This window comes from Cupriavidus malaysiensis (assembly GCF_001854325.1).
Classification (GTDB): Bacteria; Pseudomonadota; Gammaproteobacteria; order Burkholderiales; family Burkholderiaceae; genus Cupriavidus; species Cupriavidus malaysiensis.
This window is the reverse complement of the sequence record NZ_CP017754.1, coordinates 3,504,712-3,953,027: the sequence shown is the minus strand read 5'-3', so window position 1 is coordinate 3,953,027 and position 448,316 is coordinate 3,504,712. Positions and strand designations below refer to the sequence as shown.

Annotated in this window: 399 protein-coding genes, 5 tRNA genes, 1 other RNA gene, 1 pseudogene and 2 riboswitches (2 of these 408 only partly in view); of the genes and pseudogenes, 200 read left to right on the top strand and 206 right to left on the bottom strand. The window is 68.3% G+C overall.

From position 1 onward, the window contains the following. From BKK80_RS17865 to BKK80_RS17855, 3 genes are all read right to left on the bottom strand, one after another. On the bottom strand, positions 1–997 hold the 5' portion of the coding sequence (locus BKK80_RS17865) for an FAD-linked oxidase C-terminal domain-containing protein (protein WP_071015299.1). The gene continues 494 nt to the left of window position 1, outside the view; 997 of the gene's 1,491 nt are visible here — the first part of the coding sequence; the start codon lies at positions 995–997; its stop codon lies off the left edge, out of view. A 189-nt stretch (positions 998–1,186) separates the two neighbouring features. Then, positions 1,187–2,077, bottom strand: a complete 891-nt coding sequence (locus tag BKK80_RS17860) for a LysR substrate-binding domain-containing protein (RefSeq protein WP_071015297.1) — start codon at positions 2,075–2,077, stop codon at positions 1,187–1,189. A gap of 16 nt (positions 2,078–2,093) precedes the next feature. Beyond that, positions 2,094–3,512 carry an FAD-binding oxidoreductase gene (locus BKK80_RS17855; RefSeq protein WP_071070371.1) on the bottom strand — a complete coding sequence of 473 codons (1,419 nt, stop codon included), beginning with the start codon at positions 3,510–3,512 and terminating at the stop codon, positions 2,094–2,096. 227 nt (positions 3,513–3,739) lie between these two features. Here BKK80_RS17855 and BKK80_RS17850 point away from each other — a divergent pair, with 227 nt between their 5' ends. The 4 genes from BKK80_RS17850 (at position 3,740) to BKK80_RS17835 (ending at position 10,064) form a co-directional block, all read left to right on the top strand. Then, positions 3,740–4,291, top strand: a complete 552-nt coding sequence (locus BKK80_RS17850) for a cob(I)yrinic acid a,c-diamide adenosyltransferase (RefSeq protein WP_071015291.1) — start codon at positions 3,740–3,742, stop codon at positions 4,289–4,291. A 197-nt stretch (positions 4,292–4,488) separates the two neighbouring features. Continuing rightward, entirely contained in the window at positions 4,489–6,426 is a 1,938-nt protein-coding gene (gene dnaK, locus BKK80_RS17845; RefSeq protein WP_071015289.1) for a molecular chaperone DnaK, read from the top strand. Positions 6,427–6,597: 171 nt separating this feature from the next. Continuing rightward, positions 6,598–7,734 (top strand): molecular chaperone DnaJ, encoded by a 1,137-nt coding sequence (dnaJ, locus tag BKK80_RS17840; protein ID WP_071015286.1) that lies wholly within the window; start codon positions 6,598–6,600, stop codon positions 7,732–7,734. 584 nt (positions 7,735–8,318) lie between these two features. Then, a complete protein-coding gene (locus tag BKK80_RS17835; protein WP_236903754.1) occupies positions 8,319–10,064 on the top strand; it encodes a chorismate-binding protein in 1,746 nt (581 codons plus the stop codon). Between the two features lie 69 nt (positions 10,065–10,133). On the opposite strand, the gene BKK80_RS17830 is transcribed toward BKK80_RS17835, so the two are convergent. The 9 genes from BKK80_RS17830 to BKK80_RS17790 form a co-directional block, all read right to left on the bottom strand. Then, on the bottom strand, positions 10,134–11,030 hold the full coding sequence (locus tag BKK80_RS17830; RefSeq protein WP_071015280.1) for a universal stress protein: 897 nt from the start codon (positions 11,028–11,030) through the stop codon (positions 10,134–10,136). 44 nt (positions 11,031–11,074) lie between these two features. Beyond that, positions 11,075–13,816: a cation-transporting P-type ATPase gene (locus BKK80_RS17825; protein ID WP_071070367.1), complete on the bottom strand. Its 2,742-nt coding sequence runs from the start codon at positions 13,814–13,816 to the stop codon at positions 11,075–11,077. A 310-nt stretch (positions 13,817–14,126) separates the two neighbouring features. Beyond that, positions 14,127–14,948: a 3-methyl-2-oxobutanoate hydroxymethyltransferase gene (gene panB / locus BKK80_RS17820; RefSeq protein WP_071015273.1), complete on the bottom strand. Its 822-nt coding sequence runs from the start codon at positions 14,946–14,948 to the stop codon at positions 14,127–14,129. A gap of 137 nt (positions 14,949–15,085) precedes the next feature. Then, positions 15,086–15,727, bottom strand: coding sequence for a deoxynucleoside kinase (locus BKK80_RS17815; RefSeq protein WP_071070365.1), 642 nt, complete (start codon positions 15,725–15,727; stop codon positions 15,086–15,088). Between the two features lie 45 nt (positions 15,728–15,772). Continuing rightward, positions 15,773–16,285 carry a 2-amino-4-hydroxy-6-hydroxymethyldihydropteridine diphosphokinase gene (gene folK, locus BKK80_RS17810; RefSeq protein ID WP_071015267.1) on the bottom strand — a complete coding sequence of 171 codons (513 nt, stop codon included), beginning with the start codon at positions 16,283–16,285 and terminating at the stop codon, positions 15,773–15,775. Beyond that, positions 16,282–17,784: a polynucleotide adenylyltransferase PcnB gene (pcnB, locus tag BKK80_RS17805; protein ID WP_071015263.1), complete on the bottom strand. Its 1,503-nt coding sequence runs from the start codon at positions 17,782–17,784 to the stop codon at positions 16,282–16,284. Before pcnB ends, folK begins: the two co-directional genes overlap by 4 nt. Before the next feature lies 1 nt (position 17,785). Continuing rightward, positions 17,786–18,460, bottom strand: coding sequence for a histidinol-phosphatase (locus tag BKK80_RS17800; protein WP_071015261.1), 675 nt, complete (start codon positions 18,458–18,460; stop codon positions 17,786–17,788). Between the two features lie 90 nt (positions 18,461–18,550). After that, positions 18,551–19,258 carry a DnaA regulatory inactivator Hda gene (gene hda / locus BKK80_RS17795; protein ID WP_071015258.1) on the bottom strand — a complete coding sequence of 236 codons (708 nt, stop codon included), beginning with the start codon at positions 19,256–19,258 and terminating at the stop codon, positions 18,551–18,553. A gap of 30 nt (positions 19,259–19,288) precedes the next feature. Beyond that, positions 19,289–20,359, bottom strand: coding sequence for an AI-2E family transporter (locus BKK80_RS17790; RefSeq protein ID WP_071015256.1), 1,071 nt, complete (start codon positions 20,357–20,359; stop codon positions 19,289–19,291). Positions 20,360–20,548: 189 nt separating this feature from the next. Between BKK80_RS17790 and purM the strand changes: the two genes are divergently transcribed. Beyond that, a complete protein-coding gene (purM, locus tag BKK80_RS17785; protein WP_071015253.1) occupies positions 20,549–21,601 on the top strand; it encodes a phosphoribosylformylglycinamidine cyclo-ligase in 1,053 nt (350 codons plus the stop codon). A 105-nt stretch (positions 21,602–21,706) separates the two neighbouring features. On the opposite strand, the gene BKK80_RS17780 is transcribed toward purM, so the two are convergent. The 3 genes from BKK80_RS17780 to mutL all read right to left on the bottom strand — a co-directional run bounded on the left by BKK80_RS17780 (position 21,707) and on the right by mutL (position 25,311). Next, positions 21,707–22,228, bottom strand: a complete 522-nt coding sequence (locus BKK80_RS17780) for a GNAT family N-acetyltransferase (RefSeq protein WP_071070363.1) — start codon at positions 22,226–22,228, stop codon at positions 21,707–21,709. A gap of 87 nt (positions 22,229–22,315) precedes the next feature. After that, a complete protein-coding gene (miaA, locus tag BKK80_RS17775; RefSeq protein WP_071070361.1) occupies positions 22,316–23,266 on the bottom strand; it encodes a tRNA (adenosine(37)-N6)-dimethylallyltransferase MiaA in 951 nt (316 codons plus the stop codon). Continuing rightward, the gene (gene mutL / locus BKK80_RS17770) at positions 23,266–25,311 is read right to left on the bottom strand and encodes a DNA mismatch repair endonuclease MutL (RefSeq protein ID WP_071070359.1); all 2,046 of its coding nucleotides are present in this window, start codon (positions 25,309–25,311) and stop codon (positions 23,266–23,268) included. The genes miaA and mutL overlap by 1 nt, the downstream gene beginning before the upstream one ends. 126 nt (positions 25,312–25,437) lie before the next feature. Between mutL and BKK80_RS17765 the strand changes: the two genes are divergently transcribed. After that, on the top strand, positions 25,438–26,103 hold the full coding sequence (locus BKK80_RS17765; protein WP_083384142.1) for a VTT domain-containing protein: 666 nt from the start codon (positions 25,438–25,440) through the stop codon (positions 26,101–26,103). A gap of 91 nt (positions 26,104–26,194) precedes the next feature. Here BKK80_RS17765 and BKK80_RS17760 read toward each other — a convergent pair whose 3' ends face one another. Continuing rightward, the gene (locus BKK80_RS17760; RefSeq protein ID WP_071015240.1) at positions 26,195–27,043 is read right to left on the bottom strand and encodes a SirB1 family protein; all 849 of its coding nucleotides are present in this window, start codon (positions 27,041–27,043) and stop codon (positions 26,195–26,197) included. 82 nt (positions 27,044–27,125) lie between these two features. Then, positions 27,126–28,676: a murein biosynthesis integral membrane protein MurJ gene (gene murJ / locus BKK80_RS17755; RefSeq protein ID WP_071015237.1), complete on the bottom strand. Its 1,551-nt coding sequence runs from the start codon at positions 28,674–28,676 to the stop codon at positions 27,126–27,128. 371 nt (positions 28,677–29,047) lie between these two features. On the opposite strand from murJ, the gene rpsT reads away from it, so the two are divergent. Continuing rightward, positions 29,048–29,314 carry a 30S ribosomal protein S20 gene (gene rpsT / locus BKK80_RS17750; protein ID WP_071015234.1) on the top strand — a complete coding sequence of 89 codons (267 nt, stop codon included), beginning with the start codon at positions 29,048–29,050 and terminating at the stop codon, positions 29,312–29,314. A gap of 249 nt (positions 29,315–29,563) precedes the next feature. On the opposite strand, the gene BKK80_RS17745 is transcribed toward rpsT, so the two are convergent. Next, the gene (locus BKK80_RS17745) at positions 29,564–29,863 is read right to left on the bottom strand and encodes a DUF3579 domain-containing protein (RefSeq protein WP_071015232.1); all 300 of its coding nucleotides are present in this window, start codon (positions 29,861–29,863) and stop codon (positions 29,564–29,566) included. A 396-nt stretch (positions 29,864–30,259) separates the two neighbouring features. Here BKK80_RS17745 and argF point away from each other — a divergent pair, with 396 nt between their 5' ends. From argF to BKK80_RS17730, 3 genes are all read left to right on the top strand, one after another. Then, the gene (gene argF, locus BKK80_RS17740; RefSeq protein ID WP_071037919.1) at positions 30,260–31,183 is read left to right on the top strand and encodes an ornithine carbamoyltransferase; all 924 of its coding nucleotides are present in this window, start codon (positions 30,260–30,262) and stop codon (positions 31,181–31,183) included. Positions 31,184–31,362: 179 nt separating this feature from the next. Further along, positions 31,363–31,674, top strand: a complete 312-nt coding sequence (gene ppnP, locus BKK80_RS17735; RefSeq protein ID WP_071037920.1) for a pyrimidine/purine nucleoside phosphorylase — start codon at positions 31,363–31,365, stop codon at positions 31,672–31,674. Between the two features lie 61 nt (positions 31,675–31,735). Next, positions 31,736–32,776 (top strand): patatin-like phospholipase family protein, encoded by a 1,041-nt coding sequence (locus BKK80_RS17730; RefSeq protein ID WP_071037921.1) that lies wholly within the window; start codon positions 31,736–31,738, stop codon positions 32,774–32,776. A 25-nt stretch (positions 32,777–32,801) separates the two neighbouring features. Here the strand turns inward: BKK80_RS17730 and murB are convergent, their stop codons facing one another. Then, on the bottom strand, positions 32,802–33,812 hold the full coding sequence (murB, locus tag BKK80_RS17725) for a UDP-N-acetylmuramate dehydrogenase (protein ID WP_071037922.1): 1,011 nt from the start codon (positions 33,810–33,812) through the stop codon (positions 32,802–32,804). 126 nt (positions 33,813–33,938) lie between these two features. Between murB and BKK80_RS17720 the strand changes: the two genes are divergently transcribed. Further along, positions 33,939–34,424 carry a YajQ family cyclic di-GMP-binding protein gene (locus BKK80_RS17720; protein WP_071015218.1) on the top strand — a complete coding sequence of 162 codons (486 nt, stop codon included), beginning with the start codon at positions 33,939–33,941 and terminating at the stop codon, positions 34,422–34,424. 23 nt (positions 34,425–34,447) lie between these two features. Here BKK80_RS17720 and BKK80_RS17715 read toward each other — a convergent pair whose 3' ends face one another. From BKK80_RS17715 to BKK80_RS17705, 3 genes are all read right to left on the bottom strand, one after another. Beyond that, a complete protein-coding gene (locus tag BKK80_RS17715) occupies positions 34,448–34,918 on the bottom strand; it encodes a DUF192 domain-containing protein (RefSeq protein ID WP_083384141.1) in 471 nt (156 codons plus the stop codon). 176 nt (positions 34,919–35,094) lie between these two features. Further along, on the bottom strand, positions 35,095–35,316 hold the full coding sequence (locus BKK80_RS17710; RefSeq protein ID WP_071015215.1) for a hypothetical protein: 222 nt from the start codon (positions 35,314–35,316) through the stop codon (positions 35,095–35,097). Positions 35,317–35,441: 125 nt separating this feature from the next. Next, positions 35,442–36,068, bottom strand: coding sequence for a pseudouridine synthase (locus BKK80_RS17705; protein ID WP_071015213.1), 627 nt, complete (start codon positions 36,066–36,068; stop codon positions 35,442–35,444). A gap of 258 nt (positions 36,069–36,326) precedes the next feature. Here BKK80_RS17705 and icd point away from each other — a divergent pair, with 258 nt between their 5' ends. Beyond that, the gene (icd, locus tag BKK80_RS17700; protein ID WP_071037923.1) at positions 36,327–37,577 is read left to right on the top strand and encodes an NADP-dependent isocitrate dehydrogenase; all 1,251 of its coding nucleotides are present in this window, start codon (positions 36,327–36,329) and stop codon (positions 37,575–37,577) included. A gap of 253 nt (positions 37,578–37,830) precedes the next feature. Here icd and BKK80_RS17695 read toward each other — a convergent pair whose 3' ends face one another. After that, positions 37,831–38,037: a cold-shock protein gene (locus BKK80_RS17695; RefSeq protein ID WP_071015208.1), complete on the bottom strand. Its 207-nt coding sequence runs from the start codon at positions 38,035–38,037 to the stop codon at positions 37,831–37,833. A 462-nt stretch (positions 38,038–38,499) separates the two neighbouring features. Between BKK80_RS17695 and clpS the strand changes: the two genes are divergently transcribed. From clpS to BKK80_RS17675, 4 genes are all read left to right on the top strand, one after another. After that, a complete protein-coding gene (gene clpS / locus BKK80_RS17690; RefSeq protein ID WP_071015205.1) occupies positions 38,500–38,826 on the top strand; it encodes an ATP-dependent Clp protease adapter ClpS in 327 nt (108 codons plus the stop codon). Beyond that, the gene (clpA, locus tag BKK80_RS17685) at positions 38,823–41,120 is read left to right on the top strand and encodes an ATP-dependent Clp protease ATP-binding subunit ClpA (protein ID WP_071015202.1); all 2,298 of its coding nucleotides are present in this window, start codon (positions 38,823–38,825) and stop codon (positions 41,118–41,120) included. The genes clpS and clpA overlap by 4 nt, the downstream gene beginning before the upstream one ends. A 152-nt stretch (positions 41,121–41,272) precedes the next feature. Beyond that, positions 41,273–42,289: a tripartite tricarboxylate transporter substrate binding protein gene (locus BKK80_RS17680; RefSeq protein WP_071070358.1), complete on the top strand. Its 1,017-nt coding sequence runs from the start codon at positions 41,273–41,275 to the stop codon at positions 42,287–42,289. 28 nt (positions 42,290–42,317) lie between these two features. Beyond that, entirely contained in the window at positions 42,318–43,169 is an 852-nt protein-coding gene (locus BKK80_RS17675) for a VOC family protein (RefSeq protein ID WP_071070355.1), read from the top strand. Between the two features lie 35 nt (positions 43,170–43,204). Here the strand turns inward: BKK80_RS17675 and dut are convergent, their stop codons facing one another. The 6 genes from dut to BKK80_RS17645 all read right to left on the bottom strand — a co-directional run bounded on the left by dut (position 43,205) and on the right by BKK80_RS17645 (position 50,839). Then, a complete protein-coding gene (gene dut, locus BKK80_RS17670) occupies positions 43,205–43,699 on the bottom strand; it encodes a dUTP diphosphatase (protein WP_071037928.1) in 495 nt (164 codons plus the stop codon). Between the two features lie 185 nt (positions 43,700–43,884). Next, positions 43,885–44,889 (bottom strand): LLM class flavin-dependent oxidoreductase, encoded by a 1,005-nt coding sequence (locus tag BKK80_RS17665; protein ID WP_071070906.1) that lies wholly within the window; start codon positions 44,887–44,889, stop codon positions 43,885–43,887. Between the two features lie 38 nt (positions 44,890–44,927). After that, the gene (gene coaBC / locus BKK80_RS17660) at positions 44,928–46,136 is read right to left on the bottom strand and encodes a bifunctional phosphopantothenoylcysteine decarboxylase/phosphopantothenate--cysteine ligase CoaBC (protein WP_071037929.1); all 1,209 of its coding nucleotides are present in this window, start codon (positions 46,134–46,136) and stop codon (positions 44,928–44,930) included. A 168-nt stretch (positions 46,137–46,304) separates the two neighbouring features. Then, positions 46,305–46,832, bottom strand: coding sequence for a signal peptidase II (gene lspA / locus BKK80_RS17655; protein ID WP_071015188.1), 528 nt, complete (start codon positions 46,830–46,832; stop codon positions 46,305–46,307). After that, positions 46,832–49,723, bottom strand: a complete 2,892-nt coding sequence (ileS, locus tag BKK80_RS17650; protein WP_071015185.1) for an isoleucine--tRNA ligase — start codon at positions 49,721–49,723, stop codon at positions 46,832–46,834. The genes lspA and ileS overlap by 1 nt, the downstream gene beginning before the upstream one ends. Before the next feature lie 120 nt (positions 49,724–49,843). Then, positions 49,844–50,839, bottom strand: a complete 996-nt coding sequence (locus BKK80_RS17645; RefSeq protein WP_071015183.1) for a bifunctional riboflavin kinase/FAD synthetase — start codon at positions 50,837–50,839, stop codon at positions 49,844–49,846. A gap of 185 nt (positions 50,840–51,024) precedes the next feature. On the opposite strand from BKK80_RS17645, the gene BKK80_RS17640 reads away from it, so the two are divergent. After that, positions 51,025–52,815 carry a hybrid sensor histidine kinase/response regulator gene (locus tag BKK80_RS17640; protein WP_071070353.1) on the top strand — a complete coding sequence of 597 codons (1,791 nt, stop codon included), beginning with the start codon at positions 51,025–51,027 and terminating at the stop codon, positions 52,813–52,815. A gap of 64 nt (positions 52,816–52,879) precedes the next feature. Here the strand turns inward: BKK80_RS17640 and BKK80_RS17635 are convergent, their stop codons facing one another. Then, entirely contained in the window at positions 52,880–53,539 is a 660-nt protein-coding gene (locus tag BKK80_RS17635) for a response regulator (RefSeq protein ID WP_071015178.1), read from the bottom strand. A 274-nt stretch (positions 53,540–53,813) separates the two neighbouring features. Here BKK80_RS17635 and purN point away from each other — a divergent pair, with 274 nt between their 5' ends. The 7 genes from purN (at position 53,814) to nadC (ending at position 61,716) form a co-directional block, all read left to right on the top strand. Then, positions 53,814–54,467 (top strand): phosphoribosylglycinamide formyltransferase, encoded by a 654-nt coding sequence (purN, locus tag BKK80_RS17630; protein ID WP_071070351.1) that lies wholly within the window; start codon positions 53,814–53,816, stop codon positions 54,465–54,467. Further along, a complete protein-coding gene (locus tag BKK80_RS17625; protein WP_071070349.1) occupies positions 54,464–55,897 on the top strand; it encodes an RsmB/NOP family class I SAM-dependent RNA methyltransferase in 1,434 nt (477 codons plus the stop codon). Before purN ends, BKK80_RS17625 begins: the two co-directional genes overlap by 4 nt. A gap of 22 nt (positions 55,898–55,919) precedes the next feature. Then, the gene (locus BKK80_RS17620; RefSeq protein ID WP_071016563.1) at positions 55,920–56,507 is read left to right on the top strand and encodes a phospholipase D family nuclease; all 588 of its coding nucleotides are present in this window, start codon (positions 55,920–55,922) and stop codon (positions 56,505–56,507) included. Between the two features lie 41 nt (positions 56,508–56,548). Then, the gene (locus BKK80_RS17615; protein WP_071070347.1) at positions 56,549–57,955 is read left to right on the top strand and encodes a mechanosensitive ion channel family protein; all 1,407 of its coding nucleotides are present in this window, start codon (positions 56,549–56,551) and stop codon (positions 57,953–57,955) included. A gap of 362 nt (positions 57,956–58,317) precedes the next feature. Beyond that, positions 58,318–59,508, top strand: a complete 1,191-nt coding sequence (locus tag BKK80_RS17610) for a DesA family fatty acid desaturase (RefSeq protein WP_071015170.1) — start codon at positions 58,318–58,320, stop codon at positions 59,506–59,508. 184 nt (positions 59,509–59,692) lie between these two features. Further along, entirely contained in the window at positions 59,693–60,847 is a 1,155-nt protein-coding gene (gene nadA / locus BKK80_RS17605; RefSeq protein ID WP_071015167.1) for a quinolinate synthase NadA, read from the top strand. After that, positions 60,844–61,716 (top strand): carboxylating nicotinate-nucleotide diphosphorylase, encoded by an 873-nt coding sequence (gene nadC, locus BKK80_RS17600; RefSeq protein ID WP_071015164.1) that lies wholly within the window; start codon positions 60,844–60,846, stop codon positions 61,714–61,716. Before nadA ends, nadC begins: the two co-directional genes overlap by 4 nt. Before the next feature lie 49 nt (positions 61,717–61,765). Here nadC and nadB read toward each other — a convergent pair whose 3' ends face one another. From nadB to radC, 4 genes are all read right to left on the bottom strand, one after another. Beyond that, a complete protein-coding gene (nadB, locus tag BKK80_RS17595; RefSeq protein ID WP_071037933.1) occupies positions 61,766–63,355 on the bottom strand; it encodes an L-aspartate oxidase in 1,590 nt (529 codons plus the stop codon). A gap of 155 nt (positions 63,356–63,510) precedes the next feature. Then, positions 63,511–63,681 (bottom strand): 50S ribosomal protein L33, encoded by a 171-nt coding sequence (gene rpmG, locus BKK80_RS17590; protein WP_010814980.1) that lies wholly within the window; start codon positions 63,679–63,681, stop codon positions 63,511–63,513. A gap of 12 nt (positions 63,682–63,693) precedes the next feature. Continuing rightward, entirely contained in the window at positions 63,694–63,927 is a 234-nt protein-coding gene (gene rpmB, locus BKK80_RS17585) for a 50S ribosomal protein L28 (RefSeq protein WP_006575661.1), read from the bottom strand. Positions 63,928–64,180: 253 nt separating this feature from the next. Next, positions 64,181–64,855, bottom strand: a complete 675-nt coding sequence (gene radC, locus BKK80_RS17580) for a RadC family protein (RefSeq protein ID WP_071015160.1) — start codon at positions 64,853–64,855, stop codon at positions 64,181–64,183. A 138-nt stretch (positions 64,856–64,993) separates the two neighbouring features. On the opposite strand from radC, the gene BKK80_RS17575 reads away from it, so the two are divergent. The 7 genes from BKK80_RS17575 to BKK80_RS17545 all read left to right on the top strand — a co-directional run bounded on the left by BKK80_RS17575 (position 64,994) and on the right by BKK80_RS17545 (position 72,329). Then, positions 64,994–65,485 (top strand): FKBP-type peptidyl-prolyl cis-trans isomerase, encoded by a 492-nt coding sequence (locus tag BKK80_RS17575; protein ID WP_071015154.1) that lies wholly within the window; start codon positions 64,994–64,996, stop codon positions 65,483–65,485. Between the two features lie 72 nt (positions 65,486–65,557). After that, complete coding sequence (ispH, locus tag BKK80_RS17570) at positions 65,558–66,517, top strand: 4-hydroxy-3-methylbut-2-enyl diphosphate reductase (RefSeq protein WP_071015152.1); 960 nt, start codon at positions 65,558–65,560, stop codon at positions 66,515–66,517. Between the two features lie 767 nt (positions 66,518–67,284). Then, entirely contained in the window at positions 67,285–68,481 is a 1,197-nt protein-coding gene (locus BKK80_RS17565) for a branched-chain amino acid ABC transporter substrate-binding protein (RefSeq protein ID WP_071015149.1), read from the top strand. A 215-nt stretch (positions 68,482–68,696) separates the two neighbouring features. Further along, on the top strand, positions 68,697–69,632 hold the full coding sequence (locus BKK80_RS17560) for a branched-chain amino acid ABC transporter permease (RefSeq protein ID WP_071015147.1): 936 nt from the start codon (positions 68,697–68,699) through the stop codon (positions 69,630–69,632). Between the two features lie 13 nt (positions 69,633–69,645). Further along, complete coding sequence (locus BKK80_RS17555) at positions 69,646–70,806, top strand: ABC transporter permease subunit (protein ID WP_071015144.1); 1,161 nt, start codon at positions 69,646–69,648, stop codon at positions 70,804–70,806. Between the two features lie 13 nt (positions 70,807–70,819). After that, on the top strand, positions 70,820–71,596 hold the full coding sequence (locus tag BKK80_RS17550; RefSeq protein ID WP_071015143.1) for an ABC transporter ATP-binding protein: 777 nt from the start codon (positions 70,820–70,822) through the stop codon (positions 71,594–71,596). A 16-nt stretch (positions 71,597–71,612) separates the two neighbouring features. Next, the gene (locus BKK80_RS17545) at positions 71,613–72,329 is read left to right on the top strand and encodes an ABC transporter ATP-binding protein (RefSeq protein ID WP_071015140.1); all 717 of its coding nucleotides are present in this window, start codon (positions 71,613–71,615) and stop codon (positions 72,327–72,329) included. A gap of 102 nt (positions 72,330–72,431) precedes the next feature. Here BKK80_RS17545 and BKK80_RS17540 read toward each other — a convergent pair whose 3' ends face one another. Together BKK80_RS17540 and BKK80_RS17535 are read right to left on the bottom strand one after the other, a co-directional pair. Next, entirely contained in the window at positions 72,432–73,622 is a 1,191-nt protein-coding gene (locus BKK80_RS17540; protein ID WP_071015138.1) for an acetylornithine transaminase, read from the bottom strand. Between the two features lie 303 nt (positions 73,623–73,925). After that, positions 73,926–74,990 (bottom strand): CDP-6-deoxy-delta-3,4-glucoseen reductase, encoded by a 1,065-nt coding sequence (locus BKK80_RS17535; protein ID WP_071015135.1) that lies wholly within the window; start codon positions 74,988–74,990, stop codon positions 73,926–73,928. 9 nt (positions 74,991–74,999) lie between these two features. Between BKK80_RS17535 and BKK80_RS17530 the strand changes: the two genes are divergently transcribed. The 12 genes from BKK80_RS17530 (at position 75,000) to BKK80_RS17475 (ending at position 88,530) form a co-directional block, all read left to right on the top strand. After that, the gene (locus BKK80_RS17530) at positions 75,000–75,986 is read left to right on the top strand and encodes an NAD-dependent epimerase/dehydratase family protein (RefSeq protein WP_071070345.1); all 987 of its coding nucleotides are present in this window, start codon (positions 75,000–75,002) and stop codon (positions 75,984–75,986) included. A gap of 342 nt (positions 75,987–76,328) precedes the next feature. Continuing rightward, positions 76,329–77,285: an ABC transporter substrate-binding protein gene (locus tag BKK80_RS17525; RefSeq protein WP_071015130.1), complete on the top strand. Its 957-nt coding sequence runs from the start codon at positions 76,329–76,331 to the stop codon at positions 77,283–77,285. Between the two features lie 15 nt (positions 77,286–77,300). Beyond that, positions 77,301–78,173: an ABC transporter permease gene (locus BKK80_RS17520; protein ID WP_071015127.1), complete on the top strand. Its 873-nt coding sequence runs from the start codon at positions 77,301–77,303 to the stop codon at positions 78,171–78,173. Further along, the gene (locus tag BKK80_RS17515; RefSeq protein ID WP_071015125.1) at positions 78,170–78,958 is read left to right on the top strand and encodes an ABC transporter ATP-binding protein; all 789 of its coding nucleotides are present in this window, start codon (positions 78,170–78,172) and stop codon (positions 78,956–78,958) included. The genes BKK80_RS17520 and BKK80_RS17515 overlap by 4 nt, the downstream gene beginning before the upstream one ends. 4 nt (positions 78,959–78,962) lie before the next feature. Continuing rightward, positions 78,963–79,739, top strand: a complete 777-nt coding sequence (gene hutC, locus BKK80_RS17510) for a histidine utilization repressor (protein WP_071015122.1) — start codon at positions 78,963–78,965, stop codon at positions 79,737–79,739. Positions 79,740–79,930: 191 nt separating this feature from the next. Continuing rightward, a complete protein-coding gene (gene hutU, locus BKK80_RS17505; protein ID WP_071015120.1) occupies positions 79,931–81,643 on the top strand; it encodes a urocanate hydratase in 1,713 nt (570 codons plus the stop codon). Next, complete coding sequence (locus tag BKK80_RS17500; protein ID WP_083384140.1) at positions 81,640–82,308, top strand: HutD/Ves family protein; 669 nt, start codon at positions 81,640–81,642, stop codon at positions 82,306–82,308. The genes hutU and BKK80_RS17500 overlap by 4 nt, the downstream gene beginning before the upstream one ends. A 2-nt stretch (positions 82,309–82,310) precedes the next feature. Beyond that, positions 82,311–83,579, top strand: coding sequence for an imidazolonepropionase (gene hutI / locus BKK80_RS17495; RefSeq protein ID WP_071070342.1), 1,269 nt, complete (start codon positions 82,311–82,313; stop codon positions 83,577–83,579). Further along, positions 83,576–84,970, top strand: a complete 1,395-nt coding sequence (locus BKK80_RS17490) for a formimidoylglutamate deiminase (RefSeq protein WP_071015114.1) — start codon at positions 83,576–83,578, stop codon at positions 84,968–84,970. Before hutI ends, BKK80_RS17490 begins: the two co-directional genes overlap by 4 nt. Before the next feature lie 47 nt (positions 84,971–85,017). Next, positions 85,018–85,845 (top strand): N-formylglutamate deformylase, encoded by an 828-nt coding sequence (gene hutG, locus BKK80_RS17485; RefSeq protein ID WP_071015112.1) that lies wholly within the window; start codon positions 85,018–85,020, stop codon positions 85,843–85,845. A 700-nt stretch (positions 85,846–86,545) separates the two neighbouring features. Next, complete coding sequence (locus BKK80_RS17480; protein ID WP_071070340.1) at positions 86,546–87,805, top strand: serine hydrolase domain-containing protein; 1,260 nt, start codon at positions 86,546–86,548, stop codon at positions 87,803–87,805. Between the two features lie 401 nt (positions 87,806–88,206). Further along, on the top strand, positions 88,207–88,530 hold the full coding sequence (locus BKK80_RS17475; RefSeq protein ID WP_071015106.1) for a hypothetical protein: 324 nt from the start codon (positions 88,207–88,209) through the stop codon (positions 88,528–88,530). Between the two features lie 94 nt (positions 88,531–88,624). Here BKK80_RS17475 and BKK80_RS17470 read toward each other — a convergent pair. The 7 genes from BKK80_RS17470 to BKK80_RS17440 all read right to left on the bottom strand — a co-directional run bounded on the left by BKK80_RS17470 (position 88,625) and on the right by BKK80_RS17440 (position 94,328). Next, positions 88,625–88,709, bottom strand: a tRNA-Leu gene (locus tag BKK80_RS17470). Positions 88,710–88,797: 88 nt separating this feature from the next. Further along, positions 88,798–89,160, bottom strand: coding sequence for an HNH endonuclease family protein (locus tag BKK80_RS17465; RefSeq protein ID WP_071015103.1), 363 nt, complete (start codon positions 89,158–89,160; stop codon positions 88,798–88,800). Positions 89,161–89,240: 80 nt separating this feature from the next. Next, positions 89,241–90,125 (bottom strand): NAD(P)-dependent oxidoreductase, encoded by an 885-nt coding sequence (locus tag BKK80_RS17460; RefSeq protein ID WP_071070338.1) that lies wholly within the window; start codon positions 90,123–90,125, stop codon positions 89,241–89,243. A 118-nt stretch (positions 90,126–90,243) separates the two neighbouring features. Next, on the bottom strand, positions 90,244–91,413 hold the full coding sequence (locus BKK80_RS17455) for an ABC transporter substrate-binding protein (RefSeq protein ID WP_071070336.1): 1,170 nt from the start codon (positions 91,411–91,413) through the stop codon (positions 90,244–90,246). A 177-nt stretch (positions 91,414–91,590) separates the two neighbouring features. Continuing rightward, positions 91,591–91,941, bottom strand: coding sequence for a DUF1428 domain-containing protein (locus tag BKK80_RS17450; protein ID WP_071016559.1), 351 nt, complete (start codon positions 91,939–91,941; stop codon positions 91,591–91,593). A gap of 154 nt (positions 91,942–92,095) precedes the next feature. Next, the gene (locus BKK80_RS17445; RefSeq protein WP_071015096.1) at positions 92,096–93,259 is read right to left on the bottom strand and encodes a methyltransferase; all 1,164 of its coding nucleotides are present in this window, start codon (positions 93,257–93,259) and stop codon (positions 92,096–92,098) included. Between the two features lie 127 nt (positions 93,260–93,386). Next, the gene (locus BKK80_RS17440; RefSeq protein WP_071015093.1) at positions 93,387–94,328 is read right to left on the bottom strand and encodes a CysB family HTH-type transcriptional regulator; all 942 of its coding nucleotides are present in this window, start codon (positions 94,326–94,328) and stop codon (positions 93,387–93,389) included. A gap of 152 nt (positions 94,329–94,480) precedes the next feature. Between BKK80_RS17440 and BKK80_RS17435 the strand changes: the two genes are divergently transcribed. Genes BKK80_RS17435 through cobA form a run of 7 tightly spaced genes read left to right on the top strand, consistent with a single transcriptional unit; the run spans position 94,481 to position 101,522 of the window. Beyond that, positions 94,481–95,254 (top strand): sulfite exporter TauE/SafE family protein, encoded by a 774-nt coding sequence (locus BKK80_RS17435; protein WP_071015090.1) that lies wholly within the window; start codon positions 94,481–94,483, stop codon positions 95,252–95,254. Positions 95,255–95,286: 32 nt separating this feature from the next. Continuing rightward, positions 95,287–96,966 carry a nitrite/sulfite reductase gene (locus BKK80_RS17430; RefSeq protein WP_071070333.1) on the top strand — a complete coding sequence of 560 codons (1,680 nt, stop codon included), beginning with the start codon at positions 95,287–95,289 and terminating at the stop codon, positions 96,964–96,966. Positions 96,967–96,984: 18 nt separating this feature from the next. Beyond that, on the top strand, positions 96,985–97,557 hold the full coding sequence (locus BKK80_RS17425; RefSeq protein ID WP_071015085.1) for a DUF934 domain-containing protein: 573 nt from the start codon (positions 96,985–96,987) through the stop codon (positions 97,555–97,557). After that, the gene (locus tag BKK80_RS17420) at positions 97,554–98,357 is read left to right on the top strand and encodes a phosphoadenylyl-sulfate reductase (protein ID WP_071015082.1); all 804 of its coding nucleotides are present in this window, start codon (positions 97,554–97,556) and stop codon (positions 98,355–98,357) included. The genes BKK80_RS17425 and BKK80_RS17420 overlap by 4 nt, the downstream gene beginning before the upstream one ends. A gap of 25 nt (positions 98,358–98,382) precedes the next feature. After that, on the top strand, positions 98,383–99,342 hold the full coding sequence (gene cysD / locus BKK80_RS17415; RefSeq protein WP_071015080.1) for a sulfate adenylyltransferase subunit CysD: 960 nt from the start codon (positions 98,383–98,385) through the stop codon (positions 99,340–99,342). A 48-nt stretch (positions 99,343–99,390) separates the two neighbouring features. Next, positions 99,391–100,698, top strand: a complete 1,308-nt coding sequence (locus BKK80_RS17410) for a sulfate adenylyltransferase subunit 1 (RefSeq protein WP_071070331.1) — start codon at positions 99,391–99,393, stop codon at positions 100,696–100,698. Positions 100,699–100,745: 47 nt separating this feature from the next. Continuing rightward, positions 100,746–101,522 carry a uroporphyrinogen-III C-methyltransferase gene (gene cobA / locus BKK80_RS17405; protein WP_156811311.1) on the top strand — a complete coding sequence of 259 codons (777 nt, stop codon included), beginning with the start codon at positions 100,746–100,748 and terminating at the stop codon, positions 101,520–101,522. Positions 101,523–101,648: 126 nt separating this feature from the next. Here cobA and BKK80_RS17400 read toward each other — a convergent pair whose 3' ends face one another. From BKK80_RS17400 to lptF, 3 genes are read right to left on the bottom strand one after another with little or no spacing between them, the layout of a single operon-like run. Continuing rightward, positions 101,649–102,074, bottom strand: coding sequence for a sirohydrochlorin chelatase (locus tag BKK80_RS17400; RefSeq protein ID WP_071070328.1), 426 nt, complete (start codon positions 102,072–102,074; stop codon positions 101,649–101,651). 14 nt (positions 102,075–102,088) lie between these two features. After that, positions 102,089–103,237, bottom strand: a complete 1,149-nt coding sequence (gene lptG, locus BKK80_RS17395; RefSeq protein ID WP_071015071.1) for an LPS export ABC transporter permease LptG — start codon at positions 103,235–103,237, stop codon at positions 102,089–102,091. After that, complete coding sequence (gene lptF, locus BKK80_RS17390; RefSeq protein WP_071015068.1) at positions 103,234–104,352, bottom strand: LPS export ABC transporter permease LptF; 1,119 nt, start codon at positions 104,350–104,352, stop codon at positions 103,234–103,236. Before lptF ends, lptG begins: the two co-directional genes overlap by 4 nt. 162 nt (positions 104,353–104,514) lie before the next feature. On the opposite strand from lptF, the gene BKK80_RS17385 reads away from it, so the two are divergent. From BKK80_RS17385 to BKK80_RS17375, 3 genes are read left to right on the top strand one after another with little or no spacing between them, the layout of a single operon-like run. Then, positions 104,515–106,059, top strand: coding sequence for a leucyl aminopeptidase (locus tag BKK80_RS17385; RefSeq protein ID WP_071015065.1), 1,545 nt, complete (start codon positions 104,515–104,517; stop codon positions 106,057–106,059). An 11-nt stretch (positions 106,060–106,070) separates the two neighbouring features. Beyond that, positions 106,071–106,508, top strand: a complete 438-nt coding sequence (locus tag BKK80_RS17380; RefSeq protein ID WP_071070326.1) for a DNA polymerase III subunit chi — start codon at positions 106,071–106,073, stop codon at positions 106,506–106,508. Then, complete coding sequence (locus BKK80_RS17375) at positions 106,505–107,044, top strand: hypothetical protein (RefSeq protein ID WP_071015061.1); 540 nt, start codon at positions 106,505–106,507, stop codon at positions 107,042–107,044. Before BKK80_RS17380 ends, BKK80_RS17375 begins: the two co-directional genes overlap by 4 nt. A 130-nt stretch (positions 107,045–107,174) precedes the next feature. On the opposite strand, the gene ilvD is transcribed toward BKK80_RS17375, so the two are convergent. Continuing rightward, positions 107,175–108,848 carry a dihydroxy-acid dehydratase gene (gene ilvD / locus BKK80_RS17370; RefSeq protein WP_071015058.1) on the bottom strand — a complete coding sequence of 558 codons (1,674 nt, stop codon included), beginning with the start codon at positions 108,846–108,848 and terminating at the stop codon, positions 107,175–107,177. Positions 108,849–109,007: 159 nt separating this feature from the next. Between ilvD and BKK80_RS17365 the strand changes: the two genes are divergently transcribed. Then, positions 109,008–110,015: a LysR family transcriptional regulator gene (locus BKK80_RS17365; RefSeq protein WP_071070324.1), complete on the top strand. Its 1,008-nt coding sequence runs from the start codon at positions 109,008–109,010 to the stop codon at positions 110,013–110,015. A 7-nt stretch (positions 110,016–110,022) separates the two neighbouring features. Further along, a complete protein-coding gene (lgt, locus tag BKK80_RS17360; RefSeq protein ID WP_071015053.1) occupies positions 110,023–110,844 on the top strand; it encodes a prolipoprotein diacylglyceryl transferase in 822 nt (273 codons plus the stop codon). A 250-nt stretch (positions 110,845–111,094) separates the two neighbouring features. Here lgt and BKK80_RS17355 read toward each other — a convergent pair whose 3' ends face one another. Together BKK80_RS17355 and BKK80_RS17350 are read right to left on the bottom strand one after the other, a co-directional pair. Further along, the gene (locus tag BKK80_RS17355; RefSeq protein WP_071015050.1) at positions 111,095–112,138 is read right to left on the bottom strand and encodes a M48 family metallopeptidase; all 1,044 of its coding nucleotides are present in this window, start codon (positions 112,136–112,138) and stop codon (positions 111,095–111,097) included. A gap of 16 nt (positions 112,139–112,154) precedes the next feature. Next, complete coding sequence (locus tag BKK80_RS17350; protein ID WP_083384139.1) at positions 112,155–113,234, bottom strand: YjgN family protein; 1,080 nt, start codon at positions 113,232–113,234, stop codon at positions 112,155–112,157. A gap of 828 nt (positions 113,235–114,062) precedes the next feature. On the opposite strand from BKK80_RS17350, the gene BKK80_RS17345 reads away from it, so the two are divergent. From BKK80_RS17345 to BKK80_RS17325, 5 genes are all read left to right on the top strand, one after another. After that, the gene (locus BKK80_RS17345) at positions 114,063–114,746 is read left to right on the top strand and encodes a GntR family transcriptional regulator (RefSeq protein ID WP_071070904.1); all 684 of its coding nucleotides are present in this window, start codon (positions 114,063–114,065) and stop codon (positions 114,744–114,746) included. A 70-nt stretch (positions 114,747–114,816) separates the two neighbouring features. After that, positions 114,817–116,259: a malonyl-CoA decarboxylase domain-containing protein gene (locus BKK80_RS17340; protein WP_071070322.1), complete on the top strand. Its 1,443-nt coding sequence runs from the start codon at positions 114,817–114,819 to the stop codon at positions 116,257–116,259. 169 nt (positions 116,260–116,428) lie between these two features. Then, a complete protein-coding gene (locus BKK80_RS17335) occupies positions 116,429–117,427 on the top strand; it encodes a tripartite tricarboxylate transporter substrate binding protein (protein ID WP_071070320.1) in 999 nt (332 codons plus the stop codon). Between the two features lie 76 nt (positions 117,428–117,503). Beyond that, positions 117,504–118,286, top strand: coding sequence for an enoyl-CoA hydratase/isomerase family protein (locus BKK80_RS17330; RefSeq protein ID WP_071070318.1), 783 nt, complete (start codon positions 117,504–117,506; stop codon positions 118,284–118,286). Positions 118,287–118,390: 104 nt separating this feature from the next. After that, the gene (locus tag BKK80_RS17325; protein ID WP_071070316.1) at positions 118,391–119,944 is read left to right on the top strand and encodes a malonate--CoA ligase; all 1,554 of its coding nucleotides are present in this window, start codon (positions 118,391–118,393) and stop codon (positions 119,942–119,944) included. Positions 119,945–120,001: 57 nt separating this feature from the next. On the opposite strand, the gene BKK80_RS17320 is transcribed toward BKK80_RS17325, so the two are convergent. The 6 genes from BKK80_RS17320 to BKK80_RS17295 form a co-directional block, all read right to left on the bottom strand. Beyond that, positions 120,002–120,709 (bottom strand): SIMPL domain-containing protein, encoded by a 708-nt coding sequence (locus BKK80_RS17320; RefSeq protein WP_071016553.1) that lies wholly within the window; start codon positions 120,707–120,709, stop codon positions 120,002–120,004. 134 nt (positions 120,710–120,843) lie between these two features. Then, on the bottom strand, positions 120,844–121,674 hold the full coding sequence (locus BKK80_RS17315; protein WP_071015036.1) for a sulfite exporter TauE/SafE family protein: 831 nt from the start codon (positions 121,672–121,674) through the stop codon (positions 120,844–120,846). Between the two features lie 45 nt (positions 121,675–121,719). Next, positions 121,720–122,214 carry an EVE domain-containing protein gene (locus BKK80_RS17310; RefSeq protein WP_071015034.1) on the bottom strand — a complete coding sequence of 165 codons (495 nt, stop codon included), beginning with the start codon at positions 122,212–122,214 and terminating at the stop codon, positions 121,720–121,722. A gap of 115 nt (positions 122,215–122,329) precedes the next feature. After that, positions 122,330–122,547, bottom strand: a non-coding RNA gene (gene ssrS, locus BKK80_RS17305) — 6S RNA. Positions 122,548–122,804: 257 nt separating this feature from the next. After that, positions 122,805–123,146, bottom strand: a complete 342-nt coding sequence (locus BKK80_RS17300; RefSeq protein WP_071015031.1) for a cell division protein ZapA — start codon at positions 123,144–123,146, stop codon at positions 122,805–122,807. Then, positions 123,143–123,457, bottom strand: a complete 315-nt coding sequence (locus tag BKK80_RS17295) for a hypothetical protein (protein ID WP_071015030.1) — start codon at positions 123,455–123,457, stop codon at positions 123,143–123,145. The genes BKK80_RS17300 and BKK80_RS17295 overlap by 4 nt, the downstream gene beginning before the upstream one ends. A 216-nt stretch (positions 123,458–123,673) precedes the next feature. Continuing rightward, positions 123,674–123,894: riboswitch (cobalamin riboswitch) on the top strand. An 86-nt stretch (positions 123,895–123,980) separates the two neighbouring features. Between BKK80_RS17295 and BKK80_RS17290 the strand changes: the two genes are divergently transcribed. The 7 genes from BKK80_RS17290 (at position 123,981) to BKK80_RS17260 (ending at position 131,004) form a co-directional block, all read left to right on the top strand. Beyond that, positions 123,981–125,882 (top strand): TonB-dependent receptor domain-containing protein, encoded by a 1,902-nt coding sequence (locus BKK80_RS17290; RefSeq protein WP_071015027.1) that lies wholly within the window; start codon positions 123,981–123,983, stop codon positions 125,880–125,882. Positions 125,883–125,903: 21 nt separating this feature from the next. Continuing rightward, complete coding sequence (locus BKK80_RS17285) at positions 125,904–126,908, top strand: FecCD family ABC transporter permease (RefSeq protein WP_071015024.1); 1,005 nt, start codon at positions 125,904–125,906, stop codon at positions 126,906–126,908. Further along, positions 126,905–127,777 (top strand): ABC transporter ATP-binding protein, encoded by an 873-nt coding sequence (locus tag BKK80_RS17280; protein WP_071037948.1) that lies wholly within the window; start codon positions 126,905–126,907, stop codon positions 127,775–127,777. Before BKK80_RS17285 ends, BKK80_RS17280 begins: the two co-directional genes overlap by 4 nt. Before the next feature lie 25 nt (positions 127,778–127,802). Next, on the top strand, positions 127,803–128,459 hold the full coding sequence (gene cobO / locus BKK80_RS17275; RefSeq protein WP_071070314.1) for a cob(I)yrinic acid a,c-diamide adenosyltransferase: 657 nt from the start codon (positions 127,803–127,805) through the stop codon (positions 128,457–128,459). 50 nt (positions 128,460–128,509) lie between these two features. Continuing rightward, the gene (cobT, locus tag BKK80_RS17270) at positions 128,510–129,547 is read left to right on the top strand and encodes a nicotinate-nucleotide--dimethylbenzimidazole phosphoribosyltransferase (RefSeq protein WP_071015016.1); all 1,038 of its coding nucleotides are present in this window, start codon (positions 128,510–128,512) and stop codon (positions 129,545–129,547) included. Positions 129,548–129,625: 78 nt separating this feature from the next. Then, a complete protein-coding gene (locus tag BKK80_RS17265) occupies positions 129,626–130,402 on the top strand; it encodes an adenosylcobinamide-GDP ribazoletransferase (RefSeq protein WP_071015014.1) in 777 nt (258 codons plus the stop codon). Beyond that, the gene (locus BKK80_RS17260; protein ID WP_071015011.1) at positions 130,387–131,004 is read left to right on the top strand and encodes a histidine phosphatase family protein; all 618 of its coding nucleotides are present in this window, start codon (positions 130,387–130,389) and stop codon (positions 131,002–131,004) included. Before BKK80_RS17265 ends, BKK80_RS17260 begins: the two co-directional genes overlap by 16 nt. A 31-nt stretch (positions 131,005–131,035) precedes the next feature. On the opposite strand, the gene BKK80_RS17255 is transcribed toward BKK80_RS17260, so the two are convergent. From BKK80_RS17255 to cobU, 4 genes are read right to left on the bottom strand one after another with little or no spacing between them, the layout of a single operon-like run. Beyond that, positions 131,036–131,983 carry a cobalamin-binding protein gene (locus BKK80_RS17255; protein WP_084545605.1) on the bottom strand — a complete coding sequence of 316 codons (948 nt, stop codon included), beginning with the start codon at positions 131,981–131,983 and terminating at the stop codon, positions 131,036–131,038. Between the two features lie 18 nt (positions 131,984–132,001). Next, complete coding sequence (gene cobD / locus BKK80_RS17250) at positions 132,002–133,090, bottom strand: threonine-phosphate decarboxylase CobD (RefSeq protein WP_071070311.1); 1,089 nt, start codon at positions 133,088–133,090, stop codon at positions 132,002–132,004. 7 nt (positions 133,091–133,097) lie between these two features. Continuing rightward, positions 133,098–134,117: an adenosylcobinamide-phosphate synthase CbiB gene (gene cbiB, locus BKK80_RS17245; protein WP_071070309.1), complete on the bottom strand. Its 1,020-nt coding sequence runs from the start codon at positions 134,115–134,117 to the stop codon at positions 133,098–133,100. Continuing rightward, positions 134,114–134,776 carry a bifunctional adenosylcobinamide kinase/adenosylcobinamide-phosphate guanylyltransferase gene (gene cobU, locus BKK80_RS17240; protein ID WP_071015003.1) on the bottom strand — a complete coding sequence of 221 codons (663 nt, stop codon included), beginning with the start codon at positions 134,774–134,776 and terminating at the stop codon, positions 134,114–134,116. Before cobU ends, cbiB begins: the two co-directional genes overlap by 4 nt. 176 nt (positions 134,777–134,952) lie before the next feature. Between cobU and BKK80_RS17235 the strand changes: the two genes are divergently transcribed. Then, the gene (locus BKK80_RS17235; RefSeq protein WP_071070900.1) at positions 134,953–136,422 is read left to right on the top strand and encodes a cobyric acid synthase; all 1,470 of its coding nucleotides are present in this window, start codon (positions 134,953–134,955) and stop codon (positions 136,420–136,422) included. 99 nt (positions 136,423–136,521) lie between these two features. Beyond that, positions 136,522–137,730: a PepSY-associated TM helix domain-containing protein gene (locus tag BKK80_RS17230; protein ID WP_071070307.1), complete on the top strand. Its 1,209-nt coding sequence runs from the start codon at positions 136,522–136,524 to the stop codon at positions 137,728–137,730. 109 nt (positions 137,731–137,839) lie between these two features. Here BKK80_RS17230 and panC read toward each other — a convergent pair whose 3' ends face one another. The 3 genes from panC to BKK80_RS17215 form a co-directional block, all read right to left on the bottom strand. Continuing rightward, a complete protein-coding gene (panC, locus tag BKK80_RS17225) occupies positions 137,840–138,688 on the bottom strand; it encodes a pantoate--beta-alanine ligase (RefSeq protein WP_071014997.1) in 849 nt (282 codons plus the stop codon). A gap of 228 nt (positions 138,689–138,916) precedes the next feature. After that, on the bottom strand, positions 138,917–139,798 hold the full coding sequence (locus BKK80_RS17220; protein ID WP_071014995.1) for a segregation and condensation protein A: 882 nt from the start codon (positions 139,796–139,798) through the stop codon (positions 138,917–138,919). Positions 139,799–139,824: 26 nt separating this feature from the next. Beyond that, the gene (locus BKK80_RS17215) at positions 139,825–140,013 is read right to left on the bottom strand and encodes a DUF3460 family protein (protein ID WP_071014992.1); all 189 of its coding nucleotides are present in this window, start codon (positions 140,011–140,013) and stop codon (positions 139,825–139,827) included. Positions 140,014–140,173: 160 nt separating this feature from the next. Here BKK80_RS17215 and BKK80_RS17210 point away from each other — a divergent pair, with 160 nt between their 5' ends. The 3 genes from BKK80_RS17210 to bamE are packed head-to-tail and all read left to right on the top strand — an operon-like array spanning position 140,174 to position 146,778. Then, complete coding sequence (locus BKK80_RS17210; RefSeq protein WP_071014989.1) at positions 140,174–141,976, top strand: autotransporter assembly complex protein TamA; 1,803 nt, start codon at positions 140,174–140,176, stop codon at positions 141,974–141,976. 58 nt (positions 141,977–142,034) lie between these two features. Then, positions 142,035–146,171, top strand: a complete 4,137-nt coding sequence (locus BKK80_RS17205) for a translocation/assembly module TamB domain-containing protein (RefSeq protein WP_071070305.1) — start codon at positions 142,035–142,037, stop codon at positions 146,169–146,171. 55 nt (positions 146,172–146,226) lie between these two features. Continuing rightward, the gene (gene bamE, locus BKK80_RS17200) at positions 146,227–146,778 is read left to right on the top strand and encodes an outer membrane protein assembly factor BamE domain-containing protein (protein ID WP_071070898.1); all 552 of its coding nucleotides are present in this window, start codon (positions 146,227–146,229) and stop codon (positions 146,776–146,778) included. Positions 146,779–146,990: 212 nt separating this feature from the next. Here bamE and metG read toward each other — a convergent pair whose 3' ends face one another. Next, the gene (gene metG, locus BKK80_RS17195; RefSeq protein WP_071037955.1) at positions 146,991–149,057 is read right to left on the bottom strand and encodes a methionine--tRNA ligase; all 2,067 of its coding nucleotides are present in this window, start codon (positions 149,055–149,057) and stop codon (positions 146,991–146,993) included. Positions 149,058–149,367: 310 nt separating this feature from the next. After that, complete coding sequence (locus tag BKK80_RS17190) at positions 149,368–150,006, bottom strand: YiaD family glycine zipper/OmpA-like lipoprotein (RefSeq protein WP_071014981.1); 639 nt, start codon at positions 150,004–150,006, stop codon at positions 149,368–149,370. Positions 150,007–150,329: 323 nt separating this feature from the next. Between BKK80_RS17190 and apbC the strand changes: the two genes are divergently transcribed. The 5 genes from apbC (at position 150,330) to BKK80_RS17165 (ending at position 156,652) form a co-directional block, all read left to right on the top strand. After that, a complete protein-coding gene (gene apbC / locus BKK80_RS17185; protein WP_071014979.1) occupies positions 150,330–151,418 on the top strand; it encodes an iron-sulfur cluster carrier protein ApbC in 1,089 nt (362 codons plus the stop codon). Between the two features lie 126 nt (positions 151,419–151,544). After that, entirely contained in the window at positions 151,545–152,075 is a 531-nt protein-coding gene (locus BKK80_RS17180; protein ID WP_071014974.1) for a superoxide dismutase family protein, read from the top strand. A 156-nt stretch (positions 152,076–152,231) separates the two neighbouring features. Further along, positions 152,232–152,798: a dCTP deaminase gene (gene dcd / locus BKK80_RS17175; RefSeq protein ID WP_071014972.1), complete on the top strand. Its 567-nt coding sequence runs from the start codon at positions 152,232–152,234 to the stop codon at positions 152,796–152,798. Between the two features lie 161 nt (positions 152,799–152,959). Further along, the gene (locus BKK80_RS17170) at positions 152,960–155,221 is read left to right on the top strand and encodes an arginine/lysine/ornithine decarboxylase (protein ID WP_071014969.1); all 2,262 of its coding nucleotides are present in this window, start codon (positions 152,960–152,962) and stop codon (positions 155,219–155,221) included. Between the two features lie 285 nt (positions 155,222–155,506). Then, the gene (locus BKK80_RS17165) at positions 155,507–156,652 is read left to right on the top strand and encodes an IS481 family transposase (RefSeq protein WP_071037586.1); all 1,146 of its coding nucleotides are present in this window, start codon (positions 155,507–155,509) and stop codon (positions 156,650–156,652) included. Positions 156,653–157,064: 412 nt separating this feature from the next. Here BKK80_RS17165 and BKK80_RS17160 read toward each other — a convergent pair whose 3' ends face one another. The 4 genes from BKK80_RS17160 to BKK80_RS17145 all read right to left on the bottom strand — a co-directional run bounded on the left by BKK80_RS17160 (position 157,065) and on the right by BKK80_RS17145 (position 161,323). Further along, the gene (locus BKK80_RS17160; protein ID WP_071014967.1) at positions 157,065–158,795 is read right to left on the bottom strand and encodes a TRAP transporter large permease; all 1,731 of its coding nucleotides are present in this window, start codon (positions 158,793–158,795) and stop codon (positions 157,065–157,067) included. Beyond that, positions 158,792–159,334, bottom strand: a complete 543-nt coding sequence (locus BKK80_RS17155) for a TRAP transporter small permease subunit (RefSeq protein ID WP_071014964.1) — start codon at positions 159,332–159,334, stop codon at positions 158,792–158,794. Before BKK80_RS17155 ends, BKK80_RS17160 begins: the two co-directional genes overlap by 4 nt. Before the next feature lie 247 nt (positions 159,335–159,581). Continuing rightward, on the bottom strand, positions 159,582–160,994 hold the full coding sequence (gene argH / locus BKK80_RS17150) for an argininosuccinate lyase (RefSeq protein ID WP_071014962.1): 1,413 nt from the start codon (positions 160,992–160,994) through the stop codon (positions 159,582–159,584). A 146-nt stretch (positions 160,995–161,140) separates the two neighbouring features. Beyond that, complete coding sequence (locus BKK80_RS17145; protein WP_071037956.1) at positions 161,141–161,323, bottom strand: hypothetical protein; 183 nt, start codon at positions 161,321–161,323, stop codon at positions 161,141–161,143. Between the two features lie 23 nt (positions 161,324–161,346). Here BKK80_RS17145 and BKK80_RS35645 point away from each other — a divergent pair. Continuing rightward, positions 161,347–161,555, top strand: a pseudogene (locus BKK80_RS35645) (ferritin-like domain-containing protein); the annotation flags it as partial. Positions 161,556–161,657: 102 nt separating this feature from the next. Here BKK80_RS35645 and ppc read toward each other — a convergent pair. Further along, positions 161,658–164,741 carry a phosphoenolpyruvate carboxylase gene (gene ppc, locus BKK80_RS17140; RefSeq protein ID WP_071070303.1) on the bottom strand — a complete coding sequence of 1,028 codons (3,084 nt, stop codon included), beginning with the start codon at positions 164,739–164,741 and terminating at the stop codon, positions 161,658–161,660. Positions 164,742–164,812: 71 nt separating this feature from the next. Between ppc and hemC the strand changes: the two genes are divergently transcribed. The 3 genes from hemC to BKK80_RS17125 are packed head-to-tail and all read left to right on the top strand — an operon-like array spanning position 164,813 to position 169,118. After that, positions 164,813–165,847 carry a hydroxymethylbilane synthase gene (gene hemC / locus BKK80_RS17135; RefSeq protein ID WP_071070301.1) on the top strand — a complete coding sequence of 345 codons (1,035 nt, stop codon included), beginning with the start codon at positions 164,813–164,815 and terminating at the stop codon, positions 165,845–165,847. A gap of 10 nt (positions 165,848–165,857) precedes the next feature. After that, on the top strand, positions 165,858–167,924 hold the full coding sequence (hemDX, locus tag BKK80_RS17130; protein WP_071037959.1) for a fused uroporphyrinogen-III synthase HemD/membrane protein HemX: 2,067 nt from the start codon (positions 165,858–165,860) through the stop codon (positions 167,922–167,924). Between the two features lie 3 nt (positions 167,925–167,927). Further along, on the top strand, positions 167,928–169,118 hold the full coding sequence (locus BKK80_RS17125; protein ID WP_071014948.1) for a heme biosynthesis HemY N-terminal domain-containing protein: 1,191 nt from the start codon (positions 167,928–167,930) through the stop codon (positions 169,116–169,118). Between the two features lie 12 nt (positions 169,119–169,130). Here the strand turns inward: BKK80_RS17125 and BKK80_RS17120 are convergent, their stop codons facing one another. After that, on the bottom strand, positions 169,131–170,657 hold the full coding sequence (locus BKK80_RS17120; protein ID WP_071037960.1) for a cryptochrome/photolyase family protein: 1,527 nt from the start codon (positions 170,655–170,657) through the stop codon (positions 169,131–169,133). 188 nt (positions 170,658–170,845) lie between these two features. Between BKK80_RS17120 and BKK80_RS17115 the strand changes: the two genes are divergently transcribed. The 7 genes from BKK80_RS17115 to BKK80_RS17085 all read left to right on the top strand — a co-directional run bounded on the left by BKK80_RS17115 (position 170,846) and on the right by BKK80_RS17085 (position 176,542). Continuing rightward, positions 170,846–171,553, top strand: a complete 708-nt coding sequence (locus tag BKK80_RS17115) for a 16S rRNA pseudouridine(516) synthase (protein WP_071038546.1) — start codon at positions 170,846–170,848, stop codon at positions 171,551–171,553. Between the two features lie 115 nt (positions 171,554–171,668). Further along, a complete protein-coding gene (locus tag BKK80_RS17110) occupies positions 171,669–172,241 on the top strand; it encodes a YqgE/AlgH family protein (protein ID WP_071016544.1) in 573 nt (190 codons plus the stop codon). Next, positions 172,234–172,698 (top strand): Holliday junction resolvase RuvX, encoded by a 465-nt coding sequence (gene ruvX / locus BKK80_RS17105; protein WP_071014942.1) that lies wholly within the window; start codon positions 172,234–172,236, stop codon positions 172,696–172,698. Before BKK80_RS17110 ends, ruvX begins: the two co-directional genes overlap by 8 nt. A 69-nt stretch (positions 172,699–172,767) precedes the next feature. Then, positions 172,768–173,301, top strand: coding sequence for a bifunctional pyr operon transcriptional regulator/uracil phosphoribosyltransferase PyrR (gene pyrR / locus BKK80_RS17100; RefSeq protein ID WP_071014940.1), 534 nt, complete (start codon positions 172,768–172,770; stop codon positions 173,299–173,301). Between the two features lie 78 nt (positions 173,302–173,379). Then, positions 173,380–174,351 (top strand): aspartate carbamoyltransferase catalytic subunit, encoded by a 972-nt coding sequence (locus BKK80_RS17095; protein ID WP_071014937.1) that lies wholly within the window; start codon positions 173,380–173,382, stop codon positions 174,349–174,351. Between the two features lie 73 nt (positions 174,352–174,424). Then, a complete protein-coding gene (locus tag BKK80_RS17090) occupies positions 174,425–175,699 on the top strand; it encodes a dihydroorotase (RefSeq protein WP_071037961.1) in 1,275 nt (424 codons plus the stop codon). Between the two features lie 12 nt (positions 175,700–175,711). Then, on the top strand, positions 175,712–176,542 hold the full coding sequence (locus BKK80_RS17085; protein WP_071070299.1) for a lysophospholipid acyltransferase family protein: 831 nt from the start codon (positions 175,712–175,714) through the stop codon (positions 176,540–176,542). A gap of 49 nt (positions 176,543–176,591) precedes the next feature. Here BKK80_RS17085 and BKK80_RS17080 read toward each other — a convergent pair whose 3' ends face one another. Next, positions 176,592–177,440 carry a symmetrical bis(5'-nucleosyl)-tetraphosphatase gene (locus tag BKK80_RS17080; protein WP_071070297.1) on the bottom strand — a complete coding sequence of 283 codons (849 nt, stop codon included), beginning with the start codon at positions 177,438–177,440 and terminating at the stop codon, positions 176,592–176,594. A gap of 237 nt (positions 177,441–177,677) precedes the next feature. Between BKK80_RS17080 and rfbB the strand changes: the two genes are divergently transcribed. The 17 genes from rfbB to BKK80_RS16995 all read left to right on the top strand — a co-directional run bounded on the left by rfbB (position 177,678) and on the right by BKK80_RS16995 (position 196,712). Beyond that, positions 177,678–178,742, top strand: coding sequence for a dTDP-glucose 4,6-dehydratase (gene rfbB / locus BKK80_RS17075; RefSeq protein WP_071070295.1), 1,065 nt, complete (start codon positions 177,678–177,680; stop codon positions 178,740–178,742). After that, complete coding sequence (gene rfbD, locus BKK80_RS17070; RefSeq protein ID WP_071070293.1) at positions 178,732–179,649, top strand: dTDP-4-dehydrorhamnose reductase; 918 nt, start codon at positions 178,732–178,734, stop codon at positions 179,647–179,649. Before rfbB ends, rfbD begins: the two co-directional genes overlap by 11 nt. A gap of 10 nt (positions 179,650–179,659) precedes the next feature. After that, a complete protein-coding gene (gene rfbA / locus BKK80_RS17065; RefSeq protein WP_071037966.1) occupies positions 179,660–180,538 on the top strand; it encodes a glucose-1-phosphate thymidylyltransferase RfbA in 879 nt (292 codons plus the stop codon). A gap of 8 nt (positions 180,539–180,546) precedes the next feature. Next, positions 180,547–181,101, top strand: coding sequence for a dTDP-4-dehydrorhamnose 3,5-epimerase (rfbC, locus tag BKK80_RS17060; RefSeq protein WP_071037967.1), 555 nt, complete (start codon positions 180,547–180,549; stop codon positions 181,099–181,101). 73 nt (positions 181,102–181,174) lie between these two features. After that, a complete protein-coding gene (locus tag BKK80_RS17055; RefSeq protein WP_071037968.1) occupies positions 181,175–181,996 on the top strand; it encodes an ABC transporter permease in 822 nt (273 codons plus the stop codon). After that, entirely contained in the window at positions 181,986–183,362 is a 1,377-nt protein-coding gene (locus BKK80_RS17050) for an ABC transporter ATP-binding protein (RefSeq protein ID WP_071037969.1), read from the top strand. Before BKK80_RS17055 ends, BKK80_RS17050 begins: the two co-directional genes overlap by 11 nt. A 3-nt stretch (positions 183,363–183,365) precedes the next feature. After that, positions 183,366–186,761 carry a methyltransferase domain-containing protein gene (locus tag BKK80_RS17045; RefSeq protein WP_157903246.1) on the top strand — a complete coding sequence of 1,132 codons (3,396 nt, stop codon included), beginning with the start codon at positions 183,366–183,368 and terminating at the stop codon, positions 186,759–186,761. Between the two features lie 8 nt (positions 186,762–186,769). Then, on the top strand, positions 186,770–187,807 hold the full coding sequence (locus BKK80_RS17040; protein ID WP_071037971.1) for a GHMP family kinase ATP-binding protein: 1,038 nt from the start codon (positions 186,770–186,772) through the stop codon (positions 187,805–187,807). Further along, positions 187,804–188,385, top strand: coding sequence for a D-sedoheptulose 7-phosphate isomerase (locus BKK80_RS17035; RefSeq protein WP_071037972.1), 582 nt, complete (start codon positions 187,804–187,806; stop codon positions 188,383–188,385). Before BKK80_RS17040 ends, BKK80_RS17035 begins: the two co-directional genes overlap by 4 nt. After that, positions 188,382–189,092, top strand: a complete 711-nt coding sequence (locus tag BKK80_RS17030) for a nucleotidyltransferase family protein (protein ID WP_071070289.1) — start codon at positions 188,382–188,384, stop codon at positions 189,090–189,092. The genes BKK80_RS17035 and BKK80_RS17030 overlap by 4 nt, the downstream gene beginning before the upstream one ends. Beyond that, the gene (gene gmhB, locus BKK80_RS17025; RefSeq protein ID WP_071037974.1) at positions 189,092–189,658 is read left to right on the top strand and encodes a D-glycero-beta-D-manno-heptose 1,7-bisphosphate 7-phosphatase; all 567 of its coding nucleotides are present in this window, start codon (positions 189,092–189,094) and stop codon (positions 189,656–189,658) included. Before BKK80_RS17030 ends, gmhB begins: the two co-directional genes overlap by 1 nt. A 105-nt stretch (positions 189,659–189,763) precedes the next feature. Next, positions 189,764–190,525 (top strand): glycosyltransferase, encoded by a 762-nt coding sequence (locus BKK80_RS17020; protein WP_071037975.1) that lies wholly within the window; start codon positions 189,764–189,766, stop codon positions 190,523–190,525. 8 nt (positions 190,526–190,533) lie between these two features. Next, positions 190,534–191,616, top strand: coding sequence for an MraY family glycosyltransferase (locus tag BKK80_RS17015; protein ID WP_071070287.1), 1,083 nt, complete (start codon positions 190,534–190,536; stop codon positions 191,614–191,616). Between the two features lie 927 nt (positions 191,617–192,543). Then, complete coding sequence (locus tag BKK80_RS35640; RefSeq protein WP_084084725.1) at positions 192,544–192,927, top strand: GtrA family protein; 384 nt, start codon at positions 192,544–192,546, stop codon at positions 192,925–192,927. Positions 192,928–192,949: 22 nt separating this feature from the next. Further along, positions 192,950–194,002 carry a glycosyltransferase family 2 protein gene (locus BKK80_RS17005; protein WP_071037977.1) on the top strand — a complete coding sequence of 351 codons (1,053 nt, stop codon included), beginning with the start codon at positions 192,950–192,952 and terminating at the stop codon, positions 194,000–194,002. A 184-nt stretch (positions 194,003–194,186) separates the two neighbouring features. Further along, entirely contained in the window at positions 194,187–196,271 is a 2,085-nt protein-coding gene (locus tag BKK80_RS17000) for a hypothetical protein (RefSeq protein ID WP_071070283.1), read from the top strand. Between the two features lie 9 nt (positions 196,272–196,280). After that, positions 196,281–196,712: a hypothetical protein gene (locus BKK80_RS16995; RefSeq protein WP_071070281.1), complete on the top strand. Its 432-nt coding sequence runs from the start codon at positions 196,281–196,283 to the stop codon at positions 196,710–196,712. An 86-nt stretch (positions 196,713–196,798) separates the two neighbouring features. On the opposite strand, the gene BKK80_RS16990 is transcribed toward BKK80_RS16995, so the two are convergent. The 15 genes from BKK80_RS16990 to BKK80_RS16920 form a co-directional block, all read right to left on the bottom strand. Beyond that, entirely contained in the window at positions 196,799–197,977 is a 1,179-nt protein-coding gene (locus BKK80_RS16990; protein WP_157903245.1) for an acyltransferase family protein, read from the bottom strand. Positions 197,978–198,059: 82 nt separating this feature from the next. Next, a complete protein-coding gene (locus BKK80_RS16985; protein WP_071037980.1) occupies positions 198,060–199,949 on the bottom strand; it encodes a tetratricopeptide repeat protein in 1,890 nt (629 codons plus the stop codon). Positions 199,950–200,001: 52 nt separating this feature from the next. Beyond that, on the bottom strand, positions 200,002–200,394 hold the full coding sequence (locus BKK80_RS16980) for a GtrA family protein (protein WP_071037981.1): 393 nt from the start codon (positions 200,392–200,394) through the stop codon (positions 200,002–200,004). A 1-nt stretch (position 200,395) separates the two neighbouring features. Then, positions 200,396–201,313 carry a class I SAM-dependent methyltransferase gene (locus tag BKK80_RS16975; protein WP_084545658.1) on the bottom strand — a complete coding sequence of 306 codons (918 nt, stop codon included), beginning with the start codon at positions 201,311–201,313 and terminating at the stop codon, positions 200,396–200,398. A gap of 92 nt (positions 201,314–201,405) precedes the next feature. Further along, positions 201,406–203,361 (bottom strand): NAD-dependent epimerase/dehydratase family protein, encoded by a 1,956-nt coding sequence (locus tag BKK80_RS16970; RefSeq protein WP_071037983.1) that lies wholly within the window; start codon positions 203,359–203,361, stop codon positions 201,406–201,408. A 21-nt stretch (positions 203,362–203,382) separates the two neighbouring features. Beyond that, positions 203,383–204,294, bottom strand: a complete 912-nt coding sequence (locus BKK80_RS16965; RefSeq protein WP_071037984.1) for a transketolase family protein — start codon at positions 204,292–204,294, stop codon at positions 203,383–203,385. Further along, positions 204,291–205,076, bottom strand: coding sequence for a transketolase (locus tag BKK80_RS16960; RefSeq protein ID WP_071037985.1), 786 nt, complete (start codon positions 205,074–205,076; stop codon positions 204,291–204,293). Before BKK80_RS16960 ends, BKK80_RS16965 begins: the two co-directional genes overlap by 4 nt. Beyond that, the gene (locus BKK80_RS16955; RefSeq protein ID WP_071070280.1) at positions 205,073–206,641 is read right to left on the bottom strand and encodes a hypothetical protein; all 1,569 of its coding nucleotides are present in this window, start codon (positions 206,639–206,641) and stop codon (positions 205,073–205,075) included. Before BKK80_RS16955 ends, BKK80_RS16960 begins: the two co-directional genes overlap by 4 nt. A 285-nt stretch (positions 206,642–206,926) precedes the next feature. Beyond that, positions 206,927–207,718 (bottom strand): hypothetical protein, encoded by a 792-nt coding sequence (locus BKK80_RS16950; RefSeq protein ID WP_071070279.1) that lies wholly within the window; start codon positions 207,716–207,718, stop codon positions 206,927–206,929. Between the two features lie 114 nt (positions 207,719–207,832). After that, positions 207,833–208,465, bottom strand: coding sequence for an adenylyl-sulfate kinase (gene cysC, locus BKK80_RS16945; RefSeq protein ID WP_071070892.1), 633 nt, complete (start codon positions 208,463–208,465; stop codon positions 207,833–207,835). 128 nt (positions 208,466–208,593) lie between these two features. Beyond that, on the bottom strand, positions 208,594–209,739 hold the full coding sequence (locus BKK80_RS16940; protein ID WP_071070278.1) for a glycosyltransferase family 4 protein: 1,146 nt from the start codon (positions 209,737–209,739) through the stop codon (positions 208,594–208,596). Next, on the bottom strand, positions 209,736–210,995 hold the full coding sequence (locus BKK80_RS16935) for a lipopolysaccharide biosynthesis protein (protein ID WP_071037989.1): 1,260 nt from the start codon (positions 210,993–210,995) through the stop codon (positions 209,736–209,738). The genes BKK80_RS16940 and BKK80_RS16935 overlap by 4 nt, the downstream gene beginning before the upstream one ends. Beyond that, entirely contained in the window at positions 210,995–212,101 is a 1,107-nt protein-coding gene (locus BKK80_RS16930; RefSeq protein ID WP_071037990.1) for a glycosyltransferase, read from the bottom strand. The genes BKK80_RS16935 and BKK80_RS16930 overlap by 1 nt, the downstream gene beginning before the upstream one ends. Before the next feature lie 29 nt (positions 212,102–212,130). After that, positions 212,131–213,456, bottom strand: coding sequence for an exopolysaccharide biosynthesis polyprenyl glycosylphosphotransferase (locus tag BKK80_RS16925; RefSeq protein WP_071037991.1), 1,326 nt, complete (start codon positions 213,454–213,456; stop codon positions 212,131–212,133). Further along, positions 213,453–214,598: a glycosyltransferase family 4 protein gene (locus tag BKK80_RS16920; RefSeq protein WP_236903691.1), complete on the bottom strand. Its 1,146-nt coding sequence runs from the start codon at positions 214,596–214,598 to the stop codon at positions 213,453–213,455. The genes BKK80_RS16925 and BKK80_RS16920 overlap by 4 nt, the downstream gene beginning before the upstream one ends. Positions 214,599–214,950: 352 nt before the next feature. Between BKK80_RS16920 and BKK80_RS16915 the strand changes: the two genes are divergently transcribed. The 4 genes from BKK80_RS16915 to BKK80_RS16900 are packed head-to-tail and all read left to right on the top strand — an operon-like array spanning position 214,951 to position 219,694. Further along, entirely contained in the window at positions 214,951–216,336 is a 1,386-nt protein-coding gene (locus BKK80_RS16915; RefSeq protein WP_071070277.1) for a phosphomannomutase/phosphoglucomutase, read from the top strand. Positions 216,337–216,372: 36 nt separating this feature from the next. Continuing rightward, complete coding sequence (gene waaC / locus BKK80_RS16910) at positions 216,373–217,431, top strand: lipopolysaccharide heptosyltransferase I (protein WP_231908059.1); 1,059 nt, start codon at positions 216,373–216,375, stop codon at positions 217,429–217,431. Next, positions 217,431–218,813 (top strand): lipid IV(A) 3-deoxy-D-manno-octulosonic acid transferase, encoded by a 1,383-nt coding sequence (gene waaA, locus BKK80_RS16905; protein ID WP_071070275.1) that lies wholly within the window; start codon positions 217,431–217,433, stop codon positions 218,811–218,813. Before waaC ends, waaA begins: the two co-directional genes overlap by 1 nt. A 56-nt stretch (positions 218,814–218,869) precedes the next feature. After that, entirely contained in the window at positions 218,870–219,694 is an 825-nt protein-coding gene (locus BKK80_RS16900; RefSeq protein WP_071014870.1) for an META and DUF4377 domain-containing protein, read from the top strand. Positions 219,695–219,739: 45 nt separating this feature from the next. Here BKK80_RS16900 and BKK80_RS16895 read toward each other — a convergent pair whose 3' ends face one another. The 6 genes from BKK80_RS16895 to BKK80_RS16870 all read right to left on the bottom strand — a co-directional run bounded on the left by BKK80_RS16895 (position 219,740) and on the right by BKK80_RS16870 (position 227,484). Then, the gene (locus BKK80_RS16895; RefSeq protein WP_071070273.1) at positions 219,740–221,209 is read right to left on the bottom strand and encodes a TolC family outer membrane protein; all 1,470 of its coding nucleotides are present in this window, start codon (positions 221,207–221,209) and stop codon (positions 219,740–219,742) included. An 82-nt stretch (positions 221,210–221,291) separates the two neighbouring features. After that, a complete protein-coding gene (locus BKK80_RS16890) occupies positions 221,292–221,615 on the bottom strand; it encodes a rhodanese-like domain-containing protein (protein WP_071014868.1) in 324 nt (107 codons plus the stop codon). Positions 221,616–221,628: 13 nt separating this feature from the next. Further along, positions 221,629–222,282, bottom strand: a complete 654-nt coding sequence (locus BKK80_RS16885) for a protein-L-isoaspartate O-methyltransferase family protein (RefSeq protein ID WP_071014865.1) — start codon at positions 222,280–222,282, stop codon at positions 221,629–221,631. A gap of 135 nt (positions 222,283–222,417) precedes the next feature. Next, positions 222,418–225,603 (bottom strand): efflux RND transporter permease subunit, encoded by a 3,186-nt coding sequence (locus BKK80_RS16880; protein WP_071014862.1) that lies wholly within the window; start codon positions 225,601–225,603, stop codon positions 222,418–222,420. Between the two features lie 13 nt (positions 225,604–225,616). Next, positions 225,617–226,723, bottom strand: a complete 1,107-nt coding sequence (locus BKK80_RS16875) for an efflux RND transporter periplasmic adaptor subunit (protein WP_084545601.1) — start codon at positions 226,721–226,723, stop codon at positions 225,617–225,619. Continuing rightward, on the bottom strand, positions 226,720–227,484 hold the full coding sequence (locus tag BKK80_RS16870; protein ID WP_071014860.1) for a TetR/AcrR family transcriptional regulator: 765 nt from the start codon (positions 227,482–227,484) through the stop codon (positions 226,720–226,722). Before BKK80_RS16870 ends, BKK80_RS16875 begins: the two co-directional genes overlap by 4 nt. 277 nt (positions 227,485–227,761) lie before the next feature. Here BKK80_RS16870 and BKK80_RS16865 point away from each other — a divergent pair, with 277 nt between their 5' ends. The 3 genes from BKK80_RS16865 (at position 227,762) to BKK80_RS16855 (ending at position 229,680) form a co-directional block, all read left to right on the top strand. Further along, complete coding sequence (locus tag BKK80_RS16865; protein ID WP_071014857.1) at positions 227,762–228,055, top strand: YkgJ family cysteine cluster protein; 294 nt, start codon at positions 227,762–227,764, stop codon at positions 228,053–228,055. Positions 228,056–228,153: 98 nt separating this feature from the next. Next, positions 228,154–228,723 carry a DUF1439 domain-containing protein gene (locus BKK80_RS16860; protein ID WP_071014854.1) on the top strand — a complete coding sequence of 190 codons (570 nt, stop codon included), beginning with the start codon at positions 228,154–228,156 and terminating at the stop codon, positions 228,721–228,723. Positions 228,724–228,798: 75 nt separating this feature from the next. Beyond that, positions 228,799–229,680 (top strand): undecaprenyl-diphosphate phosphatase, encoded by an 882-nt coding sequence (locus tag BKK80_RS16855; protein WP_071014851.1) that lies wholly within the window; start codon positions 228,799–228,801, stop codon positions 229,678–229,680. Between the two features lie 83 nt (positions 229,681–229,763). Here the strand turns inward: BKK80_RS16855 and BKK80_RS16850 are convergent, their stop codons facing one another. From BKK80_RS16850 to cyoA, 5 genes are all read right to left on the bottom strand, one after another. Further along, positions 229,764–230,600, bottom strand: a complete 837-nt coding sequence (locus BKK80_RS16850) for an SURF1 family protein (RefSeq protein ID WP_071014849.1) — start codon at positions 230,598–230,600, stop codon at positions 229,764–229,766. Beyond that, a complete protein-coding gene (gene cyoD / locus BKK80_RS16845; protein WP_071014846.1) occupies positions 230,597–231,016 on the bottom strand; it encodes a cytochrome o ubiquinol oxidase subunit IV in 420 nt (139 codons plus the stop codon). Before cyoD ends, BKK80_RS16850 begins: the two co-directional genes overlap by 4 nt. Further along, complete coding sequence (gene cyoC / locus BKK80_RS16840; RefSeq protein ID WP_071014844.1) at positions 231,013–231,681, bottom strand: cytochrome o ubiquinol oxidase subunit III; 669 nt, start codon at positions 231,679–231,681, stop codon at positions 231,013–231,015. Before cyoC ends, cyoD begins: the two co-directional genes overlap by 4 nt. Then, on the bottom strand, positions 231,674–233,677 hold the full coding sequence (gene cyoB / locus BKK80_RS16835) for a cytochrome o ubiquinol oxidase subunit I (RefSeq protein ID WP_071014841.1): 2,004 nt from the start codon (positions 233,675–233,677) through the stop codon (positions 231,674–231,676). Before cyoB ends, cyoC begins: the two co-directional genes overlap by 8 nt. A gap of 62 nt (positions 233,678–233,739) precedes the next feature. Further along, on the bottom strand, positions 233,740–234,813 hold the full coding sequence (gene cyoA / locus BKK80_RS16830; protein WP_071070271.1) for a ubiquinol oxidase subunit II: 1,074 nt from the start codon (positions 234,811–234,813) through the stop codon (positions 233,740–233,742). Between the two features lie 166 nt (positions 234,814–234,979). Here cyoA and BKK80_RS16825 point away from each other — a divergent pair, with 166 nt between their 5' ends. Next, positions 234,980–236,305, top strand: coding sequence for an MFS transporter (locus tag BKK80_RS16825; protein ID WP_156811382.1), 1,326 nt, complete (start codon positions 234,980–234,982; stop codon positions 236,303–236,305). Positions 236,306–236,445: 140 nt separating this feature from the next. Here BKK80_RS16825 and trmB (BKK80_RS16820) read toward each other — a convergent pair whose 3' ends face one another. The 4 genes from trmB (BKK80_RS16820) to BKK80_RS16805 form a co-directional block, all read right to left on the bottom strand. Beyond that, positions 236,446–237,222 carry a tRNA (guanosine(46)-N7)-methyltransferase TrmB gene (gene trmB, locus BKK80_RS16820; protein ID WP_071014835.1) on the bottom strand — a complete coding sequence of 259 codons (777 nt, stop codon included), beginning with the start codon at positions 237,220–237,222 and terminating at the stop codon, positions 236,446–236,448. Positions 237,223–237,333: 111 nt separating this feature from the next. Further along, positions 237,334–237,408: transfer RNA gene (locus BKK80_RS16815), tRNA-Gly, on the bottom strand. A 95-nt stretch (positions 237,409–237,503) separates the two neighbouring features. Then, on the bottom strand, positions 237,504–238,460 hold the full coding sequence (locus BKK80_RS16810; protein WP_071070269.1) for an aldose epimerase family protein: 957 nt from the start codon (positions 238,458–238,460) through the stop codon (positions 237,504–237,506). Positions 238,461–238,683: 223 nt separating this feature from the next. Continuing rightward, on the bottom strand, positions 238,684–239,904 hold the full coding sequence (locus BKK80_RS16805) for a polyhydroxyalkanoate depolymerase (RefSeq protein ID WP_071070267.1): 1,221 nt from the start codon (positions 239,902–239,904) through the stop codon (positions 238,684–238,686). Positions 239,905–240,147: 243 nt separating this feature from the next. Here BKK80_RS16805 and BKK80_RS16800 point away from each other — a divergent pair, with 243 nt between their 5' ends. After that, entirely contained in the window at positions 240,148–240,801 is a 654-nt protein-coding gene (locus BKK80_RS16800) for a glutathione S-transferase family protein (RefSeq protein ID WP_071014827.1), read from the top strand. Positions 240,802–240,824: 23 nt separating this feature from the next. On the opposite strand, the gene BKK80_RS16795 is transcribed toward BKK80_RS16800, so the two are convergent. Both BKK80_RS16795 and ubiD read right to left on the bottom strand, forming a co-directional pair. After that, the gene (locus BKK80_RS16795) at positions 240,825–242,831 is read right to left on the bottom strand and encodes an acetoacetate--CoA ligase (protein ID WP_071070265.1); all 2,007 of its coding nucleotides are present in this window, start codon (positions 242,829–242,831) and stop codon (positions 240,825–240,827) included. Between the two features lie 145 nt (positions 242,832–242,976). Continuing rightward, on the bottom strand, positions 242,977–244,509 hold the full coding sequence (ubiD, locus tag BKK80_RS16790) for a 4-hydroxy-3-polyprenylbenzoate decarboxylase (protein ID WP_071070263.1): 1,533 nt from the start codon (positions 244,507–244,509) through the stop codon (positions 242,977–242,979). Between the two features lie 628 nt (positions 244,510–245,137). On the opposite strand from ubiD, the gene BKK80_RS16785 reads away from it, so the two are divergent. Beyond that, complete coding sequence (locus BKK80_RS16785; RefSeq protein ID WP_071070261.1) at positions 245,138–246,193, top strand: transglycosylase SLT domain-containing protein; 1,056 nt, start codon at positions 245,138–245,140, stop codon at positions 246,191–246,193. A 234-nt stretch (positions 246,194–246,427) separates the two neighbouring features. On the opposite strand, the gene BKK80_RS16780 is transcribed toward BKK80_RS16785, so the two are convergent. The 13 genes from BKK80_RS16780 to glyA all read right to left on the bottom strand — a co-directional run bounded on the left by BKK80_RS16780 (position 246,428) and on the right by glyA (position 258,514). After that, positions 246,428–247,615 (bottom strand): pyridoxal phosphate-dependent aminotransferase, encoded by a 1,188-nt coding sequence (locus BKK80_RS16780; RefSeq protein WP_071070259.1) that lies wholly within the window; start codon positions 247,613–247,615, stop codon positions 246,428–246,430. 166 nt (positions 247,616–247,781) lie between these two features. Next, positions 247,782–248,255: a transcription antitermination factor NusB gene (gene nusB, locus BKK80_RS16775; protein WP_071014815.1), complete on the bottom strand. Its 474-nt coding sequence runs from the start codon at positions 248,253–248,255 to the stop codon at positions 247,782–247,784. Further along, a complete protein-coding gene (gene ribH, locus BKK80_RS16770) occupies positions 248,248–248,754 on the bottom strand; it encodes a 6,7-dimethyl-8-ribityllumazine synthase (RefSeq protein WP_071014812.1) in 507 nt (168 codons plus the stop codon). The genes nusB and ribH overlap by 8 nt, the downstream gene beginning before the upstream one ends. Positions 248,755–248,821: 67 nt before the next feature. Then, positions 248,822–249,934, bottom strand: a complete 1,113-nt coding sequence (ribBA, locus tag BKK80_RS16765) for a bifunctional 3,4-dihydroxy-2-butanone-4-phosphate synthase/GTP cyclohydrolase II (protein ID WP_071014809.1) — start codon at positions 249,932–249,934, stop codon at positions 248,822–248,824. A gap of 250 nt (positions 249,935–250,184) precedes the next feature. Further along, complete coding sequence (ribD, locus tag BKK80_RS16760; RefSeq protein WP_071014806.1) at positions 250,185–251,303, bottom strand: bifunctional diaminohydroxyphosphoribosylaminopyrimidine deaminase/5-amino-6-(5-phosphoribosylamino)uracil reductase RibD; 1,119 nt, start codon at positions 251,301–251,303, stop codon at positions 250,185–250,187. A 62-nt stretch (positions 251,304–251,365) separates the two neighbouring features. Next, positions 251,366–251,908: a GspH/FimT family pseudopilin gene (locus BKK80_RS16755; protein WP_071038069.1), complete on the bottom strand. Its 543-nt coding sequence runs from the start codon at positions 251,906–251,908 to the stop codon at positions 251,366–251,368. Position 251,909: 1 nt separating this feature from the next. Continuing rightward, entirely contained in the window at positions 251,910–252,380 is a 471-nt protein-coding gene (locus BKK80_RS16750) for a type IV pilin protein (RefSeq protein ID WP_071070256.1), read from the bottom strand. Beyond that, positions 252,377–254,080, bottom strand: coding sequence for a pilus assembly protein (locus BKK80_RS37470; RefSeq protein WP_071014799.1), 1,704 nt, complete (start codon positions 254,078–254,080; stop codon positions 252,377–252,379). The genes BKK80_RS16750 and BKK80_RS37470 overlap by 4 nt, the downstream gene beginning before the upstream one ends. Beyond that, on the bottom strand, positions 254,077–254,715 hold the full coding sequence (locus BKK80_RS16740) for a pilus assembly protein (protein ID WP_084545600.1): 639 nt from the start codon (positions 254,713–254,715) through the stop codon (positions 254,077–254,079). The genes BKK80_RS37470 and BKK80_RS16740 overlap by 4 nt, the downstream gene beginning before the upstream one ends. Further along, positions 254,712–255,635, bottom strand: a complete 924-nt coding sequence (locus BKK80_RS16735) for a PilW family protein (RefSeq protein WP_071070253.1) — start codon at positions 255,633–255,635, stop codon at positions 254,712–254,714. The genes BKK80_RS16740 and BKK80_RS16735 overlap by 4 nt, the downstream gene beginning before the upstream one ends. A gap of 83 nt (positions 255,636–255,718) precedes the next feature. Beyond that, the gene (locus BKK80_RS16730; protein WP_071038072.1) at positions 255,719–256,258 is read right to left on the bottom strand and encodes a hypothetical protein; all 540 of its coding nucleotides are present in this window, start codon (positions 256,256–256,258) and stop codon (positions 255,719–255,721) included. Between the two features lie 381 nt (positions 256,259–256,639). Next, positions 256,640–257,107: a transcriptional regulator NrdR gene (nrdR, locus tag BKK80_RS16725; protein ID WP_071014786.1), complete on the bottom strand. Its 468-nt coding sequence runs from the start codon at positions 257,105–257,107 to the stop codon at positions 256,640–256,642. A 159-nt stretch (positions 257,108–257,266) separates the two neighbouring features. Next, positions 257,267–258,514 carry a serine hydroxymethyltransferase gene (glyA, locus tag BKK80_RS16720; RefSeq protein ID WP_071014784.1) on the bottom strand — a complete coding sequence of 416 codons (1,248 nt, stop codon included), beginning with the start codon at positions 258,512–258,514 and terminating at the stop codon, positions 257,267–257,269. 119 nt (positions 258,515–258,633) lie between these two features. Next, positions 258,634–258,734: riboswitch (ZMP/ZTP riboswitch) on the bottom strand. 117 nt (positions 258,735–258,851) lie between these two features. On the opposite strand from glyA, the gene ybgC reads away from it, so the two are divergent. The 10 genes from ybgC to BKK80_RS16670 all read left to right on the top strand — a co-directional run bounded on the left by ybgC (position 258,852) and on the right by BKK80_RS16670 (position 266,576). Continuing rightward, the gene (gene ybgC, locus BKK80_RS16715; protein ID WP_071016533.1) at positions 258,852–259,256 is read left to right on the top strand and encodes a tol-pal system-associated acyl-CoA thioesterase; all 405 of its coding nucleotides are present in this window, start codon (positions 258,852–258,854) and stop codon (positions 259,254–259,256) included. Then, positions 259,253–259,936, top strand: a complete 684-nt coding sequence (gene tolQ, locus BKK80_RS16710; protein WP_071014782.1) for a protein TolQ — start codon at positions 259,253–259,255, stop codon at positions 259,934–259,936. The genes ybgC and tolQ overlap by 4 nt, the downstream gene beginning before the upstream one ends. A 21-nt stretch (positions 259,937–259,957) precedes the next feature. Then, positions 259,958–260,395: a protein TolR gene (gene tolR / locus BKK80_RS16705; protein WP_071014780.1), complete on the top strand. Its 438-nt coding sequence runs from the start codon at positions 259,958–259,960 to the stop codon at positions 260,393–260,395. A 56-nt stretch (positions 260,396–260,451) separates the two neighbouring features. Then, positions 260,452–261,591: a cell envelope integrity protein TolA gene (gene tolA / locus BKK80_RS16700; protein ID WP_071070251.1), complete on the top strand. Its 1,140-nt coding sequence runs from the start codon at positions 260,452–260,454 to the stop codon at positions 261,589–261,591. A 199-nt stretch (positions 261,592–261,790) separates the two neighbouring features. Further along, positions 261,791–263,071 (top strand): Tol-Pal system beta propeller repeat protein TolB, encoded by a 1,281-nt coding sequence (tolB, locus tag BKK80_RS16695; protein WP_071014774.1) that lies wholly within the window; start codon positions 261,791–261,793, stop codon positions 263,069–263,071. 15 nt (positions 263,072–263,086) lie between these two features. Then, entirely contained in the window at positions 263,087–263,599 is a 513-nt protein-coding gene (gene pal / locus BKK80_RS16690; protein WP_071014771.1) for a peptidoglycan-associated lipoprotein Pal, read from the top strand. Positions 263,600–263,615: 16 nt separating this feature from the next. Further along, positions 263,616–264,377, top strand: a complete 762-nt coding sequence (gene ybgF, locus BKK80_RS16685) for a tol-pal system protein YbgF (RefSeq protein WP_071014769.1) — start codon at positions 263,616–263,618, stop codon at positions 264,375–264,377. Positions 264,378–264,554: 177 nt separating this feature from the next. Then, a complete protein-coding gene (gene queC, locus BKK80_RS16680; RefSeq protein ID WP_071014766.1) occupies positions 264,555–265,238 on the top strand; it encodes a 7-cyano-7-deazaguanine synthase QueC in 684 nt (227 codons plus the stop codon). A 56-nt stretch (positions 265,239–265,294) separates the two neighbouring features. Continuing rightward, positions 265,295–266,410 (top strand): YeeE/YedE family protein, encoded by a 1,116-nt coding sequence (locus tag BKK80_RS16675; RefSeq protein ID WP_071014764.1) that lies wholly within the window; start codon positions 265,295–265,297, stop codon positions 266,408–266,410. Positions 266,411–266,500: 90 nt separating this feature from the next. Continuing rightward, positions 266,501–266,576, top strand: a tRNA-Lys gene (locus tag BKK80_RS16670). 143 nt (positions 266,577–266,719) lie between these two features. Here BKK80_RS16670 and BKK80_RS16665 read toward each other — a convergent pair. The 3 genes from BKK80_RS16665 to BKK80_RS16655 all read right to left on the bottom strand — a co-directional run bounded on the left by BKK80_RS16665 (position 266,720) and on the right by BKK80_RS16655 (position 268,051). After that, positions 266,720–267,211: a DUF3318 domain-containing protein gene (locus tag BKK80_RS16665; protein WP_071014761.1), complete on the bottom strand. Its 492-nt coding sequence runs from the start codon at positions 267,209–267,211 to the stop codon at positions 266,720–266,722. Then, positions 267,208–267,588 carry a phage holin family protein gene (locus BKK80_RS16660; RefSeq protein WP_071014758.1) on the bottom strand — a complete coding sequence of 127 codons (381 nt, stop codon included), beginning with the start codon at positions 267,586–267,588 and terminating at the stop codon, positions 267,208–267,210. Before BKK80_RS16660 ends, BKK80_RS16665 begins: the two co-directional genes overlap by 4 nt. Before the next feature lie 145 nt (positions 267,589–267,733). After that, positions 267,734–268,051 (bottom strand): ElaB/YgaM/YqjD family protein, encoded by a 318-nt coding sequence (locus tag BKK80_RS16655; RefSeq protein WP_335582867.1) that lies wholly within the window; start codon positions 268,049–268,051, stop codon positions 267,734–267,736. A gap of 261 nt (positions 268,052–268,312) precedes the next feature. Here BKK80_RS16655 and BKK80_RS16650 point away from each other — a divergent pair, with 261 nt between their 5' ends. Then, positions 268,313–268,951: a peroxiredoxin gene (locus BKK80_RS16650; RefSeq protein ID WP_071070249.1), complete on the top strand. Its 639-nt coding sequence runs from the start codon at positions 268,313–268,315 to the stop codon at positions 268,949–268,951. A gap of 172 nt (positions 268,952–269,123) precedes the next feature. On the opposite strand, the gene BKK80_RS16645 is transcribed toward BKK80_RS16650, so the two are convergent. Then, a complete protein-coding gene (locus BKK80_RS16645) occupies positions 269,124–270,317 on the bottom strand; it encodes an acyl-CoA dehydrogenase (RefSeq protein ID WP_071014751.1) in 1,194 nt (397 codons plus the stop codon). Positions 270,318–270,593: 276 nt separating this feature from the next. Here BKK80_RS16645 and BKK80_RS16640 point away from each other — a divergent pair, with 276 nt between their 5' ends. Then, positions 270,594–271,409 (top strand): IclR family transcriptional regulator, encoded by an 816-nt coding sequence (locus BKK80_RS16640; RefSeq protein ID WP_071014749.1) that lies wholly within the window; start codon positions 270,594–270,596, stop codon positions 271,407–271,409. 30 nt (positions 271,410–271,439) lie between these two features. Here the strand turns inward: BKK80_RS16640 and kynA are convergent, their stop codons facing one another. The 3 genes from kynA to kynB all read right to left on the bottom strand — a co-directional run bounded on the left by kynA (position 271,440) and on the right by kynB (position 274,342). Beyond that, on the bottom strand, positions 271,440–272,321 hold the full coding sequence (gene kynA, locus BKK80_RS16635) for a tryptophan 2,3-dioxygenase (protein ID WP_071014746.1): 882 nt from the start codon (positions 272,319–272,321) through the stop codon (positions 271,440–271,442). 12 nt (positions 272,322–272,333) lie between these two features. Beyond that, positions 272,334–273,590: a kynureninase gene (kynU, locus tag BKK80_RS16630; protein ID WP_071070247.1), complete on the bottom strand. Its 1,257-nt coding sequence runs from the start codon at positions 273,588–273,590 to the stop codon at positions 272,334–272,336. Positions 273,591–273,694: 104 nt separating this feature from the next. Then, a complete protein-coding gene (kynB, locus tag BKK80_RS16625; RefSeq protein ID WP_071014742.1) occupies positions 273,695–274,342 on the bottom strand; it encodes an arylformamidase in 648 nt (215 codons plus the stop codon). Between the two features lie 150 nt (positions 274,343–274,492). Here kynB and BKK80_RS16620 point away from each other — a divergent pair, with 150 nt between their 5' ends. Next, a complete protein-coding gene (locus tag BKK80_RS16620; RefSeq protein ID WP_071014740.1) occupies positions 274,493–274,963 on the top strand; it encodes an Lrp/AsnC family transcriptional regulator in 471 nt (156 codons plus the stop codon). A 34-nt stretch (positions 274,964–274,997) separates the two neighbouring features. On the opposite strand, the gene BKK80_RS16615 is transcribed toward BKK80_RS16620, so the two are convergent. Then, positions 274,998–275,444 (bottom strand): MarR family winged helix-turn-helix transcriptional regulator, encoded by a 447-nt coding sequence (locus BKK80_RS16615; RefSeq protein ID WP_071014737.1) that lies wholly within the window; start codon positions 275,442–275,444, stop codon positions 274,998–275,000. A gap of 12 nt (positions 275,445–275,456) precedes the next feature. Continuing rightward, positions 275,457–276,014 (bottom strand): flavin reductase family protein, encoded by a 558-nt coding sequence (locus BKK80_RS16610; RefSeq protein ID WP_071014734.1) that lies wholly within the window; start codon positions 276,012–276,014, stop codon positions 275,457–275,459. A 142-nt stretch (positions 276,015–276,156) separates the two neighbouring features. On the opposite strand from BKK80_RS16610, the gene BKK80_RS16605 reads away from it, so the two are divergent. The 5 genes from BKK80_RS16605 to msrA all read left to right on the top strand — a co-directional run bounded on the left by BKK80_RS16605 (position 276,157) and on the right by msrA (position 281,630). Then, a complete protein-coding gene (locus BKK80_RS16605) occupies positions 276,157–277,227 on the top strand; it encodes a 2,5-dihydroxypyridine 5,6-dioxygenase NicX family protein (RefSeq protein ID WP_071038076.1) in 1,071 nt (356 codons plus the stop codon). Further along, the gene (locus BKK80_RS16600; protein ID WP_071070245.1) at positions 277,224–278,066 is read left to right on the top strand and encodes an alpha/beta fold hydrolase; all 843 of its coding nucleotides are present in this window, start codon (positions 277,224–277,226) and stop codon (positions 278,064–278,066) included. Before BKK80_RS16605 ends, BKK80_RS16600 begins: the two co-directional genes overlap by 4 nt. A 154-nt stretch (positions 278,067–278,220) precedes the next feature. Further along, on the top strand, positions 278,221–279,465 hold the full coding sequence (locus tag BKK80_RS16595) for an acyl-CoA dehydrogenase family protein (protein WP_071014727.1): 1,245 nt from the start codon (positions 278,221–278,223) through the stop codon (positions 279,463–279,465). Next, positions 279,462–281,027: a class I adenylate-forming enzyme family protein gene (locus BKK80_RS16590; protein WP_083384128.1), complete on the top strand. Its 1,566-nt coding sequence runs from the start codon at positions 279,462–279,464 to the stop codon at positions 281,025–281,027. The genes BKK80_RS16595 and BKK80_RS16590 overlap by 4 nt, the downstream gene beginning before the upstream one ends. 60 nt (positions 281,028–281,087) lie before the next feature. Then, complete coding sequence (msrA, locus tag BKK80_RS16585) at positions 281,088–281,630, top strand: peptide-methionine (S)-S-oxide reductase MsrA (protein WP_071070242.1); 543 nt, start codon at positions 281,088–281,090, stop codon at positions 281,628–281,630. Between the two features lie 39 nt (positions 281,631–281,669). On the opposite strand, the gene BKK80_RS16580 is transcribed toward msrA, so the two are convergent. From BKK80_RS16580 to BKK80_RS16565, 4 genes are all read right to left on the bottom strand, one after another. Further along, positions 281,670–282,740, bottom strand: coding sequence for a DUF72 domain-containing protein (locus tag BKK80_RS16580; RefSeq protein ID WP_071070240.1), 1,071 nt, complete (start codon positions 282,738–282,740; stop codon positions 281,670–281,672). Between the two features lie 40 nt (positions 282,741–282,780). Next, positions 282,781–284,019, bottom strand: a complete 1,239-nt coding sequence (locus BKK80_RS16575; protein WP_071014719.1) for an SAM-dependent methyltransferase — start codon at positions 284,017–284,019, stop codon at positions 282,781–282,783. A 206-nt stretch (positions 284,020–284,225) separates the two neighbouring features. Then, positions 284,226–284,864 carry a pyridoxamine 5'-phosphate oxidase gene (gene pdxH / locus BKK80_RS16570; protein ID WP_071014716.1) on the bottom strand — a complete coding sequence of 213 codons (639 nt, stop codon included), beginning with the start codon at positions 284,862–284,864 and terminating at the stop codon, positions 284,226–284,228. 184 nt (positions 284,865–285,048) lie between these two features. Further along, positions 285,049–287,289 carry an AsmA family protein gene (locus BKK80_RS16565; protein ID WP_071070238.1) on the bottom strand — a complete coding sequence of 747 codons (2,241 nt, stop codon included), beginning with the start codon at positions 287,287–287,289 and terminating at the stop codon, positions 285,049–285,051. Between the two features lie 157 nt (positions 287,290–287,446). Here BKK80_RS16565 and tcdA point away from each other — a divergent pair, with 157 nt between their 5' ends. Further along, entirely contained in the window at positions 287,447–288,313 is an 867-nt protein-coding gene (gene tcdA / locus BKK80_RS16560) for a tRNA cyclic N6-threonylcarbamoyladenosine(37) synthase TcdA (protein WP_071014709.1), read from the top strand. Between the two features lie 12 nt (positions 288,314–288,325). Here the strand turns inward: tcdA and BKK80_RS16555 are convergent, their stop codons facing one another. Further along, a complete protein-coding gene (locus BKK80_RS16555; protein ID WP_071014706.1) occupies positions 288,326–288,904 on the bottom strand; it encodes a P-loop nucleotide/nucleoside kinase family protein in 579 nt (192 codons plus the stop codon). 201 nt (positions 288,905–289,105) lie between these two features. Between BKK80_RS16555 and BKK80_RS16550 the strand changes: the two genes are divergently transcribed. Then, on the top strand, positions 289,106–289,537 hold the full coding sequence (locus BKK80_RS16550; protein WP_071014704.1) for a bacteriohemerythrin: 432 nt from the start codon (positions 289,106–289,108) through the stop codon (positions 289,535–289,537). A gap of 60 nt (positions 289,538–289,597) precedes the next feature. On the opposite strand, the gene BKK80_RS16545 is transcribed toward BKK80_RS16550, so the two are convergent. Beyond that, the gene (locus tag BKK80_RS16545; RefSeq protein WP_071070236.1) at positions 289,598–289,990 is read right to left on the bottom strand and encodes a cupin domain-containing protein; all 393 of its coding nucleotides are present in this window, start codon (positions 289,988–289,990) and stop codon (positions 289,598–289,600) included. An 88-nt stretch (positions 289,991–290,078) separates the two neighbouring features. Then, positions 290,079–290,924 carry a thioredoxin gene (gene trxA, locus BKK80_RS16540; RefSeq protein ID WP_071070234.1) on the bottom strand — a complete coding sequence of 282 codons (846 nt, stop codon included), beginning with the start codon at positions 290,922–290,924 and terminating at the stop codon, positions 290,079–290,081. Positions 290,925–291,127: 203 nt separating this feature from the next. Between trxA and BKK80_RS16535 the strand changes: the two genes are divergently transcribed. Continuing rightward, on the top strand, positions 291,128–292,849 hold the full coding sequence (locus BKK80_RS16535) for a long-chain fatty acid--CoA ligase (protein WP_071014697.1): 1,722 nt from the start codon (positions 291,128–291,130) through the stop codon (positions 292,847–292,849). A 47-nt stretch (positions 292,850–292,896) separates the two neighbouring features. Here BKK80_RS16535 and BKK80_RS16530 read toward each other — a convergent pair whose 3' ends face one another. Together BKK80_RS16530 and BKK80_RS16525 are read right to left on the bottom strand one after the other, a co-directional pair. Continuing rightward, entirely contained in the window at positions 292,897–293,688 is a 792-nt protein-coding gene (locus BKK80_RS16530; RefSeq protein ID WP_084545599.1) for an ankyrin repeat domain-containing protein, read from the bottom strand. A 14-nt stretch (positions 293,689–293,702) separates the two neighbouring features. Further along, positions 293,703–294,416 carry a gamma-glutamylcyclotransferase gene (locus tag BKK80_RS16525; RefSeq protein WP_071070232.1) on the bottom strand — a complete coding sequence of 238 codons (714 nt, stop codon included), beginning with the start codon at positions 294,414–294,416 and terminating at the stop codon, positions 293,703–293,705. A gap of 240 nt (positions 294,417–294,656) precedes the next feature. Here BKK80_RS16525 and BKK80_RS16520 point away from each other — a divergent pair, with 240 nt between their 5' ends. Beyond that, positions 294,657–294,977 (top strand): hypothetical protein, encoded by a 321-nt coding sequence (locus BKK80_RS16520; protein ID WP_071014692.1) that lies wholly within the window; start codon positions 294,657–294,659, stop codon positions 294,975–294,977. 67 nt (positions 294,978–295,044) lie between these two features. On the opposite strand, the gene BKK80_RS16515 is transcribed toward BKK80_RS16520, so the two are convergent. The 6 genes from BKK80_RS16515 to BKK80_RS16490 form a co-directional block, all read right to left on the bottom strand. Next, the gene (locus BKK80_RS16515) at positions 295,045–295,392 is read right to left on the bottom strand and encodes an FKBP-type peptidyl-prolyl cis-trans isomerase (RefSeq protein ID WP_071014689.1); all 348 of its coding nucleotides are present in this window, start codon (positions 295,390–295,392) and stop codon (positions 295,045–295,047) included. Positions 295,393–295,454: 62 nt separating this feature from the next. Then, positions 295,455–296,003: a YaeQ family protein gene (locus tag BKK80_RS16510; protein WP_071014686.1), complete on the bottom strand. Its 549-nt coding sequence runs from the start codon at positions 296,001–296,003 to the stop codon at positions 295,455–295,457. A 96-nt stretch (positions 296,004–296,099) separates the two neighbouring features. Further along, positions 296,100–296,720 (bottom strand): YceI family protein, encoded by a 621-nt coding sequence (locus BKK80_RS16505; RefSeq protein WP_232346324.1) that lies wholly within the window; start codon positions 296,718–296,720, stop codon positions 296,100–296,102. Positions 296,721–296,823: 103 nt separating this feature from the next. Continuing rightward, complete coding sequence (locus BKK80_RS16500) at positions 296,824–297,207, bottom strand: MAPEG family protein (protein ID WP_071014683.1); 384 nt, start codon at positions 297,205–297,207, stop codon at positions 296,824–296,826. Positions 297,208–297,221: 14 nt separating this feature from the next. Further along, positions 297,222–297,449, bottom strand: coding sequence for an RNA-binding S4 domain-containing protein (locus BKK80_RS16495; protein ID WP_071014680.1), 228 nt, complete (start codon positions 297,447–297,449; stop codon positions 297,222–297,224). A gap of 26 nt (positions 297,450–297,475) precedes the next feature. Continuing rightward, positions 297,476–299,218 carry a glutamine--tRNA ligase/YqeY domain fusion protein gene (locus tag BKK80_RS16490; RefSeq protein WP_071070230.1) on the bottom strand — a complete coding sequence of 581 codons (1,743 nt, stop codon included), beginning with the start codon at positions 299,216–299,218 and terminating at the stop codon, positions 297,476–297,478. 266 nt (positions 299,219–299,484) lie between these two features. Between BKK80_RS16490 and BKK80_RS16485 the strand changes: the two genes are divergently transcribed. Next, the gene (locus BKK80_RS16485; protein WP_071070228.1) at positions 299,485–300,912 is read left to right on the top strand and encodes a CoA transferase; all 1,428 of its coding nucleotides are present in this window, start codon (positions 299,485–299,487) and stop codon (positions 300,910–300,912) included. A 99-nt stretch (positions 300,913–301,011) separates the two neighbouring features. On the opposite strand, the gene BKK80_RS16480 is transcribed toward BKK80_RS16485, so the two are convergent. From BKK80_RS16480 to BKK80_RS16465, 4 genes are all read right to left on the bottom strand, one after another. Continuing rightward, on the bottom strand, positions 301,012–301,629 hold the full coding sequence (locus BKK80_RS16480) for a pyridoxamine 5'-phosphate oxidase family protein (RefSeq protein ID WP_071014672.1): 618 nt from the start codon (positions 301,627–301,629) through the stop codon (positions 301,012–301,014). A 113-nt stretch (positions 301,630–301,742) separates the two neighbouring features. Further along, positions 301,743–302,600: a PhzF family phenazine biosynthesis protein gene (locus BKK80_RS16475; RefSeq protein WP_071070226.1), complete on the bottom strand. Its 858-nt coding sequence runs from the start codon at positions 302,598–302,600 to the stop codon at positions 301,743–301,745. 142 nt (positions 302,601–302,742) lie between these two features. Then, entirely contained in the window at positions 302,743–304,368 is a 1,626-nt protein-coding gene (gene ggt, locus BKK80_RS16470; RefSeq protein ID WP_071070224.1) for a gamma-glutamyltransferase, read from the bottom strand. Between the two features lie 324 nt (positions 304,369–304,692). Next, positions 304,693–305,676, bottom strand: a complete 984-nt coding sequence (locus BKK80_RS16465; protein WP_071016526.1) for a Bug family tripartite tricarboxylate transporter substrate binding protein — start codon at positions 305,674–305,676, stop codon at positions 304,693–304,695. A gap of 348 nt (positions 305,677–306,024) precedes the next feature. Here BKK80_RS16465 and BKK80_RS16460 point away from each other — a divergent pair, with 348 nt between their 5' ends. Continuing rightward, positions 306,025–306,906: a LysR substrate-binding domain-containing protein gene (locus BKK80_RS16460; RefSeq protein ID WP_071038083.1), complete on the top strand. Its 882-nt coding sequence runs from the start codon at positions 306,025–306,027 to the stop codon at positions 306,904–306,906. Positions 306,907–307,074: 168 nt separating this feature from the next. Here BKK80_RS16460 and BKK80_RS16455 read toward each other — a convergent pair whose 3' ends face one another. Then, complete coding sequence (locus BKK80_RS16455; protein ID WP_071014661.1) at positions 307,075–308,577, bottom strand: tripartite tricarboxylate transporter permease; 1,503 nt, start codon at positions 308,575–308,577, stop codon at positions 307,075–307,077. 12 nt (positions 308,578–308,589) lie between these two features. Then, the gene (locus tag BKK80_RS16450) at positions 308,590–309,051 is read right to left on the bottom strand and encodes a tripartite tricarboxylate transporter TctB family protein (RefSeq protein WP_071014658.1); all 462 of its coding nucleotides are present in this window, start codon (positions 309,049–309,051) and stop codon (positions 308,590–308,592) included. A gap of 319 nt (positions 309,052–309,370) precedes the next feature. On the opposite strand from BKK80_RS16450, the gene BKK80_RS16445 reads away from it, so the two are divergent. Further along, a complete protein-coding gene (locus BKK80_RS16445; protein WP_071014655.1) occupies positions 309,371–311,134 on the top strand; it encodes a potassium/proton antiporter in 1,764 nt (587 codons plus the stop codon). Between the two features lie 33 nt (positions 311,135–311,167). Here BKK80_RS16445 and BKK80_RS16440 read toward each other — a convergent pair whose 3' ends face one another. The 3 genes from BKK80_RS16440 to BKK80_RS16430 all read right to left on the bottom strand — a co-directional run bounded on the left by BKK80_RS16440 (position 311,168) and on the right by BKK80_RS16430 (position 314,103). Beyond that, positions 311,168–312,172, bottom strand: a complete 1,005-nt coding sequence (locus BKK80_RS16440; protein ID WP_071014653.1) for a tripartite tricarboxylate transporter substrate binding protein — start codon at positions 312,170–312,172, stop codon at positions 311,168–311,170. Between the two features lie 76 nt (positions 312,173–312,248). Next, positions 312,249–312,704 carry a DUF2214 family protein gene (locus tag BKK80_RS16435; RefSeq protein ID WP_071014651.1) on the bottom strand — a complete coding sequence of 152 codons (456 nt, stop codon included), beginning with the start codon at positions 312,702–312,704 and terminating at the stop codon, positions 312,249–312,251. Positions 312,705–312,882: 178 nt separating this feature from the next. After that, positions 312,883–314,103: a CaiB/BaiF CoA transferase family protein gene (locus BKK80_RS16430; RefSeq protein ID WP_071014648.1), complete on the bottom strand. Its 1,221-nt coding sequence runs from the start codon at positions 314,101–314,103 to the stop codon at positions 312,883–312,885. Positions 314,104–314,414: 311 nt separating this feature from the next. Here BKK80_RS16430 and alaS point away from each other — a divergent pair, with 311 nt between their 5' ends. Next, positions 314,415–317,039 carry an alanine--tRNA ligase gene (gene alaS / locus BKK80_RS16425; protein WP_071070222.1) on the top strand — a complete coding sequence of 875 codons (2,625 nt, stop codon included), beginning with the start codon at positions 314,415–314,417 and terminating at the stop codon, positions 317,037–317,039. A 922-nt stretch (positions 317,040–317,961) separates the two neighbouring features. Here the strand turns inward: alaS and BKK80_RS16420 are convergent. After that, entirely contained in the window at positions 317,962–320,307 is a 2,346-nt protein-coding gene (locus BKK80_RS16420) for a UvrD-helicase domain-containing protein (protein ID WP_071070220.1), read from the bottom strand. A gap of 335 nt (positions 320,308–320,642) precedes the next feature. Between BKK80_RS16420 and BKK80_RS16415 the strand changes: the two genes are divergently transcribed. After that, positions 320,643–323,510, top strand: coding sequence for a valine--tRNA ligase (locus tag BKK80_RS16415; RefSeq protein ID WP_071070218.1), 2,868 nt, complete (start codon positions 320,643–320,645; stop codon positions 323,508–323,510). A gap of 52 nt (positions 323,511–323,562) precedes the next feature. Next, positions 323,563–324,432, top strand: coding sequence for a UTP--glucose-1-phosphate uridylyltransferase GalU (galU, locus tag BKK80_RS16410; protein ID WP_071014638.1), 870 nt, complete (start codon positions 323,563–323,565; stop codon positions 324,430–324,432). A gap of 122 nt (positions 324,433–324,554) precedes the next feature. Here galU and BKK80_RS16405 read toward each other — a convergent pair whose 3' ends face one another. The 6 genes from BKK80_RS16405 to BKK80_RS16380 all read right to left on the bottom strand — a co-directional run bounded on the left by BKK80_RS16405 (position 324,555) and on the right by BKK80_RS16380 (position 328,958). Continuing rightward, positions 324,555–324,782, bottom strand: coding sequence for a sulfurtransferase TusA family protein (locus BKK80_RS16405; protein WP_071014635.1), 228 nt, complete (start codon positions 324,780–324,782; stop codon positions 324,555–324,557). Positions 324,783–324,822: 40 nt separating this feature from the next. Then, on the bottom strand, positions 324,823–325,398 hold the full coding sequence (locus BKK80_RS16400) for an NUDIX hydrolase (RefSeq protein WP_071014633.1): 576 nt from the start codon (positions 325,396–325,398) through the stop codon (positions 324,823–324,825). Between the two features lie 83 nt (positions 325,399–325,481). After that, complete coding sequence (locus tag BKK80_RS16395; protein ID WP_071038088.1) at positions 325,482–326,513, bottom strand: threonine aldolase family protein; 1,032 nt, start codon at positions 326,511–326,513, stop codon at positions 325,482–325,484. A gap of 83 nt (positions 326,514–326,596) precedes the next feature. Continuing rightward, entirely contained in the window at positions 326,597–326,785 is a 189-nt protein-coding gene (locus tag BKK80_RS16390; RefSeq protein WP_071014628.1) for a 4-oxalocrotonate tautomerase, read from the bottom strand. Between the two features lie 75 nt (positions 326,786–326,860). After that, the gene (locus tag BKK80_RS16385; protein ID WP_071014625.1) at positions 326,861–327,634 is read right to left on the bottom strand and encodes a class II aldolase/adducin family protein; all 774 of its coding nucleotides are present in this window, start codon (positions 327,632–327,634) and stop codon (positions 326,861–326,863) included. A 100-nt stretch (positions 327,635–327,734) separates the two neighbouring features. Beyond that, complete coding sequence (locus tag BKK80_RS16380) at positions 327,735–328,958, bottom strand: YbfB/YjiJ family MFS transporter (RefSeq protein ID WP_071038089.1); 1,224 nt, start codon at positions 328,956–328,958, stop codon at positions 327,735–327,737. 205 nt (positions 328,959–329,163) lie between these two features. Here BKK80_RS16380 and BKK80_RS16375 point away from each other — a divergent pair, with 205 nt between their 5' ends. The 3 genes from BKK80_RS16375 (at position 329,164) to BKK80_RS16365 (ending at position 332,407) form a co-directional block, all read left to right on the top strand. After that, the gene (locus BKK80_RS16375) at positions 329,164–330,042 is read left to right on the top strand and encodes a LysR family transcriptional regulator (protein ID WP_071014620.1); all 879 of its coding nucleotides are present in this window, start codon (positions 329,164–329,166) and stop codon (positions 330,040–330,042) included. Between the two features lie 155 nt (positions 330,043–330,197). After that, positions 330,198–331,643, top strand: a complete 1,446-nt coding sequence (locus tag BKK80_RS16370; protein WP_157903280.1) for an NfeD family protein — start codon at positions 330,198–330,200, stop codon at positions 331,641–331,643. A 2-nt stretch (positions 331,644–331,645) separates the two neighbouring features. Next, positions 331,646–332,407, top strand: coding sequence for a slipin family protein (locus tag BKK80_RS16365; RefSeq protein ID WP_071014615.1), 762 nt, complete (start codon positions 331,646–331,648; stop codon positions 332,405–332,407). A gap of 210 nt (positions 332,408–332,617) precedes the next feature. Here BKK80_RS16365 and BKK80_RS16360 read toward each other — a convergent pair whose 3' ends face one another. The 4 genes from BKK80_RS16360 to BKK80_RS16345 all read right to left on the bottom strand — a co-directional run bounded on the left by BKK80_RS16360 (position 332,618) and on the right by BKK80_RS16345 (position 336,015). Further along, positions 332,618–333,406, bottom strand: coding sequence for a BPSS1780 family membrane protein (locus BKK80_RS16360; RefSeq protein WP_071014612.1), 789 nt, complete (start codon positions 333,404–333,406; stop codon positions 332,618–332,620). A gap of 17 nt (positions 333,407–333,423) precedes the next feature. Beyond that, positions 333,424–334,407, bottom strand: a complete 984-nt coding sequence (locus BKK80_RS16355) for a homoserine kinase (protein WP_071014609.1) — start codon at positions 334,405–334,407, stop codon at positions 333,424–333,426. A gap of 97 nt (positions 334,408–334,504) precedes the next feature. After that, entirely contained in the window at positions 334,505–334,900 is a 396-nt protein-coding gene (locus tag BKK80_RS16350; RefSeq protein WP_071014606.1) for a hypothetical protein, read from the bottom strand. Positions 334,901–335,082: 182 nt separating this feature from the next. Continuing rightward, complete coding sequence (locus tag BKK80_RS16345) at positions 335,083–336,015, bottom strand: LOG family protein (protein ID WP_236903690.1); 933 nt, start codon at positions 336,013–336,015, stop codon at positions 335,083–335,085. A 4-nt stretch (positions 336,016–336,019) separates the two neighbouring features. Between BKK80_RS16345 and polA the strand changes: the two genes are divergently transcribed. The 4 genes from polA (at position 336,020) to BKK80_RS16325 (ending at position 342,433) form a co-directional block, all read left to right on the top strand. Next, a complete protein-coding gene (polA, locus tag BKK80_RS16340) occupies positions 336,020–338,842 on the top strand; it encodes a DNA polymerase I (protein ID WP_071070214.1) in 2,823 nt (940 codons plus the stop codon). Between the two features lie 167 nt (positions 338,843–339,009). Further along, positions 339,010–340,344: an NAD(P)/FAD-dependent oxidoreductase gene (locus BKK80_RS16335; RefSeq protein ID WP_071014599.1), complete on the top strand. Its 1,335-nt coding sequence runs from the start codon at positions 339,010–339,012 to the stop codon at positions 340,342–340,344. A 196-nt stretch (positions 340,345–340,540) separates the two neighbouring features. Continuing rightward, the gene (locus BKK80_RS16330) at positions 340,541–341,416 is read left to right on the top strand and encodes a dienelactone hydrolase family protein (RefSeq protein ID WP_071070212.1); all 876 of its coding nucleotides are present in this window, start codon (positions 340,541–340,543) and stop codon (positions 341,414–341,416) included. Positions 341,417–341,602: 186 nt separating this feature from the next. After that, complete coding sequence (locus tag BKK80_RS16325; RefSeq protein ID WP_156811376.1) at positions 341,603–342,433, top strand: ZIP family metal transporter; 831 nt, start codon at positions 341,603–341,605, stop codon at positions 342,431–342,433. Positions 342,434–342,473: 40 nt separating this feature from the next. Here the strand turns inward: BKK80_RS16325 and BKK80_RS16320 are convergent, their stop codons facing one another. The 3 genes from BKK80_RS16320 to BKK80_RS16310 form a co-directional block, all read right to left on the bottom strand. Further along, the gene (locus tag BKK80_RS16320; RefSeq protein WP_071014594.1) at positions 342,474–343,331 is read right to left on the bottom strand and encodes a sulfurtransferase; all 858 of its coding nucleotides are present in this window, start codon (positions 343,329–343,331) and stop codon (positions 342,474–342,476) included. A gap of 78 nt (positions 343,332–343,409) precedes the next feature. Beyond that, positions 343,410–344,330 (bottom strand): DMT family transporter, encoded by a 921-nt coding sequence (locus BKK80_RS16315; protein ID WP_071014591.1) that lies wholly within the window; start codon positions 344,328–344,330, stop codon positions 343,410–343,412. A gap of 217 nt (positions 344,331–344,547) precedes the next feature. After that, the gene (locus tag BKK80_RS16310; protein WP_071014589.1) at positions 344,548–345,651 is read right to left on the bottom strand and encodes an aromatic ring-hydroxylating oxygenase subunit alpha; all 1,104 of its coding nucleotides are present in this window, start codon (positions 345,649–345,651) and stop codon (positions 344,548–344,550) included. A gap of 401 nt (positions 345,652–346,052) precedes the next feature. Between BKK80_RS16310 and BKK80_RS16305 the strand changes: the two genes are divergently transcribed. The 4 genes from BKK80_RS16305 to folE2 all read left to right on the top strand — a co-directional run bounded on the left by BKK80_RS16305 (position 346,053) and on the right by folE2 (position 350,270). Beyond that, a complete protein-coding gene (locus BKK80_RS16305; protein ID WP_083384126.1) occupies positions 346,053–346,337 on the top strand; it encodes an exodeoxyribonuclease VII small subunit in 285 nt (94 codons plus the stop codon). Beyond that, positions 346,334–347,218 carry a polyprenyl synthetase family protein gene (locus BKK80_RS16300; RefSeq protein ID WP_071014587.1) on the top strand — a complete coding sequence of 295 codons (885 nt, stop codon included), beginning with the start codon at positions 346,334–346,336 and terminating at the stop codon, positions 347,216–347,218. Before BKK80_RS16305 ends, BKK80_RS16300 begins: the two co-directional genes overlap by 4 nt. A gap of 43 nt (positions 347,219–347,261) precedes the next feature. Then, a complete protein-coding gene (gene dxs, locus BKK80_RS16295) occupies positions 347,262–349,178 on the top strand; it encodes a 1-deoxy-D-xylulose-5-phosphate synthase (protein ID WP_071014584.1) in 1,917 nt (638 codons plus the stop codon). 276 nt (positions 349,179–349,454) lie between these two features. Then, complete coding sequence (gene folE2 / locus BKK80_RS16290; protein ID WP_071038094.1) at positions 349,455–350,270, top strand: GTP cyclohydrolase FolE2; 816 nt, start codon at positions 349,455–349,457, stop codon at positions 350,268–350,270. 100 nt (positions 350,271–350,370) lie between these two features. On the opposite strand, the gene tsaD is transcribed toward folE2, so the two are convergent. After that, entirely contained in the window at positions 350,371–351,405 is a 1,035-nt protein-coding gene (gene tsaD / locus BKK80_RS16285; RefSeq protein WP_071016518.1) for a tRNA (adenosine(37)-N6)-threonylcarbamoyltransferase complex transferase subunit TsaD, read from the bottom strand. A 136-nt stretch (positions 351,406–351,541) separates the two neighbouring features. Here tsaD and BKK80_RS16280 point away from each other — a divergent pair, with 136 nt between their 5' ends. The 4 genes from BKK80_RS16280 (at position 351,542) to dnaG (ending at position 355,861) form a co-directional block, all read left to right on the top strand. Continuing rightward, on the top strand, positions 351,542–352,819 hold the full coding sequence (locus BKK80_RS16280) for a BaiN/RdsA family NAD(P)/FAD-dependent oxidoreductase (protein ID WP_071014580.1): 1,278 nt from the start codon (positions 351,542–351,544) through the stop codon (positions 352,817–352,819). A gap of 164 nt (positions 352,820–352,983) precedes the next feature. After that, on the top strand, positions 352,984–353,196 hold the full coding sequence (gene rpsU, locus BKK80_RS16275; protein ID WP_006576196.1) for a 30S ribosomal protein S21: 213 nt from the start codon (positions 352,984–352,986) through the stop codon (positions 353,194–353,196). Positions 353,197–353,328: 132 nt separating this feature from the next. Continuing rightward, positions 353,329–353,778 carry a GatB/YqeY domain-containing protein gene (locus BKK80_RS16270; protein ID WP_071014577.1) on the top strand — a complete coding sequence of 150 codons (450 nt, stop codon included), beginning with the start codon at positions 353,329–353,331 and terminating at the stop codon, positions 353,776–353,778. Positions 353,779–354,046: 268 nt separating this feature from the next. Then, on the top strand, positions 354,047–355,861 hold the full coding sequence (gene dnaG, locus BKK80_RS16265) for a DNA primase (protein WP_071070210.1): 1,815 nt from the start codon (positions 354,047–354,049) through the stop codon (positions 355,859–355,861). Positions 355,862–355,943: 82 nt separating this feature from the next. Here the strand turns inward: dnaG and BKK80_RS16260 are convergent, their stop codons facing one another. Further along, positions 355,944–356,342: a hypothetical protein gene (locus tag BKK80_RS16260; RefSeq protein ID WP_071070208.1), complete on the bottom strand. Its 399-nt coding sequence runs from the start codon at positions 356,340–356,342 to the stop codon at positions 355,944–355,946. Between the two features lie 28 nt (positions 356,343–356,370). Here BKK80_RS16260 and rpoD point away from each other — a divergent pair, with 28 nt between their 5' ends. Continuing rightward, a complete protein-coding gene (rpoD, locus tag BKK80_RS16255) occupies positions 356,371–358,605 on the top strand; it encodes an RNA polymerase sigma factor RpoD (protein ID WP_071014572.1) in 2,235 nt (744 codons plus the stop codon). A 54-nt stretch (positions 358,606–358,659) separates the two neighbouring features. Continuing rightward, positions 358,660–358,738 (top strand) — tRNA-Ile (locus BKK80_RS16250). A 181-nt stretch (positions 358,739–358,919) separates the two neighbouring features. Here BKK80_RS16250 and BKK80_RS16245 read toward each other — a convergent pair. Further along, the gene (locus BKK80_RS16245; protein WP_071014569.1) at positions 358,920–359,705 is read right to left on the bottom strand and encodes an IclR family transcriptional regulator domain-containing protein; all 786 of its coding nucleotides are present in this window, start codon (positions 359,703–359,705) and stop codon (positions 358,920–358,922) included. Between the two features lie 193 nt (positions 359,706–359,898). Between BKK80_RS16245 and BKK80_RS16240 the strand changes: the two genes are divergently transcribed. Continuing rightward, on the top strand, positions 359,899–361,524 hold the full coding sequence (locus BKK80_RS16240) for an acyl CoA:acetate/3-ketoacid CoA transferase (protein WP_071070206.1): 1,626 nt from the start codon (positions 359,899–359,901) through the stop codon (positions 361,522–361,524). Positions 361,525–361,652: 128 nt separating this feature from the next. After that, positions 361,653–362,651: a Bug family tripartite tricarboxylate transporter substrate binding protein gene (locus tag BKK80_RS16235; RefSeq protein ID WP_071014563.1), complete on the top strand. Its 999-nt coding sequence runs from the start codon at positions 361,653–361,655 to the stop codon at positions 362,649–362,651. Between the two features lie 103 nt (positions 362,652–362,754). Here the strand turns inward: BKK80_RS16235 and BKK80_RS16230 are convergent, their stop codons facing one another. Next, on the bottom strand, positions 362,755–362,940 hold the full coding sequence (locus BKK80_RS16230; RefSeq protein ID WP_071014562.1) for a hypothetical protein: 186 nt from the start codon (positions 362,938–362,940) through the stop codon (positions 362,755–362,757). 352 nt (positions 362,941–363,292) lie between these two features. On the opposite strand from BKK80_RS16230, the gene BKK80_RS16225 reads away from it, so the two are divergent. Beyond that, entirely contained in the window at positions 363,293–364,801 is a 1,509-nt protein-coding gene (locus tag BKK80_RS16225; protein WP_071014559.1) for a DEAD/DEAH box helicase, read from the top strand. 149 nt (positions 364,802–364,950) lie between these two features. Here the strand turns inward: BKK80_RS16225 and BKK80_RS16220 are convergent, their stop codons facing one another. The 3 genes from BKK80_RS16220 to BKK80_RS16210 form a co-directional block, all read right to left on the bottom strand. After that, complete coding sequence (locus tag BKK80_RS16220; protein ID WP_071014557.1) at positions 364,951–365,277, bottom strand: type 1 fimbrial protein; 327 nt, start codon at positions 365,275–365,277, stop codon at positions 364,951–364,953. Between the two features lie 488 nt (positions 365,278–365,765). Further along, positions 365,766–366,680 (bottom strand): tRNA glutamyl-Q(34) synthetase GluQRS, encoded by a 915-nt coding sequence (gene gluQRS / locus BKK80_RS16215; RefSeq protein WP_071014555.1) that lies wholly within the window; start codon positions 366,678–366,680, stop codon positions 365,766–365,768. 2 nt (positions 366,681–366,682) lie between these two features. Next, positions 366,683–367,615 (bottom strand): LysR family transcriptional regulator, encoded by a 933-nt coding sequence (locus BKK80_RS16210; protein WP_071014553.1) that lies wholly within the window; start codon positions 367,613–367,615, stop codon positions 366,683–366,685. 151 nt (positions 367,616–367,766) lie between these two features. On the opposite strand from BKK80_RS16210, the gene BKK80_RS16205 reads away from it, so the two are divergent. Beyond that, positions 367,767–368,465, top strand: coding sequence for a pirin family protein (locus BKK80_RS16205; RefSeq protein WP_071014550.1), 699 nt, complete (start codon positions 367,767–367,769; stop codon positions 368,463–368,465). A 277-nt stretch (positions 368,466–368,742) separates the two neighbouring features. Beyond that, a complete protein-coding gene (locus BKK80_RS16200) occupies positions 368,743–369,735 on the top strand; it encodes a CobD/CbiB family protein (RefSeq protein ID WP_071014547.1) in 993 nt (330 codons plus the stop codon). 80 nt (positions 369,736–369,815) lie between these two features. Here the strand turns inward: BKK80_RS16200 and BKK80_RS16195 are convergent, their stop codons facing one another. From BKK80_RS16195 to BKK80_RS16185, 3 genes are read right to left on the bottom strand one after another with little or no spacing between them, the layout of a single operon-like run. Next, entirely contained in the window at positions 369,816–370,145 is a 330-nt protein-coding gene (locus tag BKK80_RS16195; RefSeq protein ID WP_071014544.1) for a putative signal transducing protein, read from the bottom strand. A 41-nt stretch (positions 370,146–370,186) separates the two neighbouring features. Continuing rightward, positions 370,187–371,152, bottom strand: a complete 966-nt coding sequence (gene rsgA / locus BKK80_RS16190) for a ribosome small subunit-dependent GTPase A (RefSeq protein ID WP_071014541.1) — start codon at positions 371,150–371,152, stop codon at positions 370,187–370,189. After that, positions 371,149–372,396 (bottom strand): M48 family metallopeptidase, encoded by a 1,248-nt coding sequence (locus tag BKK80_RS16185; RefSeq protein ID WP_071014539.1) that lies wholly within the window; start codon positions 372,394–372,396, stop codon positions 371,149–371,151. Before BKK80_RS16185 ends, rsgA begins: the two co-directional genes overlap by 4 nt. A gap of 204 nt (positions 372,397–372,600) precedes the next feature. Here BKK80_RS16185 and orn point away from each other — a divergent pair, with 204 nt between their 5' ends. Together orn and BKK80_RS16175 are read left to right on the top strand one after the other, a co-directional pair. Continuing rightward, on the top strand, positions 372,601–373,254 hold the full coding sequence (gene orn, locus BKK80_RS16180) for an oligoribonuclease (RefSeq protein ID WP_071070204.1): 654 nt from the start codon (positions 372,601–372,603) through the stop codon (positions 373,252–373,254). Positions 373,255–373,393: 139 nt separating this feature from the next. Further along, a complete protein-coding gene (locus BKK80_RS16175) occupies positions 373,394–374,275 on the top strand; it encodes an AEC family transporter (RefSeq protein WP_071038098.1) in 882 nt (293 codons plus the stop codon). A gap of 14 nt (positions 374,276–374,289) precedes the next feature. Here BKK80_RS16175 and mog read toward each other — a convergent pair whose 3' ends face one another. Together mog and yjgA are read right to left on the bottom strand one after the other, a co-directional pair. Further along, on the bottom strand, positions 374,290–374,943 hold the full coding sequence (gene mog / locus BKK80_RS16170) for a molybdopterin adenylyltransferase (RefSeq protein ID WP_071014531.1): 654 nt from the start codon (positions 374,941–374,943) through the stop codon (positions 374,290–374,292). Next, positions 374,940–375,524 (bottom strand): ribosome biogenesis factor YjgA, encoded by a 585-nt coding sequence (gene yjgA / locus BKK80_RS16165; RefSeq protein ID WP_272481992.1) that lies wholly within the window; start codon positions 375,522–375,524, stop codon positions 374,940–374,942. The genes mog and yjgA overlap by 4 nt, the downstream gene beginning before the upstream one ends. A gap of 57 nt (positions 375,525–375,581) precedes the next feature. Here yjgA and pmbA point away from each other — a divergent pair, with 57 nt between their 5' ends. Next, on the top strand, positions 375,582–376,961 hold the full coding sequence (pmbA, locus tag BKK80_RS16160; RefSeq protein WP_071070202.1) for a metalloprotease PmbA: 1,380 nt from the start codon (positions 375,582–375,584) through the stop codon (positions 376,959–376,961). Positions 376,962–377,078: 117 nt separating this feature from the next. Here the strand turns inward: pmbA and BKK80_RS16155 are convergent, their stop codons facing one another. The 3 genes from BKK80_RS16155 to BKK80_RS16145 all read right to left on the bottom strand — a co-directional run bounded on the left by BKK80_RS16155 (position 377,079) and on the right by BKK80_RS16145 (position 379,202). Then, a complete protein-coding gene (locus BKK80_RS16155; protein ID WP_071014522.1) occupies positions 377,079–377,579 on the bottom strand; it encodes a dihydrofolate reductase in 501 nt (166 codons plus the stop codon). After that, entirely contained in the window at positions 377,576–378,370 is a 795-nt protein-coding gene (locus BKK80_RS16150) for a thymidylate synthase (protein WP_071014519.1), read from the bottom strand. Before BKK80_RS16150 ends, BKK80_RS16155 begins: the two co-directional genes overlap by 4 nt. Before the next feature lie 127 nt (positions 378,371–378,497). Continuing rightward, on the bottom strand, positions 378,498–379,202 hold the full coding sequence (locus BKK80_RS16145) for a TerC family protein (protein WP_071014517.1): 705 nt from the start codon (positions 379,200–379,202) through the stop codon (positions 378,498–378,500). Positions 379,203–379,742: 540 nt separating this feature from the next. Between BKK80_RS16145 and egtD the strand changes: the two genes are divergently transcribed. Continuing rightward, positions 379,743–380,876: an L-histidine N(alpha)-methyltransferase gene (gene egtD / locus BKK80_RS16140; protein ID WP_071070200.1), complete on the top strand. Its 1,134-nt coding sequence runs from the start codon at positions 379,743–379,745 to the stop codon at positions 380,874–380,876. Between the two features lie 95 nt (positions 380,877–380,971). Then, positions 380,972–382,234: an SUMF1/EgtB/PvdO family nonheme iron enzyme gene (locus tag BKK80_RS16135; protein WP_071070198.1), complete on the top strand. Its 1,263-nt coding sequence runs from the start codon at positions 380,972–380,974 to the stop codon at positions 382,232–382,234. A gap of 167 nt (positions 382,235–382,401) precedes the next feature. Here BKK80_RS16135 and BKK80_RS16130 read toward each other — a convergent pair whose 3' ends face one another. Both BKK80_RS16130 and BKK80_RS16125 read right to left on the bottom strand, forming a co-directional pair. Further along, the gene (locus tag BKK80_RS16130) at positions 382,402–384,261 is read right to left on the bottom strand and encodes a DEAD/DEAH box helicase (protein WP_071070196.1); all 1,860 of its coding nucleotides are present in this window, start codon (positions 384,259–384,261) and stop codon (positions 382,402–382,404) included. Positions 384,262–385,012: 751 nt separating this feature from the next. Continuing rightward, positions 385,013–385,408 carry a hypothetical protein gene (locus tag BKK80_RS16125; protein WP_157903244.1) on the bottom strand — a complete coding sequence of 132 codons (396 nt, stop codon included), beginning with the start codon at positions 385,406–385,408 and terminating at the stop codon, positions 385,013–385,015. Positions 385,409–385,721: 313 nt separating this feature from the next. Here BKK80_RS16125 and BKK80_RS16120 point away from each other — a divergent pair. Then, positions 385,722–385,796: transfer RNA gene (locus BKK80_RS16120), tRNA-Arg, on the top strand. A gap of 96 nt (positions 385,797–385,892) precedes the next feature. On the opposite strand, the gene BKK80_RS16115 is transcribed toward BKK80_RS16120, so the two are convergent. Both BKK80_RS16115 and BKK80_RS16110 read right to left on the bottom strand, forming a co-directional pair. Continuing rightward, positions 385,893–386,468 (bottom strand): DUF2939 domain-containing protein, encoded by a 576-nt coding sequence (locus tag BKK80_RS16115; RefSeq protein ID WP_071014503.1) that lies wholly within the window; start codon positions 386,466–386,468, stop codon positions 385,893–385,895. 55 nt (positions 386,469–386,523) lie between these two features. Further along, complete coding sequence (locus BKK80_RS16110; protein ID WP_071014500.1) at positions 386,524–386,721, bottom strand: hypothetical protein; 198 nt, start codon at positions 386,719–386,721, stop codon at positions 386,524–386,526. Between the two features lie 398 nt (positions 386,722–387,119). Between BKK80_RS16110 and BKK80_RS37770 the strand changes: the two genes are divergently transcribed. Continuing rightward, entirely contained in the window at positions 387,120–387,251 is a 132-nt protein-coding gene (locus tag BKK80_RS37770; RefSeq protein ID WP_257786732.1) for a hypothetical protein, read from the top strand. Positions 387,252–387,282: 31 nt separating this feature from the next. Here the strand turns inward: BKK80_RS37770 and BKK80_RS16105 are convergent, their stop codons facing one another. Further along, the gene (locus tag BKK80_RS16105) at positions 387,283–388,869 is read right to left on the bottom strand and encodes a phosphoethanolamine transferase (protein ID WP_071070192.1); all 1,587 of its coding nucleotides are present in this window, start codon (positions 388,867–388,869) and stop codon (positions 387,283–387,285) included. A 205-nt stretch (positions 388,870–389,074) separates the two neighbouring features. Between BKK80_RS16105 and BKK80_RS16100 the strand changes: the two genes are divergently transcribed. After that, entirely contained in the window at positions 389,075–389,287 is a 213-nt protein-coding gene (locus BKK80_RS16100) for a hypothetical protein (RefSeq protein WP_071016516.1), read from the top strand. Between the two features lie 278 nt (positions 389,288–389,565). Here BKK80_RS16100 and BKK80_RS16095 read toward each other — a convergent pair whose 3' ends face one another. Both BKK80_RS16095 and BKK80_RS16090 read right to left on the bottom strand, forming a co-directional pair. Then, complete coding sequence (locus BKK80_RS16095; RefSeq protein WP_071014496.1) at positions 389,566–389,898, bottom strand: DMT family transporter; 333 nt, start codon at positions 389,896–389,898, stop codon at positions 389,566–389,568. A gap of 327 nt (positions 389,899–390,225) precedes the next feature. Next, entirely contained in the window at positions 390,226–391,407 is a 1,182-nt protein-coding gene (locus BKK80_RS16090) for a benzoate/H(+) symporter BenE family transporter (RefSeq protein ID WP_071070880.1), read from the bottom strand. A 440-nt stretch (positions 391,408–391,847) separates the two neighbouring features. On the opposite strand from BKK80_RS16090, the gene BKK80_RS16085 reads away from it, so the two are divergent. Continuing rightward, positions 391,848–393,800, top strand: a complete 1,953-nt coding sequence (locus tag BKK80_RS16085) for an ATP-binding cassette domain-containing protein (protein WP_071070190.1) — start codon at positions 391,848–391,850, stop codon at positions 393,798–393,800. A 34-nt stretch (positions 393,801–393,834) separates the two neighbouring features. On the opposite strand, the gene BKK80_RS37100 is transcribed toward BKK80_RS16085, so the two are convergent. Next, positions 393,835–393,996 (bottom strand): hypothetical protein, encoded by a 162-nt coding sequence (locus tag BKK80_RS37100; RefSeq protein WP_167366679.1) that lies wholly within the window; start codon positions 393,994–393,996, stop codon positions 393,835–393,837. After that, on the bottom strand, positions 393,993–395,204 hold the full coding sequence (locus tag BKK80_RS16080; RefSeq protein WP_071070188.1) for an MFS transporter: 1,212 nt from the start codon (positions 395,202–395,204) through the stop codon (positions 393,993–393,995). The genes BKK80_RS37100 and BKK80_RS16080 overlap by 4 nt, the downstream gene beginning before the upstream one ends. A gap of 365 nt (positions 395,205–395,569) precedes the next feature. Between BKK80_RS16080 and BKK80_RS16075 the strand changes: the two genes are divergently transcribed. The 5 genes from BKK80_RS16075 (at position 395,570) to BKK80_RS16055 (ending at position 402,314) form a co-directional block, all read left to right on the top strand. Then, positions 395,570–397,561, top strand: a complete 1,992-nt coding sequence (locus BKK80_RS16075; RefSeq protein ID WP_071014489.1) for a DNA topoisomerase IV subunit B — start codon at positions 395,570–395,572, stop codon at positions 397,559–397,561. A gap of 46 nt (positions 397,562–397,607) precedes the next feature. After that, positions 397,608–398,423 carry a lytic transglycosylase domain-containing protein gene (locus BKK80_RS16070; RefSeq protein WP_071070186.1) on the top strand — a complete coding sequence of 272 codons (816 nt, stop codon included), beginning with the start codon at positions 397,608–397,610 and terminating at the stop codon, positions 398,421–398,423. A gap of 84 nt (positions 398,424–398,507) precedes the next feature. Then, positions 398,508–400,847 (top strand): DNA topoisomerase IV subunit A, encoded by a 2,340-nt coding sequence (gene parC / locus BKK80_RS16065; RefSeq protein WP_071014485.1) that lies wholly within the window; start codon positions 398,508–398,510, stop codon positions 400,845–400,847. A gap of 304 nt (positions 400,848–401,151) precedes the next feature. Further along, entirely contained in the window at positions 401,152–401,787 is a 636-nt protein-coding gene (locus tag BKK80_RS16060) for a chromate transporter (protein ID WP_071014483.1), read from the top strand. Beyond that, a complete protein-coding gene (locus BKK80_RS16055) occupies positions 401,784–402,314 on the top strand; it encodes a chromate transporter (protein WP_071014480.1) in 531 nt (176 codons plus the stop codon). Before BKK80_RS16060 ends, BKK80_RS16055 begins: the two co-directional genes overlap by 4 nt. Before the next feature lie 29 nt (positions 402,315–402,343). Here BKK80_RS16055 and BKK80_RS16050 read toward each other — a convergent pair whose 3' ends face one another. Beyond that, the gene (locus BKK80_RS16050) at positions 402,344–403,249 is read right to left on the bottom strand and encodes a LysR substrate-binding domain-containing protein (RefSeq protein WP_071014478.1); all 906 of its coding nucleotides are present in this window, start codon (positions 403,247–403,249) and stop codon (positions 402,344–402,346) included. Between the two features lie 113 nt (positions 403,250–403,362). On the opposite strand from BKK80_RS16050, the gene BKK80_RS16045 reads away from it, so the two are divergent. Then, positions 403,363–404,550: a M20 aminoacylase family protein gene (locus BKK80_RS16045; RefSeq protein ID WP_071038109.1), complete on the top strand. Its 1,188-nt coding sequence runs from the start codon at positions 403,363–403,365 to the stop codon at positions 404,548–404,550. Positions 404,551–404,612: 62 nt separating this feature from the next. Then, positions 404,613–405,932 carry an MFS transporter gene (locus tag BKK80_RS16040; protein ID WP_071038110.1) on the top strand — a complete coding sequence of 440 codons (1,320 nt, stop codon included), beginning with the start codon at positions 404,613–404,615 and terminating at the stop codon, positions 405,930–405,932. 36 nt (positions 405,933–405,968) lie between these two features. Here the strand turns inward: BKK80_RS16040 and BKK80_RS16035 are convergent, their stop codons facing one another. Next, complete coding sequence (locus BKK80_RS16035; RefSeq protein ID WP_071070183.1) at positions 405,969–407,801, bottom strand: ABC transporter ATP-binding protein; 1,833 nt, start codon at positions 407,799–407,801, stop codon at positions 405,969–405,971. 344 nt (positions 407,802–408,145) lie between these two features. Here BKK80_RS16035 and BKK80_RS16030 point away from each other — a divergent pair, with 344 nt between their 5' ends. The 3 genes from BKK80_RS16030 to BKK80_RS16020 all read left to right on the top strand — a co-directional run bounded on the left by BKK80_RS16030 (position 408,146) and on the right by BKK80_RS16020 (position 412,263). Next, entirely contained in the window at positions 408,146–408,916 is a 771-nt protein-coding gene (locus BKK80_RS16030; protein WP_071014467.1) for an SDR family oxidoreductase, read from the top strand. Between the two features lie 254 nt (positions 408,917–409,170). Beyond that, positions 409,171–410,703: a histidine ammonia-lyase gene (gene hutH, locus BKK80_RS16025; protein ID WP_071014463.1), complete on the top strand. Its 1,533-nt coding sequence runs from the start codon at positions 409,171–409,173 to the stop codon at positions 410,701–410,703. Between the two features lie 246 nt (positions 410,704–410,949). Continuing rightward, on the top strand, positions 410,950–412,263 hold the full coding sequence (locus BKK80_RS16020) for an MFS transporter (protein ID WP_071014461.1): 1,314 nt from the start codon (positions 410,950–410,952) through the stop codon (positions 412,261–412,263). Between the two features lie 106 nt (positions 412,264–412,369). Here the strand turns inward: BKK80_RS16020 and BKK80_RS16015 are convergent, their stop codons facing one another. From BKK80_RS16015 to BKK80_RS15980, 8 genes are all read right to left on the bottom strand, one after another. After that, positions 412,370–414,046, bottom strand: coding sequence for an L-lactate permease (locus BKK80_RS16015; protein WP_071016512.1), 1,677 nt, complete (start codon positions 414,044–414,046; stop codon positions 412,370–412,372). Positions 414,047–414,385: 339 nt separating this feature from the next. Further along, positions 414,386–415,030: a glutathione S-transferase family protein gene (locus tag BKK80_RS16010; RefSeq protein WP_071014459.1), complete on the bottom strand. Its 645-nt coding sequence runs from the start codon at positions 415,028–415,030 to the stop codon at positions 414,386–414,388. A gap of 55 nt (positions 415,031–415,085) precedes the next feature. Then, positions 415,086–416,273 (bottom strand): aminotransferase-like domain-containing protein, encoded by a 1,188-nt coding sequence (locus BKK80_RS16005; protein ID WP_071070181.1) that lies wholly within the window; start codon positions 416,271–416,273, stop codon positions 415,086–415,088. 39 nt (positions 416,274–416,312) lie between these two features. Beyond that, positions 416,313–416,642, bottom strand: coding sequence for a DHCW motif cupin fold protein (locus BKK80_RS16000; RefSeq protein WP_071014449.1), 330 nt, complete (start codon positions 416,640–416,642; stop codon positions 416,313–416,315). Between the two features lie 38 nt (positions 416,643–416,680). Beyond that, entirely contained in the window at positions 416,681–417,136 is a 456-nt protein-coding gene (locus BKK80_RS15995; protein ID WP_071014447.1) for a RidA family protein, read from the bottom strand. A gap of 353 nt (positions 417,137–417,489) precedes the next feature. After that, the gene (locus BKK80_RS15990; RefSeq protein WP_071014444.1) at positions 417,490–418,122 is read right to left on the bottom strand and encodes a LysE family translocator; all 633 of its coding nucleotides are present in this window, start codon (positions 418,120–418,122) and stop codon (positions 417,490–417,492) included. A gap of 10 nt (positions 418,123–418,132) precedes the next feature. After that, entirely contained in the window at positions 418,133–418,861 is a 729-nt protein-coding gene (locus BKK80_RS15985; protein ID WP_071014442.1) for an alanyl-tRNA editing protein, read from the bottom strand. A gap of 85 nt (positions 418,862–418,946) precedes the next feature. Next, positions 418,947–419,624, bottom strand: a complete 678-nt coding sequence (locus BKK80_RS15980) for a VOC family protein (protein ID WP_071014439.1) — start codon at positions 419,622–419,624, stop codon at positions 418,947–418,949. 83 nt (positions 419,625–419,707) lie between these two features. Between BKK80_RS15980 and BKK80_RS15975 the strand changes: the two genes are divergently transcribed. From BKK80_RS15975 to BKK80_RS15950, 6 genes are all read left to right on the top strand, one after another. Then, complete coding sequence (locus tag BKK80_RS15975) at positions 419,708–421,210, top strand: aminotransferase-like domain-containing protein (RefSeq protein ID WP_071014436.1); 1,503 nt, start codon at positions 419,708–419,710, stop codon at positions 421,208–421,210. Between the two features lie 193 nt (positions 421,211–421,403). Next, positions 421,404–423,305, top strand: coding sequence for a molecular chaperone HtpG (htpG, locus tag BKK80_RS15970; protein WP_071070179.1), 1,902 nt, complete (start codon positions 421,404–421,406; stop codon positions 423,303–423,305). Between the two features lie 6 nt (positions 423,306–423,311). Beyond that, positions 423,312–423,845, top strand: a complete 534-nt coding sequence (locus tag BKK80_RS15965; protein ID WP_071014431.1) for a DNA-deoxyinosine glycosylase — start codon at positions 423,312–423,314, stop codon at positions 423,843–423,845. Between the two features lie 199 nt (positions 423,846–424,044). Continuing rightward, the gene (locus tag BKK80_RS15960) at positions 424,045–424,719 is read left to right on the top strand and encodes a DUF2968 domain-containing protein (protein WP_071014429.1); all 675 of its coding nucleotides are present in this window, start codon (positions 424,045–424,047) and stop codon (positions 424,717–424,719) included. Positions 424,720–424,964: 245 nt separating this feature from the next. After that, positions 424,965–425,720, top strand: a complete 756-nt coding sequence (locus tag BKK80_RS15955) for a tetratricopeptide repeat protein (RefSeq protein WP_071014427.1) — start codon at positions 424,965–424,967, stop codon at positions 425,718–425,720. Between the two features lie 101 nt (positions 425,721–425,821). Then, the gene (locus tag BKK80_RS15950) at positions 425,822–426,751 is read left to right on the top strand and encodes a class I SAM-dependent methyltransferase (RefSeq protein WP_071014424.1); all 930 of its coding nucleotides are present in this window, start codon (positions 425,822–425,824) and stop codon (positions 426,749–426,751) included. A gap of 119 nt (positions 426,752–426,870) precedes the next feature. On the opposite strand, the gene BKK80_RS15945 is transcribed toward BKK80_RS15950, so the two are convergent. Next, complete coding sequence (locus tag BKK80_RS15945) at positions 426,871–428,508, bottom strand: ABC transporter substrate-binding protein (RefSeq protein WP_071014421.1); 1,638 nt, start codon at positions 428,506–428,508, stop codon at positions 426,871–426,873. A 187-nt stretch (positions 428,509–428,695) separates the two neighbouring features. On the opposite strand from BKK80_RS15945, the gene trmB (BKK80_RS15940) reads away from it, so the two are divergent. Beyond that, positions 428,696–429,367 carry a tRNA (guanine(46)-N(7))-methyltransferase TrmB gene (gene trmB, locus BKK80_RS15940; RefSeq protein WP_197523928.1) on the top strand — a complete coding sequence of 224 codons (672 nt, stop codon included), beginning with the start codon at positions 428,696–428,698 and terminating at the stop codon, positions 429,365–429,367. Between the two features lie 85 nt (positions 429,368–429,452). Here trmB (BKK80_RS15940) and BKK80_RS15935 read toward each other — a convergent pair whose 3' ends face one another. The 8 genes from BKK80_RS15935 to BKK80_RS15905 form a co-directional block, all read right to left on the bottom strand. Then, on the bottom strand, positions 429,453–430,655 hold the full coding sequence (locus BKK80_RS15935) for a DUF2863 family protein (RefSeq protein WP_071014419.1): 1,203 nt from the start codon (positions 430,653–430,655) through the stop codon (positions 429,453–429,455). Between the two features lie 103 nt (positions 430,656–430,758). Beyond that, positions 430,759–430,899: a hypothetical protein gene (locus tag BKK80_RS37095; RefSeq protein WP_167366678.1), complete on the bottom strand. Its 141-nt coding sequence runs from the start codon at positions 430,897–430,899 to the stop codon at positions 430,759–430,761. Positions 430,900–431,193: 294 nt separating this feature from the next. Continuing rightward, a complete protein-coding gene (gene acnA, locus BKK80_RS15930) occupies positions 431,194–433,899 on the bottom strand; it encodes an aconitate hydratase AcnA (RefSeq protein WP_071070177.1) in 2,706 nt (901 codons plus the stop codon). Positions 433,900–434,128: 229 nt separating this feature from the next. Continuing rightward, complete coding sequence (locus BKK80_RS15925) at positions 434,129–435,580, bottom strand: bifunctional 2-methylcitrate dehydratase/aconitate hydratase (protein WP_071038117.1); 1,452 nt, start codon at positions 435,578–435,580, stop codon at positions 434,129–434,131. A gap of 79 nt (positions 435,581–435,659) precedes the next feature. Then, positions 435,660–436,211, bottom strand: coding sequence for a hypothetical protein (locus BKK80_RS15920; RefSeq protein WP_071014411.1), 552 nt, complete (start codon positions 436,209–436,211; stop codon positions 435,660–435,662). A gap of 182 nt (positions 436,212–436,393) precedes the next feature. Further along, positions 436,394–437,620: a bifunctional 2-methylcitrate synthase/citrate synthase gene (prpC, locus tag BKK80_RS15915; protein WP_084084761.1), complete on the bottom strand. Its 1,227-nt coding sequence runs from the start codon at positions 437,618–437,620 to the stop codon at positions 436,394–436,396. 73 nt (positions 437,621–437,693) lie between these two features. Continuing rightward, the gene (locus tag BKK80_RS15910; protein WP_071014408.1) at positions 437,694–438,674 is read right to left on the bottom strand and encodes an HpcH/HpaI aldolase/citrate lyase family protein; all 981 of its coding nucleotides are present in this window, start codon (positions 438,672–438,674) and stop codon (positions 437,694–437,696) included. A 125-nt stretch (positions 438,675–438,799) separates the two neighbouring features. Further along, positions 438,800–439,783, bottom strand: a complete 984-nt coding sequence (locus BKK80_RS15905) for a malate dehydrogenase (protein ID WP_071070175.1) — start codon at positions 439,781–439,783, stop codon at positions 438,800–438,802. A gap of 396 nt (positions 439,784–440,179) precedes the next feature. On the opposite strand from BKK80_RS15905, the gene BKK80_RS15900 reads away from it, so the two are divergent. The 9 genes from BKK80_RS15900 to livH all read left to right on the top strand — a co-directional run. Beyond that, positions 440,180–441,049 (top strand): GntR family transcriptional regulator, encoded by an 870-nt coding sequence (locus tag BKK80_RS15900; RefSeq protein ID WP_071014403.1) that lies wholly within the window; start codon positions 440,180–440,182, stop codon positions 441,047–441,049. A gap of 283 nt (positions 441,050–441,332) precedes the next feature. After that, positions 441,333–441,743 (top strand): succinate dehydrogenase, cytochrome b556 subunit, encoded by a 411-nt coding sequence (gene sdhC, locus BKK80_RS15895; RefSeq protein WP_071016506.1) that lies wholly within the window; start codon positions 441,333–441,335, stop codon positions 441,741–441,743. A gap of 11 nt (positions 441,744–441,754) precedes the next feature. Further along, positions 441,755–442,120, top strand: coding sequence for a succinate dehydrogenase, hydrophobic membrane anchor protein (gene sdhD / locus BKK80_RS15890; RefSeq protein ID WP_071014400.1), 366 nt, complete (start codon positions 441,755–441,757; stop codon positions 442,118–442,120). Positions 442,121–442,123: 3 nt separating this feature from the next. Then, positions 442,124–443,902 (top strand): succinate dehydrogenase flavoprotein subunit, encoded by a 1,779-nt coding sequence (sdhA, locus tag BKK80_RS15885; RefSeq protein ID WP_071014397.1) that lies wholly within the window; start codon positions 442,124–442,126, stop codon positions 443,900–443,902. A gap of 33 nt (positions 443,903–443,935) precedes the next feature. Then, positions 443,936–444,637: a succinate dehydrogenase iron-sulfur subunit gene (locus BKK80_RS15880; RefSeq protein WP_071014395.1), complete on the top strand. Its 702-nt coding sequence runs from the start codon at positions 443,936–443,938 to the stop codon at positions 444,635–444,637. 78 nt (positions 444,638–444,715) lie between these two features. Further along, on the top strand, positions 444,716–445,003 hold the full coding sequence (locus BKK80_RS15875; RefSeq protein WP_071014392.1) for an FAD assembly factor SdhE: 288 nt from the start codon (positions 444,716–444,718) through the stop codon (positions 445,001–445,003). Positions 445,004–445,045: 42 nt separating this feature from the next. Continuing rightward, the gene (gene gltA / locus BKK80_RS15870) at positions 445,046–446,347 is read left to right on the top strand and encodes a citrate synthase (RefSeq protein ID WP_071014389.1); all 1,302 of its coding nucleotides are present in this window, start codon (positions 445,046–445,048) and stop codon (positions 446,345–446,347) included. 590 nt (positions 446,348–446,937) lie between these two features. Beyond that, positions 446,938–448,056 (top strand): branched-chain amino acid ABC transporter substrate-binding protein, encoded by a 1,119-nt coding sequence (locus BKK80_RS15865; protein WP_071014387.1) that lies wholly within the window; start codon positions 446,938–446,940, stop codon positions 448,054–448,056. A gap of 84 nt (positions 448,057–448,140) precedes the next feature. Continuing rightward, positions 448,141–448,316, top strand: the 5' end (the start) of a protein-coding gene (gene livH / locus BKK80_RS15860; RefSeq protein WP_071014384.1) for a high-affinity branched-chain amino acid ABC transporter permease LivH. Its footprint extends 751 nt past the window's final position; 176 of the gene's 927 nt are visible here — the first part of the coding sequence; its start codon is at positions 448,141–448,143; its stop codon lies beyond the right edge, outside the window.

Genomic DNA, 448,316 nt, shown 5'->3' with positions numbered 1-448,316 from the left:
CGCTCCAGAAGCGCAGGCGCTCGCTCTCGCTCTGCGACACGGTGATGCGGGTCGCGCCGGAGGCGCGCAGCACCTCGCTCATGCGTGCGATCTCCTCGGCAACTTCCTCGGGCGTGCCGTCGGACTCGCACAGCAGGATGGCGGCGGCATCGAGGTCGTAGCCGGCGTGCACGAATTCCTCGACCGCGGCCGTGGCCGGCTTGTCCATCATTTCCAGGCCGGCCGGGATGATGCCGGCGGCGATCACGTCGGCCACCGCATTGCCGCCTTTCTCCACGTCGTCGAAGCTGGCCATGATGACCTGGGCGAGCTGGGGCTTGGGGATCAGCCGCACGGTGACCTCGGTCACCACCGCCAGCATGCCCTCGGAGCCGATCAGCACCGCCAGCAGGTCGAGGCCGGGCGCGTCGGGGGCCTCGGAGCCGAATTCGACCACTTCGCCTTCCATGGTCACGGCGCGCACGCGCAACACGTTGTGCACGGTCAGTCCGTACTTCAGGCAGTGCACGCCGCCCGAGTTCTCGCTGACGTTGCCGCCGATGGTGCAGGCGATCTGCGAGGAGGGGTCGGGGGCGTAGTAGAGCTGGTGGGGCGCGGCGGCCTCGGAGATGGCCAGGTTGCGCACGCCGGGCTGGACCACGGCGGTGCGCGCGCGCGCATCCACGCAGACGATGCGCTTGAACTTGGCCAGCGACAGCACCAGGCCGTCGGCGACCGGCATGGCGCCGCCTGACAGGCTGGTGCCGGCGCCGCGCGGCACCACCGCCACGCCGAGCCGGTGGCACAGGCGCAGGATGGCCACCACCTGGTCCTCGGTATCCGGCAGGGCCACCGCCAGCGGCAATTGTCGGTAGGCGGCCAGGCCATCGCACTCGTAGGGCACGGTATCTTCCGGACGGGTCAGCAGCGCCGCGTCGGGCAGGATCGCGGCCAGGCCGTCGAGCAGCGCCTGGCGGGCGGCATCGGTCAGGGGCTTGGCTTCGTGCGGGGCATTCATGGCAACTCCTGTAGTGGCCGGGCGCGGCACGCCGTGTCCGGGAGCGCTGACTATAGCGCAGCCGCGCGCCGGAAACGCCTGCTGCAGACGTGAATTCGGCGCGGCAGGGCGATCAATTCCGTTCATGCCGGGGCGGCATGCCGGCCGCCGTCCCCAGGCATAGGCATGATAGGGCGGCAGGGCCGGGTTCTACCAGTCGAGGCCCAGCAGCCAGTCGACGAAGTAGCGGGCCTCGGGATTGAGCGGCGCCTGTTCGCGCTCGACGATGTAGTAGCCGTGCGGCGATACCGATTCGATGTCCAGCAGGCGCACCATCTGGCCGAGCGACAGCCACTGCTTGGCCATGCGCTGGCGCACCAGCGCCACGCCCTGGTTGGTGGCGATGGCTTCGAGCATCAGCCCGATGTCGTTGAACTGGGGCCCGGTCTGGGGTTCGGGCCAGTCCAGGCCGGCGGTCTCGAACCAGGGTTTCCACGGTTCCAGCGGGCTGCGCAGCAGCACCAGGCCGTGCAGGTGCTCCGGGCGCGTCACGGCGCGGCCGTCGATGCGCTCGAAGTATTCGCGCCCGCAGGCGGGAAAGACCGGTTCGACCAGCAGCCTGGTGGCCTTCAGGTCGGGATAGCGGCCGGTGCCGTAGCGGATCTCCACATCCGTGTCCTGGGCCTTGACGTCGAGCAGGGGGACGGCCAGGTGCAGTTCGATGTCGATGTGCGGGTACAGCGCGCCGAACTCTGGCAGGCGCGGCACCAGGTGCTGGCGTCCGAAGGTGGGCGGGATCGCCACGCGCAGGCGCGCGCGCTGCTTGTTGTACTCGGGGCGGGCCAGTTCGTTGAGCGACTTGAGCGCATCCTGCACATTGCGCAGGTAGCGCGTGCCGGCCGCGGTCAGGCGCAGCGCGGCGTTGGCGCGCACGAACAGGTCGTCGCCCCACAGCTCTTCGAGGTTCTTGATGCGGTGCGAGACCGCGCTGGGCGTGACGGACAGTTCCTCGGCGGCGCGCGCAAAGCTGCCCAGCCGGGCGGCCGCCTCGAAGGCGATCAGCAGGTGCAGCGGCGGGACGCGGTTGAACAGCGAAGCCATGGATGCGCGTGCTCCTTCAGCGCGAGGCGCGGAAGATCTTGCCGGGGTTCAGGATGTGCTTCGGATCGAGCGCATCCTTGATCGCGCGCATCAGGTCGAGCGCGTCCTCGCCGTGCTCGCGCACCAGGAAGTCCATCTTGTGCAGCCCCACGCCGTGCTCGCCGGTGCAGGTGCCGCCCATGGCCAGCGCGCGCTCGACGATGCGGCGGTTGAGTGCCTCGGCCTCTTCCATCTCCCGCGGCAGTGCCGGGTCGACCAGGATCACCACGTGGAAATTGCCGTCGCCGACGTGGCCGACGATGGGGCAGGGCAGCGAAGAGGCGCGCAGGTCGCGCTCGGTCTCACCCACGCAGTCGGCCAGGCGGGAGATCGGCACGCACACGTCGGTGGTCACCGCGCGGCAGCCCGGCTTGAGCTGCAGCATGGCGAAATAGGCATGGTGGCGTGCATTCCAGAGGCGGCTGCGGTCTTCGGGGCGGGTTGCCCATTCGAAGCCCTGGCCGCCGTGGTCGGCGGCGATCTGCTGCACCGTCTCGGCCTGCTCGCGCACGCCGGCCTCGCTGCCGTGGAACTCGAAGAACAGGTGGGGCAGCTCGGGCAGCGCCAGCTTGTCGTGCCGGTTGATGGCGCGGATGGCGAGCGGGTCGACGAACTCCACGCGCGCCACCGGCACGCCGAGCTGGATGGTCTCGATCACCGCCTGCACGGCGCTGCGCATGCTGGGGAAGGCGCACACCGCGGCCGAGATGGCCTCGGGCTGCGGGTAGAGGCGCACCGTGATCTCGGTCAGGATGCCGAGCGTGCCTTCGCTGCCGATGAACAGGCGGGTCAGGTCGTAGCCGGCGGAAGACTTGCGCGCGTGCGTGCCGGTCTTGATCACGCGGCCGTCGGCGGTGACCACCGTCAGCGCCAGCACGTTCTCGCGCATGGTGCCGTAGCGCACGGCATTGGTGCCCGAGGCGCGCGTGGCGCACATGCCGCCCAGCGAAGCGTCGGCGCCCGGGTCGATGGGGAAGAACAGCCCGCTATCCTTGATTTCCTGGTTCAACTGCTTGCGCGTCACGCCGGGCTGCACGGTCACGGTCAGGTCTTCGGCCTGCAGCGCGACGACGCGGTTCATCTGCGACAGGTCCAGGCTGATGCCTCCGGCCACCGCCAGCAGGTGGCCTTCGAGCGAGGAGCCGACGCCATAGGGGATCAGCGGCACGTCGTGGTCATGGCACAGCCGCGCCACCGCGGCTACCTCGTCGGTGCTGTGCGCGAACACCACGGCATCCGGCAGGGCGGGCGGGAACGGCGATTCGTCGCGGCCATGGTGCTCGCGCACGCCCGCCGAGGTGGAAAAGCGCTCGCCGAAGCGGGCCTGCAGGGCCTGGACGACAGCGGGCGGCAGCGGGCGGCGCGCCAGCGCGGCTTGCGGGGTGGGGTGGTTCATGCCGGTCTCCTGCGGGCCCGTTCCCGGCGCCCGCGCCGCCGGCAGCGGACCGGCGGGCGGCAGGGGCGCGGCCCGGTTTCGTCTGGGTGTCAATTTGTTTATTTTACGCCCCGGGGCCGGCGGCCCGGAGGCGGTGGCCGCGCCGGACTGCCCGCGCGACGCGAACGGCGCCATAATGTCCGGTTCACAAGCTATAGCGCGGCAAGCGCCGCAGGAGAGAGCAGAACATGGGCAAGCGCCTGACCAAGATCGTGACCCGCACCGGCGACGACGGCACCACCGGCCTCGGCGACGGCAGCCGAACCGGAAAGGACAGCCTGCGCATCGGCGCCATCGGCGATGTCGACGAACTGAATTCGCAACTCGGCCTGCTGCTGACCGAGGACCTGCCGGAGGCGGTGCGCGGGGCCCTGCTGCAGGTGCAGCACGACCTGTTCGATCTCGGTGGCGAACTGTCCATCCCGGGTTACCCGCTGCTCAAGGAGGCCCACGTGATCCGGCTCGACGAGTGGCTGGCCCATTACAACGCCGACCTGCCGCGCCTGGCCGAGTTCATCCTGCCGGGCGGCAGCCGGGGCGCGGCCCAGGCCCACGTCTGCCGTGCCGTCTGCCGCCGGGCGGAGCGCAGCCTGGTTGCCCTCGGTGCCGCCGAGGCGCTCAACGATGCGCCGCGCCACTACCTGAACCGCCTGTCGGACCTGCTGTTCGTGCTGGCCCGCGTGCTCAACCGGTCCGCCGGCGGCAGCGACGTGCTGTGGCAGCGCGCCCGGGATGAGTGACGAAAGGTCGACTTTGTTGCGCCGGGACTTCACGTCCGGGTTCCGGCGCGCGGCCTCCTGCCGATATCCCCGCGAAAAGTCGAGAAATTTAGTCGGAAAAACGCTGTAGACCCTTGAAAAGCCCCTGGGTGCCACAATTTCGGCCTCAGGTTGAATTGCAGCCGCGCGGATAGCGATGGCTCAATAGGAGAGAATAAATGGGTAAGATCATCGGTATCGACCTCGGTACCACCAATAGCTGCGTGGCGATCCTGGAAGGCAACACTCCCAAGGTCATCGAGAATTCGGAAGGCGCCCGTACCACCCCGTCGATCATCGCCTACATGGAAGACGGCGAGATCCTGGTGGGCGCGCCGGCCAAGCGCCAGGCGGTCACCAATCCGCGCAACACCCTGTATGCGGTGAAGCGCCTGATCGGCCGCAAGTTCGAAGAGAAGGAAGTCCAGAAGGACATCGGCCTGATGCCGTACTCCATCGTCAAGGCCGACAACGGCGACGCATGGGTGTCGGTGCGCGAGCAGAAGCTGGCGCCGCCGCAGGTCTCCGCCGAAGTGCTGCGCAAGATGAAGAAGACCGCCGAGGACTACCTCGGCGAGCCGGTGACCGAAGCGGTCATCACCGTGCCGGCCTACTTCAACGACAGCCAGCGCCAGGCCACCAAGGACGCCGGCCGCATCGCCGGCCTGGACGTCAAGCGCATCATCAACGAGCCGACCGCGGCCGCGCTGGCCTTCGGCCTGGACAAGAACGAGAAGGGCGACCGCAAGATCGCCGTGTATGACCTCGGCGGCGGCACCTTCGACATCTCGATCATCGAGATCGCGGACGTGGATGGCGAGAAGCAGTTCGAAGTGCTGTCGACCAACGGCGACACCTTCCTTGGCGGCGAGGACTTCGACCAGCGCATCATCGATTACATCATCGGTGAGTTCAAGAAGGAGCAGGGCGTCGACCTGTCCAAGGACGTGCTCGCACTGCAGCGCCTGAAGGAAGCTGCCGAAAAGGCCAAGATCGAACTGTCGAGCTCGCAGCAGACCGAGATCAACCTGCCGTACATCACGGCGGATGCCTCGGGTCCGAAGCACTTGAACCTGAAGATCACCCGCGCCAAGCTGGAAGCGCTGGTCGAGGAACTGATCACGCGCACCATCGAGCCTTGCCGCATCGCGATCAAGGACGCCGGCATCAAGGTCAGCGACATCGATGACGTGATCCTGGTCGGCGGCATGACCCGCATGCCCAAGGTGCAGGAGCAGGTCAAGGAGTTCTTCGGCAAGGAAGCGCGCAAGGACGTCAACCCCGACGAGGCCGTGGCCGTCGGTGCCGCGATCCAGGGCTCGGTGTTGTCGGGCGACCGCAAGGACGTGCTGCTGCTGGACGTGACCCCGCTGTCGCTGGGCATCGAGACGCTGGGCGGCGTGATGACCAAGATGATCGGCAAGAACACCACGATCCCGACCAAGCACGCGCAGGTATTCTCGACCGCCGACGACAACCAGCCCGCGGTGACCATCAAGGTCTACCAGGGCGAGCGTGAGATGGCCTCCGGTAACAAGCTGCTGGGCGAGTTCAACCTCGAGGGCATCCCGCCGTCGCCGCGCGGCACGCCGCAGATCGAAGTGTCCTTCGACATCGACGCCAACGGCATCCTGCACGTGGGCGCCAAGGACAAGGCCACCGGCAAGGAAAACCGGATCACCATCAAGGCGAACTCGGGCCTGTCGGAAGACGAGATCCAGCGCATGGTCAAGGACGCCGAGGCCAACGCCGAGGAAGACAAGAAGGCCCGTGAGCTGGCGGATGCCCGCAACCAGGCCGATGCGCTGATCCACTCGACCCGGAAGGCGGTCACCGAGTACGGCGACAAGCTGGAAGCCGGCGAGAAGGAAAAGATCGAGGCTGCCGTCAAGGAACTGGAAGATGCGGTGCGCGGCGGCGACAAGGCCGACATCGAGGCCAAGATCAACGCCCTGTCGGAAGCCAGCCAGAAGCTGGGCGAGAAGGTCTACGCCGACATGCAGGCCAAGGCCGGCGAAGGCGCCGCGGCCGGTGCGGCCGGCGCGCAGCAGCAGGCGCAGCCGCAGGACGACAACGTCGTGGATGCCGAGTTCAAGGAAGTCAACGACAAGAAGTAAACGGGACCGCGGGTGCGGCGCGGGCTGGGCGCCCCGCCGTGACCCGTCCCGACGCCGGGCGACGGACATCGGACCAAGCGGGTGACCGCCGTCGGATGCCTCGCTCGGCTTTTTTGCTATTCGCCCGGTGCGCGCGTCTTGCGCACCCGGCCACTCAGGTAAGCAGCCACCATGGCAAAACGTGACTATTACGAAGTGCTCGGGGTGGGTAAGAACGCGAGCGACGAAGAGATCAAGAAGTCCTATCGCAAGCTCGCGATGAAGTACCACCCGGACCGCAATCCGGACAGCAAGGATGCCGAGGAGAAGTTCAAGGAGGCCAAGGAGGCCTACGAGATGCTCTCGGATCCGGAAAAGAAGGCCGCCTACGACCAGTACGGCCACGCCGGCGTCGACCCCAATATGGCGGGCGGTTTCGGCGGCGGCCAGGGCTACGGCGGCTTCGCCGAGGCCTTCGGCGATATTTTCGGCGACATCTTCGGCCAGGGCGGCGGCGGCCGCCGCGGCGGCGGCGGCCCGCAGGTCTACCGCGGCGCCGATCTGCGCTACAGCATGGAGATCACGCTGGAGCAGGCCGCGCACGGCCACGAGGCGCAGATCCGCGTGCCGCACTGGGACGAGTGCGACCGCTGCCACGGCAACGGCGCCGAGCCCGGCACCAATGTCGAGACCTGCCCGACCTGTAACGGCGTGGGCCAGGTGCGCGTGTCGCAGGGCTTCTTCAGCATGCAGCAGACCTGCCCGAAGTGCCACGGCAGCGGCAAGCACATTCCCAAGCCCTGCACCAAGTGCCATGGCCAGGGCAGGCTGAAGTCGCAGAAGACGCTGGAGGTCAAGATCCCGGCCGGCATCGACGAGGGCATGCGCATCCGCTCGTCCGGCAACGGCGAACCTGGCATCAACGGCGGGCCGCCGGGTGACCTGTACGTGGAAGTCCACATCAAGCCCCATGCGGTGTTCGAGCGCGACGGCGACGACCTGCATTGCCAGATGCCGATTTCCTTCGCTACCGCGGCGCTGGGCGGCGACCTGGAAGTGCCCACGCTGGGCGGCAAGGCGACCTTCCCGGTGCCCGAAGGCACCCAGGCGGGCAAGACCTTCCGCCTGCGCGGCAAGGGCATCAAGGGGGTGCGCTCCGGTTATCCGGGCGACCTCTACGTGCATGTCGCCGTGGAGACGCCGGTCAAGCTGACCGAGGCGCAGAAGGACATGCTGCGCCAGTTCGACCGCTCGGTGCACGAAGGCGGCTCGCGCCACAGCCCGCAGGAGCAGTCCTGGCTGGACAAGGTGAAGAGCTTCTTCAGCTGACGGCTGCGGGGCCGGTCCCGTGGCAACAAGGCCGCGCGCGAGCGCGGCTTTTTTTTCGCCTGGCGGATTCGGCTGGCGCCGGTGGTCGTGCCGCGCGGCTTGTGACCACTCTCCCGCCGGCCGGCCGTGACGGCTGGGGCCACACCGTTGGCTTCGTCCCTATGCTCGCGCGCTGGAGCACATCGTTGGCTTCGTCTATACGTGGCGCCTTGCTAAACCACCCCTCTCCCCCGCCCTCTCCCGCTTGCGGGAGAGGGGCTGGGGGAGAGGGCGGGCGTCGGTCGGCCGCGGCGGCCGGGATCACTCTTTCGGCTCGACTGCATCCGGCCTTTTCCCCGGCCGACGCCGCTTGGCGCGATAATGGCGCTTCGCCTCCCCTGTCTCCCTCACCGTCGTTTTCCGCCGTGGCAGTTCCCCCGCTTTCCTCCCTGCTTTCCGCGTCCGAACCCTTCGTGCTGCTCGACGATGCGGCCGCCTCCCCTGGCGCGGCACCGGGCCGGTCCTCGCGCCTGTACACCGGTTTCGTGCGCGAGGACCGCATCGAGGTCGCGCAGGCGCTGGACCGCCTGGGCGCGCTGGACACCATGCTCGCGCAAGGCTGGCGGCAGGGTTGGCATGCGGCGTTGTTCGCGCCCTACGAATTCGGCGGGCCGCTGGTCGGCGTGCCCGTGCATACGGGCCAGGACCTGCCCTTCCACGATGGTGCCCTGCGGCTGCTGTGGTTCCGTGCCATGCAGCGCCTGCCGGCGGCCGATGTCGACGCCTGGCTGGCCGGTGCAGGCGCTGGCGGCGGCGCGCCCGCAGGCGTGATGCAGGTCGCCTCCGATACCTCGCGGACCGCCTTCGAGGACGCCATCGCGCGCATCCATCAATGGATCGAAGCCGGCGACACCTACCAGGTCAACTACACCCAGCGGCTGCGCTTTTCCGCCTTCGGCGCGCCAGCCGCGTTGTTCGCCGGGCTGCGCGCGGCGCAGCCGGTGCCATACGGCGTGCTGGCATGCCTGCCCGGCGACGGCTGGGTGCTGTCGCTGTCGCCCGAGCTGTTCGTCAGCCACGATGGGGCGGGCAGCCTGCTGGCCCGGCCGATGAAGGGGACCGCTCCGCGCACGGGCGACGCCGCTGGCGACGCGGCCGCCGCGTCGGCGCTGGCCGCCGATGCGAAGAACCGCGCCGAGAACGTGATGATCGTCGACCTGCTGCGCAACGACCTGGGCCGCATCGCCGTGCCCGGCAGCGTGGCGGTACCGGACCGCTTCACCGTGCAGCCCTTCGGGCGCGTGCTGCAGATGACCTCCACCGTGACCGCGCGCGCCCGCGCCGGCACCTCACTGGCACAGTTGCTGGGCGCGCTGTTTCCCTGCGGCTCGATCACCGGCGCGCCCAAGCGGCGCACCATGCAGATCATCGCCGAACTGGAGCCGGCTCCGCGCGGCCTCTACACCGGCTCGGTCGGCTGGATCGACCCGCCCGCCGCAGCGGCGGGGCAGGGCAGCGGCGACGGGATCGGCCCGTTCACGCTGTCCGTGGCGATCCGCACGCTGGTGCTGGGCGCACCCGGCGCCGACGGCCTGCGCCGTGGCGAGATGGGCGTGGGCGGTGGCATCGTGCACGACAGCGTGGCGGCCGACGAATATGCCGAGTGTGGCTGGAAGGCGCGCTTCCTGACCGCATACGATCCGGGTTTCACCCTGTTCGAGACCTTGCGCGCGAATGGCGGGCAATGCCTGCGCCTGGCGCGGCACCTGGAACGGCTGGCGGCGTCGGCCGCCTGTTTCGGCTTCGCCTTCGATGCCGCAGCGGCAGCGCAGGCCGCCACCGCCGAGGCCGTGCGCCTGGGCGCCGGGGACTGGCGTGTGCGGCTGGCGCTGGACAAGGCCGGCTCCCTGCAGGTGACGAGCGGGCCGCTGGCCCCGCTGGCCATGGAGGAAGGCCGGGTCTGGCTCGACCAGGCTCCCGAGCCCCTGGCTGGGGCCGATCCCTTGCGCCGCCACAAGACCAGTGCACGCGCGGTCTATGACGCGGGCTGGCAGGCGGCCGAGCGCGCCGGCGCTTTCGATCGCCTCTTCTTCAACCAGCGCGATGAACTGCTCGAGGGCGGGCGCAGCAGCGTCTTCGTCAAGGTCGACGGACGCTGGCTGACGCCCCCGCTGGCCGCGGACATCCTGCCCGGGGTCATGCGCGCCGTGGTGCTGGAGCAGGGCGATGCCCTGCTGGACGGCCCGGCTGCCGAAGGCGTGATCACGCGCGCGATGCTGGCGCGCGCGCAGGCGCTGGTGGTGGTGAACTCACTGCGCGGCGTGCTGCCGGCACGCCTGAAACCGGCCTGAAACCCGCCTGAAACCGGCCTGGATCCGTTCCGAACCCGGCCGGACCGGGCCAAGCGGCGTCGCACAGACTCAGTCGGCCGCCGCGCGCGGCCGATGCACCACCAGTGCGTCGCACGGCAGGCAGTCGAGCAGCCGTGCCGCGGTGCTGCCGAGCAGCGCGCTGGCCAGTGCGCCGCGACCCTGCGCGCCCATCACCACCAGGTCGGCTTCGTGCCGGCGCACGTGCTGGGTCAGCAGCAGCTCCAGCGCACCGCGCAGGATCACCGGGCGCACCCGCGTCGAGGCGGGCAGCTTGCTGTCGGCGAGGAAGGCGGCGCAGGCATCCTGTTCCGCCTGCGGGATGCCGCGCGCCGGCGGCGCGGTGTCGGCCATTCCGGAATAGGGCTGCTGGTAGGCGTGGAAGACGGTCAGCTCTTGTCCGGGGAACAGCCGCGCGGCGCACCGCAGCGCATCGCGCGAGGCCGGCGAGAAGTCGCAGGCGACCACGATTTCGCGATAGGGGCCGTGCGGGCGGTTGCGCACTACCAGCAGGGGCTGCGGCAGGCTGCGCGCCAGCCGCTCGACGCTGGAGCCGAGCAGGAAGCGTCCCAGCAGCTCGAAGCGCGCCACGCCGGTGACCACGAGGTCTGCGCCGGCCGCGTCGGCCATGTCCCGGATGCCGGCCGCCACGTCCTTGGACTTCGCTATCTGCATGTCGGCCTGCACCGGCAGGCCCGCCAGGTCGCGCGCGAGCTGCTGGCGGGCGATGCGCAGCGCGTCGCCCGCGCCGGTGCCGGCGGCCCAGGCCAGGGCCTGGTCCGGATGCGCGGCGGGATCGAGCACGTGGCCGACCAGCAGGCCGGCCTGCCACTGGCCGGCGAGCTGGGCGGCACGGTCGAGCGCGCGGTCGCAGCGCGCGGAAAGGTCGGTCGCCAGCAGCAGGCGGGCGGGGAATGGTGTCGGGTCGGGGGCGGTGGACGTGGTCATGGCGTTCTCACGGGTTTGGAATGCCGGCAGGCGCGGCACGGCGCTCAGCGGGTTGCCAGCCGCCGGCCGACCGGCAGGCGGCGGATCACGGTCTTCTCCAGCTCCGAGCCGCAGAACACCAGCAGCCCGGCGCCGATCGCCTTGGCCCATTCCAGCGCGCTCAGGTCGGTCGAGCCGAATACGGTCTGCATGACCGGCAGGTGGGTGTAGGCGAGCTGCAGCGGCACGCAGGCGGCGATCGAGGCCAGCACGTAGGGGTTGCCGAACAGGCCCTCGCGGCTGATCACGGTATGGAAGATATGCCGGCTGTTGAGCAGGTAGAACATCTCGGCGGCGACCACGGCGTTGACCGCCATCGTGCGCGCCGTCTCCAGGCTGGTGCCGTCGGCCAGTTCCCACAGGAACAGCCCGAGTGCGCCGGCCATCATCAGTACCGACACCATCAGTACGCGCCAGACGAAGAAGCCCGACAGCAACGGCTCGCCGACCGGGCGCGGGCGCCGCGCCATGAGGCCCGGCTCGGCGGGCTCGAAGGCCAGCGCCAGGCCCAGCGCGCTGGAGGTGACCATATTGATCCACAGTACCTGGGCCGGGGTCAGCGGCAGCGGCAGGTCGAACAGGATGGCCGCGATCACGATCAGGGCCTCGCCGCCGTTGGTGGGCAGCATGAAGAGGATGAATTTCTTCAGGTTGTCGTAGACCGCGCGGCCTTCGCGCACGGCGCGCGCGATGGCGGCGAAATTGTCGTCGGCGAGCACCACGTCGGCGGCCTCCTTGGCGGCCTCGGTACCCTTCAGACCCATCGCCACGCCGACGTCGGCACGCTTGAGCGCGGGGGCATCGTTGACGCCGTCGCCGGTCATCGACACCACCTGGCCGGCCTGCTGCAGCGCCGCCACCAGGCGCAGCTTGTGCTCGGGGCTGGCGCGCGCGAACACGTCGACTTCCATGGCCACGCGGCGCAGCGCGGCGTCGTCCATCAGCGCCACCTCGCTGCCCGTCAGCGCCGGCTTGCCGACCCCGATGGCGAGTTGCGCGCCGATCGCGCGGGCGGTTTCCGCGTGGTCGCCGGTGATCATCTTGACGCGGATGCCGGCACGGTGGCATTCGTCGACGGCGCGGATGGCTTCCTCGCGCGGCGGATCGATGATGCCGACCAGGGCCAGCAGCGTGTAGCCGCTCTCCATGTCGGCAAAATCCAGCCGCGCGTCCGCCGGCGCGGCGCGCTTGCAGGCCAGCGCCAGCAGGCGCAGGCCCTGGGCCGCGGTGTCGGTGGCCATGCGGCGCCAGTAGTCGACATCGAGCGCGTGTTCGCCATCGCCATCCCACTGCAGGGCGCACATGTCGAGGATGCGCTCCGGTGCCCCCTTGGCCAGGATCCACGGTGCGCCGCCGGCATCGCGGTGGTAGGTGGCCATGAAGCGGTGCTCGGATTCGAAGGGGATCGAATCCAGCCGGGGCCAGCTCTCGCCGGCCGACTGCTGCGATAGTCCGGCCTTGCTGCCGGCGACCAGCAGCGCACCTTCGGTGGGGTCGCCCTCCACATGCCACAGGCCGTCCTCGTGGCGCATGCGGGCGTCGTTGCACAGCACCCCCGCACGCAGCGCCATCGCCAGTGCCGGCGCGTCGCCGGGATCGACCGCGCGGCCGTCGACGCGGAATTCGCCGTCGGGCGCGTAGCCCACGCCGCCGACGTCATAGACGCGGCCGGCGCAGACCATGCGCTGCACGGTCATCTCGTTGCGCGTGAGCGTGCCGGTCTTGTCCGAGCAGATCACCGTCACCGAGCCCAGCGTCTCCACCGCCGGCAGGCGCCGCACGATGGCGTTGCGCCGCGCCATGCGCTGCACGCCGAGGGCCAGCGTGACCGTCATGATGGCCGGCAGTCCTTCGGGGATGGCCGAGGCCGCCAGCGCCACCACCATCATGAACATTGCGGCCGGCGCGTGGCCGCGCCAGGCGATGCCGGCCACGAACGTCAGCGCCGACAGCAGCAGGATGGCGATCGCCAGGCCACGGCCGAAGCGGTCGATCTGGCGCAGCAGCGGCGTGGCCAGGTTCTCGATGTCGCCCAGCATTCCGTCGATCTTGCCCAGCTCGGTCGCCCCGCCGGTGGCCACCACCACACCGGTAGCCTGTCCGTACACCACCAGCGTGCCCGAGTAGGCCATGCCGAAGCGGTCGCCCAGCGGCGCATCGGCGGCCACCGGCGTGGCGCTTTTCTCCACCGGCAGCGATTCGCCGGTCAGTGCGGCCTCTTCCACGCGCAGTTCCTTGACGGTCAGCAGACGCAGGTCGGCGGGTACGCGGTCGCCCGAGGCCAGGGCCACCACGTCGCCGGGAACCAGCGCTGCCGCGTCGATCTCGCGCCGTGCACCGTCGCGTACCACGGTGGCGTGTGGCGACAGCATGGCGCGGATGGCATCGATGGCCGCCTCCGCCTTGCCTTCCTGGATGAAGCCGATGCCCGCGTTGACCAGCACCGCCACCAGCAGCACGCCGGCATCCACCCAGTGGCCGAGGATGGCCGAGATGACGGCCGAGGCCAGGATGACGTAGAGGAGGATGTTGTGGAATTGCAGCAGCAGCCGCATCAGCGGGCCGCGCCGCTTGGGCGGCGCCAGTCGGTTGGGACCGACCTCGGCGAGCCGCCGCGTGGCCTCCGTGTCGGTGATGCCGCCGGCCGGGTCCGTACGCAGCACTCGCGCGACTTCCACGTCGGACAGGGTGTGCCAGGGGGGTGGCGTCGGTACCGGGTCGCAGTGGCCGGCAGGGGGATCAGTCATAGAATCAGGGCCTTGTCGGGGTCCTGGCGGACCGGTTTCCCAATTGCGGTATGAGTGAACTGCCCGGCCATCTTACCGTGGCCCCTTGCGGCGGGAACTGCGCTGCATCAAGAAAGCGGACGACAAGGAACCTGGCCGGTGCCCTTGAAAGTGCGTGACAAGTAACTTTCTTGGCGGCACGGCGGGCGGGAGATGGCTGCCCTTGCCCGGAGGGGGCGGGCGTGGAGGGGGTCGCTGAAGGCGGGCTGCGGCCGGCCATGTCCGGCGGGCCGCGGCCGGGGAGCCGGGGCATGGCCCCGGCGCGGGGGCGTCAGGCGGAGAAGGTGTGTTCGACGGCGGGGAAGCTGCCGTCCTTGACCGCGGCCACGTAGGCGCGTACGGCAGCCTCGATCGAGGTCTGGCCATCCATGAAGTTGCGCACGAACTTGGCTTTGCGGCCCGGGTAGATGTTCAGCATGTCCTGCAGCACCAGCACCTGGCCCGAACAGTCCACGCCCGCGCCGATGCCGATGGTGGGGATGGTCAGCTGCGCCGTGACCTCGGCCGCCAGCTTGGCGGGTACGGCTTCCATCACCACCAGCTGGGCGCCGGCGGCCTGCAGCGCGGTTGCATCGCGCCTGAGCTGTTCGGCGCCGGCGTCGGTCTTGCCCTGCACCTTGAAACCGCCGAAGGCGTGGACCGATTGCGGCGTCAGGCCGATATGGGCGCACACCGGGATGCTGCGCTCGACCAGGAACTTGACCGTCGGCGCCAGCCATTCGCCGCCCTCGATCTTGACCATCTGGGCACCGGCGCGCATCAGCGCGACGGCGCTCTCATAGGCGGCCTCCGGGGTGGGATAGGTGCCGAAGGGCAGGTCGGCCACCAGCAGCGCGGTCTGGTTGCCACGCGCCGCGCAGGCGGTGTGGTAGACCATGTGCTCGAGCGTGACGGGCAGCGTGGTGGTCTGGCCCTGCATCACGTTGCCGAGCGAATCGCCGACCAGGATCACATCGACGCCGCAATAGTCGAGCAGCGCGGCGAAGCTGGAATCGTAGGCGGTCAGCATGACGATCTTGTCGCCGGCGGCGCGCATCGCCTGCAGCGCGGGGACGGTGACGGTCTTGCGGGAGGGATCGAGGAGATAGCTCATGGCATTGCCTGTCTGCAGCGATTGCCGGTGCGGCGGGGCGGGCCGCCGGGGCGCGGTGCGCTCCGGTCCGTAAGGTTGCCTGCCGGCGACGGAGGCGGTCGCTGTCGTTATGGTTGGAATCTGCCAGGCGGAGCCTGTCAGGGCGCAGCGAGATTGAGAAAGGCCTTGCGGCCGCGCATCGTTTCGACGCGCGTCAGTAGTGTACGGAAATCGCCGTCATTGTCCACCGGATTGAAATGCGCGGTGTCGACGATCAGGACCGGTGCCTCGTCGTAGCGATGGCACAGCTCGCCGTAGGCGCCGCACAGGCGCTCCAGGTAGGGCAGGTCGAGACCGGTTTCGCCGGGAGCGCCGCGTCGCGCAATGCGCTCATGCAGCAGCGCCGGGGGCGCGTGCAGCACGATGACGAGGTCGGCGCGCTGGGCAGGCAGGGCGACGCGCGCGGCGATGGCGTCATAAAGGGCCAGTTCGTCGGCGGGCAGGTTCAGCTCGGCGTAGAGGCGGTCGCGCTCGTGCAGGCAGTTCGTCACCATGCGCTGGCCTGCCAGCAGCGCTTCCTGCCAGCGCTGCGCCTGCGCCGCGCGCTGCGTCAGGCAGGCCAGCTGCAGCGGCAGCGCATGGCGCGCGCGGTCGCGCAGGAAACGTTCGAGGAAGGGGTTGTCGCGCACGCCGTCGAGCAGTTCGCCGCTGCGCAGGGTCTGTGCCAGCCGCCGCGCGAGCGCGGTCTTGCCGGAGCCGACGGGGCCTTCGACGATGATGCGGCGCAGATGGTCGAGCATGGGGGAAGGAAACGGGTCAGGCGGTGCGGCGCCCGTGCGGCAGGTTCAGGCGCCGGCCTGTTGCTGGCGCTTGCACTTGCAGGGTGTCATTTTCTCGATGCGCTGACCAGCCACCGCGGGCAGGTGGTCGGCAGCCCGGCCGCGCCCCGGGATCACCAGCCCGGGGTCGATCTCCAGCAGCGGCACCAGCGTGAAGGCGCGCTCGGTCACGCGCGGGTGCGGCACCGTCAGGTGCTCGTCGTCGTGCTGTTCGTCGCCGAACAGCAGCAGGTCGAGGTCGAGCGTGCGCGGCGCATTGTGGAAAGGGCGCTCGCGGCCGAACTGGTCCTCGATGTGGTGGCAGATGCGCAGCAGCTGCCCCGCCGTGAACGAGGTTTCCACCTTGACCACGGCGTTGTAGTAGTCCTCGCCCTGCGCGTCGATCGGCGCGGTGCGGTAAAAAGACGATCTCGCCAGCACCGTGATGCCGACCTGCTGCGCCAGGCACACGACGGCATCCTTCAGCGCCTGGCGGGCATCGCCCAGGTTGGCGCCGATGCCGATAAAGGCAAGTGTCATTCCGATTCCTCCGGCTGGCTGCGGGGCTCGCCCGCTTCCGAGTCGCTTCGGGAGGACACTTTATCCGATTTCCGCGGACCGCGCCGGCGACGCTTCTTGCGCGCGCCGCCCTCGCCTTCGCCCTCGGCGGCCGGGCCGCGGGCGCTGCGCGCCGAGTCGATCAGGGCTTCGCGGCCGTCGGAGTCCGCATCCTGGAAGGACTGCCACCAGCCGGCCATTTCCTCGGGCAGCTCGCCCGACTGGCAGCGCAGGTGCAGGAAGTCGAAACCGGCACGGAAGCGCGGCGATTCCAGCAGGCGGAACGGCATGCGTCCGACGCGCTTCTCGAAGCGCGGCTGCATGCCCCAGATATCGCGCATGTCGGTGACGAAGCGGCGCTGGATGGCCAGCTGGCCGGTCTGGCGCTCGAGCACGTCGTCCATGGCCGTGTTGAGCGCGGCGATCGGATGCTCGCCGGACTCGCGCAGCGCGGTCCAGCGCTGCAGCACGTGGTGCCACAACAGCGCGGCGAACAGGAAGCCGGGCGAGACCGGCTTGCCGGCCTGCACGCGGCGGTCGGTGTTGTCCAGCGCGAGCTGCACGAAGCGCTGGCCCAGCGGCTGTTCCAGCGCGACGTCGAGCAGCGGCAGCAGGCCCTTGTGCAGCCCTGCCTTGCGCAGTTCCTGCAGCGAAGCCCAGGCGTGGCCGGACATCAGCAGCTTGAGCATCTCGTCGAACAGGCGCGCGCTGGGCACGTTGTGGATCAGCGAGGCCAGGCCGGCGATGGGCTGGCGCGTGGCTTCGTCGATGCCGAAGCCGGTCTTGGCCGCGAAGCGCACCACGCGCAGCATGCGTACCGGATCCTCGCGGTAGCGCGTGACGGGGTCGCCGATCATGCGCAGCGTGCGCGCGCGCATGTCTTCCATGCCGTGATGGTAGTCGTGCACCGTCTGCGCCGACGGGTCGTAGTACATCGCGTTGATGGTGAAGTCGCGCCGCTCGGCGTCTTCTGCCTGCGTGCCCCACACGTTGTCGCGCAGCACGCGGCCGGATGCGTCGATGGCGTGGGTCTTGCTGTCGAGCTCGGAGCGCTTCAGGCGGCGGCCCTCGGGCAGCGTCTCGCTGGCGACCGCGTCGACCAGGGCACGGAAGGTGGAGACTTCGATGATTTCCTGCTCGCGCCCGCCGTAGAAGGTGACGTGCACGATCTGGAAGCGCCGGCCGATGATGCGCGAGCGGCGGAACAGCGCCTGCACCTGCTCGGGCGTGGCGTTGGTGGCGACGTCGAAGTCCTTGGGCTTGATGCCGAGCAGCAGGTCGCGCACGGCGCCGCCGACGATGAAGGCCTGGTAGCCGGCCTGCTGCAGCGTCGAAGTGACCTTGACCGCGTTGCGCGAGATCAGCGCCGGATCGATGCCGTGCTCTTCGACCGCGATGACGCGCGGTGCGTGGGCGCGGCCTTGCCGGCGCTGCTTCGGCGCCGGCTTGCCGAGCAGCCGGGTGATGAGCTTCTTGATCACGTCAGAACAGGTCCATGATGCGCCAGCCAGCTGCGGCGGCGTGGTGGCGCAGGCGATCGTCCGGGTTGGCGGCGACCGGTTCGCTGACCTTCTCCAGCAACGGCAGGTCGTTGGCCGAGTCGCTGTAGAAAGTGGTGGCGTCGAAATTCCCCCAGTTGTGGCCCAGCGCCTCGAGCCAGTTTTCGACGCGGGTGATCTTGCCCTCGCGGAAGCTCGGCACGCCGGCCACTTCGCCGGTGAACTGCCCGTCCGGACGGCCGTCGGCGGTGGCCGGCTCGGTGGCGATCAGGTGCGGGATGCCGAAGGCGGCCGCGATGGGGGCGGTGACGAAACTGTTGGTGGCGGTGACCACGGCGCACAGGTCGCCGGCTTCCAGGTGCTTGTAGACCAGCGCACGCGCCTGCGGCGTGATGACCGGCTCGATCACCTCGTGCATGAAGCGGCTGCGCCACTCCTCCAGCCGCGCGCGCGGATTGGCCGCCAGCGGCGCCAGCGCGAAGCGCAGGAAGGCCTGGATATCCAGGGTGCCCGCCTTGTACTGCCCATAGAACTCGTCGTTCTTGCGGCGATAGGTATCCTCGTCGACGACGCCGAGGCGCACCAGGAAGCGGCCCCATTCGTGGTCGCTGTCGGTCGGAAGCAGGGTGTGGTCGAGGTCAAACAGTGCCAGATTCATGGGCGGCGATTTTACATTAAGCGGGTCGGGGCGGTCGGAAGCGGCTGGCGGCTAGGGCGGCGGTCCTGGGTCGGAGGCGGCGCAGGCCGCTCAGTCGCGGAATTCGGCGAACATCTCGCGCAGCAGCGGCAGCGTGACCGCTCGCTTGCGTTCCAGCGAGTAGGTGTCGAGGGCGTCGAGCAGAGCCATCAGGCTGGGCATGTCGCGGTAGTGGCGCGTCACCAGCCAGTGGGCGATTTCCGGCGAGAGCTGCAGCCCGCGCTCGCGTGCGGCTTGCAGCAGCGCCGCCATCTTATCCTCGTCGGAGAGCGGCGCCAGCTGGTAGACCAGGCCCCAGCCCAGCCGGGTGCGCAGGTCCTCGCGTACCGCCATCGCCCGTGGCGCGGCCGCGCCACCTACCACCAGGGCCGTGCGTGCATAGGCGCGCACCTCGTTGTACAGCGAGAACACGGCGATCTGGCGCGCCTCGTCCAGCAGCTCGACGTCGTCCACCGTGTAGAGCTGGCAGTCCGGATCGAAGATGAAGTCGGCCAGCGCATGGTGGGGGCTGAGGTAGCGGCAGCGCATGCCGGCCTGCAGGGCGGCGTCGCAGACCGCGTGCAGCAGGTGGGTGCGCCCGGAGCCGGCCTCGCCCCACAGATAGATCAGGCGGTCGCTGGCGCGCTCCTGGGCCAGGGCCGCGGGCAGGTCGCGCAGGCGTTGCACCGGCTCGCGGTTGGCTGCCACGAAGAAATTCTCGAAGGTGGACGGCGGTGGGCTGCCGAGTTCGAGCGAGAGCTGCTTGGGACGCTGGAACATGATGTATTCGTTACTTTCGTGCGGCCATGCCTACTTGCGGTAGAGATCGCTAGCCAGGTAAACGCGCCGGATCTGGCGCGCGCCGACCAGCAGCACGGCGCAGGTGGGCAGCGCCAGCAGCACGCCGAAGAAGCCGAACATCTGGCCGAAGGCGAGCAGGGCGAAGATCACCACCAACGGGTGCAGCCCGATGCGCTCGCCGACCAGGCGCGGTGTCAGGTAGAAGCTCTCGATGAACTGGCCGATGCCGTATACCACCGCCACTGCCGCCAGCCCGTACCAGTTGCCGAACTGCAGCAGGGCGGCGACCACGGCCAGCGCCAGGCCCATGCCGAAGCCGATATAGGGGATGAAGACCGCCAGGCCGGTGAAGACGCCCACCGGCACGCCGATGTCGAACCCGGCGAGGCTGAGTCCGATCGAATACAGCGCCGCCAGGATCAGCATCACCAGGATCTGGCCGCGCAGGTACTGCGACAGCAGCGCGTCGGTCTCGCTGCTCAGTTCGCGCACCTTGGGCACCCAGCGGCGCGGCACCACATTCTCGATGCGGCGCATCAGCCGGTGCCAGTCGACCAGCAGGTAGAACATGGCGATCGGCACGATGAACAGGGTGCCGGCGGCGGTGATCAGCGCCGAGCCCGACAGCTTCACGTAGGTCAGCACGGTCGAGAACATGTCCTCGGGGCTGGCGGCGAAGCGGTCCGACAGCATGCTGCGCAGCCCCGGGAAGTCGAAGCGGACGCGCACGCCGATCTCCGCCAGGCGCGGTGCCACCACGGCATTGAGCTTCTTCAGCAGTGCCGGCAGCTGGTCGCGCAACTGCGGCACCTCGCGCTGGAGCACGGCCACCAGCAGCAGCGACAGCAGCACGCAGATCACCAGCAGCAGCAGGATCATCAGCACGGTGCCGAGCGCCCGGGGCAGGCGGTGGCGCTCCATCCAGTCCACGCCGGGATTCAGGATGTAGGCGAAGATGAAGGCGAACAGGAAGGGCGTCAGCACCGGCGCCAGCGCCACGATGGCCGCGAAGAAGGCGGCGGCCAGCACCACCCAGAGCAGGATGCGCTTGGCTTCTTGCGACAGCAGGGGAGCGTTCATCGGGCGGTTTGCGGTGGCGTGCGTGCCGGAAACTGGAAGCCGGGAGCCGGTATCCGTTAAAATTGCGATTCTACTGGACTCGCGGCCGTCGACCGACTCGGCGGCACGGCGCACATGCCGGTTGCCGCACATTGGTTCCCGCGCGAGCGTTGCCGCACTTCTCAATTCCTCAAAGACAAGCTGAATCTCATGAGCGCAACCCCGACCTCCGGCCAGGCCGGCCTCTCCTACCGCGACGCCGGTGTTGACATCGACGCCGGCGACGCGCTGGTCGACCGCATCAAGCCGTTCGCCAAGCGCACCATGCGCGAAGGCGTGATGGCCGGCATCGGCGGGTTCGGTGCCCTGTTCGAGCTGTCGAAGAAATTCCGCGAGCCCGTGCTGGTTTCCGGCACCGACGGCGTCGGTACCAAGCTCAAGCTGGCCTTCCAGCTGCAGCGTCACGACACCGTGGGCCAGGACCTGGTCGCCATGAGCGTCAACGACATTCTGGTGCAGGGCGCGGAGCCGCTGTTCTTCCTCGACTACTTCGCCTGCGGCAAGCTCGACGTCGACACCGCCGCCACCGTGATCCAGGGCATCGCCCAGGGCTGCGAACTGGCCGGCTGCGCGCTGATCGGCGGCGAGACCGCCGAGATGCCGAGCATGTACCCGGATGGCGAATACGACCTGGCCGGCTTCGCCGTCGGCGCGGTCGAGAAGAGCGAGATCATCGACGGCAGCAAGATCGCCCCGGGCGACGTGGTGCTGGGCCTGGCCTCGTCGGGCGCGCATTCGAACGGTTACTCGCTGGTGCGCAAGATCATCGAGGTGGCCAAGCCCGACCTGAACGCCGACTTCCACGGCCAGCGGCTGCAGGACGCCATCATGGCGCCCACCCGCATCTACGTGAAGCCGCTGCTGTCGCTGATGCAGGCGCTGCCGGTCAAGGGCATGGCCCACATCACCGGCGGCGGCCTGACCGAGAACGTGCCGCGCGTGCTGGCGCAGAACCTGACCGCCGTGCTGCAGCGCGACGCCTGGACCCTGCCGCCGCTGTTCCAGTGGCTGCAGGCGCAAGGCCAGGTGGCCGATGCCGAGATGCACCGCGTCTTCAACTGCGGCATCGGCATGGTGGTGATCGTGGCCAAGGAAGACGCCGAGCGTGCCATCGCTCATCTGCAGGCCGCCGGCGAGTCGGTGTGGCAGATCGGCGAGATCCGCGAGCGCGAGGAAGGCCAGGCACAGACCGTGGTGGTCTGAGGCCGGACCGGCGGCGCGCCTTGCGCGCCGGCATGGTGCGCCGTGGGCGCGCCATCAAGAGCCCGCAAGCTTCGGCCTGCGGGCTTTTTTCTTATCCGTGACCCGTCAGATGCCCGCGGCCGGTGCGCCCAGCCTGGCCAGCGCGTCGCCGGTGACGCGGCAGATGCGCCAGTCCGGCATCACGTCGGCGCCCATCGCCCGGTAGAACTCGATGGACGGCGTGTTCCAGTCCAGCACGCTCCATTCGAAGCGGCCGCAGCCGCGTTCCAGCGCCAGCGCCGCCAGGTGCCGGAGCAGCAGCTTGCCGAGGCCGTGCCCGCGCCAGGCCGGTTCCACGAACAGGTCTTCCAGATACAGGCCGGGTTTGGCCAGGAAGGTGGAGAAGTTGTGGAAGAACAGGGCGAAGCCGACACTGCGGCTGCCCTCCGGCGTGGTGGCGTCGACCAGGATGGCCTCGGCGTGCGCCTGGGGACCGAACAGCGCCTGCTCCAGCCGGGCCGGCGTGGCCTCGACCAGATGGTTCAGCTTCTCGTACTCGGCCAGCGCCGAGATCAGGCGGAACAGGGTGCCGCAGTCGGCGGCGGTAGCCGCGCGCAGCGTGAAGGAGGTGGGACGGTCGACGGACATGGCAGGCTCGGATGCGAACAATGAGTGCCGGATTATCGCTCAAGCGTCACTTCGGCTCCGTGCCGGGGCTGGCACGGCGTGCCGGGCTCAGCGGTCCAGGCCGGCCAGCGCTGCCACCTGCTGCACATAGTCCGGCGCCAGGCAGTCCACCACCAGCCGCTCCGGGGTGCTGCGCAGCCAGGTCAGCTGGCGCTTGCAGAGCTGGCGCGTGGCGGCGATGCCACGTTCGCGCATGGTGTCCCGGTCGCTTTCGCCGTCCAGGTATTCCCAGGCCTGGCGGTAGCCGACGCAGCGGATCGACGGCAGGCCGGGATGCAGGTCGCCGCGTGCGCGCAGCCGTTCCACTTCCTCGATCAGGCCGCCGGCGAGCATGGCGTCGAAGCGGGTGGCGATGCGCGCATGCAGCACGGCGCGGTCGCCGGGCTCGAGCGCGATGACGCGGAAGCGTGCGCCGGCGCTGCCGGCGAAGGTGCGGCCTTCGGCCTGGCGGGCCAGCAGGGCCGACATCGGTTGGCCGCTGAGGCGGTGGATCTCCAGCGCGCGCTGGATGCGCTGCGCATCGTTGGGCGCCAACCGGGCCGCGGTGACCGGGTCGACCTCGGCCAGCATGGCATGCAGCGCGGGCCAGCCGCGCGCGGCCGCCAGCGCGTCCAGTTCGGCACGCACGGCGGCATCGGCCTGGGGCAGCTCGTTCAAGCCCTGCGTCAGCGCCTTGTAGTACAGCATGGTGCCGCCGACGATCAGCGGTTCGCGGCCGCGCGCGCGGATTTCGCCGATCAGGCGCTCGGCATCGGCGACGAACTGGGCCGCCGAGTAGCTGTCGACGGGGTCGATGATGTCGATCAGGTGGTGCGGCACGGTCGCCAGTTCGGCGGCGCTGGGCTTGGCTGTGCCGATGTCCATGCCACGGTAGACCAGGGCCGAGTCCAGGCTGATGATCTCGAGCGGCGCGCGCGCGGCCAGCGCCAGCGCGGCGGCGGTCTTGCCGGACGCGGTGGGGCCGAGCAGGCAGACGACCGGGTTTGGCGCGGCGGGCATCACTGGCCGCGCAGGAAGAGCCGGTCCAGCTCGCCCACGCTCAGCTGTACCCAGGTCGGGCGGCCGTGGTTGCACTGGTCGGCGCGCTCGGTCTGCTCCATCTGGCGCAGCAGCGCATTCATTTCTTCCAGCGTCAGGCGGCGGTTGGCGCGCACCGCGCTGTGGCAGGCCAGCGTCGCCAGCAGTTCGTTCTGGCGCTCCGCCAGCACGCGCGAGCCGCCGAAGGCCTGCAGGTCGCGCAGCACGTCGCGCGCGAGCGCTTCGGTGTCGGCCTGCTTGAGCAGGGCGGGGATGGCGCGTACCGCCAGCGTGGTGGGCGAGACCGGCGCGATGTCGAAGCCCAGCAGGGCCAGCGTTTCCTGGTGCTCCTCGGCGGCACCGATCTCGACCGGGCTGGCCGGCAGCGTGACGGGGATCAGCAGCGGCTGTACCGCCAGCTCGCGCGTGGCCAGCGCGGTCTTGATCTGCTCGTAGAGAATGCGCTCGTGCGCCGCATGCATGTCGACCAGCACCAGTCCGCGTGCGTTCTGTGCCAGCACGTAGATGCCGTGCAGTTGCGCCAGTGCGAAGCCGAGCGGCGGACCGTCGGCCGCGCTGGCGCCGTCCGCGCCGCCGGCGGCTTCGGCAATGCCGGTGGCCGCCGGCAGGGGCGGGCGGGCCGCCGGCGCGGGTTCGGCCGCCAGCGCGTCGAGCAGGCCCGGTGCCTCGTCGCCGCGCGCGGCCTCGGCGTCGGCCAGCCAGGCCGGCGGATTGGCCGAGGGCGTGAAAGGCGCCGTTGCGCCGCTGCCGGCCGGCCGCGCCGGCGCCATCGCCTCACGTACCATGCCCAGGTAGGCCTGGCGCGGCTGCTCGATGCCCAGCGCCGTCTGGCGCGCGGCGGCCGTGTAGTCGACCCAGGGCGTGCCGCGTGCCTGTCCCGCGCCGGCCGGCATGCCGGCGGGGCGGACGCTGCTGTCACTGCCGCCGCCCGCGTTGCCCGGGCGATCGAGGGCGGCCCCGCCGGCATCGCTGTGCAGGCTGTCTCCCTGCTCGCCGGCCTGGCGGGCCAGGCAGCGCTGCACCGCGTGATAGACGAACTGGTGCACGGCGCGCGATTCGCGGAAGCGCACCTCGATCTTGGAGGGGTGGACGTTGACGTCCACCATCTCCGGCGGCAGGTCCAGGCACAGCACATAGGACGGGAAGCGGTCGCCGTGCAGCACGTCCTGGTAGGCGCTGCGCACCGCGTGCGTCAGCAGCTTGTCGCGCACGAAGCGCCCGTTGACGAAGAAGAACTGCTGGTCCGGCCGGCCGCGCGAGGCGGTGGGCAGGCCGGCGAAACCATACAGGTGCAGGTCGCCGGCCTCTTCGTCGAGCGGCAGGCGCGCCCGCGCGAAGTCGCCGCCCAGCACCTGGGCGGTGCGGGTGGCGACGTCGCCGGCATTCCAATGCTCCATCGGCTTGCCATTGTGATGGACCGAGATCGCCACGTCCGGCCGCGCCAGGGCGACACGGCGCACCATCTCCAGGCAATGGCCGAGTTCGGTCTGTTCCGATTTGAGGAACTTTCTGCGTGCTGGCGTGTTGAAGTAGAGGTGCTGCACATCGATGGTGGTACCGACCCCGCCGGAGGCGGGTTGCAGCGCGCCGTTCTCGGCGTTCAACTGGGTGGCATGCGGATCGGCGGCGGTGCGGCTGGTCAGTGTCAGGTGGGACACCGAAGCGATCGAGGCCAGCGCCTCGCCGCGGAAGCCGAGCGTCAGCACGGCCTCCAGCTCGTCGAGCGAGGCGATCTTGCTGGTCGCGTGGCGCATCAGTGCCACCGGCAGCTCGGCTGCCGGAATGCCGCAGCCGTTGTCGGTGATAACGATGCGGCGCACGCCGCCTTCCTCCAGCCGGATGGCCAGTTGTCCCGCGCCCGCGTCGAGGGCGTTTTCGAGCAGTTCCTTGACGACCGAGGCCGGCCGTTCAACCACCTCGCCGGCGGCGATCTGGCTGATCAACTGGTCGGGCAAGGGGCGGATCGGGCGCGCGGGTTGCGCGGGGCGGGAAGCGGTGGCGGGCATGGGCGGATTATACGTGTGGCGCATCGGACCAAGCGGGTGGCCTGCGACGTGGGAATGGCCGGCGGCTCTTGTATGATGTGGGGCTGATTACAGAATCTTCAGAATCAATAGAGAACGGGGAACGAATTGGATATCGCATTGCAGTTCATCGACATACTGCTGCACGTCGACAAATACCTGGGCACCGTGATCCAGCAGTACGGGTCCTGGGTCTACGCCCTGCTGTTCCTGATCGTCTTCGCCGAGACGGGCCTGGTGGTGGTGCCCTTCCTGCCGGGCGACTCGCTGCTGTTCATCGCCGGCGCCTTCTGCGCCACCGGCGCCATGAACGAATGGGTGCTGATCGGGCTGCTGCTGACTGCGGCCATCGGCGGCAACACCGTCAATTACCTGATCGGCAGCTGGATCGGACCCAAGGTGTTCGACCTGCACTGGCGCTTCCTCGACCAGAAGGCACTGCGCCGCACCCATGATTTCTACGAACGCCACGGCGGCAAGACGCTGGTGATGGCGCGCTTCGTCCCCATCGTGCGCACCTTCGCGCCCTTCGTGGCCGGTGTGTCGCAGATGAGCTTCGGCCGTTTCCAGATGTTCAACGTGATCGGCGCCGTAGGCTGGGTGGCCGGCCTGGTCTTTGCCGGCTACTTCTTCGGCAACCTGCCTTTCATCAAGCAGTACCTGAACCTGATCGTGCTGGCCGGCATCGGCGCTGCCGTGGTGCCCCTGCTGCTGGGTGGCCTGTGGAAGCTGGTGCGCGGCGGGCGCGGCAATCCCACGCGGGCGCAGCGCTGAAACGCTCGGCCTGCCCCGGTCAAGCCGACGGGCCGCGTGAGCGGCCCGTTTGTTTTTGGCTTGGTCAGTGCCTGGGGGGCAGGTCAGGAATTCAGCTCAAGCTCCGGCTCATCAGCCGCAGTGCCGGCATGCGGTCGCGGATCTGCGTGCTGTCGGCGGCATCGGGCCGCGCTGCCACGTAGGCCTCGAGGTCGGCCAGTGCCGGCCGGAAGCATTCCAGGTTGGCGTAGGCCAGGCCGCGGTCGCGCACTTCCTCGATCGAGCCGGGCAGCAGGATCACCAGCCGGTTCTGCACCGCCAGCAGGCGCTGCCAGCGCGACTCCTGCAGATAGATGGACTTCAGGTTGCGCAGCATGCGCGCGATGATCTCGCGGTGGCTGGCCGTCTGCAGGAACAAGCCCAGTGGCACCTCGCCGCTGCCGCGGATGCCCTCCTGCTCGAGGTAGGGATCGAGCATCTCCTGCAGTTGTTCCTTCGACAGGGTTTCACCGGTGAGCGGATCCAGCACCACCTCACCGGCGGGGATCGACATCCGGACCAGGAAGTGGTTGGGGAAGGACACCCCCTTGAGTGGCAGTCCGATCTGCTGTCCCAGCTCCATGTACAGCACCGCGAGCGAGATCGGGATGCCGCGCCGTTGCCGGATGACGGCGTTCAGGTAGGAGTTGTCCGGGTTGTAGTAGTCGTTGGCATTGGCCGCGAAGCCAAGGTCGCGATAGAAGAAATGGTTGAGCAGGCGCAGGCGCTGGATGGCGGGTGTGCCCTCGGCGATCCGGCGCTTGAGCCGCAGGGCCATCAGGTCCAGCGCGGCGAGTTCGCCCTGCAGGTCGAGGTCGGGGTAGGCGTCCTGGGCAAGGGAGAGCGCCGTCTCTGTCAGCGGGATGCCGCCATCGTCGGCCACGAGGCTGGCGAAGTAATCCAGGACTTTCGTGGTGGTCATATCGGGTTCCTGAAGCGGCGCAGGGCGCCGCGTCCTGGCTGGCGCGCCGGATACGTTCCGCCGTGGCCTTCGGCGCGGCGGATCAGCCGGCCTTGCGCTTGAAGGCAGTGAATCTCAGCCCCATGAGCCACAGTGTACCGAAGTAGACGACCGCCGCAAGTACCAGGCACGATGCCAGCAGGGCCACGCGCAGCAGCGGCGTGCTGCCCAGGGCGACCCAGTCGAAGCTGCGCGCGAACCACAGCAGCAGCCCGGACAGCAGCGTGACCGCAGCCAGCAGTTGCGCGAGGAACAATGTCCACCCCGGTGCCGGTTCGTAGAGGCCGCGCCGGCGCAGGCCGATGAACAGCATCAGGGCGTTGAGGGTGGCGCCCAGGCTGATCGACAGCGCCAGGCCGGCGTGGCCGAAGCGGGGCACGAAGGCGAGGTTGGCGAGTTGGGTGATGACCAGCACGGCCACCGCGATCTTGACCGGGGTGCGGATGTCCTGCCGCGCATAGAAGCCCGGGGCCAGGATCTTGATCAGGATGAGGCCGAGCAGGCCGGTGCCGTAGGCCACCAGCGCCTGCCGCGTCATTTCCACCGCGTGGCCGTTGAACTTGCCGTAGTTGAACAGCACGGCCGTCAGCGGCGTGCCGAACACGAACAGCCCGACCGCGCAGGGCAGGGCCAGCAGAAAGGTCAGCCGCAGTCCCCAGTCGAGCAGGCCGGAATACTCGTGATGGTTGGCTTCGGCGCTGGCCTTCGACAGGCTGGGCAGCAGGATGGTCCCCAGCGCCACGCCCAGCAGCGCCGTGGGGAATTCCATCAGGCGGTCGGCGTAGGTCAGGTAGGAGACGCTGCCTGCGGCCAGCCGCGAAGCGATATTGGTATTGATGATCAGGCTGATCTGGGCCACCGAGACGGCCATCAGCGCCGGCACCATCTGCTTCAGGATGCGCCGCACCCCGGCGTCGGCCCAGGCGGCGCGGACATTGACGCCGATGCGCGGCATCACGCCCATCCGGCGCAGCGCGGGGATCTGGATGATGAGCTGCAGGATGCCGCCCACCAGCACGCCCCAGGCCTGGGCGTAGATCGGTTCACGCATGTGCGGGCCGACAAAGAGCGCGGCGAAGATCAGGCACAGGTTGAGCAGCACCGGGGTGAAGGCCGGCACGGCGAAGCGTCGCCAGGTGTTGAGGATGCCCGAAGCGAGCGCGACCAGGGAAATCAGGCCGATATAGGGGAACATCACCCGCGTCATGAAGACAGCCGCGGTATAGGTCTCGCTCTGCCCGCGGAAGCCGGTCGCCACCACGGTCATCACCACCGGGGCGCCGATCACGCCCAGCAGCGAGACTCCCATCAGGACCCAGGTCATCACCGTGCCGACGGCATCGATCAGGCGCCGGGTGTCGGCCTCGCCGCGCTTGCTGTGGTACTCGCCCAGGATGGGCACGAAGGCTTGCGAGAACGCGCCCTCGCCGAAGATGCGGCGCAGCAGGTTGGGGATGCGGAAGGCCACGTTGAAGGCATCGGTCATGTCCGAGGCCCCGAAGGCGCGTGCGATGAGGATCTCGCGCACCAGGCCCGTGATGCGCGAGAGCATGGTCAGGCTGCTGATGGTGGCGAGCGCTTTGAGCAGGTTCAAGATTGAGGCTGGAGCGAGCAAAGCGCCGGCGCTGGCCGTGCGGCCGCGGCGTCGGTGCGGAATCGGATGGACTTGCACCGGCGGGCCGCCGGGCCAGGAATCAGACGACGCGGGCGCGGGGAAGTTGCAGCGGGACCACGCGGGCCGAAGTGGCGCCTATTATACGGATCGGGCAGGCGGCGGACCGTCCCGTCGTTGGGCGGGATTCCTTCTTGCGTTTACGGCTGCTCTGTGTGTATAATCGCCGATTCACAAGGACAGTTGCGTTCCGGATTCGGTTATCTGTGCTTTACCGTGTATCCCGGGCCGCTAGATGTGCATTTTTGGCTGTGTCCCCGGGGCACGCATCTGAATTCAGGAAAACTAAGTAAATGGCAAATTCCGCACAAGCCCGCAAGCGCGCGCGCCAAGCCGTCGCCCAGAACGCCCACAACTCCAGCCTGCGCTCGCGTCTGCGTACCGCCGTGAAGGCTGTTCGCAAGGCGATCGCCACTGGCGACAAGGCTGCTGCTGCCGAGATCTTCAAGAACTCGCAGGCCGTGATCGACAGCATCGCCGACAAGAAGATCGTGCACAAGAACAAGGCTGCACGCCACAAGTCGCGCCTGTCGGCTGCCATCAAGTCGATGGCTGCCTGATTCCGGCAAGCTTGCGCGCGGCTCCGGTCGCGCGGTCGCGGCGATCCGCCAGGATCGTCGTCCAGCAAAAAGCCCGTCCATGTGACGGGCTTTTTGTTTTCCTGGCCTCCGCTTTCAGTTGCCGGACTGCCGGACGATTGCGTGCCTGCGTGCTGTGTCTTGTTTGTCTTGTGCGCAGTGTTTCGTCGCGGCCTGGAGGGTCGGTGCCGGGCCGCGAAGCGGGGAAGGGGGGGCGGAGATGGGGTGGGCTCAGCCGAGCGAGCAGGCCTCGACCAGCTGCAGGTTGTTGTCGCGGGCGAAATTCAGCACGAAATCCAGCGCCTTGGGCTCGATCTCCTTGAGGCGGACGTCCACGACCACGCTTTTGACGCCGCCGGCAATCACCGGGCGGACATAGGGTGAATAGGTCAGGCGGGGGTCGCCGGTGTCGCCTTCGGGGCGGAACTGCGCCATCACGCCGCACAGCCGTTCTGCCCAGTCGCTCGGGCGGAAGGTCTTGCCTTCCTTGGTGATGCCTTGGATGAAATATTCGCGAACGTTGGGGGTCATGAGACGACTGCGGCTGGAGGGTGACTCGGCGTAAGACCCGCGAGCACGGGCGCCGGGTTTGACGCGGCCGGCGAGCGTTGGTTCGCTTCCAGCCGGTCGGTCTGCGGGGCGTCGGTGCTTGCAGGGGCACTTTTGATGCCTGTGGCGGGCGGGGGCATGGGGTTGCCGCGCCCCGCGTGAATCAGCGGGTATTATATCTTATATAAGACCTGCGCATAAGGCTGCGGCGGTGCCGGGGTGCCGGATCGGGGTCCCTCCGGGCTCGCCAAAGGGTAAATAATCCCTTATGATTCTTGCAGTTAAATTGCGCAAGCGACGCGAAAGGCGGCTCCGCGACGCGCCTCGCCACCCGGCATCGGTGGCAGCGTGTCATCACCGAGCCGCCTTCTTTGTTTTATGAGCTCAACCCCGATCAAGCATTACCTCCAGTTCAGCGACCTGTCTCCCGAGGAGTACGAGTACCTGCTGGACCGCGCGCGGATCCTCAAGGCGAAGTTCAAGAACTACGAGACATGGCACCCGTTGCACGACCGCACGCTGGCCATGATCTTCGAAAAGAATTCGACGCGCACGCGGCTGTCCTTCGAGGCCGGCATCCACCAGCTCGGCGGCCATGCCGTGTTCCTCAACACGCGCGATTCGCAGCTGGGCCGGGGCGAGCCGATCGAGGATGCGGCACAGGTGATCTCCCGCATGGTGGACATCATCATGATCCGCACCTTCGGCCAGGACATCATCGAACGCTTTGCGGCGCATTCGCGCGTGCCGGTCATCAACGGCCTGACCAACGAATACCATCCCTGCCAGGTGCTGGCCGACGTCTTCACCTATATCGAGAAGCGCGGCAGCATCCAGGGCAAGACGGTGGCCTGGATCGGCGACGCCAACAACATGGCCTATACCTGGATCCAGGCGGCCGAGCGGCTGGACTTCCAGTTCCACTTCTCCGCGCCTCCGGGCTACCAGCTCGATCCGGCCATGGTGCCCGCCACCGCGGCCCCCCACCTCAAGGTGTTCGACGACCCGCTGGCGGCCTGCCAGGGCGCGGACCTGGTCACCACCGACGTGTGGACCAGCATGGGCTTCGAGGCCGAGAACGAGACCCGCAAGCGTGCCTTCCAGCAGTGGATGGTGACCACCGCGATGATGGACCGCGCCAATGCCGACGCCCTGTTCATGCACTGCCTGCCGGCCCATCGCGGCGAGGAGGTCGAGGCAGCGGTGATCGACGGACCCAAGAGCGTGGTCTGGGAAGAGGCGGAGAACCGCCTGCACGTGCAGAAGGCGCTGATGGAATACCTGCTCTGCGGCCGCTATTGAAGGCGCAAGGAGGCCGGCGGCGCGGCACGCGCGGCTGGTTGCGGGGCGAGTCGATGAAGTCGATGAAGTGAATGGGGAGGGGCCGCGCGGCCCCTCTTTTCACACGGTGGGCCAGGATTCGAAAACCCGGCCGGCAACCGGCAGGCGCCGGCCACCGGCCAGCAGCAAGGAGTGATTGCATGACCCAGTTCGACAACGTGTCCGTCGTCAAGAAGGCGAATCTCTATTTCGACGGCAAGTGCGTCAGCCATACGGTGCTGTTCCCGGACGGCACCCGCAAGACGCTCGGCGTGATCTTTCCCGCCAAGCTGAACTTCGGCACCGCCGCGCCCGAGATCATGGAGATCAATGGCGGCAGCTGCCGCATCCGCCTAGCCGGGTCGGACGCATGGCAGACCTACGGCGCCGGCCAGCAGTTCAGCGTGCCCGGCAACAGCAACTTCGACATCGAAGTACTGGAAACGCTGGACTACGTCTGCCACTACGGCTGAGCACGCCGGGCCGGCAGCGCCTGCCGCGCCGCCGGCCGCCGGGCAAGCGGGAGGGAGTGCCATGTCGCGCGATCCTAAGATGATCAACCTCGCCCTGCAGGGCGGCGGCGCCCACGGTGCCTTCGGCTGGGGCGTGCTCGACGCCCTGCTGGAAGACGGCAGGCTGGACTTCGACGGCATCAGCGGCACCAGCGCCGGCTCGATGAACGCCGTGCTGTTGGTGGATGGCATGGCTGAAGGCGGGCGCGAGCGCGCCCGCGAGAAATTGCATGAATTCTGGTACGGCGTTTCCCGCACGGGCTCGCCGTTCTCCACCTTCGGCCAGCAGACGGCCGACTGGCTGGCGGGCAACCACCATGGCGGCTGGCCGCTGCAGGAATGGACGAAGATGTGGGCCGGCTGGTGGAATGCCTCGGCCCAGGGCGGCAAGTACAACCCGCTGCGCGACCTGCTCGCTGCCCAGGTCGATTTCGAGCGCGTGCGCTGTTGCGCCGGCACCAAGCTGTTCGTGGCAGCCACTGACGTCAACAGCGGCAATGTGCGCGTCTTCCAGAAGCAGGACATCACGCTGGACGCGCTGCTGGCCTCGGCTTGCCTGCCCTACCTGTACCCGGCCGTCGAGATCGAGGGTCGCCACTACTGGGATGGTGGCTACATGGGCAATCCGGCCCTGTTCCCGCTGTTCTACCAGACCGACACGCGCGACATCCTGATCGTCCATATCAATCCGATCCGTCGCCCCGGTGTCCCCACGCAGCCGCAGGAGGTGATGGAGCGGCTCAACGAGATCACCTTCAACGCCTCACTGCTGCGCGAGTTCCGCGCCATCGCCTTCGTGCAGAAGCTGCTCGACGAAGACTGGCTGAGACCGGAATACCGCGATCGCCTCAAGTACCTGCTGATGCATTCCATCCGCGCCGATGACGCGCTGGCCGATCTGTCCTCCTCGACCAAGCTGGTCACGCACTGGAATTTCCTCGTCATGCTGAAGGAGCGCGGCCGCACGGCGGCGCAGGCCTGGCTGGCCAACCACTTCAAGGATGTCGGCAAGCGCGGCTCGGTGGACATCCGCCGCGAGTTTCTCTCCGACGACCCTCTTTGACGCAGGTCTGGCTCCGTGGCCCGGCCTACAGGACGACGGGCTCGGGCTCGATGCGCACGCCGAAGCGCGCCTGCACCGCGTCGGCGATGCGGGTGGACAGCGCCAGCAGCTGTGCGCCGTTGCCGCCGCCATGATGCACGAGGACCAGCGCCTGCTTCTCGTAGACACCGACCGCGCCGTCGCGCACCCCCTTGAAACCGCATTGGTCGATCAGCCAGCCGGCCGCCAGCTTGATGCGGCCGTCGGCCTGCGTGTAGTGCGCCATTCCGGGATGGACGGCGAGCAGTGCCGCGCCTTGCGCGGCACTGACCACCGGATTCTTGAAGAAGCTGCCCGCATTGCCGATGCGCGTCGGGTCGGGCAGCTTGCGGGAGCGGATGGCTACCACGGCGTCGAGGATGGCGGCAGCGCCGGGGGCCGGTTCGTCGTGCAGCTCGCGCGCCAGCTCGGCATAGCCGAGCACCGCCTGCCACGGCCGCGGCAGGCGCAGCGTGACCGCCGTGATGATGTAGCGATCCTTGCCTGCCTGCTTGAACAGGCTGTCGCGGTAGCCGAAGGCGCATTGCGCCGCATCGAGTTCGACGAAGGTGCCGCTGGCGCGGTCGTAGGCGCGCAGCGAGGCGAAGCGCTCGCGCAACTCGACGCCGTAGGCCCCGATGTTCTGGATGGGAGCGGCGCCCGCCGTGCCAGGGATCAGCGCCAGGTTTTCCAGTCCCGGCATGCCCTCGGTCACGGTGCGGCACACCAGCGCGTGCCAGTTCTCGCCGGCGCCGGCCGTGACCAGCCATGCCGTTTCGGAGGCGCGGGCCGAAAATCCCGGGATTTCCATCAGCAGTACCAGCGCCTGCAGGTCGGCGGTCAGCACCACATTGCTGCCGCCGCCGAGCACCAGTACCGGCAACCCCGCCACGCGCGGGTCGGCGAGCGCCGCCACCAGGTCGTCTTCACTGCGCACATGTGCCGCGAAGCGCGCGCGGACGTCGAATCCGAATGTATTGTGGCGGCGCAGGGGATAAAATTCGTGGAGATCTGCCATGCGGGATCTGATGAGGCGGCCGCCGAATGACGAGGGCCGGCCTGGACTGCGGAGTTGGCAGGATTATACGGAAGCGCTGGCGCCAGGCGCGGCGCTTCCGGGGCAATTGCTTATCAGGAGAAAGAAATGCCGTCGTTTGACGTAGTGTGCGAAGCCAATATGGTCGAAGTGAAGAATGCCGTCGAGCAGGCCAACAAGGAGATCTCGACGCGCTTCGACTTCAAGGGATCCGACGCCCGCGTCGAGCAGAAGGAAGGTGAGCTGACCGCTTTCGCCGACGACGATTTCAAGCTGGGCCAGGTCAAGGACGTGCTGATCAACAAGATGGCCAAGCGCAACGTGGACGTGCGCTTCCTCGACTACGGCAAGGTTGAAAAGATCAGCGGCGACAAGGTCAAGCAGGTCGTCACCATCAAGAAGGGAGTGACGGGCGACCTGGCCAAGAAGATCGTGCGCATGATCAAGGACAGCAAGATCAAGGTCCAGGCCAGCATCCAGGGTGACGCCGTGCGCGTGTCGGGCACCAAGCGCGACGACCTGCAGAGCGTCATCGCCTTGCTGCGCAAGGACGTTTCCGAGGCGCCGCTCGACTTCAACAACTTCCGCGACTGAGCGGCGGCGCCCGTCCGGGCGCCTCAGCGCATCTGCGGCGCCCTCGGCAGGCCGCCGATGCGCGCGCCGGCCTTGATTCCCTTCTGCTTGAACCAGCCCTGGTTCATCTCCAGCGCGTAGCGCACCGCCGCACGCGGACAGTGGTTGTCCTCGGTCTGCGGCGCCATGTCCTCGATATTGACGATGGTGCCGTCATCGGCCAGGAAGGCGATCGACAGCGGCAGGTCGGTGTTCTTCATCCAGAAGCAGTTGCCGGCCTTCTGCTCGAAGACGAACAGCATGCCGTGGCTCGCCGGCATGGTCTTGCGGTACATCAAGCCGATCTCGCGCGACTCCGGTGTGGCAGCCACTTCGGTCTGGATCGCGTACATGCCGGCGGTCAGCTGGATCTCCGGCAGGCCGGTCTGCGCCTGCGCGGCTGCGCCTTGTGCGAAGGCGAGCGTGGTGGCGGTCAAGGCGGCAAGTTGAAGCAGGATCTTGGACGCGGGAGACATGGCGTAGGCGTGGGGTCAGCGTTACTGCGTTAGGGGAAGGGAAAGGCCAGGCGCAAGGATAACCCGGACACAGGCTTGCGTGCCGCGCGGCACGCGCATGAAAAAAGGCAGGCCGTCCGAGGGACTGCCTGCCTTTGCACGCACCGCCGAGGCGGTGCGAAGCGACTTCCGAAGTCTTACTTCGAAGCGCCTTCTGCCGGAGCGGAGGCGGGAGCGGCTTCTGCCTTCGAAGCGGCCTTCTTGGCGTGCTTCTTCTTGCTGTGCTTCTTCTTGGCGGGCTTCGCTTCAGCCTTGGCAGCGGGCGCTGCAGCGTCAGCAGCAGCCGGAGCCGAAGCTTGGGCGAATGCACCGGTGGCGAACAGGCCGGAAACCAGAGCAGCAGCGATCAGTTTGTTCATTGCGATTCCCTCGAAATTTGAACGCATTCGGAAGTGATGACGCGTAATTGGACGTGTCACGATCAACAACGGGGCCACCACGCGATCGGTTGACGCGAGAGAGACAGGAATCTTTCCGGCATTTGTTAGCGTTTGTAACCCTTGCGCCTCACCACCGGCGCGCGAGCCTGTCGCCCGGGGCTGGCGGGGCCGGACAGGCCGAGCAGAGCCGGTGTGATTTCCCGCCATTCGCCAGGCATCAGCCCGAGCGTGAACAGGTCGAGGCCACCGATCGCCGTGCGTACCAGGCGCAGCGTCGGGTGTCCGACGGCTGCGGTCATCCGTCGCACCTGGCGGTTCTTGCCTTCGCGGATACGCAGTTCTACCCAGGTGGTGGGGATGGCGGCGCGGTAGCGGATGGGCGGATCGCGCGGCCACAGGGTGTCTGGCGTATCCACCAGGCGCGCCTGCGCCGGCAGCGTGCGGAAGTCGCCGAGGTCGAGGCCTGCGCGCAGTGCTTGCAGGGCGGCCTCGTCGGGCACGCCTTCCACTTGCGCCAGATAGGTCTTGACGAGCTTGTGCTGCGGGTCGGCGATGCGGGCCTGCAAGGCACCGTCGTCGGTCAGCAGCAGCAGGCCTTCGCTGTCGGCGTCGAGCCGGCCGGCCGGGTAGACGCCGGGCACGGCCACGCATTCGGCCAGCGTCGGCCGCGTCGGGTGCGGCGAGAACTGGCTCATGGTGTTGTACGGCTTGTTGAGGGCGAGCAAGGTCATGGGGCCGAAGTATGCCCGAGGCTCGATGCACGCGGACACTGTCGGCGGGCCATGGCGGCTGCCGGGAAATTGCTGCATAATTTAAATATAGTCTTATGTCTTATATAAGACTTTCGGCGCGATCACCGATCGGGGCACGGCGATGTGGCGGATGCAAGACACGTTCGCCCGCTACAATCTCCTGCTGTGTCCCTATCTCGCTGTCCGCTCACGCAAGCGACGGCGGCCGTTACAACCCCGTTCCGCACTGGAGACGTCATGTATCAACACATCAAAGTTCCGGCTGGCGAAAAGATCACGGTCAACCAGGACTTTTCGCTGAACGTACCGGACAATCCCATCATTCCCTTCATCGAGGGGGATGGCACGGGCTTCGACATCACGCCGGTGATGCTCAAGGTGGTGGACGCCGCGGTAGCCAAGGCCTACGGCGGCCAGCGCAAGATTTCCTGGATGGAGATCTACGCAGGCGAGAAGTCCACCAAGGTCTACGGTCCCGATGTGTGGCTGCCCGACGAAACCCTCGATGTCCTGAAGGAATACGTGGTGTCGATCAAGGGGCCGCTGACCACCCCGGTCGGCGGCGGCATCCGCTCGCTGAACGTGGCGCTGCGCCAGCAGCTCGATCTCTATGTCTGCCTGCGCCCGGTGCGCTATTTCAAGGGAGTGCCGTCGCCGGTGCGCGAGCCCGAGAAGACCGACATGGTGATCTTCCGCGAGAACTCGGAGGATATTTATGCCGGCATCGAATGGGAAGCCGGGAGCGAGCAGGCGCGCAAGGTGATCGCCTTCCTGCAGAACGAGATGGGGGTCAGGAAGATCCGTTTCCCCGATACTTCCGGCATCGGCATCAAGCCGGTCTCGAAGCAGGGCACGCAGCGCCTGGTGCGCAAGGCGATCCAGTACGCCATCGACAACGACAAGCCGTCGGTGACGCTGGTGCACAAGGGCAACATCATGAAGTACACCGAGGGTGCCTTCCGCGACTGGGGCTATGAACTGGCCCAGCAGGAGTTCGGCGCCCAGCTGGTCGACGGCGGCCCGTGGTGCAAGTTCAAGAACCCGAAGACCGGCCGCGACATCGTCATCAAGGACGCCATCGCCGATGCCTTCCTGCAGCAGATCCTGCTGCGTCCGGCCGAGTACTCGGTGATCGCGACGCTGAACCTGAACGGCGACTATATCTCCGACGCGCTGGCGGCCCAGGTGGGCGGCATCGGCATCGCTCCGGGTGCCAACCTGTCGGACTCGGTGGCCATGTTCGAGGCCACGCACGGTACCGCGCCGAAGTATGCCGGCAAGGACTACGTGAACCCGGGCTCGGAGATCCTGTCGGCCGAAATGATGCTGCGTCACATGGGCTGGACCGAAGCCGCCGACCTGATCATCCGCTCGATGGAGAAGTCCATCCTGTCGAAGCGCGTCACCTACGACTTCGCCCGGCTGCTGGAAGGAGCGACGCAGGTGTCGTGCTCGGGCTTCGGCCAGGTGATGATCGACAATATGTGAGGGGGACAGGGCTGGCCGCAGTACCGCTGCGGCCCCTGCCGGGCCAGATCCGGCAAATAAAAAAGCCGGCCGCTCGGGCCGGGCTTTCTTGTCGGATGCGGCAGCGTACCGCCGATGTTCGCTGGGAGGTCGGGGCTGCCGGCCGCGTATCGCGGTGCGGGCCTGCCTGTCGCCTCCCGGCGTTTCCCGTTCCGGGGGTACCGCATTTCCTTGGGCCGTCTCGCGCTCTGTCGGGCGGGTACGGCCGGCGCCCTCAGGACGCGTCCTGGATGTTGGTGGCCTGCTTGCCCTTGGGGCCTTGCACGATCTCGAAGGAGACGCGCTGGCCTTCCTTCAGGGTCTTGAAGCCATTCATCTGGATCGCCGAGAAATGCGCAAACAGCTCTTCTTCACCATCGTCGGGCTTGATGAACCCGAAACCCTTGGCGTCGTTGAACCATTTGACGATACCGCTTGCCATAAACTCCCCCAACAAAGAAACAGATATCAAGCGGGGAAGCCTGTTGAGCGGCCGCACGGCGCCCGCACGCCCGCTCCGGCCAAGGCAGCGGCCCGGGACGGGCGCGGCCGGTGGCGACGGCTCGGACCTTGCGTGAAGCGTGACGGTCGTTCCCGAGGGATCGGGGTCGATGGGCCTCCCTGCCCACCAAGCTCCTCGTCCGGATGGATCGTTTGGCTCGTTGAACCAGACAAGGATGCACTTTTGATTCTTCGGTCAAAGTTTCGCACTGTCAAGCTGGCAGAATCCCCACTCCTGAGCGGGTGTGGCAGGAATGGAACGGCGTCGCGCCTGCGCGGCGGCCCCGGGGCGTGCCGGTCGCGGCAGGCGGTGTGTGGCCGGCTGCCTTTTGTCCGGGCGGCCCTTGAATCCCGGTGCTTCTCCCCAAATTGCAGAGTTGTGAGTAAGGGTTAGAATAAAGCCATGGCTACGAGGCTGGCGAATGTCCCACAACGCGGAGCGGACACTGTACTGGAGCGGAAAGAGCAGGCGCTCAAACCGCCCGCCATGTACAAGGTGGTGCTTCTGAACGACGACTACACTCCGATGGAGTTTGTCGTCATGATCCTGCAACAATATTTCAGCAGGGACCGAGAAACGGCGACGCAGATCATGCTCACGGTGCATCGGGAAGGGAAAGGCGTCTGCGGTATCTATACCAGGGATATCGCGGCGACGAAGGTCGAGCTGGTGTCAACCCACGCGCGGCAGGCGGGCCACCCCCTGCAGTGTGTGATGGAGGAAGCATGATTGCGCAAGAATTGGAAGTCAGCCTGCATATGGCGTTTGTCGAGGCCAGGCAGGCACGCCACGAGTTCATCACCGTGGAGCATCTGCTGCTGGCGTTGCTTGACAACCCCACCGCAGCCGAAGTCTTGCGCGCCTGCGCGGCCAATATCGAGGATCTGCGCACCAGTCTGAAGAACTTCATCGCCGACAACACGCCGGTAGTGCCAGGCACCGACGAGGTCGACACCCAGCCGACGCTGGGCTTCCAGCGCGTGATCCAGCGCGCCATCATGCATGTGCAGTCGACCTCGAACGGCAAGAAGGAGGTCACCGGCGCCAACGTGCTGGTAGCCATCTTCGGCGAGAAGGACTCCCATGCCGTCTACTACCTGCAGCAGCAGGGCGTGACCCGGCTGGACGTCGTCAATTTCATCAGCCACGGCATCCGCAAGGACCAGGCCGAGCCCGCCAAGCAGGGCGAGGGCAATGCCGAGGGCGAGGGCGGCGACGGCAAGGAAAGCCCGCTGGAGCAGTACACGCAGAACCTGAACGCGCTGGCCAAGGCCGGCAAGATCGACCCGCTGATCGGTCGCGAGGCCGAGGTCGAGCGCGTCGTCCAGGTGCTGTGCCGCCGACGCAAGAACAATCCGCTGCTGGTCGGCGAGGCCGGCGTCGGCAAGACCGCCATCGCCGAGGGCCTGGCCTGGCGCATCACCAAGAACGAGGTGCCCGACATCCTCGAGCGCGCGGTCGTCTACTCGCTGGACATGGGCGCGCTGCTCGCCGGGACCAAGTACCGCGGCGATTTCGAGCAACGCCTGAAGGGGGTGCTGAAGTCGCTGAAAGACAATCCGAATGCGATCCTCTTCATCGACGAGATCCATACGCTGATCGGTGCCGGCGCCGCTTCGGGCGGCACGCTGGATGCCAGCAACCTGCTGAAGCCGGCGCTGTCCTCGGGCCAGCTCAAGTGCATCGGCGCGACCACCTTCACCGAATACCGCGGCATCTTCGAGAAGGACGCGGCGCTGTCGCGGCGCTTCCAGAAGATCGATGTGGTCGAGCCTTCGATCGACCAGACCGTGCAGATCCTGCGCGGCCTCAAGTCACGCTTCGAGGAGCACCACGGTGTCAAGTACGCGGCAGCGGCGCTGACCGCGGCGGCCGAACTGTCGGCGCGCTTCATCACCGACCGCCACCTGCCTGACAAGGCGATCGATGTGATCGACGAAGCAGGCGCCGCCCAGCGCATCCTGCCCAAGTCCAAGCAGAAGAAGACCATCGGCAAGAGCGAGATCGAGGATATCGTCTCGCGCATCGCCCGCATCCCGCCGCAGAGCGTCAACCAGGACGATCGCAGCAAGCTGCAGACCCTGGACCGCGACCTGAAGTCGGTGGTGTTCGGACAGGATCCGGCCATCGAGGCGCTCGCTTCGGCGATCAAGATGTCGCGCGCCGGACTCGGCAAGACCGACAAGCCGATCGGCTCCTTCCTGTTCTCCGGCCCGACCGGCGTGGGCAAGACCGAGGTGGCCAAGCAGCTTGCCTTCATCATGGGCATCGAGCTGATCCGCTTCGACATGTCGGAGTACATGGAGCGCCACGCGGTCAGCCGCCTGATCGGCGCGCCTCCGGGCTACGTCGGCTTCGACCAGGGTGGCCTGCTGACCGAGGCTGTCACCAAGAAGCCGCACTGCGTGCTGCTGCTGGATGAGATCGAGAAGGCGCATCCGGACATCTTCAACATCCTGCTGCAGGTGATGGACCATGGCTCGCTGACGGACAACAACGGCCGTCGCGCGGACTTCCGCAACGTGATCATCATCATGACCACCAATGCGGGCGCCGAGACCATGAACCGCGCCACCATCGGTTTCACCAACACGCGCGAGCGCGGTGACGAGATGGCAGATATCAAGCGCATGTTCACGCCGGAGTTCCGCAACCGCCTGGATGCCACCATCAGCTTCCGTGCGCTGGACGAGGAGATCATCCTGCGCGTCGTGGACAAGTTCCTGATGCAGCTCGAGGAGCAGCTCCACGAGAAGAAGGTGGACGCCGCCTTCAGCGACAGGCTGCGCAAGTTCCTGGCCAGGAAGGGCTTCGACCCCCTGATGGGCGCGCGCCCGATGCAGCGCCTGATCCAGGACATGATCCGCAAGGCGCTGGCCGACGAATTACTGTTCGGCAAGCTGGTGAGCGGCGGCAAGGTGATGGTGGACCTCGACGACGAAGAACACATCAAGCTGGACTTCGCCGAGGCGGACGCCGAGCCCCCCGAGGCGCCGGAAAGCGAGCAGAAGGCCGAAGCCTGAGCTTCTTCCGGCCGGCCAGGGCACCAAAAGTGCCGCATTCAGCGCCGGTGGCCCGCAAGTCGTGGTATTCTCGGGCGAGACATGGGGCGGCAGTGATGCCGCCCCTGCTTTTTCGCGCCGGCTCCGCCGTCCGCTCCTAGCACGAGTCACCGATGTCCAGTCACGACCGCCGGCAGGTGCGCCGCCTGCTGCTCAAATCGCTGCCGCTGGGTACGCTGCCGTTCCTGCCGCCGACCCTGGCGGGCCCCGTCTCAGGCGTTGGCGAGGCAGGGGCCGGCAACGGCCGGCCGATCACGCTGGTGCTGCCGTTTCCTCCCGGCGGGAGCGTCGACATTGTCGCGCGGCAACTGCAGCCGGGTTTGAAGAATGCGCTCGGGCAGGTCGTGGTGATCGACAACAAGCCTGGCGCGGGCGGGCTGATCGCCTCTAGCCTGGTGGCCCGGGCCCGGCCGGACGGAAACACCCTGCTGATGGCTTTCGATACGCACGCCATCAATCCCTTTGCCTACAAGCGCCTGCCCTACGACACCTTCCGCGATTTCACCCCCATCTCGCAACTGGTGCGCTTCCCCCTGGTGATTGCCGCCCATCCGTCGCTGCCGGCCGCCAATGTGCGGGAGCTGGTGGCGCTGGCCCGCGCGGAACCGGGTGCGGTGCGTTATGCCTCGTCCGGCGTCGGCAGCCTGAACCAGCTGGCGGCCGAGGCACTGGCGACAGAGGCGGGGGTGCGCTTCCTGCATGTGCCCTACAAGGGAGGGGGACCCGCGGTTCAGGCGGTGCTGGCGAACGAAGTCGACCTGTTCTTCAGCAGCTATGCGGCCGTGCAAGCCCATATTGCCGCCAAGACCATCAAAGTGCTGGGCGTCACCGGCAGCACCCGCCTGCGTGAGCTGGCGCAGGTGACTACAGTGGCCGAGCAGGGCTTTCGTGGCTTCGAGGCCTACTCCTGGATCGGCGTGTTCGGCCCGGCTGGCATGGCCGCGCCTGCCGTGGCCCGTCTGCAGGCGGCACTGGCCGGCGCGCTGCGCCAGCCGCGGGCGCAGGAGGCCTTGGGCCAGCAGGGCTTCGAGATCGTGGCGGGCAGTCCGGCAGAACTCGAGCGCCTGGTGCGCCGCGAGCACGACAAATGGCTGGCCGTCGCCCGCAAGGCCAACATCCGCTTCGATTGAGCTCACTGGGCGAGGAGACGGTATCGACATGGCAACTCGCAGTGCGGAACCCTTCGACCACGCCGTGGTGGTCTGTCCCGATCTCGACGCCGCGGCGCAGTCCTGGCGCAGGCTCGGTTTCACGCTGACGCCGCGCGGCTTCCATACGCTCGGCTCGCAGAATCACTGCGCCATGCTGGAGCAGGACTATCTGGAGCTGCTGCACGTGACCGAACCCACCCCCAGCCGGCGCTACTATTGGGATGCCCAGGCTGCGGGCGGGGGCTGTGCCGCCATGTCGTGCAAGAGCCGCGATGCTTTCGGCACGGCTGCGGCGCTGCGGGCCGAAGGATGGCACACCTCCGATCCGATCGAGTTCTCGCGCCCGGTGCGGCTGGAGGATGGCAGCGAGCAGCCGGCCACCTTCCGCGTGATGGCCATCGACGACGCGCCCGGCGCGCGCTATTTCGCCTGCGAGCACCGTACCCCCGAACTGCTGTGGCGGCCCGAATGGATGGCACACGCCAACGGGGCGCGCGCTATTGGTGCCATGTTCCTGGTGGTGGCGCCTGCGCTGGTCGAGGCGACCGGGCGGGCCTATGCCGAACTGACCGGCGCGGAGCTGACGGAGCTCAGCGAGCATGTGTGCAGCCTGGCCATCTGCGGCGCGACGCTGGTGATCAGCACGCCGCAGGCACTGGCCTCCGCGACCGGTACGGTGCATGTCCAGCGCTGCGTGCCGGGCTACGCGGCGATCCGCCTGCGTACCGCCGACCTGGCTGCCGCGCGTGCCCTGTGGCGCGAGGCCGGCGTGCAGGCTGCCGAACTCGGGTCGCACGAGAGCCTGGTGCCGGCCAGCCAGGCCGGCGGGGTGGCGCTGCTGTTCGAACAGGCCACCTGAGCCGGCGCCCCCGGCGCCGGCTCAGGCGCCCGGGCTTATGCTCCCTTGTGGTGCACGCCGGTGGAGCCGAATCCGCCGCTGCCGCGCTCGGTATCGGCCGAGAAGGTTTCCACCGTGGAGAAGACCGGGCGCAGTACCGGCACGAACATCATCTGGGCGATGCGCTCGCCCGGCTGGATCACGATCGGCTCGGTGCCGGGGGCATTGCGGTTCCACACGCTGACCATGATCTGGCCCTGGTAGTCGGCATCGATCACGCCGATCGAATTGCCCAGCACCAGGCCCTTCTTATGGCCCAGACCCGAGCGCGGCACGATGGTGGCAGCCATGTAGGGATTGCCCATGTGCACGGCGAAGCCAGCCGGTACCAGCACGGCAGGCGTGCCGGCTTCGATCGCGAGCGGTGCATCCAGGCAGGCGTGCAGGTCGATGGCGGCAGCCATCTCGCTCTGGTAGGCCGGCAGGCCCCATTCGTGCAGACGAGCGTCCAATACCTTGATTTCGACGGGCGGGTTCAGTTCAGCGGTCATGGCAGAGAATCGGTAGGGCGGAAGGTGTAGGGCAGAAGACGGGCAGGCCGCGCAATGGCAGCGGATTGGAACATGGCCGGCACGAAGCGCGAGTCGCCCGGGGCCGCGGGGGCGGGCGCACGGCCCGCCGCCGGCGAGCCGTGATGATAGCCGAGCGAGGGAAGAGTAGGCGGCCGCCGGGGCGCTCAGGCGCCGTCCTGCAGTGCAAAGGCCTGTGCCAGCAACTCGTAGGTGCGCAGCCGCGCCGCATAGCTGGCAGCCACGCTCAGCACGACAAGCTCATCGGCCGCGAACTGCTCGCGCAGCGCCAGCATCCGCTCGCTGACCTGTTCCGGCGTGCCGCAGATCGTGCGCGGCCGCTCGCGCGCGATGATCAGGCGGTCGCGCTCGGTGGGCTCATGGCCGGCCGCCTGGGCCAGCGAGGGGATGGGAGCGTTGACACCGTAGGCCATCTGCAGCCGGCGCAGGTCGACGGCGCGTTCCAGTGCGGCTGCCTCGGCCCCGGTGTCCGCGCAGATGACGAAGACCGCGGTAGCGCTGTAGGGCTGCGTCTCGTAACCCGGCGTGAAATGGTCGCGGTAATGGCGGGCGACCGCATGGCCGCCGTGCGCGTTGATGAAGTGGGCGAAGGCAAAGCGCACGCCGAGTTGCGCCGCCAGCGCACCGCCGTAGTCGCTCGAGCCCAGCACCCAGATCTCCGGGCGGGTGTCGATCTGCGGCTGCAGCAGCACGCCCTCGGCCAGGTGGTCCGGCGGGACTTCTCCGGCGAGCAGCCAGCACAGGTCGCGCACCTGTTCGGCAAACTGCGCGCCGCGGTCGTAGTCGCCCATGGCCACGGCCTGGGCCGTGCGCATGTCGCCGCCGGGTGCGCGGCCTACGCCGAGGTCGATGCGTCCGGGGAACAAGGCTTCCAGCATGCGGAACTGCTCGGCCACCTTGAACGGGCTGTAGTAGGGCAGCATCACGCCGCCGGAGCCGAGCCGGATGCGCCGGGTCACGCTGCCCAGCCGGGCCAGCATCACCTCCGGCGCCGGATTGCAGACGCCATGCAGCCCGTGGTGCTCGGCGCACCAGTAGCGGGTGTAGCCGAGCGCGTCGGCGGCCTGGGCCAGTTCGATGGTGGCAGCCAGCGCATCGCGCGCGCTGTGCCCGGCGATGACCGGGCTCTGGTCGAGCACGGAGAGCCGCATGGCGGGGCGCCGCGGGGCGTCGCCGACGGGCGCGGCGCTCACGATGCCGCTCCGGTGCCGGCGGGCAGGCGCTGGGCGATGGCGGCCACCAGCAGGCGTGCCAGCGTCAGCTTGTCCGCGCGCGGCAGGCGCGTCATGCCTTGTGCGTCGAACAGCACGATCTCGTTGTCGTCCAGGCCGAAGGTGTGATGGCCGATATTGCCGACCAGCAGGGGCACGCGCTTGCGCTGGCGCTTCTGCTCGCCGTAGGTTTCCAGGTTCTCGCTCTCGGCGGCGAAGCCCACGCAGTAGGGCGCGTCGGGCCGCGCGGCGACGGCGGCGAGAATGTCCGGGTTCTGCACGAATTCCAGTGTCGGCGTGTCGGTGTCGTTGGCTTTCTTCAGCTTCTGCGCGGCGACCTGCGCGGGCCGCCAGTCGGCCACGGCCGCCACCGCGATGAAAACGTCGCTGCCGTGCAGCCCGGCCAGCACGGCATCGTGCATCTGGCGCGCGCTCTGCACATCCGAGCGCGCCACCCCGCGCGGCGTCGGCAGCGCGGTCGGGCCGGCCACCAAGTGCACCTCGGCACCCGCCTCGCGCGCCGCGCGCGCAATGGCGAAGCCCATCTTGCCGGACGAGCGGTTGGTGATGCCGCGAACCGGGTCGATAGCCTCGAAGGTGGGGCCGGCGGTGATCAGCACGCGCCGCCCGGCCAGCACCTTGGGTTGGAAGAAAGCGACGATGTCCTCGAGCAGTTCCTCGGGTTCCAGCATGCGGCCATCGCCGACCTCGCCGCAGGCCTGGTCGCCGCTGCCCGGGCCGAGCACCGTGACGCCGTCCGCGCGCAATTGCGCGACGTTGCGCTGGGTGGCCGGCGCGGCCCACATCTGCCGGTTCATGGCCGGCGCCACCAGCAGCGGGCAGTCGCGCGCGATGCACAGCGTGCTGAGCAGGTCGTCGCACAGGCCGTTGGCCAGGCGCGCCATGAAATCGGTGGAGGCGGGCGCGATGACGATGGCATCGGCTTCCCGCGAGAGGTCGATATGGGCCATGTTGTTGCCGACGCGGTCATCCCACTGCGACCGGAAGACCGGGCGTCCCGACAGCGCCTGCATCGTGACCGGGGTGATGAAATGCGTTGCCGCCTCGGTCATGGCCACTTGCACGGTGGCCCCGGCCTTGGTGAGCAGGCGGACCAGTTCGGCCGACTTGTAGCAGGCGATGCCGCCGGTCAGGCCTAGAACGATGTGCTTGCCGTGCAAATCCATGGTGGGCTCTCGGAAAAGGGAAGATGGCCGCAGGCGTGCGGCGCCGGGCACCCCGCATCATACCGGCTTGCCGCCGGTACTGCCGGGGCTGCCGGGGCTGACGCGCCGGCGCGGAAGGGGAGTCGGGAGAGCGCGGCCCCGGGCATCGTTGCCGGGGCCGCAATGCGCTTACTGGCGCCGCACGCGACGCAGCTCGTCGACGATCAGCAGCGCCGCGCCGACGGTGATGGCGCAGTCGGCGAGGTTGAAGGCGGGCCAGTGGTAGCGGCCTGCGTAGAAGTCGAGGAAGTCGACCACATGGCCGTAGAGCACGCGGTCCACCACGTTGCCCACGGCGCCGCCGAGAATCAGCGACACGGCCAGGCAGAACAGCCGCTGGCCGGTGTGGCGGTACAGCAGCCAGATGATGAACAGGCCGACCACGACGCCCAGGCCGGTGAAGAACCAGCGCTGCCAGCCGCCGGCGTCGGCCAGGAAGCTGAAGGCCGCGCCCTTGTTGTAGACCAGTACCAGGTTGAAGAAGCCGGTCACCGGGCGCGATTCGCCGTAGGCGAAGCTGCGCACGATGACCAGCTTGAGGAACTGGTCGGCCATCACCACCAGCAGGGCGAAGGCCATCCACAGCCAGGGTGTGGTGCCTGCCGCCTTGCTCGGGCGCTTGCTCGAACGCGCCGCGCGCGTGCCCGCGGCGGCCATCAGGCGTGGCTCCGTTGTTCGCCGGCGCCGAACAGGTTGCTGACGCAACGGCCGCACAGTGTGGGGTGGGCCGTATCGGCGCCGACATCCTCGCGGTAGTGCCAGCAGCGCTCGCACTTGGCGTGTGTCGACGGCGTCACGGTCACCAGCAGGTCACCGCCTTCCGGCGCCGGCGTGACGGTGGCGGCGGAGGTCAGCAGCACGAAGCGCAGGTCGTCGTCCAGGCTTTGCAGCGCGGCCAGGGTCGGGCCGCCGGCGCTGATCGACACTTCCGCCTGCAGCGAGGAGCCGATACCGCCCTCCACGCGCACCGACTCGAGCTGCCTGGTCACCTCCGCGCGCACGGTGCGGATTTCGTGCCACTTCTCCAGCAGGCCATCGGCGTGGTCGAGCGCCGGCGTCGCATAGTAGGTGCTGGTGAAGATGGTCTCGTCGTGGCCGGTGCCGTGGCGGAACACCTGCCACGCCTCCTCGGCGGTGAACGACAGGAACGGTGCCATCCAGTGCAGCATCGACTGGGTGATGTGGTACAGCGCGTTCTGCGCGGCGCGGCGCGCGCGCGAGTCCGGCGCGGTGGTGTAGAGGCGGTCCTTCAGCACGTCGAGGTAGAAGCCGCCCAGGTCTTCCGAGCAGAAGGTCTGCAGCTTGGCGACCACCGGGTGGAACTCGTACACGTCGTAGTGCGACAGCACTTCCTTCTGCAGCTGGGCGGTCAGCGCCACGGCGTAGCGGTCGATCTCCAGCCATTCCGACGGCGGCAGCGCGTGCTTGGCATGGTCGTAGTCGGTCAGGTTGGCCAGCAGGAAGCGCAGCGTGTTGCGGATGCGGCGGTAGCCTTCGACCACGCGCTTGAGGATCTCGTCGGAGATCGACAGTTCGCCCGAGTAGTCGGTCGAGGCCACCCACAGGCGGATGATCTCGGCCCCCATCTTGTTGGCGATGTCCTGCGGCGACACGGTATTGCCGATCGACTTGGACATCTTGCGGCCTTCGCCGTCGACGGTGAAGCCGTGCGTCAGCAGCGCCTTGTAGGGCGGCTTGCCGTACAGCATCGACGCGGTCAGCAGCGAGGAGTGGAACCAGCCGCGGTGCTGGTCCGAGCCTTCCAGGTAGAGGTCGGCCAGGCGCCCGTCCGGCGTGTCGGCCGACGGGTCGTACAGTTCGTCCCGGTGCGAGCCGCGGATCACGGTCCAGTGTGTGGTGCCCGAGTCGAACCAGACGTCCAGCGTGTCGCGGTTCTTCTCATAGTGCTCGGCCTCGTCGCCCAGCAGTTCCTTCGGGTCCAGCGCCTGCCAGGCCTCGATGCCGTGCTGTTCGACGCGCTTGGCCACTTCCTCCAGCAGCTCCGGCGTGCGCGGATGCAGCGCACCGGTTTCCTTGTGGACGAAGAAAGCCATCGGCACGCCCCACTGGCGCTGGCGCGACAGCGTCCAGTCGGGCCGGTTGGCGATCATATTGTGCAGGCGCTGCTTGCCCCAGGACGGGTAGAAGGCGGTTGCTTCGATGCCGGCCAGCGCCGTCTCGCGCAGGGTCGGGCCGCTCTCGCCGTTCTCTGCCGTGGGCTCCACGTCCATCCCGGCGAACCACTGCGAGGTAGCGCGGTAGATGATCGGGGTCTTGTGCCGCCAGCAGTGCATATAGCTGTGCGGGTAGTTATGCGAGTTGAACAGGTTGCCCGAGGCCTTCAGCGCCACGACGATCTGCGGGTTGGCGTCCCAGATCTTCATGCCGCCGAACAGCGGCAGCCAGCTCGCGTAGACGCCGTCGCCCATGACCGGGCTGATGATGTCCGCGTCGCGCATGCCGTGCGCCTTGCACGACTGGAAGTCTTCCACGCCGTAGGCCGGTGCCGAGTGCACGATGCCCGAGCCGGTGTCGGTGGTGACGTAGTCGCCCAGGTAGATCGGCGACAGGCGATCGTAGCCGGCGTCCGTCTTGGCCAGCGGATGGTGGAAGTGGATCTCCGACAGCGCCGCGCCGCGCGCGGTGGCGACCACCTTGCCTTCGAGTTCGTAGATCTTGAGTTGTTCCTCGACGCGCTCGGTGGCCAGGATCAGCCAGCCGCGCGGGGTGTCGACCAGTGCGTACTCCACTTCGGGGTGGACGTTCAGTGCCTGGTTGGAGGGGATGGTCCACGGGGTGGTGGTCCAGATCACGATCCAGCCGGGGCGGGCGGCGAGCTGCTCGGCCGGCACCTTGAAGGCGTGCGCCAGCTTGTCGGTCTCGGCGAAGGGGAAGCCGACGTCGATCGACAGATCGGTCTTGTCCTTGTACTCGACTTCGGCCTCGGCCAGCGCCGAGCCGCAGTCGAAGCACCAGTTGACCGGCTTCAGGCCGCGGAAGACGAAGCCCTTCTCCATGATCTTGCCGAGGGCGCGCAGTTCGTCGGCCTCGTTGCGGAAGTTCATGGTCAGATAGGGGTTGTCCCAGTCGCCCAGCACGCCCAGGCGCTGGAAGTCGACTTTCTGGCGGGCAATCTGCTCGGTGGCGTAGGCGCGCGCCTTGGCCTGCACCTCCTGCACCGGAAGCCCCTTGCCGAACTGCTTCTCGATCTGGATCTCGATCGGCATGCCGTGGCAGTCCCAGCCAGGCACGTAGACGGCGTCGAGCCCGGACAGGCCGCGCGCCTTGACGATCATGTCTTTCAGGATCTTGTTGACGGCGTGTCCGATGTGGATGTCGCCGTTGGCATACGGCGGGCCGTCGTGCAGGATGAACTTCTTGGCGCCCTTGCGTGCTTCGCGGATCTTCCGGTAGCGCTGCGTTTCCTGCCATTGCTTGACCCACTGCGGTTCGCGCTTGGGCAGGTCGCCGCGCATCGGGAACGGGGTGTCGAGCAGGTTGACCGGGTACTTGCTTTTCTCGGGCTTGGCGCGTTTGTCGTCGGACATGTCGATTCTCGGGGCAATTCGTCTGGCGCGCGGCGGGCTGGTGGCCCGGGCCGGCGCGGAGTTGGCTGTGGGTGCGTGTGCGGGCGACTCCGCGTCCCGCCGCCTGGCGGGATGCGGCCGCTAGCTAATTCGGTCGGTCGCGGAGGTGGCGAAGTCGCGACCGGCGCCCGGTTCGGGCGTGCCCGGCACCGTCAGGCCGAAGAAGCCGCGGGCCTCGGCGCTGTCCTTGGCAATGGCTGCGGTGAGCTGGTCGAGATTGTCGAAGCGGGCTTCGTCGCGCAGCTTCTTCATGAACTCCACCCGCACCAGCTTGCCGTACAGGTCGCCGCTGAAATCGAACAAGTGGACTTCCAGCAGCACGCGGCCGGCGTCCTCGATGGTGGGGCGCACGCCGATGCTGGCCACGCCCGGCAGCGGATGGTCGGCCAGGCCGTGCACCTGGACCACGAAGATGCCATTGACCGCGGGGCGCTTGTGCGAGATGCGCAGGTTCAGCGTGGGAAAGCCCAGGTCACGCCCGAGCTTGCGCCCGTGGATGACGTGGCCGCTGATCGCATAGCCATGGCCGAGCAGGCGCCGGGCATGTTCCAGGTCGCCCGCCGCCAGCGCTTCGCGTACCGCAGAGCTGGAGATGCGCACGCCGCCCTCGGACACCGAGCCCATCTGCTCGACGTCGAAGCCGAAGTGCTTGCCGGCCTGCTGCAGGTAGGCGAAGTCACCGGCCCGCTTGGCGCCGAAGCGGAAGTCGTCGCCCACCAGTACCCAGCGCGCATGCAGGCCGTGCCACAGCACGTTCTCGACGAACTGCTGTGGCGACTGGCCGGCGAAGTGGGCGTTGAAGTGCTCCACCACGACGCGGTCGACGCCATTGCGGCGCAGGCTCTCCAGCTTGTCGCGCAGCAGGGCGATGCGGGTCGGTGCGCGCTCCGGCATGAAGAACTCGCGCGGATGCGGCTCGAATGTCATCACGCACAGCGGCAGGCCGCGCGCGTCGGCCGCCGCGCGCGCGCGCGCCAGCAGCGACTGGTGGCCGCGATGCACACCGTCGAAATTGCCGATGGTCAGCGCGCAGGGCGCGCGGCTCTCGGCGTTGGGCAGGCCGCGGAAGACTTTCACGAGGACGGCGACAAGCGTTCGGGTAAAGCGAGCATTATAAGTCGAATGGAAGTCCGGCAACGCCGCGTGCCCAGACCTGGCGCCCCGGAATCGGGATTTTTGTGCCGGACAAGCCCTTCCGGCGTGGCGCCCCGCGACAAAAGTGGGCATGATATGGCCGATCGCATTGTTGCTCACGCCTCCTCTTGAACGCGCTGCTCAACCGATTCCTGCCGCCGCCAGGCCCTCCGCTCGACGTCGAGACCCGCGCGAAGCTGCTTGCCACCGTCCATCGCGTCACGCCGACCGGCATCGTGGCCTCCGTGCTGCTGCCGCTGCTGACGACTTTCGCCTTCTGGCGCGCCGCCGTGCAGGGCGCGCTGCTGGCCTGGTGCGGGGTGATGCTGGTCCTGTCGCTGGGAGCAGCCTGGTTCTACCTTGGCTACCGGCGCGACGCCACGTCCATGAGCCGCTCGGCGCACACGCGCAAGTGGTGGACGCATATGCGGGTGCTGGCCTTCCTGACCGGGCTGGCCTGGGGCAGCTCAGCCCTGCTGCACTTCTATACCAGCTCGACCGTCTTCTCGAGCGTGCTCTACCTGCTGACCCTGGGCGTGCTGGCCGGCAGCGTGACGGCCCAGTCGCCGGTGCCCAGCAACCTGATCTATGCGGGCGTGCCGATCCTGGTGCCGAACGTGCTGCTGGCGGAACTGGCCTTTCCCGGCCACGGCGTCTACGTGCAGATGCTGCTGCTGGTCTATATGCTGATGCTGGCGCGCCACGCACTCAATCTGCACCATGCGCTGGTTCGTGCGATCCAGCTCGAGAGCGACAGCCGGCGCCTGGCCAAGCGCTTCCAGGAAGAAAAGGAGCGGGCGCTGCATGCCAGCGAGGAGAAGTCGCGTTTCCTGGCCGCCGCCAGCCATGACCTGCGCCAGCCCGTGCATGCGCTGGTGATGCTGGTCGAGGCGCTGCGCGCACGCAACCAGTCGTCGTCGCTGCATCCGCTGGTGGAGCAGGTGGCAGCGGGCACCCAGACCATCGATCTGCTGTTCCGCTCCCTGCTCGACCTGTCGAAGCTGGAGGGCCGCAAGGTGCTGCCGACGCTCGAACCCTGCGAGGTCGGCAGCCTGATCCGCGACGTGATCAACCAGTTCGCCGCCGACGCGCGCGAGAGTGGCCTGTCCCTGACCTCGCGCGTCCCCGACGAACTGTATGCGATGGCGGAGCCGGTGCTGCTGCGCCGCGCGCTGTTCAACCTGGTGCAGAACGCGCTGCGCTATACCAAGCGCGGCGGCGTGCTGGTGACCGCGCGGCAGCGGCGCAAGCACGTGCGGGTGGAGGTGTGGGACACCGGTGCCGGCATCACGCCCGAGCACCTGCCCGACATCTTCTCGCCCTACTATCAGGTCCACAATCCGCAGCGCGACCCGTCCCAGGGCCTGGGGCTGGGGCTGGCCATCTTCAAGGAATGCGTGCGCCTGATGCGCGGTACCTATGGCGTGCGCTCGGTGCCGGGGCGCGGATCGGTGTTCTGGTTCGCGCTGGCGCCGGTGCCGGCCGACACCGTGGCGACCATCCGTGCCGGGCGCGACGCCGCCCGTGCCGAGGATGCCCGGATCGAGACCCTGCACGGCACCGTGCTGGTGGTCGACGACGACAGCCAGATCCGCACGGCGTGGATCGCGCTGATGGAAGCCTGGGGGATCCGTGTCGCCTGCGCGGCACACGGTGCCGATGCCGATCGCCTGCTGGCCCAGGGGCTGCGGCCCGACATCATCTTCTGCGACCTGCGCCTGCCGGGCAGCGAGAACGGCCTCGACCTGCTCGAGCGCTGGCAGAATTCCCAACCGCAGGCGCGCAGCGCCCTGCTGACCGGCGACCTGAAGTCCGACGCGCTGGCGGCGGCCGAAGAGGCGGGCTATTTCGTGCTGTCCAAGCCGGTCGACCCGGCTTCGCTGCGCCTGTTGCTCAGGCGCTGGCTGCGTCCGGCCTGATCGGTCCGGGACGGTCCGGGACGGTCCGGAGCGCGCCGCCTCCCTCCGGGAGGGGCGCAGGCGCTCACTGGCGCAGGCGGAAGCGCTCCATGCGCGACATGACCTGCATGCGGGTACGCACGCCGAGGCGCTGCAGGATGGCGGAGACGTGCTCCTTGACCGTGTTCTCGGTCAGGCCCAGGCGCCGCGCGATCACCTTGTTCGGCAACCCCTCCAGCACCAGTGCCAGCACCGCGCCCTGGCGCGGCGTCAGGCCGAGCTCGGCCGGGGTAACCGGGATGCCGTGCGCCGGCCCGAAGGACTGGGCGCGACCGTTCAGGGCTTCATCGGTCGGAAAGGCGGTGTCACCGGCGAGCACCTTGCGCACCGCGGCCGTGAAGGCATTGGCGTCCAGGTGCTTGCCGACGAAGCCGCACGCCGACAGGGCGCGGGCGCGCCCGACGATCTCGGGCGTGGCCTCGGCCGACATGAAAATGAAGCGCGCGCCTGGAATGACCGTCTTGAACGACTGCATGGCATCGAAGCCGGTGCCGTCGTTCAGCCAGATGTCCAGCAGGACGATATCCGGCCGCAGGCCTTCATGCAGGCTGTTGAGAGCCTCCCGCGCGCTGCCGGCCGCGTGGACGGCGACATCGGGCATGACTTCCGCCAGGAAGGCGGTAGTCCCGGAGAGGGCCATAGGATGATCATCGACCACCAACAACGTCGGTGCTGCGTTCGACATGCTTATTCCCGTCTAATTTCCCGTCTCGTCCTTTTTTGTTACCAATAATGTCCCATTTCTAAGACAAAACTGACGCGTGGACGTAGGGCCATCCTAGCAGAGGGGGCGAGGCGTCACAATCCATCAATCGGGGGTAGCCGGACTGTGTCCACTGTGCTAAAGCCGGCCTGCGGCGCGGGTTTCCGGTGTTTTAAGTGCCTACTGAGCCGTAATCGGGCGGGTTTTGCGCGCGATTTGCGGCGGGAATGGGGCGCCGCCTTGGTAGAATTGCGCGATGAAAAACATCGTCATTCTGATTTCCGGGCGAGGTTCCAATATGGAAGCCATCGTCCGTGCCTGTGCCAGCGAGGGCTGGCCGGCCCGCGTGGCGGCCGTGATCGCCAGCCGGCCGGACGCGGCGGGCCTGGCCTTCGCTGCTTCCCAGGGCATCGCCACCGCGGTGGTCGACCACCGCCAATATTCCGATCGTGAAGCCTTCGATACGGCCCTGGCCGCCGTCATCGACGCCCATGCCCCCGACCTGGTGGTGCTGGCCGGCTTCATGCGCATCCTGACCCCCTCTTTCGTGGAGCACTACGCCGGCCGCATGCTGAATATCCATCCCTCGCTGCTGCCCAGCTTCCCGGGCCTGCATACCCACCGCCAGGCGCTGGAGGCCGGCGTCAAGCTGCACGGTGCTTCAGTGCATTTCGTCACGCCCCGCCTCGATCACGGTCCCATCGTCGTGCAGGCGGCCGTCGATGTACTGCCGGGCGACACGCCCGAGTCGCTGGCCGCGCGCCTGCTCGACTGCGAGCATCGGATCTATCCGCGCGCCGTGCGCTGGTTCGTGCAGGACCGCCTGCGCGTCGAGGACGGGAGGGTGGAGGTGGAGCCGCCCGAGTCGCAACTGCTGGTCCGACTGCAAGCCGCGGAGGTGCTGCAATGAACCGCCAGGACAACAACCATAACGGCGGCGCGCGCCGCAGCCGCGACGGACGCGACGAGCGCCAACCCGCGCGCGGCAAGGGGCGCAAGGCCTCGCCGCTGCGCCAGCCCGCCCGCCCGCGCGAAGCCGGCGCCGGCGCCGGCGAAATGCGCGCGGGCCACGGCCTGCATCCCTCGCACGTCCAGCACATCGACCGCCTGCTGGGCAAGGTCATGCTGTTCGCGCGTCCGGCCGATGCCGTGGTCAGCCACTATTTCCGCGAGAACCCCAAGCTGGGGCACCGCGAGCGCGGCATCGTCGCCGAGGCGGTGTTCGCCGTCCTGCGCCGCCGCGTCGAGTTCGCCCAGTTCGCCGAGAGCGGCTCGGGCGCCGCGGCACGCCGGCTGGCCCTGCTCGGCCTGGCGGCGACCCAGGGCCGTGACGCCCTGACGTCCCTGCTGTCGCCCGAGGAGGCCGAATGGCTCGACCGCCTCACCACCATCGAGCGTGCCAGCCTGGCGCCGCGCGTGCGCGCCAACCTGCCGGAATGGCTGTTCGACGAACTGGTCAAGCACCATGGCGAGGCCTTTGCGGCTGCCCTGGCCGATGCCTGGCTGCGTCCGGCGCCGCTGGACCTGCGCGTCAACACGCTCAAGGGCTCGCGTGAAGACGCCCTGGCCGAACTGGCCGCGGCCGGTCTGCGCGCCGAGCCGACGCCGATGGCCCCGGCCGGCATCCGCCTGTCGGGCAAGCCGGCGCTGAACAAGCTGCCGCTGTTCGTCAACGGCCTGGTCGAAGTGCAGGATGAGGGCAGCCAGTTGCTGTGCCAGCTGCTGGCGCCGCGCCGCGGCGAGATGGTGGTGGACTTCTGCGCCGGCGCCGGCGGCAAGACGCTGGCCCTGGGCGCCGCGATGCGTTCCACCGGCCGGCTCTACGCCTTCGACGTGTCGGAGAAGCGCCTGGCCAACCTGAAGCCGCGCCTGGCGCGCAGCGGCCTGTCCAACGTGCACCCGGTGCTGATCGACTCGGAGCACGATGCCAAGATCAAGCGCCTGGCCGGCAAGATCGACCGCGTGCTGGTCGATGCGCCCTGCAGCGGCCTGGGTACCCTGCGTCGCAATCCCGACCTGAAGTGGCGCCAGACGCCGCAGTCGGTCCTGGAACTGAGCGCCAAGCAGAGCGCCATCCTGGACTCCGCCGCACGCCTGGTGAAGGCCGGCGGCCGTGTCGTCTACGCCACCTGCAGCGTGCTCGAGGCGGAAAACGAGGCCATCGTGCGCGACTTCCTGGCCGCCCATCCGGACTTCCGCCTGGTGCCGGCCGCCGAGGTGCTGGCCGAGCAGAAGATCGCGCTGGCCCCGTCCGCGGCCGACGGGGAGATGTTCGCCCTGTACCCGCAGCTGCACCAGACCGACGGCTTCTTTGCCGCGGTGCTCGAGCGCCTGCGCTAGTCCATTGCGTCAGAGAAAGCGCATCCGTGCGGCGGGCCTGCCGGCACTGCTGGGCGCGGGCTGGCTGCTGCTGGCGGCCGCCGCCCTGCCGGCCGTGGCCGCGCCGCCGGAGTTGCCGGCGCGAGGCACCGTGCAGGCGGCTTTCACGCCGGGCGACGATGTCGAAGGCCTGATCGCCGCTGCCATCGGCGAGGCCCGCCGGCAGGTGCTGGTGCAGGCCTACCTGCTGTCCAACCGCGCCATCGTGCGTGCCCTGGTGGCGGCGCACGGGCGCGGCGTCGATGTCCGTGTGCTGGCCGACCGTGAGCAGATGATGCGCCAGGGCGGCAGCCGCGTGCCGGAGCTGGCGCGCGCCGGCATCCCGGTGCGGCTGGAGGTGCGTTTCGCCAACGCGCACAACAAGGTCGTGGTGATCGACGCCGACGGCGATGAGCCCGTGCTGGTCACGGGCAGTTTCAATTTCACGCAGGGCGCCCAGCGCAAGAACGCCGAGAACGTGCTTGTGTTGCGCGGCCATGCCGAACTCGCGCGCCTGTACGCGCGCAACTGGCAGCGGCACGCCGACGAGGCGCTGCCCTACGGAGCATCGGTGGACGGCGGCGCGCGCTGATCCTGATCCCTGTCCCGGCTTACGTCCGCAAGGACTCCTCCATGAACAGCAATACCCTGACCGACCTGAAGGTGACCGACCTGAAGGCCACGCATTCGATGTTCGGCAAGATGCTGGACGACCTGATCCGCGATGCGGGCGGCCCGGGCTTCATCTGGCAACTGGCGGTACTCGCCGCCTGCCTGGGCGTCGCCTGGATGCTGGCGCGCCTTGTGGTGCGCCGCCTGGAGCGGCACTACCAGGAGTCCAGCTTTGCGCTGCGCTTCGCCGCCGCCAGCCTCGAACGCGCCATCTTCCCCTTGTGCGGCTGGCTGCTGGTTCTGGCAGCGCGCTTCAGCCTGGCCCAGTTGATGTCGGTCAGCGTGCTGCGGCTCGCGCTGGTGCCGCTGTTCGGCATCACCTTCCTCTATATCGCCTTCTATATCCTGCGCCGGGTGCTGTCCGGGGAGGGACAGCTGCACGGGCTGCTGATGCTGGTCGAGAAGGTGCTGACTACGCTGGTGTGGGCGTCCATGCTGCTCTACGTGCTGGGCGTGCTGTGGGATGTGGTCGGCTGGATGGAGACGGTGCGTTTCTCGGTGGGCGGCAAGCAGCAGGTCAACCTCGCCGACACCCTGATGGCGGTGGTCTGGATCCTGCTGACGGTGCTGATCGCGATGTGGTTCGGCTCCTGGCTGGAAGAACGGCTGATGCGCTCGCGCGGATTGGACAGCAACCTGAAGATGGTGCTCAGCCGCATTTCCAAGGCCCTGCTGCTGCTGGTTTCCCTGCTGCTGAGCCTGTCGCTGGTCGGTATCGACCTGACCGTGCTGTCGGTGTTCGGCGGCGCGCTGGGCGTGGGCCTGGGCCTGGGCCTGCAGAAGATCGCCAGCAACTACATCTCGGGCTTCATCATCCTGCTGGACCATTCGGTCAAGCTGGGCGACCAGATCACGGTCGACAAGTACACCGGCATCGTGTCGCAGATCCGCACCCGCTACACGGTGGTCCGCAACGGCGATGGCGAGACCCTGGTGCCGAACGAGCAGCTGGTGGCGCAGGCGGTGCAGAACCACTCCTTCTCCAATACCAATGTGCGCGTGGCCACGCGCGTGCAGGCCGACTACGACAGCGATCCCGAGACCGTGCTGGCACTGCTGGCCGACTGCGTGCGGGGCATTCCGCGCCTGCTCGAAACCCCCGCGCCGAGCGCCTTCCTGGTGCAGTTTGCCGACAGCGGCATCGAGTACGAGGTGGCCGGCTACATCGCCGACCCGCAGAACGGCAAGCTCGGTGTGCAGTCGGCGATGAACCGCGCCATCTGGCGCACGCTGCGCGAACACGGGATCTCCATTCCTTATCCGCAGCGCGAGCTGCGCGTGCTCGGCGCGCAGGCGCCGGGCCTGGCGACCGACCCGGCCGTGCCAGCGCAGGTGCCGCATCGGGCAGATGGCAATGGATTGATGTGATATAAGAGGCGCTTATAGAACGAAATCCGTTGCGCTTCGTCAAACTCGGGAAAAAGCGGATGTCCGGCACCGCGCGATCCGGTAAAATAGCCGGTCGTCGTGGTTTGCCCAGGCATCCCGACCCCCACATGAGACAGCCGCCGGATTGCAGCGGCTCGCGCCCCGTCTCGCCAGCCCCGGTTCCTTGCCGGGAGCGGCGCCGGGCGGCGCAGCAGGGGACTCCGCCGTGTCAGGCCGGACCCGTGGCTGACGCTGCCGGATATATAGCGCAATCACCGTATTTGCAGTCCTTTTTCTGCTTCGCGCATGCGCTGCGTCACCGCGTCGCATGGCTGTACCCTGTTTAATCGATGGAGAACGGTTTGTTCGACTCTATTCTTGACTGGGCCGCCAACGGCCTTGCCAACTGGTCCTGGTGGGAGATCGTGATCTACACGCTGGTGGTGACCCACATCACCATCTGCGGCGTCACCATCTTCCTGCACCGCTGCATGGCCCACCGCTCGCTGGACCTGCACCCGGTCGCTCAGCATTTCTTCCGTTTCTGGCTCTGGCTGACCACCGGTATGGTGACCAAGGAGTGGACTGCGATCCACCGCAAGCACCACGCCAAGTGCGAGACCGAGGACGATCCGCACAGCCCGCAGACCCGCGGCATCCGCAAGGTGCTGCTGGAAGGTGCCGAACTGTATCGCGCCGAGGCGAAGAACAAGGAGACCATCACCAAGTTCGGCCATGGCACCCCTGATGACTGGATCGAGCGCAATGTCTACTCGCGCTTCGGCTGGCAGGGCGTGGGCCTGATGCTGATCATCGACGTGGCGCTGTTCGGCGTCATCGGCCTGACCGTCTGGGCCGTGCAGATGCTGTGGATCCCGATCCACGCGGCCGGCATCATCAACGGCCTGGGCCACTTCTGGGGATACCGCAACTATGATTGCGAGGACGCGTCGACCAACGTGTCGCCCTGGGGCATCATCATCGGCGGTGAGGAGCTGCACAACAACCACCACACCTACCCGACTTCGGCCAAGTTCTCGATCAAATGGTACGAGTTCGACATCGGCTGGGGCTATATCCGCGCCATGCAGGCAGTGGGTCTGGCCAAGGTGAAGAAGACGCCGCCCAAGGCACGCCTGGTCGAGGCCCGTCCGGTCGACCACAACACGCTGGAGGCGATCATCGCCAACCGCTACGACGTGATGGCCCGCTACGCCAAGGCCGTCAAGGCGGCCTACAAGGACGAGCTGCAGAAGCTGAAGGCCGGCAGCCTGCCTGCCTACCGCGACTTCAAGCCGGCTCGCAAGTGGTTCCACCGCGAGGAGGGCAAGCTGGCTGCCACGCAGCGCGAGCAGCTGGCCGACATCGTCCAGCAGAACAAGTCGCTGCACACCTTCGTGGAAATGCGCCGCGAGCTGGCCGCGATCTGGGGTCGCTCCAACCTGACGCGTGAACAGCTGCTGCAGCAGCTGCAGGCCTGGTGCCACCGCGCCGAGGCCAGCGGCATCCAGGCCCTGCAGGACTTTTCCCTGCGTCTGCGCCGCTACGCCTGATACAATCAGGCCCGCGCCCGAAAGGCTCAAGAAAAGCCCCGCCACCTGGCGGGGCTTTTCTTTTCGCTAGACTGCCCTCACATCCTGCCGACAGGTCGCATGGGCACGCCGCAGGCGGCGGGCGCAGGAGACGCTTCGGGAGGAGAGCCGGAAGCACCGGGAGTAGCCGAGGGAGTAGTACGAAATGACCCCACAGACGATCAAGACCGTCGAGTTCGAGAAGCCGAACGTGGCGGATGCCAACGGCGCCGCCGGCGGCAGTTGCGTGGCCCATGCCTGGGCCAAGGTGCCGCCGGCGCTGAACGCCGCCGAGCGCAGCGAACTCAAGGCGCGGATCCGCGCCTTGCTCAAGGCGCGCGATGCCGTGCTGGTGGCCCACTATTATGTGGACGCCGACCTGCAGGACCTGGCCGAAGAAACCGGCGGCTGCGTGTCCGACTCGCTGGAGATGGCGCGCTTCGGCCGCGATCACCCGGCCAAGACCCTGGTGGTGGCCGGCGTGCGCTTCATGGGCGAGACCGCAAAGATCCTCAGCCCGGAAAAGACCATCCTGATGCCGGACCTGGATGCGACCTGCTCGCTCGATCTCGGTTGTCCGGCCGACGAGTTCAGCGCCTTCTGCGATGCCCATCCGGACCGCACCGTGGTGGTCTATGCCAACACCAGTGCCGCGGTGAAGGCGCGCGCCGACTGGATGGTGACGTCGAGCATCGGCCTCAAGATCGTCGAGCACCTGCACGCCCGCGGCGAGAAGATCCTGTGGGCGCCGGACAAGCACCTGGGCAGCTATATCCAGCAGCAGACCGGCGCCGACATGCTGCTGTGGCAGGGCTCCTGCCTCGTCCACGACGAGTTCAAGGGCATCGAGCTGGATCTGCTGCGCCGCGAGTTTCCCAAGGCCAGGATCCTGGTGCACCCCGAGTCGCCGGCGAACGTGGTGGCCCAGGCCGACGTGGTCGGTTCGACCTCGCAGCTGATCGCGGCCGCGCAGTCGCTGGACGCCACCGAATTCATCGTCGCCACCGACAACGGCATCCTCCACAAGATGCGCATGGCTGCCCCCGGCAAGCACTTCATCGAGGCACCGACTGCAGGCAACAGCGCCACCTGCAAGAGCTGCGCGCACTGCCCGTGGATGGCCATGAACGCGCTGAGCAACCTGGCCGAGGTGCTGGAGACCGGCCGCAACGAGATCCATGTCGACGCGCAGCTCGGGCGCCAGGCCTACACCTGCATCGACCGCATGCTCGGTTTCGCTGCTGCGCAGAAGACCAATGTGCGCCCGTCGGCCGACCTGGCCAAGGAGCAGGCGCTGTTCCAGGGAGTGGGTCCGGCATGAGCACCGCCAGCATCAATCCGATTTTCGACGGCTACGGAGCAGCGCTGGCCGAGGCCTTGCAGGACAATGTGCGCGCCGCGATCGCCGAGGATGTCGGCAGCGGCGACCTGACCGGCATGCTGGTGCCGGCCGGCAAGCCGGCACGAGCGCGCGTCATCGTGCGCGAGCGCGCCGTGCTGTGCGGCCGGCCCTGGTTCGATGCCTGCATGCGCGCGGTCGATCCCGCCCTGGAGGTGCGCTGGCTGCAGGAGGAGGGCGCGCTGATGGAGGCGGATTCCGTGGTGTGCGAGATTACCGGGCCGGCGCGTTCCCTGTTGACGGCCGAGCGGCCATCGCTGAATTTCCTGCAGTTGCTGTCCGGCGTGGCGAGCGCCACGCGGCGCTACGCCGACCTGGTCGCGGGCACGCATGCGCGCGTGCTGGATACCCGCAAGACCTTGCCCGGGCTGCGCCTGGCGCAGAAGTACGCGGTCAAGGTCGGCGGTGGCGAGAACCAGCGCCTGGCGCTGTACGACGGCATCCTGATCAAGGAAAACCACATTGCCGCGGCAGGCGGCATCACTGCCGCCCTGCGCGCCGCCGAGCAGCTCGGCAGCGGCGTGTCGGTGCAGGTCGAAGTAGAGACGCTCGCTGAGCTGGAGGAGGCGCTGGCCGCCGGTGCGCGCTCCATCCTGATCGACAACTTCACCGAGCCGATGATGCGCGACGCCGTGCGCATCAATGCCGGCCGCGCCTTGCTGGAAGTCTCCGGGGGCGTCAATCACGAGACCATCCGCGCGTTCGCACAGACCGGTGTCGACCGCATCTCGGTCGGCGCGCTGACCAAGGACGTGCGCGCCACCGACTACTCCCTGCGCATCATCGAGTAGGTAACGGGCGCCGTGCGGCGCCCGTTGCCCGCCGCCGTGCGGGGTTTTCCTAGCGCTGCCGCGAAGGCGGCTGCATCACGGTCGGCAGCGCCTTGGGCAAGGTGTCGGGATAGTCGCGGCTGAAATGCAAGCCGCGGCTTTCGTGACGCGAGTACGCGCTGTCCACGATCAGCGAGCTGACCTCGACCAGGTTGCGCAATTCCAGCAGGTCGCGCGTGACGCGGAAATTGGCATAGTACTCGCCGATTTCCTCACGCAGCAGGCCGATGCGGTGCTGTGCGCGTTCGAGCCGCTTGCTGGTGCGCACGATCCCGACGTAGTTCCACATCATGCGTCGCAGTTCGTCCCAGTTGTGCGACACCACCACCTCCTCGTCCGCGTCGGAGACGCGGCTTTCATCCCAGGCGGGCAGGGCGACGTCCGGGCGCGTGCTCTTGTCCTGAACAGCGATATGCGCGGCGGCCGCGCGGCCGATCACCATGCACTCCAGCAGGGAATTCGAGGCGAGGCGGTTGGCGCCGTGCAGCCCGGTGCAGGCCGATTCGCCGACGGCGTAGAGGTTGGCGAGGTCGGTGCGCCCGGCGGTATCGGTGACCACGCCGCCGCAGGTATAGTGCGCCGCCGGCACCACCGGGATCGGCTCGCGCGCGATGTCGATGCCCAGTTCCAGGCAGCGTGCGTGGATGGTGGGGAAGTGTTCGCGCAGGAAGGCTTCCGGCTGGTGGCTGATGTCCAGGTGGACGTAGTCCAGGCCGTGCTTCTTCATCTCGAAGTCGATGGCGCGTGCGACCACGTCGCGCGGTGCCAGCTCGGCGCGCGCATCGTGGGCCGGCATGAAGCGGGTGCCATCGGGCAGGCGCAGCAGGCCGCCTTCGCCGCGCACGGCCTCGGAGATCAGGAAGGACTTGGCATAGGGGTGGTACAGGCAGGTCGGGTGGAACTGGATGAATTCCATGTTCGCCACCCGGCAGCCCGCGCGCCACGCCATGGCGATGCCGTCGCCGGTGGCGGTGTCCGGATTGGTGGTGTAGAGGTAGACCTTGCCGGCACCGCCGGTGGCCAGCACGGTGTGGGTCGCCGTGACGGTGCGCACGTGGCCGCTGGCATCGTCCAGTACATAGAGGCCATAGCAGCGCTTGCCCGGCAGGCCCAGCTTGCCGGCCGTGATCAGGTCGATGGCGAAATGGTCCTCGAGGATGGTGATGTTGGGATGCCGGCGCGCCTGCTCGCTCAGCGTGCTCACCACCGCGTGCCCGGTCGCGTCGGCTGCGTGGATGATGCGTCGCCGGCTGTGGCCGCCTTCGCGCGTCAGGTGAAAGCCCAGCTCCGCCTGCTCGTCGCGCGTGAACGGCACGCCGCGATCGATCAGCCACTGGATGGTTTCGCGCCCGTGCTCGACGATGTAGCGGGTCGCCTCCTCATCGCACAGCCCGGCGCCGGCGACCAGCGTGTCCTGGACATGCTCGTCGTGGCTGTCGCCCGAATCGAGCACGGCGGCGATGCCGCCCTGGGCCCAGTCGCTGGCGCCCTGGGTCATGGCGCGTTTGCAGAGAATGACGACCCGATGGGTCTCGGCCAGTTGCAGCGCGACCGTGAGTCCGGCGAGTCCGCTGCCGACGATGGCGACATCGAAGTTCATGATACGGGAAGGGCGCAAGCTGATGCGTGTGCGCAGGGGAGGGGAAAGCCTGAAAGTGTACACCCGCATGCCGGCCGCGGACGCAAAAAAGCCCCGCATAGGCGGGGCTTCTTGCCGGGCATGCCTGGCGGCATGCCGGGGAAGGCCAGGATCGATTACTTGATCTTGGTTTCCTTGTACGCAACGTGCTTGCGGGCGACGGGATCGAACTTCATGATCTCCATCTTTTCCGGCATGGTGCGCTTGTTCTTCGTCGTGGTGTAGAAATGACCGGTACCCGCGGTGGATTCCAGTTTGATCTTGTCGCGTCCGCCTTTGCTGGCCATGGTGTACTCCTATTAGACTTCGCCGCGTGCGCGCAGGTCGGCGAGCACGGAGTCGATGCCTTTCTTGTCGATCAGGCGCAGGCCGGCGTTCGAGACGCGCAGGCTCACCCAGCGGTTTTCCGATTCAACGAAGAAGCGGCGATTCTGCAGATTGGGCAGAAAGCGGCGCTTGGTCTTGTTGTTCGCGTGGGAAACGTTGTTGCCGACCATCGGCGCTTTCCCGGTCACTTGACAGACGCGTGCCATGAAGCACTCCTAAATCTCTATTCGTGGACAATGTCGCAACAGATCAACAGAAGGCGCACGGGCCCGGACTGCAGCGGTTTGGACTTCAGCAAAACGAGTATTGTAAACCGATTTCGAGTGGAAGATCAAGATCTTCTTGACTTCGGCCATGGCAGGTGGTGGGACGAACGCGGCGCATTGTCCTGCGATAGGCGCTCTCTCGGCATTGACTGGCGCCTGCCGTGCTCTCGTCCTGTCTCCGCCCCGCCTTACTTTACATCTGCTGGTGCTCGGCCAGCGAGTAGGCTGTGCTGCTGGTGACGATGAAGTGGTCGAGCACCTGGACGTCGACCAGTGCCAGCGCCCGCGCCAGGCTGCGCGTCATATCCAGGTCGGAGCGGCTCGGCGTGGCAGTGCCGGACGGATGGTTGTGGGCGACGATCACCGCGGCCGCATTATGCATCAGGGCATGCCGGGCCACCTCGCGCGGGTAGACGCTGGTGTGGGTCAGCGTGCCGCGGAACAGCTCCTCGCTGGCCAGCAGCCGGTTGCGCGCGTCGAGGAACAGGCACATGAAGACCTCGTAGGGCAGGTGGGCGATCGACAGGCGCAGGTAGTCGCGCACGGCTTGCGGGGAGGAGAGGTCGGTGGCCAGGCGCAGGTCCTCCGCCAGGGCGCGCCGCGTCAATTCCAGTGCCGCCTGCAGTTGTGCATACTTGGCGCGGCCCATGCCGCGCACGCGCGCCAGCGCCTGCGCGTCGGCGCCGAACAGGCGCGACAGGGAGCCGAAGCCCCGCAGCAACTCGCGCGCGAGGTCCACGGCGGTCTTGCCGGCCACGCCCACGCGCAGGAAGACGGCCAGCAGCTCGGCGTCCGAGAGGCTGGCGGCGCCGTTCAGCAGCAGCTTCTCGCGCGGCCGTTCGTCGGCCGGCCAGTCGGTGATGGGCATCGCTCGGTCTCCGTGGCAGGGGCGGGCGGGCGCCCGCGGGGTTCACCGGGATCCACCCGCTGGCGGTGACTTGGGGCGGCTTGGGGCGGCTTGCTTCGCAGTCGCTTACAATAGCGGTTGTTTACCGGTTGAACACCCATGAATGTGCAAACTTTTGCCTCGGAGGCGGCAGGGGAGCAGGCGCCTGGTCGCAAGACCGTGCAGGCGGACTCCTTCCTGACGCTCCACTACAGCATTTCCCTCGAGAACGGTACGGAGATCGTCAGTACGTTCGAGGACAAGCCCGCCACCCTCCTGCTCGGCCAGGGCCAGATGGCCCCGACGCTGGAGCAGGCACTGCTGGGCATGGCCGAGGGCGACCGCACCACCTACCGGCTGGCGCCGGAGCATGGGTTCGGTCCGCGCAATCCGGAACTGCTGCAGCGGGTCTCGCTGGCGACCCTGCGCGAGAACAGTTCCTTCGAGGAAGACTATGCGCCGGGCGACCTGGTGGAATTCAATGCGCCGGGCGGCGGCAAGTACGCCGGCGTGCTCAAGGAGATCGGCCCGACCTCGGCCCTGTTCGACTTCAACCATCCGCTGGCGGGGCAGACCATCCTGTTCGACGTCCAGCTGATCGGGATCCTTTGATGCTTCGCCGTCCGGCGGCCGGAGCGCGGCATCCGCGCCCTGCGCCGGCGGCTCTCCTCTAAGAACTGCAGCATGTCTGAACTCAACACCGCCAACGACGCCGAGATCCTGCTGGCCCAGCCGCGAGGCTTCTGCGCGGGCGTCGACCGCGCCATCGAGATCGTCGAGCGCGCGCTGCTGCGCTTCGGCGCCCCCATCTACGTGCGCCACGAGATCGTGCACAACGCCTACGTGGTGGCACAACTGCGCGAGAAGGGTGCCATCTTCATCGACGACCTGGCGGAAGTGCCCGAGGGCTCGACGGTGATCTTCAGCGCGCACGGCGTCTCGCGCCAGGTGCGCGACGAGGCCGCCTCACGCGGCCTGACCGTGTTCGATGCAACCTGTCCGCTGGTGACCAAGGTCCACGTCGAGGTTGGCAAGATGCGCGCCGAGGGCTGCGAGATCATCATGATCGGGCACAAGGGCCACCCGGAGGTGGAGGGCACCATGGGCCAGGTCGAAGGCGGCATGCTGCTGGTGGAGTCCGCCGAGGACGTGGCGCGCCTGCAGGTGTCCGACCCGGCCCGCCTCGCCTACGTGACCCAGACCACGCTGTCGGTCGACGAGACCCAGGAGATCGTGGCGGCCCTGAAGGAGCGTTTCCCGCTGGTCAAGGAACCGAAGAAGCAGGACATCTGCTATGCCACGCAGAACCGCCAGGATGCCGTCAAGTTCATGGCGCCCCAGGTGGAGGTGGTGATCGTCGTCGGCAGCCCGAACAGCTCCAACTCCAACCGCCTGCGCGAACTGGCCGCGCGTCTCGGCGTGCCAGCCTACATGGTGGACTCGCCTGACCAGGTGCAGCCCGAATGGGTGGCGGGCAAGCGCCGCATCGGCCTGACCGCGGGCGCGTCGGCGCCCGAGGCGCTGGCCCAGTCCATCGTCGAACGCCTGCGTGCCCTGGGGGCCAGGCAGGTGCGCGCGCTGGAAGGCATCGAGGAGAACATGTCGTTCCCGCTGCCGCGCGGCCTGCAGGCCGATCTCGCCTGAATCTCCACGAATCTTCCGGGCCGGGCATCCGGCCCGGCCGCCGCCTGCTTTAAGCGCACGGCTGCCCGTGCATCGACAGCAGGCGGGGCAGGCGCCGTCAGTCGGACTCCGCGTCCTCCTGCCCCTTGCCGCGTTCCCGCCCACGCCCTTCCCACGCTCCTCGCCTTTCCCCTCCGCCTGGCGCCCGCCACGATGACTGCCGTTGCTGGCCGGCATGTGATGCCTGATTCCCCGGTTCGCCATTCCAGTGCGCTGCGCCGGAATGGTGCATGGCGTGCGCAGCGGCTGCCTGGTAAATGCCGCTGAATGCACCGGATCGCAGCCGGATTATATCCACCTGTCTGTGGGGAAAGACAAATAAGGGTAATCCCCATTTATCGGGTTTTCCCTATTATGGTGCGGGCGGAACATTCTGCACATTAGGAATAGCTTCAGCTATATAGGAATGGAGCACATATTTAATTAAGCTCAATCTGAGTGCTTCTTTCTTTACAAAACCCATGTTTGGAGGCGGTAGGCACGAATCTTGTTAGGTTTGAGGCGGGGGCCCGCCGGTTGAGCGGGAATTGCCCCAATCTGGGCATTGGGGAAATTCCCTAGCTCAATTAACGGGTTATTGAATCAACTTGTTGCGTCGCATATTGCGTCCGCGAAGAAAGGGGATACAATGCGCGCGTTTCAAATTGAAACAAGACAAAAGGCGGTCCAGGGAAAACGTCCGGGAGGCGTTGCTGTTCCCTGCTCTTGTGAATCCTAGGAGATCACTCATGCAAATCACGTTGGCCAAGATTGTGCCGATCGCAGCAGCTGTGGCACTGGTCGCAGGTTGTGGCAAGAAAGAGGAAAAGCCCGCCGAATCGGCCGCCTCGGCACCGGCGGCAGCCGCGCAGGCCGGCGGCGAGACGGTCGTCAAGATCGGTCATGCGGCGCCTCTGACCGGCGGCATCGCACACCTGGGCAAGGACAACGAAAACGGCGCCCGCCTGGCCGTGGAGGAAGTCAACGCGAAGGGCCTGGAGATCGGCGGCAAGAAGATCAAGCTCGAGCTGGTCGGCGAAGACGACGCAGCGGACCCGAAGACCGGCACCGCCGTCGCGCAGAAGCTGGTCGACGAGAAGGTCGTGGCCGTGGTCGGCCACCTGAACTCGGGCGTGTCGATCCCGGCCTCCAAGATCTACAGCGATGCCGGCATCGTGCAGATCTCGCCGTCCTCGACCAACCCCGACTACACCAAGCAGGGCTTCAAGACCACCTTCCGTGTGGTGGCGACCGATGCCCAGCAGGGGCCGGCGCTGGCCAACTACGCGGCCAAGAACCTGCATGCCAAGAGCGTGGCCATCGTCGACGACGCCACCGCCTACGGCAAGGGTCTGGCCGACGAGTTCGAGAAGACCATCAAGGCGGCCGGTGTCAACGTGGTCGCCCGCGAGGCGACCAATGACAAGGCCACGGACTTCAAGGCCATTCTGACCAAGATCAAGGGCAAGAAGCCCGACGTGATCATGTACGGCGGCATGGATGCCACGGGCGGTCCCTTCGCCAAGCAAGCGAAGGAACTGGGCATCGGCGCCAAGATCGTCGGCGGCGATGGCGTCTGTACCGACAAGGTGGCCGAGCTGGCCGGCGACGCGGTCTCCAACATCATCTGCTCGGAGGCCGGCCTGGCGCTGTCCAAGATGGAGCAGGGCGCCGACTTCGAGAAGCGCTACGAAGCGCGCTTCAAGTCGCCGGTGCAGATCTACGCGCCGTTCACCTATGACGCCGTGATGGTCATCGTCGACGCCATGAAGCGCGCCAACTCGACCGATGCGGCGGCCATCCTGGCCGAGATGCCCAAGACCAACTACAAGGGCCTGATCGGTAATATCGCCTTCGACGAGAAGGGCGACATGAAGGAGGGCACCATCACGCTGTACGAGTACAAGGACAAGAAGAAGACTGTGCTCGACGTCGTGAAGATGTAAACCGGGGTTTATCGGCCCGAATGGACGGCACCGTACATACCTTGCGGTGCCGTTTTTTTAGCCTTGCTCCTTGTGGCGCCGCCCTTACCGGGGCGGCGCAGGGCAGGCCGCTTACCAGCTATCGACTTTCCGCTACCCAACCCGTCACGTACCATCGCCCCCGGCATCCACACCATGCCGTGCCGCAAGGCCAGGGGCTGAAGTAGGAGCTTTTCATGGATATCCTTATCCAGCAGATCGTGAACGGCCTCGTGCTCGGCAGCATCTATGCTCTGATCGCGCTCGGCTACACCATGGTCTACGGTATTCTCGGCATCATCAACTTCGCCCACGGCGACGTCCTGATGTTCGGCGCCATGACCGCGCTGTCGGTCATCCTCGGCCTGCAGAAATTCGCCCCCGGCCTGCCCGACTGGCTGATGCTGGTGATCGCCACGCTGGTCGCGATGCCGGTCTGCGCGCTGGTCGCCTACACCATCGAGCGGGTCGCCTACCGGCCGCTGCGCAACGCGCCCAGGCTGGCGCCGCTGATCACTGCGATCGGTGTCTCCATCATCCTGCAGACGCTGGCGATGATGATCTGGTCGCGCAACCCGCTGACCTTCCCGCAACTGCTGCCGTCCGATCCGATCGACATCGGCTCGACCGGTGCCACCATCACCGGCAAGGAGATCGTCATCATCGGCATGGCCCTGATCGTGATGTCGGGCCTGCTGGCGCTGGTCAACCGCACCAAGCTGGGCCGCGCCATGCGCGCCACCGCCGAGAACCAGAAGGTGGCCGGACTGATGGGGGTGAACCCCAACTTCGTGATCTCGGCCACGTTCATGATCGGCGCGACGCTGGCGGCGCTGGCCGGCGTGATGATGGCGACGAACTACGGCAATGCGCACTTCTACATGGGCTTCATTCCCGGCCTGAAGGCCTTCACCGCCGCAGTGCTGGGCGGCATCGGCAACCTGGCGGGCGCCATGGTCGGCGGCATGCTGCTGGGCATGATCGAAGCGCTCGGCGCCGGCTATATCGGCGACCTGACCAACGGCGTGTTCGGGTCGAACTACCAGGACGTGTTCGCCTTCATCGTGCTGATCATCGTGCTGGTGTTCCGTCCGTCCGGCATCATGGGCGAACGTGTCGCCGACCGGGCTTGAGGAGGATTGCATCATGACTACCCAGATCCCCTCGTCCGCCGCGCAGGCAGCCGCGCCGTCGCGAACGCCGGCCAAGACGCTGGCAGCGCTGCTGGCCTTCCTCGCGGTAGCGCTGTTCGCGCCGTTCATCGTGCAGACGCTCGGTGGCAACTATTGGGTCCGCGTGATGGATTTCGCGCTGATCTACATCATGCTGGCGCTGGGCCTGAACATCGTGGTGGGCTTCGCCGGCCTGCTCGACCTCGGCTACATCGCTTTCTACGCGGTGGGTGCCTACCTGATGGCGCTGCTGGGCTCGCCGCACCTCAGCAACCAGTTCGAATGGATCCATCAGCTGTTCCCCAACGGACTGCACCTCAGCGTCTGGCTGGTGCTGCCGCTGGCGGTGCTGGTGGCGGCCACCTTCGGCGTGCTGCTCGGTGCACCGACGCTCAAGCTGCGCGGCGACTACCTCGCCATCGTCACGCTGGGCTTCGGCGAGATCATCCGCATCTTCATGAACAACCTGGACCGCCCGGTCAACATCACCAACGGGCCCAAGGGCATCACCGCGGTCGATCCCGTCCACCTGTTCGGATTCGATTTCTCCAAGGCGCACGAGATCTTCGGGCTCAAGCTCACACCGGTGTTCCTGTACTACTACCTTCTGGTGGCGCTGGTGGTGGTGATCGTCTTCATCTGCCTGCGCCTGCAGAACTCCCGCATCGGTCGTGCCTGGGTGGCCATCCGCGAGGACGAGATCGCGGCCAAGGCGATGGGCATCAACACCCGCAACATCAAGCTGCTCGCCTTCGCCATGGGCGCCTCCTTCGGCGGCGTGTCGGGCGCGGTGTTCGGCTCCTTCCAGGGCTTCGTCTCGCCCGAGTCCTTCGTGCTGTGGGAATCCATCTACGTCCTCGCCATCGTGGTGCTCGGCGGCATGGGCCATATCCCGGGTGTGATCCTCGGCGGCATCCTGCTGGTGGGCTTCCAGGAACTGCTGCGCGCGACGGCAGGGCCGGTGCAGAACATGCTGTTCGGCACCGTGCTGGTCGATGCCGAAGTCTTGCGTCAACTGCTCTTCGGTCTCGCCATGGTGGGTGTGATGCTGTACCGCCCCGCGGGCCTGTGGCCTTCGCCGCGCAAGGAAGACCGCCCCGTGGCGCGTCGTGCCGGCAACGTAGGCCGTTTCTGAACAGGAGGACAAGATGAGCCAAGACAACACCCTCCTGTCCGTGCAGGGGGTCAACAAGCGTTTCGGCGGCCTGCAGGCGCTGTCCGATGTGGGCCTGCAGATCAAGCAGGGCGAGATCTACGGCCTGATCGGCCCGAACGGTGCCGGCAAGACGACCTTCTTCAACGTCATCACCGGCTTGTACACACCCGACTCGGGCGAATTCCGCCTGGGCGGCCAGCCCTACCAGCCCACCGCCGTGCACGAAGTGGCCAAGGCCGGCATCGCCCGCACCTTCCAGAACATCCGCCTGTTCGGTGACATGACGGCCCTGGAGAACGTGATGGTCGGCCGTCACGTGCGCACCAAGGCCGGCCTGTTCGGTGCCATCTTCCGCCCGCCTTCGGTGCGGCGCGAAGAGGAATCGGTCGAGGACATGGCGCACGATCTGCTGGAATACGTCGGCATCTCCAAGTATGCCAACTTCACCTCGCGCAATCTCTCCTACGGCCACCAGCGCCGCCTGGAGATCGCCCGCGCGCTGGCCACCGAGCCCAAGCTGCTGGCGCTGGACGAACCGGCCGCCGGCATGAACGCGACCGAGAAGGTCGAGTTGCGCGGCCTGCTCGACAAGATCCGCAGCGACGGCAAGACCATCCTGCTGATCGAGCACGACGTGAAGCTGGTGATGGGCCTGTGCAACCGCCTGACCGTGCTGGACTACGGCAAGGTCATCGCGCAAGGGTTGCCGCAGGAGGTGCAGAGCAATCCTGCCGTGATCGAGGCCTACCTCGGCGCGTCGGCGCATTGAGGGCGGGAGACGGCAAATGAAACAGACAATGCTGAAGATTTCGGGCCTGAAGGTCGCCTACGGCGGCATCCAGGCGGTCAAGGGCGTCGACCTGGAGATCGCCGACGGCGAACTGGTCACGCTGATCGGTGCCAACGGCGCCGGCAAGACCACCACGATGAAGGCCATCACCGGCATGCAGGGCTGGGCCGGCGGCGACGTCGAGTACATGGGCAAGTCCATCAAGGGCGTGCCCAGCTACCAGCTGCTCAAGCAGGGGCTGGCCATGGTGCCGGAAGGGCGCGGAGTGTTCGCGCGCATGACCATCACCGAGAACCTGCAGATGGGGGCCTACACGCGCAACGACGACGCCGGCATCAAGGCCGACATCGAGCGCATGTTCGGCATTTTCCCGCGCCTGAAGGAGCGCGCCAACCAGCTCGCGGGCACCATGTCGGGTGGCGAGCAGCAGATGCTGGCGATGGCGCGCGCGCTGATGAGCCAGCCCAAGCTGCTGCTGCTGGACGAGCCTTCGATGGGCCTGTCGCCCATCATGGTCGAGAAGATCTTCGAGGTGGTGCGCGACATCTCCGGCCAGGGCGTGACGGTGCTGCTGGTCGAGCAGAACGCGCGCCTGGCGCTGCAGGCGGCGCACCGCGGCTATGTGATGGAGTCGGGGCTGATCACCATGAGCGGCGACGCCAAGCAGATGCTGGACGACCCGAAGGTACGGGCGGCGTATCTGGGAGAGTGAGGGCGGGCGGTTTTCCGCCCGCCGCAGGCCTGCTCCCTGTCCCGCTTGCGGGAGAGGGAGCCAAGACCTTGTGCTTGACGCTCGGTTTTGGCGTGGCGCGCTTCAGGCCAGCTTCTTCAGCAGGCCGCGCAGCATGCCGATCATCAGGTCGATCTCTTCGCGTTCGACGTTCAGGGCCGGCATGAAGCGCAGCAGGTTGGGGCGCGGCGCGTTCAGCAGCAGGCCCTGCGGCTGCAGTTCGCGTGCTTCCTCCACCAGTTGCGGGCCGATGTCGCGGTTCAGCACCAGCGCGCGCAGCAGGCCTTCGCCGCGCTCGCCGCCGAGGCCGAACTCGCCGGACAGGGCCAGCAGCTGTTCGCGCAGGTAGGCGCCCTTGTCCTGCACGCTCTGCAGGAAGCCCGGCGCGGTCAGCTGCTCGATCACCGAGCAGCCCACCGCGGTCATCAGCGGATTGCCGTTGTAGGTGCCGCCCTGGTCGCCGGCTTCGAAGCTGGCCACGGCCGCCGTGCACATCAGGGCCGACAGCGGCACACCGCCGCCGATGCCCTTGCCCAGCGTCATGATGTCCGGCTGCACGCCGGACAGTTCGTGCGCGAACAGCGTGCCGCAGCGGCCGCAGCCGGTCTGCACTTCGTCGACGATGAACAGCAGCTTGTGCTTGTCGGCGAGCGCGCGCAGGCCTTGCATGAACTCGCGCGTGGCGGGGATCACGCCGCCCTCGCCCTGCACCGGCTCGAGCATGATACCCACGGTCTTGTCGTTGATCAGCGCCTCGACCGACGCCAGGTCATTCAGCTCGGCCTTTGGGAAGCCCGGCACCTGCGGCGCGAAGATGGTGTCCCAGCCTGCCTTGCCCGACGCGCTCATGGTGGCGAGCGTGCGGCCGTGGAAGCTGTGGTCCATGGTGATGATCTCGTAGGCGCCGTCCTTGTGCTTGCGGCCCCACTTGCGCGCCAGCTTGATCGCACCTTCGTTGGCCTCGGCGCCGCTGTTGGCGAAGAAGACCTTGTCGAAGCCACTGTGGTCGGTCAGCAGCTTGGCCAGCGCGATCATCGGCTCGTTGTAGAAGGCCGGGCTCGGGTTGATGATCTTGTGCGCCTGCTTGGTCAGTGCCTCGATCATGCCGGGGTTCGAGTGGCCCAGGCAGTTGACCGCCCAGCCCTGCACGAAATCCAGATAGCGCTTGCCGTGCTGGTCCGTCAGCCACGAGCCCTTGCCTTCGGTGAAGACCAGTTCGGGCCGGTTGGTGATGTACATCAGGGATTGGACGGGAAACTCATCAGCAAATGCCATGGCGGACTCCAGGGGTCGGCGTGGGTCGGGAGAGGCGGAAAGCCAGCGAAGAAAGCGGAAACAAAAACAAAAAGCCACGGGGGTTGCCCGTGGCTTGTTGACCTGAACAGACGCTGTCGACGGTCAGCCGCGCGGCACCCCGGTGGGGAGCGACGTACGGAAGCTGCGTCGGGTATTGGTTGCGTAGTTCATGGCGGCAAATATAAGGCGCATGCGCCCGGGTGTCAAAGCGAATGTTGGCGGTCCCGGGCATCGCGGCCGTGCTGTTGCGTGAAGGGGACGCCTGCACCTGCGCCGGGGCGCTCAGGCGGCCGGCTTGTCGCCCGCCGGATGCAGGTCCGCTTCCGAGGTGAACGAGTCGGCGAAGAAGGCGTCCTCATGCAGGCGGCACGTCGAGGTGAAGTCGCGGCGGGCGGCGTTGACCATCACCGGCGCGCCGCAGGCGTACACCTCGTGGCCGGACAGGTCCGGGTGGTCAGCCATCACTGCCTGGTGCACGAAGCCCGTGCGGCCCTGCCACTGATCCTCGGCCAGCGCATCGGACACCACCGGCACGTAGCGGAAGTTGGGCAGTTCCCGCGCCCATTTCTCGCACAGCGCGTGCAGATACAGGTCGCGCGGGCGGCGTCCGCCCCAGTACAAGGTCATCGGCCGGGTGATGCCGGTGTAGGCGGCATGCTCGACGATGGCCTTGATCGGCGCGAAGCCGGTGCCGGAGGCCAGCAGGATGATGGGCTTGTCCGACTCCTCGCGCAGGAAGAAGCTGCCGAGCGGGCCTTCGAAGCGCAGGATGTCGCGCTCCTTCATGACCGGCGCACCTTCCTTGGCACCGAACACATAGTCGGTGAACACGCCGCCCGGCATGTGGCGGATGTGCAGTTCGAGCGGGCCTTCCTCGTGCGGCGGGGTGGCGATCGAGTAGCTGCGGCGCTTGCCGTCGCGCAGCAGGAATTCGACATACTGGCCGGCCAGGAACTGCAGGCGCTCGGTGGCCGGCAGTTGCAGCCGGACCACGACCACGTCGTCGGCGGCGCGTTCTAGCCCGACCACGCGGCAGGGCACCTTTTTGATAGGGATGTCGCCGGCGCCGTGTACTTCGCGGCACTCGATGGTGATGTCCGAGCTGGCCGTGGCGCAGCAGAACAGGGCACCGCCTTCGGTCTGTTCCTGCTGCGTCAGCGCGGAAGCGGCGTGATCGCCCTGGACCACGGAGCCGTTCACCACCTGGCCCTTGCAGGAGCCGCAGGCGCCGTTCTTGCAGCCGTAGGGCAGGCCGATGCCCTGGCGCAGGGCCGCGCTCAGGATGGTTTCGTCGGCTGCCGCCTCGAATTGGCGGCCGCTTGGCATGACGGTAACTTGATAAGCCATAATCACTTGATGAGCAAGAATCCTAAGCCTTCGCGCCTGCGGCGCCCGCGCCTGCTGATTGTCGGTTGTGGCGATGTGGGGGGGCGCTGCCTCGCACTGCTGGCGGCGCGCCTGCGCATCTTTGCCGTCACTTCCCAACCCGGGCGTCGCGACGCCTTGCGCGCGGCCGGCGCCGTGCCGCTGGTGGCGGACCTGGACCGGCCGGCAAGCCTGGCGCGCCTGCGCGGACTGGCCGGGCGGGTGCTGCACCTGGCGCCGCCGCCGCCGCAGGGCGAGGACGATCCGCGCACCCGGGCGCTGCTGGGCGTGCTGCGCCGCCGTCCCTGGCGGCGTGCCCGGCATGCCGGCGCCCCCCGCCGGGGCAAGCCCGGTATTCTACCCGAGCGGGCCGGGCACCGGGCGTTTGAACCGGGGCGGGCGGCCCGGCCGGCGCTGGTCTATGCCAGCACCTCGGGCGTCTACGGCGACCTCGGTGGCGCGCGCGTGGATGAGACGCGGCGTCTCAGCCCGACCACGCCGCGGGCACGCCGCCGGGTAGCGGCCGAGCGTGCCGTGCGCCGCTTCGGTGCCGCCGCCGGCTGGCGGGCCGGCATCGTGCGCATTCCCGGCATCTACGCCGCCGAGCGGCTGCCGCTGGCCCGCCTGGCGCGCGGCACGCCCGCGCTGGTGGCGCAGGAAGACGTCTACACCAACCATATCCATGCCGACGACCTTGCCCGCGTGCTGGTGGCTGCCCTGTTCCGCGGCCGGCCCCAGCGTGTCGTCCACGCCAGCGACGATTCCGAGCTGCGCATGGGCGACTACTTCGATCTCGTCGCCGACCGCCGCGGGCTGCCACGCCCGCCGCGCCTGACGCGCCGGCTGCTGGCCGAGCAGGTGGAGCCGAGCCTGCTGAGCTTCATGAGCGAGTCGCGCCGCCTCGACAACACCCGCCTGAAGCGCGAACTGCGCGTGCGCCTGCGTTACCCCACGGTGGCGGATTTCCTCGGCACCTGAGCCTCCCCCGGCGCTGGCCGGGCATGCCTCTTGCTGGGATTGCCGGGTTTGCCATTCCTGTCTATACAACACAGCTGGCGTGGTGCCGGTGCGCTTCGGAGCGGTGCGCGGGTACAGGGCCAGCGCCGGACTGGTGCACGATACGTGCCGCATACAGCATGACTTTCGGCTCATATCGGTTATTTCCCGGAAAAGCACCCGGGAAAGTCCGAAATTGTTTTGTATATACAGGCTTGCTAGATTGCCCGGAAACAGAAGGCGCCGCCGCGACGGCGCCGCCGCGGAGCACGCCGCCCGAAGGGGTGCCGGCGTTGCCCGCACACCAGCCTAGGAGAGCCAACCATGGGAATTCGCAGTCTTCGCCGTGCCGCCTGCGCGGCCTTCGTCCTGTCCGCGGCCGCTGGCGCCGCCCACGCCCAGAACACTCCGGTGACGCTGGGCATGAGCGGCTGGACCGGCTTTGCACCGCTGACGCTGGCCGAGCGCGCCGGCATCTTCAAGAAGCACGGCGTGGATGTGGAGATCAAGATGATCCCGCAGAAGGACCGCCACCTGGCGCTGGCCTCGGGAGCCATCCAGTGCGCCGCCACCACGGTGGAGACGCATGTGGCGTGGAATGCCAACGGCGTGCCGATCACGCAGATCGTCCAGCTCGACAAGTCTTATGGTGCCGACGGCCTGGCGGTGCGGGCCGACGTCAAGGGCTTCGCCGACCTGAAGGGCAAGACGGTCGGTGTCGATGCACCGGGCACCGCGCCTTACTTCGGCCTGGCCTGGATGCTGCGCAAGAACGGCATGACGCTGAAGGACGTGAAGACCGTCACACTGTCGCCGCAGGCGGCCGCGCAGGCCTTCGTCAGCGGCCAGAACGACGCCGCCATGACCTACGAGCCCTACCTCTCCTCGGTGCGCCAGAATCCCGACAAGGGCAAGATCCTGGCTACCACGCTCGACTACCCGATGGTGACCGACACGCTGGGCTGCGCACCCAAGTGGCTCAAGGACAATCCCAAGGCGGCCCAGGCGCTGGTGGACAGCTATTTCGAGGCGCTGGAGATGATCCGCAAGGAGCCGGAAAAGTCCAACGAGATCATGGGAGCCGCCGTCAAGCAGACCGGTGAGCAGTTTGCCAAGTCGTCCGCCTACCTGCGCTGGCAGGACCGCGAGGCCAACCGCAAGTTCTTCGGCGGCGAGCTGGCCAGTTTCAGCAAGGAGGCGGCCGCGGTACTGCTCGAGATCGGCGTGATCCGCCAGGTGCCGGACGTGACGGCGCTGTATGACGCGCGTTTCCTGCGCTGATCGGATGGTGAGGCCATGACGCAAGCGCATACCGGTTCCTCTCCGGCCCCGGCACCACTGGCCGCCTCGGCCGTGCCCGCGGCGGCGTCCGTGCGGCGCCGCCATCCGTGGCTGGCGCCGCTGGTGCCGGTCTCGCCGCGCACGCGCTGGCTGCTGGGGCTGTCCTTCTTCGTGCTGTTCTTCGCCATCTGGGCGCTGGCGACGCTGGGCGGCTTCGTGCCGCGCACCTTCCTCGCCGACCCCCTGGCGATGGCGCACGAGGGCTGGCTGCTGTTCACGCAGTACGGCTTCCTGGGCGACATCGGCATGACCGTGTGGCGCGTGCTCGGCGGCTTCGCGCTGGCCGCGGTGCTGGCGGTGCCGCTGGGCATCCTGATGGGCGCCTACAAGGCGGCCGAAGCCTTCTTCGAGCCTTTCGTCTCCTTCTGCCGCTACCTGCCGGCCTCGGCCTTCATTCCGCTGCTGATCCTGTGGGCGGGCATCGGCGAGACACAGAAGCTGCTGGTCATCTTCATCGGCTCCTTCTTCCAGATCGTGCTGATGGTGGCGGTGGCGGTGGGCGGGGCCCGCCGCGACCTGGTCGAGGCGGCCTACACGCTCGGCGCCAACAGCCGCGGCATCGTACGCCGGGTGCTGATTCCCGGCGCCGCGCCGGAGATCGCGGAGATCCTGCGCCTGGTGCTGGGCTGGGCCTGGACCTACGTGATCGTGGCCGAACTGATCGGCTCGTCCTCGGGCATCGGCCACATGATCACCGACAGCCAGGCGCTGCTCAATACCGGCCAGATCATCTTCGGCATCATCGTGATCGGCTGCATCGGCCTGGTATCGGACCTGTTCTTCAAGCAGGCCAACCAGCGCCTCTTTCCCTGGAGTGCGATCCAATGAGCGCCTTGTCCATCCAGCAGGTCTCGCGCAGTTTCCCGAGCCCGCGCGGCGCCGGCCACGCGCCGCTGCAGGCGCTGCAGCCGGTCGATTTCGAAGTGCGCGACAACGATTTCGTCACCATCCTCGGGCCTTCGGGCTGCGGCAAGTCGACCCTGCTGCGCATCGTGGCAGGCCTGGACTCGCCTTCCGGCGGGCGCGTGCTGCTCGACGGCCAGCCGGTGGTGGGCCCGGGCGCCGACCGCGGCATGGTGTTCCAGTCCTACACGCTGTTTCCCTGGCTGACCATCGAGCAGAACGTGCGCTTCGGCCTGCGTGAGCGCGGCATGAGCGAGGCCGAGCAGCGCGAGCGTAGCGACTTCTTCATCCAGCGCGTCGGCCTGCGCGGCTTCGAGCAGCACTTCCCCAAGCAGCTCTCGGGCGGCATGCAGCAGCGCACTGCGATTGCGCGGGCGCTGGCCAACGACCCCAAGATCCTGCTGCTCGACGAACCCTTCGGCGCGCTCGACAACCAGACGCGCGTGCTGATGCAGGAACTGCTGCTCGGGATATGGGAGGCCTCGCGCAAGACGGTATTATTCGTCACGCACGATATCGACGAGGCCATCTTCATGGCCAACCGGGTAGCGGTCTTCTCCGCGCGGCCGGGTCGGATCAAGAGCGAGATCGCGGTGGATTTCCCCCATCCGCGCCACTACACCATCAAGACCTCGCCGGAGTTCTCTACCCTGAAGGCCCGGCTAACCGAGGAAATCCGTGCCGAGGCCCTGGCCGCGGCCGAGCATTGAACGTATGAACCAAACCGCCGGCGCCAATGCGCGCCCGTCGCGCGCGCAGCACGAAGCCGCGCCCGCCGCCCGCTACCAGCAGGTCAAGGAATACATCGCGCGCCAGATCCAGAGCGGCGCGTGGCGGCCGGGCGACCGCGTGCCTTCCGAACAGGAACTGGTCAACCAGTTCAATGTGTCGCGCATGACGGCCAACCGCGCGCTGCGCGAACTGGCCGAGCAGGGCAGGGTGGTGCGGGTGGCCGGCGTGGGCACCTTCGTGGCCGAGCACCGGCCGCAGTCGACGCTGCTGTCAGTGGTCAACCTGCAGGACGAGATCCGCATGCGCGGCCACGACTACGCCTGCGACGTGGTGCTGGTCGAACGGGTGGCGGCCTCGATCGAGGTGGCGGCGGCGCTCGAGCTGCACACCGGCGAATCCGTTTTCCACTCGGTCTGCGTGCATCGCGAGGACGGCGTGCCGGTGCAGCTGGAGGACCGCTATGTCAATCCGCGCCTGGCGCCGGCCTTCATCAGCCAGGATTTCAGCCAGACCCAGCCGGGCGAGTACCTGCTGCGGCACGTGCCCTACGATGAAGTGGAGCATGTGGTCGACGCGATTTCGGCCACCCCCGAGCAGGCGGCCCTGCTGGACATGCCGCCGGCCCAGCCCTGCCTGCTGCTGACGCGGCGCACCTGGACCCATGGCACGCCGGTGACCTTCGTGCGCTGCCTGCATCCCGGCAACCGCTACCGCCTGGGCAGCCGTTTCCGCGCCGAGGGCAACCCGGCCTTCGGGTGATGCCCGGCCGGTGTCCCGATTCCGCGGATTTGTGACGAATTTGCGATCCAGGACGCCAGACTCCGGGTAGACCCCTAGACGGATTTTCCGCCGGTGGCATGGATTCACCGGACGATTTGGTTTAACCTGTATATACAGGAACATACAGGTACCGCGAGGCTGTCGCGGCCGCCCTATCAAAGGAGCCCCAGATGAACGCCAACGAGCAACTCTTCCAGCATGCCGTCACCCAGCGCGGACCCCGTGAGATCCGCGCGCCGCATGGCAGCCAGCTGCACTGCCGCAACTGGCTGATCGAAGCCGCCTACCGCATGATCCAGAACAACCTCGATCCCGAAGTGGCGGAACGGCCGCAGGACCTGGTCGTCTATGGCGGCATCGGCAAGGCCGCGCGCAACTGGGAGTGCTTCGACGCCATCCTGGACACCCTGCGCCGCCTGGGCGAGGACGAGTCGCTGCTGGTGCAGTCGGGCAAGCCGGTCGGCGTGTTCAAGACCCATGCCGACGCGCCGCGCGTGCTGATCGCCAACTCCAACCTGGTGCCGCACTGGGCCACCTGGGACAAATTCAACGAGCTCGACCGCGCCGGCCTGATGATGTACGGCCAGATGACCGCCGGCTCGTGGATCTACATCGGCTCGCAGGGCATCGTGCAGGGCACCTACGAGACTTTCGTCGAGGCCGGCCGCCAGCATTTCGGCGGCGACCTGTCGGGCAAGTGGATCCTGACCGCCGGCCTGGGCGGCATGGGCGGCGCGCAGCCGCTGGCCGGCGTGCTGGCCGGTGCCAGCGTGCTGGCCGTCGAGTGCCAGGAGTCGAGCATCGACTTCCGCCTGCGCACCCGCTACCTGGACAAGAAGGCCACCAGCATCGACGAGGCGCTGGCCATGATCGCCGAGGCCACCCGCAACAAGCAAGCCATCTCCGTGGGCCTGCTGGGCAATGCCGCCGAGGTGCTGCCCGAACTGGTCAAACGTGCCCAGGCCGGCGGCATGCGCCCCGACATCGTCACCGACCAGACCTCGGCGCACGACCTGGTCAACGGCTACCTCCCCGTCGGCTGGACGGTGGCGCAGTGGGAGGCGGCACGCAAGGCCGATCCCAAGTCGGTGGAGGCGGCCGCGCGGCCTTCCATCGTCGCCCACGTGAAGGCCATGCTGGCCTTCCAGCAGATGGGCGTGCCCACGCTGGACTATGGCAACAACATCCGCCAGGTCGCCTTCGACGAAGGCGTCGAGAATGCCTTCGACTTCCCCGGCTTCGTGCCGGCCTACATCCGTCCCCTGTTCTGCCGCGGCAAGGGCCCGTTCCGCTGGGTGGCGCTGTCCGGCGATCCCGAGGATATCTACAAGACCGACGCGAAGATGAAGGAGCTGTTCCCCGAGGACACGCACCTGCACCGCTGGCTCGACATGGCGCGCGAGCGCATCGCCTTCCAGGGCCTGCCGGCGCGCATCTGCTGGGTCGGCCTGGACGAGCGCCACCGCGCCGGCCTGGCCTTCAACGAGATGGTGCGCAAGGGTGAGCTGAAGGCGCCCGTGGTGATCGGCCGCGACCATCTCGACTGCGGTTCGGTGGCCAGCCCCAACCGCGAGACCGAGGCCATGCGCGACGGTTCCGACGCCGTCTCCGACTGGCCGCTGCTCAATGCCCTGCTCAACACCGCCGGCGGCGCCACCTGGGTCAGCCTGCACCACGGCGGCGGCGTCGGCATGGGCTTCTCCCAGCATTCCGGCGTGGTCATCGTCTGCGACGGCAGCGAGGCCGCCGACCGCCGCCTGGCGCGCGTGCTGTGGAACGATCCGGCCACCGGCGTGATGCGCCATGCGGACGCCGGCTACGACATCGCCATCGACTGCGCGCACGAGAAGGGCCTCGACCTGCCGATGGTGAAGGGCGCATGAGCATGCCCGGGGCCGCGCCGCCGCGCGTCTTCGCGCTGGCGGACATTGCCGCGACGCCGTGGAAGAACGGCGGCGGCCTCACGCGCGAGATCGCCGTGTGGCCGCCCGGGGCCGGCATGGACGACTTCGACTGGCGCGTCAGCGTGGCCGATATCGCCGCCGACGGTCCGTTCTCGGCCTTCCCCGGCATCGACCGCCAGATCGTGCTGCTGTCCGGCGCCGGCGTGCGCCTGTGCGCCGACGACGGCAGCTTCGACCATGCGCTGACCGACGCCGGCGAGCCCTTCGCTTTTTGCGGCGAGACCGGCGTGCAGGCCACCCTGGTCGACGGCGCCACGCGCGACTTCAATGTGATGACCCGGCGCGGCCGTTGCCGCGCGCGCCTCGTGCCGCGGCGGGGGCCCTTTGCGCTGGACGGCGGCCCGCAGGCAGTGTTGCTGCTGGCCGTGGCCGGCCGCTGGCTTGCCGCCGGTGAAGACGGCGCCGCGCCGCAGGCGTCGACCGCCGCGTTCGAGCTGGCGGCCGGTTCCGGCTGGCTTCTCGCCGGCGGCAGCCGGTCAGGCCGTCTCGCCCTGCGCCCTGACCCTGCCGACCCGGCGCAGGCGCCCGGCGTGCCGCTGTGCCTGCAATTGACAATGGAACCCGAACCGGAGACGGAGAGCTGAACATGATCCTGCCCAGCATCCGCACGGCGCCGTCCGCGGACGGCGTCTGGCACAGTTGCCACCTGCTGCCCGACGGCGATCCCGCGCACGCCATCCGCGATGGCGCGCTGGTGGTGCAGGACGGGCGCATCGCCTGGCTGGGTACGGCCGCGGCGCTGCCGCGGGCCTTCGCCGGACTGACCCGGCATGATGCCGGGCAGGCCTGGATCACGCCCGGCCTGGTCGACTGCCACACCCACCTGGTCTACGGCGGCCAGCGCGCCGACGAGTTCGCCATGCGGCTGGCCGGCGCCGACTATGCCGAGATCGCCCGCGCCGGCGGCGGCATCGTCTCCACGGTGCGCGCCACCCGCGAGGCCACCGAGGACGAACTGTTCGCCCAGTCCGCCGCGCGCCTGCAGCCTCTGCTGGCCGAAGGCGTCACCGCGCTCGAGATCAAGTCGGGCTACGGCCTGTCGCTGGAGGCCGAGCGCAAGCAGCTGCGCGTGGCGCGCCGCCTGGGCGAGGCCTGCGGCGTCAGCGTGCATACCACCTTCCTCGGCGCCCATGCCTTGCCGCCCGAGTATGCCGGGCGTGCCGACGACTACATCGCCCTGGTCTGCGACACCATGCTGCCGGCGCTGGCCGCAGAGGGCCTGGTCGACGCGGTCGATGCCTTCTGCGAATCGATCGGCTTCTCGCCGGCACAGACCGAGCGCGTGTTCGCGGCCGCGGCGCGCCACGGCCTGCCGGTCAAGCTGCACGCGGAACAGCTCAGCAACCTCGGTGGCGCCGCGCTGGCCGCGCGTCATCGCGCGCTGTCGGCGGACCATCTCGAGCATCTGGACGAGGCGGGCGTGGCCGCCATGGCCGAGGCCGGCACGGTGGCCGTGCTGCTGCCGGGCGCCTACTATTTCCTGCGCGACACCCACCTGCCGCCGATCGATGCCCTGCGCCGCCACGGTGTCCCGATCGCGGTTTCCACCGACCACAACCCCGGCACTTCGCCGGTCACTTCGCTGCTGCTGATGATGAACATGGCCTGCACCCTGTTCCGCATGACGGTGCCCGAGGCCCTGGCCGGCGTGACCGTCCACGCGGCCCGCGCGCTCGGCGCCGCAGACCGCCACGGCCTGCTGGCGCCCGGGCGCGTGGCCGATTTCGCCTTGTGGCGCATCGGCACGCCGGCCGAACTGGCCTACTGGTTCGGCCGCAACCCGCTGGCGGCAGTGGTGCGCCAGGGCCGTGTGTTCCCGGCCGCGGGCGCCGACTTCAACGGAGGCCGCCCATGAGCCAGGTCGCGCAACAGCGGCTGTTCGCCGCCGACGCCCTGCTGCCGTCCGGCTGGGCGCGCGATGTGCTGCTGGCCTGGGACGAGGCCGGCCGCCTGAGCACGGTGCAGGCCGGCGTGGCCGCGCCGGCCGGCGTGCCGCTCGCTGCGGGCGCGGTCCTGCCCGGCATGGCCAACCTGCATTCGCACGCCTTCCAGCGCGCTTTCGCCGGACTGACCGAGCACCGCACCGGCAGCGACGATTCCTTCTGGAGCTGGCGCACGCTGATGTACCGCTTCGCGCTGCGCCTGACACCCGAGGCGCTGGAGGCCATCGCCACCCAGCTCTATGTCGAGATGCTGCGCGCCGGCTACACCAGCGTCTGCGAGTTCCACTACGTTCATCATGATCCGGACGGGCAGCCCTATGCCGACCCAGCCGAGATGTCGTTGCGCCTGCTGCGCGCGGCCGAGCGCGCCGGCATCGGCATCACGCTGCTGCCGGTGCTGTACCAGACCGCCGGCTTCGGCGGCAGGCCGGCGCTGCCGGAGCAGCGCCGCTTCCTGCTTGGCACCGATGCCATGATGGGCTTGCTGCAGCGGCTGGCAGGCGAGTGCGATGGCGACCGCGCGCGCCTGGGGCTGGCGCCGCATTCGCTGCGCGCGGTGCCGCCGCAGGCGCTGGCCGAGGCCGTGGCGGGCCTGCATGCGCTGGATGCGCAAGCGCCGGTCCACATCCATATCGCCGAGCAGCAGCGCGAGGTCGATGAATGCCTGGCCACCACCGGCGCGCGTCCGGTCGACTGGCTGTTCGAGCATGCCCAGGTCGATGCGCGCTGGTGCCTGGTGCACGCTACCCACATGGACTGGGACGAGCGCCGCCGGCTGGCCCACAGCGGCGCGGTGGCCGGCATCTGCCCCACCACGGAGGCCAACCTGGGCGACGGTGTGTTCGACGCGGCCCCCTACCTGTCGCAGGGCGGCGCCTGGGGCATCGGCTCGGACAGCCATGCCAGCGTCAGCGTGGCCGAGGAACTGCGCCTGTTCGAGTATGGCCAGCGCCTGGCGCTGCAGCGGCGCAACGTGCTCGCATCGGAGACCCATCCCCAGGTGGCGGACCGCCTCTACCTGGAGGCCGTCGCCGGCGGCGCGCGGGCGGCCGGCCGCTCCGTGGCGGGGCTGGCTCCGGGCCAGCGCGCCGATTTCGTCGTGCTGGATGGCGCGCACCCGGCGCTGGCCGGGCTGGGCGGGGCGCAGGCACTGGCGGCCCATGTGTTCGCCAACCACGGTCATGAGACACTAGCGGACGTCCGCACCGCCGGCCGCAGCCGCGTGCGGCACGGCGTCCACCCGCTGCAGGCGGAGGCCGGCCGTGCCTTCGCCGCCGCGCGCGCCGGCCTGCTGACCGACTGAAACCGGCCGCGGCGGCCTCCGGGCCGCCGCACTCCACCGAGAACAAGATGTCCACCCAGCCTCTCTTTTCCACCGACAAGCCCGCTTTCACGCTGCACCGTGGCACGCGTCCGCTGCTGGTGTCGATGCCGCACGTCGGCACCTACGTGCCGGCTGCGCTGGCCGAGCGCTTCACCGACGAGGCGCGCACCGTGCCGGATACCGACTGGCACCTGGAACGCCTGTACGACTTCGCGCGCGAGATGGGCGCCTCCATCCTGGCCGCCACGCACTCGCGCTATGTGATCGACCTGAACCGTCCGCCCGACAACGCCAATCTCTATCCCGGGCAGGACACCACCGGCCTGTGCCCGGTCGATACTTTCGACAAGACGCCGGTCTACGCCGGTACGGGCGCCGGCCCGGACGACGCCGAGATCGCCGCGCGCCGCGATGCGGTCTGGCATCCCTATCATGCCGCGCTGGCCGGAGAACTGGCCCGCCTGCGCGCCGAGCATGGCACCGTGGCGTTGTGGGAAGCGCACTCGATCCGCTCGGTGCTGCCGCGCTTCTTCGAGGGCAGGCTGCCCGACTTCAACCTGGGCAGCGCCAACGGCGCCAGTTGCGACAAGGGCCTGGCCGATCGCCTGCTGGCCATCGCACAGGCCGTGCCGGGCCACACCGCAGTGCTCAACGGCCGCTACAAGGGCGGCCACATCACGCGCTTCTACGGCCAGCCGCAGCAAGGCGTGCATGCCGTGCAGCTCGAACTGGCGCAGTGTGCCTATATGAGCGAGCAATACCCCTTCGCCTACGACGCGCCGCGCGCCACTGCGCTGCAGCCGGTGCTGCGCGACATGCTCGGCACCATGCTGGCCTTCGTCGAAGGCAAGTAAGGCCGGAGATCGCGCCGGGACCCTGCCCTGCGGGCGGGGCGGCGACCGCGCAGGGCGCGCGTTGCCGTCCCCTCGCATAAGGAGGTCTTGTGCATGTCATCAGCTTTCCTTGCTTTACCTGAGGACCGGCCCTGCGCATACTGGCAACGCGCCGGGATGCCGACATCGGGCAAGGCAGGTCGGACAGGTTGCGGTTCCGCCGCCGTCAAGGCAGGCGGGGCCGGTGAGCCGGCCCGAGAGCCGGCCGCCGGGGCAGCCCGGAGGACTGTCGAGAATTTGCGGGGTTGAGCGGTCCTTCACCTGCCGGCGGCGGCATCCCGGCGCATCGGCTCCATCGGCTCCATCGGCTGCATTGCCTGGGTCAGCCCTTTCGACCGCATCGGCGGGCCGCCTGCCGCCACTGTCCCGCGGCAGCCCAACGGGCGATTCCCCTCCGCCTCCCAGGCCGCGCGCATGCACCGTCGCGGTGCCGCTCGCGCCGCGCTTGGCGCGGGAGGGCTGCCGATGTCATGATGGCGGGGTGCGCAACGGCCGGCGATCCGCCCGCTCGCATTCACATTCGCATCAACGGTGTCCTCGCGACTGCGTGCCATGCACGCGGGACGGGCCGCCGCGTGCACCGCAAGGGGCGGCCCGTACCACGCCGGCACCCGCGCCGGTGCCGGCGGCGAGGGCGTGAAGGCAAGGATATGGAGGAGACATGGATATGCAAGGCAGGGAAACGCAAGGGATGTCCCGCGAGCGGCTGGGCCGGATCGAACGTTTCATCGACGACGCCTATGTCGCCAGCGGCAAGCTCCCCGGCGCCCTGGTCCAGGTATGGCGGCGCGGTGAACTGGCGCTGAATTCGGTGCTGGGGCTGGCTGATCGCGAGCGCCAGGTGCCGCTGGCCGAGGATTCCATCTTCCGCATCTATTCGATGAGCAAGCCCGTCACCTCGGTGGCGATCATGATGCTGGTCGAGGAGTGCAAGATCGCCCTGGACGATCCCGTCAGCAAGTACATTCCCGCGTGGGCGAACCTGGGCGTGTACGCGGGCGGCTTCATGGAGAGCTTCCAGACGCGCCCGGTGGCCCGTCCCATGCTGGTGGTGGACCTGCTGCGCCACACCTCCGGCCTGACCTATGGCTTCCAGCAGAACTCCAACGTCGATGCCGCCTACCGCAAGCTCAAGCTGGGCGAGCTGGCCACCGCCGGTACCCTCGACGAGATGATCGAGAAGCTGGCCACGCTGCCGCTCGAATTCTCGCCCGGCGAAGCCTGGAACTACTCGGTCTCCACCGACGTGCTGGGCTACCTGGTCGGCAAGGTCAGCGGCATGCCGTTCGAGACCTTCCTGAAGGAGCGCATCTTCGATCCCCTGGGCATGATCGACACCGCGTTCCACGTGCCGGAAGAGAAGGCCGCGCGCTTCTGCGCCTGTTACGCGGTCGGCGCGCTGGGCTCGAAGGTGTTGTCGGACAAGGGGCCGGTGCTGCAGGACGATCCCCGCACCAGTCCTTATCTGAAGCCACCCGGCTTCGTCTCCGGCGGCGGTGGCCTGGTTTCGACCGCGGCCGACTATATGCGCTTCGCCCGCATGCTGCTGCAGGGTGGCGAACTGGATGGGGTGCGCCTGCTGGGACCGAAGACGCTGGCCCTGATGACGGCCAACCACCTGCCCGGCGGCGCCGACCTGCCGAGCATGTCGCGCTCGATGTTCAGCGAAGCCACCTATGACGGCGTCGGCTTCGGCCTCGGTTTCGCCACCACGGTGACCCCGGCCACCACGCTGATCCCGGGCAGCGAGGGCGATTTCTTCTGGGGCGGAGCGGCCAGCACCTTCTTCTGGGTGGACCCCAAGGAGGACCTGATCGGCCTGTTCCTGACCCAGTTGCTGCCTTCGTCCGCCTATCCGGTGCGGCGTCAGTTGCGCACGCTGGTCTACAGCGCCATCACCGAGCCGGGCCGGGCGCGCTGAGGGCGCCGGCGCGGCCGCTGCGCGCCAGGCCGGAGCAGGGCCCTTGCCTGGCAAGGGCCTTTTTCATGCGCGCTCGTGGTGCAGGCCGGGGGGCGTGCCCCGCATCCTGTAACCAAGCCCGCCGAGGCGGCAAATCCTTGATAGGCTGAAGCATACGAGGCAGCGGCATGCCCGCGGTGGCCAGGCTCGGGCCCGCCGGAGCCTGGCGCGGGCACGCTGCCATCGTCTTGCGGCAAGCGGCGGGATGCACGGGCCGCCGCGATCCTGCAAGCGATCGGGATGGGCGCGTCCGCGCCATCTCCAGGGGCCGCCCCCCGGGCCCTGCACGGCCGGGCGGCGTGTCGGCGCGGGTGCGGATGCGTGGCGGCAACGCCATGGGTGTCCGGCCCCAAGGAGCCATCATGCAAGACCTTGCCTTCCGCACCCTGCTGTATCGCTATTTCTTCTTCAGCTGGCTGTTCAAGGACGCCAGCCGCGGCAACCTGCTCGAGCGCTCCGCGGCCTGGCGCTTCAACCAGTCGCAGTCACGCTGGCTGCCGACCTATATGCGGCGATGGCTGGGCTGCGGGCTGCTGTGCTACGCCCTGGGTGGCTTCGTCGAACTGATGTTGAGCGCGCCGGGGCTGTCGGCCGTCTTCTACGTGCCGGGCGTCCTGAGCGTGCCGATCAACGTGGTCATCGGCGCCATGTGGATCGGCCTGAAGGCCTTGCCCGGGCCGCTGTGAGGCGGCCGGCGTGCCGATCAAGGCACCAATGATGAGGCCGCCAATGATGAGGGCGCCAATGAAAAGGCCCTTCCTTGCGGAAGGGCCTGGATTCTGGTGCCCGGGGCCGGACTCGAACCGGCACGCCTTGCGGCGGGGGATTTTGAGTCCCCTGCGTCTACCTGTTTCACCACCCGGGCGGTGGCTGTCGGCACCACGCTGGTGCCATGCCGAGCCGGGGATTATGCCCGATTTCGCCTGGACCCACAACAGAAGCCGGGGGCGGGCCTAGCGCCCGCGCCGTGCCAGCGTGGTGCGGCTGCGGTCGTAGAACTCCGGCGGCTTGCGGGCGATCCAGCGGATGAAGTCGGCGATGGCGGGGTGGCTGCGCAGGCGCCTCCAGTCGTGGTAGGTGGCGGCGAGCTCGGCTTCGCTGAAGACGGAGTGGATCTTCTGGTGGCAGACCCGGTGCATCTCGACCACCTCGCGCCCGCCCTGGCTGCGCGGCACCGGGTGGTGCAGGTCGGTGCTGGGGCCGGGCACCAGCAGCCGGCCGCACAGCGGACAGCTGGCCGGCGCCGCCGGCGCCGCCGCAAGCGGCGGGCCCTGCTGCGCGTCGTGCCCGGCGCGCAGGTGTCGCTTGACTACCATGGGCGGAAGCGGGGCGAAGGAGGGGACATGGGCGGATTATCGCGCCGGATACCGCCGCACGCTGCGCTTCCGCGTGCCACTCAGCCCCGCTTCGGCGCCGTGTCCAGTTCGAGCACGCGCAGCAGCGACGAGGTGTCATCCTTGCCCCAGCCGCTGTCCATCAACCTGGCGAGCTGCCCGGCGGTGGCCTGCATGGCCGGCAGGGCCAGCCCCAGCTCGGCGGCGATGTCGCCGGCCAGGCCGAAGTCCTTGTCGTGCAGCCTGGCCTCGATGCCGGCGCGGAAGTCCTGCGCGACCATCTTGGGGCCGCACAGGTCGAGCATGCGGCTGCCCGCCATGCCGGTGGCCATCGCCTGCAGCACGCGGCCGGTGTCGACCTGCTGGGCCCGCGCGAAGCGCATGGCTTCGGCGATGCCCTCGATATTGACCACCTGGGCGATCTGGTTGCACAGCTTGGCCACCTGGCCTGCGCCATGGTCGCCGATATGGGTGATGGTCTTGCCCAGCAGCGCCAGCAACGGGCGCACGCGTTCCAGGACCTCGGCCTTGCCACCCACCATGATGGTCAGGCTGGCCGCCTCGGCGCCGGCGGTGCCGCCCGAGACCGGGCAGTCGAGCGCCTCGATGCAGCGTTCGGCGAGCTGCACGGCGATCTCGCGCGTGACGATCGGCGAGATGGTGCTGTGGTCGACGCAGATGGTGCCGGCGGACGCACCTTCGACAACACCCTGCGCGCCGAGCAGTACGGCGCGCACGTCCTCGGACGAGGTCACGTTGGTGAAGACGACGGCGGCGCCCCGGGCGGCCTCGGCCGGTGTGAAGAACGGCTCGGCGCCAAGTGCGCGGGCCGCTTCGGCGGCCTCGGGACGGCGCACGAAGGCGCGCACGGAGTGGCCGGCGGCGAGCAGGTGGCGCACCATGGGCGTGCCCATGGCGCCGAGGCCGATGAAGGCGACGGTGGTCATGTCGGGAAATCCTTGATCCGGGGGTTGCGGGAAGGGTGCGCGGCGGCCCGCACGGCCGCCCGCAGCGCCTGCGGTGCCGCATTGTGGCATGTGCCGCGCGCCCGGCGGCGCGGCCGGCTCATTGCCCGGCGGCGTAGGCGAACTTGCCGTCGCGGATCACGCCCATCACGCGCGAGCGCTGGTCGAAGCCCTGGTGGTCCTTGGCGCTCATGTTCATCACGCCGTTGGGGATGGTCAGGCCGGCGGTGCTTTCGATGGCATCGCGCATGGCCTGGCGGAACTCGCGCGTGCCCGGCTGGGCGCCGCTCTTGAGGGCGCGGCGCGCGGCGTCGTCCAGCAGCATCCAGGCGCCCCAGGCGTCGCCGGCGAACTGGGTCACGCTGTCGGCGCCGTAGCGGGCCTCGTAGCGCTTGGCGAAATCGAGCGCCACCTTCTTGACCGGATGGCTGTCGGGCAGCTGGCGCGCGACCACCACCGGGCCGGTGGGGAACAGCGTGCCCTCGACGTCCTTGCCGCCCACGCGCAGGAAGTCCCAGGTGGCGATGCCGTGGGTCTGGTAGACGCGGCCCTTGTAGCCGCGCTCGCCCAGCGTCTTCTGCGGCAGCACCGAGGGCGTGCCGGCGCCGGCGATCAGGATGGCGTCGGGATTGGCCGCCATCAGCTTGAGCACCTGGCCGGTTACCGAGGTGTCGTTGCGCGAGAAGCGCTCGTTGGCCACCACCTTGATCTTGCGCACCTCGGCCAGCTTGGAGAACTCGCGCCACCAGCTTTCGCCGTAGGCGTCGTTGAAGCCGATGAAGCCGACCGTCCTGATGCCGTGGTTACTCATGTATTCGGTGAGCACGGTGGCCATGTGGGAGTCGTTCTGCGGCATCTTGAACGCCCAGCGCCGCTTGGGATCGCTCTGCGGTTCGACGATGGCGGCCGACGCCGCCAGCGCCACCATCGGCGTCTCGCCTTCCGAGACCGCGTCCAGGGCCGCCAGCGCGGTCGGCGTGATGTTGGGGCCGACGATCACGTCGACCTTGTCCTCGGAGATGAGTTTGCGCACATTGCGTACCGCGCCGGCGGGATCGGAGGCATCGTCCAGCACGATGTACTGCGCCTTCTGCCCGCCCAGGGTGGCCGGCCACATCAGCACCGTGTTCTTGGACGGGATGCCGATGGAGGCGGCCGGGCCGGTGGTGGACACGTCGATGCCGACGCGGATGTCGGCGCGGGCGGGCACGGCGGCGGCCAGGCTCAGGGCAGCCGCGAGCAGGGCGCGGCGGACGGCGGGACGGGGCATGCGGGTCTCCTCTTCGGTCTGTTTTGTCGGCCCGTGCGCCGCGGGCCGGCGCGGCGGGCGCTTGTGGTTGCTTGTGGCTGCGCGTTGCTGCCGGAAGAGGATAGCCGAGGGTGGGCCTTGCACGCCATCCGGGGCGTGCCGGGGGAGCCGGCGGTCGTCGCTGGCAGTCGCCGACGGCTAGGCGTCGACGATCACCTCGAAGCCGCCGAAGATCATGCGCCGGCCATCAAATGGCATGGATTGCTGCTGCTTGAGGCGGGGATCCTCCATGGCCGCGCGCATGCCCCGGTCGCGCGCCTCGCGCGAGGGCCAGGTGATCCACGAGAACACCACGGTCTCGTCCGCCTTGCGCTGCACCGCCAGCGGGAAGGAGGTCAGCTTGCCTTCCGGCACGTCATCGCCCCAGCATTCGACCAGGCCCAGCGCGCCGTGGTCCTTGAACACCACGGCGGCATCCTCGGCCATCTTGCGGTAGATCTCGCGGTTGGCGGTGGGGACGGGGACGACGAATCCTTCGATATAGCTCATGTCGCGCTCCATTCGGTCGGGGGAGGAATCTCCAGGATAGGGCGCGCAGCGGTGCCCCATGCCGGCGAGGAGCGGGCGGGGCGGTTTCGTCACCCCACCGGGCAGGATCCCGGCAGGCTGGGCCCGGGCCTGGCCATCGGCCGCGGCTACGCCGCTAGCGCGCGCCCAGGCGCCAGAGCGAGGTGACTTCGGCGCTGCGTGCCGCGTGCAGCGCATCGGCCTGGTCGGCCGCCTTGGGGTGGCGCGGTCGGATCTCCAGCCGGCCCAGTACCTGCAGTCCGGCGGCGTCGATCCAGCCCAGCAGTTCTTCGCGCGTGCGCAGTCCCAGGTGCTCGGCCAGGTCCGACAGCAGCAGCCAGCCTTCGCCGCCCGCTTCGAGATGAGCCGCCAGCCCGGCCAGGAAGCCCTTGAGCATGCGGCTGTCGGGATCGTAGACGGCATGTTCGATGGCCGAACTGGGCCGCGCCGGTACCCAGGGCGGATTGCATACCACCAGCGGCGCGCGCCCCGGCGGGAACAGGTCGGCCTCGATCACTTCCACCTGCTTGCCCAGGCCCAGCCGGGTGATATTGTCGCGGGCGCAGGCCAGCGCCCGCGCATCCTGGTCGGTGGCCACCACGCGGCGCACGCCGCGTTGGGCCAGCAGGGCCGCCAGCACCCCGGTGCCGGCGCCGATGTCGAAGGCCAGCGCCTCGGCGCCGGCCGGCAGCGGTGCCTTGGCGGCCAGGTCGATGTACTCGCCGCGTACCGGCGAGAACACCCCGTAGTACGGATGGATGCGCGCGCCCAGCGCCGGGATCTCGACCCCCTTCTTGCGCCACTCGTGGGCGCCGATCAGGCCCTGCAGCTCGCGCAGCGAAGCAACGTAGGGAGCATCCGCCTCACCGTAGGCCTCGCTGCACGCCTGGCGCACATCGGGCGCGCGCCGCAGCGGCAGCACGTGGCCGGCCTCGAAGGGCAGCAGCAGCATGCCCAGCGTGCGTGCCCGCTGCGATTGTGCCAGGCGATGCAGGTGGAAGGCTTCGGCAGGCGCGGGCGGCGTGTCCGCCCGGGCCGACTTGGCGGCCCGGGTGCGATGCGCCTTCTTGGGTTTGTCGGCGCGGCGCGCCATGGCCTGCAACAGCTGGCGCGCATTCTGGAAGTCGCCGCGCCAGAGCAGGGCGGTGCCTTCGCAGGCCAGCTGGTAGGCGGTATCGGCACTGGTGGTGTCGTCGGCGACGACCACGCGGCGCGGCGCCGGCATGCCGGCCTCCGAACGCCAGCGGGCGTTGTGTTCGGCGCCGTCCTCGGTCCAGTGGATCAGCTGCGGCGTGTTCATCGGCGGGACTCCTGCAGGCGGCCTGCGGGCGCGCCGGTGTGAATGCGTAGGGAAATGCGTTGGGTCATGAAGTGATGAAGTGTGCGCAAAAACCAGGGGCGGGCCGGGCGGCCGCCGCCCGGTGGAATCAGAGCTCGTAGGCCTCGTGCTCGCCCGACATGGCCTGTTCCACCAGCTTGCGGTTCAGCGTCGGTGAGAACAGTTCGATGAAGGTATAGACGAAGCTGCGCAGGTAGGCGCCCTGCTTGACTGCCAGGTGCGTCACATTGGTGCCGAACAGGTGGCCGGCCGGGATGCCGCGCAGGTTACGGTCGCGCTCGGGGTCGAAGGCGACGCCCGCCACGATGCCCACGCCGAGCCCGACCTCCACATAGGTCTTGATCACGTCGGCATCGATCGCTTCGAGCACGATGTCCGGCTGCAGGTGGCGCAGCTCGAAGGCCTTGTCGATCTTGGGCCGGCCGGCGAAGTTGGGGTCGTAGGTGATCAGCGGGTAGGCCATCAGGTCTTCCAGCGCCAGGTGTTTCTTCTCCAGCAGCGGATGGTCCGGCGGCGTCACCACGATGTGCTGCCACTGGTAGCCGGGCAGCGAGACCAGGTTCTTGTCGGCCGAGATGCCCTCGGTGGCGATGGCCAGGTCGGCCTGGTCGTGCAGCACCATGTCGGCGATCTGGGCCGGGTTGCCCTGCTGGATCGACAGCCGCACCTTGGGGTAGCGCTTGGTGAACTCGGCGATCACGCGCGGCAGGGCGTAGCGGGCCTGGGTATGGGTGGTCGCGATGGTGAAGTTGCCCTGGTCCTGGGCAGCGTAGTCCTTGCCGACGCGCTTCAGGCTTTCCACCTCCTGCAGGATCTTCTCCACCGAGGCGAGGATGCGCCGGCCCGGCTCCGTCAGGCTGCGGATGCGCTTGCCATGGCGGGTGAAGATATCGACACCCAGCTCCTCTTCCAGCTCGATGATGGCTTTGGAGACGCCTGGTTGTGATGTATAGAGCGCTTTCGCGGCCTCGGTCAGATTGAAGTTCTGCCGGACCGCCTCACGCACAAAGCGGAACTGGTGCAGATTCATATAACTCGGCTCGTATAAACAAACAACTTCTTATTAGTTTGAGATATGAGGCCAGTTTATTACGATTTGCGGACTTTGTTAATGAACGGCCAGACCCTCCCGCGCGCGTGGTGCCCAGCGGACGGGCAAGGCCTCGAGGCGGTGCGCTCCCCATGTCCCTTGCCTATACCGTATCCGGTCTGCTCGTAGGCGTCCTCGTCGGCCTGACCGGCGTGGGAGGGGGGTCGCTGATGACGCCGCTGCTGACCCTGCTGTTCGGCTTCTCGCCGGCCACCGCGGTCGGCACGGACCTGGCCTTCGCCGCCATCACGAAGAGTTTCGGCACGCTGGCGCACCGCGCCCACGGCCATGTGCACTGGCAGGTGGTGCGCCGCCTGTGCCTGGGCAGCCTGCCGGCGGCGGCCGCCACCATCCTGGTGCTCAAGAGTGCCGGCGAGCTGGATGCCGGATGGCTGCATGCCATCCGCGTGACCATCGGCGTCTCCGTGCTGCTGACGGTCGCTTCGCTGCTGCTGCGCAAGCAGATGCTGGCCTGGCTGGAACGCCATCCGCGTTTCCAGCTGGAGGGGCGTACGCAGGCCGTCGCCACCGTGGTGGTCGGCGCCTTGCTGGGCGTGCTGGTGACGGTCTCGTCGATCGGCGCGGGCGCGGTCGGCGCCACCCTGATCCTGCTGCTCTACCCCCGCCTGAAGCCGGCCGAGGTGGCCGGCACCGACATCGCCTACGCCGTCCCGCTGACGGCGCTGGCCGGTCTGGGCCATGTCTGGCTCGGCACCGTGGACTGGACTCTGCTTGTCTCGCTGCTGGTGGGCTCGATCCCCGGCATCTGGGCGGGCGCGCAACTGTCGCGGGCGCTGCCCGAACGCCTGACGCGCGCCGCGCTGGCCACCACGCTGACGCTGGTGGCCATCAAGCTCGTTTCCTGACGCATTCAACGCATACTGAACGGACCCACACCATGTATCAGTACGACCAATACGACCAGCGCATCGTCAACGAGCGCGTGGCCCAGTTCCGCGACCAGGTGCGCCGCCGCCTCAGCGGCGAGCTGAGCGAAGAGGAATTCCTGCCGCTGCGGCTGCAGAACGGCCTGTACATGCAGCGTCACGCCTACATGCTGCGCGTAGCCATTCCCTACGGCCTGCTGGCCAGCCGGCAGCTGCGCAAGCTGGCCCATATCGCGCGCGAGTTCGACCGCGGCTATGGCCACTTCTCGACCCGCCAGAACATCCAGTTCAACTGGATGGAGCTGGAACGCGTGCCCGACGCGCTGGCCGAACTGGCCAGCGTGGAGATGCACGGCATCCAGACCTCGGGCAACTGCGTGCGCAACATCACCACCGACCACTTCGCCGGCGTGGCGCCGGACGAGGCCGTCGATCCGCGCGTGCTGGCCGAACTGCTGCGCCAGTGGAGCACCTTCCAGCCCGAGTTCGCCTTCCTGCCGCGCAAGTTCAAGATCGCCATCTCCGCCTCGGCCGACGACCGCGCCGTGGTGCAGATGCACGATATCGGCATCTATGCCTACCAGAACGAAGCCGGCGAGACGCGCCTGCGCATCCTGGCCGGCGGCGGCCTGGGCCGCACGCCGATCCTGGGCTCGGTGATCAAGGAAGACCTGCCCTGGCAGCACCTGCTGACCTATGTCGAATCGGCCATCCGCGTCTACAACCGCTACGGCCGCCGCGACAACAAGTACAAGGCGCGCATCAAGATCCTGGTCAAGGCCATCGGCGTGGAGACCTTCGCGCAGGAAGTCGAAGAGGAGTGGCAGTTCAGCAAGGACGGCCCCGCCACGCTGACGCAGGCCGAGTTCGATCGCGTCGCGCAGTACTTCGCCCCGCCCGTCTACGAGAAGCTGGCCGACACCGACGCCGGCTACGAAAAGCACCTGCTTGAGGACAAGGCCTTCGCGCGCTGGGTCAGCCGCAGCGTGCACGCGCACAAGGTGCCGGGCTATGCCGCCGTGACGCTGTCGACCAAGCCCGGCATCGTGTCGCCCCCGGGCGACGCCACCGCCGAGCAGATGGAGGCCGTGGCCGGCTTCGCCGACCGCTACGGCTTCGGCGAGCTGCGCGTGGCGCACGAGCAGAACCTGGTGCTGCCCGACGTGAAGAAGCGCGACCTCTACGCGCTGTGGCAGGAAGCCCGCGCTGCCGGCCTGGCCACCGCGAACATCGGCCTGCTGACCGACATCATCGCCTGCCCCGGCGGCGACTTCTGCTCGCTGGCCAACGCCAAGTCGATCCCGATCGCGCAGGCCATCCAGCAGCGCTTCGAGGATCTCGACTACGTGCACGACCTGGGCGAGATCTCGCTGAACATCTCGGGCTGCATCAACGCCTGCGGCCACCACCACGTCGGCAATATCGGCGTGCTCGGCGTCGACAAGGACGGCGAGGAGTGGTACCAGGTCACGCTGGGCGGCGCGCAGGGCAACGACACCGCGCTGGGCAAAGTGATCGGCCCCTCGTTCAAGGCCGAGGAAATGCCCGACGTGGTCAGCCGCGTCATCGACACCTTCGTGGCCAACCGCCACGATGACGAACGCTTCATCGAGACCTTCGCCCGCATCGGCATCGCGCCGTTCAAGGAGCGCGTCTACGCCGACAAGCAGCGCGAGCGCGCCGAAGCCTGAGGCCTGGGAGGAAAAAACATGGCAAAGATCATCCAACTGCAGGCCGGCGTTCCGGTCATCGTCGACGACGCCTGGACCGTGCTGCGCGGTGCCGAGGGCCAGCCGGTGAGCGAGGCGCAGGTCGCCGAGGCCGCCCAGGGCCAGGCACCGGTGCTGTTCCCGCTGTCGGCCTGGCTGGCGCACAAGGACGGCCTGCTGGCCGGCCGTGCAGCCGACGTCACCGGTATCTGGCTGGCGCCCGAAGACGAGCCCGCCGACGCGCAGGCCGCGCTCGCCCACGTGGCCGTGGTGGCGGTGGACTTCCCGGTGTTCCGCGATGGCCGCGGCTTCTCCACGGCCTACCTGCTGCGCACCCGCTACCAGTGGAAGGGCCAGCTGCGCGCCATCGGCGATGTGCTGCGCGACCAGCTCAACTTCATGAAGCGCTGCGGCTTCGATACCTATGCGGTGCGCGCCGACAAGAGCGTCGACGACGCGCTCAAGGGCTTCACCGAGTTCACCGTGGCCTACCAGGCCTCGGTCGACGAGCCGCTGCCGCTGTTCCGCCGCGCGCGTGCCGAGGCCGGCATCGTGCACAAGGAAGCGGTATGAGCGCGCTGCTGAACGAGATCCCGGTGCTGGCCGAGGGCGAACTGTCCTCGCTGCGCCCGCCCGCACTGTGGGCGCCGCCGGAATACAGCGGCAGCCTGGAGGCCCTGCAAGCCAAGGAGGCCGAGCTGTCGGAACGGCTGGCCGGCATCGCGGCGCGCTTCTTCCGCGCGCGCTTCGCCTCCAGCCTGGCGGCCGAGGACATGGTCGTGACCGATGCCATCCTGCGCGGTTCCCCCGCCGTGCGGGCCGGCATCCGGGTCTTCACGCTGCAGACCGGCCGCCTGCACGCCGAGACGATGGCGGTGCTGGAGGCGGTCGACAAGCACTACGGCTACAAGATCGAGCAGTTCACGCCCGATCCCGAGGCGGTCGAGAACTACGTGCGCAAGCATGGCCTGAACGGCTTCTACGACAGCCTGGACGCGCGCAAGCTGTGCTGCGGCATCCGCAAGGTGGAGCCGCTCAACCGCGCACTTTCGCACGCCGACGCCTGGCTGACCGGCCAGCGCCGCGAGCAGGCGGTGACGCGCGCCGACCTGCCCTTCGAGGAAGTCGACGAAGGGCGCGGCATCCCCAAGTTCAATCCGCTGGCGGACTGGAGCGAGGCCGAGGTCTGGGCCTACCTGAAGCGCCACCGGGTACCGGTCAACGCGCTGCATGCCAAGGGCTATCCCAGCATCGGTTGCGAACCCTGTACGCGCGCCGTGCGTGCCGGCGAGGATGTGCGCGCCGGGCGCTGGTGGTGGGAGAGCAAGGACTCGAAAGAGTGCGGGCTCCACGAACAGAACATCAAGCATTGAAGCATTGACATCGAGGCCACACGACATGGGCATCATGAACGAAATCGCAGGCGCCGACGTCGCGCATCTGCTGCAAGTGCAGAACGACCACCTGGACAAGCTGGAAGCCGAGTCGATCTACATCATCCGCGAGGTGGTGGCCGAGTGCCGCAACCCGGCACTGCTGTTCTCCGGCGGCAAGGATTCGATCGTGATGCTGCACCTCGCGCTGAAGGCCTTCCGCCTGGGCGAGCGCAAGATCGAACTGCCGTTCCCGCTGGTGCACATCGACACCGGCCACAACTATCCGGAAGTGATCGACTTCCGTGACCAGCGCGTGGCCGAGCTCGGCGCGCGCCTGGTGGTCGGCCATGTCGAGGACTCGATCCGGCGCGGTACCGTGCGCCTGCGCAAGGAAACCGATTCGCGCAACGCCGCGCAGGCCGTCACGCTGCTGGAAACCATCGCCGAGCACCAGTTCGACGCGCTGATGGGCGGTGCCCGCCGCGACGAAGAGAAGGCGCGCGCCAAGGAACGCATCTTCTCCTTCCGCGACGAGTTCGGCCAATGGGACCCGAAGGCCCAGCGCCCCGAGCTGTGGAGCCTGTACAACGGCCGCATGGCCCAGGGCGAGCAGATGCGCGTGTTCCCCATCTCGAACTGGACCGAGCTGGACGTGTGGCAGTACATCGCCCGCGAGAACCTGGCACTGCCCCCGATCTATTACGCGCACCAGCGCGAAGTGGTGCGCAAGAACGGCCTGCTGGTGCCGGTCACGCCGATCACCCCCAAGCAGGACGGCGACGTCAGCGAGGTGCTGTCGGTGCGCTTCCGCACGGTCGGCGACATCAGCTGCACCTGCCCGGTGGCCAGCACCGCGGCCACGCCCGACGAGATCATCGCCGAGACTGCGGTGACCGAGATCACCGAGCGCGGCGCCACCCGCATGGACGACCAGACCAGCGAGGCGTCGATGGAGCGCCGCAAGAAGGAAGGCTATTTCTAAGCCGCCCGTTCCGCTTGCCCGCGCGACCCACCAGACAGGATTTGCACCATGACCACCCACCAAGCCAACCACCAAGGCCTGCTGCGCTTCATCACCGCCGGCTCGGTCGATGACGGCAAGAGCACGCTGATCGGCCGCCTGCTGTTCGACAGCAAGGCCGTGCTGTCGGACCAGCTGACCGCGCTGGCCAACGCCAAGCACAAGCGCACCGCCGGCGAGGAGATCGACTTCTCGCTGCTGACCGACGGCCTCGAGGCCGAGCGCGAGCAGGGCATCACCATCGACGTGGCCTACCGCTACTTCTCCACGGCGCGCCGCAAGTTCATCATCGCCGACACGCCCGGCCACGAACAGTACACCCGCAATATGGTGACCGGCGCATCGACCGCGCACGCTGCCATCGTGCTGGTGGATGCCACCCGCGTGACGATCGAGAACGGCCGCGCCGAACTGCTGGCGCAGACCAAGCGCCACTCGGCCATCCTCAAGCTGCTGGAGCTGCAGCACGTGATCGTCGCCGTCAACAAGATGGACCTGGTCGACTACAGCGAACAGCGCTTCAACGAGATCCGTGCCGCCTACACCGAGCTGGCAGCCCAGCTCGGCCTGAAGGACGTGCGCTATGTGCCGGTGTCGGCGCTGCGTGGCGACAACATCGTCCATGCCAGCGAGACCATGCCCTGGTACCAGGGCGAAGCGCTGCTGCCGCTGCTGGAAGCGTTGCCGGTGGAAGAAGCGGCGCCCGAAGGCGAAGCCGCGCTGCGCTTCCCGGTGCAGTTGGTGATCCGCCAGGACGGTTCGCAGTCGGACGACTTCCGCGGCTATGCCGGCCGCGTGGAAGCCGGCACCGTGCGCGTCGGCCAGAAGCTGCGCGTGCTGCCGGCCAACCGCGAAGCGGTGGTGGCCGAGGTGCTGACCCCCAACGGCGCGGCCGAGTCCGCCGGTGCGGGCGAGACCATCACGGTGCGCCTCGCCGAGGACGTGGACGTGTCGCGTGGCGACATGTTCGTGGCCGCCGAAGCGACCGCCCAGCCGGCCCGCAAGCTGCAGGCCGACCTGTGCTGGTTCGACGACGAAGCGCTGAATCCGGCGCGCAAGTATGTGCTGAAGCACACCACTGCCAGCGTGTTCGCGCGCGTGGCCGCGGTCGAGCGCGTGCTCGACGTGCACACTCTGTCGCACGAAACCGGCCGCCACGAGATCCGCCTGAACGATATCGGCTCGGTGCAGATCTCGCTGCAGAAACCGGTGGTGTGCGACACCTATGGCGATAATCCGGCGACCGGCGCCTTCGTGCTGATCGATGAGGCCAGCAACCATACGGTGGCGGCGGGCATGATCCGTGCTTATGCTTGAGGTTGTCTGGAACCGGCATTCGCCGAATGGCAAGTAAGGAGCATGGCATGGGCAAGGTCTACCTGATCGGCGCGGGTCCCGGCGCCGCGGACCTCATCACGGTGCGCGGTGCACGGCTTCTGGGTGAAGCCGAAGTCGTGCTGCACGATGCGCTGGTCGCACCCGAGATGCTGGCCTGGTGTCCGCAGGCCCGCCTGGTCGAGGTGGGCAAGCGCTGCGGCCAGCGCTCCACCGCCCAGCTCTTCATCAATCGCCAGATCGTCGACCTGGCCGGCAAGTACCAGCGCGTGGTGCGCCTCAAGGGCGGCGACCCGATGCTGTTCGGCCGTGCCGACGAGGAACTGCAGGCGCTGGAGGCGGCCGGCATCGACTTCGAGATCGTGCCGGGCATCACCGCCGCGCTGGCGGCCGCCTCGGCCATCGGCAAGCCGCTGACCAAGCGCGGGGTCGCGCGCAGCGTGGCCTTTGCCACGCAGGCCAAGGCGGCCGAAGACCTGGATCCCGGACTGGCGGCCCGCATCGAAGCCGATGTCAAGGCCGATACCCTGGTCTACTACATGGGCCGCGACCAGGCCGCCACGATCGCCGCGCAGCTGATCGCGCATGGCAAGCCTGCCGCCACGCCGGCCTGGGTGGTCGAGTCCGTCAGCACGCCGCGGCAACGCAGCCGGGCCTTCACGCTGGCCCAGATGGCAGCGGGCGAGGCCGCGTCCTGGATCGATGCGGCGCAGCCCAGCCTGCTGATGATCGGTGAGGCACTGGCCGCGCGCGCCACGCAAGCCGCGCCGCAGGCGCCGGCGGGCGAGCAGGCGAGGGCCGCCTGAGCGGCCCGCGGCCGTTTTCATCCTTGCATCGAGGCAACGCCGGGCATCGCCCGGCGTTTTTCATTGCGGCGCTACACGCGGGTGAGGGTGAGGGGTGGGCGGGCGGAAGTCGCGGGGCGCCCGGCCTCAGGCGCCGGGGGCGGCCGGCAGGCTGGCCAGGCTGGCCAGGCTGGCCAGGCAATAAGCGGCGATCGCGTCCAGCACGCGGTCGGATTCGCCGACGGCATCCGCGCAGCCGATACGGAGTCCAGGGTGCCGCTGGCGGCATTGCTCGATCAGCAGCGGCAGATCCCGGCGCAGATGGCCGCCCTGGCCGAAGAAGACCGGCACCACGGTCACGCCGGTGATGCCCTCCGCCGCCAGCGCGTCCAGCGTGTCGGGCAGCGACGGCTGCATCAGTTCGAGAAAGGCCAGGCGCACCGTGCCCTGGGGCAGCGCCGCTGCCAGCTTGGCTTGCAGGCGGTCGAAGGGCTCGCGCCAGCGGGCGTCGCGCGCACCGTGGGCGAACAGCACGAGGGCCTGGCGGGGCTGTTCCTGGGCGGCTGAGACCATGCCTTGCCGTCCCGTCAGTGGCGGTCCACCCAGCGCAGCGCGCCGAGGGCGATCAGCAGGTAGAGCGTGCCGGGCACCAGGGCCGAGACGATCGGCGGCCAGGTGTGCAGCAGGCCGACGTGCGAGAACAGTGTGTTGGCCAGGTGGAAGGACAGGCCGAGCATGATGCCGCCGAACACCTTGATGCCGACCGCGCCGGCGCGCGCGTGCAGGTAGGCGAAGGGCAGGGCCAGCGCCACCATGACGAACAGCGTGAGCGGATACACCACCTTCTTCCAGAAGGCGATCTCGTAGCGCTGCGTGTCCTGCTTGTTGTCGCGCAGGTGGCGGATGTAGCGGAACAGGTCCAGCGTGGACATGCGTTCCGGGCTGACCAGCAGCACCGCGAGGATCTGCGGCGTCAGTTCGGAGCGCATCGTCTGCGTGGGGAAGGAGACCTTCTGCGCGCGGAAATGCGGCACCAGGGCATCGGCCCCGTTGCCGGCGGCGCGCGGCAGCTCGATGAAGCGTGTCTCGCTGACGTCGCTGAGCTGCCAGGACTGGGATCCCTGGTAGCGCCCTTCCTTGGCCACGCGGATCACGCTGAGGCGATAGCTGGGGTCGAACTCGTAGATGGTGACGCCGGTGATGCTCTGGTCCGGGCGCAGCCCCGCCACGTTGACAAAGCGGGTCACCTCGCCCTCCGGTTCTTTGTCGCGGTCCTTGACCCAGACACCGGAGCGGAAGCCGGAGGAGACGGTGGCGCCGATCGCCTCGAGCTTGACCTTCTGCGCGAATTCCTCGGCGCGCGGGCCGATGAACTCGCCGAAGACGAAGGTGACGAGCACCAGGGGCACGGCCAGCTTGAACAGCGAGAACAAGGCCTGCCGGGTGTTCAGGCCGGCCACGCGCAGGATGGTGAACTCGGACTGGCTGGCGAGCTGGGACAGCACGTAGATGGCGCTGATCAGTACGGCGATCGGCAGCACCTCGTAGATGCGCGTCGGTGCCTCCAGCATCACGTGGATGAAGGCGACCAGCGTGGTGTACTTGCCGCTCACGCTCTCCAGTTCGCTGAGCATGTCGAAGAAGATGAACAGCGCCAGCACCGCGAACAGGATGAAGACGAAGACGCCGTAGATCAGCCGGCCGAGATAGCGTTCATAGACGCGCAGCACCGTCATGCCTGGCCTCCCTTGCGGGCACGGCCCAGGCCGAACACCGCGCGCCAGCCACCCAGGCTGCGGTTCTGGCGATAGCGGAACAGCAGCAGCGCGCCCAGGAAGGCGGCCAGGTGGAAAGGCCACAGGGCCATGCCGAAGGACAGGCTGCCGGAGCGCACCCAGGACTGTGCCAGGTTGATCAGGTTGCTATAGGTCAGGTAGATCAGCACGGCGAAGACGAGGGGGGTGTAGCGGCCCAGGCGCGGATTCACGTAGGCGAGCGGAATGGCGATCATGGCGAAGTTGAAGGCCAGGATCGGCAGCGACAGGCGCCACAGCAGCTCGCCGAGGTTCTCGCGGGTCGGGTTGTGCACCAGGTCCATGGTGTCGCGGCTCTTGGTCGGCAGGTTGGCGTCGGCCTCGGGAGGCTTGTTGTCCACCTTGACCGCATAGCGGTCGAACTCGACGATGCGGTAGTCGAGCTGGCCGGGCGTGCCGGTATAGCGGCGCCCGTTCTCCATCACCACCAGGCGGTCGCCGTTGGGCATGGACTCGAAGCGGCCCTGGTGGGCCAGGGCCACGCCGATCTTGTCGGACTCGGCGCTGGCGACAAACACGTTGCGCGCGTTCTTCATGTCGCCGTCGATGCCTTCGATGAACAGCACGTAATTGGCGTTGGTGGGTTCGATGAAGCGGCCCGCGGCAATCATCGACAGCACGCCGCGCTGCTCGAAGCGGTCGCGGAACAGCGCGCTCTGCTGGTTGGCCCAGGGCCACGCGAACAGGCCCAGCAGCAGCGCCATCACGATGAAGGGGGCGGCGAACTGCAGCACCGGCTTGACGAGGTCGCGCAGCGAGATGCCGGCCGAGAACCACACCACCATCTCCGAATCCTTGTACCAGCGTGTCAGCACGATCAGGATGGAGATGAACAGCGTGGCGGACAACAGGATGGACAGGTAGCCCACGGTGGCCAGCCCGATCAGCATCAGCACGTCGTTGGGGCTGGCCTGCCCGTTCGCGGCCATGCCGAGGATGCGGATCACGAGCGAGGTCAGCATGAAGGTCAGCATGACCAGGAACACCGCGCCGGCGGTGTAGGCGAGCTCGCGTCGCAAGGCTTGTTGAAAGATCATGCGGTGTCGGTTCCGGGCTGCCGGCCGGCGCGGGCGATGCCACCTGGCGCCGGCGAGCGCGGCGCGCCGGCGGTCCGCAGCGCGGGGCGGCGGCAGGTCGCGGTCAAAAATCGCGGATAATAGGGGCTTTCTATCTTGGACCAGCCCCTGGAAGGAAGCGCGATGGAATTTAGCACAAAAGCCCTGGATTGGAGCAAAGCCGGCCAAAATGGTTTCCTGGCGACCAAGACCGACTGCCTGGTGGTCGGCCTGTTCGAGGGCCAGAGCCTGGACGGCGCGGCCAAGGCGCTGGACGTGGCGACCAAGGGCTTGGTGGCGCGCCTGCTCAAGCAGGGCGATTTCGAAGGCAAGCGCGGTACCCACCTGATGCTGCACGAGGTGGCCGGCGTGGGCGCGGCGCGCGTGCTGCTGGTCGGCCTGGGCAAGGAATCCGCCTTCAGCGACAAGGCCTACGTCGACGCGGTGCGCGCCGCCGTGCGTGCCGTCTCCGACACGCGCTCGGCCTCGGCGCTGTGGTGCCTGCACACCCAGCACCTGCCGCCGGGCCGCGACCTGGCCTGGGGCCTGGTCACCACCGTCACGCTGCTGCGCGAGGCGACCTACCGCCTGCTGGACCGCCACCCCGAGCTCAAGCCGGCCGCGGTCAAGGGCGCCGGCGGCAACGGTAACGGCAAGTCCGCGCTGCGCAAGGTGGTCATCGCCGTCGATGCCGGCGACGCCAAGGCGGCCGCCGCCGCCGTGCTGCGCGGCGCCGCCATCGCCAACGGCGTCGAGCTGGCGCGCGACCTCGGCAATCTGCCTTCCAATGTGTGCACTCCGACCTATCTCGCCAATACCGCGCGTGGCATCGCCAAGCGTTTCAAGCTGAAGGTCGAGGTACTGGGCCGCAAGCAGATCGAGGCGCTGAACATGGGCGCCTTCCTGGCTGTGACCAAGGGTTCGGTCGAGCCGCCCCAGTTCATCGTGTTGCGCTACGAAGGCGCCGGCGCGCGCCAGGCGCCGGTGGTTCTGGTCGGCAAGGGCATCACCTTCGATACCGGCGGCATCTCGCTGAAGCCGGGCGAGGGCATGGACGAGATGAAGTACGACATGTGCGGCGCCGCTTCGGTGCTGGGCACGCTGCAGGCGGTCGCCGAGATGGGCCTGAAGCTCAATGTGATCGCGGTGGTGCCGACCTGCGAGAACATGCCCAGCGGCATCGCCACCAAGCCGGGCGACGTGGTCACCACGATGTCGGGGCAGACCGTCGAGATCCTCAACACCGACGCCGAGGGCCGCCTGATCCTGTGCGACGCGCTGACCTATGTCGAGCGCTTCAAGCCAGCCGCGGTGGTCGACGTGGCGACCTTGACCGGCGCCTGCATCATCGCCCTCGGCCACGTCAATTCGGGCCTGTTCTCGCGCAGCGACGCGCTGGCCGACCAGCTGCTGGCGGCCGGGCGCAAGGCGCTGGACAGCGCGTGGCGCCTGCCGCTCGACGACGAGTACCAGGACCAGCTCAAGTCCAACTTCGCCGACATGGCCAATATCGGCGGCCGCCCGGCCGGCAGCGTCACCGCCGCCTGCTACCTGTCGCGCTTCACCGAGAAGTATGACTGGGCGCACCTGGACATCGCCGGCACCGCCTGGAAGAGCGGCGCGGCCAAGGGCGCGACCGGGCGACCGGTGCCGCTGCTGGCGCAGTTCCTGATGGATCGGGCCGGCTGAGGCAGGGGCCGATGACGCGCATCGACTTCCATAGCAACGTGCCCGACAAGCTGGGCTACGTCTGCCGGCTGGTGCGCAAGGCCTACGGCGCGGGGCTCAAACTGGTGGTGCATGGCGCGCCGACACAGCTGGCCGAACTGGACGCGCGCCTGTGGACCTTCTCCCAGCTCGACTTCCTGCCGCACTGTGGCGCCGAGCACCCGCGCGCGGCAGTCACGCCGATCGTGCTGGCCGCCGGCCTGGAGCGCGTGCCGCACCACCAGGTGCTGATCAACCTGACGGCGCAGGCGCCGGAGCAGTTCGCCAGCTTCGAGCGCCTGATCGAGGTAGTCGGGACCGATTCCGCCGACCGCGCCGCCGGGCGCGAGCGCTACCGCTTCTACCGTGAGCGCGGCTATGCGCTCACCCACCACGATGTCGGCCAGCCCAAGGGGCAGGAGTCCGCATGAGCGAACGCACCACCTCGCGGGTGATCCCTCCCGCCAGCGCCCACGACAGCATTCCGCTGCTGACCGAGGTGATCGAGCTGCCGCCCGACATCCCGCTGCGCTCGTCGCGGCAGGCGGCGCCGTCGGCCGGCGTGGTCGACACCTCGGGCATGGCGCCGTCCGGACTGGTCACGCAGGTCGGCGATACGGGGGCCGAGGACGATGGCGAGGCGGTCCCGCCGCTTTCGCAGCCGGTGCATGCGCCGGTGGAGGCGATTGCCGGAGCGTACGCCGCGCAACAGCAGGTAGCGGCCGGGCCGGCGGGGGACGAAGAGCTGCGCGCCATGCGCAGCGAACTGCTGACGCGCGTGATGATGCGCTTCCGTGCCGAGTGGCCACAGGTGGTGGAGGCGCACACCGAAGCCACGCTGCACGCGCGCCTGGCTCCCCTGACCGCCCAGCTCGCCGCCGAGCTGACCCGTTCGCTCGAGGCCAGGCTGGTGGAGTGGCTGGATGCCACGCTGGAGGAGATCGAAGGCGATCCGGGCGGCTACTGAGCCTACTGAACCTATTGAACCGGAGTCCATTGAGCCTGAGTCGATCGAGCCGGCAGCAGGCGGTGGCAGGTAGCAGACGAAGAAAGAAAAAGCCCGCATGCGGGCTTTTTCTTCGTTGCGGCACCCCGGTTCAGTCCGTTACCGCCCCCTTGCTGGCGGTGGAGGCCAGGCGGGCGAACTTGGCCAGCACGCCACGCGTATAGCGGGGCGTGGGCGGCTGCCAGGCGGCGCGGCGGCGCGCCAGTTCCTCGTCGCTGACGTTCAGCTGCAGCACCAGCTTGTGCGCATCGATGGTAATGGAATCGCCCTCGCGCACCAGCGCGATGGTGCCGCCCACGTAGGCCTCCGGCGCGACGTGGCCGACCACCATGCCCCAGGTTCCGCCCGAGAAGCGACCGTCGGTGATGAAGCCGACCGACTCGCCCAGGCCTTTGCCGATGATGGCCGAGGTCGGTGCCAGCATCTCCGGCATGCCGGGGCCGCCCTTGGGGCCGAGATAGCGCAGCACCAGCACGTCGCCGGCCTGGATGCGGTCGCCCAGGATGGCGTCCATCGCGCTCTGCTCGTCCTCGAAGACGCGCGCCGGGCCGGTGATGACCGGATTCTTCAGGCCGGTGATCTTGGCCACCGCCCCCTCTTCGGCGAGGTTGCCCTTGAGGATGGCAAGGTGGCCTTCCCGGTACAGCGCCTTCTCGATCGGCAGGATCACGTCCTGGTCCGCGCGCGGGGTGTCCGGCACGTGTTCCAGTTCCTCCGCCAGCGTGCGCCCGGTGATGGTCAGGCAATCACCGTGCAGCAGGCCCGCCTTGAGCAGGATCTTCATCACCTGCGGAATACCGCCGGCACGGTGCAGGTCGGTCGCCACGTACTGGCCGGAGGGCTTCAGGTTGCAGATCACGGGCACGCGGCGGCGGATGCGCTCGAAGTCGTCGATGCTCCATTCCACCTCGGCCGAATGGGCGATGGCCAGGTAATGCAGGACCGCATTGGTCGAGCCGCCGGTGGCCATGATCAGCGAGACGGCGTTCTCGATCGAGCGGCGCGTGATGATGTCGCGCGGCTTGATGTCGCGGCGGATGGCCTCTACCAGCACGCGCGCCGATGCCGCAGCGCTGTCGACCTTCTCCTGGTCGGGATTGGCCATGGTGGAGGAATACAGCAGCGACATGCCGAGCGCTTCGAAGGAGGAGCTCATGGTGTTGGCTGTGTACATGCCGCCGCAGGAGCCGGTGCTCGGACAGGCATTGCGCTCGATGCCTTCGAAGTCCTCCTCGCTCATGCGCCCCGCGGTGAACTCGCCCACCGCCTCGAAGGACGAGACGATGGTCAGGTCCTTGCCTTTCCAGTGGCCTGGCCTGATCGTGCCGCCATAGACATAGATGCCCGGCACGTTGGTGCGCGCCAGCGCCATCATGCCGCCCGGCATGTTCTTGTCGCAGCCGCCGATCACCACCACGCCGTCCATCCACTGGCCCTGGGCGGCCGTTTCGATGCAGTCGGCGATGACCTCGCGCGAGATCAGCGAGTACTTCATGCCCTCGGTGCCCATCGACATGCCGTCCGAGATGGTCGGCGTGCCGAACACCTGCGGGTTGGCGCCGGCCTCCTTGAGCGCGCCGATGGCGGCGTCGGCCAGGCGCTGCAGGCCGGCATTGCACGGCGTGATGGTGGAATGGCCGTTGGCGATGCCCACCATCGGCTTGTCGAAGTCTTCCTTCCTGTAACCCAGCGCGTAGTACATCGAGCGGTTGGGCGAGCGCGCCACGCCTTGCGTGATGTGCTGCGAGCGTTTGTTGTCTGCCATGGCGGGGATCTCCGGGGACGTAAGGCTCTGCGCGGGGCGCACGGGGATGTTGTGTGGCAGACAGCATGCGACTTGCATTTTTGCCTGTCAAATATATTATTCGATCCCTATTGAGTCGAAATCCATATCAATGATCGAGGATCGGAAGGAGCACGCGAGGTGGACCTGCGCCAGTTGCGCTATTTCGTGACGGTGGCGGAGGAGCTGCACTTCGGCCGTGCCGCCCGTCGCCTGGCGATGACCCAGCCGCCGCTGTCGCAGCAGATCCAGGCACTCGAGGAGGAGATCGGGGTGCCGCTGTTCCAGCGCACGCGGCGTTCGGTGGCGCTGACGCCGGTCGGGCAGCAATGGCTGCCGGAGGTGCGGCGCGTTCTGGCCGATGCCGCGGCACTGCCCGGCCTGGCGCAGCGGCTCGCGCGCGGCGAGCTCGGCTCGCTGGCGCTGGCCTTCGTCAGCACGGCCGACTACGGCATCCTGCCGGACCTGCTGCGCCGCTTCCGTGCCCGCCATCCCGAGGTGCAGCTGCAACTGCGCGAGGCCACCAGCGACGTCCAGTTCGAAGCGCTGGCCGAGGGCAGCATCGATGCCGGCCTGGTGATCCGCCCCCAGATGGCGGCCCTGCCGGCCGGCCTGTCCTATGTGCCGCTGATGCGCGAGCCCCTGGTGCTGGCGGTGCCCGAAGGCTGGCGCGGCCGGCGCGACAGCCTCGGGGGCGAGGCGCCCGTGTCCTTGCGCGAGGTGGCGGACGAGCCACTGATCATCTTTCCGCGCCGCAGCGCGCCGGCGTTTTATGACATCATTACGGGCTGCTATGCGCGCGAAGGTATCCATCCAGCGATCGCGCAGGAAGCCATCCAGATGCAGACCATCGTCAGCCTCGTGTCGGCCGGCATGGGCGTGGCGCTGGTACCGGCCTCCTTGTGCAACCTTCGCCGTACCGGTGTGTCCTACCTGCCGCTGCACGGCGACCTGCCGCCGATCGAGACCGGCCTGGCGTGGCGCGCGAGTGGCGCCGGCATCGGTCCGGTGCTGCGTGCTTTCATCGAGATCGCGACCTCGCCTGCCATCGGCGTGTCGCACGGGGATGGCATAAGCAGCGCAAAGACGGCGCCCGCGCGGCCGCAGACCCATTCCACCGACCCCGCCAACTTCCCGCGACAATCCTGAACCCACCATGCTGATTCATCCGCAATTCGACCCGGTCGCCATCCACCTGGGCCCGCTGGCCATCCGCTGGTACGGCCTGATGTACCTGGTCGGCTTCATCCTGTTCCTGGTGTTCGGGCGGCGGCGCATCCAGCAGCCGCAGATGGCGGCGCAGGGCTGGAACGCCAAGGATCTCGACGACATGCTGTTCTTCGGCGTGCTCGGCGTGATCCTGGGCGGGCGGCTGGGCTATGTGCTGTTCTACAAGCCCGAGTACTACCTGAGCCATCCGCTGGAGATCGTGCGCGTGTGGGAAGGGGGCATGGCCTTCCACGGCGGCTTCCTCGGCGTGATCATCGCGATGTGGCTGTTTGCGAAGCTGAGGCACCGCCACTGGATGGAGGTGACCGACTTCATCGCGCCGATGATCCCCTGCGGCCTGGCGGCCGGCCGCATCGGCAACTTCATCAACGGTGAATTGTGGGGCCGGCCGACCACGCTGCCCTGGGGCATGGTCTTCCCGCAGGCCGGCGACAGCATCCCGCGCCATCCTTCGCAGCTCTACCAGTTCGCCGGCGAAGGCGTGGCGTTGTTCATCATCCTGTGGCTGTTCGCGCGCAAGCCGCGGCCGATGGGCGCGGTGTCCGGCCTGTTCCTGGTCGGCTATGGCAGTTTCCGCTTCCTGGCTGAATTCGCACGCGAGCCCGACAGCTTCCTCGGCCTGCTGGCGCTGCACCTGTCCATGGGCCAGTGGCTGAGCCTGCCGATGATCGTCGCCGGCCTCCTGATGATGGTCTGGGCCTATCGCCGCCAGGCGCGCGCGGAGGCGGCCGGGGTGTCGCGCGGCTGAAGGCGGGGGCTCGGGCCGCGTCCTTCGTGCCTCCTCGGCAAGCCCGCGTTGCCCTGCCTCAATCGTGCGCGGAGCCGGCCCACCCGAAGTCCGCCCTAGTTCGTATTAAGTTCGTCCTGAGTTCGCGGGCAGGCCCGCGCCATGCGTTGTCATGAGCGCTCGCAAGGCCCCAGCCTTGCGGCGCTTCGTTCCCGGCCGCGCGTGACGTCTCGATAGACTCAGTTGTCCAGCGAATTCAAGAAGCAGGACGCTAACGCGCCTCGCGCAGCGCGGCGATACGCTCGCGCGTAAGCGGGTGCGAGGAGAAGAAATCGCTGCCGCCTTCGTCGGCGGTGCCGGTCGCAGCGGAGGCGGAAGATGTGGCGGAACGGGCGCCGTGCGCATCTTCCAGGGCCTGCAGCACGTCGGCGAGCGCAGCCACCCGCAGCTGGTTCGCGCGCATGACCTCGACCGCGTAGGCGTCGGCCTCGCGCTCATGCGTGCGCGAGTAGCGCAGTGTCAGCAACGCCGCCGGCGCGCTGGCCAGCACCGAAGAGAAATCACCGAGGAAATAGGCCGCCACCGCGCCCACCGCCGAAGCCTGGATCAGTTGCTGCAGGCCGTGCCGGCGTGCCACATGTCCGGCCTCGTGCGCCAGCACGCCCATCAGGCCCGGACCGGTGCCGGCCAGGCGCACCAGTTCGTCGGTGACCACGATGGTGCCGCCCGGCAATGCCAGGGCGTTGGCCCCCAGCCGCCCGCCCTGGCGGAACAGGATGCGATAGCGGTGGCCGGGGTCGGCCGGCAGGCGCAGGGCGGCAAAGTCGTCGCGGATGCGCTGTTGTTCGGCCGCCGGCAGTTTCGACGGTGCAACCCATCCTTCATCGAGGCTGCGCAGCGCGGCCTGGCCGATGCTGTCCTCGAGCGCGACCGGGACCGACCTTGCCAGCCGGGCCGCGGCCCAGGGCAGCAGCAGGGTGTAGGACAGCACCAGCACGGCAAGCAGGCCCAGCAGCGCTGCCGTGGCCAGGCGCCAGCTGTTCTGCGCCCGCACCACCCAGCCCTCGCGGTGGCCGGTGGCGGCCAGAAGCGCGTCGAAGGCGGCGTGGTCGGCGATCTCGCAGTGCGCGCCGTCGGCGAAGGTGACCAGGCGCGGGGCGCGCCGCACTCGCTCCGACACGCGCAGGGCGGACAGCGGCTCGCGGCGCAGTTCCGTGCCCTCGCTGTCGCGCAGCACGGCCTGCTTCCCGTCCACCGTCAGGCTGGCAGGCTGCGCGCGGGAGGAGCGCCCATCGAAATAGGTGGCGGCGACCATGGCGGCGGCGGCGGGCTCAGAGGGCGATGTCGATGTCGTACCAGTCCACCGCCGCATCGCCCAGCGCGCCGACCTGCTCGGCCTCGCCGGCGACGAAGCTGTCAAGCGGCCCGGCTGCCAGCAGGGTGACGCAGGCCAGGCGGTAGCGCAGCGCGCGCACGCGGGCGAAGGGCGCGAACAGCCCGAGCGTCAGCACGATGCCGACCAGGTTGCTCAGCACGAGGCAGAAATAGCGGAACGCACCGACTTCGCTGCGGAAGCGGTGCGGGCCGAGCGTGGTGTGGTTCCACACCAGGTTCTGCAGCCGTGCCAGGAAGAAAGGACCTATCGCCAGCGAGGCAACGTAGAAGGCGCCCACTGACAGCGCCGTAGCGAGCATGGCACGCTGGGGCCCATGACCCAGCAGCGAACCGAGGCCGACGCCGATGGCGATGCCGCATAGCGCGGCGATCACGACCAGGCCCAGCATCATGGCAAAAGTGCGCAGGTACACGCCGTAGAACGCGCCCGCATGGGCCGAGAAGGCAAAGGGTACGGTGCCGTAGCGGGTATGCTCGTGCTGGTACTGCTTGAAGCGCTGGTGGGCCAGCGGCGCCAGCATGCCGAGCGTGGCCGCCGTTGCGAGCGGCCACAGCAGGAAGACCCGGTAGCCGCCGGCATCGCCGCCGGTGAAGGCGAAGCGCAGGCCGCGGTAGCTCGAATTGGCCAGGCGGAAGCGCAGCGAGCGCACCAGCAGCGGCGGGAATACCAGGACCAGGGCCAGGCCCAGCAGCAGCGGCAGCCACACGGAGAACTGGCCGGCCATATTGAAGGCCAGCATCAGCACGAGGACGATGGCGCGGCCTTTCAGGATCGCCAGCGGGCGGCCGTGATAGTCGAAGGTGGCGCCGTCGAGCTCGGTGTTCCGATAGAAGTACTGCAGCGTGCGGACCTTGGCCCAGGCCGAGTAGATGCCCAGCGTGACCACGCTGAGCAGCGCATTGACGATCCAGATGCGGAAGTACTCGGAGCCGGACCCGGTAAAGCGCAGGGGCAGGGCATGCGATGTTGCGGGCGTCTCGTGGTCCGCGGCGATCGTGTCGGGGCTGGATGACATGGTGCGTTCCTCTGCCTGACTGGCGGTTTCGGGAAATGGGCGCAGCCGGGCGGCAAGGGTTGCATGGATGCAACCGATTGGATCGCTGCAGGAGCGCCGGTGCGCGCACATTGTCGCACCCGGTGGACGGTGCGGGACGGAAAACAGTCGTTTCCGCTGTTGGAAACTTCTCACTTGCCGCGTCCGCGGGCGTTGCAGCATAGATACATGCTGTTACATATTTATCTGTTTGTAACAACTTGGCGCGGCCTTCCCCCAAGGAAATCAGGGGCTTATGCACCCTGGCACGCGAATCGCTAAGTTACCGCTACAACAAACCAAACGAGACGCGCAGGGAGCAGACCGCGTCCACACTCATCATCATTGGAACGGGGACGCGCCCCGGCAACGGAGCGCATTGCGGTATGACGGGGGTAGGTGCCGGGCCGGCATCGCATTGCACGGCCCACGCCAGGTCCGGCCGCCGAGCCGGGCAGCGATGAACGGGCGAGCACTTGTGGGCGCGGGCGGATGCCGCCGGGAGGCGGTATCCGTCCCGCCGTCTGTTCGCTGTGCTTGTCTGGCCACCCTGCTTCGCATCACTTTCTTTTACCGTCTCTTCCCGCCTTCTTCCATCTTGGCTCGAATCCGCCATCCAGCTTGCGCCCGCGGCGCGGAGCTGTCCGGATCCTGGTGCGCTGCATCATCGAAATCGCTTGCCGGATGTCTGGCGTTATTCATAATTATGAATTATTGCGCCTGAGGCACCGCATCGATGCGGTGCGGCGGGCAGAGCCGCACGCGGGCATGCCGGCCCGCGCAGCCTGGCGCGACACCGGGGGAAAATCCGTGCGCATCGTGCAGCAAGCCCTGTATCTCGAAGTCGCCGAGCGGCTGCGCGCCATGATCGGCGAACACGCCTTGCCCTCGGGCGCCTGGATCGACGAAGTGGCGCTGGCGGGCGAACTGGGCATCTCGCGCACGCCGCTGCGGGAAGCGCTCAAGGTGCTGGCGGCCGAAGGTCTGGTGCGCCTGGAGCCGCGCCGCGGCTGCGTGGTCAACGAACTGTCCGAGCAGGATCTGGACGAGATCTTCCCGCTGATGGCGCTGCTCGAAGGGCGCTGCGCCTATGAGGCGGCGCGCAAGGCCAGCGCCGCCGATCTCGACGCGCTTGAGGGCCTGCACGCTGAACTCGCAGATCACGCGTGTGCCGGGCGCATCGATGCCTACTATGAAACCAACTACCAGATCCACGAGGCCATCCAGCGCCTCGCCGGCAACCGCTGGCTGAGCGGACTGATCAGCGACCTGCGCAAGGTGCTGCGCCTGTCCCGTCACAAGAGCCTGAAATTGCCGGGCCGCATCCAGGAATCCTGCGCGGAGCACCTGTCGGTCTTTTCAGCGCTCAAGGCACACGATCCCGAAGGCGCCGAGGCGCTGATGAAGACCCACCTGCTGCGCCAGCGCGCCGCGCTCAAGACCCTCGACGCGGAGGCGCCGCACGTGCCGCCGGCCCGGGCGGCGCAGGCCTAGCTGCCCTGCCGCGAGGTTTCCATTCCTCCCCTTCCTTCATTTCCTGCAACGCACCGACGACAGGCATTCCATGAGCTCTCTCGATACTGGCGACAAGGATATCGGCGGCACCACGGTCAGCGCGCCGCTCAGTGAAGGAGGCGCCCCGTCCGCCTCCCTGCTTTCGCGCTTCGGGCGCTGGTGGCAGCGCAAGGACGCGCCGGCGCGCACGGCGCCGGCCGAGGCTCAGCCGGAGCTGCTGTCCACGCGCGCGCAGCGCCGTCAGCGCGAGCAGTTGCGCCTGTGCTTCGACGCCCGCCTCACCGACAGTGCCGCCAACGCGGCGGCACAATCCTGGCGTGCCGTGTACGAGGCGGCCTCGGAAGCGTTGCGCCAGGCCATGCTCGCGGTGCTGGCGGAGGTGGCGGCCAGCGGCAGCACCGCAGAGCCCGAAGGTGGCAAGGGGGGCACGGCGCTGTCGCAGGCCCTGTCGAACGCGCGCATCCGCTTCTTCAAGCGCATGGCCGCGCTGCATGGCCAGCCGGGGCCGGACGGCTCGGCGTGCGGGCTGCATTTCCTCATCGCACTGCGCGCCGACATGCTGCGCTGGCATAAGCGCATGCCCGGCCTGCGCGCGCTCGACGAGGACCTGGAGGCGATGTTCTCCAACTGGTTCGACGTCGGCCTGCTCGAGCTGCAGCCCATCACCTGGGACTCTCCCGCGTCGCTGCTGGAAAAGCTGATCCGTTATGAGGCCGTACACGAGATCGCCTCGTGGGCCGACCTGCGCAACCGTCTCGATTCCGATCGCCGCTGCTACGCCTTCTTCCACCCGCGTATCCCGCGTGAGCCGTTGATCTTCGTCGAAGTGGCCTTCGCGCCCGAGATGTCGGCCAATGTGCAGGCGCTGCTCGACGAGGCGGCGCCCCTGGAGGACCTGCGCCGCGTCAAGTGGGCCATCTTCTACTCGATCTCGAACACGCAGGCGGGTCTGCGCGGCGTCAGCTTCGGCAACTTCCTGCTCAAGCGCGTGATCGAGGAGTTGCAGCGCGAGTTTCCCAAGCTCAAGCAGTTCGCCACGCTGTCGCCGATCCCGGGCTTTGCCGACTGGCTGCGCAAGCAGGACAGCGCCGCCGTGGCCACCGTGCTGGGCGAGAAGCGCCTGGCGCGCTGGCGCGAGCGCCATGGCGGCACGCCCGCCGACGGCGCAGGCTGGGTGGCCGCGCTGACTGAGTGCGCCGCCGCCGGAGACGAAGCGCCGGCACGGGAGGCGGGCATGGCACTGGCCGCACATTTCCTCGTGCGCGAGCGCAGCCGCGAGGCGCCGGCCGATCCGGTGGCACGCTTTCACCTGGGCAACGGCGCTTGCGTGGAGCGCCTCAACTGGGCCGCCGATCTCTCCAAGAAAGGGCGGGCCCAGTCCTGCGGCATGATGGTCAATTATCTCTACGTGCCCGACGCGCTCGACGACAATCTGGCGCGCCTGGGCGAGGGCAACCCGCGCATGAGCCGCGCGGTGGCCAAGCTGTTGTAGGCCGGCAAGGGGCCTGAGACGGGTCGCGGCCCGTCTCGGGCGTGCCCACCGGTGTCTGCAGCTGGTTTTGGTTTTGGCGGTTCGCGGTTCGCGGTTGGCAGTTGGCAGTCGGTAATCGGTAGTCCGCAGTGCAACGACAAGAACGACCATAACGATGCGAGGAGACAAGATGATGCAACGCCAGTCGAGACTGGGCGCGCGCGTGGCCGCGCTCGCCGCCGCGGGGGCCGCCTGCCTGGGCCTGGCCGCGCCGGCGGCACAGGCCGAAGCGTGGCCGGCCAGGCCGGTCACGGTGATCGTGCCATTCCCCGCCGGAGGCGGCACCGATGCCTTCGCGCGGCCGCTGACCGCACAGTTGTCCAAGCAGCTCGGCAAGCAGTTCGTGATCGACAACCGCGGCGGCGCGGGCGGTACCGTCGGCGCCAGCCTGGCGGCCAAGGCCGCGCCGGACGGCTACACCTTGTTCATCGGCGGTGCCCACCATGCGATCGCGCCGTCCTTCTACAAGAAGCTCGACTACGACATCGAGCGCGACTTCGTGCCGGTCACGCTGATCGCGCAGCCGCCGCAGGTGATCGTGGTGAATCCCGCCAAGGTGCGTGCCGGCACGCTGGCCGAGCTGGTCGATTTCGCGCGCAAGAATCCCGGCAAGCTGAACTACGGTTCGGCGGGCAACGGTTCCGCCCACCACCTGGCGGGCGAGCTGTTCAAGCTGCAGACCAAGACCGATATCGCGCACGTGCCCTACAAGGGAGCCGGCCCCGCGCTGTCCGACCTGATGGCGGGCCAGGTCGACATGATGTTCGACGGGCTCGGCTCCTCCGCGCAGCACATCCGCTCCGGCCGCATCAAGGCGCTGGCGGTGGCCGCGAGCAAGCGCTCGGCAGCCTTCCCCAACGTGCCCACCGCGGCCGAGGCGGGCGTGGCGAACTATGATGTCTCGACCTGGTACGCGCTGTGGGCGCCGAAGGGAACGCCGCGCGAAGTCGTCGAGCGGCTCCATGCCGAAGTGGAGAAGGCCTTGAATACCCCTGAACTGAAGCAGATCTGGCTCAACAACGGCTCCGAGACGCCGGCCTACACGCCGGAGCAGTTCGGCAAGTTCCTGCATGCCGAGGTGGCGCGCTGGGCCCAGGTGGTACAGCAGTCCGGCGCCACCATCGACTGATGCCGGTGGCTACCATGCAGAAACCGCTCTTGCCGTGCATCGCATGCCGTCCCGTAACGCAGGCGGGAGAGCGCCGATGAGCGGCCATGTCACCCTGGGGCGCGCCGGGCAGGTCGCGACCGTCACGCTGTCTCATCCTGGCAGGCTCAACGCGATCTCGGCCGCGATGTGGCGCGAGCTGGCCGCGGCCTTTGCCACGCTGGCCGGGGAGCGCGCGCTGCGCTGCGTGGTGGTGCGTGGCGACGGCGGCCATTTCGCCGCCGGTGCCGACATCGCCGAGTTCCCGGTGGAACGCGCCGACACCGCCGCCGTGCGCCGCTACCATATGGACATCATCGCCCCGGCCCTGGCTGCCGTGGCGCATTGTCCGTTGCCCACCGTGGCGATGATCGAAGGCGTCTGCGTCGGCGGCGGCCTCGAGATCGCCTGCCATTGCGACCTGCGCGTGGCCGCTGCCGACGCGCGCTTCGGCGTGCCCATCAACCGGCTCGGCTTCCCCATGGCGCCGGGCGAGCTGCAGGGATTGCTGGCCCTGGCGGGGCGTGCGGTCACTCTGGAGATCCTGCTCGAGGGACGGGTGTTCGGCGCGGCCGAGGCCCAGGCCAAGGGGCTGCTGACGCGCGTGGTGGCAGCGGACGCACTGGCCGCCGAGGTCGAGGCCACGGTGGCCCGCATCGCTGCCGGCGCGCCGGCAGCGGCCCGCATCAACAAGGCTACCATCCGGCGCCTGGCGCCACAGCCGGAGCCGCTCTCCGAAGCCGAGCTGGCGGCGCATTTCGCCTATGTGCCGGGGCACGACCATGCCGAGGGCGTGGCCGCCTTCCTGGCGCGCCGGCCGCCGCGCTTCACCGGCGACTGACAGCGCCGCGCGCCGCGCAGGGGAGTCATCTGCTATTGTCCTTTTCCGCTTCCCGTTCTTCTTCCGCACCTCCTTTCGCACGTCCTTTTGCATCCGATCGCACCATGAACGCCAACCTGTTCGCCCTGTTCGAATCCCGCTTCCCGGCGGACCGCAGCGCCTGCTGCATCGAGACCCACGACGGCCTCTACTACAGTTGGGATGACCTCGACCGGGCCACCGCCAAGCTGGCCAACCTGCTGGCCTCGCTGCAGTTGCCAGAGGGCTCGCGCGTCGCCGTGCAAGTGGAGAAGTCGCCCGAGGCCCTCTTCCTCTACCTCGCCACGCTGCGCGCCGGCTACGTCTACCTGCCGTTGAATACGGCGTACCAGGAGGCGGAGATCGACTATTTCCTCGGCAATGCCGAGCCTGCCGTGGTGGTGTGCAGCAGCGCGAATTTCCACTGGGTCTCCAAGCTGGCCTTCCGCCATGGCAGCGCCAAGGTCTTCACGCTCGACGAGCACCGCTCGGGTTCGCTGCTGGATCGCGCCGCCGCCCAACCCGACACCTTCGAGACCGTGCAGCGCGCGCCGGACGATCTGGCGGCCATCCTCTACACCTCGGGCACGACCGGACGCAGCAAGGGCGCCATGCTGAGCCACGGCAACCTGTCATCGAACGCGCAGACGCTGCACGAGTACTGGGGCTGGCGCGCCGACGACGTGCTGCTGCACATGCTGCCGATCTTCCACGTGCACGGCCTCTTCGTCGCTTCGCACGGTGCCTTGCTGGCAGGCGCCAAGATGATCTGGCTGCCGAAGCTGGACATAGCCCAGGCGCTCAGGCACCTGCCGCGCTCGACCGTGATGATGGGCGTGCCGACCTACTACGTGCGCCTGCTGCAGGAGCCGCGCTTCGATGACGATACCTGCCGCCGCATGCGCCTGTTCGTGTCGGGCTCGGCGCCGCTGCTGCTGGAGACCTTCGACAGTTTCCGCGAGCGCACCGGCCACACCATCCTCGAGCGCTACGGCATGAGCGAGACCGTGATGCTGGTCTCCAATCCCTATGACCCCGCCCTCGGCGAGCGCATCGGCGGCACCGTCGGCATGCCGCTGCCCGGCGTGTCGGTGCGCGTGGTCGACGGCGAAGGCAGGCCCTGCGCCGCCGGCGAGATCGGCAATGTGGAAGTGCGGGGTCCCAATGTGTTCCACGGTTACTGGCGCATGCCGGAGAAGACCCGTGAGGAATTCACCGCGGACGGCTGGTTCAAGACCGGCGACGTCGGGCGCTTCGGCGGCGCCATCGTCAGCCAGGCCGGCGAGCGCGTGGTGCCGGACAACTACCTGACCATCGTCGGGCGCAGCAAGGACCTGATCATCTCGGGGGGCTACAACGTCTACCCGAAGGAAATCGAGAGCTTCATCGACGAGATGCCCGGCGTGGTGGAGAGCGCCGTGATCGGCGTGCCGCACGCGGACTTCGGCGAAGCGGTGGTGGCGGTGGTGGTGGGCAGGCCCGGTGCGCAGATCGACGAGGCGGCCATGATCGGCACGCTCAAGGCGCGTATCGCGAACTTCAAGGTGCCCAAGCGCGTGCACGTGGTCGAGGAGCTGCCGCGCAATACCATGGGCAAGGTGCAGAAGAACGTGCTGCGGCAGCAGTTCGCCGCGCTGTAAGGCCGCGCCAGACGGCCTCCCGGCCCCGCCATGGTGGCGGCGGGGCCGGGGGGCGCCTTACTTGAGCATCTGCACGGTGCCGCTGACGGTCACCGTGACCTGGGCCTTGCCGCCCTCGACCGGTACCGGCGCCGCATCCGAGACCATGGCCTTGGCTGCGTACATGCGCGGCATCGGCATGACCGCGCCGCCTTCGTTGAGCGAGACCTCGCGGATGGTGTAGCTGCCGTAGCCGAACAGCCTGGCGGTGGCCTGCGCCTTGTCGCGGAAGCTGGACACGGCCTGTTCGACCAGCTTGGTCTCGGCGGCCTGGCGTGCTTCGCGCGACAGCGAGAAGGCGATGCTCTGCACCTGCATCTGGCTGGCCAGCTGGCCGGCCAGCTTGGACACGGCGGCGAAATCCCGCGATTGCAGCACGACCTCGGCACGTCCGCGCCAGGCATTGATGCGGCCGTTGCGGTCGGTGGTCGGGTGGATGGTGAATCCGCCCGATTCCGCCTGCACGCCCGCGGTGCGCTTGGCCTGCGCGATCACCTCCTGCGCGCGCGCCGACAGCGCGGACGAGATTGCGGCCGGCTCGCTGCCTTCCTGTTCGGCTGCGAGCGTCATGCGCACGGTGTCGGTCGGCACATCGGTGGCGGCATCGGCGGACAGCGACAGCACGCCCGCAGGGGCCGGCAGGCCCTCCGCATGGACCGGTCCGCCCTGGGCGGCGGCGACCATGGCCGTGGAACCCAGCAGGGTGGCGGCGATCATTTTCTTCATCTTGTTCTCCCGTTCGAAGTCACGCGTGTTCAGACGCGGGATGGCGGCCAACGTTCCGTGCCGGCCATCCCCACCTTGTATCGACTTGTATCCGGGCGGACCGAGGCGGCCGTCATGCAGCCGTCACGCGGGCGCTATGCCTGCAGGGCCTGCAGCCCCTTCCACAGCATGTAGCCGGCCAGGCAGGCAAGCAATACAGCGAAGGCGCGGCGCAGCTGCGCCACGTCCATGCGGTGCGCGGCGCGCGCGCCCAGCGGCGCGGTCAGCACGCTGGCCGTCGCCACCACCGCCAGGGCCGGCAGGTAGACGTAGCCGAACGATCCCGCCGGCATGCCTGCCAGGCCGAGGCCGCTCCACACGTAGCCGATCACGCTCGCCACCGCGATGGGGAAGCCGAGCGCGGCGGAGGTGGCCACCGCATTGTGGATCGGCACGTTGCACCAGGTCATGAAGGGCACCGAGACGAAGCCGCCGCCCGCGCCGACCAGGCTCGACACGAAGCCGATCACCGTGCCGGCGCCGACCATGCCGCCGGGCCCGGGCAACTGGCGCGAGGGCGCCGGCTTGCGCGCGCGCAGCATCTGCAGCGCCGAGAAACCGACGAAGCCGGCGAACAGCAGCGACAGCCAGCCGGTCTTGAGCGCGGCGAAGACCTTGCCGCTGCCGATCAGGCCGCCCACCAGGATGCCCGGCGCGAGCGCACAGGCTAACGGCCAGCGTACGGCGCCGCGCCGATGGTGGGCCCGTACCGACGACAGCGAGGTGAACAGGATGGTCGACATCGCAGTGGCGATGGCCATGTGCACGATGACCTCGGCGGGAAAGCGCAGCACGGTGAAGAGCAGCGTCAGGAAGGGCACCATCATCATGCCGCCACCCACGCCGAGCAGTCCGGCGCAGAAGCCGGTGAAGGCGCCGAGCAGCAGCAGGGCGGGAATCAGGACGGGCAGGTCGGCTAGGCTCATGGCCGGGAGCGGGGGCTCGGCGGAAGGGGCGCCATGCGGCGGGCGTCAGCGCATCAGGCGCGTGGTGATGTAGCGCCATTCGGCCGGGGTCACCGGCGTGATCGAGAGCCGGTTGCCGCGCCGGAGCACGACCATGTCGGCCAGCGCCTCGTGCGCGCGCAGCTCGGGCAGGGAGATCAGCGCGCTCTTCTGCACGAAGCGCACGTCCACCAGCATCCAGCGTGGCGCTTCCGGCTTGGAGGCGGCGTCGTAGTAGTGGCTGGCCCGCTCGAACTGCGTCGGGTCAGGGTAGGGCGTCGAGCAGACCTCGGCCAGGCCGGCAATGCCGGGCTCCGGGCACGAGGAGTGATAGAACAGCACGCCGTCGCCGACGCGCATGGCATCGCGCATGAAGTTGCGCGCCTGGTAGTTGCGCACGCCGGTCCAGGGCAGGGTGCCCCGTTCGGCGAGCGTGTCGATGCTGGCCTCGTCTGGCTCCGATTTCATCAGCCAGTACTGGCGGGCGCGGGTTTCGGCGGCGGGCGTGGCGGAACGGCTCATCAGCAGATCCTCTGGTGGCGCGGCGGCGGGCCGCAAGTGACGACCGCCGAGCCGGCCGCAGGCAAGAACGCAGGCAAGAAAAAAGGCGGTGGTCTGCACCACCGCCTTGTTGAAGGGGGTCCCCGCCTCGGCCGCTGGGTCGGCATCCTGAACCCAAGTGAGGTTCAGAGTGGCTGCGGAAGTCGCATTTCGGGTACATCACCCACTCAGGGAGTCCAGGCTCGGCCCGGACTATGAATGTTGTGACGCGCTCGCCCACGCGACATGATCCCGCACCATGCAATGCATATCGGTTCAAGGAGTTTATGACCCTTACGAACCAGGCAGGGAAACTGTCAAACGTCTGACTTTCGAAGATCACCCGGAGCGGAGCACCAAGTGCGATGTCAGACGTTTGCCGTTTCTAACTAGGATGGGATGAGAACGGCGGCCAGGCGCGGTAACCCGACCATTTTGCTGCACCTGTGTGGCGTCGTGCAGTCTGGCTACACTATACACCGCACTGTCTCGCAGACCAAGCCCGTCGTACCGGACCGTTACATTTTGCGCACGGTGCGCGACATCCGCTCCACATCCCGCCGCGGCCGGCTTCAGCTCCGCGCGGCCGGCGCGTCGGTTCCCACGTGTGCGTACTGCCGCAGTGCCTCGTCGGCACGCTCGTTGAGTTCGCGGATGCGGGCACGTACGGCGTCCACCGGGATCGCGCCTTCCTCCTGCTGCTTGCGCTGCGCCGCCAGCAGGTCGGAGGCGAGGCTGATGGCCGCCATCACTGCCACACGCTCCACACCCTTGGCGCCGCCGCCGGACTTGAGGCGGGTCATGCGCCCATCGACCAGCGAAACCGCCTCCAGCAGCGCGGCCTCGTTTTCTGCCGCGATGGCGAAGCGGTAAGCCTGGCCGGCGATATTGACTTCGACTTGCTTGTTGCTCATGCATGTTCTCCGGAGGCTTGCTGCCGGGGCTGGGCGGCTTCGCCCTCGCCGAGCAGGTCGAGCTGGCGCGCATCGCCTGCCGTGGGCAGCTTGTCGAGGATGGACTGGATGCGCAACTGCGCTTCCTCGATCTTGATGTTCAGCAGCTCGCGGTCGGCCGCCATGGCCTCGCGCTCGCCGCGCAGTTGGTCGGCTTCGGCACGCAGGCGTCCGATCTCCTCGCGCAGCCGCTGGTTTTCCGCCGCCAGGGTGTCCGCGTGATGCAGCACGCGGCCGATCTTGGCGGCGAGTTGTTCGAGTTCGTTGAGCATAGTGCCTGTCGGGTGCATGGTGTCGGAGTATCCGGATTCTAGCCCAAGCGCCGCCATGCCAGCGATGCGCGAGGCGCCGTTGTGACCCCGCAACCGCGGCGAAGTTGCCAGCATTGTATTGGCATCGCCCTTGCAACGTCGGCCAACCGCCACCGTGGCGGCGGTTCCGCGGCGCGCATTGACGCTGGCGGGGAAACTGCCTACACTCGCGCACGCTTCAGGTGCTCGCCCCCTCGTCGCCACGCGGGGGCAGTTCAACGGGAAACAGGGAGCCGCACCGACGCCAGGTCGGGACGGGCCAACCTGTGCTGCCCCCGCAACGGTAAGCGACGCGAATCCGCATCCCGGTTTCGCAAGGCCGGTCAACCAGCCACTGGGTCCACATGGGCCCGGGAAGGCGGCCGTGCTGAGGTCGCCAGCCCGGATACCGGCCTGGACGCGGGCGGCCGCCCTTGTGCGGCACGCTTCATCGCCATTCGGCCCGCGGGGGAACGGGCCCGGCCGTCTTTCCTGCCCCTACGTTATGCGTTCATCGCTTTACAGGTTGAATCGCCCGGCACTGCCTCCGGCGCGATCGTCCTTCGCCATCGTATTCGCGACCCTTGCCACGTCCGCCCTGACTTCTGCGCATGCTTACGCGCAGTCTGCAAGCGAGCAGCCTGCCACCCAGCTCGCACCGGTGGTTGTCACCTCGACGCGCACCGCGCAGCCCATTACCGACGCGCTCGCGCATACCACAGTCGTGACGCGGGACGACATCATCAACTCACAGGCGCCGGATCTGCGTACGCTGCTGCGCAGTCAGGCCGGCGTTGAGTTTGCTACCAACGGCGGCATGGGGGCCAACACCTCGCTCTATCTGCGTGGTGCCAATTCCAACCAGGTGCTCATCCTGATCGATGGCGTGCGGGTGTCCTCGTCCAGCACGGGTACTGCTCAACTCGCCAACATCCTGCCCGACCAGATTGACCACATCGAAGTTGTGCGGGGCAACGTGTCAGCGCTCTATGGATCAGACGCCATTGGCGGCGTGGTACAGATCTTCACGAAGAGCGGTGCGGGCCAAGCGCCGGCGGCCAATGCGCAAGTGGAATACGGTAGCAACAATACGAGGCAGGGCGCCGTGGGCTACGGAGGGCAGGTGGGCGATACCTCGTTCAACCTGGCCGGTTCCGCTTTCAAGACCGATGGCTTCTCGGCCATCAATACGCGCCAGGCGCCGCGCGCGAATCCAAACGACAATCCGTATGAGAACCAGAGCGTGTCGGGTCAGGTGAAGCATCGCTTCACGCCTGACTGGGATGCCGGCCTCAGCGGCTACTACTCCAAGAGCAAGCTGTCCTTCGACAGCGCATCCGGGCGTCCCACCGACGACAACCGCACCAACAGCGAGTTGTACACCGCACAGGCCTTCGTCAACGGTAAGTTGACGCCGGACTGGGCGACACATTTCAGGCTGGCGCAGAGCGAAGACCGTAGTGACACTTTCCTAAATGGCGTTCAAAACGGCGCCTTCTATACGCGTAACCGCCAGTTCAATTGGCAGAACGAGTACGCGCTCGCGGCCGCGCACACCTTGATGTTCGGTACGGACTACCTGCAGCAGGCGCTCGACGCCAGCGCCTACGGCAGCTCATTCAGTCCTTCGCGTAATGTGTTCTCTGTGTTCGGCGGCTATGACGGGCGCATCGGCAGGCACCAGTTGCAGTTCAACGCACGCAATGACCATTACTCGGACTTTGGCAATCAGGCGAGTTTCCGCGTCGGCTACGGTTTCCAGCTGACCGAGGCGCTCAAGCTGATTGCCAGCGTGAGCAATGCCTTCCGCGCGCCGACCTTCAATGAACTGTACTACCCTGGTTTCGGCAATCCGAACCTGCGGCCTGAGCGCGCGAAATCTGCCGAGGCCGGCTTGCAATACAGCACGGCGAACGCAGGGCTTGTGCGCGTGACCGCTTTCGAGACCCGCTACGACAACCTGATCGTCAACACCACGCTGCCCGGCGGCCTGCTTGCGCCGCTGAACGTGAACAAGGCCAAGGTGCAGGGTGTAGAGGCATCGTGGCGCGCTACGCTGTGGGGCACCGACGTGGGGGCCAGCGTCACCTTCCAGAACCCGGTCGACGAGCAGGCAAATGCGCAATTGTTGCGCCGCGCGCGCCGCCACGTCGCGTTGGACCTGGGCCGCAACTTCGGCAACTGGCGTTTCGGTGGGGAATGGCTGTTGTCGTCCGCGCGCCTGGATACCGGCTCGCGCACGCTGGGCGGATACGGTATCGTCAACCTCAACGCCCGCTACAACATCAACAAGCAATGGTTCGTCGCCGCCCGCGTGGAAAACCTGTTCGACAAGAACTACCAGCTTGCCTATCCCTACAACACGCAGGGCCGGGCCGGCTTTATCACGCTGGGCTGGCGCCAGTGAACGCGGCCGCCCGGGGGGCGCATGCCTGAGCTGCGCCGCGCCCTGCGGATCTGGGGCGTGCTGGCGCTGGCCGGCGCGGCCGTGTTCGCGCTGTCGCTGGCGCTCGGCAGCGTCTCGCTGGCGCCCGCCGAACTGTGGCACGCGCTGGCCGATGGCGCCGGCACCGCCGGTGCCATCGTGCGCGAGCTGCGCCTGCCGCGCGCGGCTGCGGCCTTCGCCTGCGGCGGCCTGCTGGCGCTGGCCGGCGCGCTGATGCAGGTGCTGCTGCGCAATCCGCTGGCCGAGCCTTATGTGCTGGGCGTGTCCGGCGGGGCCTCCACCGGCGCGCTGCTGGCCATGCTGCTGATGCTGCCCTGGTGGATGGTGCAGGCCGGCGCCGCCGCCGGCGCGCTCGGCTCGATGCTGCTGGTGGCGGCGCTGGCGCGCCGCGACCTGCTGCATCCGCAAGTCCAGGGCGGCCACCAGGAGGCGGGTACGCGGCTGTTGCTGACGGGGGTCATCCTGGCCGCCGGCTGGGGTGCGCTGATCACGCTGATCCTGTCGGTGGCGCCGGAATCGCGCTTGCGCGGCATGCTGTTCTGGCTGACCGGCGACCTGGGCGGCGCGGCGGTGTTCTGGCCGGCGCTGCTGGCGCTGGCGGCGGGACTGCTGCTGGCCATGCCGATGGCGCGCGCGCTCAATGTGATGCTGCTCGGCGAGACCGTGGCGCAGTCGCTCGGCGTGCGTGTCGGCCTGGTGCGCCTGGGCGCCTTCCTGGTGGCCTCGCTGGCGATCGCCGCGGCCATCACCACGGCCGGCTCGATCGGCTTCATCGGGCTGGTCGTGCCGCACCTGGTGCGGCTGGCCTGGGGCAACGACCAGCGCCTGCTGTTGCCGGCTTCGGCGCTGCTGGGCGGTACCTTGCTGATGGCGGCCGACCTGGCCGCGCGCACGGTGATCGCGCCGGCGCAACTGCCGGTGGGCGTGATCACGGCCTTGCTGGGCGTGCCGACCTTCCTCTTCCTGCTGCTGCGGAGGCCGCGATGACGCACCCGAGCCATGCCCCGGCCGGGGCCGCCGACACGCCCTGGCGGCAGCCGCTGGCTGCCTGCCCGGTGCTGACGGCGCGCGGCCTGTCCCTGCGGGCCGGGGCGCGCGAGCTGCTGCCGGCGCTCGACCTGGAGATCCGGCCGGGCGAGCTGTGGTGCCTGGTTGGGCCCAACGGCGTCGGCAAGTCCACCCTGATGGCCGTGCTGGCCGGCCTGCGCCGGCCCGACGGCGGCGCGGTGGCGATCGACGGCCAGGCACTGGGCGAGGTGTCGCCGGCCGTGCTGGCCAGGCAGCGCGCCTACCTGCCGCAGACCGTGCATGACACATTTTCGATGCGCGTGCGCGACGCCGTGCGGGTGGGCCGCTACCCGCACCTGGCCGGCTGGGGCTTCGCCCGGCGCGAAGACGAGCTGGTGGTCGAGGCGGCGCTCGCCGCGCTCGACCTGTCCGGCCTGGCCGCGCGCGACGTGCTGACCCTGTCGGGCGGCGAGCGCCAGCGCGTGGCGCTGGCCGCGGTGCTGGCGCAGCAGGCGCCGCTGCTGCTGCTCGATGAGCCGGTGTCCCATCTCGACCTGCGCCACCAGATCCTCGTGCTCGACACGCTGGCCGCGCTGGCGCGCGCCGGCAGCCACGCCGTCTTGGTGATCCTGCATGACCTCAACCTGGCACGGCGCTATGCCAGCCACGCGCTGCTGATGGCCGAGGATGGCCGCGCGCTGCACGGCCCGGCGGCCGAAGTGCTGACGCCCGGACATTGTTCCACCGCACTGCGCACGCCGATCGTCGCGGTGAGCGATGGATACCGCACCGCGCTGGTTGCCGACGGCCACCCCGACGCCGCGCCGGACGGCCACGGCACCCGCTAGACTACCTGGATTCCGCAGAACCGATATGACGCAAGCAGAACACGAAGAGAACACGCCAGGCACCCCCGACACCCCCGACGACGCGGGCCGCGATGCGCGCCACAAGGCACGCATGGTGCGCAAGAAGGAGGTGGTGGATGCCAAGATCGCCGCCGCCCAGGCCGAACGCGGGGTCATCGTCATCACCACCGGCAATGGCAAGGGCAAGTCCAGCTCGGGCTTCGGCATGGTGGTGCGGGCGCTGGGCCATGGCATGCGCGCCGGCGTGGTGCAGTTCATCAAGGGCGCTTTTCCCAGCGGCGAGGAGATGTTCCTGCGCCGCTTCCCGGATGTCTGCGCCTTCCACGTGATGGGCGAGGGCTATACCTGGGAGACGCAGGACCGAGCGCGCGACGTGGCCAAGGCCGAGGCCGCCTGGGAGATCGCGCGCGGCATGCTGCGCGACCCCGCCATCAGCCTGGTCCTGCTCGACGAGTTGAACATCGCCCTCAAGCTGCACTATCTTGACGTGGACCGCGTGATCGCCGACCTGCGTGCGCGCCCGCCCATGCAGCACGTCGTCATCACCGGGCGCGGTGCGCCGCCGGCGCTGATCGAGGCGGCCGACACGGTGACCGAGATGGCGCCGGTCAAGCACGCCTTCCAGCAAGGCATCAAGGCGCAGAAGGGCATCGAGATGTAGCCCGGGCGCCGGCAACCTTTTCCGCAAGAGCCATAGCAAGAGCCTTACCCATGCAGCTTCCCCACATCGCCCCGCTCGACGCCTCGCTGCGCCCCGTGCTGCAGGCCGCCATCGACGACAAGACCAAGCCGCTCGGCGCCCTCGGACAGCTCGAGACGCTGGCGCTGCGCCTCGGCATGATCCTGGGCGGCGCCAAGCCCGAGCTCAAGCGTCCGGCATTGCTCGTGTTCGCTGCCGACCACGGCATCGCCGCCGCCGGCGTCAGCGCCTATCCGCCCGAGGTCACGGCGCAGATGGTGCGCAACTTCGTCGCCGGCGGCGCGGCCATCAACGTCTTCACGCGCCAGCACGGCATCGCGCTGGAGGTGGTCGATGCCGGCGTGCGCGCGCCGCTGCCGCCGGCGCCGGGCCTGGTCAATGCGCGCATCGCCAACGGCACGCGCAATTTCGCCGAGGTGCGCGCCATGGACCCGGGCCAGCTGGAGCTGGCCTTGACCACCGGCATGGCACGCGTGCTGAGCCACGCACGCCTGGGCAGCAACGCCATCGCCTTCGGTGAGATGGGCATCGGCAATACCTCCTCCGCCGCCTGCCTGATGAGCCGGCTGACGGGGACGCCGATCGAGCAGTGCATCGGGCGCGGCACCGGCCTGGACGACGCCGGGCTGGCGCACAAGCGCGAAGTGCTGGCCGGCGCGCTGGCGCGGCATGCCGACGCGGTCGAGCCGCTCGATGCGCTGGCGGCCTTCGGCGGCTTCGAGATCGCCATGATGACCGGCGCCTTCCTGGCCGCCGCCGCCAGCCGCATGGTGATCGTGGTCGACGGCTTCATCGCTTCGGCCGCGCTGCTGGTGGCGCAGCGCCTCGAGCCCGCGGTGCTGGACTATTGCGTGTTCTCGCATTGCTCGCATGAGCAGGGCCATCGCGCGCTGCTGGCGCACTTCGGTGCCCAGCCGCTGCTGGCGCTCGACCTGCGCCTGGGCGAGGGCACCGGCGCTGCGCTGGCGTGGCCGCTGCTGGTCTCGGCCACGGCCTTCCTGCGCGAGATGGCCACCTTCGGCAGCGCCGGCGTGAGCACCGCGGGATGAGCGCCGCGGGGACCGTCGCGCTGCAGCCGCCGTGCGGCCCGGCGACGGTGCCCGGGCATGCCGGGAAGGCAGGTGCCGATGGCTGATGAACTGCGCTATTTCCTCACCGCGCTGGGCTACTTCACGCGCTTGCCGCTGCCGGCGCCGCTGGCGCGCTGGGTCGGTTTCGCGCCGCACTACCTGAACGCGGCTGCGCGCTACTTTCCGCTGGTCGGCCTGCTGGTCGGCGCGCTGGGCGCGCTCACGACCTGGGGAGCCCTGCAGTGGTGGCCGCCCGCGGTGGCCGTGCTGCTCGGCATGGCGCTGACGTTGCTGCTGACCGGCGCCTTCCACGAGGACGGCCTGGCCGATTGCGTCGATGCCTTCGGCGGAGCCTTCGCGCGCGAAGACGTGCTGCGCATCATGCACGATTCGCGCATCGGTGCCTTCGGCGCGATCGCGCTGGTGCTCGCGCTGCTGCTCAAGTGGCAGTTGCTGCTGGCGGTCCACGCGCGCGGCGGCACGCCGGTGCTGCTCGCCGTGCTGGTGGCTGCGCATGGCGCCAGCCGCGCGCTCGCCGCCAGCTACCTGGCCACGCTCGACTATGTGCGCGCCGAAGGCAAGGCCAAGCCGGTGGCGCAGCGGCTGGCCGGCTTCGGTCTGGCCTTCGCGCTGGCCTGCGGGGTGCTGCCGCTGCTGGCCCTGGCGCCGGCCTTCGCCGCGGCCGCGCTGCTGGCCTTGCTGGCGCTGCGCTGGAGCCTGGGGCGCTATTTCGTACGTCGCATCGGCGGCTATACCGGCGATTGCCTGGGCATGGCCCAGCAACTCGCCGAACTACTGATCTACCTGCTGGCGGCTGCATGGACGTGGTCCTGATCCGCCACGCGCGTCCCGCCGTGGCCGAAGGCATCTGCTATGGCAGCCTCGACCTCGAACTGGCGCAGCCGACCACGCCGGCCCCCGCCGGCATGGCGGCGGCGCTGGGCGGGCGGGCGCCCGTGCGCATCATCGCCAGCCCGCTGGCGCGCGCCGCGCAGACCGCGGCCCTGCTGCGCGAAGCGTGGCCGGCGGGGTGGCCCGAGGCCACGGCGCTGCCTGCCGTCGAGCTGGAGCCCGCCTTGCGCGAGATGGATTTCGGTGCCTGGGAGGGCCGCCCCTGGGATGGCATTGCCCGCGCGCAGCTCGATGCGTGGGCGGCCGACCTGCTCGGCGCGCGGCCGCACGGCGGCGAAAGCGCCGGGAACGCGCTGGCGCGCGTGGCCGGCTGGGCCGACGCGCTGGCGGCGGACGGTGCAGGGCAGGGCTGCATCTGGGTGGTCTGCCACGCCGGGCCCATGCGCATGCTGGCGGCCCACTGGCTCGGCCTGCCGCTGGCGCGCACGCTGGGCTGGCCGATCGGCTTCGGCGCCAGCGCCGGCTTCCGGCTCGGCGCCGGCGCGCCGGTGCTCGGGTGGTGGAACCGCCTGCCCGCCGGCTGAAGCCCGGGCGCGCTCGGAGAGTTGAGCGCGCTCAGCGCGCGGGCCGCCGGGCGCGCGCCTGCTCCAGGTCCTTGCAGAGGATTTCCGCCCCCTGCGCCACGCGCGGGCCGGCGCGGTTGATCAGGTCGCCGTCGATCACGAAGAGGTTGCCGCGCGCGACCGCCGTCACCTGCTTCCAGCGCTCCCACATCGAGAAGTCGGCCAGCGGCCGGTCGGCACGGGTTGCGCCCATGCCGGCCGTGACCATGGCCTCGGGATTGCCGGCTACCACGGCCTCCTCGGTCACCGTCGGCACCAGCGGCGTGGCGTCGGCGAAGAGATTGCGGCCGCCGCACAGGGCCAGCATGTCGCTGACCAGGTGGCGGCCGTTGAGCGTCATCAGAGGGCGCTGCCATACCTGGTAGAACACCGTCACCGGCGGCCGGGCCGCATAGGTCTTGCGCAGGCTCTCGATGCGTCCGCGGAAGTCGGTGGCGGCGCGCGCCGCCACCGGCGCGGTACCGAGCAGGGTGCCGAGTTTCTCGATGTCCTCGGCGATGGTGTCGAGGCGGCGCGGCTCGCTGAAGAACAGCGGCAGGCCGAGCGCGCGCAGCCGGTCGATCTGCTGCTGGGCATTGCCGTGGCGCCAGACCACGATCAGGTCGGGCTTGAGCGCGGCGATGCGCTCCAGGTCGAGCGCCTTGTTGTCGCCCACGCGCGGGATGTCCCGCGCGGTCGGCGGGTAGTCGCTGTAGCTGACCGTGCCGACAATGCGCTCGCCGCCGCCGGCCGCGTACAGCAGCTCGGTGACGTGCGGCGCCAGCGATACCACGCGCCTGGCGGGCGCGGCCAGCGTCACGGTCTGGCCGGCGTCGTCGACCACGCTGAGCGCGGCCCGGGCGGCCGGCGCCGCCTGGTACAGGGACAGCGCCAGCAGCGCGGCGGCAAGACGGCGTGGCGCGCGGGCGCGCGGCAGGACAAGGAGCGGGGGCTTGGGCATGCGGAGGGGCGGGAGGGTTCAGTCCGCCGCGCCGGCGGCGGGCGGCAGGGAATCGACATGGCCGGTGCTGCCGGTGTCGGCCAGGGCCACGTCCAGGCCCTGGCGCAGGCGCGCCCAGTCCTGCGCGCGATCGGGCGGCAGGCCCAGGCGCAGGCTCGGCGGACAGCCACCGGCGGCGTCGAACAGGCGGGTCCAGATGCCTTGCCGGGCCAGCGCCACGTGCAGGGCGCCGGCCTGCTGGCAGGGTACCCATTGGAACAAGGGCTGGCCGACCGGCGCCAGGCCGGCTGCGCACAGCACGCTGCCCAGGCGCGCGCCGGCCTGGGCCAGCCGCAGGCGCGTGGCGGCCTGCCAGGCGCTGTCTTGCAGCGCCAGCCGAGCGACGGCCCGCGCCGGGCCCGACACGCTCCAGTGCCCGAGCCGCTCGCGCAGCGCCGCCAGCAGGGCGGGCGCCGCCAGCACGAAGCCGCAGCGCAGGCCGGCCAGCCCATAGAACTTGCCCAGCGAGCGCAGTACCACCAGGCCCGGCAGATGCGCCTGCGCGGCCAGCGAGCCGTGCCCGAGGCAGTCCATGAAGGCCTCGTCCAGCAGCAGCGTGCCGCCGCGCGCGGCCAGCGCCGCGTGCCAGGCGGCCAGCGTGGCGGGTGGCAGCAGGCGCCCGGTCGGATTGTTGGGATTGACCACGACGAGGTGATCGAGCGCCGCCAGGGTGCCGCCGAGGCCGGGGTCGTGCAGGGTCGCTTCGTCGAGCGGCACCACGGTGTGGCCGGCGAAGGCGAAGGCGGGGGCGTACTCGCTGTAGCCGAGCGCGGCGATGCCGACCCGGCCCGGTGGCAGCAGCGCGGGCAGCGCGCGGATGGCGGCCTGCGAGCCGGCCACCGGCAGCGCCAGCGGCGCGCCGTAGGCGCGTGCGGCGGCCTCGGCCAGTCCGTCATCCTCCTCGGGCAGGCGCTGCCAGGCGTCGGCCGGCAGCGGCGGCACCGGATAGCCGTCGGGATTGATGCCGGTCGACAGGTCGAGCCAGTCCGGCAGCGGACGGCCGTAGCGCTGTGACGCGGCGCGCAGGTCGCCGCCGTGGCGGATCGGTGCGGTCGTGTTGGTGTTCATGCGGTCTTCATGCGCGGGCCGGCGCGAACGCGTGGGCGGCAGGGCAGGAGGTGGCGGCCAGCGTGGCGCGGAGATCCACCGCGAGGCAGGCGAGCGCGCCTGCCGCGGCGAGGGCCAGCCACAGCCACAGCGTGTGCCGCACCAGGCGCAGGCAGGCGCGCACTTCGGCGGCGCCGGGGGCGACGCCGGCGCCGAGCGGCGGACGGTCCTCCCAGGCGCCGTGGTAGCGCGCCGGGCCGCCCAGGGCGACGCCCACCGCGCCTGCGCCGGCCGCCATCACCGGGCCGGCATTGGGCGAGGACCAGGCCGGCGCCTGTGTGCGCCAGCAGCGCAGCGCCGGGCCGGTGGCACCCAGCAGCGCGTAGGACAGCGCCGTCAGGCGCGCCGGCAGCAGGTTCAGCAGGTCGTCGAGGCGGGCGGCAGCCCAGCCGAAATGCAGCAGGCGCGGCGTGCGGTAGCCCCACATGGCATCGAGCGTATTGGCCAGGCGGAACAGCACCACGGCGGGCGCGCCGCCTACCAGGAACCAGAACAGCGCGCCGAAGATGGCATCGTTGCCGTTTTCCAGCGCCGATTCGCAGGCCGCGCGCGCGAGCGCCTCGGTATCGGCGTCGGCTGTGTCGCGTGAGACGATGCGGGCGGTCAGGCGGCGTGCCTCGTCCAGGTGCCGCGCGCTCAGGGCGTCGGCGATCGGCGCGATATGCTGCTGCAGGCTGCGCGCGCCCAGCGCGGCATACAGGGCCAGCGCGTGCAGCGCCAGCGCCAGCCAGGGACTGGCGCGTTGCGCGGCAGCCACCAGCAGCCAGGCCAGCGCGGCCGGCCCGAGCACCAGCAGGCTCCAGGCCACCAACCCTGCCAGGCGCTGGCGCAGCGGCGGCGCGGGGCGGTTCAGGCGGGACTCGAGCGCGGCGGCGAGGCGGCCGAAGCCCACCAGCGGGTGCCAGCGCGGCGGTTCGCCCAGCAGGCGGTCCAGCCAGACGCCTGCCAGCGCGGCGGCCACGCAGGCCGGCCAGGACAACAGGATCATGCCGGGTCCGCGCCTTTCACCGCCACCGGGATACCGGCCACCAGCAGCCGCACGCGGTCGGCGGCGGCAGCCAGCTTCTGGTTGAGCCGGCCCAGCTCGTCGACATAGAAGCGGGTGATCGCTCCCATCGGCACCACGCCGAAGCCGATCTCGTTGGAGACCAGGATGGTGTGGCCCGGCAGTGTGGGCAGGGCGGACAGCAGTGCCTCGATTTCCTCGCTGAAGGCGGCCGGCGGCGTGATCAGGCCGTGCTCGGGATAGCCGCGCGCGTCGAGGAAGAGCAGGTTGTTCAGCCACAGCGTGGCGCAGTCGACCAGGATGCAGCCGTCGTGCCGGGCGTGCGCGTAGAGCGCGTCGGCCAGGTGCAGCGGCTCTTCCACCAGCTTCCAGCTGGCGGGGCGGCGGGCACGGTGCAACGCGATGCGCAACTCCATTTCCTCGTCGCCACCGGCGCTTTCGTGGCGGGCGGTAGCGATGTAGGTGACCGGGCCGCCGTGGCGCGCCGCATGGTCGCTGGCCAACTGCTCGGCGAAGTGGCTCTTGCCCGAGCGCGCGCCGCCCAGTACCAGTGTCAGCTCGCGCGCGGCGCGGCCGTTCTCCGTGGCAGGGGACGCGGCGGCTTGGGGCGGGACATCGAGAGCGGTTGCCGGGGTTTCCATCCGGGTATTGTAGCCGCCGCCTATCCGGCCGGCACGCGGCCGGCACGCGGCCGTCCGGCCGCGCGGCGGGAGGGGCCGGTGCGATAATCCGCGCCATGCGAGATCCAGACTCCCCAGACGACGTTGCAGCCGATGCAGCCGCTCCGATCAAGGCGGGCGCCTTGCACGGCACCCTGATGGTGCAGGGCACCACCTCCGACGCCGGCAAGAGCACGCTGGTGGCCGGGCTGTGCCGCGTGCTGGCGCGCCGCGGCATCCGGGTGGCGCCCTTCAAGCCGCAGAACATGGCGCTCAACAGCGCGGTCACGGCCGACGGCGGCGAGATCGGCCGGGCCCAGGCGCTGCAGGCCCAGGCCGCCGGACTGGCGCCGCACACCGACATGAATCCGGTGCTGCTCAAGCCCAACAGCGACACCGGCGCCCAGGTCATCATCCACGGCCGTGCCCGCCTCGATCTCGACGCGCGCGCCTACCATGCCTACAAGCCCGAGGCCATGAAGGCCGTGCTGGCCTCGCACGCGCGCTTGCGCACGGCCTATGCGGTGGTGGTGGTGGAAGGCGCCGGCAGCCCGGCCGAGATCAACCTGCGTGACCGCGACATCGCGAACATGGGATTTGCCGAGGCGGTCGACTGCCCGGTGGTGCTGGTGGCCGACATCGACCGGGGCGGCGTGTTCGCTCACCTGGTCGGCACGCTCGACTGCCTGTCGGAGAGCGAACGCGCGCGCGTGACCGGCTTCGTCATCAATCGCTTCCGCGGCGATATCGGGCTGCTGCAGCCAGGGCTGGACTGGCTGGAGGCGCGCACCGGCAAGCCGGTGCTGGGCGTGCTGCCCTACCTGCACGGCCTGCACCTGGATGCCGAGGATGCCATCGCCAGCGCGCAGGGAGCCAAGCGCGGCACCGGCACGGCTTTGCTGCGCGTGATCGTGCCGGTGCTGCCGCGCATCTCCAACCATACCGATTTCGATGCGCTGCGCGCCCATCCGCAGGTCGACCTGCGCTTCGTCGGGCCGGGCATGCCGGTGCCGCCGGCCGACCTGATCGTGCTGCCCGGCAGCAAGAGCGTGCGCGCCGACCTGGAGCATCTGCGCGCCGAAGGCTGGGAGGCGGCGATCCTGCGCCACCTGCGCTATGGCGGCAAGGTGATCGGCATCTGCGGGGGCATGCAGATGCTGGGCCGGGCCCTGCACGATCCCGACGGCCGCGAGGGGCGCGCGGGCAGCAGTCCGGGCCTGGGCCTGCTCGACTACGAGACCACGCTGGCCGCGCGCAAGCAGCTGCGCCGTGTCGGTGGCCGCCTGCTGCTCGAGCCGGGCGCGCCACCGGGGGGCGCCGCCGCGGTGACGGGCTACGAGATCCACATGGGCGTCAGCGCCGGGGCCGGCCTGGCGCGGCCCGCGCTGGCGCTGGACGACGGGCGCGCCGACGGCGCCCTGTCGGCCGACGGGCAGGTACTGGCCACCTATGTGCACGGCCTGTTCGACGACCCCTCCGGCTGCGCCGCGCTGCTGCGCTGGGCCGGCCTGGCGGGGGCCGAGGGCGTGGACCTGGCGGCGCTGCGCGAGGCTTCCATCGAACGGCTGGCCGATACCCTGGCCGCCCATCTCGACCTGGACCGGCTGCTGGCGCCGCTGCACGGCTAGCCTGCGCACGCAGCGGTCCCGCGCGGTCCCGGGCTGCTGCTAGAATCGCAAATCCTTCGCATTCTCATTCGCGGTACGCCAGGCGGCCGCCTTTCCATCATGGTCACCGGCCGCCTCCGTACCGTCCTGCAAAAGATCCATCTCTACCTCGGCCTGAGCTTCGGGCTGGTTTTCGTGCTGCTGGGCCTGACCGGCACGGTGATCGCCTGGCGCGATGAGCTGGATGCGGTACTCAATCCCGAGCTGCTGCGCGCTTCGGCACCCGCCGCGGGGCCGGTCACGCCGGCCCAGGCGGAGGCGGTGGCCGCCAGGCTCGCGGCGGATCCGCGCTATGGCAAGCCGCGCCTGTTGATGCTGCCCGACGGGCCGTCCGGCGTCTTCGTCGCCTCGTATGCGGTCAAGGGCGCGGACGGCGCCGTGCCGGGACGCTCGCGCCAGGTCATGGTCGATCCGGCCACGCTGGCGATCCAGGGCGAACGCATCTGGGGCCAGCCCGGCCTGTCGCGTCCCTTGCTGATGCCCACGCTGTTCCACCTGCACCGCTATCTGCTGGCGGGCGAGACCGGCAAGACCATCACCGGCATCACCGGCATGCTGATGCTGCTGACCACGCTGGGCGGGCTGCTGCTGTGGCTGCCCAAGCTGCGCTGGGGCGCCCTGCGGCAGGCGCTCACGATCCGCCACGGCGGCTCCTGGTCGCGCTTCAACTACTCGCTGCACCGCGCCGGCGGCGTCTTTGTCGCACCGATCGTGCTGGTGGTGGCCTTTTCCGGCTGGTATCTCAACCTGCCCAAGTGGGTGACGCCGCTGGTGGGGGCGGTGATGACGGTGACGCCGCCCGGAGCGAAACCGCTCTCGGCACCCGCCGTGGACGGTGCCGACGGTGCGGTGCCGCTGGGGATCGGGCAGGCGATGGCAGCGGCTCTGGCCGCCTTTCCGCAGGCGCGCGTGACCCGCGTCAGCCCGCCGCGCAAGCCGGACGATGCCTACGAGGTGCGCCTGCGCCAGCCGGGCGAGGTGCGCCAGGGCGGCGGCTCGACCCGGGTCTGGATCGATGCCCGCCGCGGCACCGTGCTGAGGCTGCGCGACCCGCTGCGCGCGCCGGCCGGCGATACCCTGCTGAACTGGCTGTATCCGCTGCATACCGGCGAGGCCTTCGGGCTGCCGGGGAGGATCCTGATCACGGTCTTCGGCCTGGCGCCGCTGGCCTTCGCCGTGACCGGCCTGCTGATCTGGCTCAAGCGCCGGCGCGGGCAGCGGCGCCATCTCGCGCGCGAGCGCCAGCGCGCCGGCGTGCGCCTGGCCTGACGCGGCTGGCTGCGCGCCAGGGAGGCAAGAAAACGCCCGGCTGATGCCGGGCGTTTTGCGTTCTGCCTTGCGGCGTGCGCCGGGCGGAGCCGCCGGCGCGCGCGCTGCGTCAGATCTCGAGGTTGTCGATCAGCCGGGTCGCACCCAGCTTGGCGGCGGTCAGCACCACCAGCGGCTCGCCCGCGACGAATTCCTCGCGGGTCGGCGCCTGCAGGTTGCTGCGCTTGCGGATGGCCACGTAGTCGGGCTTCCAGCCGCGCGCGGCCAGGCTGGCCTGCGCCTGGGCCTCGACTGCCGCCAGGTCGGTGGCAGCGGGATTGCTCGCCAGCACGGTATCGCGCACCTCATGCAGCGTGCGATAGAGCACCGGTGCCTCGGCGCGCTCGTCCGGCGCCAGGTAGCGGTTGCGGGAGGACAACGCCAGGCCGTCCTCGGCCCGCACCGTCTCGGCCGGCACGATGTCGATCGGCAGCGCGAACTGGTGGGCCATGCGGCGCACGATCATCAGCTGCTGGTAGTCCTTCTTGCCGAACACCGCCACGCGCGGCTGCGCGCAGGAGAACAGCTTCATCACCACCGTGCACACGCCCTTGAAGAAGCCCGGACGGAACTCGCCCTCGAGGATGTCGCCCAGGTCGTGCGGCGGCTCGACGCGGTATTCCTGCGGCTCGGGGTACATGTCGCGCTCGGTGGGCGCGAACAGTACGTAGACGCCTTCCTTCTGCAGCTTTTCGATGTCCTCCTGCAGCGTGCGCGGGTACTTGTCGAAGTCCTCGTTGGGGCCGAACTGCAGGCGGTTGACGAAGATCGACGCCACCACCGGGTCGCCGTGCTGCCGCGCCAGCCGCATCAGCGACAGATGGCCTTCGTGCAGGTTGCCCATGGTGGGCACGAAGGCGACGCGGTTCTGGCCGCGCAACTGATCGCGCAGCTCGTGGATGGAGGAAATGACTTTCATGAACTTGGCGTGCTGGTCGTGATCGGAGAGACCCTAGTGCCCGGGCCGGAGCCGCCGGGCAGGCCGGTCTGAGTGCCGGCTGTCGGCGGATTGTAGAGCATGTGGGCGCGGTGCGGGCCGATGGACCCTCGCCGCGGCGGCATGGCGGCGCCGGAATCCGTTCGCGATTGGGGAAGGGCCCCTTTGCCGCCGCGGAATGGGTGCTCAGGCCGGCGCTCAGGTTGGCGCTCAGGTTGGCGTATAGGCGAGGCGGACGTAGATCGGCGCGAACGGCTCGGCCTGCGTGATCTCGAGCAGGGATTCGCGCGCCAGCTCGAGGATGGCGATGAAGTTGACCACCACCACCGGGGCGCCCTGGCCCGAGCGGATCGCGTCCTCGAACAGTTCGGAGAACTCCATGAAGCGGGCATGCTGCAGCCGCCGCAGGATCTGGCTCATGTGCTCGCGCACCGAGAGGGTTTCGCGCGAGATCTTGTGATTCTGGTTCAGCTTGGCGCGCCTGAGCACGTCGGCCCAGGCGGCCTGCAGGTCGCCGCAGTCGACGTCGGGGAAGCGCGGCGTCAGGCTCTGCTCGATATATACCTGCGTGCGCAGGAAGTCGCGGCCGAGCTGCGGCAACTGGTCCAGGCGCTGCGCGGCAAGCTTCATCTGCTCGTATTCGAGCAGGCGGCGTACCAGTTCGGCGCGCGGATCCTCGACTTCTTCCTCGCTGTCGGCCTTCTTCACCGGCAGCAGCATGCGCGACTTGATCTCGATCAGCATGGCCGCCATCAGCAGGTACTCCGCCGCCAGCTCCAGATTGCGCTTGCGGATCTCTTCGACGTAGCTCAGGTACTGGCGCGTCACCTGCGCCATCGGGATGTCGAGGACGTTGAAGTTCTGCTTGCGGATCAGGTACAGCAGCAGGTCGAGCGGACCCTCGAAGGCCTCGAGGAAGACCTCGAGCGCATCGGGCGGGATATAGAGGTCGTTCGGGACCTGGAACAGCGGCTCGCCGTACAGGCGCGCGAACGCCATCCCGTCGATGGTGTCGGGGGTGGCGTCGCGCTCTGGCGCGACGCTGGGCAGCTCGGTCGGAGGCGCGAGCTTGTCCTGGTCGTCAGGGCTCATGGGCCGGCGGCCGGGCAGTGCCGTGTTCAGTCCAGCGAGTAGACGTAGGGCTTCTGCGCCACGCGCGAGGCATCGGCGCGCGCGCGTTCGTCCAGGTCGATCGGTGCCTTGTCCCACAGCAGGGCGCGGCCTTCGCGCTGCTCGGCCTCGAGCGAGGGCTGCTCTTTCTTGAGGGTCTTCAGGAACTGGGTGATGTCCGATTCGTAGAGTGCCATGGCGGGGATTGTCTATCAGGTAAGGCGGGAACCGGCGCGATTTTACCGTATCGGAGCCCGGTGCCGTCGGAAATGCGCGGCATTCCTGCGGCGGATGCCAGAGATGTCCGCCGGTTGTGGTCAAATGTCAACTTTGCGAAATCGCTGACGACGGATGAGGATGCGTTTCCGAAGCAAGCACGGACGCGGCGCCTGGTGGCGGCTATCCCATGCGCTGGCACTGCGCGGCCTGGCTCCGGCAGGCCTGGCCCTGTTGCTGGCGCCGCTGCCGGCCGGTGCCGTCTATAAAGTGGAGGTTGAGGCACCCGGAGCGCTGCGCGACCTGCTCAAGGCCCACCTCGACCTGACCCGCTATGCGGATCGCACCGACCTGTCCCAGGACCAGTTCGCGTACATGGTCGAGACCGTGGGCGACCAGGTGCGCCAGCTGGCCTCGACCGAAGGCTATTTCGATGCCACCGCCACCGCGCGGGTGGACGGCGAAGGCGACAAGCGCGTGGTCCGACTGACGGTGGACGCCGGGGCGCGCACGCTGATCCGCCGCGTCGACGTGGCGGTACAGGGGCCGGCAGCCAGCCAGGCGCCCGCGCAGGTGGAGGCATTGCGCAATGGCTGGGAGCTCCCGGCCGGCCAGCCTTTCCGCCAGTCTGACTGGGACAAGGCCAAGGGCGACGCGCTGGCGCAACTGCAGTCCAACCGCTACTACGGCGCCAGGCTCGGGCATTCGCAGGCGTACATCGAGCCCGATGAACAGGCCGCCGACCTGTCGGTGCGCTACGACAGCGGGCCGGCCTACCTGCTCGGCCCCCTGCGCATCACCGGCACCAGCCGCTATCCGGAGGGCATCGTCCGCAACGTCAACCCGCTCAGCGTGGGCGAACCCTATCGCGTGGAACGGCTGCTGGAGCTGCAGCGCGCGATCCAGCGCCAGCCCTACTTCTCGAACGTGCAGGTCGATCTGGAGGACGCGCCGCCGGCCGAAGGCGCGGACAGCGTGACCGCGCCGGTCAACGTGCATGTGCGCGAGTACCCGGAGAACCGGCTCGGCGCCGGCGTGGGCTATACCACCGACACCGGCGCCCAGGCCACCGGGCGCTATACCTATCTGAACCTGTTCAACCGCGCCTGGACCTTCGACTCCCAGCTCAGCCTCGAACAGAAGCGGCAGTACGCACTGGGCGAGGTGGCGATGCCGCCCGACGGCAAGTCGTACCGCAACAGCGTCTATGGCAGCTATGAGCGCACCATCGACGTCGAAAGCACCGACACCACCAGCCTGCGCACCGGCCTCAAGCGCTCGCGCTCGCGCGAGAACTACGACGTCACCTTCTCGCTCGACTATTACTACGATCGGCTGATGCCGCTCGGGGAACAGCAGCAGATCGCGCGCGCGCTGGTGCCGGCCTTCGCCTGGACACGGCGCGACGTCGACAATCCCGTCTTCCCGCGCCGCGGTAATGTGATCAACACCCAGGTCGGCGTGGCGGTCAAGAACCTGATGTCGGACGCCACCTTCCTGCGGCTGTACGGGCGTATCCGCCAGTACATCCCGGTGGGCTCGCGCGACCTCGTGGTGGCCCGCCTGGAACTGGGCGCGGACATGACCGGCGCCAGCCCGCAGAACGTGCCCGCCACGCTGCGCTTCCGTGCCGGCGGCACGGACTCGGTGCGCGGTTACGGCTACCAGTCGATCGGCACGCCCAGCGGCGCCAGCGTGCTGCCGGCGCGCTACCTCGGCACGACGGGTCTCGAGTACCAGCACTGGTTCCGTCCCGAGTGGGGCGTGGCGCTGTTCTGGGATGCCGGCACCGCCACCAACGACCTGCACGGCATCACCATCTTCCATGGCGTGGGCATCGGCGCGCGCTGGCGCAGCCCGGTCGGCCCGGTCCAGCTCGACCTCGGCTACGGCATCCAGAAGCAGCAGTTCCGTCCGCATGTTTCCCTGGGGGTGGCATTCTGATGCGCGTGCCGACTCTGCTCCCGCCCCTCCTGTCCCCGCACCTGCCCGAGCAGCCGAAATGAGCCGCCCCGACATGCCCCCGGTTCCCGCGCCCGGGCCCGATGCACCGCCGCCGCGCGCGGACGGCGCCTGGCGCCGGTTGCGGCGCGCGCTGGGCTGGAGCCTGGCCGGGCTGCTGGCGCTGGCGATCATGCTGGCCGGCCTGCTGGCGGCGGCGCTGCACAGCGAGGCCGGTACGCGCCAGCTGTGGGCGCTGGCCACGCGGCTGTCGGCCGGCATGCTGTCGGGCCGGCTGGAAGGCGGTACGCTCGCCAGCGGCCTGCGCCTGCGCCAGGTGGTGTTCGCCAGCGGGCAGACGCGCGTCGCGCTCGACAACCTGGACGGCCAATGGTCCTTTTCCTGGTCGCCGGCGCGGCTGCATGTGCAGTGGCTGAGCGTGGGCGCCGTCGACGTCCGCCTCGGCCCCTCCGAGCCGTCGAACAAGCCCCTCACGCTGCCGACCTCGCTGGCGCTGCCGCTGGCCGTCGATATCGACGCGCTGACGCTGCGGCGGCTGGCGCTGCACGAGGGCGGCCAGGTCTCCGCCGAGCCGATGGTGTTCTCGGACCTGTCGGCGTCGCTGCATACCGATGGCCTGCACCATCGCCTCGGTATCGACCGGCTCGTCACGCCGTATGGCAAGCTGGCCGCCGATGCGCAGCTCGGCGCGCAGGCACCGTTCCCGCTGAGTGCACGGGCCCTGCTCGAGGGGCGCTGGGAAAAAGAGGCCTATAACGTCACGGCCAGCGCGGGCGGTACGCTGGAGACCATCGATGCCAGCCTGCAGGCGAGCGGCGACCGCATGCGCGGCCGCGCCAGCGCCGGCCTGACGCTCTTCGGCAAGGTGCCGTTCAGCCATCTCGACGTGCAGGGCGAGCACATCAACCCCCGCCTGTTCAGCCCGTCGGCGCCGAGTGCCGACCTGTCGGTGCAGGCGGCGCTGAAACCGGTGCAGGAGCGCGCGGCGGAGCCGCCAGCCGTGGCTGCCTCGGCGGCGCGGCCGGGGGGCTCATCCGTCCCGGCTTCCGCTGTCACGGCCGGCCCGCCGGCGGGCGTGCCGCCGTCCCTGACCGTGGCAGGCGAGGTGACGATCCGCAACGGCCTGGCAGGCGCGCTCGATGCCGAGCGCCTGCCGGTGGAGTCGGTACAGGCCCGCGTGCGCCTGAGCAGCGCCGAGCAGGCCGTCAGCGACCTGCGCGTGGTGCTCGCGGGCCAGGGCCAGATCGTCGGTGGCGGATCCTTGCACGACGGCCGCGGCGGCTTCGACCTCGACGTGCGCCGGCTCGATCCGCGCGCCCTGCATGGGGCCCTGCAAAGCGCCAGGCTGTCCGGGCCGCTGGCCGTGCGGCTGGAGCCGGGCCGGCAGAGCGTGGCCCTCGATCTCGCCGACGGTCCGCTCAAGTTGTTTGCCGACGCCAGCCTGACCCAGGACAAGCTGACGCTGAGCACGCTGCGCGCCGGCGTCGGGCCCGGGCAGCTGACCGCCGAAGGTGAGCTCGGCCTGGCCGGCGAGCAGGCGTTCCGTTTCCAGGGGCGCCTGGCCAACTTCGATCCGGCGCGCCTGGCCAAGGTGGCGGCGGGCCGCATCAACGCCGAGTTCAGGGCCGCTGGCAGCCTGGCCGGCACCGTGCGTGCCGCCGTCGACTTCACCGTGCGCGACAGCGAATACGCGGGTTTGCCGATGCGCGGTGGCGGCAAGGTGCAGGTGGCCGGCGAGCGCCTGCTGCCCAGCAGCGCCACGCTCGAGATGGCCGGCAACCGCGCCGAACTGCGCGGCAGCTTCGGCGCGCGCGGCGACCGGCTCAAACTGGCCGTCGACGCGCCGCAGCTCGAGCGGCTGCGCTTCGGGCTGGCCGGCGCGCTCAAGCTGGACGCCGACATTGCCGGCACGCTGAAGCGTCCCGAGATCGACGCCAGCTACCAGGCGCGCGCACTGGTCTTCGGTCCGCGCCGGCTGGCCAGCGCTGCAGGCGAGGCACACCTGCGGCCGGGCGCCGGCGGTACCCTCGACGGACCGCTCTCCTTCAAGCTTGCCGCACGCGACTTCCACGGGCCCGAGGCGACGCTGCACACCATCGACGCCAGTCTCGACGGCACCCAGGCCAGCCACCGCTTCGCGCTCAACAGCACCGGCGCTGTCAACGGGCGGGCGCTCGACGCCACGCTGGCCGGGCACGGCGCCTGGCAGGGCGACAAGGGCTGGCGCGGCACCATCGACCGGCTCGAGGAGCGCGGCACGATCAGCCTGCGGCTGCTGGCGCCGGCCCCGCTGGCGGTGGCCGACCAGCATATTGCGCTCGGCAGCACGCGTCTTCAGGTCCAGCGCGCCACGGTGGCGATCGAGTCGTTCGACTGGGACCACGGCCGGCTCCGCAGCCAGGGGCGGCTGGACGGCGTGCAGATCGGTCATGTGCTGGACCTGGCCGAGGCCTTCAGCGGCGACAAGCTGCCGCTGCGTTCCGACCTGGTGATCGACGGCCGCTGGAACGTGGTGCTGGCCGAAAACGCCACCGGCTTCGCCGAGCTGAGCCGGCGCAGCGGCGACCTGTCGGTCAGCGCGGGGCGCGGCTTCACCACGCTCGAGCTCGGGCAGACCGCGCTGCGCGCGGAATTCGAAGGCCGCCGGCTGGCACTGCGCGGCGGCATCGTCTCAGGGCGCGTCGGCAAGCTGTCGGTCGATGCCTCGGCCGGCCTGCTGCAGGAGCAGGGCCTGGCGACCATCGGCCCCGCCTCGAAGCTGGCAGGCCAGGTGGCGCTGGAGGTGCCCCGCCTCAAGGCAATCGAGGCGCTGGCCGGACCGCAGTACGCATTCGAGGGCCGTGCCGACGCCAGGATGCGCCTGGCCGGCAGCGTGGCTGCGCCACTGCTGACCGGCGAGCTCAACGGCGACGGCCTGGGCGTGACGCTGTACGACCTGGGCATCCGCCTGACCGATGGCAAGGTGCGGATCGCCCTGGACCAGAACTCGGTCGAGCTGCGCCAGGTGGAATTCCACGGTGGCGACGGCAAGCTGACGGCCAGCGGCAGCGTCCAGCTGGGCGATGCCAACCCCAACCTGCGCGGCAGGATCGTCGCCGACAAGTTGGAGCTGTTCTCCAGCCCGGAGCGTACGCTGATCGTGTCGGGCGACGCGGCCATCCTGAACGAGAACCGGCAGATCGTGATCCGCGGCAAGTTCAAGGTCGACCGTGGCCTCTTCGACCTGCCTAAGGCCGGTGCTCCCGAACTGGGCGACGACGTGGTGGTGGTGCGCCGCAAGGACCAGCGCGCGCTGCGTACCGCTGCCACGCCGCCGCCGGAAAGCCGGCCGGCCAGCCGCTTCAGTCCGCTCGTCGAGCTGACGCTGGACCTGGGCAACGATTTCCGCTTCCGCGGCGGCGGCGCCGACCTGCGCCTGACCGGGCAACTCGAGGTCAAGAGCGCGCCGCTGACGCCGCTGCGCGCCAACGGCACCATCCGCGTCGCCGAAGGCACCTACGAGGCGTTCGGGCGCAGGCTGGAAATCGACCGCGGCATCGTCAATTTCAACGGGCCGATCGACAACCCCAACCTCAATATCCGCGCGATGCGGCGCAACCAGGAGGTCTCGGCCGGTGTGGAGGTGACCGGTACCGTACGGCTGCCGCGCGTGCAACTGGTCTCCGAGCCTGATGTGCCGCAGGAGGACAAGCTGTCGTGGCTGATGTTCGGCTACGGCGCGGACAGCGCCAGCGCCGGGCAGCAGAGCCAGCTCAGCGGTGGCGCGCTCGGCGGGGCCGCGCTCGGCATGATCGGTGGGCGCGTGGGCAAGAACATCGTGCAGCATTTCGGCTTCGACGAGTTTTCCATCGGCCCGAGCACGGCCGGCCTGAACGACCAGCAGGTGGTCAGCATCGGCAGGTCCGTGACGGAGAAGATCTCGGTCGGCTACGAACAGAGCCTGACTTCGGCCAGCAACGTGGTCAAGCTGACCTGGGCCCTGTCGCGGCGCTGGTCGCTGATTGCCCGCGGAGGGTCCATCAACGGCCTGTCCGTCTTGTTCAACCGCCGCTTCGACCGTTGGTCCGACCTGTTCCTGGGTCGTTCCAATCGACGCGGCACCAGGGAGAGCCAGCAGAATGAAGCAACGGAAAGCGACGGCGAGCCTGCCGCCGGTGCCAGCGCGCCGGCATCCTGACGCCATCCCGCATGCCAATACCCGCCACCGCGCGTCGGCCCGACACCTTGCCGCCATGGGACTGATCTCCTCGCTCCTCGCCTTGTTCGGCTGCGACCAGCAGAAGGTCGACCAGGCCATGAAGCAGGCCGGCGACAAGGCGCGCGCGGCCTGGAACACCATCAAGCCGGACAGCCAGCTGTTCCAGGGCATCCAGCCCGGTGTCTCGACCGAGGCCGAGCTGCGCGAGCAGGCGGGCCGCCCGGACATCGTCTGGGAGGAAGAGGACGGCAGCCGGCGGCTCGAGTATCCGCGCGGGCCGGAGGGCGCCACCACCTGGATGGTCAGCGTCGGCGCCGACGGCAAGGTGGCGAAGATCGAGCAGGTACTGACCGCCGAGAACTTCGCGCGCGTGCGTCCTGGCATGAGCCGCGATGCGGTGCGGCGCCTGTTGGGCAAGCCGACCAAGGTCGAGGCCTTCGCGCTGAAGAAGGAAGAGGTGTGGGGTTATCGCTGGTGGGAGCAGCCGCAGGAGAAGGCTTTTTTCAATGTGCACTTCGACCAGGGGAGCGGGATGGTGACGACGACTTCGCGGAGTGATGATCCGGCTAGGGTGCAGGGAGGGTAGGGGGGGCTGGGGGCTGGACTGGGCCGCATCGGTCTGCGTGACAACAACCGTTTCGACTCCCCCCTGCGGGGGAGCCGAAACAGGCCGTTGTCTCGCACACCAAAGCCGCTCAAAACAAGTCCAGCAGCCCCGAACGCCGAACGCCCAGAAACAAAAATGCCGATCGGCATCACCCGACCGGCATCGCACGATGGCGCGCGACCCCCCCGCGCTCAACCGATCCTCATCCCCGGCACCGCCCCCGAATGCGGCTCCAGGATGTAAAGGCCAGGCGCCTTCTTCTCGTCGGCCGCCGAGGCTGCCAGCACCATGCCTTCGGACACGCCGAACTTCATCTTGCGCGGCGCCAGGTTGGCGACCACCACGGTCAGCTTGCCGACCAGCTGCTCGGGCGTGTAGGCCGACTGGATGCCCGAGAAGACGTTGCGGGTGCGGCCTTCGCCCAGGTCCAGCGTGAGCTGCAGCAGCTTGTTCGAGCCTTCCACTTTCTCGCACTGGACGATCTTTGCCACGCGCAGGTCGATCTTGGCGAAGTCGTCGATGGTGATGGTGTCGGCGATCGGCTCGATGGCGGGCGTGTCGGCGGCGGCCTGGGGCGCGGCGGCAGCCTGCAGCGAGTCGCGGTTGGCCGCCAGCAGGGCCTCGACCTGCTTGGCGTCGACGCGCGTCATCAGGTGGGCGTAGGGCTGCACCGGGCGCGCGGCCGACAGTTGCTGGTCGACGGCGCGCCAGTCGAGCGCTTCGATGTTGAGGAAGCGCTCGACGCCGGCCGCCATTTGCGGCACCACCGGCTTCAGGAAGATGGTCAGCAGGCGGAAGGCTTCCAGCGAGACCGAGCAGGCCGCGTGCAGCGCCGCGCGCTTGCTCTCGTCCTTGGCCAGTTCCCACGGCTTCTGCGTGTCGACGAAGGCATTGACCGCGTCGGTCAGCTCCATCACCAGGCGCACCGCCTTGCTGTACTCGCGGTGCTCGTAGAAATGGGCGACCTGGGCCGCGGCCTGGCGCAGCTGGGCCAGCAGCGGGTGGGCCAGGGCGGCCTCGTCGACCACGCCGTCGAAGCGCTTGACCAGGAAACCGGCCGCGCGGCTGGCGATGTTGACGTACTTGCCGATCAGGTCGCTGTTGACGCGGGCGATGAAGTCCTCGAGGTTCAGGTCGAGGTCTTCCATGCTGGCGTTGAGCTTGGCGGCGAAGTAATAGCGCAGCCATTCCGGGTTCATGCCGGTGTCGATATAGCTCTGCGCGGTGATGAAGGTGCCGCGCGACTTGCTCATCTTGGCGCCGTCGACAGTCAGGAAGCCGTGGGCGAAGACGTTGGTCGGCGTGCGGTGGCCCGAGAAGCGCAGCATGGCCGGCCAGAACAGCGTGTGGAAATAGAGGATGTCCTTACCGATGAAGTGGTACTGCTCGGTGGTGGAGTGCGGGCCGACCCAGGCGTCGAAATCCAGGCCCTTCTTTTCGGCCAGGTTCTTGAAGCTGGCGTAGTAGCCGATCGGAGCATCCAGCCAGACGTAGAAATACTTGCCGGGGGCGCCGGGGATCTCGAAGCCGAAGTAGGGCGCGTCGCGCGAGATGTCCCAGTCCGACAGGGTCGAGGCCTCGCCTTCGGCGCCCAGCCACTCCTGCATCTTGTTGGCGGCCTCGGGCTGCGCCAGGTCGGCCACCCACTCGCGCAGGAAGGTTTCGCAGCGCGGGTCGGACAGCTTGAAGAAGTAGTGGGTGGAGCTCTTGCGCACCGGAGTGGCGCCCGATACCACGGAGTACGGGTTCTTCAGGTCGGTCGGCGCATAGGTGGTGCCGCAGACCTCGCAGGAGTCGCCGTACTGGTCCTTGGCGCCGCACTTCGGGCATTCGCCCTTGATGAAGCGGTCCGGCAGGAACATGTTCTTGACCGGGTCGTAGAACTGCTCGACCTCGCGCTCGGCGATCAGGTCCTGGGCCTTCAAGGCCAGGTAGATCTGCTCCGAGAGCTGCTTGTTCTCATCGGAGTCGGTGCTGTAGTAGTTGTCGAACGAAACCAGGAAACTGTCGAAATCGCGCTTGTGCTCGGCCCACACGCGGTCGATCAGCTGTTTCGGGGTGATGCCTTCCTTCTCGGCCCGCAGCATCACCGGGGTGCCGTGGGTGTCGTCGGCGCCGACGTAGTAGACCTCGTTGCCCATCATGCGCTGGAAGCGCACCCAGACGTCGGTCTGGATGTACTCCACCAGGTGGCCGATATGGATCTGGCCGTTGGCGTATGGCAGGGCAGATGTGACGAGGATACGACGTGCTGTCATGGGAAAGAGCCGGTGAGGAGCGGGAATCGAGGTCGGCGCGCCAGTGCCGCCGGCGGTGGGCGGCCTGGCACCTTGGACCGGCTATTCTAGCAAGCGCCAAGAACCGGGGGTGCGGCGCCGGCCCCACCATCGGCCACTCGATTGCACATGATGAAATGTTGCAGGCCGCGTGGGCAAAAAAAAGCGCCGGTCAAGACCGGCGCAGCTTTCCACAACGGAAAAGGAGGAGAAATCAGGCACCGCCCGGGAGGTCAGCCACCCATCGCGAGCCAGCAACGGTGGCAAGCGGTACCTGTTTTCTATGACTCCCTTATCCTTGAATTGGTTTCAAAAAAATTTCGACCCGTCGATTCTGGGCGCGTCCGGCCTCGGTGGCGTTGTCCGCGACGGGCTGGGTCTGGCCCCGTCCCTCGGCTGCCAGGCGGGCCCGCGGGATGCCGCGGTCACCCAGGTAGCCGGCCACGCTCTGGGCCCGGCGCTGCGACAGTTGCAGGTTGTAGTTCGGGTTGCCGGTGCTATCGGTATGGCCGACCACCGTGGCGGCGACGTCCGGGTGCTGCGACAGGGTCTGGGCGACTTTGTCCAGCACCGAGCGGAAGCTCGGCTTGATGGCGGAGCTGTCGGTGTCGAAGGTGACCTGGCTGGGAATGTTGACCTTCAGCGAGCCGTCCGGCTGTTCCGTGATCTGCGTGCCCGTGCCTGCCGTATCCTGGTCCAGCTTGCCGCGGATCGCGTTCCAGTTGTAGCCGACCGCGCCGCCTGCCGCCGCGCCTACTGCCGCGCCGACCAGCGCGCCGGTGCGGTTGCCGCCGATCAGGCTGCCCAGGCCGGCGCCGACCGCCGCGCCCACGCCGCTGCCCACGGCGGTGTGCGTGCCTTGTTCGGTGGCGCAGCCGGCTGCCAGCACGGCGACAGCCGCGAGCGAGACGACGTGGATCTTAAAGTTCATGTTCTCTCCTTCTGATTGTTTCCCGTGAAAAAGCCGATGGATGCGGCGGTTTGCCAACATTGCCATCCTAGCCCAAACCTGTGCGCCGGCCGTATCCGAATGCGGTGGCCGTGGCGCCGGGCGAGCCGGACCGCACATCCCCCAGGCCGAACTACAATAGGGAGATGGCTGTGTCGGCACAAGCCTAAGCCTGTGACAGTTGTAAGTGTCTGTAATTCCCTGGTGCCGCCGGGGTTGATCGCCCGGTGCGCGGCGTGCCAGGAAGGCGCGCGGAGACTTTGATACAGTACGCGCCTTTCCCCATTTCCGAAGCGGAGATTGCCTTGAGCCTCACCCTCGACCAGGTTACCGAAGTCCTGCGCAGCGTCATCGACCCCAATACGGGCAAGGATCTGGTGTCGACGCGAGCGGTCCGCAATGTGCGGGTCGACGGCGCCGACGTGTCGCTCGAGGTCGAGCTGGGCTACCCGGGCAAGAGCCAGATGGAACCGATCCGGCAGATGGTGCTTGCTGCGCTGCGGCAAATTCCCGGCCTGGGCAATGCCAGCGTGGCGGTGACGATGAAGATCGTCGCCCACACCGTGCAGCGCGGGGTCAAGCTGCTGCCGGGCGTCAAGAACGTGATCGCGGTGGCCTCGGGCAAGGGCGGAGTGGGCAAGTCGACCACGGCCGTCAACCTGGCACTGGCGCTGGCAGCCGAGGGCGCGCGCGTGGGCATGCTGGATGCCGACATCTACGGGCCCAGCCTGCCGATGATGCTGGGCATCGATGGCCGTCCGCAATCGACCGACGGCCAGACCATGGAGCCGCTGGAGGGCCACGGCCTGCAGGCGAACTCGATCGGTTTCCTGATCGAGCAGGACAATCCGATGGTGTGGCGCGGCCCGATGGTGACCTCGGCGCTCGAGCAACTGCTGCGCCAGACCAACTGGCATGACCTCGACTACCTGATCGTCGACATGCCGCCGGGTACCGGCGACATCCAGCTGACGCTGTCGCAGAAGGTGCCGGTCACCGGCGCGGTGATCGTCACCACGCCGCAGGACATCGCCCTGCTCGATGCCAAGAAAGGCCTGAAGATGTTCGAGAAGGTCGGCATCCCGATCCTCGGCATCGTCGAGAACATGGCGGTCTACTGCTGCCCGAACTGCGGCCACGTCGAGCACATCTTCGGCCAGGGCGGCGGCGAGCGCATGTGCGCCGAGTACGGCGTCGAGCTGCTCGGCAGCCTGCCGCTGAACCTGTCCATCCGCGAGCAGGCCGATTCCGGCCGGCCCACCGTGGTGGCCGATCCCGACGGCCAGGTGGCCGGCATCTATCGTGCGATCGCGCGCAAGGTGGCGATCAAGGTCGCCGACAAGGCGCGCGACATGAGCAGTAAGTTTCCCAGCATCGTGGTGCAGAACACCTGATTCCGCCGCTGTCCGGCCGTGCCGTTTTTTCCGCGGCCGGCCAAGGCGGGGGGATTCCCGCGTTACAATTCGGCTGCTCGATCACCGCATCATTTCCCGCTCCATTTCTGCGCAAGGAGGCGACGCATGACCCGTGTATTCTTCGGCCTGGCCATGGCAGGCGCCGCGGCGGCACTGGCCGCCTGCAGCACCGGCAATCTGATCGGACCCTCCACCGCAGCGGCGACGCTGGCGGCGAAAAGCGGTACCCAGACCGGGGGTACGGTCACCTTTACCCAACAAGGCGACATGGTGATGGTCAAGGCCGTGGTGACAGGCCTGGCACCCGGCAGCGAGCACGGCTTCCACGTGCACGAGAAGGGCGACTGCTCGGCGCCCGATGCCATGAGCGCGGGCGGCCATTTCAATCCGGAAGGCCGTCCGCACGGCTCGACCGCCTCGCCGGACCACCACGCCGGCGACATCCCCAACCTGAAGGCCGATGCCAACGGCACCGCGCGCGCGGAATTCATGCTGCACGGCATGTCGGTCGGGACCGGCAAGGACGGTGTCATCGGGCGCGCGGTGGTGGTGCACAAGGATCCGGACGACTACAAGTCGCAGCCCGCCGGCAATTCCGGCGCGCGCATCGCCTGCGGCGTGATCGCGGCCTCCTGAGGCCGGCGCAGCCTGGCCGGGTGGTGCCCGGCAACCGGGCCGGCCGGGCGCCGGAACCCGCGCGGAGCGCGCACCGATTGGTTGTACAATGCGCCCCATCGCCGGCCCGCCGCCCTTGCGCGGCGCTGCCTCCCACCCGCAGATCGCCCACCTTCGATGAGCATCAAATCCGACAAATGGATCCGCCGCATGGCGGAGCAGCACGGCATGATCGAGCCGTTCGAGCCCGGCCAGGTCCGTGAGGCCGACGGGCGCAAGATCGTCTCCTACGGCACCTCGAGCTACGGCTACGACATCCGCTGTGCCGACGAATTCAAGATCTTCACCAATATCAACAGCACCATCGTCGATCCCAAGAACTTTGACGAGAAATCCTTCGTCGATTTCAAGGGCGACGTCTGCATCATCCCGCCGAACTCGTTCGCGCTGGCGCGCACCATGGAGTATTTCCGCATCCCGCGCAGCGTGCTGACGATCTGCCTGGGCAAGAGCACCTACGCGCGCTGCGGCATCATCGTCAACGTGACGCCGTTCGAGCCCGAGTGGGAAGGCTATGTGACCCTGGAGTTCTCCAACACGACGCCGCTGCCGGCCAAGATCTATGCCGGCGAAGGCTGTGCCCAGGTGCTGTTCTTCGAGAGCGACGAGGTCTGCGAGACCTCCTACCGAGACCGTGGCGGCAAGTATCAGGGCCAGCACGGTGTCACACTGCCGAAAACCTGATCGCATACAATGCCGGCGCTCATGCCGGCGGTGCCGGTCCGGGAGATCCCCGGGCAGCCGGCGCGACCTGACTCAGGAGCCACATGCAGCCGCTGGCGGGAACCACCCCGCGGCCATGTGGCTCAAGTCCTTTGTGCTTTACGTCTAGCAAGGATGCCCCGATGAAATTCCGCTTTCCCGTCATCATCATCGACGAAGACTTCCGCTCCGAGAACATCTCCGGCTCGGGCATCCGGGCGCTGGCCCAGGCCATCGAGGCGGAAGGCATGGAGGTCATGGGGCTGACCAGCTACGGCGACCTGACTTCCTTCGCCCAGCAGTCGAGCCGCGCCTCGACCTTCATCGTCTCGATCGACGATGACGAGTTCGTCAGCGAGGACGACCGTCCCGAAGCGGATGCCATCGAGAAGCTGCGTGCCTTCGTCAGCGAAGTGCGCCGCCGCAACACCGACCTGCCGATCTTCCTGTATGGCGAGACCCGCACCTCCCGCCATATCCCCAACGATATCCTGCGCGAACTGCACGGCTTCATCCACATGTTCGAGGACACGCCGGAATTCGTCGCGCGCCACATCATCCGCGAGGCCAAGGTCTACCTCGACTCGCTGGCGCCGCCGTTCTTCAAGGCGCTGATCGACTATGCGCAGGACAGCTCCTATTCCTGGCACTGCCCCGGCCACTCCGGCGGCGTGGCCTTCCTGAAGAGCCCGGTCGGCCAGGTCTTCCACCAGTTCTTCGGCGAGAACATGCTGCGCGCCGACGTCTGCAATGCGGTGGACGAACTCGGCCAGCTGCTCGACCACACCGGCCCGGTGGCGGCTTCGGAGCGCAATGCCGCGCGCATCTTCAATTCCGACCACATGTTCTTCGTCACCAACGGCACCTCGACCTCGAACAAGATGGTCTGGCACGCCAATGTGGCGCCCGGCGACATCGTGGTGGTGGACCGCAACTGCCACAAGTCCATCCTGCACGCCATCATGATGACCGGCGCGATCCCGGTCTTCCTGATGCCCACGCGCAACCACTACGGCATCATCGGCCCGATTCCGAAGAGCGAGTTCGACCCGGAGACGATCCGCCGGAAGATCGCCGCGCACCCGTTCGCCAGCAAGGCCAAGAACCAGAAGCCGCGCATCCTGACCATCACCCAGGGCACCTACGACGGCGTGCTGTACAACGCCGAGCAGATCAAGCAGATGCTGGCCACGGAGATCGACACGCTGCACTTCGACGAGGCCTGGCTGCCGCACGCCGCTTTCCACGATTTCTACCGCGACATGCACGCGATCGGCCGTGATCGCCCGCGCAGCCAGGACGCGCTGGTATTCGCCACGCAGTCCACGCACAAGCTGCTGGCCGGCCTGTCGCAGGCCTCGCAGATCCTCGTGCAGGATTCCGAGACGCGCAAGCTGGACCGCCATCGCTTCAACGAGGCGTACCTGATGCACACCTCGACCAGCCCGCAGTACTCGATCATCGCCTCCTGCGACGTGGCCGCGGCGATGATGGAAGCGCCCGGCGGCACCGCGCTGGTGGAGGAAAGCATCCAGGAAGCGCTGGACTTCCGCCGCGCCATGCGCAAGGTCGAAGGCGACTATGTCGCCGGCAAGAACGGCGACTGGTGGTTCAAGGTGTGGGGCCCGGACGCGCTGATCGAAGATGGTATCGGCGACCGCGAAGAGTGGATGCTGCAGGCCAATGATCGCTGGCACGGCTTCGGCGACCTCGCCGACGGCTTCAATCTGCTGGACCCGATCAAGGCCACCCTCATCACCCCGGGCCTGGACGTGGACGGCGAGTTCAGTGAGCGCGGCATCCCCGCGGCCATCGTCACCAAGTACCTGGCCGAGCACGGCATCATCATCGAGAAGACGGGACTGTATTCCTTCTTCATCATGTTCACCATCGGCATCACCAAGGGCCGCTGGAACTCGCTGGTGACCGAGTTGCAGCAGTTCAAGGACGACTACGACCAGAACCAGCCGCTGTGGCGCGTGCTGCCGGAGTTCGTCGGCAAGCATCCGCAGTACGAGCGCATGGGCCTGCGCGACCTGTGCGATGCCATCCACAGTGTCTACAAGGCCAATGACGTGGCCCGCGTGACCACCGAGATGTACCTGTCGGACATGGAGCCGGCGATGAAGCCGTCGGACGCATGGGCCATGATGGCGCATCGCGAGATCGAGCGTGTGCCGGTCGACGAGCTGGAAGGCCGCGTCACTGCCATCCTGCTGACGCCGTATCCGCCGGGCATTCCGCTGCTGATCCCGGGTGAGCGTTTCAACCGCACGATCGTGCAGTACCTGCAGTTCGCGCGAGAATTCAATAAGCTGTTCCCTGGCTTTGAGACCGATATCCACGGGTTGGTGGAAGAAGTGGTCGATGGGCAGAAGGCTTATTTCGTTGACTGCGTGAAGTAAGACGGTCGTTTGCCTGTTTGCTGCAGGCGGCGGGCGTGATGGTATTGACCGGAGGGTGCCACTCAGTTCGGGCTGGGTGGCATTTTTCTTTTCTGGGGCTGGCGCTTGGTGCGGGCTAGCGCGTTTGTGTGGGCGGCTTTGGTGTGCGAGACAACAGCCTGTTTCGACTCCCCTGCGGGGAGCCGACCTACTTTCTTTGTCTCGCTGTATAGACCGGGGACATGGTGGACAGGTGTGCGAGGACATGGTTGACACTTCACGGCAGAGTTTCTGCCGGAGTCCGTCATGCCCTGGAGCCCACGCGACACCATGAGCCTGCGCCACGAATTCGTCCTGCTCGCCCAGCAAGAGGGCTGCAATCGCCGCCAGCTATGCCAACGCTACGGCATCTCCCCGCAGACCGGCTATAAGTGGATTGCTCGGTACACCGAACAGGAGATGGCTGGTTTGGTCGAGCGGTCGCGCCGGCCCGCGACCAGTCCGACCCGAACGGCGGAGGAACTGGAGCGGTTGGTCGTCGCCCTGCGCCTGCAGCACCCGGCTTGGGGCGGACGCAAGATCAGCCGGCGGCTTCAGGATCTGGGCCACACACCGGTGCCGGCTCCGAGCACCGTGACGTCCATCCTGCATCGACATGGCCTGATCTCACCCGAAGCCTCGGTCAAGGCCCAGCCCTGGCAACGCTTTGAACATGCGGCGCCCAATCAGCTGTGGCAAATGGATTTCAAGGGCGGCTTTCGCACGCACGATGGCCAGATGTGCTCACCATTGACGGTACTGGACGATCATTCCCGCTTCGCCGTCACGCTGGCCGCCTGTACGCAGACCCACACCGCTGTGGTCCAGGAGCACCTGGCCCAGGCCTTTCGCCACTTCGGACTGCCTTGGCGTATCAACGCCGACAATGGGGCGCCGTGGGGCAGTCCTTCACAACCGGGGCAGCTCACCGGCCTGGGGGTCTGGCTCATCCGGCTGGGCGTGCGCCTGACCCATAGCCGTCCGGCCCATCCTCAAACCAATGGCAAGGACGAACGCTTTCACCGCACCCTCAAAGCCGAAGTGATCAATGCCCGTGGCTTTGCCTCCAGCCTGCAAGCCCAGCATGCGTTTGATGCCTGGCGCGATATCTACAACTTGCAGCGCCCACACGAGGCACTCGGCCTGGCGACGCCGGTGACACGCTATCAGCCCAGTCCTCGCTCCTATCCGGAGGTGCTACCGGAGATCGAATACGGCCCTGACGATCTGGTGGTGAAGATCAAATGGGACGGACAACTGCGCTTTCGCGGGCAAACCTTCAAAGTGTCCAATGCCCTACGAGATTTCCCGGTCGCCTTGCGCCCACAACCCAACCACGATGGACGATTCGATCTGTATTTCGTCGATCACTGCTTCGGCTACATCGATTTGAACGACCACCAGGCGGCTTAATATGTGTCAACCATGTCCTCGCACAGGTGTCACCTATGTCCCCGGTCTATACAGCAAGACCAAGAAAGTAGGTCGGCTCCCCGCAGGGGAGTCGAAACAGGCTTTTGCCTCGCACACCGACATCGCCCCAACCAAAGCACCAAGTCACGAGAGCCGAAACAGGCCGTTCCCTCGCAGACCGACATCGCTCGAACTCATGCCGCAAGCACCGAGCCACGATGGTTGGCCGGCTCCCCGCAGGGGGAGCCGAAACAGGCCGTTGCCCCGCAGACCAAAGCCGCCCACACAAACGCGCAAGCCCGCAGTAAGCACCACCCCCAAAAAGAAAAATGCCGCCCAGTCCAAACCGGGCGGCATTTTCCTCAACAGCTCAAATCCCCGGCATCGCCGCAACCCGGCGACACCCGCACCGTCATTTCTTCTTCTCGAAATCGAACTGCGGCGCAGCCGGTTCCTCCTGCGTCGGCGCCGCAGGTAACTCGAGCGAGCCCGGTGCAGACGCCGCCCCCGAGCCGCCGCCCTTGTCCGCGTCATTGCCCAACGGAATACTGACCTCCGCCGAATTGCTATGGTGCAGCGAACCCTTGTCGAGCAGGCCCGTCACCATGCCGGGCCAGAACATCACCAGCAGCACCATCACCAGCTGCAGCACCACCCAGGGCAGGGCGCCCCAGTAGATGTCCGAACTCTTGACCTCCTTGGGGGCGATGCCGCGCAGGTAGAACAGCGCGAAGCCGAACGGCGGATGCATGAAGGACGTCTGCATGTTCACGCACAGCATCACGCCGAACCACACCAGCGCGGCGGTGGCCGCTGCTTCCGGGTTGCCGCCCATCGAGTCGGCTACCACCGGTGCCAGCACCTTGACCGCTACCGGCGCCAGCATCGGGACCACGATGAAGGCGATCTCGAAGAAGTCGAGGAAGAAGGCCAGGAAGAAGATGAACAGGTTGACGACGATCAGGAAGCCGATCCAGCCGCCGGGCAGCGAGCTGAACAGGTGCTCGACCCAGGCGCCCCCGTCGACGCCCTGGAACACCACCGAGAAGCAGGTGGAGCCGATCAGGATGAAGACCACCATGGCGGTGATGCGGGAGGTCGACTGGTAGGCCTCGACGATCAGTCCGCGCAGTTCGCTCAGCTGGCCCGCACGCAGCAGCAGCCAGACGATCACCAGGTAGACCAGCGCCAGCGGGATGCGGAAGGCGTGCGAGCCGAAGGCGACGATGCCGGCGATCACGGTGATGCCGGTCGCGGCCAGGCCGAGGCGATAGATGTTGCGGTCGATGCGGTTGAAGCCCTTGTCGCGGAGCACGGCCAGCACCAGGGCGCCGACCGCGCCCATGGCACCCGACTCGGTCGGGGTGGCGATGCCCAGCATGATGGTGCCCAGCACCAGGAAGATCAGCACGGCGCAGGGAATGATGCCGCGCAGGCACTTCTTCCACAGGGCCCAGCCTTGCAGCGTGCGCGCCTCGGGCGGGACCGGCGGCAGCCAGTCGGGCTTGATGCGGGCCAGCACGAAGGTGTAGAGGGCGAACAGCGCGATCTGCACCACCGAGGGGCCCCAGGCGCCCAGGTACATGCTGCCCACGTCGGCGCTGCCGGCGGGGGTCTTGAGCTGGTCGGCCAGCACCACCAGCACCAGCGACGGCGGCACCAGCTGGGTGATGGTGCCCGAGGCCGCCAGCACGCCGGTGGCGTACTTCATGTTGTAGCGGTAGCGCATCATCACCGGCAGCGAGATCATCGCCATGGCGATCACCTGCGCGGCCACCGTGCCGGTGATCGCGCCCAGGATGAAGCCGACGATGATCACGGAGTAGCCCAGGCCGCCGCGCACGGGGCCGAACAGCTGGCCCATCGAGTCCAGCATGTCCTCGGCCAGCCCGCACTTCTCCAGGATGGCTCCCATGAAGGTGAAGAAGGGAATGGCCAGCAGCAGTTCGTTGGCCAGCACGCTGCCGAACACCCGGCTCGGCACTGCCTGCAGGAAGCTGACGGGAAAATAGCCCCATTCGATGGCGAGGAAGCCGAAGGCCAGGCCCACCGCCGACAGCGAAAATGCCACCGGGAAGCCGATGAGCATGAATACCACCAGGCCGCCGAACATCAGCGGCGGCATATACTCGACGGGAATCATTGCACCGGCCTCTCGTATTTCGATTCGATGCGCACCAGGCCCTTGAGGGCGGCGACGCGCTTGATCAGCTCGGACACGCCCTGCAGCGCAAGCAGGGCGAAGCCGACGGGCACCACCAGCTTGATCGGGTAGCGCGGCAGGCCGCCGGAATTGCCCGATTGCTCGAGGATGCGCCACGAGGGCAGGAACAGCGATTCCCAGGAAAGCCAGGCGAAGAGGACGCAGGACGGCAGCAGGAAGACCAGGATGCCGAAGATGTCGATCCAGTGCTGGGCGCGCTCCGAAACGTTGCCGTAGATCAGGTCCACGCGTACGTGTTCATTGCGCTGGAAGGTATAGGCGGCACCGAACATCACGGCCACGGCGAACATATACCACTGCAGCTCGAGCGGCCAGTTGTCACTGAGGTTGAAGCCGTAGCGCAGCAGGGCGTTGCCGGCGCTTACCAGGCACGACAGCAGGATCATGATGTTTGCAAGCCTGCCCGTGTGCTGGTTTAACCTGTCGATCTGTCGTGACAGACCAAGCAAGTATTGCATGGGTTGTCTCCCCGGGGTTTTTTTGCGCCGATTAGTTTATCTGTAACAAAATCTATCGGCGCTTGGGGCTAATACCTACCGCAATGCGCAAGAATTGCGCGCAAGAAAAAAGCCGCCGGGCGATTGCCTCGGCGGCTTTTTTCTTGCAGACAACTTATGTGAAACCTACGCGGGCCGGCTGCATTGCCCCCGCCATCCAGCCCGCGGGCCGGGGCGGCATGGCCGGGCCCGGCCCGGCCGCGCGGCCTTACTGCAGGGCGGCGCGCGCCGCGGCGATGGCCGCGCGCACCTGGGCGGGGGCGGTGCCGCCGATGTGGTCGCGCGCGGCGACCGAGCCTTCCAGCGTCAGCACGGCGTGCACGTCGTCGCCGATCAGCGCGGCCTTGTCGCCCAGGCCGGAGACTTCGCGCAGCTCGGCCACGCTCAGGTCGGCCAGGTCGCAGCCGCGCCCGTCGCAGGCGCGCACCGCGTGCGCCACGGCTTCGTGGGCATCGCGGAAGGGCAGGCCGCGCTTGACCAGGTAGTCGGCCAGGTCGGTGGCGGTGGCGTAGCCTTGCAGCGCGGCGGCGCGCATGGCTTCGGGCTTGACCGTGATGCCAGGCACCATGTCGGCGAAGATGCGCAGCGTATCGACCACGGTGTCGACCGTGTCGAACAGCGGCTCCTTGTCTTCCTGGTTGTCCTTGTTGTAGGCCAGCGGCTGACCCTTCATCAGGGTCAGCAGGCCGATCAGGTGGCCGTTGACGCGGCCGGTCTTGCCGCGCGCCAGCTCGGGCACGTCCGGGTTCTTCTTCTGCGGCATGATCGAGCTGCCGGTGCAGAAGCGGTCGGCGATGTCGATGAAGCCGACGCGCGGGCTCATCCACAGCACCAGTTCCTCCGAGAAGCGCGACACGTGGGTCATCACCAGCGCGGCGGCGGCGCAGAACTCGATGGCGAAGTCGCGATCCGAGACGGCGTCCAGCGAGTTGCGGCACACGCCCTCGAAGCCGAGCTGCTGCGCGACGAACTCGCGGTCGATCGGGTAGCTGGTGCCGGCCAGCGCGGCCGCGCCCAGCGGCAGGCGATTGACGCGACGGCGGCAGTCGGCCATGCGCTCGGCGTCGCGCGTGAACATTTCCACGTAGGCCAGCAGGTGGTGGCCGAATGTCACGGGCTGGGCCACCTGCAGATGGGTGAAGCCCGGCAGGATGGTATCGGCGTTCTTCTCGGCCAGGTCCAGCAGCGCGCCGCGCAGCGCGCCCAGCAGGCCGATGATGGTGTCGATCTCGCTGCGCAGCCACAGGCGGATATCGGTCGCCACCTGGTCGTTGCGCGAGCGGCCGGTGTGCAGGCGCTTGCCGGCGTCGCCGACCAGTGCGGTCAGGCGTGCCTCGATGTTCAGGTGCACGTCCTCCAGGTCCAGCTTCCACTCGAAGCTGCCCGCCTCGATCTCGCCGCGGATCTGCGTCATGCCGCGCTCGATGGCGGCGCGGTCCGCCTCGGCGATGATCCCCTGCCTGGCCAGCATGGCCGCGTGCGCGAGCGAGCCCTGGATGTCGAACAGCGCCAGGCGCTTGTCGAAGAACACCGAGGCGGTGTAGCGCTTCACCAGGTCGGACATCGGTTCGGAGAAGCGGGCGGACCAGGCTTCGCCTTTCTTGGCAAGTTGGGAGGTCATGGGCGGTCGGTGCGGAATGTCGCCGCGGCGCCGGCACGAAGCCCGGCAGGCGGCGGAAATTGCGGAAAGCGCGATTATATCGCCGTGGCCGGCCGCCATCGCGCCCACCGGAGAAAGGAGATGCAGCGAAGGCCAGCCGCGCGCGCTCAGAGCGCGCTGTCGATCACCTGGCCCTGGAAGACGATCGGGCCGCTCGGATCATCGGGGCTGGGCGAGCCTGCCGGCGGCTCGATGCTGACGGCCAGCGCGGGCGGGCGCTCCAGGGCAGGCAGCGCCCAGAGCTGCAGGGCCCGCGCGGGATCCAGGGAAAGGTGCTCCAGGCGCCTCACCACGGTTTCCCCGGCACGGGCGTTCGCAGCTCAAGACGCCGGCCGATGTGCTGCGCTTTGCCGCCGGCTGGAAAAAGGCGCGACCGCGGCCTAGCTGGGGGTGCTGCCCAGCTTCCACAGCCGGCACCTGGCCAAGGCGGCCGGCAGCATCCTGGGCGACGAAGCCATGCACCGGGCCATCCTGCTGTCCGCGCTGGGCGAGGACCCGGTGCCAGGGGCTTTCGTGGATTGAGGGCGCGCCCGCCGCCGGGGGGGGCTGCAAGGCGCATGGGGCAGGGCCCGGCGCCCCCGGTCCGCTTCCTTGCCGGGGCGGGGGCGGGCCGGGGATCTTGCGTCAGCCTGTGTTGCGCAGGCCGGCCGCGACGCCGTTGATGGTCAGGTGGATGCCGCGCCGGACGCGGATATCGTCGCCGTCCTTGCCCGAGCGGAAGCGCTTGAGCAGCTCGACCTGCAGGTGGTTCAGCGGATCGAGGTAGGCGAAGCGGTTCTTGATCGAGCGCGCCAGCAGCGGGTTCTCCGCCAGCCGTTCCTGGCGGCCCGTGATCAGCGCCAGCATCTCGCAGGTCAGGTGCCATTCGGCGCTGATGCGCGAGAACACTTTCTTGCGCAGCGCCGCGTCATCGCACAGCTGGGCGTAGCGCGAGGCCACCGCCAGGTCCGTCTTGGACAGCACCATGTCCATATTGGACAGCAGCGTGGAGAAGAACGGCCATTGCTTGACCATGCGCCGCAGGGTACCCAGCGCAGCCTTGTGGGCGCGCTCGTCGGCGCAGCCGTCGAGCATGGCCTTGACCGCGCTGCCGAAGCCGTACCAGCCAGGCAGCAGCAGGCGGCACTGGCCCCAGGAGAAGCCCCAGGGAATGGCGCGCAGGTCTTCGATGCGGCGGCCTTTCTTGTCCATCAGCTTGCGCGAAGCCGGCCGCGAACCCAGGTTCAGGTCGGCGATCTCGGTGATCGGCGTGGTGGAGAAGAAGTAGTCCTTGAAGCCCGGCGTCTCGTAGACCAGGTCGCGGTAGGCGCGGAAGGCGTGGTCGGACAACTGCTGCATTGCCGCCTCGAAGGCGGCCAGGTCCTTGGGAGCGTTCTGTGTCGGCAGCAGCGAGGCCTCCAGCGTGGCGGCGATCACCGTCTCCAGGTTGCGCCGGCCGATCTCGGCGTTGGCGAACTTGCTGTTGATGATCTCGCCCTGCTCGGTCAGGCGGATCTGGCCGTTGACCGTGCCTGGCGGCTGCGACAGGATGGCCTGGTAGGTCGGGCCACCGCCGCGTCCGACGGTGCCGCCGCGGCCGTGGAACAGGCGCAGCTTGACCTTGCGCGCCTCGAACAGCTGGACCAGGGCCAGCTCGGCCTGGTAGAGCTCCCAGTTCGAGGTGAGGAAGCCGCCGTCCTTGTTGGAATCCGAATAGCCCAGCATCACTTCCTGCTCGCCGCCGTGGTGGGCCAGCACCGAGGCGAAGCCCGGCAGGTCCAGCAGCGACTGCATGATGCCGGCGGCATTGCGCAAGTCCTCGATGGTCTCGAACAGGGGGATCACCATCAGTTCCATGCGCGCCGGGTCGCGCCGGTCGCCCAGTGCGCCGGTCAGCAGGCCGGTTTCCTTCTGCAGCAGCATCACCTCGATCAGGTCGGACAGCGTCTCGGTGTGCGAGATGATGTAGTTGCGCGCCACGCGCTTGCCGTAGCGGGCACGCAGTTCGCGCGCCTTGGCGAAGATGGCCAGCTCGTTGCGGGTCTGCTCGGAATAAGCGTGCCAGGGCAGGGTCAGCAGGCGCGGCTGGCGCAGTTCGGCGAGCAGCAGCTCGAGCTTGCGCGCCTCGGGCAGGGCGGCGTAATCGGCCTCCACCCCGGAGGTGGCGAACAGCTCGGCAACCACCGCCTCGTGCACGTCGGAGACCTGGCGCATGTCGATCGAGGCCAGATGGAAGCCGAAGATGTCGATGGCGCGCGCCAGCGCGTCGATGCGGGTGCGCGCCAGTGCCTCGCCGTGGTGGGCGCGCAGCGAATCGATCACCACCTGCACGTCGGCGGCCAGCGCCTCGGCATTGGCGTATGGTTCGGCGTCGGCCACCGGGTGGCGCGGCGCGGCGTGGCCTGTCAGGGCCTGGCTGGTGGCGGCAAGGCGCGCGTAGATGCCGATCAGCGCGCGGCGGTAGGGCTCGTCGGCGCGGTGTTCGGAGCGGTCGGGCGAGGCTTCGGCCAGGGCCAGCAAGGCGGGGCTGGCCTCCACCATCAGGCTCGACATCGACAGTTCGGCGCCCAGCGCGTGCAGCTCGTCGAGATACCACTCCAGGATCAGCATCGACTGCTGCCGCGCCGCGTAATTCAGCGTCTCGGCGGTGACGTTGGGATTGCCGTCGCGGTCGCCGCCGATCCACGTGCCCATCTGGAAGAAGGGCGGCAGCCGGCGCGCGGGGACATTGCCCTGGCCCTTGCGGGCGGCCGGGAAGGCCTTGGCGATATCGTCCTCCAGCTCGCTGACGAGTTGCGGGATGCCGCGCAGGAAGGTCGTGCGGTAGTACGACAGCGCGTTCTCGATCTCGTCGACCACCATCAGGCGCGTGTTGCGCAGCATGCGGGTCTGCCACAGCGTGGTCACGCAGGCGCGCAGGCGCGCCGTGTTCTGTTCGCGCTCACGCGCGGTCATGGGCAGGTCGCGCTCGGCCAGCAGGCGGGCGATCTCGCGTTCGGCGTCGAGGATGCTCTTGCGCTGCACCTCGGTCGGGTGGGCGGTCAGCACCGGCACGATCAGTGCCTCGTCGAAGAACTTGCGCAGTGCCTTCCCGGTCACTCCGGCGGCATCGATATCGGCCAGCGCGCGCTCCAGGCTGCCCGGCTGCGGTGGCGAGCCGGCCAGCGCGTGCACGCGGCGGCGGCGGTTGTGGTGCTGGTCCTCGGCGATATTGGCCAGGTGCGAGAAGTAGCTGAAGGCGCGTACCACCGAGTTGGTCTGGTCGCGCGACAGCCGCTTGAGCAGGCGGTCGAGTTCGGCACCCGCGGCGCGGTCGTTCTCGCGGCGGAAGCGCACCGCGGTCTGGCGGATGGTTTCGACCACGTCGAAGGCCGCCTCGCCTTCCTGCTCGCGCAGGCAGTCGCCGAGCAGGCGGCCGAGGAAGCGGATGTCCTCGCGCAGCGGCAGGTCCTTGTCGGCGCTGCGGCGCGCAGCGGAGCCGGTGGTGCCTTCCACTGCGGCACGGGTCGCGCCGGCAGCCTTGCCGATCGACGCCGCATTGGCGGCGGGTGTCTTACCGGTCACCTTGGCGGTGGTCGCCGTGCCGCTTGCCTTGGCGGATTTCGCTGTCCTGCGGCGCGGGGAGGGTTTGGATTCCTGGGGGTCGGCGGGTTGGCCGGAAGCGGGGGCGGGGCTACGGGCGGCCGAGGCGGCTCCTCGGCCGGCGGGGCGCGCAGCGGGCTGCGTCATGCAATCTCCTCGTGGTCTTCTGTGATCTGTCGGCGCCGGGTGGCGCAGGGGGTGCGTGCTACCATTGCCGGATGCATGCATCCGCCACCCCGCCGTCTACCACCGATACCGCAACTGCTGTGCCGCGCAAGCTCGTGATCGCCTCCCGTGAAAGCCGTCTGGCACTCTGGCAGGCCGAACATGTGCGTGCTGCGTTGCAACAATACTACCCCGCGTGCGATGTGTCCATTCTGGGCATGACCACGCGCGGCGACCAGATTCTAGACCGGACTCTGTCCAAGGTCGGCGGCAAGGGCCTGTTCGTCAAGGAGCTGGAGGTGGCGATGGCCGAGGGCCGTGCCGACCTGGCGGTGCATTCGCTCAAGGACGTACCGATGGAACTGCCGGCGGGCTTCACCCTGGCGGCGGTGATGACACGCGAGGATCCGCGCGACGCGCTGGTCAGCGAGCGCTTCGCCTCGCTCGCAGAGATGCCGCCGGGCACCGTGGTCGGCACCTCCAGCCTGCGCCGCGAAGCGGCCCTGCGCGCGCGCTACCCGCATCTGGAGATCCGGCCGCTGCGCGGCAATCTCGACACGCGCCTGGCCAAGCTGGACCGCGGCGACTACGGCGCCATCATCCTGGCCGCGGCAGGCCTCAAGCGGCTCGGCCTGGGGGCACGCATCCGTGCGCTGCTGGCACCGGAAGATTCGCTGCCCGCCGCCGGGCAGGGGGCGCTGGGCATCGAGATCCGCGCCGACCGGCCCGGGCTGGCCGCCTGGCTGGCACCGCTCAACGACAAACCCACGTTCCTGGCGGTGACGGCCGAGCGGGCCGTCTCGCGCGCGCTCGGCGGCTCCTGCCAGGTGCCGCTGGCCGCCCATGCACGCTGGGACGGCACGCAGCTGCGCCTCGATGCCTTCGTCGCGCTGCCGGACGGCACGCGCTGCCTGCGGGCGAGCGCGGCCGGTCCGGCCGCCAGCGCAGCGGAGGCCGAGCGCCTCGGCGCCGGCGTGGGCGATGAACTGCTGGCGCAGGGGGCCGGCGACATCCTGGCCGCGCTGGCCGATCCGGCCGGCCCGGCCGGTTCCGCCGCTGCCCCTGCCCCTTCCGATTCCCCCACCTGAGGTTCGTCGCATGCCTCGCCCGACCGTCGTCGTGACACGACCCGCCGGGCAGTCCCGGCACCTGACCGAGGCCTTGCAGGCCGCGGGCCTGGACGTGCTGGGCTTCCCGCTGCTGGCGATCGGGCCGGCCGCCGACCCGGCACCGCTGCGCGCCGCACTGGCCCGGCTGGCCGACTTCGCGCTGGTGGTCTTCGTCAGTCCGAACGCGATCAGCCATGCGCTGGACGCGCTGGCCGAAGTGCAGGGCGCGGCCGTGCCGCAATGGCCGGTGGGCGTGCCCATCGCGGTGGTCGGGCCCGCCAGCGTCGCGGCACTGGCGCAGCGTGGCATCGGCGCGCCGCGCGAGCAGGTGATCGCGCCGGCGGGCGCCGCCGACGGCGGCGCGGACGACAATGGCCCGGGCGAGCACGCGGCCCAGGGCGGCGAGGCCGCCGACGCGCCGCGCTTCGATTCCGAGGCACTGTGGGCGCAGCTCGGCAGCGCGCTCGACCTGGCGGCGCTGGCCGGGCGCGAGGTGCTGCTGGTGCGCGGCAACGGCGGGCGCGACTGGCTGGCCGAGCGCTTGCGCGAGGCCGGCGCCGAGGTGCAAGCGGTCGAAGCCTACCGGCGGGCCGTGCCCGAGCCCGGCCCCCTGCAATGGCAAGCGGTGCGGGACGGCCTGCGTCCCGGTGCGCCGCCGCAGGCCTGGCTGCTGACCAGCTCGGAAGCGGTGCGCAACCTCGATGCCCTGGCGCGCCAGCACCTGTCGCCGCAGGAACTTGCCTGCCTGCACCAGGTGCAGTGCATCGCGCCGCATGCGAGAATTGCCGAACAGGCCGGCGCACTGGGCTTCGCACGGCTGCTGCGCGCGGCGCCCGGGGACGACGGCCTGCTGGCCGCCTGCCGGCAGTGGGCCGAATCCTATGCGGGCCCGCCCCAGCCCGCGCCGGCAGCGCAGCCGCTGTCGGCAACCTCCATCAAGGTCGAACGCGTGACGCAAGACAACCCGTCCTCCACCGCATCCGTTCCCGGCTCCGCGGCCGCGCCGCCGGCCGCCGGCAGTTCCCGGGCCAATCCCTGGTGGCTGCTGCTCGTGGTGCTGCTGCTGGCTACCGGCGGCGGCTTCTGGTGGCTTCAGCAGCGCATCGACCACCTGACCCAGGAACTGGCGCGACGCCAGCAGAGCAACGACGCGCTGGTGCAGGAGTCGCGCGTGCTGACGCGCAATGCGCAGGACACCGTCAAGGACCTGCAGGGCAAGGTGGGCGGGTTGGAAGGCGAGGTCGCCGAGACGCGTGACAAGCAGGCCGCCCTCGAGCAGGTCTACCAGGACCTGATGCGCAACCGCGACGACTGGGAGATCGCTGAGATCCAGCAGTTGCTGACCAATGCCGGTCAGCAACTGCAGTTCACGGGCAACGTGCAGGTCGCGCTGGCCGCGCTGCAGAGCGCCGACGCGCGCCTGGCGCGTACCGACAAGCCGCAGTACAACCTGCTGCGCCGGGCCCTCGCGCGCGATATCGCCCGCATGAAGGCGGTGCCCGATACCGACCTGACCGGCGCCGCGATCAAGCTCGACGAAGCCATCAACCAGGTCGACGCGCTGCCGCTGCTGTCGAGCGAGCGCATGCTCGAGCGCAGCGAAGCCGACGCGCGCAAGGCTGCCCGCAAGGCAGCGAAGGACGGCGGCCCGGGCGGCCCGGCGACGCCGGCCCAGCAGGCCGGCCATGCGATCGCCGGCTGGTTCGGCGGCCTGTGGGGCGACCTGCGCGAGGAACTCGCCAGCGTGGTGCGGGTGCGCCGCGTGGACGACGCTGAGGCCCTGCTGCTGTCCGGCGACCAGGGCTGGTTCCTGCGCGAGAACGTCAAGCTGCGCCTGCTCAACGCGCGCCTGGCCCTGCTGTCGCGCAACGAACCGGTGTTCCGCAACGACCTGGCGGCGGCGCAGGCCATGATCGCACGCTACTTCGACGGCCACGCGCGCCGTGTCCAGGGTGTGCAGACCCTGCTCAAGCAGGCGCAGGCCGGCGCCGTCACGGTACAGCTGCCGACCATGGCCGACAGCCTCGGCGCGCTGCACGCGCTCAAGAAGGAGTAGCGCATGCGGCTTCTGTTCTGGGTGGCGCTGCTGTTCGGCGGCGCGGTCGGCCTGGCGTTGTTCACGCAGTTCAACCAAAGCAATGTGGTGCTGTTCTACCCGCCGTACCGGGTCGAGCTGTCGCTGAACCTGGCGCTGGCACTGCTGCTGCTGGTCTTCTTCGTGCTGTGGACGCTGTTCTCGGCGGCGCGGCACCTCTCGGAAATGCCGCGCCGTGCCGCTGCCTACCGTGAGCGCAAGCGCATGTCGGGCGCCCAGGCGGCGCTGCGCGAGGCCATCGAGAACCTGTTCGCGGGCCGCTTCGCCCGCGCCGAGCGCGCGGCACGGGAAGCCCAGGCATGGCCCGCGCAGGCACAGACGGCGGCACTGATCGGCGCGCGCGCGGCGCACCGCATGCAGGAGTCGGAGCGGCGCGACAAGTGGATGGAGCAGGTCACCGATCCGGAGCGCGAGCAGGCCCGGCTGGTGTCGATGGCCGAGCTGCTGGTCGACGCGCGCGATGCCGAGGGCGCGCTGGAGACCATCGCGCAGCTGCAGGCCCAGGGCGGGCGGCAGATCCACGTGCAGCGCATCGCGCTGCGCGCCCACCAGCACCTGAAGAACTGGTCCGAAGTGCTGCGCCTGGCGCGCGCTCTGGAGAAGCGCAACGCCCTGCACCCGGTGCTGGCGCTGCGGCTCAAGCAGATGGCCTGCGAAGCGATGCTGGAGGAACGGCGCCAGGATGCCGAGGCGCTGCAGGACTTCTGGCGTACCCTGTCGGCCGACGAGCGCCGCGCGGTGCGCATCGCCGAGCCGGCGGCGCGCTATTTCGCCGCGCTGGGCAAGCAGGACGAGGCGCGCAAGATCGTCGAGGAAGCGCTCAAGGTGAACTGGGATGCGCGCCTGGTGCAGCGCTACGCCGAGTGTGCGGCGCCTGGCCAGGCCCTGCCGCTGATCCAGCAGGCGGAGAAATGGCTGGTCCAGCATCCGGCCGACGCCGACCTGTACTACACGCTGGGCGTGCTGTGCCTGGGCGAGCAACTGTGGGGCAAGGCGCAATCCAACTTCGAGCGCGCGCTGAAATATGCCGATACGGCGCAGCAGGTGCGGCTGCGCGTGCGTTCCCACCTGGCGCTGGGGCGTCTGTTCGAAGAAACCGACCGGCTCGAGGAAGCGCAGCGCCACTACCGCGAAAGCGCGATGCTGGCGGCCTGAGCGCCATCCGCTTCATGCCTGCGCGCCGGTGCCGGCCGCGCGGGCCTTGACCACCGCATAGCGCTCCAGCGTCTGCCTGCGCGCGACATCGTGCTGCACGATGGGGCGCGGATAGGTCTCGCCCAGGCGCACGCGCGCCGCGGCCAACACGTCGTCCGGCGCGGTCCACGGTGCATGCAGGTACTTGTCCGGCAGCGCCGCCAGCTGGGGCAGGTACTTGCGGATGAAGCGGCCCTGCGGGTCGAACTTCTGCGATTGCGTGACCGGGTTGAAGATGCGGAAGTAGGGCTGCGCATCGCAGCCGCTCGACGACGCCCATTGCCAGCCGCCGTTGTTGGCCGCCAGGTCGAAGTCATTGAGCCGGTCGGCGAACAGCTGCTCGCCGCGCCGCCAGTCGATCCCCAGGTCCTTGCACAGGAAGCTGGCGCTGACCATGCGCAGGCGGTTGTGCATGTAGCCACTCTGCGCGAGCTGGAGCATGGCGGCATCGACGAGCGGGTAGCCGGTGCGGCCATCGCGCCAGGCAGCGAAGTAGTCGTCGGCGAGCGGGCCGTCGAGCCAGCGGATGGCGTCGTAGGCCGGATGGAAGCTGCGGCCCTGCGCCACCTGCGGATGGTGGTGCAGGATCATGAAGTAGAACTCGCGCCAGATCAGTTCCGACAGCCACACAGCGGCGCCGTCGGCATCGGCGCCGCCGCGCAGCGCTGCCTCGTGTGCGGCGCGCGCCAGGGTGCGGATGGAGATGGTGCCGAAGCGCAGGTGCACCGACAAGTAGCTGGGGCCGCGCAGGGCGGGAAAGTCGCGGCGGCGGCCGTAGTCGCCGAGGCGGGCGAGAAAGTCGTCGAACAGGGCATGGGCCCCCTCGCTGCCGGGGGGCAGCGGCAGGGCGGCCAGGTTGGTCGGGGCGAAGCCCAGCGCTGCCAGCGATGGCAGCGGGCCGGCATGCCCGTCCGCCGGCGCCAGCGCGCCCAGGTAGGGCGCAACCGGGTAGGGCCGCAGGTCGAACGGCTGCAGGGTCTTGAGCCAGGCGTTCTTGTACGGTGTGAAGACCCCGAACGGCCTGCCCTGACCGTTCAGGATCTCGTCCTCCTCGAATACCACCTGGTCCTTGAAGTGGAAGAGGGCGCGCGATTGCGCGGCCAGCGCCGCGGCGACCGCCGCGTCACGCGCGCGGGCGGAAGGTTCGTAGTCGTGGTTGGCGAAGACCGCTTCGGCATCCAGTTCGCGGGCCAGTGCCGGCAGCGCCTCGGCCGCGCGCGCATGGCGCACGATCAGGCCGCCGCCTGCGGCCCGCAGCGCGGCATCCAGCGCGCGCAGCGAGGCCAGGATGAACGCCACGCGCCGGTCGGCCTGCAGGCCGCGGGCGAGCAGGGGATCGAGGATGTCCCGGTCGAGCACGAACACGCACCATACCCGCGCGCAGTGCTTGAGGGCATAATGCAGCGCCGCATGGTCGTCGAGGCGCAGGTCACGGCGAAACCAGACCAGGCCGCGCGCAAAGCGGCGGCCGATCCGATAGGGCTGTCGTGTGGTGGACATGGTCGGTGGCAGCTAGTGTTTCGTGACAACGCATCGCGCGACTGATCGGCGGACTGAGTCAACGAATTTGGGATTCAGGACGCCAGGCTGTCGGCGATGGGCCCGATAACCTACCATAGTGCCGTTGGCGCCGAGGTGCGCCGCGGTTGGCTTTTCCCTGGGGGCGATGGCTCCCGCATGACGACATGATGACACTCGACCGTATTCTCCAATCCCAAGGCTTCGGCACGCGCCGCTACTGCGGCGACCTGGTCTATGCCGGCCTGGTCGAGGTCGACGGCGAGGCCTGCGACGACCCGCGCGCGCGCTTCGAGCCGGAGGGACTGCGCCTGGTGGTGGACGGCGAGGCCTGGATCTGCCACGTCAAGGCCTACCTGATGCTGAACAAGCCGGCTGGCTACGAGTGCTCGCAGCGGCCGCTGCACCATCCCAGCGTCTACACGCTGCTGCCGGTGCCCTTGCGCGAGCGCGGCGTGCAGGCCGTGGGCCGGCTCGACCAGGACACCACCGGCCTGCTGCTGCTGTCCGACGATGGCCAGTTCATCCATGCCCAGACCTCGCCCAAGCGCAAGGTGCCCAAGGTCTACGAGGTGACCACCGCCGAGCCGGTGACGCTGGCGCAGATCGAGGCGCTGCGCAACGGCGTGCAGCTCGATGACGAACCGGCGCCGCTGGCGGCGGCCGACTGCATGGGCACCGGCGAGCACAGCATGCGCCTGACGCTGGTGCAGGGTAAGTACCATCAGGTCAAGCGCATGGTGGTGGCCGCCGGGAATCACGTGACCGCCCTGCACCGCAGCGCGGTCGGGCCGGTCAGCCTCGATCCCGGCCTGGCGCCGGGCGGCTGGCGCTGGCTGCACGCCGAAGAAGTCGCGCAGCTGACGCGCAAGGATTGAGGGCGCGTCCCGCCCTTGCGCAACCCACTCCATCCCGGAACCGAACCCGGCCGCGCGGCGGCATTGACGCCAAAGTTTTACAGAACAAGCGCGGCGATTTGATAAAATGCAAGGCATGGCGAAGCCCGAAGCCCAGATCAATCTGACCAATCAGTTCCTGATTGCCATGCCAGGCATGGCCGATCCGACCTTTGCGGGTTCCGTCGTCTATGTGTGCGAGCACAACGAACGTGGCGCCCTGGGCCTGGTGATCAACCGGCCCATCGATATCGACATGGGCACGCTGTTCGACAAGATCGACCTCAAGCTCGAGATCCAGCCGGTCGCCAGCCAGCCCGTCTATTTCGGCGGGCCGGTGCAGACCGAGCGTGGCTTCGTGCTGCACGACCCGGTCGGCCGCTATGTCTCTTCGCTGACCGTGCCCGGCGGCCTGGAAATGACCACCTCCAAGGACGTGCTGGAAGCTGTCGCCAATGGCGACGGGCCAAGGCGCTTCCTGCTGACGCTGGGCTATTCCGGCTGGGGCGCCGGCCAGCTCGAGGAAGAGTTGTCCCGCAATGGCTGGCTGACCGTCCACTCCGATCCCGAAATCATCTTCAGCATTCCTCCCGAGGAACGCTTCGCCGCCGCCATCCGCCTGCTGGGCATCGACCTGACCATGCTCTCGGGTGAGGCCGGGCATGCCTGAGCAGCCGGGCCTTGGCCGGCCCCGCGACGGTACCGTGCTGGCTTTCGACTACGGCGAGCGCAAGATCGGCGTTGCCCTGGGGAATTTCGTCACGCGCGAGGCGCGCGCCCTGACCATCCTCCCGAATCTGACCGTGGACGGCCGCTTTGCGGCCGTCGCCGCACTGATCGCGGAGTGGTCGCCGGTCCAGCTGGTGGTGGGCATGCCGCTCAATCCCGACGGCGGCGAGCAGCCGTCGATGCGGCTGGCGCGCCGCTTCGGCAACCAGTTGAACGGCCGCTTCGGGCTGCCGGTGAGCTGGGTCGACGAACGCTACACATCGCGCCTGGCGCAGATGGCCGGCGCGCGTCCGGGTGCCCTCGACGCGGAGGCCGCCCGCATCATCCTGCAGCAATATTTCGACCAGCCGGAGGCATGCGAGCGGCCTGACATGCCGCCCGACCGGGGCGGCGCCTGACGGTCGCGCGCCGCTGCCTGCCGAATCTGCGCCTGACCCGCCGATCCGAATACCGACAACCATCCCGCCATGACCCAGTCCTCCACCCCCGACGCCGAAGTGCTCTATCGTTCGCTGCGCGACCAGGTCCAGGCCCTGCTGCCCGCGGCCCCCGAGGCCCGCGCGCAATGGGGCGTGGCCGGCATCCACTCCGGTGGCGCCTGGATCGCCGAGCGCCTCGCCGCCGACCTCGGGCTGGCGGGCCACGGCGTGGTCAATGTCGCCTTCCACCGCGACGACTACGCCAAGAAGGGCCTGCACAGCCAGGCCCAGCCAACCACGCTGCCGTTCGAGGTGCAGGACCGCAACGTATTGCTGATCGACGACGTGCTGGCGACCGGCCGCACCATCCGCGCGGCCGTCAATGAACTGTTCGACTACGGCCGGCCGGCCCGTGTGGTGCTGGCCGCGCTGGTCGACCGCGGCGGTCGCGAGCTGCCGATCGCCGCCGACATCGTGGCCGAGCGCCTGGAACTGCCGCGCGAACGCACGCTGGTGCTGTCGCGCCAGGGCGAGGGCGCCGGCATGCGCTTCGCCTTCGCCACCGAGGCTGCCGCCAGCTGATGTCCCACCGCGCCCGGCCGACGCTGCCGGTGCGCCGAAGAAGAACCCGACCCGATTCCTGCCCAGGTCCGACCCGCCATGACCAAGATGTTCCGCAACCCGCAGCTGACCAAGAATGGTGAACTGAAGCACCTCTTGTCGATCGAGGGGCTGTCGCGCGAGATGATCACCCACATCCTCGACACCGCCAGCCAGTTCGTCTCCCTCTCCGATTCCGACCGTGAGGTCAAGAAGGTGCCGCTGCTGCGGGGCAAGAGCGTGTTCAACCTGTTCTTCGAGAACTCGACGCGCACCCGCACGACCTTCGAGATCGCCGCCAAGCGCCTGTCGGCCGACGTGCTCAACCTGAACATCAACGCTTCGTCGACCAGCAAGGGCGAATCGCTGCTGGACACCATCAACAACCTGTCGGCGATGTCCGCCGACATGTTCGTGGTGCGCCACGCCAGTTCGGGTGCGCCCTACCTGATCGCCGAGCACGTCGCGCCCCATGTGCACGTGATCAACGCGGGCGACGGCCGCCATGCGCACCCGACGCAGGGGCTGCTCGACATGTACACCATCCGTCACTACAAGAAGGACTTCACGCAGCTGACGGTGGCGATCGTGGGCGACATCCTCCATTCGCGCGTGGCCCGCTCCGACATCCACGCGCTGACCACGCTTGGCGTGCCCGAGCTGCGCGCCATCGGCCCGCGCACACTGCTGCCCTCGGGGCTGGAGCAGATGGGCGTGAAGGTCTTCCACGACATGGAGGCAGGCCTCAAGGGCGTCGACGTGGTGATCATGCTGCGGCTGCAGAACGAACGCATGAGCGGCGCGCTGCTGCCCTCGGCGCAGGAGTACTTCAAGGCCTACGGCCTGACCCCGGAACGCCTGGCGCTGGCCAAGCCGGACGCCATCGTGATGCACCCCGGTCCGATGAACCGCGGCGTCGAGATCGATTCCGCCGTGGCCGACGGCCCGCAGTCGGTGATCCTGAACCAGGTCACCTTCGGCATCGCCGTACGCATGGCCGTGATGGGCATCGTGGCGGGCAACAACGACTGAAGCAGCAGCGAGGCCGCGCCGCACAGGGCGCGAGGCGCAAAGCGAACATAGCGAACACAGCAAGCGACGCGATATGAAGATTCACATCAAGGGTGGCCGCCTGATCGACCCGGCCGGCAACATCGATGCCCGCCAGGACCTGTACATCGCCGCCGGCAAGATCGTCGGCGTGGGCGATGCCCCGGCCGATTTCCATGCCAACAAGACCATCGACGCCAGCGGCCTGGTCGTTTGCCCCGGACTGGTCGACCTGTCGGCGCGCCTGCGTGAGCCGGGCTACGAATACAAGGCCACGCTGGAATCCGAGGTGGCCGCCGCCGCCGCGGGCGGCGTCACCAGCCTGGTGTGCCCGCCCGATACCGATCCCGTGCTCGACGAGCCTGGCCTGGTGGAAATGCTCAAGTTCCGCGCCCGTACGCTGAACCAGACCCATGTCTACCCGCTCGGCGCGCTGACCCTGGGCCTGAAGGGCGAAGTGCTGACCGAGATGTCGCAGCTGACCGAGGCCGGCTGCGTCGGCTTCAGCCAGGCCGAGGCACCCATCCACAACACCCAGGTGCTGCTGCGCGCACTGCAATACGCACAGACCTTCGGCTTCACGGTCTGGCTGCGCCCGGAGGACCCCTTCCTGGGCGGCGGCGTGGCGGCCAGCGGGGCGGTCGCCTCGCGCCTGGGCCTGTCGGGCGTGTCGGTGTTCGCGGAAACGGTGCGCCTGCACACCATCTTCGAACTGCTGCGCGCCACCGGCGCCCGCGTGCACCTTTGCCGCCTGTCCACCGCGGCGGGCCTGGAACTGGTACGCCAGGCCAAGCGCGAAGGCCTGCGCGTGAGCTGCGACGTCAATATCCACCACGTCTCGCTGACCGATGTGGACATCGGCTACTTCAACGCGCAGATGCGTTTCACGCCGCCGCTGCGCAGCGCGCGCGACCGCGACGCCATCGTCGCCGCCCTGGCCGACGGCACCATCGACGCGCTGTGCTCGGACCACACCCCGGTGGACGACGACGAGAAGCTGCTGCCCTTCGCCGAGGCAACGCCGGGCGCCACCGGCCTCGAACTGCTGCTGCCGCTGACGCTGCGCTGGGCGCGCGAGCACAAGGTGCCGCTGGCGCAGGCGCTGGCCCGCATCACCAGCGAGCCGGCGCGCGCGGTCGGCCTGCCGGCCGGCACGCTGGCCGTCGGTGCCGCCGCCGACGTGTGCCTGTTCGATCCCGAGCAGGCCTGGAAGGTGGAGCGACGCTCGCTCAAGAGCCAGGGCAAGAACTCGCCGTGGCTGGGCTACGAGATGCAGGGCAAGGTGCGCACGACGCTGGTCGGCGGCCACATCGTGCACGACGCGCACTGACGGGCGACGATCATGGTCTGGCTGCGCAAGCTGGGACTGGTGCTGCACCTGGTGCGGGGGGCACTGACCTGCGCGCTGCTGTTCCCCTGGTTGGGGCCGGCCGCGCGCCAATGGCACATCCGGCGCTGGTCGCGGCGCCTGCTGCGCCTGTGCGGCATCACGGTCGAGCTGCAGGGCGAGCCGCCTGCGACCGGCGCGGGCCATGGCGCGATGGTGGTGTGCAACCATATCTCGTGGCTGGACATCTACGTGATCAACTGCTGGCAGCCGGTGCGCTTCGTCGCCAAGTCGGAGATCCGCAGCTGGCCGCTGATCGGCTGGCTGTGCCAGCAGACCGGTACCATCTTTATCGAGCGCGGGCGCAAGCGCGACGCACATCGCGTGCTGCACGACATCACCGGGGTGATGCGGCAGGGCGACCTGGTGTGCGTGTTCCCCGAGGGCACCACCAGCGACGGCAGCAGCGTGCTGCCTTTCCACGCCAACCTGATGCAGGCCCCGCTCTCGGCCGGCTTGCCGGTGCAGCCCCTGGGGCTGGCTTATCTCGATGGCGCCACGCGGCAGCCGACCCTGGCGCCGGCCTATATCGGCGACCTCAGCCTGCTGCAGTGCCTGAACGCGGTGTTGTCCGCGCCCCCCATCGTCGCGCGCCTGTCGTTCGCCCCGGCCCTGCATGCCGCCTCGGCCAGCCGGCGCGAGCTCGGTGAAGCCGCGCGCGAGGTGGTCATGCACCTGACCCAGGGCGCGCACGAGCAGGCCCATGGCGTGGCCGCACGGGTCAATGGCATGACTGCGGCGGGCACCACGCCCGACGGCGAGGCCGTGCCGGCGCCAGCGCGCTGAAGCGGACTGCGAGGGCCCGCCGCTCCGCCCGGCGCCACCGTGCCGGGACTTACGCCAGCGGGTCGCAGTAAGGCGGGCAGTCCACCTGCACGAGGTCGCGTGCCGACGGGTCGTGCGCCAGGCGCACGGCGCTGAGCCGGCCTCCCCAGACGCAGCCGGTGTCCAGCGCCAGCAGGTTCGGCCGCATCACCAGTCCCAGTGTCGACCAGTGGCCGCAGACGACGGTCACATCGCTGCTGCGCCGCCCTGGCACCTCGAACCAGGGCATGAAGCCCTGCGGCGCACCGTCGGCGCCTTCCTTGGTCTTGAAGTCCATCACGCCCTCCGCGCTGCAGAAGCGCAGGCGTGTCAAGGCGTTGACCACCACCCGCTGCCGTTCGATGCCGCGCAGGCCGTCCTGCCAGCGATCCGCCGTGTTGCCGAACACGTTGGCGAGGAAATCCTGCCAGCCCGGGCCCTGCAGCTGCTTCTCGACCTCGCGGGCCAGTTCCAGCACCTGCGTGGCCGTCCACTGGGGCAGCACGCCCGCATGCACCAGCAGGAAGCCATCCTCTTCCAGGGCGAGCGGCTGATGGCGCAGCCAGTCCAGCAGGGCGTCGCGGTCGGGCGCCGCCAGGATGTCATCCAGGGTGTCACTGCGTCCCTTCTTGCGCACGCCGGCGGCGACCGCCAACAGGTGGATATCGTGGTTGCCGAGCACAGTGCGGGCGCGCGCGCCGAAGCCCTGGATGGCCCTTAGGGTCTGCAGGGAGGCGGGGCCGCGGTTGACGAGGTCGCCGACGAAGCGCAGGGGAGCATCCTCCGGAAGTCGGTTGAGCAGCACATTGAGGGAAGGCAGGCATCCCTGGAGGTCGCCGATGGCGAAGGGGCGGCCGGTTGGGGTGGGCGAGGCGGGCATCGAGAAAGGCCAGAATAGAGCGGGTTATTGTTTGGATGTAGCGACAATAAGTCAGTGTTGCGTTACAACATGGTACAAAAAGTTAGGGGGGTACAGCAGGAGGGGACTGCCTGTCAGATAGAATACCGCCACTTCCAAGCACAAACGGATCCCCGCCAACCCACAATGGAATATGGCGGACGCCCGGCTTTGGCCGGGTTCTCGAACATATATATCGATAGGCAGGGAGCAAAAGAGTTGTCCTATATCTTCGTAACGGGCGGGGCGGGGTTCATCGGTGCGAACTTCGTGCTCGGCTGGCTGCGTGACGCAGGCGCGGATGCCGTCGTCAACATCGACAAGCTGACCTACGCAGGCAACCGCAAGACGCTCGCCTCGCTGGAAGGCGACGCACGCCATGTGTTCTCGCAGACCGATATCTGCGATCGCGAGGCGATCGACCGCCTGTTTGCTGCCTACCGTCCGCGCGCGGTCGTGCATTTCGCCGCCGAGAGCCATGTGGACCGCTCCATCCATGGCCCGGCCGAGTTCATCCAGACCAATATCGTCGGCACCTTCACGCTGCTGGAGGCCACGCGCGCCTACTGGGGCGCGCTCGATGCCGATGCCAAGGCGGCCTTCCGCTTCCTGCATGTCTCCACCGACGAGGTGTTCGGCTCGCTGAGCCCCACCGACCCGCAGTTCTCGGAGACCACGGCCTACGCGCCCAACAGCCCGTACTCGGCCTCCAAGGCGGCCTCAGACCATCTGGTGCGCGCCTACCACCACACCTACGGGCTGCCGGTGCTGACCACCAACTGCTCGAACAACTACGGCCCGTACCACTTCCCCGAGAAGCTGATCCCGCTGATGATCGCCAACGCGCTCGCGGGCAAGCCCCTGCCGGTGTACGGCGACGGGCTCAACGTGCGCGACTGGCTCTATGTGGGCGACCACTGCGCGGCCATCCGCGAAGTGCTGGCACGCGGCCGCCTGGGCGAGACCTACAACGTCGGCGGCTGGAACGAGAAGACCAACCTCGACGTGGTGCACACCCTGTGCGACCTGCTGGACGAGCTCAAGCCGCGCGCGGCCGGCTCCTACCGGGATCAGATCACCTTCGTCAAGGACCGCCCGGGCCATGACCGGCGCTACGCCATCGACGCCCGCAAGCTCGAGCGCGAGCTGGGCTGGAAGCCGGCCGAGACCTTCGAGACCGGCCTGCGCAAGACCGTGCAGTGGTATCTGGACAACCAGGCCTGGGTGCAGGATGTGATGTCGGGGGAATACCGCAACTGGGTAGCCAAGCAATATGCAGCTTAAGGCTTCCCGCATCCCCACACTCCTTGTCACCGGTTGTAACGGCCAGGTCGGATTCGAGCTGCGCCGCAGCCTCGCGCCGCTGGGCCGGGTGGTCGCACTGGACCGCTCCGGCTGCGACCTGTCGCGTCCGGACGAGATCCGCCGGCGCGTGCGCGAACTGCGGCCGGACGTGATCGTCAACCCGGCGGCCTACACGGCGGTGGACAAGGCCGAAGCCGACGCCGAGACGGCCTTCGCCATCAATGCGACCGCGGCCGGCGTGCTGGCCGAGGAAGCCAAGGCGCTCGGCAGCCTGCTGGTGCACTACTCGACCGACTACGTCTTCGACGGCCGCAAGGAAGGCCCCTACGTCGAGACCGATGCGGTAGCGCCGCAGTCCGTCTACGGCAAGAGCAAGCTGGCCGGTGAACTGGCCGTCGCGGCGACCGGCGCGGCGGCGCTGGTGCTGCGCACCTGCTGGGTGGCCGGCGCGCATGGCGGCAACTTCGCCAAGACCATGCTCAAGCTGGCGCGCGAGCGCGACAGCCTGCGCGTGATCGCCGACCAGTTCGGCGCGCCCACCACGGCCGCATTGATTGCCGACGTGACCGCGCAGATCATCGCGCGGCACTGGCTGTTCGGCGAGCGCGCAGAGTTTGCCGGCGGCATCTACCACCTGGCCGCGGCCGGAGAGACGAGCTGGCATGGCTACGCCAGCGAGGTGGTCCGCTATGCCGCCGCCAAGGGCGTCGAACTCAAGGTGGACCCGGCGGCCATCGAGGCGATCCCGGCGACCGCCTACCCGCTGCCGGCGCCGCGCCCGTCCAACTCGCGGCTGGATACGGGCAAGCTGCGCGAGACCTTCGGCATCTATCTTCCGGATTGGCAGCAGGGTGTCCATCTCCTGCTCGATCAGATCCTTACCTGACCAGAACACCATGCGCAAAGGCATTATCCTGGCCGGTGGCTCCGGCACCCGGCTTTACCCCATCACGCGGTCTGTCTCCAAGCAACTGCTGCCGGTGTACGACAAGCCGATGATCTACTATCCGCTGTCCACGCTGATGCTGGCAGGGATCCGTGACATCCTGGTGATTTCCACGCCGGAAGACACGCCGCGCTTTGCGGACATGCTGGGCGATGGCAGCAAGTGGGGCATCAACCTGCAGTACGCGGTGCAGCCCAGTCCCGACGGGCTGGCGCAGGCCTTCATCATCGGCCGTGACTTCATCGGCAACGATCCGTCCACGCTGATCCTGGGCGATAACATCTTCCATGGGCATGACCTGGTGCGCCAGCTGGAGAGTGCCGCCGGCCAGCAGGCAGGCGCCACCGTGTTCGCCTATCACGTGCACGATCCGGAGCGCTATGGCGTGGTGGAGTTCGACGAGGGTTTCCGTGCGCTTTCGCTTGAAGAAAAGCCGCAGAAGCCGCGTTCGAACTACGCGGTTACCGGACTTTACTTCTATGATCGACAGGTTTGTGACATTGCTGCCGATATCAAGCCGTCAGCCCGCGGCGAGCTCGAGATCACCGATGTCAATAAGCACTACCTGGCGCTGGGGCAACTCGACGTGGAGATCATGGGCCGTGGCTATGCCTGGCTGGACACCGGCACGCACGACTCGCTGCTGGAGGCGGCCAGCTTCATCGCCACGCTGCAGAACCGCCAGGGGCTGATGGTGGCTTGCCCGGAGGAGATCGCGTACCGCAGCAAATGGATCAGCGCCGAGCAGGTGGCGGCGCTGGCGGCGCCGCTGGCGAAGAACGGATATGGGAAGTATCTGCAGCGCATAGTCTCGGAAACGATCAAGTAAGCCACGTCATGAACCTGAAAGCCATCGCCACCGCGATACCCGAGGTGCTGGTCCTCGAGCCGAGAGTATTCGGCGACGACCGCGGGTTTTTTTTCGAGAGTTTCAATTCCAAGGCGTTTGAAGCCGCTACCGGCCTCAAGCGCGAATTCGTCCAGGACAATCATTCTCGTTCCGTGCGCAACGTATTGCGTGGCCTGCATTATCAGATCCAGCATCCGCAAGGAAAGCTGGTGCGCGTGGTCGCCGGCGAGGTTTTCGATGTGGCCGTCGACCTGCGCAAGAGCTCGCCTACCTTCGGCAAATGGGTCGGCGCGATGCTGTCGGCCGAGAACAAACGGCAGCTGTGGGTGCCGGAGGGTTTCGCCCATGGTTTCGTGGTGACCTCGGAATCGGCAGAGTTCCTGTACAAGACCACTGACTATTGGTACCCGGAGCATGAGCGCAGCCTGGCCTGGAACGATCCCGCGCTGGGGATCCAATGGCCGCTGGCTGGCGGCGAGCCCGTGCTTGCGGCCAAGGACGCGGCCGGAAAGCGCCTGCCCGATGCCGAGGTATTCGCATGATCCTGCCATCCCGAGCACGTGGCGCCGGTGACTGCCGCCAGGTCCCGATGACGAGCCGGCGGGGGCACCGCTCATGAAGGAGAAACCCAGCCTGCACCCGCTGATCGTGGTGCAGTCCGTTGTGGCGAACCGCAGCATCATCACCCAGTTCGTCAAGCGCGAGGTCGCCGGCCGTTACAAGGGATCGTTCCTGGGACTGCTGTGGACCTTCATCAATCCGCTGCTGATGCTGCTGATCTACACCTTCGTCTTCGGCGTGGTGTTCAAGTCGCGCTGGCGCCCGACTTCGACCGATCACCTGGAGTTCGCCGTGGTCATGTTCGCCGGGGTGCTGGTGCACGGCCTGATCGCCGAGTGCCTGCAGCGCGCGCCGACCCTGGTGGTGAACAACCCGAACTTCGTCAAGAAGGTGGTATTTCCGCTTGAGACATTGCCCTGGATTGCCATCGGCTCGGCACTGTTCCATACGCTGGTGGCATCGGTGATCCTGATCGGCGCGATCTTCATCTGGCAGGGCCACCTGCCGCTGACCGCGCTACTGGTGCCGGTGGTGCTGCTGCCCTTCGTGATCCTGATTGCCGGCCTGGTGTGGCTGCTCGCTTCGCTTGGCGTTTACCTGCGCGATCTCGGGCAGGTGATGGGCATCGTCACGTCGCTGCTGATGTTCATGGCACCGGTGTTCTATCCGCTGCAATCGGTGCCGGAGCGGTTGCGCCCGCTCTTGTACCTGAATCCGATCACCTTCATCGTCGAGCAGATCCGCAACGCCGCGATCTGGGGAAACGGCATCGACTGGCTGGGCTGGCTGCTCTACCTGGCCGTCGGCTACTGCGTGGCATGGGGCGGACTGGCCTGGTTCCAGAAGACGCGCAAGGGGTTCTCCGATGTCCTCTAAGTCCGTGATTCGCGTCGACAAGCTGGGCAAGCGCTACGAGATCTACGCGCAGCCCAAGGACCGCCTCAAACAGATGGTCGTGCCGCGCCTCAAGCGCATGGTCGGCATGCATCCGCCGGAGTATTTCCGTGAATTCTGGGCTCTGCGCGGCGTCAGCTTCGACGTCCAGCAGGGCGAGACCGTTGCGATCATCGGCCAGAACGGCTCGGGCAAATCGACCCTGCTACAACTGGTGTGCGGCACGCTTTTCCCAACCTCGGGCGAGGTCAGCGTCAGCGGCCGCATCGCCGCGCTGCTCGAACTGGGGGCCGGCTTCAACCCGGAGTTCACCGGTGAGGAGAATGTTTACCTGAGCGGGCTGCTATATGGCATCGAGCAGGACGAACTCGCCAAGCGCTTCGATTCCATCGTTGCTTTCGCCGAGATCGGTGACTTTATCAACCAGCCGGTGAAAACCTATTCCAGTGGCATGTATGTGCGGCTGGCATTTGCCATCGCCGCGCACGTCGATGCCGATGTGCTGGTGGTGGACGAAGCGCTCTCGGTGGGGGACGTGCGCTTTACGCAGAAGTGCATGCGTTTCCTGCGGGAGTTCCAGAAGACCGGCACGCTGCTGTTCGTCAGTCATGACGTGGGGGCGGTGACCAGCCTGTGTTCGCGCGCGATTTGGCTCGACCATGGCGAGCTGAAGATGGACGGCAACGCCAAGGAAACCGTCGAGGCATACCTGGCGGAGCAGCATGCGCTGGACCGCGGTGCGCTTGGCGTGTCCGTCAAGGTCGGAGCCGCCAAGCAGAGGAAGCCACGCAAGAAGACCGAGCTCGATGTGGTGGACGCCCGCTGGGAGAAGCTCCGCGCGCAAGGGGGCGGCACGCAGATCGAAGTATTCGAGTTTGATCCCGAGCAGGCTGACAGCGAGTTCGGCGCACGCGGTGCGTCCATCGTCGATGCCGTGCTGGTGGACGAGCATGGCGAGCAACTGAAGCTGGTCCACGGCGGCGAGCTGGTCGAGCTGCGCATCACTGCCGAGCTCCATGCCGCGCTGGATGGCCTCATTTTCGGCTTCTACCTGAAGGACCGGCTGGGCCAGCGTCTGTTCGGCGACAACACCTTCCTGGCCACGCTCGAAGACGCCCTGTCAGGTGAGGCCGGCAAGCGTTATCGCGCGTCCTTCCTCTTCCGTATGCCGACCTTGCCGGTCGGTGCCTATTCCGTGGATGCAGCCGTCGCTTCGGGCACGCAGCAAGACCATACACAGCAGCATTGGGTGCACGACGCTCTGACCCTGCGCGCGGTGGACAGCTCCATGCGGCATGGACTGGTCGGTATCCCGATGCTCGACATCGCAATTTCTGAGGAAGAATAGTCAGTGCTTAACTTTACCGGCGAACGATTCGTTCCCACCGAAGAAGGGGCGATCCGCTACGAGCATATGCACCGCTACAGCTGGTCGCTGGATATAGCTGCCGGCAAGGACGTGCTCGACATCGCCTGCGGCGAGGGATATGGATCCGCCCTCATGGCGACCCGCGCGAAGTCGGTTGTTGGCGTGGACATTTCCGATGAGGCGGTCGCGCACGCGCGCGAACGCTACCAGCAGCACCAGAACCTGCGTTTTGTGGCGGGCAGCGCCACGGCGATTCCCCTGCCCGATGCCAGTGTGGATGTGGTGGTGTCGTTCGAGACGATCGAGCATCTGCTCGGGCACGAGGAGATGATCAAGGAGGTCCGCCGGGTGCTTCGTCCCGACGGCGTGCTGGTCATGTCTTCACCGAACAAGAAGGTCTATTCCGACGACCGCGATTACCACAACGAGTATCACGTCAAGGAACTCTACTTCGACGAGTTCGATGCCTTGCTGCGCTCGTGTTTTGCCAAGGTCAGCTACTATGGCCAGCGGCTTGCCACCAGCTCGGTGCTGCTGCCGCTGGATGGGAGCCAGGCAGCGTACCAGGCGCTGACGATGCGCGGCGACGTGGTCAAGGCAACCACGGTGTCGGCCGACGATATGATGTACTTCGTCGCCATCTGCTCCGCCGCGGAGGTGGAGTTGCCGGCAGGCCCGGCTTCGGTGTTCTTCGAGGAGGGCGTGGATCTCTACGCCGAGCGGGAGGAGGTCGCCAGGTGGGCGGGGCGCCTCAGCGAGGAGGAAGCCTCGGTGCGCAAGCGCCTTGGCGAGCTGCAGGCCGAGTTCGACGAGCGCACGGCTTGGGCGTTGTCGCTCGACCAGCAAGTTTCGTCGCTTCGGGCCAAGTATGAGAATACGGGCCTGCGGCGGTTGCAAAAGCGGTTCCGCCGCCGTGCGGCGGCGGCCGGCCCGAGTGTGTCTGACTCCGCTCCAGCTCCCGCCATGCCGGCTCCGCAATCGGGCGGCCTGTCGTGGCCGGTGGAGGCGTTGGATGCGGCGGCCTATTTCAAGCACGAGCTCGAGCTGGCGCGTCTGGAGCACGACCGGCTGCTCGGCAAGATCGCGGCCGGAGAGACCGAACTGAAAGCCATGCGCCGCTCGCTTTCCTGGCGGATGACGGGTCCGCTGCGGTTTGCTTCGCGGCTCGCGCGGGGCGACTTCCCCGCAGTGCTCGACAACCTGCGTTCCTCGCTGATCCGGATCGGTCGCGAGGTCTACCAGCGCGCTCCGCTGTCCAAGAAGTGGAAGGATCGTAGCGTCGGTGTTGCCTACCGCGTCGCCGGCCCGTTATTCAAGGGCATGGTCCACTATGAGGTGTGGCGGCGCCATCGCGCCGGCATGGCGCTGACTCCGGTCGGGCTGGGTCCGGTCGCGGCCGGTGATGTCGACGAGGTGCTCGCCAGCCTGAAGCTGGAAGAGGTGGCGGAGCCGGTGGTGTCGGTGATCATCCCGACCTACGGCAATATCAGCCACACCCTATCGTGCGTGCGCTCCATCTGCGCGCATATGCCGAGCGTGCCGATCGAGGTCATCGTTGCCGAAGACGTTTCCGGCGACCAGGAAATCCTGCGCATGCAGGAAATCCCCGGCCTGCGCTTCGTGATGAACGAGGTGAATCTCGGCTTTATCCGCTCGTGCAACCATGCCGCAAGCCTGGCGCGCGGAAAATACCTGTATTTCCTGAACAACGACACAGAGGTGACGCCGGGATGGCTCGACACCATGCTGGCGCTGTTCGACAAGGAGCCGGACTGCGGCATGGTCGGCTCCAAGCTGGTGTATCCGGACGGCCGCTTGCAGGAAGCCGGAGGCATCCTGTGGCGTGATGGTTCCGCCTGGAATTTCGGTCGCCTCGACGAGCCGACCCGCAGTGTCTACAACTACGTCAAGGACACCGATTACTGCTCTGGCGCATCGCTGCTGATCCCGACGGCATTGTTCCGCGAACTGAACGGCTTCGACGAATGGTATGTTCCCGCCTATTGTGAAGACTCGGATCTGGCGTTCCGCGTGCGAGCGGCCGGCAAGCGTGTACTCTACCAACCGAGGTCGGTGATCGTCCACTATGAAGGCATTTCGCATGGCACCGATACCGGTGGCGGCATCAAGGCCTACCAGGTGGAGAACCAGAAGAAGTTCCACGAGCGCTGGCGCGAGGTGCTGAACCGCGAGCATTTCGACAACGGCACCAATGTGTTCCATGCCCACGAACGCTCGGCCGGTAAGAAGACCATCCTGGTCATTGACCACTATGTGCCGCAGCCGGATCGCGATGCCGGGTCCCGTTCGATGTGGTGTTTTCTGCGTGTGCTACAAGGCATGGGCCTGAACGTGAAGTTCTGGCCTCAGAATCTCTGGTACGACCCCGACTATGTCTCGGCCCTGCAGCAGGCAGGCATTGAAGTGTTCTATGGCGGGGAGTTCCAGAACGACTTCGGTGGCTGGATCGCGGAGCATGGCTCGCTGCTCGACTATGTGCTGCTGAGCCGGCCTTCCGTCGCCAAGGAGTTTTTGTCTGCGGTGCGCGCCTGCAGCCGTGCCAAGGTCCTGTTCTACGGCCATGACCTGCACTATGCGCGCCTGCTGAATGAAGCAGAACTGACGGGCTCGGAGGCTGCTCGCAGGGAGGCTGCCGCCATGCGCGAGCTGGAGCTGACGCTGTGGAAGAGCGTGGACGTGGTTTACTATCCGTCGCCCACCGAGACCCAGACGGTGCTGGAAGCCTTGCCGGGGGCAAAGGCGCACACGGTACCGCCATATTTCTTTGACGCGGCGCCGGCCGGCCTGTCCGAGCGGTCGCCGCAAGGGCGCAGCGGCATCCTGTTCGTCGCGGGATTCGGCCATCCGCCCAATGTCGATGCGGCGAAATGGCTGGTGCACGACATCATGCCGCTGATCAGGGCAAGCATGCCGGGTGTCCATCTCTGGCTGGTCGGTTCCAACCCGACCGCGGAAGTCCAGCGACTGGCCGCGGATGACATCACCGTAACGGGATACGTGACCGACGAGCAATTGCTGGAGTACTACCGCATCGCGCGCGTTGCGATCGTTCCGCTGCGTTTCGGCGCAGGCGTGAAGAGCAAGGTTGTGGAAGCGATGAACTATGGCTTGCCGCTGGTGACGACGCCCGTGGGTGCGCAGGGCCTGGATGGCCTGACGGACGCCGTGCCCGTTTCCGACGATCCTTGCAAGGTGGCCATGGAGGTCGTGGCATTGCTTGGAAACGACGATCGCTGGCGTGACGTCGCGGAGAAGGGCAGCGCCTACATCTCCGGTCGTTTTTCCGCGCAGGCGATGGAGGATGTCTTCCGGCTCGACATCGACCCGGGCCCCGCTGTACACAATCCTGCAAGATGAGCTCAACGATGTCGCAATTCTCTCTCGTCCGCGCTCGCGCACCGCTCCGTCTCGGCCTTGCTGGCGGCGGCACTGACGTTTCTCCTTACTCCGACGATTTCGGCGGCCTGGTGCTGAATGTCACCATTGATAAGTTCGCCTATGCGACCATCGCGCCGCGCGACGATGGCCGGGTCGAACTGATAGCGGCCGACAGCAAGCGTAGGTGGACCGGCCAGTGCTCTCCGGTACTCCAGCGCGTCGACGGGCTCGACCTGCACGTCGGCGTCTACAACCGCATCGTCAAGGACTTCAACCAGGGGCAGCCGATTCCCGTGTCCATCACGACACACTCGGAAGCGCCCCCGGGGTCCGGCCTCGGCTCCTCGTCGACCATGGTGGTTGCCCTGGTCCATGCATTCTGTGAATTGCTGTCCCTGCCGCTGGGCGAGTACGAGATCGCGCACCTGGCCTACCAGATCGAGCGCGTGGATCTCGACATGGCCGGCGGTAAGCAGGACCAGTACGCGGCGGCCTTCGGCGGTCTGAACTTCATGGAGTTCTACGGTGACCGGGTCATCGTGAACCCGCTGCGCATAAAGGCCAATATCAAGGCTGAGCTGGAGTCGTCGCTGGTGCTGTTCTACACCGGCGTCTCCCGCGAGTCGGCGAAGATCATTGCCCAGCAGACCGCGCATGTGAAGAGCGGCGAGCAGAAATCGCTGAACGCGCTGCATGCGGTAAAAGAAGAGGCTGTGCGCATGAAGGAGGCGATCCTGAAGGCGGACTTCGATGGGTTCGCGGACTCGATGCGCACTGGTTGGGCGTCGAAGAAGAAGATGGCGGACAGTATCAGCAATGCCTTCATCGACGAAATCTACGATGCGGCGATAGCCGCTGGTGCGCTGGCCGGCAAGGTCTCCGGTGCCGGCGGCGGCGGCTTCATGATGTTCTTCGTCGATCCGGCCCGAAGACCGGACGTGATGCGAACCCTGGCAGAATTCAGTGGGCAGGTCTTCACCTGCAACTTCACTGAAAGCGGTGCTCAATCCTGGAGGATGGCGTGAGAGCATTCATTGAGCAGGAAATCGATAAGACGATCAGCACTTTTGCCAGGATCCGGGCGGATGAGGAGCTGATTTCGCGCGCCGAGCAATGCGCACTACAGATCTGCGAGGCGCTCAAGCGAGGCAACAAGGTGCTGCTGGCCGGCAACGGTGGCAGCGCCGCCGATGCCCAGCATATTGCCGGCGAGTTCGTCAGCCGTTTCAACTATGACCGGCCCGGCCTGTGCGCGTTCGCGCTGACCGTGGACTCCTCGGTGATGACCGCGATCGGCAACGACTACGGCTACGAGAAGCTGTTTGCCCGCCAGGTTCAGGCCGTCGGTGCCAAGGGGGACGTCTTTTGGGCCTACTCGACGTCCGGCAAGTCACCCAATGTGCTGCTGGCCATGGAGGAGGCGCGCAAGGCCGGCTTGCTGGTGATCGGCTTCACCGGTCAGAATGGCTGGGCCCGGCCCGAGTTGTGCGATCTCTCGATCGAGATTCCGGCCGCCGCGACGCCGAAGATCCAGGAGGGGCACCTGCTGCTGGGCCATATCATCTGCGGTCTTGTCGAAGCCGCTATCTTCCCACGTTTATGAAGCCTGCCATCATCCTTGCCGGTGGACTCGGCACCCGTCTGCGTCCCGTGGTGGGCGACCTGCCCAAGCCGATGGCCGATGTCGCCGGCAAGCCGTTCCTGTGGTGGCTGCTGAAGCAACTCGAAAACCAGGGGCTGCGCGACGTCTATCTCTCCGTCGGATACCGGCACGAGCAGGTTCGCGCAGGCATGGGTGAGCGCTTCGGCGAAATGCGGCTGCACTACATCATCGAGGACGAACCGCTCGGCACGGGAGGGGCGATCCGGAAGGCGATTTCCGGCATTCCCGGTGAGGACGTGCTGGTGTTCAATGGCGACACGCTGGCGGTCGTCGACCTGGCCGCCTTCGTCGCGGACGCGGAAGCGAGGGGGACGGATGTCGCACTGGCAGCAGCCAGCGTGCCGGATGCTACCCGCTACGGCACCGTGGAAATTGACGAGGACAGGCGCATTCGCGCCTTCATCGAGAAAGGCCGCGAGGGCCCGGGTCTGATCAACGCGGGCGTCTACCACCTGCGCAAGGCAGCCTTGGCCGATCGGGCCGACCTGCCGCAGCGCTTCTCGTTCGAGCAGGATTTCCTCGGCCGCTTCATCGATGAGATATACCTCGGTGCCTTCCCCGGTGTCAGGGATTTCATCGATATTGGCGTACCCGATGACTATGCGGCGGCTCAGACCAAGGTGCCTGCGCTGATTGCGGAGATGTGATGGGCGTACCGGCTTTGTTTCTGGACCGGGACGGAGTCATCAATGTGGACACGGGCTACGTGCACCGCCCGCAAGACTGTGTGTTCGTCAGTGGTATCTTCGAGCTGGTTCGGCGCGCCAATGCGGCCGGCATGCTGGTGTTCGTGGTAACGAACCAGGCCGGGATCGCGCGTGGCTACTACGACGAGGAACAGTACCAGGCGTTCACGGGCTGGATGCTGCAGCGTTTCGCGGAGCAGGGCGCCAGGATCGAGCGGGTTTACCACTGCCCGCATCACCCGACCGCCGGACTCGGCGACTATCTGCGGGTCTGTGATTGCCGCAAGCCCGCTGCGGGCATGCTGTTGGCTGCGCGTGATGCCTACGGGCTGGAGATGGGCAATTCGGCGATGGTCGGCGACACGGCGACGGACATGCAGGCCGCTGCTGCTGCCGGGATAGGCCAGCGCTGGTTTTTTCGCCACGCCGGCGGTACTGCTGCGCCGGGGGAGGCTGAGGTAAGCTGCACGGTTGTCAGCGCCCTGGAGGAGATCGATCCGGCCATCGCGCTGGCTCGGCGGCCCTGAGTCTCCAAGCGAAACACACTGGTGCGCGAGCGTCTCTCGCCGCCAACCGACGGGAAGTCGCGCAGCGCGCAAGGGTGCCCGCTGCGCTTGTGCGCGTATTACGGAATGCAGATCACTTTCTCCATCGTCAGCCACGGCCAGTCGGCACTGCTGCCTCCGTTGCTGGAGCAGTTGCAAGTGCTCTCGGCAACGGTGTCGCTGCGGGTCATCGTCACTGAGAACATCCCGGACAGCCGGCCCGGACTGCCCGACTGCCCGAGTTGCCCGATCCAGTGGAAGGTGAACGAGCAGCCGAAAGGATTCGGCGCCAACCATAATGCTGCGTTCCGCGAATGCACGACGCCTTTGTTCATGGTGCTGAATCCCGACGTGCGCTTCCCTCCGGATGCGGGACTCGAAGCCCTGATGGCACAGGTCGCGGCCCACCCTGGCGTGGCGGGCCCGCGCGTGCTGTCGCCGGATGGACGGGTAGAGGACAGCGCGCGGCGCGTTCCCGGGCTGCTGCGCCTGGTGTTGCGCCGCCTGCGCGGGGTTTCCGAGCCCGACTACGCGGTCGGCACGCCGGTGCAGCAGGTAGACTGGATCGCCGGCATGTGCATGTTGTTCGATAGCCCGAGCTTCGCGGCCGTGTCCGGCTTCGATGAGCGCTACCACCTCTATTGCGAGGATATCGACGTCTGCCTGCGCTTGCATCGCCTGGGGCGCAGCGTCGCATGGGTACAATCTGCCCGCGTGATTCACGATGCGCAGAGGCAGAGCCATCGCGACCTCCGCTATCTCCATTGGCATGTCAAAAGCCTGGTTCGGCTGATGACATCGGCAAGCTATTGGAGTTTCCGTCTTTTTCCCACGAGCAGGTATTCGTAGAGCGCGCAATGTTCGATTTCTTCTGGGTGCCGCTGATGGTGGCGCTGGTCAGCGCCGTGGCGACGCTGAGCCTGCGGCCGCTGGCTCTGCGAGGCGGCTTGCTTGACCGGCCGGGTGGCCGCAAGCGACACGATGGCGATGTGCCTCTGGTGGGGGGCATTGCAATCACTTTTGCGGTCTGGGTGGGTGCCATCGTCTTTATGCGGGAACAGGGGCACTACATCGCCTTGCTGGGCGGCCTGACCGTGCTGGCGATGGTCGGCGTGGTCGACGATCTGAAGGGCATGACGCCATTGACCAAGCTCGGATTCCAGATCTTCGCCGCCATCCTGATGACGTCGTGGGGGGGCGTGTTCCTGATGTCCCTGGGCGATCTGATGGGCAAGCGTGAGATCGAGCTGGCTAACTGGGGGATCCCGCTGACCCTGTTCGCCGTCGTTGCCGTCATTAATGCCATGAATATGATGGATGGCCTTGACGGCCTGGCGGGCGGTCTGGCATTTATCATTTTCGCGTGGTTTGGCTATCTTGCGGGCGAAATCGGCAGTAACTCCGCGCAGCGGCTATGCGTGGTGCTGTGCGGTGCGCTGCTGGGCTTCCTCTTGTTCAATATGCCGAACCCGCTGCGTGGTCGGAAGCGTGTTTTTCTTGGCGATGCTGGCAGTCTGATGCTGGGCTTCGGCATTGTCTGGTTTGCGGTCGAGTTGTCGCAGCCCGTCTACAATGCAGGCCGTCATGTCCCGCCGGTGTTGATGCTGTGGATCGCTGGATTCCTACTGATCGATCTGCTGGCAGTGGTGACACGGCGTATGGTTTCAGGTCGCAATCCGTTGTCGGCCGATCGCACGCATTTGCACCATGTACTGATTCGCATGGATTTGCCGCCGGTGCTGGTCGTGTGGATCATTCTTGCCAGCAATGCGTTGCTCGGACTCATCGGTGTGGTCGCATGGAAGGCGGGTGTTCCCGATAATTGGCTGTTCCTTGGTTTTCTGGTGGTGGCGGTGATTCATATGATGATCATGCACAATGCCGCGCGATTCCTGCGGCGTGGTCGCAGGCTAGTGGCGCAGCGCCGGCGCACTGATTAGCAGGGATCGTGGTCAGGGGATGCAATTTCGTTTGTGTGTGCGCTACGCAGGAAGCCGGCGCCATCCTCTTGGCAGCGATTTGCGCTGCAGGGCACTAGCTAAGGTGGTCAAGGCAGCGTCGACGCGCGCGATTTTGTCGAATTTGCATTGATCTCCGCGGGTAGCGGTCAGTGTCAAAATCAAGCTGATGCGCACGCAACTTGAAAGAGTTGGGTTATGCGGGTCTGATGGTGGCAGTGAGTGCTGTAGGCGGAGTACTCAATCGATAACCTATTTTTGACGGGCTTCCCGGATGAGTGCCCGTGGATCTCGGTGCTGCATCGGGGTATGTGATGGGAGGGCTGTAGTCATCCTGTCCCGTGGCGCCCCCCACGATAGCTCTGCATTGCCGATCAGCATGTGCATTGGCTGCACAGCAATAAAGGAATGCCAATATTCTTTCTGTTGCTTCCCGTTTCTGATCTGATCATCGTCTGGATTCAACTCAATAGCATTACCCAATCGTATAACGGTTGGGTCCTTCGGGTCCCGAGCGGAATGCTCATGAGGAAACGATGGTCCAGGAGCCGAAAGGGTAGCGTTGCCGAAGTGCTGTCCTTGGCGCTTGAGAGCACCTAATTCCCAATTAGGCCCCGGTCGCTTCCGAACCTTGTCCTCGGGTGAGCCGCGCATTGCCTGCTAGACCGGCTCGATGTTGGATTCGACGCATGTCAAGGGCCAGCGGGACATCAGATACGCTAGAATCACGGGTTGCCCAATAGGGCGATGCGCCGCTTCTTCCGATGCGTTTTTCCCGTATCCACAAGATTTCGGCCGATGTAGCCCTGGAAGCTCAACATCGATTGTGATGTAGGCGCCTCTGGCTGGGTTGTGGGGTGAGTTGTGTAGTGCGGCACCGGATACAGGGAGTCGCCGTGGAGAGGCGAGATGAGCTTGATAAGACAGGGTGCTTCGTATGGAGTCATCGGAGGCATTCAGTTAGGAGTGGACTGGCTCTGCTTCTTTTTGTTGACCTCGTCCGGTATAGGTGCGGTGAAGGCCAATATTGCTGGCAGAATACTTGGGGCATTGCTGGGTTTTTGGTTGAATGGCAGAAATACTTTCTCTGCCCAAATCGAGAGCGAGCTTGGGTTTAGGCATTTTTTTAGATATGTTGTGCTGTGGTTGGGTACTGCGCTGATCAGTACCTTGATTATTGCCTCGGTAGATTTGATGCGGGGGATTCAGCTGGCCTGGCTGGTAAAGCCGGTTGCCGATGGATTGCTGGCTGCGGCAGGTTTCTTAGTATCCAGGTATTGGATTTATCGCTGAATAAATTTAAGAGATTCGCGGCATGATTGACAGAAATTTTAATATCGCTGGCGATGAATCTGGTATAGCCGTCGTCATTCCTTGCTTCAAGGTGAAGAGGTTCATCTTGTCCGTCATCGAGCGTATCGATGGTCTGGTGTCGGCTATCTATGTTGTCGACGACGCCTGCCCAGAGGGGTCCGGCGACTACGTGAGGGAGCATTGCACCGATCCGCGTGTGATCGTTGTCAAGCATGAGAAGAACAAGGGTGTTGGCGGTGCCGTGATGACCGGCTATCGCGCAGCGATTGCGGACGGTGCTAAGGTAATCGTCAAGATCGATGGTGACGGCCAGATGGATCCGTCGCTGTTGCGCGAATTTGTAATGCCGATCCTAGGCGGCGAGGCCGACTACACCAAGGGTAACCGCTTTTACGATCTATCCAATATCAGCCGCATGCCGGCGGTGCGGTTGTTCGGCAACGCAGGTTTGTCGTTCCTGGCCAAGCTCTCGACGGGATACTGGAACATCTTTGACCCGACCAATGGCTATACTGCGATTCACGCTGACGTGGCAGCGAAACTGCCGTTCGACAAGATTAGCGAGCGCTATTTCTTCGAGACCGATATCCTGTTTCGTCTTTGCACCTACCGTGCCGTGGTGGTAGACGTCCCGATGGATGCTGTATACGGGGAGGAGGTCAGCAACCTGAAGATCTCGCGCATCCTGGGTGAATTCCTTCGCAAGCATCTGAGAAATTTCGGGAAACGCCTCTTCTACAATTATTTTCTGCGAGATGTTTCGCTGGCGTCGCTGGAACTGGTATTCGGGGTGCTGATCTTCTGCTTTGGCCTGATATTCGGTGCCTACCATTGGCAACACTCGACGTCGACGGGCATCGCAACGCCGATGGGCACCTTGATGATCGTTGCCCTGTCGCTGTTGTTCGGTCTGCAACTGTTGCTGGCGTTCGTCGGATATGACATTGCCAGCGTACCCAGGCGGCCCATTCATCGCTTGTTCACGATACGCAGGGCGCTGCGCAAGCGATCTGGGCAAGCGGCTGACGTGGCCAACATGTCGATCGGCGAGTAGCCCAAGTCTGCATTCGCGATCCCGTTTGAATCGACAGGTCCTTGCTGCTCAGGGCCGATCGTCCTGGCAATGACGATCAACCCATAGCGAGCGAGGGCGTCGCTGGCGTGCAAGTATTGCGGCATGCTGCCGTGCCGCGCCCAGTCTGGCCTGACTGGGGCGCTATCCATTTGACTTCCTTGACATGACTTCAATCGCCCGCTATCTGCCAGCCAGGTTTCTGCTTTGGTTGGGGCCGGTCCTGATCGTGGCAGGATTTGCCACGACCACCGTGAGAACGGAATGGCAGGGCAATCGCATTGTGGAATTCCTTGCAATTGCCGGCACTTTGCTGGCAATTGCAGCGGTTCTGACCAAGGTGAAGCGCTGCTCGGCTAGCACGGCGCTGGCCGGGATTGCCGTCGTCCTGCTGTGCACGCATGCTGGCTTTGGTCCGGCAGCTGCCATGATGCTGTTCGGTGGTGCGGCGCTGGGTGTCGGTTCTGCGCTGGTGCCGACCATGGGGCGGAGGCGCTGGGCGCTTGCCTTGCTCATCGGCATGGTCGTATTGGGCGGAGCCGCAGGTTGGCTCCTGCCCTTCCCGATCCACAAGCCACTGATCTATGTGGCCGCAATGCTGTCAATCTGCCTACTGCGATACCGCGTGATCGCCCGCGCTGTGCGCGATTCCCTGGCCGGCTGGCAACTTGCGGTTCGCGATGCGCCCCATGCGTCATTTTTTGCTGTCGTCGTGCTTTGTATCTCGTCAACCAGCCTTTGGCTGCCGACCGTGCAATATGACGATATGGTGCTGCATCTGTCCTTGACGGACCAGTTGCGTCAACTCGGCTACTACAGAATGGACGCCGCCACTCAGGTCTGGGCAATGACCCCCTGGGTGGCCGACATTGTCCAGGCAATGGTGGCCGTGGTAGCCACTCAGGAGGCCCGTGGCCTGGTCAATGCGGTTTGGTTTGTCTTGGCAGCGTACTTTCTGTGGGATATCGGCCGGAGCCTGGGCCTTTCCAGCCGATTGCGCTGGCTCTCGGTCGCTGCCTTTGCCAGCCAGCCACTGATCTTGCCTCTGCTGGGCAGCATGCAAGCAGAGACGTCCCTCACCGCGGCCAGTGCTGCGGCCGTTGCGGCGGTACTGTATCTCAAGCAGGGAACGGGACGCCATCGTTCGATCGTCGCAGTTGTCCTCCTGTGCGCCACCCTGATGGCGTTCAAAGCGACACAGGTGCTGCTTGTTGGTCCGTTGGTCGTCTGGACGCTTTGGGGGCGGCAGCTTGGGCGCGATCTGGCGGTCGTTGCCAGGTGGTTTCCGCTGGTGCTGCTGATTGCGGGTTCAAGCTATTTCTATGGTGCGCTGATTACAGGGAATCCCGTTCTCCCGGTATTCAATGACGTCTTCCGTTCCCCGTACTATGACCTCGCCCGATTCAACGATATGCGTTGGCATACGGCGATGGGCTTGTCTACGCCGTGGGATCTTGCGTTCCATAGCAAGCGTTACATGGAGGCCTATGATGGTGCCGCGGGTTTCCTATTTCTGGGCCTGCTTGGCGGCGCAGTATTGGCCGCATGGTCGCGCAAGGTGTTGCCGGCACTTCTGGTGGTAGCGATCAGCCTGCTTGCGACTTTCGCGAGCATCCAGTACTTGCGATATATCTTTCCCGCACTCACTCTCCTGGTGCCACTGTCGCTTGCCGGTTTTCGGTGCTGGGGGATTCGCGACAGGGAGTTGGTTGCCGTTGTCGGCGCGATGGTCTTGCTCAATCTATCCTTCTTGCCCAGTGGCTCCTATCACTATCGCGAGCGCATCATCTGGGACACGTTCCGGCTGAATAGCGGAACCAGACAAATTGAACAGAACTTTGCACCGGAGAAGGTGCTGGCAGACTACCTGCTCGAGCAGGGCGGGCCCGAGGCGAGCGTCATTCTGACTGATCGTGAGCGTCCCTATATTGCCCCATTTGCAGGGCGGGCATTCACCACTGCATGGTATGACCCTTCGATGCTGGCGGCTTCCCGCAAGGCGGATGAGGATGTCAGTGGCGTGCTATGGGAGCGTTTGGTGCGTGCGACGGGCGTGAGTCATGTCGTCACCGGGCCCGGTTCGAGCAGGGCAGTGCTGGCGGCAGTCGATAGCATGCATGCGGTGCCGGTTGTGAGCCTTCGCGAAGTGACCCTGTGGGCGATTCCCGGTCGCGGGCCAGATGCGGTGCCGACTTTGCTCAATGTGCGTGGTGCCGCGCGCCATCAGATCTGGCCGTTTCGGGGGCAATAGGAGCGCGCCATGAAGAAATTCACTTTCGTCGCTTCGATAGCGGTATTGCTGGCAGCGGGAATCATGGTCGGGAAGTATCGTGCACCGGGGCCCGATGCGGTGCCGGGTGCGGCGCTATTGCAGGCGGCAGCGGGTGTGGCGGCAGTACCAGGTGTCGGATTCGATATCAGGTTGATGCCCGAGACTGAATGCACGGCCTTGCAGCATGGTGCCGTTGCCGAAGCGCAATGGAGTGTGGTCGGATCGGGGGTGCGTGCGGTCGAGTTGTGGATTCAAACGCCGGATGGCAAGTCCCAGCTCTGGGAGCGCGGCGGGCAGGAGGGCCGGAAACTGACAGGCCCGTGGGTGAAGGACGGGCTCTTGTTCGTACTGGTGGAAAGCCACTCGCACAAGCTGCTGGCGGCAAGCCATATCCACAAGGATCACTGCACGGCGCAGTGAGGCGGCAGTCCGTGTTGCAGGTAAAGGTGGCTCGTCCGAGAGGCAGGGCGAGCCACGATTGATTCCCCGTTCGCTTCCCGGTTCCGCTAAAGAGGGGCGGAGCGCTTGTCGCTCAATACGAGGGGTCGGGAGAAGGCGAGCCGTCTGGCAAACCGGATCGACGGCTTCTCCACGAGATGCCAGGAAAGCACCGCTGCTGCGAAGGTCAGCGGAATCGCGATCGTCAGGCCGACCAGGTTGTCCATCTCCGGTGCGTATGCCGCCACTATCTGCTGGATAGGGAAGGCCCAGAGGTAGACGCCGTACGAGTAGTCATTCCTGAGGCGGATGCGTCGCAAGATCCTGTCGCCGGAAAGGCACAGAAGGACATATGCGAACGCTAGATGGAACAGTGGAGCGGCAATTGCCGAGTGCCGTCCTGCCACGTAGGCGAGCGCAAGGATGATTCCGATCCTCCAACTGACAATGACACGATCTCGGAAAGCATATAGCAGCATGCCAGCCATAAGGAACGGTGGGGCGTAGAACGAGTACCCGGTCGGCTTGTTGACAATGCTTCGTAGCAGTTCGTAATTGGAGGTGTGGGTGGCAAGGTAGGCGATGCCCGCGCCAAGAATGGCCAGAAGGGCGACGAGCCTCAGCCGAGAGGAATAGGCCGAAATAAGCCCCGCGCCAACGACCATCAGGTAGCACATCAGCTCGAGTGGCAACGTCCAGAGGGATCCGTTTACAACCGACTTGATCGCATTGTGCTCAAAGATATGGGGCAGCGTCCACTGGATCCCCCAGAACAGCCCGACGTTCTTGAAGAAGTAGTCACGCGTCTCTTCGCCGAGCACCGCGCTGGCAAAGCTTCCCGTGGATAGGAGCGGGTATAGCAGAAAGGCAGTCAGGAAAACGCAGGCAATCAGCGCAGGATAAATGCGAGCGAGCCGGAGCGGGACGAATCGTATCAGCGACTGCTGGCGCTCATAGCTGGCGGATACCAGCATGCCGCTGATCAAGAAGAAGGTGTAGACGGCGAGGCTTCCCGAGTATTCCAGGCCCGTGTGTTGAAGGATGGGTTCTATGCGTCCGTGTGCCGGTTGCAGCCAGAACGAATGGCCGAACATGACGGCCAGTGCTGCGCACAGCCTCAGCAGGTCGAAGTTGTTGCCATCCCTATCCAGTATGGATGAGAGCTTCGTGCCACGGAGCAGGCTATGCCACCGGAAGGCGGCCACTGAATCTTGCATGTTCTGGTCTTGGTTGTTTGCCGCAGACATCGTTTCTGCGACTGCGGCAGGGGGACAAGCGCCGCCTTCGTTCCGCCAGCCTGACGCCGGCTGATTCGCGTCGATGCGTCGCTCAAGATCTGTCGTCTCGTCGCACAGTCTCCAAGGCCTGGTTGAAGGCCGGGTTGGGCGAGGTGCCGGCATTCGCGACTGCCTCGGCATACGCGTCTCGCGCTTCGTCCAGGCATCCGAGCGCTTCGAGCGCCTTGCCCAGGTAAAAGTGGCTGTAGGGATTCCGAGGAATCAATTCAGCGCTGCGCCGCAGGCAGAATTCAGCACGGTCCGGTGCATTGTAGGAGAGAAACGTGGTTCCGCATTTGAGAAAGCGGAATCCTGCAGCGTCCCCCGCGTGACCGACTTGTGGCGGTGATGTGAACTCCAGGAGATCCGGGTATTTCACAAGGTCCTCGGAACTGATGCCAAACTCCGACACCTCCGCAAGAGGGCTCTGTTTATCCATGACACGGGCGACGCTCCCATCCGAGCGGAACAGCCATGCTTGGTCTGGGCGATTGCGCTCCAGTTGATCCGGATTGATCCAACTCACTATCCCGCGCTCGGCGTTGATCCCCTCGATTGCCGACACGGATGGACTGTTGGACGGCAGCCATTCCGGGTAGCGCAGCACATAGAAGTGAACACCGGCGGGGGGGTGCATGGACAAGATGGCCTGCCAGTGGTCGTAGGGGCTGAAAGGCCCGTTCAGGCCGGAAACGACGACGGTAGATGGTCCGCTAGGAAGACCCGCGATCAGGTGTTGGAGTTCTATCACAAGGCGCTTCTGTCGGAGTTGGTTGTCAACGATCCATTTCTCTCTGGTGTACGTGCCTGCGAATCCGCTAGGGCTGCCGATGGCAAGAGCAAAGATAGCCGCGACGATAAGCCGGAATCCGGTTGTGCCGCGCTGGAAGACTGCTGCCAGAAGCAGCACTGGCGCGTAAAGCAGATATGCGCCGTTCCACGAATAGGCGGCATGGTGATGATTGGGCAGCACGGAATTGGGCAGCCACGCGAGGGCGCCGGCGGCAACGATCGCCAATGCCGTCAGGGCGATGGCGCTCGTGCTGCCGAAGGCCAGCGAAATACTCAAGAGGGTTAGTGTGATGATGGCCGCGCTGATCAGCGACATACCCTCTACGGAGTACTGTGCCCACTGCGCGAGGATCGATGCCGGGCGCAGGATGATCTGATAGGGCGAGCCGTCGAAGTTCGCACTTCCGGTGAAGGGAGATCCGTTGATCCGGTTGATCACGAAGGCAAGTAGGAATGCCGAGAGCACGATGGCGAGCGGTGCGAGCGCTGCCCGCACGTTCGACTTCATGTGGTAGAGCAGCCAGGCAGCCGCGAGCATTGCTGCCGATGCTGCATAGGTTTCTTTGATGAGGAAACCCAGCAGGGCCAGCAGGAACACCTGCCAGTCGGCATGCCCGCGGAGCTTGAGGTTCGCTGCTAGCAGCAGGAACAGAAATGACAACTGGGAAAAGACATCCCAAGTCGAGAATTCATACTGGTACGGATGCGACGCCAGCAGATAGGCGAAGGCCGATGCGGCGGCAAAGAATGGCAGCTTGATCTCGAGCTGGAATGCTCGGCGCATCATCATGGCGATGCCTATGTAGTTTGCCACGACGACGCCAAATGACGCGATGACGGATCCGTGGATGCCCAATCGCCCGAACAGGGAAAACAGCAGCAGTGCTAGTGGCCTGGGCTGTGTCAGGATCTGCAGGGCACCGCCCTCGCTGTAGGCAAGTGCCTGGGCAATGTAGTAGTCGGAGTGGTGCGGCCAGAATGGGTCATAGAAGCCTGGGAAGATGCAGGCCAGCACCACGGCATGCACGGCCAGGAATATCGTCGCAAGCGAGATGGCTTCAAACGCAGCGGGTTGCAGAACTCGTCTTTCTTGCGGCATATCGCACGTGTCGATGTGTCGTTGGTACGGGGTGGCCTTGCCGCGCGTCATCGTCGCCGGTGGCCGCCTGTTCAAGTTACCAGCGGCAAGGCTGGCCGGCGCCTCACGGGCCGGTTCTCCTGTTGAAAACGAACCGGGACATCAAGAGGAATGAGAGGCAGGCCAGCGGGGGCGTCAGCAATGCCTGGCAGGCGATCGGTCCTCCGACCAATGGGATGATCTCATGAGCGAGTCCCAGATTCAGGAGGTAAAGCGCGAGGTAGGACAGCACGAAACGGGGAAAGCGCTTGCGCGAAAGGTCGGCAAAGACCAGGCCGCCCGTGGTCAGGAAATTAAAGCCAATGCCCGCCACGTTGCCGGCGATGAGCGCGGCCCAGGGAGGGAGCCCAAGAAGTATGCACGCCGAGTAGGCACAGAAGCCGAATAGCGAGTTCAGCGCGCCCACCGCGAGAAAGCGCGGGAACCGCCCGAGCCGGTTGAAATGGAACGCTGGCACGTTAGCGGGTCGGTTTGAAACCGATGGCGGCGGTATTGCCGACATTGACGGAAAGCTTCAGTCCATCGATGCCGAGCGTGCTCAGTAGCGAGCTCGCCATCTTCTTGAGGCGGGGACTTAGTGGGGCAAGACGCGTCCAGTATCGCAGGGCATACCTGTTGGCGAAGGGGCGGACGGTCACGTCGACATAGCCTGTCGAGTCGAACAGTGTCCCGATGCTGCGCTGGGAGAAGAGTTGCATGTGCTCGATGTCGATGATCGGCGAACGCTTGCCCATCAACTTGTTGACCGGGCTGCGGTAGTCGTGCGTGACAGTGACGAATGCGCCGCCGGGGCGAAGCAGGTTCATCACCGAACTGGCAATCTCCTTTGGTTCGCGGACATGCTCGAGGGTCATGAAACAGCAGATCAAGTCGAACGATTCCGGTGCGTAGTCGCTCTCCCTGAAGATGCCTTCCCTGATCCAGGGGCGCCGATAGTCGGGGGCAGCGGCGATAGCGGCAGAGGAGGGCTCGATGCCCGCCACGTTTTCACATCCGAACGACTTGAGCACATCCAGGAAGACGCCGGTACCCGTTCCAATTTCCAGCGCGTCCTTGAGCGGGCGCTTCTTGGCGAGGCCGCTGACAATGCCGGCATAAGCGCGGGCAGCATCAGCAGCCTCTTCGCTGCTGTCGTACTCCGCCGCGTGGTACACCTCTGCGAGTGCGCTCTGCGATGGTGGGCGGTCCACATAAACGAGGTCGCACCGATGGCATTGAACCATCTGGTAGCAGAGGTACTCCGGCGCCTTGCGGGAGGCGAAGCTGAACTCGTTCAGCTTTGAGGTGTCGATGTGCTCCTCGAAGTAGATCTTCGCGGCCTCGGGGCTACTGCCACAGACTGGGCAAAGCCTCTCGTGACGGTTTTCCAGTTGCATTTGAGTCATCTGTGGGCGGAAGGTGAACCGACCGCCGCGCGTGTACGTTTCGGATGGGCGTGATGGCGCGAGCTCAGGAAGGGCCGGCTTCCTCATGGTCTTGCCGTCTGCTCTGAAACCTTCCCGTTGCGGATCAGCGCAGCGCGTATGAGTCGTGGCCTGCCCTTGACCTCGAGCATGATTTTTCCAATATATTCGCCCACTAGGCCGATTCCGAACAGGTTCAGGGATCCGAACATAAGTATGGCGATCAGCATGGTTGTGACGCCACGTGGTGCGATATCTGGGAAAGCGATGCGAAGTACGCCGATGATAAAAGCTGCAAGAATCGACAGCGTCAGCAACAGCAGGCCCGCCGTGGTCAGCATGGTGAGTGGAACGTTACTGAACGAAAAGATCCCCTTCTTGGCCCAGTCGATATTCTTGGTAAAAGAATTGGTGGTATGCCCGAACATGCGCTCGGGGCGGACATAGTCGACGCCGGTCTGACGGAATCCGACATAGGCGCGCAGCCCGCGCATGAAGAGATCCCGCTCCTCACAGGCCAGCAACCAGTGCACGACCTTGCGGTCGATCAGTGAGAAGTCGCCTGCATCGAGGGGGATCTTCACGTAGCTGAACGCCGCAAAGACACGGTAGAAGGCCTTATACAGCAGGCCCCAATGCCATGGCATCTCGCGCTGGATGCGCCGGCCGTACACAACGTCAAAACCCTTCTCCCACTGGGCATAGAACGCCTCGATGAGTTCGGGCGGGTCCTGCAGATCGCCGTCGAGCAGGACCACGGCATCCTTGGACGCCAGTTCCATGCCGCTACGGAAGGCCATCTGCGAGCCGAAATTCCTAGAATGCGAAATGCCAATGACGCGAGGGTCGCTCTTCGAGATGTCGCGAATCACCTCTTCGGAGTTGTCGGGGCTGCAGTCATTGACAAAGATGATCTCGTAGTCGATCTCCAGCTTCTGGAAGGTATCCGTGAGCCGGCGATACATGATTGGGATCGCCGGCTCATCCTTATAGCAGGCAATGATGGCGGTCACGCTGCGCCTACGGTTGCGTACGGATAGCTTCGAGCGCTCGGCAAGGTCTGCCGGGCTGAGTGTCTGCACCCACCGGGCGGTTGCCTGCAGGCCGTCGTCGAGCGCGATGCTGGCCTTCCACCCGAGCTGGAGCGCGGCCTTTTCGGCATTTGCATACCAATCGGCGAGGTCCCACGCACGGCCCTCCATCGAGCCGAATTCGGGTTCTTGCTCTACCTTGAACAATTCGCGCGTCAGCGTCGCCAACTCACGAATAGTCGTCTTCTTTCCCGAGCCGATGTTGAAGCTCTCGCCATACAGCGACGGGTTCATGCGGATGGCGGCGCTGATGAATGCCGCGCACACATCGTCGACGTGGATGAAGTCCCGAGAAGTTTCCGGAGCGACGAAAGGGGGAAGGTCGCCCGACAGTGCCTTGCGCAGCAGATTGGGAATCAGGCGCGAGCCGTCTTCGAGCGGTCCGTAGACAGAATACAGGCGCAGGTTCACGCAGGGGAAGTTCTGCTGCTTGCCCATATACCGCAGATACTCTGCGACTGCGGCCTTGGAGACCGCATAGTGGCTGTTGGGTTCCGTTACGGCATCTTCGCGGGGGGCTGCGCTATTGTTTCCGTATTCCGAAGAGCTTCCCGCATGCACGAACGCGGAAATTCCCTGCCTGGCCAACTGGCTTACCAGGCTCACAATGGAGTTGAAATTCGTCTGATAGATTAGATTGGGATCCTGCTCGAACGAGTAGGCTCCATACGCTACGCAGTCCATGACGGTTTGCGGCGCAATCGTATCGATCAGGTGCTTGACGGCCGCCGGGTCGTTGACATCGGTGCGCAGCAAGTTGCTGTCGGGTATATCCGACAGTCGCCAGAAGTTCCCGCCGCGAACCACGGCATAGACATCGCGGCGTATTGCGAAAATCTTCCTGAAGAGATTCGCACCGACAAATCCTGCTGCGCCGGTGATGACAATGGGGCCACGCAGCGCGCGGATTTCCGAGCTCAGATCAAGCATTGGTATCTATGTCTTTCGCAGTCAGGCGAGATTCAAAGCCGAAAGCAGGTGGCTTGTATCGAGTCCAGAGGCCTTGCGCAGATAGGTTTGCGAACCGTAACGCGCATAGTGATGAGACTTGGCGCAGAGATGCGTCACGCGCGCGGCGACGCCTTCTTTCATCAGGTACAAGGCAAGCTCGGACGCAAGGCTTCCTCGGGCGACGTGCTCCTCGGCAACGCAGAGCGTGCCGGTGCGCTCAATCTGGTCCATCAGCTCCCTGGGGACAGGATTCTGGCTGAGCGGCAGTTCGCTGACGGCCCACAGGGCCGGGCGCACGTTCTCGGGCTGCGCGGCAAGCGCCTCGATATAAGTGCCCGCAAGGGGACCTACCGCTACCACCGGCGTGCCCACCCCGGCTACGAGCTGGCGCCAGGGCGCATACGGTGGTGCCGTGTAGCCCTTGGGTGCTTCGCCGCGGCCAAGGCGCAGATAGGCGGATAGAGATGAGCCACCGGCGCGCGCTACCACAGCCGGGATATCTTCATCGAACACCGGCGTGAATGCCATCATATTGGGGAGGGTCAGCAGGATGCCGTAATCCTCGATGGCATGGTGAGTGGGGCCCATCACGCCGTAGCCGTAGCCACCGCCATTACCGATCAGCCGCACCGGCAAATTGTGGAAGCAGATGTCGTTCCGGATCTGTTCGAAGGGGCGGGCATAGCAGAACGGGGCGATGCTGTAGGCCCATGCATCCAGGCCCTGGCGCGCCAGCGCTGCGGCCACCGAGATCATATTCTGCTCGGCAACTCCGGCATTGATGAAGCGCTCGCCCATTACTGTTTGCAAGGGCTCCAGGGCCATGAAGCCGAGGTCGCCGGTCAGAAAGACCATGTTCGAGTCTTCGGCTGCTGCCCTGGCAACCAGGGCGTCGCATAGTTGCTTTCTCATGGCTTGGTAAGTTCCTCGATCGCTTTCTTGTAGTTGTCTTCAGTGAGGGGAAGGTAATGCCACTCCATGCGATCCTCCATGAAGGAAACACCCTTTCCCTTGGTGGTTTCCAGAAATATGAAATGTGGCCGGCCAGGTCGTTTGTCCAACGCCTTGCGCATCTGGTCAAGGTTGTGGCCGGGCACCACGTCCAGTTCGATATCGAAGCCACGCAGCTTTTCCCACAGCGGCGCCATCGACGCCACATGCGTGGTAGTGCCGAATCCCTGCAACTGATTGTGGTCGATGAGAACTGTCAGGTTCGTCAATTGCTGGTGGTGGGTGAAGATCAGGGCTTCCCAGGTGGAGCCTTCCTGCCATTCGCCATCCGAGGTCAGGCAAAAGACCCGCCCTTCCTTATTGCCCAGCCGCAGTGCCAGCGCCGTGCCGGTCGCGAGCGACAGGCCATGACCCAGGCTGCCGGTAGCGAACATGATGTCCTTAATGCCTTTGGCAGGGGGGTGGCCTGCCAGTAGCGTGTCGTCCTTATGAAAGGTGCTCAGCGCCTCTTCCGGCAACTTGCCTGCACTCCACAGGGCAACATAGAGTGCGCCCGCGGAATGGCCTTTCGAAAGAACGAAATGATCGTCCTTGCCGATGTATTCCTTGAACAGAAGAGCCAGCGCGTCGATGGCAGACAGGTTCCCGCCAGCGTGACCCACACCGCTCTCATAGTGCATACGAACGAGACGCCGGCGGATCTCCAGCAGGAGTTGGGGATCCAGTTTCTTGTCTTGAATCATGAGTGACCTCGGGTGGCTTTTTCCGTCTGCCTCTGCTCAGGCTTGAAGCCTACGTCTGGCATATAGGTAAATGCGTATGCGGAAGAATGGATAGCTAGCAGCCTCGCGAAGGCTTGCGGGTCCTGTTCGCAATGGATTTTGCGAGGGCTGCCTTCATAAAGCTCGAAGAAACGCCCGTCGATGAAAGTCCATTGGCAATGATCCCGTGAAGCCATCAGGAGCAAAGGTGCTCCTTGGGGAGCGGCCTTGGTATCGATGATGTCGCGCTTGGCCAGAGTTGCTGCGGCCGAAGCACTCATCATGTAGATATTCTCAAAGTATCTCGATAGATAGGTGTCGATTCCAAATAGAGACAGGCAGGCGAGGACACATGCCAGCGTTGGCAGCCATTTTCGTGAGTTGGTCGCCCCGCAAGCCCAGGCAAAGCAGAGAAGGAAAAGGCAGAACGGTGCATATATCCATCGCTGTTCCATTCGGATGGTCAAGGCCGGCGGCAACAGAATAAGAAGAAGCAGGCCGAGAAAGAACAATGGGATATATATACGCCCCGACCCGCTTGCCTTCATTGCAGATACGGCTCGCATCATGAGCCATATCCAGAGGCCGAGCACTACCGCCGCGGCCGCCAGGACGGCGCCGTCCATAGGGTTGCCGGAAGCGAGTCCAGAGAGGACATCATGACCAGCCAGAAAGTCAGGACCATGGTTGATCCCGCAGACGGAAAGGAGCGCCTGCAGGAAGCGGTCGAGACTGGACCGGACATCCGGCGCGAGGTGGGTCGAACCGGTGCCCACAAAGAATGAACTACCTAGCAGGCAGGTTTTGACAAGGAAATTGGCGACAGGAGTCAGTAGACTCAATAGTGCTGGAATGAATGCCGCCGCTTGCCGGCCAGGCCGCTTCAGAGCAAGGACGAAGAGTACGATCGCCAGCCAAGGGGATACCGCAAGATAGCGTTCGTGGGTGTGCAGGGCGAGAATCAGCGCACTCAGTGCGAGCCATTGCCAACGGCCGCGCTCCGGCTGTTGCAGCGCCTGGCTGATTGCCAGTAGCATGAGCAGGAAGAAGGTGAGCGCTACGGATTCGACCGGACCGGTGCCTTGAGTCACTTGGTACAAGGCAAAGCGAGAACTGGCGAAGACAAGCGTCAGGGCGATGCTTGTCATCCTGTTGTTCCTCGACAGGGCGAGCGCCAGAAAATAGAAGATCGTTGCGTTCAGGGTGTGAACTAACCCATTGAAAATCAGAAATGCGCGAAGATCTTCATGGGAAATTCTGGTCAGTGCAAACCAGATAGTGACGAATACCGGTCGGTACTTCTCATAAAAGACGCCGACCAATGCTTGCTCCCAACTGTGCACAAAATCCCCTTCGGGGCGGGTTGCGAGCAGGTTGTAAAGGTCGTCACCATAGAAGGCGGACGGCACCCAGGGCGCGAAGCGTAGATAAGTCACTCCGACAATGCTCAGCGCGACGAGCAGTCCAATGCACGTGGCCGTTTTCCTCCCCTCCGATTCTGCGTTCGAGAAGGCCGGAGCAAAAGGGGGGCTTTCCGGGCGTGGCATTCGTGTTCTGTTCCTGTTATTGGGAGCGCACATTGGGGCTAGGGCCGAGCCGGTACGTCGGGTAGCCCGCAGGATGCGGCCAGGGGGGGATTATGTCACAGGCCAATCGCCAGCCCGGTCGATTTAGCACGCACCCGGAGTCTCCCCCTGGATTTGGCGAGGGAGCCTCGCACCGACCCGTGGGTGCGCTCGCCCGGTGCGGGCAATCTGCGTGCCAGTGGGGCGGCGTTTTGCTAGTCGTTAGTCTAATGATTGAAGCATCCCAGCGCCCAGTGGCGCTGGTCGTCAGCGCACGTCTCGTCCATTCCGGTCCGCACTCAGGAAGGTGGCCTGCCGATACAGATCGAGGTCGAAGCCGTTCTGGCTCAACAAATCATCGAACAGCGAGTCTCCCAGTTCCGTCGCGATGCGCTCGATGCGGACGGAGAGTCTGTCCGCTCTGCCTTCGCTGCGGTTTAGCGCCGTCTCGGCGGGAAGAGCGATGGCGGGAAAGGCCGGCCGCAGCTTGCGCTGCAATGCGGATACCGATTCCTCGAAGCTGTCCACAAGGCCCACGAACGGCAACTCGCTCAGTCGGGCAGCGGCTACCAGGTGGTCGGCGCTGGTTGCGCGGGCGCTACGCATATCCCGTTGTCGTCCGGCGAGATGGATGGTCTGGAAATTGCGGAAGACGGCGGTACCCGCATCCGATAGGCCCCACTCCACGAACCCTCTAAGATCTGTGTTCTGAGCAATACGTACGCTGGGGCTGAGGCTGTCCGGTGCCTGGCGCCGTTCGAACTTGTAGACCGACTCGACCCGGTCGATCGGGTGACGAAGGAAGACGATAGGATGAACGCGCAAGCCCGGATGCATCGGCACCGGCAATCTGGCCTGATGACTGGAAACAACATCGAGCCGAGGATTGTCCAGGATGAAGTTGAGCAGGTCCTGGCTTGTCAGCGTGTCCCAGGGGTACTCGCCCTCGATGGCTCCATTGGAGCCGGGGAAGTTGGCGTGCAGGATGGCGTCGACGGTGGTGCCGGCATTCTTGAAGATGTGGTAGTGGACAATGACATCCCTGACGGCGTTGGTCATGATCGTTGTGGATGCGCGAGGTTGCGATGCATGGTGGTGACGGCGGCTCGCGTAGGCGAGGGGCTGTGGGTCGGCAGGGGGGCGATGGTGTGCTTCGCATCGCCCCCAAATCCTTCAAGGGGATGGTGAGGCCAGTTGCAGAAAGGTCGCGTCCTGCCGGGTGCTGCGGGCGAGGACCAGCCGGGCCAGCAAGCTGACGCAGTACGTTTCGTCGGCTGTCGTGGTGTCGATGGTCAGGTCTGGCGTCCGCGGCGGCTCATAGGGTGCACTGATACCGGTGAATTGGGCGATCTCGCCACGCTGGACGCGGGCATAGAGTCCTTTGGGGTCGCGCGCACGACACTGCTCAAGGTCGGCCCTCACGTAGACTTCTAGGAAATGATCGGCACCCACTATGCTGCGGGCGGTCTGCCGATCGAGCTCGGTCGGTGAGATCATCGAGACGAGGACCAGCAACCCCTGCTCATTGATGAGCTTTGCGATATGAGCTGCTCGGCGCACATTTTCATGGCGATCCTCGGCTGAGAACCGTAGGTCCTGGCAAATACCTGCTCGCAACTGATCGCCATCAATGCGCAGTGAGCGGATGCCCAGCCTGCTCAGCCAGCGCTGTGCTCCGTCGGCCAACGTCGACTTGCCTGCACCACTCAGGCCCGTCAGCCACACTGTCAGCGGCAGCGCTTCAAGCAGCGTACAAGCAGGCGCTGAGACTGTGCTCCCATGCGGTGCAAAGATCCGATGTGTCATCGTCGGAAAGGGCTCGCCATGCATCTGTGGCGCGCACACTGGCGAGCTGCATTATATTGTGGGGACTTCCTCTTTATACCTTGCCCTGACAGGCGAGCAAGGCAGGAACAGAGGGAGAATGCTTCGCCTTATTTATTCTCGTCACAAGGAAACTTCAGGTCCCCGCGCTGCCACCTTTCGTTGCCCGCATCGCAGCGATCAAGCAGTGCTTCCCAGCGTTGGATGATCGGCTCGGGCAGGAAGCCACTGGCCTTCTGCCTGGCTGCCTCGCCCAGTATGGCGGCTTCTCCTGGGTGGCTGATCATGTGTGCGAGTGCGCGGGCAAGCGGGGCTGGCTGCCCAACCGGAACCACGATTGCATCACGTCCCGGCTCAAGCAGCTCGCGAGGCCCTGTCTCACAGTCCGTCGCTACGATTGGCAGGCCGAATGCCATCGCTTCGACCAGTACCAGGCCAAATCCCTCGTAGCGCGAGCTGAGGCAGAAAACCGAGGCCTGGCTGTAAGCCGCCGTTACATCTGCGCAAATGCCGGGTAGCGTGACGCAGGCGCCTAGCCCAAGTTCGTCACGCAGCGCTTCCAATGCAACGCGCTCGTCGCCCTCTCCGACAATCGTCAGCCGCCAGTCCGGTGCCAGCGGTGCAACCTCCGCCCATGCGCGCAACAGGACATCGAAACCCTTCGCTGCAACGAGCCTGCCAACTGCGAGCACGGTCTTGGCTGTCCTGGACGAGGCTTGCTCGGGCATCGAGAAGGGCAAGGGATTCGGGATGCAGGCGATCCTGCTGCGAGGCCGCAGTGCTTGGAGCCAGCGGCGCCGGTCTCGCTCAGTCAGGACCACCACGGCCTCGTAAAATCGCGCGGCTAGGCGGCGCGCCAGCCTGCGAGCCGGCTTGCCGAGGTCTTCGTCAAAGTGGCAATGTTCCCATGCAATATGGCGCACGCCTAAGCCGAGCGCGGCAGGCAGGGCAAAGAATGAGAGCATCGGGTCCACCTCGACAAGCACGGCCGTTTTGTTTTCCCGGAGATGGTGTCGGATGCCTGCCACGGTGGTGGCATAAGCGCGCTTGAAGGAGGGGCGGTGTGCGAATAGCGCTTGGTGATTGACCGCCGGGTGCAGCGGGAAGCAGCTCGCCGAGTCCCACAGGCTGAGGATCGTGACGGCATACCCCTGCGATGCGAGTGCATTGGCCATCGTGGCGGTCATTCGTTCTGCACCGGCCACCGCATTCAACGTTCCGGTAAGGAAGCACAACCGGAGCGGAGTTGGTGTCATGCCCGGGCCTCCTGCGCAGCGGGCTTTGCCGTCGCGCAGCGCAGCCAGGTGGCAATGCCGAACAGCACCGAGAGCAGGTTGGCGACGGCGAAGCCCAGGATGGCGCCGTACACGCCGAAGCGCGGAATGGCTACCATGTCAATGCCGATCGTGATGGCAAACACCATACCCCATTTGATTGCAACCAGTCGTGGGCGCCGCAGGTATATAGGCAGGAGGGTGAGTCCGACATCGGCGAAGACAAGCGTGGAGGCCAGCGCGGCGAGCTGCAGCAGGCCCGTCGCGGAGGCGAAGGCAGAGCCGTAGAGCAGATGGATGATCCAGCGTGCGCTCAGCGCGATCAGCGTGCCGCCGGCGATGCCGACGGCCATCATGGCGGCGGTAATCTTGAGGATGTTGCGTCGCGCCTGGGGCAGTGTGGGTTGCGCATAGACGTAGATGGGCGCAATGCCGGCTGCGAGAATGGTGGCAACCATGACAAAGTTGTCGAGGATCTGCATCGATGCAGCATACGCCCCCAGTTCTCCGAGGGGGACGAGCGGCTTGAGCAGCAACTGGTCGACCCGGCGCGAGCCCATCATGAGCATGAAGCTGGCCCAGAACAGCAGCCCGCTGCTGATCAGCTCCTTGGCCAGCGCCGGCTCGTACACGACGCGGGCACGTGGAGCACGTGCCAAGTAGAAGCTGGTCAACAAGACAGCCATGACGACCGGCTCGAGCGAGAAGGCTATCGCATAGGCAGGCACGCTATGGATGCCCGCGGCAAACAGCAATGCAACTCCGGCCGCCTTTACTGTCAACGAGGCCAGGTTGAACAGCGTGTTGGGTCGAGTCCGGGTGTGGGCCTGCATCCATGCCGTGACGATGCCGAATGGCTCGCGCAGCACTACGGCCACGCCGATGATCAGGGCCGGAATCCAGAATTCAACGGTCTGCCCGGTGACGACAAGGAAGGCACACATCAGCAGGTAGCCGAGCACACCTGCCGTCAATCTGAGCCCGAATGCATGGGCTAGCAGACGATGCTGCACAAGCAGATCCTGATTGGCGACAAGGCGTGGAATCACGACTTCACCACCGCAGATCAATGCAATCGAAGAGGCGATGTACACCACGGCCTGCGCATACTGGATATGCGCGAAGCCCTCCGGCCCCAACCCACGCGCGAGCATGGCTACGATGCCAATGCCGGCACCGACCTGCAGGCCTCGCTCGACCAGCATCCACAGCAGGTTGTGTGCGACCTTGCGTTGCATCAGTCGGGCTCCGTGCGTGCCAGATGCTCATAGCAAGCCAGCCATTCGGTGGCGACTGCTTCAAGGCTGAAGTGCGACAGCACGCGCTGACGGCGACTGGTCTGCTCTTGGGCGCTGCCAAGCCCGGCGGCGAGAGCTCGGTGCATCGCCGCAGCCAGGGCAGGAACATCGCCTCTGGGCACGATTTCGCCGCATTCACCGAGCAGCTCCGCCACGCCTGCGGCATCGGTGGAGACCACGGGGCGCCCACAGGACAGCGCCTCGCCCACGACCAGCGGCATGCCCTCGATTTCGGAAGACAGAACGAACAGGTCGGCTGCATTGAGCAGGGCCGGCACATCGTGGCGCACACCCGCGAGCGTGACGAGGCCATCCAGCCGGTGCTGGCAGATGCGTTGTTCGAGGGCAGGGCGCTCGGGGCCTTCGCCGACGATCATCAGTCGGGCGTGTGTCCCTGGCTCGCTCAGCAAGCGCGCAAAGGCATCGATCAATACAGTTTGCGCCTTTTCCCGGGCGAGACGGCCGACATTGAGTAGCAGCCGCGTGTCGCCGCTCAGGCCCAGTGCCGCCCTGGCGTCGCTGCGTGCGGCGGGATCCGGGCGAAACAGCGAAGTATCGATGCCATTCGGCATGACGGCAATGCGTGCGGCGGGAACCGCGCCAGCAGAAACCATGGCGAGTCTTCCCTGCGGGCTGACGTGGGTGGTCAGGTTGGCCCAGCGATCCGTCACGCGGTAAGCGAGCATGCGAAGACGGCCGCCTTCCCGGGCGCTATGTGCCGTGCAGATGACCGGTGGTGTATTCCCGGTCGCCGCAAGTGCGCGGGCGAGAAGGTTGGCGTGGACCATATGGGCGTGAATGATTTCCGGCCGCCACTTTCGCACAAATGCGTGTAGTTGCCACAGTGCCTTCGCCATCGACATGGGTGTCTTGCTCATCTGCAACTGCAGCAGAGTGGCCGCATCCGGCAGTCTGACGCCTTGGCCGGGGGTCAGACTGACGACCGCAACAGCGTGCCCCATGGCGATGAACTGCCGCGCGAGCGCCGCGACCTGCTGCTCGGCGCCCCCGAGCTTGAGGCCGGTGGTCAGTAACAGGATCCGCATTGGTCCGCCGGCGGGGGCAGCCGCTACCATCACCGCGCCCCATACCCAGTCATCATCGTCCGCAACGTCTTCACCGCAATCAGCAGGTCGAGCGCAAACGAGCAATGCTTGACGTAGTAGAGGTCGTAGCTGAGCTTGGTGACGGTCTCTTCCATGCTGCCCACATACCCCTGCTCGACCTGCGCCCATCCCGACAGCCCAGGCCGCACCAGGTGCCGGTACGGATAGTAAGGAATGGTGTCCGAGAACTGCTCTACCATGGGAATCTGCTCCGGCCGCGGGCCGATCAGGCTCATGTGCCCACACAGCACGTTCCACAGCTGCGGGATCTCGTCGAGCCGGTACTTGCGGATGATGCGACCGACGCGCGTCACGCGGGGATCCTGGCGCGCGGCGAAGCGGGCCGGCGCGCCGGCGTCGAAACTCATGCTGCGGAACTTGAGGATGGTGAAGGGTTTGCCGTAGAGGCCGGCGCGTACCTGGCGGAACAGTACCGGGCCGGGCGAGTCGAGCCGGACCGCCAGCGCCGTGCCCAGGGCCAGCGGCAGGGCCAGCGGCGCCAGGCAGGCCACGGCGGCGAGGTCGAGCGCGCGCTTGGCATAGCCGTACAGGTAGTGGCTGGCGTAGTCGTCGAGGAAGTTGTCGTCGATATGGCTGAGGCCGACGCGGCCGGTCAGCATCTCGCCGATCTTTTCCACCGAATACATGCGCACGTGGCTGAGCTTGAGCTTGGCCAGCATGCGGGTGCGCTCCGGATCGGCCGCGGCATTGCGGTCGAGCATCAGGCCGTCGCAGCTGGCGGCGGCTTCCAGCGTGGCGATCGGCTCGAAGCGGGCCAGCCCCGTCGGCATGGCGCCGTCCGGTCCCGCGACCTGCAGGATCTCCTCCAACTGCCGCAGGGCATTGGGGTCGGTATAGCCGAACACCGGGACGTAATTGCTGACGTAGCGGCGGTAACCGCTCCAGGTCCAGACCAGCGTGGTCAGGAAGCCCAGCAGCAGGGCGCCGCGCGAGTATTCGATGTGGAAGGCGGCGAAGACGAACAGCAGTGCGGCGAACGGCAGCGTGACGGCGACGCCGATCAGGCTGTTGCCTTCCATGGCCGGCAGGTGCAGGGCGCGCTGCAGCAGGGCGAAGGCGCACAGGTAGGGTGCGATCGACCAGATCAGGGTGCGGGTGAAGACATAGGTGACCAGGCCGGCGTGATGTGCGGCCTCCGCCACGAAGGCGTTGACGGCGTAGAGCAGCAGGCCGATCAGGGCCCAGCTGAGCATGTGGCTGACGCGTCGCACGGTCTCGGAGCGCGTGGCTGCCGGCCGGTGGTCCTTGCGGGGGAGCGGGGGGCTTTCGTTCATCGTGTGGAACCTGCGCGGCGCAGGGCCGCAGCCCCGCTGCCGACGGCTTGCTGATAGACGGCCCAGGTCGCGTCGGCCATCGCGTCGAGTCCGAAGTGGCTGCGCCAGCGCGCCTGGCCCGTCTGTCCCAGGCGCATGCGCTCGGCGTCGTCGGCCAGGCGCCGCAGCGCCTGGGCCAGCGCTTCCTCGTCGTCCGCCGGCACCAGCAGGCCGCACCGGCCGCCGTCGAGCTGCTCGCGGATGCCAGGCAGGTCGGTGGCGACCACCGGCAGCCCGGCGCGCATCGCTTCCAGCACGGACAGCGGGAAGCCTTCATGGTCGGAGGCCAGTACGAAGGCCTGGGCGCTCGCCAGCAGCGCGGGGACGTCCTGTTCCGCGCCGGGCAGGCGGATCCGTGCCGGGGCGAGGCCGGCGGCCAGGGTACGCATGGCTTCGAGCTGCGGCCCTTCGCCGGCGATGACGAGCTCGCAGTCGGGCAGGGCAGCCCGCGCGAAGGCGCGCATGGCCAGGTCGGGGCGTTTGGGTGCGGCGAAGCGCGCCACCATGACGATGCGGCGCAGCGGTCGGGAGGTATCCGCCTGCAGGGCCGTGTCGCCGATGCCGTTGCGGATCACGCTGACCTTGTCCTGCGCGACGTGCAGGCCGCGCGACAGCTCGCGTTCGGCCTCCGCCACGCAGATCATGCGGGTGGTGAGCGGTGCCAGCACGCATTCGCTGGCGCGCGCGGCGAGCCGCTGGCGCATCGGCGCGGCCGGCTTGAAGGCGAAGCCGTGCACGGTGTAGACCACGGGCAGGCCGAGCAGGCGCGCGGCCACGCGTCCGAGCGCGCCGGCCTTCGCGCTGTGCGCGTGGACCAGATCGGGGCGGGCCTCGCGCAGGGCGCGCAGGAGCTGGCGCAGGGCGGCGGCCGCGCGCAGCGGCGACAGGGCGTTGTCGAGCAAGGGCAGGCGTATCACGGTGGCGCCCGCTGCGCGTGCGCGCTCCAGCAGCGGGCCGTCGCCGCCGGCCAGCAGCGTGGCGGCGACGCGGCCGCGCAGCGCGCGCAGGAGGTCGAGGACGTGGGCCTGCGCGCCTCCGATCTCCGACTGGGTGATCAGGAAGGCGACGCGAAGCCGGCGGTCAGGCGGGTTGGTGGACGGCAATGCCAGTGTCTCTGACGTGATCGACGTGATCGGATAGGCGTTCGTGTGTCGGGCCGGCGCCTCATCCGCCGGCACTGCGACATGCGCGCCGGGTTGCTCCGGGGCGCGCCGGATCGCTCCGGGGCGCCGGGGGCGGCGCATCGGGCTGTCCCGGGGTGCGGGGTCGGGCCCCTGGCGGCACAGGCGCTAGGCTGGGAGGCATGTCAACCCAACCAGGCGGGCGATGCGGGCAAGCGATTATAAACTGGCGCGCCCGTCGCATTCCGGCAAAATATCACCTTTGGCGTCCGCCCTGCCATGGCAGCGGGCCGGACGCCGCGATCACGCATACCCAGGACAGGAAGGACGAACCATGCAACTCGATCCCACCATCTTCAAAGCCTATGACATCCGCGGCATCGTCGGCAAGACGCTGACCCGCGAGGTGGCCCGCGCCGTCGGCCTCGCCTTCGGTTCCACCGCCGTCGAGAAGGGCGAGCGGGCCGTGGTGGTCGGCCGCGACGGCCGCCTGTCCGGCCCTGACCTGCTCGGCGGCCTGGTCGAGGGCCTGCGCGCGGCGGGTCTCGATGTCATCGACCTGGGCATGGTCGCCACGCCAATGGTCTACTTCGGTACCTATGTCGAGCTCGATGGCCAGCGCGCCACGTCCGGCATCATGGTCACCGGCAGCCACAACCCGCCCGACTACAACGGCCTGAAGATGGTGCTGGCCGGCGAGGCCATCTACGGCGACGCCATCCAGGGCCTGCGCCAGCGCATCGAGGCCGGCACCTTCACCAGCGGCGCCGGCGGTTACCGGCAGATCGACATCCGCCGTCAGTACATCGACCGCATCCTGGCCGACGTCAAGCTGGCGCGGCCGATGAAGATCGCGCTGGACGCCGGCAACGGCGTGGCCGGCGCCTTCGTCGGCGAGCTTTTCCGCGGCCTCGGCTGCGAGGTGACCGAGCTGTTCTGCGAGGTCGACGGCAGCTTCCCCAACCACCACCCGGACCCGGCCCACGTCGAGAACCTGCAGGACCTGATGCGCAGCCTGCGCGAGACCGACTGCGAGCTGGGCCTGGCCTTCGACGGCGACGGCGACCGCCTCGGCGTGGTGACCAAGGACGGCCAGGTCATCTTCCCCGACCGCCAGCTGATGCTGTTCGCCGAGGAGATCCTGGCGCGCAACCCGGGCCAGCAGGTGATCTACGACGTCAAGTGCACCGGCAAGCTGGCGCCCTGGATCCGCCAGCACGGCGGCGAGCCGCTGATGTGGAAGACCGGCCATTCGCTGATCAAGGCCAAGCTGCGCGAGACCGGTGCGCCGATCGCCGGCGAGATGAGCGGCCACGTCTTCTTCAAGGACCGCTGGTACGGCTTCGACGACGGCCTCTACACCGGCGCGCGCCTGCTGGAGATCCTGTCGCGCCATGCCGACCCCAGCGCGGTGCTCAATGCGCTGCCGAATTCCAACAGCACGCCGGAGCTGCAGCTCAAGTGCGCCGAGGGCGAACCCTTCGCGCTGCTCGACAAGATCCGCGCCAACGCGACGTTCGAAGGCGCACGCGAGGTCAACAAGATCGACGGCGTGCGCGTCGAGTACGCCGACGGCTTCGGCCTGGCGCGCCCGTCCAACACCACGCCGGTGGTGGTGATGCGTTTCGAAGCCGATAACGATGCCGCGCTGGCGCGCATCCAGGCCCAGTTCAAGCGCGCGATCCTGGCCGAGAAGCCGGACGCGCAACTGCCCTTCTGAGATTCTGAGCGGATGCGAGTGAATTCCCGGCCCGATATGGGCCACTTGCCGGTGCCCGCGGCCGACGCCGTGGGCGGTTTCCCCTTGCCGGCGCGGCCGCGCATCCTGATCGTCAAGGTCTCGTCGCTGGGCGACGTGGTGCACAACATGCCGCTGGTCCACGACCTGCGCGCGCGCTGGCCCGATTGCGAGATCGACTGGGTGGTGGAGGAAGGCTACGTCGACCTGGTGCGCCTGCTGCCCGAAGTGCGCCGCGTGATTCCCTTCGCGCTGCGCCGCTGGCGCAAGCGCTTCTACCAGGGCGGTACCTGGCGCGAGGTGGCGGCGCTGCGCGCGGCCCTGCGCGAGTCGGCCTACGACGCGGTGATCGAAAGCCAGGGCCTGCTGAAGACCGCCGTGGTGGCGCGCGCCGCGCGGCGCCGGCCCGGCGCGCCGGTGATCGGGCTGGCCAATGCCACCCAGGGCTCGGGCTACGAGCCGGCGGCCAGGCTGTTCTACACGCTCGACGTGCGCGTGCCGCGCCAGACCCACTCGGTGCGCCGCTCGCGCCTGCTCGGCGCCGCGCTGACCGGCATGGCGCCGCCCGAGCCGCCCCGCTTCTTCGGGCCGCAGGCACGCAGCCTGCACGTCGACGATCCACACTGGGCCGGCCTGCCGGCGCGCTATGCGGTCTGCTTCCACGCGACCGCAGGCGCCAGGAAGCGCTGGCCGCTGGCGAGCTGGCACGCGCTGGGGCAGCGCCTGCGCGCCGAAGGGCTGGCGGTGCTGCTGCCGTGGGGCAATGAGGCTGAGCGCCGGGTGGCCGAGGAGATCGCCGCCGGCGTGCCGCAGGCGCAGGTGCTGCCGCGCTTCTCGGTGATGCAGGGCTTCGGCCTGATCAACCGCGCCGAGGTGGTGGTGGGCGTGGATACCGGCCTGGTCCACATCGCCGCGGCGCTGTGCCGGCCCACGGTGGAGATCTACACCGCCACCTGGCGCTGGAAGACCGAGGGCTACTGGTCGGATGCCGTCGCCAACGTCGGCGACGACGGCGTGGTGCCCACCGTGGACGAGGTCTATGAGGCCGCGCGCCATGTACGCGGGATGACCGCCTGATGCTGCGCCTGCTCTATACCTTGCTGTGGCTGGCGGTGCTGCCGCTGGCGCTGCTGCGCCTGGCCTGGCGCGCACGGCGCGAGCCGGGCTACCTGCAGCACGTGGGCGAGCGGCTGGGCCGCTATCCGCACAGCCCGGGCGCGGGACCCTGGCTCTGGGTGCACGCGGTCTCGGTGGGCGAGACGCGCGCGGCGCAGCCGCTGGTGCAGGCGCTGCTGGAGCGCTACCCTGGCCACCGCCTGCTGCTGACCCATATGACGCCGACCGGCCGCCAGACCGGTGCCCAACTGTTCGGCGGCGAGCCGCGCGTGGCGCAGTGCTACATCCCCTATGACCTGCCCTGGCTGGTGCGCCGCTTCCTGCGGCATTTCGAGCCGGAGGCCGGCATGCTGATGGAGACCGAAGTGTGGCCCAACCTGGTGCGCGGCGCGCGCCGCGCGGGCGTGCCGCTGTTCCTGGTCAATGCGCGGCTGTCGCCGCGCAGCTTCCGCCGCACGGCGCGCTTCGGCCGCGCGGCGGCGGCCATGTATGCCGACTTCCGCGGGGTGCTGGCCCAGACCGAAGGCGATGCCGGCCGCTTCCGCGCGCTCGGCGTGGCTGGCGTGCAGGTGACCGGCAACCTGAAGTTCGACATGCAGGCAGCCCCCGAGCTGGTCGAGCGCGGCCACCGCCTGCGCCATGCCTTCGGCGCGCGCGCGGTGCTGGCCGCGGCCAGCACGCGCGAGGGCGAGGAAGCGCTGCTGCTCGACGCCTTGGCGCGTTGGGAGCCGCTTGCCGGCGGCGTGCCACGGCCGGCGCTGCTGCTGGTGCCGCGCCATCCGCAGCGCTTCGACGAAGTGGCCGCCCTGGTCGCGCGCGCGGGCCTGTCGCTGCAGCGGCGCAGCGCTCTGACCGTCGATGTGGCCGATGTGGCCGATGTGGCCGATGTGGCCGATGCGGCCGATGCGGCCGATGCGGCCGATCGGCCGGGCGCCGGCGAGGCGGGGGCGCTGCAGGCTGACGTGCTGCTGGGCGATTCGATGGGCGAGATGGCGATGTACTTCGCCGCCTCCGACCTGGCCTTTATCGGCGGCAGCCTGCTGCCGCTGGGCGGGCAGAACCTGATCGAGGCCTGCGCGGTCGGCACGCCGGTGCTGATCGGCCCCCATACCTTCAATTTCGCCCAGGCCACCGAGGACGCGATTGCCGCCGGCGCCTGCGAGCGGGTGGCCGATGCCGAGACGCTGGTGCGCGCCGCCGCCGCGCTGCTGGGCGATGGCGCGCGCCTGGCCGCCATGGGCGAGCACGCGCGTGCCTTCGCGGCCCTGCATCGGGGCGCCACGGTGCGCACGGTGGCCGCGCTGGCGCCAGCGATTGCGCCGTACGTGCCGGAGCCCCATTGAACCCGGCGCCGTGCCGCTGCCTCTAATCCGCTTGTCGTTTTCAAGGAGTCCGAATCATGACGCTGCCCATCCGATTGAGCGCTGCCGGCGCCGTGGTGCTGTTGAGCGGTGTGCTGGGCGCCTGCGCCCCGGCGACGGCGCCGGGCGTGCCCGAGGCACCGCCGGCAGCCGAGGCCGGCCTGAACCAGAGCCGTGCTGAAGGCCCCAGCCGTTGGGAACTGACGCGCTGGCAGCAGGCGGACGGCACACTCAAGCCGATCCCGCACGGCGACAACGGCGAGCCCGTGACCTTCGAGTTCAGCGCCGGCATCGATGCCGCGCAGGGCCTCGTCAGCGGCTACAGCGGCTGCAACCGTTTCCGCGGCAGCTACGGCAAGGTTGCCGCCGGCATCGTCTTCGGCCCCGTGGCCGGCACGCGCATGGCCTGCGAGCCGTCGCGCATGGCGCTGGAGTCCGCCCTGTACCAGGCGATGCAATCGCCGTTCAGCACGGTCGGCGTGCAACCCTCGGCCGGCCCGGCGGGCCGCCAGGTGATCTGGAAGACGGCCGCGGGCGACCTGCTGCAGTTCGTCGAGCGTGCGGGACTGGGCGGACGCGCCGAGCAGCCGGCGGCCCCGGCGGGCGCGGTCGAGAAGACCATCGAGGTCGATGCCCAGCGCGTGGCCTGTACCGGGGTCGCGCCGCAGCAGTGCTATCGCGTCAGGCAGGCGCCCGATGCGCCGTGGACGCTGTGGTATGGCGCCATCGAGGGCTTCGACTTCGAGCCGGGAACCCGTTACCGGCTGCGCGTGCGCGAGACCCGCGTCGCCAACCCGCCGGCCGATGCCTCTTCGATCCGCTGGGAGCTCATCCGCGTGGAGTCGAGTTCGCGCGGGCAATAGCGCGCGGCGGCTCCTCCCGTTCGCCGGCCTTGACGGCCGGCACCCTCAGGTGCGCGGCGTCGCCGTCGCCATGGCCTCGCGCTTGCCGCGCGGCGCGGCCCGGCGCGTGGCCTCGCCCAGCTTGGGGGCGGCCGGCAACTGGTACATCGATCCCGGCGCCGAGGTCAGCAGTGTATTGATCTGCACCACATCGTCTTCCTGCAGGGAGGCCGCAGCGGCCTTCAGGCGCAGGCCGTTCATGATCGTGTCGTAGCGCGCGCGGGCCAGGTCGCGCCGGGTCGAGAAGAGCTGGGCCTCGGCGTTCAGCACGTCGATGTTGATGCGCACGCCGACCTCGTAGCCGAGCTGGTTGGACTCGACCGCGCTCTGCGCCGAGCGTTCGGCGGCTTCGAGCGCCTTCACCTGCGCCAGTCCGTTGGATACGCCCGAATAGCTCTGGCGGGCGGTCTGTGCCGCCGTGCGGCGGGCGTATTCCAGGTCGCTGGCCGCCTTGTCCGCCAGGGCGATCGTTTCGCGCACGCGCGACTGGATCTGGCCGCCGGAGTAGAGCGGAATATTGAGCTGAACGCCGATCTGCGAGCTGTTGTAGCGGCTGGCGACATTGACCTGCTGCGTCGCCGTGCCGGTCTGGTTGGTGAAGCCGTAGCCGGCTACCAGGTCGACCGTGGGCAAGTGGGCCGCACGCGCCTTGTTGGTCTCCCGCTGCGCGCTCTCCAGGTTGTAGCGCGCCAGCCCGACCTGCAGGTTGTCGGCCTCGGCCTGGGCGGTCCAGGCACCCACGTCAGCCGGCTGCGGGCCGGGGATGGCAGCGCCCCCGCGCAGCCCGAGCAGCGCGTCGACCGGCTTGGCGGTGATCTGCTGCAGTGTGGCGCGCTTGATCTCCAGGTCGTTCTGCGCGGCGATCTCGCTGGAGACGGCCAGGTCATAGCGGGCCTGGGCGTCGTTGGCGTCGGTGATGGTGGCCGTGCCGACCTCGAAGTTGCGCTTGGCCTGGGCCAGCTGTTCGGAGATGGCCTTCTTCTGCGCGCCCGCCAGATAGAGGTTGTCCTGCGCGGCCAGCACGTCGAAGTAGGCTTGTGAGGTGCGCAGGATCAGGTCAAGCCGGGCCTGGTTGAAGGTGACCTCGCCGGCCAGCACCGCCAGTTCGCCCTGCTTGTAGGATTCCCAGCGGTCCCAGCGGAACAGCGGCTGGGTCAGCTGCAGCGCCCAGGTATTGGCGTTGAAGAAGCGGTTGGCCGCGATCGGCTGGCTCTGGTCGATGTTGGTGCGCGTGGCGCCCGCCGTGCCGGCGATCTGCGGCAGCAGCCCGGAGCGCGCCTGCGGCAGCTTCTCGCGCGTCGCCTCGAGCTGGGCCCGCGCGCTGGCGAACTGCGCGTCGTTGGCCTGGGCGTCGCGGTAGACCTGCAGCAGGTCCGCGGCGGTGGCGGTGGCCGGCTGCAGCAGTGCCAGCAGGGGCAGCAGCAGGGCCAGGCATGCCTGGGGACTGCCAGGCACGGCGGGTAGCGCGAATGTCATGACATCTCCAGATTTGCCGCCACGCGGCGGCCGGCCGCCGGCGCGCACGCCGGCGGAGGCGGGGGATCGGCCCGGACCTGACTCAGTACTTCGGCATGGCCGGGTCCACCTCGTGGGCCCAGGCATCGACACCGCCGGTCAGGTTGTAGACCTTGGCGAAGCCCTGGCGCTCGAGGAAGCTGGCCACCTGCATGCTGCGCATGCCGTGGTGGCAGATGCAGACGATGTCCGCGTCTTCGTCCAGCTCCGCGGCGCGCGCCGGGATCTGCCCCATCGGGATGTGGGTGATGCCGGGCAGGGCGCAGGTCTGCACCTCCCAGCCTTCGCGCACATCCAGCAGCACCGGCCGCGGCCGGCTGCCGTCGGCCAGCCACTGGGCCAGCTCGCTTGCCTTGATGAACTGCATGGCCGCGCCTGTCTCAGAACTGGAAGCGCGAGGGCTGCTCGGCGCCATCCAGCGGCTGCACGGCGGTCTCGAACAGGTTGGTGACCTGGTATTCGGTCTCGGACACGCGCGTGACCAGGCGGGCCTCCATCACCGGCAGCGTGCCGACGAAGGCGGCGATGCGGCCGCCCACCTTGAGCTGGGCCAGGATGCTCTTGGGCAGCACCGGCAGCGAGCCCGAGATGCAGATGACGTCATAGGGGGCGGCGGCGTCCCAGCCGGCCGCCGCATTGCCCTCGACCACCTCGACGTTGCCGACGCCGGCACGGGCCAGGTTGAGGCGCGCCATGGTCACCAGTTCGGGGCGGATCTCCACCGACAGCACATGGCGAGCGCGCTGGGCCAGCAGGGCCGCCATGTAGCCCGAGCCGGTGCCGATCTCGAGCACGTTCTCGTGCTTGCGCACGGACAGGTCCTGCAGGATGCGGGCCTCGACGCGCGGGGGCAGCATGCGCTGGCCGCCCGGCAGCGGGATTTCCATATCGACGAAGGCCAGGGCCGCGTGCTCGGGCGGCACGAACTGCTCGCGCTTGACCACGGCCAACAGGTCCAGGATTTCCTGGTCCAGCACATCCCACGGGCGGATCTGCTGTTCGATCATATTGAATCGGGCTTTCTCGATATCCATCTTGCCATTCCTTCGATTGCCGACCGCACACGGTTCCGGGCGGTTCCACCTTGTGGTCCGGCCGCGCCGGGGTGGCGTATCCGGACCCTGAATTTTGTCAAACCTCTTATTCTAACTCCGCATGTGTGACACGGTTCATTCCGCCGCCACTTCGCCCGGGCGTGCGGCTGCTGCCGCCCGCTGGCGCGGCTCGCCACGCCAGCGCCTTGCCAGCCACGCGCCGAAGTCGTCCAGGTAGGTGTAGATCACCGGCACCACGACCAGGGTCAGGATCGACGAGGTGATGATGCCGCCGATCACGGTCTGCCCCATCGGGGCGCGCTGCTCGGCGCCCTCGCCCAGGCTGAAGGCCAGCGGCACCATGCCGAAGATCATCGCCAGCGTCGTCATCAGGATCGGCCGCAGGCGCACCCGCGCCGCTTCCACCAGGGCCGCCTCGCGCGTCAGGCCGGGCTGGCCGTCGGCGCCCTGGCGCGCCTGGTTGGCGAAGTCCACCAGCAGGATGGCGTTCTTGGTCACCAGTCCCATCAGCATGATGAAGCCGATGATGGAGAACATGTTCAGCGTCGAGCGGAACAGCAGCAGCGCGGTGAACACCCCGACCAGCGTCAGCGGCAGCGAGCTCATGATGGCCAGCGGCTGGAAGAAGCTGGCGAACTGCGAGGCCAGGATCATGTAGATGAAGATGATGGCCAGCGCCAGCGCCGACACGGCGTAGCCGAACGATTCATTCATCGACTTGGTCGAGCCGCCGAAGCGGTACTTGTAGCCGGCCGGCCAGCCCATGGCATCCAGCGTGCGCTTGACGTCGCGCGCCACCTCGCCGGCCGAGCGCCCGGCCGTGTTGGCGGTCAGTTCCACTTCGCGGTTCAGGTCGCGCCGGCTGATCTGGTTGGCGCCGGTGGTCGGCACCAGTTCGGCCACCTGGCGCAGCGGCACCATCCGGGGCGAGCCGTCGGCATTGGTCTGGCTGCTGGCGATCATCAATGCGTTCAGGTCGGCCAGCCCGGTGCGCGCGTCCTTGGGCAGGCGCACGCGCACGTCGTAGTTCTGGTCGTCCGGCCCGCGCCAGGAGCTGATGGCGTCGCCGGCCAGCAGCGGGCGCAGGGCGTTGCCGACCTGCGCCACGCCGATGCCCAGGTCCGAGGCCAGTTCGCGGCGCACGCGCACCTCGATGGTGGGACGGTCGTCCTTCATGCTGGAGTCGAGGTCGACCAGGCCCGGGATGGCCGCCAGCCGGCGGCTGGCCTCCTGCGACAGCCGCCGCAGCTCTTCGAGGTCGTCGCCCTGGATCGAGATCTGGATCGCCTTCTGGCCGCCGGCGCCGTCCGGCATGCCGACCAGGGTCAGCGTGATGCCGGCGATGCTCGCCAGGCGCTCGCGGATCAGCGGATTGAGCTGGACGGTGGTGCGCGTGCGGGCGCGCCGATCGGTCAGCCGCACTGACACCAGGGCGTTGTTGCGCCCGGAGGCGTTGCCCGAGTTGATGGTGGCATAGGTGTAGTCCACCTCGGGGAACTCGCGCAGCGCCGCCTCGACCTGGCGCACCTTGGCCTCGGTCACCTCCAGTGCGGTGCCGACCGGGGTGGTGAAGCCGATCTGGGTTTCGCCCAGGTCGGCCGCCGGCACGAACTCGGTGCCGATCAGCGGCACCAGCGCGAAGCTGCCGAAGAAGGCGACCACGGCGATGATGGCGGTGGCCAGGCGGTGGCGCAGCGACCAGGCGAGCATGCCGGCGTAACCGTCGCCGAGCCGGTCCATGCGCGCGGAGAACCAGTCGAGCAACCGTCCCACCGTGCGTCCGTACCAGCTGCGCTTGTCCGCGGTGCCGTGCAGGTCGGGGTCGTGCCAGACCGAGGACAGCATCGGGTCCAGCGTGAAGGACACGAACATCGAGATCAGCACCGCCGCCACCACGGTGATGCCGAACTGGTGGAAGAAGCGGCCGATGATGCCGCCCATGAAGCCCACCGGCAGGAACACCGCGACGATGGAGAGCGTGGTGGCGAGCACCGCCAGGCCGATCTCGTTGGTGCCGTCGAGCGCCGCGGCGTGGTGGTCCTTGCCCATCAGGTTGTGGCGCACGATGTTCTCGCGCACCACGATGGCGTCGTCGATCAGCAGGCCCACGCACAGCGACAGCGCCATCAGCGTGATCACGTTCAGCGTGAAGCCGCACATGTACATCACGCCGAAGGTGCCGACCAGCGCGATCGGCAGTGTCAGGCCGGTGATCACCGTGCTGCGCCAGGAGCCGAGGAAGAGAAAGACGATGGCCACCGTCAGCAGCGCGCCTTCCAGCAGCGTGGAGCGGACCTCCTTGACGCTGCTGCGGATGCCGCGCGCGGTATCGTTGACGACGGTCAGGCGCACGTCGGCCGGCACCAGCTTGCGTGTCTCCTCGGTCATGCGCACCAGGCCGTCGACCGTGTCGACGGTGTTCTGCCCCTGGGCCTTGACCACCGAGAGGAAGAGGGCACGCTTGCCATCCAGCAGGGCCAGGCTTTCACGTTCCTCCTCGCCGTCGCGCACCTCGGCCACCTGCCCCAGCGTGACCGGGTGGCCGGCGCGGCGCGCGACGATGATGTGGCGGAAGGCTTCCGGCGAAAGCACCCGGCCCTTGATCTGCACCACCGATTCCGTGGACGAGGAACGCAGTTCGCCGGCCGGCAGTTCCTGGTTCTCGTTGCGGATGGCGTTCATCACCTGGTCCACGCCGATGCCCAGCGCTTCGAGCTGGGCCGGGCGGATGCGGATCTCCACCTCGCGCTTGGTGCCGCCGACGAGATTGATGGCACCGACGCCGCGCACGGTTTCCAGCCGCTTGCGCACGATCTGGTCGGCGATGGTGGTCAGCTCGCGCTGGCTGCGCGTGGCGCCGGGCGCGTTGGAGACCGACAGGTAGAAGATGGGCGCGTCCGACGGGTCGTAGCGCAGCACGCGCGGCTCCTTGACCTCGTCGCGCAGCTGGGGCCGGATCAGGGCGATCTTGTCGCGCACGTCCTGCGCGGCCTGGCCCACGTCGACGCTCAGGTCGAACTTGATCACCACCACCGAGGTGCCCTGGTAGGAGTGCGAGAAAATCTCGTCGATGCCGGAAATGGTGTTGACGATCTCTTCGACCTTGCGGGTCACGTCCGACTCGACCGATTCCGGCGCGGCGCCGGGGTATTCGGTCTGCACCACCACGATGGGGAAGGTGATGTCGGGGAACTGGTCCACCGGCAGGCGCTGATAGGAGAACAGGCCGACCACGATGAAGGCCATCATCATCATGGTGGCCAGGACCGGATTGCGAATCGACAGGCGCGTGAACCACATGGCGGCGGCGTCCTCAGTCCTGTACCAGCTTGACGCGGCTGCCGGCCCGCAGCGTGCCCAGGTTGTTGCGCACGATGCGCTCGCCCGGGTTGAGGCCGCCGGTGATCTCGACCAGGCCGCCGTCTTCGTCGCGCACGCCGGTCTGCACCGCGCGCTCGGCCAGCAGGCCGTTCTCGATCACGTAGACGAAGGCGCGCTGGCCCTCGCTGCGCACCGCGCCGGCCGGCACCGCCAGCACATCGGTGCGGTTGCCCAGCACCAGCGCGCCGCGCGCGAACATGCCCGAGCGCAGCGCGGTTCCGGCATTGTCCACGCGCACATAGACCATCACGCTGCGGGTGCCGGTGGTCACGGCCGGGTTGATGCGCGCCAGCCGTCCTTCGTGGCGGCCGTGTCCCTCGATCTCGAGCAGCACGCGCTGGCCGATGGCGGCGCGTGCCACGTCGGCCATCGGGATCGGGGCCTCCAGCTCCAGCACGCGCAGGTCGACCACGTCGATCAGCCGGGTGTCGGGCGAGACCTTCTCGCCAGGCTGCACCGCGCGCGCGGAGACGGTGCCGTCGAGCGGAGACCTGACCATGGTGTCGGCCAGCGATTTCTGTGTCAGCGCCAGCCCGGCCTGGGCCGCATCAAGGTTGGCGCGCGCCACGTCGAGGCTGGACTGGAAGTTATCGAAGGCAGTCTGCGAGATGAAACCCTTGTCGACCAGGGTGCGGTTGCGCTCGTAGGTCTGGCGGGCATTCTCGTACTGCCCGCGCGCGGCCAGCATCTGGCCGCGCGCCTGCGCGGCCTTGGCCTCGAACTCGGTGGGATCGATGCGGGCGATGACCTGCCCGGCACGCACGGCTTCGCCCTCGCGCACCAGTACCTGCAGGACCTCGCCAGCCACCTTGGCCTTGACCGACGACTGGTTCAGCGCGCGCAGGCTGCCCGACAGCGGCAGGGCCACCTGCAGGTCGCGCCGGGCGGCGTCGATCAGGTCGGTCTGCAGGAATTCCACGGTCGCCGGCGCCGCGGGTGCCGGCGCCTTGGCGCCCCGGCTCTTGCGCACCGCTGCGCCGGCGCCCAGTGCCAGCGCCAGCGCGAGGACTGCCAGGGCGACTACCTTGCCACGTCTCACGTCTCGTCTCCTTGCCGGCCGTCCGGCAGCGGGGCGGGGCCGGCAGCAGGCCGGAACTGCTCCCAGAAATAGGGGCCGGACTGGGGCGGCAGCGGCGTGTCGCGCGCGGCGCCCGTGGTCAGGCCGAACAGCAGTACTTCGAGCAGGTTGTCCAGGTAGGCTTCCGGATCGATCTCGATCGCGGAGCCGGCGCCCAGGCCGTGCTGCCACAGCATCAGGAACACCAGCGGCGCGCAGATCAGCGAGGTGGCCGGGTTAGGCGGCAGCGCCCGCAGTTCCCCGCGTGCCACGCCGCGCGCCAGCACGCGGGCGAATAATTCGTCACCGGGCACCGTGACCTCACGATGGTAGAAGGCGGCGATGTCAGGGAAATTGCCCGCCTCGGCCAGGATCAGCTTGGTCAGCCCGGCCACCGGCGTGGCCCCGATCAGGCCCCACCACCCGCGCAGCAGCTCGCGCAGCAGCTCAGGGGTGGAGCCCTGGTAGCCCTCCACCAGGTCCACGCCCTTGGCCAGCGCGGGCACCAGGCTTTCGCGCACCACCGTCTTGAACAACTCCTCCTTGTTGGCGAAGTAGAGATAGACCGTACCCTTGGAGACCCCGGCTGCCGCGGCGACGTCTTCCAGGCGCGTGGCCGCATAGCCGCGTTCGACGAACAGTGCCAGGGCTGCCGCCACCAGTTCCTGCGGGCGGGCGGCCTTGCGCCGGCTCCAGCGCTTGGCCGGGGCGCCTGGCTTGTCTTTGCTGGGAGTCGAGTTCACGAGGGGCGCGCGGCGCCGGGCGGAGCGCGTTGTTTTCGTTAATAACCAATGGGTCAGTAATGTAGGGGAGGGCTCAGGCTCGGTCAAGCGCACATTTGTGGTCATTTGTGGTCAATTGTGCGAGGGGAGGCCACGCACGTTTTGCGCCGGCCGGCGCGATTTGTGCCCTATACCGCATGCGCGGCGGGGTGGCTGGCGCCATGGGCGGGCCAAGGCGAGCCGGCTGCGGCAAAATGGCGGGCTGGCGCGCCGTCCGGCGCCGTCCTGAACCTTTGCCATGAACCACCAGTCTGACCTTGCCTGCCGCCCGGGATGCGGCGCCTGCTGCATCGCGCCGTCCATCCGCTCGCCCATCCCGGGCATGCCGGAGGGCAAGCCGGCGGGCGTGCCGTGCGCGCAGCTGCTGCCCGACCAGCGCTGCGCCATCTTCGGCCGGCCGGAGCGGCCCGCCTTCTGCGCCGGCCTGCGCCCGGCCGCCGACATGTGCGGCGCCTCGCGCGGCGAAGCGCTCGCCTGGCTGGCGCGGCTCGAAGCCGATACCGCTCCCGCGAGCGGCGCGGCGGCGTGCTGAGGACGCGGGCGGCCTTGCCCGGCCTGGACGGGCGGGACGGCGACGCTGCCGGGAACAGGGTCCGGGAAAGAGCCAGGGATACAGCCAGGGGAAACGACATGATCCACTTCAACCGCCGCCGCTGGATGGCCGCCACCCTCACCGCCGCCGCCGCAGGCCTGGCCGTGTGGCTGGGCGGCTGCGCCGGCATCGGCAGCGACTACACCTTCTCGCAGGCCCAGCTGCAGGCCGCGCTCGAGCGCAAGTTCCCCTTCAACAAGCGCTACATGGAGTTGTTCGACATCCAGCTCGCCCACCCGCAGCTCTTGCTCGATCCGCAGCGCAACCGTGTCAGCGTGCAATTCGACGCCACGGTCGATAACCGGCTGTTCTTCAACCAGCCGCTGAAGGGCCGCTTCGCGCTGGACAGCGGCCTGCGCTACGACCAGCCCACGCGCTCGCTGGTGCTGCAGGATCCGCAGGTGCAGCAGTTCGACGTGGCCGGCCTGCCGGGGCAGTTCTCGCGGCAGCTCAATGCACTGGGCGCGATCCTCGCCGAACAGCTGCTGCAGGGCTATCCCCTCTACACGTTCAAGCCGGAACAGCTGCGGCTGGCCGGAACCGAGGTCGAGCCCGGTACAATCACCGTCTTGCCCAACGGCATCAACGTCAAGATCAACCGGCCCTGAGGCCGGCGCATCGTCCGGTCCGGACCGTCCCGGCGGGACCGTGCGGCGCTCTCCATCAACCCAATCCGCTCCAGCATGGATATTGCAATCGCCCTGAAGGCCGTGATCCTCGGCATCGTCGAAGGCCTGACCGAGTTCCTGCCCATCTCCAGCACCGGCCACCTGATCCTGGCCGGCCAGTTGCTGAATTTCAACGACGAAAAGGGCAAGATCTTCGAAATCGTCATCCAGTTCGGTGCGATCCTGGCCGTCTGCTGGGAGTTCCGCCAGCGCATCGGCAAGGTGGTGGCCGGCCTGTCGTCCGACCGCAATGCCCAGCGCTTCGCCGTCAATGTCATCGTCGCCACGCTGCCGGCCATCGTGCTGGCCCTGGTGTTCGGCAAATGGATCAAGGCCCATCTGTTCAGCCCGATCACGGTGGCGACCGCCTTCATCATCGGCGGCCTGGTGATCCTGTGGGCGGAACGGCGCGACGCGCGCCGCGGCCAGGTCTCGCATCCGCGCGGCAACGCCCTGCTGGAGGCGGCCAAGGCCGGCGCGCCGCGCATCGAATCGGTCGACGACCTGAACTGGCGCGACGCAGTCAAGATCGGCTTCGCCCAGTGCTTCGCGCTGATTCCCGGCACCTCGCGCTCCGGCGCGACCATCATCGGCGGCATGCTGTTCGGCCTGTCGCGCCAGGTGGCCACCGAATTCTCCTTCTTCCTGGCCATCCCGGTGATCTTCGGCGCCACCGTCTACGAACTCTACAAGGCGCGCGCGCTGCTGTCGGCCGACGACTTCGGCATCTTCGGCATCGGCTTCGTGTTCGCCTTCATTTCGGCCTTCCTGTGCGTGCGCTGGCTGCTGCGCTTCGTCGCCACGCACGATTTCAAGCCCTTTGCCTGGTATCGCATTGCCTTCGGCCTGATCGTGCTCGGCACGGCCTACAGCGGGCTGGTGGCCTGGAGCGCGTAAGCCGGGCACCCTGTCGCAGAGCAGAAACGAGAACCTCCCCGGCTGGGGAGGTTTTTTTTCGCCGCGAGGTGCTGCGCGGGCAGTCAGGTACGGGTCGGGTGGCCTTTGCCCGATGCGCCACCGTCCCGGCTGCCACGCCGCAGCCGCCGTTCCTCGCGCACCACCAGCCAGGCGCCGCCGGCCAGCATCAGCGCCAGGCCGTACCAGGTCAGGGCATAGACCAGGTGGTTGTTGGGGAAGGCGATCACCGTCAGGCCGCCGGCCGGATAGGCGGGGGCCGCGCCCGGCGCCGCCGGCGCGGCCTCGGCATCGATGAAGTAGGGGGCGACGCGGCTGGCGTCGAGGCCGCGCGCCGCGGCGATTTCCGCGACGTCGCGCGCGTACCAGATGCCGCGCGCCGGATCGTTCGTGCGCAGGAAGCGGCTACCTGGCTCGCTGATGCGCAGCAGGCCGGTCACCGTGACCGCCGTCGACGGCGCGGGGGTGTTGCGGCTGGCCGGCTCGCGCTGCTCGGGCGGCACGAAGCCGCGGTTGACCAGCACGATGCTGCCGTCGGCCTGGCGCAGCGGCGTGATCACCCAGAAGCCGGTGCCGAGATCGGTGCTGGCCTGCACCAGCGTTTCGCGGTCGTTGAGGAAGGTGCCGCTGACCCGCACATGGCGGTACTCGTCGCTGGCGGCGCTGACTGCCGGCCATTGCGCGGGGGCGGGCGCGTCGACCGGCGGCGCGTGCACGCGCTGGTCGACGTGTGCGATCAGGTCGAGTTTCCAGGCGCGCCGGTGGACCTGCCAGGTGCCCAGCGCGCAGAGCGTGCTGAAGGCGAGCAGGCCGATCAGGGCGAGCAGGACGAGGGTGGCGGGACGGCGGGGTTGGGCAGGCCGGTCGAGCCGGCCGTCGGTGTCGCGGGAATTGCTGGTCAAGGCAGGTTCTTCAAGTCGCGCGTTGTCGTCGGCATCATGTTCTGGTCGAGGTGGAACATGACCCAGAGCGAGCCGCTGAGCGCGATCACCACCAGTACGATGGTGAAGATCAGCGCCAGCATCGACCAGCCGCCCTCGACCTTGGCGTTCATGTGCAGGAAATAGATCATGTGCACGACGATCTGCACGGCGGCAAAGGCGAGGAGGAACAACGCAGTGGTACTGGATTTGTCGAATACCTTGCCCATCACCAGCCAGAAGGGGAGCGCGGTCAGTACCACCGACAGCAGGAAACCGGTCGCGTAGCCCCCGAAGCTGATGTGGAAGCCGTCGTCCTCGTGGTCATGGTGACCGTGATGGTCGTCATGGCCGTGGGCGCCTCCGGCATCGGCAAGCGTATTGTCGTGCGCGCTCATGGTAACACTCCCATCAGGTAGACGAAGGTAAATACCCCGATCCAGACCACGTCCAGGAAGTGCCAGAACATGGACAGGCACATCAGGCGCCGCTTGTTCTCGCGGATCAGCCCGTGCTTGCCGACCTGTGTCATCAGGGTCAGCAGCCAGATGATGCCGCAGGTCACGTGCAGCCCGTGGGTGCCGACCAGGGCGAAGAAGGACGTCAGGAAGGCGCTGCGCTGCGGGCCGTTGCCTTCGTGGATCAGGTTGGCGAACTCGTACAGCTCCACGCCGAGGAAGGCCGCGCCGAACAGGCCGGTGATGGCCAGCCACAGCTGGGTGCTGCCGACCTGGTTGCGCTGCGTCGCCAGCATGGCGAAGCCGTAGGTGATCGACGACAGCAGCAGGAAGGAGGTATTCAGCGCCACCAGCGGCAGCTCGAACACTTCGGCCCCGGTCGGCCCGCCCGCGTAGTGCCGGCCCAGCACGCCGTAGGCGGCGAACAGGCAGGCGAAGATCAGGCAGTCGCTCATCAGGTAGATCCAGAAGCCCAGCAAGGTGCCGTTGGGCGGGTGGACCTCGCTGGTGGCGTAGAAGCGCAGCGGGGCCGAGGCGCGCGCGCTGTCCGCCGGCGCCGTGCCGGCGGACGGGAAGCGGGGATCGAGGGCGGTCGTCTCAGACATGGTTGGCGAGCAGGCGCGTGCGCGCCGCCTCCGTGTGGGTGACCTCGTCGGCCGGGATGTAGTAGTCGCGCTTGTAGTTGAAGGTGTGGCCGATCGCCACCACCAGCGTGGCGGCAAAGGAGAGGGCTGCCACCAGCCACATGTGCCAGATCAGCGCGAAGCCGCACAGCGTGCTCAGGCCCGCCAGGATGATGCCGGCGCCGGTGTTCTTCGGCATGTGGATGGGAATGAAGTCCTGCTGCGGCCGCACGAAGCCCTGCTCCTTCATCTGCCACCAGGCGTCGCTGTCATGGACGATCGGGGTGAAGGCGAAGTTGTACTGCGGTGGGGGCGAGGAGGTCGACCATTCCAGCGTGCGGGCGTTCCAGGGGTCGCCGGTGGTGTCGCGCAGCGCCTCGCGCCGGCGGAAGCTGACCACCAGCTGGATCAGGAAGCAGGCGATGCCCAGTGCGATCAGCAGGGCGCCGAAGGCGGCGAGCTGGAACCAGATCTGCAGCGAAGGATCGATGAAATGGCTCAGGCGGCGCGTCACCCCTTTCAGGCCCAGCACGTACAGTGGCATGAAGGCGAAGTAGAAGCCGATCAGCCAGAACCAGAACGAGCACTTGCCCCAGAAGGGATCGAGACGGTAGCCGAAGGCCTTGGGAAACCAGAAGCTGATGCCGGCCATCAGCCCGAACAGCACGCCGCCGATGATCACGTTGTGGAAGTGGGCGATCAGGAACAAGCTGTTGTGCAGCAGGAAGTCGGCCGGTGGCACCGCCAGCAGCACGCCCGTCATGCCGCCGATGACGAAGGTCACCATGAAGCCGATCGTCCACAGCATCGGCACCTCGTAGCGGATGCGGCCCTTGTACATGGTGAAGAGCCAGTTGAACATCTTCGCCCCGGTCGGGATCGAGATGATCATCGTCGTGATGCCGAAGAAGGAATTGACGCTGGCGCCCGAGCCCATGGTGAAGAAGTGGTGCAGCCAGACCAGGTAGGACAGCACCGTGATCACCACCGTCGCATACACCATCGAGGCGTAGCCGAACAGCCGCTTGCCGGTGAAGGTGGACACCACCTCGGAGAAGATGCCGAACACCGGCAGCACCAGGATGTAGACCTCGGGGTGGCCCCAGATCCAGATCAGGTTCACGTACATCATGGCGCTGCCGCCAAGGTCGCTGGTGAAGAAGTTGGTGCCGACGTAGCGGTCCAGCGCCAGCATCGCCAGCACCGCGGTCAGCACGGGGAAGGCGGCGATGATCAGCACGTTGGTGCACAGCGCGGTCCAGGTGAAAACCGGCATCTTCATCAGGGTCATGCCCGGGGCGCGCATCTTGACGATGGTGACCAGCAGGTTGATGCCTGACAGCAAGGTGCCGATGCCTGCCACCTGCAAGGCCCAGATGTAGTAGTCGACCCCGACGTCCGGACTCTGCAGGATGCCGGACAGCGGCGGATAGGCCAGCCAGCCGGTGCGGGCGAACTCGCCGACGAACAGCGAGGCCATCACCAGCACCGCGCCGCCGGTGGTCATCCAGAAGCTGAAGTTGTTGAGGAAGGGGAAGGCCACGTCGCGCGCGCCGATCTGCAGCGGCACCACGAAGTTCATGAACCCGGTGACCAGCGGCATGGCCACGAAGAAGATCATGATCACGCCGTGCGCGGTGAAGATCTGGTCGTAGTGGTGCGGCGGCAGGTAGCCCAGGTTGTCGCCGAAGGCGACCGCCTGCTGCAGCCGCATCATCACGGCATCGGCGAAGCCGCGCAGCAGCATCACGATGCCGAGGATCACGTACATGATCCCGATCTTCTTGTGGTCGATGCTGGTGAACCATTCCCGCCACAGGTAGCCCCACAGGCGGAAGTACGTGATCCCTCCGACGACCGCCACGCCGCCGATGGCGACCGCGGCGAAGGTCGCCAGCAGGATGGGCTCGTGGAAGGGGATCGCCTCCCATGTCAGGCGACCGAATATCAGCTGGGTGAGATCGAGGCGCTCTTGCATAGTCGTCGGCTGCAGCAGGTCAACGGAACCAGGGACGCTTCATCGGAATGCCCGCGCGATCGCTATCGCTGCAGGCTGCCGGTGACGGCGGAAGGAGTGGGGTCGCCGGCGAGGCGGGCCGTGTCGGCAGCGGTGCAGATCGCGTCGAGGTAGGCCGGCCTGCGCTGCGCCAGGTCCTGCGGCGCACGCCCGTAGAGGGCCATCGCCGTCTCGTAGCGGCGGCGCGCATCGGCGGCCATCACGTCGCGCATGCAGGCCTGGCCGGGCGCCACGCACCGGTTCAGGATGGCGTCGTAGAGGCCCTTGTCCACGCTGGCATAGCGCCGTACCGGCTCGTGCTCGCTCGGCCGCTCGAGCCGCAGGTAGGCATCGCGGCTGAGCGCGCCGCCGTCCGCCCTGACCTGCTTCACCCATTGCTCGAACTCGCCGGAGCTCATGCCGCGGAACTGGAAGCGCATGCTGGAGAATCCCGCGCCGCTGTAGTTGGCCGAGAAGCCTTCGTAGACGCCCGGCTGGTTGATCACCGCATGCAGCTTGGTTTCCATGCCGGGCATCGCGTAGATCTGGCCGGCCAGCGAGGGGATGAAGAAGGAGTTCATCACCGAGGTGGAAGTGATGCGGAAGCGGATCGGCTGGTCGACCGGCGCGACCAGCTCGTTGACCGTGGCGATGCCCTGGTCCGGATACAGGAACAGCCATTTCCAGTCCATCGCGACCACTTCCACGGTCAGCGGCTCGGTGCCGACCGGCACTTCGCGCGCCTCGTCGATGCGCGCCAGCGGGCGGTAGGGATCGAGCTTGTGGGTGCTGACCCAGGTCAGCGCGCCCAGCGCGATGATGATCAGCAGCGGCGCGGCCCAGATCAGCAGCTCCAGCAGCGTCGAGTGGTCCCAGTCGGGTTCGTAGGCCGCCTGCGTGTTCGAGGCCCGGTACCGCCACGCGAACAGCAGCGTCAGCGCGATCACCGGGATGATGATCAGCAGCATCAGGCAGGTGGAGATGATGATGATGTCGCGCTGCCGGGTGGCGAGATCGCCGGCAGGCGAGAGCAGGACGGCGTTGCATCCTGCCAACAGGGTCAGGGCGGGCAGCAGCAGCCAGCCGCGCCGGACTTTGGGTACAGGCCTCGTCGTCATAGGCGACACCTTAGCCGTGGTGGAGAGCGCCGAATTTACGCCTGGGCGGGAGTAGCGAGTACTGGACATATTCCCTATGGCAAAGTCGTGCGGCAGATGCCATTCTTATGGGTGCGGCGAGAAACCGTAACCGGATACCGCATCCGATCTGAGCGAGGGCCTGATGATGACCAGCATCACTCACAAGCACCCATCGTCTTCTGCTTCACCCGCCGCGCCCGATCCCGCGCATCGAGCGCAGGTGGCCCCGGGGGAGATCGCTACCGGAGTGGTCATCGGCCGCGCTTCCGAGTACTTCGATTTCTTCGTCTACGGGCTCGCCTCGGTACTGGTCTTCCCGTCGGTCTTCTTCCCGACCATGGAGCGGCTCGAGGGCATGCTGTACGCCTTCACGATCTTCTCCTTCGCCTTCATCGCCAGGCCGTTCGGCACGGCCCTGTTCATGAAGATCCAGCGCCGCTGGGGACGCGGCATCAAGCTGACGGCCGCGCTGTTCGTGCTGGGCACGGCCACCGCGGGGATCGCCTTCCTGCCCGGCTACAACAGCCTGGGCTTCTCGTCCATCGTGCTGCTGTCCTTCTTCCGCGTGCTGCAGGGGATCGGCTTCGGCGGCTCGTGGGACGGGCTGCCGTCGCTGCTTGCGCTCAACGCGCCGTCGCAGCGGCGCGGCTGGTATGCCATGATCGGCCAGCTCGGCGCGCCGATCGGCTTCATCGTGGCCAGTGCGCTGTTCCTGTTCCTCTACACCAGCCTGGACGGCGGCGACTTCCTCGACTGGGGCTGGCGCTACCCCTTCTACGTCGCCTTCGCCATCAACGTGGTGGCCTTGTTCGCCCGCCTGCGGCTGGTGGTCACGGAAGAGTACACCCAGTTGCTGGAAGAAGGGGAGCTGGAACCGATCAGCACCGCGGAAATGTTGCGCAGCCAAGGTTACAACCTCTTTATCGGTGCCTTCGCCGCACTGGCCAGCTATGCCCTGTTCCACCTGGTGACGGTGTTTCCGCTGTCGTGGGTGGTGATCGGCGCCACCCAGGACGTGGCCAACGTGCTGGCGGTGCAGATCGTCGGCGGCTTCATCGCGATCGTGTGCACGCTGGCCTCGGGCCGCCTTGCCGACCGCATCGGGCGGCGCACCACACTCGGCCTGATGGCGGCGCTGATCGGCGTGTTCGCGCTGTTCGCGCCCTACCTGATGGGCGGCAGCGCGGTGCGCCAGGACATCTTCATCCTGGTCGGCTTCGCCCTGCTCGGCCTGTCCTATGGGCAGGCCGCAGGCACCGTGACCGCCAATTTCGAGCGGCGCTTCCGCTACACCGGTGCGGCCTTGAGTTCCGATTTCGCCTGGCTGTTCGGTGCCGCCTTCGCGCCGCTGGTCGCGCTCGGCCTGTCGTCCACGTTCGGACTGGTGGCCGTCAGCGCTTACCTGCTGTCCGGCACCGCCTGCACGCTGGTGGCGCTGCGTATCAACCGGGCACTGGAAACGCGCGACTGAGGCCGGCGACCGGGGCCTGCCGCCCGTCCGGGCACTCCGCCAAAGCAAAGAGGCCTTCCCAAGGGAAGGCCTCTTTGCGTTCGGCTTGCCGCTGACGCGGGCGTGGCCGCCGATGGCGCCACGCATGTGCGCAGCCGTACTCAGTCCTGCCGGCGGAACACGACGTCCCAGACGCCATGGCCGAGGCGCAGGCCGCGGCGCTCGAACTTGGTGACCGGGCGGTAGTCCGGGCGCGGCGCGAAGCCGCCGGGCGCATCCGAGGTATTGCGCAGCAAGGGCTCGCCCGCCAGCACTTCCACCATCTGGTGCGCATATTCTTCCCAGTCGGTGGCGCAGTGGATGTAGCCGCCGGGCTTCAGGCGCGAGGCCAGCAGCTTGACCAGCGGCGGCTGCACCAGGCGCCGCTTGTTGTGGCGCTTCTTGTGCCAGGGATCGGGGAAGAAGATGTGCACGCCGTCGAGGCTCGCCTCGTCCAGCATGTGCGCGATCACTTCGACCGCATCGTGCTGCAGGATGCGCACGTTGCCGATGTCGCGCTCGCCGAGCAGCTTGAGCAGGGCGCCCACGCCGGGTTCGTGGACCTCGCAGCCGAGGAAGTTGTCCTGCGGGCGCAGCGCGGCGATATGCGCGGTGGTCTCGCCCATGCCGAAGCCGATTTCCAGGATGGCGGGCGCTTCGCGGCCGAAGGCGGCCTGCCAGTCCAGCGGTTCTGCGGTGTAGGGCAGCAGGAAGCGCGGGCCCTGTTCGTCGATGGCGCGCTGCTGGCCGGTCGAGGTGCGGCCGGCGCGGCGCACGAAAGAGCGGATGCGGCGCGGGTGGGCCACACCCTCGATGTCGGCGGCCTCGGGCGCGAGATCGGCTTCAGGCGCGGCGCCCGGGTCCGGCGTCGGGTCGGTGGGGGTGGATTCGGGAAGCATGGCAACAAGAAAGCCGCCGGGCGGATCCCCGGTCCGGCGGGTGCGCACGGCGCGCCGTGCGGCGCGGTGGGCCGGGACCGGCTGCCTCTGGCGGCCTGGTTCAGTATGCGGTGGAGCGGGCGATGGGAATCGAACCCACGTCTTTAGCTTGGGAAGCTAAGGTAATAGCCATTATACGACGCCCGCAGAGCACGCCATTCTACGCGGGATCCACGCCCGTGCGCAAGGCGGTGTGCGGTGTGCTTCTCCCGGCGCATGTGAGCCGCGCTCAGCCCCGGGCCTCAATCCCGCACGATGAGGCGGCACACGGCATGGTCGGCTTCCCCCGGCGCCAGCCAGCGCAGGCCGGCGCCGTGGCCGATCGCGTTGGGCAGGCCCAGCCAGGGTTCGATGCAGTAGTAGTCGGTCTGCCCGTGCTCGCTCCAGGTGGTCACGGCATGCCACGGGGCGCTGCCGCCGGCGTCCAGCTCGATGGCGAGGCGGCGGCCGCGCGGGGCGCCGGCATGCGGCGGCACGGCGAGCTCGACGGTGCGGGCGGTGCCGTCGGTGGGTGCCAGCACGTGGAAGGTGTCGTGCAGGGCGGGATCGTCCAGGCGGTAGCTGGCCGCGCCCGGCCGGGCCGGCGCGAGGCTGCCGTCGGGCTGCTGGCGCCGGCATTGCGCGGGCGGCATGGCCAGCGTGCTGCCGGCGCGTGCCTGGACCGGCAGGGAGAAGTAGAAGTGATGGCCGGCGTAGTGCGGCAGCGGCGCCGTGCCGGTGTTGCGGATGGCGAGCGTGGCTTCCAGGCCGTCGGGCAGCAGGCGGTAGCCGGCGCTGAAGCGGAAGTCGTAAGGGTAGCCGGTGCGGGTCGTGTCCGAGGCCTGCAGCGATATGGTGACGGCGCGGGCATCGGTGCCGGACTCGCCGGTGTCGACCTGGAAGGGCAGGTCGCGCGCGAAGCCGTGCTGCGGCAAGGCGTGGACCGTGCCGGCGGCGTCGCGCCAGCGCCCGGCCGCGCCGTCGGCGAAGTGCCGGCCGATAAAGGGGAACAACAGCGGGTTGCCGCCGCGGACCTTGCCCGCGGCCGACCAGTCTGCGCCATCCGGCCAGTAGAGGATGTCCTCGCCACGGTGGACCCAGCGTACCAGCCGTCCGCCGTGCACAGGGGCCAGCAGCAGGTAGCTGGTGTCGTCCCCGAGGCGCAGCAGGTCCTGGCCCTGGAAGCGGATGGTGGTCGGCAAGGCGGGGGCGGTCGTCATATCAGGGATGGGGCGCGTCTGCACGGGTGTCGATTGCTGGTCGCCGGGCGGGGCCGTCCACGTTGCCGGCGGGGCCCCATGATAGCGCCCGCCTCGCGCGACGGCACCAGGATGGTGATCGTCGGGGCGGCGGTGTTCCATTCTGGTGCATGCGCGCTCCCGCTGCGATCCGGCTCCGGGCGCGCCACTGGCGTCGTTTGGCGGTGTCCGTGGCGGGCCGCGCTCAGGCGCCCGTGCAGGTGTAGATATGGTTACGCAGCAGCGGATAGACCTGGCCCTCCCAGCGCTTGCCGTTGAACACGCCGTAGTGGCCGACGCCGGTCTGCACGTGGTGCATGCGCATATAGGGTGGCAGGCTGTTGCACAGGTCCTGCGCCGCCATGGTCTGGCCGATCGCGCAGATGTCGTCGCGCTCGCCCTCGATGGTGAGCAGCGGGATGCGGCGGATGGCGCCGGTCTGCACGCGCCGCCCGGCTACGTCGAGTTCGCCCTGGGCCAGCAGGAAGCGCTGGAAGACCTGGTCGACGGTTTCCAGGTAGAAGTCCGCCGCCAGGTCCATGGTGGCGAAGTACTCCTCGTAGAAGAACTGGATGGCGTCGGCCTGCGCGTGCTCGCCGCGCGCGCGCAGCGCGTACAGGTTGCGCAGCGCCTGCTCGTGGCGCTCCAGGTTCATGGTCATGAAGGCCAGCAGCTGGACGAAACCCGGGTAGACCCGGCGCAGCGCGCCGGGATAGCGCAGCGGCACGGTGCCGATCAGCGTGGTTTCGAACCATTCGATGGGGCGGCTGGTGGCGAGCGCGTTGACCTTGGTCGGGTTGACGCGCGCATCGATTGGGCCGGCCATCAGCGTCAGGCTGGCCGGCTGCGCCGGGTCGTCGTCCTCGGCCATCAGCGCGGCTGCCGCCAGCACCGCCACGGTGGGCTGGCACACCGCTACGACGTGGGTGCCGGGGCCGAGCTCGCGCAGGCAGGCCGCCACGTGCTGCACGAACTGGTCGAAGCCGAAGCGGCCGTACAGCAGCGGGATATCGCGCGGGTTGTGCCAATCGGTGATGTAGACGTCGTGGTCGCGCAGCATGGTCTGCGCGGTGCCGCGCAGCAGCGTGGCGAAGTGGCCGGACATGGGGGCCACCAGCAGCACGCGCGGCTGGCCGCTGATGCCGTGGCGGCGCAGGTGCAGCAGCGAGCAGAAGGGGGTGCGCATGGTCACCTCCTCGCTGACCTGCACCGGCATGCCGTCCACCACCACGCCTTCGATGCCGAAGGGCGGGCGCTGGTGCGTCAGCCGGGCCAGCGCCACCACTTCGCAGGCGGCGCGCATGGCCCTGGCCGCGTCGCAGTTGGTGCCGCGGGCGCCGCTCGCCAGCGTCGCGGCGGCCAGTCCCGCCAGCGCGCAGGCCGGATGGGTCAGGTCCGCATAGGTTTGGTATGCCTCGTATAGCATCGCTTGGCCCCGTCATGCTGTGGCCGCTGATGTGCAATATACATGCCCGGCGCGAAAGTTGGCACGCCGTTTGCGACAGGTGCAGCGGCAGGCGTGGCCCACCCGCCCGCAAGGACCGGAACCCGTTCCGACCGGCGCGGCGGCGCAGGCGAACCGCCACGCAACTGCTACGCTTCAGGCAGGCTGGACCGCCGGCCCGGAGCCCTTCCACCCGGAGCACGCCCGCGCGGCAAAGGAGGCGCCATGGCAAAGACGACGCTCACCATCAGCAGCAAGACTTATTCGTCCTGGTCACTGCGGGGCTGGCTGCTGGCCCGTTTCGCCGGCCTGGAGTTCGAAGAGGTGCTGGTGCCGCCGGATGATGCCGCGGTGCGGGCCGAACTGCTGCTGCTGTCCCCCTCCATCCTGGTGCCCTGCCTGCGCCATCAGGGCGTCACGGTATGGGATACGCTGGCCATCGCCGAATATCTCAACGAGGTCAAGCCGAAGGCCGGGCTGCTGCCGGCCGATCGCGCCGCGCGCGCGCACTGCCGCGCCATCTGCGGCGAGATGCACTCGGGTTTCGCGGCCATGCGCGCGGCCTTGCCGATGAACCTCAAGGGACACTTCCCCGGGCTCAAGGTGTGGTCGCGCGCGCAGGCCGACATCGACCGCATCTGCGCGATCTGGAGCGAGTGCCTGGATCGCTACGGCGGCCCCTACCTGTTCGGCTCTCGCACCATGGCCGATGCCATGTACGCGCCGGTGGTGACGCGCTTCGTCACCTACGGCGTGCAGGTCGATCCGCTGCCGCTCGCCTACTGCAAGCAGATCCTGGCGATGCCCGAGTTGCAGGAGTGGACCGCCGCGGCCAAGCAGGAGCCGGACGAGATCAGCGAACTGGACGTGGAGTTCTGAAGTGCCGTCGCGCGGCCGGCTGCTCAGGCCTGGGCGCCGCGCGCGGCCAGGTAGGTTCGCGCGTAGGCGAAGTACCAGGCCAGGCAGTCCGGATTGGCCATGGCATCGCGATTGGCGATCTTGTCCTCCGGGTGGCCCAGCAGCAGCTTCTTGACCGGTACCTCCATCTTCTTGCCCGAGAGCGTGCGCGGCACCGCCGGTACCTGCAGTATCTCGTTGGGCACGTGGCGCGCGGACAATGCCTCGCGGATGCGGGCGCGCAGGGTGTCGCGCAGCGCATCGTCCAGGGCCATACCCTCGCGCAGGACCACGAACAGCGGCATGTAGGACTCGCGGCCGAGGTATTCGAGGTCGACCACCAGGCTGTCGAGCACCTGCGGCAGTTCTTCCACCACCCGGTACAGCTCGCTGGTGCCCATGCGGATGCCGTGCCGGTTGATGGTGGCATCGGAGCGCCCGTAGATGATGGCGCCGCCGCGCGCGGTGATCTTGATCCAGTCGCCGTGGCGCCAGACGCCGGGGTAGACGTCGAAATAGCTGTCGCGGTAGCGCTGGCCGTCGCGGTCGCCCCAGAGATAGAGCGGCATCGAAGGCATGGGCTCGGTGCAGACCAGCTCGCCGACTTCGTCGATCAGCGCCTTGCCGTGCTCGTCGAAGGCTTCCACCTTGGCACCCAGGCAGCGGCACTGCATCTCGCCGGAATAGACGGGCAGCAGCGGGCAGCCGGCCACGAAGGAGCCGGCGAAGTCGGTGCCGCCGGACATCGGCGCGAGCCAGATGTCTTCGCGCACCTCTCGGTAGATCCAGTCGTAGGCTTCGGCCGGCAGCGGCGAGCCTGTCGCGCCCAGCATGCGCAGGCGCGACAGGTCGGCGACCTGGGCGGGCCGGATGCCGGCCTTCATGCCGCCGGTGAAGAAGGCCGCACCCGCGCCGAAGGCGGTCACGCCGGCCTGCTCGACGAAGCGCCACAGCACGCCGGCATCGGGCCAGGCCGGGTTGCCGTCGTAGATGGCGATGGTGGTGCCCAGCAGCAGCCCTGCCACCTGGGCATTCCACATGATCCAGCCGCTGCTGCTGTACCAGTGGAAGACGTCGTCGGTCCCCAGGTTGTTGTGGAAGGCCATCAGCTTGAGCTGCTCGATGACCACGCCGCCGTGGCCATGGACGATGGGTTTGGGGCTGCCGGTGGTACCCGACGAATAGACGATCCACAGCGGGTGGTCGAATGGCACCGGCTCGACCGCCAGCGGCACGGTGTGCGCCAGCACGTCCTGCCAGGCGTGCAGGCGCACGCCCGCCGGCAGGTTCGGCGCGATGCCCAGCTGCGGTACCAGCACCACATGCTCGAGCGAGGGCAGGGCGGCCAGCAGGTCGGCCAGCACCGGCGTGCGGTCGAAGGCCTTGCCGCCGTAGCGGTAGCCGTCGACGGCCACCAGCACCTTGGGTTCGATCTGGCGGAAACGGTCGGCCACCGCGACCTGACCCATGTCGGGTGCGCAGCCCGACCAGATCGCGCCGAGGCTGGCGGTGGCCAGGAAGGCGACCAGGGTGGCGGGAATATTGGGCAGGTAGCCCGCCACGCGATCGCCGCGCCCCACGCCCATGCCGCGCAGCGCGTGGGCCAGCGCCGCGACCTGGCGCTCCAGTTCCTCCCAGCTCAGTTCGGCCAGCGGCTGTGCCTCGCCGGCGAAGCGGACCGCCGCGCGCCGGCGTGCCGCGCCGGTGCCGCCGTGGCGGAAGACCTGCTGCACATAGTTGAGGGTGGCGCCCTCGAACCAGCGCGCGCCCGGCATCTCGCGGCGTGCCAGCACCGCCTGCGGCGGGCTGTCGAAGCGCAGGTCGAAATAGGCGCGCACGGCGTCCCAGAAGGCCTCGATCTCGGTCACCGACCACTGCCACAGGCTGGCGTAGTCGGCAAAGGCGAGGCCGCGCTCGTCGGCCAGCCAGCGCATGAACTGTGCGATCTGGCTGCCATCACGGAACGCCGCGGACGGCGTCCACATCAGTTTTCCTTCTTCCAGCGTGGTCATGCTTGTCTCCTCCGTGGTCCGTCTTGGCGCGGACGCGGGTGGTTGGCGGGCCGGTCTCCGGACCGGATGCGCGGCGCGCTGCCGGCGGCAGGTGCCTGCGCGATGCTCCATGATACCGGCAGTGCACCCGGCGCTGCCGGCGGTGTCAGCGGCCGCCCGCCGGGGCCGCGAACAAGGTCTCCCACATGCCGTCCACGCGCGCCTTGACGGCCTCGTCCATCTCGATGGCACGGCCCCATTCCCGCGTGGTCTCGCCCGGCCATTTATCGGTGGCGTCGATGCCCATCTTCGAGCCCAGGCCGGAGACCGGCGAGGCGAAGTCCAGGTAGTCGATCGGCGTGTTGTCCACCATCACCGTGTCGCGGCTGGGATCGACGCGCGTGGTGATGGCCCAGATCACTTCCTTCCAGTCGCGCACGTCGATGTCGTCGTCCACCACCACGATGAACTTCGTATACATGAACTGGCGCAGGAAGCTCCAGACGCCGAACATGACCCGCTTGGCGTGGCCGGCGTACTGCTTCTTCATGCGCACCAGGGCCATGCGGTAGCTGCAGCCTTCCGGCGGCAGGTAGAAGTCGGTGATCTCGGGGAACTGCTTCTGCAGCAGCGGTACGAACACTTCGTTGAGCGCCACGCCGAGCACGGCCGGCTCGTCGGGCGGCTTGCCGGTGTAGGTGGAGTGGTAGAGCGGGTCGCGCCGCATGGTGATGCGGTCGATGGTGAAGACGGGGAACCAGTCCTGCTCGTTGTAGTAGCCGGTATGGTCGCCGTACGGCCCTTCCAGCGCATGCTGGTAGCCGGACGGATGGGATGGGTCGGGCTGGATGTGGCCTTCGAGGACGATTTCCGCGCTGGCCGGCACGTTCAGCTCGGACAGCGTCGGCGTGAGGCAGGACGCCAGTTCGGTGCGGCTGCCGCGCAGCAGGCCGGCGAACTGGTACTCCGACAGCGTATCGGGTACGGGCGTCACCGCGCCGAGGATGGTGGCCGGGTCGGCGCCGAGCGCCACCGCGATCGGGAAGGGCTTGCCGGGGTTGGCCAGCGCGTGCTCGCGGAAGTCCAGCGCGCCGCCGCGGTGTGCCAGCCAGCGCATGATGACCTGGTTGCGGCCGATCACCTGCTGGCGGTAGATACCGAGATTCTGGCGCTTCTTGTGCGGGCCGCGCGTCACCACCAGGCCCCAGGTGATCAGCGGCGCGGCGTCGCCCGGCCAGCAGGTCTGGATCGGCAGGCGCGACAGGTCTACGTCCGCCCCTTCCCACACGATCTCCTGGCAGGCCGGGGACGAGATGCGCTTGGGCGCCATGTCCCATACCGACTTGGCCAGCGTCAGCAGCTTGCCGGCCTCGCGCAGGCCGCGCGGCGGATCGGGTTCCTTCAGTGCCGACAGCACGCGGCCGATGTCGCGCAGGTCGGCCAGCGATTCCGCGCCCATGCCGAGCGCGACCCTGCGTGGGGTCCCGAACAGATTGGCCAGCACCGGCACCTTATAAACCGGCTCAGGGCCGCCATCGCGGGCAGGACGTTCGAACAGTACCGCCGGCCCGCCGGCTCGCAGCAGCCGATCGCAGATCTCGGTCATCTCCAGGTTGGGCGATACCGGCGCGGCAACGCGCTTCAACTCGCCCTGCGCCTCGAGTTTGCCGAGGAAGTCGCGCAAGTCCTTGTATTTCATGATGAATTGATAGGGCTCGGCGGCATGAGGCCACCTTGCCTCGAGTCATTGATATGTCTTTTGGCGCACTTTATGTAAAGATCGCGCAAATTTTTTAGGGATTGGTGCGGGGGCGAATTGTAAGTTTTTTGTACCCACAGGTCAGGGGCCACCACCCGCCAGCCCAAGACAGTACGCCGATTCCGGGCGCCCAGGTGCTCTCAAGGCAGCGACAATAGGTCTGTTACATATAGCTAAAAGTTTTGTTTTTTTGAATCGTTATTATTGACGGGGTATAAAACGGTTCCTACAATCCGGTCTGCTCAATGGAGTGTTGCGTCGCAACATGGATTCCGCCCCGCTGTCAAGAGGGGAAGCAGCGGAATCTTCCATTTCGGACCGGTAATGCAAAAGTATCTGGCACGATGCTCGCAGCGGTCATCCCGGTGTCGCCGGGGCGTTTGAGCCATTCGCAGCAGGGTGCGTTCCCCCAAGAGCGTACCCTGTTTCTCGTTGGACGCATGGGGAGCGTCCACCAACAGGTGCCGGCCGTCCCTGCTAGACGGCGCAGCATCCTTACTTGAGTACGTTGGGATCGGGCGTGTGGCCTTCATCGGCCGCCCGCAGCGGACAACGGATGGAGGTAAGCATGAGTGGTTGGAAAACCCTTCATCTTCCCGGTGTCGGGCGGGCATTGCAGGTCCGCCTTCGAACGCCGGTTCCGGGTGTGACCCGGTCGCTGCAGGTGCGACTGGCGCACCCCGTGGCGGGACGCGCGTTGCGCGGTGGCCGCCTGACCTTGAAGTACGCCTTGAACAGTGTGGGCGTGATGGCTGTGGTGGCCGCCGTCTCGCTGTCGTTGAGCCAGGAATGGCGCACCGCGCTGGCCGGCCTGCTGGCCGGCGAGCAGGCACCGTCGGTGCTGCTGGAGTCGGCCGCTACGCCGTCCAGCAGCGCGGATACGGCCGCGGCCGCGCTTGGCTATCCGCGTGGTGGCCTGCCGACCGTGACCGGCGTGGACGAGTGGAGCCTGAGCGCTGCCGGCAAAGTGCCGTCGGTGGCGCATCTGGCGGCACAGATCCCGCTGCAGCGGGTGGCGCAGGACGCACGCGACAAGGCTGGCGTGCTGGGCACGGCGCGCGAGCAGGCGGCGGTGGCCGAGTACATCGCCCGCAAGTACCGCGTGGCGGCGGAGGCGACCGCACAGCTGGTCAAGGCCGCCTATATGACGGGCCGCGAGGTCGGTATCGATCCGCTGCTGATTCTCGGCGTGATTGCCATCGAGTCCAGCTTCAATCCTTATGCCGAGAGCGGCGTGGGTGCGCAGGGCCTGATGCAGGTGATGACCAAGGTCCACCAGGACAAGTACGAAGCCGTGGGCGGCGTGACCGCCGCGCTGAACCCGTACGCAAACATCAAGATCGGTGCGCTGGTGCTGAAGGACTGCATCGCCCGCGCCGGTTCGATCGAGGGCGGGCTCAAGTTCTATGTGGGCGCCACCACCAGCACCGACGGCGGCTACGGCGCCAAGGTGCTGGCCGAGCGTGCCCGCCTGCGCCAGGTGCTGGGCGTGCGCGCCGCGCCGGAGCCGCTGGGCAAGCCCGCTGCGGTCACGGTCAAGACCACCGAGCGCGGGCAGGGTGCCGAGAAGCTCGAGGCGGCCGGTGCGCCGCCGGCGGTCAGCGGCCCGCACGGCTCGGCCTGAGCCCGGCGTCGCTCGACATCGGCTCTGGCTTCGCACGGCCCCGGTCTTTCCGGGGCCGTGCTCATTCCATCCCGGATGAGCCGTTCCCGCTGGCTGTCGACCGGCCAGTCGGACCGCCCGGCGGCTACGCGCCGTTCCTTTCCCCTTTTCTCTCTCTCCCTGTTTCCATCGGCGTTTCCGTTTGTCGCCGGTCGTGCCGGCGTGGCCTTTGCCTGGCCGGCGGCACCCGGGAGACTAGGCGGCGAACAGCTTGCCGAGCCGCTCCATGGCCAGTTCGATGTTTTCCATCGAGGTGGCATACGAAACACGGATGTAGTCGCTGGCCGTGTGGGCACCGAAGTCCTGCCCCGGCACCAGCACCACGCCTGCCTCCTGCAGCATGGCCTGGGTGAGGCGGTCGGCGTCGCCGGCCGCCGCATGGTTGACGCCGCGGCAGTCCGCGTAGACGTAGAAGGCGCCGTCGGGCTTGACCGGCACGCGGAAGCCCAGGGCTTCCAAGGCCGGCACGATGGCATCGCGGCGGCGGTGGAATTCGGCCTTGCGCGCATCGTAGATGGCCATTGCTTCCGGCGTGAAGCAGGCGAGCGCGGCGTGCTGGGCGACCGCCGAGGCGCAGATAAAGAGGTTCTGCGCAACTTTCTCGAAGGCGTCGACCAATGCGTCGGGTACCACCAGCCAGCCCAGGCGCCAGCCGGTCATGTTGAAGTACTTGGAGAAGCTGTTCACCGTCACCACCTGGTCGTCCAGCGACAGGGCCGAGACCGGCGGGGCGTCGTAGGACAGGCCCTGGTAGATCTCGTCGAGGATGGCGAAGCCCTGGCGCTCGCGCACCGCCGTCAGGATCCGCCGCAGTTCGTCGGGCAGGATGGAGGTGCCGGTGGGGTTGGACGGCGAGGCCAGCAGCACGCCGCGCGTGCGCTCGCCCCAATTGGTCTCTACCTGTGCCGCGGTGAGCTGGAAGCGCTCGGCCGGGCCGCTCGGGATCATCCGCGCCGCACCGTCGAAGGCGGCGACGAAATGGCGGTTGCACGGATAGCTCGGGTCCGGCATCAGCACCTCGGCGCCGATTTCCACCAGTACCGCGCAGGCCAGCAGCAGGGCGCCAGAGGCGCCGGCGGTGACGATCACGCGCCGGGCGGGCACATCGATGCCATAGGCGGTCCGGTAGTAGCCGGCGATGGCCTCGCGCAGGGCGGGGATGCCCAGCGCGCCGGTATATTGCGTGACGCCGCGTCGCATGGCCGCCTCGGCCGCGCGCACGACCGGTTCGGCCGCTGTGAAGTCGGGCTCGCCGATGCCCATGTGCACGATATGGCGGCCGGCGCGCTCCAGCTCGGCGGCCTGCTTGGCCAGTTCCATCACGTGGAAGGGGGCGATGTGGGCGAGGCGGGAGGCGGTGGCGATGCGCTGCTGCAGGTCCATGGGTCTGGGGGCCCTTGACGGCCCATTAGAGTTGGAACGCCGACAGTTCGACGATTCGACGATGCGGCGGTTCAAGCGGGAGAAAAGACAACACCCGCCGTGGCGGGTGCTGTGACTGGCCGGTTCATGCGGACGGCACCGTTGGCGGGCCGTCGCCATCAGCCGTTCAGCGCCGGGCGGCGACCTCGGGGGCGCGCACCTGGGCGGCGACCTTGTCGAGCACGCCGTTGACGTACTTGTAACCCTCGACGCCGCCAAAGGTCTTGGTCAGTTCGACGGCCTCGTTGATGACGACCCGGTAGGGGATGTCCACGCAGTGCACCAGTTCGTAGCAGCCGATCAGCAGGGCGGCCCGCTCGACCGGCGACAGTTCGTCGACACCACGGTCCAGGAAGGGCTCGAAGGCGGCCGTCAGGCGGGCTTCCTCGCGCGTGGCGCCGTTGAGCAGCGCGTCGAAGTGCTCGCGGTCGGCCTTGCTGAAGCCTTGCGCATCATGCAGGTGCGCCTGGATCGCGCCGATGTCGTTGCGGTTCAGCAGCCACTGGTACAGGCCCTGCAGCGCCAGTTCGCGCGAGCGGCGGCGTGCGCTCTTGGGCGGAGCCTTTGCGGCCGGCTTGCCGGCTTGGGGCGCGTCACTCATCGTCTTCCTCGTCTTCTTCCTCGTCCTGGTCATGGCGCAGCGAATCGAGCGCCACTACCAGGTTGGCCATCTCGACCGCGGCGCGGGCGCAGTCGCGGCCCTTTTCGCGCGTGCGGGCGTGCGCCTGGGCGTCGGTGTCGACGGTCAGGATGCCGTTGGCGATCGGCATGTTGAAGTCGAGGCCGACGCGGGTGATGCCGGCGCCGGATTCGTTCGAGACCAGCTCGAAGTGGTAGGTCTCGCCGCGCACGACCGCGCCCAGCGCGATCAGGGCGTCGAACTGGCCGCTCTCGGCCATCTTCTGCAGCGCCAGCGGCACTTCCAGCGCGCCGGGGACGGTGACGACCAGAGTATCCTCGCCTTCCACGCCGAGCTTTTCCAGCTCGGCCACGCAGGCTTCGCGCAATTCGTCGCAGACGGGCTCGTTGAAGCGTGCCTGCACGATGCCGATACGCAGTCCCTCGCCTTCGAGGTTGCTGGGATAGAAACCGTGATCCATCGTAATTCTCCTGTATTCGGTAGGCGACCGTGCCAGGCGCGGCCGCCGGTGTCTTGGGGGAGGCCGCTCAGTCCGCGCAGCCGGCGCCCATCGGCTGGTAGCCGGTGACCTCGAGATCGTAGCCGGTCATGCTGGGCATCTTCTGCGGCGATGCCAGCACGCGCATCTTGCCCACGCCCAGGTCCTTGAGGATCTGCGCGCCGGTGCCATAGGTACGCAGGTCATGCTTCTGGCGCGGGCGGTCCTGCGGTGCGTCGAGCGCGCTGAACTGGCGGAACAGCTGCTCGGGCGTATCGCCGCAGTTGAGCATCACCATCACGCCGTGCTCAGCCTGGGCGATCACCTCCAGCGCCGCGGGCACGCTCCACGAGTGCGTCGTGCGCGCCACTTCCAGCAGGTCCAGGACCGACAGCGGTTCGTGCACGCGCACCAGCGTCTCGCGATCGGGGTGCGGCTGGCCCTTGACCATCGCCAGGTGGGCGCTGCCGCTCGGCTTGTCGCGGTAGGCGATGCAGTGGAAGGTGCCCTGCGGCGTCTGCATGCTGCGTTCGCCCACGCGCTCGATGATGCTCTCGGTGCGGCTGCGGTAGTGGATCAGGTCGGCAATGGTGCCGATCTTGATGCCGTGCTCCTGGGCGAACTCGATCAGGTCCGGCAGGCGCGCCATCGTGCCGTCGTCCTTCATGATTTCGCAGATCACGGCCGCCGGGGTCAGGCCCGCCAGGCCCGCCAGGTCGCAGCCGGCCTCGGTGTGCCCGGCACGGATCAGCACGCCGCCGGGCTGGGCCTTGAGCGGGAAGATGTGGCCGGGCTGGACCAGGTCCGACGGCCTGGCGTCCCGGGCCACCGCCGCCTGCACGGTGCGGGCGCGGTCGGCTGCCGAGATGCCGGTGGTCACGCCCTCGGCCGCTTCGATCGATACGGTGAAGTTGGTGCCGTGCTGGGTGCCGTTGCGGGACACCATCGGATGCAGCTCGAGCTGCGCGCAGCGCTCGGCGGTCAGCGTCAGGCAGATCAGGCCGCGGCCGAACCTGGCCATGAAATTGATGGCTTCCGGCGTGACGAAATCCGCTGCCAGAACCAGGTCGCCCTCGTTTTCGCGGTCCTCTTCGTCGACCAGGATGACCATGCGGCCGGCACGGATTTCGGCAATGATGTCTTCGGTACGGGCGATTGTCATGGAAGCTGGACGAAGCTGAAACGGAAACGGGCAGGAGGCGGACGGGCGTGCCCGGCAAGAGGCCGGGCCGAACGGTCGGCCGCTGGCGGGGCGGGCGCGGTCAAGGCCGGTATTGTACGCCAAGCGGGCCGCTCCGGCTTCCCGGGCGTGCCGATGCGGCCGGTCCCGCGCCCGGACCGCAGCAGGCTCCGCGCCCGCCTGAGCGGCCACGTCGGGCCGAAGCCCGGCGCGACAGGGCGGCGGCGCGCCGTCAGGCGTGGTCGGCGCGGCGGGCGAGCAGGCGCAGGTCGTCGCCGATCTGGCGCACCTCATGCCAGCGGAAAGCGGGCGCATCTTCCAGACGCGCCAGGGCGGGCAGGTTGAACATGCCTTGTGCGTCACCCAGCAGCCTCGGCGCCAGGTAGACCAGCAACTCATCGGCGCAGTGTTCGCGCACCAGCGAGCCATTCAGCTTGTTACCGGCCTCGGCGTGCAGCTCGTTGATGCCGCGCCGGCCCAGTTCCACCATCATCTGGTGCAGGTCGACCTTCCCTTGCGCATTGGCCAGCACGATCACCTCGACACCGCGCGCTTCCAGCTCGCGGCGGCGCTCCGGCGCGTCCACCGCGCAGAAGACCAGTGCCGGCCTGCCGAAGGGGCCGTGCTGGGGGGCCAGCATGCGAGCGTCCAGCGGGACTTCCAGCCGCGAATCGACCAGCACGCGCTGCGGCTGGCGCGGTGTCTCGACGGCGCGCACGGTCAATTGCGGATCGTCGTCGCGCACGGTGCCGATGCCGGTCAGGATGGCGCACGCGCGGGCGCGCCAGGCATGGCCGTCGTCCCGTGCCGCCTGGCCGGTGATCCACTGGCTGGTGCCGTCATGCAGTGCGGTGCGGCCGTCGAGCGAGGCCGCCACCTTGACGCGGACCCAGGGCAGGCCGCGCGTCATGCGCGAAACGAAACCGATGTTCAGCTCGCGCGCCTCTTTTTCCAGCAGGCCGCAGCGGACGTCGATGCCGGCCGCGCGCAAGCGCTGCAGGCCGCGTCCTGACACGCTCGGATTCGGATCCTCCATGGCGGCGACCACCCGTGCCACGCCGGCGCGGACCAGGGCGTCGGCGCAGGGCGGCGTGCGCCCGAAATGGCTGCAAGGCTCCAGCGTGACGTAGGCGGTGGCGCCGCTCGGGTCGAAGCCGCGCGCGGCGGCGTCCTTCAGGGCCTGGACTTCGGCGTGGTCCTGCCCGGCGGGCTGGGTGGATCCCTGCCCGATGACCTGTCCATGCTTGATCAGTACGCAGCCCACGCGGGGATTGGGCGTGGTGATATACAGGCCGAGCGTGGCGAGCGCCAGCGCCTGTTGCATGGCGGCGTGGTCGGTATCGGAGAACATGAGAGAAATCGCTTGGGTTCCGGTTCGGCTGGCGCGGCGGATGGGCCGGGGGGGCCGCAGGCTCAGGGCGGGTCTGCGTTGCCGCAGTCGATATCCCGACCCGGCGTGCAGATGCGGATCCGGCCCTGCGCGCCGACCTTGAGATGCCGCTGCTCGTCCTGGCAGCGCAGCGCGAAGGTGGCAGCGAAGAAGCCGCCGTGCTCAGACCGAGAGTATCCCACAGCGCTCACACGCAAGGCGGCACCCTCGCCGGCGCCGCGCAGGCGCACGCGCAGACAGGCCTGCTGCAGCGGCACCACAGCCAGCGTGCCGTCGGCGTCGGCGTCGGCCAGGCGCAGGCGCCAGCCGCGGTCGAAACCGGTGGCGCCGGGCAGCGCTTCGAGCAGGACCTCCTGGCGCCGTGCCGCCGCGGTCGAACGAGCCAGCGCCAGCGAGCCGGCCAGGCGGTCCGCGGCATACACCACCCGCTGGCGTGCCAGCCACGCCTGCCAGGCGGGATAGGCCGTTGCGGCCAGGATGGCGAGCAGCGCCAGGCAGCAGAGCAGTTCAACCAGCGTGGCGCCGCGAGCTGCCCGGGGTGGGCCGGAGCAGAGGCAGGGGCGCATCTCAGCAGTCTCCAGGCAAGGGCTGAGGCGGTCCGGCGGCGCCGTCCTGCACCAGCCATTCGCCGGTGCTGCGCAGGATCAGCGTGCCGCAGCGGGGATCCGCCTGCATCGGTACCGCATGCAACTCCACGCAACGGTCGATGCCGGCCTGTGGGCAGGCGGCGGCCAGCAGCATGTGCCGCGCGGCGGCGGGCGGCGGCGGCACCGCGCGCGGCCATTGCCCCGCGACCGTTGCCGGCGCGTCAGGCGCAGCGTAGCTCGCCGTGGCGAGCGCGTGGCGTTCCAGTTCCAGCATGGCGGCGACGAGGGCAGCCTTGGCTTCCTGGCGGCGGCCCCGTTCGATGTGCTGCTGCCAGGCCGGCATCGCGATGGCCGCCAGCACGGCCACGATGGCCAGCGCGAACAGTAGTTCCAGCACTGTGAAGGCGGCCTGGCTGGGCCGTGCGGCAGGCCTGACCGGGTGGCCTCTCACGGCGCGGTCTCCACGGCCGGCGCAGGGATCAGCTCGCGCCAGCCCAGGCGCCCCTTGCGCCGGGAGGCATAGATGCGGTTCAAGGGGGTGGCATGGCCGCCGTCGATGGACCACAGGGTGTAGGCGGCATCTTCCCATTGCGGCGCCTCCGCCCGGGCGGGCGTATCGCCACGTCGCCGCGGCGCTGCCTGCGCGACCAGCAGGTGGGCATCCGGGCCGACGGCGCGGCCGGTCGTGTAATGCGCCGCGGCCTGTCCCGGTCCCAGGCTGCCGATCGACTCGCCGAGACCGGCGCCGACCAGGTAGCCGCGTGGTTGCCGGGCAGCGTCCACGGTGAGGATGGCGACATGGGCCGGTCCCGCCTTCAGCAGGTGCCGTACGCGTTCGCCGGGGTGCGGCAATACCAGTTGCCAGCCGGAAGCAGCGGATGCCGGGGTGCCGCCGGCGCGCCGCAGTACGCTGCCGGCGCCAGTCGTTTCGGCCAGCACTGTTGCGAGTGGCCGGGCTTCCTGCGCGGGTGTGCCCGTGTCGGCCACGGCGCGCACGGTGCTGCCGTGGCCGTAGACCACCAGAGGCCCGCTCGCGGTGGGGAAGATCAGCGGTGCCGCCGCGGTGCCCTGCGGCGCGAGCGGGTCAGCCGGGGCCGGCCGGGCATGCAGGCAGGCGGCAGGCTTGCCGGTGCCGGGCGTCTCGGCGACCGGCAGGTCCCATCGCCATAGCTGTGCTTGATCGTCCACCGCATACGCTGCCCGCGCCAGGCCGTCCGTGTCTTCCAGCACATCGGCGGCGAGGATGGCTGTGGCTTGCTGCCCGCCAGGGCAGGCCTCGCGCGGGAGGGGCAGGGTAAGGTCCGGCGCGCCCACGTCCAGTGGCAGCATGGCGAGGCCGGGACCATCTCCGCTGGCCGACGGGCCGGTCGTGGCCATCACGTGCCAGCGGGGCTGTTGCGGCTTGCCGAGGGCGAGCGCGCGCAGCGGCCCGGTGGCGGTCAATGCCAGCGCAGGCGAGGCGGCGCGTGCCAGCAGTACCGCGGGGGGCGGGCTGCCGGCGACGACGCGGGTGACATCGAGCACGTAGAGGGCGAGGGCGGCCGCCGGCGTACCACCGAGTTGCACGCTGCAAAGCAGGACGGTGCGCCAGGCACCGTCGAGCAGGCGGACGTCGGCGGCCTGCGGAGCCGGGCAGGGCGGGCCGCTCGGCGGTGCCTCCCCGGCGCCGGTGGTGAAGCGGGGTGGGGCGACCGCGGCAAGCACCGCGCCGGTGGCGGCGTCGAAGGCGCGCAGCCGGCCGTCGCCGGCGCCGAGCCAGACCAGGGCGGGGCGGTCGGCCTGGCGTGCCACGAAAGCGGCGTGTCCCTGCTGTCCCGGCAGCCAGGCGGGCGGAGGCAGGCTCACCGGTCGCGCAGGACGGCGCTCGCCGGCTCCGGCCTGGCGCGGGACCGCTACCGTCACCCGCCAGCGGGCTGGCGCCGGCCCGGCCTTGTCGTCCGCAGGCAGGGCGCGCGCCGTCAGGCGTCCGTCCGCTCCTGCCAGGAACACCAGGCCGGCTGGCACCGCCGGCGTCGGCCGTCCGTCTGGGCCGGGGCCGGCGGTCGCGCGACAGGCCGGGGAGGGCAGGCAGGCCAGGCCCGCCGCCACGCCCAGCGCACCCAGCGTCGGCATGGCCGCCCCGACGAAACGCACGATGACGATGGCGCTCATGGCTGGAACTCGCTCTGCAGCACGGCGCGCGCCACGGCGCCGCGGCCCAGGCCGATGGCGGTAATGCGCAGGCGTGGCAGCGGGAGTGTCTCGCCGTAGCCGGAAGCCGGGGGGCTGTCTCCCGCGCTGTCGGGCAGGCGCTCGATCAGGTAGCGCGGCCGCAGGGTGACGCCGGCAGCCTCCGGCGGCAGCTGCGGCAATCGGTTGCCAGTGATGTCGCCGAAGCCGACGCCCATTTCGTGCAGGCCCTGGCCGGCCTCGAGCCAGGCCCGCCAGGCTGGCACGCCGCCGCGTTCGGTGCGGCACAGCCCTCGCAGCGGACCGCTGCCGCATTGTCCGGGGAGCGGCCAATCCGCCAGGCGTGTGCCGGCGCCGCTGGCCACCGCGCGCAGCGACTGGGCGATGTCGGCCTCGGCGTCGAGCAGGGCTGCCTCCGCCGCGTGCAGGGCGATCTCGCGCTCCAACTGCAGCGTGGCGAGTTGCCTGGCTGAAAGCAGGAAGGACAGCAGGGCGAGCGCGCAGCCTGCGGCCGATAGCAGCAGGACTGCCGTCGCCAGCAAGGTGGCGCCGCCGCGGTCGCACGCTCGGCATCGGCGCAGGGCCGGGCTGGGGTGGTGTCGAGGCGACGGGCTCATGGTGCGCCGAGCTCCATCGGATTGCGCAGGCGGAAGGTGGCGGCGAAGACCTTGCGCACCAGTCCGTGACCATCGGCTGGCAGGAATACGGTGTCGCTACCGGGCGCGGCGGGCACGTCCTGCGGACGGCGCGGCAACAGGAGCAGGGGGGCGGCCGGGCCGGCGCCGGCCTGCGGCCGTTCGCCGCGCAGGACCATGGCCACCTGCACGGCACGTACCTGGTTCCAGGCGGCACCGCCGTCCTCGATCTCCGCGGCGGAAAGGAAGTCGTCGACGGCGCCGTCGCCATCGCGGTCCACGCCGTAGCGGAACTGCAGCGTTTCCACACCGCGCACGAGCGCGCCGGAGGTCCACGCGCCGGCCAGTGCCCGCCCGGCCCGCCGGCTGGGGTAGCGGCACAGCAATTGGGGCTCGCCATCGTTGCCGACGCCGAGATAGAGCAGGTTGGCCGCGGCATGTCCGGCGACCGGGGCACCGGCTTCGTCGACCGCCTGCATGGCAAGCGGGTAGCCGCCGCAGTCGGTCATGGTCCCGTCCGGGACGGTCGGGTCGCTGCCTTGCGCGCTGCCGCTCAGGCGAACCAGCAGGGCGTCGCTCGCGCCCGTGGCGCGCCGCCCGCAGGAAAGTGCCTGGCCGATCGCCGGCTGGCCGCAGTCGTCGCGCCCGCTGAGCACCGGCGGCGCGCCGGGTGGCAGCGCGGGGGCGTCGGCCGGACGCCAGCCGGCGTGGCGGACCAGGTGCGCCACGGCTGCCAGCGCGCGCTGGCCGCGTTCCTCGAGCAGGATGCGGTCCACCGCCAGCCGGTAGGCGGCCTGCAGCGCCTGGAAAGTGACGGCGGCCAGGCCCATCACCAGCAGGCCGAGTACCAGTCCGACCAGCAGCTCGACCAGCGACAGGCCGCGATATTGCCCGGTCCGCATGCCGTGCCCGCCGTGGTGGCGGCGCGCAGCGGGAGCCGGCGACGTCCGCGACCTGGCTTGGGAGTTTCGGCGGGCGCCGCCGGTCACGGGCGGCTCCACAGCACGAGCGCCATATCCTGCGGCGCCAGGCCGGCGCGGGCCAGCCGCGCGACCGCCAGCCGGCGCCCGGCAGCGCAGCCGAGGCTGTCGAGGCGGTCGCAGGAGCGCAGCGCCAGTACGCCCGCGCCCTGGAGCGGGGGGAGTGCCCGCTCCGGCGCGTCGGCTTCGATCAGCTCGACCGCGGCGCGGGTGGCGGCGCCGAAGGCCTCGGCATGGCGCAAGGCCTGCAGTGCATGCGGCGAGAGCCCGGCGAGCGGCAGCATGGCCATGATGGCCAGGGCAAGCGCAGCCAGGCTTTCAGTCAGGACGTATCCGGGCCGCTTGCGTGGGTGCCGGCGGCATGGCAAGCGGCGCGCATGCGCGCCGGGGTGCGCTGGGGGCACCAGGTGGCGACGGCCGCGGCGGCCGGCCATCCCGCTGCGCCGGAACAGGCCTGCCCGGCCGCTGCGGATGGGGCGATAGCGGTGGCCGGCGCCGTCGGTGCCGCCGGGACAGTGGGTGCGGATGGGAGCAGGACCTGGCATGGCAGCCTCCGTCGATCTGGTTACCGGTCAGCATAGGGACTGGCTGCCGGACCGACGTGTCGGCCTGTCACGAGTTGGCGTCATCATGTTGCGCCCGCCGGCCTGTCGCCGAGGACCAGGATGCGATGGAGGCATGCCGGCAAGACCTGCCCCGGGTCGGCCGGTACACTACCCGGCATCCGCCACTTCAAGAACCTGGGCAGCGCCGGCAGCTACTCCGATGTCACGCATGGCGTGAACCGCAACTGCGTCAGCGCGGGCACGAGGTCAACACCTGCGCCGACGCCAGCCTGCCGGGCTGAAGCATCAACACCAGCCACGAGCCGGCGCTGGCGACGGCAGTCAGAAGCGTGAAGCGAAAGGGTTGAAGGGAGGCGGCGCTCAGGCCTTGCGGGCCGGGCTGGCGGAAATCTCTTCCAGCACTTCGCGGAATTCCGACACGTCCTCGAAGCTCCGGTAGACCGAGGCAAAGCGGATGTAGGCGATCTTGTCCAGCTTGCGCAGCTCGCGCATCACCAGTTCGCCGACCTGGCTGCTGAGCAGTTCCTTCTGGCCCAGCGACAGCAGTTTTTCCTCGATGCGGGTGATGGCATCGTCGATGGCCTCGGCCGAGACCGGGCGCTTGCGCAGCGCGGTGCGCATGGAGTCCTTGAGCTTGGCGCGGACGTAGTCCTCGCGCGAGCCGTTCTTCTTGACGATGGCGGGAAAGAACAGTTCGATGCGCTCGTAGGTGGTGAAGCGGCGGTCGCAGGATTCGCAGCGCCGGCGGCGGCGCACGGTGTCGCCCTCTTCGGACATGCGGGTGTCAAGCACCTGCGTGTTGGAATGACCGCAGAAGGGACATTTCATGCCTGACCACCTTGGGATGTATGGAGCGGCTGCGCCGGCCGTATTGTGATTCTGTCATGGCGCGCCCGCCTTGACGAGGGGCGGGCGGGCATGCCGGCTGCCGGCATGCCCGAGCCTGGCGCCGCCCGGGCGGGCGGCGGGGCAGGCGGTCTTAATGCCTCAACCGTAGACCGGGAAGCGCTTGGTCAGCGCGGCGACCTGCTCGCGCACGCGCGCGATATTGGCCTCGTCGTGCGGGTTGTCCAGCACGTCGGCGATCAGGTTGGCGACCTGGCGGGCTTCTTCTTCCTTGAAGCCGCGGGTGGTCATGGCCGGCGAGCCCAGGCGGATGCCCGAGGTGACGAAGGGCTTTTCCGGGTCGTTGGGGATGGCGTTCTTGTTGACGGTGATGTGCGCGTCGCCGAGGATCTTCTCGGCTTCCTTGCCGGTGATCTGCTTGGCGCGCAGGTCGACCAGCATCACGTGGCTCTCGGTGCGGCCGGAGACGATGCGCAGGCCGCGCGCGATCAGGGTCTCGGCCAGCACAGCGGCGTTCTTCACCACCTGTTGCTGGTAGGCCTTGAACTCGGGCGCCAGTGCTTCCTTGAAGGCCACGGCCTTGCCGGCGATCACGTGCATCAGCGGGCCGCCCTGGATGCCGGGGAAGATGGCCGAGTTGATGGCCTTCTCGTGCTCGGCCTTCATCAGGATCACGCCGCCGCGCGGGCCGCGCAGGCTCTTGTGCGTGGTGGTGGTGACGAAGTCGGCATGCGGCACCGGGTTCGGATAGACGCCGGCGGCGATCAGGCCGGCGTAGTGGGCCATGTCGACCATGAAGTAGGCGCCGATGGACTTGGCCACGCGGGCGATGCGCTCGAAGTCGATGCGCAGGGCGAAGGCGGACGCGCCGGCGATGATCAGCTTGGGCTTCTTTTCCTGGGCCAGTTTTTCCAGTGCGTCGTAGTCGATGTCTTCCTGGGCGTTCAGGCCGTAGCTGACCACGTTGAACCACTTGCCGCTCATATTGAGGGCCATGCCGTGGGTCAGGTGACCGCCTTCGGCCAGGCTCATGCCCATGATGGTGTCGCCCGGCTTCAGCACGGCGAAGAACACGCCCTGGTTGGCCTGCGAGCCGGAATTCGGCTGTACGTTGGCGGCTTCGGCGCCAAACAGTTGCTTGACGCGGTCGATCGCCAGTTGCTCGACGACGTCGACGTACTCGCAGCCGCCGTAGTAGCGCTTGCCGGGATAGCCCTCGGCGTACTTGTTGGTCAGCTGCGAGCCCTGCGCGGCCATCACGGCCGGCGAGGTGTAGTTTTCCGAGGCGATCAGCTCGATGTGATCTTCCTGGCGCTGGTCTTCCTTCTGGATGGCGGCGAAGAGTTCCGGATCGATCTGGTCGATCGTATAGCGGCTGCGTTCGAACATGGCGGGATTCGTCTTGAAAAGGGGATCCGACTTGGCTTCGGGGGTAGGGCGCGCGGGGGAAGGCACATGCGACCTGCACCGGCCTGGTTGCGGCCGGCGCAGGGCGCACCCTGCTTCCCATTCGCTGCCCAGGCGAGCGGCAGGCGTCTGAACTTCACGCCAGAGAACTTGCGCTTCCTCGTGGTAGTGCCCACTGACTTCGCCAGTCGCGCAAGATGGAATGGTTGGCGCGAGTCTACGCGAGCCTCGGGCCGGCCGCAAGCGGCGCGGCATGGCTGTGGCGGGCAGGCCAAGGGTTTACGTCAATGTCGCGCACGGCTCCGCTACAATCGCGGCCATGACGAACTTTGTCTGGACCCTGCGCGTGTATTGGGAAGATACCGACGCGGGCGGCGTAGTGTTCTACGCCAACTACCTGAAATTCTTCGAACGCGCCCGCACCGAATGGCTGCGGTCGCTCGGCATCGGCCAGCAGGCCCTGTCCGACGAGGCCGGCGTGGTCTTCGTCGTCAGGAGCACGGCGGTGGAATACAATGCGCCCGCCCGCCTGGACGACCAGATCGAGATCCGGACCCGGATTGAACGGGTCGGGCCGGCCTCGGTCCAATTCGCCCAAGAAGCGTGGCGCGGGGAGCAGCAGCTGGCGACCGGCGCCATCCGGGTCGGCTGTGTAGACAAGTCCACATTTCGACCCGCCCCCATCCCCGCCCCCGTCCTCGCAACTATCAAGACCGCCCGATGAATCCCGTGACCGTCTCGCAAGACCTGTCCATCGTTTCGCTGGTGCTGCATGCCAGCCTGCTGGCGCAGGCCGTCATGGCGCTGCTGCTGGTGATGTCCCTGTTCTCGTGGACCTACATCTTCCGCAAGCACATGGCGCTGCGCGCCGCGCGCAGCCAGACCGAAGGCTTCGAGCGCGATTTCTGGGCCGGCGGCGACCTGCAGGCGCTGTATAACAGCGCGGTCAACAACCGCCACAACACCGGGGCGCTGGAACGCATCTTCGAGTCCGGCATGGGTGAATTCCTGAAGGCGCGCGAGCGCAGCAACGACGCCGGAGCGCTGCTCGACGCTGCCCGCCGCGCCATGCGCGCGGCCTACCAGCGCGAGATGGATGTGCTGGAATCGCATCTTCCCTTCCTGGCCTCGGTCGGCTCGGTCAGCCCCTATATCGGCCTGTTCGGCACCGTGTGGGGCATCATGAACGCCTTCCGCGGCCTGTCCAATGTGCAGCAGGCCACCCTGGCCTCGGTGGCGCCCGGCATCGCCGAAGCGCTGGTGGCCACGGCCATCGGCCTGTTTGCCGCCATTCCCGCGGTGATCGCCTACAACCGTTATGCGACCGAGATCGATCGGCTGGCAATCCGTTTCGAGAGCTTCATGGAAGAGTTCCTGAACATCCTGCAGCGCCAGACGCGCTGATCGCCAGCAAGGAGCCAAGCTATGGCAGCTATCCAGCGTCGCGGCGGCTCGCGCCGCCGCGCCAGTGCCGAGATCAACGTCGTGCCGTACATCGACGTGATGCTCGTGCTGCTCGTCATCTTCATGGTGGCCGCGCCGATCGTGAGCCCGGCCGTGGTCGACCTGCCCACGGTGGCCAACGCCACCCCGCAGCAGAAGACGCCGCCCATCGTCGTCACCGTGCACGAGGACGGTGCGTTGAGCGCGCGCGGGCAGGACAGTGCCGGCAAGGCCTTCGACCGCAAGCTCGACAAGGCCGGCCTGATCGCCTTCGTCAACCAGCGCCAGGAAGAGAATCCCGACCAGCCGGTGGTGATCGCCGCCGACCGCTCGGTACGCTACGAGGCGGTGCTGGACGTGATGTCCGAGCTGAAGGCGGATGGCGTCAAGCGTGTCGGTCTGATGGTGAAGTCCAAGTAAGGCGTCCCGCCGGGACCCACTAACGTAACCCGCCTGCCGCGAGTGTCGAAGCGTCGATGAAGAAGGCCGCCTATCCATACCAGCCGGTGCGCGAGAAGGGGACCCTGCGTTCCTTCCTGCTGGCCCTGCTGATGCACCTGCTGCTGGGGCTGGTGCTGTACTACGGCGTGCACTGGCAGAGCAGCACCCCGGTCGGCTCCGAGGCCGAATTGTGGACGGCCGCCGACCTGGCGCCCGCTCCCGCACCCACGCCGGCACCGCCACCCCCGCAGCCCGTCACGCAGCCTGCGCCGGTTGCGCCCGCGCCGTCGGCACGTCAGCAGGCCGAGGAAGAGGCCGACATCGCCCTGCAGCAGCTCAAGCGCCGGCAGGCCGAGGCCGCGGCGCGCGAAGAGGCGCGCAAGCAGGCGGAACGGCGCGAGCGCCAGGCGCGCGAGGAGGCCGAGCGCCAGGCGGCTCAGCGCAAGGAAGACGAACGCCGCAAGGCGGCCCAGCAGGCGGCCCAGCTCGCGGCCCAGCAGGAGCAGCAGCGCAAGGAGCAGCTCAAGGAACAGCAGCTCAGGGCGCAGCAGCTGAAAGAGCAGCAGCTCAAGCAGCAACAGCTGAAGGAACAGCAGCGCAAGGAGGCGGACGCCAAGGCGAAGGCTGACGCGGAAGCGAAGGCCCGGGCGGAAGCCGATGCCAAGGCCAAGGCGGATGCCAAGGCCAAGGCAGAGGCCAAGGCAGAAGCGAAGGCCAAGGCGGATGCCGAAGCCAAGGCCAAGGCAAAGGCCGACGCCGAGGCCAAGGCCAAGGCCGAGGCGGCCGCCAACGCCCAGCGCCGCGGCGAGCTGGCGCGCCTGCAGGCCATGGCGGCCGGTGGCGGCGGCGCTGGCGGAGGCGGGGTCGGCAGCCAGGCCGGCTCCGGTGCCGGCAGTGGCGGCAAGGCCTCGCCGGGCTATGCGGATCGCGTGCGCCGCCGCGTCAAGCCGAACATCATCTTCACCGAAGACGTCGCCGGCAACCCGGCCGCCGTGGTGACGGTGCAACTGGCGCCGGATGGTTCGCTGATGTCGGCCCGCCTCAGCAAGTCGAGCGGCAATGCCGCCTGGGACAACGCCGTGCTGCGCGCGGTCGAGCGTTCGGACCCGTTGCCGCGCGATGAGAACGGCAAGGCGCCGGGCAACTTCACCATCACTTTCCGTCCCAAGGACTGAGGCAGGCACGGCCCCCTATGATTTGCAACTTTGTGCAACTATCAATATCGGGGGTCTGTCCCATCGCTACCATTTCAGGTTGCCTGACGCAGCCCAACGCGAGCATGCGGTATATCGATGCCCGCGTGGTGCGCGCTACGCCGCGCCGTGCCGCCCGCCGGCCGCGCCCCATGAATCTAGATCTTGATTGAGGAGCAGCATGCGAAAGCTCTGGGCCCCCATCCTGCTGTCCGTGACGCTGGCGTTCACCGCCGGTGGCGCACAGGCGCAGCTCAATGTCGAAATCAGCGGGGTTGGCTCCAGCCAGTTCCCGGTGGCCACCGCCAACTTCCAGGGCGAGGCGCAGGCGCCGTTGAGCCTGACCGCCATCATCCGTTCCGACCTGCAGCGCAGCGGCCGCATCCGCAATGTCGATCCGTCCGGCGCCACCGTCGCCGAATCGGCGCAGGTGGACCTGGGCAGCTGGAAGACGCGCGGTGCCGATGCCTTCGTCGCCGGTACCGTGACCCCCACCGGCGGCGGCCAGTACGATGTGCGCTTCCGCCTCTACGACACCGTCAAGGGGCAGAGCCTGGGCGGGCTCGTCTTCAACGTCAACCAGGGCCAGCTGCGTGTCACCGCGCACAAGATCGCCGACTACATCTATGAGAAGCTGCTGGGCGAACGCGGCATCTTCGCCACGCGGCTGTCCTATGTTTCGCGCGTCGGCAACCGCTACCAGCTGCTGATCTCCGACTCCGACGGGCAGAGCCCGCAGGTGGCGCTGACCAGTATCGAACCGATCATCTCGCCCTCGTGGTCGCCCGACGGCCGCCGTGTCGCCTACGTTTCCTTCGAGTCGCGCAAGCCGGTGGTCTATGTGCATGACCTGGCCACGGGCCGCCGCTCCAAGGTGGCGGACTTCAAGGGCAACAACAGCGCGCCGGCGTGGTCGCCGGACGGCCAGCACCTGGCCGTGGCGCTGTCGCGCGACGGCAATACCCAGGTCTACCAGGTCAACGCGGATGGCACCGGACTCAAGCGCCTGAGCCGCAGCAGCGCCATCGACACCGAGCCGATGTACTCGCCGGACGGCCGCAGCATCTACTTCACCAGCGACCGCGGCGGCGGCCCGCAGATCTATCGCATGCCTGCCGATGGCGAATCGAGCGGGGCGGCCCAGCGCGTCACCTTCAAGGGCAGCTACAACGTCAGCCCGCGCATCTCGCCGGACGGCAAGCAACTGGCCTACATCACGCGCGCAGGCGGCTTCAAACTGCAGCTGCTGGATCTCGGTACGGGCGACGTGACCTCGCTCACCGACACCGGCAACGACGAGGCGCCGAGCTTCGCCGCCAACGGCAAGTACATTCTCTACGCCACCCGAGTCGGCGGTCGCTCGGTGCTGGCGGCGGTGTCCACTGACGGGCGTACCCGCCAGGTTCTGTCCCTCCAGTCCGGCGAAGTCCGTGAGCCGTCCTGGGGCCCATTCATGCAATAACAGGAGTGTTCTGCCATGTCCCAACTGATGACCAAGACCCTTGCCGTCGCCGCGCTGCTGGCGCTCGGCGCCTGCAGCTCGGGTGTCAAGCTCGATGACACCGCCAACGCCGGCGCCGGCAAGGGCGGTGCGACCACCGACGCGCGCGCCGTGGCGCCGGTCGACGTCTCGCGCGACGCGCTGAACGACCCGAACAGCCCGCTGGCCAAGCGCAGCGTCTACTTCGATTTCGACAGCTACTCGGTCAAGCCGGAGTACCAGGGCACGCTGACCGAGCATGCCAAGTACCTGGCGGCCCATCGTGACCGCAAGATCCTGATCCAGGGCAACACCGACGAACGCGGCACCAGCGAGTACAACCTCGCGCTGGGCCAGAAGCGCGCCGAAGCGGTGCTGCGCTCGCTGAGCTCGCTGGGCGTGCCCGACAGCCAGATGGAATCGGTCAGCCTGGGCAAGGAGAAGCCGAAGGCGACCGGCCACGACGAAGCCTCGTGGGCGGAAAACCGCCGCGCGGACATCGTCTACTGATCGGACGATCCACGCCATGAATGCACGCGTCTCCAAACTGTCCTGCCTGGCCGCGCTGTCCTGTGCCGGCCTGTTGTGCGCCACGGGCCCGGCGCACGCCGGCGTGTTCGACGATGACGAGGCGCGCCGCGCCATCGTCACCATGCGCGACCAGTTCAACGCCTTCCAGGCCACGGCTTCGCAGCGCATCGACCAGAACAGCCGCGTCCAGCTCGACATGCAGAACCAGCTCGAGAGCCTGCGCCAGGAAGTGGCGCGGCTGCGCGGGCAGAACGAGGTCTTGCAGAACCAGTTGGAGACGCTGCAGAAGCAGCAGAAGGACTACTATGCGGACCTGGATGCACGGCTGAAGAAGTTCGAGCCGCAGCAGGTGACGGTTGACGGCAGGGAAGGGCTGTCGCAGCCGACCGAGAAGCCGGAATACGACGCGGCGCTGCAGCGTTTCCAGGGCGGCGACTTCAAGGGGGCCGGCCAGGCCTTCGCCGCTTTCGCCAAGAAGTATCCGCAGAGTCCTTACCTGCCGCTGGCGCAGTACTGGCTGGGCAACTCGCTGTATGCGCAGCGCGACTACCGCGGTTCCATCAGCGTGCTGCAGAACATGGTGCAGGACAATCCTTCGCATCCCAAGGCACCGGATGCCCTGATCGTCATCGCCAACGACCAGATCGAGTCCGGCCAGAAAGCCGCCGGGCGCAAGACGCTGGAGCTGGTGGTGGCCAAGTACCCGGGCACCGAAGGAGCGCAGGTGGCCAGCAACCGTCTGAAGACGCTGAAGTAACCGTGTGGCGGCGGTGGCCGCCCGCAGTTGGACAAGCCGGACAGCCCGCGCCGTGCGCGGGCTTTTTTCTTGGGCAGGCGTTGCCGTGCGGGGCAGGGGCCGGCCCCGCCGAGGCAGGCTAAAATACCCGGTTACCCCAATTTCCCTAACCGGCGTGCCCAGCGCCGCGCAACCATCATGACCCAACGCGCCATCGTCCTGCTTTCCGGCGGCCTGGACTCCGCCACCGTGCTCGCCATGGCACGCGACCAGGGATTCGAGACCTATGCCCTGTCGATGCGCTACGGCCAGCGCCACTCCTCCGAACTGGAGGCGGCCAAGCGGGTGGCCGCCGCGCTCGGCGCCAAGCGCCACGAGATCATCGACCTGGACCTGCGCCGCTTCGGCGGTTCCGCGCTGACCGACGACGCGCTGGCCGTGCCGACCGATGGCGCCAGCGAGGGCATTCCCGTGACCTACGTGCCGGCACGCAACACCATCATGCTGTCGCTCGCGCTCGGCTGGGCCGAGGCGGTGGGCGGGCGTGACCTGTTCTTCGGCGCCAACGCGGTCGATTACTCCGGCTATCCGGACTGCCGGCCCGAGTACGTGGCGGCCTACGAGACGCTCGCCAACCTTGCCACCAAGGCCGGCGTGGAGGGGCAGCGTATCCATGTGCACGCCCCCATCATCGACATGAGCAAGGCCGACATCATCCGCGAGGGCATCCGCCTGGGCGTCGACTACGGCCTGACGGTGTCCTGCTACCAGGCGGACGACGACGGCCGCGCCTGCGGCGTCTGCGATTCCTGCCGCATCCGCCGCGCCGGCTTCGAGGCCGCTGGCGTGCCCGATCCCACCCGCTACCAGCAGGCCGGCTGAGACCGGCGCCGCGACTCTGATCCTACTGCTGCCACCCTCCGTGCGCCCCCACGCCAATGCCCGATATCGACATCCCCGCGCTTACGCACACGGTGCTGCTGAGCACCTTCGCCCTGACCTTCCTGTTCGGCGCCGTCCTGCAGCGCACACACTTCTGCACCATGGGAGCGGTCTCCGACGTGGTCAACATCGGTGACTGGAGCCGCATGCGCATGTGGGCGCTGGCCATCGGCGTCGCCATGATCGGTACCGGGGCGCTGGCCGCGGCCGGGCTGATCGACCCGACCAAGACCATCTACACGGCCAGCAAGCTGTCGTGGCTGTCCGCGCTGGCGGGCGGGCTGATGTTCGGCTTCGGCATGGTGCTGGCCTCCGGCTGCGGCAGCAAGACGCTGGTGCGCATCGGGGCCGGCAACCTGAAGTCGCTGGTGGTGTTCGTCTTCCTCGGCCTGTCGGCGCTGATGACGCTGCGCGGGCTGTTCGGCGTGGTGCGCGTCAACACCGTGGACGCGGTGGCGCTCGCCCTGCCCACGACCCAGGACCTGCCGTCGCTGCTGGCGCAGGGCAGCGGGCTGTCGCGCGGTGCGCTGCAGCTCGGCCTGGGCCTGGTGCTGGGGGGCGCGCTGTCGCTGTGGGCACTGGCCGGCAAGGGCTTCCGCACCTTTGACAACCTGCTGGGCGGCATCGCGGTCGGCTTGATCATCGTCGGCATGTGGTACGTGTCCGGCCACCTCGGCTATGTGTCGGAGGATCCCAATACCCTGGAGGAGCTGTTCATCGGCACCAACAGCGGCCGCATGGAGAGCCTCAGCTTCGTCGCGCCCTATGCCTACACGATGGACTGGCTGACGATGTTCAGCGACAAGAGCAAGGTGCTGACCGTCGGCATCGTCAGCGTGTTCGGCGTGATCGCCGGCGCCGCGGCCTACGCGCTGGCGACGCGCACCTTCCGCTGGGAAGGCTTCGCCGGTGCCGAGGATGTCGCCAACCATATCGTCGGCGGCCTGCTGATGGGCGCCGGCGGCGTGACCGCGCTGGGTTGCACCATCGGCCAGGGACTGTCAGGGGTGTCGACGCTGGCGCTGGGCTCCTTCATCGCGCTGGCCGGCATCCTGGCCGGCGCGATGCTGGCGTTCCGCTACCAGATGTGGCGCCTCGAACGGATGGTGTAATCAGCCTGTCATCGATCGATGGTTGTTGGCGGACTCTTTCTGTTGACAGTACGCCGGGCGCATGACTATAATCGCTGCTTCAGTTTTTTCGGGTCGTTAGCTCAGTCGGTAGAGCAGCGGACTTTTAATCCGTTGGTCGCGTGTTCGAGTCACGCACGACCCACCAGAATTGCAAAAAGCCCGTGGCGCAAGCCACGGGCTTTTTTGTTTGCGGTGCCGGGTGAAGCGGATCGTCGAATCGCGCGGATCGTCGAATGGTGGACCGTCGCGTCGCACATCGGCAGGGCAGGCGACCGCCTGCGCCTGCGCTCAGGGTTGCCGGCCCGGAGCCGGCGCGTCGGCCGGCGTTTCCGGGGCCGGGCTGCCGTCGGCATTGCCCTGCTGCCCTTCGCTCCAGCGCTGGTAGGCCAGGTAGCCGGCGCCGGCCAGCATGCCCACCTTGGACAGGTTCCAGGCCCAGCGCGCCAGCGGTGTCTTGCGCAGCAGCGGCAGGGCCAGCGAGACGGCCGAGCTCAGCAGTGGGTGGTCGCGCGCCACGCCCAGTACCTTGAGCACGGTCGGCGCGTTGCCGGTGCCGGGCAGCCAGTGGCGCAGGCGGGCCAGTCGTCCGGTGCTGCCGCGCACCTGGCTGACGGCCTGGGAGAAGTCATAGCGCTCGAGCGCGGCTCGGGTGAGCAGGAGTTCCTTGCGCACCGCCAGCGGCAGCTTGGCTTCGCGCGACAGGCGCACCGGGCGGGCGTGCGGCCGGCGCTCCGCTGCGGTGTTGCTGGCGGTGTCGGCCTTGTGGTCCGGTGCGCTCATTGGCGTAGCACCTCGCGGTCTTTGTCGATCTCGGCCAGCGTGGCCTCGAACAGCGGCGGCGCACGCCGCACGATATTGCGTGCCGCCAGCAGGCAGGCGGCACAGGCGGCGCCGTCGATCAGCACCAGTGCGCCGAGCGCCTGCCAGCGGTAGGTGTCCCAGAAGACGATCGCGATCAGCACGGTCAGCGTCACCATTGCCAGGCCGAAGAAGACCAGGCCGAAACAGGCGAGCAGGGCGACCCGCAGCAATCTTGCGCGCTCCTCGGCCAGCTCGACGCTGGCGAGTTCCAGGCGCGTCTGCAGCATGGCCACGACCGAGCCGGCCAGGTTGCGCAGCGACTCCAGGAATTTGGGTGGGGTGGGCGATTCGCTCATGCGCTCATGCGGATGGGGCGTGGCTACGTGCGCCCGGACCCGGCGCGGCCGGCCACGGGCAGGAAGGGCCGCGGGCGAGGCCCGTCGGCATGTGGATGGCGAGCCGCGGCCGCCGCCGCCCGGGGCGCGCCGCGGCCGCGCGTGATCACTTGCGGTTGAGCAGCAGGCCGATCAGCAGGCCGACGCCGGCGGCCACGCCCACGGCGCGCCAGGGATGGTCGTGCACGTAGTCGTCGGTGGCGCGGGCCGCAGCCTTGCTCTTGGTGACGACGGCATCCTGCAGGTCCTGCGCCTTTTCCTTCGCTTGCTTCAGCAGCCCCATGCCGCGTTCACGCAGCTCGGCAGCTTTTTCGCCAGTGGTCGAGGCCGCTTGCTTGAGCAGTTCTTCGGCATCGGACAAAACGGTCTTGACATCGCTCATCAGTTTCTCCTGTTTGCGGGCGGTTGGTACGGATATTGACATTGTGCCTGCCTCGCGCCGCCTTGGGCGGATTCTCGCGTGCTTCCTAGCATATGTGGCACCCCGGCGTGGTTTCAAGACCACGCGATGCGGGGTCACGGCCCAGTGCTGCGCGCAGCACGGTGGCAGATGGCTGACACATGCCCTTATGCGCTGGAGTGATTTTGTCGTGACTTTATATTCGTTCGGGTTGGATCGCAATCCGGCTACGCTGGTTCCCATCTGATTTTTGCTTGCGCCATTTCTGTAATCAGGAGGGAAAACATGACATTGCGCCTGGGCGATATCGCCCCCGACTTTGAGCACGATTCCAGCGAAGGCCCGATCCGCTTCCATCAGTGGCTGGGCAGCGACTGGGGGGTGCTGTTTTCGCATCCGGCCGACTTCACGCCGGTCTGCACCACCGAACTCGGCCTGACGGCCAAGTTGAAGGACGAGTTCGCGCGGCGTAACGTCAAGGTGATCGCGCTGTCGGTGGACGGGGTGGAGTCGCACCGCGGCTGGATCCGCGATATCGACGAAACGCAGGGTACCTCGGTCAACTTCCCAATCCTGGCCGACGCGGACCGCAAGGTGGCCACGCTGTACGACATGATCCACCCGAACGCGAGCGAGACCTTCACCGTGCGCTCGCTGTTCGTGATCGACCCGAACAAGAAGGTGCGGCTGACCATCACCTATCCCGCCAGCACCGGACGCAATTTCAACGAGATCCTGCGCGTGATCGATTCGCTGCAGTTGACCGACAGCCACAGCGTGGCGACGCCGGGCAACTGGCAGGACGGCGACGATGTGGTCATCGTGCCGTCGCTGAAGGACGAGGAAGTGATCCGCCAGAAATTCCCGAAGGGCTACCGGGCGGTCAGGCCATACCTGCGCCTGACCCCGCAACCCGGCAAATGATGCCGGCGTGCCAGGCATAAGCTGCGCGCTCTGCGAAACGGCAGCGGCGCGCCGGGCCTGGGCCCGCGCGCGCCGCGATCGGTGCAGTCAACGACGGGGCAGCCCGTCGTCTCCTTGGTAGTGTGTGTTCGGCCCGGCGCTGCCGGGCCATTTTTCATGCCGGCGGCAGGTTTCAGAAGAAGGCCTGGATGCCGGTCTGGGCGCGGCCCAGGATCAGGGCGTGGATGTCGTGGGTGCCTTCGTAGGTATTGACCACTTCCAGGTTCACCACATGGCGGATCACGCCGAACTCGTCCGAGATGCCGTTGCCGCCGAGCATGTCGCGCGCCACGCGGGCGATGTCCAGCGACTTGCCGCAGGAATTGCGCTTCATGATCGAGGTGATTTCCACCGCGGCGGTGCCTTCGTCCTTCATGCGGCCCAGGCGCAGGCAGCCTTGCAGGCCCAGCGTGATCTCGGTCTGCATGTCGGCCAGCTTCTTCTGGATCAGCTGGTTGGCGGCCAGCGGGCGGCCGAACTGCTTGCGGTCCAGCGTGTACTGGCGGGCGGTGTGCCAGCAGAATTCGGCGGCGCCCAGCGCGCCCCAGGCGATGCCGTAGCGGGCCGAGTTCAGGCAGGTGAACGGTCCCTTCAGGCCGGCCACGCCGGGCATCAGGTTCTCTTCCGGCACGAAGACCTGGTCCAGCACGATTTCACCGGTGATCGAGGTGCGCAGGCCGACCTTGCCGTGGATGGCGGGCGCGCTCAGGCCCTTCCAGCCCTTTTCCAGGATGAAGCCGCGGATGGCTTCCTTGCCGTCGTCGCCGGTCAGCTTGGCCCACACGACGAAGACATCGGCGATCGGCGAGTTGGTGATCCACATCTTGGCGCCGCTCAGCTCGTAGCCGCCCGCGACCTTCTTGGCGCGCGTGATCATCGAGCCCGGGTCGGAACCGTGGTTCGGCTCGGTCAGGCCGAAACAGCCGATCCACTCGCCGGTGGCCAGCTTGGGCAGATACTTCTGCTTCTGTGCTTCGCTGCCGAATTCATAGATCGGCACCATCACCAGCGACGACTGCACGCTCATCATCGAACGATAGCCCGAGTCGACACGCTCGACCTCGCGGGCGATCAGGCCATAGCTGACGTAGTTCAGACCAGGGCCGCCGTACTGCTCGGGGATGGTGGGGCCGAGCAGCCCGAGTTCGCCCATCTCGCGGAAGATGGCCACGTCGGTCTTCTCGTTGCGGAACGATTCCAGCACGCGCGGTGCCAGCTTGTCCTGGCAGTAGGCGGCGGCGGCGTCGCGCACCATGCGTTCGTCGGCGCTCAGTTGCTGGTCGAGCAGCAGCGGGTCGGCCCAGTGGAATTCGGCGTTTGCGGCCATGGATGTCTCCTTCGGTAATGCAGTCGGGTCAGATGGCCGGCGTGCCGGCCAGGGATGGGAATGCGGTAGCCTGCTGGTCTTGCGTAGTTCCGCATTGCGGAACTTTGTTCCGATGAGTTAGTATAGCGTAAAGATACCGGCCGGCAATAGTGTCGTGGGCCGGCCAGTCCCGGCGCCGGCCGAGGCCCATGCATGCGCTGTCTGCGGCATATGGTGAGATGCGGCGCCGGCCGAATGCTTGCGGGACCGTTCCAATCCGAGCGCAGGAGCGCCATCTTGTCCAACCGCCAATCCACCCCCGCCACCCTTGCCGCTGCCGAGCCGCCTGCGCGCGAAAGCGATCCCAACTTCGTCACCGCGCTGGCGCGCGGACTCGAGCTGCTGCGTTGTTTCCGCACCGGCGAGGCCATGCTGGGCAACCAGGACTTCGTGCGCCGCACCGGCCTGCCGAAGGCCACGGTCAGCCGCCTGGCGGGCACGCTGGTGCAGCTCGGCTACCTGCGCTACGACGACAGCCTGGGTAAGTACGCACTCGATGCCGGCGTGCTGGCGCTCGGCTACGCCTACCTGTCGGCGTCCGACGTGGTGGCGCTGGCGCGGCCGCACATGCTGGCCTTTGCGCAGGCCTACGGCGTGTCGGTGTCGCTCGGCAAGCGCGAGCGGCTGGAGGTGATCTACCTGGAGTCGATCCGCAATGATGCGGGCGTGATGCTGGGGCTGGGGGTGGGGTCGCGCTTGTCGCTGGTGTCCAGCTCGATGGGGCGCGCTTACCTGGCGGCCCTGCCGCAGGCGCGGCGCGAGCGGGTGCTGGCCGAGTTCGCGCAGGCCTTCCCGGAGCAATGGAAGCAGCAGGAGGCGCCGATGCGCGTCGCGCTGGCGCAGGCCGGGCAGGACGGCTACGCAGCCTCGTTCCGCGACTGGCATCCGGCCATCCACGCCTGCGCGGTGGCCTTCCGCCCGGTGGGGGAAAAGGAACTGCACATGCTGAGCTGCAGCGCTTCGTACGGGTCGGTGCCCGAGGCGTTGTTCCGCGATACCCTGGCGCCCGCGCTGCAGGCGCTGGCGGCCAGGTTGTCGGACCCGGCGGCCTGAGCCGGCGGGCCGTCGCGAGCGGAGCGTGTCTTACAGGTCGGTGCGCAGTTTCCAGAGCTCGGGGAACAGCACCACGTCGAGCATCCTGCGCAGGTAGCTGACGCCTTCGGTGCCGCCGGTACCGCGCTTGAAGCCGATCACGCGCTCGACCGTGGTCACATGGCGGAAGCGCCATTGGCGGAAGGCATCTTCGAGGTCGACGAATTTCTCGCCCAGTTCGTACAGTTCCCAGTGCGCGTCCGGCTTGCGGTAGACCTCGAGCCAGGCGGCCTCGACCGAGGCGTTGTAAGCGGTCGGCTGGGTCCAGTCGCGTTCCACGCAGTCCGCGTCGATGGCGAAGCCGCGCCGCGCCATCAGGCGCACCGCCTCGTCGTAGAGGGACGGCGTGTGCAGGGCCGTTTCCACCAGTGCCAGGTGTTCCGGACGGTGCGCGTGCGGCCGCAGCATGGCCGCGTTCTTGTTGCCGAGGATGAACTCGATCTCGCGGTACTGGTAGGACTGGAAGCCGGACGACATGCCGAGGTAGGGCCGCATCGCCGAATATTCCGGCGGCGTCATGGTGGCGAGCACGTTCCAGGCCTGCACCAGCTGGTCCATGATGCGCGACACGCGCGTCAGCATCTTGAACGCCGGCGGCAGCCGGTCTTCCTTCACGCAGTCGCGCGCGGCGCGCAGCTCGTGCAGCATCAGCTTCATCCACAGTTCCGTGGTCTGGTGCTGCACGATGAAGAGCATCTCGTTGTGGTCGGGCGAGAGCGGGTGCTGGGCGCTGAGGATCTGGTCCAGGCCCAGGTAGTCGCCGTAGCTCATGTCCTTGGCGAAGTCCATCTGCGCGCCGTGCCAGCCGTCGGCACCGCCCTGGCCGCCCTGGGCGGCCGCGCCCGACATCGGGCATCCCTTGTGCTGAGTCATGCTGCGCCTCCCTCAGGTCACCGTGCTGCGGATCTGGAAGCGGGCGTCGCGGTAGCTGCCGCTGTCGAGCACGTCGCGCAGCACCTCGACCGCGTCCCACACCTCGGTGAAGCTGGTGTAGAGCGGGGTGAAGCCGAAGCGCGCGATGCGCGGCTCGCGATAGTCGCCGATCACGCCGCGGTCGATCAGGTTGGCCATCACGGCATAGCCATCCGGGTGGGCGAAGCTGACCTGGCTGCCGCGGCGGCCGTGCTCGCGCGGCGTGATGAGTTCGAGCGGGTGGTGGCCGCAGCGCGTTTCCACCAGTGTAATGAACAGGTCGGTCAGTTGCAGCGACTTGGCGCGCAGCGCCTGCATGTCGGTCTGCGCGTAGATGTCCAGGCCGCACTCCACCAGCGCCATCGAGGTGATCGGCTGGGTGCCGCACAGGTAGCGCGCCACGCCGGAACGCGGACGGTAGCCGGGTTCCATGGCGAAGGGCGCGGCATGGCCCCACCAGCCCGACAGCGGCTGCCAGAAGGCATCGCGCAGCCCCGGCGCGACCCAGACGAAGGCCGGCGAGCCGGGGCCGCCGTTCAGGTACTTGTAGGTGCAGCCGATGGCGTAGTCGGCCCCGGCTGCGGCCAGGTCGACCGGCACCGCGCCGGCCGAATGGCACAGGTCCCACACCGCCAGCGCGCCCTTGGCATGGGCCAGCGCGGTCAGCCGGGCCATGTCCAGCATCTCGCCGGTCTTATAGTTGACGTGGGTCACCATCAGCACGGCGGTGTCGGCGCCGAGCGCCGCCTCGATCTGCTCGGGCGAGTCCACCAGCTTGAGCGAGTAGCCCTGCTGCAGCAGGTCGGCCAGGCCCTGGGCGATGTAGAGATCGGTGGGGAAGTTGCTCGACTCGGAGACGATCACCTTGCGCGCGGGATCGCGCGAGGCCTGCACGCGCAGCGCCGCCGCCAGCACCTTGAACAGGTTGATCGAGGTGGTGTCGGTCACCACCACCTCGTCCTGGCCGGCACCGACCAGCGGCGCCAGCTTGTTGCCCAGCCGCTGCGGCAGTTCGAACCAGCCGGCGCTGTTCCAGCTGCGGATCAGGCCGTCGCCCCATTCCTCGGCCACCACCGCGGCGGCGCGTTCGGCCGCCGCGCGCGGGCGCGCGCCGAGCGAGTTGCCGTCGAGGTAGATCACGCCTTCGGGCAGCGCGAACTGCTCGCGCAGGTGACGCAGCGTGTCGTCACGGTCGAGTGCGAGGCAATGCTCGCGGGTCAATGTGGTCATGGCAGGGACAGGTCTGGTCTGGCGGAACGGGCCGGTATCGGAGAGGGACGCGGCAGGGTTGGGCAGGGTTGGAAGGGCCGCCGGGCGGCGGCGCAAAGGTGCGCTCAGCCGAGCGCGCGCAGCACCGCGCGCACCGGGCTGGCGTCGAGGCCGGCCAGGCGCAGCGGCAGCGCGATCAATTCGTAGTCGCCCTCGGGCACCGCATCGAGCAGCAGGCCTTCGAGAATGGCCATGCCGTGGCGGCGCACGGTACGGTGCGCATCCATGGTCTTGGACTCCTGCGGGTCGACCGAGGGCGTGTCGATGCCGACCAGGCGCACGCGGTGCGCGGCCAGCAGCTCGATGGTCTGCGGCGCGATGGCGCAGAAGCCGGGATCCCACTGCGCCAGCGGCGCGCTCCGGTAGCAGCGCAGCAGCACGCGCGGCGGCGTGCCGGTCAGCGCGTGCTCGATGTGGCGGGGCTCGACCAGGGGGGAGGCATCCAGGCAGTGGATGACGCGGCAGGGGCCCAGGTAGGGCTCCAGCGGCACCGCGCCGATCGGCGCGCCGTCGGCCGCGTAGTGCAGGGGGGCGTCGGCATGGGCACCGGTGTGCGGTGACAGCGTGATGCGGCCGACGTTGACCGGGCAGCCCGGGCCCATTTCCCAGGCCGGCTGCTGCTGGAACGGGGTGTCGCCGGGCCAGACGGGCGTGGCCGGCGAGAGCGGCGGGCTGATGTCCCAGAGCTGACGGGAGGTGGCGTGGTCGGTCATGACGGTGGGTCGCCGCAGGGGCGCGCGCAGGCTGTCGATGTCGGCATGATAAGCAAAAATGCAGGCAAGATGCTTGCTATTTCCACTATGAATGCGATGTCCTATCGCATAGAATTCGAAATAACAGCGTCAAAAAAGAATTTTCTGCGAATGCAACTCGACCCCACCGATCTGCGCATCCTCGCCTGCCTGCAGGAGAACGGCCGTATCAGCAACCAGGACCTCGCCGAGCGCGTGGCGCTGTCGCCTTCGGCCTGCCTGCGGCGCGTGCGCCTGCTGGAGGAGGGCGGGGTGATCGGCGGCTATCGCGCCTGGTTCGATGCCGAGCAGCTCGGCCTGGAGATCGAGGCGATCGTGCAGGTATCGATGCGCCACGACGTCGACGACTGGCACGACACCTTCAATGCCGCCGTGCAGTCCTGGCCCGAGGTGGTGTCCGCCTACATCATCACCGGCGACAGCAACTACATCTTGCGCGTGCAGGCGCGCAACCTGAAGCACTACTCGGATTTCATCGTCAACCGGCTGTACCGCACGCGTGGCGTGATGGACATCCGCTCCAATATCGTGCTGCAGCGGATCAAGACCGGCGGCTCGCCGCTGGATGTGCTGAAGGCCTGATGGTCCCGTTCCGCGAGGCGGCGGGTGGCAGGTGTCAGCGCCCGGTGTGCAGCGCGATCAGGCGGCGCAGGGTGTCCTTGAGCTGCTGTCCCTGCTGCGTGCCGAAGTCTTCCAGCACGGCGCGCTCATGGGCGGCGGCCTTGGCCAGCAGCGGCCGCGCGCGCGCGCGGCCGGCCGCCGTGATCCACACCAGGGCGGTGCGGCGGTCGGTTTCGCCGCTGCGGCGCTCGACCAGGCCTTCGGCAGCCATGCGGTCGAGCAGCTTGGTCAGCGTGGGCTGTTTGTTCAGCGTGATCTGCGCCAGTTCGCCGACCGGGCAGCCGCTGCGGTCGGCCAGGGTCGCCAGCACCCGCCATTCGGCCACGCTCAGCCCGGCCGCTTCCACCTGGCGGTGGAATTCCCCCGACACCAGGTGGCTGGCGCGCGCCAGCAAGTAGGCCAGGTAGCCGTCGACGAAGGGCTCGCGGGCGTCGTCCGCCATGGCCGGGCCGGCTCAGTCGCCGAGCGGGGAGGTGGTGGAGAAGGCGCCGCCGTGGAACACCAGGGGGTGCCCGCCGCTGCCCGGCACGCCGCAGCGTTCCACTTCGCCGACGAAGATGATGTGGTCGCCCTCGTCGTAGCGGCTGCGGTTATGGCATTCGAACCAGGCCAGGGCATTGGCCAGCACGGGCAGTCCGGTCTCGGACAGGCGGTAGTCGACGCCGGCGAAACGGTCGCCTTTGAGCGTGGCGAAGCGCTGGCACAGGTCGAGCTGGGAGGCCGACAGCACATTGATGATGTAGTGCGAACCGTCGCGGAACATCGGCAGGCTGTTGGCGGTGGTGGCCATGCTCCACAGCACCAGGGGCGGGTCCATCGAGACCGAGTTGAACGAGCTCGCGGTGATGCCGACGAAGGGCGTGCCGGCGCCGGATGCCGCGCGCGTGGTGATGATCGTCACCCCGGTGGCGAACTGGGACAGGGCGCGGCGGAAGTGCTTGGCGTCGAAGTCGGGAGAGGCGGCGCGGCCGGCGTGGCGGGGGGCGTGCGGCTCGGGCTCAGGCATGCCCATGTCTCGGGCTCCACTGGAATCCATGAAATTTCATATATTATTTGCGCCAGGGCCAGGAATCACAAGCACAAGCTAAGCACACGCCAAGGCGCTGGCCGCCCGCCATCGGTGGGATCGCGCACACAAGGCAGGAGGAGATGACATGCTCGTCGAGCAGATCGAACACCGCTGGCTGGCGGCGTTCCGGCGTACCCTTGAACTTTGCGGCCTGACCGGCACGGAGGTCGTGGGCATTGTAACGGAGTCCCAATCCCGGCGCGTCAACGTGGAATTGGCCGAGCTGGCGGTGCAGTCGCTTGGCGCCACGCCGGTGCGGATCCAGGTGCCGACGCCGGCACTGAGCGCGCCGGCACCGGTGCGCTCCACCGGCGCGAGCGACGCGCTGCAGCAACTGGCACCGGTGGTGGCCGCCCTGTCGCGCTGCCACCTGGTGCTGGACTGTACCGTCGAAGGCCTGCTGCACGCGCCCGAACTGCCGCACATCCTGCGCGGGGCCGATGGCGTGGTGCCGCGCCTGCTGATGATCAGCAACGAGCACCCCGAGATCCTGGAGCGCTGCCTGCCCGACCCGGCGCTGGAAGGCAGCGTGCGCGCCGCCATGAAACGTCTGCGCGGCGCGCGCGAGATGCGCGTCCACAGCGCCGCCGGCACCGAGCTGCGCATCGGGCTGGGCGAGGCACGCGTGGGCGGCGTCTGGGGCTACTGCAACAAACCCGGGCAGGTCGCGCACTGGCCCGGCGGCCTGTGCCTGGCCTTCCCGGCACGCGGCCAGGTCAACGGCACCCTGGTGCTGGCGCCGGGCGATGTCAACCTGACCTTCAAGACCTATCTGCGCGATACCGTGGTCTGTCATATCGAGGATGACTACATCCTCGCCATCGAGGGCCAGGGCGTGGATGCCGACATGATGCGTGGCTATTACGACGCCTGGGCGCAGCGCGAGGGCAACCGCGACGCCTACGCCGTCTCGCACGTGGGCTGGGGCCTGAATCCGGCCGCGCGCTGGGACGCCATGACCTTCTACGACAAGCGCGACTGCAACGGTACCGAGCTGCGCGCCTTCGCCGGCAATTTCCTCTATTCGACCGGCGCCAACGAGGTGGCCGGGCGGCATACCCTGGGACACTTCGACCTGCCGCTGCGCCATTGCACCATCACGCTGGACGGGCACCCCGAGGTCGAGCAGGGCCGCCTGACGGAGGCCGCCGCATGAGCCCGACGCGATCCACGCCGGCCGGCGCGCCGGCACGCCGCCTCCATGCCAACGGCATCGCCACGCTGGAGCAGGGCGAGGGCACCGTGACCGTGGTCCTGCTGCACGGCATCGGCGGCGGCAAGGCCGCCTGGCCCGAGCAGCTCGCCGCGCTGGCCCGGGCCGGCTACCGTGCGCTGGCCTGGGACATGCCCGGCTACGGCGACAGCGCCCTCATCGACCCCTACGACTTCGACGGGCTCGCCGCCGCCCTGGCGCCGCTGCTGCAGGCCGAGCGTGCGGCCGGCCGGCGCGTGGTGCTGCTCGGCCACAGCATGGGCGGCATGGTGGCGCAGCAGGCCTGCGCCGCCACGCCGGCGCTGATCGACGGCATGGTGCTGTCAGGCACCTCGCCCGCCTTCGGCAAGCCCGGCGGCGACTGGCAGCGCGACTTCGTCGCCGCGCGCACCGCGCCCCTGGACGCCGGCCGCAGCATGGCCGAGATGGCGGCGGGGCTGGTGCGGGCCATGGTGGCACCGGATGCGCCGCCGGACGGGGTGGCGTTCGCCACCGCCGTGATGGCCGCGGTGCCACCCGCTACCTACCGTGCCGCGCTTGGCGCGCTGGTGCGCTTCGACCAGCGCGAGGCGCTGGCACGCATCGCCGTGCCGGTGCTGGCGCTGGCCGGCGAGCACGACAACAATGCCGCGCCCGCGGTGATGGAGCGCATGGCGCAGCGCATTGCCGGTGCCGAGTACCACTGCCTGCCCGGCGTGGGCCATCTCGCCTGCATGGAGCAGCCGGCGCTGTTCAATGCGGCGGTGCTCGACTTCCTCGCGCGGCGCTTCCCGCCCGCCTGAGCGGCCTGCCTGGCCGGCTTGAGCGGCTGCATCCGCTGCCTTCCGGCGACTGTCCTGCGCTGGCAGGGCGTACACCTCACCCCGTGCCGGCCTTGCCGGCCACCACCAGAACTGGCGCCGGCCCTCGCCGGCGGCGCCTACAGGAGACCGCGACATGCCCTTGGATTTCACTCCCGCCGTCGGCGGCGCCGATTTCACCGAAGCGCAGGCGCGCCTGCTGGCGCTGGCCAATCGCCTCGGCCGCGAGTCCTTCGCGCCGCGCGCCGCGACCTGGGATCGCGAAGCCAGCTTTCCCTTCGCCAACTACGACGACTTGCGCGAGGCCGGCCTGCTGCGCCTGTGCGTGCCGCGCGCCTTCGGCGGCGAGGGCGCGGATTTCGCCACCTACTGCATGGTCGGTGCCGAGATCGGCCGCTTCTGCGGCGCCACCGCGCTGACCTACAACATGCACATCTGCTCAACGATGTGGACCGGCGTGCTGGCCGACGGCATCGGCATGACGCCCGGGCAGCGAGCCGAGCACGAGGCGCGCCGCGAGCTGCATTTCGCGCGCGTGGTGCGTGATGGCGCGATCTACGCCCAGCCCTTCTCCGAAGGCTCGGCCGCCGCTGCCGGCAAGGCACCGTTCGGCACCAGCGCGCGCAAGGTCGAGGGTGGCTGGGTGCTGAACGGGCGCAAGATCTTCGCTTCGCTGTCGGGCGCGGCGGACTATTACGGCATCCTCTGCACGGAAGACCGCGGCGACCAGCATCCCGACATGCGCGACACGCTCTACATCGCCGTGCCGGGCAGGGCCGAGGGCGTGAGCGTCACCGGCGAGTGGGATCCGCTGGGCATGCGCGGCACGGTATCGCGCACGCTGCTGCTCAAGGATGTGTTCGTGCCCGATGCCGAGCAGCTGATGCCGCGCGGCGTCTACCACAAGGCGGCGCAGACCTGGCCGGCGATGTTCTTCACGCTGGCGCCGACCTACCTCGGCGTGGCGCAGGCCGCCTACGACTTCACCGTGCAGTACCTGCGCGGCGAGGTGCCGGGCCAGCCGCCGGTCAAGCGGCGCATGTACCCGACCAAGCAGATCGCGGTGGCGCAGATGCGCATCCAGCTGGAAAACATGCGCTCGATCTTCTGGCGCGTCATCCACGAGGCGCGCCCCGATCCGTCCAAGGACGAGCGCCTGCGCCTGTACGCCGCGCAGTACACGGTGATGGAGGGCGCCAACGACATCGCGCGGCTGGCGATCCGCACCTGCGGCGGCCAGTCGATGCTCAAGGACCTGCCGCTCGAGCGCCTCTACCGCGACTCGCGCTGCGGCGCCCTGATGCTGCCCTGGACCGCCGAACTGGTGCTCGACCGCATGGGCCGCGAAACGCTGTACGAAGCCGGCGAGCGCGACGAATGAGCGCCGCCGTGAGCGCTTCCGCTGCCGCCGGCGGGGCCGGGCAGGCAGCCACCCTGGCCGAGGCGCTGCAGGCGCAGGCGCTGGCCGCGCCGCAGCGCCCGGCGCTGCATCATCGCGGCCAGACCTTGTCGTACGGCGCATTGTGGCAGCGGGCGCAGGCGGTGGCGGCCAGCCTCGCGCGCGATTGGGGCATAGGCCATGGCGACCGCGTCGCCACGCTGTGCCTGAACCACGAACGGCAGCTGGCCCTGCTCTTCGCCTGCGCGCGGCTGGGGGCCATCCTGGTGCCGCTGAATTACCGGCTGGCCGTGCCAGAACTGCAAGCGGTGGCGCAGCATGCGCAGCTTGCCGTGCTGTTCCACGACGACATGCATGCCGCGCAGGCGCGGGAGGTTGCGCAAGGCCTGTGCCGGCACGGGCCGCTCGGCGGGCTGGGCGAGGCGCTGCCGGATCCCGCGGCGGGCGGCTCGGGCGGCCCTGGTGGCGCCGTGGACGGTGCCACGCCGCTGCTGCTGGCCTACACCTCGGGCACCACCGGCCAGCCCAAGGGCGCGCTGCACACGCAGGCGGGCATGCTGGCCAACGCGCGCGCGAGCTGGTGGGCGCACGCCCTGCAGCCGCAGGACCACGTACTGTCGGTGCTGCCGCTGTTCCACGTCGGCGGCCTGTGCATCCAGACGCTGCCGGCGCTGCTGGCCGGCGCACAGGTCACGCTGCACGACCGCTTCACGCCGGAGGGCTGGCTGCAGGCGCTGGCGCTGCAGCGGCCGACCCTGGCCCTGATGGTGCCGGCCACCTTGCGCGCGGTGCTGGAGCATCCGGACTGGCCGGCGGCCGACCTGTCCTCGCTGCGCGGCGTGATGGCCGGTTCCTCGCCGATCCCGCTGTCCTATCTCGAGGCCTTCCACCGGCGCGGCGTGCCGCTCGGACAGGTCTATGGCGCCACCGAGACCGGCCCGGTGTCGGTAGCGCTGCGCCTGCCGCAGGCCATGGCACGCGCCGGCGCCGCAGGCTGGCCGCACGCCGGCGCCGAGGTGCGCCTGGTGACGCATGCCGGCGGCGAGGCCGAGCCGGGCGAGGTGGGCGAACTGTGGCTGCGCGGCGACAACCTGATGCAAGGCTACTGGCGCGAGCCCGCGCATCCCGACTTCGTCGACGGCTGGTTCCGCTCGGGCGACCTGGCGCGGCGCGATGCCGATGGCTGCCTGACGGTGGTGGGCCGCAGCAAGGACATGATCATTTCGGGCGGCGAGAACATCTATCCGGCCGAGATCGAGAATGCGCTGCTGGCCCTGCCAGGCGTGCAGGAGTGCGCGGTGGTGGGCCTGCCCGATCCGCGCTGGGGCGAGGTGCCGGTGGCCGCCATCGTGCCGGCACCGGACGCCGACCGCGAGGCGCTCGGCGGCGAGCGCCTGCGTGCCGCGCTGGATGGCCGCATCGCCCGCTTCAAGCTGCCGCGCGAGGCCGTGCTGCTGGACGCGCTGCCGCGCAGCGCGCTGGGCAAGGTGCTCAAGCCGCAACTGCTGGCGCTGCTGGCCCGACCGGCGCGGCCGCGCGGCTGATGCCTGACGCTGCGCGGGGCAAGCGGCTATGCTAGAGGCATTGCCAAGGGAGCGAAGTCTATGGAAAACGGACTGGAGATCGCCACGCTGGGTGGCGGCTGTTTTTGGTGCCTGGAGGCCGTGTACCAGCAGGTGCGTGGCGTCAAGGCGGTCGAGTCCGGCTACAGCGGCGGCCATCTGCGCCAGCCGAGCTACGAGGAGGTGTGCAGCGGTGACAGCGGACATGCGGAGGTGGTGCGCGTCAGCTTCGATCCGTCCGTGGTCACCTACCGCGAGATCCTCGAGATCTTCTTCGCCATCCATGACCCGACCACCTTGAACCGCCAGGGCAACGATGTCGGCACGCAGTACCGCTCGGTGATCTTCACCCATTCGCAGGCCCAGCGCGCCACCGCCGAGCATGTGCTCCACGAACTGGAGGCGGGCAAGGTGTTCGATGCCCCCATCGTGACCCAGGTCGAGCCCGAACAGCCGTACTGGCGTGCCGAGGATGGCCACCAGAACTACTACCAGGACCATCCGGGGCAGGGCTATTGCGCCGTGGTGATCTCGCCCAAGCTGGCCAAGTTCCGCGCCCGCTTCGCCGAGTTGCTGCGGCGCTGAAGCGCCCGGCCGGGGCCGCCGTGTCCGGTAGCCCCGGCTTCAGCCCTGCCAGCGCGCGGCGATGGCTTCGGCCAGCCGGATACAGCTCAGCGGGGCCGAGCCCTCGGCCTTGTTGCTGACGATCACGTAGGCCGGCTGGCCGGCGCGCAGCGTGCGCACCACTACGTCCGCGATGGCCTCGCGCGTCGGCACATCTTCTTCCACCAGCTTGTCGAAGGGCGCGTAGATCGATTCCGCCAGCTCGTACGGCCGGCCGCCATGCAGCATCCAGCGCAGCACCAGCGGGCCGGGCCGGCCTTCGTCGAGCAGGGCCTGGGCCGCGGCCTGGCGTGCCACCGGCGGCAGGCGGTCGCGCGCCGACAGGCAGAAGCGCACGCCGCGCGCGCGCAGCAGCTTGATGTAGCGCGGCGTCAGCAGCGCGGCGTCGCGCAGCTCCACCGCGTAGCAGGCATGCGGCGTGAGGCTGGGGTCGAGCGGCGGCAAGGCCGAGAGGAAGGCGTCCAGGCGCGCCAGGAAGGCGCAAGCATCGTCGGCCATGGCTGCCAGCGGCGATAGCTGGAACAGCAGCGGGCCGCATTTCGCACCCAGCCCGGCGGTGGCCGGTTCGATGAAATCGCGGATCGCGCTGGCGCTGTCCAGGAAGGCGGCGTTGGCCAGCCGGCCCGCACCGTCGGGGCCGCGCAGCCAGGCGTCGCAGACGCTGGCCGGCGCCTTGACCAGGAAGCGGAAATGCTCGGGTACCTGCGCCGCGTAGGCCAGGTGGTCGGCCAGCGGGATGGGAGCGTAGAAACCGCGGTCGACGCCCGCCGCGCGCAGCAGCGGATGGTGCGAATAAGCGGCCAGCCCCTTGCGTGAAAGCAGGCTCTCGCTGTATTCGCCCTGGTAGACCAGCCCGTCCCAGCCGGGGTAGGACCACGTGGATGTCCCCAGGTGCAGGCCAGGCGGCAGGCGCGCGGCGAGCGCCGCCAGCGCCGGGTCGGGCGGCATCGGCAGCACCGCCTTGCCGCGTGCGGCGCGGGGCGGCGGGACGGGGGAGGGGATGGCCGGATCGGGGCCGGAAGGGGCGCCCGCCGCGCCGGGCGGCAGGTCGCCGAACAGGTCAGCGGTCAAATCGTCGGTCGGAGTCGCGTCCGTCGCGGGCGGGCCCGGCTCAGGACTTGTCGTACATATAGCGGCGCGACCACGGCAGCGTGGTGGCGGACCTGCCTGCCTTGCGGCACACCACCTGGAACAGCGCCATCTGGTCGGTCTCGAAGGCGTGCGCGCAGCCCGCCAGGTAGATGCGCCAGATGCGGTATTTCTTCTCGCCGACCATGGCGCGGATGGTTTCGCCCTGCTGCTCGAAGCGGTCCGCCCAGTTGTGCAGCGTTTTCATATAGTGCCGGCGCAGTCCCTCCACGTCCAGCGCCTCGAGGCCGCCCTTCTGCATGGTGGTCAGCACCAGGCCGATATGCGGCAGCTCGCCTTGCGGAAACACGTAACGGTCCATGAACTCGGAACCATCCATCGGCGAGGTACCGATGTCGGGGTCGGGCGAGGTGATGCCGTGGTTCATGGCGAAGCCATCGTCGGCCAGCAGCTCGCGGATGCGGCTGAAGTAGGCGATCAGGTTCTTCTTACCTACGTGCTCGAACATGCCGACGCTGGTGATGCGGTCGAAGGTGCCCCGGATGTCGCGGTAGTCCTGCAGGCGGATCTCGACGCGGTCCGCCAGGCCTGCTGCCTTGACGCGCTCCGTGGCCAGGTCGAACTGGTTCTGCGACAGGGTGATGCCGACGCAGCGTGCGCCGAATTTCTGCGCTGCGCGCAGTACCAGCGCGCCCCAGCCGCAGCCGATATCGAGCAGGGTCTGTCCCGGCTGCAGGCGGATCTTGGTCAGGATGTGGTCGATCTTCTGCAGCTGGGCGGTGGCGAGGTCTTCGTCGCCGCGCTCGAAGTAGGCGCAGGAATAGACCATGCCGGGATCCAGCCACAGCTTGTAGAAGTCGTTGGAGACGTCGTAGTGGTACTGGATCGACGCCTTGTCTTCCTGCTTGCTGTGCGTGAAGTGGTGCGCCACCTTGGCCAGCGCGCCGCCGGCGCGCCGGGTCGCCGCCGCGGACAACTGGTAGCCGACCGAGATGATGTCGGCCAGCTTGCCGTCGAGGTCGATCTTTTCCTGGACGTAGGCTTCGCCCAGGTTGTCCAGGCTCGGGGTCAGCAGGAAGGGCAGGGCGGCGGCCTCGCGCACGGTCAGGGTGACGGCCGGGCGCTCGAACCTGCCCAGCGCATATTCCATGCCGTTCCACAAGCGGAGTTGCACGGGAATGTCGGCGTTCTCGCGCAGGTCGGAGATCCAGTGATCCAGTTGCTTGTCCAGCTGCTTGTCGAATGCTTGCTTGAAAAACATGCGGCCATCCTCCGGAGGGTTACGGCGCACTCCCCGCGACCACTGCCACGCGCGCAGGCACGAAACCCGCACGCCGCCGTGGGGTGTTGCCAACAAGTCGGTAAAGCAATATGGATGGCACTTTACGCCAATTCTTTTTCTTGTGCAGAGACCGCCCCAGCAACAATCCGGATCAACCCGATGCCCGCTCTCGGAAGGGAAGGCGCTCAGGGCGAAAGCCGCACGATATGCCAGCTGCCATCGTCCTGGCGCCGGTAGCCGATGCGGTCATGCAGGCGCGACGGGCGTCCCTGCCAGAATTCGATCCAGTTCGGCACCAGCCGGTAGCCGCCCCAGTGCGTGGGGCGCGGCGGGTTTTCGCCGAACTTCGCGCGGAAGTCGGCCTCGCGCTGTTCCAGTACCTCGCGGCCGCTCACTTCCCGGCTTTGCTCGGACGCCCAGGCTCCCAGGCGCGAACCCAGCGGCCGGGTGGCGTAATAGGCATCGCTTTCGGCCTCGGTGACCTTCTCGACGCGGCCTTCCACGCGCACCTGGCGCTCCAGTTGCACCCAGTGGAAGAGCAGGGCCGCGCGCGGGTTGACGGCGAGGTCCAGGCCCTTGCGGCTTTCGTAGTTGGTGAAGAAGGTGAAACCCTGCTGGTCCAGGCCCTTGAGCAGCACGATGCGCGCGGACGGCTGTCCGTCGGCGTCGACCGTGGCCAGCGTCATGGCGTTCGGCTCCGGCAGTTTCGCGTTGATGGCTTCGTCGAACCAGCGCTGGAACTGCTGCATGGCATCGGCGGCCACATCGGTTTCGGAGAGCGCGCCCAGCACGTAGGTGCGGCGCAGGTCAGCAAGTTGAGTCATGTCGGATTCAATGGGAGATCGGCGCGGCGCCGGAGCCGGCAAGCGTGCCGGCCACATCCGCTCTTCGAGTATAGCGAAAGCACCGCGGGCGGATTTGCGCAGGCGCAAGTGCTGCGGGGGCCATTGGTGCGCGGCGGTGTCCGACAGCGGGAGCGATCTTGCCTAGCGGCATGGCATGCTCCGGTCAGCCGCCCTGGGTATACGTATCCGCCCGGCCTTGCCGGATCGGCGGGGGCGGCGCAGGCGGGTCTGCCCCCTTGTCCGGCCTGGGGTTGTGGCTGGGGCCAGACGCGGGGCGCGGTGGCACGGGGGTGCCCGGACGGTGCTGCAGCTCGCCCAGCAGCTTGCTGCATTGGCTGTCCTGCCTGGATGACAGCTCGGTCAGGGGCAGGATGGCCGTGGCCACCGGCGCCAGCACGGCGAGCGCGATGACGCTGCCGGCGCGCAGCGCCAGCACGCCGGCATCGGGGCTGACCGAGGGATGCTGGAAGGTGCCGCCGACGTAAAGCGGAGCATTCAGCGAGAGGAGCCGCACGCCCTTGGCCTCGGGGCGCACCGTCAGGGCCAGTTTCTCGTCGCTGAGGTCGATGGCGCCGGTGGTGCGGATCACGGCCGCGTCGGTATCGAGCACGAAGGTGCGGGCGGTGGCAATGCCCTTGTCGAAGCCGAAATCGCTGACACCGCATCGGATGCGCACCGGCTTGTCGCCGAACAGCTTGGTCAGCACCACGCTGCCTACGTTCAGGCCCATCGCTTCCAGCAGGAACTTGCTGATGGTGCCATCCTCGACCAGCAGCCGGGCCTCGCCGTTGGCGCTGCCCAGCATGGCCGCCACGGAGTTGCCGCGCGCCCCCAGGCGCGCGCTGCCGTTGAGCTCGCCGAGGCTGGCCTTCATCGATTCGAAGGTAGGAAAGAGCTGCTTGAGTTTCAGGTGGCGTGCGGTCACGTCGATGTTGGCGGCCAGCGGCGCACGCTTGCCATCCAGCTTCAGTGTGGAAACCAGGCTGCCGCCGGCCACGCCGAAATCGAGCGGATCCAGGGTCACTACGCCATCGCGCAGCAGCAGGTGGCCGTGCAGGTCAGTGACAGGCAGCGCCTTGTCGCGCACGATGCGCTTGCCGGCGAAGGTCACGTCGGCATCGATGCTGTCCCAGCGCTCGGTGCGGAAGGGCGCCACCGGCAGGGCCTTGCCGGCCGGCTGCTTGACCGGGCTGTCTACCGCAGCCCTGCCCGGCTTGGCGTCGGCACCGATCAGCGGCGCCAGGTCGACCAGCCGCAACTCGGACGAAGCGACCTTGCCGGACAGCAGCGGGCGCGGCTCGTGCTGGGCGAAGGTAAGCGAGCCCGACAGGTCGCTGCCGCCGAGCCGCCCGCTGAAGTTCTCGTAGCGGTACACCGAAGCGCCAGTCTGCAGCGTGGCGCGCAGTCTCCCGCGCGTCTCGTAGGGCGGGGTCGTGGGCAGGGTGATGCCGGTCAGCGGATAGAGCCGGGCCAGGTTGTCGCCGCTCAACTGCAGCCGGACGTCGAGCGCTGCGAGGTGGGCCGGGTTGGTCAGGGTGCCTTCGAGGGCCACGCGCGTGTTACCGATGCGGACATCGGCCTGCAGCGGGAAGGGGGTGTCGCTGTCGCGCAGGCTGAGCACGCTGCCGGCCTTGCCGCTGCCGCTGATGGTGGCCTGGTTGTAGCGTCCGCTGGCTTTCCAGCGGATGCCGTAGGGCGAGTCCCCGGGCTCGGCGGCGGCCGCGCTGCTGCCGGCGGCGGAGGCGGCGGGCGGGGCCGCCGCCGCGGCGGATGAGGCGGCCGGGCCCGCCAGGGTGGCGGAGGCGCTCTGCGCGTCGCGCGCGCGGTCGCCGTACAAGCCGTCGTCGCCGATGGTGTCCACGGCGGCCTGCAGTTCGATCTTCTGCACCTTGTCCGACAGGGCCAGGTTGCCGCGCGTCAGCACCACCTCATCGACGTCCAGGCCCCAGTGCGGCGCGGTGCCGCCACCGCCGAGCGTGAAGGTCCAGTTATTGCGCTGGTCGGCCAGGCGTTCGAGCCAGACCGCGGGGCTGTCCAGTACCAGGCGGGGAATTTCGATGCGGCGCGCCAGCAGCGGTAACGGACGCAGGACGAAGACCAGTTCGCCGATGCTGAGCAGGTTGGGCTCGCGCGCCCAGTCCGGGTTGCCGACGGTGATGTCGCGGGCCGACAGGCGTGGCCACGGCACCCAGGTGCGCCAGCCGATTTCGCCGACGGCGCTGCGCCAGGTCAGGACGAGGTCCCCGTTGATGGCGAAGGGCCGGCCGATGGCGTCGGACACCTTCTGGTTGAGCCAGGGCTTGAGGCGGTTCCAGTCGAAGGTGAGCAGCAGGATGACGATCAGGCCGACCAGCACCAGTGGTGTCAGCAGGCTCCAGGCGACAGCCTTGCGGCGCAGGGACATGGGGACGGACTCCTGGGCGGGGAACGGGCGCTCACCATGGTGTGGCGAGCAGGCCACGATTCCATCTATTGTATAGTTGCGCGCCGCCGGCGCCTGTCGGATTGCCTCCGATTCGCGCCTCGCGGCAAGATTTCCCTGTGATTCCAACACCTCTGCCATGTCCCAGTCCGCTCCCTCCCTGTCCTTGCCGAATACCGCCGGCGTGCCCGCGGACGATGACTGGGAGCGCCGCTTCGGTGGTGTGGCCCGCCTGTACGGCGATGCCGGCCTGGCACGGCTGCAGCAGGCCAGCGTGTGCGTGGTGGGCATCGGCGGCGTGGGCAGCTGGGCCGCCGAGGCGCTGGCGCGCAATGCGGTCGGGCGCATCACGCTGGTCGACCTGGATCACATCGCCCTGTCCAACACCAACCGCCAGATCCATGCCCTGGGCGACGCCTACGGCCGCGCCAAGGTGGAGGCGATGGCGGAGCGCATCCTGCAGATCAATCCGCGCTGCACGGTGCGGCAGGTCGACGATTTCGTCACCACGGACAACGTCGTGGAGCTGCTGGGCGCCGGCCACGACTACGTGATCGATGCCATCGACTCGGTGCGGGTCAAGATCGCCATGCTGGGCTGGGCGCGCCGCCAGGGCCTGCCGCTGATCACCTGCGGCGGCGCCGGCGGCCAGCTCGATCCCACGCGCGTGCGCATCGACGACCTGGCGCGCACCATCCAGGACCCGCTGCTGTCCAAGGTGCGAGCCGGCCTGCGCAAGCAATGGGGCTTCCCGCGCGACCCCAAGAAGAAGTTCGGGATCGCGGCGGTCTATTCCGACGAGCCGCTGCGCTATCCGGGGCCGCACGAGGCGGCCTGCGCGCCCGGCGAGGCGCCGCCCGTCGCGCAGGGGCCCCAGGGGCTGGCCTGCGCGGGCTTCGGCTCCTCGGTCGCGGTGACGGCGGTGTTCGGCTTCGTCGCGGCCTCGGCCGCGATCGGCGCCCTGGCCGACGGCAGCGTGCCGGTGGGCGGGGTCGTGGCGAATTAAGCGGCTAAGCGGCTAAGCGGCCAGCGTGGCCAGTAAAGCGTCGAACTCGGCCGGGCCAGGCGCGCTGTTGTCGAAGTAGATCAGCTCCGGGTAATCCGCGGGAGGCGGCAGGAAGCGGCGCGTGCGGTATGTCTCCCAGTGCGCCAGCTTGTAGGCATCGTTGGGGTTGGCGCGCCGCACGATACGCGCGTGCGCCTCGTCTTCCGGCAGGTGGACCCAGACGACGCGCGTGTCCGTGCCCGCCGGCGCCCGCAGCCAGGCGGGATCGTCTAGCTGGTGGGCGCGTACCTCGCGCGACAGCGGTCCCACCACGATCACGCTGATGCCCAGAGACAGGTTCTCGCGCGCGGTGTCGAGCAGGCCCTCGTACTCCGGGTCGCGCAGGTGGGCAAGGTAGGTGGGACTGTCGCGATCGTTGGGATCGCCGGTCAGCGCGGCCATGGCCGCCGCACTGTAGCGGCCGTACAGGGTGTCCTTGTCGAGCAGGCAGAAGGGATCGCCGGTGGCGCGCATGAGCGGGCCGATCAGGCGGTGCGCCAGCGTGGTCTTGCCGGTGCCGGCATGGCCGCAGAAGAAGATCAGTCGGGGCATCGTGGCCGAGGTCGGAGAGCGGAAACGCAAGGAAATGCATGGAAATGCATGGAAATGCTCCGCAAGGATAACCCGGCGCCAGCGCCGGCCGTTTCCCCGGGCATGGCCAGCCTTGCGCCAGATCAGGGCGGCCCGTGCCCGATTGGGTATCCTTCAGGCTGGCCGGCGCATCGACCGGCCCTCATACCTGCCGCTCGATCCATGACCGATCCCACTCCGCTGTCTTCCGCCGGCCTGGCGCCCGAACTGCACCTGGGCGAACCCGTGACCGATGCCACGCACGCCGAATTCACCTTGCTGCTGGCAGCCACCGCGCGCGCCACGGACGACGCCTTCCTGGCGGCCTTCGACGAGTGGATCGACCACACCCGCCATCATTTCGGCCAGGAAGAGGCCTGGATGGAAGCGATGGGCTTCGGGCCGCGCCACTGCCACGCGGGCGAGCATAAGCAGGTGCTGGCGGTGGCCGAGGCGGTGCGGGCCAAGGTGGCGGAGGCGGGCGAACTGGAACTGGGGCGCCGGCTGGTGGCCGAGCTGTCGGGCTGGTTCGCCCATCATGTCAGGAGCATGGACGCCATGATGGTCTCGCATATGCGCGAGAACGGCTTCTCCCTGGTCGAGGCGCAGGCCTGAGCGGTGCCGCCCGCGCTGCCGCGGCCCTCGGGCCGGGGCACTCGAGCGGCGCGGCTGTCTTCAGGCCGGCCGCGCGGCGGCGCGGTCGATCACCACGAAATGCTTGCGCACCGGCTCGATCACTTCGAATACGCCCTGGAACCCGGCCGGGATCACGCAGGCGTCGCCCGGGCCGAACTCGCGCGCGTTGCCGGCCTCGTCGCGGATGCGCAGGCGACCGCTGATCACGTGGAAGAACTCCTCCTTGCCGGGCGGGAAGGCGATGCGCCAGGCGCCCGGCTCACAGGCCCAGATGCCGCAATCGAAATCGCCGGACGGCGCGCCGTAGTGCGTCCAGGTGGTGCGGGCCGGATTGCCCTGCACCAGGCGGTCGGGGCGTGGACGGTCGTGGCTGGGTTCGGGGCTGGTGCGGAAGTCGACCAGGGCGGGCGGTTGCGGCTGGGGAGCGGTCACGGTGTCGGAGCGGAACGGCAGATGGCGGGCGGGGCCGCGGGCCGACAGTTTACCGCCTGCCGCGCCCGCCGCGCCCGGCCCGTCCGCTTCAGTTCAGCGCCGTGCTGAGCTGGCGGCGCCAGCGCGATACCGCGTCCGGCCGGTCGGCCATCAGGTCGAACACCGCCAGCATGGTCTTGCGCGCCACGCCGTCCTCATAGGCGCGGTCGGCACGCACGATGGCCAGCAACTGCTCCAGCGCCGCCTCGTAGTCATGGTGGGCGATGTGCTGGCGGGCCAGGTCCAGGCGCGCGGCCAGGTCGCCCGGGTCGGCGGCGACGCGGGCGGACAGCACCGAAGCATCGGGCAGGGCCGAGGCCTCGCGCACGGTCTGCAGCCGCGTGCGCAGGGCGTCATAGCCGTCTTGCTGCGGCGCGCGCGCCGACAGCATGCCGAATTCGGCCTCGGCCTCGGCAATCGCGTTGCCGTCGAGCAGGAAGCCGGCATATTCGATGCGCGCTGCATCCGCGCCCGGGTCGAGCGCCAGTGCGGCCTGGAAGGCCGCCAGCGCCGCCTCGCGCTGGCCGTCCGCCGCCAGTTCACGTGCCTGGCGCAGCGCCAGCGCGCTGGGCGCCGGCGTCACGCGTGCCAGGAACTCGCGCAGCCCGCTCTCGGGCAGCACACCGACGAACTGGTCCACCGGCTTGCCATCCACGAAGGCGATCACATGTGGAATGCTGCGCACGCCGAAGTGCGCCGCGAGTGGCTGGTGCTCGTCCACGTTGATCTTGACCAGCTTCCACTTGCCGGCTGCCTCGTGCTCCAGCTTTTCCAGCATCGGGCCCAGCGTGCGGCAGGGGCCGCACCAGGGCGCCCAGAAATCCACCAGTACCGGTACCTGGCGCGACATCTCGATGACGTCGGCTTCGAAGGTCTGCAGGGTCGTGTCGCTCATCTCGCTTCTCGGTTCTCGTCTTGCGGCGGGCCGTGGCCCTCCTGTCTTCCCCCTATTCTGGGGGCGCCGGCGTCATTTGCAAGCCGCCGGGGGTCGGGTCGGGCAGGGCCGGGCAGCTACCGATTGAAAATAGAACGGTCGTTCGGTTATATTGCTTGACCGGATTCGTCAATATCGGGTCGCCCGACCTACTAGGAGACATGATGCAGAACAAACAGCCCGCGCGTCCGCACCTGCAGTTCTGGCCCAAGCGCGTGCCGACCGAGATCGTCCTGCCGGAGACCTCGCTCTGGTACAACCTGGAGGTCTCGGCCCACCGCTATGCCGACAAGGCGGCGATCCGCTATTTCGGCAATGCCATCACCTTCCGCGCGCTGCGCGAGCAGGCCGAGGCGCTGGCCGGCTGGCTGCAGCACAAGGCCGGCGTCAAGAAGGGCGACCGCGTGCTGCTGTACATGCAGAACTGCCCGCAGTTCATCATCAGCTACTACGCCATCCTGCGCGCCGATGCGGTGGTGGTGCCGGTCAACCCGATGAACCGGGCCGAGGAATTCAAGCACTACGTGACCGATGCCCAGGCGCGCGTGGCCATCTGCACGGCCGACCTGGCCGCCGGCGCCGCCGCGGCCGATGCCGAACTGCCCGCCGAACAGCGCCTCCAGCACCTGCTGGTCACGCAATATGCCGATGCGTTGCCGCCGGCCCACGAGCATCCCGAGGACGCTCCGCCGGCCTGGCTGACCGCGACGCACGCGCTGCCGCCCGGCGCCACCGCCTGGCAGGATGCGCTGGCCGGCGCACCGGCGCCGCGCGAGCACACCGCCGGACCGGACGACATGGCGGTGATGCCCTACACCTCGGGCACCACCGGCTTCCCCAAGGGCTGCATCCATACCCACCGCTCGGTGATGCACAACGTCGTCGGCGGCTCCACCTGGTCGGGCAGCGGCGCCGAGTCGGTGATCCTGTCGGTGCTGCCGCTGTTCCACGTGACCGGCATGCAGTACGGCATGAACGGGCCCATCTTCAGCGGTGCCACCGTGGTGATGCTGCCGCGCTGGGATCGCGAGGTGGCCGGCCGGTTGATTTCGCGCTACCAGGTCACGCACTGGACCAACATCCCGACCATGGTCATCGATTTCCTGGCCAGCCCGAACCTGGAGCAGTTCGACCTGTCCAGCCTGCGCTATATCGGCGGCGGCGGCGCGGCCATGCCGCAGGCCGTGGCCGAGCGTTTGAAACAGCAGTTCGGCCTGAGCTACCTGGAGGGCTACGGCTTGTCGGAGACCATGGCGCCGACGCACAGCAATCCCTCCGAGCGGCCCAAGCTGCAGTGCCTGGGCGTGCCGACCTTCAACACCGAGGCGCGCGTGATCGATCCCGTCACGCTCGCCGAACTGCCGCCCAACGAGATCGGCGAGATCATCGTCAGCGGCCCGCAGGTGTTCAAGGGCTACTGGGGCAAGCCGGAGGCGACCAAGGAGGCCTTCATCGAGTTCGAGGGGCGCACCTATTTCCGCACCGGCGACCTGGGCCGCATGGACGAGGAAGGCTATTACTTCATCACCGACCGCCTCAAGCGCATGATCAACGCGTCCGGCTTCAAGGTGTGGCCGGCCGAGGTGGAGAACCTGCTGTACAAGCATCCCGACATCCAGGAAGCCTGCATCATCGGCACGCGCGACCCCTACCGCGGCGAGACTGTCAAGGCCGTGGTGGTGCTGCGTGCCCATGCCAAGGGCAAGACCACCGAGGAGCAGATCGTCGAGTGGGCCAAGGAGAACATGGCGGCCTACAAGTATCCGCGCGTGGTCGAGTTCGTCGATGCGCTGCCCAAGTCGGGCACGGGCAAGGTGATGTGGCGCCAGCTGCAGGAAACCGAGAACGCGCGCGCAGCCGCCCAGGGCAAGGCCACCTCCGCCTGACGGCCCTGGGGGCCCCGGGCCGGCGGCGCCGCGCCGCCGCCGGCCCGTCAGTGCCCGCGCACGCGCATCAGGCTCTTCACGATGGTCTTGTAGCCACGCTCGCGCGCATGGCGCGTCGGCGTGTTGCCTTCGCGGTCGGCAAGGTTGGGGTCGGCGCCGGCATCGAGCAGCAGCTGCACGATGTCCTCGTAGCGCTGGCTGCCGTCGCCCAGGATGATGGCCTCCAGCAGGGCCGTCCAGCCGAGCTGGTTGACGTGGTCGACCGGCACGCCCGCCTGCAGCAGCAGCTTGACCACGTCCACGTGGCCATGCTCACTGGCGGCGATCAGCGCGGTGCCGTCATAGCGGTCGGTGCTGCGCAGGTCGGCCCCGTGGGCGATCTCCAGCCGCACCAGGTCGGCCTGTCCGCTCGACGCCGACTGCAGGAAAGGGCTGTTGGCCTCGCCGTCCTTGCGGTTGACATCGGCGCCGGCCAGGATCAGCACGCGTGCCACTTCCTTGTGCTGGCCGTAGATGGACGCCAGCAGTGCGCTGCGTCCGCGTTCGTCCACCGCCTGCGCCGATGCGCCAGCCGTCAGCAGGCGGGTCACCAGTTCGAGGTCGCCCGCGGCGGAGGCCGTGATCAGGTTGCGGTCGAGCGTGGAGATGCCGCCGCGCAGGGGATGGTGGTTGAGCGCCGGCGCGGCGTGCAAGCCGGCCGGTGCCGCGCTGGCCGGCGCGCGCGCGGCCTGGGACGAGCCGCCCGGGCTGGCGATCAGGCCGCTGCCCATCAGCAGTCCGGCCAGGCCGAGGACCTCGGCCAGCATCAGGCTGCGGGAACGGACGGCGGCGCGCGGCATGGCGATCCCGTCTCTCAGCCGGCTGCCGCCACGCACGAGCCGGCGGCGCTGTCCTCGTGCTGCAAGCGGCGCCACAGCCGGTCCAGGTAGGGGTCGCCGACGCCGTTGGTGGCCAGGCCGAGCATGGTCTGCTGCAGGTATTCGCGCGCCGGGCCGTACAGGCCGCAAGCATGCCGCAGGCAGTCCACCACGCGCTCGTCGGGCAGGCGTCCGGCATAGGCTTCGTGTGCGCGGTTCATCACGAAGGCCAAGGCTCGCTGGGGCCGGCCGGCGAACTCGCCGCCGATGCGCACGCGCAGCCAGCGCGGGTGATAGGCGCCGGTCATCATCTCGCGGCGCCAGAGCACGCGGAATTCCTGCTCGATCACATGGCGCGGGATGCGGAAGACCATGCCGTGGCAGCTGCCGCCGCGGTCCAGGCCCAGCACCAGGCCGGGGTTGTCCCAGGTGCCGCGATTGATGCGGGAGTAGAGGTAGAAACCGCGATGGTAGCCATGCGCGGTGGCGACGCGGCGGTCGGTGTGGACCACCATCGGGTTCCAGATCAGGGAGCCGTAGCCGAACAGCCAGACGTCACCGTCCAGCGCTCCCGGATCGGGATGCCGTACCAGGGTCTCGTGCAGCGAACTCTCGAGCGCTTCCTCGGGCAGCAGGGAGGCAGCCACCGGCGTGCTGCACAGCGTTGCGCGCAGCCGATCTGCTTCGAGATCCTGTCGGGTGATGGCCATGCTGCAAGCATAATGCAAAGGCGGTCGGGATGCGGCAGCCAAACCACTTCGCGGCAGCGGAAATCGTGCCGGGACGCACACGTCTGTCGGTCCTGGACAACGCTCGGGCCCGCGAAGCGGGACGGCCGCGCGGCTCCGGCCGGCCGGAACCAGGCCGACGCCTGGCAGGCAGGGTCCGGTGGGCTGGCCGCCGTGGCCCGGCTGTCCGTACAATGGGGGCCTCAACCAGGAGAACACGCAATGGCGCGTACGCTAACGGTGGTTTTCGGCAACGGCAAGGAATTCGCGTTCACGGTCGGCGATGCCGAACTGGCGGCGCTCAGCGAGGAGGCGGGCTGGCGCTGGTTCGACCGCGAGTATGCGGAGCTGGATTGCCAGGCCTCCAGTCCGGTGGGCAAGGTGCTGGTGATCGACAAGATACTCAGCGTCGCCAAGTTCTCCGGCGAATCGCGCTTCACCGAAGATGCCGCCTGGGCGGCGAACTATGCCCGTCATGCGGCGCGCCTGCTCGACCGGGACAAGGTGCGGGTCGACGTCAGCAACGCCGCGATCAGCTTCTGAGCGCCGCCGCGGTATGGCGCGGGGGCTGGCCGGCCCGCTTGGCCGGCACCCCTGCGCCGGTGCCGGATCAGACCGACAGCAGTTCCACTTCGAACAGCAGCGTGGCGTTGGGGGGGATCACGCCGCCCGCGCCGCGCGCGCCGTAGCCCAGGTCGGCCGGGATCACCAGGCGGCGGGTACCGCCCACCTTCATGCCCTGCACACCTTCGTCCCAGCCGCGGATCACGTGGCCGGCGCCCAGCGGGAAGACGAAGGGGTCGTTGCGGTCCTTGCTCGAATCGAACTTGCGGCCGGCCTGGCCGTTCTCGTAGAGCCAGCCGGTGTAGTGCACGGTCACGTGCTTGCCGGCGGTGGCCTCGGTGCCCGCGCCGATCACGGTGTCTTCGAACTGCAGGCCGGAGGGAGTCGTTTGCATGGTGGTTTCCTTGATTGCCTCGGTTGGCGTCATCGGCGGCGGGACCGGATGTCCCGCCGGGTTCAAGCGTCGGCGCGCTGGAGCGCGTCGAGCGTCAGCTGCACGTTGCGGTCGTCGCTGCTGACCCAGATCTCGCCGTCCTGGATCGTCACCGTCAGCCGCATGGCGCGCTCGGCCATGCCGGCCAGCGCCTCTACCGCGTCATCGTGCACATTGTAGATGGTGACGTTGCGCAGCTTGCCCGCCTTGCCGGCGATGCTCTTCCACCACTCGCGCGCGCTCGCGCCCTGGTAGGTGAAGACCGTGACGCGGCGTGCACGCGCCGCGGCGCGCTTGAGCCGCGTCTCGTCCGGCTGGCCCAGGTCGATCCAGTGCACGATCTCGCCGGTCAGGTCCTTGTCCCACAGGTCCGGTTCGTCGGGTTCGTCCAGCCCGCGCGTGAAGGCCAGCGTCTCGCTGGCCTCGCAGGCGAAGGCGAGCACGCGCACCATCATGCGCGCGTCGTTTTCCGACGGATGCCGGGCGATGGTCAGCGCGTGGCTGCCGTAGTAGGGGCGGTCCATGTCAGAGATGGACAACTCGGCCTTGAAGATGGTGGACTTGAGCGCCATGGGCGGATTGCGGCGGTGTGGCCTGCGACGATGCGAAAGGCCGCATCATACGCGAAACCTGCGGCGAAACCTGCGGCGGGCCGGCGCGGAGCCCGGCTAGCGGGCCGGCTGGCTGTCCGATGCGGGTGACGCGGGCGATATGGGTGGCATGGCCGGCGCCTCGGCCGGCCCCGCCGGCGTCGCTTCGATGGCGATCTGCAGCGTTACCATGTCGCCGACATCGGGCAGGAAGCGCGTCATGCCGAAGGCGCTGCGCGAGAGGGTGAGGCGGAAGTCGCCGCCGCAGGCTTCGCGGCGGATCCCGAACACGGCTTCCTCGCCGCAGCTGAAACGCTCGGCCTCGAGGCGCACCGGGTGCGTGACGCCGTGCAGGCTGAGCTCGCCCTCGACGGCTACCAGCCGGCCCTGTTCGACGATGAAGCGCTGCGCGCGCAGGCGCGCGTACGGGAAGCCCTGGGCATCGAGGAACTGTGGCGAGCGCAGCACGCCGTCCAGCGGCGGCAGGCCGCTGTCGACCGAGGCGGTGTCGACGGTGACGTCGAGCGAGCCGCTGCCGCTGGCGGGGTCGTAGAGGATGCGCCCGTCGATGCGGTTGAAGCGGCCGCGCACGGTGCTGCGGCCGAAATGCGTGGCGCCGAAGTAGACCGTGGTGTGCGTGCCGTCCACGGCATAGGGCCGTGCCTGGGCGTGCGCGGCGCCAGGGCTGCCGGCCAGCATTGCCAGCACGACCGGCATTGGCAGCATGCCCTGCGCGGCCGTTGCCGCGGCGACGGCCAGGCGGGGCAGCAGCCGGGTGGGGTGGCCGGTCGCCATGGCGCGCTCAGCGGACGAAGACCGGCAGCAGGAAGATGCCGATCACCGACAGGAAGCCCACGGTCCAGCACAGCGTGCGCAGCGTGGCGCGGTCGGCGAGATAGCACAGCGTGTAGAGCACGCGCGCGGCGATGAAGGTCAGCGCGAGCTCGTCGATGCGCGCCGGATTGGCGTGCAGGTAGCTGGCGCTCAGCACGGCGGCGGCGAAGAAGGGGAAGGCCTCGAAGTGGTTGCGGTGGGCCAGGTCCGCGCGCCGCGCGCGCCCGCTCTGCTGCTCCAGCCAGGCGCGCGGGTCGTGGTTGTCGTAGGACTTGCCGCCGCCCTTGGCGACGGCCACCGTCAGCACCGGCAGGATGCCCGCCAACAGCACGCACCAGAAGGCGATCGGCATGACTCCTCCTCGCCTCAGGCGGCCACGACGCGGATGCGGATGGGGCCGATGCCGACCACCTGGCCGGCGCGGATCTTGGCGGTCTTGCGCAGTTCCTGGGTGCCGTCGACGGTGACCTCGCCGGCCGCCACCAGCGCCTTGCCGGCGCCGCCGCTGTCGCATACGCCCGCCACCTTGAGCAGGTCGTTGAGGGCGATGTGCTCACCCTCGAGCGGGAAGGTGATCGTCTGCTTGCCTGTCATCTCGTGTCGCTCCTGGTGGTTCCCGCTCACTTGCCCCAGCTGTCCTTCAGCCCGACGATGCGGTTGAAGACAGGCTTGCCCGGCTGCGAATCGACACGGTCGGCGACGAAGTAGCCGTGCCGCTCGAACTGGAAGCGGGCCTCGGGAGCCGCTTCGCGCAGCCCCGGCTCCAGGTAGGCGGTGACGACCTTCTTCGACGCGGGATTGAGCGCGTCGAGGAAGTTCTTGCCGCCGGCATCCGGCTGCGGGTCGCTGAACAGGCGGTCGTACAGGCGCACCTCGGCCTCGCAGGCATGCGCCGCGCTGACCCAGTGGATATTGCCCTTGACCTTGACGCTGTCGGCGCCGGGCGTGCCGCTTTTGGTGTCGGGCAGGTAATTGGCATGGACGGCGACGACATTGCCGTCGGCATCCTTGTCCACGCCGGTGCACTCGATCACATAGCCGTAGCGCAGGCGCACCTTGTTGCCGGGGAACAGGCGGAAGTAGCCCTTGGGCGGCGTCTCGTTGAAGTCCTCGCGCTCGATCCACAGCTCGCGCGACAGCGGGAACACGCGGCGGCCCAGCTCGGGCTGCTTCGGGTGCACCGGTGCCGAGCACTCTTCGCTCTGGCCTTCGGGGTAGTTGTCCAGGATCAGCTTGAGCGGGTCGAGCACGGCCACCGAGCGCGGCGCGCGCGCGTCGAGGTCGTCGCGCACGGCGCCTTCCAGCGTGCTCATGTCGATCCAGCTGTCGGACTTGGCCACGCCCACGCGGTCGCAGAAGAGCTGGATCGATTCGGGCGTGAAGCCGCGCCGGCGCACGCCGACGATGGTGGGCATGCGGGGATCGTCCCAGCCGTCCACGCGGCCCTCGTTGACCAGCTGCAGCAGCTTGCGCTTGCTGGTGATGGCATAGGTCAGGTTCAGGCGGGCGAACTCGTACTGGTGCGGCAGCGGGTCATGGAACGTGCCGCAGTCGCGCAGCTGGTGCAGCACCCAGTCATAGAGCGGGCGGTTGTTCTCGAATTCCAGCGTGCACAGCGAGTGCGTGATGTTCTCCAGCGCGTCCGAGATGCAGTGCGTGAAGTCGTACATCGGGTAGATGCACCACTTGTCGCCGGTGCGGTGGTGATGGGCGTGGCGGATGCGGTAGAGCACCGGGTCGCGCATCACGATGTTGGGCGCGCTCATGTCGATCCTGGCGCGCAGCACGTGCTCGCCGTCGGCGTACTTGCCGGCGCGCATGTCGCGGAACAGCTGCAGGTTTTCCTCGGCGCTGCGCTCGCGGAAGGGCGAGGGCGTGCCCGGGCGCGAGAAGTCGCCACGATTGCTGGCGATCTGCTCGGCGCTCTGGCTGTCGACATAGGCCGCGCCGCGCTCGATCAGCTTCTCGGCGAAGGCATAGAGCTGGTCGAAATAGTCGCTGGCGTAGTACAGGTGGGCCTGGCCGCCGTTGTCCCAGGAGAAGCCCAGCCAGCGCACCGCGTCGATGATGGAGTCGACGTACTCGGTGTCTTCCTTGACCGGGTTGGTGTCATCGAAACGCAGGTGGCAGCGGCCGCCATAGTCCCGCGCGAGACCGAAGTTCACGCAGATGCTCTTGGCATGGCCGATGTGCAGGTAGCCGTTGGGCTCCGGCGGGAAGCGCGTGATGACGGTCGGCAGCGCCTGGCCCTGCTTGTCCTGGCGGCCGGCATAGGTGCCGGAGGCGAGGTCCTGGTCGATGATGCTCCGCAGGAAGTTGGAAGCGGCGGGGGTGCTGTCGGTGGTCTTGGGATCGTGGCTCATGGTGGCGCCGCCGGGGCGGCTGGAAACGCTGCTGGATCGTTGCTGGCCGGGCCAGCGGGTCTAGAGGCGGGATTTTACCGCGCCGGCGGGGGCGGCGCCGCATTCGTGGCCGGCACCCGCGGGCGGGGCGGCAGAAGCGGCCGCGCCGGACTAGCATGGAAGCGCGCGGGGGCCGCCATGGCGACATGGCGACGTCTTGCGGTGTTGCCTGCCGGCCACGCCGTCGCCGGCCGCGCGCCTTGCGCCAACCGATCGAGGATCCGACCATGGAATCCGCCTCTTCCCTTTCCGCCGCCGCGCTGGCCAGCCTGTGGCAGGACGCCGGCCTGCCGGGCGAGGCGCTGGCGCACCTGCGCCTGAGCGGCAGCGACCCCTTGCTGCCGTCCAGCTTCGCCGTCGGTGCGGCCGCCCAGGCCAGCCTGGCGGCATCCGCGCTGGCCGCCGCGGCGCTCTGGCAGCTGCGCAGCGGCAGCTGGCAGCCGGTGGCGGTGGATATGCGCCACGCGCTGGCCGAGTTCCGCAGCGAGCGCTACCTGCGCGTCGATGGCCGCCCGGCCCCCGAATTCCATGACAGCATCGCTGGCCTGTACCGCTGTGGCGACGGTGGCTGGGTGCGGCTGCATACCAATTTCCCCCACCATCGCGATGGCGTGCTGCGTCTGCTCGGCTGCGCGCACGAGCGCGACGCGGTGGCCGTCGCGCTGGCGCAGCTGCGGGCCGAGGAGGTCGAGCGCGAAGCGGCCGAGGCCGGCCTGGCGGTGGCGGCGATGCGCTCCTTCGAGGCCTGGGACCGCCATCCCCAGGCGCAGGCGCTGCGCGGCTGGCCGCCGCTGACGCTGGAACGCATCGGCGAGGCGCCGCCCGCCGCGCCACCGCCCCTGCCGGACGACGCGGAGGCCGCGCGGCCGCTGTCCGGCCTGCGCGTGCTCGACCTGACCCGCATCATCGCCGGCCCGGTCGCCGGGCGCACGCTGGCCGCCCACGGCGCAGATGTGCTGCTGGTCACGGCGGCCCACCTGCCGGCCATCGCGCCGCTGGTGATCGACACCAGCCGCGGCAAGCGCTCCTGCCAGCTCGACCTGCGTGATGCCGAGGACGCGCGCACCTGGCACAAGCTCCTGCACGGCGCGGACGTGGTGCTGCAAGCCTACCGTCCCGGTGCCCTGGAGGGCCTGGGCGCCGGGCCTGCGGCGGCGGCACGGGCCCGGCCCGGCATCGTCTATGTGTCGCTGTCGGCTTACGGGCATGCGGGCCCGTGGGCGGGCCGGCGCGGCTTCGATTCGCTGGTGCAGACGGCCACCGGCTTCAACCATGCCGAGGCGGAGGCCGGCGGCGGCGGGGCGCCGCGGCCGCTGCCGGCGCAGGTACTGGACCATGCCGCCGGCTACCTGCTGGCCTTCGGCGCGATGGCGGCGCTGTGGCGCCGCGCCGCGGAAGGCGGCAGCTGGCACGTGCGGGTGTCGCTGGCGCAGGTGGGGCAGTGGCTGCGCGGCATGGGCCGGATTCCGCAAGGCCTGGCAGCGCCGGAGCAACGTTTCGAGGACATCGGCGACCTGCTGATGACGCTGCCGTCGGGCTTTGGCGAACTGACCGTGGTGCGCCATGCGGGGCAGCTGGCGCAGACCCCCGCGCGCTGGGTGCTGCCGTCGGTGCCGCTCGGCACGCATGCCGCCGAGTGGCTGCCGCGCGGCTGACGCCCGGTACGGTGCCCGGCGCAAAGACGCCGCCAATACGCCGCAACCACGCCGCAAGCACGCCGCAAGCACGCCGCGCCGTACGGAGCGGGGACGGCTTCAGTACAGCGTGCCGCGCAGGCGCTCCGGCTGTGCCTCGTCGTAGGCGTGGCCGTCGATGCCGCCGCGGCTGAGGTCGGCCAGGATGGTGCCGTTGCTCGGCAGGGCGCTGCGTGGGATCTGCGCCTGCGGCGACCACAGCTGCGAGCGCACCAGCGCGCGCGCGCACTGGAAGAATACCGAGCGGATCGCGATCACCAGCACCGTGGCGGGGGCCTTGCCATCGACCTCGCAGCGCGCGATCAGCGCCGGGTCGACCGAGATCTGCGCGGTGCCGGCCACGCGCAGGGTCTCGTCCACGCCCGGCACCAGGAACAGCAGGCCGACGCGCGGGTCGGCGATGATATTGCGCAGGCTGTCGATGCGGTTGTTGCCGCGGCGGTCGGGCAGCAGCAGCGTGCGCTCGTCCAGCACCTGCACGAAGCCGGGCGCGTCGCCGCGCGGCGAGCACTCCGCCTGCCCGCCCGCCACCGTCGACAACAGGCAGAAGGGCGAGGCCTCGACGAAGGCGCGGTAGTGCGGGTGCAGGTAGTCGACTTCCTTGGCGAGCGAGGCGGCGCCCGGCTCGGCGTAGCGGGCTTCGAGTGCTTCGAGCGTGGTCAGGGTGTGTGCGGTCATGGCAGCGTGGCGGGGGAGGGGGATGGCGAGGCGCCTGCGGGACACCAGCCCGCACTCTACCGCATGCAGGTGGCGTCCGTTGCACACGCTCGCCGCAAGGCTGCCCTCATGCGCTACAGCGTGACCGTGCCGCGCCCGATCTCGATCACGCGCCCGCCGACCTGGATGACGCCATCGCGCCCGACCTGCAATTGCAGCCGGCAGGGCCGGCCGACCGCTTCGCCCTGCTCGATGGTGTAGGCGGCCGGCAGCGCGTGGCCGGTGGCCAGCAGCCAGCCGCCGAGGTTGGCGCAGGCCGAGCCGGTACCGGGGTCCTCCGCCACGCCGCCACCCTGCCGGGCGAAGAAGTAGCGCGCCAGCACGCTGCCCCGCCGTTGCTCGTCGAAGGCGAACAGATAGGCGCTGCGGCGGCCCAGGCTGCTCTGCGGCCAGGCCTCGAGGCGGCTGCTGTCGGGGCGCGCCCGCCGCACCGCTTCAGCGTGCCTGAGCGGCACCAGCAACTGGTCGGCGCCGGTGTCCACCCACAGGGGCGGGCCGGCGAGATCGGCGGCGTCCAGGCCGAGCAGCGACGCCACGGCCGCGTCGGGCAGCCCCGCCGGCGCCGTGCGCGGCTGGCCGGCATGGGGCGCGGTCAGGGTCCAGCGATCGCCCTGGGCGTGTACCGGTACCATGCCGGCCTTGAGCGCCAGGCGCAGCGAGTCGGCGCCGCGCAGGGCGCGCAGCACATGGGCGGTGCCCAGCGTGGGATGGCCGGCGAAGCGCATCTCCGCGCCCGGCGTGAAGATGCGCACGGCGGCGTCGGCCTCGGTCGAGGGCAGCAGGAAGGTGGTTTCGGACAGGTTGAACTGCAGGGCCAGCGCCTGCATGGTGGCCTCGTCCATGCCGCGCGCATCCTCGAAGACACACAGCGGATTGCCGCCGAAGGTCGATTCGGCGAAGACGTTGACGAGGCGGAAGGCGTAGGTCGGCATGGCGGGCAGGGCGTGCGCGAGGGGAGGGGAAGCGCCAGTCTAGGCCCTTGCCGGGGCGGCGCAAGCGACAGTTTTGCGCGCCGACCACAGAACAGCGCGCGGCCGGATGCGGCGCCCGCATGCGGGCGCCGCCATGCCGGTTTCAGAAGCCGACTGCCTGGCCGTCGCGGCGGCTGTCGCTGGCGGCCACGTAGCCATGGTCCGCGTCGTCGGACAGGCGCCAGATGAACTGGCCGGAACCGAAGTCCATATAAGGGTCGTCGACCGACTTGAGCTGGTGCCCGCGTTCCTTCAGTCCGGCGACCACCGCACGGTTCATGCTCGCCTCCAGGTCCACGGTGAAGTCGCGGTTGACCTTCCAGCGCGGCGCGCAGCAGGCTGCCTGCGGCTGCTGGCGGTAGTCCAGCATGCGCACGATGGTCTGCAGGTGGCCCTGCGGCTGCATGTCGCCGCCCATCACGCCGAAGCTCATCACCGGGCGGCCATCCTTGGTCAGGAAGGCCGGGATGATGGTGTGGAAGGGGCGCTTGCCGCCGGCGACCACATTGGCCGATTTCGGATCCATCGAGAAGCCCACGCCGCGGTTCTGCAGGCTGACGCCGGTGCCGGGCACGACTACGCCAGAGCCGAAGCCCATGTAGTTCGACTGGATGAAGGAGATCATCATGCCGTTCTCATCGGCGGCGCTCAGGTAGATGGTGCCGCCGCTCCTGGGCATGCCGAAGTTGAAATGGGTGGCGCGCTGCATGTCGATCAGCCGCGCGCGCGACTTCAGGTAGGCGTCGTCCAGCATCTGCCCGGGCGTGACTTCCATGCTGCGCGGATCTGCCACGTACTTGTACAGGTCGGCGAAGGCCAGCTTCATGGCCTCGATCTGCAGGTGCTGCGAATCCACGCTGTCCACCGGCAGCGAGGCCACGTCGAACTGCTCCAGGATGCCCAGCGCCATCAGCGCGGCGATGCCCTGGCCGTTGGGCGGGATCTCGTGGACGGTGTAGCCGCGGTAGTCCTTGGCGATCGGGGTGACCCAGTCGGGGCGGTAGTTGCGCAGGTCGTCCAGCGTCATGGCGCCGCCGCACTGCTTGCTGAAGGCGGCGATCTTCTCGGCGATCTCGCCTTCGTAGTAGGCGCGGCCCCGGGTCTCGCCGATCTTGCGCAGCGTGTCGGCAGCGGCCTTCATGACGAACTTCTCGCCCACGTGCGGCGCGCGGCCGTGCGGCATGAAGGTCTCGGCATAGCCGGGCTGGTCCTTCAGTTCCGGCACCGCCAGGTTCCACTTGTGCGCCACCATCGGCGGCACGGCATAGCCGCGCTCGGCGATCTCGATGGCGGGCTCCAGCAGATCGGCGAACGGCAGCTTGCCGAAGCGCTCATGCAGCGCCGCCCAGCCGGCGATCACGCCCGGCACGGTGACCGCGTCCCAGCCGCGGATCGGCCGCTTGGCCAGGCCGTCGGCCTCGGTGCCGTACTTGTTCTTGAAGTACTCCGGGTTCCAGGCCGCCGGCGCCACGCCGGAGGAGTTCAGGCCATGCAGCTGCTTGCCGTCCCACAGGATGGCGAAGGCATCGCTGCCCAGGCCGCAGGAGACCGGCTCGACAATGGTGATGGCGGCCGCCGCGGCGATGGCCGCATCGACCGCATTGCCGCCCTTGAGCAGCATGCGCAGGCCGGCCTGCGCGGCGAGCGGATGCGAGGTCGAGACGACGTTGCGCGCGAACAGCGGCGTGCGCGGGGTGGGGTAGGGGTTGGTCCAGTTGAAGTCTTGCATGGCGGTCTCGTGAGTGCTGCCTGTTTGATCGTTCGGTGTCGGTTTGGCTTGCTGTCGGTTCGCTCCCCTCTCCCGCTTGCGGGAGAGGGGCCGGGGTGAGGGCGGGCGCTGGCTGGCGGCGACGTGCTGGACAACACCGACGGCTTCGTCCTTGACCTGGCGTGTTGGACAACACCGACGGCTTCGTCTGTGCGTGGTGCCTTGCTAGACCACCCCTCTCCCCCACCCTCTCCCCATGAGGGGAGAGGGAGCCAAGACCTCGTGCTTGGCGCTCGGTGTTGGTGCGCTTGGCGCTCGGTCTTGGCACATCTCCTGGCTATGGCTTCAATCCACCACGATCTTACGTTCCTTGATCAGCTTGCCCCAGCGCGCGCTGTCCTTTTTCACCATGGCGGCGAACTGGGCCGGGGTGCCGCCGACCGGTTCTGCGCCGAGCCTGGCCAGGCGGTCCTTGACCTCGGGGGCCTGGATGGCCTTGTTGAACTCCGCGTTCAGGCGGTTGACGATCTCGGCCGGCAGGCCCTTGGGCCCGTAGATGCCGAACCAGGTGTCGGACTCGAAGCCGGGCAGGCCGGATTCGCTGACGGTCGGGATGTCCGGTACCAGCGGCGAGCGCTTCAGGCTGGTCACGGCCAGTCCCTTGAGCTTGCCGTCCTTCACGTGCGGCAGGCCGGACACGATGCTGTCGAACAGCACATGGACCTTGCCGGACATCAGGTCGGGAATGGCCAGCGCGGTGCCCTTGTAGGGAATGTGGGTGATGAAGACGCCGGCCTGTGCCTTGAAGGCTTCGGCGGTCAGGTGGACCACCGTGCCGGGGCCGCTGGAGGCGTAGTTCAATTGGCCGGGGTGCTTCTTGGCGTAGTCGATCAGCTCGGTGACGTTCTTGACCGGCAGGCTGTTGGGCACCAGCAGCAGGTTGGTGGCGGTCGCCACCTGGCTGACCGGGGTGAAATCGGTCTCGGTGTTGTAGGGCAGGCGCGGCGTGATGTGCGGGCCGATCGCATGCGTGCTGGTGGTGGCGATCAGCAGCGTGTAGCCGTCGGCGGGCGCCTTGGCAGCCATGTCGGAGCCGATCGCGCCGCCGGCGCCGGGACGGTTGTCGACCACGATCTGCTGGCCGATGCTGGTGCTGACCTTCTGCGCGATCGCGCGCGCCAGCAGGTCGGTGGCGCCGCTGGCGGGGAAGGGCACGATCAGCCGGATCGGCTTGCTTGGATAGCTGTCGGCCAGTGCCGGGGTGGCGGCCAGGGAAAGCGCGAGGGCGGTGGCGAGGCCGGTGCCGGCGCGGCGCAACCAGGGGCTCATGAAGGTCTCCGGATCGGAATGGCAGGATGGCGTGCCGATGTGCCGCAGGAGGCGCGGCGCCTGGCTCGGGATCATTATTCCGCGCACTGCCAAACAATAAAAGCTAATATTTCTTTTCGCTGTCACAAGCTTTTCTTGTGTATGCCTGGCACTGTGGCGGTGCATCGCCAAGCAGGGTGGCGGTGTCCCGCCATGTCTTGTGCCATGTCTTGTGCGTGTCTTGTGCCGTGTCTCGTCACCTCTTGCCACTCCTTGCGCGATAGCCGCGCGAAGCCGGCCGCAATGCCGCGGGACCCCGTCCGGCCGCCGAGGGGCCGCGCAGGCCGCCTGCTTTCCTCCCTGTCTGCCATGAGCACCATCCGCTTTCTCCGCACCTTCGTCGCCGTGGCCGAGCATGGCTCCTTCGCTGCCGCCGCCGGTCCCGTGGCACTGACCCAGGCTGCCGTCAGCCTGCAGATGCGCGCGCTCGAGGCCGAGTTGCGGCGCGAGCTGTTCGACCGCGGCGGACGGGTGGCGGTACTCAATGCCGACGGCCGCGAGCTGCTGCCGCAGGCGCGCCGCCTGCTCGCCCTCTACGATGAAATGCGCCTGCCGCTGGCGCCGCCGGAGGCCATGGCCGGCGCGGTCGCGGTGGGGGCGGTGGTGTCGGTGATGGGCGGCCTGTCGCAGGTGGTGGCGCGCATGAAGCAGGCCTATCCCGCGCTGGACATACGGCTGGTCGGCGCCAAGTCGATCGAGCTGGCGGCGCTGGTGGAGTCTGGCGAGCTGGATGCGGCGGTGCTGGTGGAGGGCGCGGGGCGCCTGCCTGGCACGCTGCGCTGGACGCCGCTCTACCAGGAACCGCTGGTGGCCATCGTCGCGCGCGACCATCCCGGCCAGAGCGCGCGCGAGGCGCTCGCCGCCAGCCCCTTCCTGCGCTTCGACCGCGGCCAGCGCACCGGCATGCTGGTGGAGCGGGCGCTGCGCCGTGCCCACCTGCGCGTCAACGAGTTCCTGGAGCTGAACGCGATCGAGGCCCTGGTCGAACTGGTGCGCCAGCAGGTGGGGGTGACGGTGGTGCCGTTGCTGCGGCGTGCGCGCTGGCCGGAGGACGAGGCGCTGCGGGTGCTGCCGCTGCAGGCCGGCGCGCCGGTGATGCGCACCGTCGGCATGCTGGAGCGGCGCGACCATGCACGCCGCCACGTCACCGAGGCGGTGCGCGTGGCCTGTGCGGAGCTGTTCGGCACCTGAGGCACCTGCGGCACCTGAGGCACCTGAGGCACCTGAGGCACCTGCGGCGGCCGAGCGCCGGGCAGCCGGACCGCCGGGCAGGTGAAAAAAAAGGGGGCCGTGTGGCCCCCTTCATCATCCTGGCGACCGGACCCGTGCAGCGGTCCGGGCAGGCCGGTATCAGCGCTATTACTCTTCCTGGAACGCTTCTTCGCGCTTGGCCTTGATCGAAGGCATGGCCACCACCAGCACCAGCAGCGCGGCGCCGATCAGCAGGCCGAGCGACAGCGGGCGGGTGACGAACACGCTGAAGTCACCACGCGACAGCAGCAGCGAGCGGCGGAAGTTCTCTTCCATCATCGGTCCCAGCACGAAGCCGAGCAGCAGCGGCGCCGGCTCGCAGCGCAGCTTGATGAAGAGGTAGCCGATCACGCCGAAGGCGGCGGTCTGGAACACGTCGAAGGTGGTGTTCTGGACCGAGTAGACGCCGATGCAGCAGAACGTCAGGATGGCCGGGAACAGGTAGCGGTAGGGGACCTTCAGCAGCTTCACCCAGACGCCGATCATCGGCAGGTTCAGGATGATCAGCATCAGGTTGCCGATCCACATCGAGGCGATCAGGCCCCAGAACAGCGCGGGGTTGCTGGTCATCACCTGCGGGCCCGGCTGGATGTTGTGGATGGTCATCGCCCCCACCATCAGCGCCATCACCGCGTTGGGCGGGATGCCCAGCGTCAGCAGCGGGATGAAGGAGGTCTGCGCCGCGGCGTTGTTGGCCGATTCCGGACCCGCCACGCCTTCGATCGCGCCCTTGCCGAATTCATGCGCGAACTTGGAGGTCTTCTTCTCCAGCGAGTACGCCGCGAACGAGGCCAGTGCCGCGCCGCCACCCGGCAGGATGCCCAGCGCCGAACCCAGGGCGGTGCCGCGCAGCACGGCCGGGATCATGCGCTTGAAGTCTTCCTTGGTCGGGAACAGGTTGGTCACGTGGTCGGTGAAGGTCTCGCGGGCTTCCTTCTGCTCCAGGTTCGCGATGATCTCCGCGAAGCCGAACACGCCCATGGCGACCGAGACGAAGTTGAGGCCGTCGGTAAGTTCGGGCACGTCGAAGGAGAAGCGCGCGGCGCCCGAATTCACGTCGGTGCCGACCAGGCCGAGCAGCAGGCCCAGCACGATCATGGCGATTGCCTTGACCAGCGAGCCCGACGCCAGCACCACGGCACCGATCAGGCCCAGCACCATCAGCGAGAAGTACTCGGCGGGACCGAACTTGAAGGCCAGTTCCGACAGCGGCGCGGCGAAGGCGGCCAGGATCAGCGTGGCCACGCAGCCGGCGAAGAACGAGCCCAGGCCGGCGGTGGCCAGCGCCACCCCGGCGCGGCCGCGCCGCGCCATCTGGTAGCCGTCGATGGTGGTCACCACCGAGGACGATTCACCGGGCAGGTTGACCAGGATGGCGGTGGTCGAGCCGCCGTACTGGGCGCCGTAGTAGATGCCGGCCAGCATGATCAGCGCGGCCACCGGCGGCAGCGTGTAGGTCACCGGCAGCAGCATGGCGATGGTGGCCAGCGGCCCCAGGCCCGGCAGCACGCCGATCAGGGTGCCCAGCACGCAGCCCAGGAAGGCGTACGCGAGGTTCTGGAAGGACAGGGCGGTCGAGAAGCCCAGTCCGAGGTTGGCGAGTAGTTCCATCAGGCCGTCTCCTTAACCTGCCAGGAATGCCGGCCACACCGGCATCTGAAGATTGATGCCGTACACGAAGGCGCCCATGCTGATCAGCACCAGGATGAAGGCGTTCAGGATCGCGCCCTTCCAGCTGAATTCATGGCTGGCCATCGACGACACCAGCACCAGCACCACCACCGACAGCACCATGCCGAGCGGCTTGAGCAGCAAGCCGAACAGCACCACCGAACCCAGGATCCACAGCAGGATCTTCAGGTCCCAGCGGGCCAGGTGGTCTTTCTCGCTCTTGCTCGACAGCGCGCCGGTCAGAACCAGCGAGCCGAGCAGGGCCAGGACGATGCCGAGCCAGAACGGAAAGTATCCAGGTCCCATCTTGGCGGCGGTTCCCATGGAATAGCCGCGTGCGACCCAGGAAAAGCCCAGACCGACCAGAATGAACATCAGGCCGGAGGCAAAGTCCTTTTGGCTACGTATGCGCAAATTGATTCTCCTCGAAGTAACGCTTGAAATCCGTGCGGTTTGTGCGGCGCAGCATTGCAGTGTTGCCGGCCCGGCCGCGAGGCAGGGTGGAAATTAAGGGGCATACCTTTCAGATACCTTTCGGATGTATTCAAACTTGGTCAATACAAGGGTATGTACCTATAAGACATTCGGAAACATCCGTAGGAATGGGTGCCCGAGGCAGGCCTGGCATGCGGAAAGCGTCACGGAGGCTGCGCTATCATCAGCCGGTAGTTGGCCGGTAGTTGGCCGGCCCGCCCGGGCCGGCCCGAACCATCAAACATCCCCGGGGCGCGGATTGGACAGCATCGAGCACATCATCCTGATCGGCGCCATCGTGATGTCGCTGGGCATCGTGGTGGGCGCCTTCTCGGCACGCTGGGGCGTGCCCTTCCTGCTGGTATTCCTGGCCGTCGGCATGCTGGCCGGGGTGGATGGCCCGGGCGGCATCCGCTTCGCCGATACCTGGCTCAGCTTCCTGGTCGGCAATCTCGCCCTGGCGGTGATCCTGCTCGACGGCGGCCTGCGTACGCGCTACACCACCTTCCGCGTGGCATTGCGGCCCTCGTTGTCACTGGCCACCGTGGGTGTGCTGATCACCACCGGAGTGGTGGGGCTGTTCGCCGCCTGGCTGCTCGGCATCGACTGGAAGCTGGGCCTGCTGCTGGGCGCCATCGTCGGCTCGACCGACGCGGCGGCGGTGTTCTCGCTGCTCAACAGCAGCGGTGTGCGGCTCAAGGAGCGCGTCGCCAGCGTGCTCGAGATCGAGTCGGGCATCAACGACCCGATGGCGATCTTCCTGACCTTGACGCTGATGGAGTGGATCGCCTCGCCGGCGGGCCTGTCCGCGGGCGGCCTCGCCTGGCGCCTGCTGGTGCAGTTCGGCGTGGGCGGAGCGCTCGGCCTCGGCCTCGGATATTGCCTGGCCAATGTGCTGGAGCGCGTGCAGGTGGCCGAAGGCCTGCAGGCGATCCTGCTGTGCGCCGGCGGCGCCATGGTCTTCGCCATCGTGCAGAGCGCCGGAGGCAGCGGTTTCCTGGCGGTCTACCTGGCCGGCATGCTGGTGGGCAACCGCGAGCGCGCGGTCAGCGCGGACACCATGCGCGCCATGGACGGCATGGCCTGGCTGGCACAGTCGGCCATGTTCCTGCTGCTCGGCCTGCTGGTGGCGCCGCACCGGATCTGGGATGTGGCCCTGCCCGCCGTCGCCGTGGCGGCCTTCCTGATGCTGGTGGCCCGTCCGCTGGCGGTGTTCGCCGCGCTGCTGCCGTTCCGCTTCAGCGCGCGCGAGAAGGGTTTCGTGGCCTGGATGGGACTGCGCGGCGCAGTGCCGATCGTGCTGGCACTGTTCCCGATGCTGCATGGCCTGCCCGACGCCGGGTTGCTGTTCCGCATCGCCTTCGCCGTGGTGCTGGCCAGCCTGCTGTTCCAGGGTACGACGGTGGCGCTGGCGGCGCGGCTGGCACGCGTGCTGCGCCAGCCCTATCCCGAGCCGCTGGCGCGCGCGCGGCTGCACGGCACGCGGGCGCCGGCGCTGGACCTGATGCAGTTCAAGGTAGGGGCGGAGGCGCCGGTAGAGAATGTGCGGGCCGACCAGCTGGAGTTGCCGCCGCGCTGCCGGCTGCTGACGGTGGTGCGGGATGCAGCGCTGGCCGCCCCGGAGCAGACCCTGCTGCGGGCGGGCGACCTGGTCTCGGTCCTGGCACCTGCCGCCAGCGTGCCGATGCTGTCGATGCTGTTCCAGGCGCCCGGGCCGGCGCCCGCCTGGGCCCATGCCTCGCATGACTTCCTGCTGTCAGGCGATGCCTTCCTGCGCGATGTGGCGGCACTCTACGGCAGCCGCGCGCTGACGCCGGCCGAGGCACCACTGACCCTGGGCGCAGCCATGCTGCGCGCCTTCGCCTCGCCACCGGTCGAGGGCGACGCGGTGGAGATTGCCGGCCTGAGGCTGACTGCGGTGCGCATGGAAGGGCCGCGTATCCTGCAGGTCGGCCTGCTGCTGCCGCGCAAGCCCGGTGCGCGGCCGCCGCGGGGCGGCGGCGGGGAGCCTGCGGCGGCCTGAATTGCGGCCTGGCCTGCGGCCCCGGGCCGGGCCTCAGTCGACCTTGGCGCCGGACACCTTGACCACCTGGCCGTACTTCTTCAGTTCGCGCTGGATCAGCGCGCCGAACTGCTCGGGCGTGGTCGGCGCCGGCTGGGCGCCGATGCGCGCCAGCATGGCTTTCATGTCGTCGGTCTTGAGGATGGCTACGATGTCATGGTTGAGCCGCTCGACGATCTCGCGCGGCGTGCGCGCCGGCGCCAGCACGCCGAACCAGGTGGAGATGTCGAAGCCTTCGAGCCCCAGGCCCTTGCCGGCCTCGGCGATGGTGGGCAGCTCGGGGAAAGCGGCGGCGCGCGCGGCCGTGGTGACCGCGAAGGCCTTGAGCTTGCCCGCCTTGATATTGGCCGAGGCCGAGGCGAGGTTATCGAAGATCACGTCGGTCTGGCCCGACAGCACCGACAACTGGGCCGGCGCGGCACCGTTGTACGGGATATGGACCATGCTGACATGGGCCATGCTCTTGAACAGCTCGCCCGACAGGTGGCCGGCGCTGCCGTTGCCGCCCGAGGCGTAGTCGAGCTTGCCCGGGTGCTTGCGCGCGTATTCCACCAGGTCGCGCACATTGTTGATATGCAGCTCGGCCGCCTTGCCGGGATGCATCAGCAGCACGTTCGGCACGTCGGCCACCAGGGTGATGGGCGCGAAGTCCTTGACCGGGTCGTAGGGCAGCTTGGAGAACAGGGTCGGGTTGATGGCATGGGTGGCGACAGCGCCCATGACGATGGTGTAGCCGTCCGGGGCCTGCTTGGCGACGTAGTCGGCCCCCAGGTTGCCGCCGGCGCCCGGCCGGTTCTCCACGATCACGGGCTGGCCCAGGCTGTCCTTGAGCTTGTCGCCGATGGCGCGCGCCACGGTGTCGAGCGGGCCGCCGGCCGGGTAGGGCACGACGAACTTGATCGGGCGGGCCGGCCAGGCCGGCGCGGCGGCGGCGGGCGCGGTCCAGGACAGCGGCAGGGCGGCGGCCACCAGCGCGGCGGCGAACACTTTTTTCAGCATGAGGTCTGGTCTCGATTGGAATAGCGGGGCGCAGGTCCCGGCAGCCGGGACGCGCGCCTGGAGGGGCGGGCCGGTTCTATTTGAGGCCGATACCGCGCGCCATCATCACGGCGCACAGCGGCAGCAGGATCAGCAGGTGGGCCTCGATCATGACCCAGCGGCGTGCGCGTTTCAGCTCGGCCTCGGCCGGCACGAAGCCGGGCTCGCTGCGCGCCCGCTTGCGCCAGCGCGAGAAGGCGCGGGTCGGCGGCAGCGAGCACAGCGCGATCACCACGAACACCGTCATCTTGGCGTGGAACCAGGGGTTGGGCAGGTAGAAGCCGGCGCCCTTGGCGCCGAAGAACAGGCGCAGCAGGCCGCTTGCCAGCACCAGCATGGCGCACAGGAAATAGAGCAGGTCGTAGACGGACAGCCGCTTGAGCGCGGCCGGCGTCAGCCCGGGCCTCAGCACCACCGCCTCGGCGGCCAGGAAGGTGATCAGCGCGAAGATGGCGGTGAAATGCAGAAAGGCCAGCAGGGCATCGGTCAGCATGGCTACGGTCTCCTTTGGGCGTGGCGGCGCGACGGCGGACGGCGGGGCTGCGGTACGGACTGCGGTAGGGATCCGGCGCGCGCGGCGACGGCGTGTGCGGGGCCGGCCCGGCCGCGGCTGCCGGGCCGGCCCGTGAGGCTTACCGGCGCCGCTTGCTCGTGCGGCGTATTCGTGTGACTTATACCACGCCTTTGTCGCGCAGCGCGGCAATCTGCTCCGGCGCATAGCCAAGCACGTCCGCCAGCACGTCATCGGTGTGCTCGCCCAGCAGCGGCGGGTGGCGTACCGCCTCGGGCGGGGTGGCGCTCATCTTGATCGGGCTGCCGACCAGCTTGACCGTGCCCGCGCTCGGGTGGGGCAGGTCCACGCGCAGGCCGCGCGCCTTGACCTGCTCGTCGTCGAAGACGTCGTCGAGCGTATTGATCGGGCCGCACGGCACGCCGGCCGCCTCCAGGTCGGCGATCCACTGCGCGCGCGTGCGCGGGCGCACCATCTCGGCCAGGATCGGCACCAGCGTATCGCGCTGCGCGACGCGCTGGGGGTTGGTGGCGAAGCGCGCGTCGTCGGCCAGTTCGGGGCGGCCGCCGGCATTGACGAACTTGCGGAACTGGCCGTCGTTGCCCACCGCCACGATGATCCAGCCGTCGGCCGCCTGGAAGGTCTGGTAGGGCACGATGTTCGGATGGGCATTGCCCCAGCGCTTGGGCGCCACGCCGCTGGCCAGGTAATTGGTGTTCATATTGGCCAGCATGGCCACCTGCACGTCGAGCAGGGCCATGTCGATGTACTGGCCCTCGCCGGTGCGCTCGCGGTGTGCCAGCGCGGCCAGCACGGCGATGGTGGCGTACTGGCCGGTCATCAGGTCGGAGATGGCCACGCCGGCCTTCTGCGGGCCGCCGCCGGGCAGGTCGTCGCGCTCGCCGGTCAGGCTCATGAAGCCGCCCATGCCCTGGACGATGAAGTCGTAGCCCGGGCGGGCGGCATAGGGGCCGGTCTGGCCGAAGCCGGTCACCGAGCAGTAGATGATGTCCGGCTTGACGGCCTTGAGCGAGTCGTAGTCGAGCCCGTATTTCTTGAGCTGGCCGACCTTGTAGTTCTCCAGCACCACATCGCTCTGCGCGGCCAGCGCGCGCACCAGGGCCTGGCCCTCGGGCGTGCTGATGTCGCAGGTGACCGAGCGCTTGTTGCGGTTGGCGGCGAGATAGTAGGCGGCCTCGGCGGTGTCGTCGCCGGCCGGAGTCTGCAGCCAGGGCGGGCCCCAGGTGCGGGTGTCGTCGCCGGCGCCGGGGCGCTCGATCTTGATCACATCGGCGCCGAAGTCGGCGAGGTTCTGGGCGCACCATGGCCCGGCGAGCACGCGGGTCAGGTCGAGAACGCGGAGATGGCTTAAGGCTCCCATGACGGCAGGCAGGAATCGGAAACGAGGAAGGGGTGGAGGAAAGCGGCGGCGCCGGTGCGCAGCGCAGTCGAGGCGCAGCCGGCACGGGCAGGCGCCACTGTAACATCCGCGGCGGCGGGCGCAGCCTTCCTGGCCTGGGGTAAGGGCACGACAAGGCACTCGGATGCGCGGTGCCGGCGCGGCCGGCGGCCGGCGTGGCGCGCATCCGCCCGGGGCTGCCGGGGCAACTGGCTTGCCCGTATAATAAAAAGTTTGCAAATTCCATCCGACCGGCCGTTCACCGCTCCGCCGCGGGACGCCCTTGCCCCAACATGAAAGTCTCCGACATCCGCAGCAAGTTCCTGCAGTACTTCGAGTCGAAGGGCCATACCGTGGTCCGCTCGTCCAGCCTGGTGCCGGCGAACGACCCGACGCTGCTGTTCACCAACTCCGGCATGGTGCAGTTCAAGGACGTCTTCCTCGGCACCGACAAGCGCCCCTACACCCGCGCCACCTCGGCGCAGCGCTCGGTGCGCGCCGGCGGCAAGCACAACGACCTGGAGAACGTGGGCTACACCGCGCGGCACCACACCTTCTTCGAGATGCTGGGCAACTTCTCCTTCGGCGACTATTTCAAGCGCGAAGCGATCCAGTACGCCTGGGAACTGCTGACCCAGGTCTACAAGCTGCCGGCCGACAAGCTGTGGGTCACGGTGTACGAGGAAGACGACGAGGCCTATGACATCTGGGCCAAGGAAGTCGGCGTGCCGGTCGAGCGCATCGTGCGCATCGGTGACAACAAGGGCGCGCGCTACGCCTCGGACAACTTCTGGCAGATGGCCGACACCGGTCCCTGCGGCCCGTGCTCGGAAATCTTCTACGACCACGGCCCGGACGTGTGGGGCGGCCCGCCGGGATCGCCGGACGCCGACGGCGACCGCTACATCGAGATCTGGAACCTGGTGTTCATGCAGTTCAACCGCGACGAGCAGGGCAATATGCCGCGCCTGCCCAAGCCGTGCGTGGACACCGGCATGGGCCTGGAGCGCATCGCCGCGGTGCTGCAGCACGTGCACAGCAACTACGAGATCGACCTGTTCCAGGCACTGATCCAGGCGGCCGGCCGCGAGACGCATACCGCCGACCTGGCGCAGAACTCGCTGAAGGTCATCGCCGACCACATCCGCGCCTGCTCCTTCCTGATCGTCGACGGCGTGATCCCCGGCAACGAAGGCCGCGGCTACGTGCTGCGCCGGATCATCCGCCGCGCCATCCGCCACGGCTACAAGCTGGGCCGGAAGACCCCGTTCTTCCACAAGCTGGTGCCGGACCTGGTGGCGCAGATGGGCGAAGCCTATCCCGAACTTGCCGAGGCGCAGGCACGCGTGATCGAGGTGCTGAAGGCCGAGGAAGAACGCTTCTTCGAGACCATCGAGAACGGCATGTCCATCCTCGACGCGGCCGTGGCCGAACTGAAGTCCCAGGGCGGCAAGGTGCTCGATGGCGAGCTGGCCTTCAAGCTGCACGACACCTTCGGCTTCCCGCTCGACCTGACCCAGGACGTCTGCCGCGAGCAGGAGCTCAGCGTGGACGAGGCCGCCTTCGATGCCGCCATGAGCCGCCAGCGCGAACAGGCGCGCGCGGCCGGCAAGTTCAAGATGGCCGCCGGCCTGGAGTACAACGGCGACAAGACCGCCTTCCACGGCTATGACAAGCTGGTGGTCGACGGTGCCCGCGTGACCGCGCTGTATGTCGACGGCGCCGCCGTCGATGCCATGCAGCCGGGCCAGAGCGGCGTGGTCGTGCTCGACAACACCCCCTTCTACGCCGAATCCGGCGGCCAGGCCGGCGACCAGGGCGTGCTGCAGGCCGGTGCCGCGCAGTTCGCCGTGGCCGATACCACCAAGATCCAGGCCGAAGTGTTCGGCCACCAGGGCACGCTGTCCGGCGCCCCGCTCAAGGTGGGCGACACCGTGCGCGCCGAGGTCGACGCGCTGCGCCGCGCGCGCACCATGCGCAACCACTCGGCCACCCACCTGATGCACAAGGCCCTGCGCGAGGTGCTGGGCGCCCACGTGCAGCAGAAGGGCTCGCTGGTCGACGCCGACAAGACCCGCTTCGACTTCTCGCACAACGCGCCCCTGAGCGACGACGAGATCCGCCGCGTCGAGGAGATCGTCAACGCGGAGATCCTGAAGAACGAAGACACGCGCGCCGAGGTCATGGCCTTCGACGACGCCGTCAAGAGCGGCGCCATGGCGTTGTTCGGCGAGAAGTACGCCGACGACGTGCGCGTGCTGTCGATCGGCAGCTCGAAGGAACTGTGCGGCGGCACCCACGTGCACCGCAGCGGCGACATCGGCCTGTTCAAGATCGTGGTGGAAGGCGGCGTGGCCGCCGGCATCCGCCGGGTCGAGGCAATCACCGGCGACAACGCGCTGCATTACCTGCAGGCGCTCGATGCCAAGCTCAACGAGGCCGCCGCCGCGCTGAAGGCACAGCCGTCCGAACTGGTGCCGCGCATCGGCCAGGTGCAGGAGCAGGTGCGCGCGCTGGAGAAGGAACTGGAGCGCCTGAAGAGCAAGCTGGCCGCCTCGCAGGGCGACGAACTGGCCGCGCAGGCCGTCGACATCAAGGGCCTGAAGGTGCTGGCCGCCCAGCTCGACGGTGCCGACGTCAAGACGCTGCGCGAGACCATGGACAAGCTCAAGGACAAGCTGGGCAGCGCGGCCATCGTGCTGGCCGCGGTAGCCGACGGCAAGGTCAGCCTGATCGCCGGCGTGACCGCCGATGCGACCGCCAAGGTGAAGGCGGGTGAGCTGGTCAACTTTGTCGCCCAGCAGGTCGGCGGCAAGGGCGGCGGCCGCCCGGACATGGCACAGGCCGGTGGCACCGAGCCGGCCAAGCTGCCGCAGGCGCTGGCGGGTGTCAGCGAATGGGTGGCAGGCAAGGTCTGAGGTTTTCGGGCTTGCCGGAGATGTGTTGCGGGGAGGGTGCCGCGGCGCAATAGAACAAAGGGCGCTTCGGCGCCCTTTGTGCTTTGTGGCGTGCGTGGCGGCTCTGCTGGTCGCTGCCGCGGCCGGTGCGGACGTGGTCGGCGCTGCCGATGTCGCGAGCAGGGATGGTGGGCCCCTGATGGCGGGCGGCGAGGTGGTTCGACCATCTGCCGATACCGGGGCGGATGGTCGCTCTCTACTGAATGGCGCTGGTCCTATTGCCGGGAAGTGGCCCCCGGTTTGGCGTGAGGGGCGCTGTTGTGGTTCCTGGCGATTGAAACGCAAAGTGGTCGACGTGGAGTGCCACTCCTCATGGGTGGGCCCGAGCGGACTTCACCCTGGGCCTTCCTTCGTCGAGATCCTGCTGGCAATCACGCTTGCTGCCCGGCTTGCACGGGAGCCCCAGGCCTGCAATGCAACCACGCACGCCGCCAAGGAAGTGGCGCTCCTCCCCGGTAACGGCAGATGGTCGAACTACCAAGGCCGCCTGCCATCAGGGGCAAGGCAATAGAACTCAGGAAGGTCGTAATGCCGTGATGGCCCGCCACGCGAACGGCAGCGACCAGCAGAGCCGCCACGCCCACCACAGCCGGCGACTAAGCCGGCGAGCCTGATTGCTCTGCCCCCGGCAGGGTCTGCTTTCTTTGGGTTACTTTTCTTTGCAGAACGCAAAGAAAAGTGACCGGCAGCCCCCGCAGGGGGATGTCGTACGGTCGTTGGGTCCAACCGCCAACGCCGACCAACAAAATGCGACACCTCAAGCAATCCGAGAGCGGCCGGCCGTTGGGTGCAACCGCCAACACCGCCAACACCGCTCGACAAAGCGCGACACCTCAAGCAGTCCGATAGCGGCCGGCAGTCGGGTCCAAGCCCCAATCCCCAATCAATCAATAGGATCCAGCTTAGCCACAGCCAACGCCAGCCACTTGGCACCATGCCGCTTGAAGTTGATATTGGCGCGCGCATCCGCGCCACTGCCTTCCAGCGCCGTGATCACACCCTCGCCGAACTTGTTGTGGAACACCCCCTGCCCGATGCGGAAGCCACTGCCGGCCTCGCGCTGCGCGTTCGCGTAGTTGTTGCCGCGGTCCATGCCGCCAGTGGGTTTGCTGCCAGTGAAGGGCACGTCCTCCGGCTTCTTGAACCAGTCGCGCCCCCAGCCGCCTTCGTTCTGCCGGCGCGGCTGGCTGCCGGGGCCGGCGGCGGGCGGAGTCAGCCATTTGAGTGCCGCGTCGGGCAGTTCTTCGAAGAAGCGCGAGCGCACGTGGTAGCGCATCTGGCCGTGCAGCACGCGGCTCTGCGCGAAGGACAGGTAGAGGCGCTTGCGCGCGCGCGTGATGGCCACATACATCAGGCGGCGCTCTTCCTCCAGGCCGTCCGGGTCCATCATGCTGTTCTCGTGCGGGAACAGGCCTTCTTCCAGCCCGGTGATGAAGACCACGTCGAACTCCAGGCCCTTGGCGGCATGCACGGTCATCATCTGCACCGCGTCCTGGCCTGCCTGGGCCTGGTTGTCGCCCGCCTCCAGCGAGGCGTGCGTGAGGAAGGCGACCAGCGGCGTCATCACCACCGGCAGCGCTTCCGGGTCCAGCACCTGCTGGACCTGGTCGCCCGCGGCGAGGGCCCGCGTGCCTGCCGGTTCGGCGGGCAGCACGGCGGCGAGCGCATCCAGGCCGTAGCCTTCCTCGACCACGAAGGCCTGCGCCGCCGTCACCAGTTCCTGCAAGTTCTCGATGCGGTCCTGGCCTTCCTTCTCACCCTGGTAGTGGGTGACCAGGCCGCTCGTGTTGGTGACGTGCTCGACCGTCTCGGGCAGCGTCATGCGGCGCGTGTCGGCGCGCATCTGCTCGATCAGCCGCACGAAGGCGCCGAGCGTGCTGCCGGCCTTGCCCGGCACGTAGGCGACCGCCTCGAACAGCGAGCAGTTGTACTGGCGCGCGGCGTCCTGCAGCGTTTCCAGCGAGCGCGCACCGATGCCGCGCGTGGGGAAGTTGACCACGCGGCCGAAGGCAGCGTCGTTGCGCGGGTTCTCCAGCAGCTGCAGGTAGGCCAGCGCGTGCTTGATTTCCGCGCGCTCGAAGAAGCGCAGGCCGCCGTAGACCCGGTAGGGGATGCCGGCCGAGAACAGCGCATGCTCGATCACGCGCGACTGCGCGTTGCTGCGGTAGAGGATGGCGATCTCGGAGCGGCTGGCGCCCTGTGCCACCTGGTCGCGGATCTCGTCGAGCAGCCAGGCCGCTTCGCGCCCGTCGGAGTCGGCCTGGAACACGCGCACCGGCTCGCCGTGGCCGGCGTCGGTACGCAGGTTCTTGCCGAGGCGGCGCGCATTGTGCGAGATCAGGTGGTTGGCCGAGTCCAGGATGTGCCCGTGCGAGCGGTAGTTCTGTTCCAGCTTGATCAGCCGGCGCACGCGGAACTCGTGTTCGAAGTCGCGCATATTGCCGACGTTGGCGCCGCGGAAGGCATAGATGCTCTGGTCGTCGTCGCCCACCGCGAACACCGCCGCCGGATGCTGCGTGCCGAAGCCCGCCAGCAGCTTGAGCCACTGGTACTGCAGCACGTTGGTGTCCTGGAACTCGTCGACCAGGATATGGCGGAAGCGGTGCTGGTAGTGCTGGCGGATGGCGTCGTTGTAGCGCAGCAGTTCGTAGCAGCGCAGCAGCAGTTCGGCGAAGTCGACCACGCCCTCGCGCTGGCACTGCTCGTCGTAGGCGGCGTAGAGGTCGACGAAGCGTTTGTTGAAGTCGTCGTTGGCCTCGACGTCGGCCGGGCGCAGCCCCTGCTCCTTGGCATTGTTGATGAAGTACTGCAGGTTCTTGGCCGGGTACTTCTCGTCGTCGACGTTGTGCGCCTTGAGCAGCCGCTTGAGGGCGGAGAGCTGGTCCTGGCTGTCCAGGATGGCGAAGGTCTGCGGCAGCCCGGCGTCGCGGAAGTGCGCGCGCAGCATGCGGTTGCACAGGCCGTGGAAGGTGCCGATCCACATCGCGCGCGTGTTGACGGGCAGCATGGCCGACAGGCGCGTCTGCATTTCCTTGGCGGCCTTGTTGGTGAAGGTCACCGCCAGGATGCCGGCCGGCGAGACGTGGCCGTTCTGGATCAGCCAGGCGATGCGGGTGGTCAGCACGCGCGTCTTGCCGCTGCCCGCGCCCGCCAGGATCAGGGCCGGTTCGTCGGGCAGGGTGACGGCGGCGAGTTGTTCGGCGTTGAGATTGGCGAGCAGGTCTGGCATCGGGAGGGCCTTGTGGAATGCCAGCGGATTATACCGGGCGGCCTGCGCCGGGGCGGGACGCGCAGGCCTGCCGCGGACGCGTCCGGGGCGGGGTGCGGGGTCCGGCATCCCCTCGCAGGAGGTAGGGGAAAGTGGCACCTGCATCCCTTTTCGAGGTGCACAATGCGGCTCGGATCGATTCCGGATTCGCGCCCTGGCGTTGCCGTGGATGCCGGCCGCCGGGCCATTTCGCGCACCCGCCATGCCGGCTCCCCTATAATTTGTGGTTTGCCCCGGCGCATCCAGCCTGTCCGACCCGGGGGCGCAGAATCCGACGCAATCATCGATACCCGAGCATGACCTCCCAAGACCAGTCCCTCGCCAAGAGCTTCGAACCCTCCGCCATCGAGGCCAAGTGGGGCCCCGAGTGGGAACGGCGCGGCATCGCCCAGCCGACCTTCGATCCGGCCAAGCCCGATTTCGCCATCCAGCTGCCGCCGCCGAACGTGACCGGCACGCTGCACATGGGCCATGCCTTCAACCAGACCATCATGGATGGCCTGGCGCGGCACGCGCGCATGCTGGGCGCCAACACGCTGTGGGTGCCGGGCACGGACCACGCGGGCATCGCCACGCAGATCGTGGTCGAGCGCCAGCTCGAGGCGCAGGGCGTCTCGCGCCATGACCTGGGCCGCGAGAAGTTCACCGAGAAGGTGTGGGCGTGGAAGGAGGAGTCGGGCTCGACCATCACGCGCCAGGTGCGCCGCATGGGCGCCTCGATCGACTGGACGCGCGAGTACTTCACGATGTCGCCGGAGATGTCGAAGGCGGTCACCGAGGTCTTCGTGCGCCTGCACGAGCAGGGCCTGATCTATCGCGGCAAGCGCCTGGTCAACTGGGATCCGGTGCTGGGCACGGCGGTGTCGGACCTGGAGGTGGACAGCGTCGAGGAAGAGGGTTCGCTGTGGCATATCCGCTACCCGCTGGTGGAGGCGGATACCAAGGCCGGCCTGACCCACCTGACCGTCGCCACCACCCGTCCGGAGACCATGCTTGGCGACGTCGCCGTGATGGTCCACCCCGAGGATGAGCGCTATGCCCACCTGATCGGCAAGTCGGTGCACCTGCCGCTGACCGGCCGCCAGATCCCGGTGATCGCCGATGCCTACGTCGACCGCGAGTTCGGCACCGGCGTGGTCAAGGTCACGCCCGCGCACGACTTCAACGACTACGCCGTGGGCCAGCGCCACCAGCTGCCGCAGATCTCCATCCTGACGCTGGATGCCAAGGTGGTGGCCGACGCGCCTGCCGCCTACGCCGGCCTCGACCGCTTCGAGGCGCGCCAGCGCGTCGTTGCCGATCTCGACGCGCAGGGCCTGCTGGCCGAGGTCAAGAAGCACAAGCTGATGACGCCGCGCAGCGAGCGCACCGGCAGCGTGATCGAGCCGATGCTGACCGACCAGTGGTTCGTGGCAATGAGCAAGCCGGCGCCGGAGGGCACCTTCCATCCGGGCCGTTCGATCGCCGAGGTCGCGCTGGAGGCGGTGCAGAGCGGCGAGATCAAGCTGGTGCCGGAGAACTGGAACAGCACCTACAACCAGTGGCTGGAGAACATCCAGGACTGGTGCATCTCGCGCCAGCTCTGGTGGGGCCACCAGATCCCCGCCTGGTACGACGGCGCCGGCAACTGCTACGTGGCGCGCGACGAGCAGGAGGCCCTGGCCAAGGCCCGCGCCGCCGGCTACGACGGCGCGCTGCGCCGCGAGGACGATGTGCTCGACACCTGGTTCTCGTCCGCGCTGGTGCCGTTCTCTTCGCTGGGCTGGCCCGAGCAGACGCCCGAGCTGAAGCACTTCCTGCCGTCGTCGGTGCTGGTCACCGGCTACGACATCATCTTCTTCTGGGTGGCGCGCATGGTCATGATGACCAAGCACTTCACCGGCAAGGTGCCCTTCCATACCGTCTACGTGCACGGCCTGGTGCGCGATTCGGAAGGCAAGAAGATGAGCAAGTCCGAGGGCAACACGCTGGATCCGGTCGACCTGATCGACGGCATCGCGCTCGAGCCGCTGCTGAAGAAGCGCACCACCGGCCTGCGCCGCCCCAAGGACGCGCCCAAGATCGAGGCCAAGACCAAGAAGGAATTCCCCGAGGGTATCCCGGCCTTCGGCGCCGATGCGCTGCGCTTCACCTTCGCTTCGCTGGCCACGCTGGGCCGCAACATCAACTTCGACACCGGTCGCTGCGAGGGCTACCGCAACTTCTGCAACAAGCTGTGGAACGCCACCCGCTTCGTGCTGATGAATACCGAAGGCCATGACTGCGGCCTCGGCCCGTGCAGCAACGACTGCGGCCCCGACGGCTACCTGCATTTCTCGCAGGCCGACCGCTGGATCGTTTCGCTGCTGCAGCGCGTGGAGGCCGAGGTCGAGAAAGGCTTCGCCGAGTACCGCTTCGACAACATCGCCAGTGCCATCTACAAGTTCGTCTGGGACGAGTACTGCGACTGGTACCTGGAACTGGCCAAGGTGCAGATCCAGAACGGCAGCGAGGCGCAGCAGCGCGCCACGCGCCGCACGTTGCTGCGCGTGCTGGAGACGGTGCTGCGCCTGGCCCACCCGGTCATCCCCTTCATCACCGAGGAGCTGTGGCAGAAGGTGGCGCCGCTTGCCGGCCGCGCCAAGGGCGATGGCAGCGAGAGCCTCGCCACCCAGGCCTATCCGCTGCCGGCGCTGGCCAAGATCGACGAGGACGCGGAGCAGTGGGTGGCGCAGCTCAAGGCCGCGGTCGATGCCTGCCGCAACCTGCGCGGTGAAATGAACATCTCGCCGGCGCAGCGGATCCCGCTGTACGCCCATGGCGATCGTGCCTTCCTGCTGTCCGTGGCAGACTACGTGAAGGCGCTGGCGAAACTTTCCGAGGTTCGCGTCTTCGAACAGGAGAGCGAACTGATGGCCGAAGGTGCGGGGGCACCGGTGGCCATCGTCGGCGGCAATCGTCTGCTGCTGAAGATCGAGATCGACGTCGCCGCCGAGCGGGCGCGCCTGGCCAAGGAGGTCGAGCGCATCGGCGGTGAGATCGGCAAGTGCCGGGGCAAGCTCTCGAACGAGAGTTTTGTCGCCAAGGCGCCGCCGGCCGTCGTGGCCCAGGAGCAGCAGCGCCTGGCCGACTTCGAGCAGACCCTGGCCAAGTTGCAGGACCAGCTGCAGCGCTTGCCGGCATGAACCGTGCTTGGCAGGTCAGCAGCGCCCCAATACGACAATAGGAGTCTCTGACATGGAAACCCGCGTAACCAAGGCAGTCTTTCCGGTAGCCGGGCTGGGAACCCGCTTTCTGCCCGCCACCAAGGCCAGTCCGAAGGAAATGCTGCCAGTGGTGGACAAGCCCTTGATCCAGTACGCGGTCGAGGAGGCGATGGCCGCCGGCATCACCGAGATGATTTTCGTCACCGGGCGTTCCAAGCGTGCCATCGAGGATCACTTCGACAAGGCCTACGAGCTCGAGGCCGAGCTCGAGGCCAAGAACAAGAAGGCGCTGCTCGACGTGGTGCGCTCGATCAAGCCGGCCAACGTGGAGTGCTTCTATGTCCGCCAGCCGGAGGCGCTCGGCCTCGGCCATGCGGTCTTGTGTGCGCAGAAGCTGGTGGGCAACGAGCCCTTTGCCATCATCCTGGCCGACGACCTGCTGGATGGCGATCCGCCGGTGATGAAACAGATGGTGGACCTGTACAACCACTACAACTGCTCGGTGCTGGGCGTCGAGGAGATCGCGCCGGAACAGAGCCGTTCCTATGGCGTGATCGATGGCCGCGAGTGGGATGAGCGGGTGATCAAGATGTCGGGCATCGTCGAGAAGCCAGCACCCGAGGACGCACCCTCCAACCTGGGTGTGGTCGGGCGCTATATCCTGACGCCGCGCATCTTCGAGCACATCCGCGAGCTGAAGCCGGGCGCCGGCGGCGAGTACCAGCTGACCGACGCGATCCAGCACCTGCTGGCGCACGAGCAGGTGCTCGGCTACCGCTACAACGGCGTGCGCTACGACTGCGGCAGCAAGCTGGGCTACCTGAAGGCCACGGTAGAGTTCGCGCTCAAGCATGCCGAAGTCGGGGCGGATTTCCGCGCCTACCTGCAGGCCCGCCAGTAGCCACCAGCAGGTACCGGCAGGTACCGGCAGGCCGCCAGGTACGCCGGCCCTGAAACAAAAGCCCCCGCGTCGCGGGGGCTTTGTCTTTGGGACCGGCCGCGCGGCGGTTGCCGCAGACGGACTCAGCGCCGGCGCATGTAGAACACGAAGACCTTGTCGACCTCCTGGTGCGACAGCAGCTCGTTGCCGGTCTGCTTGGCAAAGGCCTGGAAGTCGCGCGTGGCGCCCGGATCGGTGGCCAGCACCTTGAGCACCTCGCCGCTGGCCATGTCGGCCAGCGCCTTCTTGGTCCGCAGGATCGGCAGCGGGCAGTTCAGCCCGCGCGCATCCACTTCTTTCTGGAACTCCATTCCTCTCTTCCTCTCAGCTTCGCTTGCGATGTCGATCGTTCTACAGCCGGTATTGTAGCGAAGCGTCGCCGCCGCGCAGGCGCGGGTCGGGGATGTCCGCGCCGGTCTGGCGATCGAAGAAGCGCACCGGATAGCCGCGCCGGGCCAGGAAATCGGCCACGGCGAAACCGGTGCCGGCGCTCCAGATGCGCATGTCTTCCGGTGCCACCAGCTTGTATTCGGCCAGTTCCTCGGACAGGGCCACCGTGCCCGTGGCCTGCACGTGGTAGGCGATGATCAGCTCGTTCTTGCGCATGAACTCGTAGACACCGATCAGCGACACGCCCTGGGCGTCGAGGTTGGTCTCCTCCTTGAGCTCGCGTGCCACGCCTTCCTCGGGCGTTTCGTCGCGCTCCAGGAAGCCGGTCACCAGTGCGAACATCTTCTCCGGCCAGGCCGCGTTGCGCGCCAGCAGCAGCTTGTCTTCGTATTCGACCACGGCCGCCAGCACGGGCAGCGGGTTGTTCCAGTGCACGAATCCGCATCCGTGCTCGATGCAGGCATAGCGCTCGCGGCCCGACAGGGGCAGCAGTTGCAGGGGGGCGCCGCATTGCGGGCAGAATCGATAGGCTTGCATGGCTTGACTCTCCGGTCTGTTCTTGTCTCGTATCGTTGGGTTTGCGGGCTGCGTTCCGCTGCCGGTGCCGCCCGCCGCCGGCTTCAGGCGCCGCAGGCGGCGCGCATGTCGCGCGCTAGCGCTTCCACGGTCTCCGGCTGCAGGTCCCAGGAGCACATGAAGCGGCAGCCGCCGGCACCGATGAAGGTATAGAAGCGCCAGCCCTTGGCACGCAGCGTCTCGATCGCCGGCAGCGGCAGTTCGGCGAAGACCGCGTTGGACTGTGTGGGGAACATGATGCGCACGCCCGGGATGGCGGCGATGCGCTCATGCAGCAGTTGCGCCATGGCGTTGGCGTGGCGCGCATTGGCCAGCCACACGTCGTTCTCCAGCAGCCCCAGCCAGGGCGCCGAGATGAAGCGCATCTTCGAGGCGAGCTGGCCGGCCTGCTTGACGCGGTAGGCGAAGTCCTCGGCCAGCCGGCGGTCGAAGAAGACCACCGCCTCGCCGACCGGCAGGCCGTTCTTGGTGCCGCCGAAGCACAGCACGTCGACGCCGGCGCGCCAGGTCACCTCGGACGGATGGCAGCCCAGCGAGGCCACGGCGTTGGCGAAGCGCGCGCCGTCCATATGCACGCGCAGCTGGCGCCGCTTGGCGATGGCGGCGATGGCGCGCACTTCCTCCACGCTGTAGACGGTGCCGACCTCGCTCGACTGCGTCAGCGAGACCACCTTGGGCTTGGGGTAGTGGATGTCGCTGCGGCGTGTGACCAGCGCCTCCACCGCGTCCGGCGTCAGCTTGCCGTCGGGTCCCGGCGCGGTCAGCAGCTTCGAACCGTTGGAGAAAAACTCCGGACCGCCGCATTCGTCGGTCTCGATGTGCGCCAGCTCATGGCAGATCACCGAATGGTAGGACTGGCACAGGGCGGCCAGGGCCAGCGAGTTGGCGGCGGTGCCGTTGAAGACGAAGAAGACCTCGCAGTCGGTCTGGAACAGGTCGCGGATGCGGTCGCAGACCTTCTGCGTCCAGGTGTCGTCGCCGTAGGCCTGCTCGTGGCCGCTGCCGTTGGCTTCGAGGAAGTACTTGAGCGATTCCGGGCAGAAGCCGGCGTAGTTGTCTGAGGCGAAGTGCTGCATGGGTGGCCGTGGCGCTGTGGGAGGCGAGGGCCGCCGCAGGCGGCCCCGGGGACGGGGGGTGGGGCGTTTCCGCCGCGGCCCGGCTACTTCTTGTCGGCCCAGAGTTCGCCGCCGGTGGCCCAGTTCTCGCGCTTGACGTCGGTGATGATGATGTCCACGGCGCCGGGCGCGCAGCCCAGCGTCTCGCAGGTCACGCGGGTCACTTCTTCCACCAGTTTGCGCTTCTGCTCGATGGTGCGGCCCTCGAACAGTTCCACGTGGTAAGTCGGCATGGCTTGTTAGCTCCATTGATCCGGCGGGGTGGCATGCATGCCGCCGCCGGGTTGCTTGTCTCCGGCCAGGGCGGTTCAGTCCCTGTAGCCAGCGTCGATTCTATCGAGTTTGCGCAGCAGCGCGGGCCATTCGAGTTCGCCCTCGACGGCGCCGTCGTCATGCAGTTGCGCCGACGTCCTGGAGGCGACCGGCTCGGGTACCGCCACCACCGCGCCGCCGGCCTGCGCGCCGATCTGGATTTCGCAGGCCTTGATCAGGGTGGCCATCAGCACATAGGCTTCGGCCACGGTGCGGCCCACCGTCAGCGTGCCATGGTTGCGCAGCAGCATGGCCGGATGGCCGCCCAGGGAGACGGTCAGGCGGCTGCCCTCGGCGGGCGTGAAGGCCAGCCCCTCGTAGTCGTGGTAGCCGAGCCGGCCATGGAAGCGCATGGCGTGCTGCGACAGCGGCAGCAGGCCGCCGGCCTGGGCCGAGACCGCCACGCCGGCGGTGTTGTGCAGGTGCATGACGCAGTGGGCATCGGCGCGCGCCGCGTGCACCGCGGCGTGCAGCGCGAAGCCGGTCACGTTGACCGGATGGCGGCTCTCGCCCACCACCTCGCCGCGGCCGTTGATCTTGACCAGGTCGCTGGCGCGGATCTCGTCGAAGGCGAAGCCGAAGGGATTGATGAGGAAGTGGCCAGGCTCGCCCGGTACCGTGGCCGAGAGATGGGTGTAGATCAGGTCGTCCCAGCCTTGCAGCGCGGCCAGCCGGTAGGCGGCGGCAAGGTCGACGCGCACGCGCCATTCCTCGGGCGTGGCAGGCAGGGCGGCGCCCGCGGCGCGCGCGGGCTGCAAGGCAAAGGACATGGCGTATCGCTCCGGCAGCACGCCGGCCGCGGTACCGCGGCGGCGGCGAAGGCGATACTGTAGCGCAGTCCCCGCCCTTGCGCCGCGCGGGCAGAACGCGCTAGCGTGCCGACGGCAACGGCAGGACCCGCAGCATGCAGGCGAAGATCAGCGCGCCCAGCACGAGCGCGCCGGCGGCCGCCGACAACGACGAGGCGAAGCCGCCGCCGCGGGCCACCAGCGCCGTCGCCAGCGGCGGTCCGGCGATCTGGCCGAGCCCGTAGGAGGCGGTCATCAGCCCCATCAGGCGCGCGGCCTGCCCGCCCCACAGCCGGCGCGCCTCGCGCATGGCGAAGGAGACCAGGGCGGTGAAGGGCAGCCCGGCCAGCAGGCTGCTCAGGGCGAAGCCCGCCACCGTGGGCCAGACCACCGCGATGGCCACGCCCAGCGCCTGCACCGCGTAGGTCAGCACCAGCAGGCGCCGGTTGTCATGGGCAATGCCGACCCGGGTGGCCAGCAGCGCGCCCACCGTCACGCCGACGCCGAACACCGGCCAGAACAGGTCCGCCCAGACCGAGCCCGGCATGGCCTGGCGCGCGATCACCGGCAGGAAGGTGGCGGTGATGATGTAGCCGAAGCCGGCCAGCCCGTAGGCGAAGGTCAGGGCCCAGGTACCGCCGTCCAGGCGCGGCGCGCTGTCCGGGGCGGCCGCGCGGGCGCCCTCGCTGGCGGCGCGGGCCTCGGGGGTGAACACGTGCCAGACCAGGGCCGTCAGCAGCAGGCCCAGGGCGCCGAAGGCCAGCCAGCCCCAGTTTGCCTGCCAGCCTGCGGCGACCATGCCGAAGGCCGACACCCCGGTGACGACGATGCCCAGGCCGGGGCCGCAGAAGATCAGACCGGCCAGCGCCGGCTGTCCGAGTTCGGCCAGGCGGTGCAGGCACCAGCCGGCGGTGTACACCATCACCAGCGCGCTGGCGATGCCGGCCATGCCGCGCCAGACGGACCAGGCCGTCATGCCGCCGGGCGCGGCCATGGCGAAGGTGAGCAGCACGGTCAGCGCCAGGCCGAGGCGCACCATGCGCGCCGCATCGGGGCGGATGAAGAGGCAGGCGAGGGCGCCGGCGAAATAGCCGATGTAGTTCCAGGTGGCCAGCCAGCCACCGCCCGCCAGGCTGACGCTGCCGTCGTGCAGCATCATCGGCAGCAGCGGTGTGAAGGCGAAGCGGCCCACGCCCATCGCCACCGCCAATGCCACCAGTCCCGCCAGCGCGACGGCGAACGGGCCGGCTTCCCGCTCGCCGGCGGCGGCCAGCGCGGCAATGTTCCTGTCATCCGTGTGCAGCATGTCGTGTCGTCCTCATCGGTCGGTTTGCCGGGCCGTCTCAGCCGAGAGGGCCTGTGCCAACCTGTCCTTGCCATGCTACGCTCTGGCTTGCATCCCTATAAATGAATAATTAAGATCGACTACATCTTGATTTGAGATGGTTCGGGGCCTGCACCGGAAGGTTCCCGGCCATGCGCCGGCCTGTGCGCCGGCAAGGAGTCTTCACATGGACCTGGCCGCCCTGGAAATCTTCCGCACGGTGGTGGAGGCGGGTGGCGTGACGCGCGCCGCCGAGCGCCTGCACCGCGTGCAGTCCAATGTCACCACCCGCATCCGCCAGCTGGAGCAGTCGCTGGGCGTGGAACTGTTCGTGCGCGATGGCAAGCGCATGGTACTGACGCCGGCCGGCCAGACCCTGTTCGACTATGCGCGCCGCATGTTGCAGTTGGCCGACGAGGCGCGCCAGGCGGTGCAGCCGGCCAGGCCGCGCGGGCGCCTGCGCATCGCCTCGATGGAAAGCACGGCGGCGAGCCGCCTGCCGGCCGTGCTCTCCAGCTATCACCAGGCCTGGCCCGACGTGCAGCTCGAACTGGTCACCTGCCCGACGCGACAGGCCTTGCTGGCCCTGGCCCGCTTCGAGGTGGACTGCGTCTTCGTTGCCGAGCCGGTGATCGATCCCGGGCTGGTGGCGCTGCCGGCCTTCGAGGAAGAACTGGTGGTGATCGCGCATGCGCGCCACCGCCCCATCCGCAGCGCCGCGGATCTCGAGACCGGCACCTTGCTGGCCTTCGAGGCCGGCTGCCACTACCGCGCCCGCTTCGAGGCCTGGTGTGCCGGCGCTGGCGCTTCCCCGCTGCGCGTGCTGGAACTGGGCTCCTACCATGCCATCGTCGCTTGCGTGGCGGCCGGCATCGGTGCCGCCATCGCACCGCGCTCGGTGCTGGGCCTGTATCCCGAGCCGCCCAAGGTCAGCGTGCACAGCCTGGGCGAGGCCGGCCGCGTGACCACCCGCCTGGTGTGGCATCCGTCGATGGCGAGTGCTGCCCTGGACGCACTCGCCGACGTGGTGCGGGGGCATGGCAGCGACTTGGCGGCGGCCGCCTGAGCTAACCTGAGGCGGCCTGAGGCGGCTTCAGGCGACTGCGCGCGCCGCGGCGACAGCGCCGACGGATACCAAGCTGCCCGCACCGCGATGTGCCCGGTCGCCTACACTGGAAGTGGTGCCGCCACGGCATTGCGCAGCTGCGGCTGCCCGCGATGATGCCCGACTCGTTCTTTCCCTTTGCCCTGATGCGGCGGCTGGCCGTCGCCTTGTGCCTGCTGCTGGCCGCCGTCGGCTGGCTGGCGGGCGCCGAGCCGGCCGGCGCGCCGGTCTATGTGCTGCCGCTGCACGGCGCGATCGGGCCGGCCAGCGCCGGCTACCTGCTGCGCGGCATGGCGCACGCGCAGCAGGACGGTGCCCAGCTGGTCGTGATCGAGATGGATACGCCCGGCGGGCTCGACCTGTCGATGCGCGAGATCATCCAGGGCATCCTCGCCTCGCGCGTGCCCGTCGCCAGCTATGTCTACCCGGGCGGCGCGCGCGCCGCCAGCGCCGGTACCTACATCCTGTATGCCAGCCATATCGCGGCGATGGCGCCGGGCACCAACCTGGGCGCCGCCAGCCCGGTCCAGATCGGCCTGGGCGGCGCGCAGCCGGGCGGCGCCCCGCCCGCCGCGGTGCCGGGCAGCGCGCCGCAGGCGGCACCGGCCGACACCATGGAGCGCAAGCAGATGCATGATGCCTCGGCCTATATCCGCGGCCTGGCACAACTGCGCGGGCGCAACGCGGACTGGGGCGAGCGCGCGGTGCGCGAAGCGGTCAGCCTGTCTGCCGGCGAGGCGGTGTCGCAGCACGTGGCGGATCTCGTCGTGCCCGACTTGCCGGCGCTGCTGCGTGCGCTGGACGGCCGCAGCGTGCGGCTCGCGCCGGGTGGCGAGCCGCTGGTCCTGCATACCGCGCATGCGCCGGTGCGGATGCTGGCGCCGGACTGGCGCGACCGCTTCCTGGCCGTCATCACCGAGCCCAGCGTGGCGCTGGTCATGATGATGATCGGCATCTATGGACTGATCTTCGAGTTCTCCACGCCGGGCATGGTGCTGCCCGGCGTGGCTGGCGCCATCTGCCTGCTGCTGGCGCTGTTCGCGCTGCAGATGCTGCCGGTCAACTATGCGGGGCTGGCCCTGGTGGCGCTGGGTATCGGCTGCATGGTGGCGGAGCTGTTCCTGCCCACCTTCGGTACGCTGGGGGTGGGCGGCATCGTGGCCTTCGCTTTCGGCGCGGTCATGCTGATCAATACCGATGTGCCCGGCTTCGGCGTGCCGGTGGGCCTGGTGGTGGCGCTCTCGCTGGTCAGCGGGCTCTTCCTGCTGGCCATGTCGACCATGCTGCTGCGCGCACGACGGCGGCCGGTGGTGAGCGGTGGCGATATCCTGGTCGGCGCGTCGGGCGTGGTGCTGGAGGATTGCCGCGGCGACGGCTGGGCGGAGGTGCGCGGCGAGCGCTGGCGCATCCGCGGCGCGCAGCCGCTGGCGCGCGGCCAGCGCGTGCGCGTGATGCGGCGCGAGGGCCTGGTGCTGGAGGTGTCGCCGGATGCGGACGGCGGTGCCGGAGGGCAGGCGCCGGACGCGTCGCCGCCCATCGCTTCCATCGAGAAAGGAGCCTGACCATGGCCTACGGCTTCAGCTTTGGCGGTGTCGTCTTCCTGCTGGTGTTGCTGATCGCCAGCGCCTTCCGCGTGCTGCGCGAGTACGAGCGTGGCGTCGTCTTCATGCTGGGCCGCTTCTGGCGCGTCAAGGGGCCGGGGCTGGTGCTGCTGATCCCGGCCGTGCAGCAGATGGTGCGCGTGGACTTGCGCACCATCGTGTTCGACGTGCCGCCGCAGGACGTGATCTCGCACGACAACGTCTCGGTCAAGGTGAACGCCGTGGTCTACTTCCGTGTGGTCGATCCCGAGCGCGCCATCATCCAGGTGGCCAATTTCCTGGAAGCGACCAGCCAGCTCGCGCAGACCACGCTGCGCGCCGTGCTCGGCAAGCACGAGCTGGACGAGATGCTGGCCGAGCGCGAGCGCCTCAACCTGGATATCCAGAAGGTGCTCGACGCGCAGACCGATGCCTGGGGCATCAAGGTCTCCAACGTGGAGATCAAGCACGTCGATCTCAATGAGTCGATGGTACGCGCCATCGCCCGCCAGGCCGAGGCCGAGCGCGAGCGCCGCGCCAAGGTGATCCACGCCGAGGGCGAGTTGCAGGCCTCCGAGAAACTGCTCGAGGCTGCCCAGATGCTGGCGCGCCAGCCGCAGGCCATGCAGTTGCGCTACCTGCAGACGCTGACGCAGATCGCCGGCGACAAGAGCTCGACCATCGTCTTTCCCTTGCCGATGGAACTGCTCGACGTATTGCGGCGCGGGACCGGCGGGCAGTCCTAGTCCGCAGAATCATGGAAATGAGAGGGGAGGGCCATGTCATGTGGGAATCAGCGCCAGGCGCAAAGCGCAGCTATCGCACGGCGATGGCGAGCCTTTGCAGCGACGCGATGAGCCCGCATGGCATGGCAGGCACCGACCGATTTCAGTGATTCAGTGGACTAGCGGCGGGAAGGGGGGCAGGACCGGCGGCGCCGGTCCTCGCGCCGCGTGTCAGGCCGAGGGGGGGGCTTCGGCGGGCGGCACGTTGAAGCAGCCGCGGTAGGTCGCGTAGAAGGAGCAGTAGAGGATCGCCAGCATCAGCAGCGAGTACGGCGTCACCAGGAAGGACAGCACCGTCTCGGCGCCGAAGGCGCTGAACACGGCCTCCAGGAAGAAGGGGATGGCGACCATCAGCACGGCGAACAGCAGCGCATAGGTGAAGAAGGCGCCGCGGTTGCGCCAGCATGCGGTCCAGCTGAAGAACATGGCCTTCACCGGCGGCACGTTGTGCCAGGCGGCCAGCAGCGGCGCGAACCAGAACATCATCGCGATCGGCGTGTACAGCACCGCGCCGACCACCAGCGCGTAGTACATCTGCCGCACCGCCTCGGCCGAGGGGGCTTCTTCCTTGAGCAGGATGGGCAGCAGGTCGCTGACGTTGACGACCGCGCCGGCGATCAGGCTGAGCACGAACACCAGGCACGCGTAGATGCCGCCCAGCACGAGCAGGTGGCGTGTGGCCTGCTTGCCGTTGGTGCGGAACCCGGCCAGCAGCACCGTGGGCAGCACGCGCTTGTTCTGGATCACTTCCCGGCAGGCGGTCATGATGCCGACCGACAGGCCGGGCGTGGCAACCAGCAGCGCGATCACGCCGAACAGGGGCACGAAGATGGCCAGTTGCGCCGCGATCAGGTAGATGAACAGCAGCATCAGGAAGGCGAGCGGGTTCTTGCGGAACAGCCAGATACCCTGGCGGAACCAGACGTAGCCTTCCTTGGCGGGGACTTCCAGTAGTTGCATGGCGATTCGGATCCGGCTCAGGTCCAGGGCAGCGCCTGGGTCGCGAGGCGCTGGCGCAGGATGCGTTCGAAATGGGTCGGGTCGTGCGGCTGCAGGATGTCGGCTTCGCGCGGCAGGTAGAAGTCCCACAGGCGGGATACCCAGAAGCGCAGCGCGCCGGCCCGCAGCATGTCTTGCCAGTGTGCGGCCTCCGTCTCACTGAGCGGCCTCACGGCATGATAAGCCTGCAGCAGCGCGCTTGCACGCCCGGCGTCCAGGGCGCCGGTGGCGAGATCGATACACCAGTCGTTGACCGTGACGGCGAGATCGAAGAGCCACTTGTCGTGGCCCGCGAAGTAGAAGTCGAAGAAGCCGCCCAGGCGGTGCCCGCCCTGCGGCGTGTCCTCGAACAGCACATTGTCGCGGAACAGGTCACAGTGGCAGGGGCCGCCCGGCAGCGCGGCGTAGTCGGCGCTGGCGAAGAAGGCCGCCTGGTGGGCGATCTCGTCGCGCAGGAGATCGCGCTGCACCCCGTCGAGGAAGGGCAGGATCTCGGGCTCGGTCTGCTGCCACCAGGCCAGGCTGCGCAGATTGGGCTGGCTGCGGCCGTAATCCTGGCCGGCCAGGTGCATGCGCGCCAGCATGTCGCCGACCTCGGCGCAATGGCCGGCATCCGGCGCGAGCTGCGAGCTGCCGGGCAGGCGCGTGACGATGGTGGCGGGCTTGCCCTTGAGCGCGCGCAGGATCTCGCCGTCGCGGGCCGGGATCGGCGCCGGCACGCGGATGCCGCGCGCCGCCAGGTGGGCCATCAGGTGCAGGTAGTAGGGCAGCTGGGTGAAGCTCAGCCGCTCGAAGATGGTCAGCACGTACTGCTGCGTGTGCCCGTCCCGCTCCGTGGTCAGGAAGAAGTTGCTGTTCTCGATACCCGAGGCAATGCCGCGGAAATCGCGTACCGTGCCCAGGTCGTAGTCCAGCAGCCAGCTGGCGATCTCGTCCTGCGAGACCGTGGTGAATACGGCCATACTAGTCGTGTGAGGTGAAAACGGAAGCGGCGGGCGCAAGGGCGTCCGCCGCCGCGGCATGACTGCCGGAGGGCCGCCGCGGCAGTGCCGCGCGGGCTCAGAACTGCAGGTTGACCGAGGGCACGCGGTTGACCTCGTGATCCCGGATCTTGGGCGAACTGTCTTCCGGCTTGCTCATCTGGTAGCGGGTGCCGAAGCCGGACTTGACCTGGATGTCGGTCGCCTGGCCTTTGTTCCGGTACTCGCGTACCTGGGTGCCGTCACGCTCGTCGAGCTGGAAGCTCGGCTCGCGCGGCCGGTTGATCTGGGTCTTGGCCTGCGGCGCGATCGGCTGGTTGTTGATCTGGTCCAGTTCTTCCTGCGACAAGGCGTTGCCCTGGGCCTGTACCCACGCCGGCGCGGCTAGCGCCAGCACGGCGGCGGCAAGCAGCAGGGCGCGGCCGGTCGTCGGTCGCGCCGCGGGCATCGCGGCCATTCGGGTAGGGGAGTGCATTCGAGGCTCCTGTGCTGCGCGGGCGCGCCAGGCGCCGCACGGCGGAAATCCGCTGCGGCCCGGCGGCGCCGGGCTGACGCAGTGTGACAGGCTTCCATTCTAGCAAGTCCCGCCGGGCAGGAGCTGCCGCGGTGGCTTCCGATGCACCACGGCCGCCCGTGGACGGGATGCTGTCGGCCGCCTTACAGGTAGAACATCTCTTCCTTGGGCGGGATCGGCTTGTCGCCACCGCGGCGCTCGTAGTACTCGTAGACCGCTTCCAGCACTTCGTGCGGCTCGTCGACGATCTTCATCAGGTCGAGGTCGTGTTCGGCGATCAGGCCCATCGGCAGCAGCGTGAAGCGGAACCAGTCGAGCAGGCCCTTCCAGAAGCGGCTGCCGAACATCACGATCGGCACGGAGCGCGACTTGCCCGTCTGCACCAGCGTCAGCACCTCCGCCAGCTCGTCGAGCGTGCCGAAACCGCCCGGCATCACGATGAAGGCGTCGGAGTTCTTGACGAAGGTCACCTTGCGCGTGAAGAAGTGGCGGAAGCGCATGGCGATGTCCTGGTAAGGATTGCCCTGCTGCTCGTGCGGCAGTTCGATGTTCAGGCCGACGCTGGCGGACTTGCCGGCATGCGCGCCCTTGTTGGCCGCTTCCATGATGCCGGGGCCGCCGCCGGAGATCACGGCGAAGCCCGCGTCGGAGAACAGGCGCGCGATCTCGATGGTCTGCTGGTAGTACGGCGAGTCCTCGCGCAGGCGCGCGCTGCCGTAGATCGAGACCGCCGGCCGGATCTCCGACAGGTACTCGGTGGCCTCGATGAACTCTGCCATAATCGTGAACATTTGCCACGAGGCGCGAGCTTTCTTCGCCGTGGCGCGATCTTCGTCCGCCAGAGCGCGCAGGCTGGGGATCATCTTGCGCGGATTGGCCCGCAGGCCGGCGGCGCCAGCGCCGGCGCCACCGGTATTCGCATTCGCATTGGCGTCCGCGGCGGGACGCGCCGGCGTGTCAGGCTGGGTGCCGGGAGCGGTCGCGGCGCCGGCCGTGGCCTGATGGCCTTCGGTGGCGTCGGAAACGGGAGCGGTGGCGGTGCCGTCAGCCGCGGCACCAATCAATTTAGAGTCCATGGGAATGTCGGATAGTCCAAAAACACTCTTGCTCGTCGATGGTTCGAGCTATTTGTATCGCGCGTATCACGCTCTGCCGGACCTGAGGAATGGCGAGGGGCTGCCCACAGGGGCAATCTACGGCATGATCAACATGCTGCGCAAGCTGCGCAACGATTACCCGGCAGAGTATAGCGCCTGCGTGTTCGACGCCAAGGGCAAGACCTTCCGCGACGATCTCTATCCGGCCTATAAGGAGCACCGGCCCTCGATGCCCGAGGACCTGGCGCGGCAGATCGAACCCATCCACGAAGCGGTGCGCGCGCTGGGCTGGCCCATCGTGATGGTGGAGGGCGTGGAGGCCGACGACGTGATCGGCACGCTCGCGCGCGAGGCCTCCGCCCAGGGTGTGCGCACGGTCGTCTCGACCGGCGACAAGGACCTGGCGCAGCTGGTCAACGGCGAGGTCACGCTGGTCAACACGATGAGCGGCGAAGTGCTCGATCCCGCCGGCGTGCAGGCCAAGTTCGGCGTGCCGCCGGAGCGCATCGTCGACTACCTGTCGCTGATCGGCGATGCCGTCGACAACGTGCCGGGCGTGCCCAAGGTGGGCCCCAAGACCGCGGTCAAGTGGCTGACCGAACATGGCTCGCTCGATGCGGTGATGGCCGGCGCCGACGGTATCAAGGGCGTGGTCGGCGAGAACTTGCGCAAGACCCTGGACTGGCTGCCGATGGCGCGCACGCTGGTCACGGTGAAGACCGATTGCGACCTCGGTGCGGCTGTGTCCGATTTCCACTCCCTCAAGGACGTGGGCGAGGACAAGGACAAGCTGGTCGCGTTCTTCTCCCGCTATGGCTTCAAGACCTGGCTGCGCGAACTGACCGGCGAGAGCCTGCCCAGCCTGCGCGCGCAGGCCGCCAAGGGCGCCGGCGCGCGCGCGCCGCAGGCACAGGGCGGCCTGTTCGACAGCGCCCCGGCCGCGACGCCGGCCGACCCGGTGCCGGCGCCGGATGCGCCGCCCGCCGAGACCCGCTACGAGACCGTGACCACCGAGGCGGCGCTGCAGGCCTGGCTCGACCGGCTCGCCGAGGGCGCGCTGGTGGCCGTCGATACCGAGACCACCTCGCTCGACCCGATGCAGGCCCGGCTGGTTGGCATCTCGCTGTCGCTGGTGCCGGGCGAGGCCTGCTACATCCCGGTGGGCCACTGTGGTCCCGACGTGGCCGGCATCGAGCAGCACGGCCAGCTCACGCGCGAATTCGTGCTGGAGCGCCTGCGCGGCTGGCTGGAAGATCCGGCCCGGCCCAAGCTCGGCCAGAACATCAAGTACGACGCGCATGTGTTCGCCAACCATGGTGTCACGCTGCGCGGCATCGTCCACGACACGATGCTGCAGAGCTACGTGCTGGCCTCTCACCGCAACCACGGCATGGACAGCCTGGCCGAGCGCCTGCTCGGCATCAAGACCATCACCTACGAGGAGGTCTGCGGCAAGGGCGCGAGCCAGATCGGCTTCGACCAGATCGACCTGGCGCGCGCCACCGAGTACGCGGCCGAGGATGCCGACGTGACGCTGCGCCTGCACCGCGCCATGTTCCCGCAGCTGCAGGCCGTGCCCGGCCTCGAACACGTGTACCGGCATATCGAGATGCCGGTCTCGGTGGTGCTGCAGAAGATCGAGCGCAACGGCGTGCTGATCGACGCGCAGCGCCTGGCCGAGCAGAGCGCGCAGCTCGGCCAGCGCATGCTGGAGCTGGAGCAGGCCGCCTACGATGCGGCCGGCCAGCCGTTCAACCTCGGCTCGCCCAAGCAGATCGGCGAGATCCTGTTCGGCCAGATGAAGCTGCCGGTGGTGAAGAAGACCGCCAGCGGCGCGCCCTCGACCGACGAAGAGGTGCTGCAGAAGCTGGCCGAGGACTATCCGCTGCCCAAGCTGCTGCTGGACTACCGCGGCCTGGCCAAGCTGAAGTCCACCTACACCGACAAGCTGCCCAAGATGGTGAACCCGGCCACCGGCCGCGTGCACACCAGCTACGGGCAGGCCACCGCGGTGACCGGACGGCTGGCCTCGACCGACCCGAACCTGCAGAACATCCCGGTGCGCACCGAGGAGGGCCGGCGCATCCGCGAGGCCTTCATCGCGCCGCCGGGCCGCGTCATCGTCTCGGCCGACTACTCGCAGATCGAGCTGCGCATCATGGCCCATATCTCGGGCGACGAGAACCTGCTCGGCGCCTTCGCGCGCGGCGAGGACATCCACCGCGCCACCGCCGCCGAGATCTTCGGCGTGGAGCGCGAGGCGGTCAGCAGCGAGCAGCGCCGCTACGCCAAGGTGATCAACTTCGGCCTGATCTACGGCATGAGCGCCTTCGGCCTGGCCGGCAACCTCGGCATCGAGCGCGAGGCGGCCAAGCACTACATCGACCGCTACTTCACGCGCTATCCCGGCGTGGCGCGCTACATGGAGGACACCCGGCAGGCCGCGCGCGAGCAGGGCTATGTCGAGACCGTGTTCGGCCGGCGCCTGTGGCTGCCGGACATCAATGGCGGCAGCGGCCCGCGCCGCCAGGCCGCCGAACGTGCCGCCATCAACGCGCCGATGCAGGGCACGGCGGCGGACCTGATCAAGCTGTCGATGATCGCGGTGCAGGACTGGCTCGAGCGCGACCGGCTGCAGACGCTGCAGATCATGCAGGTGCACGACGAACTGGTGCTCGAGGTGCCCGAGGCCGAGCTGGAACTGGTCAAGCGCCGGCTGCCCGAGCTGATGTGCGGCGTGGCCGAGCTGCGCGTGCCCCTGGTGGCGGAAGTCGGCAGCGGCGCCAACTGGGAAGAGGCGCACTGAGCGAGGATGGGGGGCGCCGCGGCGCCCCCGGAGCGCGCCTGCGCTGTACTGCAGTACAGTTTGAAGTGACCGCTGAATCGGGAATCGAGGGCTTGTGCCCGTTGCTGCCATGCCGCAAACTGGCGTGAACGTCCGCGCGACGGTCACGACAATCTTGGGTAGGCCACATGGGTACTGAGGGAAGCGGTAGCGCGCATCGCATCATCGTGGTGGGCGGCGGGGCCGGCGGACTGGAACTGGCGACCCGCCTGGGCGACAAGTTCGGCCGCCGCGGCGCGGTCGCGGTGGTGCTGGTCGACCGCTCGCCCACGCATATCTGGAAGCCGCTGCTGCACGAGGTCGCGGCCGGCAGCATGGACCCCAACACCCACCAGCTCGAGTACGCTGCGCAGGCGCTGTGGCACCACTTCGAGTTTCAGCTCGGCGAGATGGTGGGCGTGGACCGCGCGGCCAAGACCGTGTCGCTCGCCGCCTACGTGGATGCCGACGGCGAAGAAGTGCTGCCGGCGCGCACGCTGCCCTATGACACCCTGGTCCTGTCGATCGGCAGCGTGACCCATTTCTTCGGCGTGCCGGGCGCAGCCGAGCATGCCATCGCACTCGATACCGCCGAGCAGGCCGACCGTTTCCGGCGCCGCCTGGTGTCGGCCTGCGTGCGTGCGCAGAACGGCCTCGGCCGAGCCGATGCGGACGGCCGTCCGCGCGTGGACATCGCCATCATCGGCGCCGGTGCCACGGGCGTGGAGCTGTCCGCCGAGCTGCGCAACACGGCGCAGGTGCTCAATGCCTACGGCCTGCACCGGCTCGACCCGCGCCGCGACGTCCATATCCACCTGATCGAGGCCGGCCCGCGCATCCTGCCGGCATTGTCCGAGCGGGTCTCGACCGAGACCGCCAAGCTGCTGCGCAAGCTCGAGGTGGACATCTTCACCAGCGAGCGCGTGACCGAGATCGCGCCCGATGCCGTGCTGACCGCCAGCGGCAAGCACATCGATGCCGACCTGACGGTGTGGGCGGCGGGCATCAAGGCGCCGCCGGTGCTGGCCACGCTGGGCCTGCCGACCAGCCGGCTCGGCCAGATCGTGGTCAAGCCGACGCTGCAGAGCGAGGGCGACCCCGACATCTTCGCCTTCGGCGACTGCGCGAGCTGCCCCTGGCCGGAGAAGCAGGGCTCGGTGCCGCCGCGCGCGCAGGCGGCCCACCAGCAGGCGACCTTTCTCTACGGCGCGCTGCGCGCGCGGCTGGAGGGCAAGCCGCTACCGTCCTTTGCTTTCAAGGACCTGGGTTCGCTGGTCTCGCTCGGCCATTTCAGCGCGGTCGGCAGCTTGATGGGCGGCCTGATCGGCGGCTCCATGTTCATCGAGGGCGTGATGGCGCGGCTGATGTACACGTCCTTGTACCGCATGCACGTGATGGCGCTGCACGGCGCCCTGCGCATGGGGCTGGACACCATCACGCACTGGCTGCGCAGCAAGACCCGGCCGCGCGTCAAGCTGCATTGAGGCGGCGCGGCCCGCCGCCGCGCACCGTGGACTGCCATGCCGGGCAGTCCACGTGCGTCGGAGCATCCGAGTCCCTGGGCATGCGCGCGCATGCGGCGTGGGCTTGGCATAGAATCGAGCGCTGCCGGGCCGGCTTCGGCCGGCCCGTTCCTGATCTTCCGCCAGCCCCCGATCCCGCTATCCAGGAGATGCCCGCATGCTGAAACCCGAAGTGGAAAGCCTCGTCCCCGGCCAGGCCTTCAGCCGCCGTACCTTCGTCAAGACCGCGCTCGGCTCGGCCTTTGCCGCGGCGGCGCTGCCGGTCACGGCGCAGGCGATCAAGACCGATTTCAACGGACTGACCGCGGGCGAGGTGACCATTGCCTCGGCCGGCTTCGACATGCCGGCCTATCGCGCCCAGCCCGAAGGCGGCAGCAAGCTGCCGGTGGTGCTGGTCGTGAGCGAGATCTTCGGCGTGCACGAGTACATTGCCGACATCTGCCGCCGCTTCGCCAAGCTGGGCTACCTGGCGATCGCGCCGGAACTGTTCGCACGCCAGGGCGATCCGTCGAGCTTCGGCACCATCCAGGAACTGCAGGCCAAGCTGATCTCCAAGGTGCCCGATGCCCAGGTCATGGGCGACCTCGATGCGACCGTGGCCTGGGCCATGGTCCATGGCGGCGACCCGAAGCGGCTGGCCATCACCGGCTTCTGCTGGGGCGGCCGCATCAGCTGGCTCTACGCCGCACGCAACAAGCAGCTCAAGGCCGCGGTGGCCTGGTACGGCCAACTGGTGGGCGAGCCCAACCCGCTCAAGCCGCGCAATCCGGTCGACCTGGTCGACCAGCTCGACGTGCCGGTGCTGGGGCTGTATGGCGGCAAGGACACGGGTATCACCCAGCCGCAGGTGGAGAAGATGAAGGCGGAACTGGCCGCTTCGCCGAACCCCAATGCGCGTGCCTCGGTCTTCGTGGTCTATCCGGATGCCGGCCATGCCTTCCATGCCGACTACCGGCCCAGCTACCGCGAGGCCGATGCCACGGACGGCTGGAAGCGTTGCCTGGCCTGGTTCCAGCAGCACGGCGTGGCCTGACCGGGGCCGCTCGCGGCGAGCGCCTTCCGGCCGCCGTGCCCAGCGCAGGCCGCGCAAGGATTGCAAAGCCGGTGCCGAAGTCCGTACAATGCGGCTTTTCGCTCTTGCAACAGTGTTGCGTTTCTGCCCGGGCCGCCTCGCCGGTGCGGCGCAAGCGGGCAGGAGCGCCGTTTCCAGCCGGAGGCCATCATCGATTCCACCCTTGTCTACATTCTGCTGGCCGCCACCATTTCCGGGGTCGGCAGCATCTTCGGCGCGGCACTGTTGTCCCTGACGGTGGCGTCCCGGGTGGTGGAGCGCATGGTGAGCTTCTCGGTCGGGGTTCTGCTGGCCACGGCGCTGCTGCATTCCCTGCCCGAGGCCTTCGAATCCGGCGCCGACCCGCGTGCGCTGTTCGCCACGCTGCTGGCCGGGCTGCTGGGCTTCTTCCTGCTGGAGAAGATCTCGCTGCTGCGCCACTCGCACCATCACGAAGGCGACGGGCATCACCACCACCACGGGCATGATCGCGAGTCGGCCGGCCGCAGCGGCCTGGCCATCCTGGTGGGCGACGGCTTCCACAACTTCGCCGACGGCATCGTCATCGCGGCCGCCTTTCTTGCCAATCCGCACATCGGGCTGGTGACCGCGCTGGCCATCGCCGCCCACGAGATCCCGCAGGAGGTGGGCGACTTCATCGTGCTGCTGAACGCAGGCTTCTCGAAGACGCGTGCCTTCGCCTTCAACCTGCTGTCCAGCGTATCGGCGATCGCCGGCGGCCTGGTGGGCTATTTCCTGCTAGACCAGATGAGCGGCTGGATTCCCTATGTCCTGGTGATCGCCTCCAGCAGCTTCGTCTACATCGCGGTCAGCGACCTGATGCCGCAGATGCAGCGCAAGCCGCGCTGGCGTGAGTCGTTGCTGCAGATGGTGCTGGTCGCGGCCGGCATCGCGGCGATCTACTTCATCACCAACGGCATCCACCACGAGCACCGGCACGGCGCACGCGCGGCGCACGCCGCCGCGGCGCTGGACTGAGCGCGGCACCGGTGGCCGGCACCGCGTCCGTCCGCCTGGCTCAGTTGCCGGTCGCCACCGGGCGCGCCGGGTCGGCGCACCATTCACTCCAGGAGCCGGGGTAGAGCGCGGCATCGCGCAGCCCGGCCACTTCCAGCGCCAGCAGGTTGTGGCAGGCGGTCACGCCGGAGCCGCACTGCATCACCGACAACTCGGGCGGCGTGGCGCCCAGCACCGCGCCGAACTCCGCGTGCAGCGTGGCCGCGGGTTTGAAGCGCCCGTCCGATTGCAGGTTGTCTTTGAAAAAGCGGTTGGCGGCACCCGGGATGTGGCCGCCGACCGGATCGAGCGTCTCGTTCTCGCCGCGGAAGCGGTCCGGCGCGCGGGCGTCGACCACCAGCCAGCGCGGCGACTGCAAATTGGCCAGCAGCGCGGCAGCGTCGACCGCGCGCACCAGCGGCGGGCGGCGGCTGAAGCCGCCCTGGACCTCGGGTTCCGGCGTCGTGCCTGGCTCGACCGGCAGCGCATCCGCGATCCAGGCGTTGCTGCCGCCGTCGAGCACGGCCACCGCCTCATGGCCCAGCCAGCGCAGCAGCCACCAGGCGCGCGCGGCATACATGCCGCCCTGGGCATCGTAGGCGATCACCTGCGTGTCGTCGTCCACCCCCAGCGCGCGCAGGCGTGCCGCCAGGGCGTCCGGATCCGGTAGCGGGTGGCGGCCATTGCTGCCGGTCTTGGGCCCGGACAACTCATTGTCGAGATGCAGATAGTGCGCGCCCGGCAGGTGTGCGCGATGGTAGGCCTCGCGGCCAGCGGCCGGGTCGGCCAGGTCGAAGGTGCAGTCGAGCAGCACGCAGCGGGTGCTGGTGTCGGCTAGCAGCGCCTTGAGGTCCTTGCTGGAAATCAGGGTGGTCGGCATGGCGGAAACGGTGGGTTCGGGGCGGAAGCGTGGCGAAAGTTGCGTCAGGGGACCGTCGCCCGGTCCCCTGGCCCGATGCTACACCTCGGGATGGACTTCCGCTTCGGCGGATTCCACCGGCGTAGCCGGGGTCGCGGGCTGGTCGCTGGCGGCCCGCGCACGTGTCAGCGTGGTGGCGATGCCGCTGGCGATGATCAGGGCCATGCCCAGCCAGGACAGCGCATTGAGGCGGTCCGACCAGATCAGCATGCCCCAGATGCTGGAGAAGACGATGCCGGCGTACTGCAGGTTGGCCGTCAGCAGGGTGTTGCCGCGTTTGTAGGCGCGCGTCATGGCCGTCTGTCCCAGCGTCGCCAGCACGCCGATGCCGAGCAGCAGGCCGGCACCATGCCAGGTATGCGGGCTCGGGCCGGTCCACAGCATCCAGGCCAGGCCGACCACTGCGCCGACCAGCGAAAAGTAGAACACGATGCGGCCTTCCGGCTCGCCCAGCTGGCCCAGTTGCCGCACCTCGACATAGGCCAGCGCGGTGAACACGCCGGAGATCAGGCCGATCAGGCCGCCGGTCAGCTGTTCCTTGCCGACCGAAGGCTGCAGCAGGCAGAGCACCCCGGCGAAGGACATCAGGATGGCGCCGATCAGTTTGCGGTCGGCCCCGCGGGTGCCGGCCAGCGCGGCACCCGCGCCCAGGATCAGGGCGATCCAGACCGGCGACATGTAGTTCAGCGTCATCGCCGTGGCCAGCGGCAGCATGGTGATGGAGCTGAACCACAGCAGCAGCGAGGTTACGCCGAACAGGCTGCGCTTGATATGCACCGGCATGTGCGGGGTGCGCACCGAGACGCCGCCGGAGGCGAGCACGGCCCACATGATGAGCACGCCGATGATGCTGCGGTAGAAGACGATCTCGCCGGTGGTATAGAACTCGGATGCCAGCTTGACGCCCACCCCCATCAACGAGAACGAGAAGGCGGCGAACAGCATCCAGAGCGATTGCATGGCAAGATGGGAGGGCGGGGGGCGGGCAGCGCGCGGGCGGGGCATCGTCGGCTGGGCGTCCCGTACCGCGGCATGGTCTGCCGGCGCCAGGCAGCGCCAAGTGCAGCCTGCGCCGGATGCCGAATTGTAACAGCGCTGCCGCGCCGCAATGTAAAACGGACCGCACGGGCGGTCCGTCTTTCGTGCCGGAGGGGCGCGGTGGCGCTGGCGTCCGGCCTTATCCGGTGTAACGCATGGCGCCCCGGTACCACTCGTGGAAGTGCTGCATGCCGTCTTCCATCGGTGACTGGTACGGCCCGGTCTCGCTGGTGCCGCGCTTGTAGAGCGCCAGGCGTCCGGCGTCCATGCGTTCGGCGATCTCGTCGTCCTCGATGCAGGTTTCCATGTAGGCGGCGCGCTCGGCCTCGACGAATTCGCGTTCGAACAGGGCGATTTCCTCGGGGTAGTAGAACTCCACCACGTTGCGGGTCTTGCGCGGCCCCAGCGGATGCAGGGTCGAGACGACCAGTACGTGGGGATACCACTCCACCATGATGTTGGGGTAGTAGGTCAGCCAGATCGCGCCCTGCTTGGGCAGCACGCCGTTGTTGAAACGCAACACCGCGTCATGCCACTTGCGGTAGGTCGGGCTGCCCGGGCGCTTCAGGCCCGCGTGCAGGCCCACGGTCTGCACGCTGTACCACTCACCGAATTCCCAGGCCAGGTCGTCGCAGGAGACGAAGCTGCCGAGGCCCGGGTGGAAGGGCACGACGTGGTAGTCCTCCAGGTAGACCTCGATGAAGGTCTTCCAGTTGTAGTCGCAGTCGTGGATCTCGACATGGTCGAGCATGTAGCCGTCGAAGTTCAGGTCCTCCGACACGCCCAGGCGCGCCAGGTCGGCGCGCACGTCGCGCTTGCCCTCGAACAGCAATCCGTTCCAGTTCTGCAGGGGCGAGCGCTTCAGGTGCAGGCAGGGCTGCTGCTCGAAATGCGGTGCGCCGAGCAGTTCGCCCTTCAGGTCGTAGGTCCAGCGGTGCAGCGGGCAGACGATGTTCTGGGCATTGCCGCGGCCGTTCAGCATGATGGCCTGGCGGTGGCGGCAGACATTGGACATCAGTTCGATGCCTTCCCGGTTGCGTACCAGGATGCGCCCCTCGTCCTCGGCCTTGAGGGCGTAGTAGTCGCCCACTTCCGGCACCATCAGCGAATGGGCGACGTAGCCGGGGCCCTTGTCGAACAGCCGTTCCAGTTCTTGTTGATGCAACGCCTCATCGAAGTAGGCGTCGACGGGCAGCTGAGTGTCAGCTGGCGCCAGTTTCAGCGCGGTGCTGAGATTGGACATTATCCCCACTCCCAAATGACAGGTGAAAGCAGTGAACAACCCAACCATCGAAACAAAGATCGATATGGGAAAGAGACGGACAGAGGCGGTGGGCACGCGGGGGACGCCACCTGGGTGGCGAGCCGGAAGAGGTGGCGCTCGCTTTTTCTGCCGAGCCCGGGATTGTACCCGAGCCAAAAAGTTAAGGGTCTGATTTTTTTGCCTTTTTAGCGAAAAAGTCGACCCGGGTCGTCATGGGGGTGCCGTTGTCGGCGCATTCGGAAAGACGACCGGAGCGCACAAGTCACTTTCCTCTCGTGGGGGCTCAAAGCTGCCCTTTACCGGCGTTTCCGCCATCGCGGGAGTCGGACAAGTCCGCGCTTTGGCGTAAAATCCCGGCTTCCCCTGTTGCAAGGCCAGACATGCCAAGAGAAAAGACCGCCCCGGTCCAGCCCGACGACGCCCCGGCGCCAGCAGCGCCGCCCGCCTCCTACGAGGCGGCCATGGACGAGCTGGACGCACTGGTGGCGAGCATGGAGAGCGGTGCGCTGCCGCTGGAGGAGTCGCTGGCGGCCTACCGCCGCGGTGCCGAACTGGTGCGTTACTGCCAGCAGAAGCTGGAGCGCGTCGAGCAGCAGATCAAGGTGCTGGAAGGCGAAGTACTCAAACCGATGGCCGAGGCCGGCACGCAGGCGGACACAGAATGAACGATTTCCCCCAATGGATGCAGGCGCTCGGCGCCAGGGCCGAGCAGGCGCTCGAAGCGGCACTTCCTGCCGCAGATACAATTCCGCACACCTTGCATGAAGCCATGCGGTATGCTGTGCTCGGCGGTGGCAAGCGGGTCCGCCCGTTGCTCGTGCACGCAGCCGGCGAAGTGAGCGGGGCCAGCCCCGAGGCCTGCGATGCGGCCGCCTGCGCGGTGGAGATGATCCACGCCTATTCGCTGGTGCACGACGACATGCCCTGCATGGACGACGACGACCTGCGCCGCGGCCGGCCGACGGTGCACAAAGCCTACGACGAGGCGACCGCGCTGCTGGTCGGCGATGCCCTGCAGACACAGGCCTTCGTCGTGCTGGCCGGGACGCCCGCGCTGGAACCTGCGGCACGGCTGCGCCTGGTGGGCGAACTGGCGCACGCCTCGGGCTCGGTCGGCATGTGCGGCGGTCAGGCGATCGACCTGCAGCATGTCGGTCGCGGGATGACGCTGCCCGAGCTGGAAGGCATGCACCGCATGAAGACCGGGGCGCTGCTGCGCGCGAGCGTGCGCATGGGCGCCCTGTGCGGCCGCATCGACGCGGCCGGCCTGGAAGCGCTGGACCGCTATGCCGCGGCGATCGGCCTGGCCTTCCAGGTAGTGGATGACATCCTGGACGTGACCGCGGATACGGCCACGCTGGGCAAGACCGCGGGCAAGGACGCCGCCAACGACAAGCCGACCTATGTCTCGCTGATGGGCCTGGAGCCGGCGCGGGAACTGGCCGGCAAGCTGCGCGACAGCGCCCACGAGGCGCTGTCGGGCTTCGGCGCGCAAGGCGCGCGCCTGGCAGGGCTGGCCGACCTGATCGTGCTGCGCACCCATTGATATGACAAGCCGGACGCGAGAAGCTGGCGGCCGAACCGAAACCATGACCTACGCACTGCTCAAGACCATCGACGACCCCGCGGACCTGCGCAAGCTGGACCGGCGCCAGCTGCAGACCCTGGCGGAAGAACTGCGCGCCTATGTGCTGGAGTCGGTCTCGCAGACCGGCGGCCACCTCTCGTCCAACCTCGGTACGGTCGAGCTGACCATCGCGCTGCACTACGCCTTCCACACGCCCGAGGACCGCATCGTCTGGGACGTCGGCCACCAGAGCTATCCCCACAAGATCCTGACCGGCCGCCGCGACCGCATGAGCACGCTGCGCCAGTGGGGCGGCATCTCCGGCTTCCCGCGCCGTGACGAGAGCGCGTACGACACCTTCGGCACCGCGCACTCCTCGACGTCGATTTCCGCTGCGCTGGGCATGGCCCTCGGCGCGCGCACGCTCGGCGACAAGCGCGTCTCGATCGCCGTGATCGGCGATGGCGCGATGTCCGCCGGCATGGCCTTCGAGGCCATGAACAACGCCGGCGTCTACAAGGACCTGCCGCTGGTGGTGGTGCTGAACGACAACGACATGTCGATCTCGCCGCCGGTCGGCGCGCTGAACCGCCACCTGGCGCGACTGCTGAGCGGCCAGTTCTATGCCGCCACCAAGAAGGGCATCGAGCGCGTGCTGTCGGTGGCGCCGCCGGTGCTGGAGTTCGCCAAGCGCTTCGAAGAACATGCCAAGGGCATGGTGGGACCGGCCACGCTGTTCGAGGAATTCGGCTTCAACTACATCGGCCCGATCGACGGCCATGACCTGAACGCCCTGGTGCCGACGCTGCAGAACATCCGCCAGCGCGCCCTGGAAGGCTCGGGCCCGATCTTCCTGCACGTGGTGACCAAGAAGGGGCAGGGCTACAAGCTGGCCGAGGCCGACCCCATCCTGTACCACGGCCCGGGCAAGTTCGACCCGGCCGAAGGCATCCGTCCGTCGGGCAAGCCGGCACGCAAGACCTACACCCAGGTCTTCGGCGACTGGCTGTGCGACATGGCTGCCGCCGACAAGCGCCTGGTCGGCATCACTCCGGCCATGCGCGAGGGCTCGGGCATGGTCGAGTTCGAAAAGCGTTTCCCGGACCGCTACTACGACGTGGGTATCGCCGAGCAGCACGCGGTGACCTTTGCCGGCGGCCTGGCCTGCGAGGGCCTGAAGCCGGTGGTGGCGATCTATTCGACCTTCCTGCAGCGCGGCTACGACCAGCTGATCCACGACGTGGCGCTGCAGAACCTGCCGGTGGTGTTCGCGCTGGACCGCGCCGGCCTGGTCGGCGCCGACGGTGCCACGCACGCGGGGGCCTACGATATCGCCTTCCTGCGCTGCATCCCCAACATGATGGTCGCCACGCCCTGCGACGAGAACGAATGCCGCCAGCTGCTGACGACGGCCTTCCATTTCGACGGGCCGAGCGCGGTGCGTTATCCGCGCGGCTCCGGCCCGGGCGCGGCGATCGCGCCGGCGCTCGAGCCGCTGCCGCTCGGCAAGGGCGAGGTGCGCCGCGAAAGCGCGGCGCGCAAGGGCCAGCGCGTGGCTTTCCTGGCCTTCGGCTCGATGGTGCAGCCGGCGCTGGGCGCGGCCGAAGCGCTCGATGCCACGGTGGCCAACATGCGCTTCGTCAAGCCGCTGGACGTCGAGCTGGTCAAGACGCTGGCGCGCGAGCACGACTACCTCGTCACCGTCGAAGAGGGTTGCGTGATGGGCGGTGCCGGCAGCGCGGTGCTCGAGGCGCTGTCCGAGGCAGGCATCGATGTGCCGGTGCTGCAACTCGGCCTGCCCGACCGCTTCATCGACCATGGCGACCCCGCCTTCCTGCTGTCGCAGAGCGGACTGGATGCCAAGGGCATCGAGACGTCGGTGCGCCAGCGTTTCGGCCTCGGCCAGGCGCCCGTCGCCGTGGCGACGCGCGCGGCCTGACGCCGCGCGCTCCCGGGATGCGGGGCGGCCGGCGCCATGCGCCGGCCGGATAGGCGGAATCAATCACCCGCATAGCGCGTGCGGGATTGGACCCCTCGCCGGCAGCCATGCCGGTTTTCCCTTAGAATCCCTTCCGTTCCGTGTTCGCAGCTGCGGGTTGGTGTCGTCACCCCATCCCGTGGTTTCACACTCGTTGCGTGGCATGTTGACTGCGAAAGTGCCACGACCGTAAGAATCACAACAAGCCATGCTGCGTGGTTCTGGAGGAAACCGGTAATGAATGACATCAATCCCGCCTTCGCGATGCCCGACGTGCAGTCGAGCCGCGACACGCGCCAGATCCCGATTCAACGGGTCGGCGTCAAGGGCGTCCGCTATCCGCTGTCGCTGAACACGCCGTCCGGCGTGCAGGCCACCGTGGGTACCTTCAATCTCGACGTGCACCTGCCGGCCGACCAGAAGGGCACGCATATGTCGCGCTTCATGGCGCTGCTGGAAGAGGAGCGCGCTCCGATCGACCTGCTCGCTTTCCGCGGCCTGCTCGACAAGATGCTCGAGAAGCTCGAGGCCGATGCCGGCCGGATCGAGGTCACCTTCCCGTACTTCGTCAACAAGACCGCGCCGATCTCCGGCGTGCAGTCGCTGATGGACTACGAAGTCACGCTGCTGGGCGAGGTGCGCGATGGCCAGGCCAAGGTGTTCCTGACCGCCCTGGTGCCCGTGACCAGCCTGTGCCCCTGCTCGAAGAAGATCTCGCAGTACGGCGCGCACAACCAGCGCTCGCACATCACCATGAAGGTGGAGCTGGCGGAAGACCTGCCGGTCGAGGCGCTGGTGCGCATGGCCGAGGAAGAGGCCTCGTGCGAACTGTGGGGCCTGCTCAAGCGCCCCGACGAGAAGTTCGTCACCGAGCGTGCCTACGAGAATCCCAAGTTCGTCGAGGACCTGGTGCGCGATATCGCCATGCGCCTGAACGCCGATGACCGCATCGTCGCCTATGTGCTGGAGGCCGAGAATTTCGAGTCCATCCACAACCACAGCGCTTATGCCGTGATCGAGCGCGACAAGCGCGTCGAAGAGCCGGCGCTGTAAGTCCGGCGGGCATCGCGGCGGCGCCGCGGCCAGCCTCCAGGCCCGAAAAAAGCCACCCGAGGGTGGCTTTTTTCATGGGCTCGGGGACCTGGGGGGGCGCTCAGTGCGCCGGCAGCCGGATATCGGCCAGTTCCCAGCGCGGCGTCACGCCATAACCGTAGTCGTGGCGCGCGAGCTGCGGTGCGGCCTGCAGGCGCATGGCGCCGGCGAAGGCGATCATCGCGCCGTTGTCGGTGCAGAAGGCCAGGTCCGGATAGTGGACCTCGATCTTGCGCTGGCGGCCGAGCGTGTCCAGCCGGGCGCGCAGCTGGCGGTTGGCGCCCACGCCGCCGGCCACCACCAGGCGGCGGTGCCCGGTCTGTTTCAGCGCCGCCATCGACTTGGCGGCGAGCACATCGACGATGGCGTCGACGAAGGCGCGCGCCAGGTTGGCGCGGTCCTGCTCGCAGACGTTGCTGCCCAGCTTGCGGCTTTGCGTCAGCACCGCCGTCTTCAGGCCGGCGAAAGAGAAATCGAGGTTGCCCGAGTGCAGCATCGGGCGTGGCAGCGCGAAGGCGCCCGGCGTGCCGAACTCGGCCAGGCGCGAGACTTCCGGGCCACCCGGATATCCCAGCCCGAGCAGTTTGGCGGTCTTGTCGAAGGCTTCGCCGGCGGCGTCGTCCAGGGTCTCGCCAAGCAGGGCGTAGTCGCCGATGCCGCGTACTTCCATCAACTGGGTATGGCCGCCGGAGACCAGCAGGGCGACGAAGGGGAAGGGGGGCGGTGCGTCGGTCAGCAGCGGCGACAGCAGGTGGCCCTCCAGGTGGTGCACGCCCAGCATCGGCACGTTCAGCGCGAAGCCGAGCGCGTTGGCGACCGAGGCGCCGACCAGCAGCGCGCCGGCCAGGCCGGGGCCCTGGGTGTAGGCAATGGCGTCGATGTCCCGGCGAGTGCGCCCGGCCTGGTCGAGCACTTGTTGCAGCAGCGGCAGGACGCGGCGGATGTGGTCGCGCGAGGCGAGCTCCGGTACCACGCCGCCATAGTCGCGATGCATGGCGATCTGCGAGTGCAGGGCGTGCGACAGCAGGCCGGCCCCGGTGTCGTAGAGGGCCAGCCCGGTTTCGTCGCAGGAGGATTCGATGCCGAGGACGAGCATGGGGAAAGCGTAGAGGTCGATGCGGGAAGGGTCGCGGCGCGGGCGCACCCGGGCCTGGCGAGGCCGCAGGGTAGCATACCGGCGCCAGCCGCGCTTTTCGCTACAATCTGCCCCTTCTTTGCAATCTGGGGAACCGATGGACGCTGCAGGTGCCGCATCGGCGGGGACGGCGCGCGGCGCGCGCCCCGCGGGACGCTTCGACGTGGCCGTGCTGGGTGCGGGCGCGGCAGGCATGATGTGCGCGGCCGTGGCCGGGCAGGGTGGCGCGCGCGTGGTCCTGATCGACCACGCCACGCGGCTGGCGGAGAAGATCCGCATCTCGGGCGGGGGGCGCTGCAATTTCACCAACCTGCAGGCTGGGCCGGCCAATTATCTGTCGTCCAATCCGCACTTCTGCCGCTCCGCACTGGCCCGCTACACCCCGCAGGACTTCCTTGCGCTGATGCGCCGCCACGGCATCGCATGGCACGAGAAGCATCGCGGCCAGCTGTTCTGCAACGACAGCGCGGAAGACGTGATCGCCATGCTGCGCGCCGAGTGCGACGCCGCCGGGGTGCGCTGGCAGACCGGCTGCGCGGTGGAGGAGGTGCGCCGCGAAGGCGACGATTTCCTGCTGCTGACCGCGCACGGCACGCTGCGCGCCGGCGCGCTGGTGGTGGCTACCGGTGGCCTTTCGATCCCCAAGATCGGCGCGACCGACCTGGGTTACCGCATCGCGCGCCAGTTCGGCCTCGGCGTGGTCGAGACCCGGCCGGGGCTGGTGCCGCTGACCTTCGACGGCCAGGCCTGGCAGCCGTTCGCGCCGCTGGCCGGCGTGGCCCGGGAGGTCGATATCCGAACCGGTGCCGGCAAGGCGGCGGGCAGCTTCCGCGAGGACCTGTTATGGACCCATCGCGGCCTGTCCGGCCCCGCGGTGCTGCAGATCTCCAGCTTCTGGCGCCCGGGCGCGCCGATCACCATCGATATGTTCGACGGCGAGGATGCCGCCGCCTGGCTGCTCGAGCAGAAAGGGGGCAGCCGCAAGCAGCTGGCCAACCTGCTGGCCGAGCGCTTGCCGGCGCGGCTGGCCGAAGCCTGGTGCGCCGCTGCCGGCCTGCAGGGTCACCAGCCGGTACGCGATATGACGGACAAGGCATTGCGCAAGCTGGGCGAGGCGCTCAACCACTGGCAGCTCGTGCCCTCCGGCACCGAGGGCTACCGCAAGGCGGAAGTGACGCTGGGCGGCGTCGATACCCGCGATCTGTCGTCAACGACGATGATGGCGCGCGAGGTGGCCAACCTCTATTTCGTCGGCGAGGTGGTCGACGTGACGGGCTGGCTGGGCGGCTACAACTTCCAGTGGGCCTGGGCTTCGGCGGTGGCCGCCGGGCGGGCGCTGGCCGAGGCGGCGCAGCACTCGCGCGGGGCCGCGTAGCCGCTCTGGCGATGCGGTTCGGGGGAGTTTTTTCCTAAGGGTTTTCCCTCGATTTGGCCGGCCCGAAATTGCTTGCGCATGGCTCGGAGCCCGATGCTAAACTTACGGTCTTCGTAAAACCGCTAGCCGCGCGAGTTAGCAAACTTCCATCCCCCTCTGGCCAAATGACCACCATCCGCCTCAAAGAAAATGAGCCGTTTGAAGTCGCGATGCGTCGCTTCAAGCGCACCATCGAAAAGAATGGTTTGATTACTGAATTACGGGCACGCGAGTTTTACGAAAAGCCGACGGCCGAGCGCAAGCGCAAGAAGGCCGCCGCCGTGAAGCGCCACTACAAGCGCATCCGCAGCCAGATGCTGCCGAAGAAGCTGTACTGATCGCACCTCCTGCGTCAGCATCGAAACCCGCTGCGGGCTCGGCTCCGGCGGGTTTTTGCGTTGTGGCGGTCCGTCCGAAGGCGTGGCCGCCGCCCCCCTTCCTTTCCACGCCCTTCACTACGGAATATTGTCATGTCCCTCAAAGCCCGCATCAGTGATGACATGAAGGCCGCCATGCGCGCCCGCGAATCGGAGCGTCTCGGCACCATCCGCCTGCTGCTGGCGGCGATCAAGCAGCGCGAGGTCGACGAGCGCATCGAACTGGACGATAGCGCCGTGCTGGCGGTGGTGGAGAAGCTGATCAAGCAGCGCAAGGATGCCATCACGCAGTTCCAGCAGGCGGGACGCGACGATCTGGTGGCCAAGGAGTCCGCCGAGGTCGAGGTGCTGCAGGCCTATATGCCGGCCGCGCTGTCGGAGGCCGAGGTGGCCGCCGAAGTGCAGCGCGCCGTGGCCGAGAGCGGTGCCACCGGTCCGCAGGACATGGGCAAGGTCATGGGGCTGGTCAAGGCGCGCCTGGCCGGCCGTGCCGACATGACGGCGGTGTCCGCGCTGGTCAAGGCCGCGCTGGCGCCGAAGTAAGCCTTGGCCGGGCGGCGGCGTGCCGGACCCCCGCAGCGCATGTTGCGGGGGTTGTCGCGTTCGCGCCACAGCCGCCTGGTTTGGCCGCAGATCCCGGGGAGATGCGGCATAGAAGTGCGCAATTGTCTGCATTCCCCGGCGGGCGGCTAGCCCTGCACTACAATATATCGATGACAAGCGGAACGCCCTGTCCCGCTTGTGCGTATGCCACACCACAGAATGGGCCGCCGCGCCGGCGGCGGTCCCGCTCCTCAGGACGACGAACCGGGTGATTCCCCAATCCTTCATCCAAGACCTGCTCAACCGTGTCGATATCGTCGACGTGGTGGGAAAGTATGTGCAGTTGAAGAAGGGTGGCGCGAATTTCATGGGGCTGTGCCCCTTCCACAACGAGAAATCGCCCTCCTTCACGGTGTCGCCGACCAAGCAGTTCTACCATTGCTTCGGCTGTGGTGCGCACGGTTCGGCCATCGGTTTCCTGATGGAGTATTCGGGGCAGTCCTACCCGGATGCCGTGCGTGAGCTGGCCCAGTCGGTCGGCATGACGGTGCCGGAAGAGCGCGATCGCCTGCCGCCCGCGCAACGTGCCGAGCAGCAGGCCCGCTCGCTGGCCTTGACCGATGCCATGACGCGTGCCACCGAGTTCTACCGCCGCCAGCTGCGCGGCGCCCAGCAGGCTATCCAGTACCTGAAGGGGCGCGGCCTGACCGGCGAGATCGCGGCCCAGTTCGGCCTGGGTTATGCCCCCGACGACTGGCAGGGCCTGGAAGCCGTATTCGGCAGCTATCGCGATGACGCGCTGGCCGGGCCCCTGGTCGAGGCGGGCCTGCTGATCGAAAACGCCGAGCGGCGCGATGCCGACGGCAAGCCGCGCCGCTACGACCGTTTCCGCGACCGCATCATGTTCCCCATCCGCAACACCAAGGGGCAGGTGATCGGCTTCGGCGGGCGCGTGCTGGGGCAGGGCGAGCCCAAATACCTGAATTCGCCGGAAACGCCCCTGTTCAGCAAGGGGACCGAGCTGTATGGCTTGTTCGAGGCACGCCATGCGATCCGGGAAACCGGCTACGTTCTGGTGGTCGAAGGCTATATGGACGTGGTGGCCCTGGCCCAGCTGGGCTTCGCCAATGCCGTGGCCACGCTCGGCACGGCGTGCACGGCCGTGCACGTGCAGAAGCTGCTGCGGCAGACCGATGCGGTGGTGTTCTCCTTCGACGGCGATAGCGCGGGGCGCCGCGCGGCCAGGCGTGCGCTGGAGGCCTGCCTGCCGCACGTGGCGGACAACAAGACCATCCGCTTCCTCTTCCTGCCGTCCGAGCATGACCCGGACAGCTATGTGCGCGAGGAGGGGACCGAGGCCTTTGCGGCGCAGGTGCGCGATGCGATGCCGCTGTCGCGTTTCCTGCTGCAGGTGGTGACCGAGGAGCAGGACTTGCGCCAGCCCGAGGGGCGCGCCCGGGCCCAGTACGAAGCCAGGCCGCTGCTGCAGGCCATGCCGGCCGGCGGCCTGCGGCTGCAGATCGTGCGTGAGCTGGCCGAGGCCACCGGCACCACGCCGGCGGAGATCGAAGCGGTGTGCGGCCTGCGCAGCGATCCGGCACGCGCTGGCCGCTTCGCCCAGCCGCGGCCGCGCGCCAAGCGCCAGGCTCCGACCGGGCTGGAACAGCGGCTGCTGCAATTGCTGATGGGCTACCCGCACTTCGCCGCGCGCCTGGACGAGGACAGCCGCGCCCTGTTGCTGGATGCCGAGCAGCCGCAGGCGGAGGTGCTGGCCCACCTGCTGGAAGCTTGCGGCGAGGTGCAGGGAGAAGTGAATTTTGCGGCATTCAGCGAGCAGCTGGCGCAGTCGCCGTATGCGGAGATCTACGCCAATGTGCGCACGGCGGTGCTGCGCGAAGAGATTGAAGAGGAACCTGCCGGGCTGGAATTCGATGCCGCAGTGACCAAGCTGCTCGCCGAGCCGCTGCGGCGGGAACTGGATGGTCTGGAGACCGCGGTGACCAATGGTGTCGCCGACGAAGCCGCCAAGGCGCGCATGCGCTGGCTGGTGGGCGAGATCAACCGGCGTCGCCGGCTGGGATGAGCGGCGCCTCGGCAGGAGGTGGGTAGTCAGGCGTGGCAGGGCTGCGAGCGGGGCCGTGCAATTGCTCTTAAGCCTTGATTTTTCAGGTGAATGCCTCACCTGACAGGAGGCCGGCAAGTAGCGACGTGCTACAATAGCCGGTTTGGATTGCGAGATCTTTCTTCCCAGTTCTGGTGAAAGTGAGCGTGCCAATGGCAAAGGCCAAAGCAACCGAAAAGGTTTCCACCAAGGCTCCCCAATCCGGGAGCGGCAAGGCGTCCACGAAGACGACGGCGGTACGATCAACCGCGCCGGTCGGGACGCAAGCCAGGCCTTTGCCAGCGAAGTCAGCGCGCGATGCCGAGGCGGCCGGGACGGCCGCGGCATCGGTCGCGACCACTGCAGCCGGAGCCCGCGCATCCAAGAAGAAGACACAGCCCTCGACTTCGGCACGCGAGAGCGGTGAAAACGCCGAGAGCGGCGTCCATGCAAGCGCAAACACGGGCGGCAGCCATGCCGCGCCTGTACCTGTGAGAGGCAAGAGTATCACCGTGGCGAAACAGCAGAATCCCGAAGTCGAGACCAAGCGTACGGCGGCCGCCGCAACCAAGGCCACGCAGGCCAAGGTGGGTGCCGCTTCCACCGCCCCCGCTGCATCCGAGCGCCCCGCCGCTGCGGAACCCAAGAAGCGCGGCCGCAAGCCCAAGGCCGAGATGCAGCACGACGACAGCACCACAGACGACGTGAGCGAAGAGTTTTACGAAGACGAGATGCGCGCAGCGGCGCCTGCCGCGGCGCCGAAGACCGAAAAGCAGAAGGCCAAGGACCGCAAGGCCAAGGAAAAGGCGCTGCTGAAGGAATTCGCCTCGACCCAGCAAGGCACGGAGGAAGAGCTCGAGGCGCGCCGCCAGAAGCTCAAGGCTCTGATCAAGCTGGGCAAGTCGCGCGGCTACCTGACCTATGCGGAGATCAACGATCACCTGCCGGACGACATGGTCGATTCGGAAACGATCGACACGCTGGTCGCCACGCTGAATGACATCGGCATCGCCGTCTACGAACAGGCTCCGGACGCCGAGACGCTGCTGCTCAACGACAACGCGCCGTCGGCCACCAGCGAGGAAGAGGCCGAGGAAGAAGCCGAGGCCGCGCTGTCCACCGTCGATTCCGAGTTCGGCCGCACCACCGACCCCGTGCGCATGTACATGCGCGAGATGGGCACGGTCGAGCTGCTGACGCGCGAGGGCGAGATCGAGATCGCCAAACGCATCGAGGCCGGCCTGAAAGACATGGTGATGGCCATCTCCGCCTGCCCGGTCACGATCTCCGAGATCCTGGCCCAGGCCGAGCGCGTCGCCAACGACGAGATCAAGATCGACGAGTTCGTCGACGGCCTGATCGATCCGAACGCCGATGCCGTCGCCGAGGCTGCCGCCCAGGGCGGTACTGCCGCCGACGAAGAGGAGCTCGAAGAGGAAGAGGCCGAAGAGGACGAGGAAGAGGACGAAGACGACGACGCCGGCGGCGCCGGCGCGTCGGCGCGCCAGCTGGAAGAGCTCAAGCTGGCCGCGATGGAGAAGTTCCGCGTCATCGCCGAGCAGTTCGACAAGATGCGCCGCGCCTTCGAGAAGGAGGGCTACAAGTCCAAGCCCTATGTGAAGGCGCAGGAGGCCATCCAGGCCGAGCTGATGGGCATCCGCTTCACCGCGCGCAACGTCGAGCGCCTGTGCGACACGCTGCGCGGCCAGGTGGACGAAGTGCGCAAGCTCGAGCGCGCGATCCTGAACATCGTGGTCGACAAGTGCGGCATGCCGCGCGCGGATTTCGTCGCCCGCTTCCCGGGCAACGAGACCAACCTCGAGTGGATCGGCGGCGTGATCGCCGACGGCAAGGCCTACAGCGGCATCGTCGAGCGCAATGTGCCGGCCGTGCACGAACTGCAGCAGAAGCTGATCGACCTGCAGGCCCGCGTGGTCCTGCCGCTGAAGGAACTGAAGGACGTCAACCGCAAGATGTCCGAAGGCGAGAAGCGCGCGCGCGAAGCCAAGCGCGAGATGACCGAGGCCAACCTGCGCCTGGTGATCTCCATCGCCAAGAAGTACACCAACCGCGGCCTGCAGTTCCTCGACCTGATCCAGGAAGGCAATATCGGCCTGATGAAGGCGGTGGACAAGTTCGAATATCGCCGCGGCTACAAGTTCTCGACCTACGCCACGTGGTGGATCCGCCAGGCCATCACGCGCTCGATCGCCGACCAGGCGCGCACCATCCGCATCCCGGTGCACATGATCGAGACCATCAACAAGATGAACCGCATCTCGCGCCAGATCCTGCAGGAGACCGGCAACGAGCCGGATCCGGCGACGCTGGCCGAGAAGATGGAGATGCCCGAGGACAAGATCCGCAAGATCATGAAGATCGCCAAGGAGCCGATCTCCATGGAAACGCCGATCGGTGACGACGACGACTCCCATCTGGGCGACTTCATCGAGGACACCAACACGCTGGCCCCGGCCGAAGCCGCGCTGCACGGTTCGATGCGCGACGTGGTCAAGGACGTGCTGGATTCGCTGACGCCGCGCGAAGCCAAGGTGCTGCGCATGCGCTTCGGCATCGAGATGAGCACCGACCATACGCTGGAAGAGGTCGGCAAGCAGTTCGACGTGACGCGCGAACGGATCCGCCAGATCGAGGCCAAGGCGCTGCGCAAGCTGCGCCATCCGAGCCGCTCCGACAAGCTGAAGAGCTTCCTGGAAGGCAACTGATCCTGAGATAATGCAGGGACGGACCCGGCCCCGGCCGGGTCCGTCGCGTTTTCCGGGCCTCTAGCTCATGCTTGGTTAGAGCAGCGGACTCATAATCCGTTGGTGCCGTGTTCGACTCACGGGAGGCCCACCATTGCCGAGGGGCCCGCAGCGATGCTGCGGGCCCCTTTCTCTTTGCGGCTTGCGATGCGGGCGGAGCGGACCGGTGCGATGCCCGGCTCAGCCGCTTGCCCTGGCCGGTGCTGCAGCCGCCTCGGCCGTCTCCGGCCCCGCTCGCTTCTTCGCCCGCCAGACGACTGCGCCCGTCCGCCGGCTCAACGGCTGCGCAGGATCGCTTCGATCTGCGCGGCGGCGCGCTGCAGCGGCGGCAGGAACTCCGCTTCCAGCACGGCCGGCGCGCGGCTGCCCAGTACCATGCTGAGGCCGAGCGCCGCCACCACTTTGCCGGTCTGGTCGCGCAGCGGCACCGAGATGCCCGCGTAGCCGTCCACCAGTTCGCTGACCAGCACACAGAAGCCCTGGTGTTCCACCTCGGCCAGCAGGCGCGTCAGCGCCTGCCGGGAATGGACCGTGAACGGTGTCAGCTTGCGCAAGGTGGTCGCGGCGAGATAGTGCTCGCGTGCCAGCGGGTCCAGGCCGGCCAGCAGCACGCGCCCGAGCGAATGGGCATAGGCCGGCATGCGGCGGCCGATCGCCATGTCCACGCGCAGCAGTTGATGGGGTTCCTCGCGTGCGACCAGCACCACCGCATCGCCATCCAGGACACCCAGCGAGCAGCTTTCGCCGGCGTCGGCGCACAGGGCCTGCAGGTAGGGGCGGGCCAGTTGCGGCAGCGTCATCGAGGCGAAGTAGGCATAGCCGAGCTCCATGACGCGCGGCGTCAGGGCGAAGAAGCGCCCGTCCTGCTCCAGGTAGCCGTTGTGCTGCAGCGTCAGCAGCAGGCGGCGCGCTGCGGCGCGCGTGACCTCCAGGCGTTCCGCCACGTCCTGCATGGTCAGGCGCCCGACTCCCGTTGCGAACAGGCGCAGCAGCGCCAGCCCCTTGCTGAGCGAGTCGAGCAGTTCTTCCTTGTCCTTTCTGGCAGCGTCGGTTTCCGGCATTGCGGGCGGGTGGGGTCGTGAAACGCTGGATTCTAGTGCGCCGGGCAGGGCTTGCGCGACCGGCGATCCTGTCCGTATCATAGTGTTTGGCGAACAAATGTTCGCAAAATAATATGTCCGGGCCATCGGCCCGGCACCAGCCGGGGCAGATCAAGCGGCCGCGGCGAAGAGCAGGACAAAACGGAGACAAGCGATGCAGGTGGTGAGCGCGCAGCAAGCGGCTGCGCTGGTGCAATCCGGCTGGACCGTGGCCAGTGCCGGTTTTGTCGGCGCGGGGCATGCGGAGACGGTGACCGAAGCGCTCGAACGGCGCTTCCTGCAGAGCGGACTGCCGCGCGACCTGACCCTGGTCTACTCGGCCGGGCAGGGCGACCGCGGTGCACGCGGCGTCAACCACTTCGGCAATGCCGGCATGACCACCCGCATCGTCGGCGGGCACTGGCGCTCGGCGACGCGCCTGGCGGCGCTGGCGCTGGCAGGGGAGTGCGAGGCCTTCAACCTGCCGCAGGGCGTGATCACTCATCTGTACCGCGCCATCGCCGGTGGCAAGCCGGGCGTGATCAGCAAGATCGGCCTGCACACCTTCGTCGACCCGCGTAGCGCGCAGGATGCGCGCTACCACGGCGGCGCCCTCAATGCGCGCGCCAGCGAGGCCGCGGCGGCCGGACGCGCCTGGGTGGACGCCATCGCCCTGCGCGGCGAGGAATACCTGTTCTACCCGAGCTTCCCGATCCACTGCGCGCTGATCCGCTGCACCAGCGCCGACCCGCGCGGCAACCTGAGCACGCATCGCGAAGCCTTCCATCACGAGTTGCTTGCGATCGCCCAGGCGGCCCACAACTCGGGCGGCATCGTCATTGCCCAGGTAGAGTCGCTGGTCGAGCGCCACGACAACCTGCAGGCCATCCACGTGCCGGGCATCCTGGTCGACTACGTGGTGGTCAGCGAAGATCCGGCCCATCACCAGATGACCTTCGCCGAGACCTTCAACCCGGCCTATGTCACGTCCTGGCGCGGCGCGGACGGTTCCGCCGCGCCTGCCGCGGCCGAAGCGCCGGCGACGGTGCTGGATGCCCGCACCATCGTGCAGCGCCGCGCGGTGCTGGAGCTGGCCGAGCGCCGCCCGCGCGTGGTCAACCTCGGCGTCGGCATGCCCGCCGCGGTGGGCATGCTGGCCGAGCAGGCCGGCGTGGCAGGATTCACGCTTACGGTGGAGGCCGGGCCGATCGGCGGCACGCCGGCCGACGGCCTCAGCTTCGGCGCCTCGGCCTATCCGGAGGCGGTGGTCGACCAGCCGGCGCAGTTCGATTTCTACGAGGGTGGCGGCATCGACCTCGCGATCCTCGGGCTGGCCGAGCTGGATGGCGACGGCAACGTCAACGTGAGCCGCTTCGGCAGTGGCGAGCAGGCCCTGATCGCGGGCGTTGGCGGTTTCATCAACATCACGCAAAGCGCGCGTGCCGTGGTCTTCATGGGCACGCTGACCGCGGGCGGGCTGGAGGTGGCGGTCGAGGATGGCGCACTGCGCATCGTGCGCGAAGGGCGCATCCGCAAGATCGTGCCCGCCGTGTCGCACCTGAGCTTCAACGGCCCTTATGTGGCCGGCAACGGCGTGCCGGTACGCTACCTGACCGAGCGCGCGGTGTTCGAGATGCGCGCGGACGAGCGTGGCACCCAGCGCCTGACGCTGGTGGAGATCGCCCCCGGCCTGGATCCCCGCCGCGACGTGCTCGCGCTGTGCGATGCCGAGGTCGCGCTCGCGCCGGACCTGCGCCTGATGGATGCCCGGCTGTTCCAGCCCGGCCCGCTGTCGCTCTGACCATCCTGAGGCGGCGGCCGGCCGGCGCTGTTCCCGCCCGCCGTGCTGTCCCGCCGTCTCGCTGTCCCGTTGTTCCGCTGTCCAACCTTTTCTTGACGATCCCTGAAGACGCAGTTCCGCCAGACATCATGCAGAAGACCAACCGACGTCAATTCGTGCGCCGTCTCGGCGCTGCCGCCCTGGGGGCGATGCTGCCGCTGGGCGCCGCCCCGGTGCTGGCCCAGTCCTATCCCGCCAAGCCCATCCGCCTGGTGGTGCCGTTCCCGCCGGGCGGGCCGACCGATACCGCCGCGCGCATCATCGGGCAGAAGCTCAGCGAAACGATGGGGCAGCCGGTGGTGGTGGACAACCGTCCTGGTGCCTCCGGCACCATCGGCGCCGAGGCCGTGGCCAAGAGCGCACCGGACGGCTACACGCTGCTGATGCTGGCCACGCCCACCCTGCTGGCGCCGCACCTGATTCCGCGCAAGGGCTATGACCTGTTCAAGGATTTCACGCCGGTCGGGGCTGCCTATGACCTGCCCATCGTCATGGTGGTGAATCCCCAGGCGCTGCCCGACGTGCACAGCCTGCAGGACTACATGGCGCGCGCGAAGGCCAAGCCCGGCGCGATGAACTACACCAGCGCCGGCAATGGCAGCTTTGGCCACCTGTCGACCGAACTGCTGAAGAGCCTGGGCCACTTCGACGTGCAGCACGTGCCATACAAGGGCAGCGCGCCGGCCATCTCGGACCTGCTGGCCGGGCAGGTGCCGATGATGTTCTCCGACATGATTGCCGCGCTGCCGCATATCAAGGCCGGTAAGCTGCGCCCGATCGCAGTGGGTTCGGCCCGCCGCGTGAGTTTCACGCCTGACGTGAAGACGGTGGCAGAGCAGGGCTTTCCCGGCTTCGATGCGACGGCCTGGGGCGGCCTGCTGGCACCGGCCGGCACCTCCAAGGAGATCGTCGGCCGCCTGTCGGCCGAGTTGAAGGCGACCCTGGCCGACCCGACGGTGCAGGACAAGATGCTGAAGGCCGGCACGGTCGCGTCCTACCAGGTGCCGGAGCAGATGTCGGCGCGCATGCGCGCCGACGACCGCAAATGGGGCAAGGTGATCCAGGACAACGGGATCCGCGGCGACTGAGCCCGCTCGGACCGAATGGTGCCGGTCGGAAGGATTGTTTGCGTGAATGAGGCGGCTGCGGCACGCTTCGCCGCGCCTGCCGCCGGGGGCGGTGGCAGAGGCCTCAGGCCTTGCCGGCGACCGGTGCCGATTCCGGCGCCGGCTGATGGCCAGGCCGGTGGCCGGCCAGTGCCTGGCCGTCGCCGGCGTGCGCCGGCGCGGACATTGCTGCCTCCGGGGCGCAGCCGAGGCCGAGGAAGACGCCCGAAATGAGCAGAAAGCGGTGCAGGGCGATGCGAGAGAGTTCCATCAGGTACTTCGGTATCGGTAGCGTGGCGTGGATTCGGTTCGAATTGGATGGGCGCTGCCGGGCCGCTTCGGTGCCCGAGGTCCGGCTTGCAGCGCCGCAGCGGCGATGATGGTGGTCAAACGTGACATGTGCGTGACTTTTTCGCTGCTGTCACGAACGCCTGTTGCCGCGTCGTGCTGTTCATCGATGCGGCTCTGATGCTAAAATCTAAGTCTTTGATTCTCATGGGCTATTGATTTTGCCGGCACGCCCCGGCGGGCCTGCGGCGTTGCCGCGGTGCCGATCAGCCAGCCCGCTTCGAGACGCGTGTCCGCTGGCGCCGGGTCCGCTCCTGCCGCCAGACACCGAAATCATGACCACGACCAGCCAAGCAGACACTGCAGCCAACGCAGACCAGAACGCCAACGCCATTACCTTCGACAGCTTCGGCTTGGATGCGCGCATCCTGCGTGCGCTGACCGAGCAGGGCTACACCAAGCCCACGCCGATCCAGGCGCAGGCGATTCCGGTGGTGCTGCTGGGCAAGGACGTGATGGGCGCGGCCCAGACCGGTACCGGCAAGACCGCCGGCTTCGCGCTGCCCATCATCCAGCGCCTGCTGCCGCTGGCCAATGGCAGCGCCTCGCCGGCGCGCCATCCGGTGCGCGCGCTGATGCTGACACCAACGCGCGAGCTGGCCGACCAGGTCTACGACAACGTCGCGCGCTACGCCAAGCACACCGACCTGCGCAGCACGGTGGTGTTCGGCGGCGTCGACATGAATCCGCAGACCGATGCGCTGCGCCGTGGCGTGGAAATCCTGGTGGCGACGCCGGGTCGCCTGCTCGACCACGTGCAGCAGAAATCGGTCAACCTGTCGCAGGTGCAGATGCTGGTGCTGGACGAAGCCGACCGCATGCTGGACATGGGCTTCCTGCCCGACCTGCAGCGCATCATCAACCTGCTGCCGGCCCAGCGCCAGACGCTGCTGTTCTCCGCCACCTTCTCGCCCGAGATCAAGCGCCTTGCCTCGAGCTACCTGACCCAGCCGGTCACCATCGAGGTGGCGCGCAGCAACTCGGCCAACGAAAACGTGCGGCAGACCGTCTACCAGGTCGAGGATGGCCAGAAGCAGGCCGCCGTGGTGCACCTGCTCAAGCAGCGCGCGGCCCAGGGCCTGTCGCGCCAGTGCATCGTCTTCGTCAACAGCAAGATCGGCTGCTCGCGCCTGGCGCGCCACCTGGAGCGCGAGGGCATCAACGCCGCCGCCATCCACGGTGACAAGACCCAGACCGAGCGCATGCAGACGCTCGAAGGCTTCAAGAACGGCACCATCGACGCGCTGGTCGCCACCGATGTGGCTGCGCGCGGGCTGGATATTCCCGACATGCCCTGCGTGATCAACTTCGACCTGCCGTTCAGCGCCGAGGATTACGTGCACCGGATCGGCCGCACGGGCCGTGCCGGTGCCAGCGGCGACGCGCTGTCGGTATTCCAGCCGGGCGACGAGCGCCTGCTCGTCGATATCGAGAAGCTGATCAAGCGCAGCATCCCGCGTGCCACGCTGGATGGCTTCGATCCCACGGGCGAGCGTGCGCGCGGCGAAGATGCCGAACGGCGCCGTGCCCGCTCGGAAGTCCGTCGCGCCCGCGGCGAGTCCGAGGAGCGCCCGCGCCGCAAGGATGGCAATGGCTCGGGGCAGCGCCCCGTCTTCCGTCCGTCGGACGACCCCTTCTTCTCGCGCCCCTACGAGCCCAGCGCCGGCAGTGCCGCCGCCACGCCGAAGCCGGAGGAGGCCGCCATCGCCGCGCTCGGGCGCGGCCGCACCGCGCCGAAGCGCCCGCTGGCCGCACTGCTCGGCGGCGTTCCGCGCAAGTCCTGAGCGCGCGCATCGGTGCCGCCGTCGATGGCTGCCGGCACCGGAATTGACGGCGCCTGCCCGATGCCGGCCGCGCGCTTTCCCGCGAAGTCTTCCGCGAAATCTTCCGTGAAATCTTTCGCGGAATCTCCCGCGCGCCTCGTTTTCCCTTCCTACTGATACGTCACGATCGCGATCCATCGCGCGCCCTGGCCGGCCTGCCGCGCGGGGAGTTCGATGGCGCCAGGAGCCTGCGCCAGCCGTACCGTCGGCTGCAGCGCGCGCCCGCTGGTATCGACCAGGGACAGGTCCGCGGCGACCGGACGCGGGCACTCGGGACGCAACCGGGCTCCGGCATCGTTACTGAAACGGAAGGAGCAGGGCGGCTCCACGATCATGCCGGAGAAGCGGATCACGCCACTTTGCGCAGCGCACAGCGAGGCGGCTCCCAGCATGGCGACGGTGAGGACAAGCCGGGCGGGCATCGGGCGGGAAGGCATGGGCATCTCCAGTGAACGTTGCGCGAATTGCTGTGGGACCGGTTCTGATTTCCGATTTTTCGATCTTGATCAGAACAATCCAGTAAACGGCAGATTGGATGCGAAACTTAGCGCGGGAATTTTCTTGGAAAAATCCCAAGGAATCCTGCGCACATTTGCTGGAAACCTAGTGTGGGTGTGCCATTCTTGGGAAATTTCCTAATTCATTGGAATGGACTGATGAGCGATCAGCCGCCACCTGGGATCGCTGCAAATAAATTAGGAATATTTCTGGGGAATATCTAGGCGTGTTTCCGATTGCTCGGGAATGTGCTGATTGCCGAGGTAGCCGAAGGCTGGGATCGGACGTGATATCCAATCCAAGGTGGGCGGGGGCCGGCGTCGCTTGACGCGCACCAATGCCGCACCGGGTGGCGCTGATCGGTGATGCGGTTCTCGCCCGGTGTCCGGAGTCCGGTGGCTTCCGGCGCAGTCCGTCGTCCCGTCGCCTAGGCTGCGCCCGGCCGGGGCAGCCGAGCCAGCAGCCCGGCCCAGCTCTCGGTGGCGCGTGCGAGCCAGTCCGGGACGTCCGTGGCGTCATGGCGCAGGCCGAGGTGGGCGCCGGCGGCGCGCAGCGCTTCCAGCGGAGCGAGGTCGTCAACGGATTGTGCCCCGCTCTGCTTGCTCAGCTTCTCGCCGACGGCATTGACCACCACCGGCACGTGCAGGTAGGCCGGCTCCGGCAGGCCGAGCAGGCGCTGCAGATGGATCTGCCGCGGTGTGGAGTCGAGCAGGTCGGCGCCGCGCACGATATGGGTGATGCCTTGCAGTGCGTCATCGACCACCACCGCGAGCTGGTAGGCCCATAGCCCGTCGGCGCGGCGCAGCACGAAGTCGCCCAGTTCGGTGGCGAGGTTCTGGCACTGCCGCCCCTGCCAGCGATCGTCGAAGCAGATGGTGGCGGCGTCGCCGTCGGGCACCCGCACGCGCCAGGCGCGCGGCAGCTTGCCATTCAGTCCGTGCCGGCAGGTGCCGGGGTAGGCCAATGTCTGGTGGCGTTCGCGCACATGCACCAGCGAGTCGGCGATCTCCTTGCGCGAGCAGCCGCAGGGATAGACCTGGCCGGCCGCTTCCAGCCGCTGCAGCGCGCTCGCGTAGCAGTGCTCGCGCCGGCTCTGCCACAGCGGCGGCTCGTCCGGGTGCAGTCCCAGGGCGGCAAGGGTGCGCAGGATGCCGGTATCGGCGTCGCGCACGCAGCGTGGGTAATCGATGTCCTCGATGCGGACCAGCCAGGTGCCGCCATGCGCGCGTGCGTCCAGCCAGCTGGCCAGCGCGGTGACCAGCGAGCCCATGTGCAGCGGGCCGGTGGGCGATGGGGCAAAGCGGCCGCGATAGGGAGCCGCGCCGTCGGCGGGGGCAGGCATCGTCAGTCTTCCGTCACAGGCTGACCAGGCAGGAACTGCAGCAGCGCCTGCGCCAGGCGAGGGTCGTCGAGCTTGCGCGCCCACCACTGCAGCGCCTTGCCGCGCGTGCTGGTGCGCCAGGCGACCTTGAAGTTGCCGGTGCCGCGCACTTCCACCGTTTCCTTGACCTGCAGCACCCCGCTTTCGATGAAGGGCTGGGCCATCGGTGCCGGCAGCCAGCCGCAGCCGAGTCCGCGGATCTGCGCTTCCAGCTTGTCGCGCATGCTGGGCACTACCAGCACGTCCTGGCCGGCCAGCACGCCATAGGTGCGGGTCGGCAGGTTGCGCGAGGTGTCGCCCACCGCCACGCTGCGGTGCATGGCGATCTGGGTGGTGGTCAGCGGACCCGGTTCGGCCGCCAGGGGATGGTGGGCGGCCACGGCGAAGACGAAGGGCAGGTTGCCCAGCGGCCGCACCTGGAAGCCCTGGGCGCTGGGCGCATCGTAGGCGCCGCCGATGATCAGGTCGGCGCGGTTGCTGACCAGCGCATCCCAGGAACCGCCCAGTACCTCCTTGGAGAAGCGCAGCCGGGTGGCGGAGTTCTCGGCATAGAAGTCCTGGATCACCGGCAGCAGGGCGCGGAAGTTGATCAGGTCGTCTACCGCGATCGTCAGCGTGGCTTCCCAGCCGGTGGCGAGGCGCTTGACGCGCCGTTCCAGGTCGTCTGCCGCGTGCAGCAGGTGGCGGCCCTCGTCCAGCAGGGCGCGCCCGGCCGGCGTCAGCTCGGCGCGGTGGCGGCGGCGGTCGAACAGCAGGACATCGAGGTCCTCCTCCAGCTTGCGCACGACATAGGTGAGGGCGGAGGGCACTTTGCCCATCTCGTGCGCGGCGGCGGCGAAGCTGCCCTTGCGCTCGATGGCATCGAGCACCTCAAGGGATTCGAGGGAAAGAGGCATGTTCAGAAATTCTGAATGATTGCTACTAATGTGGTGCCGACGACTATACTCCAGCTGCCCTAAACTGCCTAGCGTCAACAGCAGATCTCGCTTGCTGTGGCGCCGGGAACCCCGGCGGCCCTGCAAGGAACCTACGAACGGAGTCGTCAAAATGATTGAAATCAGAAAGTCGGGCGAACGCGGTTATGCCGACCACGGCTGGCTCAAGTCGTATCACACCTTCTCCTTCGCCGACTACTACGATCCGCAGCACATGCAGTTCGGGCCGCTGCGGGTCATCAATGAAGACCGGGTCGCGCCGGGCAAGGGTTTCGGCACGCACGGCCACCGCGACATGGAGATCATCAGCTACGTGCTCGAAGGCGAACTTGCGCATCGCGACAGCATGGGCAACGGCAGCGTGATCCGCCCGGGCGACGTGCAGCGCATGAGCGCGGGCACCGGCGTGCGCCATTCGGAGTACAACCATGCCACGCAGCAGGTCACGCATTTCCTGCAGATATGGATCCTGCCGGATCGGACGGGCATCGAGCCGAGCTACCAGGAGCAGCACTTCGAGGCTGCCGACAAGCAGGGTCGCCTGCGCCTGGTGGCCAGCCCGGACGGCGCCGACGGTTCGGTCCTGGTCCACCAGGACATGCGGCTCTACGCCGGCTTGTTCGACGGCGAAGAGCGCGCCAGCCTGGACATCGCGCCTGGACGCCGCGCCTACGTACACGTCGCGCGCGGGCGGGTGAGCGTCAATGGACGTGCGCTCGAGGCCGGCGACGCGGCCCGCCTCGAGGGCGAGGCGCTGGTGGAGCTGTCGCAGGGCAGCGGCGCCGAGGTGCTGGTCTTCGACCTGCCCTGAGCGAGGCCAGGCGGCGCGCGGCGCATGCAGCATGTGCGGCCGCGCGCGCCGTGGAGACGTCGCGAAACAGCCCGCCGGTCGTGCCGGCGGGCTTGTTTTTTGCCCGCGGCGGCCGGCCGGCGCCTGCCGATGCCATGCTCGGTCGCGTTCCTCCGGCATTCCGCGCGCGTTTTGCCCGTTCGGGGGCGGGGGGCATGTGCTATCTTCTCGCTAACGGCATGCGGCCATGCCGGCACTTGCCGGCGCCGCCAGGCTGCCGTCGCCATCCTGACCTGCAATGACCTTCGTTTCCGTCCTTCTCGCGCTGATCGCCGAGCAGTTCCGTGCCCTGGGCCGCAACAATCCGATCTATGACATCGTGCGCGTCCTGTCCGGGCGTGCCGAGCATGCCTTCGACACCGGACGGACCAGGGATGCGCGGCTGGCGTGGCTCACCGTGGTGGTGCCGCTCACGCTGGCGGTGATGGTGGTGCACTACCTGCTGGCCTCGATCAGCGTGGCGCTGACGCTCGCCTGGAACGTGCTGCTGCTGTACCTGACACTGGGCTTCCGCCAGTTCAGCCACTATTTCACCGATATCCACGAGGCGCTCAACCGTGACGACCTGCCGGCAGCCCGCGCGCTGCTGCATGAGTGGACGGGGCTCGACACGATGGAGATGCCGGTCACCGAGATCGTGCGCCACACGCTGGAGGCGGCCATCGTCGCCGCCCACCGCCATGTCTTCGGTGTCTTCTTCTGGTTCCTGGTGCCGATCGGCCCGGGCGGCGTGGTGCTCTACCGCACCGCCGAGTACCTGGGCCGCCACTGGAACGAGCCGTCGACCGAGCGCAGCCCGGCGTTGGGCCGCTTCGCCGCGCGAGCCTTCTATGTGCTGGACTGGCTGCCCTCGCGCCTGACCTCGATCGGGTTTGCCATCGTCGGCAATTTCGAGGACGCGGTCTACGCCTGGCGCAATCATGCGCGCAAGTTCAACGACAGCGTGAACGGCATCCTGCTCGCCAGCGGCGGCGGCGCGCTCGGTGTGCGCCTGGGCACGCCGCTGGCCGAGGACGATTCCGCCGTGGTACTGCGCGCCATCCCGGCAGGGCCGGCGCTGGACTATGCGCCGGAGCCGGACGACGACGGCGGCCCCGAGCCGGCCCCGCCGGAATTCGGTACCGAGCCCGTGGTACGTACGCTGCAGTCGGCGGTGGGCCTGGTGTGGCGCGCGGTGGTGCTGTGGATGCTGCTGCTGGCGATGCTGTCGCTGGCGCTGTGGGTCGGCTGAGCACGCCGCTGCGCCGCTCGCGATGGCATGGGGCCGGCCTTTGCGCCGGCCCTTCTGTTTGCGCGCGGGCGGAGGTGCCGTCAGCCGGCGCCGGTGGTGCCGGCGGGCTCTCGGCTGGCGCCGCAATGCCAGCAGGCGCCGAACTGGGCCTCGTGCCATTCGCCGCAGCGGCCGCAGCGCCAGGGCGGGCCGGGTACCGGCCGGGCCGCGGCTTCCAGCACGGCCAGGGCCTCGGCCTCGCGGTCCGCATCGAGCAGCCAGACCTGGGGGGCGCTTTCCTGGAAGGGAATGTCGCCGGTTGCGCCGGCCAGCCAGACATTGCGCAGTTCCGCACGGATGCCGGCGGCATCCAGCAGGTTGCGGCAGTGCGCCGCATGGATCAGGGAAGCGGTCGACAGCAGCAGTTTCATCGTGGCCACCCTCGGCGGCGCAACGCCGCCACGCGACTACCTTACCACGGCTTCTGCTGGCTGGACTCGTGCAGCAACTGGGCGTACAGCTGATGGCGACGCGGCGAGATGTCGCCGGACTGGACCGCCTCCAGCACGCCGCAGCCCGGCTCGTTGATGTGGTGGCAGTTGTAGAAGCGGCAGCCCGTCAGGCGCGGGCGGAATTCCGGGAAGGCGCGCTCGAGCATGCCCTCGCTGAGGTGGTAGAGCCCGAACTCCTGGAAGCCCGGCGAATCGATCAGGCAGCCGCGCCGGTCCTCGGTTGTGCCCCAGTCCGCCGGCAGCGGATAGAGGCGGGTGAAGGTGGTGGTGTGCTTGCCGGAATCGAGCTTGGCCGAGATCTCGCGCGTCTGCGCCTCGACGCCGGGGATCAGCAGGTTGAGCAGGGACGACTTGCCCATGCCGGACTGCCCGATCAGGATGGTGGACAGCCCCGCCAGGCGCGGGCGCAGCAGCGCCTGCGTACCGTCCGGGTCGCCGTGCACCGATAGCTCCAGCACGGTGTAGCCCAGCTCGCGGTAAGGGGCCAGCCGCGCGCGCGCGGCTTCGAGCCGGTCGGTCAGGTCCACCTTGTTGAGTACGATCAGGGGGCGGATCTCCAGCGCCTCGGCCGATACCAGCGCCCGCCCGAGCAGATCCTCGGAGAAGCTCGGCTCGGTCGCCAGCACGATCACTACCTGGTCGATGTTGGCGGCCAGCAGCTTGGACTTGAACTGGTCGGAGCGGTGCAGCAGGTTCTTGCGCGGCTGCGTACCCGCGATCACGACCTGGTCGGCCGCCGCGCTCTCCACCCGCACGCGGTCACCGACCGCGCAGTCGCTGCGCTTGCCGCGCGGGAAGGCGTGCAGCAGGCTGCCGTCTTCCATCTCGACCACGTAGTGGCGGCCGTGCGCCGCCACCACCAGGGCCTGCTGGCCGGCCTGTGCCGTTTCCCGCGCCGCGCGCGGCTGCCGTGCGCCGCGGCTCATGCGTGTGCCAGCAGGCGGTCGATGCGCTGCGCTGCCGGTGGGTGCGAATAGTAGAAGGCGCTGTAGAGCGGGTCGGGTGTCAGCGTCGAGGCATTGTCCTTGTACAGCTTGACCAGGGCCGAGACCAGGTGGCCGGCGTCGGTCTGGCCGGCGGCGAAGGCGTCCGCCTCGAATTCGTGGCGGCGCGAGCTGATGCTCGACAGCGGTCCCAGCAGGAAGGTGAACACCGGCAGCGTCAGGAAGAACAGCACCAGTGCCAGTGCATGGTTGGAGGCGCCCAGGTTGGGCAGCACGCCCAGTCCGGTATAGAACCACGTGCGCGTCGACAGCCAGCCCAGCAAGGCCAGGAAGACCAGGCTGAGGGCGAAGGTGACGATGATGCGCTTGGCGACGTGGTGGCGCTTGAAATGGCCCAGTTCGTGCGCCAGCACGGCTTCGATCTCGTCGCCGGACAGGCGGGCCAGCAGCGTATCGAAGAAGACGATGCGCTTGGCGGCGCCGAAGCCGGTGAAGTAGGCATTGCCGTGCGCGCTGCGGCGGCTGCCGTCCATGACGAACAGGCCCTTGCTGGCGAAGCCGCACTTGCGCAGCAGCACTTCGATGCGCGTCTTGAGGGCATCGTCCGAGAGCGGCTCGAACTTGTTGAAGAGCGGCGCGATGAAGGTGGGGAAGACCACCAGCAGCAGCAGGTTGAAACCCATCCAGACCAGCCAGGTCCAGAGCCACCAGTACTGGCCCGCCCGATCCATCAGCCACAGCACGGCCAGCAGCAGCGGCAGCCCCAGCACGCAGGCGACCGCCATCATCTTGACCATGTCGACCAGCCACAGGCCCCAGGTCATCTTGTTGAAGCCGAAGCGCTGTTCGATGCCGAACTGCCCGTACAGCGAGAACGGTAGTTCGGCCAGGCCGCCGATCAGCGCCACGCTGGCGACCAGCGCCACGCCGTAGGCGTAGCCGGGGCCGAAGGTGGCCAGCCAGAACTGGTTGAGCGCTTGCAGCCCGCCGAGCATGGTGAAGCCGACCAGCACGGCCGCGCCGGCCAGTACCTCCAGCATCGACAGCCGCGTGCGCGCGATGGTGTAGTCGGCGGCCTTCTGGTGTGCCGACAGTGCGATGGTGTCGGCGAAGCGGGCCGGCACGGTGCCGCGGTGGCGGCCGACATGGGCGACCTGCCGTGCGGCCAGCCAGAGCTTGGTCAGCACCATGACCGTCAGAGCGGCGAGAAAGAGTAGGGTGAACATCGGGCGGCCTTGGGTCGCTGGGGTCGGAGTGCCCGCGGCGCCGGCTCCGCGCGGAAGCGGCGCGGACGCCCGGTGCGGGCGCTTATGCGAGAATTATAAATTGTTCGCGCCCGGCATCCCTGGCGCCGTCCGCGCGCCGCGTGGAGGCGCCGCCCGCTCCGGGTGTTTCCGTCCACTTCCCTGATTCCCTCCCCGATCGTCCAGATGACAAGCAATACCCACGTCGGCGCCGCCACCAAATCCGTCAAGAGCGAGAACAACCTGATCTGGCTGGACATGGAGATGACCGGGCTGGCGCCCGACCACGACCGCATCATCGAGGTGGCCGTGGTGGTGACCGATTCCGAGCTCAATATCCTGGCCGAGGGCCCGGTCCTGGTGATCCACCAGGACAACGCCGTGCTCGACGGCATGGACAACTGGAACAAGGGCACGCACGGCCGCTCCGGCCTGATCGACAAGGTCAAGGCCTCCACCCTGACCGAGGAGCAGGCCGAGGCGGAGCTGCTGGCCTTCCTCAAGCGCTGGGTTCCGGCCGGCAAGTCGCCGATGTGCGGCAACTCCATCTGCCAGGACCGCCGCTTCATGGCGCGCTACATGCCCAAGCTGGAGTCCTTTTTCCACTACCGCAACCTCGACGTGTCGACCTTGAAGGAACTGTGCAAACGCTGGGAACCGGCCGTGCACAAGGGCTTCGTCAAGCGCCAGCTGCACACCGCGCTGGCCGACATCCTCGAGTCGGTGGAGGAACTGCGCTACTACCGTACCCACTTCATCCGCCAGTCCAGCGCCGCCCCTGTCGCGCCCGACGGCTCCGCCGCCGCGCCCGCGGCCGGCGCCGCGCCGGCCCGGGAGTGAACCGGGCGGCCTTCGGGCCGCCCTGCCGCCGCCCTGCCGCCGCCCTGCCGCCGCGCCGCCGCCCTGCGGTGCTGGCGGCACCTGTCCACCGCGCCAGCGCGCGCGGTCCCTACCGCGTCATGCCTCCTCGCCCCGCGCCATGTTCGCCCGCATCGTTTCCATCATCACGCCGGTCATCCTGATCATCCTGATCGGCTGGCTGTACGGGCGCCGCGTGCGGCCCGACATGGCCGGCATCAACCGCGCCATGCTCGACGTGATCGCGCCGCTGCTGGTGGTATCCGCCTTCGTCAGCAAGGACTTCGTGCTGGCCGACCAGTTCGCGCTGCTGGCCTGTGCGGTGGCGGTGGTGCTGGGTTCGGGGCTGCTGGCGTGGGGGGCGGCCCGCGTGATGGGGGTCGATGCGCGCACTTTCGTGCCGCCGATGATGTTCAACAACAGCGGCAACATGGGGCTGCCGCTGTCGGTGTTCGCCTTTGGCGAGGCCGGGCTGGCGCCGGCGGTGGCGCTGTTCGCGGCGTCGAACCTGATGCACTTCACGCTCGGCATGAAGATCGTCAACCGCCATGCCTCGCTCGCGCAGATCGCGCGCAATCCGATGGTGCTGGCCACGGTGGCCGGCGTGGGGCTGTCGCTGGCGCGGCCGTGGTTCGCGCTGCCCGGGCCGGTCTACCAGTCGATCAAGCTGCTGGGCGATTCCACCGTGCCGCTGATGCTGTTCGCGCTCGGGGTGCGCATGAAGGACGTCAATCTGCGTAACTGGGGCATGGGCGCGGTCGGCGCGGTGCTGTGCCCGCTGACCGGCCTGGCCTGCGCGCTCGTGCTGGCGCGCCTGGTGCCGCTGACCGAGTTGCAGCGCGGCCTGCTGTTTGTCTTTGCCGCGCTGCCGCCCGCGGTGCTGAATTTCCTGGTGGCGGACCATTTCCGGCAGGAGCCGGACCAGGTCGCGTCGATCGTGCTGCTGGGCAATATCGGCGCCGTGCTGTTCGTGCCGGTGGGGCTCTACCTCGGCCTGCGCTGAGGCCTCGCCGGCGCTCAGCCGGCGCTTTGGGTGCGGATCGCGCTCTTCGGGCGGAACGCCTTGACCACGGTCTCGTCGGTCTCGATGTAGGGACCGCCGATCAGGTCGATGCAATAGGGCACGGCGGCGAAGATGCCCGGCACCAGCGGCTTGCCGTCATCGCCGCGCAGGCCCTCCAGCGTCTCGCGGATGGCGCGCGGCTGGCCAGGCAGGTTGACGATCAGCGCCGCGTGGCCGGGTGTCTCGCGAATCACCGCGACCTGCCTCGACAGGATGGCCGTCGGCACGAAGTGCAGGCTGATCTGCCGCATCTGCTCGCCGAAACCAGGCATTTCCTTGGTGCCGACCGCCAGCGTGGCTTCCGGCGTCACATCGCGCCGCGACGGCCCGGTGCCACCGGTGGTCAGCACCAGGTCGCAGCCGGCCACGTCCACCAGTTCGATCAGGGTCTGCGAGATCAGCGCCCGCTCATCCGGGATCAGCCGCTCGGTGGCCTGCCAGGGCGAGGCGAGGGCGTGGCCGAGCCAGTCGCGCAGGGCCGGGATGCCCTCGTCCTGGTAGGTGCCGGCCGACGCACGGTCGGAGATCGAGACCAGGCCCACGACCAGTTCGTCGGGGTGGTTGCGGGCGATGGGCTGCGTGCCCGCCCGGGTGGCCGGATTCGTCATGCCTGGGGCTCCTCGGCGCCGGCGTCGGGACTCTCGCCGCCCAGCGCAGTCTTGATGGCCTGGAACAGTTCGCGGAAGTAGCGCGGCGGCTTGTTCTGCTGCTGCTCCTTGCGCGCGTTGCGGATGATGTTGCGCAGCGCCTGCACGTCCTCGACCGCGTGCTCGGCCAGGAAGCGCGTCAGCGCCTCGTCGTCGGCCAGCAGCAGCGTGCGCCAGCGTTCGATCAGGTGCAGCCTTGCCGTCTCCGCCTTGCTGGTGCCCTTGAAGCCTTCCAGCGCTTGGCGGATCGCCTCGATCTCATCGTCATCCAGTGTGCGCATCACCTTGCCGACATACTGGAGCTGGCGGCGCTTGCCTTCGTGGCTGGTGGTCCGGCGTGCCTCATAGATCGCACTGGAGAGCGTGTCGGGCATCGGCACCCGGGCCAGGCGATCCTTGGGCAGGGCCTCGAGCTCGGCGCCGAGGTCCTGCAGCGCGGTCATCTCGCGCTTCTTCTGCGACTTGCTCTTCGGTTCGTCGTCGGCTTCCGGTTCGGGCGCGAAGGCGCCGGGGAAGCGGGAGTGTTGGGTGTTTCGCGTCATGGTGCGCATTTTATCTTGCTATGATTGCCGTTTGGACTTTTGATAAGCCCCCACTGCATGGACCATACCGTGGACCAGACCGCCGATCTCACCGCCCATTTCACCTATACCCCGGCCCAGCTGAGCGAGATGGCCAGCGATGTGCTGCGTGTGGCACGCGAGCTCGGTGCCACCGATGCCGCTACCGAGATTTCCGAGGGCGGCGGGTTGTCGGTCACCGTGCGCAAGGGCAAGGTCGAGACCATCGAGCAGAACCGCGACAAGGTGGTCGGTGTCACCGTAATGATCGGCAAGCGGCGCGGCAATGCCAGCACTTCCGATTTCTCCCCGTCGGCGCTGCGCGCAACCGTGGAGGCGGCCTACAACATCGCCCGCTTCACCGCCGAGGACGATTGCGCCGGGCTGGCCGAGGAAGAACTGCTGGAGCACGCGCCACGAGACCTGGAGCTGTTCCATCCCTGGGCCCTGGATGCCGAGGAAGCGATCGAGATCGCGCGCCGCGCCGAGGCGGCTGCCTTTGCCGTGTCGCCACGCATCCGCAACAGCGACGGCGCAAGCGTCTCGGCCCAGCACTCGCAGTTCATGCTGGCCACCTCGCGCGGCTTCATGGGCGGCTATCCGTACTCGCGCCATTTCATTTCCTGCGCACCGATCGCCGGCAGCGGCGGCGCCATGCAGCGCGACGACTGGTATTCCTCCAAGCGCTCGCCGCAGGCCCTGGCGGTGCCCGAGGAGATCGGCCGCTACGCCGCCGAGCGTGCCCTGGCGCGCCTGCATGCGCGCAAGCTGAGCACGCGCCGCTGTCCGGTGCTGTTCGAGGCACCGCTGGCGGCGGGGCTGCTGGGCGCTTTCGTGCAGGCGGTCTCGGGCGGCGCGCTGTACCGCAAGTCGACCTTCCTGTACGACTCGCTGGGCAAGGCGGTATTCGCGCCGCACGTGCAGATCCATGAACGGCCCCATGTGCCGGGTGCGATGGGCAGCGCCCCCTTCGACGAGGAAGGCGTGCGCACGCGTGCCCGCGACGTGGTGCGCGACGGCGTGGTGGAGGGCTACTTCCTCTCCACCTACTCGGCGCGCAAGCTCGGCATGCAGACCACCGGCAACGCGGGCGGCTCGCACAACCTGACGCTCAGCAGCTCGCTGGCGGCGCCCGGCGACGACTTCGCCGCGATGCTGGCCAAGATGGGTACCGGCCTGCTGGTGACCGAACTGATGGGGCAGGGCGTCAACTACGTGACCGGCGACTACTCCCGCGGCGCCTCCGGCTATTGGGTCGAGAACGGCGTGATCCAGTATCCGGTGGAAGAGATCACGATCGCCGGCAGCCTGAACGATATGTTCCGCCAGATCGCCGCGGTGGGCGCCGACGTCCTGGTGCGCGGCACCAAGGAGACCGGCTCCATCCTGATCGAGCAGATGACGATCGCCGGTAACTGAAGCGGCGGCCGGCCCAAGCCGGCTTGCCACCGGGCATCAAGCAGAACGGGCGCCTTGGCGCCCGTTCTGCTTGATGCCGGCGCGCTTTGCGCGCCGGCCTGGCCATGCTTCCCCCGGCTATGCCTCGCCCGACGGCGGGCGCTCATAGACGACGAAGGCGTAATCGAAGCCGTTGGCTTCGCTGCGGTGCGTTTCGCGCGAGACTTCCAGCCAGCGCGAACGGTCGATCGCCGGGAAATGCGCGTCGCCTTCCACGTCGGCGTCGATCTCGGTGACCACCAGCCGGTCGGCGCTGGGCAGCGCCTCCGCATAGAGCTGGGCGCCGCCGATCAGGAATATCTGTTCGGCGCCCACGCACAGCCGCTGCGCCTCTTCCAGCGAGGTTGCCACCTCGGCACCGGCCAGCTGCAGCGCCGGGTTGCGGCTGACGACGATGTTGCGGCGGCCCGGCAGCGGGCGGCCGATCGAATCCCAGGTCTTGCGGCCCATGACCACCGGTGCGCCCATGGTGGTGCGCTTGAAGTGGGCCAGGTCCTCCGGCAAGCGCCAGGGCAGGGCATTGTCGCGGCCGATCACGCCGTTGCGGGCCTTGGCCACGATCAGGGTCAGCAGTGTCATACGGCCACCGGTGCCTTGATCGCTGCGTGCGACTGATAGCCTTCCAGCGAGAAGTCCTCGTAGCGGTAGTCGAAGATGCTGTCCGGCTTGCGCGCGATCTGCAGGCGCGGCAGCGGCAGCGGCGCGCGCGCCAGCTGGGTGCGCACCTGTTCCATGTGGTTGCTGTAGAGGTGGCAGTCGCCGCCGGTCCAGATAAAGTCGCCCACCTCGAGACCGGTCTGCTGCGCCATCATGTGGGTCAGCAGCGCGTAGCTGGCGATATTGAAGGGCACGCCGAGGAAGATGTCCGCGCTGCGCTGGTAGAGCTGGCAGGACAGCCGGCCGTCTGCCACGTAGAACTGGAAGAAGGCGTGGCAGGGCGGCAGTTTCATGCGCGGGATGTCCGCCACGTTCCAGGCGGAGACGATCAGCCGGCGCGAATCGGGATTGGCGCGGATCTGCGCCACCAGCTCGGTGATCTGGTCGATGTGACGGCCGTCCGGGGCCGGCCACGAGCGCCATTGCGAACCGTAGACCGGGCCGAGCTCGCCGTTTTCGTCGGCCCATTCGTCCCAGATGGTGACGCCGTTCTCCTGCAGGTAGCGCACATTGGTCGACCCCTGCAGGAACCACAGCAGTTCATGGATGATGGACTTCAGGTGCAGCTTCTTGGTGGTCACCACCGGGAAGCCTTCGCGCAGGTCGAAGCGCATCTGGTAGCCAAAGACCGAGCGCGTGCCGGTGCCGGTGCGATCGGCCTTGTCGGTGCCATGCTCGTACACATGGCGCATGAAGTCGAGATACTGTTTCATCGGCGCGGGCGCTGGGGTTGCGGATTTGGGGGGGGGGCGGACAGGGTGTCCACGCAAGCCCCGCATTTTATCCCAAGCGGCTGCTCGACATGGCCGGCGGCCGGCGCGCGCGGCCGCCGGTGCCGCCTCAGTTGCCGGCGGGTTCGGGGGCCTGCGCCTGGCGTTTCTTGGCCAGGTAGCCGCCGCCCAGCACGCCGCCGATGATCAGCGCATACAGGCCCCACAGCGCCACCGGGTTGGCTTCGAAGAAGGCCTTGGCCAGCGGCTCGCCCGAGACCATCTTGGCCGCGGTGAAGGCCAGCACGCCGGCGCCGGCATAGATGACGGCCGGGAAGCGCGCCATCAGCTTGAGCACCAGGCCCGAGCCCCAGACCACGATGGGGATGCTGATCAGCAGGCCCAGCACCACCAGCAGGAAGCTGCCGTGTGCGGCGCCAGCCACGGCCAGCACGTTGTCCACGCCCATCACCGCGTCGGCGATGATGATGGTCTTCATCGCGCCGAACAGGGTGGTGGCGCCGGCGCCGTGTTCGTCGCCGTCACCGTCCTCGGCCAGCAGCTTGTAGGCGATCCACACCAGCGCCAGGCCGCCGACCAGCATCAGGCCCGGGATCTTCAGCAGCCAGACCACGCCGATGGTCATGGCCGAGCGCACCACCACGGCGCCGACCGTGCCCCATACGATGGCTTTCTTCTGCAGGTGCGGGGGCAGGTTGCGCGCGGCCAGCGCGATGACGATCGCGTTATCGCCCGCGAGTACCAGGTCGATGACGACGATGGACGCCAGCGCCGTCAGGAACTGCATGGTGAACAGGTCGGTAAACCACTCCATTTTCGACTCCTCAAGTACGAATAGCTGCGTTGGATACGCCTGGAGTCATGAAGCTGGGGAGGAATGACCGCCTTTGCGAACCATGAAGCCAGGTTGCAAAGGTCTTGCTCGACGCCGGCCGGTTCGGTGGGCGAACCGTGAAGGCGTCAGCACAACCGGGGACACTGTCCCGGAATGACGATTGTGCTAAGGGCATGGCCCCGGAGCTACTCCCCTTTGAAGGGACGTGGCCGCCATGTCGTGGCGGCTACGCTGGGCAGCATTATAAACGAACGTCCTGGCTTGTGGCGGCGCAGGAATGAGGGGTTTACCCAGGTTTTTGGCCAGATGCCAGCACATGGCGGCAAGTTGGCGTCCGATTCGTGACGGGTTCCGCATGACGGGCAGTGCAGGCCTGGCCGCCTCTTGCGCTGCCTCCGGGGTGCGCAGCCGCCGCCTGGCACCTATGCTTGTTGGGTCGGGCCGCGGCCGGGCGGCCCCGAGCCCGCCCCGGGGCCGACGGGTTCGCACGTGCCGTATCCCACAATAAGGAACGATGACATGCCGGCTGCACCCACACCGCTCCACCTTTCGCGCCGCTCTCCCCGCGGTGCCCAACCCGACGAGCGCGCCGAACGCGATGGCAGGCAGCTGGACGATGCCGCCACCGTGCCGGAGGCCGCGCGCGGGCGCCTGCTGGCGCTGGCCAATGGCCGCGACGGCTATCAGGAGCCGCTACGGCGGGATGGCCCCGTCTTCGTGCAGCAGTACCGCGAGGACGACGGCGCCCTGCGCGAGGAAGTCATTGCCGGCCTCGGCCGCAGGCAGGCCAGTCTCAGTCCCAAGTTGTTCTACGACGTGCTCGGCTCGCGCCTGTTCGAGGCGATCACCGCGCTCGACGAGTATTACCCGACGCGCACCGAGGCATCGATCTTCCGAAACTGTGCCGTGCCGATCGCGGCGCGCGCCGGCAGCGGCTGCGTGCTGGTCGACCTCGGCGCGGGCAACTGCCAGAAAGCCGCGGGCCTGTTCGCCAGCCTGCGGCCGGCGCAATACGTGGCGCTGGATATCTCAGTCGAATTCCTGCGGGACACGCTGGATTGCCTGCAGCAGCAGTATCCGCAGATTCCGATGCTCGGCCTCGGCGCCGACCTGTGCGGGGAACTGGTGCTGCCCGAGGAAGTGGCGCGGGGCCGCCGGCTGTTCTTCTATCCGGGGTCGAGCATCGGCAATTTCGCCCCGGAAGCCGCGGTGGCCTTGCTGCGGCGGCTGCGTGCCCAGGCACATGCCGGCGACGGCCTGCTGATCGGCGTCGATCTGGTCAAGGACGAGGAGGTGCTGTGTGCTGCCTATGACGACGCGCTGGGCGTGACCGCTGCCTTCAACCGCAACGTGCTGCGCCACGTGAACGGCATCCTGGGCAGCGACTTTGCGCTGCCCGATTGGCGCCACGTGGCTGGCTTCGAGCGCGGCGGCTCGCGCATCCAGATGCATCTCGAGGCCGTGCGCGATCTCACCGTGCGCTGGGCGGGCGGCGCGCGCTCCTTTGCCGCCGGAGAGCGCATCCACACCGAAGACTCGTACAAGTTTCAGCCGGAAGCCTTCGCCCGCATGCTGGAATCCGCCGGCTTCCAGGATCCGGTCTGCTGGACCGATGCGCGCGGCTGGTTCGCGGTCTTCCACGCGCGGGCCTGAACCGCGCGCCGGCGACAGCGGTGTCATAATGCGCGGCACCCGGCCACGCGCCAGCCGCGCCGGGCCGATTCCAACTTCTGTGGCAGGGCAAGAGGATGAGCGGCTTCTCGATGCTTCCCGATCTGCATTTCACCGGCGGCAAGTCTGCCTGGGCCGACGCGCGGCGGCTGCCGCGCGAGGCGCTCGCGCAGGCGCTCGTGGAGACGCGCAACCGCACCCTGGCGTGGCTGGCCACCTTCGGCCAGACGCGGCGCGGCTGGGATGTGCCGCGCCAGTACGATGCCGATCCGCCGCTGTGGACGCTGGGGCATATCGCCTGGCATGCAGAGTGGTGGTGCCTGCGCGAGGCGCGCACGATCGAACGCGGAGAGGCGCGCCTGCTGGTGGCCGGCCGCGCCTCGCTGCTGGATGGCGCCGACGAGTGGTTCGACCCGGAACGCATCGGCCCGGACGAGCGCTGGGAAGTCACGCTGCCGGATGTCTCGGTGGTCAAGCGCTACGCCGCGGATGTGCTCGACGGGGTGCTGAGCCGGCTGGCGCTCTTGCCCGATGACGGCGACGCCACGCTCTATCCCATGCGGCGTGCCCTGTTTCACGAAGACGCGCAGGGCGAAGGCATTGCGGCGCTGCTGCAGGCACTGGGCGTGGCGCCGGCCGGTGCGGCGGGCGGTACGCCGGCCGCCACGGTGCCGGCGCTGCGGGCGGGCACGCTGCAGTTCCCCGGCGGGCGATTCACCCAAGGCTGGAGCGAGGCCGACGGCTTCGCCTTGCCCGACGAGTTGCCGCCCCAGCCGACCTATGTGCCGGCCTTCGAGATGGATGCGGTGCCCGTCAGCAATGCCCAGTATCTTGAATTCGTCGAGGATGGCGGTTATGACCATCCGGCCTGGTGGTCGGCCTCGGGCTGCCAGTGGCTGATGTCGCAGGAGCGTTCGGCGCCGCGCTACTGGTCTCGCCACCCGCAGTCGCGGGCCTGGATGGTCGAGCGTTTCGGTACCCTGCGCACGCTCAATCCGGATGAGCCGGTGCGCCACGTCAGCCTGTTCGAGGCGCAGGCCTGGTGCGCCTGGGCGGGGCGCCGGCTGCCCGCCGAGGCGGAGTGGGAGCGGGCTGCCGCGCAGAGCCGCGGCATGGCCTGGGGCATGGTGCGGGAATGGACCGCCACCCCCTACGAGCCCTACGCCGGCTTCGTCGCCCAGCCCGCCGACGCGGGGATGACCAGCTTGTTCGGCATCTGCCAGGCGGTGCGCGGCTGTTCCTTCGCCAGCCCGGGGCGCCAGCGTCATCCGCGTGCACGTACGGCCCTGCTGCCGGAGACGGACCTGTCCTTCGTCGGCTTCCGCAGCTGCGCGCTCTGAATGCGTCGCCGGCGGGCGCGGGGGGGACAGTACGCCTGCGCTCCGTCTCGAAGGCACGCTCCTCGTCACTGCGGGAAACGTGTCAACCTTATTCAGGGCGGGCCAGAGGCATGAAAAAAGCACCCCGAGGGGTGCTTTTTTCATTGCCGCTTCAGGCTGGGCGCCGCTCAGCGCTCGTAGCGGTTGCGGCCGGCCGGACGCTGGCCGCCGAAGCCGCCGCGCTTGTTGTCGCCGAAGTCACGGTTGCCGAAGCCACGGCTCTCGCCGCCGAAGCTGCGTTCGCCACCATTACGGTCGCCGAAGCTACGGTCGCCGAAGCTGCGGTTGCCGTCGCGATTGCCGCCGCGGTAGCCGCCTTCGCCGCGTGCCTGGCCCTGGCCCTGGCCGCGGTAGCCGCCTTCGCCGCCCTCACGCGGACCGAAGCCGCGACCCTCGCCACCGCCGAAGCCGCCACGATTGCCGAAGCCACGGTTGTCGCCGTCGCCGAAGCGGCGCTCGCCGAAGTTGCGCTCACCGGTGTTGCGCTCGCCGGTATTGCGGTCACCGAAGCTGCGGTCGCCAAAGTTGCGGTCGCCGAAACCGCGGCCGCTGCCCTGGCCACCCTGGCCGCCACGGTAGCCGGGCTTGCCGCGGAAGTCACCGCGGCCGCCGCCTGGCTTGCCGCCGAAGCCGCTGCGCGGCTTCGGCGTGCGGCGCGGTTCCAGGCCTTCGATCACGGAGGCGTCGATGCGCTGGTTGGTGAAGCGCTCGATGCGGCGCCACTGGAACATATCGCCATGGTTGACCAGGTTGATGGCGATACCCGAGCGGCCGGCACGGCCGGTGCGGCCGATGCGGTGCACGTAGTCCTCGGCCTGCTTGGGCAGGTCGAAGTTGACCACGTGGGTGATGTCGGGCACGTCGATACCGCGCGCGGCCACGTCGGTGGCTACCAGCACGCGCAGGTTGCCGCGGCGCAGTGCCGTCAGCGTGCGGTTGCGCGCGCCCTGGGTCATGTCGCCGTGCAGGGCGCCGGCGGCGAAGCCGGTGTCGGACAGGCGCTCGGCCAGCGAGTCGGCATCGCGCTTGGTGGCGGTGAAGACAATGGCTTGCTTCAGGTCCGCGGCGCGCAGCAGGTGATCGAGCAGGCGTTCCTTGTGCGACATGTCGTCGGTGAAGTGCAGGCGCTGCTCGATATGGCTCTGGTCCATGCGTGCCGCGGCGATCTCGATGCGCTGCGGGTCACGCAGCTGGCGCGAGGCGAGCTGCGCGATGCGGGCATCCAGCGTGGCCGAGAACATCAGCGTCTGGCGGCTGGCCGGGGTCGCGGCGACGATGGCGTCGATGTCATCGGCGAAACCCATGTCGAGCATGCGGTCGGCTTCGTCGAAGACCAGCATGTCGAGCGCGGACAGGTCGATGCGGCCGGCGTCGATGTGGTCGAGCAGGCGGCCCGGCGTGGCCACCAGGATGTCAGGCATCTTGGCCAGCATGGCCAGTTGCTTGGGGTAGGGCATGCCGCCCAGGATGCTGGCGCAGACGATGCGGCGCAGGTGGCGGCCGTACTTGGCGGCGGCCTCGGTCACCTGCAGCGCCAGTTCGCGCGTGGGCGTCAGCACCAGCAGCGCGGGCTGGGCCGGCGACGGACGGGGGCGGCGACCCTTGATGCGCTTGACCGGCTCCTCGGCACGCGGACGGTTCGGCGCGGGCTTCTCGCTGATGCGCTGGATGGCGGGCAGCATGAAGGCCGCCGTCTTGCCGGAGCCGGTCTGGCTGGAGACCAGCAGGTCACGGCCGGCGAGGAAGGCGGGGATGGCCTGCGCCTGCACCGGCGTGGGCGTGGTGTAGTTCTGGTCGGCCAGGGCGCGCAGGATGGCGGCATCGAGGCCGAGCGAGGCAAAGCCGCTCAGTTCGGTTTCGGTGGCCGCGGCGGCGCCGTCGTGCTCGCCGTTCAGCATCGCGTCGAGCTTGTCGAGCGGGCTGGACGTGGCAATGGCGTCGGCGGCGGGGGCAATAGCTTGCTCCGCACGGGTATCGTGCTGGGTCATGTCGTAATCATCAAAGTGCAAGGCACCCCGGTGAATGGAAGGTTCCGGGGCGGGCGCAGTGCAAAGTCTTAAAAAGGCTTCGGCGCCAATCGGTGAGGCCGTTACGACAGACGCAGCTGACGGTACGGCGGCAGGCAGGGGCGGCAGACCAACTGGCTGGCGGGTCCCTGGCAGGCAAGCGGCCCGGAGGGCTGCTCAACAGGATCGGAGACGAGGCGACGTCGGGTGAGAAAAGCGTTCTGTCCGGCAGTCTTCGCCGTGGAGGCGGTTAGGCGGGAGGCAGAGCTGGAGAGCCGGGAGGCGGTTCCGATGCGGGATCGGGGAGCGCTGGAAAGCTCACAGTGCGAACTCACGGCGCGGATTATAGCAGAAATCCTGGAGAATGCTGCGCTGCGAAAAAGTGACAATTGGTGACGGCAGCCTGCCCCCTCCCGTCCGGGCGGCGTTGGCATCCTGCAGCGGCAGACCTATACTGGGTTTGCCCGGCCCCATCGGGGCTGGCTCGGAGGTGGACATAGAGAAGTCTGACGACCTTCTCCAGCATCTGCCTGCTGCTTGCCGTCGGCATGACGATTCGTATCGCCACTGCCAGGTTTCCCGCGACTGTCCGGGTGGTCCGGATGGGCGTCCGCGTGATGGGCGGAATCATGGGTAGCCTGCTGGCGTGAAGCGCGAACCGGAATGCTGCCGGTATTGACCCAGGAGGTCCGGTCCCGTCCACGTCCAGCCCGCCAGGATATTGGCGGGCTTTTCATTGGTGGAACGCCAGTATCCTGAGTCGCGATTGCGTTGACCAGGTCCGCCCTGAGTCCGTCGATGGGCCGCGCGATGCGTCGTCGCGCAGGCCGGATTCGGTCTGCCAGGCCGGCGTGGCCAGTTCGGCGGGCGCCGTGACGGCCAGGCGTGAACGGGCCGGTTCTGCCGTCAGCATCGGCCAGAGCGGCGCGGCATCATCCGGAAACCGTTCGTCGATTGCCGCCGCATTGCGCGCCGCGGCGAAAAACTCGCCCTGCTGCAGGTGCTGCTCCGCCTCGATCTTGAGCTTGTCCTGCCAGCGCGTGGCGCAGGCCGACACCAGTACGGCCGCGACGAGCGCGAGCACGGCGACCGCCGCGCATCTTGCCTGCGTTCTTACCCTGTGGAACATGATGTTTTTCTTGTTGTCCTGCTGATCAGTCGCGGCCCCTGCGGGCGGTCGCAGCCGTCTCCGCAGCAGAGGGTTTGCAGGCCGGCGCGCAAGCATAGTCTGCTATACTCCGCGCCTGCTTCCCGACCGGACTCCAGGTGCCATGCGGTGCCATGTGCCAACGGCCGGCAAGCCGTCCGGAGTGGATCTTCCGCACCGGTCGTGCCGGCTGCTTTGCATGTCCCGGGATAGTACAGTACCTTCCGGGTCGCGGGCCCATGGTGCACAGCGCGCTGCACCGGCCGGCAAGCTGTTTCAAGCTGTTTCCTGTCCGCTCGCCGTAGTTCAATGGATAGAACGAGCGCCTCCTAAGCGCTAGATACAGGTTCGATTCCTGTCGGCGGGACCACCGCACATCGCAGGCGGTGGCTCCCAATATCCAAACAGTTCCGCTCCACTTCTGACTTGCGCCTTGCCTTGTAAGGCGGGCGCCAGGCGGGCGCCGTCATGGCCGCGTCGCCAGTCCCGGCAGCCGTACTCCCGACCATTGCCACGACCACAAGCCATCCCGGCGCAGTTCGACCACGATGCGCTCGCCATCCGCGCGCGTGGCGGAGGCGTCGACACGGTCCCAGGCACGGTAGGAAACGTCGTAGCGCAGCGATTCGCGCGCTGGCCGCGTGGCCTGGCCGTCGTCGGGCGTGACGGCGGGGCCGGGTTGCGCAGGCGGTTCGGTCGGCGCTCCGGCTTCGCCCCGTGCCATCAGGGCCATCGCGCCGGCGGGCGAAACCATGGCATCGATCACCGTGCCGACCATCGCCATGCCAAGCAGGCGGCCCACGCCTGCCAGCGGAGCCTCGCCGGCCCCGGACAGGCCCAGGCGTTGCTGCAGGGAGAGCAGGGCCTGGGCTTTCAGGCTTTCGCGCAGGGCGGGGTAGTCGACGTAGCGGGAGAAGGCTTGCGCATCGTGTGCCTTGATGGCGGCGTGCATCTGGCGCAGGGTCCAATAGGGGCTGGCGTAGCTGCTTGCCAGCGCGGTGACGAGCAGCGCGAGCGTGCCGAGTGCGGTCTTGCGTTTCATGGGGTTCCCTGGTCCGGCCCTCGTGGCCGTATCCGCGGCGATGTGTCCGGAGCCCTCACGCGGCGCGCGCCACGACGTCGAGCACGCGGCGGCCGCAGTGGGTCAGGCGTGGGCGGCGCGAGCTGCCGGTGTCGCGCTCGAGGCTGACCAGCTTGCGGTCGACCAGCGTCTGCAGGTCGACAGGGTTGAGCTGCCGATGGTCGTGCGTGCTGTCGACGATCATCAGCGCGGCGAGTTCATGTGCACTGAGCATGGCTGTCTCCTGGGCGGGGCGCTGCCGGAGCTCGCGCCGAAAAGACGGAAAAGACGGAAAAGACAGGAAGGGGGTCTGGCGGGCAGGAAGGCCAGGCGGCGGATGCTGCTGCGCGGGGCCGCTCGCTGCCGGCGACAGGGTTTACTGTCGCTGCGCCGCTTTGGCAAAGCAACGCCGAATACACTTGCTTACATGGGTGGGGACTTTGTCACGTGTGTTTCCGCGCCGTATACGGCGGGACGTGTCCGCCGCGCAACGGCACGCCGGCTTCCGGGTCCAATTCAATGAGCAGGCGCGCCGGGCCTGTGTCTTGCTTAGGTGACAAGGCCCGCCGGGAGCGGCGCCTTTGCCGGGCCGATGTCCCGCTTCCGGTGCGACAGCCTGCCAAGGAAGACAAGATGAAGCCTGTTTCCCATCCGCCCCACACACATGTGCCGCATCATGGTGCGCGCTATTACTTTGCCCTGGCCGCCGGCCTGACCCTGCCGGCCCTGGCTTACCTGCTGTGGGCGTTCGTGAAGACGCACTAGGCGCGGCTGCGTCGCCGGGCCGTGCGCGCCTTCATTCGAGGTAGGCGTGCCGTGCCGGATGGCGCGGCTCGGCCACGAACTGTGCGCTCAGCAGATCGTCGCGCGGGTGCACCAGCGGCGTCTCGATGCGCAGCAGCGGGACCAGCGTGCCTTCCAGGCGGGCGGTATTGAAGGGGCGCGATTCGAGGCGGAGTTCCGGGGCGCTGGCGTGCCGCGGCCAGACCAGTAGCGGCACGGCATGCCCGGCCGGACGCCCGGGCGCGTGCCCGGCGAAGTTGCGCGAATGACCGACCTCCTGGCCATGGTCCGAGGTATAGAGCAGGGCCGCCTCGCCACGCGGCTGGCGGCGCAGGGATTCGAGCATGCGGCCGAGCAGCGCGTCGTGGTAGTGCAGGGCACGATCGTAGTGCCGGCGCGCCAGGCGGATCCAGGGCCAGCGGCCCTGGTCGGCAAGCTGGCGGTCGATCTCGTCGGGTGCGGCGAACGGTTCCCACTCGGCCGGATAGCGCATATCGTAGTGCGGGTGCGCGCCGAGCATATGGATCACGATGAACTTGCGCGGGGCGGGATCGGCCAGGGCCGCGTCGAGCATGGGCAGCAGGGACTCGTCGAGGCTTTCCGCGTCGCGCCCGTCCTGGTCGCGGTTGGCTTGCCGGCGCACTTCGGCCTCGCCGGCGTAGCGCGTCCACAGGTAGCTGTCGGCCTGGTTGCTCAGCCAGTAGGTCTTGTAGCCGGCCAGCCGCGCCAGCGCGGTGACGCCCGGCCCGCGGCTGTCGTCCGGACCCAGTGTGAGCATGGCCCGCATGGCGGGCACCGTGGTGCCGGCGCCCGAGGTCACGGCATCGAACACCAGCAGTTCGTCGCGTAGCGCGGCCAGCCGCGGGGAGGTGGCGCGGTCGTAGCCATAGATCTGCCAGTTCTCGCGATTGATGCTCTCTCCCACCACCAGCACCACCGTGCGCCGTTCCGGGCCTGTGTAGCGGAACGGCTGTGCTGCGAGCCACTGCCCTGCGCTGTGCTGGCGTGCCTGCATGCCGGCCAGTTCGGCCTGCCAGGCGCGGTATTTTGCCACCGCCCTGGCCCAGCCGAAGATGGGGTTCTTCTCCCTCGCGGTCGGATTGAAGTGGGCGGCCACGAACAGGGCCAGCGGCACGCACGCCGCCGGCCGCCAGCCGTGCGCGCGTGGACGCCCCAGCCGCCAGCAGGCCAGGTAGAGCAGCGGCAGCATGGCGATGACGCCGCCCGTCCATCCCAGCGGCAGGGCGCGCAGGAATTCGCCGGCCTCGTCGCGGTTGGTGTTGCCGAGCGCGGTCAGCACGGCGGGGGAGTCGGACGAGAGTCCGTAGGCGCCTTGCAGGAAGGCTTCCAGGCCGGCGTCGGCCAGCAGCAGCCCATACCAGGCCATGGCCGGCAGGCGCGCCCATACACTGGCGGGGAGCAGTCGCGTCATCAGCAGCGACAAGGCCAGCATCAGCACGGTCTTGCCGGCGTCCCGCCAGGGGACACCGCATTCCAGCAGCAGGGCGGCGCAGGCGCCTAGCAGCGCGCAGCCGGACAGCAGCGAAACCTGGGCAGCGGGCAGTGTGGCGCGCTGGTGCGGGGGCGGGACCTGATGCATCGGGGGCTCTGCGTGCTTGTCGGGTTATGTCTGGCGAGGGCGAGGGCGAGGGCATGCCGGCGCCGGTCCGCTTCCTCGGCGGCGGCCGGCATTTTGCCAGCCGCTTGCTGTCAACCTGCTTTCGGATGGCAATTCTCTCGGAAAGTTCTTAATCCAGTCGTCCGAGGACGAAGTGCTAGGATGGAATCACGGCGCGGAGATGGAGATGGCAAGCGACACGATGGAATACAAGGGCCATGTGGTCCACGTCTTCTGCGACCAGATCCGGGACGGCTCCTACCTGGCTTCCTGCGAGATCTGGGAGGACGCGGCCGTCGTGCAGGAGGCGCGCTCGGTGGGGCGGGAGCATGCGAGCGCGCAGGCGGCGAGGGACGCGGCCTACGCCTGGGCAATGCGCTGGATCGACGCCAATAGCTGAAGTGCCGCTAATGCCGCCGCCGATGATCTCGTCTTGGCCGGGATGTTCGTGCGGGACGGGCGTGGGGCATGCCGCCGGTGAGAAAGACGGCCCCCGGGAGGGGGCCGTGGAAGGGAAATTGGGCGTGGATGACCGGCCCAGGCGCAATCTTCGCGCGGCGAGCAGCGTACCGCACCTGGATCAGCCGCAGCTTTCGGGGGATGATCCAGCTTGCAGCCTGTGGTGTTTTATGCTCTCGTGCGCCCGGCCCCAGGCGGGATGCACCGGAACTGGCTGGCTCAGTGCGTTTGCATCTTCGAGAAGAGCTGGATCACCGCGACGCCGGCGACGATCAGCCCGATACCGAGCCAGGCCGCCAGGTCCGGCAACTGGCGGTACAGCACGCTGGCGATCAACGTGACCAGGACGATGCCTGCGCCGCACCAGATTGCGTAGGCGATACCCACCGGCATGGTCTTCATCACCTGCATCAGCAGGAAGAAGGCCGATACGTAGCCCGCCACGACGAGCACGCTGGGGAGCAGCCGGGTGAAATCCTGCGAGGCTTTCAGGCTGCTGGTGGCGATCACTTCGGCCACGATGGCGAGGGCCAGGAGCAAGTAGCTGTTCATTGTTCCACGGTCTGGAATCGTGCCGGCGGGATGCCGGCAACGTCGCCCGACATGATAAATGGCGCGGTGCCTGGGGCCATGACCAGTCCCGGCGCGTTGTGGCGGAAAAGGCGGCGATGGCGCGGCGGGTGTGGCTTCGGTCCAACTTCCCGCGCTATCGCCTTCCCCACCTTGGTGTGGAAACCTTCGTTACCGGTGGTTCGCGCAGCGTCGCGACCGCGCGCTGCGGCATGTGCTGCCCCAGACGCCCAACGGGCACTCGATCGGCGAGATCGGCGCCGCCGCGCCGGAGCCGGCTCAGTCCGGCTCAGTCCGGCTCAGTCCGGCTCAGCCCGGCTCTCGCTGGCGCAGCACCAGCAGCGCCAGCATGCCGCCCACCACGCCCCAGAACGCCGAGCCGATGCCCGCCAGCGTCATACCGGAAGCCGTGATCATGAAGGTCAGCAAGGCCGGCTCCCGCTCCTGCGCCGACTGCATGGCTACCGTCAGCCCATTGGCGATCGAACCGAGCAGGGCGAAGGCGGCCAGCGCCACCACCAGCGCCTTGGGGAAGGCGGCGAACAGCGCCGCGATGCTGGCCGCCAGCACACCCGCCACCAGGTAGCCGAAGCCGCACACCACCGCGGCCGTATAACGCCGCTCGCGGTCGGGGTCGGCCTGGACGCCGGTACAGATGGCGGCGGTGATGGCGGCCAGGTTGATGCCGTGGGAGCCGAACGGGGCGAGCAAGGCCGAAGCCAGGCCGGTCACGGTGATCAGCGGCGAGGCCTTCACCTGGTAGCCGTCGGCGCGCAGGACGGCCAGGCCCGGGATGTTCTGCGAGGCGAGGGCGACGATGAAGAGCGGGATGGCGATGCTGATGCAGGCCTGCAGCGAGAATGCCGGCGTGGTCCAGACCGGCTGCGCGACGGCGAAGCGGAAGCCCTCGAAATGCAGCTGGCCGAGCGCGCCGGCCAGCGCCACGCCCACCAGCAGCACGCCGGGCACGGCATAGCGCGGCCACCAGCGCCGGCCCAGCAGGTAGGCGGCGAACATCGCCAGCAACAGTGCCGTCTGCTGCTGCGCCTGGACGAACACATCGACGCTGATGCGGAACAGGATGCCTGCCAGCAGGGCCGAGGCGATGCTGGCAGGCAACGCACGCATCAGCCGGTCGAACCAGCCGGTCAGGCCGGCGGCGGCCATCAGCAGCGCCGCGACCACGAAGGCGCCGATCGCCTCGGCATAGGGCACGCCGGGCAGGCTGGCGATCAGCAGCGCAGCGCCCGGCGTCGACCAGGCGATGACGATGGGTACGCGCGTCAGCAGCGACAGGCCGATGGTGGTCACGCCCATGCCGATCGACAGCGCCCAGATCCAAGAGGCGATCTGCGTGGCGGACAGGTGGGCGGCCTGGCCGGCCTGGACCATCAGCACCAGCGAGCTGGTATAGCCGGTCAGCATGGCGACCAGCCCCGCGACCAGCGCGGAAACGGACAGGTCGGCGAAGCGGAGGGGGCGAGGGGGCATCGGATCAGGGCGTGCCGGCGGCAGGGCCGGCGCCGGCGGCGCAAGCGAAGGGTCCGCCATCTTCGCACGACTTGCGAAGCGGCTCCAGCGGCGCCCCGCGGGCGGTGGCGGCCGCTGCGGCATCCGCCGCCGGCCCCGGCAAGTCGGCCGACGCGCGAACGGTTCGGGTGGCTGACGGGGCTTTCCCTTACGGACTTTTCCGACTGGAGGGGGGCAGGGGGGCTTGCTATGCTCGACTTGTGCCTTGCGAGCATGGCACCGAGGAGAGACTCTTGGGCCCCCGGCGTGGGCCCATTTTTTTTGCCTGGCGCCGGCGGGTGGCACCCGCGGGGCGCGGTGGGGCGCGGCGCTGCCGGCGTCGACTACAATGCGGCCTGCACCGTGCAGGCCCCGCTACGGACGGGGCAGGCGCGCCGATCCGGATTCTCTCTGACGTTTCGATGGCCCTGTTCTCCATTACCGATGCCCAGCTCGCCTTCGGGCATGTGGCATTGCTCGATCACACCGATTTTTCGCTGGAGGCCGGCGAGCGCGTCGGCCTGATCGGCCGCAACGGCACCGGCAAGTCGTCTCTGCTGAAGATCGTGGCCGGCCTCGCCGCGCCGGACGACGGCCTGATCTCCCGGCAGAATGGCGTGACGTCGGCCTATGTGCCGCAGGAGCCTCAGTTCGAGCCCGGCCTGACCGTGTTCGACGCGGTATCGCAGGGCATGGGCGCCGCCCACGACCTGCTGCTGCGCTACGAGGTGGCGGCCGAAGCGGTGGCCGAGGGGCATGGCGGGCCGGACGAGGCGGCGGCGCTGGCCGAGTTGCATCGCCTGCAGTCGGAACTGGATGCCGCCGGCGCCTGGCAGTTGCGCACCCGCGTCGAGACCACCCTGGCGCAGCTCGGCCTGGATCCCAAGGCGGCCGTCGAAGGCCTCTCTGGCGGCACGCAGAAGCGGGTGGCGCTGGCGCAGGCGCTGGTGGCCGAGCCGGACATCCTGCTGCTGGACGAGCCGACCAACCACCTCGACGTGGCTGCCATCCGCTGGCTGGAAGACCTGCTGCTGGCCTTCCGCGGCAGCGTGCTGCTGATCACCCACGACCGCGCCTTCCTCGACCGCGTGGCCACGCGTATCGTCGAGCTGGACCGTGGCCGCCTGCTGTCCTTCCCCGGCAACTTCGCCGCCTACCAGGCGCGCAAGGCCGAGCTGCTGGCGGCCGAGCAGGTCGAGCAGGCCAAGTTCGACAAGCTGCTGGCGCAGGAAGAGGTGTGGATACGCAAGGGCGTGGAAGCACGCCGCACCCGCAGCGTGTCGCGCATCCAGCGGCTGGTGGCGATGCGCAGCGAGCGCGCGGCGCGCCGCGAGGCCCAGGGCAACGTCAAGCTGGAGGTGGCGCAGGGCGAGCGCTCGGGCAAGATCGTGGCCGAGCTGGTCGACGTCAGCAAGGCCTTCGGCGGGCGCACCGTGGTGCGCGAGTTTTCCGCCACCATCATGCGCGGCGACAAGGTCGGCCTGATCGGCCCCAATGGCGCCGGCAAGACCACGCTGCTGCGCCTGATCCTGGGCGAGCTGCCGCCCGACAGCGGCACCGTGCGCAACGGCAGCAACCTGCAGGTCGCCTACTTCGACCAGATGCGCGGCCAGCTCGACATGGAGCGTTCGCTGGCCGATACCATCAGTCCCGGCAGCGACTGGGTCGAGATCAACGGCCAGCGCAAGCACGTGATGAGCTACCTGGGCGACTTCCTGTTCGCCCCCGAGCGCGCGCGCTCGCCGGTCAAGTCGCTGTCCGGGGGCGAGCGCAACCGCCTGCTGCTGGCGCGCCTGTTCGCACGCCCGGCCAATGTGCTGGTGCTGGACGAGCCGACCAACGATCTCGACATCGATACGCTGGAACTGCTGGAGGAACTGCTGCAGGAATACGCCGGCACTGTCTTCCTGGTCTCCCACGACCGCGCCTTCCTCGACAATGTGGTGACCTCCACCATCGCCGCCGAGGGCGACGGCCGCTGGCGCGAATACGTGGGCGGCTATGCCGACTGGGAACAGCAGTCGGCGCGCGCGGCCCGGATCCAGGCCGAGCAGGCCCAGCAGGCGCGCGGCGGCGAGGCCGTTGCCGAAGCATCCAAGGCGCGCGAAGGGCGCGAGGCGCGCGGCGCCAACCGCACCGTCAAGCTTTCCTACAAGGAACAGCGTGAACTGGACGGCCTGCCGGAGCGCATCGCTGCCCTGGAAACGGAGCAGAAGACCATCTCGGCGCGCCTGGCGGACGGCTCGCTCTATGTCAGCGACCCGGCCGGCGCGGCACAGCTGGCCACCCGCCACGACGAGATCGAGATGGAGCTGTTGGAGGCGCTCGAGCGCTGGGAAGTGCTGGAGGCGAAGCACCGCGGCGAGAGCCAGTGAGCATAGCGAGCGCCGTTCCCCCTGCAGCGGGCGGCTATCCGCACCAGGCCAGCACCATATTGGACAGGTCCACCATGAAGGCTGGCCGCAGGTAGGCGAGGAAGGCGAGCGCCGCCACCGCCGCCAGCGCGCCGAGGCCGGCGCCCTGCAGCAGGCGCCGGCGCGCCGATACCGAGGCCGCCGAGGGCGCCGTCATGCCGCCACCGGCTGCGGGCGCGCCACCGCGTGCTCGCGGATCGGCAGGTTGACCAGGGCGGCCAGCACGCCCAGCCCGATCGCCAGCATCCAGACCGTGTCGTAGCTGCCGGTGCGGTCGTAGAGATAGCCGCCCAGCCAGGCGCCGAGGAAGCTGCCGATCTGGTGCGAGAAGAACACCACGCCCGACAGCATGGACAGGTACTGCACGCCGAACACCTGCGCGATGATGCCGTTGGTCAGCGGCACGGTGGACAGCCACAGGGCGCCCATCAGCGCGGCGAACACCCAGGTGCTGGCGACCGATAGCGGCAGCAGCAGGTAGGCACTGATCACCAGCGAGCGCGTCAGGTAGATGAAGGCCAGCAGGTAGCGCTTGGGCATGCGCTGCCCGAGCGAGCCGGCGCCGTAGGTGCCGAACACGTTGAACAGCCCGATCAAGGCCAGCGCGACGGTGGCGATCTTGGGGTCGCCCAGGCCGCGGTCCTTCAGGTAGGGCGCCAGGTGCACGCCGATGAACACGACCTGGAAGCCGCACACGAAGTAGCCCAGCGTCAGCAACTGGTAGTTGCGGTTGCCGAAGGCCTCGCGGATGGCCTGGCCGATGGTCTGCTGCGCGCCGGAGCGCGCGCCGGCCATGTCGGGCTCGCGCAGCGTGAAGGCCAGCGGCAGCATCAGGCAGGCCAGCGCGGCCAGCACGAAGAGCGCATGCTGCCAGCCGATGGTGGAAATCAGGGTCTGCTCGACCGGGATCATCAGGAACTGGCCGAAGGAGCCGGCCGCGGCGGCGATGCCCATGGCCCAGACGCGCTTCTCGGCGCTGGCCACGCGGCCGATCACGCCGTACACGACGCTGTAGGTGGTGCCGGACTGGGCCAGCCCGATCAGTACGCCGGCGCCCGAGGCGAAGGCGGTGCCGGAAGTCGACAGGGCCATCACCAGCAGCCCCGCCACGTACAGCGCCACGCCCACCAGCATCACGCGCAACGCGCCGAAGCGGTCGGCCAGCGCGCCCGCGAAGGGCTGGCTGGCGCCCCACATCAGGTTCTGCAGGGCCAGGGCGAAGGCGAAGGTCTCGCGGCTCCAGCCGTGCGTCTGGGTGATGGGCAGGTTGAACAGGCCGAAACCATGGCGGATGCCCATCGAGAGCGTGACGAGCAGGCCGCCGCAGACCAGTACGGTGCCCAGGGAAAGTTGTCGATTCTGCATGTCTGGCTCTTCTTGTGCTGGGAGTTGTCTCGTTGTTCTCGTTGTTCTTGTCTTGTTCCAGGCCCGTGTTTCGTCCCGGGCTTTCTTCCGCGTCCGCCTCCGCTGTGGTGCCACCGGCACCTGGCCTGGGGGCCGCGGTGGCCGGAGGGGCAGCGCCGGGCAGGGGGCCGCCGCCGGGCGAGTGTACTCTGCCGCGCCCGAACGCGCTGGCGCGTCACTTTTCAAGTCACTTTTCACCGGCCGGTGCGGGCGACAGCGCGGCGGCTTCCATTACAATGCGGTGCCCGGCCCGTGGCACGCGTTCCGGCGCGCGCCCGGTGCGCAAGGCGCCCGCCCGGCCGGTACTCCAATTTCGTAGCGACTCCATGGCGAGCAAAACCAGTCAGTACAGCGAATCCTCCATCCGGGTCCTGAAGGGCCTGGAGCCGGTCAAGCAGCGGCCGGGCATGTACACGCGCACCGATAACCCCCTGCATATCGTCCAGGAGGTGATCGACAACGCGTCCGACGAAGCCCTGGGCGGCTTCGGCTCCGAGATCCTGGTCACCCTGCACAAGGACGGCAGCGTCAGCGTGGAGGACGATGGCCGCGGCATTCCGGTCGGCATCCACCCCGAGGAAGGCGTGCCGGTGGTCGAGATCGTGTTCACCCGGCTGCATGCCGGCGGCAAGTTCGACAAGGGCAAGGGCGGTGCCTATGCCTTCTCGGGCGGCCTGCACGGCGTGGGCGTGTCGGTCACCAACGCGCTGTCGACGCGTCTGGACGTGGGCGTCTGGCGCGACGGCATGGCCTCGGCGCTGACCTTCTCCGGCGGCGATGTCACCACGCCGCTGTCCTCGCGCAAGCTCGAGCGCGGCGAAAAGAAGAACGGTACGCGCGTGCAGGTGTGGCCGGATCCCAAGTACTTCGATTCCGCCGCCATCCCGCTGGCGGAACTGCAGCGCCTGCTGCGCAGCAAGGCCGTGCTGTTGCCGGGCGTCAAGGTCACGCTGGTGACCGAGAAGAGCGGTGAGAGCCAGACCTGGCAGTACGATCAGGGCCTCAAGGGCTACCTGGTCGAGGCGCTGGCGCAAGGCAGCGGCGCTGAACTGGTGATCCCGATGTTCGAGGGCGAGCATTTCGCCGATCCCGAGGCCAACAACGGCGAGGAGGGCTTCGCCGAGGGCGAGGGCGCCTCGTGGGTGGTGGCCTGGACCGAGGAAGGCTCGCCGGTGCGCGAGTCCTACGTCAACCTGATTCCGACCCCGGCCGGCGGCACCCATGAATCGGGGCTGCGCGAGGGGCTATTCCAGGCGGTCAAGAGCTTCATCGAGATGCACGCGCTGCAGCCCAAGGGCGTCAAGCTGATGAGCGAAGACGTGTTCGCGCGCGCCTCCTTCGTGCTGTCGGCCAAGGTGCTCGACCCGCAGTTCCAGGGCCAGATCAAGGAGCGCCTGAACAGCCGCGACGCGGTGCGCCTGGTCTCCACCTTCAGCCGCCCGGCGTTGGAGCTGTGGCTGAACCAGCATGTGGAGTACGGCAAGAAGCTGGCCGAGCTGGTGATCCGCCAGGCGCAGGCGCGCACGCGCGCGGCGCAGAAGGTAGAGAAGAAGAAGGGCTCCGGCGTGGCCGTGCTGCCCGGCAAGCTGACCGACTGCGAATCGACCGACACCGAGCGCAATGAACTGTTCCTGGTCGAGGGCGATTCCGCCGGCGGCTCGGCCAAGATGGGGCGCGACAAGGAATTCCAGGCCATCCTGCCGCTGCGCGGCAAGGTGCTCAACACCTGGGAGACCGAGCGCGACCGCCTCTTCGCCAACAATGAAGTGCATGACATCGCGGTGGCGATCGGCGTGGACCCGCACGGCCCGGACGACGAGCCCGACCTGACCAACCTGCGCTACGGCAAGATCTGCATCCTGTCGGACGCGGACGTCGACGGCGCGCATATCCAGGTGCTGCTGCTGACGCTGTTCTTCCGCCATTTCCCGCGCCTGATCGAGCGCGGCAACGTGTGCGTGGCGCGCCCGCCGCTGTATCGCGTCGACGCACCGGCGCGCGGCAAGAAGCCGGCGCAGAAGCTCTACGCGCTGGACGAAGGCGAGCTCGAAGCGATCCAGGACAAGCTGCGCAAGGACGGCGTCAAGGACGGCGCCTGGCAGATCTCGCGCTTCAAGGGCCTGGGCGAGATGAGCGCGGAGCAATTGTGGGAGACCACCATGAATCCGGATACGCGCCGCCTGCTGCCGGTGTCGCTGGGCGGCTTCGGCCAGGCCGAGACCGTCGGTGTGATGAACATGCTGATGGGCAAGGGCGAGGCCGCGCAGCGCCGCAACTGGCTGGAAGAGCGCGGCAATGAAGTGGTGGCGGACATCTGAGGACGAGGCAGGCGAGATGGCGGCAAGTCGGCGAGTGACGGGGCGGATGGCGAGGGCAGGGCGCGCGGCGGTGAGCGCGGCCCTGCTGCTTGCCGGGCTCGGCTGCGCCGGCGCCGTCCACGCCGAGTTGTACGGCTATGTCGACGATGACGGCGTGGCCCACTTCGCCGACCGCAAGCTCGACGCGCGCTATCAGCTGTTCCTGCGCGGCGGCGGTTCGCTCAACGCGCCGGGGCTGGCGCGCCCGGGCGCGCGCGCGGGCCGGGATGCCGGCACGGGCGGCGGTGCGGGCGCGGCCGGCGCCATCGACATCGAGAACCACAAGCTTTACCGCTACGTCATCAACCATCCCAATATTGCCGTGGTCGAGCCCATGATCCGGCAGATCGCGCAGCGGCAGAACGTCGATCCGGCGCTGGTCAAGGCGGTGATGGCGGTGGAGTCCGGCTTCAACCCGCAGGCGGTGTCGCCCAAAGGCGCGATCGGCCTGATGCAGGTGATTCCGGACACCGGCGCGCGCTTCGGCGTGGCGGCCGACGCCAAGCGCACCGTCGAGCAGAAGCTGGCCGATCCGCGTACCAATATCGCGGCCGGCGTGCGCTACCTGAGCTGGCTGATGCAGATGTTCCCCAATAACCTGGAACTGGTGCTGGCGGCCTACAACGCCGGCGAAGGCGCCGTGCAGCGCTACAACAACCAGATCCCGCCCTTCCCCGAGACGCAGCAGTACGTCAGCACGGTGCTGCAGTTCTACCGCATTTACCGGCCCGAAGGCCCGCTGCCGCGCGCGCTGGGCGGTGTCGGCCGCGCCGGCGTGACGCGCGTCAAGATGGTGATCGGCGGCCAGGACGAATTGCCTTGAACGGCGCCGGGGCGAGGCGCCCGCACCCATGCAACCCGGCGCGCGCGCGGACGACCGCGTCGCGCGCCGATTTCCTGTGAATCCATGGATCAACAAGACATCTCCTTCCAAGCGGACGAACCGGCCGACGCGCTGACGCTGGCGCACTACGCCGAGCGTGCCTACCTGGACTACGCCATCAGCGTGGTCAAGGGACGTGCGCTGCCCGAGGTGGCCGATGGCCAGAAGCCGGTGCAGCGCCGCATCCTCTTCGCGATGCACGAGATGGGCCTGCGCGCCGACGCCAAGCCGGTCAAGTCGGCCCGCGTGGTGGGCGACGTGCTGGGCAAGTACCACCCGCACGGCGACCAGTCTGCCTATGACGCGCTGGTGCGCCTGGCGCAGGACTTCTCGCTGCGCTACCCGCTGATCGACGGCCAGGGCAACTTCGGCTCGCGCGACGGCGACGGCGCGGCGGCGATGCGCTACACCGAAGCGCGCCTGACGCCGATCTCCCGCCTGCTGCTGGACGAGCTCGACCAGGGCACGGTCGATTTCGCGCCGAACTACGACGGCTCGATGGAGGAGCCCCGGCTGCTGCCCGCGCGCCTGCCCTTCGTGCTGCTCAACGGCGCCTCGGGCATCGCGGTCGGCATGGCCACCGAGATCCCGCCGCACAACCTGCGCGAAGTGGCGCACGCCAGCGTGGCGATGATCCGCAACCCGGACATCTCGCTGGCCGAGCTGCTGGCGCTGATGCCGGGGCCGGACTACCCGGGCGGCGGCCAGATCATCTCGCCGGCGGCCGATATCGCGCAGATCTATGAAAGCGGTCGGGGCAGCCTGAAGGTGCGCGCGCGCTGGACCGTCGAAGAGATGGCGCGCGGGCAGTGGCAGCTGGTGGTGACCGAGCTGCCGCCGGCGACGTCGGCGCAGAAGGTGCTGGAGGAGATCGAGGAGATCACCAATCCGAAGGTGCGCGCCGGCAAGAAGTCGTTGACGCCCGAGCAGCTCCAGCTCAAGCAGACCCTGCTGGCGGTGCTGGACGCCGTGCGCGACGAATCCGGCAAGGATGCGCCGGTCCGGCTGGTGTTCGAGCCCAAGAGCAAGAACATCGACCAGCAGGAATTCGCGCAGACGCTGCTGGCCCACACCAGCCTGGAGTCGGGCGCGCCGATCAACCTCGTCATGATCGGCACCGACGGGCGGCCGCGCCAGAAGGGCCTGCGCGACATCCTGCGCGAATGGATCGCCTTCCGCTTCGAGACCGTGACGCGGCGCACGCGCCACCGCCTGGGCAAGGTCGAGGACCGCATCCACATCCTGGAAGGCCGGATGCTGGTGCTGCTCAACATCGACGAGGTGATCCGCATCATCCGCGAGAGCGATGAGCCCAAGCCGGCGCTGATGCAGGCCTTCGGCCTGTCCGAGCGCCAGGCCGAGGACATCCTCGAGATCCGGCTGCGCCAGCTGGCGCGGCTGGAGGCCATCCGCATCGAGCAGGAACTGAAGGACCTGCGCGAGGAGCGCGGTGACCTCGACGTCCTGCTGAAGTCCGAAACGATGATGCGCCGGCGCATCATCAAGGAGATCGAGGCCGATGCCAAGCAGTACAGCCCGGAAGACAAGGATCCGCGCCGCACGCTGATCCAGGAAGAGCGCCGCGCCGCCGCCGAGGTGCGCGTGGTCGACGAACCGGTCACGGTGGTGGTATCGCAGAAGGGCTGGGTGCGCACGCGCCAGGGGCACGGCCACGATGCGCAGCAGTTCACCTTCAAGGCGGGCGACGCGCTGTACGGCACCTTCGAGTGCCGCACCATCGATGCGCTGCTGGCCTTCGGCAGCAACGGCCGCGTCTATTCGGTGGCCGTGTCCGGCCTGCCGGGCGGGCGCGGCGACGGCGTGCCGCTGACCACGCTGATCGACCTGCAGCCGGGCACGCAGATCGCCCACACCTTCGCCGGCGCGGCCGAGCAGCGCATGCTGATCGCCACGCGCAGCGGCAACGGCTTCCAGACCAAGGTGGCGGACATGATCGGCCGCAACAAGGGTGGCAAGGCCTTCCTGACGGTGGATGAGGGCGACGTGCCGCTGCCGCCCGCTCCGCTGGGCGACGAGGCGACCCATGCCGCCTGCCTGTCGGCCAACGGGCGCCTGCTGCTGGTGGCGCTGGACGAGATCAAGGTGCTGGCCGCCGGTGGCCGCGGCGTGATCCTGATGGAACTGGAGCCCAAGGAGGCCCTGTTGCAGGCGATTGCCGTGGGCGCGCCGGGCCTGGTGCTGTCCGGCACCGGCCGGGGTGGCAAGCCGAGCAGCCAGAAGCTGGCCGGACAGGCGCTGCTGCCCTACGTGGGCAAGCGCGCCCGCAAGGGCCGCGCGCTCGAGTCCCGGCTCAAGGAGCCGCGCATCGATCCGGTGCGGCCGGTGGCACCCGGCGGCAACTGAGGCGCGATGATGGTGGCCTGCCTGGCCCCGGCGGTATGACCGCATGGCCAGGAACGATGGCCTCCGAAACGGCCCCGCGCAGCGCGCGGGGCTTTTTTTACGCCATGCGCCGGCCTGTCCCGACCTGTCCCGACCTGTCCCTTTCGCGCAGGCGCCGCCGCGCCGGCCGGCGCACAATGCGCACGGGGCCGTGCGCGGGGGCCGCGCCGCATGCCGTCCTTGCGCCTTCGGGTCCCCCGCGTTCCACCTTTCCGGCGTTCCCGTCTTTCCGTCTTTCCTTCTTTCAGCCCGACCGTTCGATCCGATGCCCCCGTCAGAGCCCATCGACCCCAACCTCGCCCCCCCGCCCACGCCGCGGCGCCTGTTCATCGAATTCGCGCGCATGGGCTTGTCCGGATTCGGCGGCGTGCTGCCCTTCGTGCGGCGCGCCGTGGTGGAGCGCAACCGCTGGCTGGACGACCGCCAGTTCATCGAGCTGCTGAGCATGGGCCAGGTGCTGCCGGGACCCAATGTCATCAATGTCGCGCTGATGCTGGGGCTGCGCTTCGCCGGCCTGCGCGGCGCGTTGTCGGCCTTCGCCGGGCTGGTGCTGGTGCCAATGGTGGTGGTGCTGTCGGCCATGCTGCTCTACGAGCACTATCGCGACGTGGCGGCCGTACAGCACATGCTGGCCGGCATGACCGCCGTGTCGGCGGGCCTGGTGCTGGCCACCGGCATCAAGCTGGCGCAGAGCCTGCCGCCTTCGCTGCGCGGCCTGCTGGTCGGCGCCGCCGCCTTCGTCGCCATCGGCCTGCTGCGCTGGCCGCTGGTGCCGGTGATGGCCGTGCTGGTGCCGCTCGGGCTGCTGCTCGAATGGCATGCCGAGGGACGGGCGCTGCGCGCCGCACTGGCGGACGCCCCGGAGCGGGCCGAGGGCAGGACAGAGGGGCCGCAGCCATGAGCCAGGACAATGTGATCGGCAGCTTCTTCGCCCATTTCCTGCTGCTGTCCTTCCTGTCCATCGGCGGGGCCGGCACCACCATCCCGGACATGCACCGCTTCCTGGTCGAGTCGCACGGCTGGATGAGCGACGCGCAGTTCTCCGCCATGTATGCGATCTCGCAGGCTTCGCCCGGCCCCAATGTGCTGTTCGTCGCCCTGTTCGGCTGGCAGATCGCCGGGCTGGCCGGCGCCATTGCCGGCATGGTCGCCATCTGCGGGCCATCCAGCGTGATTGCGCTGGCCTTCGAGTATTTCGCCGGACGTTCGCCGCAGGCGCGCTGGCCCGGCCTGGTGCGGCGCGGCCTGGCGGCATTGACCATCGGCCTGCTGGGCTCCACCGGCTGGGTGCTGGCGGCGAGCGTCGACCACCGCTGGACGGGGGCCGCCGTCACCCTGGCCACCATCGCGCTGATGCTGAAGACGCGGGTGCATCCGCTGGTGCTGGTGGCGCTGGGCGCGGGAGCGGGCCTGCTCGGCCTGGTCTGAGGCCGCCCTGCCTGCCGGGCGGGCGGGGCTCAGCTGGCCTCGGCGCCCTGGGCGGCCGAGGCGCGGATGCAGTGCAGGAAGTAGTCGGCCGGACCGGTGGGAATGGCACCCTCGCGCACCAGCAGCGCCAGGTGCAGGTCGGGCGGGTTCTCCGGCAGCGCCAGCGCCTGCAGGCGGGCACTGGTCACGCTGGCCTGCAGGGTGGCGCGCGACAGCGGCACCACCGCATCGGTTTCCAGCAGCAGGGTGGAGAACAGCAGGTTCGAAGTGCAGCGGGTGACGCGCCGCGGCGGTGCCAGGCCGTGGCGTGCGAACAGGTCCGCCAGGTAGCGCGGGTAGTCGTCGCCGGCATCGGCGTGCAGCCATTCCGCATCCTGCAATGCCGCCAGCGAGGTGCAGCCCGCCAGCGGACTGGTGCGGCGGATGGCGAAGGTGGTGGGAAAGACGAACAGTTCGGTGCAGGTGACGAAGGCTTCGTCGGGCGTGGCCTGGAAGGCGGCCAGGGCGAAGTCGAGCCGGCCGTTGCGCAGGTTCTCCAGCAGCCGCGCATGGTCGAACTCGAGGAAATCGACCGCCACCTCGGGCATCGCGCGGCGGAAGCGGGTGAACGCCTGCGGCATCACGGCCAGTCCGGCCAGCGGCGTCACGCCGATCTGCAGCCGCCCTTCGCGCGCGCCGCGCAGCCCTGCCAGGTCCTGCTCGGCGCGCTCCAGCTCGCTGACGATCAGGCGCGCCCGCGCCAGCAGCCGCTGGCCTTCCGCGGTCAGCGTCACCCCCCAGGAATTGCGCGCCAGCAGCGCCACGCCGGCGTCGGCCTCGAGCTCGCGCATGGCCTTGGTGATGGCCGGCTGGCTGACGCACAGCGCGCGCGCCGCCGCATTGATGCTGCCTTCGTCGGCGATGGCGACCAGCGCGCGCAGATGGTGGTGCTTCATAGGGGCTAGGGAAAGCCCGGATAACCGGGAGTTATGGCTATCAATATTTGTGCTTAGTCAGGCCGCGGCTGGCATCCTAGGATGGCGGATCCGTTCCCATCGAGGTAATCCGCATGTCGACCCAGCCCGCCATTATTCCCGAGATCCATGCCAGCCAGGCGGATTTCGTCGCGATCCGCCGCCAGATCCACGCCCATCCGGAACTGGGCTTCGAGGAAGAGCGCACCAGCAAGCTGGTGGCCGCCAAGCTGCGGGAGTGGGGCTATGACGTGACCGAAGGCATCGGCGGCACCGGCGTGGTGGGCCAGCTCAAGGTGGGCAGCGGCACGCGCCGGCTCGGCATCCGCGCCGACATGGATGCGCTGCCGATCCAGGAGACCACCGGCCTGCCGTACGCCAGCGCCGTGCCGGGCAAGATGCACGCCTGCGGCCACGACGGCCACACCGCCATCCTGCTGGCGGCCGCGCACTACCTGGCGCGCACGCGCCGCTTCGATGGCACCCTCAACCTGATCTTCCAGCCGGCCGAGGAAGGCCTGGGCGGCGCCCCCCGCATGATGGAAGACGGCCTGTTCGAGCGCTTTCCCTGCGACGCCGTCTACGCGCTGCACAACGGTCCCGGCGTGCCGGTCGGCCACTTCGTGCTGCGCGAAGGCGTGATGGCGGCCTCCTCCGATTCGGTCACGGTGACGCTGACCGGCAAGGGCACGCACGGCGCCATGCCGAGCTTCGGGCGCGACCCCATCGTGGCGGCGGCGGCCATCGTGATGGCGCTGCAGACCATCGTGGCGCGCAATATCCCGGCCACCGAGGCGGGCGTGATCAGCGTCGGCGCGCTGCATGCCGGCAAGGCCCACAACGTGATCCCCGACAGCGCGCAGATCCTGCTGACGGTGCGCGCGCAGGACCGCGAGGTGCGCGATACGCTGGAGCAGCGCCTGCGCGAGGTGGTGGAGCTGCAGGCCAAGAGCTTCGGCGTGGCGGCGCAGATCGATTACCAGCACATCTCACGCGTGCTGATGAACGCGCCCGAGCAGACCCGCTTCGCGCGCAGCGTGATCGAGGAACTGGTGGGGGCGGAACGGATCGTCGAGCCGCCCAAGGGCATGATGGGCAGCGAGGACTTCTCCTGGATGCTGGAGCGCGTGCCGGGCTGCTACGTGGTGCTGGGCAACGGTACCGGTTCGCATGGCGGCTGCATGGTGCACAACCCCGGCTACGACTTCAATGACGAGGCGCTGGCGCTGGGCGCTTCGCTGTGGGCGCGGCTGACCGAGCGCTACCTGGTGGCCGGCGCCTGAGCGGCGCCAGCCGGCGCGGACGGACAACGACAAGAACGACAGGCAAAGAGAAGGAGACAATCATGCAGGAAGGTCTGGAGGCGGCCGCGATCGGGGCCGGCAAGGCGCAGGGCGCGGCAGCGCGGCCGGCGTCGCAGCGAGCCATGCAACGGCGCGCCGTGGTGGCGGCTTCGCTGGGCAATGCGCTGGAATGGTTCGACTTCACCGTGTTCAGCTTCTTCGCGGTGCTGATCGGCAAGCTGTTCTTCCCGGTGGAGGGCGAGTATGGTTCGCTGCTGCTGTCGCTGGCCACCTTCGGCATCGGCTTCGTGATGCGGCCGCTCGGCAGCGTGGTGATCGGCAACTATGCTGATCGCGCCGGGCGCAAGCCGGCGCTGACGCTGACCATCGGCCTGATGGCACTGGGCACGGCCATCATCGGCCTGGCCCCCACCTACGCCCAGATCGGCATCGCGGCACCGCTGCTGATCGTGGCGGGCCGCCTGCTGCAGGGCTTCTCGGCCGGCGGCGAGGTCGGCGCGGCGACCAGCTTCCTGATGGAGTCGGGCACGCGCGCCAACCGCGGCTTCATGGTGAGCTGGCAGATGGCGGGGCAGGGCGCTTCGGCGCTGGCCGGCGCGCTGTGCGGCGCCTTGCTGACGCGCGGCCTGGCACCTGAGGCTCTCGAGTCCTGGGGCTGGCGCGTGCCCTTCCTGCTGGGGCTGATGATCGGCCCGGTGGGCTTCTACATCCGGCGCCACCTCGACGAGACCCACAGCGACCACGCGCGCGAGCGCAGCGCCTTCGCCGAGGTGCTGCGCGGGCACGGCCGCGCGCTGCTGCTCGGCACGCTGCTGATCCTGGGGGGCACCGCCAGCATGTACGTGGTGGTGTTCTACATGCCGTCCTACCTGGTCAAGATGGCCCACATGCCGCCGGCGACCTCGCTGCTGGCGGGCTGCGCCGCCGGTGCCACGCTGCTGGTGCTGTCGCCGCTGGCGGGCTGGCTGGCCGACCGCCTGCCGCGCCGCAAGCCGCTGCTGCTGGCGGTCAGCCTCCTGTCCCTGCTGGTGGTATGGCCGGCCTTCTCCGCGGTGCAGGGCCAGCCTTCGCTGGCCACCGTGCTGGCGGTGGTGGTGGGGCTGGTGGCGCTGCTGTCGACCAGCAGCCCGGCGGGCTTCCTGCTGATCATGGAGTCCTTCCCGCGCAAGGTGCGCGCCACCGGCCTGGCCATCGTCTACGCCAGCGGCGTGACGCTGTTCGGCGGCTTCGCGCAGTTCATCGTCACCTGGCTGCTCAAGCTGAGCGGCGATCCGATGGCACCGGCCTGGTACATGCTGGGCTGTTCGGCGGTCAGCTTCGCCGCCTTGCTGGCCTTCCGCGAGCAGGCTGCAGCCGACTGAGCGCGGCCGGCCGGGCCGGCGCGCGGCGCGGCACGCTCATTCGACGCCGACGAAGCCGCCGGTCTGGTGTGCCCACAGGCGGGCGTAGAGCCCGTCGCGCGCCAGCAGCTCGGCATGGGTGCCGCTCTCGACGATACGGCCCCGGTCCAGCACCACCAGCCGGTCCATGCGGGCGATGGTGGAAAGCCGGTGGGCGATGGCGATCACGGTCTTGCCGCGCATCAGGGTCTCCAGGCTTTCCTGGATGGCCGCCTCCACTTCGGAGTCGAGTGCCGAGGTAGCCTCGTCCAGGATCAGGATGGGCGCGTCCTTCAGCAGCACGCGCGCGATGGCGATGCGCTGGCGCTGGCCGCCCGACAGCTTGACGCCGCGCTCGCCCACCAGCGCATCCATGCCGCTGCGGCCGTGGCCGTCGACCAGTTGCGGGATGAACTGGTCGGCATGCGCCAGGCGCACCGCGCGCACCAGTTCCTCCTCGCTGGCTCCGGGCCGGCCGTACAGCAGGTTGTCGCGGATCGAACGGTGCAGCAGCGAGGTGTCCTGCGTGACCACGCCGACCTGGGCGCGCAGGCTTTCCTGCGCCACCGTGGCGACGTCCTGGCCGTCCACCAGGATGCGTCCACCCTCCACGTCGTAGAGGCGCAGCAGCAGGTTGACCAGCGTCGACTTGCCGGCGCCCGACGGGCCGACCAGGCCGATCTTCTCGCCCGGGCGCACGGTCAGGTCCAGCTCGTCGATCACGCCGCCGCCCTTGCCGTAGTGGAAGCGGACCTGCTCGAAGCGGACCTCGCCGCGCGGCACCTGCAACGGCGGCGCGCCGGGCCGGTCGAGCACCTGGCGGGGTGCCGAGATGGTCTGCATGCCGTCCTGCACCTGGCCCACGTTCTCGAAGATGCCATTGACGACCCACATGATCCAGCCCGACATATTGTTGATGCGGATCACCAGGCCGGTAGTCAGCGCGATGGTGCCGACGGTGATGCTGCCCTCGTTCCACAGCCACAGCGCGAGGCCGGTGGTACCGGCGATCAGCGCACCGTTCATGGCGGTGACGGTAGTGTCCATGGCGCTGACCATGCGGCCGGCCAGCCGGGTCTTGTCGACCTGGTCTGCCATTGCCTCGCGCGCATAGGCTTCCTCGTGCCGGCTGTGCGCGAACAGCTTGAGCGTGGCGATATTGGTGTAGCCGTCGACGATGCGGCCCATCAGGCGCGAGCGCGCCGCGGTCGCCGCCACCGAGCGCGCCTTCACGCGCGGCACGAACCAGGCCAGCGCCGCCACATAGCCGGCGATCCACAGCACCAGCGGCACCATCAGGCGCCAGTCGGCGCTGGCGAACAGCACCAGCGCTCCGGCGGCGTAGATCAGCACGTGCCAGATGGCATCCACCGCCTGCACGGCGGAGTCGCGCAGCGAGAAGCCGGTCTGCATGATGCGCTGGGCGATGCGGCCGGCGAAGTCGTTCTGGAAGAAGGACAGGCTCTGGCGCAGCACGTAGCGGTGGTTCTGCCAGCGCACCAGGTTGGACAGGCTGGGGTTGACCACCTGGTGTACCAGTATGTCGTGCAGGCCGAAGAAGAGCGGGCGCAGCAGCAGGGAAACCACGGCCATCCACAGCAGCTCGGTGCGGTGGCGCGCGAAGAAGTCCGGCCCGGGGCCCTCCCTGGCCATGTCGACCAGGCGGCCGAGGAAGTCGAACAGTGCCACCTCGATCAGCGCGCCGGCCAGCCCCACCGCCAGCAGCAGCGCGAACACGCCGCGCACTTCGCGCAGGAAGTACAGGTAGAAGCGCCAGACCTCGCCCGGGGGGCGCTGGTCGGGCATGGCGCGGAAGGGATCGATCAGTCTTTCCAGGCGACGTATCAGCATAGGGGATCCTGGCTTGGCCCGGTGCCGGGTGGCGGCCCCGACTGTGGACACGGTGTCGGGGCGGGTGGCGCGCTGCCTGTGGCGTGGCGGCCGTACTGCCGGAGGGCGGGCGCAGCGCCGGGGTCCGGCGCGTGCCGGGCCGCACCGTGGCGATGGGAAAACTCGATTCTCGCACGCATGCCTTGCCCGCAATGTATCGAATTGTTCGCTGAACTGCCTGCCGTTGCCGCTGCCACGCGAAGCAAGAAACGGGGTGCGGCCGGGTGGCCCGGCCGCCTAGCATGCCGACTCGATCGACGCCGGCACGGCTGCGCGCATCCGGCCGGCACTGACAAGGAGCTGACGTGCAACAACAACTGGAAGGCAAGGTGGCGATCGTCACCGGGGCCAGCGCCGGCATCGGCCGTGCGGCGGCGCGGCTGTTCGCCGCGCAGGGCGCGCGCGTGGTCGCGGTGGCGCGCAGGGAGGCCGGGCTGAGGCAACTGGCCGGGGAAATCGAGGCGGCCGGCGGAGAGGCCGCCTGGGTCGCCGGCGACGTGCGGCAGGAGGCGTGCGCGCAGGCTGCCGTGGCCATGGCGCTGGAGCGCTTCGGGGGCCTCGATATCGGTTTCAACAACGCGGGCACGCTCGGCAGCCTGAAACCCGTCACCGAGCTCACGGCAGGCGAGTGGCAGGACGTGATCGCCACAAACCTGGACAGCGCCTTCTACGGCGCGCGCCACCAGATCCCGGCCATCCTCGCGGGAGGGCGGGGCGGGGCCCTGGTGTTCACCTCGTCCTTCGTCGGCCATACCGTCGGATTCCCCGGCATGGCCGCCTATGCGGCCAGCAAGGCGGGCCTGCTCGGGCTGGTCAGGACGCTGGCCGCCGAGTACGGCGCGCAGGGCCTGCGCGCCAATGCGCTGCTGCCCGGCGGCACCGATACCGAGATGGGGCGGACGGTGGCCGACAGCGAGGCGGCGCGGGCCGCGGTGGCGAACCTGCATGCGTTGAAGCGGCTGGCCATGCCGGAGGAGATCGCCCGCTCGGCGCTGTACCTGGTGTCCGATGCATCCAGCTTCACCACCGGCAGCCTGCTGCTGGCGGAGGGCGGGGTGTCGGTCTGCCGCGCCTAGCCGGCTGGCCGGCCAATCGTCGACCGCATCGTCGAGCGCATCGTCGAGCGCATCGTCGAGCGTGCGGGTGACGCAGGCGCCTTGCGGCGCCTGCACACATAGTCGACGCGGCGGCCGATGCGGCGCCGGCGCCTCCCCGCATGGTGCGCCGTCGCGCAGACCCCCGGGCTTCCCCTAATTTATCGCAAGCTGTATATACAGGACTATACACGTACCGGGGCGCGAGCCGCGCCGGGAGAATGGGAGCCCCTGACATGCCATCACTGAACCTGAAGCCCGGCACGCTACGCCTGGCCCAACTGCGCCAGGCCTACCTGGCCCCGCTGCAGATCCGCCTCGACGCGGAAGCCGGCGCCGCCATCGATGCCAGCGTGGCCTGCGTGCAGGGCATCCTGGCCGCCGGCCGCACCGCGTACGGTATCAACACCGGCTTCGGCCTGCTGGCGCAGACCCGCATCGCGCCCGAAGACCTGGAAAAACTGCAGCGCTCGCTGGTCCTGTCGCATGCGGCCGGCGTGGGCGAGGCGCTCGACGACGCCATGGTGCGGCTGATCCTGCTGTTGAAGATCAACAGCCTCGCACGTGGCTTCTCGGGCATCCGCCGCGAAGTGATCGAAGCCCTGATCTCCCTGGTCAATGCCGAGGTCTATCCGCATATCCCGCTCAAGGGCTCGGTCGGCGCCTCGGGCGACCTGGCGCCGCTGGCGCACATGTCGCTGGTGCTGCTGGGCGAGAGCCGCGCGCGCCACCGCGGCGAATGGCTGCCGGCCCGCGAGGCGCTGGCCGTGGCCGGCCTGCAGCCGCTGACCCTGGCCGCCAAGGAGGGGCTGGCCCTGCTTAACGGCACCCAGGTCTCCACCGCCTATGCACTGCGCGGCCTGTTCGAGGCCGAGGACCTGTATGCCGCCGCCACCGTGTGCGGCGCGCTGAGCGTGGAGGCCATGCTGGCTTCGCGCGCGCCCTTCGATGCGCGCATCCATGCCGTGCGCGGCCAGCGCGGCCAGATCGACGCCGCCGCCGCCTATCGCTCACTGCTGACCGAGACCAGCGAGCTGGCGCGCTCGCATGCACAGTGCGACAAGGTGCAGGATCCGTACTCGCTGCGCTGCCAGCCGCAGGTGATGGGCGCCTGCCTGACGCAGTTGCGCCAGGCCGCCGAGGTCCTGGAGATCGAGGCCAACGCGGTCTCCGACAATCCGCTGGTGTTCGCCGAGCAGGGCGACGTGATCTCGGGCGGCAACTTCCACGCCGAGCCGGTGGCGATGGCCGCTGACAACATCGCGCTGGCGCTGGCCGAGACCGGCGCGCTGTCGGAGCGGCGCATCTCGCTGATGATGGACATGCACATGTCGCAGCTGCCGCCCTTCCTGGTGGCCAACGGCGGCGTCAATTCCGGCTTCATGATCGCCCAGGTCACAGCCGCCGCGCTGGCCAGCGACAACAAGGCGCTGGCGCATCCGGCCAGCGTCGACAGCCTGCCGACCTCGGCCAACCAGGAAGACCACGTGTCGATGGCGCCCAATGCCGGCAAGCGCCTGTGGGCCATGGCCGACAACGTGCGCGGCATCCTCGCGGTGGAATGGCTCGGCGCCTGCCAGGGCCTGGATTTCCGCGAGGGCCTGAAGAGTTCCCCCCGGCTGGAAGAGGCCCGCGCGCTGCTGCGCGCCAAGGTGCCGTATTACCAGGAAGACCGCTTCTTCGCGCCCGATATCGAGGCGGCCAGCGGCTTGCTTGGCAGCGCCTGCCTGAACGGACTGATGCCGGACGGCCTGCTGCCCAGCCTCTAGGCAGGCGCCCGGCTGCCTGCCGGGCTGCGGCGGCCCGCCCCGGCGGCGGGCCGGCAAGACCCCAAGGAGATACACCGATGCAGGATCCATTGATCCGGCCGGAGGGCGCTCGCGCGTACTCCGGCCTGCCTGTCGCGCCGCCGCGCCGATAGCGCTCCGCCGCGTGCCGTGAGCGGCCCGCGGCCTTCACCCCGCGCCCGCACGCTCGGGCAGCGCCCCTTTTTTCTACCTACCGGGATGCCATCCATGTCCATCGAACGCACCATGTCCAGCCCGCCGGCCGAAACCGGCGCCGGCGTGGCCAGCCCGCCGCTGTCCAAGGTCCATGCCATCGCTGCCATCACCATCGGCAACGGCCTGGAGTTCTACGATTTCGTCGTCTACAGCTTCTTCGCCACGCTGATCGGGCGCCTCTACTTTCCCGTGGCCGATCCGACCGGCCAGCTGCTGCTGTCCTTCGCCACCTTCGGCGTCGGCTTCCTGATGCGCCCGCTCGGCGGCCTGCTGATCGGCATCTATGCCGACCGCGTCGGGCGCAAGCCCGCGGTAGCGCTGACGCTGTGGCTGATGGGCCTGAGTTCGGTGATCTTCGTGGTGACGCCGACCTATGCCCAGATCGGCATGGCCGCGCCGCTGATGATCCTGCTGGCACGCCTGGTGCAGGGCTTCGCCATCGGCGGCGAGATGGGCGCTTCCACCGCCCTGCTGCTGGAGTATGCGGACGAACGCTCGCGCGGCTACTACACGAGCTGGCAGCCATTCAGCCAGGGGCTGGCGGCGCTGTTCGGCGCCCTGGTCGGACTGGCGCTGAGCAACCTGCTCGAGCCGGCGGCACTGGAGTCCTGGGGCTGGCGCGTGGCCTTCGTCATCGGCATCCTGGTGATCCCGGTGGGTCTGCTGATCCGGCGCCGCCTGGAGGAAACCGCGCCGGCCGGCGAGCACGGCGAGGAAGTCCCGGGACTGGCATTGCTGCTGGCGCACCGGCGGGCACTGGCCGCCAGCATCCTGCTGATGATCGGCGTGGCCTCGTCGACCTACATCGTCGTGTACTACCTCAGCAACTATGCCGTCAGCCAGCTGCACATGCCGCTCTCGCTGGGCATCTGGGCGGGTTGCGTGGCGTCCGTGGTGCAGGTGCTGCTGTCGCCGTTCGCCGGCTGGCTGTGCGATCGCCTGGGCCGCCGTCCGGTGGTGCTGTGGTCGCGCGTCGCACTGCTGGTGGGCATCTACCCGGCATTCGCCCTGATCAATGCCGAGCCGAGCCTGGCGCGCCTGCTGGTGGTGGTCGGCTGCCTCTCGGTGCCGATGTCGATGAGCTCGCCGGCCTCGATGGTGCTGGTCAGCGAGGTGCTGCCGCAGCGCCTGCGCGCCACCGGCCTGTCGATCGCCTACTGCGTGGCGATCGCCATCTTCGGCGGTTTTGCCCAGTTCTTCTCCACCGAGTTGATCCACCTGACCGGCAACCCGAACGCGCCCGCCTTCTACGTGATCGGTTGCGGCCTGGTCTCCTTGCTGGGGCTGGCGATGGTGCCTGAAACCCTCGGCCGCCGCCTGAAGTAAGCCTGTCCCGGCGCCGGCCGATGGCGCGAAAAAAAGCCCCGCCTGCGCAGGCGGGGCTTCTTGCATCCGGCGGAGAGGTTGAACCGCGCCGCGCCGTACAGCGCCGTCAGTGGATCACCAACTGCGTGAACGGATGCACGTAGGCCTGCAGCGTGATGAAGAGACCTACCAGGATCGCCAGCGCGATCGAGTGGAAGAACACATAGCGCAGGATATCGCCCTCGTGGCCGTACCACTTGGTCGCGGTGGAGGCCACCACGATGGACTGGGCATCGATCATCTTGCCCATCACGCCGCCCGAGCTGTTGGCCGCCGCCATCAGCACCGGCGACAGGCCGAGCTGCTCGGCGGTGGTCTTCTGCAGGCCGCCGAACAGCACGTTGGAGGCGGTGTCCGAGCCGGTCAGCGCCACGCCGAGCCAGCCCAGCAGGGTGCCGAACAGCGGGTAGAGCACGCCGGTGTGGGCGAAGGCCAGTCCCAGCGTGGCGTCCAGGCCCGAGTAGCGGGTCAGGTAGCCGATGCCGAACATGGCGCAGATGGTCAGCAGCGAATAGCGCACCAGCTTGATGGTCTCGAAGTACTCCTTGAACAGGCGCGGCACCGAGTAGCCCATCAGCAGCCCGCCCAGCACGGCCGAGGCCAGGATGCCGGTGCCGGCCATGGACAGCACGTTGAAGGCGAACACGGCGCCTTCCGCGGTCGGCTTGGCCACCACCGGCGGCATCTTCTGCACGGCCTTGTCCAGGCCCGGGATGGCGAACTTCCATTGCCACAGGCCATCCATCATCTTCTTGAACTCGGGCACGCCCCAGATGAAGACGAACACGGTCAGGATGACCCATGGCATCCAGGCCTTGACCACCGAGATGCCGGCCGCCGCTGCGCCGGCGCGCGCCTCGGCGGCGACTGCCTCGGGATGGTCGACCTTGGAGTCGTCCTGGCGGCCGAGGATCTTGGTCGAGGTCCAGATCTCCCGGGGCTTCCACACCTTGAGGAAGAGCGTCAGCGAGCCCATCGACACCAGGGCGGCGATGACGTCGACCAGCCACGGGCCGTGGAAGTTGGAGACCAGGAACTGCGGGATGGCGAAGCTGACGCCCGCCACCAGGATGGCCGGCCAGATCGCCAGCATGCCGCGGAAGCCGGCAAAGGCCCAGATCAGCCAGAACGGCACCAGCACCGAGAAGAAGGGGAGCTGGCGGCCGATCATGGCGGACAGTTGCAACAGGTCGAGGCCCGTCACCGAGGCCAGGCCGATGATGGGCGCGCCCAGCGCGCCGTAGGCCACCGGCGCCGTGTTGGCGATCAGGGCCAGGCCGGAGGCGGCCAGCGGCGAGAAGCCCAGGCCGATCAGGATGGCGCCGGTCACCGCCACCGGCGTGCCGAAGCCGGCTGCGCCCTCGAAGAAGGCGCCGAAGCTGAAGGCCACCAGCAGCAGCTGCAGGCGGCGGTCCTCGGTGATGCCGGAGATCGAGTTCTGCAGGACCTTGAACGAGCCGTTGATGGTCGTCAGCCGGTGCAGGAAGATGATGTTCAGCACGATCCAGCCGATCGGGAACAGGCCGGACACGATGCCGAGCCCGGCCGCCTTGCCGGCCATTGCAGCCGGCATGCCGAACACCGCCGAGGCGACCACGATGCCGACCACCAGTGCGAGGCCGGCGGCCAGGTGGGCCTGCAGGTGAAAGAAGGCGAGCGCGGCCAGCAGCACCGCGACCGGAACCCCGGCGGCAATGGTCGACAGCGCCATATTGCCCAGGGGGTCATAGACTTGACTCCACACGATCGATTCCTCCTCTTGGCTGGCGGCAGCCATGCTCCGCTGTGCAGGCCGGCCGCCCGTTTTCTTCTGGTGGCCCGGCACGCAGGATCGCCGGGCAGCGGACAAAGTGCCCGATTGTACAAACGGCCTTGCGCGCTGCCGGCTTAAATCCGGTCACGGTGGCCGTGAGCCGGATTCAGGGATCAGGGTTTGCCTGGGGGGACGCGTCGATGCTGCGTCCCGCGCAGCGTACCCGAAACAGGCGTTCCAGGAAATGCCCCGGCGACGCGGGCGCGGGGAGGGGGAAACCGGGAGGAGGAAAGGAGGAAGGCGGCGCGCCGGCGGCAGCGCCGCCGGGGCTCAGCGCAGCGGCAGCTCGAGGATGCCGGAAGCGGCCGGCCTGGCCCGCATGGCTGCCAGCCAGCGCTCCAGGTTGGGGCGCGGCGTGTGCGTGGCCGGCAGGCCCATCCAGCGGTGAGCGGCGCAGGCCAGCGGGATGTCTGCCATGGTGAAGCGCGTGCCGCCGATGAATTCGCGTTCCGCCAGCGCCTCGTCGAGCAGGGCCGCGAGCGGCTCGGTGGCCGCGCAGGAGGCGGCGATCACGGCCTCGTCACGCTCGGCGGGCGGACGCCGCACCAGGTGCAGGAAGGCGTTGACCATGGCCGGGCTGAAGGCCGTGGCCTGCCAGTCCATCCAGCGATCGGCCGAGGCGCGCGCCTTCACATCGGCCGGCCACAGGCTGTCTTCGCCGTAGCGGGCGCACAGGTAGCGCACGATGGCATTGGATTCCCACAGCACGAAGGGCTCGCCGCCGACGTCGGTGCCGCGGAAATCCTCGATCACCGGGATCTTGCGGTTGGGATTCAGCCGCACATAGGCCTCGGTGTCGAGGTCGCCCCGCGCCACGCCGATGTCGACGCGTTCGTGGTCGAGGTGCAGTTCGCGCGCGCACCAGACCACCTTCTGCACGTTGATCGACGACAGGCGTCCCCAGATTCGCAGCATCGGTTCGTTCTCCGGTTGGCTTGCGCCGGCGCCCCCGACGGCGCCGGCCGGGGGCTCAGGCGGCCTTGGCTTGCGGCGCGGCCGCGTCGATGGCCTGGCGGAACAGCTCGCCCAGGATGGCCACGCCCTGTTCGATCCGCTCCGGCGAGACCGTCACGAAGGCCAGGCGCAGCGTGTTGCGGCGCGGGTTGCTGGCGTAGAACGGCGCGCCCGGCACGTAGGCCACGTTGCGCTGTACCGCCTGTTCCAGCAGGGCCATGCTGTCCAGGCCCTCGGGCAGCTCCACCCAGATGAACATGCCGCCTTCCGGCGCGTTCCAGCGCACGCCCTCGGGCATGTGGCGGGCCAGCGAGTCCAGCATGAAGCGGCACTGCTTGCCGTAGAGTTCGCGGATGGTCGGGATATGGCGCTCGAGCAGGCCGTCGCGGATGGTCTCGTAGGCGATGCGCTGGGTGAAGCTCGGCGTGTGCAGGTCGGAGGCCTGCTTGGCCTGGCACAGCTTGAAGTGCAGTTCCGGCGGGGCGATCACGAAGCCCAGGCGCATGCCCGGCGCCAGGATCTTGGAGAAGGAACCCATGTAGATCACGCCGTCCGGGTTCATCGACAGCAGCGAAGGCAGCTGGCTGCCGGCGTAGCTCAGCTCGCCGTAGGGATCGTCCTCGACCAGCAGCAGGCCCAGTCCCCTGGCGCGCGCCACCAGGGCCTGGCGGCGTTCCAGCGGCAGGCGGCGGCCGGTCGGGTTCTGGAAGTTGGGCAGGGCGTAGAGAAAACGCGCGCCGGCGGTCAGTTCGGCCGTCAGGCTCTCGGGGAGCAGGCCCTGGTCGTCGGTCGGCACCGAGACGAATTCCGGTTCGAACAGCGAGAAGGCCTGCAGCGCGCCGAGGTAGCTGGGCGTCTCGACCAGCACCGGGCTGCCCGGGTCGATCATGACCTTGGCGATCAGGTCTAGCGCCTGCTGCGAGCCGGTGGTGATCAGCACGCGTTCCACGTCGACCTGGTAGCGCTTGGCGACGAACTCGCGCAGCGGCAGGTAGCCTTCGGTGGCGGCGTACTGCAGCGCCGCCTGGGGGTTGTCGGCGAAGACCCGGGCCACTGCCGCTTCCATCTCCGCTACCGGGAAGGTGGCAGGCGAGGGCAGGCCACCGGCGAAGGAGATGACCTCCGGACGCTCGGTGACTTTGAGGATTTCGCGGATGGCCGAGCTGGTGAGCTGTTGTGCCCGGCGGGAGATGGCCCAGTTCATGATGGTCTCTTGTGGTTTTGGGGGAGCCGGCGGACCGGCTCAGTCAACGATAAACAAGCGCGCGCCGCCCGGTGTGGACGAACGGTGCGCTTCCGCCTGGTCGGCGACCTGGTAGCTGGTGCCGGCGCCCAGCACGAAGGTCCTGCCGTCCTCGAGCTCGGTGTGCAGTTCGCCTTCCAGGACAAACAGGATATGGCCCTTCTTGCACCAGTGGTCGGCGAGATAGCCGGCGGAATACTCCACCATGCGTACGCGGATGTCGCCGAACTGGCGCGTGCGCCAGCGGGCCTCGCCGTGTTCGCCTGGGTGGAGGGTCGGTTCGATGGTCGACCAGTCGGTGGTGCCGAACGGCAGGTTGTCGATACGCATGGCGTGGTGCTCAGGTTGTGGCAGCGGGCCGCGTCGGCTTACTTCACCTCGACGATCATCTCGATCTCGACGCAGGCGCCCATCGGGATCTGCGCCACGCCGAAGGCGCTGCGGGCGTGCTTGCCGGCATCGCCGAAGATCTCGACGAAGAATTCCGAGGCGCCGTTGGTCACCAGGTGCTGCTCGGTGAATTCCGGAGTCGAATTGACCAGGCTCATCACCTTGACCACGCGCGTGACGCGGTTCAGGTCGCCCAGGTGGGCGTGCAGCGTGGCCAGCAGGTCGATGGCGATGGCGCGCGCGGCGGCCTTGCCGTCCTCGGTGCCCAGGTCCTTGCCCAGCTTGCCGGCCCAGGGCTTGCCATCCTTGCGTGCGATGTGGCCGGAGACGAAGACGGTGTTGCCGGTCTGGGCAGCCATCACGTAGGCGGCGGCCGGGGCGTTGGCGGTGGGCAGTTCGATGCCGAGGCGGGCGAGGGTATCGTAGACGGACATACGGTCTCCAGTCAGTGCGTGTGTCAAGGGAGTTCGGGGGGATGCTTCCTGCGGGGCTGGCGCGCGCGCAGCGGCGCGCCGGCCAGGCGCCGCCGCTGCGGCGATGGCCGTCGCGGCGCCGGCACCGTGGCCTGCGCCGCGTGCCGGATGCGGCAGCGCGGCCGGGCCGTGCGGCGTCAGGAATGGTAGCGACCATTGTAGCCGGCCTGTGGCGCTCGCGAAGGCTTTTGCCGCTGCCGCGCCGTGGCGGTTGCGGCAGTTGCGGCGGTGCATCAAGCTCCTCCCGCTGGCGCGGGAGCGGCGCGCGGCGGGCGGCGTGGCGGCCGGGGTTGCGTTCACGGCGTCTGGCCGGTTCATGCGGGACGGCTGGCGGCGGCGATCCACAGCGCGGTCAGGCCGAGCGCCAGGCCCATGGTGCGATTGAACCAGCGCACGCGCTGCCCGGCGGCCAGCCAGTGCCGCAGCGAGGCGCCGAGCACGCCATAGACGCCGTTGCTGACGAAGCCGAACATGGCGAACACGGCGCACATCAGCAGGCCGCGCTGCCAGGGTGCGGGGGCGCCGGCCATATAGGAGGCGGCGGTGGCCAGCGCCAGCATCCAGGCCTTGATATTGGCGTACTGCAGCGCGGCGGACTGCCACAGCCGCAGCGGGCGCAGGACCTGGCGCTCGGCCAGCACGGTGCTGCGCGCCAGCTTCCACGCCAGCCACAGCAGGTAGGCCACGCCGCCGGCATGCAGCAGGCCGGCGGCGAGCGGATGGCCGAGCACCAGCGCGCCCACGCCGGCCGCGCACAGCGCCAGGATGCTGGCGAAGCCGAGCGCGACTCCGGCGCAGTGCGGCAGCGTTGCGCGCAGGCCGAAATTGGCGCCGCTGACGGCGGCGATGGTGGTGTTGGGGCCGGGCGTGAAGGAGCCCAGCGTCATCAGTGACAGCAGCGCAAGGAACTGCGTGGCGCTCAGCCCGGCGAGCAGGTCGGTCGGCATGGCTGCGGCCTCAGGCGGCGCCCGCCGGCGCGAACTGCACCACCACGCGGCGATTGCTGCGGCTCTTCTTCTCGATCTTGCTGATCAGCACGGGGCCGATCTCGCCGGTGCGCGCCACATGGGTGCCGCCGCAGGGCTGGCGGTCCACGCCGGGGATGCTGACGATGCGGATGAAATCGCTGCCGGCCGGCGGCGCAGCGCCGGCCGTGCGCACCAGCTCCGGCTGGGCGGCCAGCTGCTGCGGCGTGATCTTCTCGATGGCCAGCGCGGTGTCGGCCGCGATCAGGTCATTCAGGCGGGCGCCGAGATCGGCCTTGTCGAGCGTGGACTCGGGCAGGTCGAAGTCGATGCGGGCGCTGTCGGGCGAGATGCCGCAACCCGTCACCGGCACCGGGATCAGGGCACCCAGCAGGTGCAGGCAGGTGTGCAGGCGCATCAGGCGGTGGCGGCGTTCCCAGTCGATGCGTACCGTGACACGCTCGCCCGGCTGCGGCAGGACGGCACCGGGCGCCGGCACGTGCAGGATACGGCTGCGGTCGGCGCTGTAGACGGTGTCGGCCACTGCCACCACGCTGCCGTCGGGCCGTGTCAGCGTGCCGGTGTCGCCGGCCTGGCCGCCGCTGCGCGCGTAGCAGACCGTCTCGTCGAGTTCGATGCCCTCCGCGTGCACGGCCACCACCGTGGCCTCGCATTGCTGCAGGTAGGCATCGTCATCGAATCGCTTGCGGGTGGCGCTCATGGCTTGGGGTCTCCTGCTGGTCCGTCCTGTCGTCTGTCTCAGTCTTCTACCGTCCTGGCGGGTCGTGGTGCCTGGCCCGCCGGCCTCAGCGCAGTGTGCGCACGCCCTGCGGCGTCTCGATCTCCGCGCTCAATTCCACTTCGCCCTCGCTCTGCTCCAGCGTCACCAGGCTGCCCGCCCCGAGCCAGTCCAGCCCCTGCTGCAGCAGCGCCGCGCGCGGATGGCGGCCGCGCAGCGCACGCAATGCCAGGTCCTGGCGCGGCAGCGCGATGCCGGGCCGCTCGGCGCTGTCCCACTGGATCAGGGTGGGCAGGATGCCGTCGCCGGCCGGGCCGGACTCCCCATGCCAGGCTGGCAGGCCGCCGTCGTCCGGCACCGCGATGCGCCAGCGCAGGTGCGCGCGCGTCATGGGCATCACCGGGGCGATGCGGCCGGGGTACTGCGCCTGCCACCGCTCCAGGTCGACCGGGCGCTCCACGCGCGCCACCCAGTGCAGCAGGAAGGGGCCGCCGGCCAGGCGCGCGCGCACGGTCTCGCTGTCGAGCGCGAACCAGCGCGGCCGCCCGGGGGCGGGCGCAGCCGGATCCGGCGCGATCACTTCCAGGTAGCAGTCGCCGTACAGGCCCAGCAGTCGGTTGTGGGTGCCCATGCCGGGGTGGCTGCCACCCGGCTGAGGCACCACGCCGAGATGGTCGGCCACGTATTGCGCTCCGCTGTGGAGGTCGGGCGCGGCGATCACGAGATGGTCCAGGGCGAGTGTCATCTGGCTTCGATAGTAGAGAAGGTTGTCAGTACAGTACCTAGACAGTTACTCTGTTCGTGTTCAGTACAGTTGCGGGAGCGGACATGGAAGGCGAGCAGGCTGTGGCCCAGTTACCGAAGGATAGCGGAAGCGGCGCGCAAGGCATGCCGGCGGCGCGGCCGCGGCTGGTGGTGCCGCGCGTCGACCGCCTGCCCGACCCGGTGCCGTCGGCGCAGATGACGCTGGTGGAGCAACTGACCGAGTGGGCCCGCATGCGCATCGATGAGCGGGTCTTCCGCGCCGGCATGCGCATGCCGTCGATCCGCCAGCTGGCCCAGGACAAGGGCATCTCGCGCTTCACCGTGGTCGAGGCCTACGAGCGCCTGGTGGCGCTGGGTTACCTGGAATCGCGGCGCGGCTCCGGCTTCTACGTACGCGAACCGGCCGCCCCGCAGGTGCCGGCGGCGGCGGTGCCCGCGCGGGCACGCCATATCGACGTGACCTGGCTGCTGCGCAGCATGTTCCACACGGTCGAGAGCCACAAGGCGCCGGGACTGGGCTTCCTGCCCAACGACTGGCTGGATGGCGAACTGATCGCCAGCGCCCTGCGCGCGCTGGGGCGGCAGCCCGGCAGCCATTTCCTCGCCAGCGGCTCGCCCCAGGGCTTCCTGCCGCTGCGCCAGCAACTGCGCACGCGGCTGGCCGAACTGGAGATCGGCGCCGCGCCGGAGCAGATCGTGCTGACCTCCGGCATCACCCAGGCCCTCGACCTGATCGCCAGGCTCTACCTGCAGCCCGACGACGCGGTGCTGGTCGGCGATCCCGCCTGGTTCGTGATGTTCGGCCGCTTCGCCGCCCAGGGTGCCCAGGTCATCGGCGTGCCCTACACGCCGGAGGGCCCGGACCTGCAGGCGCTGGAGCGCATCGTGCAGGCGCACCGGCCGCGCCTGTTCGTGATCAACTCGGTGGTGCACAACCCCACCGGCACCTCGCTGTCGCCGGCCACGGCCTTCCAGCTGCTGCGCCTGGCCGAGCAGTACGACTTCCTCATCGTCGAGGACGATATCTACTGCGACCTGCTGCCGCCGGGCCAGAGCGCCACGCGGCTGGCCAGCCTCGACCAGCTGCGCCGGGTGATCTACCTGGGCAGCTTCTCCAAGACGCTGGCGCCCAACCTGCGCGTGGGCTTCATCGCGGCGCACCCGGAGCTGGTCGCCGCGCTGACCGACAGCAAGCTGCTGGCCGGCCTGACCTCGCCGGAGATCAACGAGCGCGCGCTCTATAAGGTGCTGACCGAAGGGCACTACCGCAAGCACGTCGAGCGCGTGCGCACGCGCCTGGACCGTGCCCGCGACGATACCCGGCGCACCCTGGAGAACCTCGGCCTGAAGCTGTTTCCCGGCCAGCAGGCCGGCATGTACCTGTGGGCCGACACCGGGCGCGATACCAATGCGATCGCCACGGCGGGGCACGAAGAGGGTTTCCTGTTCGCGCCCGGCAGCCTGTTCTCACCGTCGCAACTGCCTTCGGGCTGGATGCGCTTCAATGTGGCCAGCAGCGCCGATCCGGGCATGCTGCGCTTCCTGGCGCGCCAGCTCGAGCGTTAGCCTGGGGCGGCGCCGAAGCCGCGCGGGCCGGGCTTGAAAACCGCCGGTCCGGCCCTATCTGTCGGGTCACGGGCGCCGCTGCCGTGCCCGCCGTGCAGGCGCGCGGCGGCGGCGCGCCAGGCGCTTTCCCGCCGTTCCGCATGCCACAGCCCCGGCGCCTTGCCGGGATGACGAGATTTCCAAGAGGAGAACCATGACCGCACCGCACGAAACGATGAGCTTCCAGGCGGAAGTGAAGCAACTGCTGCACCTGATGATCCACTCGCTGTACAGCAACAAGGAAATCTTCCTGCGCGAGCTGGTCTCCAATGCTTCCGACGCCTCCGACAAGCTGCGCTTCGAGGCGATCGCGAATCCCGCCCTGCTGGAGAACGATGCCGACCTGGCCATCCGCATCGAGGTGGACAGCGCCGCGCGCACGCTCAAGCTCACCGACAACGGCATCGGCATGAGCCGCGACGAGGCGATCCGCAACCTCGGCACCATCGCCCGCTCGGGCACCAAGGAATTCTTCCAGCAGCTCTCCGGCGACCAGCAGAAGGACGCCGCGCTGATCGGCCAGTTCGGCGTGGGCTTCTACTCGGCCTTCATCGTGGCCGACAAGGTCACCGTGGAGACGCGCCGTGCCGGCCTGCCCGCCGGCGAGGCGGTACGCTGGGAGAGCCGCGGCGACGGCGAGTTCACCGTGGATGCCGTCGAGCGCGCCGCGCGCGGCACTACCATCACGCTGCACCTGCGCGAGGGCGAGGACGATTTCCTGTCGGCCTGGAAGATCAAGGAGATCATCCGCAAGTACTCGGACCATATCTCGCTGCCGATCCGCATGCCCAAGGAGGTCTGGGATGCCGAGGCCAGCACCTACCAGCGCACCGACGAGTGGGAGAGCGTGAACCAGGCGAGCGCCCTGTGGACGCGCGCCAAGTCGGACATCAGCGACGAGCAGTACACCGCCTTCTACCAGCACATCGCCCATGACAACGAGGCGCCGCTGGCGTGGACCCACAACCGCGTGGAAGGCCGCAGCGAATACACCCAGCTGCTCTACATCCCCGCGCGCGCGCCGTTCGACCTGTGGGACCGCAACCACAAGGGCGGCCTCAAGCTCTACGTGAAGCGCGTCTTCATCATGGACGAGGCCGAGCAGTTGCTGCCGAACTACCTGCGCTTCGTCAAGGGCGTAGTGGATTCGGCCGACCTGCCGCTGAACGTCTCGCGCGAGCTGCTGCAGGAGAGCCGCGACGTCAAGGCGATCCGCGAAGGCTGCACCAAGCGCGTGCTGTCGGTGCTCGAGTCGCTGGCCGACGGCGAAGAGCAGGCCGAACGCGACAAGTACGCCAGCTTCTGGCAGCAGTTCGGCCAGGTGCTGAAGGAGGGCGTCGGCGAGGACCAGGCCAACCAGGAGCGCGTCGCCAAGCTGCTGCGCTTCGCCTCCACGCACAACGACGATGCCGAGCAGAACGTCTCGCTGGCGGCTTACGTAGCGCGCATGAAGGAAGGCCAGGACAAGATCTACTACGTCACCGCCGACACCTGGCTGGCGGCGAAGTCGAGTCCGCATCTCGAGGTGTTCCGCAAGAAGGGCATCGAGGTGCTGCTGCTGACCGAGCGCGTCGACGAATGGATGCTGTCCTTCCTGCATGAGTTCGACGGCAAGGAACTGGTCTCGGTGGCGCGCGGCGGCCTCGACCTGGGCTCGCTGGCCGATGCCGGCGAGAAGGCCGAGCAGGAGAAGGCCGAAGGCGACTGGAAGGACGTGGTGGCGCGAGCCAAGACCGCGCTCGAAGGCAAGGCCAAGGACGTGCGCGTGACGCTGCGCCTGACCGACTCGGCTTCCTGCCTGGTGTCGGACGAGGGCGAGATGAGCGGCTACCTGCAGCGCCTGCTCAAGCAGGCGGGGCAGAAGGCGCCGGACGTGCAGCCCATCCTGGAGCTGAACCCCGAGCACGCGCTGGTCAAGCGGCTGCGCGACCTGCCCGAGGGTGAGGCCTTCACCGACCGCGTGCAGGTACTGTTCGACCAGGCCCTGCTGGCCGAGGGCGGCATGCTGGAAGACCCGGCCGCCTACGTGCAGCGCGTCAATCGCTTGCTGGCCTGAAGCGGCGTGGCGGCAGCCAGGGCCACTGTCGCGGCTGACGCCGCCGAGGCCGGCCTGCAGGTCGGCCTGCCGCCCGTGCTCGATTGCCATACGCGGGTGGTGGTGCTGGGCAGTTTCCCCGGGGCCGCTTCGCTGGCGGCGCGCCAGTACTATGCCCATCCGCGCAACCAGTTCTGGCCGCTGATGGGCGCGCTGACCGGCGAGCCGCTGGCCGGACTGCCCTACGCCGAGCGCCTGGCGTGCCTGCTGGCCCACCGCATCGGTGTCTGGGACGTGCTCGGCGCCTGCGTGCGCGCGGGCAGCCTGGACAGCAGCATCCGCCAGCCGCAGGCCAATGATTTCGCACGCCTGCGCGCGCTCGCGCCGTCGCTGCGGCGTGTCGGTTTCAACGGCGGCACCTCCGGCCGCTTCGCCCCCCAGTTCGCCGCGGCCGGCTACCAGACCGTGCTGCTGCCCTCGTCGAGCCCGGCCCACGCCGCGCGCAGCTTCGCGCAGAAGCTTGAACTGTGGCGGGCATTGTTGTCTGATCCCCCTCTTTAGTGGGGGTTGTGGTGTCTCAAGCTTGCCCCGGGGACAGCCGTAAGGCCTGTTGGACGGAGCCGAGCCTGAGGTGAAGAGGGGGGAAACCTCCCTGCCTTGGCACAATCTTGTTAAGATTCGTCGCCGCTGCCGCGCCGAAGAGGCCGTGCCGCAGCCGACCGGCTGCGTTCCCAGCAAACTGCCCACCACCAGATACAGCATGTACGACAGCCTGTGCCGTACCCGGCTTCTCGCCGGCATCGTCGCGATCCAACTCTCGCTGTTCGGCTCCGCCGCCATCGCCAAGGGCGCCGCGGCGCAGCCGGACGATGCCGCGGGCAGGAAGCCGGTCGCCGACGTCACGGCGTCCGGCCTGATGGGGGAATTGCAGCAGCGCCTGCAGCAGGGCTCGGTCACGGAGCTGCGCTCGGCGGTCAACGGCGAATACGGCACCACGCTGTTGCTCGCCAACGAGCAACTGGTCTGCTACGTGGGCCAGCTGTACCAGAACAAGATCTGGCGGGTGCTGCGTTTCACCGCGCTGGCGCCAGCCGAGGCCGCGTACCAGAAGGCCAACAAGCAGGCCGAAGCGATGGCGGCCGAGGGGATCCGCCGGCAGGTGCTGACGACCTTGCAGCGCCAGTACGACCGCGCCATCCAGGATGCCCAGGCGCAGGCCGATGTCCTGCAGGGCGACCTGCGCACCATGCAGGCCCAGCGCAAGCGCATGGTCGATGACCAGAAGACTTCGCAGAACGATGCGCAGGCGGCCGAGATCCAGAGCCGCGCGGCGCGCATCCAGCTCGACAAGCTGCAGGGCGAGATCCGCCGCATCGAGTCCTCGCTGGGCGACGACTCGCAACTGCTGCCCGAGACGCAGAAGCGCCAGCGCTGAGCGGCGCACCGCCTCCGGTGCCGCGCGCGCCGGAGCGGGTCTTTTCCCCTCCCGCTTCTTGCCTGCCGCGGTCCGGTCCGGCGCGGCACCGTTCCAACCGCCTCTCACCTTCCTTGCCTGCCGACGCGCGGCGGAGGCGGGCGGCGGTTCCGCTTCGCGGTCCTGTCACCGCAGTTCTGTCACAATTCCCGTCTGTCGACCTCCGATCGGCCGGCCGCGCGAGCGGCGCCGGCTCCTCTTGCGCAATGCCATACCTGGGAATCAGCCTCCACGTCATCGTCGCCATCTATTTCGCCGTCCACGCGGTGCGCACGCAGCAGAACATGTACTGGTTGCTGATCCTGTTCGCCTTCCCGCTGTTCGGCAGCGTGGTGTACTTCTTCGCCATCTACCTGCCGGCGCTGCGCCAGTCGCGCGGCGCGCGCGTCGCCACGCGCGCGCTGACCAACCTGGTCGACCCGAACCGCGCGGTGCGGGAAGCGCGCAGCGATTTCGACCGCGCGCCCACGGTGGCCCACCGCATGCGGTTGGCGGCCGCCCTGCTGGAGGCGGGCCAGCCGCAGGAAGCGCTGCAGCACTACCAGGAGGCCGCCAGCGGCCCCTTCGCCAGCGATCCGGCACTGCTGCTCGGGCTGGCCCAGGCGCAGTTCGCCACGCAGGACAGCGCCGGCGCAGTGGCCACACTGGAGCGTCTGTTTGCCGCCAATCCATTGCTGCGCCAGCAGGCCGATCCGGCACTGCTCTATGCGCGCGCGCTGGCCGCGCAGGGCGCGGCGGGCACGCGTGCCGCCTTCGAGGCGGCGCTCACCTGCGCCAGCGATGCGGCAGCGCGCTGCCTGTTCGCGGACTGGCTGGCGCAGCAGCCGGACGCCGCCGACCGCGAGCGGGCGCGCACCTTGTACGCCGACATCGTGCACGACGCCCGCCATTGGCCGCGCCATGCGCGCGAGCACAATCGCGAGTGGCTGGAGCGCGCCCGCTCGGCGCAGGTCAGGCCCTGAGCGCCGGGCCTTCTCCCGCTGAGGCACCGCGGCGCCGCGGCACGTTCCCTGATTTCCAACCGGCCCGCCGATACGGGCCAGCACCATCGAATCCGTATTCCATGACTCTGCTCAAACGCAAATCCATCGAGGCCGAGGCCTCCCGCCGTCCAGCCCGGGGCGCACGCGCGCAACGCCGTATGGCGCAAGGCGATGGCCCGGACGCCGAGCCGCGCGAGGACAAGCCCGCGCGCCGCGGCGCCCAGGGCGACGAGAAGCGGATGACGCCGCGCTTCGCCCCGGTCACGTTCTCGGAAATGGACGGCGTGCGCTACCTGCATTTCGGCACCGAGTGGGTGCAGGGCGCCATGCGCCTGCGCAAGCCGGATGCCATCGAGCTGGAGTACGCGCAGCAGATGATGGCTTGGCTGCTGTTCCTGTCGCCGTCCGCGCCCGACTTCCACGTGGCCCAGCTCGGCCTCGGCGCGGCGGCGCTGACCAAGTTCAATCACCGCCAGTTCAGCCGCGCCCGCGTCACCGCGGTCGAGCTGAATCCCGCGGTCATCGTCGCCGGGCGCAGCATGTTCGGCCTGCGCGAGGACGACACGCGGCTGCGCGTGCTGGAGCAGGATGCCTGGGACTACGTGATGGATGCCGCGCACACCGGCAGCGTCGACGCGCTGCAGGTGGACCTGTACGACGCCACCGCCCGCGGGCCCGTGCTCGACACCACCGCCTTCTACCGCGCCTGCCGGCGCGTGCTGAAGGCCCCCGGCGTGATGACCATCAACCTGTTCGGCGACCATGACAGTTTCCCGAAGAACATCGTGCGCATCTGCGATGCCTTCGACAACCGCGTGCTGGTCTTCCCCGAGGTGCACGACGGCAATGTCATCGCACTGGCCTTCAACGGCCCCGTGATCGACGTGTCCTGGGAGGTGCTGGAGGCGCGCGCCAAGGTGGTGGAAACCACCACGCGGCTGCCGGCGCGCGACTGGGTGGCCAAACTGCGCGCGGCCAACGCACGGCAGGAAGAGCGGCTGCGGATCTGAGCGGCAGGAAGCGCCGACGCCGCTGGTTAAGCATGGCGTCTTGACTCCCTCTCCCGCAGGCGGGAGAGGGGCGCGAGCCGGCGCGGCGCGATCCCCGCCGCACCGGCCTGGGCCGCCAACTATTCCTTGTGGAAGAACTGGGCGAGCGACCACTCGTCCGTGCGCGCTTCGTAGCGCACGCCCTTGCGCATCGCCCACATCGCCAGCTGGCTGTGCGACGGGATGATGCCGTGGTCGGCCAGCGCGAAGCGGGCCGCCGCGCGGGCGTTCTCTTCGCGAGCCTTGTCGCTGCTGACCGTGGTCAGCGATTTCTCGATCAGCTGGTCGAGCTGCGGGTTGCTGTACTTGCCCCAGTTCCAGGTGCCGTAGCCGGTCTTGGGGTTGGGTGTGCCCAGGATGGAGCGTAGCGCCACATCGGCCGCCGCCGAGCCCCAGCCCAGCATCTCGAAGGCGAACTCTCCCTGGCGCGCGCGCGTGAAGTAGGCGGCCACCGGCATCGTCTCCACCTTGGTCTGGATGCCGATGCGCGTCAGCATGCCGGCGGTGGCCTGCGCCACCGCCGCGTCGTTCAGGTAGCGGTTGTTGGTGGCGTGCAGGGTCAGGCCGAAACCGTCGGGGTAGCCGGCGGCGGCCAGCAGCTTCTTGGCGCCTTCCGGGTCGTAGGCGTCGGGCCTGGTGCCCGGGTGGCCGAAGATCTGCGGCGAGACGATGGACGAGGCCGGCACCGCCAGCCCTTCCATGATGCGGCTGACGATGGCGTCGCGGTTGAGCGCCTTGCTGATGGCGGCGCGCACGCGCGCATCCTTGAACGGGTTCTTGCCCAGCGGCTTGCCGGCCTTGTCGGTGACGAAGGGCGGGTTGTCGCGCGCCTGGTCCATCTGCCAGAAGAGGGTGCGCCAGGACACCTGCTGCTCGATCTTGAACTTGGGGTTCTGCTTGAGCTTGGCCACGTCGGCCGAGGGCACGCTCTCGATCACGTCGACGTCGCCGGCCAGCAGGGCGGCGGTGCGGGCGCCATTGTCGGTCAGGATGCGGAAGACCGCGCGCTCCCACTCGGGCCTGGGGCCCCAGTAGTCGGGATTGCGCTCCATCACGATCTCCTGCCCGCGCGCGAAGCGGACGAACTTGAACGGGCCGGTGCCGATCATGACCTTGCCCGAGTCGAACTCGGCCTGGGTGAGCGTGGCCGCCACCTTCTTCGGCAGGATCGGCACGCTGTTCAGGTCATTGGCCAGGTTGGCGTAGTTGGGCACGCTCATGGTCAGCCGCACGGTGTGCGCGTCGGGCGTGTCGATGCGCGCGATCGGCTTGGTGTAGCTGGTGAAGGAGCCCGGGCTGTTGACGAGCTTTTCGGGGCGCTCCAGCGACGCCTTGACGTCCTCGCTGGTGAAGGGGGCGCCGTCATGCCACTTCACGTTGGGGCGCAGCTTGATTTCCCAGGTGATGGCATTGACCGGCTTCCAGGACAGCGCCAGTCCCGGGATATAGCGCGCGTTCTTGTCCATGAACACGAGCGACTCGAAGATGTGCAGGGCGATGGCGTTGTTCGGGCCGGCGTTGTTCCACTGCGGGTCCATCGACGTCACGTCGGCTGCCAGGCCGATGCGCAGGGTGTCGGGATCGGCGGCGGCGGCGGGGCGCATGGCCTGGGCGGCGGGCCCCAGCGCCAGCGCGGCGCCGGCCTGCAGCAGGCGCCGGCGCCGCGGCGAGCGCGGCGCGGCAGGCAGGGCGGGAGGGTTGCGGTGGCTGGCGGTCATCGGATGCTCTCCTCGTACAAGCCCGCGCAGGCGCGCGGTGGCGCCGCCGGCGGGCGGTTTCTCGATCGGACAGACCGCATTGTGCCGGCAAAAAGACATCGGTGCGCGGCCGGCCGGGTGCGGCACCGCAGCGGCGCGCCCGGCGGGCTCCGCCGACGTTCGCTGCGGGCCCGGTAGAATCGCGGCCATGTTCGCCAACTCCCGCACCATCGCCTCGGCCCAGACGGGCATCCACGATCACCTCGACGCGCGCGTGGCGCGCCACCTGGCGGAGCCCTTCCGCAAGCCCGTCGGCGAGGCCAGCCGCAATGCGCTGGAGGCGGCGCTGGCGCGCTGGCAGCAGGCCGGCGGTGCGCCGCTGATCCTGGACGCCGGCTGCGGCGTGGGCGAGAGCACGTTGCGGCTGGCGCAGGCCTGGCCCGACCATTTCGTCATCGGCGTGGACCAGTCGGAAAAGCGCCTGGCCGCCGGCAAGGACTGGTGGGAGGGGGAGCGGCCCGGAAACTTCGTCTGGGCCCGCGCCGACCTGGTGGACGTGTGGCGCCTGCTGCAGGACCTGCAGGTGGCGGTGGCCCGCCACTACGTGCTGTATCCGAACCCCTGGCCCAAGATCGGCCATCTGGGCCGGCGCTGGCAGGGGCACGCCGTGTTCCCCGCGCTGGCCGCCTGCGGCGCCTACCTGGAGTGCCGCAGCAACTGGCAGATCTACGTGGAAGAGTTCGCGCGGGCGCTGGCCCTGGCCGGGCGGCCGGCACGGATCGAACCCTGGCAGCCGGCCGAGGCCATGACGCCGTTCGAGCGCAAGTACGGCGCCTCCGGCCATGCGCTCTGGCGCTGCGTCAGCGAGGCGGCCGGCTGAGCGCCGCGCGGCGGGGGGGCACCAAGGCAAACGGCCCGCGCAAGGCGGGCCGTCGGCGGGGGCGGGAGCGCGGACGCGCTCCGGCTCAGTGGAACAGCGGCTGTTGCGTGGGCGCGTCTTCCGGCAGTTCGGCGTGGACGATCTCGCCCGTGCGGTCGGCATACAGCGGCGTGCCGCAGTCCTCGCAGTACTCGGGGTCGAACAGTGCGGCATGGCGGAAGATGTCTTCCACGCCGGCGTTGCGCAATTCCTCGCAGATCTGCTCGACCGGACCGCCTTTCTCCTCGCTGTCGATCTCGCCCGCCTCGCGGCCGTAGACCGGCCAGACGATGCCGTAGATGACGTCTTTCTCGCCGCGCATGGTGAAGCCCACGCGGTATTCCTCGACCTCGTCCTCGCCGAAGGCGGCCAGCACCGCCGCCAACTGGCCGGCCGGCACGTCCAGCGTGCCGCACAGGTAGTTGACGGCCGCGCGCACCGTCAGCGGACGGATGCTCTTGTCCGACTCGCGGCAGGACAGGAAGAAGGCGTCGGGCAGCAGCAGCTCGAACTCGCAGCCGGGCAGCAGCAGGGCCACAGAAGGCTGTACCTGGGTGCGCCAATGCTCCAGGCAGATCGAGCGCTCGGCATGGTGTTCCTTGGCGTCTTCCTGCCAGCGGAACAGCGGGCCTTCGTGCGGTGCCACCACCACGGCCAGCAGGTAGCGCGGGTCGGCCAGGATGGGGGCGGTCTCGGGCAGGTCGCGCAGGTCGACCTTGGGCGCGTTGCCGGCCAGCGCGGCCGACAGCAGCTTGTGCGTCAGCGCGAAGGTGTCGCTATGGGTGCGCGGCAGCTGGTCGATGCTGTACAGATAGGGCGACAGCGCCACCTTGGTCTGCGCGGCCAGCACGTGGGCCTGCAGGTGCACGGTGAGCGTCTGCACCAGGTCGGGCTTGAGCGCGCCCGAGGGAATGGCGTAGCGGGTATGGGCCAGGATGGGCGCGGCGATCAGCAGCGCATCGTAGCGCACCCCGTCGAGCTCCACGGTGGCCGATTCGGCCAGCGTCTCGGCCTGCTCGGCCAGCACGTCGGAGGCGTCCGGATTGTGCTTGAACAGGTGTTCGAGTGCCGCGTCCAGCGCCGACTGGCTGCCGTTCTTCAGCAGCCGGCCGAGCCGTTGCGAGAGCCTCCGCTCCCAGTACCCGTCTTCCATGCGGCTGCCCGAGGCATCGAGGGCGAGCGCGTCCGCCACCAGTCGCTCGGCGTCGGGTGAAAGACGAGGGGAAGCCTTGGAGCGAAAACCTGCCATATGTAGAAACCATCCGTGATTCGGTAAAACGGTATTCTACTCGCAGCCATGGAAAACGCGGCCACGGCAGGGGCCGTACGCGGGGATTGCGCCCCCTGGCGTCCTATTTCCCGGCCGGCGCGGCGGGGGCGTGCGATTCCACGCTGTGCTGCTCACCGGCGATGGCGATGTCGCCGCCGCTGCGCGTCAGCAGGTAGAGTGCGCCGCCGGCGACCAGCACGAAAGCGATGAGGATCTTGACCATGGTGTCTCCTGGTGGGTGGCGGGCCGCGGGCCCGCCTGCCTGGCGGCCGGCGGCGCCGGCCCTGGCCTTGTTGTAGGTGTAGGAGACAGTCTGGCAGCGCCGCCTTGCGTGGAACTTACATGGCCGGTCCGGCGGGCCGGCTGTTGCCGGCTCCCGGCGCGGCGCCGACCGGGCCGGAAAGCCGTGCGCCGCCTGCGGCACCGGGCCGGCGGCGCACGGGGCCGGGGCGCTCGCTGGCGGCCCGGCACGGCGGCCAGGGCCGGCACCCGCGGGGGGGGGGGCCGGCGTCCGGCCTCAGGCGGCCAGCAGCTGGCGCAGCACGAAGGGCAGGATGCCGCCGTGGTTGTAGTAATCCACCTCGATCGGGGTGTCGATGCGCAGCAGCACCGGCACGCGCTGCGCCTCGCCGTCGGCGCGGTGGATCACCAAGGTCACGTCCTGCTGCGGCTTCAGCTCGCCCTCGATGCCTTCGATGTCGAAGGTCTCGGTGCCGGTGAGGCCGAGCGACTGCGCGCTGTCGTTGCCCTTGAACTGCAGCGGCAGCACGCCCATGCCGACCAGGTTGGAGCGGTGGATGCGCTCGAAGCTGCGCGCGATCACCGCCTTGACGCCGAGCAGCTGGGTGCCCTTGGCCGCCCAGTCGCGCGACGAGCCGGTGCCGTATTCCTCGCCGCCGAAGACCACGGTCGGCGTGCCCGCGGCGATGTACCGCATGGCCGCGTCGTAGATCGACATCTGCTCGCCGTCCGGCTGGTGGAGCGTCAGGCCGCCTTCCACGCGCGAGCCGTCGGCCTTGGGCGGGATCATCAGGTTCTTGATGCGCACGTTGGCGAAGGTGCCGCGCATCATCACCTCATGGTTGCCGCGGCGCGAGCCATAGCTGTTGAAGTCGGCCTTCAGCACGCCGTGTTCCTGCAGGTACTTGCCGGCCGGCGAGGTGTCCTTGATCGAGCCTGCCGGCGAGATGTGGTCGGTGGTGACCGAGTCGCCGAAGATGCCCAGCGCGCGCGCGCCGCGCACGTTGCTGACGCTCTGGGCCGGCTCCATGCTGAAGTCCTGGAAGAAGGGCGGTTCGGCGATGTAGGTGGAGGTCGGCCAGTCGTAGACCTGGCCGCTGGTGCCGGTGATGTCCGCCCACAGCTTGCTCGGCTTGTTGACCTGGGCGTAGTTCTTCTTGAACACGTCCGAATTCATCGCGAACTTCATCAGCGCGTGGATCTCTTCCGAGCTTGGCCAGATGTCGCCCAGGTAGATGTCGCGCCCGCCCTTGCCCTGGCCGACCGGCTCGGTCATCAGGTCGCGCGTCATGGTGCCGGCGATGGCGTAGGCCACCACCAGCGGCGGCGAGGCCAGGAAGTTGGCGCGGATGTTCGGGTGGATGCGCGCCTCGAAGTTGCGGTTGCCGGACAGCACGGCGGCGGCCACCAGGTCGTTCTTGACGATGGCCTCGTTGATCTCCGGCGTCAGGTCGCCGGCGTTGCCGATGCAGGTGGTGCAGCCATAGGCGGCTACGTCGAAGCCCAGCTTTTCCAGGTAGGGCAGCAGGCCGGCCGCCTTCAGGTATTCGGTCACCACGCGGCTTCCGGGGGCCAGCGAGGTCTTGATGTGCTTGGCCACGGTCAGGCCTGCCTCGACCGCCTTCTTGGCCAGCAGGCCGGCCGCCAGCAGCACGCTCGGGTTGGAGGTGTTGGTGCAGGAGGTGATGGCGGCGATCAGCACGTCACCGTTCTTGATCTCGATGCCGTCGGCGGTCTGGTAGGGCTTGTCCAGTTCCGCGACGTCCTTGTTGAAGCCGTTCTCGGCCACCGGCTTGGCGAACAGCGAGGCGAAGGTCGACTTGACATCGCCGATCTCGATGCGGTCCTGCGGGCGCTTCGGGCCGGCCAGCGACGGCGCCACCGAGCCCAGGTCCAGCGTCAGCGTCTTGGTGTAGTCGATCTCGCCGGCGCGCGGCACGCCGAACAGTTCCTGGGCGCGGAAGTAGCCCTCGAAGGCGGCGATCTCCTTGTCGGTGCGGCCGGTGCCCTGGAAGTAGTCGATGGTCTTTTCGTCGACCGGGAAGAAGCCCATGGTGGCGCCGTACTCGGGCGCCATGTTGCCGATGGTGGCGCGGTCCGGCACCGACAGGCTGGCGGTGCCTTCGCCGAAGAACTCGACGAACTTGCCGACCACTTTCTCGCGGCGCAGCATCTCGGTGATGGTCAGCACCAGGTCGGTGGCCGTCACGCCTTCGCGCAGGCGGCCCTTGAGCTCGACGCCGACCACGTCCGGGGTCAGGAAGTAGACCGGCTGGCCGAGCATGCCGGCTTCGGCCTCGATGCCGCCGACGCCCCAGCCGACCACGCCGATGCCGTTGATCATGGTGGTGTGGCTGTCGGTGCCGACCAGGGTGTCAGGATAGTAGACACCGTCCTTCTTGTGGACGCCGCGTGCCAGGTATTCGAGGTTGACCTGGTGCACGATGCCGAAGCCTGGCTGCACCACGCCGAAGGTGTCGAAGGCCTGCATGCCCCACTTCATGAACTGGTAGCGCTCGTTGTTGCGCTTGAATTCCAGCTGCATGTTCAGGTCCAGCGCCTTCTTCTCGCCATAGTGGTCGACCTGCACGGAGTGGTCGACCACCAGGTCCACCGGCACCAGTGGCTCGATCTTCTTGGGATCCTTGCCCATGCTCTCGGCCACGTTGCGCATGGCGGCCAGGTCGGCCAGCAGCGGCACGCCGGTGAAGTCCTGCAGCACCACGCGGGCCACCACGAAAGGGATCTCGTCGACGCGCTCGGCATTGGGCTGCCAGCCGGCCAGCTGCCTGACGTGTTCCTCGGTCACCTTCTTGCCGTCGCAATTGCGCAGCACGGATTCGAGCACGAGGCGGATCGATACCGGCAGCCGCTCGATGGCTACGCCGAGTTCCTTGCCGAGCTGGGGCAGGGAGTAGAACTTGCCTTTGGCCGAGGGGCCGATCTTGAATTCTTTCAGAGTCTTGTCGAGGTTGTGGGGCATTGCCTTACTCCAATCGAAGGGTGATGCGGGCGGACTGAGATGGATGCTGACTTCTTCTTTTCGCGGTGCCGGCCCGGTGCCGGGGCGGGGCCCGAGCCCGCATCGCGGGAGGGGCGGCACGCGCTGCAGCCCCCGGTCGCCGGCGGCGGAAAGTGCCGCCGGCTGCAATGCTCAACTTTAGCTCCGGCCCGTGGCGCAGGGCAACCCGTGTCGTGCGGCAAGGGCCGGCTCAGATCACGTACAGGTCGACGTATTCGTGGACCGGCATCGCTTCCAGGCGCGCCTGGTCCAGCGAGACGTCCAGGATGGCCTGCTGCTGGCGCGGCGGGAAGCGGCGCGCCAGGTTGGCGCGGAACTTCCCGACCAGCAGGGGGATGCCCTCGGCGCGGCGGCGCTTGTGCCCGAGCGGGTATTCGACCACCACCTCGGGCAGTACCGTGCCGTCGTCCAGCTCGACCGTCAGGCCGTTGGCGATCGAGCGTTTGTCGGGATCGTGGTAGTCGGCGGTGAAGGCCGGGTCCTCGACACAGGCGATCTTCTCCCGCAGCGCGTCGATACGCGGGTCGGCGGCGGCCTCGTCCTCGTAGTCGGCGGCCGTCAGCCGGCCGCGCAGCAGCGGCACCGCCACCATGTACTGGATGCAGTGGTCGCGATCGGCCGGGTTGGCCAGCGGGCCATGCTTGTCGATGATGCGCAGGCAGGCCTCGTGGGTGCGGATGGTGACGCGGCGGATGTCGGCCGCGCTACGGCCTGCCGCAGCCAGTTGCCGGTGCAGCGCCATGGCGGCCTCGGCGGCCGTCTGCGCGTGGAATTCGGCCGGGAAGGCCACCTTGAACAGCACGTTCTCCATCACGTAGCTGCCATAGGGGCGCTGGAAGCGGAAGGGCTGGCCGCGATACAGCACGTCGTAGAAGCCCCAGGTCCTGGCGCTCAGCACCGAGGGATAACCCATCTCGCCGGTGCGGGCGATCAGTGCCAGCCGCACGGCCCGGCTGGTGGCGTCGCCGGCGGCCCAGCTCTTGCGGCTGCCGGTGTTGGGGGCGTGGCGGTAGGTGCGCAGCGGCTGGCCGTCGACCCAGGCCAGCGACACCGCGTTGGCGATCTCGTCGTGCGACAGGCCCAGCAGACGGGCCGCGACCGCGGTGGAGGCCACCTTGACCAGCACCACGTGGTCCAGGCCGACCCGGTTGAAGGCATTCTCGAGCGCCAGGCAGCCCTGGATCTCGTGCGCCTTGATCATGGCCGCCAGCACATCCTTCATCAGCAGGGGTTTGCGCCCGGCGGCGACGTGGTTGCGCGACAGCCAGTCGGCGGTGGCCAGGATGGCGCCGAGGTTGTCGGAGGGGTGGCCCCATTCGGCGGCCAGCCAGGTGTCGTTGAAGTCCAGCCAGCGCACCATGGCGCCGATGTTGAAGGCGGCCTGGACGGGGTCGAGCTGGAATTGGGTGCCGGGCACCTTGGCGCCGTTTGGCACCACCGTGCCGGGCACGACAGGCCCGAGCAGCTTGGTGCAGGCGGGGTAGGAGAGCGCCTCCAGCCCGCAGCCCAAGGTGTCGATCAGGCAGTTGCGGGCCGTGTCGTAGGCCAGGGCGCTCTTGATCTGGTACCGCGTCACATAGTCGACGATGTCGACGATGACCTGGTCGGTATCGGGACGGACATGGGAGATGGCTGTGGACATGGGGTTCCCTCGGCGCTCCTGCCTGTCTGCGGCGGGTCTGGCTTGCCGGGCTGGCCGCCCGGCGGGCTTGCTGCCTGGCTTACTGGTGCGGCTGTGCGTTCTGTTGCTGTGCAGCATCCTGCGGCTGTGCCGGCTGCTGGGCGGGCGCGACCAGCAGCGGGGTGGCCACCGGGGCGCGCAGCGCGCCGGCCTGGGTCGGCGCGGCGGCACCGCCCTGCATGGCCACGGTCTGGCATTCGTCGGCCAGGCGATGGCCTTCCTTGCGGTCGAACAGCATCGCCTTGCTCGGGATCACGACCAGGTCGAGGCCCGAGTGGGAATCATAGTAGCGGTCGGCGCCGGTCACGGTGGTCTGGCGCGGCAGCTTGTATTCCTTGCCTTGCCAGTTCAGGGTCAGGACCTCGTCGCGCAGCATGTTGCCGTCGACATAGAGGCTGTTGCCCAGTTCGCAGCTCCACTTCTCGCCCTTGGGCGGCACCGGCGCGGCGGCCGTGGCGCCCTTCTTGGAGGCCTTCTTCTTGGCCGGCGCCTTCTTGGCCGCAGCCTTCTTGGCGGGTTCCTGGGCCACGGCGGTGCCGGCGGCGGTCACGGTGAGGGCGCCAAGGCAGGCGGCGATCAGGAGGTGTTTCATCAGACGTTTCCTTTCGGGGCAATAAGATCTTCGGTAAGGCGGGCCCTGGCCCGCCATGGGGCGGCCCGGTGCCGTTCCGCCGCTATTCTCTACGATTTGCGACGGCGGGCGTAGGGGCGCTGCCATTGGTTACATTATCCCCCCCGCCGGGTGGCGTTCCCGCCTGTGATGATATCCATAGATCACTTTCGTTTGCCGATCGGCACGAACTTGAGGTTATCCGGCCCGGTGTAGTTGGCGCTGGGGCGGATGATCTTGTTATCGATGCGCTGCTCGATGATGTGCGCGGCCCAGCCCGAGGTGCGCGCGATGACGAACAGCGGGGTGAACATGGCGGTGGGCACGCCCATCATGTGGTAGCTGACGGCGCTGAACCAGTCCAGGTTGGGGAACATCTTCTTGATGTCCCACATCACGGTCTCCAGGCGCTCGGCGATGTCGAACATCTTCATCGAGCCGGCGTCCTTGGACAGATTGCGCGCGACTTCCTTGATGACCTTGTTGCGCGGGTCGCCGATGGTGTACACCGGGTGGCCGAAGCCGATCACCACTTCCTTGTTCTCCACGCGGCGCGTGATGTCGGCCTGGGCCTCGTCGGGGGTGTCGTAGCGCTTCTGGATCTCGAAGGCCACTTCGTTGGCGCCGCCGTGCTTCGGGCCGCGCAGCGCGCCGATGGCGCCGCAGATCGACGAGTACATGTCCGAGCCGGTGCCGGCGATGACGCGGCCGGTGAAGGTCGAGGCGTTGAACTCGTGCTCCGCGTACAGGATCAGCGAGGTGTGCATGGCGCGCTCCCACAGGGCCGAGGGCTTCTCGCCGTGCAGCAGGTGCAGGAAGTGGGCGCCGATGGAGTCGTCGTCGGTCTCGACCTCGATGCGGCGGCCGTTGTGGCTGTAGTGGTACCAGTACAGCAGCATCGAGCCGAGGCTGGCCATCAGGCGGTCGGCGATGTCGCGCGCGTCGGGGGTGTTGTGGTCGTCCTTCTCGGGCAGCACGGTGCCGAGCACGGACACGCCGGTGCGCATCACGTCCATCGGGTGGGCGCTGGCGGGCACCCATTCGAGGGCGGCCTTGACGTTGGCGGGCAGGCCGCGCAGGGCCTTGAGCTTGGTCTTGTAGGCGCGCAGCTCGGCCTTGGTGGGCAGCTTGCCGTGCACCAGCAGGTGGGCGATCTCCTCGAATTCGCAGGCGTCGGCGATGTCGAGGATGTCGTAGCCGCGGTAGTGCAGGTCGTTGCCGCTGCGGCCGACCGTGCACAGCGCGGTGTTGCCGGCGGTCACGCCGGACAGGGCCACGGACTTCTTGGGCTTCGGCCCGGCCGGGGCCGCCGTGACGCCGGCGGGTGCGGAGTCGGGGCTGGCAGGTTCGTTCGCCGCGCTGGTCGGTGCTGCCGCCTTGGCTTTGGCCATCGGTGTCTCCTGGTTCTTTGAGTCTTCTTGAGGGATCGCGGGAAGTCGCCAGCCGCCGGGCCCGAGCCCGGGATCAGGCGAAGAACAGCTCCTGGACGCGTTCGGGCAGGTCGGCTCCGGTGGCGTGCGCGCGCTGCAGCAGCGACCAGTAGTAGCGGTAGCTGGCACGGTCGTGCAACTGGTCCTGGTGGCGGATCGGCGCCCAGCTGTTGTCGTAGGCGGCCAGCAGGATCTCGCTGGCGGCGCCGATTTCCTGGCGCTCCGGGCGGAAGGCCGCGACGATCGGCTCCACCTGGCTCGGGTGGATGCTCCACTTGCGCAGGTAGCCGAACTCTCCGCGCGCGCGCCGGGCGTCCTCGCCGGCGCGCTCCGGGTGGCGCACGTCGGTGCTGACGTTGTGCGAGGGCACCTTGCCGTGCCGGTGGCAGGCCGCCGAGATTTCCAGCATGGCGCGGCGGACCAGCGGGTGTTCGAACTGCTGCGGCGAGCGCATCGCCTCGCCGGGAATGGCGCCGTGGTGGGCCGAGACGAAGTCCATCAGGCCGAAGCTGAGGCACTCGACCTGCACCAGTGAGGCGATCTCGAACACCTGCTCCAGGGCGGCATGGGTTTCCACCAGCGCATGGATGGGAATGTGACGGGCAATGCCTGCCGAGCGCGCTACCTGGTTCACATGGTCGGTCACACGGGCGATTTCCACCACGTCGGTGGCCTTGGGCACCACCACGTAGGCCAGTCGTGCCCCGGCTGCGCCGACCAGGATCTCGACATCGCTGCGCCACGAGGGATGGGAGGGCGCGTGCACGCGCACGCCGACCCGGTTATGGATATTGAGCGGGCTGTTGACCAGGCGCGCGCAAAGCTGGGCGTGTTCGCGCTCCTGGCCTACCGCAGCGCCGTCTTCGCAGTCGAAGGTGAGGTCGAAGACCGGCCCAAGCTCTTGTTGCAGGGCGAGCGACTTGAGCATCAGCTTCTCGCTGCCGGCGTAGTGGTCGCACACGGGCAACTGGACCGGCATGGTCTCGCCCTGGAACAAGATCTCGGAGGGATGCACGTTGAGGGTTCTATTCAATCGGGATGGATGGGGCAGGGCCAAAGCAAACAGGCCGGAGCCCGCGCCGATCCGAGAATCGTTGCGGGGCTCCGGCCTGTCATGGCGCCTTGCGGGAAGGTGCGGGATCAGCCCAGCAGGTGCTGCACGCCGGCGCGCTCTTCTTCGAGCTCCTTCAGCGTGATGTTGATCTTTTCCTGGCTGTACGCGTCGATCTCGAGACCCTTGACGATCTCGTACTTGCCGTTGGCCGTGGTGACCGGGTAGCCGAACATCACGTCCTGCGGGATGCCGTATTCACCGTTCGACGGGATGCCCATGGTGACGACCTTGCCGTTGGTGCCCAGCACCCAGTCGCGCACGTGGTCGATGGCGGCGTTGGCTGCCGAAGCGGCCGACGACAGGCCGCGCGCCTCGATGATGGCGGCACCGCGCTTGCCGACGGTCGGCAGGAATACGTCGTTGTTCCACACCGGGTCGTTGATCAGGTCCTTGACGCTCTGGCCGTCGACGGTCGCATAGCGGTAGTCGGCGTACATGGTCGGGCTGTGGTTGCCCCACACGAACAGCTTCTCGATCGATGCGACCGGCTTGCCGGTCTTGGCGGCGATCTGCGACAGGGCGCGGTTGTGATCCAGGCGCAGCATCGCGGTGAAGTTCTCGCGCGGCAGGTCCGGCGCCGACTTCATGGCGATGTAGGCATTGGTGTTGGCGGGGTTGCCGACCACCAGGACCTTGACGTTGCGGCTGGCGACGTCGTTCAGCGCCTTGCCCTGCACCGTGAAGATCTGGGCGTTGGCTTCCAGCAGGTCCTTGCGTTCCATGCCCTTGCTGCGGGGGCGGGCGCCCACCAGCAGGGCCACGTCGGCGTCCTTGAAGGCGACCTTGGGATCATCGGTGATCACCACGCCGGCCAGCAGCGGGAACGCGCAGTCTTCCAGTTCCATCACCACGCCCTTGACGGCGGCCTGGGCTTGCGGGAGGTCGAGCAGTTGGAGGATGACCGGCTGGTCTTTGCCCAGCATGTCGCCGTTGGCGATGCGGAACAGCAGGGAGTAGCCGATCTGGCCAGCGGCGCCGGTGACTGCGACGCGCATTGGGGCTTTAGCCATGAGTAAATCTCCAAACGAGAAAAGGGGGAAACCGGTCGGTGTCGCGCCGCACGGACGCGGGCATCGCACCGCTGCGGGTTGTCGCCACGGCGGCAGGCGGCAGTCCGTCTGCACCGCCTGCGCGGGGCGCAGCGCGGCGGCCGGATGGGCTGGTGCCGCGACGGGTCATGGCGATGCGACAAGGCGTAAGTCTACTGCGAAGCGGCATGCCACATCCATAGCAACATCGCGGTCCAGGCTCCACATGGCACGTGGCGTGGCTGCCTGCGTGGCTGCTCGAGGCAGGCGGAGTGTAGGCCGCCCCCCTTGCAAAGTCAATTCATATGTCTTATATAAGACATAAGACATTTGATGTTGGGCTGGACGCGCTTCGGCTTTTTGTGGTGAAATCCGGCTATGTCATCGCTGCCCTCGACCTTCGCCGGTGTTCCGCCCAGCGGAGCTTCCGATCCCGGTGCTGCTGCGCCCGGCGCCGGAGCGCAGCCGTCCGCGCCCGCCGCTGGCCCGGTCGCGCCCGCCGTGTCGGCCGCGCCTCCCGCCCCCGCTCCCTCGCCCACCTTCAGTCCGCTCTACCAGCAGATCAAGGCCCTGATCATGAAGAGCCTGCAGTCCGGCGAGTGGAAGCCGGGCGAGATGATCCCGAGCGAGATGGAGCTGGCGTCGCGCTACAAGGTCAGCCAGGGTACGGTACGCAAGGCCATCGACGAGCTGGCGGGCGAGAACCTGGTGGCGCGCCGCCAGGGCAAGGGCACCTTCGTCACCACCCATCATGAGGACGGGGTCAAGTTCCGCTTCCTGCGGCTGGTGCCGGACGAGGGCGAGCCGCATTACGGTGCCAGTCACGTGCTGGAATGCAAGCGCCTGCGGGCGCCTGCCGAGATCGCGCGCCTGCTGGACATCCGCACCGGCGACAGCGTGGTGCAGATCCGCCGCGTGCTGTTCTTCTCGGGCGAGGCCACTGTGCTCGACGAGATCTGGCTGCTCGGCACCAACTTCAAAGGCCTGACGGCCGAGAAGCTGACTGAGTGGAAGGGGCCGATGTATGCCCTGTTCGAGGCGGAGTTCGGCACGCGGATGATCCGTGCCTCCGAAAAGATTCGTGCGGTGTCGGCCGATTCGACCGCCGCCGCGCTGCTCTCGGTGCCCGAGGGCTCGCCGCTGCTGTCGGTGGAGCGGGTCTCGTTCACCTATGGGGATCGGCCTGTCGAAGTCCGGCGCGGTCTGTATGTCACGACGCGCCACTATTATCAGAACGATTTGAGTTGATCCTTGGGCGGCGCGCGTCCGCGTGCCGATTGTTGTGAATTGTGCGATAGCCGGACAGGCTGTTGCCTTGGATGGAAGCAATGGTTGCACCAAAGCGGTTCCGGACGGGTAGTGGGCAGTTGTCGGGTACGCCAGCCTGGTGCCCGATAGCTGAAAATTATTGGTGCGGCGCGCAACAAAGGCGCTAAAATCATCAGGATTTGCACCCGGTGCATCCATTTGCATTCAGGCTCCGGATGCACAGGAAATTCTTGTTTTTTGTTTACCGCTAATGGGGTCTCGCATGGCTGAAGCCGTCAAACAAGCCAGGCCGGAATTCCGGAACATCCATGTCGCGCAGCTTGCGCGATATCGGTTGCCCTGGGCCGGCAAGGTATCCATCCTGCATCGCGCGAGCGGTGCCATGATGTTCCTGCTGCTGCCGTTCATCCTGTATCTGTTCGAACAGAGCGTCACTTCCGAACTCAGCTTCGCCAAGTTCACTTCCCTGCTTTCCAACGGCTTCGTCAAGCTGGTGTTGCTGGCCCTGATCTGGGGCTACCTGCATCACTTCTGCGCCGGTATCCGCTTCCTGCTGCTCGATGTCCACGTCGGCGTCACCAAGCCGGCCTCCGCCAAGTCCGCCGTCGCCGTCCTGATCGTCAGCCTGCTGCTCACCGCGATTTTCGGCCTGAAGCTGTTCGGCGTGTTTTGAGGAGAGTCAAGGTGGCTAACAATAATATCGGTCCCAAGCGCCTGGTCGTCGGCGCGCACTACGGTATCAAGGATTGGCTGGCGCAACGCGTGACCGCCTGTGTGATGGTGGTCTTCACGGTCGTGCTGGCCATTGCCTTCCTGCTCTCGAACGGCGCTTCCTATGAAGCGTGGGCGGGGCTCTTCGCCAACCAGTGGATGAAGATCCTGACGTTCCTGACCATCCTGTCGCTGCTGTATCACGCCTGGATCGGCGTGCGCGATATCTGGATGGACTATGTGAAGCCGATGGCCGTGCGCCTCGTGCTGCAAGTTCTTACCATTCTGTGGCTCGTCGGTTGTGCGGGCTACGCTGCTCAGATTCTCTGGAGGGTGTAATAAATGGTCGCAGTCAAGACTGGATTGCCGCGTCGCCGCTTTGACGTGGTTATCGTCGGGGCGGGCGGCTCCGGGATGCGCGCATCCCTCCAGCTCGCGGAAGCCGGCCTGAACGTGGCCGTGCTGTCGAAGGTGTTCCCCACCCGCTCGCACACCGTGGCGGCGCAGGGTGGTATCGGTGCCTCGCTCGGCAACATGAGCGAAGACAACTGGCACTACCACTTCTACGACACCATCAAGGGTTCGGACTGGCTGGGCGACCAGGACGCCATCGAGTTCATGTGCCGCGAGGCACCGAACGTGGTGTACGAGCTCGAACACTTCGGCATGCCGTTCGACCGCAATGCCGACGGCACCATCTACCAGCGTCCCTTCGGCGGGCACACCTCCAACTACGGCGAGAAGCCGGTGCAGCGCGCCTGCGCCGCGGCCGACCGTACCGGCCACGCGCTGCTGCACACGCTGTACCAGCGCAATGTTCGTGCCAAGACGCACTTCTTCGTCGAGTGGATGGCGCTGGACCTGATCCGCGACCAGGACGGCGACGTGCTGGGCGTGACCGCGCTGGAAATGGAAACCGGCGAGGTCTACATCCTCGAAGCCAAGACCACGCTGTTCGCCACCGGCGGTGCCGGCCGCATCTACGCTGCTTCCACCAACGCCTTCATCAACACGGGTGACGGCCTGGGCATGGCGGCGCGCGCCGGCATCCCGCTGGAAGACATGGAGTTCTGGCAGTTCCACCCGACCGGCGTGGCCGGCGCGGGCGTGCTGATCACCGAAGGCGTGCGCGGCGAAGGCGGCATCCTGCGCAACAAGGACGGCGAGCGCTTCATGGAGCGCTACGCGCCGACGCTGAAGGACCTGGCGCCGCGCGACTTCGTCTCGCGCTCGATGGACCAGGAAATCAAGGAAGGCCGTGGCTGCGGCCCGAACGGCGACTACGTGCTGCTCGACCTGACCCACGTCGGCGCCGAGACCATCATGAAGCGCCTGCCGTCGATTCGCGAGATCGGCATGAAGTTCGCCAACGTCGACGCGATCAAGGAACCGATTCCGGTGGTGCCGACCATCCACTACCAGATGGGTGGCATTCCGACCAACTACCACGGTCAGGTGGTGGTGCCGAAGAACGGCAGCCCGAACGAGGTGGTCAACGGCTTCTACGCGATCGGCGAATGCTCCTGCGTGTCGGTGCACGGCGCCAACCGCCTGGGCACGAACTCGCTGCTGGACCTGGTGGTGTTCGGCCGTTCCGCCGGCAACCACATCGTCAAGCACGTCAACGACAGCAAGGAACACAAGCCGCTGCCGGCCGACGCCGCCGACCGGGCGATGGAACGCCTGGCCAGGCTGCAGGCTTCGTCGAAGGGCGAGTACACGCAGGACGTCGCCAACGACATCCGCAAGAACATGCAGTCGCATGCCGGCGTGTTCCGTACCCAGAAGCTGATGGACGAGGGCGTCGAGCGCATCCTCGAGGTGGCAGAGCGCGCGGACAACATCCACCTGAAGGACAAGTCCAAGGTGTTCAACACCGCGCTGGTCGAAGCGCTGGAAGTGGCCAACCTGACGGAAGTGGCCAAGGCCACGATGATCTCTGCGGCGGCCCGCAAGGAATCGCGCGGCGCTCACGCGCACAGCGACTTCCCGAACCGCGACGACGAGAACTGGCTCAAGCACACGCTGTTCTACAGCGAGGGCAACCGCCTCGACTACAAGCCGGTGACGATGAAGCCGCTGACGGTGGAAAGCGTTCCGCCCAAGGCCCGTACGTTCTAAGCCCGCCTCGTAGAGACAACAGGACCCACAGAAATGAAGCGTATTTTCGAAGTCTACCGCTACGATCCGGACAAGGACGCGGCGCCGCGCATGCAGACCTACGAGATCGAGCTGGACGGCCACGAGCGCATGCTGCTCGACGCGCTGCTCAAGCTGAAGAAGCTCGATGAGTCGATCGCCTTCCGCCGCTCCTGCCGCGAAGGCGTGTGCGGTTCGGACGCGATGAACATCAACGGCAAGAACGGCCTGGCCTGCCTGACGAACATGCGCGAGCTGCCCGAGCGCATCGTGCTGCGTCCGCTGCCCGGCCTGCCGGTGGTGCGCGACCTGATCGTCGACATGACGCAGTTCTTCAAGCAGTACAACTCGATCAAGCCCTACCTGATCAACGACGAGCCGCCGCCCGAGAAGGAGCGCCTGCAGTCGCCGGAGGAGCGTGACGAGCTGGATGGCCTGTATGAGTGCATCCTGTGCGCCAGCTGCTCGACGTCCTGCCCCTCGTTCTGGTGGAACCCGGACAAGTTCGTCGGTCCGGCCGGCCTGCTGCAGGCCTACCGTTTCATCGCCGACAGCCGCGACCAGGCCACCAACGAGCGTCTGGACAACCTGAACGACCCGTACCGCCTGTTCCGTTGCCACACCATCATGAACTGTGTGGATGTGTGCCCGAAGGGTCTGAACCCGACCAAGGCCATCGGCAAGATCAAGGAGCTGATGGTCCGCCGCACGGTCTGACGGCCTCAACGGCCAGGCAGTAAGCGGCGCGCCAGCCCGGTCGGCTATACCGGGCCGGCGCGCCGGAAGCAGGAAATCATGACTGAAAGTCAATCCACCTCATTCTCCCATCAGGCCGATCCGCTCAAGCGCGCCCGTCTGCGCTGGCGTGCCCGCCGCGGCCTCCTGGAGAACGACATCATCGTCGAACGATTCTTCAACCGTTACGAGGAGAGCCTGTCCGATGCGGACGTGGCTTCGCTGAGCGCGCTGTTCGATCTCAGCGACAACGAGTTGATGGACTTGCTCCTTGCCCGCAAGGAGCTTGACGGTGAACTCGCCACGCCGCCGGTGCAACGGGTCCTCGACCTGCTGCGCACGGTCTGAGTATGGTCCACATCTTTATCTATAGCATTTGAAGGAACCGACATGACGCCGTCCGATGTGAAAGCCACGCTATCGTTTTCCGATGGTTCCCCCAGCGTCGAGCTGCCGATCTACAAGGGTACCGTAGGCCCGGACGTGATCGATATTCGCAAACTGTACGGCCAGACCGGGAAGTTCACCTACGACCCCGGTTTCATGTCGACGGCTTCGTGCAATTCGAAGATCACCTACATCGACGGCGACAAGGGCGAACTGCTGTACCGCGGCTACCCGATCGAGCAGCTGGCGCAGAAGTGCGACCACCTCGAGACCTGCTACCTGCTGCTGAAGGGCGAACTGCCCAACGCCAAGCAGAAGGAAGAGTTCGTCAACGCGGTGATGAACCACACCATGGTTCACGAGCAGATGCAGTTCTTCCTGCGCGGTTTCCGCCGCGATGCCCACCCGATGGCCGTGCTGACCGGCCTGGTGGGTGCCATGAGCGCGTTCTACCACGACGCCATGGACATCGATGACCCGCACCAGCGCGAAATCTCCGCGATCCGCCTGATCGCCAAGATGCCGACCCTGGTCGCGATGGCCTACAAGTACAACATCGGCCAGCCGTACATCTACCCGCAGAACGACCTGTCCTACTCGGGCAACTTCATGCAGATGATGTTCGCCACGCCGTGCGCGCCGTACAAGGTGAACCCGGTGCTGGAGCGCGCGCTGGACCGCATCTTCATCCTGCACGCCGACCACGAGCAGAACGCTTCGACCTCGACCGTGCGCCTGGCCGGCTCGTCGGGCACCAACCCGTTCGCCGCCATCGCCGCCGGCGTGGCCTGCCTGTGGGGCCCGGCCCACGGCGGCGCCAACGAAGCCGCGCTGAAGATGCTGGAAGAGATCGGCAGCGTCGACAACATCGGCGAGTTCATCAAGCAGGTCAAGGACAAGAACTCGGGCGTGCGCCTGATGGGCTTCGGCCACCGCGTGTACAAGAACTACGACCCGCGCGCCAAGCTGATGCGCGAGACCTGCCACGAAGTGCTGGAAGAGCTGGGCCTGCACAACGACCCGCTGTTCAAGCTGGCGATGGAGCTGGAAAAGATCGCGCTGGAAGACGAATACTTCGTCAGCCGCAAGCTCTACCCGAACGTCGACTTCTACTCGGGCATCGTGCAGCGCGCGCTGGGCATCCCGACCTCGCTGTTCACCTGCATCTTCGCGCTGGCCCGCACTCCGGGCTGGATCTCGCAGTGGGAAGAGATGATCACCGATCCGGAATACAAGATCGGCCGTCCGCGCCAGCTGTTCAACGGCGCCGCCTCCCGCGACGTGCCGGACCTGAACAAGCGCTGATCCGGCGCCGCCTCCGGTCTGCCGGTCACTGCGCCGGCAGTCCCGGGCACACGAAACGCCCCGTTTCCGCGGGGCGTTTTTTCTTTCTGGGCGCCGCCGGGGAAGGGCGGGGCGATGCAATGCAGCAGTTCCGGCGGTCGATGGCGCAGCAGGCGCGTGCGTGGCGGAAAAGCGCGATGTTGCGGCGCGAGAAAATATTGCGTGGAATGTGGTGAATCCGTCTTTTTGCGACGATTTGTGCCGCATTTCCCTAAGGGTATTCATCAGATGTTGTGCAAATTCCCCTTGAGGCGGGAATTTTGACCCTATAATGCGGGCTGCTTTGCCGACGGCAGCCGGGCCACCCTTCCGGACTGCGGTGCGGCAAGCGGGGCAGGCGATTCGCTTGCGCAATAGAGAACGCATCAAACGTTGTCTTTCCGAACCAAGGTCTCCGCCCAGGCGGGGGCTGACACATGCCGGGCCCCGCAAGCGAAACTCCAAGCAGGCCCGTCTTCCGCGTTCCGGGGTCCTTCCCGCGGGTGTTGTTCGATTGCGCACGTCAAGCCGCTTCTTGCCCGTTTGACCAATACATAATCGAGGAGCTCCTGATGATGTTGTCCCGTCTTACCTCCATCTCCCTGGCCAGCGCACTGCTCGCTTTCGGCGCCGCCGCCGCCCATGCCGAAACCGTCAAGGTCGCCATTGCCGGCCCGATGAGCGGTTCGGTCGCCCAGTACGGCGACATGGTGAAGGCCGGCGCGCTGACCGCGATCGAGCAGATCAATGCTGCCGGCGGCGCCGGCGGCAACAAGCTGGAAGCCGTGCTGATGGACGATGCCTGCGAACCGAAGCAGGCCGTGGCGGTGGCCAACAAGATCGTCAGCCAGGGCATCAAGTACGTGATCGGCCACGTCTGCTCCGGCTCGACCATTCCCGCCTCGGACATCTACGAGAACGAAGGCATCGTGATGGTCACGCCGTCGGCCACCGCGCCGCAGCTGACCGAGGGCAAGAAGCGCAAGTTCGTCTTCCGCACCATCGGCCGTGACGACCAGCAGGGCCCGGCTGCCGCCCAGTACATCATCGCCAAGGTCAAGCCGAAGAAGGTCGCCGTGCTGCATGACAAGCAGTCGTACGGCCAGGGCATCGCCTCCTCGGTGAAGAAGGACCTGGAAGCAGCCAAGATCCCCGTCGCCGTCTTCGAAGGCATCAACGCCGGCGATTCCGACTACTCGGCCGTCATCACCAAGCTGAAGTCGCAGGGCGTGGACTTCGTCTACTTCGGCGGCTACCACCCCGAGATGGGCCTGCTGATGCGCCAGGCGCGCGAGCAAGGCGTCAAGGCCACCTTCATGGGTCCCGAGGGCGTGGGCAACAAGGACGTGACGGCGATCGCCGGCCCGGCCTCCGAAGGCATGCTGGTGACGCTGCCGGCCGACTTCTCCGCCGATCCGGCCAACGCCGGCCTGGTCAAGGCCTTCGCGGACAAGAAGCGCGACGCCAACGGCCCGTTCCAGATGCCTGCCTACGCCGGCGTCAAGATCATCGCCGACGCCATCGCCGGCGCCAAGACCACCGATCCGACCAAGGTCGCGGCGTACATCCACAAGAGCGCCTTCCAGACCCCGATCGGCAAGGTCGACTACGACGCCCAGGGCGACCTGAAGTCCTTCAAGTTCGTGGTCTTCACCTGGCACAAGGACGCCACCAAGACCGCCGCCAACTGATCCGGCGCTTTTCCGACACGCCCCGCTCCTCGCCTGTCGAGCGGGGCGTTTTGGTATCGGGCTTCCTGCTGCGAGGCTTCCCGCATGAATGAATTCCTTCCACAGTTCACCCAGCAACTGGTCAACGGCCTGACGCTGGGTGCGATCTACGCCTTGATCGCCATCGGCTACACGATGGTCTACGGCATCATCGGCATGATCAACTTCGCCCACGGCGAGATCTACATGATCGGTGCCTACGTGGGTCTCGTCACCCTGAC

What these genes read in the sequence shown, in the direction of transcription:
- BKK80_RS17695 (WP_071015208.1), bottom strand. Translation starts at nt 38,037, where the DNA reads ATGGCAAGCGGTATCGTCAAATGGTTCAACGACGCCAAGGGTTTCGGG.
- BKK80_RS17450 (WP_071016559.1), bottom strand. Translation starts at nt 91,941, where the DNA reads ATGAGCTATATCGAAGGATTCGTCGTCCCCGTCCCCACCGCCAACCGC.
- BKK80_RS17720 (WP_071015218.1), top strand. Translation starts at nt 33,939, where the DNA reads ATGCCGTCGTTTGACGTAGTGTGCGAAGCCAATATGGTCGAAGTGAAG.
- BKK80_RS16020 (WP_071014461.1), top strand. Translation starts at nt 410,950, where the DNA reads ATGTCCATCGAACGCACCATGTCCAGCCCGCCGGCCGAAACCGGCGCC.
- BKK80_RS17545 (WP_071015140.1), top strand. Translation starts at nt 71,613, where the DNA reads ATGAAACAGACAATGCTGAAGATTTCGGGCCTGAAGGTCGCCTACGGC.
- BKK80_RS17080 (WP_071070297.1), bottom strand. Translation starts at nt 177,440, where the DNA reads ATGCCCGCCTCGCCCACCCCAACCGGCCGCCCCTTCGCCATCGGCGAC.
- panC (WP_071014997.1), bottom strand. Translation starts at nt 138,688, where the DNA reads ATGAAAGTCATTTCCTCCATCCACGAGCTGCGCGATCAGTTGCGCGGC.
- BKK80_RS17350 (WP_083384139.1), bottom strand. Translation starts at nt 113,234, where the DNA reads ATGTCATCCAGCCCCGACACGATCGCCGCGGACCACGAGACGCCCGCA.
- BKK80_RS16375 (WP_071014620.1), top strand. Translation starts at nt 329,164, where the DNA reads ATGGACCTGGCCGCCCTGGAAATCTTCCGCACGGTGGTGGAGGCGGGT.
- BKK80_RS17095 (WP_071014937.1), top strand. Translation starts at nt 173,380, where the DNA reads ATGACCAAGATGTTCCGCAACCCGCAGCTGACCAAGAATGGTGAACTG.
- nadC (WP_071015164.1), top strand. Translation starts at nt 60,844, where the DNA reads ATGAGCACCGCCAGCATCAATCCGATTTTCGACGGCTACGGAGCAGCG.
- BKK80_RS16440 (WP_071014653.1), bottom strand. Translation starts at nt 312,172, where the DNA reads ATGCTGAAAAAAGTGTTCGCCGCCGCGCTGGTGGCCGCCGCCCTGCCG.
- trmB (WP_197523928.1), top strand. Translation starts at nt 428,696, where the DNA reads ATGTTCGCCAACTCCCGCACCATCGCCTCGGCCCAGACGGGCATCCAC.
- BKK80_RS15920 (WP_071014411.1), bottom strand. Translation starts at nt 436,211, where the DNA reads ATGAAACACCTCCTGATCGCCGCCTGCCTTGGCGCCCTCACCGTGACC.
- ispH (WP_071015152.1), top strand. Translation starts at nt 65,558, where the DNA reads ATGTCTGAACTCAACACCGCCAACGACGCCGAGATCCTGCTGGCCCAG.
- ybgF (WP_071014769.1), top strand. Translation starts at nt 263,616, where the DNA reads ATGAATGCACGCGTCTCCAAACTGTCCTGCCTGGCCGCGCTGTCCTGT.
- lptF (WP_071015068.1), bottom strand. Translation starts at nt 104,352, where the DNA reads ATGATCTTTCAACAAGCCTTGCGACGCGAGCTCGCCTACACCGCCGGC.
- BKK80_RS37095 (WP_167366678.1), bottom strand. Translation starts at nt 430,899, where the DNA reads ATGGTCAAGATCCTCATCGCTTTCGTGCTGGTCGCCGGCGGCGCACTC.
- glyA (WP_071014784.1), bottom strand. Translation starts at nt 258,514, where the DNA reads ATGTTCGAACGCAGCCGCTATACGATCGACCAGATCGATCCGGAACTC.
- hemC (WP_071070301.1), top strand. Translation starts at nt 164,813, where the DNA reads ATGCATGCATCCGCCACCCCGCCGTCTACCACCGATACCGCAACTGCT.
- BKK80_RS15980 (WP_071014439.1), bottom strand. Translation starts at nt 419,624, where the DNA reads ATGACACTCGCCCTGGACCATCTCGTGATCGCCGCGCCCGACCTCCAC.
- BKK80_RS16985 (WP_071037980.1), bottom strand. Translation starts at nt 199,949, where the DNA reads ATGACGCGCGGCAAGGCCACCCCGTACCAACGACACATCGACACGTGC.
- BKK80_RS16950 (WP_071070279.1), bottom strand. Translation starts at nt 207,718, where the DNA reads ATGACCAACGCCGTCAGGGATGTCATTGTCCACTACCACATCTTCAAG.
- BKK80_RS17285 (WP_071015024.1), top strand. Translation starts at nt 125,904, where the DNA reads ATGCCTGAGCTGCGCCGCGCCCTGCGGATCTGGGGCGTGCTGGCGCTG.
- BKK80_RS16345 (WP_236903690.1), bottom strand. Translation starts at nt 336,015, where the DNA reads ATGGACTCTAAATTGATTGGTGCCGCGGCTGACGGCACCGCCACCGCT.
- BKK80_RS15925 (WP_071038117.1), bottom strand. Translation starts at nt 435,580, where the DNA reads ATGTCCACAGCCATCTCCCATGTCCGTCCCGATACCGACCAGGTCATC.
- BKK80_RS16135 (WP_071070198.1), top strand. Translation starts at nt 380,972, where the DNA reads ATGAGCGGCTTCTCGATGCTTCCCGATCTGCATTTCACCGGCGGCAAG.
- galU (WP_071014638.1), top strand. Translation starts at nt 323,563, where the DNA reads ATGGAAACCCGCGTAACCAAGGCAGTCTTTCCGGTAGCCGGGCTGGGA.
- BKK80_RS16320 (WP_071014594.1), bottom strand. Translation starts at nt 343,331, where the DNA reads ATGCCGACCACCCTGATTTCCAGCAAGGACCTCAAGGCGCTGCTAGCC.
- BKK80_RS16185 (WP_071014539.1), bottom strand. Translation starts at nt 372,396, where the DNA reads ATGTTCACCCTACTCTTTCTCGCCGCTCTGACGGTCATGGTGCTGACC.
- BKK80_RS16665 (WP_071014761.1), bottom strand. Translation starts at nt 267,211, where the DNA reads ATGAGCGCACCGGACCACAAGGCCGACACCGCCAGCAACACCGCAGCG.
- BKK80_RS17440 (WP_071015093.1), bottom strand. Translation starts at nt 94,328, where the DNA reads ATGAATCTGCACCAGTTCCGCTTTGTGCGTGAGGCGGTCCGGCAGAAC.
- ubiD (WP_071070263.1), bottom strand. Translation starts at nt 244,509, where the DNA reads ATGAAATACAAGGACTTGCGCGACTTCCTCGGCAAACTCGAGGCGCAG.
- BKK80_RS16495 (WP_071014680.1), bottom strand. Translation starts at nt 297,449, where the DNA reads ATGACAGGCAAGCAGACGATCACCTTCCCGCTCGAGGGTGAGCACATC.
- BKK80_RS16130 (WP_071070196.1), bottom strand. Translation starts at nt 384,261, where the DNA reads ATGACCCAGCACGATACCCGTGCGGAGCAAGCTATTGCCCCCGCCGCC.
- BKK80_RS17320 (WP_071016553.1), bottom strand. Translation starts at nt 120,709, where the DNA reads ATGAAGAAAATGATCGCCGCCACCCTGCTGGGTTCCACGGCCATGGTC.
- BKK80_RS16400 (WP_071014633.1), bottom strand. Translation starts at nt 325,398, where the DNA reads ATGCAAGCCTATCGATTCTGCCCGCAATGCGGCGCCCCCCTGCAACTG.
- BKK80_RS16485 (WP_071070228.1), top strand. Translation starts at nt 299,485, where the DNA reads ATGGAATCCGCCTCTTCCCTTTCCGCCGCCGCGCTGGCCAGCCTGTGG.
- BKK80_RS16965 (WP_071037984.1), bottom strand. Translation starts at nt 204,294, where the DNA reads ATGAGAAAGCAACTATGCGACGCCCTGGTTGCCAGGGCAGCAGCCGAA.
- BKK80_RS17500 (WP_083384140.1), top strand. Translation starts at nt 81,640, where the DNA reads ATGAGCATGCCCGGGGCCGCGCCGCCGCGCGTCTTCGCGCTGGCGGAC.
- BKK80_RS17855 (WP_071070371.1), bottom strand. Translation starts at nt 3,512, where the DNA reads ATGAACCACCCCACCCCGCAAGCCGCGCTGGCGCGCCGCCCGCTGCCG.
- BKK80_RS17555 (WP_071015144.1), top strand. Translation starts at nt 69,646, where the DNA reads ATGACTACCCAGATCCCCTCGTCCGCCGCGCAGGCAGCCGCGCCGTCG.
- radC (WP_071015160.1), bottom strand. Translation starts at nt 64,855, where the DNA reads ATGCCCATCACCGACTGGCCGGCCGACGAACGGCCGCGCGAGAAGCTG.
- BKK80_RS17830 (WP_071015280.1), bottom strand. Translation starts at nt 11,030, where the DNA reads ATGACCACGTCCACCGCCCCCGACCCGACACCATTCCCCGCCCGCCTG.
- BKK80_RS17005 (WP_071037977.1), top strand. Translation starts at nt 192,950, where the DNA reads ATGATTGACAGAAATTTTAATATCGCTGGCGATGAATCTGGTATAGCC.
- BKK80_RS16095 (WP_071014496.1), bottom strand. Translation starts at nt 389,898, where the DNA reads ATGAACAGCTACTTGCTCCTGGCCCTCGCCATCGTGGCCGAAGTGATC.
- ggt (WP_071070224.1), bottom strand. Translation starts at nt 304,368, where the DNA reads ATGCAAGACTTCAACTGGACCAACCCCTACCCCACCCCGCGCACGCCG.
- htpG (WP_071070179.1), top strand. Translation starts at nt 421,404, where the DNA reads ATGACCGCACCGCACGAAACGATGAGCTTCCAGGCGGAAGTGAAGCAA.
- BKK80_RS16900 (WP_071014870.1), top strand. Translation starts at nt 218,870, where the DNA reads ATGACGCTGCCCATCCGATTGAGCGCTGCCGGCGCCGTGGTGCTGTTG.
- msrA (WP_071070242.1), top strand. Translation starts at nt 281,088, where the DNA reads ATGGAAAACGGACTGGAGATCGCCACGCTGGGTGGCGGCTGTTTTTGG.
- BKK80_RS17565 (WP_071015149.1), top strand. Translation starts at nt 67,285, where the DNA reads ATGCAAATCACGTTGGCCAAGATTGTGCCGATCGCAGCAGCTGTGGCA.
- BKK80_RS16100 (WP_071016516.1), top strand. Translation starts at nt 389,075, where the DNA reads ATGGCAAGCGACACGATGGAATACAAGGGCCATGTGGTCCACGTCTTC.
- BKK80_RS17190 (WP_071014981.1), bottom strand. Translation starts at nt 150,006, where the DNA reads ATGAACTTTAAGATCCACGTCGTCTCGCTCGCGGCTGTCGCCGTGCTG.
- folK (WP_071015267.1), bottom strand. Translation starts at nt 16,285, where the DNA reads ATGACACTTGCCTTTATCGGCATCGGCGCCAACCTGGGCGATGCCCGC.
- BKK80_RS16315 (WP_071014591.1), bottom strand. Translation starts at nt 344,330, where the DNA reads ATGCAATCGCTCTGGATGCTGTTCGCCGCCTTCTCGTTCTCGTTGATG.
- acnA (WP_071070177.1), bottom strand. Translation starts at nt 433,899, where the DNA reads ATGCCCCACAACCTCGACAAGACTCTGAAAGAATTCAAGATCGGCCCC.
- BKK80_RS17340 (WP_071070322.1), top strand. Translation starts at nt 114,817, where the DNA reads ATGAGCTCTCTCGATACTGGCGACAAGGATATCGGCGGCACCACGGTC.
- BKK80_RS16955 (WP_071070280.1), bottom strand. Translation starts at nt 206,641, where the DNA reads ATGCCACGCCCGGAAAGCCCCCCTTTTGCTCCGGCCTTCTCGAACGCA.
- BKK80_RS16960 (WP_071037985.1), bottom strand. Translation starts at nt 205,076, where the DNA reads ATGATTCAAGACAAGAAACTGGATCCCCAACTCCTGCTGGAGATCCGC.
- BKK80_RS17815 (WP_071070365.1), bottom strand. Translation starts at nt 15,727, where the DNA reads ATGCTCGACCATCTGCGCCGCATCATCGTCGAAGGCCCCGTCGGCTCC.
- ileS (WP_071015185.1), bottom strand. Translation starts at nt 49,723, where the DNA reads ATGTCCGACGACAAACGCGCCAAGCCCGAGAAAAGCAAGTACCCGGTC.
- BKK80_RS17475 (WP_071015106.1), top strand. Translation starts at nt 88,207, where the DNA reads ATGCAAGACCTTGCCTTCCGCACCCTGCTGTATCGCTATTTCTTCTTC.
- BKK80_RS37470 (WP_071014799.1), bottom strand. Translation starts at nt 254,080, where the DNA reads ATGAGCGCCATCGTCATCGTGCGTTTCGTCGGGGCGGCCATGCCGACG.
- BKK80_RS15950 (WP_071014424.1), top strand. Translation starts at nt 425,822, where the DNA reads ATGACTCTGCTCAAACGCAAATCCATCGAGGCCGAGGCCTCCCGCCGT.
- BKK80_RS17680 (WP_071070358.1), top strand. Translation starts at nt 41,273, where the DNA reads ATGTCCAGTCACGACCGCCGGCAGGTGCGCCGCCTGCTGCTCAAATCG.
- alaS (WP_071070222.1), top strand. Translation starts at nt 314,415, where the DNA reads ATGAAAGTCTCCGACATCCGCAGCAAGTTCCTGCAGTACTTCGAGTCG.
- folE2 (WP_071038094.1), top strand. Translation starts at nt 349,455, where the DNA reads ATGAATGACATCAATCCCGCCTTCGCGATGCCCGACGTGCAGTCGAGC.
- BKK80_RS17375 (WP_071015061.1), top strand. Translation starts at nt 106,505, where the DNA reads ATGAGCGAACGCACCACCTCGCGGGTGATCCCTCCCGCCAGCGCCCAC.
- BKK80_RS17380 (WP_071070326.1), top strand. Translation starts at nt 106,071, where the DNA reads ATGACGCGCATCGACTTCCATAGCAACGTGCCCGACAAGCTGGGCTAC.
- waaC (WP_231908059.1), top strand. Translation starts at nt 216,373, where the DNA reads ATGGGCCACTTGCCGGTGCCCGCGGCCGACGCCGTGGGCGGTTTCCCC.
- BKK80_RS16060 (WP_071014483.1), top strand. Translation starts at nt 401,152, where the DNA reads ATGCCCCCGTCAGAGCCCATCGACCCCAACCTCGCCCCCCCGCCCACG.
- dnaK (WP_071015289.1), top strand. Translation starts at nt 4,489, where the DNA reads ATGGGTAAGATCATCGGTATCGACCTCGGTACCACCAATAGCTGCGTG.
- BKK80_RS17040 (WP_071037971.1), top strand. Translation starts at nt 186,770, where the DNA reads ATGTCGCAATTCTCTCTCGTCCGCGCTCGCGCACCGCTCCGTCTCGGC.
- BKK80_RS15955 (WP_071014427.1), top strand. Translation starts at nt 424,965, where the DNA reads ATGCCATACCTGGGAATCAGCCTCCACGTCATCGTCGCCATCTATTTC.
- BKK80_RS16990 (WP_157903245.1), bottom strand. Translation starts at nt 197,977, where the DNA reads ATGTCTGCGGCAAACAACCAAGACCAGAACATGCAAGATTCAGTGGCC.
- BKK80_RS17000 (WP_071070283.1), top strand. Translation starts at nt 194,187, where the DNA reads ATGACTTCAATCGCCCGCTATCTGCCAGCCAGGTTTCTGCTTTGGTTG.
- BKK80_RS17155 (WP_071014964.1), bottom strand. Translation starts at nt 159,334, where the DNA reads ATGCAATACTTGCTTGGTCTGTCACGACAGATCGACAGGTTAAACCAG.
- BKK80_RS17085 (WP_071070299.1), top strand. Translation starts at nt 175,712, where the DNA reads ATGGTCTGGCTGCGCAAGCTGGGACTGGTGCTGCACCTGGTGCGGGGG.
- BKK80_RS16735 (WP_071070253.1), bottom strand. Translation starts at nt 255,635, where the DNA reads ATGCGGACCGGGCAATATCGCGGCCTGTCGCTGGTCGAGCTGCTGGTC.
- cyoA (WP_071070271.1), bottom strand. Translation starts at nt 234,813, where the DNA reads ATGACGACGAGGCCTGTACCCAAAGTCCGGCGCGGCTGGCTGCTGCTG.
- rfbA (WP_071037966.1), top strand. Translation starts at nt 179,660, where the DNA reads ATGCGCAAAGGCATTATCCTGGCCGGTGGCTCCGGCACCCGGCTTTAC.
- BKK80_RS16225 (WP_071014559.1), top strand. Translation starts at nt 363,293, where the DNA reads ATGACCACGACCAGCCAAGCAGACACTGCAGCCAACGCAGACCAGAAC.
- cysC (WP_071070892.1), bottom strand. Translation starts at nt 208,465, where the DNA reads ATGACACATCGGATCTTTGCACCGCATGGGAGCACAGTCTCAGCGCCT.
- BKK80_RS17455 (WP_071070336.1), bottom strand. Translation starts at nt 91,413, where the DNA reads ATGCCCCGTCCCGCCGTCCGCCGCGCCCTGCTCGCGGCTGCCCTGAGC.
- dnaJ (WP_071015286.1), top strand. Translation starts at nt 6,598, where the DNA reads ATGGCAAAACGTGACTATTACGAAGTGCTCGGGGTGGGTAAGAACGCG.
- gmhB (WP_071037974.1), top strand. Translation starts at nt 189,092, where the DNA reads ATGGGCGTACCGGCTTTGTTTCTGGACCGGGACGGAGTCATCAATGTG.
- clpA (WP_071015202.1), top strand. Translation starts at nt 38,823, where the DNA reads ATGATTGCGCAAGAATTGGAAGTCAGCCTGCATATGGCGTTTGTCGAG.
- BKK80_RS16530 (WP_084545599.1), bottom strand. Translation starts at nt 293,688, where the DNA reads ATGCCGCGCGCCGCCGTCCGTTCCCGCAGCCTGATGCTGGCCGAGGTC.
- cobA (WP_156811311.1), top strand. Translation starts at nt 100,746, where the DNA reads ATGGGCAAGGTCTACCTGATCGGCGCGGGTCCCGGCGCCGCGGACCTC.
- BKK80_RS17295 (WP_071015030.1), bottom strand. Translation starts at nt 123,457, where the DNA reads ATGCTCAACGAACTCGAACAACTCGCCGCCAAGATCGGCCGCGTGCTG.
- BKK80_RS16885 (WP_071014865.1), bottom strand. Translation starts at nt 222,282, where the DNA reads ATGGATATCGAGAAAGCCCGATTCAATATGATCGAACAGCAGATCCGC.
- argH (WP_071014962.1), bottom strand. Translation starts at nt 160,994, where the DNA reads ATGACCTCCCAACTTGCCAAGAAAGGCGAAGCCTGGTCCGCCCGCTTC.
- BKK80_RS16930 (WP_071037990.1), bottom strand. Translation starts at nt 212,101, where the DNA reads ATGCGGATCCTGTTACTGACCACCGGCCTCAAGCTCGGGGGCGCCGAG.
- BKK80_RS16975 (WP_084545658.1), bottom strand. Translation starts at nt 201,313, where the DNA reads ATGCAACTGGAAAACCGTCACGAGAGGCTTTGCCCAGTCTGTGGCAGT.
- kynU (WP_071070247.1), bottom strand. Translation starts at nt 273,590, where the DNA reads ATGACCACATTGACCCGCGAGCATTGCCTCGCACTCGACCGTGACGAC.
- BKK80_RS16590 (WP_083384128.1), top strand. Translation starts at nt 279,462, where the DNA reads ATGAGCGCCGCCGTGAGCGCTTCCGCTGCCGCCGGCGGGGCCGGGCAG.
- hutC (WP_071015122.1), top strand. Translation starts at nt 78,963, where the DNA reads ATGAACCAAACCGCCGGCGCCAATGCGCGCCCGTCGCGCGCGCAGCAC.
- kynA (WP_071014746.1), bottom strand. Translation starts at nt 272,321, where the DNA reads ATGACTCAGCACAAGGGATGCCCGATGTCGGGCGCGGCCGCCCAGGGC.
- BKK80_RS15975 (WP_071014436.1), top strand. Translation starts at nt 419,708, where the DNA reads ATGGAAGGCGAGCAGGCTGTGGCCCAGTTACCGAAGGATAGCGGAAGC.
- queC (WP_071014766.1), top strand. Translation starts at nt 264,555, where the DNA reads ATGACCCAACGCGCCATCGTCCTGCTTTCCGGCGGCCTGGACTCCGCC.
- BKK80_RS16210 (WP_071014553.1), bottom strand. Translation starts at nt 367,615, where the DNA reads ATGCCTCTTTCCCTCGAATCCCTTGAGGTGCTCGATGCCATCGAGCGC.
- BKK80_RS16795 (WP_071070265.1), bottom strand. Translation starts at nt 242,831, where the DNA reads ATGACCACGCTGGAAGAAGGAAAACTGATGTGGACGCCGTCCGCGGCG.
- BKK80_RS17160 (WP_071014967.1), bottom strand. Translation starts at nt 158,795, where the DNA reads ATGATTCCCGTCGAGTATATGCCGCCGCTGATGTTCGGCGGCCTGGTG.
- BKK80_RS16330 (WP_071070212.1), top strand. Translation starts at nt 340,541, where the DNA reads ATGCTGAAACCCGAAGTGGAAAGCCTCGTCCCCGGCCAGGCCTTCAGC.
- BKK80_RS17625 (WP_071070349.1), top strand. Translation starts at nt 54,464, where the DNA reads ATGAACCGCCAGGACAACAACCATAACGGCGGCGCGCGCCGCAGCCGC.
- BKK80_RS16660 (WP_071014758.1), bottom strand. Translation starts at nt 267,588, where the DNA reads ATGAGCGAATCGCCCACCCCACCCAAATTCCTGGAGTCGCTGCGCAAC.
- BKK80_RS17480 (WP_071070340.1), top strand. Translation starts at nt 86,546, where the DNA reads ATGGATATGCAAGGCAGGGAAACGCAAGGGATGTCCCGCGAGCGGCTG.
- BKK80_RS17465 (WP_071015103.1), bottom strand. Translation starts at nt 89,160, where the DNA reads ATGGTAGTCAAGCGACACCTGCGCGCCGGGCACGACGCGCAGCAGGGC.
- BKK80_RS16520 (WP_071014692.1), top strand. Translation starts at nt 294,657, where the DNA reads ATGGCGCGTACGCTAACGGTGGTTTTCGGCAACGGCAAGGAATTCGCG.
- BKK80_RS17125 (WP_071014948.1), top strand. Translation starts at nt 167,928, where the DNA reads ATGCGGCTTCTGTTCTGGGTGGCGCTGCTGTTCGGCGGCGCGGTCGGC.
- BKK80_RS16125 (WP_157903244.1), bottom strand. Translation starts at nt 385,408, where the DNA reads ATGTTCCACAGGGTAAGAACGCAGGCAAGATGCGCGGCGGTCGCCGTG.
- BKK80_RS16620 (WP_071014740.1), top strand. Translation starts at nt 274,493, where the DNA reads ATGCAACTCGACCCCACCGATCTGCGCATCCTCGCCTGCCTGCAGGAG.
- BKK80_RS16970 (WP_071037983.1), bottom strand. Translation starts at nt 203,361, where the DNA reads ATGCTTGATCTGAGCTCGGAAATCCGCGCGCTGCGTGGCCCCATTGTC.
- orn (WP_071070204.1), top strand. Translation starts at nt 372,601, where the DNA reads ATGACAAGCAATACCCACGTCGGCGCCGCCACCAAATCCGTCAAGAGC.
- tolR (WP_071014780.1), top strand. Translation starts at nt 259,958, where the DNA reads ATGGCAGCTATCCAGCGTCGCGGCGGCTCGCGCCGCCGCGCCAGTGCC.
- BKK80_RS16055 (WP_071014480.1), top strand. Translation starts at nt 401,784, where the DNA reads ATGAGCCAGGACAATGTGATCGGCAGCTTCTTCGCCCATTTCCTGCTG.
- cyoD (WP_071014846.1), bottom strand. Translation starts at nt 231,016, where the DNA reads ATGAGCGCGCACGACAATACGCTTGCCGATGCCGGAGGCGCCCACGGC.
- BKK80_RS16865 (WP_071014857.1), top strand. Translation starts at nt 227,762, where the DNA reads ATGAACCACCAGTCTGACCTTGCCTGCCGCCCGGGATGCGGCGCCTGC.
- BKK80_RS16405 (WP_071014635.1), bottom strand. Translation starts at nt 324,782, where the DNA reads ATGGAGTTCCAGAAAGAAGTGGATGCGCGCGGGCTGAACTGCCCGCTG.
- BKK80_RS17280 (WP_071037948.1), top strand. Translation starts at nt 126,905, where the DNA reads ATGACGCACCCGAGCCATGCCCCGGCCGGGGCCGCCGACACGCCCTGG.
- gluQRS (WP_071014555.1), bottom strand. Translation starts at nt 366,680, where the DNA reads ATGCCTGCCCCCGCCGACGGCGCGGCTCCCTATCGCGGCCGCTTTGCC.
- rpsT (WP_071015234.1), top strand. Translation starts at nt 29,048, where the DNA reads ATGGCAAATTCCGCACAAGCCCGCAAGCGCGCGCGCCAAGCCGTCGCC.
- panB (WP_071015273.1), bottom strand. Translation starts at nt 14,948, where the DNA reads ATGAGCTATCTCCTCGATCCCTCCCGCAAGACCGTCACCGTCCCCGCG.
- BKK80_RS17310 (WP_071015034.1), bottom strand. Translation starts at nt 122,214, where the DNA reads ATGAGCCGTTCCGCCACGCCCGCCGCCGAAACCCGCGCCCGCCAGTAC.
- BKK80_RS16270 (WP_071014577.1), top strand. Translation starts at nt 353,329, where the DNA reads ATGTCCCTCAAAGCCCGCATCAGTGATGACATGAAGGCCGCCATGCGC.
- BKK80_RS17410 (WP_071070331.1), top strand. Translation starts at nt 99,391, where the DNA reads ATGACCACCCACCAAGCCAACCACCAAGGCCTGCTGCGCTTCATCACC.
- ppc (WP_071070303.1), bottom strand. Translation starts at nt 164,741, where the DNA reads ATGACGCAGCCCGCTGCGCGCCCCGCCGGCCGAGGAGCCGCCTCGGCC.
- murB (WP_071037922.1), bottom strand. Translation starts at nt 33,812, where the DNA reads ATGGCAGATCTCCACGAATTTTATCCCCTGCGCCGCCACAATACATTC.
- BKK80_RS17835 (WP_236903754.1), top strand. Translation starts at nt 8,319, where the DNA reads ATGCTCGCGCAAGGCTGGCGGCAGGGTTGGCATGCGGCGTTGTTCGCG.
- BKK80_RS16555 (WP_071014706.1), bottom strand. Translation starts at nt 288,904, where the DNA reads ATGCCCCGACTGATCTTCTTCTGCGGCCATGCCGGCACCGGCAAGACC.
- polA (WP_071070214.1), top strand. Translation starts at nt 336,020, where the DNA reads ATGTCGGATAGTCCAAAAACACTCTTGCTCGTCGATGGTTCGAGCTAT.
- tolA (WP_071070251.1), top strand. Translation starts at nt 260,452, where the DNA reads ATGAAGAAGGCCGCCTATCCATACCAGCCGGTGCGCGAGAAGGGGACC.
- BKK80_RS17675 (WP_071070355.1), top strand. Translation starts at nt 42,318, where the DNA reads ATGGCAACTCGCAGTGCGGAACCCTTCGACCACGCCGTGGTGGTCTGT.
- BKK80_RS16300 (WP_071014587.1), top strand. Translation starts at nt 346,334, where the DNA reads ATGAACGATTTCCCCCAATGGATGCAGGCGCTCGGCGCCAGGGCCGAG.
- trmB (WP_071014835.1), bottom strand. Translation starts at nt 237,222, where the DNA reads ATGCTTCCCGAATCCACCCCCACCGACCCGACGCCGGACCCGGGCGCC.
- BKK80_RS16090 (WP_071070880.1), bottom strand. Translation starts at nt 391,407, where the DNA reads ATGCCCCCTCGCCCCCTCCGCTTCGCCGACCTGTCCGTTTCCGCGCTG.
- BKK80_RS17265 (WP_071015014.1), top strand. Translation starts at nt 129,626, where the DNA reads ATGGCTGATGAACTGCGCTATTTCCTCACCGCGCTGGGCTACTTCACG.
- BKK80_RS16355 (WP_071014609.1), bottom strand. Translation starts at nt 334,407, where the DNA reads ATGGCCGTATTCACCACGGTCTCGCAGGACGAGATCGCCAGCTGGCTG.
- cobT (WP_071015016.1), top strand. Translation starts at nt 128,510, where the DNA reads ATGCAGCTTCCCCACATCGCCCCGCTCGACGCCTCGCTGCGCCCCGTG.
- BKK80_RS17730 (WP_071037921.1), top strand. Translation starts at nt 31,736, where the DNA reads ATGTCGCGCGATCCTAAGATGATCAACCTCGCCCTGCAGGGCGGCGGC.
- BKK80_RS17445 (WP_071015096.1), bottom strand. Translation starts at nt 93,259, where the DNA reads ATGAACACGCCGCAGCTGATCCACTGGACCGAGGACGGCGCCGAACAC.
- BKK80_RS16220 (WP_071014557.1), bottom strand. Translation starts at nt 365,277, where the DNA reads ATGCCTTCCCGCCCGATGCCCGCCCGGCTTGTCCTCACCGTCGCCATG.
- BKK80_RS17260 (WP_071015011.1), top strand. Translation starts at nt 130,387, where the DNA reads ATGGACGTGGTCCTGATCCGCCACGCGCGTCCCGCCGTGGCCGAAGGC.
- rsgA (WP_071014541.1), bottom strand. Translation starts at nt 371,152, where the DNA reads ATGAGCCGCGGCGCACGGCAGCCGCGCGCGGCGCGGGAAACGGCACAG.
- tsaD (WP_071016518.1), bottom strand. Translation starts at nt 351,405, where the DNA reads ATGCTCGTCCTCGGCATCGAATCCTCCTGCGACGAAACCGGGCTGGCC.
- BKK80_RS16035 (WP_071070183.1), bottom strand. Translation starts at nt 407,801, where the DNA reads ATGCTGATACGTCGCCTGGAAAGACTGATCGATCCCTTCCGCGCCATG.
- dcd (WP_071014972.1), top strand. Translation starts at nt 152,232, where the DNA reads ATGAGCATCAAATCCGACAAATGGATCCGCCGCATGGCGGAGCAGCAC.
- rpmG (WP_010814980.1), bottom strand. Translation starts at nt 63,681, where the DNA reads ATGGCCAGCAAAGGCGGACGCGACAAGATCAAACTGGAATCCACCGCG.
- BKK80_RS16615 (WP_071014737.1), bottom strand. Translation starts at nt 275,444, where the DNA reads ATGGCGGACGACGCCCGCGAGCCCTTCGTCGACGGCTACCTGGCCTAC.
- BKK80_RS15990 (WP_071014444.1), bottom strand. Translation starts at nt 418,122, where the DNA reads ATGCCGACCGACCTGCTCGCCGGGCTGAGCGCCACGCAGTTCCTTGCG.
- BKK80_RS17335 (WP_071070320.1), top strand. Translation starts at nt 116,429, where the DNA reads ATGATGCAACGCCAGTCGAGACTGGGCGCGCGCGTGGCCGCGCTCGCC.
- pyrR (WP_071014940.1), top strand. Translation starts at nt 172,768, where the DNA reads ATGACCCAGTCCTCCACCCCCGACGCCGAAGTGCTCTATCGTTCGCTG.
- cobU (WP_071015003.1), bottom strand. Translation starts at nt 134,776, where the DNA reads ATGGAAACCCCGGCAACCGCTCTCGATGTCCCGCCCCAAGCCGCCGCG.
- BKK80_RS17385 (WP_071015065.1), top strand. Translation starts at nt 104,515, where the DNA reads ATGGAATTTAGCACAAAAGCCCTGGATTGGAGCAAAGCCGGCCAAAAT.
- BKK80_RS17430 (WP_071070333.1), top strand. Translation starts at nt 95,287, where the DNA reads ATGTATCAGTACGACCAATACGACCAGCGCATCGTCAACGAGCGCGTG.
- BKK80_RS16385 (WP_071014625.1), bottom strand. Translation starts at nt 327,634, where the DNA reads ATGTCCTTTGCCTTGCAGCCCGCGCGCGCCGCGGGCGCCGCCCTGCCT.
- BKK80_RS17540 (WP_071015138.1), bottom strand. Translation starts at nt 73,622, where the DNA reads ATGGCATTTGCTGATGAGTTTCCCGTCCAATCCCTGATGTACATCACC.
- BKK80_RS17665 (WP_071070906.1), bottom strand. Translation starts at nt 44,889, where the DNA reads ATGCGGCTCTCCGTGCTCGACCAGAGCCCGGTCATCGCCGGGCACAGC.
- BKK80_RS16800 (WP_071014827.1), top strand. Translation starts at nt 240,148, where the DNA reads ATGGCAAAGACGACGCTCACCATCAGCAGCAAGACTTATTCGTCCTGG.
- BKK80_RS15865 (WP_071014387.1), top strand. Translation starts at nt 446,938, where the DNA reads ATGATGTTGTCCCGTCTTACCTCCATCTCCCTGGCCAGCGCACTGCTC.
- cyoB (WP_071014841.1), bottom strand. Translation starts at nt 233,677, where the DNA reads ATGCAAGAGCGCCTCGATCTCACCCAGCTGATATTCGGTCGCCTGACA.
- BKK80_RS16000 (WP_071014449.1), bottom strand. Translation starts at nt 416,642, where the DNA reads ATGCGTATCGACAACCTGCCGTTCGGCACCACCGACTGGTCGACCATC.
- BKK80_RS16390 (WP_071014628.1), bottom strand. Translation starts at nt 326,785, where the DNA reads ATGCCGACTTACCACGTGGAACTGTTCGAGGGCCGCACCATCGAGCAG.
- BKK80_RS16115 (WP_071014503.1), bottom strand. Translation starts at nt 386,468, where the DNA reads ATGAAACGCAAGACCGCACTCGGCACGCTCGCGCTGCTCGTCACCGCG.
- pdxH (WP_071014716.1), bottom strand. Translation starts at nt 284,864, where the DNA reads ATGACTCAACTTGCTGACCTGCGCCGCACCTACGTGCTGGGCGCGCTC.
- hutH (WP_071014463.1), top strand. Translation starts at nt 409,171, where the DNA reads ATGCCATCACTGAACCTGAAGCCCGGCACGCTACGCCTGGCCCAACTG.
- nusB (WP_071014815.1), bottom strand. Translation starts at nt 248,255, where the DNA reads ATGAGTGACGCGCCCCAAGCCGGCAAGCCGGCCGCAAAGGCTCCGCCC.
- BKK80_RS17575 (WP_071015154.1), top strand. Translation starts at nt 64,994, where the DNA reads ATGAATGTGCAAACTTTTGCCTCGGAGGCGGCAGGGGAGCAGGCGCCT.
- nadA (WP_071015167.1), top strand. Translation starts at nt 59,693, where the DNA reads ATGACCCCACAGACGATCAAGACCGTCGAGTTCGAGAAGCCGAACGTG.
- BKK80_RS16500 (WP_071014683.1), bottom strand. Translation starts at nt 297,207, where the DNA reads ATGCCGATCGCCTTCTGGTGCGTGCTGTTGGCGGGCATCCTGCCGGTG.
- BKK80_RS16510 (WP_071014686.1), bottom strand. Translation starts at nt 296,003, where the DNA reads ATGGCGCTCAAGTCCACCATCTTCAAGGCCGAGTTGTCCATCTCTGAC.
- BKK80_RS16650 (WP_071070249.1), top strand. Translation starts at nt 268,313, where the DNA reads ATGACATTGCGCCTGGGCGATATCGCCCCCGACTTTGAGCACGATTCC.
- BKK80_RS17115 (WP_071038546.1), top strand. Translation starts at nt 170,846, where the DNA reads ATGACACTCGACCGTATTCTCCAATCCCAAGGCTTCGGCACGCGCCGC.
- BKK80_RS17215 (WP_071014992.1), bottom strand. Translation starts at nt 140,013, where the DNA reads ATGGCACTCTACGAATCGGACATCACCCAGTTCCTGAAGACCCTCAAG.
- BKK80_RS16280 (WP_071014580.1), top strand. Translation starts at nt 351,542, where the DNA reads ATGGACGCTGCAGGTGCCGCATCGGCGGGGACGGCGCGCGGCGCGCGC.
- BKK80_RS16565 (WP_071070238.1), bottom strand. Translation starts at nt 287,289, where the DNA reads ATGTCCCTGCGCCGCAAGGCTGTCGCCTGGAGCCTGCTGACACCACTG.
- BKK80_RS16360 (WP_071014612.1), bottom strand. Translation starts at nt 333,406, where the DNA reads ATGCAACTACTGGAAGTCCCCGCCAAGGAAGGCTACGTCTGGTTCCGC.
- BKK80_RS16490 (WP_071070230.1), bottom strand. Translation starts at nt 299,218, where the DNA reads ATGAGCCACGATCCCAAGACCACCGACAGCACCCCCGCCGCTTCCAAC.
- rpmB (WP_006575661.1), bottom strand. Translation starts at nt 63,927, where the DNA reads ATGGCACGCGTCTGTCAAGTGACCGGGAAAGCGCCGATGGTCGGCAAC.
- BKK80_RS17760 (WP_071015240.1), bottom strand. Translation starts at nt 27,043, where the DNA reads ATGACCACCACGAAAGTCCTGGATTACTTCGCCAGCCTCGTGGCCGAC.
- BKK80_RS16175 (WP_071038098.1), top strand. Translation starts at nt 373,394, where the DNA reads ATGTTCGCCCGCATCGTTTCCATCATCACGCCGGTCATCCTGATCATC.
- BKK80_RS15875 (WP_071014392.1), top strand. Translation starts at nt 444,716, where the DNA reads ATGACTGAAAGTCAATCCACCTCATTCTCCCATCAGGCCGATCCGCTC.
- BKK80_RS16105 (WP_071070192.1), bottom strand. Translation starts at nt 388,869, where the DNA reads ATGCATCAGGTCCCGCCCCCGCACCAGCGCGCCACACTGCCCGCTGCC.
- BKK80_RS17615 (WP_071070347.1), top strand. Translation starts at nt 56,549, where the DNA reads ATGAACAGCAATACCCTGACCGACCTGAAGGTGACCGACCTGAAGGCC.
- trxA (WP_071070234.1), bottom strand. Translation starts at nt 290,924, where the DNA reads ATGAGCGACACGACCCTGCAGACCTTCGAAGCCGACGTCATCGAGATG.
- BKK80_RS16895 (WP_071070273.1), bottom strand. Translation starts at nt 221,209, where the DNA reads ATGACATTCGCGCTACCCGCCGTGCCTGGCAGTCCCCAGGCATGCCTG.
- BKK80_RS16515 (WP_071014689.1), bottom strand. Translation starts at nt 295,392, where the DNA reads ATGCAAACGACTCCCTCCGGCCTGCAGTTCGAAGACACCGTGATCGGC.
- hutU (WP_071015120.1), top strand. Translation starts at nt 79,931, where the DNA reads ATGAACGCCAACGAGCAACTCTTCCAGCATGCCGTCACCCAGCGCGGA.
- BKK80_RS16535 (WP_071014697.1), top strand. Translation starts at nt 291,128, where the DNA reads ATGCAGAACAAACAGCCCGCGCGTCCGCACCTGCAGTTCTGGCCCAAG.
- BKK80_RS17330 (WP_071070318.1), top strand. Translation starts at nt 117,504, where the DNA reads ATGAGCGGCCATGTCACCCTGGGGCGCGCCGGGCAGGTCGCGACCGTC.
- BKK80_RS16200 (WP_071014547.1), top strand. Translation starts at nt 368,743, where the DNA reads ATGACCTTCGTTTCCGTCCTTCTCGCGCTGATCGCCGAGCAGTTCCGT.
- BKK80_RS17860 (WP_071015297.1), bottom strand. Translation starts at nt 2,077, where the DNA reads ATGGCTTCGCTGTTCAACCGCGTCCCGCCGCTGCACCTGCTGATCGCC.
- lptG (WP_071015071.1), bottom strand. Translation starts at nt 103,237, where the DNA reads ATGACGGTGCTGCGCGTCTATGAACGCTATCTCGGCCGGCTGATCTAC.
- BKK80_RS16305 (WP_083384126.1), top strand. Translation starts at nt 346,053, where the DNA reads ATGCCAAGAGAAAAGACCGCCCCGGTCCAGCCCGACGACGCCCCGGCG.
- tolQ (WP_071014782.1), top strand. Translation starts at nt 259,253, where the DNA reads ATGAATCCCGTGACCGTCTCGCAAGACCTGTCCATCGTTTCGCTGGTG.
- BKK80_RS16435 (WP_071014651.1), bottom strand. Translation starts at nt 312,704, where the DNA reads ATGCTGACCGATGCCCTGCTGGCCTTTCTGCATTTCACCGCCATCTTC.
- BKK80_RS16365 (WP_071014615.1), top strand. Translation starts at nt 331,646, where the DNA reads ATGGCCTACGGCTTCAGCTTTGGCGGTGTCGTCTTCCTGCTGGTGTTG.
- BKK80_RS16460 (WP_071038083.1), top strand. Translation starts at nt 306,025, where the DNA reads ATGAGCACCATCCGCTTTCTCCGCACCTTCGTCGCCGTGGCCGAGCAT.
- BKK80_RS16155 (WP_071014522.1), bottom strand. Translation starts at nt 377,579, where the DNA reads ATGACACTGCTGACCCTGATCGTGGCCAAGGCCCGCAACGGCGTGATC.
- hda (WP_071015258.1), bottom strand. Translation starts at nt 19,258, where the DNA reads ATGTTCCAGCGTCCCAAGCAGCTCTCGCTCGAACTCGGCAGCCCACCG.
- BKK80_RS16205 (WP_071014550.1), top strand. Translation starts at nt 367,767, where the DNA reads ATGATTGAAATCAGAAAGTCGGGCGAACGCGGTTATGCCGACCACGGC.
- gltA (WP_071014389.1), top strand. Translation starts at nt 445,046, where the DNA reads ATGACGCCGTCCGATGTGAAAGCCACGCTATCGTTTTCCGATGGTTCC.
- BKK80_RS16860 (WP_071014854.1), top strand. Translation starts at nt 228,154, where the DNA reads ATGATCCACTTCAACCGCCGCCGCTGGATGGCCGCCACCCTCACCGCC.
- kynB (WP_071014742.1), bottom strand. Translation starts at nt 274,342, where the DNA reads ATGACCGACCACGCCACCTCCCGTCAGCTCTGGGACATCAGCCCGCCG.
- BKK80_RS16595 (WP_071014727.1), top strand. Translation starts at nt 278,221, where the DNA reads ATGCCCTTGGATTTCACTCCCGCCGTCGGCGGCGCCGATTTCACCGAA.
- BKK80_RS16780 (WP_071070259.1), bottom strand. Translation starts at nt 247,615, where the DNA reads ATGGACCTGCAGCAGCGCATCGCCACCGCCTCCCGCCTCGCCCACATC.
- BKK80_RS16550 (WP_071014704.1), top strand. Translation starts at nt 289,106, where the DNA reads ATGACCGATCCCACTCCGCTGTCTTCCGCCGGCCTGGCGCCCGAACTG.
- lgt (WP_071015053.1), top strand. Translation starts at nt 110,023, where the DNA reads ATGCTGATTCATCCGCAATTCGACCCGGTCGCCATCCACCTGGGCCCG.
- BKK80_RS17825 (WP_071070367.1), bottom strand. Translation starts at nt 13,816, where the DNA reads ATGACTGATCCCCCTGCCGGCCACTGCGACCCGGTACCGACGCCACCC.
- BKK80_RS16525 (WP_071070232.1), bottom strand. Translation starts at nt 294,416, where the DNA reads ATGGCCATCACCCGACAGGATCTCGAAGCAGATCGGCTGCGCGCAACG.
- BKK80_RS17205 (WP_071070305.1), top strand. Translation starts at nt 142,035, where the DNA reads ATGAGCCGCCCCGACATGCCCCCGGTTCCCGCGCCCGGGCCCGATGCA.
- BKK80_RS15880 (WP_071014395.1), top strand. Translation starts at nt 443,936, where the DNA reads ATGAAGCGTATTTTCGAAGTCTACCGCTACGATCCGGACAAGGACGCG.
- BKK80_RS17110 (WP_071016544.1), top strand. Translation starts at nt 171,669, where the DNA reads ATGGCGAAGCCCGAAGCCCAGATCAATCTGACCAATCAGTTCCTGATT.
- BKK80_RS16915 (WP_071070277.1), top strand. Translation starts at nt 214,951, where the DNA reads ATGCAACTCGATCCCACCATCTTCAAAGCCTATGACATCCGCGGCATC.
- cysD (WP_071015080.1), top strand. Translation starts at nt 98,383, where the DNA reads ATGGGCATCATGAACGAAATCGCAGGCGCCGACGTCGCGCATCTGCTG.
- BKK80_RS16935 (WP_071037989.1), bottom strand. Translation starts at nt 210,995, where the DNA reads ATGCAACGCAAGGTCGCACACAACCTGCTGTGGATGCTGGTCGAGCGA.
- BKK80_RS16805 (WP_071070267.1), bottom strand. Translation starts at nt 239,904, where the DNA reads ATGCTATACGAGGCATACCAAACCTATGCGGACCTGACCCATCCGGCC.
- argF (WP_071037919.1), top strand. Translation starts at nt 30,260, where the DNA reads ATGAGCTCAACCCCGATCAAGCATTACCTCCAGTTCAGCGACCTGTCT.
- BKK80_RS16050 (WP_071014478.1), bottom strand. Translation starts at nt 403,249, where the DNA reads ATGAAGCACCACCATCTGCGCGCGCTGGTCGCCATCGCCGACGAAGGC.
- yjgA (WP_272481992.1), bottom strand. Translation starts at nt 375,524, where the DNA reads ATGACGCGAAACACCCAACACTCCCGCTTCCCCGGCGCCTTCGCGCCC.
- cbiB (WP_071070309.1), bottom strand. Translation starts at nt 134,117, where the DNA reads ATGATCCTGTTGTCCTGGCCGGCCTGCGTGGCCGCCGCGCTGGCAGGC.
- mutL (WP_071070359.1), bottom strand. Translation starts at nt 25,311, where the DNA reads ATGCCCGCCACCGCTTCCCGCCCCGCGCAACCCGCGCGCCCGATCCGC.
- sdhC (WP_071016506.1), top strand. Translation starts at nt 441,333, where the DNA reads ATGGCTGAAGCCGTCAAACAAGCCAGGCCGGAATTCCGGAACATCCAT.
- tolB (WP_071014774.1), top strand. Translation starts at nt 261,791, where the DNA reads ATGCGAAAGCTCTGGGCCCCCATCCTGCTGTCCGTGACGCTGGCGTTC.
- BKK80_RS17120 (WP_071037960.1), bottom strand. Translation starts at nt 170,657, where the DNA reads ATGTCCACCACACGACAGCCCTATCGGATCGGCCGCCGCTTTGCGCGC.
- rpsU (WP_006576196.1), top strand. Translation starts at nt 352,984, where the DNA reads ATGACCACCATCCGCCTCAAAGAAAATGAGCCGTTTGAAGTCGCGATG.
- rfbD (WP_071070293.1), top strand. Translation starts at nt 178,732, where the DNA reads ATGCAGCTTAAGGCTTCCCGCATCCCCACACTCCTTGTCACCGGTTGT.
- BKK80_RS17020 (WP_071037975.1), top strand. Translation starts at nt 189,764, where the DNA reads ATGCAGATCACTTTCTCCATCGTCAGCCACGGCCAGTCGGCACTGCTG.
- parC (WP_071014485.1), top strand. Translation starts at nt 398,508, where the DNA reads ATGGATCAACAAGACATCTCCTTCCAAGCGGACGAACCGGCCGACGCG.
- BKK80_RS37100 (WP_167366679.1), bottom strand. Translation starts at nt 393,996, where the DNA reads ATGACGGCGCCCTCGGCGGCCTCGGTATCGGCGCGCCGGCGCCTGCTG.
- lspA (WP_071015188.1), bottom strand. Translation starts at nt 46,832, where the DNA reads ATGGCCGCCGCGGGCACGCGCGCGGCGCGTTCGAGCAAGCGCCCGAGC.
- BKK80_RS16465 (WP_071016526.1), bottom strand. Translation starts at nt 305,676, where the DNA reads ATGAGCCCCTGGTTGCGCCGCGCCGGCACCGGCCTCGCCACCGCCCTC.
- BKK80_RS16600 (WP_071070245.1), top strand. Translation starts at nt 277,224, where the DNA reads ATGAGCCCGACGCGATCCACGCCGGCCGGCGCGCCGGCACGCCGCCTC.
- cobD (WP_071070311.1), bottom strand. Translation starts at nt 133,090, where the DNA reads ATGAACACCAACACGACCGCACCGATCCGCCACGGCGGCGACCTGCGC.
- BKK80_RS17255 (WP_084545605.1), bottom strand. Translation starts at nt 131,983, where the DNA reads ATGCCCAAGCCCCCGCTCCTTGTCCTGCCGCGCGCCCGCGCGCCACGC.
- tcdA (WP_071014709.1), top strand. Translation starts at nt 287,447, where the DNA reads ATGTCCCAGTCCGCTCCCTCCCTGTCCTTGCCGAATACCGCCGGCGTG.
- BKK80_RS16880 (WP_071014862.1), bottom strand. Translation starts at nt 225,603, where the DNA reads ATGTGGTTCACGCGCCTGTCGATTCGCAATCCGGTCCTGGCCACCATG.
- hemDX (WP_071037959.1), top strand. Translation starts at nt 165,858, where the DNA reads ATGCCTCGCCCGACCGTCGTCGTGACACGACCCGCCGGGCAGTCCCGG.
- BKK80_RS16070 (WP_071070186.1), top strand. Translation starts at nt 397,608, where the DNA reads ATGGCGAGGGCAGGGCGCGCGGCGGTGAGCGCGGCCCTGCTGCTTGCC.
- BKK80_RS16825 (WP_156811382.1), top strand. Translation starts at nt 234,980, where the DNA reads ATGACCAGCATCACTCACAAGCACCCATCGTCTTCTGCTTCACCCGCC.
- BKK80_RS17420 (WP_071015082.1), top strand. Translation starts at nt 97,554, where the DNA reads ATGAGCGCGCTGCTGAACGAGATCCCGGTGCTGGCCGAGGGCGAACTG.
- BKK80_RS16605 (WP_071038076.1), top strand. Translation starts at nt 276,157, where the DNA reads ATGCTCGTCGAGCAGATCGAACACCGCTGGCTGGCGGCGTTCCGGCGT.
- BKK80_RS16430 (WP_071014648.1), bottom strand. Translation starts at nt 314,103, where the DNA reads ATGGGAGCCTTAAGCCATCTCCGCGTTCTCGACCTGACCCGCGTGCTC.
- egtD (WP_071070200.1), top strand. Translation starts at nt 379,743, where the DNA reads ATGCCGGCTGCACCCACACCGCTCCACCTTTCGCGCCGCTCTCCCCGC.
- BKK80_RS17220 (WP_071014995.1), bottom strand. Translation starts at nt 139,798, where the DNA reads ATGAGCCCTGACGACCAGGACAAGCTCGCGCCTCCGACCGAGCTGCCC.
- BKK80_RS37770 (WP_257786732.1), top strand. Translation starts at nt 387,120, where the DNA reads ATGAAGCCTGTTTCCCATCCGCCCCACACACATGTGCCGCATCATGGT.
- BKK80_RS17515 (WP_071015125.1), top strand. Translation starts at nt 78,170, where the DNA reads ATGAGCGCCTTGTCCATCCAGCAGGTCTCGCGCAGTTTCCCGAGCCCG.
- BKK80_RS17090 (WP_071037961.1), top strand. Translation starts at nt 174,425, where the DNA reads ATGAAGATTCACATCAAGGGTGGCCGCCTGATCGACCCGGCCGGCAAC.
- BKK80_RS16045 (WP_071038109.1), top strand. Translation starts at nt 403,363, where the DNA reads ATGTCGACCCAGCCCGCCATTATTCCCGAGATCCATGCCAGCCAGGCG.
- BKK80_RS17315 (WP_071015036.1), bottom strand. Translation starts at nt 121,674, where the DNA reads ATGAGCCTAGCCGACCTGCCCGTCCTGATTCCCGCCCTGCTGCTGCTC.
- purN (WP_071070351.1), top strand. Translation starts at nt 53,814, where the DNA reads ATGAAAAACATCGTCATTCTGATTTCCGGGCGAGGTTCCAATATGGAA.
- metG (WP_071037955.1), bottom strand. Translation starts at nt 149,057, where the DNA reads ATGACAGCACGTCGTATCCTCGTCACATCTGCCCTGCCATACGCCAAC.
- BKK80_RS17635 (WP_071015178.1), bottom strand. Translation starts at nt 53,539, where the DNA reads ATGTCGAACGCAGCACCGACGTTGTTGGTGGTCGATGATCATCCTATG.
- BKK80_RS16505 (WP_232346324.1), bottom strand. Translation starts at nt 296,720, where the DNA reads ATGCTGGCCGGCAGCCCTGGCGCCGCGCACGCCCAGGCACGGCCCTAT.
- BKK80_RS17170 (WP_071014969.1), top strand. Translation starts at nt 152,960, where the DNA reads ATGAAATTCCGCTTTCCCGTCATCATCATCGACGAAGACTTCCGCTCC.
- BKK80_RS16575 (WP_071014719.1), bottom strand. Translation starts at nt 284,019, where the DNA reads ATGTTTTTCAAGCAAGCATTCGACAAGCAGCTGGACAAGCAACTGGAT.
- BKK80_RS16245 (WP_071014569.1), bottom strand. Translation starts at nt 359,705, where the DNA reads ATGCCGGAAACCGACGCTGCCAGAAAGGACAAGGAAGAACTGCTCGAC.
- BKK80_RS16675 (WP_071014764.1), top strand. Translation starts at nt 265,295, where the DNA reads ATGCCCGATATCGACATCCCCGCGCTTACGCACACGGTGCTGCTGAGC.
- BKK80_RS17400 (WP_071070328.1), bottom strand. Translation starts at nt 102,074, where the DNA reads ATGGTCTCAGCCGCCCAGGAACAGCCCCGCCAGGCCCTCGTGCTGTTC.
- BKK80_RS16080 (WP_071070188.1), bottom strand. Translation starts at nt 395,204, where the DNA reads ATGCAGAATCGACAACTTTCCCTGGGCACCGTACTGGTCTGCGGCGGC.
- BKK80_RS17355 (WP_071015050.1), bottom strand. Translation starts at nt 112,138, where the DNA reads ATGGTCGCCGCCACCTATTTCGATGGGCGCTCCTCCCGCGCGCAGCCT.
- BKK80_RS15935 (WP_071014419.1), bottom strand. Translation starts at nt 430,655, where the DNA reads ATGGCAGGTTTTCGCTCCAAGGCTTCCCCTCGTCTTTCACCCGACGCC.
- BKK80_RS16455 (WP_071014661.1), bottom strand. Translation starts at nt 308,577, where the DNA reads ATGGAACTACTCGCCAACCTCGGACTGGGCTTCTCGACCGCCCTGTCC.
- BKK80_RS17210 (WP_071014989.1), top strand. Translation starts at nt 140,174, where the DNA reads ATGCGTTTCCGAAGCAAGCACGGACGCGGCGCCTGGTGGCGGCTATCC.
- BKK80_RS15995 (WP_071014447.1), bottom strand. Translation starts at nt 417,136, where the DNA reads ATGTCCGTCTACGATACCCTCGCCCGCCTCGGCATCGAACTGCCCACC.
- BKK80_RS16235 (WP_071014563.1), top strand. Translation starts at nt 361,653, where the DNA reads ATGCAGAAGACCAACCGACGTCAATTCGTGCGCCGTCTCGGCGCTGCC.
- BKK80_RS16310 (WP_071014589.1), bottom strand. Translation starts at nt 345,651, where the DNA reads ATGTCCAATCTCAGCACCGCGCTGAAACTGGCGCCAGCTGACACTCAG.
- BKK80_RS17050 (WP_071037969.1), top strand. Translation starts at nt 181,986, where the DNA reads ATGTCCTCTAAGTCCGTGATTCGCGTCGACAAGCTGGGCAAGCGCTAC.
- coaBC (WP_071037929.1), bottom strand. Translation starts at nt 46,136, where the DNA reads ATGGATTTGCACGGCAAGCACATCGTTCTAGGCCTGACCGGCGGCATC.
- BKK80_RS16645 (WP_071014751.1), bottom strand. Translation starts at nt 270,317, where the DNA reads ATGGCCGCAAACGCCGAATTCCACTGGGCCGACCCGCTGCTGCTCGAC.
- BKK80_RS17525 (WP_071015130.1), top strand. Translation starts at nt 76,329, where the DNA reads ATGGGAATTCGCAGTCTTCGCCGTGCCGCCTGCGCGGCCTTCGTCCTG.
- cyoC (WP_071014844.1), bottom strand. Translation starts at nt 231,681, where the DNA reads ATGTCTGAGACGACCGCCCTCGATCCCCGCTTCCCGTCCGCCGGCACG.
- BKK80_RS17550 (WP_071015143.1), top strand. Translation starts at nt 70,820, where the DNA reads ATGAGCCAAGACAACACCCTCCTGTCCGTGCAGGGGGTCAACAAGCGT.
- BKK80_RS17705 (WP_071015213.1), bottom strand. Translation starts at nt 36,068, where the DNA reads ATGACCTTGCTCGCCCTCAACAAGCCGTACAACACCATGAGCCAGTTC.
- BKK80_RS16890 (WP_071014868.1), bottom strand. Translation starts at nt 221,615, where the DNA reads ATGCAGTTCATCAAGGCAAGCGAGCTGGCCCAGTGGCTGGCCGACGGC.
- hutI (WP_071070342.1), top strand. Translation starts at nt 82,311, where the DNA reads ATGATCCTGCCCAGCATCCGCACGGCGCCGTCCGCGGACGGCGTCTGG.
- BKK80_RS16005 (WP_071070181.1), bottom strand. Translation starts at nt 416,273, where the DNA reads ATGAACTGGGCCATCTCCCGCCGGGCACAACAGCTCACCAGCTCGGCC.
- BKK80_RS16755 (WP_071038069.1), bottom strand. Translation starts at nt 251,908, where the DNA reads ATGCGCCCCTGCCTCTGCTCCGGCCCACCCCGGGCAGCTCGCGGCGCC.
- BKK80_RS16010 (WP_071014459.1), bottom strand. Translation starts at nt 415,030, where the DNA reads ATGCTGCGAATCTGGGGACGCCTGTCGTCGATCAACGTGCAGAAGGTG.
- BKK80_RS15985 (WP_071014442.1), bottom strand. Translation starts at nt 418,861, where the DNA reads ATGAGCGCCACCCGCAAGCGATTCGATGACGATGCCTACCTGCAGCAA.
- sdhA (WP_071014397.1), top strand. Translation starts at nt 442,124, where the DNA reads ATGGTCGCAGTCAAGACTGGATTGCCGCGTCGCCGCTTTGACGTGGTT.
- ppnP (WP_071037920.1), top strand. Translation starts at nt 31,363, where the DNA reads ATGACCCAGTTCGACAACGTGTCCGTCGTCAAGAAGGCGAATCTCTAT.
- BKK80_RS17745 (WP_071015232.1), bottom strand. Translation starts at nt 29,863, where the DNA reads ATGACCCCCAACGTTCGCGAATATTTCATCCAAGGCATCACCAAGGAA.
- BKK80_RS16370 (WP_157903280.1), top strand. Translation starts at nt 330,198, where the DNA reads ATGCCCGACTCGTTCTTTCCCTTTGCCCTGATGCGGCGGCTGGCCGTC.
- BKK80_RS17055 (WP_071037968.1), top strand. Translation starts at nt 181,175, where the DNA reads ATGAAGGAGAAACCCAGCCTGCACCCGCTGATCGTGGTGCAGTCCGTT.
- BKK80_RS16395 (WP_071038088.1), bottom strand. Translation starts at nt 326,513, where the DNA reads ATGCAGCACTTCGCCTCAGACAACTACGCCGGCTTCTGCCCGGAATCG.
- ilvD (WP_071015058.1), bottom strand. Translation starts at nt 108,848, where the DNA reads ATGGCAGACAACAAACGCTCGCAGCACATCACGCAAGGCGTGGCGCGC.
- BKK80_RS17460 (WP_071070338.1), bottom strand. Translation starts at nt 90,125, where the DNA reads ATGACCACCGTCGCCTTCATCGGCCTCGGCGCCATGGGCACGCCCATG.
- BKK80_RS16480 (WP_071014672.1), bottom strand. Translation starts at nt 301,629, where the DNA reads ATGACCGCACACACCCTGACCACGCTCGAAGCACTCGAAGCCCGCTAC.
- BKK80_RS17180 (WP_071014974.1), top strand. Translation starts at nt 151,545, where the DNA reads ATGACCCGTGTATTCTTCGGCCTGGCCATGGCAGGCGCCGCGGCGGCA.
- BKK80_RS16475 (WP_071070226.1), bottom strand. Translation starts at nt 302,600, where the DNA reads ATGCCGACCTACGCCTTCCGCCTCGTCAACGTCTTCGCCGAATCGACC.
- BKK80_RS16810 (WP_071070269.1), bottom strand. Translation starts at nt 238,460, where the DNA reads ATGACGACCGCCCCCGCCTTGCCGACCACCATCCGCTTCCAGGGCCAG.
- BKK80_RS16380 (WP_071038089.1), bottom strand. Translation starts at nt 328,958, where the DNA reads ATGCTGCACACGGATGACAGGAACATTGCCGCGCTGGCCGCCGCCGGC.
- BKK80_RS16150 (WP_071014519.1), bottom strand. Translation starts at nt 378,370, where the DNA reads ATGAAACAGTATCTCGACTTCATGCGCCATGTGTACGAGCATGGCACC.
- BKK80_RS15905 (WP_071070175.1), bottom strand. Translation starts at nt 439,783, where the DNA reads ATGGCTAAAGCCCCAATGCGCGTCGCAGTCACCGGCGCCGCTGGCCAG.
- dxs (WP_071014584.1), top strand. Translation starts at nt 347,262, where the DNA reads ATGACCTACGCACTGCTCAAGACCATCGACGACCCCGCGGACCTGCGC.
- dut (WP_071037928.1), bottom strand. Translation starts at nt 43,699, where the DNA reads ATGACCGCTGAACTGAACCCGCCCGTCGAAATCAAGGTATTGGACGCT.
- BKK80_RS16925 (WP_071037991.1), bottom strand. Translation starts at nt 213,456, where the DNA reads ATGAACGAAAGCCCCCCGCTCCCCCGCAAGGACCACCGGCCGGCAGCC.
- pal (WP_071014771.1), top strand. Translation starts at nt 263,087, where the DNA reads ATGTCCCAACTGATGACCAAGACCCTTGCCGTCGCCGCGCTGCTGGCG.
- BKK80_RS16240 (WP_071070206.1), top strand. Translation starts at nt 359,899, where the DNA reads ATGCAGGTGGTGAGCGCGCAGCAAGCGGCTGCGCTGGTGCAATCCGGC.
- BKK80_RS16415 (WP_071070218.1), top strand. Translation starts at nt 320,643, where the DNA reads ATGACCTCCCAAGACCAGTCCCTCGCCAAGAGCTTCGAACCCTCCGCC.
- BKK80_RS17780 (WP_071070363.1), bottom strand. Translation starts at nt 22,228, where the DNA reads ATGTCCGTCGACCGTCCCACCTCCTTCACGCTGCGCGCGGCTACCGCC.
- BKK80_RS16085 (WP_071070190.1), top strand. Translation starts at nt 391,848, where the DNA reads ATGGCCCTGTTCTCCATTACCGATGCCCAGCTCGCCTTCGGGCATGTG.
- BKK80_RS17325 (WP_071070316.1), top strand. Translation starts at nt 118,391, where the DNA reads ATGAACGCCAACCTGTTCGCCCTGTTCGAATCCCGCTTCCCGGCGGAC.
- BKK80_RS17520 (WP_071015127.1), top strand. Translation starts at nt 77,301, where the DNA reads ATGACGCAAGCGCATACCGGTTCCTCTCCGGCCCCGGCACCACTGGCC.
- nrdR (WP_071014786.1), bottom strand. Translation starts at nt 257,107, where the DNA reads ATGAAATGTCCCTTCTGCGGTCATTCCAACACGCAGGTGCTTGACACC.
- BKK80_RS17435 (WP_071015090.1), top strand. Translation starts at nt 94,481, where the DNA reads ATGTCCCTTGCCTATACCGTATCCGGTCTGCTCGTAGGCGTCCTCGTC.
- BKK80_RS35640 (WP_084084725.1), top strand. Translation starts at nt 192,544, where the DNA reads ATGAGCTTGATAAGACAGGGTGCTTCGTATGGAGTCATCGGAGGCATT.
- BKK80_RS17850 (WP_071015291.1), top strand. Translation starts at nt 3,740, where the DNA reads ATGGGCAAGCGCCTGACCAAGATCGTGACCCGCACCGGCGACGACGGC.
- BKK80_RS17425 (WP_071015085.1), top strand. Translation starts at nt 96,985, where the DNA reads ATGGCAAAGATCATCCAACTGCAGGCCGGCGTTCCGGTCATCGTCGAC.
- BKK80_RS16785 (WP_071070261.1), top strand. Translation starts at nt 245,138, where the DNA reads ATGAGTGGTTGGAAAACCCTTCATCTTCCCGGTGTCGGGCGGGCATTG.
- BKK80_RS15960 (WP_071014429.1), top strand. Translation starts at nt 424,045, where the DNA reads ATGTACGACAGCCTGTGCCGTACCCGGCTTCTCGCCGGCATCGTCGCG.
- BKK80_RS16940 (WP_071070278.1), bottom strand. Translation starts at nt 209,739, where the DNA reads ATGACACCAACTCCGCTCCGGTTGTGCTTCCTTACCGGAACGTTGAAT.
- BKK80_RS17235 (WP_071070900.1), top strand. Translation starts at nt 134,953, where the DNA reads ATGGTGCAGGGCACCACCTCCGACGCCGGCAAGAGCACGCTGGTGGCC.
- BKK80_RS17800 (WP_071015261.1), bottom strand. Translation starts at nt 18,460, where the DNA reads ATGAATCTGGCACTGTTTGACCTCGACCACACCCTGCTTCCGACCGAC.
- ribBA (WP_071014809.1), bottom strand. Translation starts at nt 249,934, where the DNA reads ATGACAATCGCCCGTACCGAAGACATCATTGCCGAAATCCGTGCCGGC.
- BKK80_RS16420 (WP_071070220.1), bottom strand. Translation starts at nt 320,307, where the DNA reads ATGCCAGACCTGCTCGCCAATCTCAACGCCGAACAACTCGCCGCCGTC.
- BKK80_RS17030 (WP_071070289.1), top strand. Translation starts at nt 188,382, where the DNA reads ATGAAGCCTGCCATCATCCTTGCCGGTGGACTCGGCACCCGTCTGCGT.
- clpS (WP_071015205.1), top strand. Translation starts at nt 38,500, where the DNA reads ATGGCTACGAGGCTGGCGAATGTCCCACAACGCGGAGCGGACACTGTA.
- BKK80_RS17530 (WP_071070345.1), top strand. Translation starts at nt 75,000, where the DNA reads ATGAGCAAGAATCCTAAGCCTTCGCGCCTGCGGCGCCCGCGCCTGCTG.
- BKK80_RS16075 (WP_071014489.1), top strand. Translation starts at nt 395,570, where the DNA reads ATGGCGAGCAAAACCAGTCAGTACAGCGAATCCTCCATCCGGGTCCTG.
- BKK80_RS16610 (WP_071014734.1), bottom strand. Translation starts at nt 276,014, where the DNA reads ATGGGCATGCCTGAGCCCGAGCCGCACGCCCCCCGCCACGCCGGCCGC.
- pmbA (WP_071070202.1), top strand. Translation starts at nt 375,582, where the DNA reads ATGGACCATACCGTGGACCAGACCGCCGATCTCACCGCCCATTTCACC.
- ribD (WP_071014806.1), bottom strand. Translation starts at nt 251,303, where the DNA reads ATGTTCTCCGATACCGACCACGCCGCCATGCAACAGGCGCTGGCGCTC.
- BKK80_RS16195 (WP_071014544.1), bottom strand. Translation starts at nt 370,145, where the DNA reads ATGAAACTGCTGCTGTCGACCGCTTCCCTGATCCATGCGGCGCACTGC.
- BKK80_RS15900 (WP_071014403.1), top strand. Translation starts at nt 440,180, where the DNA reads ATGTCATCGCTGCCCTCGACCTTCGCCGGTGTTCCGCCCAGCGGAGCT.
- ruvX (WP_071014942.1), top strand. Translation starts at nt 172,234, where the DNA reads ATGCCTGAGCAGCCGGGCCTTGGCCGGCCCCGCGACGGTACCGTGCTG.
- BKK80_RS16740 (WP_084545600.1), bottom strand. Translation starts at nt 254,715, where the DNA reads ATGAGCCCGTCGCCTCGACACCACCCCAGCCCGGCCCTGCGCCGATGC.
- BKK80_RS16145 (WP_071014517.1), bottom strand. Translation starts at nt 379,202, where the DNA reads ATGGAGTGGTTTACCGACCTGTTCACCATGCAGTTCCTGACGGCGCTG.
- waaA (WP_071070275.1), top strand. Translation starts at nt 217,431, where the DNA reads ATGCTGCGCCTGCTCTATACCTTGCTGTGGCTGGCGGTGCTGCCGCTG.
- bamE (WP_071070898.1), top strand. Translation starts at nt 146,227, where the DNA reads ATGGGACTGATCTCCTCGCTCCTCGCCTTGTTCGGCTGCGACCAGCAG.
- BKK80_RS17535 (WP_071015135.1), bottom strand. Translation starts at nt 74,990, where the DNA reads ATGGCTTATCAAGTTACCGTCATGCCAAGCGGCCGCCAATTCGAGGCG.
- BKK80_RS16855 (WP_071014851.1), top strand. Translation starts at nt 228,799, where the DNA reads ATGGATATTGCAATCGCCCTGAAGGCCGTGATCCTCGGCATCGTCGAA.
- BKK80_RS17015 (WP_071070287.1), top strand. Translation starts at nt 190,534, where the DNA reads ATGTTCGATTTCTTCTGGGTGCCGCTGATGGTGGCGCTGGTCAGCGCC.
- ybgC (WP_071016533.1), top strand. Translation starts at nt 258,852, where the DNA reads ATGACGAACTTTGTCTGGACCCTGCGCGTGTATTGGGAAGATACCGAC.
- BKK80_RS16995 (WP_071070281.1), top strand. Translation starts at nt 196,281, where the DNA reads ATGAAGAAATTCACTTTCGTCGCTTCGATAGCGGTATTGCTGGCAGCG.
- BKK80_RS17290 (WP_071015027.1), top strand. Translation starts at nt 123,981, where the DNA reads ATGCGTTCATCGCTTTACAGGTTGAATCGCCCGGCACTGCCTCCGGCG.
- cobO (WP_071070314.1), top strand. Translation starts at nt 127,803, where the DNA reads ATGACGCAAGCAGAACACGAAGAGAACACGCCAGGCACCCCCGACACC.
- nadB (WP_071037933.1), bottom strand. Translation starts at nt 63,355, where the DNA reads ATGAACTTCGATGTCGCCATCGTCGGCAGCGGACTCGCCGGACTCACG.
- BKK80_RS17710 (WP_071015215.1), bottom strand. Translation starts at nt 35,316, where the DNA reads ATGAACAAACTGATCGCTGCTGCTCTGGTTTCCGGCCTGTTCGCCACC.
- BKK80_RS15945 (WP_071014421.1), bottom strand. Translation starts at nt 428,508, where the DNA reads ATGACCGCCAGCCACCGCAACCCTCCCGCCCTGCCTGCCGCGCCGCGC.
- icd (WP_071037923.1), top strand. Translation starts at nt 36,327, where the DNA reads ATGTATCAACACATCAAAGTTCCGGCTGGCGAAAAGATCACGGTCAAC.
- mog (WP_071014531.1), bottom strand. Translation starts at nt 374,943, where the DNA reads ATGACGAATCCGGCCACCCGGGCGGGCACGCAGCCCATCGCCCGCAAC.
- BKK80_RS17715 (WP_083384141.1), bottom strand. Translation starts at nt 34,918, where the DNA reads ATGTCTCCCGCGTCCAAGATCCTGCTTCAACTTGCCGCCTTGACCGCC.
- ribH (WP_071014812.1), bottom strand. Translation starts at nt 248,754, where the DNA reads ATGGATCACGGTTTCTATCCCAGCAACCTCGAAGGCGAGGGACTGCGT.
- purM (WP_071015253.1), top strand. Translation starts at nt 20,549, where the DNA reads ATGAGCGCAACCCCGACCTCCGGCCAGGCCGGCCTCTCCTACCGCGAC.
- BKK80_RS16335 (WP_071014599.1), top strand. Translation starts at nt 339,010, where the DNA reads ATGGGTACTGAGGGAAGCGGTAGCGCGCATCGCATCATCGTGGTGGGC.
- BKK80_RS17790 (WP_071015256.1), bottom strand. Translation starts at nt 20,359, where the DNA reads ATGAACGCTCCCCTGCTGTCGCAAGAAGCCAAGCGCATCCTGCTCTGG.
- BKK80_RS16230 (WP_071014562.1), bottom strand. Translation starts at nt 362,940, where the DNA reads ATGGAACTCTCTCGCATCGCCCTGCACCGCTTTCTGCTCATTTCGGGC.
- BKK80_RS16730 (WP_071038072.1), bottom strand. Translation starts at nt 256,258, where the DNA reads ATGCCAGGTCCTGCTCCCATCCGCACCCACTGTCCCGGCGGCACCGAC.
- BKK80_RS17490 (WP_071015114.1), top strand. Translation starts at nt 83,576, where the DNA reads ATGAGCCAGGTCGCGCAACAGCGGCTGTTCGCCGCCGACGCCCTGCTG.
- BKK80_RS16350 (WP_071014606.1), bottom strand. Translation starts at nt 334,900, where the DNA reads ATGCACTCCCCTACCCGAATGGCCGCGATGCCCGCGGCGCGACCGACG.
- BKK80_RS16655 (WP_335582867.1), bottom strand. Translation starts at nt 268,051, where the DNA reads ATGTCAATATCCGTACCAACCGCCCGCAAACAGGAGAAACTGATGAGC.
- BKK80_RS17560 (WP_071015147.1), top strand. Translation starts at nt 68,697, where the DNA reads ATGGATATCCTTATCCAGCAGATCGTGAACGGCCTCGTGCTCGGCAGC.
- BKK80_RS17165 (WP_071037586.1), top strand. Translation starts at nt 155,507, where the DNA reads ATGCCCTGGAGCCCACGCGACACCATGAGCCTGCGCCACGAATTCGTC.
- rfbC (WP_071037967.1), top strand. Translation starts at nt 180,547, where the DNA reads ATGAACCTGAAAGCCATCGCCACCGCGATACCCGAGGTGCTGGTCCTC.
- BKK80_RS16110 (WP_071014500.1), bottom strand. Translation starts at nt 386,721, where the DNA reads ATGCTCAGTGCACATGAACTCGCCGCGCTGATGATCGTCGACAGCACG.
- BKK80_RS17230 (WP_071070307.1), top strand. Translation starts at nt 136,522, where the DNA reads ATGGTCACCGGCCGCCTCCGTACCGTCCTGCAAAAGATCCATCTCTAC.
- hutG (WP_071015112.1), top strand. Translation starts at nt 85,018, where the DNA reads ATGTCCACCCAGCCTCTCTTTTCCACCGACAAGCCCGCTTTCACGCTG.
- BKK80_RS16040 (WP_071038110.1), top strand. Translation starts at nt 404,613, where the DNA reads ATGCAGGAAGGTCTGGAGGCGGCCGCGATCGGGGCCGGCAAGGCGCAG.
- BKK80_RS17300 (WP_071015031.1), bottom strand. Translation starts at nt 123,146, where the DNA reads ATGAGCAACAAGCAAGTCGAAGTCAATATCGCCGGCCAGGCTTACCGC.
- miaA (WP_071070361.1), bottom strand. Translation starts at nt 23,266, where the DNA reads ATGCCCGCCGCGCCAAACCCGGTCGTCTGCCTGCTCGGCCCCACCGCG.
- prpC (WP_084084761.1), bottom strand. Translation starts at nt 437,620, where the DNA reads ATGGCCAAAGCCAAGGCGGCAGCACCGACCAGCGCGGCGAACGAACCT.